Annotated in this window: 365 protein-coding genes, 7 tRNA genes and 9 pseudogenes (2 of these 381 running past the window's edge); 221 read left to right on the top strand and 160 right to left on the bottom strand. The window is 72.4% G+C overall.

The window, feature by feature from the left end; all coding sequences use genetic code 11:
• Positions 1-971, bottom strand: the 5' portion of a protein-coding gene (frc, locus tag OIE69_RS10195; protein WP_326571636.1) for a formyl-CoA transferase. The gene continues 259 nt to the left of window position 1, outside the view; 971 of the gene's 1230 nt are visible here — the first part of the coding sequence; it begins with the start codon at positions 969-971; the stop codon falls past the left edge of the window.
• Between the two features lie 187 nt (positions 972-1158).
• Here frc (OIE69_RS10195) and sucC point away from each other — a divergent pair, with 187 nt between their 5' ends.
• From sucC to fxsT (OIE69_RS10110), 17 genes are all read left to right on the top strand, one after another.
• Complete coding sequence (gene sucC / locus OIE69_RS10190) at positions 1159-2298, top strand: ADP-forming succinate--CoA ligase subunit beta (RefSeq protein ID WP_326571635.1); 1140 nt, start codon at positions 1159-1161, stop codon at positions 2296-2298.
• A 5-nt stretch (positions 2299-2303) separates the two neighbouring features.
• Positions 2304-3179, top strand: a complete 876-nt coding sequence (gene sucD / locus OIE69_RS10185; RefSeq protein ID WP_326571634.1) for a succinate--CoA ligase subunit alpha — start codon at positions 2304-2306, stop codon at positions 3177-3179.
• Complete coding sequence (locus OIE69_RS10180) at positions 3176-3628, top strand: carbonic anhydrase (protein ID WP_326571633.1); 453 nt, start codon at positions 3176-3178, stop codon at positions 3626-3628. The genes sucD and OIE69_RS10180 overlap by 4 nt, the downstream gene beginning before the upstream one ends.
• Complete coding sequence (locus tag OIE69_RS10175; protein ID WP_326571632.1) at positions 3625-5169, top strand: aldehyde dehydrogenase family protein; 1545 nt, start codon at positions 3625-3627, stop codon at positions 5167-5169. The genes OIE69_RS10180 and OIE69_RS10175 overlap by 4 nt, the downstream gene beginning before the upstream one ends.
• Positions 5170-5297: 128 nt before the next feature.
• Positions 5298-5382 (top strand) — tRNA-Leu (locus OIE69_RS10170).
• A 760-nt stretch (positions 5383-6142) separates the two neighbouring features.
• Positions 6143-6265 carry a hypothetical protein gene (locus OIE69_RS10165; protein WP_326571631.1) on the top strand — a complete coding sequence of 41 codons (123 nt, stop codon included), beginning with the start codon at positions 6143-6145 and terminating at the stop codon, positions 6263-6265.
• 355 nt (positions 6266-6620) lie between these two features.
• Positions 6621-7289, top strand: a complete 669-nt coding sequence (locus tag OIE69_RS10160; protein ID WP_326571630.1) for a hypothetical protein — start codon at positions 6621-6623, stop codon at positions 7287-7289.
• 10 nt (positions 7290-7299) lie between these two features.
• Positions 7300-8811 (top strand): hypothetical protein, encoded by a 1512-nt coding sequence (locus OIE69_RS10155; RefSeq protein ID WP_326571629.1) that lies wholly within the window; start codon positions 7300-7302, stop codon positions 8809-8811.
• On the top strand, positions 8808-8975 hold the full coding sequence (gene fxsA / locus OIE69_RS10150; protein WP_326571628.1) for an FxSxx-COOH cyclophane-containing RiPP peptide: 168 nt from the start codon (positions 8808-8810) through the stop codon (positions 8973-8975). Before OIE69_RS10155 ends, fxsA begins: the two co-directional genes overlap by 4 nt.
• Positions 8972-10162 (top strand): FxsB family cyclophane-forming radical SAM/SPASM peptide maturase, encoded by a 1191-nt coding sequence (locus OIE69_RS10145; protein ID WP_392567486.1) that lies wholly within the window; start codon positions 8972-8974, stop codon positions 10160-10162. The genes fxsA and OIE69_RS10145 overlap by 4 nt, the downstream gene beginning before the upstream one ends.
• A 26-nt stretch (positions 10163-10188) precedes the next feature.
• Positions 10189-11526 (top strand): HEXXH motif domain-containing protein, encoded by a 1338-nt coding sequence (locus OIE69_RS10140; protein WP_326571627.1) that lies wholly within the window; start codon positions 10189-10191, stop codon positions 11524-11526.
• 139 nt (positions 11527-11665) lie between these two features.
• Positions 11666-14662, top strand: coding sequence for an FxSxx-COOH system tetratricopeptide repeat protein (gene fxsT / locus OIE69_RS10135; protein WP_326571626.1), 2997 nt, complete (start codon positions 11666-11668; stop codon positions 14660-14662).
• A 29-nt stretch (positions 14663-14691) separates the two neighbouring features.
• On the top strand, positions 14692-15177 hold the full coding sequence (locus OIE69_RS10130) for a CU044_2847 family protein (RefSeq protein WP_326571625.1): 486 nt from the start codon (positions 14692-14694) through the stop codon (positions 15175-15177).
• Complete coding sequence (locus tag OIE69_RS10125) at positions 15174-16130, top strand: AAA family ATPase (protein ID WP_326571624.1); 957 nt, start codon at positions 15174-15176, stop codon at positions 16128-16130. The genes OIE69_RS10130 and OIE69_RS10125 overlap by 4 nt, the downstream gene beginning before the upstream one ends.
• Positions 16131-16133: 3 nt before the next feature.
• Entirely contained in the window at positions 16134-17909 is a 1776-nt protein-coding gene (locus OIE69_RS10120) for a hypothetical protein (RefSeq protein ID WP_326571623.1), read from the top strand.
• Positions 17906-19162: a CHAT domain-containing protein gene (locus OIE69_RS10115; RefSeq protein ID WP_326571622.1), complete on the top strand. Its 1257-nt coding sequence runs from the start codon at positions 17906-17908 to the stop codon at positions 19160-19162. Before OIE69_RS10120 ends, OIE69_RS10115 begins: the two co-directional genes overlap by 4 nt.
• Positions 19159-22290, top strand: a complete 3132-nt coding sequence (gene fxsT / locus OIE69_RS10110) for an FxSxx-COOH system tetratricopeptide repeat protein (RefSeq protein WP_326571621.1) — start codon at positions 19159-19161, stop codon at positions 22288-22290. The genes OIE69_RS10115 and fxsT (OIE69_RS10110) overlap by 4 nt, the downstream gene beginning before the upstream one ends.
• A gap of 90 nt (positions 22291-22380) precedes the next feature.
• Here the strand turns inward: fxsT (OIE69_RS10110) and OIE69_RS10105 are convergent, their stop codons facing one another.
• From OIE69_RS10105 to OIE69_RS10095, 3 genes are all read right to left on the bottom strand, one after another.
• Positions 22381-23787 (bottom strand): FAD-dependent oxidoreductase, encoded by a 1407-nt coding sequence (locus OIE69_RS10105; protein WP_326571620.1) that lies wholly within the window; start codon positions 23785-23787, stop codon positions 22381-22383.
• A 177-nt stretch (positions 23788-23964) separates the two neighbouring features.
• Positions 23965-24528, bottom strand: a complete 564-nt coding sequence (locus OIE69_RS10100) for an NADPH-dependent FMN reductase (RefSeq protein ID WP_326571619.1) — start codon at positions 24526-24528, stop codon at positions 23965-23967.
• Positions 24529-25095: 567 nt separating this feature from the next.
• Positions 25096-26076, bottom strand: a complete 981-nt coding sequence (locus OIE69_RS10095; RefSeq protein WP_326571618.1) for a helix-turn-helix domain-containing protein — start codon at positions 26074-26076, stop codon at positions 25096-25098.
• 740 nt (positions 26077-26816) lie between these two features.
• Between OIE69_RS10095 and OIE69_RS10090 the strand changes: the two genes are divergently transcribed.
• The 4 genes from OIE69_RS10090 (at position 26817) to OIE69_RS10075 (ending at position 33255) form a co-directional block, all read left to right on the top strand.
• On the top strand, positions 26817-28346 hold the full coding sequence (locus OIE69_RS10090; protein WP_326571617.1) for a 4-hydroxyphenylacetate 3-hydroxylase N-terminal domain-containing protein: 1530 nt from the start codon (positions 26817-26819) through the stop codon (positions 28344-28346).
• A gap of 203 nt (positions 28347-28549) precedes the next feature.
• A complete protein-coding gene (locus OIE69_RS10085) occupies positions 28550-31606 on the top strand; it encodes a BTAD domain-containing putative transcriptional regulator (RefSeq protein WP_326571616.1) in 3057 nt (1018 codons plus the stop codon).
• Positions 31607-31718: 112 nt separating this feature from the next.
• Positions 31719-32258: a flavin reductase family protein gene (locus OIE69_RS10080; RefSeq protein WP_326571615.1), complete on the top strand. Its 540-nt coding sequence runs from the start codon at positions 31719-31721 to the stop codon at positions 32256-32258.
• Positions 32259-32367: 109 nt separating this feature from the next.
• Positions 32368-33255 carry an NAD(P)-dependent oxidoreductase gene (locus tag OIE69_RS10075; RefSeq protein ID WP_326571614.1) on the top strand — a complete coding sequence of 296 codons (888 nt, stop codon included), beginning with the start codon at positions 32368-32370 and terminating at the stop codon, positions 33253-33255.
• 63 nt (positions 33256-33318) lie between these two features.
• On the opposite strand, the gene OIE69_RS10070 is transcribed toward OIE69_RS10075, so the two are convergent.
• Positions 33319-33903 (bottom strand): carboxymuconolactone decarboxylase family protein, encoded by a 585-nt coding sequence (locus OIE69_RS10070; protein ID WP_326571613.1) that lies wholly within the window; start codon positions 33901-33903, stop codon positions 33319-33321.
• Positions 33904-33907: 4 nt separating this feature from the next.
• A complete protein-coding gene (locus tag OIE69_RS10065; RefSeq protein ID WP_326571612.1) occupies positions 33908-34282 on the bottom strand; it encodes a hypothetical protein in 375 nt (124 codons plus the stop codon).
• Between the two features lie 346 nt (positions 34283-34628).
• On the opposite strand from OIE69_RS10065, the gene OIE69_RS10060 reads away from it, so the two are divergent.
• Positions 34629-34724 (top strand): BBE domain-containing protein, encoded by a 96-nt coding sequence (locus tag OIE69_RS10060; protein WP_326571611.1) that lies wholly within the window; start codon positions 34629-34631, stop codon positions 34722-34724.
• Between the two features lie 93 nt (positions 34725-34817).
• Here the strand turns inward: OIE69_RS10060 and OIE69_RS10055 are convergent, their stop codons facing one another.
• Positions 34818-36218 carry a M24 family metallopeptidase gene (locus tag OIE69_RS10055; protein WP_326571610.1) on the bottom strand — a complete coding sequence of 467 codons (1401 nt, stop codon included), beginning with the start codon at positions 36216-36218 and terminating at the stop codon, positions 34818-34820.
• 279 nt (positions 36219-36497) lie between these two features.
• Here OIE69_RS10055 and OIE69_RS10050 point away from each other — a divergent pair, with 279 nt between their 5' ends.
• The 4 genes and pseudogenes from OIE69_RS10050 to OIE69_RS10035 all read left to right on the top strand — a co-directional run bounded on the left by OIE69_RS10050 (position 36498) and on the right by OIE69_RS10035 (position 41551).
• Complete coding sequence (locus tag OIE69_RS10050; protein ID WP_326571609.1) at positions 36498-37307, top strand: SDR family NAD(P)-dependent oxidoreductase; 810 nt, start codon at positions 36498-36500, stop codon at positions 37305-37307.
• A 118-nt stretch (positions 37308-37425) separates the two neighbouring features.
• A complete protein-coding gene (locus OIE69_RS10045) occupies positions 37426-38985 on the top strand; it encodes a Re/Si-specific NAD(P)(+) transhydrogenase subunit alpha (protein WP_326571608.1) in 1560 nt (519 codons plus the stop codon).
• A 23-nt stretch (positions 38986-39008) separates the two neighbouring features.
• Positions 39009-40435: pseudogene (gene pntB, locus OIE69_RS10040) on the top strand (Re/Si-specific NAD(P)(+) transhydrogenase subunit beta).
• 51 nt (positions 40436-40486) lie between these two features.
• Positions 40487-41551 (top strand): hypothetical protein, encoded by a 1065-nt coding sequence (locus OIE69_RS10035; RefSeq protein ID WP_326571607.1) that lies wholly within the window; start codon positions 40487-40489, stop codon positions 41549-41551.
• 67 nt (positions 41552-41618) lie between these two features.
• On the opposite strand, the gene OIE69_RS10030 is transcribed toward OIE69_RS10035, so the two are convergent.
• From OIE69_RS10030 to OIE69_RS10020, 3 genes are all read right to left on the bottom strand, one after another.
• Entirely contained in the window at positions 41619-42995 is a 1377-nt protein-coding gene (locus OIE69_RS10030) for an NADP-dependent succinic semialdehyde dehydrogenase (protein WP_326571606.1), read from the bottom strand.
• Between the two features lie 300 nt (positions 42996-43295).
• Entirely contained in the window at positions 43296-43979 is a 684-nt protein-coding gene (locus OIE69_RS10025) for a GntR family transcriptional regulator (RefSeq protein WP_326571605.1), read from the bottom strand.
• A complete protein-coding gene (locus OIE69_RS10020) occupies positions 43976-44488 on the bottom strand; it encodes a VOC family protein (protein WP_326571604.1) in 513 nt (170 codons plus the stop codon). The genes OIE69_RS10025 and OIE69_RS10020 overlap by 4 nt, the downstream gene beginning before the upstream one ends.
• Before the next feature lie 132 nt (positions 44489-44620).
• Between OIE69_RS10020 and OIE69_RS10015 the strand changes: the two genes are divergently transcribed.
• The 5 genes from OIE69_RS10015 (at position 44621) to OIE69_RS09995 (ending at position 51528) form a co-directional block, all read left to right on the top strand.
• Positions 44621-46810, top strand: a complete 2190-nt coding sequence (locus OIE69_RS10015) for an alpha-ketoacid dehydrogenase subunit alpha/beta (RefSeq protein WP_326571603.1) — start codon at positions 44621-44623, stop codon at positions 46808-46810.
• Positions 46803-48074, top strand: a complete 1272-nt coding sequence (locus OIE69_RS10010; RefSeq protein ID WP_326571602.1) for a dihydrolipoamide acetyltransferase family protein — start codon at positions 46803-46805, stop codon at positions 48072-48074. Before OIE69_RS10015 ends, OIE69_RS10010 begins: the two co-directional genes overlap by 8 nt.
• A 34-nt stretch (positions 48075-48108) precedes the next feature.
• The gene (gene lpdA / locus OIE69_RS10005) at positions 48109-49488 is read left to right on the top strand and encodes a dihydrolipoyl dehydrogenase (protein ID WP_326571601.1); all 1380 of its coding nucleotides are present in this window, start codon (positions 48109-48111) and stop codon (positions 49486-49488) included.
• A gap of 146 nt (positions 49489-49634) precedes the next feature.
• Positions 49635-50186 (top strand): hypothetical protein, encoded by a 552-nt coding sequence (locus OIE69_RS10000; RefSeq protein ID WP_326571600.1) that lies wholly within the window; start codon positions 49635-49637, stop codon positions 50184-50186.
• 148 nt (positions 50187-50334) lie between these two features.
• Complete coding sequence (locus OIE69_RS09995) at positions 50335-51528, top strand: ABC transporter permease (protein ID WP_326571599.1); 1194 nt, start codon at positions 50335-50337, stop codon at positions 51526-51528.
• 28 nt (positions 51529-51556) lie between these two features.
• Here the strand turns inward: OIE69_RS09995 and OIE69_RS09990 are convergent, their stop codons facing one another.
• Positions 51557-52159 (bottom strand): TetR/AcrR family transcriptional regulator, encoded by a 603-nt coding sequence (locus tag OIE69_RS09990; RefSeq protein WP_326571598.1) that lies wholly within the window; start codon positions 52157-52159, stop codon positions 51557-51559.
• Positions 52160-52485: 326 nt separating this feature from the next.
• Between OIE69_RS09990 and frc (OIE69_RS09985) the strand changes: the two genes are divergently transcribed.
• The 4 genes from frc (OIE69_RS09985) to OIE69_RS09970 all read left to right on the top strand — a co-directional run bounded on the left by frc (OIE69_RS09985) (position 52486) and on the right by OIE69_RS09970 (position 55579).
• Positions 52486-53715: a formyl-CoA transferase gene (frc, locus tag OIE69_RS09985; protein WP_326571597.1), complete on the top strand. Its 1230-nt coding sequence runs from the start codon at positions 52486-52488 to the stop codon at positions 53713-53715.
• Positions 53716-53717: 2 nt separating this feature from the next.
• Positions 53718-53873, top strand: coding sequence for a hypothetical protein (locus tag OIE69_RS09980; protein ID WP_326571595.1), 156 nt, complete (start codon positions 53718-53720; stop codon positions 53871-53873).
• A gap of 133 nt (positions 53874-54006) precedes the next feature.
• Positions 54007-54558 (top strand): beta-class carbonic anhydrase, encoded by a 552-nt coding sequence (locus OIE69_RS09975; protein ID WP_326571594.1) that lies wholly within the window; start codon positions 54007-54009, stop codon positions 54556-54558.
• 220 nt (positions 54559-54778) lie between these two features.
• A complete protein-coding gene (locus tag OIE69_RS09970; protein ID WP_326571593.1) occupies positions 54779-55579 on the top strand; it encodes an acyl-CoA dehydrogenase family protein in 801 nt (266 codons plus the stop codon).
• Here the strand turns inward: OIE69_RS09970 and OIE69_RS09965 are convergent.
• Positions 55537-56226, bottom strand: coding sequence for a GntR family transcriptional regulator (locus OIE69_RS09965; RefSeq protein WP_326571592.1), 690 nt, complete (start codon positions 56224-56226; stop codon positions 55537-55539). The two genes, OIE69_RS09970 and OIE69_RS09965, sit on opposite strands and share 43 nt — an antisense overlap.
• A gap of 318 nt (positions 56227-56544) precedes the next feature.
• On the opposite strand from OIE69_RS09965, the gene OIE69_RS09960 reads away from it, so the two are divergent.
• The 10 genes from OIE69_RS09960 to OIE69_RS09915 all read left to right on the top strand — a co-directional run bounded on the left by OIE69_RS09960 (position 56545) and on the right by OIE69_RS09915 (position 68558).
• Complete coding sequence (locus OIE69_RS09960) at positions 56545-57000, top strand: formate dehydrogenase subunit gamma (protein WP_326571591.1); 456 nt, start codon at positions 56545-56547, stop codon at positions 56998-57000.
• Positions 56997-58613 carry a formate dehydrogenase beta subunit gene (locus tag OIE69_RS09955; RefSeq protein WP_326571590.1) on the top strand — a complete coding sequence of 539 codons (1617 nt, stop codon included), beginning with the start codon at positions 56997-56999 and terminating at the stop codon, positions 58611-58613. The genes OIE69_RS09960 and OIE69_RS09955 overlap by 4 nt, the downstream gene beginning before the upstream one ends.
• Positions 58610-61438, top strand: a complete 2829-nt coding sequence (gene fdhF / locus OIE69_RS09950; RefSeq protein ID WP_326571589.1) for a formate dehydrogenase subunit alpha — start codon at positions 58610-58612, stop codon at positions 61436-61438. The genes OIE69_RS09955 and fdhF overlap by 4 nt, the downstream gene beginning before the upstream one ends.
• A 1-nt stretch (position 61439) precedes the next feature.
• Positions 61440-61652 carry a formate dehydrogenase subunit delta gene (locus OIE69_RS09945; RefSeq protein ID WP_326571588.1) on the top strand — a complete coding sequence of 71 codons (213 nt, stop codon included), beginning with the start codon at positions 61440-61442 and terminating at the stop codon, positions 61650-61652.
• A gap of 375 nt (positions 61653-62027) precedes the next feature.
• Positions 62028-62231 (top strand): cold-shock protein, encoded by a 204-nt coding sequence (locus OIE69_RS09940; protein WP_030069301.1) that lies wholly within the window; start codon positions 62028-62030, stop codon positions 62229-62231.
• 87 nt (positions 62232-62318) lie between these two features.
• On the top strand, positions 62319-63983 hold the full coding sequence (locus tag OIE69_RS09935) for a DEAD/DEAH box helicase (RefSeq protein WP_326571587.1): 1665 nt from the start codon (positions 62319-62321) through the stop codon (positions 63981-63983).
• Between the two features lie 74 nt (positions 63984-64057).
• The gene (locus OIE69_RS09930) at positions 64058-64699 is read left to right on the top strand and encodes a PadR family transcriptional regulator (protein WP_326571586.1); all 642 of its coding nucleotides are present in this window, start codon (positions 64058-64060) and stop codon (positions 64697-64699) included.
• A gap of 82 nt (positions 64700-64781) precedes the next feature.
• Entirely contained in the window at positions 64782-65738 is a 957-nt protein-coding gene (locus tag OIE69_RS09925; protein ID WP_326571585.1) for an ATP-binding cassette domain-containing protein, read from the top strand.
• Between the two features lie 71 nt (positions 65739-65809).
• The gene (locus OIE69_RS09920) at positions 65810-66538 is read left to right on the top strand and encodes an ABC transporter permease (protein ID WP_326581074.1); all 729 of its coding nucleotides are present in this window, start codon (positions 65810-65812) and stop codon (positions 66536-66538) included.
• Positions 66539-67139: 601 nt separating this feature from the next.
• Positions 67140-68558, top strand: a complete 1419-nt coding sequence (locus OIE69_RS09915; RefSeq protein WP_326571584.1) for an OFA family MFS transporter — start codon at positions 67140-67142, stop codon at positions 68556-68558.
• Between the two features lie 266 nt (positions 68559-68824).
• On the opposite strand, the gene OIE69_RS09910 is transcribed toward OIE69_RS09915, so the two are convergent.
• The 3 genes from OIE69_RS09910 to OIE69_RS09900 form a co-directional block, all read right to left on the bottom strand.
• Complete coding sequence (locus OIE69_RS09910) at positions 68825-69520, bottom strand: GntR family transcriptional regulator (protein WP_326571583.1); 696 nt, start codon at positions 69518-69520, stop codon at positions 68825-68827.
• Positions 69521-69723: 203 nt separating this feature from the next.
• Complete coding sequence (gene pntB / locus OIE69_RS09905) at positions 69724-71196, bottom strand: Re/Si-specific NAD(P)(+) transhydrogenase subunit beta (RefSeq protein WP_326571582.1); 1473 nt, start codon at positions 71194-71196, stop codon at positions 69724-69726.
• Between the two features lie 6 nt (positions 71197-71202).
• Positions 71203-72747, bottom strand: a complete 1545-nt coding sequence (locus tag OIE69_RS09900) for a Re/Si-specific NAD(P)(+) transhydrogenase subunit alpha (protein ID WP_326571581.1) — start codon at positions 72745-72747, stop codon at positions 71203-71205.
• Between the two features lie 328 nt (positions 72748-73075).
• Between OIE69_RS09900 and OIE69_RS09895 the strand changes: the two genes are divergently transcribed.
• Positions 73076-74050, top strand: a complete 975-nt coding sequence (locus OIE69_RS09895) for a 2-dehydropantoate 2-reductase (RefSeq protein WP_326571580.1) — start codon at positions 73076-73078, stop codon at positions 74048-74050.
• Positions 74051-74435: 385 nt separating this feature from the next.
• Positions 74436-75368, top strand: coding sequence for a LysR family transcriptional regulator (locus OIE69_RS09890; RefSeq protein ID WP_018562004.1), 933 nt, complete (start codon positions 74436-74438; stop codon positions 75366-75368).
• Here the strand turns inward: OIE69_RS09890 and OIE69_RS09885 are convergent.
• A complete protein-coding gene (locus tag OIE69_RS09885; protein ID WP_326571579.1) occupies positions 75361-76995 on the bottom strand; it encodes a FadD7 family fatty acid--CoA ligase in 1635 nt (544 codons plus the stop codon). The genes OIE69_RS09890 and OIE69_RS09885 overlap by 8 nt on opposite strands.
• A gap of 258 nt (positions 76996-77253) precedes the next feature.
• Between OIE69_RS09885 and oxc the strand changes: the two genes are divergently transcribed.
• Together oxc and frc (OIE69_RS09875) are read left to right on the top strand one after the other, a co-directional pair.
• On the top strand, positions 77254-79005 hold the full coding sequence (oxc, locus tag OIE69_RS09880) for an oxalyl-CoA decarboxylase (RefSeq protein ID WP_326571578.1): 1752 nt from the start codon (positions 77254-77256) through the stop codon (positions 79003-79005).
• 89 nt (positions 79006-79094) lie between these two features.
• The gene (gene frc, locus OIE69_RS09875) at positions 79095-80351 is read left to right on the top strand and encodes a formyl-CoA transferase (RefSeq protein WP_326571577.1); all 1257 of its coding nucleotides are present in this window, start codon (positions 79095-79097) and stop codon (positions 80349-80351) included.
• Positions 80352-80522: 171 nt separating this feature from the next.
• On the opposite strand, the gene OIE69_RS09870 is transcribed toward frc (OIE69_RS09875), so the two are convergent.
• Entirely contained in the window at positions 80523-80969 is a 447-nt protein-coding gene (locus OIE69_RS09870; RefSeq protein ID WP_326571576.1) for a PAS domain S-box protein, read from the bottom strand.
• Between the two features lie 522 nt (positions 80970-81491).
• Here OIE69_RS09870 and OIE69_RS09865 point away from each other — a divergent pair.
• The 3 genes from OIE69_RS09865 to OIE69_RS09855 all read left to right on the top strand — a co-directional run bounded on the left by OIE69_RS09865 (position 81492) and on the right by OIE69_RS09855 (position 85893).
• Positions 81492-82850 carry an RNA-guided endonuclease InsQ/TnpB family protein gene (locus tag OIE69_RS09865; RefSeq protein WP_326571575.1) on the top strand — a complete coding sequence of 453 codons (1359 nt, stop codon included), beginning with the start codon at positions 81492-81494 and terminating at the stop codon, positions 82848-82850.
• Positions 82760-83320 (top strand): putative Ig domain-containing protein, encoded by a 561-nt coding sequence (locus tag OIE69_RS09860; protein ID WP_326581073.1) that lies wholly within the window; start codon positions 82760-82762, stop codon positions 83318-83320. The genes OIE69_RS09865 and OIE69_RS09860 overlap by 91 nt, the downstream gene beginning before the upstream one ends.
• Positions 83321-83457: 137 nt before the next feature.
• Positions 83458-85893 carry a helicase-associated domain-containing protein gene (locus OIE69_RS09855; protein WP_326571574.1) on the top strand — a complete coding sequence of 812 codons (2436 nt, stop codon included), beginning with the start codon at positions 83458-83460 and terminating at the stop codon, positions 85891-85893.
• 18 nt (positions 85894-85911) lie between these two features.
• Here OIE69_RS09855 and OIE69_RS09850 read toward each other — a convergent pair whose 3' ends face one another.
• The 4 genes from OIE69_RS09850 to OIE69_RS09835 all read right to left on the bottom strand — a co-directional run bounded on the left by OIE69_RS09850 (position 85912) and on the right by OIE69_RS09835 (position 89934).
• Positions 85912-86280, bottom strand: coding sequence for a ribosomal maturation YjgA family protein (locus tag OIE69_RS09850; RefSeq protein ID WP_326581072.1), 369 nt, complete (start codon positions 86278-86280; stop codon positions 85912-85914).
• 145 nt (positions 86281-86425) lie between these two features.
• A complete protein-coding gene (locus tag OIE69_RS09845) occupies positions 86426-86584 on the bottom strand; it encodes a hypothetical protein (RefSeq protein WP_326571573.1) in 159 nt (52 codons plus the stop codon).
• Positions 86585-87372: 788 nt separating this feature from the next.
• Complete coding sequence (locus OIE69_RS09840; protein ID WP_326571572.1) at positions 87373-88218, bottom strand: MBL fold metallo-hydrolase; 846 nt, start codon at positions 88216-88218, stop codon at positions 87373-87375.
• A gap of 330 nt (positions 88219-88548) precedes the next feature.
• Positions 88549-89934: an FAD-dependent oxidoreductase gene (locus OIE69_RS09835; RefSeq protein ID WP_326571571.1), complete on the bottom strand. Its 1386-nt coding sequence runs from the start codon at positions 89932-89934 to the stop codon at positions 88549-88551.
• A gap of 73 nt (positions 89935-90007) precedes the next feature.
• Between OIE69_RS09835 and OIE69_RS09830 the strand changes: the two genes are divergently transcribed.
• The 8 genes from OIE69_RS09830 (at position 90008) to OIE69_RS09795 (ending at position 100600) form a co-directional block, all read left to right on the top strand.
• Positions 90008-90931 carry an AraC family transcriptional regulator gene (locus OIE69_RS09830; RefSeq protein WP_326571570.1) on the top strand — a complete coding sequence of 308 codons (924 nt, stop codon included), beginning with the start codon at positions 90008-90010 and terminating at the stop codon, positions 90929-90931.
• Between the two features lie 172 nt (positions 90932-91103).
• The gene (pnuC, locus tag OIE69_RS09825) at positions 91104-91763 is read left to right on the top strand and encodes a nicotinamide riboside transporter PnuC (protein WP_326571569.1); all 660 of its coding nucleotides are present in this window, start codon (positions 91104-91106) and stop codon (positions 91761-91763) included.
• On the top strand, positions 91760-92863 hold the full coding sequence (locus OIE69_RS09820; protein WP_326571568.1) for an AAA family ATPase: 1104 nt from the start codon (positions 91760-91762) through the stop codon (positions 92861-92863). The genes pnuC and OIE69_RS09820 overlap by 4 nt, the downstream gene beginning before the upstream one ends.
• Before the next feature lie 403 nt (positions 92864-93266).
• Positions 93267-93770: a hypothetical protein gene (locus OIE69_RS09815; RefSeq protein ID WP_326581071.1), complete on the top strand. Its 504-nt coding sequence runs from the start codon at positions 93267-93269 to the stop codon at positions 93768-93770.
• The gene (locus OIE69_RS09810) at positions 93770-95158 is read left to right on the top strand and encodes a hypothetical protein (RefSeq protein ID WP_326571567.1); all 1389 of its coding nucleotides are present in this window, start codon (positions 93770-93772) and stop codon (positions 95156-95158) included. Before OIE69_RS09815 ends, OIE69_RS09810 begins: the two co-directional genes overlap by 1 nt.
• The gene (locus OIE69_RS09805) at positions 95155-96618 is read left to right on the top strand and encodes a VWA domain-containing protein (protein WP_326571566.1); all 1464 of its coding nucleotides are present in this window, start codon (positions 95155-95157) and stop codon (positions 96616-96618) included. Before OIE69_RS09810 ends, OIE69_RS09805 begins: the two co-directional genes overlap by 4 nt.
• Before the next feature lie 77 nt (positions 96619-96695).
• Positions 96696-97814 (top strand): ATP-binding protein, encoded by a 1119-nt coding sequence (locus OIE69_RS09800; RefSeq protein WP_326571565.1) that lies wholly within the window; start codon positions 96696-96698, stop codon positions 97812-97814.
• Entirely contained in the window at positions 97811-100600 is a 2790-nt protein-coding gene (locus OIE69_RS09795; RefSeq protein WP_326571564.1) for a DUF5682 family protein, read from the top strand. Before OIE69_RS09800 ends, OIE69_RS09795 begins: the two co-directional genes overlap by 4 nt.
• 204 nt (positions 100601-100804) lie before the next feature.
• Here OIE69_RS09795 and OIE69_RS09790 read toward each other — a convergent pair whose 3' ends face one another.
• Positions 100805-104872, bottom strand: coding sequence for a S8 family serine peptidase (locus OIE69_RS09790; RefSeq protein WP_326571563.1), 4068 nt, complete (start codon positions 104870-104872; stop codon positions 100805-100807).
• A 187-nt stretch (positions 104873-105059) separates the two neighbouring features.
• On the opposite strand from OIE69_RS09790, the gene OIE69_RS09785 reads away from it, so the two are divergent.
• The 7 genes and pseudogenes from OIE69_RS09785 (at position 105060) to OIE69_RS09755 (ending at position 125822) form a co-directional block, all read left to right on the top strand.
• Positions 105060-106046: a helix-turn-helix domain-containing protein gene (locus OIE69_RS09785; protein WP_326571562.1), complete on the top strand. Its 987-nt coding sequence runs from the start codon at positions 105060-105062 to the stop codon at positions 106044-106046.
• Between the two features lie 53 nt (positions 106047-106099).
• A pseudogene (locus tag OIE69_RS09780) lies at positions 106100-106509 on the top strand (hypothetical protein); the annotation flags it as partial.
• Positions 106510-106836: 327 nt separating this feature from the next.
• A complete protein-coding gene (locus OIE69_RS09775) occupies positions 106837-108033 on the top strand; it encodes a serine/threonine-protein kinase (protein ID WP_326571561.1) in 1197 nt (398 codons plus the stop codon).
• Positions 108034-108140: 107 nt separating this feature from the next.
• Positions 108141-111308: a DEAD/DEAH box helicase gene (locus tag OIE69_RS09770; RefSeq protein WP_326571560.1), complete on the top strand. Its 3168-nt coding sequence runs from the start codon at positions 108141-108143 to the stop codon at positions 111306-111308.
• Positions 111305-116782 carry a hypothetical protein gene (locus OIE69_RS09765; protein WP_326571559.1) on the top strand — a complete coding sequence of 1826 codons (5478 nt, stop codon included), beginning with the start codon at positions 111305-111307 and terminating at the stop codon, positions 116780-116782. Before OIE69_RS09770 ends, OIE69_RS09765 begins: the two co-directional genes overlap by 4 nt.
• Positions 116779-123492, top strand: a complete 6714-nt coding sequence (locus OIE69_RS09760; protein ID WP_326571558.1) for a DEAD/DEAH box helicase — start codon at positions 116779-116781, stop codon at positions 123490-123492. Before OIE69_RS09765 ends, OIE69_RS09760 begins: the two co-directional genes overlap by 4 nt.
• Positions 123489-125822, top strand: a complete 2334-nt coding sequence (locus OIE69_RS09755) for a UvrD-helicase domain-containing protein (RefSeq protein ID WP_326571557.1) — start codon at positions 123489-123491, stop codon at positions 125820-125822. Before OIE69_RS09760 ends, OIE69_RS09755 begins: the two co-directional genes overlap by 4 nt.
• Before the next feature lie 482 nt (positions 125823-126304).
• On the opposite strand, the gene OIE69_RS09750 is transcribed toward OIE69_RS09755, so the two are convergent.
• Positions 126305-126610: a hypothetical protein gene (locus OIE69_RS09750; RefSeq protein ID WP_326571556.1), complete on the bottom strand. Its 306-nt coding sequence runs from the start codon at positions 126608-126610 to the stop codon at positions 126305-126307.
• Between the two features lie 422 nt (positions 126611-127032).
• On the opposite strand from OIE69_RS09750, the gene OIE69_RS09745 reads away from it, so the two are divergent.
• The 5 genes from OIE69_RS09745 to OIE69_RS09725 all read left to right on the top strand — a co-directional run bounded on the left by OIE69_RS09745 (position 127033) and on the right by OIE69_RS09725 (position 134426).
• Entirely contained in the window at positions 127033-127275 is a 243-nt protein-coding gene (locus tag OIE69_RS09745) for a winged helix-turn-helix domain-containing protein (protein ID WP_326571555.1), read from the top strand.
• Between the two features lie 754 nt (positions 127276-128029).
• Complete coding sequence (locus OIE69_RS09740) at positions 128030-129373, top strand: replication-relaxation family protein (RefSeq protein WP_326571554.1); 1344 nt, start codon at positions 128030-128032, stop codon at positions 129371-129373.
• A gap of 412 nt (positions 129374-129785) precedes the next feature.
• Positions 129786-133091, top strand: coding sequence for a type ISP restriction/modification enzyme (locus OIE69_RS09735; RefSeq protein ID WP_326571553.1), 3306 nt, complete (start codon positions 129786-129788; stop codon positions 133089-133091).
• A gap of 162 nt (positions 133092-133253) precedes the next feature.
• Positions 133254-133421 carry a hypothetical protein gene (locus OIE69_RS09730; protein ID WP_326571552.1) on the top strand — a complete coding sequence of 56 codons (168 nt, stop codon included), beginning with the start codon at positions 133254-133256 and terminating at the stop codon, positions 133419-133421.
• Positions 133422-133526: 105 nt separating this feature from the next.
• Positions 133527-134426: a hypothetical protein gene (locus tag OIE69_RS09725; protein ID WP_326571551.1), complete on the top strand. Its 900-nt coding sequence runs from the start codon at positions 133527-133529 to the stop codon at positions 134424-134426.
• Positions 134427-135134: 708 nt separating this feature from the next.
• Here the strand turns inward: OIE69_RS09725 and OIE69_RS09720 are convergent.
• Positions 135135-135398, bottom strand: a pseudogene (locus OIE69_RS09720) (IS110 family transposase); the annotation flags it as partial.
• A gap of 817 nt (positions 135399-136215) precedes the next feature.
• Here OIE69_RS09720 and OIE69_RS09715 point away from each other — a divergent pair.
• A pseudogene (locus OIE69_RS09715) lies at positions 136216-136665 on the top strand (transposase family protein); the annotation flags it as partial.
• A gap of 134 nt (positions 136666-136799) precedes the next feature.
• Here the strand turns inward: OIE69_RS09715 and OIE69_RS09710 are convergent.
• Both OIE69_RS09710 and OIE69_RS09705 read right to left on the bottom strand, forming a co-directional pair.
• Entirely contained in the window at positions 136800-137093 is a 294-nt protein-coding gene (locus OIE69_RS09710) for a hypothetical protein (protein ID WP_326571550.1), read from the bottom strand.
• Positions 137094-137345: 252 nt separating this feature from the next.
• Positions 137346-137567 (bottom strand): hypothetical protein, encoded by a 222-nt coding sequence (locus OIE69_RS09705; protein WP_326571549.1) that lies wholly within the window; start codon positions 137565-137567, stop codon positions 137346-137348.
• Positions 137568-137779: 212 nt separating this feature from the next.
• Here OIE69_RS09705 and OIE69_RS09700 point away from each other — a divergent pair, with 212 nt between their 5' ends.
• Positions 137780-138106, top strand: coding sequence for a hypothetical protein (locus OIE69_RS09700; RefSeq protein ID WP_326571548.1), 327 nt, complete (start codon positions 137780-137782; stop codon positions 138104-138106).
• A gap of 306 nt (positions 138107-138412) precedes the next feature.
• On the opposite strand, the gene OIE69_RS09695 is transcribed toward OIE69_RS09700, so the two are convergent.
• Positions 138413-140629 carry a carbohydrate-binding protein gene (locus OIE69_RS09695; protein ID WP_326571547.1) on the bottom strand — a complete coding sequence of 739 codons (2217 nt, stop codon included), beginning with the start codon at positions 140627-140629 and terminating at the stop codon, positions 138413-138415.
• 336 nt (positions 140630-140965) lie between these two features.
• On the opposite strand from OIE69_RS09695, the gene OIE69_RS09690 reads away from it, so the two are divergent.
• Positions 140966-141367 (top strand): CU044_2847 family protein, encoded by a 402-nt coding sequence (locus OIE69_RS09690; protein ID WP_326571546.1) that lies wholly within the window; start codon positions 140966-140968, stop codon positions 141365-141367.
• A gap of 54 nt (positions 141368-141421) precedes the next feature.
• Positions 141422-145708, top strand: coding sequence for an nSTAND1 domain-containing NTPase (locus OIE69_RS09685; protein ID WP_326571545.1), 4287 nt, complete (start codon positions 141422-141424; stop codon positions 145706-145708).
• A gap of 177 nt (positions 145709-145885) precedes the next feature.
• On the opposite strand, the gene OIE69_RS09680 is transcribed toward OIE69_RS09685, so the two are convergent.
• Entirely contained in the window at positions 145886-146440 is a 555-nt protein-coding gene (locus OIE69_RS09680; protein WP_326571544.1) for a hypothetical protein, read from the bottom strand.
• 199 nt (positions 146441-146639) lie between these two features.
• On the opposite strand from OIE69_RS09680, the gene OIE69_RS09675 reads away from it, so the two are divergent.
• From OIE69_RS09675 to OIE69_RS09660, 4 genes are read left to right on the top strand one after another with little or no spacing between them, the layout of a single operon-like run.
• Positions 146640-148196 (top strand): TIGR02677 family protein, encoded by a 1557-nt coding sequence (locus tag OIE69_RS09675; protein WP_326571543.1) that lies wholly within the window; start codon positions 146640-146642, stop codon positions 148194-148196.
• Positions 148193-149449, top strand: a complete 1257-nt coding sequence (locus OIE69_RS09670) for a TIGR02678 family protein (RefSeq protein ID WP_326571542.1) — start codon at positions 148193-148195, stop codon at positions 149447-149449. Before OIE69_RS09675 ends, OIE69_RS09670 begins: the two co-directional genes overlap by 4 nt.
• A complete protein-coding gene (locus tag OIE69_RS09665; protein ID WP_326571541.1) occupies positions 149446-153591 on the top strand; it encodes a TIGR02680 family protein in 4146 nt (1381 codons plus the stop codon). The genes OIE69_RS09670 and OIE69_RS09665 overlap by 4 nt, the downstream gene beginning before the upstream one ends.
• On the top strand, positions 153588-154901 hold the full coding sequence (locus OIE69_RS09660; protein ID WP_326571540.1) for a TIGR02679 family protein: 1314 nt from the start codon (positions 153588-153590) through the stop codon (positions 154899-154901). Before OIE69_RS09665 ends, OIE69_RS09660 begins: the two co-directional genes overlap by 4 nt.
• Positions 154902-155039: 138 nt before the next feature.
• On the opposite strand, the gene OIE69_RS09655 is transcribed toward OIE69_RS09660, so the two are convergent.
• On the bottom strand, positions 155040-155813 hold the full coding sequence (locus OIE69_RS09655; protein ID WP_326571539.1) for a sulfite exporter TauE/SafE family protein: 774 nt from the start codon (positions 155811-155813) through the stop codon (positions 155040-155042).
• A gap of 241 nt (positions 155814-156054) precedes the next feature.
• On the opposite strand from OIE69_RS09655, the gene OIE69_RS09650 reads away from it, so the two are divergent.
• The 5 genes from OIE69_RS09650 to OIE69_RS09630 all read left to right on the top strand — a co-directional run bounded on the left by OIE69_RS09650 (position 156055) and on the right by OIE69_RS09630 (position 160697).
• Complete coding sequence (locus tag OIE69_RS09650) at positions 156055-156963, top strand: LysR family transcriptional regulator (protein ID WP_326571538.1); 909 nt, start codon at positions 156055-156057, stop codon at positions 156961-156963.
• 323 nt (positions 156964-157286) lie between these two features.
• Positions 157287-157778 carry a DUF2975 domain-containing protein gene (locus tag OIE69_RS09645; protein WP_326571537.1) on the top strand — a complete coding sequence of 164 codons (492 nt, stop codon included), beginning with the start codon at positions 157287-157289 and terminating at the stop codon, positions 157776-157778.
• Entirely contained in the window at positions 157778-157999 is a 222-nt protein-coding gene (locus OIE69_RS09640; protein ID WP_326571536.1) for a helix-turn-helix domain-containing protein, read from the top strand. The genes OIE69_RS09645 and OIE69_RS09640 overlap by 1 nt, the downstream gene beginning before the upstream one ends.
• A gap of 284 nt (positions 158000-158283) precedes the next feature.
• Positions 158284-159009, top strand: coding sequence for an ABC transporter ATP-binding protein (locus tag OIE69_RS09635; protein WP_326571535.1), 726 nt, complete (start codon positions 158284-158286; stop codon positions 159007-159009).
• Positions 159006-160697: a hypothetical protein gene (locus tag OIE69_RS09630; RefSeq protein ID WP_326571534.1), complete on the top strand. Its 1692-nt coding sequence runs from the start codon at positions 159006-159008 to the stop codon at positions 160695-160697. Before OIE69_RS09635 ends, OIE69_RS09630 begins: the two co-directional genes overlap by 4 nt.
• 98 nt (positions 160698-160795) lie before the next feature.
• Here OIE69_RS09630 and zwf read toward each other — a convergent pair whose 3' ends face one another.
• The 3 genes from zwf to OIE69_RS09615 all read right to left on the bottom strand — a co-directional run bounded on the left by zwf (position 160796) and on the right by OIE69_RS09615 (position 163941).
• Positions 160796-162253: a glucose-6-phosphate dehydrogenase gene (zwf, locus tag OIE69_RS09625; RefSeq protein ID WP_326571533.1), complete on the bottom strand. Its 1458-nt coding sequence runs from the start codon at positions 162251-162253 to the stop codon at positions 160796-160798.
• A gap of 7 nt (positions 162254-162260) precedes the next feature.
• On the bottom strand, positions 162261-163292 hold the full coding sequence (gnd, locus tag OIE69_RS09620; RefSeq protein WP_392567485.1) for a phosphogluconate dehydrogenase (NAD(+)-dependent, decarboxylating): 1032 nt from the start codon (positions 163290-163292) through the stop codon (positions 162261-162263).
• A gap of 247 nt (positions 163293-163539) precedes the next feature.
• Complete coding sequence (locus tag OIE69_RS09615; RefSeq protein ID WP_326571532.1) at positions 163540-163941, bottom strand: hypothetical protein; 402 nt, start codon at positions 163939-163941, stop codon at positions 163540-163542.
• On the opposite strand from OIE69_RS09615, the gene OIE69_RS09610 reads away from it, so the two are divergent.
• Complete coding sequence (locus OIE69_RS09610; protein WP_326571531.1) at positions 163934-164212, top strand: hypothetical protein; 279 nt, start codon at positions 163934-163936, stop codon at positions 164210-164212. The two genes, OIE69_RS09615 and OIE69_RS09610, sit on opposite strands and share 8 nt — an antisense overlap.
• A 410-nt stretch (positions 164213-164622) precedes the next feature.
• On the opposite strand, the gene OIE69_RS09605 is transcribed toward OIE69_RS09610, so the two are convergent.
• Both OIE69_RS09605 and OIE69_RS09600 read right to left on the bottom strand, forming a co-directional pair.
• A complete protein-coding gene (locus OIE69_RS09605; RefSeq protein WP_326571530.1) occupies positions 164623-166839 on the bottom strand; it encodes a S1 family peptidase in 2217 nt (738 codons plus the stop codon).
• A gap of 96 nt (positions 166840-166935) precedes the next feature.
• Positions 166936-167445, bottom strand: coding sequence for a hypothetical protein (locus OIE69_RS09600; protein ID WP_326571529.1), 510 nt, complete (start codon positions 167443-167445; stop codon positions 166936-166938).
• Between the two features lie 649 nt (positions 167446-168094).
• Between OIE69_RS09600 and OIE69_RS09595 the strand changes: the two genes are divergently transcribed.
• Together OIE69_RS09595 and OIE69_RS09590 are read left to right on the top strand one after the other, a co-directional pair.
• A complete protein-coding gene (locus OIE69_RS09595) occupies positions 168095-172072 on the top strand; it encodes a DddA-like double-stranded DNA deaminase toxin (RefSeq protein ID WP_326571528.1) in 3978 nt (1325 codons plus the stop codon).
• Entirely contained in the window at positions 172062-172571 is a 510-nt protein-coding gene (locus OIE69_RS09590) for an Imm1 family immunity protein (RefSeq protein WP_326571527.1), read from the top strand. The genes OIE69_RS09595 and OIE69_RS09590 overlap by 11 nt, the downstream gene beginning before the upstream one ends.
• 236 nt (positions 172572-172807) lie before the next feature.
• Here the strand turns inward: OIE69_RS09590 and OIE69_RS09585 are convergent, their stop codons facing one another.
• On the bottom strand, positions 172808-173896 hold the full coding sequence (locus tag OIE69_RS09585; RefSeq protein ID WP_326571526.1) for a DNA polymerase III subunit beta family protein: 1089 nt from the start codon (positions 173894-173896) through the stop codon (positions 172808-172810).
• 231 nt (positions 173897-174127) lie between these two features.
• Between OIE69_RS09585 and OIE69_RS09580 the strand changes: the two genes are divergently transcribed.
• Positions 174128-174979 carry an endonuclease/exonuclease/phosphatase family protein gene (locus tag OIE69_RS09580; RefSeq protein ID WP_326571525.1) on the top strand — a complete coding sequence of 284 codons (852 nt, stop codon included), beginning with the start codon at positions 174128-174130 and terminating at the stop codon, positions 174977-174979.
• Here the strand turns inward: OIE69_RS09580 and OIE69_RS09575 are convergent, their stop codons facing one another.
• Both OIE69_RS09575 and OIE69_RS09570 read right to left on the bottom strand, forming a co-directional pair.
• A complete protein-coding gene (locus OIE69_RS09575; RefSeq protein ID WP_326571524.1) occupies positions 174980-175864 on the bottom strand; it encodes a metallophosphoesterase family protein in 885 nt (294 codons plus the stop codon). It lies immediately after the preceding gene.
• A gap of 74 nt (positions 175865-175938) precedes the next feature.
• On the bottom strand, positions 175939-176385 hold the full coding sequence (locus OIE69_RS09570) for an LppU/SCO3897 family protein (protein WP_326571523.1): 447 nt from the start codon (positions 176383-176385) through the stop codon (positions 175939-175941).
• A gap of 322 nt (positions 176386-176707) precedes the next feature.
• Here OIE69_RS09570 and OIE69_RS09565 point away from each other — a divergent pair, with 322 nt between their 5' ends.
• Positions 176708-176983: a hypothetical protein gene (locus tag OIE69_RS09565; RefSeq protein ID WP_326571522.1), complete on the top strand. Its 276-nt coding sequence runs from the start codon at positions 176708-176710 to the stop codon at positions 176981-176983.
• Between the two features lie 142 nt (positions 176984-177125).
• On the opposite strand, the gene OIE69_RS09560 is transcribed toward OIE69_RS09565, so the two are convergent.
• The 9 genes from OIE69_RS09560 to OIE69_RS09520 all read right to left on the bottom strand — a co-directional run bounded on the left by OIE69_RS09560 (position 177126) and on the right by OIE69_RS09520 (position 188435).
• Positions 177126-177716, bottom strand: a complete 591-nt coding sequence (locus tag OIE69_RS09560; RefSeq protein WP_326571521.1) for a DUF308 domain-containing protein — start codon at positions 177714-177716, stop codon at positions 177126-177128.
• A gap of 44 nt (positions 177717-177760) precedes the next feature.
• Positions 177761-179386: a tannase/feruloyl esterase family alpha/beta hydrolase gene (locus OIE69_RS09555; protein WP_326571520.1), complete on the bottom strand. Its 1626-nt coding sequence runs from the start codon at positions 179384-179386 to the stop codon at positions 177761-177763.
• Between the two features lie 520 nt (positions 179387-179906).
• Positions 179907-180581, bottom strand: a complete 675-nt coding sequence (locus OIE69_RS09550; RefSeq protein ID WP_326571519.1) for a TetR/AcrR family transcriptional regulator — start codon at positions 180579-180581, stop codon at positions 179907-179909.
• 94 nt (positions 180582-180675) lie between these two features.
• Positions 180676-181494 (bottom strand): SDR family NAD(P)-dependent oxidoreductase, encoded by an 819-nt coding sequence (locus OIE69_RS09545; RefSeq protein ID WP_326571518.1) that lies wholly within the window; start codon positions 181492-181494, stop codon positions 180676-180678.
• A gap of 61 nt (positions 181495-181555) precedes the next feature.
• Positions 181556-182308, bottom strand: a complete 753-nt coding sequence (locus OIE69_RS09540) for an SDR family NAD(P)-dependent oxidoreductase (protein WP_326571517.1) — start codon at positions 182306-182308, stop codon at positions 181556-181558.
• 70 nt (positions 182309-182378) lie between these two features.
• Positions 182379-183425 (bottom strand): aldo/keto reductase, encoded by a 1047-nt coding sequence (locus tag OIE69_RS09535; RefSeq protein ID WP_326571516.1) that lies wholly within the window; start codon positions 183423-183425, stop codon positions 182379-182381.
• A gap of 489 nt (positions 183426-183914) precedes the next feature.
• Positions 183915-184589, bottom strand: coding sequence for a GAP family protein (locus OIE69_RS09530; protein WP_326571515.1), 675 nt, complete (start codon positions 184587-184589; stop codon positions 183915-183917).
• 258 nt (positions 184590-184847) lie between these two features.
• Positions 184848-185390 (bottom strand): glycine-rich domain-containing protein, encoded by a 543-nt coding sequence (locus OIE69_RS09525; RefSeq protein ID WP_326571514.1) that lies wholly within the window; start codon positions 185388-185390, stop codon positions 184848-184850.
• A gap of 1158 nt (positions 185391-186548) precedes the next feature.
• Positions 186549-188435: an ABC transporter ATP-binding protein gene (locus OIE69_RS09520; protein ID WP_326571513.1), complete on the bottom strand. Its 1887-nt coding sequence runs from the start codon at positions 188433-188435 to the stop codon at positions 186549-186551.
• A gap of 762 nt (positions 188436-189197) precedes the next feature.
• On the opposite strand from OIE69_RS09520, the gene OIE69_RS09515 reads away from it, so the two are divergent.
• Positions 189198-189740 (top strand): glycine-rich domain-containing protein, encoded by a 543-nt coding sequence (locus tag OIE69_RS09515; protein ID WP_326571512.1) that lies wholly within the window; start codon positions 189198-189200, stop codon positions 189738-189740.
• Between the two features lie 123 nt (positions 189741-189863).
• Positions 189864-190757, top strand: coding sequence for a class I SAM-dependent methyltransferase (locus tag OIE69_RS09510; protein WP_326571511.1), 894 nt, complete (start codon positions 189864-189866; stop codon positions 190755-190757).
• Here OIE69_RS09510 and OIE69_RS09505 read toward each other — a convergent pair.
• The 4 genes from OIE69_RS09505 to OIE69_RS09490 all read right to left on the bottom strand — a co-directional run bounded on the left by OIE69_RS09505 (position 190752) and on the right by OIE69_RS09490 (position 195782).
• Positions 190752-191612, bottom strand: a complete 861-nt coding sequence (locus tag OIE69_RS09505) for an alpha/beta fold hydrolase (RefSeq protein ID WP_326571510.1) — start codon at positions 191610-191612, stop codon at positions 190752-190754. The two genes, OIE69_RS09510 and OIE69_RS09505, sit on opposite strands and share 6 nt — an antisense overlap.
• Positions 191613-191664: 52 nt before the next feature.
• Complete coding sequence (locus tag OIE69_RS09500) at positions 191665-192429, bottom strand: alpha/beta hydrolase (protein ID WP_326571509.1); 765 nt, start codon at positions 192427-192429, stop codon at positions 191665-191667.
• Between the two features lie 240 nt (positions 192430-192669).
• Positions 192670-194586: an alkaline phosphatase family protein gene (locus OIE69_RS09495; RefSeq protein WP_326571508.1), complete on the bottom strand. Its 1917-nt coding sequence runs from the start codon at positions 194584-194586 to the stop codon at positions 192670-192672.
• Between the two features lie 293 nt (positions 194587-194879).
• Positions 194880-195782 (bottom strand): metallophosphoesterase family protein, encoded by a 903-nt coding sequence (locus tag OIE69_RS09490; RefSeq protein ID WP_326571507.1) that lies wholly within the window; start codon positions 195780-195782, stop codon positions 194880-194882.
• Between the two features lie 149 nt (positions 195783-195931).
• On the opposite strand from OIE69_RS09490, the gene OIE69_RS09485 reads away from it, so the two are divergent.
• Entirely contained in the window at positions 195932-197209 is a 1278-nt protein-coding gene (locus OIE69_RS09485; RefSeq protein WP_326571506.1) for a nucleotidyl transferase AbiEii/AbiGii toxin family protein, read from the top strand.
• Between the two features lie 507 nt (positions 197210-197716).
• On the opposite strand, the gene OIE69_RS09480 is transcribed toward OIE69_RS09485, so the two are convergent.
• On the bottom strand, positions 197717-199165 hold the full coding sequence (locus OIE69_RS09480) for an MFS transporter (protein ID WP_326571505.1): 1449 nt from the start codon (positions 199163-199165) through the stop codon (positions 197717-197719).
• A gap of 308 nt (positions 199166-199473) precedes the next feature.
• Between OIE69_RS09480 and OIE69_RS09475 the strand changes: the two genes are divergently transcribed.
• A complete protein-coding gene (locus OIE69_RS09475) occupies positions 199474-200052 on the top strand; it encodes a TetR/AcrR family transcriptional regulator (protein ID WP_326571504.1) in 579 nt (192 codons plus the stop codon).
• A 28-nt stretch (positions 200053-200080) separates the two neighbouring features.
• Here OIE69_RS09475 and OIE69_RS09470 read toward each other — a convergent pair whose 3' ends face one another.
• Both OIE69_RS09470 and OIE69_RS09465 read right to left on the bottom strand, forming a co-directional pair.
• Positions 200081-200620: a GNAT family N-acetyltransferase gene (locus OIE69_RS09470; RefSeq protein ID WP_326571503.1), complete on the bottom strand. Its 540-nt coding sequence runs from the start codon at positions 200618-200620 to the stop codon at positions 200081-200083.
• Between the two features lie 206 nt (positions 200621-200826).
• Positions 200827-201507: a TetR/AcrR family transcriptional regulator gene (locus OIE69_RS09465; protein WP_326571502.1), complete on the bottom strand. Its 681-nt coding sequence runs from the start codon at positions 201505-201507 to the stop codon at positions 200827-200829.
• Between the two features lie 72 nt (positions 201508-201579).
• Between OIE69_RS09465 and OIE69_RS09460 the strand changes: the two genes are divergently transcribed.
• The 7 genes from OIE69_RS09460 to OIE69_RS09430 all read left to right on the top strand — a co-directional run bounded on the left by OIE69_RS09460 (position 201580) and on the right by OIE69_RS09430 (position 213570).
• A complete protein-coding gene (locus OIE69_RS09460) occupies positions 201580-202689 on the top strand; it encodes an FAD-dependent oxidoreductase (protein WP_326571501.1) in 1110 nt (369 codons plus the stop codon).
• Positions 202690-202924: 235 nt separating this feature from the next.
• Positions 202925-204436 (top strand): NlpC/P60 family protein, encoded by a 1512-nt coding sequence (locus tag OIE69_RS09455; protein WP_326571500.1) that lies wholly within the window; start codon positions 202925-202927, stop codon positions 204434-204436.
• Between the two features lie 216 nt (positions 204437-204652).
• A complete protein-coding gene (locus tag OIE69_RS09450) occupies positions 204653-208435 on the top strand; it encodes an nSTAND1 domain-containing NTPase (RefSeq protein ID WP_326571499.1) in 3783 nt (1260 codons plus the stop codon).
• A 417-nt stretch (positions 208436-208852) separates the two neighbouring features.
• Positions 208853-210868, top strand: a complete 2016-nt coding sequence (gene fusA / locus OIE69_RS09445; protein WP_326571498.1) for an elongation factor G — start codon at positions 208853-208855, stop codon at positions 210866-210868.
• A 400-nt stretch (positions 210869-211268) separates the two neighbouring features.
• Entirely contained in the window at positions 211269-212363 is a 1095-nt protein-coding gene (locus OIE69_RS09440) for a mechanosensitive ion channel family protein (RefSeq protein ID WP_326571497.1), read from the top strand.
• Positions 212364-212855: 492 nt separating this feature from the next.
• Positions 212856-213185, top strand: coding sequence for a hypothetical protein (locus tag OIE69_RS09435; RefSeq protein ID WP_326571496.1), 330 nt, complete (start codon positions 212856-212858; stop codon positions 213183-213185).
• 49 nt (positions 213186-213234) lie between these two features.
• The gene (locus OIE69_RS09430) at positions 213235-213570 is read left to right on the top strand and encodes a hypothetical protein (protein WP_326571495.1); all 336 of its coding nucleotides are present in this window, start codon (positions 213235-213237) and stop codon (positions 213568-213570) included.
• A 13-nt stretch (positions 213571-213583) separates the two neighbouring features.
• Here OIE69_RS09430 and OIE69_RS09425 read toward each other — a convergent pair whose 3' ends face one another.
• Positions 213584-213985, bottom strand: coding sequence for a hypothetical protein (locus OIE69_RS09425; protein WP_326571494.1), 402 nt, complete (start codon positions 213983-213985; stop codon positions 213584-213586).
• A gap of 49 nt (positions 213986-214034) precedes the next feature.
• The gene (locus OIE69_RS09420) at positions 214035-215219 is read right to left on the bottom strand and encodes a low temperature requirement protein A (RefSeq protein ID WP_326571493.1); all 1185 of its coding nucleotides are present in this window, start codon (positions 215217-215219) and stop codon (positions 214035-214037) included.
• Positions 215220-215541: 322 nt separating this feature from the next.
• Here OIE69_RS09420 and OIE69_RS09415 point away from each other — a divergent pair, with 322 nt between their 5' ends.
• Entirely contained in the window at positions 215542-216063 is a 522-nt protein-coding gene (locus OIE69_RS09415; protein ID WP_326571492.1) for a universal stress protein, read from the top strand.
• A 448-nt stretch (positions 216064-216511) separates the two neighbouring features.
• Here the strand turns inward: OIE69_RS09415 and OIE69_RS09410 are convergent, their stop codons facing one another.
• The 14 genes from OIE69_RS09410 to OIE69_RS09345 form a co-directional block, all read right to left on the bottom strand.
• Positions 216512-219418 carry a S8 family serine peptidase gene (locus OIE69_RS09410; RefSeq protein ID WP_326571491.1) on the bottom strand — a complete coding sequence of 969 codons (2907 nt, stop codon included), beginning with the start codon at positions 219416-219418 and terminating at the stop codon, positions 216512-216514.
• Positions 219419-220145: 727 nt separating this feature from the next.
• Positions 220146-223013: an NHLP bacteriocin export ABC transporter permease/ATPase subunit gene (locus tag OIE69_RS09405; protein WP_326571490.1), complete on the bottom strand. Its 2868-nt coding sequence runs from the start codon at positions 223011-223013 to the stop codon at positions 220146-220148.
• Between the two features lies 1 nt (position 223014).
• Positions 223015-225273 (bottom strand): NHLP family bacteriocin export ABC transporter peptidase/permease/ATPase subunit, encoded by a 2259-nt coding sequence (locus OIE69_RS09400; RefSeq protein WP_326571489.1) that lies wholly within the window; start codon positions 225271-225273, stop codon positions 223015-223017.
• The gene (locus tag OIE69_RS09395; RefSeq protein WP_326571488.1) at positions 225270-226076 is read right to left on the bottom strand and encodes an HlyD family efflux transporter periplasmic adaptor subunit; all 807 of its coding nucleotides are present in this window, start codon (positions 226074-226076) and stop codon (positions 225270-225272) included. Before OIE69_RS09395 ends, OIE69_RS09400 begins: the two co-directional genes overlap by 4 nt.
• 104 nt (positions 226077-226180) lie before the next feature.
• Positions 226181-226408, bottom strand: coding sequence for a type A2 lantipeptide (locus OIE69_RS09390; protein WP_326571487.1), 228 nt, complete (start codon positions 226406-226408; stop codon positions 226181-226183).
• Positions 226409-226824: 416 nt separating this feature from the next.
• The gene (locus OIE69_RS09385; RefSeq protein WP_326571486.1) at positions 226825-227544 is read right to left on the bottom strand and encodes a TetR/AcrR family transcriptional regulator; all 720 of its coding nucleotides are present in this window, start codon (positions 227542-227544) and stop codon (positions 226825-226827) included.
• Positions 227545-227623: 79 nt separating this feature from the next.
• Positions 227624-228940: an ABC transporter substrate-binding protein gene (locus OIE69_RS09380; RefSeq protein WP_326571485.1), complete on the bottom strand. Its 1317-nt coding sequence runs from the start codon at positions 228938-228940 to the stop codon at positions 227624-227626.
• A 101-nt stretch (positions 228941-229041) separates the two neighbouring features.
• Positions 229042-230136 carry a branched-chain amino acid ABC transporter permease gene (locus OIE69_RS09375; protein ID WP_326571484.1) on the bottom strand — a complete coding sequence of 365 codons (1095 nt, stop codon included), beginning with the start codon at positions 230134-230136 and terminating at the stop codon, positions 229042-229044.
• A gap of 7 nt (positions 230137-230143) precedes the next feature.
• Positions 230144-231019: a branched-chain amino acid ABC transporter permease gene (locus OIE69_RS09370; RefSeq protein ID WP_326571483.1), complete on the bottom strand. Its 876-nt coding sequence runs from the start codon at positions 231017-231019 to the stop codon at positions 230144-230146.
• Positions 231020-231736: an ABC transporter ATP-binding protein gene (locus OIE69_RS09365; protein WP_326571482.1), complete on the bottom strand. Its 717-nt coding sequence runs from the start codon at positions 231734-231736 to the stop codon at positions 231020-231022.
• Positions 231729-232565 carry an ABC transporter ATP-binding protein gene (locus tag OIE69_RS09360; protein ID WP_326571481.1) on the bottom strand — a complete coding sequence of 279 codons (837 nt, stop codon included), beginning with the start codon at positions 232563-232565 and terminating at the stop codon, positions 231729-231731. Before OIE69_RS09360 ends, OIE69_RS09365 begins: the two co-directional genes overlap by 8 nt.
• Positions 232566-232842: 277 nt before the next feature.
• On the bottom strand, positions 232843-233469 hold the full coding sequence (locus OIE69_RS09355; protein WP_326571480.1) for a sodium:solute symporter family transporter: 627 nt from the start codon (positions 233467-233469) through the stop codon (positions 232843-232845).
• A gap of 578 nt (positions 233470-234047) precedes the next feature.
• Positions 234048-236540: a SpoIIE family protein phosphatase gene (locus OIE69_RS09350; RefSeq protein ID WP_326571479.1), complete on the bottom strand. Its 2493-nt coding sequence runs from the start codon at positions 236538-236540 to the stop codon at positions 234048-234050.
• Positions 236541-236744: 204 nt separating this feature from the next.
• On the bottom strand, positions 236745-237785 hold the full coding sequence (locus tag OIE69_RS09345) for a polysaccharide deacetylase family protein (protein WP_326571478.1): 1041 nt from the start codon (positions 237783-237785) through the stop codon (positions 236745-236747).
• Positions 237786-237983: 198 nt separating this feature from the next.
• On the opposite strand from OIE69_RS09345, the gene OIE69_RS09340 reads away from it, so the two are divergent.
• Positions 237984-238688, top strand: coding sequence for a glycoside hydrolase family 75 protein (locus OIE69_RS09340; RefSeq protein WP_326571477.1), 705 nt, complete (start codon positions 237984-237986; stop codon positions 238686-238688).
• Between the two features lie 154 nt (positions 238689-238842).
• Complete coding sequence (gene lpdA, locus OIE69_RS09335) at positions 238843-240243, top strand: dihydrolipoyl dehydrogenase (RefSeq protein ID WP_326571476.1); 1401 nt, start codon at positions 238843-238845, stop codon at positions 240241-240243.
• A 48-nt stretch (positions 240244-240291) separates the two neighbouring features.
• On the opposite strand, the gene OIE69_RS09330 is transcribed toward lpdA (OIE69_RS09335), so the two are convergent.
• Positions 240292-240936, bottom strand: coding sequence for an SRPBCC family protein (locus OIE69_RS09330; protein WP_326571475.1), 645 nt, complete (start codon positions 240934-240936; stop codon positions 240292-240294).
• Positions 240937-241119: 183 nt separating this feature from the next.
• Here OIE69_RS09330 and tnpA point away from each other — a divergent pair.
• Both tnpA and OIE69_RS09320 read left to right on the top strand, forming a co-directional pair.
• Positions 241120-241408, top strand: a pseudogene (tnpA, locus tag OIE69_RS09325) (IS200/IS605 family transposase); the annotation flags it as partial.
• 3 nt (positions 241409-241411) lie between these two features.
• Complete coding sequence (locus OIE69_RS09320; RefSeq protein ID WP_326571474.1) at positions 241412-242632, top strand: RNA-guided endonuclease InsQ/TnpB family protein; 1221 nt, start codon at positions 241412-241414, stop codon at positions 242630-242632.
• Positions 242633-242673: 41 nt separating this feature from the next.
• On the opposite strand, the gene OIE69_RS09315 is transcribed toward OIE69_RS09320, so the two are convergent.
• The 6 genes from OIE69_RS09315 to OIE69_RS09290 all read right to left on the bottom strand — a co-directional run bounded on the left by OIE69_RS09315 (position 242674) and on the right by OIE69_RS09290 (position 249830).
• Complete coding sequence (locus tag OIE69_RS09315; protein WP_326571473.1) at positions 242674-243819, bottom strand: XdhC family protein; 1146 nt, start codon at positions 243817-243819, stop codon at positions 242674-242676.
• The gene (locus tag OIE69_RS09310; RefSeq protein WP_326571472.1) at positions 243812-244951 is read right to left on the bottom strand and encodes a vWA domain-containing protein; all 1140 of its coding nucleotides are present in this window, start codon (positions 244949-244951) and stop codon (positions 243812-243814) included. Before OIE69_RS09310 ends, OIE69_RS09315 begins: the two co-directional genes overlap by 8 nt.
• Positions 244948-245814: an AAA family ATPase gene (locus OIE69_RS09305; RefSeq protein WP_326581068.1), complete on the bottom strand. Its 867-nt coding sequence runs from the start codon at positions 245812-245814 to the stop codon at positions 244948-244950. The genes OIE69_RS09310 and OIE69_RS09305 overlap by 4 nt, the downstream gene beginning before the upstream one ends.
• A gap of 226 nt (positions 245815-246040) precedes the next feature.
• The gene (locus OIE69_RS09300) at positions 246041-246898 is read right to left on the bottom strand and encodes an FAD binding domain-containing protein (RefSeq protein ID WP_326571471.1); all 858 of its coding nucleotides are present in this window, start codon (positions 246896-246898) and stop codon (positions 246041-246043) included.
• On the bottom strand, positions 246895-249291 hold the full coding sequence (locus OIE69_RS09295; protein WP_326571470.1) for a xanthine dehydrogenase family protein molybdopterin-binding subunit: 2397 nt from the start codon (positions 249289-249291) through the stop codon (positions 246895-246897). The genes OIE69_RS09300 and OIE69_RS09295 overlap by 4 nt, the downstream gene beginning before the upstream one ends.
• The gene (locus OIE69_RS09290) at positions 249288-249830 is read right to left on the bottom strand and encodes a (2Fe-2S)-binding protein (RefSeq protein WP_326571469.1); all 543 of its coding nucleotides are present in this window, start codon (positions 249828-249830) and stop codon (positions 249288-249290) included. The genes OIE69_RS09295 and OIE69_RS09290 overlap by 4 nt, the downstream gene beginning before the upstream one ends.
• Positions 249831-249977: 147 nt before the next feature.
• Between OIE69_RS09290 and OIE69_RS09285 the strand changes: the two genes are divergently transcribed.
• From OIE69_RS09285 to OIE69_RS09275, 3 genes are all read left to right on the top strand, one after another.
• Positions 249978-250526, top strand: coding sequence for a hypothetical protein (locus tag OIE69_RS09285; protein WP_326571468.1), 549 nt, complete (start codon positions 249978-249980; stop codon positions 250524-250526).
• Positions 250527-251524: 998 nt separating this feature from the next.
• Positions 251525-252250, top strand: coding sequence for a hypothetical protein (locus tag OIE69_RS09280; RefSeq protein ID WP_326571467.1), 726 nt, complete (start codon positions 251525-251527; stop codon positions 252248-252250).
• Positions 252247-252777, top strand: a complete 531-nt coding sequence (locus tag OIE69_RS09275; RefSeq protein ID WP_326571466.1) for a SixA phosphatase family protein — start codon at positions 252247-252249, stop codon at positions 252775-252777. Before OIE69_RS09280 ends, OIE69_RS09275 begins: the two co-directional genes overlap by 4 nt.
• Before the next feature lie 32 nt (positions 252778-252809).
• Here OIE69_RS09275 and OIE69_RS09270 read toward each other — a convergent pair whose 3' ends face one another.
• Positions 252810-253739 (bottom strand): helix-turn-helix transcriptional regulator, encoded by a 930-nt coding sequence (locus OIE69_RS09270; RefSeq protein ID WP_326571465.1) that lies wholly within the window; start codon positions 253737-253739, stop codon positions 252810-252812.
• 282 nt (positions 253740-254021) lie between these two features.
• Between OIE69_RS09270 and OIE69_RS09265 the strand changes: the two genes are divergently transcribed.
• Entirely contained in the window at positions 254022-255068 is a 1047-nt protein-coding gene (locus tag OIE69_RS09265) for an NAD(P)-dependent alcohol dehydrogenase (protein ID WP_326571464.1), read from the top strand.
• A 419-nt stretch (positions 255069-255487) separates the two neighbouring features.
• Here the strand turns inward: OIE69_RS09265 and OIE69_RS09260 are convergent, their stop codons facing one another.
• Positions 255488-256099 carry a TetR/AcrR family transcriptional regulator gene (locus OIE69_RS09260; protein ID WP_326571463.1) on the bottom strand — a complete coding sequence of 204 codons (612 nt, stop codon included), beginning with the start codon at positions 256097-256099 and terminating at the stop codon, positions 255488-255490.
• A 147-nt stretch (positions 256100-256246) separates the two neighbouring features.
• Between OIE69_RS09260 and OIE69_RS09255 the strand changes: the two genes are divergently transcribed.
• From OIE69_RS09255 to OIE69_RS09240, 4 genes are all read left to right on the top strand, one after another.
• Positions 256247-257164, top strand: coding sequence for an ABC transporter permease (locus tag OIE69_RS09255; RefSeq protein WP_391575782.1), 918 nt, complete (start codon positions 256247-256249; stop codon positions 257162-257164).
• Positions 257157-257927, top strand: a complete 771-nt coding sequence (locus OIE69_RS09250; protein ID WP_326571462.1) for an ABC transporter ATP-binding protein — start codon at positions 257157-257159, stop codon at positions 257925-257927. The genes OIE69_RS09255 and OIE69_RS09250 overlap by 8 nt, the downstream gene beginning before the upstream one ends.
• Before the next feature lie 95 nt (positions 257928-258022).
• A complete protein-coding gene (locus OIE69_RS09245; RefSeq protein ID WP_326571461.1) occupies positions 258023-258814 on the top strand; it encodes a VOC family protein in 792 nt (263 codons plus the stop codon).
• An 83-nt stretch (positions 258815-258897) separates the two neighbouring features.
• On the top strand, positions 258898-259692 hold the full coding sequence (locus tag OIE69_RS09240; protein ID WP_326571460.1) for a VOC family protein: 795 nt from the start codon (positions 258898-258900) through the stop codon (positions 259690-259692).
• Positions 259693-259707: 15 nt separating this feature from the next.
• On the opposite strand, the gene OIE69_RS09235 is transcribed toward OIE69_RS09240, so the two are convergent.
• Together OIE69_RS09235 and OIE69_RS09230 are read right to left on the bottom strand one after the other, a co-directional pair.
• The gene (locus OIE69_RS09235) at positions 259708-260619 is read right to left on the bottom strand and encodes a YceI family protein (RefSeq protein ID WP_326571459.1); all 912 of its coding nucleotides are present in this window, start codon (positions 260617-260619) and stop codon (positions 259708-259710) included.
• Between the two features lie 44 nt (positions 260620-260663).
• Complete coding sequence (locus OIE69_RS09230) at positions 260664-261293, bottom strand: TetR family transcriptional regulator (protein WP_326571458.1); 630 nt, start codon at positions 261291-261293, stop codon at positions 260664-260666.
• Between the two features lie 140 nt (positions 261294-261433).
• Here OIE69_RS09230 and OIE69_RS09225 point away from each other — a divergent pair, with 140 nt between their 5' ends.
• The gene (locus tag OIE69_RS09225; RefSeq protein WP_326571457.1) at positions 261434-261589 is read left to right on the top strand and encodes a hypothetical protein; all 156 of its coding nucleotides are present in this window, start codon (positions 261434-261436) and stop codon (positions 261587-261589) included.
• Positions 261590-261618: 29 nt separating this feature from the next.
• Entirely contained in the window at positions 261619-261915 is a 297-nt protein-coding gene (locus OIE69_RS09220) for a DUF4190 domain-containing protein (protein WP_326571456.1), read from the top strand.
• Between the two features lie 114 nt (positions 261916-262029).
• Here OIE69_RS09220 and OIE69_RS09215 read toward each other — a convergent pair whose 3' ends face one another.
• Entirely contained in the window at positions 262030-263466 is a 1437-nt protein-coding gene (locus OIE69_RS09215; RefSeq protein ID WP_326571455.1) for a helix-turn-helix domain-containing protein, read from the bottom strand.
• 208 nt (positions 263467-263674) lie between these two features.
• Here OIE69_RS09215 and OIE69_RS09210 point away from each other — a divergent pair, with 208 nt between their 5' ends.
• Together OIE69_RS09210 and OIE69_RS09205 are read left to right on the top strand one after the other, a co-directional pair.
• Positions 263675-264304, top strand: a complete 630-nt coding sequence (locus tag OIE69_RS09210) for a hypothetical protein (protein ID WP_326571454.1) — start codon at positions 263675-263677, stop codon at positions 264302-264304.
• Between the two features lie 224 nt (positions 264305-264528).
• Positions 264529-265839: an RNA-guided endonuclease InsQ/TnpB family protein gene (locus OIE69_RS09205; protein WP_326571453.1), complete on the top strand. Its 1311-nt coding sequence runs from the start codon at positions 264529-264531 to the stop codon at positions 265837-265839.
• On the opposite strand, the gene OIE69_RS09200 is transcribed toward OIE69_RS09205, so the two are convergent.
• A complete protein-coding gene (locus OIE69_RS09200) occupies positions 265784-267397 on the bottom strand; it encodes an ABC-F family ATP-binding cassette domain-containing protein (RefSeq protein WP_326571452.1) in 1614 nt (537 codons plus the stop codon). The genes OIE69_RS09205 and OIE69_RS09200 overlap by 56 nt on opposite strands.
• A gap of 567 nt (positions 267398-267964) precedes the next feature.
• On the opposite strand from OIE69_RS09200, the gene OIE69_RS09195 reads away from it, so the two are divergent.
• The 3 genes from OIE69_RS09195 to OIE69_RS09185 all read left to right on the top strand — a co-directional run bounded on the left by OIE69_RS09195 (position 267965) and on the right by OIE69_RS09185 (position 274414).
• The gene (locus tag OIE69_RS09195) at positions 267965-272494 is read left to right on the top strand and encodes a tetratricopeptide repeat protein (RefSeq protein ID WP_326571451.1); all 4530 of its coding nucleotides are present in this window, start codon (positions 267965-267967) and stop codon (positions 272492-272494) included.
• 46 nt (positions 272495-272540) lie between these two features.
• A complete protein-coding gene (locus tag OIE69_RS09190; RefSeq protein WP_326571450.1) occupies positions 272541-274043 on the top strand; it encodes an ATP-binding protein in 1503 nt (500 codons plus the stop codon).
• A 297-nt stretch (positions 274044-274340) separates the two neighbouring features.
• Positions 274341-274414 (top strand) — tRNA-Met (locus OIE69_RS09185).
• A gap of 112 nt (positions 274415-274526) precedes the next feature.
• Here the strand turns inward: OIE69_RS09185 and OIE69_RS09180 are convergent.
• Positions 274527-274796 (bottom strand): DUF6343 family protein, encoded by a 270-nt coding sequence (locus OIE69_RS09180; protein ID WP_326571449.1) that lies wholly within the window; start codon positions 274794-274796, stop codon positions 274527-274529.
• Positions 274797-274934: 138 nt separating this feature from the next.
• Between OIE69_RS09180 and OIE69_RS09175 the strand changes: the two genes are divergently transcribed.
• The 8 genes from OIE69_RS09175 to OIE69_RS09140 all read left to right on the top strand — a co-directional run bounded on the left by OIE69_RS09175 (position 274935) and on the right by OIE69_RS09140 (position 282279).
• Complete coding sequence (locus OIE69_RS09175; protein WP_326571448.1) at positions 274935-276026, top strand: MFS transporter; 1092 nt, start codon at positions 274935-274937, stop codon at positions 276024-276026.
• Positions 276027-276070: 44 nt separating this feature from the next.
• Positions 276071-276595, top strand: a complete 525-nt coding sequence (locus OIE69_RS09170; RefSeq protein ID WP_326571447.1) for a SigE family RNA polymerase sigma factor — start codon at positions 276071-276073, stop codon at positions 276593-276595.
• Positions 276596-276659: 64 nt separating this feature from the next.
• The gene (locus OIE69_RS09165) at positions 276660-277964 is read left to right on the top strand and encodes a hypothetical protein (RefSeq protein ID WP_326571446.1); all 1305 of its coding nucleotides are present in this window, start codon (positions 276660-276662) and stop codon (positions 277962-277964) included.
• A 157-nt stretch (positions 277965-278121) separates the two neighbouring features.
• Complete coding sequence (locus OIE69_RS09160; protein WP_326571445.1) at positions 278122-279594, top strand: FAD-binding protein; 1473 nt, start codon at positions 278122-278124, stop codon at positions 279592-279594.
• Between the two features lie 29 nt (positions 279595-279623).
• Positions 279624-280355 carry a tyrosine-protein phosphatase gene (locus OIE69_RS09155; protein WP_326571444.1) on the top strand — a complete coding sequence of 244 codons (732 nt, stop codon included), beginning with the start codon at positions 279624-279626 and terminating at the stop codon, positions 280353-280355.
• Between the two features lie 111 nt (positions 280356-280466).
• The gene (locus OIE69_RS09150) at positions 280467-280943 is read left to right on the top strand and encodes an SRPBCC family protein (protein WP_326571443.1); all 477 of its coding nucleotides are present in this window, start codon (positions 280467-280469) and stop codon (positions 280941-280943) included.
• On the top strand, positions 280940-281293 hold the full coding sequence (locus tag OIE69_RS09145; protein WP_326571442.1) for an ArsR/SmtB family transcription factor: 354 nt from the start codon (positions 280940-280942) through the stop codon (positions 281291-281293). Before OIE69_RS09150 ends, OIE69_RS09145 begins: the two co-directional genes overlap by 4 nt.
• Before the next feature lie 269 nt (positions 281294-281562).
• On the top strand, positions 281563-282279 hold the full coding sequence (locus OIE69_RS09140) for a PIG-L deacetylase family protein (protein WP_326581065.1): 717 nt from the start codon (positions 281563-281565) through the stop codon (positions 282277-282279).
• Positions 282280-282310: 31 nt separating this feature from the next.
• On the opposite strand, the gene OIE69_RS09135 is transcribed toward OIE69_RS09140, so the two are convergent.
• Both OIE69_RS09135 and OIE69_RS09130 read right to left on the bottom strand, forming a co-directional pair.
• Complete coding sequence (locus OIE69_RS09135) at positions 282311-282547, bottom strand: hypothetical protein (RefSeq protein WP_326571441.1); 237 nt, start codon at positions 282545-282547, stop codon at positions 282311-282313.
• Between the two features lie 19 nt (positions 282548-282566).
• Entirely contained in the window at positions 282567-283712 is a 1146-nt protein-coding gene (locus OIE69_RS09130; protein ID WP_326571440.1) for an inorganic phosphate transporter, read from the bottom strand.
• A gap of 175 nt (positions 283713-283887) precedes the next feature.
• Here OIE69_RS09130 and OIE69_RS09125 point away from each other — a divergent pair, with 175 nt between their 5' ends.
• The gene (locus OIE69_RS09125) at positions 283888-284520 is read left to right on the top strand and encodes a DUF4291 domain-containing protein (protein WP_326571439.1); all 633 of its coding nucleotides are present in this window, start codon (positions 283888-283890) and stop codon (positions 284518-284520) included.
• On the opposite strand, the gene OIE69_RS09120 is transcribed toward OIE69_RS09125, so the two are convergent.
• Positions 284498-284875 carry an MmcQ/YjbR family DNA-binding protein gene (locus OIE69_RS09120; protein WP_326571438.1) on the bottom strand — a complete coding sequence of 126 codons (378 nt, stop codon included), beginning with the start codon at positions 284873-284875 and terminating at the stop codon, positions 284498-284500. The genes OIE69_RS09125 and OIE69_RS09120 overlap by 23 nt on opposite strands.
• A 249-nt stretch (positions 284876-285124) precedes the next feature.
• On the opposite strand from OIE69_RS09120, the pseudogene OIE69_RS09115 reads away from it, so the two are divergent.
• Positions 285125-285598: pseudogene (locus OIE69_RS09115) on the top strand (transposase); the annotation flags it as partial.
• Positions 285599-285696: 98 nt separating this feature from the next.
• Positions 285697-286857, top strand: a complete 1161-nt coding sequence (locus tag OIE69_RS09110) for an RNA-guided endonuclease InsQ/TnpB family protein (RefSeq protein ID WP_326571437.1) — start codon at positions 285697-285699, stop codon at positions 286855-286857.
• Positions 286858-286932: 75 nt separating this feature from the next.
• Here OIE69_RS09110 and OIE69_RS09105 read toward each other — a convergent pair whose 3' ends face one another.
• On the bottom strand, positions 286933-288294 hold the full coding sequence (locus OIE69_RS09105; RefSeq protein ID WP_326571436.1) for a M14 family metallopeptidase: 1362 nt from the start codon (positions 288292-288294) through the stop codon (positions 286933-286935).
• 178 nt (positions 288295-288472) lie between these two features.
• Between OIE69_RS09105 and OIE69_RS09100 the strand changes: the two genes are divergently transcribed.
• From OIE69_RS09100 to OIE69_RS09075, 6 genes are all read left to right on the top strand, one after another.
• Positions 288473-288545: transfer RNA gene (locus tag OIE69_RS09100), tRNA-Ser, on the top strand.
• A gap of 14 nt (positions 288546-288559) precedes the next feature.
• Positions 288560-288631 (top strand) — tRNA-Glu (locus OIE69_RS09095).
• A gap of 20 nt (positions 288632-288651) precedes the next feature.
• Positions 288652-288724, top strand: a tRNA-OTHER gene (locus tag OIE69_RS09090).
• Between the two features lie 15 nt (positions 288725-288739).
• Positions 288740-288812: transfer RNA gene (locus OIE69_RS09085), tRNA-Ala, on the top strand.
• Between the two features lie 30 nt (positions 288813-288842).
• Positions 288843-290204: an SDR family NAD(P)-dependent oxidoreductase gene (locus OIE69_RS09080; RefSeq protein ID WP_326571435.1), complete on the top strand. Its 1362-nt coding sequence runs from the start codon at positions 288843-288845 to the stop codon at positions 290202-290204.
• Position 290205: 1 nt separating this feature from the next.
• Positions 290206-291384 carry a leucine-rich repeat domain-containing protein gene (locus OIE69_RS09075; protein WP_326571434.1) on the top strand — a complete coding sequence of 393 codons (1179 nt, stop codon included), beginning with the start codon at positions 290206-290208 and terminating at the stop codon, positions 291382-291384.
• On the opposite strand, the gene OIE69_RS09070 is transcribed toward OIE69_RS09075, so the two are convergent.
• Genes OIE69_RS09070 through OIE69_RS09025 form a run of 10 tightly spaced genes read right to left on the bottom strand, consistent with a single transcriptional unit; the run spans position 291385 to position 304089 of the window.
• Positions 291385-293265, bottom strand: a complete 1881-nt coding sequence (locus tag OIE69_RS09070) for an AAA family ATPase (protein ID WP_326571433.1) — start codon at positions 293263-293265, stop codon at positions 291385-291387.
• Positions 293262-294662, bottom strand: coding sequence for a DUF2201 family putative metallopeptidase (locus OIE69_RS09065; protein ID WP_326571432.1), 1401 nt, complete (start codon positions 294660-294662; stop codon positions 293262-293264). Before OIE69_RS09065 ends, OIE69_RS09070 begins: the two co-directional genes overlap by 4 nt.
• Complete coding sequence (locus OIE69_RS09060) at positions 294551-295606, bottom strand: hypothetical protein (RefSeq protein WP_326571431.1); 1056 nt, start codon at positions 295604-295606, stop codon at positions 294551-294553. Before OIE69_RS09060 ends, OIE69_RS09065 begins: the two co-directional genes overlap by 112 nt.
• A gap of 37 nt (positions 295607-295643) precedes the next feature.
• Entirely contained in the window at positions 295644-296264 is a 621-nt protein-coding gene (locus OIE69_RS09055) for a TetR/AcrR family transcriptional regulator (RefSeq protein WP_326571430.1), read from the bottom strand.
• Complete coding sequence (locus OIE69_RS09050) at positions 296252-297001, bottom strand: enoyl-CoA hydratase family protein (RefSeq protein ID WP_326571429.1); 750 nt, start codon at positions 296999-297001, stop codon at positions 296252-296254. The genes OIE69_RS09055 and OIE69_RS09050 overlap by 13 nt, the downstream gene beginning before the upstream one ends.
• Positions 297001-298590, bottom strand: a complete 1590-nt coding sequence (locus tag OIE69_RS09045) for a 4-coumarate--CoA ligase family protein (protein WP_326571428.1) — start codon at positions 298588-298590, stop codon at positions 297001-297003. The genes OIE69_RS09050 and OIE69_RS09045 overlap by 1 nt, the downstream gene beginning before the upstream one ends.
• 37 nt (positions 298591-298627) lie before the next feature.
• Positions 298628-299830 carry an acyl-CoA dehydrogenase family protein gene (locus OIE69_RS09040; protein ID WP_326571427.1) on the bottom strand — a complete coding sequence of 401 codons (1203 nt, stop codon included), beginning with the start codon at positions 299828-299830 and terminating at the stop codon, positions 298628-298630.
• Positions 299827-301719: an acetyl/propionyl/methylcrotonyl-CoA carboxylase subunit alpha gene (locus OIE69_RS09035; RefSeq protein ID WP_326571426.1), complete on the bottom strand. Its 1893-nt coding sequence runs from the start codon at positions 301717-301719 to the stop codon at positions 299827-299829. Before OIE69_RS09035 ends, OIE69_RS09040 begins: the two co-directional genes overlap by 4 nt.
• Before the next feature lie 13 nt (positions 301720-301732).
• On the bottom strand, positions 301733-303271 hold the full coding sequence (locus OIE69_RS09030) for an acyl-CoA carboxylase subunit beta (RefSeq protein ID WP_326581063.1): 1539 nt from the start codon (positions 303269-303271) through the stop codon (positions 301733-301735).
• Positions 303272-303291: 20 nt separating this feature from the next.
• On the bottom strand, positions 303292-304089 hold the full coding sequence (locus OIE69_RS09025) for a TIGR03084 family metal-binding protein (protein ID WP_326571425.1): 798 nt from the start codon (positions 304087-304089) through the stop codon (positions 303292-303294).
• A 204-nt stretch (positions 304090-304293) separates the two neighbouring features.
• On the opposite strand from OIE69_RS09025, the gene OIE69_RS09020 reads away from it, so the two are divergent.
• Complete coding sequence (locus OIE69_RS09020) at positions 304294-305256, top strand: AEC family transporter (RefSeq protein WP_326571424.1); 963 nt, start codon at positions 304294-304296, stop codon at positions 305254-305256.
• Positions 305257-305520: 264 nt separating this feature from the next.
• Here the strand turns inward: OIE69_RS09020 and OIE69_RS09015 are convergent, their stop codons facing one another.
• The 3 genes from OIE69_RS09015 to ddaH form a co-directional block, all read right to left on the bottom strand.
• Positions 305521-305742 (bottom strand): hypothetical protein, encoded by a 222-nt coding sequence (locus tag OIE69_RS09015; RefSeq protein WP_326571423.1) that lies wholly within the window; start codon positions 305740-305742, stop codon positions 305521-305523.
• Between the two features lie 22 nt (positions 305743-305764).
• Complete coding sequence (locus tag OIE69_RS09010; RefSeq protein WP_326571422.1) at positions 305765-306730, bottom strand: acyl-ACP desaturase; 966 nt, start codon at positions 306728-306730, stop codon at positions 305765-305767.
• 89 nt (positions 306731-306819) lie between these two features.
• The gene (gene ddaH / locus OIE69_RS09005; RefSeq protein ID WP_326571421.1) at positions 306820-307596 is read right to left on the bottom strand and encodes a dimethylargininase; all 777 of its coding nucleotides are present in this window, start codon (positions 307594-307596) and stop codon (positions 306820-306822) included.
• Between the two features lie 100 nt (positions 307597-307696).
• Between ddaH and OIE69_RS09000 the strand changes: the two genes are divergently transcribed.
• The 5 genes from OIE69_RS09000 to OIE69_RS08980 all read left to right on the top strand — a co-directional run bounded on the left by OIE69_RS09000 (position 307697) and on the right by OIE69_RS08980 (position 313845).
• Positions 307697-309337, top strand: coding sequence for an ABC-F family ATP-binding cassette domain-containing protein (locus OIE69_RS09000; RefSeq protein WP_326571420.1), 1641 nt, complete (start codon positions 307697-307699; stop codon positions 309335-309337).
• 113 nt (positions 309338-309450) lie between these two features.
• Complete coding sequence (locus OIE69_RS08995; protein WP_326571419.1) at positions 309451-309939, top strand: glutathione peroxidase; 489 nt, start codon at positions 309451-309453, stop codon at positions 309937-309939.
• A gap of 14 nt (positions 309940-309953) precedes the next feature.
• A complete protein-coding gene (locus OIE69_RS08990) occupies positions 309954-310661 on the top strand; it encodes a L,D-transpeptidase family protein (protein ID WP_392567656.1) in 708 nt (235 codons plus the stop codon).
• Between the two features lie 161 nt (positions 310662-310822).
• Positions 310823-312883 carry an FUSC family protein gene (locus OIE69_RS08985; RefSeq protein WP_326571418.1) on the top strand — a complete coding sequence of 687 codons (2061 nt, stop codon included), beginning with the start codon at positions 310823-310825 and terminating at the stop codon, positions 312881-312883.
• A 44-nt stretch (positions 312884-312927) separates the two neighbouring features.
• Positions 312928-313845, top strand: a complete 918-nt coding sequence (locus OIE69_RS08980; protein ID WP_326571417.1) for a DMT family transporter — start codon at positions 312928-312930, stop codon at positions 313843-313845.
• 82 nt (positions 313846-313927) lie between these two features.
• Here OIE69_RS08980 and OIE69_RS08975 read toward each other — a convergent pair whose 3' ends face one another.
• Positions 313928-314848, bottom strand: coding sequence for a LysR family transcriptional regulator (locus tag OIE69_RS08975; protein WP_326571416.1), 921 nt, complete (start codon positions 314846-314848; stop codon positions 313928-313930).
• A gap of 16 nt (positions 314849-314864) precedes the next feature.
• Here OIE69_RS08975 and OIE69_RS08970 point away from each other — a divergent pair, with 16 nt between their 5' ends.
• On the top strand, positions 314865-315860 hold the full coding sequence (locus OIE69_RS08970; RefSeq protein WP_392567484.1) for an EamA family transporter: 996 nt from the start codon (positions 314865-314867) through the stop codon (positions 315858-315860).
• Positions 315861-316332: 472 nt separating this feature from the next.
• Here OIE69_RS08970 and OIE69_RS08965 read toward each other — a convergent pair whose 3' ends face one another.
• On the bottom strand, positions 316333-316644 hold the full coding sequence (locus tag OIE69_RS08965; protein ID WP_326571414.1) for a hypothetical protein: 312 nt from the start codon (positions 316642-316644) through the stop codon (positions 316333-316335).
• A 231-nt stretch (positions 316645-316875) separates the two neighbouring features.
• A complete protein-coding gene (locus OIE69_RS08960; RefSeq protein ID WP_326571413.1) occupies positions 316876-317760 on the bottom strand; it encodes an SCO6745 family protein in 885 nt (294 codons plus the stop codon).
• 170 nt (positions 317761-317930) lie between these two features.
• Here OIE69_RS08960 and OIE69_RS08955 point away from each other — a divergent pair, with 170 nt between their 5' ends.
• A complete protein-coding gene (locus tag OIE69_RS08955) occupies positions 317931-318614 on the top strand; it encodes a pyridoxamine 5'-phosphate oxidase family protein (protein WP_326571412.1) in 684 nt (227 codons plus the stop codon).
• Here OIE69_RS08955 and OIE69_RS08950 read toward each other — a convergent pair.
• A complete protein-coding gene (locus tag OIE69_RS08950; RefSeq protein WP_326571411.1) occupies positions 318592-319368 on the bottom strand; it encodes an enoyl-CoA hydratase/isomerase family protein in 777 nt (258 codons plus the stop codon). The genes OIE69_RS08955 and OIE69_RS08950 overlap by 23 nt on opposite strands.
• Positions 319369-319518: 150 nt before the next feature.
• On the opposite strand from OIE69_RS08950, the gene OIE69_RS08945 reads away from it, so the two are divergent.
• The gene (locus tag OIE69_RS08945; protein WP_326571410.1) at positions 319519-320127 is read left to right on the top strand and encodes an HdeD family acid-resistance protein; all 609 of its coding nucleotides are present in this window, start codon (positions 319519-319521) and stop codon (positions 320125-320127) included.
• Between the two features lie 210 nt (positions 320128-320337).
• Complete coding sequence (locus OIE69_RS08940) at positions 320338-320829, top strand: ATP-binding protein (protein WP_326571409.1); 492 nt, start codon at positions 320338-320340, stop codon at positions 320827-320829.
• Between the two features lie 22 nt (positions 320830-320851).
• Here OIE69_RS08940 and idi read toward each other — a convergent pair whose 3' ends face one another.
• From idi to galE, 3 genes are all read right to left on the bottom strand, one after another.
• Positions 320852-321460: an isopentenyl-diphosphate Delta-isomerase gene (idi, locus tag OIE69_RS08935; RefSeq protein ID WP_326571408.1), complete on the bottom strand. Its 609-nt coding sequence runs from the start codon at positions 321458-321460 to the stop codon at positions 320852-320854.
• A 124-nt stretch (positions 321461-321584) separates the two neighbouring features.
• Complete coding sequence (locus OIE69_RS08930) at positions 321585-322535, bottom strand: cation diffusion facilitator family transporter (protein ID WP_326571407.1); 951 nt, start codon at positions 322533-322535, stop codon at positions 321585-321587.
• A 172-nt stretch (positions 322536-322707) separates the two neighbouring features.
• A complete protein-coding gene (gene galE, locus OIE69_RS08925; RefSeq protein ID WP_326571406.1) occupies positions 322708-323694 on the bottom strand; it encodes a UDP-glucose 4-epimerase GalE in 987 nt (328 codons plus the stop codon).
• A gap of 507 nt (positions 323695-324201) precedes the next feature.
• On the opposite strand from galE, the gene OIE69_RS08920 reads away from it, so the two are divergent.
• The 19 genes from OIE69_RS08920 to OIE69_RS08830 all read left to right on the top strand — a co-directional run bounded on the left by OIE69_RS08920 (position 324202) and on the right by OIE69_RS08830 (position 345543).
• Positions 324202-325971, top strand: a complete 1770-nt coding sequence (locus OIE69_RS08920; RefSeq protein ID WP_326581059.1) for a DUF5941 domain-containing protein — start codon at positions 324202-324204, stop codon at positions 325969-325971.
• Positions 325968-326717 carry a phosphocholine cytidylyltransferase family protein gene (locus OIE69_RS08915; RefSeq protein WP_326571405.1) on the top strand — a complete coding sequence of 250 codons (750 nt, stop codon included), beginning with the start codon at positions 325968-325970 and terminating at the stop codon, positions 326715-326717. Before OIE69_RS08920 ends, OIE69_RS08915 begins: the two co-directional genes overlap by 4 nt.
• Positions 326705-327766 (top strand): iron-containing alcohol dehydrogenase family protein, encoded by a 1062-nt coding sequence (locus tag OIE69_RS08910; RefSeq protein ID WP_326571404.1) that lies wholly within the window; start codon positions 326705-326707, stop codon positions 327764-327766. The genes OIE69_RS08915 and OIE69_RS08910 overlap by 13 nt, the downstream gene beginning before the upstream one ends.
• Positions 327744-328529 (top strand): CDP-alcohol phosphatidyltransferase family protein, encoded by a 786-nt coding sequence (locus OIE69_RS08905; RefSeq protein WP_326571403.1) that lies wholly within the window; start codon positions 327744-327746, stop codon positions 328527-328529. The genes OIE69_RS08910 and OIE69_RS08905 overlap by 23 nt, the downstream gene beginning before the upstream one ends.
• A gap of 53 nt (positions 328530-328582) precedes the next feature.
• Positions 328583-329428 carry a glycosyltransferase family 2 protein gene (locus OIE69_RS08900; RefSeq protein ID WP_326581057.1) on the top strand — a complete coding sequence of 282 codons (846 nt, stop codon included), beginning with the start codon at positions 328583-328585 and terminating at the stop codon, positions 329426-329428.
• A gap of 72 nt (positions 329429-329500) precedes the next feature.
• Positions 329501-330424 carry an ABC transporter permease gene (locus OIE69_RS08895; RefSeq protein ID WP_326571402.1) on the top strand — a complete coding sequence of 308 codons (924 nt, stop codon included), beginning with the start codon at positions 329501-329503 and terminating at the stop codon, positions 330422-330424.
• Positions 330417-331211 carry an ABC transporter ATP-binding protein gene (locus tag OIE69_RS08890; protein WP_326571401.1) on the top strand — a complete coding sequence of 265 codons (795 nt, stop codon included), beginning with the start codon at positions 330417-330419 and terminating at the stop codon, positions 331209-331211. Before OIE69_RS08895 ends, OIE69_RS08890 begins: the two co-directional genes overlap by 8 nt.
• A gap of 594 nt (positions 331212-331805) precedes the next feature.
• Positions 331806-332735 (top strand): squalene synthase HpnC, encoded by a 930-nt coding sequence (hpnC, locus tag OIE69_RS08885; protein WP_392567483.1) that lies wholly within the window; start codon positions 331806-331808, stop codon positions 332733-332735.
• Positions 332736-332761: 26 nt separating this feature from the next.
• Complete coding sequence (gene hpnD, locus OIE69_RS08880; protein WP_326571399.1) at positions 332762-333670, top strand: presqualene diphosphate synthase HpnD; 909 nt, start codon at positions 332762-332764, stop codon at positions 333668-333670.
• Between the two features lie 186 nt (positions 333671-333856).
• Positions 333857-335302 carry a hydroxysqualene dehydroxylase HpnE gene (hpnE, locus tag OIE69_RS08875; RefSeq protein WP_326571398.1) on the top strand — a complete coding sequence of 482 codons (1446 nt, stop codon included), beginning with the start codon at positions 333857-333859 and terminating at the stop codon, positions 335300-335302.
• Positions 335299-336420: a polyprenyl synthetase family protein gene (locus tag OIE69_RS08870; protein WP_326571397.1), complete on the top strand. Its 1122-nt coding sequence runs from the start codon at positions 335299-335301 to the stop codon at positions 336418-336420. The genes hpnE and OIE69_RS08870 overlap by 4 nt, the downstream gene beginning before the upstream one ends.
• 98 nt (positions 336421-336518) lie before the next feature.
• Positions 336519-338546, top strand: coding sequence for a squalene--hopene cyclase (shc, locus tag OIE69_RS08865; RefSeq protein WP_326571396.1), 2028 nt, complete (start codon positions 336519-336521; stop codon positions 338544-338546).
• Complete coding sequence (locus tag OIE69_RS08860) at positions 338546-339148, top strand: phosphorylase family protein (RefSeq protein WP_326571395.1); 603 nt, start codon at positions 338546-338548, stop codon at positions 339146-339148. Before shc ends, OIE69_RS08860 begins: the two co-directional genes overlap by 1 nt.
• A gap of 5 nt (positions 339149-339153) precedes the next feature.
• Positions 339154-340182 carry an adenosyl-hopene transferase HpnH gene (hpnH, locus tag OIE69_RS08855; RefSeq protein WP_326571394.1) on the top strand — a complete coding sequence of 343 codons (1029 nt, stop codon included), beginning with the start codon at positions 339154-339156 and terminating at the stop codon, positions 340180-340182.
• Between the two features lie 7 nt (positions 340183-340189).
• Positions 340190-341356, top strand: coding sequence for a flavodoxin-dependent (E)-4-hydroxy-3-methylbut-2-enyl-diphosphate synthase (gene ispG, locus OIE69_RS08850; RefSeq protein WP_326571393.1), 1167 nt, complete (start codon positions 340190-340192; stop codon positions 341354-341356).
• Positions 341357-341393: 37 nt separating this feature from the next.
• Positions 341394-343319 (top strand): 1-deoxy-D-xylulose-5-phosphate synthase, encoded by a 1926-nt coding sequence (dxs, locus tag OIE69_RS08845; protein ID WP_326571392.1) that lies wholly within the window; start codon positions 341394-341396, stop codon positions 343317-343319.
• Positions 343300-344703, top strand: coding sequence for an aspartate aminotransferase family protein (locus OIE69_RS08840; RefSeq protein ID WP_326571391.1), 1404 nt, complete (start codon positions 343300-343302; stop codon positions 344701-344703). The genes dxs and OIE69_RS08840 overlap by 20 nt, the downstream gene beginning before the upstream one ends.
• Positions 344704-344785: 82 nt before the next feature.
• Positions 344786-345403 (top strand): helix-turn-helix domain-containing protein, encoded by a 618-nt coding sequence (locus tag OIE69_RS08835; RefSeq protein ID WP_326571390.1) that lies wholly within the window; start codon positions 344786-344788, stop codon positions 345401-345403.
• A gap of 14 nt (positions 345404-345417) precedes the next feature.
• Positions 345418-345543, top strand: coding sequence for a DUF6126 family protein (locus OIE69_RS08830; RefSeq protein ID WP_326571389.1), 126 nt, complete (start codon positions 345418-345420; stop codon positions 345541-345543).
• A 20-nt stretch (positions 345544-345563) separates the two neighbouring features.
• Here OIE69_RS08830 and OIE69_RS08825 read toward each other — a convergent pair whose 3' ends face one another.
• Positions 345564-346388 (bottom strand): tyrosine-protein phosphatase, encoded by an 825-nt coding sequence (locus tag OIE69_RS08825; protein WP_326571388.1) that lies wholly within the window; start codon positions 346386-346388, stop codon positions 345564-345566.
• A 245-nt stretch (positions 346389-346633) separates the two neighbouring features.
• On the opposite strand from OIE69_RS08825, the gene OIE69_RS08820 reads away from it, so the two are divergent.
• The gene (locus OIE69_RS08820; RefSeq protein WP_326571387.1) at positions 346634-347425 is read left to right on the top strand and encodes an SGNH/GDSL hydrolase family protein; all 792 of its coding nucleotides are present in this window, start codon (positions 346634-346636) and stop codon (positions 347423-347425) included.
• A gap of 43 nt (positions 347426-347468) precedes the next feature.
• On the opposite strand, the gene OIE69_RS08815 is transcribed toward OIE69_RS08820, so the two are convergent.
• On the bottom strand, positions 347469-347927 hold the full coding sequence (locus tag OIE69_RS08815) for an ATP-binding protein (protein ID WP_326571386.1): 459 nt from the start codon (positions 347925-347927) through the stop codon (positions 347469-347471).
• A gap of 137 nt (positions 347928-348064) precedes the next feature.
• On the opposite strand from OIE69_RS08815, the gene OIE69_RS08810 reads away from it, so the two are divergent.
• The 3 genes from OIE69_RS08810 (at position 348065) to OIE69_RS08800 (ending at position 350057) form a co-directional block, all read left to right on the top strand.
• Positions 348065-348931 carry a helix-turn-helix domain-containing protein gene (locus OIE69_RS08810; RefSeq protein WP_326571385.1) on the top strand — a complete coding sequence of 289 codons (867 nt, stop codon included), beginning with the start codon at positions 348065-348067 and terminating at the stop codon, positions 348929-348931.
• Between the two features lie 2 nt (positions 348932-348933).
• Positions 348934-349170, top strand: coding sequence for a DUF397 domain-containing protein (locus OIE69_RS08805; RefSeq protein ID WP_089228312.1), 237 nt, complete (start codon positions 348934-348936; stop codon positions 349168-349170).
• Between the two features lie 80 nt (positions 349171-349250).
• Complete coding sequence (locus OIE69_RS08800) at positions 349251-350057, top strand: SAM-dependent methyltransferase (RefSeq protein WP_089228311.1); 807 nt, start codon at positions 349251-349253, stop codon at positions 350055-350057.
• A gap of 31 nt (positions 350058-350088) precedes the next feature.
• Here the strand turns inward: OIE69_RS08800 and OIE69_RS08795 are convergent, their stop codons facing one another.
• Genes OIE69_RS08795 through OIE69_RS08770 form a run of 6 tightly spaced genes read right to left on the bottom strand, consistent with a single transcriptional unit; the run spans position 350089 to position 356245 of the window.
• Positions 350089-350979: an STM4011 family radical SAM protein gene (locus OIE69_RS08795; RefSeq protein WP_326581055.1), complete on the bottom strand. Its 891-nt coding sequence runs from the start codon at positions 350977-350979 to the stop codon at positions 350089-350091.
• A gap of 11 nt (positions 350980-350990) precedes the next feature.
• Positions 350991-352370, bottom strand: coding sequence for an STM4012 family radical SAM protein (locus OIE69_RS08790; RefSeq protein WP_326571384.1), 1380 nt, complete (start codon positions 352368-352370; stop codon positions 350991-350993).
• Positions 352367-353176, bottom strand: a complete 810-nt coding sequence (locus OIE69_RS08785) for an STM4013/SEN3800 family hydrolase (protein ID WP_326581053.1) — start codon at positions 353174-353176, stop codon at positions 352367-352369. Before OIE69_RS08785 ends, OIE69_RS08790 begins: the two co-directional genes overlap by 4 nt.
• A gap of 1 nt (position 353177) precedes the next feature.
• Complete coding sequence (locus OIE69_RS08780; protein WP_326571383.1) at positions 353178-354335, bottom strand: STM4014 family protein; 1158 nt, start codon at positions 354333-354335, stop codon at positions 353178-353180.
• Entirely contained in the window at positions 354316-355281 is a 966-nt protein-coding gene (locus OIE69_RS08775; protein WP_326571382.1) for an STM4015 family protein, read from the bottom strand. Before OIE69_RS08775 ends, OIE69_RS08780 begins: the two co-directional genes overlap by 20 nt.
• Positions 355282-355288: 7 nt before the next feature.
• Positions 355289-356245 carry an STM4015 family protein gene (locus OIE69_RS08770; RefSeq protein WP_326571381.1) on the bottom strand — a complete coding sequence of 319 codons (957 nt, stop codon included), beginning with the start codon at positions 356243-356245 and terminating at the stop codon, positions 355289-355291.
• 237 nt (positions 356246-356482) lie between these two features.
• Here OIE69_RS08770 and OIE69_RS08765 point away from each other — a divergent pair, with 237 nt between their 5' ends.
• Both OIE69_RS08765 and OIE69_RS08760 read left to right on the top strand, forming a co-directional pair.
• The gene (locus tag OIE69_RS08765; protein ID WP_326571380.1) at positions 356483-356809 is read left to right on the top strand and encodes a hypothetical protein; all 327 of its coding nucleotides are present in this window, start codon (positions 356483-356485) and stop codon (positions 356807-356809) included.
• Between the two features lie 21 nt (positions 356810-356830).
• Positions 356831-357889 carry a DUF6745 domain-containing protein gene (locus OIE69_RS08760; RefSeq protein WP_326571379.1) on the top strand — a complete coding sequence of 353 codons (1059 nt, stop codon included), beginning with the start codon at positions 356831-356833 and terminating at the stop codon, positions 357887-357889.
• On the opposite strand, the gene OIE69_RS08755 is transcribed toward OIE69_RS08760, so the two are convergent.
• The 6 genes from OIE69_RS08755 to wecB form a co-directional block, all read right to left on the bottom strand.
• Complete coding sequence (locus OIE69_RS08755; RefSeq protein ID WP_326571378.1) at positions 357865-358788, bottom strand: carbohydrate kinase family protein; 924 nt, start codon at positions 358786-358788, stop codon at positions 357865-357867. The genes OIE69_RS08760 and OIE69_RS08755 overlap by 25 nt on opposite strands.
• 31 nt (positions 358789-358819) lie before the next feature.
• Positions 358820-359086, bottom strand: a complete 267-nt coding sequence (locus tag OIE69_RS08750; protein WP_326581051.1) for a hypothetical protein — start codon at positions 359084-359086, stop codon at positions 358820-358822.
• 255 nt (positions 359087-359341) lie between these two features.
• Positions 359342-361504: a glycosyltransferase family protein gene (locus tag OIE69_RS08745; RefSeq protein ID WP_326571377.1), complete on the bottom strand. Its 2163-nt coding sequence runs from the start codon at positions 361502-361504 to the stop codon at positions 359342-359344.
• Complete coding sequence (locus tag OIE69_RS08740) at positions 361501-363321, bottom strand: hypothetical protein (protein ID WP_326571376.1); 1821 nt, start codon at positions 363319-363321, stop codon at positions 361501-361503. Before OIE69_RS08740 ends, OIE69_RS08745 begins: the two co-directional genes overlap by 4 nt.
• A complete protein-coding gene (locus tag OIE69_RS08735) occupies positions 363321-363962 on the bottom strand; it encodes a class I SAM-dependent methyltransferase (RefSeq protein WP_326571375.1) in 642 nt (213 codons plus the stop codon). The genes OIE69_RS08740 and OIE69_RS08735 overlap by 1 nt, the downstream gene beginning before the upstream one ends.
• A complete protein-coding gene (gene wecB / locus OIE69_RS08730; RefSeq protein ID WP_326571374.1) occupies positions 363955-365040 on the bottom strand; it encodes a non-hydrolyzing UDP-N-acetylglucosamine 2-epimerase in 1086 nt (361 codons plus the stop codon). The genes OIE69_RS08735 and wecB overlap by 8 nt, the downstream gene beginning before the upstream one ends.
• Before the next feature lie 62 nt (positions 365041-365102).
• Here wecB and OIE69_RS08725 point away from each other — a divergent pair, with 62 nt between their 5' ends.
• From OIE69_RS08725 to OIE69_RS08715, 3 genes are read left to right on the top strand one after another with little or no spacing between them, the layout of a single operon-like run.
• On the top strand, positions 365103-366533 hold the full coding sequence (locus tag OIE69_RS08725) for a glycosyltransferase family 4 protein (RefSeq protein WP_326571373.1): 1431 nt from the start codon (positions 365103-365105) through the stop codon (positions 366531-366533).
• Positions 366534-366551: 18 nt separating this feature from the next.
• Positions 366552-367811: a nucleotide sugar dehydrogenase gene (locus OIE69_RS08720; RefSeq protein ID WP_326571372.1), complete on the top strand. Its 1260-nt coding sequence runs from the start codon at positions 366552-366554 to the stop codon at positions 367809-367811.
• Complete coding sequence (locus tag OIE69_RS08715) at positions 367811-368962, top strand: glycosyltransferase (protein WP_326571371.1); 1152 nt, start codon at positions 367811-367813, stop codon at positions 368960-368962. Before OIE69_RS08720 ends, OIE69_RS08715 begins: the two co-directional genes overlap by 1 nt.
• A gap of 227 nt (positions 368963-369189) precedes the next feature.
• On the opposite strand, the gene OIE69_RS08710 is transcribed toward OIE69_RS08715, so the two are convergent.
• Entirely contained in the window at positions 369190-370221 is a 1032-nt protein-coding gene (locus OIE69_RS08710; RefSeq protein ID WP_326571370.1) for a saccharopine dehydrogenase family protein, read from the bottom strand.
• 227 nt (positions 370222-370448) lie between these two features.
• On the opposite strand from OIE69_RS08710, the gene OIE69_RS08705 reads away from it, so the two are divergent.
• Complete coding sequence (locus tag OIE69_RS08705; protein WP_326571369.1) at positions 370449-371360, top strand: alpha/beta hydrolase; 912 nt, start codon at positions 370449-370451, stop codon at positions 371358-371360.
• A gap of 330 nt (positions 371361-371690) precedes the next feature.
• On the opposite strand, the gene OIE69_RS08700 is transcribed toward OIE69_RS08705, so the two are convergent.
• Positions 371691-372146: a hypothetical protein gene (locus OIE69_RS08700; protein WP_326571368.1), complete on the bottom strand. Its 456-nt coding sequence runs from the start codon at positions 372144-372146 to the stop codon at positions 371691-371693.
• 49 nt (positions 372147-372195) lie between these two features.
• Between OIE69_RS08700 and OIE69_RS08695 the strand changes: the two genes are divergently transcribed.
• Positions 372196-372387 carry a hypothetical protein gene (locus OIE69_RS08695; protein ID WP_326571367.1) on the top strand — a complete coding sequence of 64 codons (192 nt, stop codon included), beginning with the start codon at positions 372196-372198 and terminating at the stop codon, positions 372385-372387.
• A gap of 242 nt (positions 372388-372629) precedes the next feature.
• On the opposite strand, the gene OIE69_RS08690 is transcribed toward OIE69_RS08695, so the two are convergent.
• Genes OIE69_RS08690 through OIE69_RS08680 form a run of 3 tightly spaced genes read right to left on the bottom strand, consistent with a single transcriptional unit; the run spans position 372630 to position 376339 of the window.
• A complete protein-coding gene (locus OIE69_RS08690; RefSeq protein ID WP_326571366.1) occupies positions 372630-373697 on the bottom strand; it encodes a maleylacetate reductase in 1068 nt (355 codons plus the stop codon).
• Positions 373694-374560: a dioxygenase family protein gene (locus OIE69_RS08685; RefSeq protein WP_326571365.1), complete on the bottom strand. Its 867-nt coding sequence runs from the start codon at positions 374558-374560 to the stop codon at positions 373694-373696. Before OIE69_RS08685 ends, OIE69_RS08690 begins: the two co-directional genes overlap by 4 nt.
• Positions 374561-374572: 12 nt before the next feature.
• Complete coding sequence (locus tag OIE69_RS08680) at positions 374573-376339, bottom strand: FAD-dependent oxidoreductase (RefSeq protein ID WP_326571364.1); 1767 nt, start codon at positions 376337-376339, stop codon at positions 374573-374575.
• 74 nt (positions 376340-376413) lie between these two features.
• Here OIE69_RS08680 and OIE69_RS08675 point away from each other — a divergent pair, with 74 nt between their 5' ends.
• Positions 376414-377937: a recombinase family protein gene (locus OIE69_RS08675; protein WP_326571363.1), complete on the top strand. Its 1524-nt coding sequence runs from the start codon at positions 376414-376416 to the stop codon at positions 377935-377937.
• Positions 377938-378012: 75 nt separating this feature from the next.
• Here OIE69_RS08675 and OIE69_RS08670 read toward each other — a convergent pair whose 3' ends face one another.
• Positions 378013-378255: a GntR family transcriptional regulator gene (locus OIE69_RS08670; RefSeq protein ID WP_326571362.1), complete on the bottom strand. Its 243-nt coding sequence runs from the start codon at positions 378253-378255 to the stop codon at positions 378013-378015.
• Between the two features lie 144 nt (positions 378256-378399).
• Here OIE69_RS08670 and OIE69_RS08665 point away from each other — a divergent pair, with 144 nt between their 5' ends.
• A complete protein-coding gene (locus OIE69_RS08665) occupies positions 378400-378642 on the top strand; it encodes a hypothetical protein (RefSeq protein WP_326571361.1) in 243 nt (80 codons plus the stop codon).
• A 61-nt stretch (positions 378643-378703) separates the two neighbouring features.
• Here the strand turns inward: OIE69_RS08665 and OIE69_RS08660 are convergent, their stop codons facing one another.
• Positions 378704-378886: a hypothetical protein gene (locus OIE69_RS08660; RefSeq protein ID WP_326571360.1), complete on the bottom strand. Its 183-nt coding sequence runs from the start codon at positions 378884-378886 to the stop codon at positions 378704-378706.
• Between the two features lie 696 nt (positions 378887-379582).
• On the opposite strand from OIE69_RS08660, the gene OIE69_RS08655 reads away from it, so the two are divergent.
• The 9 genes from OIE69_RS08655 to aroQ all read left to right on the top strand — a co-directional run bounded on the left by OIE69_RS08655 (position 379583) and on the right by aroQ (position 386573).
• Positions 379583-379864: a hypothetical protein gene (locus tag OIE69_RS08655; protein ID WP_326571359.1), complete on the top strand. Its 282-nt coding sequence runs from the start codon at positions 379583-379585 to the stop codon at positions 379862-379864.
• Complete coding sequence (locus tag OIE69_RS08650) at positions 379861-380748, top strand: sigma factor-like helix-turn-helix DNA-binding protein (protein WP_326571358.1); 888 nt, start codon at positions 379861-379863, stop codon at positions 380746-380748. The genes OIE69_RS08655 and OIE69_RS08650 overlap by 4 nt, the downstream gene beginning before the upstream one ends.
• Before the next feature lie 91 nt (positions 380749-380839).
• Positions 380840-381361, top strand: a complete 522-nt coding sequence (locus OIE69_RS08645; RefSeq protein WP_326571357.1) for a hypothetical protein — start codon at positions 380840-380842, stop codon at positions 381359-381361.
• Positions 381362-381593: 232 nt separating this feature from the next.
• On the top strand, positions 381594-383033 hold the full coding sequence (locus tag OIE69_RS08640; protein ID WP_326571356.1) for an AAA family ATPase: 1440 nt from the start codon (positions 381594-381596) through the stop codon (positions 383031-383033).
• Between the two features lie 201 nt (positions 383034-383234).
• Positions 383235-383486 (top strand): hypothetical protein, encoded by a 252-nt coding sequence (locus OIE69_RS08635; protein ID WP_326571355.1) that lies wholly within the window; start codon positions 383235-383237, stop codon positions 383484-383486.
• Positions 383483-383785 carry a hypothetical protein gene (locus tag OIE69_RS08630; protein WP_326571354.1) on the top strand — a complete coding sequence of 101 codons (303 nt, stop codon included), beginning with the start codon at positions 383483-383485 and terminating at the stop codon, positions 383783-383785. Before OIE69_RS08635 ends, OIE69_RS08630 begins: the two co-directional genes overlap by 4 nt.
• Before the next feature lie 329 nt (positions 383786-384114).
• Positions 384115-385260, top strand: coding sequence for a helix-turn-helix domain-containing protein (locus OIE69_RS08625; RefSeq protein WP_326571353.1), 1146 nt, complete (start codon positions 384115-384117; stop codon positions 385258-385260).
• 61 nt (positions 385261-385321) lie between these two features.
• A complete protein-coding gene (locus OIE69_RS08620) occupies positions 385322-386083 on the top strand; it encodes a pirin family protein (RefSeq protein WP_326571352.1) in 762 nt (253 codons plus the stop codon).
• A 22-nt stretch (positions 386084-386105) separates the two neighbouring features.
• On the top strand, positions 386106-386573 hold the full coding sequence (aroQ, locus tag OIE69_RS08615; protein WP_326571351.1) for a type II 3-dehydroquinate dehydratase: 468 nt from the start codon (positions 386106-386108) through the stop codon (positions 386571-386573).
• 123 nt (positions 386574-386696) lie between these two features.
• On the opposite strand, the gene grpE is transcribed toward aroQ, so the two are convergent.
• Positions 386697-387392 (bottom strand): nucleotide exchange factor GrpE, encoded by a 696-nt coding sequence (grpE, locus tag OIE69_RS08610; protein ID WP_326571350.1) that lies wholly within the window; start codon positions 387390-387392, stop codon positions 386697-386699.
• On the bottom strand, positions 387389-389257 hold the full coding sequence (gene dnaK / locus OIE69_RS08605) for a molecular chaperone DnaK (RefSeq protein ID WP_326571349.1): 1869 nt from the start codon (positions 389255-389257) through the stop codon (positions 387389-387391). The genes grpE and dnaK overlap by 4 nt, the downstream gene beginning before the upstream one ends.
• A 143-nt stretch (positions 389258-389400) precedes the next feature.
• On the opposite strand from dnaK, the gene OIE69_RS08600 reads away from it, so the two are divergent.
• From OIE69_RS08600 to OIE69_RS08590, 3 genes are all read left to right on the top strand, one after another.
• The gene (locus OIE69_RS08600) at positions 389401-390243 is read left to right on the top strand and encodes an NUDIX domain-containing protein (protein ID WP_326571348.1); all 843 of its coding nucleotides are present in this window, start codon (positions 389401-389403) and stop codon (positions 390241-390243) included.
• Positions 390244-390295: 52 nt separating this feature from the next.
• Complete coding sequence (locus OIE69_RS08595; RefSeq protein ID WP_326571347.1) at positions 390296-390826, top strand: O-acetyl-ADP-ribose deacetylase; 531 nt, start codon at positions 390296-390298, stop codon at positions 390824-390826.
• 159 nt (positions 390827-390985) lie between these two features.
• Positions 390986-391396: a hypothetical protein gene (locus tag OIE69_RS08590; protein WP_326571346.1), complete on the top strand. Its 411-nt coding sequence runs from the start codon at positions 390986-390988 to the stop codon at positions 391394-391396.
• Between the two features lie 10 nt (positions 391397-391406).
• On the opposite strand, the gene OIE69_RS08585 is transcribed toward OIE69_RS08590, so the two are convergent.
• From OIE69_RS08585 to OIE69_RS08575, 3 genes are read right to left on the bottom strand one after another with little or no spacing between them, the layout of a single operon-like run.
• The gene (locus OIE69_RS08585; protein ID WP_326571345.1) at positions 391407-392942 is read right to left on the bottom strand and encodes an ATP-dependent DNA ligase; all 1536 of its coding nucleotides are present in this window, start codon (positions 392940-392942) and stop codon (positions 391407-391409) included.
• A gap of 47 nt (positions 392943-392989) precedes the next feature.
• The gene (locus OIE69_RS08580; RefSeq protein WP_326571344.1) at positions 392990-394126 is read right to left on the bottom strand and encodes a site-2 protease family protein; all 1137 of its coding nucleotides are present in this window, start codon (positions 394124-394126) and stop codon (positions 392990-392992) included.
• Positions 394127-394143: 17 nt separating this feature from the next.
• Entirely contained in the window at positions 394144-395088 is a 945-nt protein-coding gene (locus tag OIE69_RS08575) for an AraC family transcriptional regulator (RefSeq protein WP_326571343.1), read from the bottom strand.
• A 278-nt stretch (positions 395089-395366) separates the two neighbouring features.
• Here OIE69_RS08575 and OIE69_RS08570 point away from each other — a divergent pair, with 278 nt between their 5' ends.
• The gene (locus OIE69_RS08570; RefSeq protein ID WP_326571342.1) at positions 395367-396017 is read left to right on the top strand and encodes a DUF4360 domain-containing protein; all 651 of its coding nucleotides are present in this window, start codon (positions 395367-395369) and stop codon (positions 396015-396017) included.
• A 64-nt stretch (positions 396018-396081) separates the two neighbouring features.
• Here the strand turns inward: OIE69_RS08570 and OIE69_RS08565 are convergent, their stop codons facing one another.
• Entirely contained in the window at positions 396082-396936 is an 855-nt protein-coding gene (locus tag OIE69_RS08565; protein ID WP_326571341.1) for an alpha/beta fold hydrolase, read from the bottom strand.
• Positions 396937-397033: 97 nt separating this feature from the next.
• Here OIE69_RS08565 and OIE69_RS08560 point away from each other — a divergent pair, with 97 nt between their 5' ends.
• From OIE69_RS08560 to OIE69_RS08550, 3 genes are all read left to right on the top strand, one after another.
• The gene (locus OIE69_RS08560) at positions 397034-397663 is read left to right on the top strand and encodes a GNAT family N-acetyltransferase (RefSeq protein WP_326571340.1); all 630 of its coding nucleotides are present in this window, start codon (positions 397034-397036) and stop codon (positions 397661-397663) included.
• 135 nt (positions 397664-397798) lie between these two features.
• The gene (locus OIE69_RS08555) at positions 397799-398227 is read left to right on the top strand and encodes a PPOX class F420-dependent oxidoreductase (RefSeq protein ID WP_326571339.1); all 429 of its coding nucleotides are present in this window, start codon (positions 397799-397801) and stop codon (positions 398225-398227) included.
• Between the two features lie 288 nt (positions 398228-398515).
• Positions 398516-399682, top strand: coding sequence for an MBL fold metallo-hydrolase (locus OIE69_RS08550; protein ID WP_326571338.1), 1167 nt, complete (start codon positions 398516-398518; stop codon positions 399680-399682).
• Positions 399683-399736: 54 nt separating this feature from the next.
• Here the strand turns inward: OIE69_RS08550 and OIE69_RS08545 are convergent, their stop codons facing one another.
• The 4 genes and pseudogenes from OIE69_RS08545 to OIE69_RS08530 all read right to left on the bottom strand — a co-directional run bounded on the left by OIE69_RS08545 (position 399737) and on the right by OIE69_RS08530 (position 403774).
• On the bottom strand, positions 399737-400906 hold the full coding sequence (locus OIE69_RS08545; protein ID WP_326571337.1) for an MFS transporter: 1170 nt from the start codon (positions 400904-400906) through the stop codon (positions 399737-399739).
• A pseudogene (locus OIE69_RS08540) lies at positions 400903-401691 on the bottom strand (beta-galactosidase small subunit); the annotation flags it as partial. The gene OIE69_RS08545 and the pseudogene OIE69_RS08540, both read right to left, overlap by 4 nt.
• Positions 401692-401826: 135 nt before the next feature.
• Positions 401827-402381 carry an AAA family ATPase gene (locus OIE69_RS08535; RefSeq protein ID WP_326571336.1) on the bottom strand — a complete coding sequence of 185 codons (555 nt, stop codon included), beginning with the start codon at positions 402379-402381 and terminating at the stop codon, positions 401827-401829.
• A gap of 70 nt (positions 402382-402451) precedes the next feature.
• Positions 402452-403774, bottom strand: coding sequence for a hypothetical protein (locus OIE69_RS08530; protein ID WP_326571335.1), 1323 nt, complete (start codon positions 403772-403774; stop codon positions 402452-402454).
• Between the two features lie 340 nt (positions 403775-404114).
• Between OIE69_RS08530 and OIE69_RS08525 the strand changes: the two genes are divergently transcribed.
• From OIE69_RS08525 to OIE69_RS08505, 5 genes are read left to right on the top strand one after another with little or no spacing between them, the layout of a single operon-like run.
• Positions 404115-404969 carry a DUF4132 domain-containing protein gene (locus tag OIE69_RS08525; RefSeq protein ID WP_326571334.1) on the top strand — a complete coding sequence of 285 codons (855 nt, stop codon included), beginning with the start codon at positions 404115-404117 and terminating at the stop codon, positions 404967-404969.
• Positions 404966-409948: a hypothetical protein gene (locus tag OIE69_RS08520; RefSeq protein WP_326571333.1), complete on the top strand. Its 4983-nt coding sequence runs from the start codon at positions 404966-404968 to the stop codon at positions 409946-409948. Before OIE69_RS08525 ends, OIE69_RS08520 begins: the two co-directional genes overlap by 4 nt.
• A complete protein-coding gene (locus OIE69_RS08515) occupies positions 409945-411114 on the top strand; it encodes an ATP-binding protein (RefSeq protein WP_326571332.1) in 1170 nt (389 codons plus the stop codon). Before OIE69_RS08520 ends, OIE69_RS08515 begins: the two co-directional genes overlap by 4 nt.
• Before the next feature lie 4 nt (positions 411115-411118).
• Entirely contained in the window at positions 411119-414775 is a 3657-nt protein-coding gene (locus tag OIE69_RS08510; protein ID WP_326571331.1) for a vWA domain-containing protein, read from the top strand.
• Positions 414772-416556 carry a hypothetical protein gene (locus OIE69_RS08505; RefSeq protein ID WP_326571330.1) on the top strand — a complete coding sequence of 595 codons (1785 nt, stop codon included), beginning with the start codon at positions 414772-414774 and terminating at the stop codon, positions 416554-416556. Before OIE69_RS08510 ends, OIE69_RS08505 begins: the two co-directional genes overlap by 4 nt.
• Before the next feature lie 4 nt (positions 416557-416560).
• Here the strand turns inward: OIE69_RS08505 and OIE69_RS08500 are convergent, their stop codons facing one another.
• The 3 genes from OIE69_RS08500 to OIE69_RS08490 are packed head-to-tail and all read right to left on the bottom strand — an operon-like array spanning position 416561 to position 420461.
• Positions 416561-416902: a ribosomal protein L7/L12 gene (locus OIE69_RS08500; protein WP_326571329.1), complete on the bottom strand. Its 342-nt coding sequence runs from the start codon at positions 416900-416902 to the stop codon at positions 416561-416563.
• 32 nt (positions 416903-416934) lie between these two features.
• Entirely contained in the window at positions 416935-417789 is an 855-nt protein-coding gene (locus tag OIE69_RS08495) for an ABC transporter permease (RefSeq protein ID WP_326571328.1), read from the bottom strand.
• Complete coding sequence (locus OIE69_RS08490) at positions 417786-420461, bottom strand: alpha/beta fold hydrolase (protein ID WP_326571327.1); 2676 nt, start codon at positions 420459-420461, stop codon at positions 417786-417788. Before OIE69_RS08490 ends, OIE69_RS08495 begins: the two co-directional genes overlap by 4 nt.
• Before the next feature lie 119 nt (positions 420462-420580).
• On the opposite strand from OIE69_RS08490, the gene OIE69_RS08485 reads away from it, so the two are divergent.
• Positions 420581-421546 (top strand): aldo/keto reductase, encoded by a 966-nt coding sequence (locus OIE69_RS08485; RefSeq protein WP_326571326.1) that lies wholly within the window; start codon positions 420581-420583, stop codon positions 421544-421546.
• Here the strand turns inward: OIE69_RS08485 and OIE69_RS08480 are convergent.
• Together OIE69_RS08480 and OIE69_RS08475 are read right to left on the bottom strand one after the other, a co-directional pair.
• Complete coding sequence (locus OIE69_RS08480; protein WP_326571325.1) at positions 421543-422484, bottom strand: transketolase family protein; 942 nt, start codon at positions 422482-422484, stop codon at positions 421543-421545. The two genes, OIE69_RS08485 and OIE69_RS08480, sit on opposite strands and share 4 nt — an antisense overlap.
• 29 nt (positions 422485-422513) lie before the next feature.
• Positions 422514-423215, bottom strand: coding sequence for a transketolase (locus OIE69_RS08475; RefSeq protein WP_326571324.1), 702 nt, complete (start codon positions 423213-423215; stop codon positions 422514-422516).
• A gap of 53 nt (positions 423216-423268) precedes the next feature.
• Between OIE69_RS08475 and soxR the strand changes: the two are divergent.
• A pseudogene (soxR, locus tag OIE69_RS08470) lies at positions 423269-423747 on the top strand (redox-sensitive transcriptional activator SoxR).
• On the opposite strand, the gene OIE69_RS08465 reads toward soxR, so the two are convergent.
• On the bottom strand, positions 423728-424018 hold the full coding sequence (locus OIE69_RS08465; RefSeq protein ID WP_026251357.1) for a YiaA/YiaB family inner membrane protein: 291 nt from the start codon (positions 424016-424018) through the stop codon (positions 423728-423730). The pseudogene soxR and the gene OIE69_RS08465 sit on opposite strands and share 20 nt — an antisense overlap.
• Positions 424019-424198: 180 nt before the next feature.
• Between OIE69_RS08465 and OIE69_RS08460 the strand changes: the two genes are divergently transcribed.
• Positions 424199-424272, top strand: a tRNA-Pro gene (locus OIE69_RS08460).
• A gap of 370 nt (positions 424273-424642) precedes the next feature.
• Entirely contained in the window at positions 424643-426457 is a 1815-nt protein-coding gene (locus OIE69_RS08455; RefSeq protein ID WP_326571323.1) for an ABC transporter ATP-binding protein, read from the top strand.
• Positions 426458-426493: 36 nt separating this feature from the next.
• On the opposite strand, the gene OIE69_RS08450 is transcribed toward OIE69_RS08455, so the two are convergent.
• On the bottom strand, positions 426494-426973 hold the full coding sequence (locus OIE69_RS08450) for a winged helix-turn-helix transcriptional regulator (RefSeq protein ID WP_326571322.1): 480 nt from the start codon (positions 426971-426973) through the stop codon (positions 426494-426496).
• A 195-nt stretch (positions 426974-427168) separates the two neighbouring features.
• Here OIE69_RS08450 and OIE69_RS08445 point away from each other — a divergent pair, with 195 nt between their 5' ends.
• The 3 genes from OIE69_RS08445 to OIE69_RS08435 all read left to right on the top strand — a co-directional run bounded on the left by OIE69_RS08445 (position 427169) and on the right by OIE69_RS08435 (position 429356).
• On the top strand, positions 427169-427525 hold the full coding sequence (locus OIE69_RS08445; RefSeq protein ID WP_326571321.1) for an MmcQ/YjbR family DNA-binding protein: 357 nt from the start codon (positions 427169-427171) through the stop codon (positions 427523-427525).
• Entirely contained in the window at positions 427522-428550 is a 1029-nt protein-coding gene (locus OIE69_RS08440) for a TIGR03617 family F420-dependent LLM class oxidoreductase (protein ID WP_326571320.1), read from the top strand. Before OIE69_RS08445 ends, OIE69_RS08440 begins: the two co-directional genes overlap by 4 nt.
• A gap of 122 nt (positions 428551-428672) precedes the next feature.
• Positions 428673-429356 (top strand): RibD family protein, encoded by a 684-nt coding sequence (locus OIE69_RS08435; protein ID WP_089228253.1) that lies wholly within the window; start codon positions 428673-428675, stop codon positions 429354-429356.
• A 595-nt stretch (positions 429357-429951) separates the two neighbouring features.
• Here the strand turns inward: OIE69_RS08435 and OIE69_RS08430 are convergent.
• Positions 429952-430758, bottom strand: coding sequence for a CDP-alcohol phosphatidyltransferase family protein (locus OIE69_RS08430; RefSeq protein ID WP_392567482.1), 807 nt, complete (start codon positions 430756-430758; stop codon positions 429952-429954).
• A 115-nt stretch (positions 430759-430873) separates the two neighbouring features.
• On the opposite strand from OIE69_RS08430, the gene OIE69_RS08425 reads away from it, so the two are divergent.
• The 5 genes and pseudogenes from OIE69_RS08425 to OIE69_RS08405 form a co-directional block, all read left to right on the top strand.
• On the top strand, positions 430874-431854 hold the full coding sequence (locus OIE69_RS08425) for a zinc-dependent alcohol dehydrogenase (protein ID WP_326571318.1): 981 nt from the start codon (positions 430874-430876) through the stop codon (positions 431852-431854).
• 24 nt (positions 431855-431878) lie between these two features.
• Positions 431879-432277 (top strand): 6-pyruvoyl trahydropterin synthase family protein, encoded by a 399-nt coding sequence (locus OIE69_RS08420; RefSeq protein ID WP_018561096.1) that lies wholly within the window; start codon positions 431879-431881, stop codon positions 432275-432277.
• Positions 432274-433398: a glycosyltransferase family 4 protein gene (locus tag OIE69_RS08415; protein ID WP_326571317.1), complete on the top strand. Its 1125-nt coding sequence runs from the start codon at positions 432274-432276 to the stop codon at positions 433396-433398. The genes OIE69_RS08420 and OIE69_RS08415 overlap by 4 nt, the downstream gene beginning before the upstream one ends.
• Positions 433395-434246, top strand: a complete 852-nt coding sequence (locus tag OIE69_RS08410) for an SAM-dependent methyltransferase (protein WP_326571316.1) — start codon at positions 433395-433397, stop codon at positions 434244-434246. Before OIE69_RS08415 ends, OIE69_RS08410 begins: the two co-directional genes overlap by 4 nt.
• Positions 434243-435073 (top strand): annotated as a pseudogene (locus tag OIE69_RS08405) (lysylphosphatidylglycerol synthase transmembrane domain-containing protein); the annotation flags it as partial. The gene OIE69_RS08410 and the pseudogene OIE69_RS08405, both read left to right, overlap by 4 nt.
• A gap of 107 nt (positions 435074-435180) precedes the next feature.
• On the opposite strand, the gene OIE69_RS08400 reads toward OIE69_RS08405, so the two are convergent.
• From OIE69_RS08400 to OIE69_RS08390, 3 genes are all read right to left on the bottom strand, one after another.
• The gene (locus OIE69_RS08400) at positions 435181-435690 is read right to left on the bottom strand and encodes a GNAT family N-acetyltransferase (protein WP_326571315.1); all 510 of its coding nucleotides are present in this window, start codon (positions 435688-435690) and stop codon (positions 435181-435183) included.
• 197 nt (positions 435691-435887) lie between these two features.
• Positions 435888-437339, bottom strand: a complete 1452-nt coding sequence (locus tag OIE69_RS08395) for an MDR family MFS transporter (protein WP_326571314.1) — start codon at positions 437337-437339, stop codon at positions 435888-435890.
• A gap of 168 nt (positions 437340-437507) precedes the next feature.
• Positions 437508-438284, bottom strand: a complete 777-nt coding sequence (locus OIE69_RS08390) for an enoyl-CoA hydratase-related protein (protein ID WP_326571313.1) — start codon at positions 438282-438284, stop codon at positions 437508-437510.
• A 135-nt stretch (positions 438285-438419) separates the two neighbouring features.
• Here OIE69_RS08390 and OIE69_RS08385 point away from each other — a divergent pair, with 135 nt between their 5' ends.
• A complete protein-coding gene (locus tag OIE69_RS08385) occupies positions 438420-439205 on the top strand; it encodes a tyrosine-protein phosphatase (RefSeq protein ID WP_326571312.1) in 786 nt (261 codons plus the stop codon).
• Positions 439206-439328: 123 nt separating this feature from the next.
• Here the strand turns inward: OIE69_RS08385 and OIE69_RS08380 are convergent, their stop codons facing one another.
• Positions 439329-440315 (bottom strand): NAD-dependent epimerase/dehydratase family protein, encoded by a 987-nt coding sequence (locus OIE69_RS08380; RefSeq protein WP_326571311.1) that lies wholly within the window; start codon positions 440313-440315, stop codon positions 439329-439331.
• Positions 440316-440572: 257 nt separating this feature from the next.
• Between OIE69_RS08380 and OIE69_RS08375 the strand changes: the two genes are divergently transcribed.
• Positions 440573-440752: a hypothetical protein gene (locus tag OIE69_RS08375; protein ID WP_326581582.1), complete on the top strand. Its 180-nt coding sequence runs from the start codon at positions 440573-440575 to the stop codon at positions 440750-440752.
• A gap of 13 nt (positions 440753-440765) precedes the next feature.
• Here the strand turns inward: OIE69_RS08375 and OIE69_RS08370 are convergent, their stop codons facing one another.
• The 3 genes from OIE69_RS08370 to OIE69_RS08360 are packed head-to-tail and all read right to left on the bottom strand — an operon-like array spanning position 440766 to position 447854.
• Positions 440766-441746: an ABC transporter ATP-binding protein gene (locus OIE69_RS08370; protein ID WP_326571310.1), complete on the bottom strand. Its 981-nt coding sequence runs from the start codon at positions 441744-441746 to the stop codon at positions 440766-440768.
• A complete protein-coding gene (locus OIE69_RS08365) occupies positions 441743-444508 on the bottom strand; it encodes an FtsX-like permease family protein (protein ID WP_326571309.1) in 2766 nt (921 codons plus the stop codon). The genes OIE69_RS08370 and OIE69_RS08365 overlap by 4 nt, the downstream gene beginning before the upstream one ends.
• Before the next feature lies 1 nt (position 444509).
• On the bottom strand, positions 444510-447854 hold the full coding sequence (locus tag OIE69_RS08360; protein WP_326571308.1) for an FtsX-like permease family protein: 3345 nt from the start codon (positions 447852-447854) through the stop codon (positions 444510-444512).
• Between the two features lie 255 nt (positions 447855-448109).
• Here OIE69_RS08360 and OIE69_RS08355 point away from each other — a divergent pair, with 255 nt between their 5' ends.
• Positions 448110-448844, top strand: a complete 735-nt coding sequence (locus OIE69_RS08355) for an ABC transporter ATP-binding protein (RefSeq protein WP_392567481.1) — start codon at positions 448110-448112, stop codon at positions 448842-448844.
• Between the two features lie 27 nt (positions 448845-448871).
• Here OIE69_RS08355 and OIE69_RS08350 read toward each other — a convergent pair whose 3' ends face one another.
• Complete coding sequence (locus OIE69_RS08350) at positions 448872-449390, bottom strand: DUF3592 domain-containing protein (RefSeq protein WP_326571307.1); 519 nt, start codon at positions 449388-449390, stop codon at positions 448872-448874.
• A 301-nt stretch (positions 449391-449691) separates the two neighbouring features.
• On the opposite strand from OIE69_RS08350, the gene OIE69_RS08345 reads away from it, so the two are divergent.
• From OIE69_RS08345 to OIE69_RS08335, 3 genes are all read left to right on the top strand, one after another.
• Entirely contained in the window at positions 449692-450114 is a 423-nt protein-coding gene (locus tag OIE69_RS08345; protein WP_326571306.1) for a VOC family protein, read from the top strand.
• Positions 450111-451187: an adenosine deaminase gene (locus OIE69_RS08340; RefSeq protein WP_326571305.1), complete on the top strand. Its 1077-nt coding sequence runs from the start codon at positions 450111-450113 to the stop codon at positions 451185-451187. Before OIE69_RS08345 ends, OIE69_RS08340 begins: the two co-directional genes overlap by 4 nt.
• Before the next feature lie 167 nt (positions 451188-451354).
• Positions 451355-451966 carry a hypothetical protein gene (locus tag OIE69_RS08335; protein WP_326571304.1) on the top strand — a complete coding sequence of 204 codons (612 nt, stop codon included), beginning with the start codon at positions 451355-451357 and terminating at the stop codon, positions 451964-451966.
• A gap of 382 nt (positions 451967-452348) precedes the next feature.
• Here the strand turns inward: OIE69_RS08335 and OIE69_RS08330 are convergent, their stop codons facing one another.
• From OIE69_RS08330 to OIE69_RS08305, 6 genes are all read right to left on the bottom strand, one after another.
• Positions 452349-453620 (bottom strand): alpha-L-fucosidase, encoded by a 1272-nt coding sequence (locus tag OIE69_RS08330; RefSeq protein WP_326571303.1) that lies wholly within the window; start codon positions 453618-453620, stop codon positions 452349-452351.
• A 168-nt stretch (positions 453621-453788) separates the two neighbouring features.
• Positions 453789-454619: a carbohydrate ABC transporter permease gene (locus OIE69_RS08325; protein ID WP_326581047.1), complete on the bottom strand. Its 831-nt coding sequence runs from the start codon at positions 454617-454619 to the stop codon at positions 453789-453791.
• Between the two features lie 92 nt (positions 454620-454711).
• The gene (locus OIE69_RS08320) at positions 454712-456064 is read right to left on the bottom strand and encodes a carbohydrate ABC transporter permease (protein ID WP_326571302.1); all 1353 of its coding nucleotides are present in this window, start codon (positions 456062-456064) and stop codon (positions 454712-454714) included.
• Between the two features lie 9 nt (positions 456065-456073).
• Positions 456074-457405 carry an ABC transporter substrate-binding protein gene (locus OIE69_RS08315; RefSeq protein ID WP_326571301.1) on the bottom strand — a complete coding sequence of 444 codons (1332 nt, stop codon included), beginning with the start codon at positions 457403-457405 and terminating at the stop codon, positions 456074-456076.
• A gap of 52 nt (positions 457406-457457) precedes the next feature.
• Entirely contained in the window at positions 457458-459143 is a 1686-nt protein-coding gene (locus OIE69_RS08310; RefSeq protein WP_392567480.1) for a glycoside hydrolase family 13 protein, read from the bottom strand.
• Positions 459144-459399: 256 nt separating this feature from the next.
• Positions 459400-460677 (bottom strand): ABC transporter substrate-binding protein, encoded by a 1278-nt coding sequence (locus tag OIE69_RS08305; protein ID WP_089223534.1) that lies wholly within the window; start codon positions 460675-460677, stop codon positions 459400-459402.
• 169 nt (positions 460678-460846) lie between these two features.
• On the opposite strand from OIE69_RS08305, the gene OIE69_RS08300 reads away from it, so the two are divergent.
• Positions 460847-461353, top strand: a complete 507-nt coding sequence (locus OIE69_RS08300; RefSeq protein ID WP_026251263.1) for a PadR family transcriptional regulator — start codon at positions 460847-460849, stop codon at positions 461351-461353.
• Positions 461350-461373: the beginning of an ABC transporter ATP-binding protein gene (locus OIE69_RS08295; protein ID WP_326571300.1), read on the top strand. It continues 750 nt past the right edge of the window; the window shows 24 of its 774 coding nt (coding positions 1-24); the start codon lies at positions 461350-461352; the stop codon falls past the right edge of the window. The genes OIE69_RS08300 and OIE69_RS08295 overlap by 4 nt, the downstream gene beginning before the upstream one ends.

Genomic DNA, 461373 nt, shown 5'->3' with positions numbered 1-461373 from the left:
TTGTGTCGGTTGAGTTCTTCGAGGACCTGCCATTTGGGCAGGGTGGTGGTCCATTCCTCGATGAGCTGGAACATCTTGGCGAGTTTGGGCAGCCTGGCTTCGGGGGTGGCCCATTCGGGGTCGTCGGCGAGTTCGGGGTGGCCGATGAGTTGGGCGAGTGGTTGCCAGCCGATGGGCTGCACGATGACGTAGACGTAGTCGTTGGGGCCGCCGGGGGCGCATTTGACCGCCCAGCCGGGTTGTCCGCCGCCGGAGGCGTTGCCGGAGCGGGGGACTTCGTCGGTGAAGTCCTCGTTGGGGTACTCGGCCAGTGGTCCGTGGGCCAGGCGTTGCTGGTCGCGGAGTTTGACGCGGCACAGGTTGAGGACGGCGTGCTGCATGGCGACCTGGACGCGTTGTCCGCGTCCGGTGTGGGTGCGCTGGTAGAGGGCGGCCAGGATCCCGGCGACGGCGTGGACTCCGGTGCCGGAGTCGCCGATCTGCGCGCCGGTGGCCATCGGCGGGCCGCCCTCGAAGCCGGTGGTGGCCATCGAGCCGCCCATCGCCTGCGCGACGACCTCGTACGCCTTGAACGCGGTGTAGGGGCCGTCCCCGAAGCCCTTGATGGAGGCGTACACGATCCGCGGGTTGATCTCCTGGATCCGCTCCCAGGTGAAGCCCATCCGGTCGATCGCGCCGGGACCGAAGTTCTCCACCATCACGTCGCTGCGGGCGATCAGGTCGGTCAGGATCTCCCGTCCGCGCGGGGTCTTGGTGTTCAGCGTGATGCTCCGCTTGTTCGCGTTGAGCATCGTGAAGTACAGGCTGTCCACCCCCGGCACGTCCCGCAGCTGACGCCGGGTGATGTCACCCCCGGGCGCCTCCAGCTTGACCACGTCCGCACCCAGCCACGCCAGCAACTGCGTCGCCGACGGACCCGACTGGACATGCGTCATGTCCAGAACACGAACACCCTCCAAAGCCTTCGTCACAACCAAGGTTCCTTCCGGTCAGGGGGCCCGTGAGCAGGCAGATCGCAAGATTCCGTTCTGCAGTCTGTACATTGCATACAGCCGACGAATACTGTATGCAGACGTTTATCCCGCATCGACGACCCGGTGTCCAGAGGTCTGCACCGGATTATCGTTCGACCCCGAGTCAGGGCAGGTGCGTTTGACGATGGATCTGTTCGAGTACCAAGCACGGGAGCTCTTCGCGCGGCACGGCGTCCCCGTGCTCGACGCCCATGTGGTGGACGACCCCGCCGAGGTCCGCGCCGCGGCCGAACGCCTCGGCGGACAGGTCGTGGTGAAGGCCCAGGTGAAGACCGGCGGCCGTGGCAAGGCCGGCGGCGTGAAGCTCGCCTCCGACCCCGCGGACGCGGAGGACAGGGCCCGCGCCATCCTCGGCATGGACATCAAGGGCCACACGGTCGGCAAGGTCATGCTGACGCCGACCGCCGACATCCAGGACGAGTACTACGTCTCGTTCCTCCTCGACCGTGCCGAGCGCACCTTCCTCGCCATGGCGTCCGCCCAGGGCGGCATGGACATCGAGGAGGTCGCCGCCACCCGGCCGCAGGCCCTGGCCCGCGTCCCCGTCGACGCCGCCGAGGGCGTGACCGAGGAGAAGGCCCGGCAGATCGCCGAGGCCGCCGGGCTCCCCGAGGAGACCGTGCCCGTGCTGACCGCGCTGTGGGAGGTCTTCACCGCCGAGGACGCCCTCCTGGTCGAGGTCAACCCGCTGATCCGCACCACGGACGGCCGCGTCCTCGCGCTCGACGGCAAGGTGTCCCTCGACGCCAACGCCCGCTTCCGGCACCCCGACCACGAGGCCTACGAGACCCCCGGCGAGGGCGACCCCCTGGAGGCCGCCGCCCGCGCCAAGGGCCTCAACTACGTCAAGCTCGACGGCACCGTCGGCGTCATCGGCAACGGCGCGGGACTGGTGATGAGCACCCTCGACGTGGTCGCCCACCACGGCGGGGCCCCCGCCAACTTCCTCGACATCGGCGGCGGCGCCTCCGCCCAGGTCATGGCCGACGGGCTCGGTGTCATCCTCTCCGACCCCGACGTCACCTCCGTCCTCGTCAACGTCTTCGGCGGCATCACCGCCTGCGACGCGGTCGCCGACGGCATCGTCCAGGCACTCGGCCTGGTCGAGCTCACCAAGCCCCTCGTCGTCCGCCTCGACGGCAACAACGCCGAGCGCGGCCGGGCCGTGCTCGACGAGGCCGCGGCGTCGCTGGGCCCCCTCGTACAGCGGCTGGACACCATGGACGGCGCGGCCGCGCGGGCCGCCGAGCCCGCAAGGAGCTGATCGCGATGGCCATCTTCCTCGACCGCAACAGCAAGGTGATCGTCCAGGGCATGACCGGCTCGGAGGGCATGAAGCACACCCGCCGCATGCTCGCCTCGGGGACGGACGTCGTCGGCGGCGTCAACCCGCGCAAGGCCGGCACGAGGGTCGAGTTCGACGGGCGCACCGTCCCGGTCTTCGGCTCGGTCAAGGAGGCCGTGGGCATGACCGGCGCCGACGTCAGCGTCGTCTTCGTGCCGCCGCCCTTCGTGCGCGCCGCCGTCGACGAGGCCGTCGACGGCGGGCTCGGGCTCGTCGTCGTCATCACCGAGGGCGTCCCCGTCCACGACACGGTCGCCTTCCGGGCCCGCGCGGTCGCCTCCGGCACCCGCGTCATCGGGCCCAACTGCCCGGGCCTCATCAGTCCCGGACAGTCCAACGCGGGCATCATCCCCGCCGACATCACCACCTCCGGCCGGATCGGCCTGGTGTCCAAGTCCGGTACGTTGACCTACCAGTTGATGTACGAGCTGCGCGACCTCGGCTTCTCCACCGCGGTCGGGATCGGCGGCGACCCCGTCATCGGCACCACCCACATCGACTGCCTGCGCGCCTTCCAGGACGACCCCGAGACCGACCTCATCGTCATGATCGGCGAGATCGGCGGCGACGCCGAGGAACGCGCCGCCTCCTACGTCTCCCGCCTGGTCACCAAGCCGGTCGTCGGCTACGTCGCCGGCTTCACGGCGCCCGAGGGCAAGACCATGGGCCACGCCGGCGCCATCGTCTCCGGCTCCTCCGGCACCGCGCAGGCCAAGAAGGAGGCGCTGGAGGCCGCCGGCGTCAAGGTCGGCAGTACCCCGTCGGAGACCGCACGTCTCGTTCGCGGACTGCTGCGGTGACCGCCCCCGCAGGGGCCGCGGCCGTCGAGCAGCTGCTCATCCGCAGATACGACGTGGGCGCGGCACTCACCCCCCTCGACCTGGAGAGGAAGGAGGCCCGCACCGGAGTCGCCATCGTCGCGTGCATGGACTCCCGGCTCGGCGTCGAGGCCATGTTCGGGCTGCGGGCGGGCGACGCCGACGTCATCCGCAACGCGGGCGGCTGCGTCACCCCCGACACCCTCCGCTCGCTGCGACTGAGCCAGCTACGAGGCGGTACCCGCCAGATCGTGCTGGTGCACCACGAGGACTGCGCGGCACTGGGCGACCCCGCAGAGGACCTGCGCGTGTGCATCGCCCGCCTCCGCGACACCACGGAACTGCCCCACACCGAACTGGTACGGGGATTCCTCTACACCCGTGGCGGTGCGCTGCGTGAGATCCGCCCCGAGCGAGCGGAGAACCCGTGACCCTCGCCCTCAAACCCGGGACGGCCTGGACCGACGCCTGGCAGCGGTGTCTCCGGGCCGCCCCGGAGGCGTTCCACGACGACCGCGTCCTCAACCTCTGGGCCGGCGCGTGGCAGGCCGACGGCCGGATCCTGCCGGCCACCAGCCCCGTCGACGGCACCCCCGTCGCCGGGGCGCCCCGGCTCGACGCGGACACCGCCCGGCGGGCCGTCCGCGCCGCCCTCGACCAGCACCGCGCCTGGCGGGTCATCCCCGTCGCCGAGCGCAGGGCGCGGGTCTCGGCCGCCCTGGACGCCCTCAGCGAGCACCGCACGCTGCTCGCCCTCCTCCTGGTCTGGGAGATCGGCAAGCCCTGGCGGCTCGCCCAGGCCGACGTCGACCGGGCCATCGACGGCGTCCGCTGGTACGTCGGAGAGATCGACGACATGGTCGAGTGGCGCCGCCCGCTGCCCGGCCCGGTCGGCAACGTCGCCGGCTGGAACTACCCCATGAGCGTCCTGGTCCACGCCATGCTCGTACAGGCACTGGCCGGCAACGCCGTCGTCGCCAGGACCCCCGCCGACGGGGGTCTGGCCTGCCTCACCCTCGCCTGCGCGCTCATCGCACGCGAGGACGTACCGGTGACCCTGGTCAGCGGCGGCGACGAGTTCTCCGCGGAGCTGGTGCGGGCCCCCGAGCTCGGCTGCGTCTCCTCCCTCGGCGGCCGGGACACGGGCGTCCGGGCCGCCACCGCCGTGGCCGACCCGGGCAGACGCCATGTCATGGGGCAGGAGGGCCTGAACGCCTGGGGCGTGTGGGACTACAGCGACTGGGAGTCCCTCGGCGGCCACATCCGCGGGTCCTTCGCATACGCCAAGCAGCGCTGCACCGCCTACCCCCGCTTCGTCGTGCGGCGCGAGCTCTTCGCCGACTTCCTGTCCGCCTACCTGCCCGCCGTGCGGTCCGTACGCTTCGGCCACCCGCTCGCCGTGGACGACCCCGGGGACGACCTCCCCGAACTCGACTTCGGGCCGCTCATCAACGCGGCCAAGGCCAAGGAACTCGGCGACCTCGTCTCCGAGGCCGTCGACCGCGGCGCGATACCGCTGCACCGCGGCAGCCTCGCCGACGCCCGCCTCCTGCCCGGCCAGGACACCTCCGCCTACCTGGCGCCGGTCGCCCTCCTGAATCCGCCCCCCGCCTCCCCGCTGCACCGAGCGGAGCCCTTCGGCCCGGTCGACACGATCGTCCTGGCCGACACCGAGGCGGAACTGCTGGCCGCCATGAACGCCGGCAACGGCGCTCTCGTCGCCACCCTGTCCACCGACGACGAGGACACCTACGCCCGCCTCGCCCCGGAGATCCGCGCCTTCAAGGTCGGCCACAACAGACCCCGGTCCCGAGGCGACCGCGCCGAGCACTTCGGCGGCCTCGGCGCCTCCTGGCGCGGTGCCTTCGTCGGCGGCGACCTGCTGGTCCGCGCCGTCACCCAGGGCCCCGCGGACGAGCGCCCGCCGGGGAACTTCCCCGGCTACCACCTGATGCCGGCCGAGGTCGCCTGAGCACTCCGGTGCCGGGGCCCACACGGCCCCGGCACCCTGTGCACCCTGCGGATACGCAGGTGAAACCCACCCCGAATCCTTGGTATCGTTGTGCCTGTCGCCGCGGGGCCAGCCCCTGCGGATCACCTGTCCGGGTGGCGGAATGGCAGACGCGCTAGCTTGAGGTGCTAGTGCCCTTTATCGGGCGTGGGGGTTCAAGTCCCCCCTCGGACACTCGTTACAGCGATATGCGGATGAGGGCCTCGACCTGACGGTCGAGGCCCTCATCCGCAATGTTCGTACCTGATCGCGATGCCTAGGTGTACAGACCTGTGAGGTTGGGACGCGGCTGGCGGGTCGTTGGTCCTTGATCGCGGTGTTTCCGCGGTGGTGACTGCAGGTGTTCAGCCACTGGGGGTCGCGCCGCTCGTTCACTGAAACAGCTTCCGCAGTTCCGGCATGTGGCCGCATCACGTCCCGACTGCGCAACGCGGTCGAACGCCGGGTGCGCTACGTCGGTCGACCGGGGCGGATTGCTTCCGCACCGTGGCAGAAGAGGTGAGCAGTGCCGCGCTGCAGCCGGTCGAGGTCCTCGGCGTCGATGAGGTCCGCCGCGGACGCACCCAGCGGCGCCGGACCTGGACACCCGTCATTGGGAGCCGATCGCTGGCCAGTGGCACACCGGTTTCGTCCACGCCGCAAGTAACCAGGGCCTGCTCGGCCGGGTTGAAGGCCACGCCGCTGCGAAAGCACGGAGTGTCGGCATCAGCACCGGGTCGATTGCCCGTCCCCAGTCGGCGGCGCCACCGGACAGGACCATGTGTTCAGTGACGGGGGCGAAGTAGAGCGCCGCTGAACGAGCGATCACCGAGTACGTCGCCGTCCTACGCATCCGCGGGAGTGCCCACGGGTATGAGCGGAACGGGTCGCCGTCGGTGCGAACATGCCGTTCCACAGGAGCGGTGTGTTCCCAGTTGCGGGGCGGTCCTGACGTGTGCTCAAGTCACTGGTCGCCGCGACGGAGGAGGAGGTGATGCGGTGGCTGGTGATCCGGCGCCCTGGGCCGGTCGTTCTCGAGCCGACCGTCGTCGTGGCCGTGATCGGCCGGGGCAAGTAATGGGGGACGCTCCCGTTTGCCGGACCCTGGCCATACGGAGCATGCGACAGGGACTCGCTCTGCCTGTTGTCTGCCTGCCGGCTGTTCCCAAGCCGAGCCGCTCACACGCAGTCTTGGTCGGGCCCGCTTCGCGGCAGCGGTCCTCCGCGCGGACCGTGGCAACCGCGAGCGACGGCCTGTTCTCCGCTTGGGCTGCACGAGCGGCCCGGAGTACCCGGCGCGCGCAGCGGTGAGGGTGGGGCCGCCGGATCGAGGGGGAAGGTGCTTCGTGGCGCTCACCGGCAACCATGAGCGTGAGGTCCCCCTGTTGCGCCGCTGCTTGTGTCCTCAGGGCCCACCTGGGCGAGAACAGGAGGTGGCAGCCGCCATGTTGATCGAGCGGTTCGTGGAGCGTTCCAGCGGTGAGATGCTCGCTGGTGACCAGTTGGCGGGTGCGATCCACCTGTCCTCCACTGCGCCGGGTGCGGAGCGTGAGAATCTGGCCGAAGCGCTCGTCCAACGACTTGACCGGCCGATGCAGCCCGAGCCGGATCCGTTCGCCGTGCTGATTGCCGACCTGCGGTCCGGGGGACTCGACCCCGACGCCGTCAGGCTTGCCGACGCTCGGTGGGTGGCCGGAAACCTCAGCGGCTCTCGGGGGGCCGTCGGCATGTCCACCGCCCTGTCGGCCGGCCAGCGGACGTCGGCAGCGTTGGCTCTCCGGGCGGTTCCCGGAGGCGGGATTCTGTCCCGTTCGAGGAAAACGCTACTCGCCCGCCTCGGCCTCGACGAGGCACTCCTCCTGCTCAGACGTTGTTGCCGCTATGTGGAGTGCCACAACGGCGTGGGCGGGCTCGGCCTCCCCGCCCACGCCGTGGCCCGGACGGAGACTTTCGGCCACCGCCGCGAAGGCACGGCACATCATTCCGAGGGCTCGTTCGCCACGGTCAGCGAGCCGCGGGCCCGCCGTTCACCCGGGTCACTGCCGAACGGCTGCGGTCGCCCGCACCCCGAGTACTGCCCGCACGCCGGCCGCCGACGATGAGGACAACGGTGTGTTCCCCTCCCCTCTGCAAGCCGTCCGCCTGCTGCGCGTGGCCACCGCCCGGCAGGACGCCGATCCCGTCCTGGACGCCGAGTGCGCCGGCGCGCTGCTGCACCTGTGGCATGTCCACGGTGCCCCTGCTCTCCTTGCCGAGGCACTGGGCCATGCCCGCAGGTCCGCCCGCCGGGCCCCGACCGGACCGGGCCACGCGGCCACGGCCGCCGTGCTGGGCGCCCAGGCCGGCGAAGCCGTCCGCGATGCCGACCCCGCCACGGCCCTGCGGCTGCTGGCCCGCGCCGACACCGCCTACGCCGCGGCCTGCCGCGCCGCCGCCGATACGCCGACGCTGTGCCGGCTCATCCTGGATCGCGTCAAGGCCCTCGAGATGCGCTGGAGCCTGGACGGTGACGACACGGCCCTGCACAAGGGCATCGGCATGCTCGAGGCCGTCACCGACTTCGCCGGGGCACCGCACGACGTCGCGCTGGTCCACGGTCGCCTACTGCGCCGACTCGCCGCCACCAGCGACGACCCGGTCGAGGCCCGCGACCACGTGGCACGATCCGTGCACTGCCTCACCGCCGCCGTCGCCGGGCTGAGGCCCGGCCAGGTCCCCGAGCTCGACCTGGAGCTCGCCGACGCGCTACTCGACGCGGGCCCCGACCACCACGAGGAGCTCCACGCCTTCCTCACCCGCCGCCTGGCCGACGCCTCGGGCAGCCGGCAGGCCCACCTCCTTGTGCGCTCCGCACACCTTTCCCTCGCCCTCCATCGGGAGACCCGGGACAGGCACCATCTGGCCACCGCCGAGGAGCACCTCACTCGGTCCCTGGCAGACCTGCCTCCGGACGGCCCCCAGCACACCGCCGCCCTCGAGCTCCTCGCCTCGGTTCTCCTGCGCGCAGAGCCTCCCGCCGCCCAGGACACCGGCCGGGCCGTTTCTGCCCTGCGAGCCTGCATCCGTGCCACCCGTCACCACGACCCGGCCCTGGCCGAGCGTCGTGCCCTCCTCGGCCGCGCCCTGCTTGCCCGCTACCACCTCACCGGTGACCGGATCGACCTCCGCGAGGCGGAGCATTGTCTGCGTCTCGCCGCGGACACCGTCGACGAGCCGTTCACCAGGGCATCCCGGCTCCTCGAGTGCGGACAGGTGCGCATCACCGCCGCCGCGGGCCTGGACCGCCCGGCGCGCCTCGACGACGCCGTGGCAGCCTTCCGTGCCGCCGTCCGCGCTGCTCAGGAGGCGATCGACGTGCCCGGCGCAGCGGCCCGCCGCACGCCACGGCGCACCGCACAGGCCGTTGTCCTCACCGCACGTGCCCTGCACCTCACGGGCACGGCGCACGAAGCGGCGCAGCGGCCCGTTGCAGCTCACGCCGCCTACCATCGGGCGGTGCAGGAGTGGACAGGACTTCCGGCGGGCATGGAAGTGACAGCAGCACCGGCGCCAAGGGACAGCGCGCAACGTCTCGCAGCGCTCGACGGGACACCAGGACTGGCGACCACCACGGGGGACCCATGACCGAGAGCACGCCGCAGGAACTGCCCGACTTCTCCCGTCTCGACCTGGAAACCCTGCGAACTCTGGACCACCCCGTCCTGAGTGACCTCGTCGAACGGCTCACGGACAGACAGGACAGCGCTGCCGAAACCCTCTGGGGCTTCAACAACGCCCTGCCACAGTGACGCACTCGTCCGGCACCGCTTACACGCCCGACCCCGCACCCGGCACCACGCGGACCTCGGTGCCTTTCAACCAGTTCATCGTCAAGACGCATGCCCGCTGCAACCTCGCCTGCCGGTACTGCTATCTGTACGAAGGGCCTGACACCACATGGCGCGACCGGCCCCCGACCGTCCTGCCGGCCGTCCGGGAGCAGACCGCCCGCCGCATCGGCGAACACGCAGCTGCCCACGCGCTGTCCCGCATCTCCTTGGTTCTGCATGGCGGTGAGCCACTGCTGCACGGTCCCGGGCCGTTGACCGCCTACGCGGACGCGGTACGCCGTGCGGTTCCCTCCGACTGCGCCGTCGATGTCACCGTGCAGACCAACGGCACCCTGCTCACCGACGCCACCGCCGCCCGGCTCGCCGAGCATCGCATCAGCGTGGGTCTGAGCATCGACGGCGGTCTCCCCCACCACAATCACCGCCGCGTCGACCATGCCGGACGGCCCGCCCACGCCCGGACCGTTGTCGCGGCCCGTCTCCTGGCCCGGCGTCACCCCGGCATCTACGCCGGCATCCTCACGGTCGTCGACCCCGCATCTGACCCTGTCGAGGTCTACACGTCCCTCCTGGAACTCGAGCCCCCCGTTCTCGATCTCCTCCTGCCGCACGGCAACTGGAGCGCGCCGCCGCCTCTGCTGCCCAGTGACTGCGCCCCTTACGGCGACTGGCTGTGCGCCGTTTTCGACCAGTGGTGGCACGCCCCGAGCCCTCGAACGAGGATCCGGCTCTTCGAGGATTGCATCGCACTCCTCCTTGGCCTTCCCGCGGCCGGCGAATCCCTGGGGACAGCGCCGTTCACCGCGTTGGTGGTGGAGACAGACGGTGGCCTGGAGCAGGTCGACTCCCTGAAATCCGCCTATCATGGCGCGGCCGCCACCGGCCTCGACGTCTTCCGTCACACGCTCGACGACGCGCTTCGTCACCCGGGTGTGCGCGCCCGCCAGGCCGGTGCGCGTGCGCTCGCCCCCGCTTGCCGTGCCTGCCCCGTCGTCGCCGTCTGCGGAGGCGGTCACTACGCCCACCGCTACCGCGCCGGCGCCGGCTTCGCCCATCCGTCCGTGTACTGCGCCGACCTGCAGCGGCTCATACGGCACATCGCTGCAGCCCTGGCCGCCGTGGCGCCTAAGGGAGGAACGCGTTGACCGTGGTGCTTCCCGGGTTTTCCCCGGTGCCGCGACACGTGCTCGACCTGCTCGCCCGCACCGGCAGCGACGACGAGTCGCTGGACCTTCTCCTCCGCGGCCAGCAAGCCCGCCGACTGCTGTTGCTGCGGCTGCTCCTCGACGCCACCAGTGCCGCGGCCCCCGCCGAGAGGTCGCGCTTCCGCGGCCACTGGGACCTGCTGGAGGCGGCCGAGCGGTCCGGCCCCGATGCCCGGGAGGCCGTCCACCGTGGTCTCCAGCATCCACTCGTCGGCCCCTGGGCCCGGCAGGCCCTCGCCGGCCTGACCGCCGGGCGCTCAGCGGACCTCGGGTTCTTCGGGGCGGTCGTCGTCGCCGCCGCGGTCCGCAGCGGCCTGCCGTTCCGGACACGGCTGAGCACCGAGCGGGGCGAACTCCACCTGCCCGGGCTCGGGGTGCTCGTCTGCGGGCCGGACACAGACGTGGGTGCCCACTTCGACGGGGCCGTGCTGCGCTTGATCCCCGCGGCGGGCCGCGACGTTACCGTCTGCCCGCAGCCGGAGCACGGGGCCTGGTCCACGGACCCCGGATGGCGGGCGGCTCACGCCCTGCCCGCGCTCATCCCCGGCGGGCGACCCGTGCCGCTCGACGACCTGGGCCCCTACCGGCATGACGCGGCTCTCGGTATCCACGCCGTCACCCTTGATGACGCCGGACGCAAACGTTGGCACGAGGCGTGGAGCGGTCCGCTCACGGCTCTCCTGCGGCACGGCCACCCTCACCAGGCCGCCGAGACCGGCCGGCTGCTGGCCTCATTGGTCCCGGTGGCCGTGCCTGAGGAGGCCGGTCCGCTCGGCTACTGCAGCGGAACCCGGCGTGACGCCTTCGGCTGTGTCTACTCCAGCCTGCCGCCTGGCCCGCTGGGCGTGGCCGAGATGCTGGTCCACGAGACACAGCACGCGAAACTCTCCGCGCTGAGCGACCTCGTCACCCTGCACCACGCGCCGCCCGACGCCCGGTACTTCGCCCCCTGGCGGCCTGATCCCCGCCCCCTCGACGGGCTGTGGCAGGGGGTCTACAGCCATCTCGCCCTGGCGCTGTGGTGGCAGGGCTACGTCCTGAACACGCCGGACGGGTACGGGCGGGAGCGCGGTTGGGCCGAGTACGCCCGGTCCCGCGAACAGGTCACGGCTGCCCTTGGGCAGCTGGTGGGCTCGACCGACCTGACACCCGAGGGACGGCGCTTCGCCGACGGAATGCTCGCCGCCCACCGGCGCTTGGAGGAGCCGCCGCGCCCTCATCGGCACCGCGCACAGGCCTACGTCGCCACGGCACGTGAGGTGTGGGAGCACCGCATGCGACAAAAAGCGAACGAACCACTATAAGATCTCATAAACCCGCCGCAGGCGGGACGGAAATACGCGATGGGAAAGATACTGCCGGCACTTGACCGCTGATCTCAGTGGCGCAAACCTTGCCCGCCCAGGGGCTGCACACCCTAAAGTCGGATGAACGAGTAATAATATGACGGGGGCTCAGGTGACCGTGCGACCGCAGAACGACGTCGTCACGATCAGTTACGCGGGATTCAACCGGCCCTGGGCCACATGGATCGCCGACCGCATCGAGCGGCGCGGTGTCCACGCCGTCCTCCAGCGCTGGGACCCTGCCAATGAGGAGTCGCTCGTCGAACTCCTCACCGACCTCGCCCTGTCACCGGGCCGGGTCCTGATCCTGTGCAGTGACTGGTACTTCCAGATGGGCCCCCGCACCCAGGCGGAGTGGAACCAGGCCCTGCGCACCGTGCTGAGCGAGCGCCCCGGCCTGTTCCACGCGGTGACGATCGCCTCCAAGGCCCTGCCCTCCGCCACCGCGGGCCTCGCCCCGGCCGAACTCCTGGGCCTGCGCGAGCCCGACGCCGAGCACCGCCTCCTGGAGCGCCTCGGCCTCGCCGGCCTGCCCGCCGGCCCCGTCCCGTCCCGGGTGCCCCGCTTCCCCCGCGACACGCCGGACGTCCGCGGCAACGTGCCCCGCCGCAACGGACGTTTCACCGGCCGCGAGGACCTGCTCGGCGACATCTACCAGTTCTTCACCACCTCCGACGAGGGCTCCGGCGTCCTCACGCTGCACGGCATGCCCGGCGTCGGCAAGACCCAGCTCGCGGCCGAGTACATCCACCGCTTCGGCTCCGAGTACGACGTCGTCTGGTGGACCGGGGCCGACAATGCCTACACCTACCGCGAACAGCTCGCCGGACTCGCCCGCCCCCTGCGTCTGGCGACCGGACCCGGCTACGGCGAGCGCCTGCGCGCCGTCCTCGAGGCCCTCCGCAGAGGCGAGCCCTCCGACCGGTGGCTCGTCGTCCTCGACAACGCTGACGACCCCGCCGGCTTCGACGGCATCCTCCCGTCGGGTTCCGGCCACCTCTTGATCACCTCCCGCAACACCGCCTGGGGCCGGTACAACAGCCATCTGATGCCGGTGCCGGTCTACCAGCGCGTGGAATCCGTCTCCTTCGTCCAGCGCCGCGCGCCCCGCCTCACGGAGGACGAGGCCGATCGGCTCGCCGGAGCCCTGGAGGACCTGCCCATCGCCCTCGACCAGGCCGCGGCATGGCTCAGCGAGTCCGACATGACCATGGAGGACTACCTGCAGCTGCTGCGTGAACAAGGCCCCGACGAGGAGCTGCTGAGCACTTCCCAGGACTTCCCCACCTCCTTCCCCACCGCACTGGCCCTGCTGGTCAACGGCCTGAAGGAGACGCACCCCGAATCCGTCGACCTGCTGCGCCTGAGCACCTGCTTCGCTCCCGGGCGCATCCCGATCGGCCTGCTCCAGGGAATCCGCCGGCGTCAGCTGCCCGAGCGTGTCCACAGCCTCCTGTCCAGTCCCGTGGCGTGGAACCGTGCCCTGGCCACGCTCCGCCAGTACTCGGTCGTCAGCCTCGAGGAGACCGGCCGCGGCACCGCGCACGGGGACGAGGACGCCCCGGACTCCGTCTATCTGCATCGAATGGTCCATCAGATCGTGCACCACAACATGCCCCGGGCGGACCACGAGACTCTGGGTGCCGTGGCCCGCGCTGCCCTGGCCGCCGCCGATCCCCAATCACCCGGCGACCCGGCACTCTGGTCCCGCTACGCCGAGATCACCCCTCACCTGCGGCCCTCGGGAGCACTGCGCAGTACCGACCCCGCAGTCCAGGACCTGGTCCTCAACTGCCTGCGGTACCTGTACAGCGCCGGTGAGTACTCCGCGGGCATCTCACTGGCGGAGGAGACCCTCGGCATCTGGAACGGCCTGCTCGGCCCCGAGCACGAGCGCATCTGGGACATCACCCACCACTACGCCAACCTGCTGCGCAGCACGGGCGACTACACGCGCACCGAGGAGGCGAACCGCAGAGTCGTCGACCATCTGCGGGCCGAGCGGGGCCAGGACGACCTTGACCATGTGCGGGCGGCCAGCGGGCTTGCCGCAGACCTGCGGGGTCTTGGCCGCTACCAGGATGCCCTGGAACTGCAGCAGTGGGTGCTCGACACCTACCAGCGTCTGCTGGGCGAGGAGGCCCGGTCCGTCACACAGGCACAGAACAACCTGGGCATCAGTCTGCGTCTTCTCGGCCGCTACGAGGACGCGGTGCTGCAGTTCCAGGCCGCGACCGAGGCCGCCGCCCGCTACCGTGGCCCGCTCCACACGGACACCCTCAACGCTCAGCGGGGCCGGGCGGAGACGCTGCGTCTGCTGGGCCGCTACCGCGAGGCGAAGCACGAGCAGGACGACAACCTCGCGAAGTACGCGGCGCGGAGGATGGAGAAGGACCACCCCGATGTTCTCAGGGCCGAGCTGAACCTGGGGCTGGTCCATCTGCGCAACGGGCCCGTGGACCAGGCCGGACAGGAGATCACCTCGGTGGTCGAGCGGGCCCAGCGGACCCTGGGCGACCGCCATCCCGACACCAGCATGTACCTCAACACCCTGGCCTTCTACATCCGGGAACACGGCGACATCGACGACTCCCGGCCCCTGTCCGAGCGGGTGTCCGCCACAAACGAGAGCATGCTCGGCCCGGATCACCCCTTCAGTGCCGGCGCCCGCAGCAACCTTGCCCTTGTCCTGCGCAACGTGGGCGAGCGCCGCCAGGCCTCCGACCTCGCCGAGGAGGCACTGGCCACCATGACCGCCGCCGTCGGCGAGTCGCATCCGTGGACCCTGGGCTGCGCCGTCAATGCCTGCGCTTTGCGTCATATGACCGGCGAGTACGAGGCCGCAGTCGAACTGTCCGAGACCACGGTGACCCGGGCCACCGAAACCCTCGGACGCACCCACCCACTGACCCTCTCCGCCCGCATCGCCTACGCGGACGACCTCAGAGGCGTACGCAGGCTCGCCCAGGCGGCCAAGGAGGAGGACTCGGCCATCACTGATCTGGCCGACACCCTCGGCCGCGGCCACTTGCATACTCTCGCCGCCCGAAACCGAGTCCGCCCGCACTGGGACTTCGAATCTCTGATTTCCTGACCCGAGCCGTACACGGGGGAAACGACCACATGCCCATCGACATACCCGTCTTCGCCGATGGCCCCGGCGCACTGGACACCCCGCCCCAGGGCGACGCCCTCTACGACGACATCAGGACCCGGGGCCGTGCCGGACAGGCCCGAGATCCTCATCACTTGGTTCGCGGTGCCTACGGCCCGGCACTCGAACTCGCCGAGGAGGCCGTCCGCCAGGCCGCCCGGCGCTTCGCCGCGCTCGGGCGTGCGGTGCGCCCCGACGAGATCGAGATGCAGTTCGGCGTCACGGTGAAGGGGGAGGGCACCGTCGGCATCGCCAAGGCCGGGGCCGAGGCCCAAATACGCTTCACCTTCCGCTGGGACACCGCACCCACCGGAGCCCATGACCTGCCCCAGCAGCGTGCCGAGGACGAGGCCGCGCCACAGAGGGACGAGGCCGAGCGGCCGGAATCTCCCGGCAGCGAGGAAGCGGTCCGCGGCGCGGAGGACGAGCCGGGACGTGAGGTCACCCACCGGTGAACGCTCCCGACGACCTGGCTGCGGGAATACTGCCGTTCAGCAGAATAGTCGGCCAGGACTCCCTCAAACTCGCGCTGGAACTGGCTTTCGTGGCACCCGCGATCAATGGCGTCCTGGTCAGCGGGGAACGCGGTACCGCCAAGTCCACCCTGGTACGGGCCTTCTCTCTCATGGCTCACGGGCAACTGCCCGTCACCTTGCCGATCAACGCCACCGACGACCGGGTCCTGGGCGGCTGGGACATCGACGCGCTGATGGACAGCCGCGCGGTGAAACGCGCCGGCCTGATCGAGGAGGCCGGACGCGCCGGCATGCTCTACATCGACGAGGTCAACCTGCTCGACGACCACATCGTCAACATACTCCTCGACGTCGCCGCCGCCGGCATCCTGCTCGTCGAACGCGAGGGCCAGGAAACCCGGACCCCCGTCTCCTTCGTCCTCCTGGGCACCATGAATCCCGAGGAAGGCTGGCTACGGCCCCAACTCCTCGACCGGTTCGGTCTGATGGCAGCAGTCGACTCCTTGGAACCGGACCAACGGCACCGCATGGTCATGACGGTGCTGCGGTTCGATGAGGAACGCGCCAGTGAACGGGCGGGCGAACGCTCCGCCTGGCTGGAGGAAGCGCGCGCCCTGGATCGGGAGCGCGCCGAAGCCCTGCGCAAGGCCCGCTCCGCGTTCAGCTCCGTCCACCTTCCGGAGGACCTGACGCGGCGTACCGTCGAGGCGGTGACCGCTCTCGGGGCACTGGGGCATCGGGGTGAGGTCGCCGCGCTCAAGGCCGCCAAAGCTCATGCCGCCCTCGACGGGGCGCACGAGGTGACCGGCCGGCACATCCGCAAGGTCCTGCCCATGGCGCTGTCCCATCGGCGCGCCGACGACGACCAGACCGGCGTCCGCCTTTGGTCCGAGGAGGACGAAGTGGTCCTGGCCGACCTCTTCGAGGAGTAGCCGGTGCCTGCAGTGACCACCACCGTCGAACGGCTCACCGCCCTGCTCCAGGCCGTCGCCGTCGACCCGCGGCTGGGCGGCCTGCTGGTGCTTGACGCCGACCCGGCCCTGGTCACGCCGGTGGCCCGCGAGCTCGCCGCCATGGTGGGGGCGGCCGCCGGCACGGAGGGAAGCACGCTCCGGCTGACTCTCGACTCGGCCACCCGCGACGAGGACATCTGGGCAGCGCCCCGCCCCGCGCCGTCCCCGGCTACATGGTGGCGGATCGGCCCGGGTGACCTGGTCCGGGCCGAACTCGCCCCAGACCCCCCGCCCGTGGTCACCATCCCGGACCTGGCACGCCTCGGAACCACCGGCCTGCGCGCCGTGATCCAGTTCGTCGGCGCGGACGAGATCGTGGTCGAGCACGGCATCAGCCGCCGCTTCCGCCCCAGGTCCCGCTGGCTCGCCTTCTGCGGCACCGCCTTCCTGCATGCCGTGCCACGGCATGTGCTCGACCGCTTCACACTGTGTGCCACCGCCGAGGACCTCACCCCGGCCGACATCCGAGATCTCCCGCTGCCCCGCCCGCCCGGGCCTTCCCCCCTGCCGGCCGTCACCGACCGCGCGGTCCGCCACCTTGCGCAACGGCTCGGCACGGCGGCCGGCCCACGTCGCCTGCTGACTGCGGCACGCCTCACCCGTACCCTGGCACAGCTCGACGGGCTGCGCGAGGCAGGTCTCGGCCACGCCCGCCACGCCGCACAGGCCATGGGCCTGGCCGAACTGCCCGACCCCGGCCCGCAGCCAGGAGCCGATGCCTACACGCCCCCCGTGTTGCCGCCCCGAACCCCGCCCACGGCAGCGGAGCCGTCCTCCCTCGCGCCCGGATCCGGTACCGTTTCCGCCCATGTCCCCGTGGACAGCCGCAGCCTTCCGGCGGCATCGGTGCCCGCCCGCCACCCCGTCATGGAGGGCAGCACCGTCGATACCCCGGGTGGCGTCTCTCTCCGGCTGCCCCGCACATTCGCGGCACACCACCGCCACCGGTCGCGCCGCGGCCCGGTGACCGGCCTGACCCAGGCCCGCTCCCGGCACGACCTGTCGGTTGTCGGCACCGTGCTGCAGGCAGCGTGGTTCCGCCCGCTGCGCTCCCCTCACGGCGGACCGCTCGTCATCGACCCCACCGACCTGCGGGAGCACCGACGTGCCCCCGTCCCCGACCGGTTCCTCGTCGTCCTCCTCGACCACACCTCCCGCGACGGCGGCGACTGGAGCACAGCCCTCGAGCCGTTCCTGAGCTGGGCCTACACCCGTCGTGCCGGAGTCGTCGTGGTGGAAATCGGGTCCCGCGACGCCACGAACGAGGTACGCGCCGAAGTCCTCGCGGTCCGCAACGTCCTGCATCCCGCGCTCACGGCCGCCCTGCGCCGCCCGGCCGGCCGTGCCACGCCGCTCGCCCACGGCCTGACCTTGCTGGCGCGGCACGTGCACAGGGTGCTGGCCCGGCACAGCGGCGCGGCCGCCGAGGTGCAGGCGGTGATCGCCACCGACGCGCGGGGCAACATCCCCCTGGAGGCGAGCCTGTCCGGGCGTCTGCCCGACCCGCCGGTCGGTGTCGACGGCGCCGATGACGCACGGGACGCCGCCGCCCGCCTCGGCGAGGAGGACAGGACCCGGCTCCGCGTCTTCCTCCTGACACCGGAGGGCCACACGGACCGCGGTCTCGTCCGGGAACTCGCCGACCGGCTGGGCGCGGCCGTGCTGAGCACCCGCGGGGGGAGGACCGCCCGCCGATGAACGCCCTGCCGCCCCGCCTCCCCGGCTCCCGTGATCCGCGTGCCCTGGCCCGTCGCCTGCAGACCACCGCCCACCAGACCGTGGCCCGTGCGGTCCGGCACCCCACAATGATGATGGCGACGGCACGCATGTCCGCGACGAGCCGTCTTCCAGAAGGCATCGCCGTGCTGCACATCAGTGCCGAACGGACACAGGGCGAGGACTCGTACCGGGTCCGCGGTTGGTGCTGGTGCGGCAGACACCGGCCGCTGAACCTGCCGCCCTCCCACGACCGTCTCCTCGCCCCCGACATCACCCTCGCCGGCCTCAGGCCCGGGGGCGAGGACCCCTCCGAGATACTGCGCGGCATCAGACGTTGGTCGGCGCGTCACCCCGAACTGCTGGACTGGCTCGCACACCTGCGCGACGACAGCCACGAACCGCCTGCCGTTCTCGTGCGTGACGAGACCGGGGGCGACTTTCCCTGGGAAATGCTGTGGGTGCGGCAGGGGACGGAACCCGAACTGCTGGGCGCCGTCCTGTCCGTGAGCCGATGGATTGTCCGTGGCTCCGACGACCTTCCCCAGAACCGTCTCGCCCGCCCCGGCCGTGTGGTGGCCTACGTCGACCGCGAGATGGAAGGAGACCTGGCGGCCTTCGTGCCCTTCGAACACGACGTCAGCGATACCCTTCCCGACTTCCTTGACACCCTGGAGGAGGACGAGCACCACACCGACCTGGTGTATCTGGGCTGCCACGGACACCACGGCAGCCGGCTCAGCGAGTTGCGCCTGGACAATCTGACGTGGCAGGAGATCGAGGAGCGCTCCCTGAATCTCCTGGAGAGCCACCGTCCCGTCGTCTTCCTCAACGTCTGCCACTCCGGCCAGTTCCTCGACGCACGCCGCCAGGGCGAACGCCGCAGGCGAGGATTCGCCGAACTCTTCCTCGCCAAAGGCGCGGACGGATGCATCGTAGCCGCCGGCGAAGTGGGCGACCCCGAGGCGCGAACTCTCGTCCACATCCTCATGGCCGGCACCGCCGGACTCCCCGGCCATGCACTCGGCGAACTGATCCGTGCCTTTCGCCAGCGCCGGGCCCAGGCCCTCGGCGACCTCTCACGCCTGCCCCTGCGCTACCCCCGGGGCACCACGTACGACCTCGAGGGCCAACGCCGCGTCCGCGACGTGCTGTACGCCTTCATGTTCCACTACTACGGACATCCCGCCCGCGTTCTCGCCCTGGCCGAACCGCCGGGAAAGGCGACGGCATGACCGGTACCGGCGACATCCCGCTACTGACCGCGCCCCTGGTGGCCTGGCCCCGGCACGTTCTGCCCGGCAGCCGCCACCTCGTCACCGTCGACCTCGCCGGACCGCTCACCGAGGACGGCGGCAACGGCGACTGGGCCTGGCCCGAGGAAGAACTCGAGTTCGTCGTCGGCCTCGACGGCGGCGACCACTTCACCTGCCAGGCCCTGGAAGAACCCCTGCTGGTACTGCACCGCTTCGGCGGCACCTACGGCCTCGTCGAATTCATTGTCGAGACCGCCGACGGCACCTCTGGCCCCGCGGCCCTGTGGCTCAGCCTCACCAACGCCCATGGCGTCCCCGTCCACGTCGTCGAACTACCCGTCGACATCGCCCCCGCCGGTCCGGACACCCCGCCCGCTCCGCCGACCCGCCACCTGCCGGCTCACACCAGCACATCACCTTTCACCGGGACCGCCGAGGAGCCCGCGGCCCCGCCGCCCCTGACCATCCTCTACGCCGGCCCCGACAGCGCCTGGGCACTGTGGGCCGGCGACGTCTGCCGCCGCCACGGGCGCCCGGTCCGCTACCAGCGCGTCGCCGCGACCCGGATCGAAACGCCGCGCCAGATAGTGGCCCCCGCACTCGAAGCGGCCCTCGGCCCCGTTCTGTTCCTGCTCGGCCACAGCCTTCTGCGCCGGCCAGTCCGTCCGGCCGACGAATGGACAGCCCCCCTGGCCGAGGCGACCGAGACCTCCGCCGTCCGCCTGACGGTCATGGCCGTCGACGACACGGCCCTGCCCGCACTGCCGCCCCGGGACGTCATGCCCGCGGCGTTGGAGGGCATGGACGCCCCGCATGCCGAGGAACATCTGACGCGCCGCCTGGGCCTCGGGCCCGAGCTTCCCGGCACGGCACCAGCCGTGCGCCATCCCGGCCTGCGGCCGAGAGTCACCCACGGTGTCCCCTCACGCAACCGGCGCTTCACCGGACGCGAGGACCTCCTCGCCCGCATCTACCGGCGGCTGCATGACGCGGGGACCCCCGCCCGCCTGGCCCTGGCCGGCGTCCCCGGCGTCGGAAAGACCCAGCTGGCCACCGAGTACGCCCACCGGTTCGCCTCCCAGTACGACCTCGTGTGCTGGGTCAGCGGCGAGAACCGCGCCGTCTACCGGCGTGACCTCGCCGCCCTGGGCCGGGCCCTGAACCCTCCCGCGGCCGCCGACCACGACTACCGCCAAGGCGTCCGCGCCGCCCTGGACGCCCTGCGCGCGCCCGAACACCGCCCATGGCTCCTGATTGTCGACAACGCCGACGACCCCGGCGAGATCCACGACCTCGTCCCCGGCGACGACACCACCAGTCACGGCCACGTACTGATCACCTCACGCACCGCCCAGTGGGAGTCCCGCCAACTCCCCGTCCTCGACGTGCCCGTCTACCAGCGGGACGAGGCGATCGAGACCGTCCGCAGACGAGTACCGCAGCTCACCGACAGCGAGGCACAGACCCTCGCCGAAGCCCTTGGCGACATGCCCCTAGCCCTCTCCATGGCAGCCGCCTGGCTCGCCAACTCCGGCGGCACCGTCAGTCAGTACGTGGAACGGCTGGCCATCGCCCTCGACGCGCCCGCCGCTTGGGCCGTCACGTTCCAGGAACTCGAGTCGACCGACACCGACGCCCTCGCGCTGCTGAGGTTGTGCGCCCACTTCGCCCCCGGGCCCGTGCCGCTGGGCATGTTCCTCGGCACCCCCGCACCCGACCGGGCACCACCACCGCTGCAGCGGCTGCTCGGCCACCCCGACACTGTCCAGCGAGCCGTCGACGTCCTCCTGCGCTACGCCCTGGTCACCAGGGCACCCGACGCGACCGGCACCTTCGGGCCGTTCCTCGGCATACACAGCGTCGTGCACGCACAGGTGCGCGCCCACACCCCGCCGAGCGCCCGGGACGAGTACGCCCGGGCAGCCCGCGCCGTCCTGAGGGCGAACGATCCCGGCACACCGGACAACAGCGGGACCTGGCCCGACTACGGGGAGCTCGTCCGCCATCTGCCGCACTGCGACGCCCTCACCACGGCCGACAGCACCACCCTCGTCCTGCACTGCCTGCGCCAGATGTATCTCGTCGGCGATTACGACGCCGCCCTCCAGGCAGCGGAGACCGTCCGCGACGCCTGGCCGGGGCAGGCCCCGGCCGACGTGCTCCGCGCACTCGACCACGAGTACGGGAACCTGCTGCGAGCCGTCGGCGACCACGCGCGCAGCGCCACGGTCAGCGCCGCCCTGGTCGAGCATGAGACCAGCGGCGCCGGCCTGATACGCGCCCTGAGCGGCCACGCCGCCGACCTGCGCGCCACCGGGAGATACCAGGAAGCCCTCGAGTTCTCCCGGCAGGCCAGCGCCTTCAGCCGGACCCAACTCACCAGCCACCGCGACCCGCTGGTCGCAACCTCCCTCAACAACCTCGCCGTCTCCCTGCGCCTGCTCGGCAATTACCACGAAGCGCTCGCCCTCGACGACCAGGCGGCCAACCAGCGCGCCGAGAGTCTCGGCGCGGGCCACCACTGGACCCTGTGGAGCGAGTTCATGGTCGCCCTGGACCTGCGGTTGCTGGGCAGGATCAACGAGGCGCTCAGCATTCAGCAAGGCAACCTGCGGGCCAGCGAGGAACGCCTCGGCACGCACCGCGTCCAGACCCTGCTCGCGCGGCACAACTGGGTGCAGTGCCTGCGTGCCGCCGGACGCACCGAGGAGGCCGGACAGGAGATCCGGCACGCGATGCGCGACGCCGCGCGCCTTCTGGCTGACCACGACCTGCGCCGTCTCCAGGTGACCACCGCCCACGCCATGTACCTGCACGACCAGGGTGACCGCCGGCAGGCACTGGATGCCATGTCCGCGGTGCATCGTGGATACCTCGGCAGTCTCGGGGAGGAACACCCCTTCACTGCCGGGAGCAAGGTGAACCTGGCCATCGTCACGGCACCGTACGACCCCACCGCTGCGCAGGCCCTGGCAGCCGACGGGCTCACCGTGCTCGCCGGACTGCTCACCGACTCCCATCCATGGACCGCCGGAAGCCGCCGGACGTACCGGGCTCTGGCCCGCGGCGAGCAGCCGGGCTGGGAGTTCGAGCCGCTGACGACGTGAAGGGGACGGGAGGATTACGGGCGCCGGGATCGGGGTGGGGGCCGGACGGATGCGTCCGGCCCCCACCCCCCGGTCCCGGCGGTACCCCCGTCAGCCGGGCAGGATGTTGTGGTTCACGCGGAACATGTTGGTCGGGTCGTACGTCTTCTTGGCGGCGGTCAGACGCCGGTGGCGCTCGGCGCCGTAGACCTCGCTCAACCGCTCGGGGTCGGTGGCCTCTTGGGTGGAGAGGAAGTTGACCATCCTGCGCCTGTCCGCCCAGGGCTCCATCGCGTGCATCAGCGCGTCGAGTTCGCCGGTCAGGAACCCGGCCTGGTCCGGGGCGCCCACGCCGAAACCGAAGAGGACGAAGGGAAGCCCTCGGGTGGAGACGGCGTTGGGCACCGCGGGCTCACGGTCGAGCGCGCCGCCGAGCATGCGGATCTCGACGCTTACCAGCGGGGAGTCCGACCCGGGGCCCAGTAGTTCGATCAGCTTGTCGGCCGCCTCGGCGGGGAACGCCCTCAGCATCGTCGTGCGGTCGTAGTAGGGCATCGGCGTCGGCGGGTCCATGTGGATGGCGCCCATGGCGGTGTAGGGCATCTCACCCACGGTGTCGACGAGCACCGGGGCGGCCGCGCGCAGGGGCGCGATCAACCGCTCGCCCTCGGCCACCGGACCGAGGAAGGCGAACCGCACGTGCACCACGAACGCCCCCCGCAGCGGCTCCGGCAACTCCGGCAGCGGGGGCAGCCGTTGCACGGCGAGCGAGGAGGACATCTCCTCCGGCATGTCCGCCTGCCAGGTGCGCCAGGTGTGCAGGACATCGGCGAGGTGTTCGCCGGGGAAGTGGATGCCGCCGCCGTAGAAACGGGTCAACGGGAACAGGTCGAACTCCAGCGCGGTGACGACGCCGAAATTGCCCTTGCCTCCGAGCAGGGACCAGAAGAGTTCGGGATCACTGCCGGCCGTGACGTGCCGCAACTCGCCGTCGGCGGTCACCACGTCCAGCGAGCGGACATGATCCGCCGCGTAGCCCCGGCTCCGGCCGAGGACCGGACTGAGTCCGCCCCCGAGGGTGTAGCCGGCCACGCCCACCAGTGGAGCCGAGCCGCTCACCGGGGCGAGACCGACCTCGGCGGCCCGGTCGATGACCTCCTGCCAGATCACTCCGGCCTCGACCCGTGCGCGTCTGCGGCCGGCGTCGACGGCGATGCCCTTCATGCGCCGGGTGCTGATCAGAACCCCGCCCCGGGCGGGGTGGACCTGCTGGTGCCCCGTGGTCTTCACCGTCACGGGCCGGCCCTGGCGGGCCGCGAAACGGATCGCCGCCCGCACGTCGGCCGCGTCGGCGGCACCGACCGCGAGCGCCGGCTCAAGGGGGACGTTCAGGTTGTAGATCCGGCATTCGGCGTCGTAGCCCTCGTCGCCGGGCAGCAGAACCGGGCCGCTCACCAGCGATGCGAGTTCGGCCGCCTCGGCGGGCGACACGCGTGGGAACGGAGCGTCAGAAGTCATGAGTTCCTCGTGATGTGTGCCGCGGGGCCGGCGGGCGGTCGCCCGCCGGGTCATCCCGCGCGTGCGAGCCGGTGCCGCATGGGTGCCGGCAAGGCCATGTGCCCGACGGGCAGGCTCGTTTCGTGGCACCCGGCCGCCGGAGCACGGCCGGGTGCCGCCTCGCGGGGCAGCGGTTGATCAGGCGTTGGCGCGCAGCGGCTGCATGGCCTTCGACCAGCTGACGACCTGGTCGAGCATGGTCTCCGCGGCGGGCCGGTGGTGCGGGCCCGGCTTGAAGACGCTGTAGTTCTCGAAGTCGGCCAGGAGGGACAGTGCGACCTGCGCGCGCACCGTGACGATCTGCAGCTCACTGGCGATGAGACGGAGATGCTCCACGGCGCGCACGCCACCGTCGGCGCCGTATCCCACGAAGCCCGCGGCCTTGTTGTTCCACTCCGCGTACAGGTAGTCGATGGCGTTCTTCAGGGCGCCCGTGGTCGAGTGGTTGTACTCCGGGGTGACGAACACATAGCCGTCGAACTCGGCGATCCTCGACGCCCACGCCTTGGTGTGGTCGTTCTGGTACTGCCCGAGCGACGGGGGGAGCGCCTCGTCGAGGAACGGCAGCGGGTGGTCCGCCAGGTCCACGAGCTCGAACTCCGCGTCGGAACGCTGCTTGGCGATGTCGAGTATCCAGTCCGCCACGGCGGCGCCGTTGCGCCCCGGGCGGGTGCTGCCGAGGATGATCGCGATCTTGGTCATGTCGTGCCTTTCGTGGGTGCGGCGCACGTCGAGCGCGGAGGCGGTGCCTGGCGCGGGGGTCGAACGTGCTCGGCCACCGGGGAGGGTGCACACGAGGTGGCTTCTCTGGGGCGTTCGCCCTGGTCGAGTGCCGCAGGCTCGGTGCCGACGTCGTCGTCGGTGGCGACCGTAGAGCGAGGGAATCGGGAAGGCAACCAGGGCACGACGCCCGATATGTCCATCTGTGGGGGCGCGTTTGGGAGCGGCCCGCCGCGCCCGTCGGACACCTGCGGGCGACCGGTCGGTCGCCCGGGCGGGAGAGCCGCGGGAACGAGGCGGGGGCGGGAACACCGGCCGAGGAGCCTGTCGCCGGCTGCCGTTTCGCCGTTCGACGGGGCCGCGCGGCGCCGGCGGTACGTCCCGCCGCCGAGGGGTCCGGCACTCCGGTGGCCGACTCCTCGGCGCCGCGCATCGGACCCGAATCCCTGCACGGGAAGGCAAGTCGGCGGACGGATCCCTGCACGGGAAGGCAAGGCGCTGGCCGGCGTGCCGCTTACCTTGGGAGTGCCGGCGAGGTCGCGCTCGGCGTCAGGCGGGTGCCGCTTCGCCGGGGAACGCACGGCTTCGGTGACGCCACTCGCGGGGGCTCACGCCGTACGCGGCTTTGAAGACGCGGCTGAAATGAGGTGCGCTGGTGAACCCCCACCGATGGGCGATCGCCTCGATGGTCATGAATTGGTGCACGGGCGAAGCCAGTTCCCTCTTGCACTCTTCGAGGCGCTGAGTCCTTATCCAGTCGCCGAGTGCAATGCCCGCTCGGGACAGGGTCAGGTAGAGCTGGCGTACGGAAACGTGATGCGCGGCGGCGATACGCGCGGCAGTCAGGTCGGGTTCTGCCAGATGGAGGCCGACGTATTCCTTGACGCGCTGAAGAAGCGTGTTGTGCAAAGGCCCCCGGGCCAGGTCGTCACGGCCGAGGCCCGTGGTGACCACGGCTCTGATCAGGTCGACGCTGGGTTGCGTGAACAGGGTGGCCTCGGCCTCGCCGAGAGCGGCCCGGCTGCGGGCCAGCCGGGCGAAGTACGCCACCGCGGCACCCACGAGCGGGCGCTCCGAGCCGAGCCGCACGGCCGCCACCTGACCGAGCAGGGAGGACTGCAGCCCCAGGACGTGCGTGGGAACGCGAACGACGACCGTGTGGACGGGGCCCTGAAAGAAGATCTCATAGGGCTTGGCGTTCTCGATCACCGTGATGTCGCCCGCCCGGATCTCACCCCGGTTGCCCCCCTGGCTGAAGCGGGTGACCCCCGCTTCCTGCAGGGCGACGAGAACGTGCGGCACCATGTCCTCTTTCACCGGTGCGGTCGCCCGCCGGAGGCCGGCCACGTTCCAGTCGATTCCCGTGACTTCCACCGAACCCACCGCGTTGATGTTCGCGACGGCCCTCAGGTGAGTGGGGTTCGGAGGGAGATCCACCTCTATTCGGCCGTTCACCGACCGCGAGAGTTCACGGATGGCATCCGCGCGATCGCCGGGAGTCAGCGACCTCAGGTCGAACCGAATTGCCATGTGCGCTTTCTCCCTGACCGATCGCGAGACAGTCGTTGCCGTGACGGGCCTCCACGGTACAGCGGCCAATGGTCCACTTTGCGATCTTCGGTGTATTGTTCACGATTTTTTCGCTTGGTCTGATTGTTCGTCGCACGGGCGAGGGGTGACGGGATCCGTTGTGCGGCATGCGGCAGGAAATGGAAAGAAAACGAATATTCATCTTGACGCGTCGTCGGGCGGCACCGCAGGATGGGGCCGGAAAAACGGAATGTTCGTTCGCGAAGGTGGGGGCGTGGGGTGGGGGCATGGGTGGTGTGCGCACCCGGGGGCTTGCGATGCCGCGGTGCCGGGTTCCGGGAGACGCCTGGGCGCCCTCCGCTCACACGGCGTCGGCCCGTCCGCCGGCAGGCCGGAAGAACTTGCGATGTCGCGTTACAGGGCCCCCCGATGACATTGCCGGCGGAACCCCGTCGCGATTAACGCCCGGCTAACGACTCCTGGCTAGGCTCGGGTAATCAACGGCCGAGGCATTTACGACTTCACGGCAGGGCGGGATTTCCTCCATCCGAATCGGGCGGTTCGCATGGCCGGTCGATCACGATGCTGATTCTCCGTTTTCCCGCGGGCTGAGGATGGATTCACCAACGGATTCGCGGCGATTTCCCGGCGATGTCCTGTCGAGTGGAACTCGAATGACGGCCCGAGAGACAGCAGTCCATGCACGCCGGTGCTTGGGCGAGGGCAGAAGGTGGCATTTGATGCGAACTGGCGACCAGTACTTGGAGTCCCTCAGGGACGGGCGCGTCGTCTGGGTCGGAGGTGATCTGGTCGACGACGTCACGACGCACCCGAAGACCAGGGCGCAGGCCGGGCGGATAGCGCAGTTCTACGACCTGCACCACGAGCCCGAGATGCAGGACGTCATGACCTTCGTCGACGACGGCGGCGTGCGTCGCTCGATGATGTGGTTCACGCACACGGACGCCGAGGGGCTGCGGCGCAAGCGCGTGTACCTGGAGACCGTGGTCAGGGAACTCGACGGCGGATCGACGGGGCGGACCCCGTGCGCGAACAACTACGGCCTGGTCACCTACGAGGAGGACCCGCAGCCGTGGAGCGACCAGTCGGTGGGCACCGGCGGGCGTGATCTGACCGTGGGGATCAGGGACTTCCTGGAGCTCGTGAAGGAGGGCGACCTCAACTGCGCCTTCGCCTTCATCGACCCCCAGGTCGACCGGTCCAAGCAGGCCGCGGCCCAGACCGCGCTGCGCGTCGTGGAGACCCGGGACGACGGCATCGTGGTCAACGGCGTCAAGGCCGTGAGCACCGGTACGCCGTTCGCCGACTACATCCACATCGGTGTCTTCTTCCGTCCGGGAATCGAGAGCGAACAGGTCATCTACGCCGCCTGTCCGGCCAACGCGCCGGGCGTCGCGATGGTCTCCCGCGAGGCGACGGTACGGGACGATCCCGAGAACCACCCGCTGTCCTCGGCCGGCGACGAGCTGGAATGCACCGTCATCTTCGACAACGTGTTCATCCCGTGGGAGCGCGTTTTCCACATCGGCAGCCCCGAGCACGCCTCGCTCTACCCGCAGCGCATCTTCGACTGGGTGCACTACGAGGCGCTCATTCGGACGATGGTCCGCGCCGAGCTCATGGCGGGGCTCGCGATGCTGATGACCGAGCACCTCGGTACGTATCAGCTGCCGCCGGTCCAGGCGCGCCTGGCGCGACTCGTCGAGTTCTACCAGACGATCCGGGCCCACGTGATCGCCTCCGAGACGGAGGGGTTCATCTCCCCGGCGGGGCTCTACAAGCCGAACGTCCTTCTCTTCGACTTCGGCCGGTCGTACTACCTGGAGAAGTACGCGGAGATGCGGAACGAGGTGATCGACCTCGCCGGTCGTGCCTCGCTCCTGTTCCCGACCGAGGAGCAGTGGCAGAACCCCGAACTGCACGACTGGCTCGCGCCCCTGCAGGCAGGCGCGGTCGGCGAGCCCTACGACCGCATCCGCATCTCGCGTGTCATCCGTGACCTCTTCCTCACCGACTTCGGCGACCGGATCAGCACCTTCGAGCAGTTCAACGGGACGCCCATGCTCGGCACCCGGATGCTCACGATGAAGCGCTCGGAGCTGTCGCCCTCCGGGCCGCTCACCCACCTCGCCCGGAAGGTCTGCGGCCTTCCGGAGCCCGAGGCCCCCGAGGTGACGGCCTACACCGAGCAGGCCGCATACGCCCGGCGCCTCGACGGCGCACGGCTCGAGGGCTCACGGGTCCGCTGAACCGGCGACGGTGCGGGGAGGTTCGCGGCCGCCGCCGGTCGCGAACCGCCGCACCCGGCACCACCACCGGACAGCCGACCCGCATACGGGTGGGCACCGACGACACACATGGTTTGGGCAGCGAACGGGACGAGCCGGCCCGGTGGACCGACGGGCGGGCGCCGGCTCCACCGGCACCAAGGATCACGGAGGCGCGACATCCGATGGGTGACTCTGATTCCGACCGGCCGAGCGGCCCGAACACGTCCGGCCGGCACCATCGCGCCATCATCCGGCGGAAACTGGCGGCGCCGGAGCCGGCGAAGGGCGTCGTCGTCCGCGAGAGGCTCAATCGACGCCTGCGGGACATGCTGGACCGCCACACCGTGGTGAACGTCTTCGCGACGGCCGGGGCCGGCAAGACCACGGCGGTGGCCCTGGCCGTGAGCGGCCTCGACAGACCCGTCGCCTGGCTGTCGCTCGACGGTACCGAGCGGGCGGCGGGGCGCCTGCTCGTCTACCTCGAAGCGGCTCTCGAGGGCGTTGTGGCCGGCGCCGCCGACGTGGCTTCCGACGCCCTGAGCAGCAGCCTCCACATCGGTGAGGCGGCCGGGCTGCTGGCCGAGAGCCTCCAGGGAAGCGGCCTCATCCTCGTGTGCGACAACGTGGAACGGATCGCCGCCGACGAGAGCTGCGTCGCCGTTCTCTCGTCCTTCGCGCGCTACCTGCCGTCCGGTGTGAACCTCGTACTGATCTCGCGCGTCGACGTCCACCTCGACCCGGGCCCGACGAGCGAACGGGATCGGGTGGGCGAACTGATCGAGAGCGACCTCGCCTTCGACGCCCAGGAAGCCGACGTCGCCCTGCGAACCGTCGGCCACGTCGACGTGCATCCGGCGCGGGCCGTCGCGGCGACGGGGGGCTGGGTGACCGGGGTCCTGTTCGAGGGATGGCGTCACGCGCGCTCCAGCGAGCTGGATCCCGACTCGCTGCGCTCCTACGTCGCGGCGAACGTCTTCAACTCGCTGTCCCCGGTGGAGAGAACCTTCCTCCTGCACACCAGCCTCCTGGCGGAGACGTCGGTCGAGAGCGCTCGCGCCATGGGCCAGGAGAACGCGGCCCAGGTCATGGCGGACCTGCGCGTCCGGCATCTCCCGGTGACGTGGTCGCCGGACGGTTCCCGTATGACGCCGCACCCGGTGTTCCGCGACTTCCTGCGGGTCGTCCTGGGGCGGCAGGACGCCGGGACGCTCGCCACGGTCCGTCGCCGGCACGCCGAGCTCCTCATCGCCCGCGGTGAACGCGAAGAGGCCGTCGACGAGTTGCTGCGGCTCGGGGATCTCGACGCGGCCGGGCGGCTGGCCGCCGTGGCCCTTCCCAGCCTCGTGGCGCGGATGGACTTCGAGCCGGCGGCACGCTGGCTCGACGCGCTCGGAGGGTCGGCCCGTACTCCGACCCCGGAGATCGGCTCGGTCATCCTGCGTGTCGCCTTCGCACTCGAGCAGTGCGACCGCGGAGTGGACCTCGTCGACCGTCACGGATACACGTGGCTCCCGGAGCCGGGGGCTCCCGACTTCGAGGAGACCCACGTCCTGGCCTGCTGGTGTCTTTGGCACTCCGGCCGGATCGAGGAGGCGCGGTCCGTCGCCGACCAGCTGTCACCGGGCCGCAACTGGCTCATCGCGCACACGCTGATCGCGCTGGCCACCGGCGAGGAGCCACCGCCGTTCCCCGAGTACTCGCCCACGCCGTCCGGCCCGGTCGACGGCCTGCTGATGCGGCTGGCCTTCATGAGAGGCCGCCTCGAAGGGCTCGACGACGTGGGTTCGTTCGACCCGTGGCGGACGATCCTGGGCGGCCCCTGGGTCGTCGCCGCTCTGCGGGCCACCGGACGACTCGACGCCGCGATGTCGATGTTCGAGCCGCGCAGCGGATCGTCGCAGCCGGTCTGGCTGCACGCCGTCGACGCCGTGGACCTCATGCTGGACCTAGGCCGAGGAGAGGAGGCCTGCGCGTCCATCGAGCGCGGGAGGGGTCTCATCGCCTCGACCGGATCGAAGGTGTACAAGAACATGAGCCTGCTGGTCGAGGCCAAGCTGCGGCTGCGCCTCGAGGGCGACACGCGGCGCGCCGACCGCGTGCTGGCGCAAGCGGCGGCCAACGGCGCCTCGGAGTACGTCCTCACGCGGGAGACGTGGCAGATCTGGTCGGGCCTGTCGATGCTCCTGCAGGACAAGGACGCCGAGGCCTACGAACTCCTGGCGGAATGCGTCCTGAGCATGCAGAAGGGTGACCGCCACCTGGATCTCCCGACGGCCGCCGTCTACCTGGCCGAGGCGCAGTGGCGTCTCGGCCTCGAGGACCAGTCCGACGCCACCGCCGACCTCGCGATGGCCTCGGCCTCGACGCACGGATCACAGCACCTGCTGCTGACGGCCCTCACCGACATGCCGTCGGTCGCGGCCAGGGCGGCGGACACCAAGTCCAGCCGGATGTCCCCCTGGTACGAGGTCCTCGCGGCGCTTTCGGGCCCGCATCCCGTACGCGTGAACGTGAGCACGCCGCGTCTCGTGCTCGAGGAGTTCGGCGAGCCGGTCCTGACCGTCGACGGGAACACGGCTCAGCCCCGGCTGACCAAGAGCGTCGAGCTCCTCAGCTACCTCCTCGGGAGACCCGACCGCAGGGCCACGCGCGAGGAGCTTCTCGGGGCGCTCTTCGGCGGCCGCAACGACGCCGCCGGCCGCAACTACCTGAGGCAGGCCCTCTACCGTCTTCGCGAGGTCCTGCCCGACGACCTGGGTCCGAGGCAGGACGGCGACGTCTTCCGGATGCCCGGCCCCGCGGTGGCCATGGGCTCGGCGCAGCGCGCGGCCGACCTCATCGCCCAGGCCGGGAGGCAGGACGGGGAGATCCGCCTCCAGACGCTGGCCCACGCCCTCAGCAGTGTCGAGAGGGGGCCGTACCTCGCGACGGTCTCCGGTGCGTGGGTCGCCGAGCGCCGCGTGCTCCTCGCCGAGACCTTCCTGTCGGCGCGGGTCGACGCGGCCAAGCTGGCCTACCGGATGAACCGGTACCGCCAGGCGAAGGGACTGGTCGACTACGTGCTCCGCGAGGACCCGTACCGCGAGCAGGCCTGGCGGCTGGCCATCCAGCTGGCGCACGCCAGCGGCAGCGACGACGCCGTGCTGGCCCTCTACCAGCGGTACGCGGTGCGCATGCGGGAGCTCGGCGTACCGCCGTCCGACGAGGTCCGCCGCCTGGTCGCGCAGCTGCGCCGATAGGCCCGCGCGGCCGCGCCGACAGTCGCGCCGGTGAACACCTCGTCAGCCACACCCGGGCCGCCTGGGCACAGGCGGTGTTCAAGCCATCTCGTCACACGCAACGGAGGGCACCATGGGTACGTCGACCGCGCAGGACATGTCCGTCGTCTACCGCGGGGCAATGTCGCGGTTCTCGACCGGCGTCACGATCGTGACGACCAGGACGCCGAACGGCCCGGCGGGGATGACGGCCAGCGCCGTCGCGTCCGTCTCTCTGGATCCGCTCATGCTCCTGGTGTGCGTCGGGAACACCCTTGCGACGCGGGACGCGATCTCCGGTTCCGGGGTCTTCGCGGTCAGTGTCCTGGCACGGGGACAGGAGCACCACGCGTTGCGGTTCGCCAGCCGGTGCGACGACAAGTTCGCCGGCATGGGCCTGCGAGCGGACCACGAGCTCCCCGTCGTGGAGGGCGCGGTCGCCTACTTCGCCTGCGAGGTGCGGGAGGAGGTCGCTGGGGGAGACCACACGATCTTCATCGGAAAGGTGGTCAGCTGCGGCTACGAGGCCGAGTCCGACCCCCTGGTGTACTTCGCCGGGAGATTCGGCAGCCTCTGCGATCCCCGTTCCCACGCGCAGCTCGCCTTCGACTGGCAGCTCTCCGCATCGATATAGCGAGCCCTCACCCGGCGCCGGGCCCGAGCCGCGTACCACCGCGAGCGGCCCGGCCCGGGTGAGTTCGACAACCCCCTGCGCAAGTCGCGCACCGTCTCAGGAGATGAACGTGAACGTATCCGTGCTGGGCCTCGGTCAGATGGGATCCGCCATAGCCGAACGACTCATCGGCGCAGGCCACGAGGTGAGTGTGTGGAACCGGTCGAAGGGCAGGGCGGACGGCCTCGTGGCGCTGGGCGCGATCGAGCTCGACGCCCCCGCCGAGGCGTGGGACCGGTCGGAGGTGTGCATCACGATGGTCGCCGACTCCCGCGCCCTGGCCGACGTGGCGCTCGCGCCCGACGGTGGGCTCGTCCACGCCGCGTCCGGCAAGGGCCGGGTCCTCGTCGACATGAGCACCGTCTCCGTGGAGGTGTCCCGCGACGTGGCGGCCGCAGCGGAGGCCGCCGGTATCGGCTACCTGCGCGCTCCGGTGAGCGGGAACCCCGGTGTCGTGCGCGCCGGGAACCTCACGGTCATCGCGTCGGGTGAGGACGCCGTCTTCTCGTCCGTGGAGGGACTGCTGCGCGACATCGGCCCCCATGTGTTCCACAGCGGCGAGGGGGACGCCGCCCGCATCATCAAGCTGGCCCTCAACCTCATGGTCGCCGGGACGGCCGAACTCCTCGCCGAGTGCGTCGCGCTGGCCGAGGCCCACGGGGTGCAACGGGACAGGCTGCTGGAGGTCGTCGGGGCCTCGGCGGTCGCGTCGCCGCTGGTGAAGTACAAGATCGGACCGCTGCTGGCGGACGACTACACGTCGACGTTCAGCTCGCGGCTCATGCGCAAGGACCTGGACCTGGCCCTCGAAGCCGCGGCGGCCGGCGGGGTTCCGCTGCCGGTCACCGGCGTCGTGCAGCAACTGCTCCAGGCGTGCATCTCGACCGGCCTGGGCGAGCAGGACTTCATGTCCCTCCTCGTGCGGCTGCGGCGGGAGGCGGGCCAGGTTCCCGCCTGACCCTCCGGATACGCGTGAGGCCGGCCGGACTCCCGTCCGGCCGGCCTCCGATCGCGCGCGGTCTCAGAGCCGGGCCGCCACGGCCGCGGGCGGCTCGGGCATGTCGAGTTCGAAGGCCATGACACGGTGGAAGCGCGACAGGGCGTTCCACAGGCTGATGCACATCACGAGCTCCACGAGTTGCGCCGCGTCGAACACCCGCCGCGCCTCTTCGCGGACATCCGCCGAGACGCCGGTGAGGCCGCTGTCCACCGGGACGCCCGGAAGGGCGATCGTCATCTCCTCGGCCAGCCGGAGCGCCAGCCGCTCCTGTTCGGTGAAGCCCTCGAGCCCGCCGTCCGCGACGGCCGCCAGCTCGTCGGCCGACACGCCCTTGGCGAGCGCCGACGCGCAGCGGTGACTCGTCGTGTAGCGGCAGTGGTTGAGCACGGAGACGCGCACGGCGACCAGTTCCTTCACGCGCCCGTCCAGCGCGCCCGGACCGTTGACCTGCCTGAGGAAGGGAAGGTAGGCGGCGAGCAGGCCGGGGCTGTTCCCGATGCCCGCCCAGGTGTTCAGCACTTCGCCGTACGCACTCATCCCCTGGGCGAGAGCGGGTTGGTCGGCCGGGGAGAAGTCGGCGGAAGTGAGCAGCGGCACCAGTGACATGCGATCACCTTTCGAGGAATCCCGGCTGGAGGCAGCCGGCTTGGGGTGAGGACGAGGTGGGCTCCGGGGGAGCGGCCGCGACCTGGGGCGGGGCCGCGCGGCGGGGCGGAGTGCCAGGGCGTCGCAGGCCGATCGCGATCCCCATCGTCGCGTTGAGCCACGGCACGAGGAAGGTCAGTGCCGTGCGAGCGGCGAGCGCCCAGGTGAACGGGCCGTCCCTGACCTGCGAGTACAGGTTCACCATGAACAGGGTCGAGCCGACGATCAGGGCGGCGGTGGTCGTCTGCGCCATGGCCCTGCCCCGTACGGCACCCCGCAGCGCCGCGCTCCACGCGACAGGGGGAGTCTCGGCTTGAGGGTCCTGCTCGGGCTGGCTCATGGTGTCCTCAGGTGCTGTGGACGTCACGTCGCGGTCCGCGGCGGGTTCCCGGAAGGCCGCGGTTCTCACCGGCCGCCGGCGGGAGGAGGCGCCTCGACGCCCCGGTTGGAGAAGCGGCGCGGCACGGCCCGAGGCACCCCGCACGTCACCTCTGCGGCGTCCGGTCGCGGCGGCGCTCTCCTGGATCGCTCACTCTCCACCCTGACAGGAGATGGATCCATATTCAACCGCCTGATGGCAAATCTTGGCCCCGGAGGGCCAGAATGGATCCGAAAGGATTGGGAGTTGAGTCAGAGGCCGAAGCGCGTACGGAAGAACCGGTCCAGGTCGCGCCGGTCCGCACCCGGTGACGGCACGGCGGCTGCGTTCGGTCAAGGCCGCCTGGGACCCGCGGAACCTGCTGCGGTTCAACAAGAACATCGCCCCTGGGACGACCGGCTGACCACACGACCGGCCGGCGCCTTCCGCCCACGGGGCGGGCGGAAGGCGCCGGCCGGTCGTGCGAGGTCCTGACCGTCCTCCCCGTCCCTCCCGGTCAGAGGCCGGCTGCGTCGTCCCGGCGCACGGCGCGGGTCCCCGCGAACGTGTTCAGGTGCGACTGCGAGTCGCGCTCGGTCGGCAGCGGCCCCGAGACGGTGAAGTAGCGCTGCCCGGCGACGAGAAGCTCCTCCGCGGGGAACTTGGTGATGACCTCGCAGCCGTCCGCGGTCACCACGAGTTCCTCCTCGATCCGGGCCGCTCCCCAGCCGTCCTTCGACGGCCAGTAGGTCTCGAGCGCGAACACCATGCCCTCCTCGAGCACCTCGGGGTGCTCGAGGGACACCAGCCGGGAGAACACCGGCTTCTCCCAGATCGACAGCCCGACACCGTGGCCGTACTGGAGCGCGAAGGCCGCCTCCTCGTCGGCGAACCCGAACTCCTGCGCCGTCGGCCACACCGACACGATGTCCGCCGTGGTGGCTCCCGGCCGGACGAGGCTGATCGCCTCGTCCATGTACGCGCGGCACCGCGTGTAGGCGTCGCGCTGGGCGGAGGAGGCGCTGCCCACCGCGAACGTGCGGTAGTAGCAGGTGCGGTAGCCGTTGTAACTGTGCAGGATGTCGAAGAACGCGGGGTCCCCGGGCCGCACGATGCGGTCCGAGAAGACATGGGGGTGCGGCGCGCACCGCTCCCCGGAGATGGCGTTGACGCCTTCGACGAACTCCGAGCCGAGGTCGTAGAGGGTCTTGGCCACCACGCCCACGCACTCGTTCTCCCGCACACCCGGCCGGAGGAACTCGTAGAGGTTCTCGTAGGCGGCGTCGACCATCGAGCAGGCGTGGGTGAGCAGATGGATCTCGTCGCGGGTCTTGATGCGCCGGGCCTCCAGGAACACCTGCTGGCCGTCCACCACCGTGACGCCCGCGTCCTGCAGGGCCTTCAGGACCGGGAGTTCGATCACGTCGACGCCCAGCGGCTCGCCGAGGAGCCCGTAGAGCTCGAGCTCGTGCTTGATCTTCCGGGCGACGGAGTCGGCCATCCCGACCAGGGGGTTGATGGCGCCGCGCAACGTGGAGATGCCGGCGCGGGCGCCGCTCGGGTTGCGGGCGTCGGCTCCGTGGTGGGCTCCGTGCGGATCGCCGTCCGAGTGGGCTTTCGAGTAGTCCAGCCACGGGTTGTACAGCTGGTGGTGCCTGGCGGCCGAGCCGAAGTCCCAGACGATCGGCTCGCCTCCCCTGACCAGCAGGGAGAACCGGATCATCTTGTCGATGCCCCAGGTGCCGATGTGGGTCGAGGTCATGTAGCGGATGTTGGCGAAGTCGAAGGCCAGGACGGCGCCGAGGTCGGACTGCTCCAACGACGCGCGCAGACGTGCCAGCCGCTCGTCGCGGAGCCTGTTCATGTCGATGCGGGTTTCCCAGTCGACCGCGTTCGGTCCAAATGTCGGAATCGCCATCACAAGTCCTTTGCCATGCGGAAGTCGCGGGTAGGGGAGACACATGCGCACCACCGGAGACGGTGAGGTGCGCGCACCCGTGGGGGACCCGGCGGTCCCTCGCCTCGGAGCAGGCTGCGCACAGCTCAGGGTGCACCCCGCGCCGTTATCCGGCCGGAAAGCCGCAGGCCGGTCCGGCGGTCCGCCTGTGAACCCCGCGTTACCCGCGCTTGCCGCGGGCTCGGCGCTTCGGATCGACTCTCCGCGGAAGCAACGAAGCGCTGACTGGAGGGACCGAACATGGCTGCAGGTTGGAACTTGGAGGGCCGCACGGCTTTCGTGACCGGTGGTAGCCGAGGCCTGGGCTACGCCATCGCACAGGCGCTCCTCGAGCGCGGTGCCAAGGTGGCGATCGCAGCCAGGGACGAAGCGGCCGTCAAGGCGGCGGCAGGCCGTCTCACCGCCGGAGGCCGCGCGGAGGACGTGCTCCCCGTCGTCGCGGACGTCACCGACGCGGAGTCCGTCGACAGCGCGCTGGCAACGGTTCACGCGTGGCGGGGCAGCCTCGACATCGTCGTCAACAACGCGGGTCCGCAGCTCGCTCCCTCCCCCCTGGACAAGGCCGACGAGCAGATCGTCGCGGCCGCCTTCGACACGAAGCTGATCGGGTTCCTCCGTGTCGCGCAGGCCGCCCTCCCGTTCCTGAGCCGGACCGGCAGCGGCAGCATCGTCAACGTCGTCGGCGCGACCGCGCACGCGGTGATCCCGAACACCGGCCCCACGGCCATCGTGAACGCGGGCGTGGTCGCCCTCACGAGCTACCTGGCGACCGAGGCGGCTTCGAGCAACATCCGGGTCAACGCCATCTCCCCGGGGATGACGAAGACCGAGGGCTGGCTCACCAAGACCGAGGCCATGGGTGCTCAGCAGGGCAAGAGCGCCGAAGAGGTCCGGGCCGGCATGGTCCAGGGGCTCGGCATCCGGCTCAACCGTTGGGCCGAGCCCACCGAGATCGGCGCCGCGGCGGCGTTCCTGGCGTCCGACGACGCCTCCTACGTGACCGGCCAGGTGCTGCGCGTCGACGGCGGGTTGTCCAAGCCCGTCGCCTGATCGCAGGTCCCCGGGCAGACGCCATCCAAGGCCCCCCGTCGCCTTGGATGGCGTTCCTGTCGGGCGCACCCGGCCGCCCGCCGCGTGCTCTGCACCATCGACACCCTGGAGTTGGGGAATGCTGATCGGAATCGTGAGCGAAGCCCGCCGTGGCGAGACGCGCGTTGCCGCGACTCCCGCCACGGTGGTCCAGCTGGTCGAGCTGGGGTACGACGTCGTGGTGGAGCCGGGTGCGGGGGCGCGGTCGAGCTTCCCGGACGAGGCGTACACCGGAGCCGGTGCGAGGCTCGGTGACCCGTTGGCGGCGGACGTCGTGTTCGGTGTGAACGCCCTCTCGACGGAGCAGCTCGACGGGCTGAAGCCGGGAGCGACGGTCGTGGGCATCATGAGCCCGGCGTTCGATCCCGCGCTGGTCGAGGACCTGACGCGGCGGCCGATCACGGCGCTGGCGATGGACGCGGTGCCCCGTATCTCGCGAGCGCAGTCGCTGGACGTGCTGTCGTCGATGGCGAACATCGCCGGCTACCGGGCGGTGGTGGAGGCCGCGCATGTCTTCGGCCGCTTCTTCACCGGGCAGGTGACGGCGGCCGGCAAGGTGCCGCCGGCGAAGGTGCTGGTCTGCGGTGCGGGGGTGGCGGGCCTGGCCGCGATCGGCGCCGCGGGAAGCCTGGGGGCCGTCGTGTACGCCACCGACCCGCGGCCCGAGGTCGCCGACCAGGTCAGGTCGCTGGGCGGCGAGTACCTCTCGGTCGAGGTCGAGGAAGCCGGCGAGGTGGAGGTGTCGGCGACGGGTTACGCCAAGGAGATGTCGCGGGACTACAACACCCGCGCGGCGCGGCTGTACACGGACCGGATCACCGAGATGGACATCGTGATCACGACCGCGCTGATCCCGGGCCGTCCGGCGCCGACGCTGATCACCGCGGAGATGGTGGCGTCGATGAGGTCCGGCAGCGTCATCGTGGACCTGGCCGCCGCGAACGGCGGCAACGTCGAGGGCACGGTCAGGGACCGGGCGGTGGTCACGGACAACGGTGTGACGATCATCGGCTACACCGACCTGCCCGGCCGGCTGCCCGCGCAGGCGTCCCAGCTGTACGGCACCAACCTGGTCAACCTGATGAAGCTGATGACCCCGGCCAAGGACGGCCGGCTGGTGCTGGACTTCGACGACGTGGTGCAGCGGTCGATGACCGTGGTGCGCGACGGCGAGCCGACCTGGCCGCCGCCGCCGGTCCAGGTGTCCGCCGCTCCGGCGGCCGTCCCCGCCTCCGCACCCCCGGAAGCGAAGCCGGCCGGCTCCCAGGCCGGCCCGCCGGTGTCGACCCGGCGCCGGTTCGCCGTGGTCGGGGCCGGCGCGATCGTGCTGTTCCTGCTCGCGGCCCTGTCCCCGCCGGCGCTGCTGGGGCACCTGACGGTGTTCGCGCTGGCGATCGTGATCGGCTACTACGTGATCGGGCAGGTGCACCACGCCCTGCACACGCCGCTGATGAGCGTCACCAACGCGATCTCGGGAATCATCGTGGTCGGCGCCCTGATGCAGATCGGTCACGGTGAGGCCCCGAACGGCGGGGCGGTCACCACGCTCGCGACGATCGCGATCCTGCTGGCCTCCGTCAACATCTTCGGTGGCTTCGCGGTGACCCGCCGGATGCTCTCCATGTTCTCGAGAAGCTGAGGGGCTCTGCCATGTCTGATCTGATGACTGTCGAGACCGGAGCGGCGGCCGCCTACATCGTCGCGGCCCTGCTCTTCATCCTGGCGCTGGCCGGGTTGTCGCACCACGAGTCCGCCAAGGCCGGCAAGGCCTTCGGCATCGCCGGCATGGCGGTGGCCCTGACCGCGACGATCGTGCTGGCGATCGACCACGGCATCTCCGGAGCCGGTCTGGCGCTGATGATCGGCGCCGTGGCGGTCGGTGCCGCGATCGGGCTGTGGCGGGCGCGGGTCGTGGAGATGACCGGGATGCCCGAACTGATCGCCCTGCTGCACTCCTTCGTGGGTCTGGCGGCGGTGCTGGTGGGCTGGAACGGCTACCTGCACGTGGAGGCCACCCTGGACGGCCCGGGCAGCGCCGAGGCCGGGGCGCTGCGGGCCAGGACCTGCTCGGGATCCATTCCGCCGAGGTGTTCATCGGCGTCTTCATCGGCGCGGTCACCTTCACCGGCTCGGTCGTGGCGTTCCTCAAGCTCTCGGCGCGGATCAGGTCGGCGCCGCTGATGCTGCCCGGCAAGAACCAGCTCAACCTCGCGGCGCTCGGCGCGTTCACCGTCCTCACCGCATGGTTCGTGATCGACCCGGCGCTGTGGCTGCTGGTGTCGGTCACGGTCGTCGCGCTGGCCCTGGGGTGGCACCTGGTCGCCTCGATCGGCGGCGGGGACATGCCGGTCGTCGTGTCGATGCTGAACTCCTACTCCGGCTGGGCGGCTGCGGCGTCGGGATTCCTGCTGGAGAACGACCTGCTGATCATCACCGGCGCCCTGGTCGGCTCCTCGGGCGCCTACCTGTCCTCCGTCATGTGCAAGGCGATGAACCGGTCCTTCGTCTCGGTGATCGCCGGCGGGTTCGGCATCGAGGCCGGCCCGGCCGACGACAAGGACTACGGAGAGCACCGCGAGATCACGGCCGAGGGCGTCGCCGAGCTCCTCGGAACGGCCGACTCGGTGATCATCACCCCCGGCTACGGCATGGCCGTGGCCCAGGCCCAGTACGGCGTCGCCGAGTTGACCCGCAAGCTCAGGGACCGAGGCGTCAAGGTCTGCTTCGGCATCCACCCGGTCGCGGGTCGGCTGCCGGGCCACATGAACGTCCTGCTCGCCGAGGCCAAGGTCCCCTACGACATCGTGCTGGAGATGGACGAGGTCAACGACGACTTCGACCGGACCTCCGTCGTCCTCGTCATCGGCGCCAACGACACCGTCAACCCCGCGGCGGCCGAGGACCCGGGCTCGCCCATCGCCGGTATGCCCGTCCTCCAGGTCTGGAACGCCGAGAACGTCATCGTCTTCAAGCGCTCGATGGCCTCCGGCTACGCCGGCGTCCAGAACCCCCTGTTCTACCGCGACAACTCCGCCATGCTCTTCGGCGACGCCAAGGAGCGCGTCGACGACATACTCCGGGTCCTCTGACGGCTGCACCGCCCACGCCGCACTGTCAGTGGGGTCCGCTACCTTCGGGTCATGTCGATCACCGCACAACTGCGCGACTCGGTACGGCTGCCGGGTGGGGGCGCGCTCGTCCACGGCTTCGCGTTGGAGAGCCGCGGGGGCGGTTCGTGCCGCGCCCTCCTCGGCAACGGGCGCGCGCTGGAGGTCCACGACCTGGACGAGGTGTTCGCGGGTGACCGCGTGCCGACCGCCGTCTTCCCCCTTCCCTGGCCGGGGTGGAACCGCGGTGTCCACTCGGTGAGTCCCGACGGCACGTTCGCGGTGTTCTCGGGCCAGCGTGCGGTACGGGCGGTGGGCAGGGGCGGCGAGACTCTGTGGGAGTACCGGCACGCCTGCTGGGGGCCCGCGATGGGTCACCCGCACACGGGGGACGAGCAGGAGGTGTGCCGCGGCAACGAGCACGGATCCTGCCGGGTCTCGGACGACGGCCGGCTCGTCTGGGCGCATGTCCTGTCCGGGCCGGAGGAAGACGACTGGGAGGAGCGCTGGGTCGTCCTGGACGCCGGGGACGGACGGGAGCTGGCCCGGCTGCCGCTGGACAGCGCGGCATCCGGTTCGCACCAGCTGTCCCACCCGGACGGTGTCCACATGGGTCTCTGCATCGGCATGGGCCAGGACGGCGTTCTGCTGCACTGGGCGCGCCTGGACGGCGGCGAGCTGACCGGCTGGGACCTGAACGAGGGCATGGACCGCATCCTGATGGACGTCCATGAGGGGCACCCGGGATTCCTGACCGTCGAGCACAGCGGATGGGACCTTCACGTACACGCTCTGGACGGCACCGTGCTCGCAGAGGTGTCGCCCGAGTCGGCCGACGACGAGGACCCACCCTGCTGGGACTACGGCTGCGGCTTCGTGGACGCCGACACGGTCATCGCCTCGACGATCGACTCCGCCGAGGAACCCGAGGAGGCCCGCCACTGGCTGCTCGACGCCCGCACCCTGGAGATACGCGGGGCGGTCGCGTATCCCACGGGCCCTGTCGACAGCTATGTGCGTCCGCTCGGCGACGGGACCTGGCTCACCTGGGACGACAAGAGCGAGACGCTGAACCGCTGGGCGGCAGCGGCACTTTGAGCGCGCACGGCCAGGGCGCACGCCGTCCGGCGTGCGCCCTGGCCGTGGTGTGCGGGAGCGGCTTCCGTCAGCCCTTCCAGACCGTCTTGAGGTTGCAGAACTCCCGGATGCCCTCCGCGGCGAGCTCGCGCCCGATGCCCGAGTCCTTCACGCCGCCGAACGGCAGCTCGGGGTAGGAGACGCTCATGCCGTTGACGAAGACGGCGCCCGCCTCGAGCCGCGGGATCAGGAACCGCTCCTCCTCGGGGTCGGTGGTCCACACCGACGAGCTGAGGCCGAAGGCCGTGTCGTTGGCGAGTGCCGCGGCCTGTTCGATGTCGTCGACCCGGTGGACCACGGCCAGCGGACCGAAGGCCTCCTCCCCGTACACCCGCATCCCGGCGGTGACCTCCTCCAGTACCGTCGGCTCGAAGAACCATCCCTCGGTGCCGACCGGGGATCCGCCGCACCGCAGGACGGCGCCCTTCGAGACGGCGTCGTCGACCAGTTCGGCGAGCTCGCGCCGGCCCGACTCCGTGGCGATCGGTCCGATCTCGGTGTCCTCGTCGAGCGGGTCGCCGACGATCAGGGCCTTCGTGCCCGCGACGAAGGCCTCGACGAACTCCTCGTACACCTCGGTGTGGACGATGAACCGCTTGGCCGCGATGCACGACTGGCCGTTGTTCATCGTGCGCGCGGTCACGGCGGTCCGGGCCGCGGCGCGAACATCGGCGGAGGGCAGCACGATGAAGGGGTCGGACCCGCCCAGTTCCAGCACGGCCTTCTTCACCTCCGAGCCCGCGACCGCCGCGATCGACCGCCCGGCCGGTTCGGATCCGGTCAGCGTCACGGCGGCGACGCGCCGGTCGCGGACGACGGCTTCGACGTCCGCCGCTCCGATGAGGAGCGCCTGGAACGACCCCGCGGGGAAGCCCGCGCGTTCGAAGAGCGTGTCGAGGTACAGCGCGGACTGCGGGACGTTCGAGGCGTGCTTGAGCAGGCCCACGTTGCCGGCCATCAGCGCCGGCGCGGCGAAGCGGATCACCTGCCACATCGGGTAGTTCCACGGCATCACGGCGAGAACGACGCCGAGGGGCTCGTAGGAGGTGTAGGCGGCCGAGGCCTTGACGGTTCCCGGGTCGGCGAGCGGTTGGTCGGCCAGCAGGGCCTCGGCGTTGTCGGCGTAGAACCGCATCGCCCGGGCGCACTTGAGGACTTCCGCCCGGGCCTGCGTGATCGGCTTGCCCATCTCGATGGTGAGCATGGGCGCCGCCAGGTCCACCTCGGCCTCGACCAGGTCCGTGGCCGCCCGCATCCACCGGGCGCGCGTGTCGAAGTCGGTCGCCCGGAGCGTCGCGGCCGCGGCGTGTGCTCGCGCCAGCCGCTGGTCGACCTGTTGCCCGGTGAGGGGGGTGAACTCCTCGACGAGCTCACCGGTAGCGGGATTGACGGTGGCTATGGGCACGGTGCTCTCCTCGTGGTGTGGGCATCCAAGAGCTGGATTGGATCCACTGTAAGCCTCGCCGGGGCGGCATGCCAGGGGTGTTGAGGCGTGCGAGCGCTTCATCACGTCAAGTTGGATACATTTGCAAGTAGTGCCGCCCGTCGCGACAACGGCTCGTCATGCGGGGGGAGCGGGCGGCGACCTGCGGAAGGCGGAGCGCATCCGCGTCCGGGACGCGGCGTCGGGAACGCGCGGCCGAGCCTGCCCCGCGCAGGGCGGGACGCCGTTGCGCTCCCCGGGAGCTCCGGCGTCCCGCCGGCGTCAGTGCTTCTCGGTGAACAGTTCGGGGTGCGCCGTGAGTTCGACCCTCGTGCGGCGGATGTGCCCGGTCAGGTACCGCTCACCGTCTTCGGGATCGCGGCGCCGCACGGCGTCGAGGATCAGCCGGTGCTCGGCGTTGACGATGGCGCCCCGGTCGGTGTCGGTGAGCACCATGAACGCACGGCGGTAGTGCTGGGTGGAGTTCCAGAGCCGCTCGGTGATGGCCAGCAGGTGGTCGCTGGGGCACCCCGCGTAGGTGGTCATGTGGAACTCGCGGTCCAGGAGCAGGAACCGATTGACGTCGCTCTGGTTCTCGATCTCGTCCTGGAGCTGCTCCAGGCGATCGATGTGCTGATCGGCGAGATGGGGGAGGCTCTCGATCAGGGTCAGCGGCTCGAGGCGCTCGCGCATCCGGTAGTAGGTGTTCACTTCCTGGAGGCTGAGCATCGGGACCCGCGAGCCCCGGTTGGGGAACGATTCCGCGAGGCCGTCGGACTCCAGGATCCGCAGCGCTTCACGGACCGGGATCCGGCTCGTGCCCAGGCGCGCCGCGATGTCGTCCTGCCGCAGCCAGGTGCCGGGCGTCAGTTCGCCGGCCAGGATCTCCTCACGGAGGATGCCCGCGATGTGCCGGCTCCTGACGCTGTCCGACCCGCGCGGATCGCGAGCGTGCGCGGGGGTCAAGAGCGGTCACCTCTGAACTGTGACGGGTCGCGGTCGAAGGCCTTGCCCTCAGGATACGACACCAGCTCGAACTGCATTCCCCATGGTGAGAGGAAGTAGACCCACCGCTGCCCTTCCGACGGGCCGGCGCTTGCGGTGGGGTCGCCGAGCACGGGAACGCCCCGCGCCCTGAGGAACCCCACCGCCTCGTCGAGGTCCTCGACGTACAGCGCGACGTGGTGTCCGCCGACGTCGCTGTTGCGCGGGACGGCCTGCCGCTGCGCGTCCGCCTGGTACGCGAAGACCTCGAACACCGCCTGCTGGCCGCACCGGTAGAAGTTCAGCCGGCGCATGACCGTGCGCGCGTCCACGTTCAGGTGTTCCGACATCCAGTCGTCCGTCGCCCCGAACGGGCCGATCGAGTACAGGTACTCGCACCCCAGGACGTCCACGAGCCATGCGTGCGCCTGGTCCAGGTCCGGCACCGTGAATCCGATGTGATCCAGGCGCATGAGGCCGGGCAGAGCCATGATCTTCCTCCTTTGGATCCGAATGCTGCTCCATGGTCACGCCGATGCCGCAATCTGTCGAGTGAAACCTTGTAATTGGATCCAACTGTGTGGCAGGGTCGATGCACTCCGGTCGATCGAAGGGGGCACCCGATGCCTGCGGAACACACACTCGAAGCGAAGGCCGCATGGTCGGAGTTCGTCGTCACGCAGGACGACTGGGACGCCGCGGCCCCGGACCTCCTGACGGGCATGTTCAGCCAACTGGTGCTGATCAGGGCCTTCGAGGAGTACGTCCTGGAGCTCGCCGCGGACGGACTCATCCACGGCCCGGCGCACTCCAGCATCGGTCAGGAGGGGGGCGCCGTCGGTGCGTGCTTCGCCCTGACGTCGCAGGACACCGTGAACGGCTCGCATCGTGGCCATCACCAGTTCCTCGCCAAGGTGCTCGCCCATCTGCATCCCGAGGGCATCGAGCCGACGAAGCCGTTCCCCGAGGACGTGCAGGACGTGCTCCTGCGTTGTCTGCGCGAGATATGCGGACTCGACCGGGGGTTCAGCCACGGCCGGGGCGGGAGCATGCACCTCCAGTGGCACGAGGCCGGCGCGATCGGGACGAACGCGATCGTCGGCGGCGGGGTACCGCTCGCCGCCGGATCCGCCTACGCCCACAAGGAGTCCGGAACCGAGGCGGTGACCTTCACGTTCTTCGGCGACGGCGCGATCAACATCGGATCCACACTGGAGACCCTCAATCTCGCGGCGGCGTGGTCGCTGCCCCTGTGCTTCTTCGTCGAGAACAACCTGTACGCCGTCTCCACCCACGTCTCCGAAGTCACCGCCGAGCCACGGCTGTCCGGCCGCGGCCCGGGCTTCGGCATCCGGAGCTGGAAGGTCGACGGCATGGATCCGCTGGCCGTGTACCTCGTGACGCAGCAGGCCCTCACGCACATGCGGGGCGGCGACGGCCCGACGATGATCGAGGCGGACGTCTACCGCTACTTCCACCAGAACGGTCCCTTCGCCGGTTCGGCGTTCCGGTACCGGACCAGGGAGGAGGAGGCGCAGTGGCGTTCCCGCGACCCCATCGACACCGTGGTGCGGCACCTGGTGCGACGCAGAATCCTCAGCAAGAAGGCGGTCACGGAGACGATCCAGCGCGCCAAGGGGCTGATGTCCGAACTCGGCGACGTCATCCTGGAACCGCGGCCGGGCGGCAAGCCCGGTGAGCGCCGCATCGTGCCCTCGGAGTGGCCGGACCCGGCATTCGTCGACCAAGGCGTCAGGGGGGACCTGTCGGAGCTGGCCGAGGTCGAGTTCACCGACACCGGGGACTTCGCCGACGACCTGACCGACGTCAAGTTCATCGGCGCCGTGGCCGCGGTGATGGGGCGCCGGCTGGAGATCGACCCTCGCGTCGTGGTGATGGGGGAGGACGTGCACCGGCTCAACGGCGGTACCAACGGCGCCACCCGCGGGCTGAGCGAGGAGTTCCCCGACCGTGTGATCGGGACGCCGATATCGGAGAACGCGTTCGCCGGTCTCGGCGGCGGACTGGCTCTGGACGGCCGGTACCGCCCGATCGTCGAGTTCATGTACGCCGACTTCATGTGGGTCGCGGCGGACCAGTTGTTCAACCAGATCGGGAAGGCGCGCCACATGTTCGGCGGTGAGGGCAAGGTGCCGTTCGTCCTGCGCAGCAAGGTCGCCACCGGCACCGGCTACGGATCGCAGCACTCGATGGACCCGGCCGGCGTCTTCGCGACGGCACCGGGCTGGCGCATCGTCGCGCCGTCGACCCCGTTCGACTACGTCGGCCTGATGAACACGGCCCTGGCCTGCGACGACCCGGTCGTGGTCCTCGAGCACGTCGATCTGTACAACTCGACCGGTCCGGGACTGCCGGACAACTTCGACCACCATCTGCCGGTCGGCAAGGCCGCCGTACGCCGTGAGGGCGCGGCCCTGACCATCCTCACCTATCTCGCGATGACGCCGGCCGTCCTGGACGCCGTCGAACAGACGGGAGTGGACGCCGAGGTCGTCGACCTGCGCTGGCTGGACCGGGCCAGCCTGGACTGGGACACGATCACGCGATCCGTGCAGAAGACGAACAACGTGCTCATCGCCGAGCAGGGCGCCCTCGGCACCTCCTACGGCGGCTGGCTCGCGGACGAGATCCAGCGAAGGCTGTTCGACTGGCTCGACGCCCCGATCGAGCGCGTGACGGGCGGCGAGGCGTCGCCCAGCATCAGCAAGGTGCTGGAGCGTGCCGCCTTCGCCTCCACGGAGGAAGTCGTCGCCAAGCTCCGCGAGATCGCGCGGGAGCAGAACCATGGCTGAGCTGCTGCGCATGCCGGAGGTCGCCGCCAACACCGAGGAGGCGATCCTGGAGTCCTGGAACGTCGGTGTGAACGTCCCCTACAAGGCGGGCGATCCGATCGTCACGGTGGAGACCGAGAAGGCCGTGGTCGAGGTGGCGGCCGAGCGCGACGGAGTGCTCCTGCGCCTCCTGGTGGAGGCCGGCACGACAGTCGAGGTGGGCGCGCCGATCGCGGTATGGGGGGTGCCGGACGAGCCGGCGGCCGCGGTGGACGACCTGGTGGCCTCGCTGGGTACCGGTGCGCCGCCGGTGACGGTTTCCTCGGGGCCGGCGACGGAAGAGCCCGTGGCGGGCGCGGTCGCTCCGGTCCCCGGCGAGTCCGCACGCGCCGGGGGTGGGCGCCTCTTCGCCAGTCCGCTGGCGCGACGTCGCGCACGCGAACTCGACGTCGATCTGGACTCCGTGACGGGGAGCGGTCCGCGGGGACGGATCCGGCGCTCCGACGTCGAGGCGGCCGCCGCCCGGCCGGCCCGGCAGGAGGAGGTGGCGGCCCCGGTGGGCAACGGGGCGCTGGACGGGACGCGTCCGGCTCCGGCAGCGGGCGCACGCTATGTCGACGTGCCCAACACCCGGATGCGGACGGCCATCGCCCGCCGGCTGACGGAGAGCAAGCGGGACACGCCGCACTTCTATGTGCGCGGCAGCGCACGCGTCGACGCGCTGCTCACCCTGCGGCAGCAGATCAACGCCGGTCAGGGAGTCCGGGTGTCGATCAACGACCTGCTCGTCAAGGCGATAGCCGCCGCGCACTCGGGCGTTCCCGCGATGAACGTGCAGTGGAACGACACTTCGGTCCGGCACTTCTCGGACGTCGACATCGCCGTGGCCGTCGCCACCGACGGCGGTCTGGTCACCCCGGTGATCCGCGGCGTGCAGTCCCTGTCGATGAGCGGCGTCGCCACGGCGACGAAGGACCTCATCGCCCGTGCGAAGGAGCGCAGCCTCCGGCAGGACGAACTGGAGGGCGGCTCGATCACGATCACGAACCTCGGCATGTACGGCACCGAGGACTTCGCGGCGATCATCAACCCTCCCCAGGCGGCGATCCTGGCCATCGGCGCGGTGCGGCAGGATGCGGTCGTCGAGGACGGCGCGGTCGACGTCGCGTCCGTACTGCGGCTGACCCTGGCCGTCGACCACAGGGCGGTGGACGGCGCCGCCGCGGCCGAGTGGCTGAGGGAGTTCGTGGACGTGCTCGAACACCCGCTCCGGATCCTGCTCTGAACACCGGCGAACGCGAGGCGAAGGAGAACGCACCATGACCGAGAGCACTTTCGACCTCGTGGTCCTCGGCGGTGGGTCGGGCGGTTACGCCGCCGCGCTCCGCGGCGCGGAGCTGGGGTTCAGCGTCGCCCTCGTCGAGGAGGACAAGCTCGGCGGAACGTGCCTGCACAGCGGCTGCATCCCGACCAAGGCCCTGCTGCACGCCGCCGAAGTCGCCGAACTGTCGCGGCACGCCGCGTCGATCGGCGTCCGTGCCTCCTTCGAGGGCATCGACCTGCCCGGAGTGCACGCCTATCGCGACGGCGTCGTGAACCACTTGTACAAGGGGCTGCAGGGACTGGTCGCCGCCCATGACGTGACCTTGGTCCGGGGGCGCGGGCACCTGGTGTCGCCGACGGCCGTGCGGGTCGGTGAGGTCGTCCACTCCGCGGCGCGGGCCGTGGTCCTGGCCACCGGGTCCGTCGCCCGCAGCCTGCCCGGACTCGACTTCGGCGGACAGGTCCTCTCGTCGGCGGAGGCGCTCTCCCTGCCGGAGCTTCCGCGCAGCGCGATCATCCTGGGCGGCGGCGTCATCGGTGTCGAGTTCGCGAGCCTGTGGCGCTCGTTCGGCGTCGACGTCACCATCGTCGAGGCGCTCCCGAGCCTGGTCCCGAACGAGGACCGGTCCTGCGGCAGGGCCCTGGAACGCGCCTTCCGCCGACGCGGGATCACGGTGCGCACCGGCGTCCGGGTCGCCGCCGTCGAGCAGGGCCCGACGGGGGTCTCGGTCGCTCTGGCGGAGGGCGACCCTCTGGAGGCCGACGTCCTGCTGGTCGCCGTCGGGCGGGGGCCCCGCACGGCCGGCATGGGTTTCGAGGAGGCCGGTGTGACGCTCGACCGCGGATTCGTCGAGGTCGACGCCGGCCTGCGCACACGAGTGCCCGGCGTCTACGCCGTCGGGGACGTCGTCGAGGGTCTCCAACTCGCCCATCGCGGCTTCCAGCAGGGAATCTTCGTCGCGGAGGAGATCGCCGGCCTGGCCCCGGCACCGGTTCCCGAAGCGCACATCCCCCGCGTCACCTACTCCGACCCGGAAGTCGCGTCGGTCGGCCTGACGCAGGCGCAGGCCGAGGAGCGGCTCGGTGCCGGCCGGGTGGAGTGCGTCGAGTACAACCTGGCCGGCAACGGCAGGAGCCGGATCATCGGTACGTCCGGCTTCGTGAAGCTGGTTCGTGAGAAGGACGGCCCGGTGGTGGGCGTCCACATGGTCGGCGCGAGGGTGGGCGAACTCATCGCGGAGGCACAGCTCGCGGTCGCCTGGGAAGCCCATCCGGACGATGTCGCCCCACTCGTGCACGCGCACCCGACCCAGAACGAGGCTCTGGGGGAGGCGTTCCTCGCCCTCGCCGGCAAGCCGTTGCACACGCACCGCTGAAGCCCGGGGCCGTCCGCGACCGGGCGGACGCGCCGTCGGGCGGGGCGCCCGGCCCGGCCCGGCGGCGAGCGGCGCCCGGAACACCACGCCCTTCCCGGGCAGACCACCCGAGTCCCGGGACGACGCCTTCCCCCAGGTGGTCCACCATGATCCCTCACGCCTCACCGCCGCCTCCGGACGGCGCGAACGCCGCCCGCGGGGCCGGGAACTGGCTGCGCAGCGGGCGCGGCAGCCGGCTCTCCTCACGTCTGCCGCTGCACCTGGTGGAAGGGTTCCTCGTCGGCGGTGGCGCCGGAGGGCCCGCAGGGGGAGTGGTGCGCTTTCGGATGTCCGACGGCGAGGAGACCGGCCGCTCGCGGCGCTCCGCGTGGCGCCGGACCGAGCCGGCACGCCAACTCGGAGGATCCGGAGGGGAGCTCCGGCTGGTCCGGCCCCGCGACGACACCGGCGTCCGGCGGGCCCTCATCGCGATGCTCACGCTCAACGGCGTCACCGACGTCGCCGCCCTGGTCCGGCTGGATGTCGTCGGAATGTCCCCGCCGGGCGCGGCGCAGGCCCCGGGCCGTACGGCGACCGTCGGCGTCGACGTGCGGTTCTGGGCGAGTCTGTGGAATCTGGCCGTGCCGGAGAGCACGCGCTGCCAGGTGCGCCTGGAGGGCCGGGTCCGCGTGCTGCCCGGCTGGCCGGTGCCGCTCTGAGCGGAGCACCGCGGGCCGCCGTAGTGGAGTCGGTGGCCTTCGGCATAGGGTCGGTAAAGAAAACGAATGTTCGTGTTGACTTGGTCCTGCGGGCAGGAACAGACTGAGGCCTCAGCAGAATGATCATTCGTTGTGGAGGGGTGTGCCCGTGAAGAACCCGATGGTGGGACTCCTGTCATGGCGTCGGGCCGTCGCCATGACGGTGGCGTTGCCACTGGTGATCTCGCTGGCCGTCATGGCGTACGCGTGGCCCGCATCACGGGTCGCGCCGCGTGATCTGCCGGTGGGGATCGTGGGCACGGGCGTGGCCGGCCAGCACGCGGTCGAGGGGCTGGAGCGCAGCAGGCCGGGCGGGTTCGACTTCCACCTCTACCCCGACGAGGTGTCGGCGCGGTCCGCGATCAAGGGCCGGGAGATCTACGGTGCCTTCGTCGTCACCCCCGGCAGCTTCACCGTGCTGCAAGCCACCGCCGCGAGCACGTCGGTCGCGCAGCTGCTCCATACGTCCGGCCGGCAACTCGCCGCCGATGCCGGCACGTCGGCCGCACGCGGCGCCACGACGTCGGCCCGCGGCACGTTCGTCAGCTCCGAGAGCGGCGAGCAGGTCACCAAGGCGCCGGCCGAGATCCGGGTGAGGACGGTCGACGTCGTCCCGATCTCGGCGGACGACCCCCGTGGAGTGGTGTTCAGCTCGGCGCTCCTGCCGCTCACCATGTGCGGCATCCTGATCGCGTCGCTCCTGGCGATGTCGAACTTCCACATGCCGGGGTGGCGCCGGGTCATGGAACTGGTCGCCGCGTGCGCCGCGACCGGCTTCGGCGCCTACCTGGTCGCCCAGGGCGTTCTCGGCGCGCTGCCGCACGAGCATGTGGCCACCTGGTCGGCCCTGTCCCTCACCATGCTCGCCATCAGCGCGACCTGCGCGGGCCTGATCACGCTCATAGGCCCCGCCGGGCTCGGGCTCAGCGCCGTGCTCATGGTCTTCGTGGGAAACCCGTTCTCCGGCAGTACCTCCGCGCCGGAACTCCTGCCCAAGGCGGTGGACGACATCGGACAGTGGCTGCCGCCGGGCGCCGGCGCCAATCTGCTGCGCGGAACGGCCTACTTCGGCGGCAATGGCACAGGAGGCCAGATCGCCGTTCTCGTCCTGTGGAGCGTGCTCGGGCTGGCAGCCGTCGTCCTCGGCCGCCGGACTCCCGCCGTCGCGTACGGCTCGTCCGGGACGGGCGGGACCGCGACCGCCGTCCGGGGGCCGGACCCCGACGGACACCCCGCGTCGCCTTCACCGGCGCCGGCGGGTGGCCGCCCGTACCCGCACGCCCGGCACGCGGCCGACCGCTGAGATCGGTCGCGTCGGACGCCCGCCGGTGTCAGGATGCGGCCGTTTCGGGCCAGAGGGCTCGCAGGGCTCCGGGAACCCCCTCCAGGGCCTTGGATTCGCCCATGGCCAACTGGAGGATGTAGCCGGGCAGGGTGCAGATGAGCGCGGCACCGATGGCCTCGGGGGACGCCTCGCGTGTGAGGGTGCCGCTCTGCTGGTGCTCGCGGATGACCTCGGTGAGAGCCGAGCGCATCTGGGCCAGCAGGTCGTTGAACTGCGCGGCCAGCGAAGGATTCCTCAGGGACTCGGACCAGGCCAGCACGGAGAGGCCGGCGATGTTCTGCTCGGCGGTCTTGGCCTTCACGATGTCGAAGACATCGGCCATCAGGTCCCCGACGGAGCTGCTGGGCCGGTCCTTCGCCACACTGTCGACCATCGCGAGGACGTCGCGCATGCTCTCCTCGACGATCGCCGTGATCATCTCGTTCTTGCTGGCGAAGTGCCGGTAGACCGCGCCCGCCGAGAGGCCCGCCTCAGCGAAGAGGTCCTGCATGGACGTCGAATGGAATCCGTCCCGCAGGAAGCAGCGGCGGGCCGCGTCCAGGATCTGCCTGCGGCGGGCCTCCATGTACTCCGGCGTGACCTTTGGCATGGATCCATCCTCTGCTTAAAAAACGAATCTTCGTGTTAACTTAACATGACGCCGATGGGCGCCGCCGGGCGCACGGGAAGTGCCGTGCCGAGGCCCGTGTGCCGGCGCTTCGGCCCTCCCGCGGGACTCCGCGTGCACCCGGTCGGCCGGTAGCCGGCGCCGCAGCCCGCCCCTTGCGCGCGGCCTCCCTGGCGAATTCTTTTCCCGGCCGCTCTGGACATCCACCGCGTCTGCCGCAACCATGGTTACTCCATACGGTATGCAATCTGCAGTATGGAATCTCGACGTACCACTCCTGACCCGGCGTTGGATGTGAGGTGGCCGTTGTGACGAAGGCTTTGGAGGGTGTTCGTGTTCTGGACATGACGCATGTCCAGTCGGGTCCGTCGGCGACGCAGTTGCTGGCGTGGCTGGGTGCGGACGTGGTGAAGCTGGAGGCGCCCGGGGGTGACATCACCCGGCGTCAGCTGCGGGACGTGCCCGGGGTGGACAGCCTGTACTTCACGATGCTCAACGCGAACAAGCGGAGCATCACGCTGAACACCAAGACCCCGCGCGGACGGGAGATCCTGACCGACCTGATCGCCCGCAGCGACGTGATGGTGGAGAACTTCGGTCCCGGCGCGATCGACCGGATGGGCTTCACCTGGGAGCGGATCCAGGAGATCAACCCGCGGATCGTGTACGCCTCCATCAAGGGCTTCGGGGACGGCCCCTACACCGCGTTCAAGGCGTACGAGGTCGTCGCGCAGGCGATGGGCGGCTCGATGGCCACCACCGGCTTCGAGGGCGGCCCGCCGATGGCCACCGGCGCGCAGATCGGCGACTCCGGCACCGGAGTCCACGCGGTGGCCGGGATCCTGGCCGCTCTCTACCAGCGCACCCACACCGGACGCGGACAACGCGTCCAGGTCGCCATGCAGCACGCCGTCCTCAACCTGTGCCGCGTCAAACTCCGCGACCAGCAACGCCTGGCCCACGGACCGCTCGCCGAGTACCCCAACGAGGACTTCACCGACGAAGTCCCCCGCTCCGGCAACGCCTCCGGCGGCGGACAACCCGGCTGGGCGGTCAAATGCGCCCCCGGCGGCCCCAACGACTACGTCTACGTCATCGTGCAGCCCATCGGCTGGCAACCACTGGCCCAACTCATCGGCCACCCCGAACTCGCCGACGACCCCGAATGGGCCACCCCCGAAGCCAGGCTGCCCAAACTCGCCAAGATGTTCCAGCTCATCGAGGAATGGACCACCACCCTGCCCAAATGGCAGGTCCTCGAAGAACTCAACCGGCACAACATCCCATGCGGGCCGATCCTGTCCACCAAGGAAATCATCGACGACGAAAGCCTCAAGGCCAACGAGATCGTCGTCGACGTCGACCACCCCGAACGCGGCACCTACACCACCGTCGGAAACCCCCTCAAACTCTCCGACTCACCCACCACCATCCACCGCTCACCCCTCCTCGGCGAACACAACCACGACATCTACACCACCGAACTCGGCATCCACGAGGACGAGTTGCCGGGGCTCGAGGCACAAGGAGTGATCTGACCATGACCGCGGACCACACACGCCGTCCCACCGCCGGCGACACCACCCGGCGGTGCGAGCCTCCGCCGTACCGACGGCGCCCGGAGCACGGCATGTCGGCGCGGCGGACCCCGCCGCCGTACCGGGGGCGCTGCGCCCTGCGGTCCGGCCTGCGCTGATTCACGGCGTCTATCGACCGCCGGGAGGAAGCCGGAGCGGCGGCAGCCGCCGTGGTCCACCCCAGAACCGGCCCCTCACGTGCATGATCGGAACACGTGGGGGGCCGCACCAGAAAAGGAGCGCACGGGAGTCATGTCGACGTCAACGTACGGTTCCGCACAGCCCGCCGGCAGCGTCCCGGGCCGGGAGACGGTTATCGACCGCCTCGTGGAGTCCAACCGCAAGTACGCCGCGGGGTTCGACGACCCCGGCATGGGCGCCCGGCCCGTGCTCCAGGTGGCCGTGGTGGCCTGCATGGACGCCCGGATCGACCTGCACGCCGCCCTCGGCCTGGAGCTGGGCGACTGCCACACCATCCGCAACGCCGGCGGCGTGGTCACCGACGACACCATCCGGTCGCTGACCATCAGCCAGCGGGCACTGAAGACCCGCAGCGTGATACTGATCCACCACACCGGCTGCGGCCTGCAGACCCTCACCGAGGACTTCCGGCACGAGCTGGAGATGGAGGTCGGCCAGCGCCCCGCGTGGGCGGTGGAGGCGTTCCAGGACGTCGACCAGGACGTCCGACAGTCGATGCAGCGGGTGCGCACCTCCCCGTTCCTGCCCCACACCGACGACGTCCGGGGATTTGTCTTCGACGTCACCACGGGGCTGCTGCGGGAGATCGACCCGCAGCCCTGAGCCCCCCGGGGCGCGACGCCCCGTCCAGTACCTGCGCGCGGACCGGCGGACGGCAACCTGCCGGGAGACGCGGGACGGCTGCTCCCGGCGGCTGGTCCGCGCGCACGCCGGCGGGGCGGCCGGCCCGCACGCACCCGCGTGCCCGGCCGCCCTGTCCGTCGGCGTGCCCACATCCGCTGCCTGACGGCAGATCAGCAACCGTTCCCGAGGGGGTCACCTCGTGTCGTACCGCAACGCCTTCTCCCGTGTCCTGAGCGACGTCATCGCGCCCCGTGCCGAGCGGACCGGCAGGGAGGGGAGCTTCCCGCGCGGCGCGGTGACCGCCCTGGGCGAGGCGGGTCTGCTCGGGCTGACCGTCTCCGCCGACCTGGGCGGCGGTGGCCGGGGTCCGGCCGAGGCCGCCGAGGTCGTCGCGCGGATCGCGGCGAGCTGCCCGGTGACCGCGGCCGTGCTCCAGTCCCACTACGCGGCGGTCGCCGTGATCGAGGCGTGCGGAAGTGCCTGGGTGCGCGGCGAGACAGCCGCCGGACGCCACCTGAGCAGTCTCGCCCTGGCGGACGGTGCGTACGGCGCCGGGGGTGCGACCGCCACCCGCTCGGGTGAGGTGGTCGCCCTGAGCGCCCGCAAGCGCGAGGTGGTCTCGGCGGGGGAGGCCGACAGCTACGTCTGGTCGTCCTCGCCGCTCGCCGCCGCGGACGGGCTGACCCTGTGGCTGGTGCCCGCGCACGCGCCCGACCTGTTCGTCCCGGCCCGGCCGGACGGTGCGGGGCCGCACGGCAGCGCCACCTCGACGGTGCTCGCCGACCCGGTCCTCGTCCCCGCCGACGCGATGCTCGGCGAGGACGGCGCGGGGCACGACGTCGTGCTGTGCACGGTGCTGCCGTGGCTGCTCGAACTGCGGGACGCCCTGGGCGACGCGGCCGTCCACCCGTCGGTGGCGGCCGCGGAATCGGCCCCCTCGGCGCTCGGCGGGGCGGCTCAGCTCAGTGCCGTCGCCCCGGCCGCGACCGCCTTGCGGTAGTCGCCGGTGCGTTCGGTGTGCTTGCGCATGATCTCGCCGGCGCGTTCGGCGTCGCCCTTGGCGATGGCCTTGATGAGCTGGGCGTGCTCGTTCCAGGCGTCCTTGCCGCGGGGCTTGGCGATGGGGGTGTAGTACCACCGCACCTTCCGGCTCACCTGCGAGATCAGTTCGGCCAGCACGGCGTTGGCGGCGATGGACGTGATGAAGGAGTGCAGCGCCGTGTTGGCCGTGACCAGGCGCTCCACGTCGCCCGCGGCGAGCGCCCCGACCCCTTCCTGCTGCAGCTTCCAGAGGTGTTCGACGTCCTCGGGCTTGGCGTTCCCGGCGGCGAGCCGGGCCGAGTAGGTCTCCAGCACCGAGCGGACGCCGAGCAGTTGGGCGGCCTCCTCCTCGGTGGGGGAGTGCACGAAGGCGCCCTGGGCGGGGCGCAGGTCGACCCAGCCGTCGGTCTGCAGGCGCTGCAGGGCCTCGCGCACCGGCTGGCGGGAGACCCCGAGATGCTCGGCGAGTTCGGCCTCGACCAGGTGCTGGCCGGGTGTCAGGGACCCGCTGATGATCAGTTCGATGAGGGCGTCGTACACGGCCTGGCGCAGTGGTGCGGGGCGGGCGACCCGGTGGGTCGCCGCGGCCGTCAGGGCCTCGCGCATGGTTCCCCCGTTCTGCCACCGAGCCTGTGGGCCGACGGCTCTGGACTGGTTTCCGCCGTGAGGGTCGCCGGCGGCGGGAAGAGTCAGTATACAGGTTTTGGTATGCAACATGCCTTCTGTCGCGGCAAGGCGCGCCCCGGTGCCGGGACTTGGGAAAAGTCCTGGCGGCAGGATTCTGTATGCAGAAGTTTGTATGCGGTATCGTCGCGGTGTACTGCCGGCCCCGTCGGGAAGGCGAAGCGGCTCTGTGACGATCCCGCGCCGGAACTCCCTGACCTGGCGAAGGCGGAGTGGTCAATGACGATCGGCGGGAGTGACATGACGGTCGAAGACGCGGTCCGGACGGTTGTGGCCGGCCATCGGGATCAGCGCGGTGCGCTGCTGCCGGTACTGCACGCCCTGCAGGCCGAGCTGGGGTGCGTACCGAAAGAGGCGATACCGGTGCTCGCCGACGAGTTCAACCTCTCCAGGGCCGACGTCCACGGAGTGGTGACCTTCTACCACGACTTCCGCCGCGAGCCGGCGGGACGGACCACGGTGCGCATCTGCCGCGCCGAGGCGTGCCAGGCCCTCGGGTCCGACGCGCTGGTGGGCTACGCGCGGGAGGCGGGACTGGCGGTGGGGGAGACGACCCCCGACGGCTCGGTCACCGTCGAGCAGGTCTTCTGCCTCGGCAACTGCGCCCTGGGGCCCGCGGTCGAGGTCGACGGCCGGTTGTACGGACGAGTGGACACGGCCCGGTTGGGCTCCATCCTCAAGGGGACGGTGGCATGACGAAGGACTCTTCCGACTCCGCGGTGACGGTCTACGTCCCGCGTGACTCGGCGGCCAGATCGGTCGGCGCGGACGAGGTGGCGGACGCGCTGCGGCACGCCGCGGCGGAGCGGGAGGCGCCCGTCGAGGTGGTGCGCAACGGCTCCCGCGGCATGCTGTGGCTGGAGCCGCTGGTCGAGGTGGTCACCCCGGCCGGCCGCGTCGGGTACGGGCCGGTGGCCCCCTCGGACGTCGAGGGGCTGCTGGCCGCGGGCATGCTCGAGGGCGCCGACCACCCGCTGCGCCTCGGCGTCGTCGACGAACTGCCGTGGCTGGCCCGCCAGACCCGGGTCACCTTCTCCCGGATCGGGGTCACCGATCCCCTCTCGCCGGAGGACTACGTGCGCCACGGCGGTCTGGCCGGACTGCGCACGGCCCTCGGCATGGCCCCCGCCGACGTCGTCACCGAGGTCACCGACTCCGGTCTGCGGGGCCGCGGCGGCGCCGGCTTCCCGGCGGGCATCAAGTGGAAGACCGTCCTGGACTGCGCCGACGAACTCAAGTTCGTGTGCTGCAACGCCGACGAGGGCGACAGCGGTACCTTCGCCGACCGCATGGTCATGGAGGGTGACCCCTTCATGCTCATCGAGGGCATGACGATCGCCGCGCACTCCGTCGGCGCGCGCGAGGGCTACATCTACATCCGCTCCGAGTACCCCGACGCGGTGGCCACGATGCGCGCCGCGATCGGCATCGCGCGCGAGCAGGGGTGGCTCGGCAAGGGCATCCTCGGCTCCCCGCTCGACTTCGAACTGCACGTACGCGTCGGCGCCGGAGCGTACATCTGCGGCGAGGAGACCTCCATGCTGGAGAGCCTGGAGGGCAAGCGCGGCACCGTCCGCGCCAAGCCGCCGATCCCCGCGATCGAGGGCCTGTTCGGCAAGCCGACGGTCGTCAACAACGTCCTCACGCTCGCCACGGTGCCGGTGATCCTCGCCGAGGGGGCGAAGGCGTACCAGGAACTCGGCGTGGAGCGCTCGCGCGGCACCCAGGTGTTCCAGCTCGGCGGCAACATCGCGCGCGGCGGGATCGTGGAGACCGCCTTCGGCGTCACGCTGCGCGAACTGGTCGAGGAGTACGGCGGCGGCACCTTCTCCGGGCGGCCGGTCCGCACGGTGCAGGTCGGCGGACCGCTGGGCGCCTACCTGCCGACGTCGATGTTCGACCTGCCGATGGACTACGAGGCGTTCGCCGAGGCGGGCGCCATGCTCGGCCACGGCGGGGTCGTCGTGTTCGACGAGTCCGTCGACATGGCCGCCCAGGCCCGGTTCGCGATGGAGTTCTGCGCCGAGGAGTCCTGCGGCAAGTGCACGCCCTGCCGGGTGGGCTCGGTCCGCGGCGTCGAGGTGATCGACAAGATCGTGGCGGGTCAGCAGCGGGACGAGAACCTGGCCCTGCTCGAGGACCTGTGCGAGTTGATGACCGACGGCTCCTTGTGCGCGATGGGCGGGCTCACGCCGATGCCCGTGCGCAGCGCCATCGCGCACTTCCCCGACGACTTCCTCGCCCGCGACCCCGGCCGGGCGATCCCACGCACGCACGCCCATGGAGGCAGGACGGAGGGCACGGCATGACACTCCTCAAGGAACCCGACTTCGGTACACCGGAGCGGCCCGGAGCGGCGACGGTCTCGGTGGAAGTGGACGGGATGCCGGTGACGGTGCCCGAGGGCACATCGGTGATGCGCGCCGCCGCGCTCGCCGGCATCGACATCCCCAAGCTCTGCGCCACCGACAGCCTGGAGCCGTTCGGCTCCTGCCGGCTGTGCGTGGTGGAGATCGACGGCCGCCGGGGCACCCCGGCGTCCTGCACCACGCCGGTGGCGGCCGGGATGAGCGTGCGGACCCAGACCCCGAAGGTGGAGAAGCTCCGCCAGGGCGTCATGGAGCTGTACATATCCGACCACCCGCTGGACTGCCTCACCTGCCCCGCCAACGGCGACTGCGAGCTGCAGGACATGGCCGGCGTGGTCGGGCTGCGGCAGGTCCGCTACGGCTACGAGGGTGAGAACCACCTCGACGCCGAGAAGGACACCTCCAACCCGTACTTCGACTTCGACGCCTCCAAGTGCATCGCCTGCTCCCGCTGCGTACGGGCCTGCGGCGAGGTGCAGGGCACCTTCGCCCTGACCATCGAGGGCCGCGGCTTTGACTCCAAGGTGTCGGCCGGCGCCGGCGAGACCTTCATGGAGTCCGAGTGCGTCTCCTGCGGCGCCTGCGTGCAGGCCTGCCCGACGTCCACGCTCCAGGAGAAGTCGGTGGTCGAGCTCGGCATGCCGACCCGCTCGGTGATCACGACCTGCGCGTACTGCGGGGTCGGCTGCTCGTTCAAGGCGGAGCTGCGCGGCGACGAGCTGGTGCGGATGGTTCCCCACAAGGACGGCGGCGCCAACGAGGGGCACTCCTGCGTCAAGGGACGCTTCGCCTTCGGCTACGCCAGCCACCCCGACCGGATGCTCAAGCCCATGGTCCGGGAGAAGATCACCGACCCGTGGCGCGAGGTCGAGTGGGACGAGGCGATCGGCACGGTCGCCCGCCGGATGCTCGAACTCCAGGCGCAGTACGGATCGGGCGCGATCGGCGCCATCACCTCCTCGCGGTGCACGAACGAAGAGGTGTACGTCGTCCAGAAGATGGTGCGCGCCGCCTTCGGCAACAACAACGTCGACACCTGCGCCCGGGTCTGCCACTCCCCGACGGGGTACGGGCTCAAGCAGACGTTCGGCGAGTCGGCCGGCACCCAGGACTTCCGGTCCGTGGCCGAGGCCGACGTCATCATGGTGATCGGCGCCAACCCCACGGACGGGCACCCGGTGTTCGCCTCGCGGATGAAGCGCCGGCTGCGCGAGGGCGCCAAGCTCATCGTCGTCGACCCGCGCCGCATCGACCTGGTGCGCTCCCCGCACGTCCAGGCCGAGCACCACCTCCAGCTCCGGCCCAGCACCAACGTGGCCGTCGTGAACGCCATGGCGCACGTGGTGGTCACCGAGGGGCTGGTCGACCGGGCCTTCGTGGACGAGCGGTGCGAGGACTTCGACGGGTGGGAGGAGTTCATCGCCCGTCCGGAGAACAGCCCGGAGGCCACGGAGGAGCTCACCGGCGTGCCGGCCGAGGAGCTGCGCGCGGCGGCACGGCTGTACGCGCAGGCCCCCAACGGCGCGATCTACTACGGGCTGGGCGTCACCGAGCACAGCCAGGGCTCCACCATGGTGATGGGCATGGCCAACCTCGCGATGGCCTGCGGCAACATCGGCCGCGACGGCGTCGGCGTCAACCCTCTGCGCGGCCAGAACAACGTGCAGGGCTCGTGCGACATGGGCTCGTTCCCGCACGAGCTGCCCGGCTACCGGCACGTCTCGGACGACGCGGTGCGCACCGTCTTCGAGAACCTCTGGGGCGGCACGATCCTCGCCGAGCCCGGGCTGCGCATCCCGAACATGTTCGACGCGGCCATCGACGGGACCTTCCGCGGCCTGTTCGTGCACGGTGAGGACATCGCCCAGTCCGACCCGAACCTCAAGCACGTCACCGCCGCGCTGGAGGCCATGGAACTGGTCGTCGTGCAGGACCTGTTCCTGAACGAGACGGCGAAGTTCGCGCACGTCTTCCTGCCGGGCGCGTCCTTCCTGGAGAAGGACGGCACCTTCACCAACGCCGAGCGCCGCATCAACCGGGTGCGCGCGGTGATGAAGCCGAAGACGGGCAAGCACGAGTGGCAGATCGTCTCCGAGATCGCCACCGCCATGGGCCACCCCATGGCGTACGGGCACCCGAGCGAGATCATGGACGAGATCGCCCAGGTCACGCCGACCTTCACCGGTGTCTCCTTCCAGCTGCTGGACAAGCTGGGCAGCGTCCAGTGGCCGTGCAACGAGGAGGCCCCCGAGGGCACGCCGATCATGCACGTGGACGAGTTCGTGCGGGGCAAGGGCAGGTTCGTGGTCACCACCTTCGTGCCGACCGCCGAGCGCAGCACCAGGCGCTTCCCGCTGATCCTGACCACCGGCCGGATCCTCAGCCAGTACAACGTCGGGGCGCAGACCCGCCGCACCGGCAACGTCGCCTGGCACCCGGAGGACGTGCTGGAGCTGCATCCCCACGACGCCGAGGTCCGCGGCATCGTGGACGGCGACATGGTGACCCTGGCGAGCCGGGTGGGGGAGACGAGGCTGAAGGCCGAGATCTCCGACCGCATGCCGCCCGGGGTCGTCTACACCACCTTCCACCACCCGGTGACCGGGGCCAACGTGGTGACCACCGAGAACTCCGACTGGGCGACCAACTGCCCGGAGTACAAGGTGACCGCCGTCCAGGTGGGGCTCGCCCGCCCGCGCCGGGACGACGGCGCGGAACAGGACCGGGGCCGGGAGCGGGACGAGCTGCTGACGGTGGTGGACTGAGATGGCCGGCGCCGTGCCGGCGGAGCGCCGGATGGCCAACGACATCGCGGCCAACCTCGTCCACCTGCCGGGCGACAGCGCGGCCGAGGCCGTCGCGGGGCACATCGGCAGGTTCTGGGACCCGCGGATGCGCACCCGGCTGTTCGATTTCGTCGACGCCGGAGCGGACGGCCTGGACCCCCTGGTGGTCGAGGCGGTGAAGTTGCTGCGCTGACGACGCGGAGATCCCGGCCGGCCCCGGCCGGCCGGGGTCCGGAACGCCGCGGGGGCACGGGAAGGCGTCCGCGGCGGGGACGGGGGCGTGCCGGGCCCTCGGCAGCTACACGGACGGGTGAGCGCTGCCCCGTGGACGCGGGGTGACCGGGGGGCCCGCCCCTGCCCCGCTCGCGTCCCCGGTCGGTCCCTCCCCGCCTCGTCACCGTCCCGTCGGCCCCGTCCGTCGTGCCGGGTCGATATGTGTTAGGGTGAAGTAGTTGCAGTTGTGGTACCCATAGGAATTATGTGCGCCTGACGGATTCTTCTCCCGCAGGCGCATTATTTGTTCTCCGGCATCTCCGGGTGGGCCCTCTGCCTAAAGAAGGAGAACGTCATGGCACAGGGAACCGTCAAGTGGTTCAACGCCGAAAAGGGTTTCGGCTTCATCGAGCAGGACGGCGGCGGCCCCGACGTCTTCGCCCACTACTCGAACATCGCCACCCAGGGCTTTCGTGAGCTCCAGGAGGGCCAGCGGGTGAGCTTCGACGTCACGCAGGGCCAGAAGGGCCCGCAGGCGGAGAACATCGTTCCCGCCTGATAGCCGGACGCGTACCCGCTCACCGGGGTCCGCACCGTCATGGTGCGGACCCCGGTTTGCGCTGTTCTCAGGAAGGCAAATCACCGCATGTCCCGCAGGCCCCAGAAATCGAATCGGCGCGCGTCGTCGTCCGCACCGTCCGCACCGTCGCCGAGAGAATTCCGGCTGCCGGAGAGCACGACGCCCGCACTCCCCGCCGTCGAGGACTTCGCGGCTCTCGACATGCCCGCGGGACTGCTGAAGACCCTCACCGCGCAGGGCGTGACCACCCCCTTCCCCATCCAGGGCGCCACACTGCCCAACTCGATCGCCGGCCGTGACCTGCTGGGGCGGGGCCGCACCGGCTCCGGCAAGACCCTCGCCTTCGGCCTGGCACTGCTGGCCCGCACGGCCGGACTGCGCGCGGAGCCCAAGGCCCCCCTCGCCCTCGTGCTCGTGCCCACCCGTGAACTTGCCCAGCAGGTGACGGACGCGCTGACCCCGTACGCGACGGCGGTGAACCTGCGGATGGCCACCGTGGTCGGCGGGCTGTCCATGACCAAGCAGGCCGCCACGCTGCGGCGTGGCGTCGAGGTGCTGGTGGCCACCCCCGGCAGGCTCAACGACCTGGTCGAACACGGCGACTGCGTGCTCGGCAGCGTCGGCATCACGGTGCTGGACGAGGCCGACCAGATGACCGACATGGGCTTCCTGCCGCAGATCACCAGGCTGATCGAGCGCGTGCGGCCCGACGGGCAGCGGATGCTCTTCTCGGCCACCCTGGACGGCAACATCGACCGCTTGGTGCAGCGGTTCCTGACCGACCCCGTGGTGCACTCCGTGGACCCCTCCGCGGGAGCGGTGACCACCATGGAGCACCACGTGTTCCACGTCTTGGACGAGACCGACAAGAAGGCCGTCACCACGCGCATCGCGGCACGTGACGGCCGGGTCATCCTCTTCCTCGACACCAAGCGGTCCGCCGACCGGCTCGCCAAGCGGCTGCTGGCCGTCGGCGTCCCCGCGGCGGCACTGCACGGCGGCCGTTCCCAGCCGCAGCGCAACCGCACGCTGGAGCAGTTCAAGAACGGGCAGGTGACGGCGCTGGTCGCCACGAACGTCGCGGCCCGCGGCATACACATCGACGACCTCGACCTCGTCGTGAACGTCGACCCGCCCACCGACCACAAGGACTACCTCCACCGCGGCGGCCGCACGGCCCGCGCCGGCGGCTCCGGCAGGGTGGTCACGCTGGTCCTGCCCGACCAGAAGCGGGACATGACCCGGCTGATGTCGGACGCGGGGATCCGTCCCCGGACGGCCCGCATCACGTCGAGCGCCGTGGAGCTGACCACCGTCACGGGCGCCCGTGAGCCGTCCGGCGTCGCCATCACCATCGAGGTGCCCCAGCCGGCGCCCGCGCCGAGGGCGTCCCGCGAGAGGAACGGCGCCGAGAACGGCGGGCGGCCCGCTCGCCGGCGCCGCGGCGGCGGCGCGGCAGGTGCGGCGTCGGGTGCGGCCGCCGGGACCGGCGGCCGGGGCTCGGACCGCCGGGCCGCGGCCGGAACGGCGGCGGCCGGTGGCGGCCGCCGCGCGGGTTCGCGCGGGACGGCGAGTGCCGCAGGGGCTTCGGGCGGCCGGGGATCCGACCGCCGCGCCGCGCCGGGCGCGGCCGCCGGCACCGGTTCCGGTGCGGGTACCCGCGGCGCCGGACGGCGGGCACCGGCCGGCGGCGAGGGTCGCCGGGGCGCCCGGCGCAACCCCGCGGGCTGACCGGACGAGGGACGACGAGGGACGGGTGCGGGGCGCTTACGGCGCCCGGCACCCGTCCGCCTAACCTGGACGGCATGTCAGCGATCCGTCTCCTCGTCCTGGGCGCGGTCCGCCAGCACGGGCGGGCCCACGGCTACCAGGTGCGCAACGACCTGGAGTACTGGGGCGCGCACGAGTGGTCCAACGCCAAGCCCGGATCCATCTACCACGCCCTGAAGCAGATGGCGAAGCAGGGACTGCTGCACGCCCACGAGATCGCCCCCTCGACGGCCGGCGGCCCGCCCCGCACCGAGTACGAGATCACGGACACGGGGACCGAGGAGTTCCTGCGCCTGCTGCACGAGTCGCTGGTCGCGTACGACCAGAAGGTGGACCTCCAGTCCGCGGCCATCGGCTTCATCGTCGACCTGCGCCGGGACGAGGCGCTGGATCTGCTGCGGGAGCGGATCCGCGGGATCGAGAAGTGGCGGGCCGCCGTCACCGAGCACTACATCCCCGAGGACGGCCCAGGTCAGCTGGGCCACATCGGCGAGATCATGAACCTCTGGGTGCACACGGCCGACTCCGACGCGGCGTGGACCCGTGGGCTCATCGAGCGGATCGAGGGCGGCGCGTACACCTTCGCCGGGGAGGGCGAGCCCTTCGTGGGCGTGCTCGCGCAGGGCGAGGAGAACCCGTACGCGACGGGGGAGCCGCATCCCGGGGACGAGCATTAATCAAATTTGACGAATGGATTGCGCGACCACTACTTTGCGCCAGTAATCAAGTTTGACTACTTGATCAGCGGAGGAGTGGCCAGTGACCGGCACAGCGATCACCGTCGAAGGGGCACACAAGAAGTACCGCGGCAAACCGGCGCTGGACGGGCTCGACCTGGAGGTCGCGCGCGGCACCGTGCACGGGGTGCTCGGCCCGAACGGCGCGGGCAAGACGACCCTGGTCCGGATTCTGTCCACCCTGCTCCGGCCGGACCGCGGCCGTGTCGAGGTGGCCGGGCACGACGTGGTGACCGAGGCCGCGGCGGTACGGTTCCGCATCGGCCTGCTCGGGCAGCACGCGGCCCTCGACGAGCAGCTCGGCGGCCGCCAGAACCTGGAGATGTTCGCCCGCCTCCACCACCTCGGCGCCCGCCGGGCGCGCGAGCGCGCCGACGAGCTCCTGCTGCGCTTCGGCCTCGCGGACACCGGGCGCAAGGCGGTCGGGCAGTACAGCGGCGGCATGCGGCGCCGCCTCGACCTCGCCGCGTCCCTCGTCACGGATCCCGAGGTGCTGTTCCTCGACGAGCCGACGACCGGCCTCGACCCCCGCGGCCGCGCCGAGGTGTGGGCCTCCGTCCGCTCCCTGGCCGACGGGGGTACGACGGTCCTGCTCACCACCCAGTACCTGGAGGAGGCCGACCAGCTCGCCGACCGCATCTCGGTCGTCGACCAGGGCCGGCTGATCGCCGACGGCACGGCGGACGAACTCAAGGCCCGCACGGGCGGCGACCGCATCGACGTGGTGCTGCGCGACGCCGGCCGACTGGCCGCGGCCAGGGCCCTGCTGCCCGTGTCCGGGGGCGAGGTGTCGGTGGACGCCGACCGGCGGCTGGTCAGCGTCCCGGTCACCGACCGCATGGCGGCGCTCACCGGGGTCGTCCGCGCCCTGGAGTCGGCCGGCATCGAGGCGGAGGACATCGCCCTGCGCCGCCCGACCCTCGACGAGGTGTTCCTGCACCTCACCGCGGACGACCACCGTATGAAGGAGACCGCGTGAGCGCCACGTACACCGCCCGGGGCCCGGCCCGGCCCGCGCGGGGATCGTACGTCCTCGCCGACTGCTGGACCATGACCCGGCGCGAACTCGCCCACTGGGCCCGGCAGCCGGTCCAGGTGCTGGTCGGCCTCGTCTTCCCGGTGATGCTGCTGCTGATGTTCGGCTACCTCGTCGGCGGCGGTCGTGAGGTGACGGGCGACTACCTCGGCTACCTCGTGCCCGGCATGCTCGCCCTCACCATGGCCTTCGGCCTGGAGGGCACGATGCTCGCCGTCACCCAGGACCTCAACAAGGGCGTGATCGACCGCTTCCGCTCGATGCCGATGACCAACGGGGCCGTTCTCGTGGGCCGTTCGGCCGCCGACATGCTCCAGTCGGCCGCCGGCCTGGCCGTCCTGATCGGCGTGGGCCACGCGCTCGGCTGGCGCACCCACGGCGGGCCCGCCGCCTTCCTCGGCGCCGTCGGCCTCCTGCTGCTGTTCCGCTTCGCGATGCTGTGGATCGGCATCCACCTGGCGCTGGTGGCGGGGAAGCCGGAACTGGTGCAGGCCGTGCAGATCCTGGTCTGGCCGGTCGGCTTCCTCTCCAACGCCTTCGCCGCCCCCGAGGCCATGCCCGGCTGGCTGGGCACGGCGGTCCAGTGGAACCCGATGTCCCAGACGGCGACGGCGGTACGCGACCTGTTCGGCGGCCCCGGTGGCGAACCCGGCCACGTCTGGGCGGCCGTGGCCTGGCCGTTGGCCCTGCTGGCGGTCTTCCTGCCGCTGGCGGTACGGAGGTTCGGGCGTCTGAGCGCGTAGCGGTGGCGGTCCCGGGGCGGCAGGCCCGCCCCGGGACCGCCCAGCACCGGTTTTTACGCGCTCGTGGCCTTCCTTGCCGGCCCTTTACCCGCGCCTCGCGCGTCCGGCGGTGCGGAGGCATCAGGTGCCGCAGGCAACCATTCGGCGGGCAGCCGGACTTACCTCTGCGACCAGGGGCAACGCGCCCCGGAGCGGCCGGAGTCGGCCGTCCGGGCGGGTGCGGAGCGGGCTCCACCGGTTGGTAATGCACTGGTCAATCTTCCCGTCATCCCCTGGACACCCCGATTCGACGGTCCATACCGTATGCAATCTCCAGTATGGAGAATCGCGCTGACCAGCTGAATGTTCGTTCCGACACCCCCTGAGCACGGCCGTTTTGGCGTGCCCGGGGTCGTACCACGTCGTACCACCGTGTCACCCGACTGCGCGCTGTCACGATCCGGGTCTGCCGCCCCGGACCGACCTCAGCTGCCCGGACGGCGTACCACCGGGCCCGGCCATGCCGGGCCGAGCCGCAGGGATGGTCCGCTCCACCCCTCCGCATGAAGAGAAGGGCCCAGGGGGCGCACGCCAGGTTCTTTTCACGCAAGGGAAGGCACCGATGTCAGTAACACCGCACGTGGTTCCCGGGCAGTACCGGGAGGTCAGCGACGCGAACGGCCGCGTCTACCGGGTCGGGGAGACCGACCGCTCCCTCCTGGGGAGGCCCCGGGCCTGGATGGTCTGGCTCCCCTGGATCGCGATGATGGGCGTCAGCGTCTACGAGTACGGCTACAGCTCCGCGGAGGCGGTGCTCGAGCACGCCCACGGATGGACCCTGACCGAGACGTTCTGGATCGCCAGCATCTGGGCGGTCTTCCAGGCGGGCGTAGCGTTCCCCGCGGGACGGCTGCGGGAGACCGGGGTCCTGCCGGCCAGGACGGCGATGCTCGCGGGAGCGGTCTTCTCCGGACTGGGCTTCCTGGCGCTCTCGCACCTGAGCAACCCCTACGTGGTGATCGCCGGTTACTCGGTGCTGGGCGGCACGGGCGCCGGCCTGGTGTACGCGACCTGCATCAACATGGTCGGCAAGTGGTACCCCGACAACAAGGGCGCCCGCACCGGGTTCGTGAACGGCGGCTTCGCGTACGGAACCCTGCCGCTCATCTTCGTCTTCAACTACTGGTTCCACCCGTCCAACTACAAGATGGTCCTCGACCTGATCGCGCTGGGCATGGTGCTGGTCGTCGCCTTCTGCGGCATGTTCTTCCGCGACCCGCCGAAGAGCTGGTGGCCGCACGACGTCGACCCGCTGAACCGGGGCGTGAGCGAGGACGCGCGGCGGGTGGCCAAGCGACTGGCCAAGAACCCTCCGGCCAAGGGCCAGTTCACCCCGATGGAGGCGATCAGGACCGGGCAGCTCCCGCTGATGTGGTTCGCCCTGGTCTGCATCGGCGGCGTGTCGCTCTTCGGCATCAACTTCCAGGTCCCGTTCGCCAAGAGCCTGGGCTTCGGCCCGCTGGTCGCGGCCTCCTCGGCGGGTGTGCTCGCCGTGGTCAACGGCGTCGGCCGGGCCATCGTGGGCTGGCTGTCGGACTACCTGGGCCGGCGTCAGACGCTGGGGCTGGTCCTGGTGGTGGCGGGGCTGGCGCAGTTCGGAGTGCTGTGGTCGGGCCAGGCGCACAACGAACCCCTGTTCCTGTTCTTCGCGTTCCTCAACGGTTTCGGCGGCGGGGCGTTCTACCCGCTGTTCGCTTCGCTCACGCCGGACTACTTCGGTGAGAACAACAACGCGCAGAACTACGGGCTGGTCTACAGCGCCAAGCTGGTCGGCGGTGTCGGCGGCGGCGGTGTGGCGGCCGGGGTGGTCGCCGCCTGGGGCTACGCAGGGGCGTACTACCTGGCCGGCGGCATCGCCTTCCTCTCCGCGCTGATCACGGTGTTCCTGCGGCAGCCCGGCGCCCCGCGCCGGAGCGGCGACGGGAGCCCGGTGGTCGAGGTAGGCAGCCGTACCCCCTCTCCTGCCGAGGCGACCACCTGACGGTCGCGGTACCGGGGCTCCGTGAGGAGCCCCCCACAGATCGTGCGCGGGCGATGTCGCCCGGCCCGGGGCGGCGGCAGTCCCGGACCGGGTGCCCGCGTCACGGAGGCGGGGCCGGCCGGTGGGGCGCGCCCCCTGGTCCGTCCGGCCCCGCCCGTCCCCCCTCTGCTGTTTCCTCCTGTTGATCCCGTTCCTCCCCTCCCCCGAAGACGGTCCGGGTGCCCGCCCCAGGCACCCGGACCGTCGCCCGTTCCCGGCGGCGGGCCTCAGGCCCGCCCGGCGTCGACGGCGGCGGCGATCTGCCGGCAGTAGAAGTCGGTGGTGTTGCGGGTGTGGCGGCGCATCAGTTCCTCGGAACGCTCCGCGTCGCCCCGTGCGATGGCCTCGATGATCGTGGCGTGCTCGTTCCACGCGTCCCGGCCGCGGGGCCGGGCGATGGGCATGTAGTACCAGCGCACCCGCCGGTCGACCTGGAGGATCAGCTCGGCGAGGACCTGGTTGCCGGACAGTTCGGTGATGAAGCCGTGCAGCGCGGCGTTGGCCTCGACGATGCCGCGGGCGTCGTCCGCCGCGAGGGCGGTGATGCCCGCGTCCTGCAGTTCCCAGAGCCGGGCCACGTCCACGTCCGTGGCGTGCAGCGCGGCGCCGTGTGCGGAGTGGGTCTCCAGCACGGCCCGTACGCTGAGCAGTTGGGTGGCCTCCTCCTGTGTGGGGGAGTGGACGAAGGCACCTTGCGCGGGGCGCAGGTCGACCCAGCCGTCGGTCTGCAGACGCTGCAGGGCCTCGCGCACCGGCTGGCGGCTGACGCCCAGGTGGTCGGCGAGTTCGGCCTCGACCAGGTGCTGTCCCGGTCTGAGGGTGCCGTTGATGATCAGTTCGATCAGGGCCTCGTAGACGGCCTGGCGCAATGGTGCCGGCCGGGTGACCCGGACGGCGGCGGCCGCGGTACGTGTCTCGCGCATGAGCCCCCCTGTCGGCTGAGTTCTTTGCACAGTGCCAAGAATACAGATTTCGGTATGCAATGCAGTCGCAGGGTTGGACAAGGCTTTGCAGGAAATTGGCCGTCCGCGTGCGGATGCGCGCGGGGCGCGGGCGGCGATGACACAGCGGACGGGGCGGGGGAAGCGGCGCTTCCCCCGCCCCACCGCCGTGGGTGGAACTCCCGTCAGGCAGGGGCGGGCTGCTGGTCGGTGCGCAGGCCCCGCGAGGCCGCGGAACCGGGTTCCGGCGTGCTCAGCGAGCGCAGGATGGCGTCCACGCTCTCCTTGGCGTCGCCGAAGAGCATGCGGCTGTTCTCGCGGAAGAACAGCGGGTTCTGCACCCCCGCGTACCCCGAGGACATGGACCGCTTGAAGACGACGACGTTCTCCGCCTCCCACACCCGCAGCACCGGCATGCCGGCGATCGGGCTGGTCGGGTCCTCCTCCGCCGCGGGGTTGACGGTGTCGTTGGCGCCGATGACCAGCACCACCGTGGTGTCGCCGAAGTCGTCGTTGATCTCGTCCATCTCGAGCACGACGTCGTACGGCACCCTGGCCTCGGCCAGCAGCACGTTCATGTGCCCGGGCAGCCGGCCGGCCACCGGGTGGACGCCGAAGCGCACCTGCACCCCGCGCCGTCGCAGTGCCTGGGTCAGCTCCGCCACCGGGTGCTGCGCCTGCGCCACCGCCATGCCGTAGCCGGGGGTGATGATCACCGACGTGGCGTTCTCCAGCAGTTCGGCCGTCTCGTCCGCGGAGGTCTCGCGGTGCTCGCCCTGCTCGACGTCGCCGCTCGACGGGGCCTCGACGCCGAAGCCGCCCGCGATCACCGACAGGAAGGAACGGTTCATCGCCCGGCACATGACGTACGACAGGTAGGCGCCGGAGGAGCCGACCAGCGCGCCGGTGACGATGAGCAGGTTGTTGTTGAGCAGGAAGCCCGCCGCCGCCGCGGCCCAGCCCGAGTAGCTGTTGAGCATCGAGACGACGACCGGCATGTCGCCGCCGCCGATCGACACGACCAGGTGCCAGCCGAGCGCGAGCGCCAGGACGGTGACGGCGATCATCAGACCGAGGTCCGGGCTCACCGTGAACCACACCGTCAGGGCGACGAAGGCGACCAGCGCCCCCAGGTTGAGGGCGTTCTTCCCCGGCAGCGTCAGCGGACGGGACTTGATCCGCGCCGACAGCTTCAGGAAGGCGACGATGGAGCCGGTGAAGGTGACCGCGCCGATGAAGATGCCGATGAACACCTCCGCGTGGTGGATGCCGAGAAGGTCGGCGGCGACCCGGGTCTGCGCGGCGCCGTGCGCCTCCACCTCGTAGTAGCTGTTCCAGCCGACCAGCACCGCCGCCAGGCCCACGAGGCTGTGCAGGACGGCGATGAGTTCGGGCATCTGGGTCATCTCCACCCGGCGCGCCCGCCACAGGCCGACGGCGCCGCCGACGGCCGTGGCGCCGGCGATCAGGACGACGGTGCTGCCCGGGATGTCCTGCGCCGCGGCGACGACGGTGGCGACCAGCGCGAGCGCCATGCCGCCTATGCCGTACGCCACTCCGGCGCGGGAGGTGCGGTGTTGCGAGAGTCCGGCCAGGCTGAAGATGAACAGCAGCGCGGCGACGATGTCGGCGGCCTGTGCGGCCGTGGTTGCGTTCATGGATCCTCAGCCCTTCGAGAACATGCCGAGCATGCGGCGGGTGACGGCGAATCCTCCGAAGATGTTCACGGTGGTCAACATGATCGCCACGACCGACATCACGGTGACGGCCGGTCCGGCGTGTCCTATCTGCAGCAGTGCTCCGACCACCACGATTCCCGAGATGGCGTTGGTGACCGACATCAGCGGGGTGTGCAAGGCGTGGTGGACCTTTCCGATCACGTAGTAACCGATGACGACGGCCAGCGCGAACACCGTGAAGTTGCCGATGAGCTGGGCGGGGGAGAAGGCGACGACGAGGAACATCGTGATCATGCAGAGGCCGACGAGTACGTAGCGGACGGCCGGCGTCAGGCGGGGCTCCTTCGGCGCGCGCGCGGTCGCCGCCGGCGCGGAGGTCTGCCCGGCGGGTGCCGCCGTCACCTGGACGGGCGGTGGCGGCCAGGTCTTCTCGCCCTCCCGCACCACCGTGACGGCCCGCTGCACGACGTCGTCGAAGTCGAGCGTCAGCCGCCCGTCCTTGCCGGGCGTCAGCAGCTTGAGCAGGTTGACGAGGTTCGTCCCGTACAACTGGGAGGCCTGCGCGGGCAGCCGCCCCGCCAGGTCGGTGTAGCCGATGATCGTCACGTCGTTGTCGGTGACGATGGCCTTCCCGCTGACCGTGCCCTCGACGTTGCCGCCCTGCGCTGCGGCCATGTCGACGATGACGCTGCCGGGCTTCATCGACGCCACGTCGGCCGCCGTGATCAGCCGGGGGGCCGGGCGGCCGGGGATCAGCGCGGTGGTGATGATGATGTCGACGTCCGCGGCCTGCTCGCTGTAGATCTCGGCGGCACGCCGGTCGTACTCCTCGGAGGTCGCCTTGGCGTAGCCGTCGCCGCTCGCCTCCTGGACCACCTCGACGGCGAGGAACTCCCCGCCCAGGGAGCGGACCTGGTCGGCGACCTCGGCCCGCGGATCGGTGGCGCGTACCACCGCGCCGAGGCTGCCGGCCGCGCCGATCGCGGCGAGACCCGCCACGCCCGCGCCGGCCACCAGGACCTTCGCCGGCGGCACCTTGCCCGCCGCGGTGACCTGTCCGGTGAAGAAGCGCCCGAAGACATGGGCCGCCTCGATCACCGCCCGGTACCCGGCGATGTTCGCCATCGAGCTGAGCACGTCCATCGACTGGGCCCGGGAGATGCGCGGGACGGCGTCCAGCGCCAGCACGGTGATGGGCCGTGCCGTCAGTTCCTCGACGAGTTCGGGGCTGTGGGCCGGAGCGATCAGCCCGATGAGGGTCGCTCCTTCGCGCAGCTTCCCGATCTCCTCGTGCGAAGGGGAGTTGACCTTGAGGACCACGTCCGCCTGCCAGGCGTCGCCGATCCGCGCGCCCGCTTCGGCGTAGGCCTCGTCGGGGAAGCCGGAGGCGGCTCCGGCCTCCGACTCCACGACGACCTCGTAACCGAGGCCGAGGAGCCGGCGGACGCTGTCCGGTGTGGCCGCCACCCGCGTCTCCCCGGCGGTGGACTCGGTGACGACACCGATCTGCTGAGGGGGTGAATCCGACATCGCTCTCCTTTTCCGTCGCTTCCGACCGATGTCACGGCTCGTCGGCCGAGCCGTTGTCGGCACTGCGTGTTCCCCGGCCTCGTGGTGCGGCCGTGCGGGCCCGGGACCGCGTGTGCGGCGAAGCGTTCCCCTGCTTCGTGCTCGGTCAACCTGTCGGGAGCGGGTGTGACCCGGTTCATGACCCAGCGGGGCGCCGGAGACCTCTGACGCGGCGCCGGCCGGGATCATGTCCCGTTCCGGGCGCGCGACTTTCCGTGATGGGGACTGTACATCCCCAGAGGGTACTGCATACAGTATTCATTCCCCCTTCGAATGGAGAGGAGTCGCCGTGAAAATCGCAGTCCTCGGAGCCGGCGCGATCGGCGCTTACGTGGGCGCGGCACTGCACCGTGGTGGCGCCGACGTGCACCTGATCGCCCGGGGTGAGCATCTTCAGGCGATACGGGCCGACGGAGTCCGGGTGAACAGCCCGCGCGGTGACTTCGTGGCCAAGCCCCATGCCACGGACGACCCGGAGGAGATCGGCCCCGTCGACTACGTCTTCCTGGGCCTGAAGGCACACTCCTACGCGAGCTCCGGTCCGCTGATCTCCCCGCTGCTCGGGGAGAGGACCGCGGTGGTGGCCGGCCAGAACGGCATCCCCTGGTGGTACTTCCACAAGCTGACCGGCCCCTACGAGGGGCGGCGGATCGAGGCCGTCGACCCCGGCGGTGCCACCAGCGAGGTGCTGGCGCCCGAACGCGCCATCGGCTGCGTCGTCTACCCCGCGACGGTCATCGAGGCCCCCGGTGTCATCCGGCACCTGGAGGGCACCCGGTTCTCCATCGGAGAGCCGGGCGGCGGCGTGTCCGACCGGTGCACGGAGCTGAGCGAGGCCATGATCGCCGGCGGTCTCAAGTGCCCGGTGGAGCCGAACCTGCGCGACGACATCTGGATCAAGCTGATGGGCAACGTCGCGTTCAACCCGATCAGCGCCCTCACCAGGGCGACCATGGTCGACATCTGCAAGCACCCGCACACCAGGCGGCTGGTCACCCTGCTCATGGAGGAGACCCTCGACATCGCGGCCAGGGTCGGCAGCACCCCCGACATCTCGATCGAGAAGCGGCTTCGGGGCGCCGAGGGGGTGGGACACCACAAGACCTCGATGCTCCAGGACCTCGAGGCCGGCAAACAGCTGGAACTCGACGCCATCGTGACGGCCGTCGTGGAGATGGCCGACATCTCCGGCGCCGAAGCCCCCAACCTGCGGGCCGTCCACGCCGCCACCGACCTGCTGGCACGCGGCGTCACCGCCGCCTAGACCAGCGCCGACGCCCGGACCAGCGCCACCGCGCGACGACCGGTCACCGCCCGACCCCGTCCCGCGCCCACCCGATCCCTACGGACCCGCGGACCGCCGGCCCACCGCCGGACGACCGCAGCACCACCTCCGGACTCCGGTCCCGTCGCGGCGGCGACGGGATCGGGCTCCGGGCAGGGGCCCGCGAGCCGGCTTCGCGGGCACGAACGAGGGCCGCGATCCGGCTCGGTAGGCTTTGCCCGGTCACACCGCAACCAGCTCGTCCGCCGTCGGCCCTCCGGGGACGTTCGCCACCCCGGGAGCGTCGAACCGCCGGTACCGACGGCGTTGCGACTCCAGCAGGAAGTGCCGGCGCGGCCGCGGCCCAGGCAGAGAGGAGTCGTTCATGCTGTTCCGTCAGCTGGAGTACTTCGTGGCGGTGGCCAGGGAGCGGCACTTCGCCCGGGCGGCGGAGTCCTGCTACGTCTCGCAGCCCGCGCTCTCGGCGGCGATAGCCAAGCTCGAGCGGGAGCTGAACGTCACGCTGATCAACCGCGGCCACAACTACCAGGGCCTCACCCCCGAGGGCGAACGGCTGGTGGTCTGGGCCAAGCGGATCCTCGCCGAGCAGGAGGCCTTCAAGGCCGAGGTGGCCGCCGTCCAGTCGGGCATCACCGGCACCCTGCGGCTGGGCACCGAACCCACCGCGTCCACCACCCTGGTCCTGCCCGTCGCCGCGTTCTGCGCGGCGCACCCGCTGGCCAAGGTCCAGGTCCGCTCCCGGCTGTCGACCACCGAACTCCACCGCCAGCTGCTCGCGTTCGAACTGGACGCCGCGATCGCGCACTTCGCCCCGCACGACCGCGAGAGCCTGCAGATGATGCCGCTGTACGAGGAGCGGTACATGCTCCTCGCCTCCAGCGACCAGCTGCTGCCGCAGACCGACACCATGAAGTGGGCGGACGCGGCCACGATGCCGCTCGCGCTGCTGACCCCCGACATGAGGATCCGGCAGGTCATCGACGACGCGTTCGCCGAGAGCGGGGTCGTGGTGACCCCGCAGGTCGAGACGGACTCGGTGGCCGCCCTGTACGCCAGCGTGGGCGCCGGGGCGTGCGCGAGCATCGTCCCGCACACCTGGCTGCGGGCGATGCCGCCGCTCGGCAGGATGCGGGCCGTCCGCCTGGTCGAGCCGGACGCCAGGGCGCGGGTGTCGGTCGCGATCCACGCCGCGACCCCGGGTTCGGTCGCCGCGCGGGCCTTCATGAACGCCGCCGCCGGGCTGTCGCTGGACGAGTTCTTCGACCAGCCGCTGCCGGCGGAGCACCGCGTCAGGTGAGTCCCGGCCATACGGTGTCCTGTGCGTACTGCAGGTCCACCGCGGCCCGGTCCAGCCCGCCCTTCGCCGTGTGCGGGAGCGAGGTGACGATCCGGATCCGGTCGGGGACCTCGAAGGGGGCCAGGCGGCCGCGGCAGTACCGCCGCACCTCCTCGGCCCCGGGCGCCTCCGATCCGGGCCCCTCGGCCGCGGAGAGGACCACGGCGGCGCCGACCCGCTGCCCGTACGTCGCGTCGGGCACGGCGAACACCGCCGCCTCGGCCACCCCGGGACACCCGGCGAGGACGTCCTCGACGTGCTCGGGTGAGACCTTCTCGCCGCCGCGGATGATGATGTTCTTCAGGCGCCCGGTGAGGAACAGATGTCCGTCCTCGTCGAGCGCGCCCAGGTCGCCGGTGCGGAACCAGCCGTCGACGAAGCCGTACGCGGTCTCGCCCGGGTTGCCGAGGTAGCCGCGGGCCACCGTCGGCCCGTGCACCCACACCTCGCCCTCGCCACCGGGCGGGCACGGCTTCCCGTCCGGGTCCAGGACCCGCAGCTCGACACCGGCCGGCCGGCCGACCGAACCCTGCTTGAGCGGCCCGTGCTGCGGCAGCGGCTCGCTCGTCGCCTGGTGCGCTGACTCCGTCATGCCGTACGCCGACAGCAGCGGCGCGCCGAGGGTGCGCTCCAGCGCCCGCTGGGTGGCCGTGTTGAGGGGCGCGCTGGAGCTGCGAAGGAACCTCAGCGCCGGCACCTGCGGGCCCGTGAGGTCCGTCGCCGCCCGCTCCAGGAGGATCTCGTGGATGGTCGGCACCGCGGTGAACCACGTGGCGCCCGCCGCGCGCATGTCGTCCCAGAAGGTGTGCGCCGAGAACCGCCCGCGCGCGGGCAGCAGTACGCAGCCCCCGCTCGCCAGCGTGGACAGCAGCGCGGCGAACAGCCCGTGCCCGTGGAAGAACGGCATCGCCGCGACCGTCGCGTCGTCCGGACCCAGCTCGTACACGGCGCACACGCCGCGGACGGAGGCGGCCACGGCGCCGTGCGTCAGCGGGACCATCTTCGCCCGGTCGGTGGTCCCCGCCGTGAACAGCACCAGGGCGTCCCGCGCGGTGAGTTCGCCGGCCGCGCCCCTCGCGGCGGCCGGAGCGCCCGTGCCCGTCCCCAGCGCGGCTGTCGCCGTCCCGGCGGGGGAGAGGTCCACCCGCAGCGTCCAGGCCGGGACACCGGGCCCCACGGCCGCCGGCGGGGCGCCTCCCGCGGTCGGGCCCAGCAGGACGGCCCGTACCCCCAGCGCCTCCAGCCCGGACGTCATCCGCGGCTCGGGCAGCGCGGGGTCGACGGGTGCCACCACCAGCCCGGCGCGCGCCCCGCCCAGCAACGCCGCCACGAACTCCACGGTGTTGGCGCTGACGAGGCCCACCGCGTCCCCGGGGCGCAGCCCCGCGGCGGTCAGGCGCGCGGCCACCGCGTCGGCCAGCTCGTCCAGGGCGCGGTAGGAGACCCGCGCGCGGTCGGCGCCCGTGATCAGCGCCGGTGCCTGGGGGCGTGCCCGGGCAGGCCGGTCCAGGAGATCGGTGAGGCCGGTCAGCGCGGGCGGCCGGTAGCGGCCGGGGTCGCGCACGGATGCTGCGGCCGGAACGGCCATGGCCGCACCTCCTCACGCCGGGAATGTCTGATGAACCGTCCCCAGCGAGACTGCGCGGGGCGCCGAGCGCCCGTCCAATACGCACTGGCGAACGGTCGATAGCGGAGGTCTATCAACCCACCTCAACGCCCCTGTGGCGTGCGTCGATAAACGCCGTCTATCGGCTGTTCGCCGATAGGTCTTGGACGCGGGCGAGCGCGCTGCGGATGGTGAGAGCAGCAGCCGCACGCATGACTTGCCCAAGGAGGACCTCGGACCATGACCGCCCCCTCACCACTGGAGACCGCGGCGAACGCCGACGCACCGGCCGAGCTCACCGACGGGTACCACCTGGTCGTCGACGCGCTCAAGATGAACGACGTCGACACCATCTACGGGGTGGTCGGCATCCCGATCACGGATCTGGCACGGCTCGCCCAGGCGCAGGGCATCCGCTACGTCGGCTTCCGCCACGAGAGCAACGCCGGACACGCGGCGGCCGCGGCCGGCTACCTCACCAAGAAGCCGGGCATCTGCCTGACCGTATCGGCCCCCGGCTTCCTCAACGGACTGGTGGCGCTCGCGAACGCCACCACCAACTGCTTCCCGATGGTGCAGATCTCCGGCTCCAGCGAGCGCCACCTCGTCGACCTCAAGCAGGGCGACTACGAGGAGATGGACCAGCTCGCCGCCGCGCAGCCGTTCTGCAAGGCCGCGTACCGCATCAGCCGGGTCGAGGACATCGGCCGCGGCATCGCCCGCGCCCTGCGCACCGCAGTCTCCGGGCGCCCCGGCGGTGTCTATCTCGACATCCCCGCCGCGGTGCTCGGTTCCATCATGGACGCGCAGGACGGCGCGAAGACGCTCAGCCGTCTCGTCGACCCCGCTCCGCGCCAGCTGCCCGCCCCCGAGTCCGTGGACCGGGCGATCGAGCTGCTGGCCGGAGCGCAGCGGCCGCTGATCGTCCTCGGCAAGGGCGCGGCGTACGCGCAGGCGGACTCGCAGATCCGCGAGTTCGTCGAGTCCACCGGCATCCCGTACGTGCCGATGTCGATGGCGAAGGGCCTGCTGCCCGACGACCACCCGCAGTCGGCGGCCACCGCCCGCTCGCTGGCGCTGAAGAAGGCAGACGTCGTGATGCTGGTCGGCGCCCGCCTGAACTGGCTGCTGAACCACGGCGAGGCACCGCAGTGGAACCCCGACGCGAAGTTCGTCCAGGTCGACATCGAGGCGAAGGAGATGGACAGCAACCAGCCCATCGCCGCCCCGCTCGTCGGTGACATCGAGTCGGTCGTCGAGGCCCTCATCGAGCGGACCAAGCCGGGCCAGATCGCGGCCCCCGCCGCCTGGCGCGAGGAGCTCGGGGCGCGCTCGGCGCAGAACGTCGCCAAGATGGCCGAGCGCCTGAAGGCCGACCCGCACCCGATGCAGTTCATGGGCGCGCTGAAGGCCGTGCGCGACGTCATCCGCGAGCGCCCCGAGGTCTACCTCGTCAACGAGGGCGCCAACGCCCTGGACATCGCGCGCAACGTCATCGACATGCACGTGCCGCGGCACCGCCTCGACAGCGGCACCTGGGGCGTCATGGGCATCGGCATGGGCTACGCGATCGCCGCCGCCGTCGAGAGCGGTCAGCCGGTCGTGGCCGTCGAGGGCGACAGCGCCTTCGGCTTCAGCGGGATGGAGATCGAGACGATCTGCCGCTACAACCTGCCCGTCGTCACGGTCATCATGAACAACGGCGGCGTCTACCGCGGCGACGACGTCAACCCCTACGACGACGCCCCGTCGCCGACGACGCTGATGTCCGCGGCCCGCCACGACGTGATGTTCGAGGCGTTCGGCGGCAAGGGCTACCGCGCGACCACCCCCGCGGAGGTCACCGCCGCCCTCACCGAGGCGCTCGCCTCGGGCGGCCCCGCCCTCATCGACTGCGTGATCGACCCCTCGGCGGGCACCGAGAGCGGCCACATCGCCCACCTCAACCCCAAGGGCATCACCGTCGGCAACATCACTCCGGCCAAGAAGTGACCGCCCCGTAGGCGACGCACCGCACCCCGAAGCACCGTTCCCCAGCACTGCCCACCCGCGCACCGCGAACAGACAAGAAGGAAGCCACCATGAGTGAAAAGCCGCTCGCCGGGATCAAGGTGATCGACTTCACCGGGGTCCAGGCCGGCCCCGCGTGTACGCAGATGCTCGCCTGGTTCGGCGCCGACGTCATCAAGGTCGAGCGTCCGCAGGGCGGCGACGTGACCCGCAACCAGCTCCGCGACGACCCCGACCTCGACGCGCTGTACTTCACGATGCTCAACAGCAACAAGCGCTCGCTGGCGATCAACACCAAGACCCCCGAGGGCAAGGAGGTCATGGAGAAGCTGATCCGCGAGGCGGACATCCTGGTCGAGAACTTCGCCCCGGGCGCCATGGACCGCATGGGCCTGGGCTGGGACCACATCCACGAGCTCAACCCGCGGCTGATCTTCGGCTCGGTCAAGGGCTTCAACGACGACTCGTCCTGGAACGACCTCAAGGTCTACGAGAACGTGGCCCAGGCCGCCGGCGGCGCCGCGTCCACCACCGGCTTCTGGGACGGCCCGCCGACCATCAGCGGCTCCGCCCTCGGCGACAGCAACACCGGCATGCACCTGATGATCGGACTGCTCACGGCGATCATCCACCGCAACGCGACCGGTGTGGGCCAGAAGGTATCGGTCTCCATGCAGGACGCCGTCCTCAACCTGACCCGCGTCAAGCTCCGCGACCAGCAGCGCCTGGAGAAGATCGGCTACCTGGAGGAGTACCCGCAGTACCCGAACGGCGAGTTCGGCGACGCGGTGCCCCGTGGCGGCAACGCCGGCGGCGGCGGCCAGCCGGGCTGGATCCTGAAGTGCAAGGGCTGGGAGACCGACCCCAACGCCTACATCTACTTCACGGTCCAGGAGCAGAACTGGAAGCGCACCGCCGAGGCCATCGGCCGGCCCGAGTGGGTCGAGGACCCGGAGTACACGACCGCCAGGGCGCGGCAGCCGCACATCTTCGAGATCTTCGCGGAGATCGAGAAGTGGCTGGCCGACAAGACCAAGTACGAGGCCGTCGACATCCTGCGCAAGTGGGAGGTGCCCTGCGCGCCCGTGCTCAGCATGAAGGAGCTCGCGGAGGACCCCGACATGCGCAAGAGCGGCACCATCGTCGAGGTCGAGCAGAAGGGCCGCGGCACCTACCTGACGGTCGGCAGCCCGATCAAGTTCTCCAACTTCAAGCCGGAGATCAAGGGCGCCCCGCTGCTCGGCGAGCACGGCAGCGAGGTCCTCGCGGACCTGGGGTACGACGCGAACGAGATCGCGGCCCTGCGCGACAAGCAGATCATCGTCTGACCAGGCCGTCGGCCCGGACAGTCTGACGGGTGCTCCGCGCGGTCCGTGCGCGCGGGGCACCCGTGCCGCCGTACGAGCGGGCCCCGCGCCCAGTACGGCGAAGCCCCCCGTGTCGTCCCGGCACGGGGGGCTTCTGCGTCGTCGCTCTTCGGCGTTCCTTGCGGTGGGGGGTCAGGCCGTCGTCGACTGCTCCGCCTTGGCGGCCGCCACCTTCTGGTACAGCTCCTTCTCGCGGGCCCGCCGCGCGGTGACGTCCCGGATCACCGCCCCGACGTAACCCGGCTGCCCTTCGGCGTCGTTCAGCAGCACCACGCTGAACTCGATCGACAGCTTCCGGCCGCCGGCGCCCACGGCGGGGACGTTGAGCAGGTCGTCGTCCCCGTACTTGGTGGTGCCGCTGGCCATGGACTTCTCGAAGCCGTCCCAGTGACGCTGCTGGTGCCGCTCGGGGATGATCACATCCAGGCTGCGGCCCATGACCTCGGCGGCCGGGAACCCGAAGATCCGCTCCGAACCGTGGTTCCAGTAGCGGATGAGTCCCTCGCGGTCGATGACGACCACGCCGTCGGGTGCCTGCGCCGTCACGGCCAGCACTACCTCGGGGTCCAGGTCTTCCATGTCTCCTCCGGCCGCCGGCGGTTGTATACAGATGGACAGCATACAGTCGTCATACCGGAGACGGCAGGGCCCCAGATGACGTGCCGTCCCTGCTGAAGCCGCCCGGAAGTTCCGGTTCCGGCGGGGAGATCGGCCGGAACTCGTCGGGTCGGCTCGTGGTGCGACTGGTCAAGCCGGTGGGGAGGGCCCTTGAGTGGTGCCTTCTCCCTCGGCTGTTCGGTGCGGCCCTGCTTGCCACCCGGTCCGGGGCGGCGGGGACGGCCGCCGGGGCGGGGTTGTCACCGCTCCGGCAGCCACGCGGCTGACCAGCGAGGGTGCGCGACCCGCACACGGCAACGCCTGGACTGCGGTCAAGGGCGGCCACCGCTTCATCGACCGCATCCTTCTCCCAGGATGTCTCGGCCTTCAGGCCAGGGCGGAATGCCTCCTTTAGCCGGAGCCGCGAAGCGGCGGAGTCCCCTGTGTATGTGTTCTGACCTGTGCTCTCTTTCGTTGTCAGTGGGGGCTGTTAGGTTCCGCAGCATGACGGCGACAGTGGCGACGGAGCGGGGGTCCGGGCGTGCCCGGTACACCTATCGGCTGCGGGTGTCGTCGTCGGCGGGTGCCGGTTTGGAGGCGGAGTGGGCGCGGTGCCGGTGGGTGTGGAACGAGTGTGTGGCGGTGTCCCGCAGGGTCCACGGTCTGAACAGGTCCGCTGAGGAGAAGATCACGTGCGGCCCCGCGCAGCTCGATAAAATGCTGACCGAGGCGCGGCGGTCGATGGCGTGGCTGCGGGAGGGCAGTTCGGTACCGCAGCAGCAGGTCATCCGTGACTTCGCCAAGGCCCGCGTCAAAGCCTTGAAGGACATCACGGCGCGGCTGCCGATGCGGCAGCGGGCGGGGATGCCCCGTATCAAACGCAAGCACGAGGCCACTCCGTCGCTGAACTACACCGCCCGGGGTTTCCGGCTCAAGGACGGACGCCTGCACCTGGCGGGCGGCATCGTTGTGACGGTGGTGTGGTCCCGCGACCTGCCGTCCGCACCCACCTCGGTGCGCGTGTACCGGGACAGCCTCGGCCACTGGTACGCCTCGTTCGTCGTGGCCGTCGAGGTACAGCCGCTGCCCGCCACCGGCGCAGTGATCGGCGTGGACTGGGGCGTGCGTGAGACCGCGACCACGACCAGCGACGCCCACGACCTGCCGCACGCCCAGCACGGCAAGACCGCCGCGCAGCGCCTCGCGCGTTACCAGAAGATGATGGCTCGCCGTAAGCCTGCTCGTGGGCAGGCCGAATCCAGGGGGTACCGCGAGGCCAGGCACCAGACGGCGAAGCTACACAAGAAGGTGGCGCGCCGGCGGCAGGACACGGCCCGCAAGTGGGCCAAGTGCGTTGTGCGCGACCATGACGTGATCGCGGTGGAGGACTTCCGGCCGAAGTTCCTTGCGAAGACGACCATGGCGCGGAAGGCGGCGGACGCGGCGATCGGTGCCACGAAGGCGGCGCTGATCGAGATGGGCCGCAAGCACGGGCGGGACGTGCGCCTGGTGCATCCCGCGTACACCTCCATGGACTGCGCGTCGTGCGGAGCGAGAACCAAGCACGCACTTCCTCTTTCGGAACGTACCTTTACCTGCACCGCGTGCGGAGCCGTGTCCCCCAGCGACAAGAACTCCGCACGTGTGATGCTGGTCCGGGCTGGTCTCGACCCGGCTGGTGCCGATCGTGTAAGCGCTGGCGGACCGCTGGTCCCCAGCCAACGTGAGCCAGGAATCCCGTCCCTTAGGACGGGGAGGATGTCAACTGGCAGATCAAGGCGCAGAGCTCCCGCCCGGGCGCCCTCACCTACTCCGCCAAGGGCCTCCCGCGCGGCATGTCGATCAACGCAAGGACCGGCCTGATCTCCGGGACCCCAGTCAAGGGCGGCGAGTACCGGCCCGCGATCACGGTCAAGGACGCGGCGGGCAACTGCCGTACGGTCCACTACCAGTGGACCGTGCTGGCCTCCGGCGGCGACGTCTTCGTCAACCCGAACCGGTACGACATCCCCAACTGGGCGGTGATCGAGAGCCCGCTCACGGTCAGCGGCCGCAAGGGCGACGCCCCCGCCGACCTCAAGGTGACGGTCGACCTCTACGCCGTCCACGTCGGCTTCTATGTCATCGACCTGGTCAGCGAGGACGGCCGGGTGATCCCGGTGAAGGGCTGGTCGCAGGGCCCCGTCGCGATCCCGGAACTGCACCAGACGTTCACCGTCGACGCCTCCGCGATCCCGGCGAACGGCACCTGGAAGCTGCGGGTCAGGGACAACACCCCCGGCAACTTCATCGTGCTCCCCGGGTACCTCGACACCTGGCGCCTGGGCTTCTGAGCCCGTCCCCGCGGGGCGCGGCCCCACGGCACGGCGGCAGGCTGTGCCGTGGGGCGGCGCCCGTTCGTTCACCCGCCCGGGCCTGAGATTGTCCCGGGCCTCATCGGGGTTGACTCGCCTTGTTCTACGCTCGCAGGGTGAATGCGCGCACCGCCCTGGAGAAATGGCTCGCCGGACTCACCGCCGAGCGCCTGACCGTCCTGCTGGAAGAGCGCGAACTGCCGCGTGCCGCCGGCTACACGCCGCTCACCACGTTCCGGCAACTCTCGGAGCACCTCCTCACCGACGACTCCGTGGACCGGGCCGTCGCCGCGGGGACGGGAGGCGACGCGCAGCTGCTGGCGTGCGTGGCGGCCCGGGCGCTGGAGACGTACGGGCCGGTGCCCGCGGCCGAGCAGCAGGCGTACGCCTGGCGCCCCGCGCCGCCGCCGGTGGACCCGTACACCCGGCTGGTGCCCGAGGCGGAGGTGCTGGACTGGCTTGAACAGGGCGGCACGCCGCGCGAGTCGATCGTTCGGGCACTGGAACGGCTGCGGGACCGGGCGCTGCTGCTCCCCGCTCCGCGCGGCCAGTTGGCGCTGCCGTCGATCCTGCACGCGTCGGCGGCCCGCATGGACGGCTACGGCAGGCCGGCCGACCTGCTGCTCACGCAGGCCTACAACGCGCCGGAGATCAAACGGATCGCCGCCGCCCTCGGCATCGAGCAGCGCACCCGCGCGGACGCGCAGACGGCGATCGGCGCCGTGCTCCAGGACCCCGGCCGGGTCCGGGAACTGGTGGCGACCGCCCCGGCGGCGTCCCACGAGCTGCTCGAGCACATGCTGCAGGGACCGCCGCTGCTGCGCACCCACTGCTTCGTCTCCCGGTCCGGCGGCTACGGCGGGCCGGACCGCAAGTACACGTTCCGGGAGGGGGGCAGCGGGGACGAGGGCACCGACTGGCTCGCGGAACACGGCATGGTGGTGCCGGTGGGCACCGATCTGGTGGAGCTGCCCTACGAGGTGGGTCACGCGCTGCGCGGGGAGCAGCCCGCGCCCGCGCCGAGCCTGGACCCGGAACCGCTGACGTGCGTCGCGCCGCTGCCCCGCGACTGGGCGGGCCGGGGCGCGGTGGCGGCAGGGGCCGCCGCATGGCGCGCGGAACTGGTGCTGCGCGAACTGGCCGCTCACCCCGTGGCCGTGCGGAAGGCGGGCGGCATTGCGGTGCGCGACACCAGGAGGCTCGCCAAGGCGGCGGGGACGAGCGAGGAACACACCCGGTTGTGGCTCGACCTGGCGGTGAACGCGGGCCTCGCCGCCCCCCTGGCCGACGAGGCGGAACCCGCCGCTCGCGGCAGGGGGCGCCGGCGACCCGCCGCGCCGGCGCGGCCGGCGCGGCTGCTGCCCAGCGAGCGCTACGACGCGTGGGCCGCGGCCACCCCCGCCGGGAAGCTGCTGCCGCTGGTGGCCGCCTGGGCCGTCGTCCCCGAGGTGTTCACGTACTGGCCGGAGGAGGGCGAGACCCCGGTCGCGCTGATCAGCCCCCAGGACCCGTACGCGGTGCCGCTGCGGCACGGCGTGCTGCAGGCGCTGGCCACGGTGCCGGACGGGTACGGGCTGACCGCCGGGGACGACGGACACGGCGAACTCCTCGAAGGGGCCGTCTGGTTCCGGCCGGTGCTGATGGCGCCCTACGACGACGAGGACCTGGAAGGGCGGCTCGAGTCCACGTTGGCCGAGGCGGAGGTGCTCGGCCTGGTGGCCCACGGCGCGCTCACCGAAGCCGGCCGGGCGGTCGCCGGCCTGCTGGACGCCGGGGCCGCACGCCACTATCCGGCCGTGCCCGGCGCGGACGCCGACCCGGCGGCAGGCGGCGCTGACCGGCTGGGGGAGGGCCTGGCCGAACGCCCGGCCCTGGCGAAGGCGGTGGCCGCGCTGCGTGAAGCCCTGCGCTCGACGCTGCCCGCGCCCAGTACCGAGGCCCGGTTCCAGGCCGACTCGACGGCGACGGTCACCGGGACCCCCGCCCCGGAGTTGGCGGCGCTGCTGTCCGCGGTGGGCGACATCGAGTCCGAGGGGCACGCCGTGGTCTGGCGCATCACGCCCGCCTCGCTGCGCCGGGCCTTCGACGCGGGGTGGGACGCCGACGAGATCCTCGATCGCCTGACCGCCGTGGCGCACCAGGGCACGGAACTGCCGCAGCCGCTGACGTACACGGTCAAGGACGTCGCCCGCAGCCACGGGCGGCTGCGGGTGGTGCGTTCGGCGTGCTGCGTCCGCTCCGAGGACACGGCCCTGATCGAGGAGGTCGCCCGGGCGCGCGGTCTGGCCAAACTGGGCCTGCGGAAGATCGCGCCGACGGTGCTGATCTCCACGGCGGCGCCGGACGAGACGCTGGCGGCTCTGCGCGCGGCCGGCTACGCCCCCGCCCTGGAGGCGGAGACCGGCACCACCGTGCTGGAACGTGTACCGGAGGAACGCTCGCGGCCGATGGTGGTCACGCTCGACCAGGCACATCCGCAGTACGGCGAGCCGGTGCGCGGAGTCCCCTCCTCGGCGCGGGAGATGGCGGCTCGGCTTGTGGAGGGGCGCTGAGCGGTCGGCCGGAGGGTGTCAGCCGCGCACGGAAGGCCGTCGTGCGGGGAAGGAGCGCATCGCGGCGTGAAGGAGCCCGCCCACGGCGGCGCCGACGGCGTACCAGAGCAGGTCCGGCGCGTTGAAGGTGGAACCGAGCACGAGGCGGGCGATGCCGCTGCGCCGGGAGAGCTCCGCCGGGATGTCGCTGAGCTGCAGGAACTCGACGGCGCAACTGAACACCAGGGCGCTCACGGCGGCCGTCAGGGGCGTGACCCGCGGGGCCAGCAGGACGACGAGCGCGAGGACCAGCACGGTGTACAGCGCGTCGCCGCCGTACTTGGCGACGTCCCCCTCCGCCACCGCCCTGAGCGCCAGCCCCGCGCCGACGGTCAGAACCGAGGCCATGGCCGCGACCGGACGGGTGGCCGGTACCGGGTCGGCGGTGCGTTCACGGGTTCGGAAGGGGAGGGGCACGTGGGCATTGTGCCGGATGTGCGCTGTGCGCCGTGCGCAGCGGACGTGCCGCTGCGCAGGCTCGTGCTCCGGGTGCTCACCGGTCCTTCGGCGAGAGGAAGGAACGGACGAGCCGGCGGATCAGTTCCGCCGCGATCAGGGCCGGCAGCGTCGGTACCGCGATGTGGACGTCGATCCGGATACGCGGGGCGAGCACGCATCCCAGGACCAGCGCGACCAGGACGGCGACGATCACTGTGGGCAGACGGACACCGTGACTTCTCGGACGGGATTCTTCGGTGGGTGAGTGTCGTGTGTGCGTGTCATGCGGCACGCCGGGGGACCTCCCATTGCTCGTTGCCACTCGCTCGGCCCCGGGAGACTCACCGTGGGTTGCAGCCCGACGGCGAGGGGCCTCCATGTGCAGAGTGGAGGCCCCGTCGGGCGCGGTCCACCCGGAATACGGAATCGGTCCGGAGTGCGAGGGGAGCGTGCGCGAAATCCGGGCAACCGTGGCACGCGGATTTCCGTGAGGCCGCCCCGTACCGCCTGGTCACAGACCCGGACAGCTGAAGGATGAATGTGTTGCGGCCATTCTTGGGGCGGCATCGCATCGCAAAGGTATTGCCTTTACGGTGCCGAACTGCTGCCATAGTCCTCGAGACCACGACGAAATCCGGTTCGCCGGATCTTATCCCGTGCAGCGCCCGGGTCGGGTGCCCCTGGGGTATGGGTGGTCTCTTTGGCTGACCCCGGCCGTTGCCACTCGCACCAGGGGACAGGGCCGGGTTCTGTTGCAGCGGAGTCGGCCCGATCGTGCCGACGCCGCGCACGCGTCGCGTCGCGTGCGCGCGCCGGTGGCCTCACGTACCCCGCCCGGCCGCCGCAGTTCACCCTGCCGGACGGGACGGGACGCGCCCTCGGGTCCGCTGCTCGAATCCCGGTGCCTGGCGGTCAGTCGGTGGTCGAGCGGGTCGTGGTGTTGCCGCGGTGGGTCGCGTCCGGACGGGGCCCGTCAGCTGAGAGGTATCCCGCGCACGCCGCTCATCCGGCGTTCAGCACGGCAGGGACGTTGACCTGCCGGTGGATGGCTTCGTACATGCTGTAGCCGCTGTATTCCTTCATCTCGAGGGCTTCGCGGGCCTGGTCGTCCGGCAGTCCCTTGTCCTGGGCGTCGCGTGCCAGTCCGGTCAGCTCCTCGAGGTAGGCGATCGAGTGCAGGATGTCCGCACGGCGCATGGTGCGGCCGTGGCCCGGCACGATCAGGGTGTCATCGTCGAGGATCTCGTAGAGGCGCCAGTAGGTGGCGAGCGCCTCGTCCGCCCGTCCCTCCAGCAGCCACGGGAATGCCGGTGGCGGCGCCTGCAGCATGTTCCCGACGAAGACGACGTTGTCCTCGCGCATGCGGACGACCAGGTCGCCGTCGGTCTGGGCGAAGCCGATGTGGTCGATGTCCGCGTGCTTGCCCCCCAGGTCCACGGAGCACGGCCCGGACACCGCCAGGTCCGCGGACCGGGCCACCACCTCCTCGATGCCGGCGTTCGGGCCGAGCAATTCGATCATGAAGGCGCGGTCCTGCTCGAAGCGCTCGTCGATCACGCGCTTGGTCGCCTCTTGGTGGATGATCACCGTCTGTGACGGGAAGGCGAAGTTTCCGAAGCAGTGGTCACCATGGAAGCTGGTGTTGACCAGGAACCGAATGGGCAGCGGGGTCACCGTGCGCACCGCGCCGATGACCTGGGACGCCAGACGGCCGTTGCTCAGCGATTCGACCACGAGCACTCCCGAATCACCGACGACGAAACCGGCGTTGGTCGCGGTGTGGTCGGTGTCGTCGACGTCCGCTGCCATGACCGCGTACACGCCGCCGGCGAGTTCGCGCGTGTGCATCCGGACGTCGCCGAGTTCGAAAGGGCCTGTTCTTCTGCTGCATGGTTCTTTTCTCTTCCGGAAGGCGGGCCGGCCGGTCGTTCTCGCTCGGCGTCCGCGGAGCGAGGCACCCGGACCTCTTCCCGACGTGTGCGCGGGGTCCCGTCGTGCTGCGGGCCTGTGCTATGTGTCTCACGGCCCGACGGCAGTTGCATCCTGCCCCGGCGCGCGTCCCCTCGCTGATGGCACGTGAAGCGCGTCGCGGCGTGCCAGGCGTGCCTGACGGCACACCGTGCCCGGGCGGGGGCCTGCCGCGGGCGGGCCGAGGTGAGCCGGGGTGGGCCGGGACGGTCAGGGGAGGACCTTGTCGAAGACCTCGTTGAGGGCTTCGGTCGAGCTCGGATGGGTGTAGATCGCGTCGCGGAGCTGCGTGGCCGTGATGTGGTGCCGCATCGCCAGCGCGACGGTGTTGATGATCTCCTGCGCGTCGATGCTGAGCAGGGCGGCCCCGAGGATCAGATCGGTGTCATGGTCCACGATGAACTTCATGACGCCGCGGGTCTCCTCGACCGTGTAGGCGCGGGGCATGGCCACGATGTCCGCGACCTTCTCCCGCGAGACCTTGACGTCCAGCCCCTGCGCGCGTGCCTGGCTCTCGGTGAGTCCCACCGTGGCGAGCGGGGGAGTGATGAACAAGGTGTGGGGCACTGCCCTGCGGTCGCCCGTGGTGCGCTTGCCCTCACCCAGGAGCTGGTCCAGGACGATGCGTGCGTCGTCCAGGGAGATGTAGGTGAACTGCTCGCCGCCGTTGACGTCGCCGAGTGCGTAGATGTGCGGTTGGCTGCTGCGCAGGTACTCGTCGACCACGATCGCGCCGCTCGGCGCGGTGCGGACGCCGGCGGCGTCGAGCCGGAGGCCGTCCGTGACGGGCCGGCGTCCGGTGGCGGGCAGCAGCGCGGAGGCCTCGACGGTGTGGGTCCGCCCGTCCTTCTCGTAGACGACGGTCGAGACGGCGCCGCCGTCACGCACCTCGGTGACGTTCGCGCCGGTGACGACGCGGATGCCGTCGCCGGTGAGGATCTCCTCGACGGCCCCGGCGATGTCCTCGTCCTCCCGCGGCAGGAGCCGGTCGGCTGCTTCGAGGACCGTCACCTCGCTGCCGAAGCGCCGGTAGATCCCCGCGAACTCCAGGCCGAGGTATCCGCCTCCCAGGACCACGAGACGTTCGGGCAGGTTCTGCGTGCGGGTGAGCTCCGTGCTGGACACCAGGTGGGAACTGCCCGCGAGGCCGGGGACCGGCGGGATCACCGGCTCCGACCCGGTGTTGACCAGGATCGTGGGGGCGGTGACGGTGATGACGTCCGGTCCCTGGCCGACGGCGACGGTGTGCGGATCGACGAAGCGGGCCGTGCCGGTGATGACCGTCGCGGTGTCCCTGCCGTTGAGGGCCTCGAAGTTGCCGGCGCGGAAGGCGCTGGTCAGTGCCCGGACGCCGGCGATCGAGTGGGCGAAGAACTCCTGGGCGTCGTCCGCCAGGCGTTTGGTGCCAGCGTAGTGGACGAGCATCTTCGTCGGAACGCAGCCGACGTTCGGGCAGGTGCCGCCGTACATGTTCTCGGACCGCTCGACCAGGACCACGCGTCGGCCGGCCTCGGCGAGCGCGTGAGCGGCGGTCTTGCCTCCCTTGCCGAAGCCGATGACCAGGACGTCCGCGGTGAGTGCTGTGGTGATCTCCATGCGTCGAGTCTGCGACCCGGCCACCGGTGCACATAGACTCGAGCGTCTCACCGTCCTGCCCGAAAGTCTCACCGTGGACTCAGTCAGCCGACTGCTGCGTCTGGCCCGGCTCAGGGCCGACCTCGACAAGCGCTGCCTGCTCGGAGCCGGCACCAGGATGGACGTGCCGGCTCACGGCGAGCTGGAGGCGCCCTTCCACGTGCTGCTGGAAGGCACCTGCCGGCTGCAGGTGGGCACGGGCCTGCTCGACCTGCGTCCCGGAGACGTGGTGATGATCCCGAGCGGCACCCCGCACCGGGTGATCACCGACGGCGAGGGACGCCAGGTGGGGACGGCGGAGACGGCCGGCGAGGTGTTCGCGACCACGCGCAGCGAGCACGGCGCGGAGCCCGTCATCGACCTGTTCTGCGGGCACTACACCTTCGACGCCGGTACGGGCGCACTGCTGTTCGCGAGCCTGCCCGACCCTGTGCACGTCTCCTTCGGGCAGTCGGCGGAGAGCGACGAGGTGCTGCGCATGCTCAGCGCCCTGATGCGCGGTGAGGCGCGACGTGAGGGCGAGGGCACCGCGGCGATCCTCTCCGCCCTGTGCACCGTGCTGCTGGCGATGGTGCTGCGCACCGCGCGGGGCGACGCCACACGGACCACGCTGTGGACCGCGGCGGCCGACGGCCGCATCGCGGCGGCCGTCGAAGGCATGCTCGACGACCCCGGAGCCGAGTGGACGATCGAACGCCTCAGCCGCACGGCCGCCATGTCCCGCGCCACCTTCCTGCGCCACTTCACCCGGGAGACGGGGACGACCGTGGGCGTCTTCCTCACCCGGGCGCGGCTGATGGCGGCAGCGGAACTGCTCACGACCACCGATGCCACCGTCGCGTCCGTCGCCGGCCAGGTCGGCTACTACTCCGAGTCCGCGTTCTCACGGGCCTTCCGGGCCCACCTCGGCACGACGCCGGCCCGCTTCCGGCGCGACAGCTCGCCGCGCGGGGTGTGACGGGTCGTACGTGATCGTGCGGGCGGCCCGGGGTTCGGGGCCCGGGGCTTGAGGCCCGAGGCCTGAGGCCTGAGGCCCGGGGGCCGTCCCGTGCCCCCGCACCGCGGTAATTCCCTTGCCTCGCCGCATCCTCCCCGTTATCGTCAAGGTGACATTTACAGGAGGTCACCGCGTGGCTCTCGCGGACTTGCTCGCCCCTCTCCAGCAACCGCTGTTCACCCTGTTGGACACCCCCGTCAGCTGGGTGGAGGTCCTCGGATTCGGCAGCGGAGCGCTCTGCGTATGGCTCGTGGCCCGCCGGCACATCGCCAACTGGCCCGTCGGCATCGCCAACAACCTCTTCTTCATCCTGCTGTTCGGCGGCGCCGGGCTCTACGCCGACGCCGCCCTGCAGGTCGTCTACGTGGTGCTCGCGGTGTACGGCTGGTGGTCATGGGCCGCCGGGGGACCAGCCGCCGGACGGCTCGCCGTCAGCCGCACGGACCGGCGCACCTGGGCGGTGCTGGCCCCGGCGACCGCAGTCGCCACGGTGCTCCTGGCCGTCCTGCTGGACCGGGTCACCGACTCCACCGTGCCCTTCTGGGACGCGCTCACCACCGCGCTGTCGCTGGCCGCCACCTACGGCCAGTGCCGGAAGAAGATCGAGTCCTGGTACCTCTGGATCGCCGCCGACCTCGTCTACATCCCGCTCTACGCCTACAAGGGCCTCTACCTCACCTCGCTCCTCTACGCCGGCTTCCTGCTGCTGTGCCTGGCAGGCCTGCGCGGCTGGCGGGCCGAGGCGGCATCCCGTACGGACGGCCCGGCCGCCCGGATGGAGGTCGTGGCGTGAGCGAGTTCGACCACGGGCTGGTTCTCGGCAAGTTCTACCCGCCGCACGCCGGCCACCACCACCTCGTCCGCAGCGCCGCCGCGCGGTGCCGCAGACTCACCGTGCTGGTCTGTGCCTCCGCCGTGGAGTCCGTCCCGCTCGCCGAACGCGTCGCCTGGATGCGCGAGGTGCATCCGGAGGCGGGCGTCGACGTCGTCGGCGCCGTGGACGACATACCCGTCGACTACACCGACCCCGCCGTCTGGGACGCCCACATGGCGATCTTCCAGGCCGCCGTCCCGGATCCCGTCGACGCCGTCTTCACCTCGGAGCCGTACGGGCAGGAACTCGCCCGCCGTTTCGGCGCGGCGGCGGTGACGGTGGACCTGCGCCGTACGGCACACCCCGTGTCCGGCACCGCCGTCCGCGAGGACCCCGTCGCCTGCTGGCACCATCTGGCCGCACCGGTACGGGCGGCCCTGGCCCGCCGCGTCGTGGTCGTCGGCGCGGAGTCGAGCGGCACCACCACCATGGCCCGCGCCCTCGCGGAGCACTACCGGGCACGCGGCGGGGTGTGGGAGGCGACGCGCTGGGTGCCCGAGTACGGGCGCACCTTCAGCGAGGAGAAGTACGCCCGGCTGCTGGCGACCCGGCCGGAGGCCACGTTCGACGAAGTCACCTGGGACTCGGACGAGTTCGAGGTCATCGCGGAGCGCCAGCTCGCCGAGGAGGACGCCGCCGCGCGGGCCGGGTCCCCGGTCCTGTTCTGCGACACCGACGCCATGGCCACGACCATCTGGCACGAGCGATACATGGGCGGCCGCAACCCCCGCGTGGAGGCCGTCGCGGCCCGGGGCAGGCAGCATCTGTGGCTGCTCACCGACGACGCCGGGGTGCCGTTCGAGGACGACGGGCTGCGCGACGGCGAGCACCTGCGCTCCTGGATGACCGCCCGCTTCCGCACCGAACTCACCCGCCGCGGCCTGCCGTACGTGGTGCTCACCGGCCCGCACGAGCAGAGGCTGCGGACGGCCGTGGCGGCCGTGGAGGCGCTGCTGGCCCGCGGCTGGGGGTTCACCGCCCCGCTGCCGGAACGCGGCGGGTTGACCTTGCCGCGGTGACGCGGGCGGCGGTCCGCGCACGCTTGGCGCCGAACGCGGCGCGTGCCGGGCCAACGCCGCGCTGTCGCCGCCGTGGGCGGCCCACGCCACCAACCCGCGCGGCCAGGAGTCCCGCGCCCATCGGTTGGCCCGCAGCCGCGCCGAGACCGCCGCGCTCGCCCTCGTCGCGGAGCGCCGACGCTGGCGCCGGCGCTGAGAGCACATTGATGCCCACGGCATCGGCGCCGAGACCGGCGCCCGGGCCGGGCGGCAGGGTCCGTCGTGCCGGCCCCGGCACGCTCGCCGCGTGCCCCTGACCTGCGGTTGTGGATCCCCGGACGGCATTGTCAGTGATCGCGGATATGTTCACTGACGTCCCGCCGATGTGGCGCGGAATACCCCCTGCTGCACAGGAGATGGCGTGTTGTCAGATTGGGAGAAATCGAGCACGGCCCGGGTCACGGCACCCGCGCGGCCGCGCAAGCTCGCCAAGGTTCCGTTCGTCGAGCTGGCCGACGGACGCCTGCAGGGCGTGGTGTCCAGCGGCTCGGACATCGAGCGGGTCTACGTCTCGTCGGTCGCCGCCGGCACCTACGCCTACACCTGCAGCACCAACAACAACCGGCCCTGCGGCGGCGCCCGGGGCGGCTTCTGCAACCACATACGGGCCCTGATCGTCGAGGCCGTGCTCCAGTACGGCGCCGAGCGCGTCTCCCGCTACGTCAAGGCGGAGAGCGCGAGCGGCGAGCCGGACGCGCAGAGCATCACGGCCGCCATGACGAGCGCGCGCCCGTCGCCGGGGGACAAGCAGGCCGCGGCGCCGGTCTTCAGCCGGTTCCTGCGCCACCTCGCCTACCTGGAACTCGCCCCCACCACGGCCCCGCTGCCGGAGATGCAGTGGTTCCCGCCGACCAGGGCGGTGGCGTGATGCGCATCGACCTGCTCACGGAAGCCCTCCCTGGGCTCGACGAGGCCCTGGCGGCCGTCGACGCCTTCGACGCCACGCTCGTCGGCGGACTGCTGCGCCCGCAGCCTGCCCAGACCGCCGGGCTGACGGAACTCGTCCACGCCGTCGCGGGGACCCCGCTGGCCGCGCGGGTCGCCGAGGCGGCCGAGAAGGCGGCGGCCGGCGCCGCGAGCGAGGACCACCTGGTCGTCCTCGCCGCCGCCCGCACCGCCCTGCTCGGCGCCGCCCACGACGCGTTGACGGCCCGGGTCCAGGAGGCAACCGGCCGCCCCCGCGGGGACGAGAGCGTCCCGGAGCCCGAGGGCGCTCAGGCTCCGAACCTGCAGGCCGCCGCCCGCTCCTGGCTGTCCGACCTGGCCCGTTCCGGCTGGCAGGGCATCGACCACGACCTGGTGTCGGGCGCGGCGCAGATCGTCTCCGCGATGCTGCCCGACCCGGCGCTGCGCCGCCTGGCCACGCTCCTCGACGGCTTCGCCGCGGAGCTAGCCGCCTCGTGCCCCGGCGCCACGATGGAGCGGTTCCCCGTACGCCGCTGGGCCGACCTGTGGTCGCGCGGGATGCTGCTGACGCTGCCCGGCGCGGGCGGCCCGCCCGCCGCCGGGACGGCGACCGGCCGCCTCCTGCCCCTGGGGGTCGACCTGCAGGAGCACGCCACCGCCGTACAGGCCCAGGTCCACGCCGTGTTCGAACCCGCGGACGGCACGACGGCCCGCCTGGTGCGTGCCAGTGTGTCGGTGCCCAAGCCGGACACCGTCGTCGGCGCCGGACTGTGGCAGCTGCTCCGCCCGCACATGTCGCTGCTGGCGGCCGTCAGCGAGGGCCGCTCCATGGACCTCACCGGCATGCCGGTCACCGCGGAGGGCGACCTGCTGTGGAACGACGCGCAGGCGCACGCCGGCGAGCCCGCCGACGCCTTCGCCACCGCCCGCGTGGCACTGCCCACCGCCGCGGACCCGGTCGTCGCACCCCTGGACCGCCACCCGGCGCGCGTCGCCGTACCGGTCTTCCTGGAGGGCTACGCCGCCGCGACCGACGACGGCGAGGTGACGTTCACCGCCGCCGGGCAGACCCTCGCCGTCGACACCGACCGCGTCCCGGCCGCCGGGCCGCTCACCCCCGAGGCGGTCGCGGCGTCGGGCGCCTGCATCGCGCTGCTGCGCTGGGACGACGGCACGTACCAGGTCCAGCCGCTGGCCGTCGAGACGACGGTGCGGAAGAAGGCCGTCACCGTCCACGCCGGGGAATGGGCGGGCGGGACGACCGACAAGAACGGGGTCAAGGCCGAGAAGGCCGCCACCGACGCGGTGGCCGTGCTGCGGGAGCGCGCGGGAAGGCTGCTGCGCAAATGACCGACCAGACCACCGACGAGACCACCGGGCAGATCACCGGGCCCACCGACGGCAGGGACGGGCTCCCCGCCGCCGACCCCCACGATAACCGCCGCCAGGTCCTGTACTGGCGCCTGCTCGCCCGGCTCTTCGACCCGGAGGAGCAGGCCACCCTTGAGTCGGCGAGCCTCGCCGTCGTCGAGGACATCGGGTTGCCGCCCGCGCTGCTGGACCCGCAGGCCTCTGTCGACTCCATCGTGCAGCGCCACCCGGATCTGGCCGCAGAGTTCGACGGCCTGATGGCGCCCGAACCCGAACCCGAGGACGGCGCACGCGACCGCGCCGCCGAAGTCCGCCGCGCCGCGGTGGTGTCGAAGGTCCTGCTCAACGTCTTCGCCTCCGGCTCCGGCACCGTCACCGCCGGGCAGCTGGCACGCTGGCAGTCCGACGCGGGCTGGCTGGAACGCGCGCTGGGCTGCCGCCCCGGCGAGCTGCGCGGAGGCCGCGCCAGCGGACGTATGGCAGGCCCCGGCGTCAGCCCCACCGGCACCGGCGGCGGGGGCACCACCCCCGACCTCAGCCAGCTGATCCCGGCGATCGGCCCGGAACTCGGCGCGATCGAGGCCGACCTCGTCAAGCGCATGCACCTGCGCGAGGTGCTGGCCGACCCCAAGCTCGCCGCGCAGCTGACCCCGAGCATGTCCCTGATCGAGCAGCTCCTGCGCGACAAGAACAACCTCTCCGGCGTCGCCCTGGCCAACGCCAAGTCCCTGATCCGCCGCTTCGTCGACGAGGTCGCCCAAGTGCTCCGCACGCAGGTCGAGAAGGCCTCGGTCGGCGCGATCGACCGCTCGATCCCGCCCAAGCGGGTGTTCCGCAACCTCGACCTCGACCGCACCATCTGGAAGAACCTCACCAACTGGAGCCCGGAGGAGCAGCGGCTGTACGTCGACCGCCTCTACTACCGGCACACCGCGCGCAAGACGACGCCCCAGCGTCTGATCGTCGTCGTGGACCAGTCCGGCTCGATGGTCGACTCGATGGTGAACTGCACCATCCTCGCCTCAATTTTCGCGGGGCTGCCGAAGGTGGACGTCCACCTCATCGCGTACGACACGCAGGCGCTCGACCTCACGCCCTGGGTCCACGACCCCTTCGAGACCCTGCTGCGCACGAAGCTCGGCGGCGGCACCGACGGCACGGTGGCCATGGCGCTCGCGCAGCCGAAGGTCGCCGAGCCCCGCAACACCGTCGTCGTGTGGATCTCCGACTTCTACGAGTGGCGGACCGAGCCGCTGTTCGAGAGCATGGCCGCGCTCCACCGCTCGGGGGTCAAGTTCATCCCCGTCGGCTCGGTGACCAGCTCCGGCCGCGGCAGCGTCAACCCGTGGTTCCGGGAGCGCTTCAAGGACCTCGGCACGCCGGTGATCTCCGGCCACATACGCAAGCTCGTCAACGAGCTGAAGACGTTCCTCGCCTGAGCGCCCCCGGGCAGTCCAAGGCAACACAAGGCAACCCAGGTAACCCGAACAACCCCATCACGCCCGAAAGGCCCCTCATGTCCGACCTGTTGCGCGCCCCCGCCGAGACCAAGTACGCCGAGGAACTGGACTGGCTGGAGTCGGTCGACGACAACCCCAAGCCCTTCTCCTGGCGCCTGTCGCCCAAGATGGTCCGGCTGTTCATCCTGGGCTCCGAGCCCTCCGACGGCCTGGACCGCGAGATCTCGCAGAAGTGGTTCGGCGACCGCAGCTTCGTCGAACGCTCCATCGTCACCCTCGCCTCCGACCGCGGCCTGCTGCTCATCGGCGACCCCGGCACCGGCAAGAGCTGGCTCGCCGAACTCCTCTCCGCCGCCATATCGCGCAACTCCACGCTCGTGGTGCAGGGCACCGCCGGCACCACCGAGGACCACATCAAGTACTCGTGGAACGTGTCCATGGTCATCGCCAAGGGCCAGTCGCGGGAGTCGATGATCCCCTCGCCGATCATGACGGCCATGGAGACCGGCGCGATCGGCCGCTTCGAGGAGCTCACCCGCTCCACCAGCGACGTCCAGGACGCGCTGATCTCCATCCTCTCCGAGAAGTACATCTCCGTCCCCGAGCTGGACGGCGACAGCGACAACATCGTCTTCGCCAAGCCCGGCTTCTCCATCATCGCCACCGCCAACAGCCGCGACCGCGGGGTCAACGACCTGTCCTCCGCGCTCAAGCGCCGGTTCAACTTCGTCCGCATCCCGGTCGTGACGAACAAGAAGAGCGAGGCGGAGATCGTCCGCTTCCGCACCGAGGAGCTGCTGCGCCGCCACCAGATCGAGCTGGACGTGCCGCCGAGCCTGCTCGACGTGCTGCTGCAGAGCTTCGCCGACCTGCGCGCCTCGGCCGCCGCGGCGGGCAGCGACGACGAGAAGCTGGAGTCGGCCCTGTCCACCGCCGAGCAGATCGGCGTGCTGGAGGACTCCATCCTGCACAGCAACTTCTTCGGCGAGCGCGCCCTGACCGCCCGCACCCTGGCCTCCTCGCTCGTCGGCTCGCTGGCCCGGCGCGAGCCCGAGGACCTGGCGATTCTCAACAAGTACCTGCACGGCGTCGTCGAGCCGCGCAGCAAGGACGAGGGCGGCGCCTGGCCGGAGTTCCTGGAGGGCGGCCGCGACGCGATCGCCACACTGTCATGAGCGGCACCCACGAGGGCACCTTCGAGGCGCTGCGCGGCCAGCTCCGCGAAGCGGCCACGACGTTCACCGACGGACCCGACGCCCTGGAGGGCATCCTGCTCGGCATGGTCGACGACGTCGACCGCGCCGTGCGCGAGCCGCTGGAGGTCTTCCCGGTCTGCCACCACTCGCCCGCCTCGGCGGTGGCCATGGCACGCCGCCTGCGCGAGAAGCAGCCCAAGGTCGTGTACCTGGAGCTGTGCGAGGACATGACGCCGCTGCTCACCGAGCTGCGCAACTGCCGGCTGCCGGTGGCGGTCCAGGCGTACGCGAGCGAGGCCGACGGCTTCCCCGCCGACTGGGCCCCGCTGTCGGTGGTCGCCCCGATCACCGAGGCCTCGGCGGAGTACCAGGCCATCGCCTACGCGCTGGACACCCCGGGCGTGGAACTCGTCCTCGTCGACCGCTCCTCCGACCACGTCTTCCAGTGGGACGCCCGCGCCGAGCGGCCCGAGTCGCCGGACGACCCGGACGCGCCGCCCGCCGAGGAGGAGGCCGCACTCCACGGCGACGCGGTCGGCGTGGAGATCGGCGACCTGCGGCCGCGCTTCGCCGAACTGGAGGAGCACTTGCTGCGCCACGGCCGGGTGCGGCACTGGTCGGAGTGGTGGCACCAGTACGTCGAGCTACCTCTCGGCGACGCCGACCACGACACGTACCGCCAGGTCATGTTCCTCATCGGCAGCCTCTTCCGGCGCCTTGCCCCCGGCGACCCGGGCCGGGTGCGCGTGGACGAGGACCGCGAGCGCCACATGTGGACCCGGATGCGCGAGCACCTGGCGGCCACCGGCACCGACCCGGCGGACTGCGTCTACGTCTGCGGCGCCTTCCACGCCGCAAGCCGCGTGGCGGAGTTCGGCGTGGAGGGCACCGACACGTTCGAGATCAGCCCGCGCAGCGGCACCAAGTGGCTGCACGGCCTGATCCCGTCCAGCCACGCGGCGATCGAGGCGCAGTTCGGCCTGGCCGCGGGTTCGGTGTCGATCGCGGCGACGCAGTGGACGAAGAACCTCAAGCGGACACGGGTCAAGCCGTACCGCCTGACGGGCCAGGCGGGCACGAAGAAGACGACGCCCGCCAAGACCTTGCCACCCGCCCCTCAGGCTGCGGCGGCCGACCAGCTGACCGGCTTCCTGCAGCGCCCGCCGGTCCTGGACCAGTTGGACGAGGCCGAACTGCTCGGCTGGTCGGTGGACATCGTGCGCGCCGCCCGGCGCAACGGCTACCTCGCCTCGACCGCCGACGCGATCGCCGTGTTCGAGACGTCGATCCTGCTGGCGGGGATGCGGGACCGGGCCAAGCCCACGCCGTACGACTTCCAGGACGCGGCCGTCACGTGCATCGAGAAGGACGCGGTGCCCGGCCGGCGCGACGTACGCCGGATCGTCGAGATCATGATGGGCGGCGACCGGATCGGCCAGGTCGGCTACGACGCCCTGCCGCCGCTCGCCCGCGACGTCCACGACCGCCTCGCACCCCTGAACCTCAAGCTCCAGCAGCGAGGGGTGCAGCGCGCCCTGCTCGACATCGCCGGCCGGCCGGAACTCGGCCCGTGCTCCGACGTCCTGTGGATGCTGCGCCGGCTGATGCCCGAGGGCACCGCCCGGCCGATCATGGGCGAGCGGAAGCTCGGCGAGCGCCCGATCCAGGAGTCCTGGGACCTGGCGCTCGGCACGCACCAGCGCGCGCTGATCGAGCTCGGCTACGAGGGCGTCAGCATCGAGCAGGTCCTGGAGCAGCGCCTGCGCCGCCGGGCGTACGACCCGAAGGCCACCGCGGCGACCGTCCTGGAAGCCGTTGAGGACGCCACCCTGTACCTGAACAGCCGCCGCCTCGCCGACGAGCTGGGCACCCGCGCCCTGGAGGTGCTGTCAGCCGAGCGTACGGTGGACGGCGCACCGGAGGTACTGCGCCGGGTACGACGGCTCCTCGCCTACTACCGCACGAGCGAACCGACGCTGCCGTCGTGGATCGAGTCCTTCGTCAAGACCGGGTACGCGCACTACTGCACCCTGCTGCCGACGGCGTTCACCGACGAGGACGCAACGGTCCGCCAGGTGGCGGCGATGCTGGGCTTCCTGTTCAGCATGGAGACGTTGGCGCTGTCGCTGGGCTGCGACCGGACCCAGCTGGAACTGGCGGTGGCGCAGTCCCACCCGCAGGACCCGTCGAAGACGGCGCTGCTGTGGGCGGCCCAGGTCCACCTGGGCACCATGACCCGCACGGATTTGCGCGCCAGGTGCGACGAGTTGCTGGCCAACCCGATGGTGGTCCCGGCGTACCCGCGCTACCTCAGCGGCCTCCTCCACGCCCTGGAACCGGTCCCGGGCCTGGCGGACGTGGTGGTGGAAGCCGTATCGAAGGCGTTCGGCCGCCTGCCGGACCAGGTCCTGCTGCCGTGGCTCCCCACCCTGATCACGAGCCTGCGCGCAGGCGGGGCGGAGCTGGCCCCCCTCCTGATCCGCGAGGCGGGCCGCATGTTCCCAGGCCGCCTGAAGGCCCTGGACGAATGGATCCCCCCGTGGCGCACGACCCAGCCGGCGCCGCAGGCCTTGATCTCGGCCCGACAGACTTCCCGCGGCGTGAGTCTCCTCGCCGCCCACCCGGCAACGACCGACGCACTAGCCCACCTCCCGGGTTGCGACGCCCCTTGGGTGACGGCAGAACCGGAGCTGGCGGGCGCGGCACTGCTCGACCGCTACCCGGCGACGGCTGAGGCACTGGAGGCGTTGTTGGCCAGGGCATGAGATCGGGACACGGACAGGCCCGGCGCGCGGGGATGGTTTCCGTACTCGCCGGAACCGGTTCGGTCTGCCCGCTGCTCCAGGTACTCCGGGCGTGGCGGTCCCGGCTGCTGTGTCCTTGGTCGCGACCCGGTATGGGCACGCGCCACGGGGGGCGAGAAGCGGTGACCGCTTCTCGCCCCCCCCGTGGCACAGATCGCCCCGAGCTCAGTAGGAGAACTGGCGGATCTGACCGTCGTACGCCCCGTACGTCCAGCCCGTGCGGGTCGCCGGGTCCAGCTGGACGGAGTTCATCACACCGCCGTGGACCAGGGGACCGCCGTGGCCCGTGATCTGGAACCCGGTCAGCGTCCGCACCACCTCGCCCGTCGTGACGTCGATGACGAGCAGCCGGCCGGTGGCGTTGTTGTCCGCGACGACGGCGGTGCCGGAGCCGGCGTAGCTCGTGCCCTCCGGCGCCGTGAACGCCGCCACCGCGAGCCCGTTGGAGCCGTCCACCGCCATCCCCGTGGCGGGGCCGCGCCGTACGGCCACCGGGTCGTCCGTCTCGCCGGTCGCCACGTCGAGCGAGCCGAGGACGCTGGTCGGGACGATCTTGGTGCTGATCGCGGTGGCCGACAGGTTGTAGAGCGTGCCTGCGCCGTCGGAGCCGAAGCCGTTGCTGCAACCGGACATGGTCCCCACGAGGCTCACGCTGCGGGTCTGCGTGTCGACGCGCGGGATCTGGACGCCGCCCAGGCAGAGGGCGATGGGGGCGCCCTTCGCCAGGTAGACGTCGCCGGTGGAGGAGTCGATGTCCAGGAGGCTGTGCGAGCCCTTGGCGACGCCCGGCAGATCGGCGGGGACGGGGTCCTGCGTGGTGCCGTCCCTCAGGTCGACGGGCAGCACCAGGTCGGTGTTGTCGGCGCCGCCTCGCAGCAGCAGCGCGCCGCGGGAACGGACGGCGTCGACGCGTCCGACGACGAAGCGGTAGTCGGCCGCCGCGAGCGTGGTCCGCCCGACGAGGGTGCCGGTGGCGGTGTTCCAGGTCTCCACCTGCACATCGCCGCCGGGCTCCGCCTGGTGCACCGCAAGGGCGCGGTGCGTGGCGGGGGCCACGCCGAGGACCTCGTACTCCGATCCGTCGCCGCTGTCCGAGGCGATGACCGGGCCGTAGACGCCGGTCCTAGTGGAGTAGTGGCGGATCTCGGTAGCACCGGAGACGGTCCGCAGTGCGGCGACCGAGTCGTCGCCCGCGGCGGCGAAGGACAGCACCGTGCTTCCGGCCGGGGCGACGCCGTCGTCGACCTCGAGGGTCGAGACGGGAGACGCCTGGCCGATGACCCGGTGCTTGCTGTCGAGGGCCATGACGCGCACGCCGTAGACAGTGGAGGAGGACAGGCCCAGCCGCAGGGCGTCGAGGTCGACGCTGCCCTTGGTGGCGGGCAGGACACGGTGGGCTGTGGAGGGCGCGTCGACGCCGTTGTCGTCGAGGGCCGTGCCGTTGGCGTTGGTGAAGGTGTTCAGCGAGTTGTGGAGCGTCGGGGCGGGCGCGGCGAACTCCACCTGCGCGTACTTCGCGCCCGGGATGTCGCGTACGTCGTACCTCAGGGTGAAGCCGGCCTTGGCGCGGGTGACCACGGCACTGTGCGCGGGGACGCCCTCCAGTCCGGTGACCAGCGGCGCCTGCGGGCGCTGCTCGGCGGTGCCGCCGTCGACGCGGACGGGGGCGAACTCCCCGTAGGTGGTGAGGACGGGATTGCCGCCGAATCCGGCCTGGGCGATGCCGATGCCGTACAGGCCGCCGCCGGCGCCGAACGCGTCAGCGGGGATGGTGACCGTGCCGGAGCCGGCGGTCAGGGCCTGGTGCCACGCGGCGCTGAAGAGCGGCGCGAGGGCGGGGTTCCAGTGACCGACGGTGGACACGACGAGCTGCGGGTCGTTGAGCCCGGCGACGCCGGTCAGGTCGTAGCTGACGGTGACCGCGTGGCCGGCCTTCACCACCGCGGGGGCCTTGGGCGCGGTGCTCTCCACGTAACGGCCGTCGCTCGGGCCGACGGTGAGGGTGCGGCGCACGGTGGCCTGGGTCCGGCCGCCGATCTGTACGCGGTAGGTGGCGGTGATCGTGCGGTCGGAGTCGGAGACCACGGCGAGTCCCGCGGCGTCCAGCAGCTCCGTCGGCGTCACGCGGATCGCCGGGGTGGCGGAGTTCCAGGTCCGCGTGCCCACGGTGAGCGTGTACGTGGGGCTGGCGCCCTTGGGGAGGCCGGTGACGTCGCCGGCGAAGGTGACCGGGCCCACCAGGCCCATGCCGTTGCCGCCGGAGGCCATGTCCCCGAGGTCGATGCGGTTGGGGTCGGTCGTCTCGAGGAACTGCCCGCCCAGGCCGGCGTTGGTGATCCGGTGGGCGACCGACAGCCGTACGGCCGCGGTGGCGCCGCCGCGGTGCCCGAGGACGTCCTCGACGGCGGCGGTGACGTCGATCTGCCGGCCGACGTTGAGGTCGCGGTCGATCTGCGCCGGGGTGGCGACCTCACGGCCGGTCCGCTTCAGCACGTCCCGTACCTGCGCGGGCGTCAGGTGGTGTCCGGCAAGACCGGCGGCCTGGAGCACGACGGCGGCGGCCGCCGCGATCTCGGGCGCGGACGCGGACGTGCCGCCGTTGAGGACGGGGGTGACGGACTGCGCGTCGCCCCGGTCGGTGTGGGTGAAGGCGACGATGTTGTCGCTGGGCGCCGCGAGGTCGATGCGGGTGCCGAAGCCGGAGGAGAAGGTGCCGAAGCCGCTGATGCGGGTCTCGGCGGTGGTGGCGGGTCCGGTCCGGGAGGCGAGGGTGTCGTCCAGGGTGGTGCCGCCGGCGGCTATCGCGCCGCTGTCGGGGACGTGCGACGGGGTGGTGGAGTAGGCCACGTCGTTGATATCGGTGGCCGACTTGTCGTTCTTCGCGGTGTCGGTGGGCGTGCTGCCGCCGTCGGGGCCGACGGCGGCCGGGGTGTAGAGGCGTGTTCCGTCGTTGGAGGAGATGACCACCACGACGTGGTCCTTCTGGACGATCGAGGCGACGACGGACCGTATGTACGGGTCGCCCTCCAGGTAGCGGCCCGGGAAGCCCTGGGCGTCGGTGCCGAAGCCGAGGCTGGCGGTGATGACGTCCGGCTTGGGGGACTGGTGGGTGGCGGCCAGCAGCGCGGTCGCGATCTGGTCCATCGTCGGCTGCTGCGGGACGACGAGGCGGTAGCCGGCGCCGGGGGCGACGCCGAGCAGATCGGTGTAGTCGCTGCCGGTCCGGCCGGGACGCTGCCGGTCGTGCGCCAGGGGTGCCATGACGCTGAAGTCCAGCAGGACCTCGCCGAGGCCGGGGTCCTGGTCCTTGGTGGCCGCCGTACCGCTGAGGCTCCCGTCGGGGGCCGCGACGTAGGCGGGGATCAGCGGCATGGAGGGGAGGTCGAGGTAGCGCTGGCCGTCCTGGAGCACGGTGGTGGGGCCGTGGCCCTGCACGTAGGGGTCACCGGAGTCGGCCATGGCCTGGTCGGTGAGGTCGCCGATGGAGACGTTGGTGATGGTCCGGCCGGTGCCGGGCTGCTGCCCGTAGCGGCCCTGGAGGATGTCGAAGGCGCCCACCGCGTTGACGCCGCCGGCGTTGAGGAACGCCTGGGCGGAGTTGGTGAGGGCGAAGTTGGTGGGGAGGGGGGAGGCGCCCGGCGCGGTCGCTGGTGTGTGCTTCGCGGACGCCTTCGCGGTGGCGGGCAGTTGCTGCCCCCCGGTGTTCATGGTGTTGACGTAACGGTTGGGCTCGGCGTTCGCGATTCCTGGCGTGCCCTGGAGGGCGCGGGCGACGGCGGCGGAGTCGCGGTTCCCGGTCCGTACGACGTAGGTGCGCCACAGGTCGGCGGCGTCATCGCCCAGGCGCGTGCGGGCGGTTGTGGTCATCGACTCGGTGGCCGCGGCCGACAGGGAGGGGAAGAGCGGCTGGAGCGAGGTGGCGCCGACCGCGTTCAGCTTCTTGTTGACGGCGGCGCTGCTGGTCCCGGGGGCGTGGGCCTGAGACCTGTTACTCGGCAGCTTGCGGCCGGTCACGGCGGTCTGCGGGGAGAGGGTCACCAGCACCTGGCCCGGGACGACACCGGAGCGCTGGGCGGGCAGCGCCTTCTGCGGTGACGCGTCACCGAGGGACGTACGGCCGGCGGGAACGGGAGCGGCGGAGGCCGGGAGCGCGGCGGTGAGGGCCAGGAACACGACGGACGTGACGGATACGGCTCCGAGCCGTCGTCTTCCGTGCGGATGGGCACGCGACATGGGACACCTTTTCAGCGGGGCGAGGGTGTGCGGGGGGACACACCGTGGCGCGCTGACGCCCACCTCAACGCAGGGCAGCGCGCTCGTTGCTGGAAGATGTCAAGTGCGGCGGACGAGCCGCAAGGTGGGAAAGGTGGCCTACCTCCGCCAGGTGGCCGGTTGGTGCCACGGAGGTGTGGGAGCGGGCATGGATTTTAACGTTCTGGGGTTCACGGCGGACGCGGAGCGCGTATATACGGCGCTGGTGGGGATGCCGCGGTGCACGGCGGCGGAGGTCGCGGACGCGTGCGGCCTGGCCGCGCCCGCGGCGGGGAAGCTGCTGTCCGGCCTGGTCAGGGACGGCCTGGCGGTGCGCAGCGCGGGGCGGCCGCCGAGGTTCTCCGCCACGGCTCCCGATGTCGCGGTCGGCGCGCTGATCCACGAACGGGAGCAGCAGCTCGGCGAGGCGCGGGCGCTGGTGCAGCGGCTCGTCGAGACCCACCGGGAGGCGGGCAGGATCAGCCACCCGGACATGGCCGCTGAGCTGCTGACGGACCGCGAGGACATCAGCAAGGCGGTGCACCGGCTGACGACCGGGGCGCGGCGCGAGGTGTGCGCCTTCGACCGCCCTCCGTACGTCGACCGGCCCGGCAGCAACCTTGATGGCCAGCTGGAGCGGCAGCGGACCGGGGTGACCCACCGGGTGATCTACGACCGTGAGGCGGTGGCGTGGCCCGGCAGGCTGCAGGACGACATCATGCCGAGCATGCGGGCCGGGGAACAGGCCCGGATGCGGCCGGAGTTGCCGCTGAAGCTGGTGATCAGCGACAGCCGGGCGGCGATCATCCCGTTCAGCCTGGCGCCGGGCGGTCAGTCCGCGGCGTACCTGATCCATCCGTCGCCGATGCTGGTCGCTCTGCAGTCGCTTTTCGAGGCGCAGTGGGAGCGGGCGATCCCGCTGGGGGAGGCGGCTGGGCCGATTGCCGGGGACCCGGGTCAGCCGGGGCAGCCGGATGCCGAGACCCTGGCCCTGGTGAGCCTGTTGGCCTCGGGGCTCACGGACGCGGCGATCGCCCGCACGCAGGGCTGGAGCGCCCGAACCACGCAGCGGCGCATCCATCGCCTGATGACGGAACTCGGGGCGTCCACCCGTTTCCAGACGGGGCTGGCGGCGGCCCGGCGGGGGTGGCTCTGAGCCTTCGACCGCGGGCGTAATTCCTTTGCCGGGGGTTGCGGTTGACAGCCCGCGCACTGAGGCCCGTCCCGCGTCTGGCGGACGTCGTGGTGGAGGCGGTGTCGAACGCGTTCGGCCAGCTGCGGGCCCCGGTGCTCCTACCCTGGCTCCCGACCCTGATCGTGAGCCTGCGCTCGGACGGCGTCGAACTGGCTACTCGGCTCATCCGCGCGCGGGCCGAATCTTCCCCGTCCGCCTTGCCGCCCTGGACGATTGGGTCCCCCTGCGGCGCTAACTCCTCAGGGCCTACCCGGCAACCACCGACGCACTGGCCCGCCTCCTGGGCTGCGACGCCTCCTGGAGCACGCGGGACCCTCCCCGGACCCCGGCAGACGCGGCACTGCTCGACCGCTACCCGGCCACGATGGTTTCGCTGGAGGCTCTGTTCACCCAGGTGCGAGGCAGGGAGGCGGTGAGCCCGTGAGCTGGGCCACCGCCAGGAGTCGGCTGCCGCCACGGGGGCCATCAAGTGATGACCCCACCTCGGCGGACGAACTTCTGATCGACGAGACTCCAGGGCGAGCGGCTACGAAGGTTACTGATCTGCATCCATAGGGCCACGATTGGGAACATAGCGCCCAGAGGTGCGGTCTGGTTCGGTGTGATCACTTCCTCCTGCAGGAATCCGATCAGTACGCTGTAGCGGTGATTGGTCAGTGTCCCTGCGCCTCGTAGCTGGTTTGTGCCATGGCGGAGTGGATGCATGCGCCGTGCGTGTTCGTGCGGTTGTTTGTGCAGTGGGGGGTGTGCGGTGAGCGATGTGGCTCTGCCGTTGCGTATCGGTCCGTACCTCGTCGAGCGGCGGCTCGGTGCGGGCGGGATGGGGGAGGTGTACCTCGCCTACTCGGTGGCGGGTGAACCGGTCGCAGTGAAGGTGATCCGACCCGATCGAACTGATCCGCACACGCGCGCCCGGTTCGAGCGCGAGGCGACGATCGCGCGTACGATCTCGGGCACGGGCCGTGTGGCACGTTTCATCGACGCGGACCCGTTCGCCGAGCAGCCCTGGCTGGCCATGGACTACGTCCCTGGTCGACCGCTCTCTGACGTCGTACAGGACCAAGGTCCGCTGCCCACGCCACTCGTGGCGAGCCTTGGCGCGCTGCTGGCCGAGGGGCTTGCCGCCGTGCACGCCGCGGGCCTGGTACACCGCGACTTGAAGGCACAGAACATCATCCTCGGCGACTTTGGCCCCGTGATCATCGACTTCGGTCTCGGAGCCTTCGTCGGAGCTTCCAAAGGGTCGCTCACGCAGGCCGGCATGCTCATCGGGACGGTCCGCTGCATGCCGCCCGAGCAGGCTCTGGGCGAAATAGACGTGACACAGGCTGCTGACGTGTACGGCCTGGGCACCGTACTCCTGTACGCAGCGACCGGGCACTACCCCTATGACGGAGCCCGGTGGGAGGCGGTCGCCGCGCAGGTCGTCAACGCCGAGACCGGCCCCGATCTGTCCGGGTTGCCCGATGAGCTGTCTCCCGTCGTGAAGGCCATGCTGGCGCACAAGGCGGAGGGCCGTCCCTCGCTGGAGGAGGTGACCCGGCGGTGTGCCGATCTGATGCGCTCGCTGGGTACGAGTCCTGCTCGGGCCCGGCGTGCTCTGATCCAGGAGACGACGCCGAAGGACCACCCCACGTGGGTGCTGCCCCAGCCTGACACACCGATGCTGGACCGGCTCGACTCGCTCGAAAGGCTCCTGCGCGAAGAGTCGGCGTCCTCGTCTGGGAACATCCCCCCAGTTGAGAGCGATGTGGAAAGCGACGTCGAGAGCGACGCGGAAGGCTTGCTCCCGTCCGTATTCGTGTCTGTGCGAGAGCCCGCCCCAGGGAGCGGAAGCCCAGCTGAGCCCGTACCCCAGAAGGGCCGTCCTCCCGCTTCTCAGAGGGTTGCCGACGAGCTACGCAAGCGCTACACGATGGGACCGGCGCTCGCCTGGTCGAAGCGCTGATGCCGTCTCCACTCCTGCCGTAGGCGAGGCTGGTCCGGAGCGGTACAAAGGGTAAGTACCAGCACGCAACACCCATCATGAGCACACACTCCACAGAGGAGCACCACGTGACCACGGCGATGCAGCCCGAGGTTCCTGAGGCGCGCGACGCTGATGCGGCGCGGTCGGCGTACCTGGCCGGTGCGAAGCCGACCTTCGCGCCCGGTGCCCAGGTACGCATCCGCGAGGAGCAGTGGCTCGTGAAGTCCGTCGCGGAGTCCCGTGACGGGCTCATGGTCGAGGTCAGCGGGGTTTCGTCGTTCGTCCGTGGCACGGACGCGGTGTTCTACTCCGGCCTTGACCAGATCGACGTGCTCGATCCGCGCAAGACCCGGCTCGTGCCCGACGACACCTCCAAGCACGCCAAGGCCCGCCTGTACCTGGAAGCGGTCATCCGCAAGACCGCGCTGCCGCAGACCGAGCACGGCATCGCGCTCGCCGACTCCTTTCTTATGGACCGGCAGGAGCATCAGCTGCGCCCTGCCGAGCTGGCGCTGTCCATGCGCAACCCGCAGCCCCGGCTGCTGATCGCCGACGTGGTCGGGCTGGGCAAGACACTGGAGATCGGTGTCACGCTCTCGGAGCTCATCCGGCGCGGGCGCGGCGAGCGCATTCTCGTAGTCACGCCCGCCCATGTGCTGGAGCAGTTCCAGCGCGAGCTGTGGACTCGCTTTGCCCTGCCGCTGGTGCGCCTGGACTCGACCGGCATCCAGCGCATCCAGCAGGAGATCCCGGCGGGCCGGAACCCGTTCGCCCACTTCAAGCGCGTCATTGTCTCCGTCGACACGCTCAAGTCGGCGACGTACGCCCACCACCTGGAGAAGATCACCTGGGACGCTGTGGTCATCGACGAGTCGCACAACCTCGTCAACAAGGGCACCCGCAACAACCGCCTCGCCCGCCGCCTTGCCGAGCAGACCGACGCGCTGATCCTGGCCTCCGCCACTCCGCACAACGGCGACGCGGAGTCCTTCGCCGAGTTGATCGGGATGCTCGATCCGGCGGCGATCGCCGACCCCAAGGACTACAAGGTGGCCGCCCTCGATCACCTCTACATCCGGCGAACCAAGTCCGACCGCGAGGTGCGCAACGGCCTCAAGGACAAGCCCTGGGCCGAGCGCGGCGAGTCCCTGCCGGTGCCGGCTCTCGCGACGCGGAAGGAGGTCGCCGTCCTGGAGAAGCTCGCGAGCGATTGGACCCCCGGGGACCCGAACCGTTCGTCGATCTGCGCCGATCCGCTGGTCGGCTACAACTTCCTGAAGGCGTTCCTCTCCTCCCACGTCGCCCTGCGTAAGTCCCTCTCCGCCCGCCGCGCCTACCTGGACAACCCCAGGAGCGCCATGGTGAAAGGCAAGGACGGCAAGAAGGCAGACTCTCCCGAGCGCCGTGCCGCCCTGGCGGCCGAGGGCACAGCCCTCGCCGAGCTGGAGGCACTCGTCTCCGACTTCACCGATCAGGACTCCGCCAAGCTCGACGCCCTTGTCCGTACGCTGAAGGACGACCTCAAGGTCGGCCCGGGCTGCGAGCGCCGCGTCGTGATCTTCTCCGAGCGGGTCCACACCTTGGACTGGCTGGCCGAGGAGGTCCCGGCCCGGCTCGGCTTCAAGAAGAACCCGGCGGCCAAGGCCGACAAGACGCGCCCCTGGCAGGCGTACGGCGGCGTCGTCGAGGTCATGCACGGCGACACCACCAACGACCAACAGCAGCGGGAGATCATCGACCGCTTCGGCCGGGCCGAGGAGCCGGTGCGACTGCTTTTCACCGGCGACATCGCCTCAGAGGGCGTCAACCTGCACCACCAGTGCCACGACATGGTCCACTACGACCTGCCCTGGTCCCTCATCCGCATTGAGCAGCGCAACGGACGCATCGACCGCTACGGGCAAGCGGTGAGCCCCGAGTTCCGCGCGCTCACCCTCACCGCGGACGTTCCCTGGCGGCGCGACGAGGAGAGCGGCGAAACACTCACGCTCGACGACCGGCTCGTCGGCGCCCGCCTGCTGTGCCGCGAGGCCCAAGCGCACGAGATCGAGACCGGCGAGGGCAGCGCCGAGGCCGTCACCGGCCTCTACGACGACAAGAAGGAAGAAGACCGCCTCACCCGCGACCTCATCAAGGGCAGCACCGTCGAACGCTCCATCAAGCACTCTCAGCAGGAGTCTGGCGGGATCCTCGCCGACCTCCTCGCAGGCGTGAACGCCCGGCTCACCGATCCGACGGCCTCTCCGGCCACCCTCGGCACGGCCCCGGTGCCCGAGGCCGACGTGCCCCACGTGTTCGCCGACACCAAGGCGTACTTCCACGCCGCGATGGACCTCATCTACCCGCAGGCCGAGCGCGAGGCTCTCGACTGGAAACCCGAGACGGCGGGCGGCCGCATCGAGTTCACTCCGCCCGACGACCTGCAGTACCGCTTCCGGGAGCTGCCGAAGTCGTACCTGGAGCAGGAGAAGATCCTCACCACCCCCAAGTACGACGGCACACTGCGCATCACCTTCGACAAGAAGTACGCCGCCGACCGCCTGGAAGCCGCCCGCAACGCCAAGCAGGGCAAGACCGACCAGCCCACCTCCCAGTGGCCCAACGTCTCTTACGTCTCCGACATCCACCCCGTGCTCGACTGGCTGACGGACAAGGTCCTCGCCAAGCTCCGGTACGACGAGGCATTCGTCCTGGCCTACCGCCCCGACGCCGACAAGGCCAAACGGATCGACGCCGCCCTGCCCGAGGCCCTCACCGGCCCGGTCTACCTCCTCCAGGGCGTCCACTCCAACGCGGCGGGGAAGCCGACGGTCGTGGAGTGGATGGCCGTCACCGGTCTCGCCGAGGCCGAGCCTCGCGTATGGCGCATGGACTCGGCGTTCCTCGTCGCCTGCGGTGTGGGCCCCGGCATGCCCGGCCGCGGCCGGCCCGTCGACCTCGACCTCCTCCAGGCACTCGTCCCGGCGACCGTCGACGCGGCCGAGACCCACCTACGCGAGCGCCGCGCCGACTACGACAAGCAGGTCGACTCCTATCTGGCCCCGTACGAGGACCGCGTGCAGGTCTGGGAGCAGGGCGCCCTGATCGCCGTGGGCAACCAGCAGCGCCGCCGCGAGCAGGTGTATGACACCGCGGCCCGCCGCCGCGACCTCGTACGCCGCCTGCGGACCGACGGCGACCCGATGCTGCGGGTCCTCTGCGTCCTCGAACCCCTCCACGCCACCACCGCGTCCGCCGAGGAGTCCGCACGATGAGCTACACCTATGACTCCTTCGCCAACCGCGGCGAGTACCTCTCCGCCCACTACTTCAGCGAGGAGCTGGAGAACACCCTCAAGAGGAGCAAGGCGGGCGACGAGGGCCTCTTCACCCTGTGGACCAGCCGCGAGACCGACCCCCACGACCCGCAGCCCACCCCGCGCGAGCTCCTGCCCCGACTCCGCGGTGAGTACCTGGCCACCGTCCGCCCCTTCCTGGCCTCCCGCGCTCAGCAGGAAGAGCTAGGCAGCACCTACGACGACCTGACGGGCGAGTGGGCCGAGCACATCACCACCTGGCACACCAGCGTCCTCAAGGCCCTCGGTTACGGCGGTGCCCGGCCCGATCCGATCGCTGTGCACAGCGCGGGCAGGGAGTACGAGCTCCAGGTCGCCTGGCACGGAGACGGCATCGTCGCTGTCGATTGCGGCTGGACCGCCGAGCTGGACGACGCCCTCGACCCCGAGAAGGCCGGGCGGCTCCTCCACCCCCCCAAGACCGCCGACGGCCTCCTCGAAGTCGGCGAGAAGCTGGCAGGCTGGCTCTTCCAGAGCGAACTGCACGAGCCCGGCGGCGACGCACCCCGCTTCGTCCTGCTGCTCTGCGGCGGCGTGCTCGTCCTCGCCGACCGGGACGCCTGGCACGAGGGCCGCTATCTCGCCGCCAGCCTGGACGCGGCCCTCACCCGCAACGACACGGCGAAGGCCGGCGAGCTCGCCGTCCTCTCCGCTCTCTTCTCCCACGACATGCTCGCGCCTCGCCCCGACGGCAAGGGCCGCCGCATCGACGACCTCCTGAAGGCGTCCCGTGACAACGCCGTCGGTGTCAACTCAGAGCTGCGCAAGGGGCTCCAGCACTCCGTCGAGATCATCGCGAACGAGGTGCTCGCTCGGCTGCGCGATGTGGAAGTAGAGCCCCGGGAGATCGAGGACCTCAAGAAGGGCCCGTTCGCCAAGCAGCTCACCCGCGAATCCCTGCGCTACCTCTACCGCATCCTCTTCCTTCTGTACGCCGAGGCTCGACCCGAGCTGGGCATCCTGCCCGCCGACGACTCCACGTACGAGGCCGGGTACTCGATCGCCCGTCTCCGCGAACTCGTGGCGCGCGAGCGGAAGCTGGTCGACGAGGACAGCCGAGGCGGCTTCCACCTGTACGCCTCCCTCGACGTTCTCTTCAACAAGGTCAACTACGGCCACCGCCCGCATGGCACCGAGGTGGACGACGACAAACCCGCCAAGGAACGCAGCGAACTGCGGGGCCTGCGCTTCGAGCCCCTGCGCAGCGAGCTGTTCGATCCGAAGGCGATCACCCTCATCGGCTGCCGCGTCCTCGACCCTCGGTGGGACGAAGACGGGGACGAGCCACCGCGGTGGCTGGACCTTCGGCTGCGCAACGAGGCGTTGCACCAGGTGCTGCGCCTGCTGACCATGAAGGAGGCCGGTCAGAAGGGCAGACAGGGTGGCTTCATCTCCTACCGCAACCTGGGCATCATCCAGCTAGGTGCCGTGTACGAGGGGCTTATTTCTTACACCGGCATCATCGCCGATGAAGAACTCGCCGAGGTCGCCAAACCCGGCGTGAAGCAGGGCGACAAGCAGTACGGCGACCCCGAGAAGGGCTCCTGGCTCATCCCCGCCGACCGGCTGAGTCAGTACAGGGAGAACACGCACGTCGTGTACTCGGCTCAGGACGCCGAACAGTACGGCCTGCGCGGTCCGAAGAAGTACCCCGAGGGTACGTTCGTGTACCGCTTGGCGGGGCGGGACCGGGAGACGTCGGCGTCGTACTACACGCCGGAGTCGCTCACCAAGGTGACGGTCGAGCTGGCGCTCAAGCACCGCATCACCGGCAAGACGCGCGCGAGCGAGCTGCTGCGCTACACGATCTGCGAACCGGCCCTGGGGTCGGGTGCATTCCTCAACGAAGCGATCAACCAGGTCGCGGAGGAGTACCTCAAACGCCGCCAGGCAGAACTCGGCGTCACACTGGATACGTCAAAGGCGCTCGATGTCAAGCAGAAGGTGAAGGCGTACGTAGCGCTCCACAACGCGTACGGGATCGACCTCAACGCGACGGGCGTGGAGCTGGCGGAGGTGTCACTGTGGCTCAACACCATGCACCCCGGCATGCGGGCACCGTGGTTCGGGCTGCATCTGCGTCGCGGCAACTCCCTGAGCGGGGCGCGCCGTTGGGTGTACGAGGCCGAGCGCATCAAGAAGGAGCGGACCATCGGCGCACAGACGCCGACGAAGCTGCCGTTCCGGGAGAAGGTGAATGGCGCGGAGCAGCCGCTGCCGGAGGGGGCCGTGCACCAGTTCCTCCTGCCGACGCCCGGCTGGGGTGCGGTCGCGGGGGCGAGCGGTGACGCCAAGAAGCTTGCCGAGCAGCTTGCCGGGCCGCAGGTCGAACGGCTGAAGGCATGGAAGAACGGCATCAAGACCAAACCCAAGACGGCGGGCGGTAAGAGCAGCCAGCTGGCCCGGCTTCAAGCCGTGGCCAGGAGAGTTGAGTTCCTGTGGCAGCTTGTCGCCAAGCGCATGGAATTGAGCGAGCGCGAGATCGCCCGAACCATCGACGTGTGGGGAACGGGCCGGGAGCAGGACGCGGAGGAGTACGCGTTCCTGCGCCGTGACAAGGTGAGCTTTGGTGACAGCGACCTGCCGCTGACCAAGGAACAGGTCTTCAAGGACCTGTTCGAAGCGGAAGGTTCGCCATACTGGCGTCTCAAGCAGGTCATGGACGCGTGGTGCGCGCTGTGGTTCTGGCCGCTGGACGAGGTCGGGCTGCTGGATGGCACCGACGCGGAGTACGCGACCGCGCCAGTCGTGTCGATGGACGCTCTGCTGTCGGCAGGAGTCGTCGGCGAGGTCTGGACGACGTCTCAGGATGAACCCCGAGCCGAACCGCGTTTCGTCGAGAACGGGCTGCTGTTCGCCCTCGAAGGTGACCAGATGTCCTTCGGTGACGATTCAGGCGACGGCGACCTCGTCGAGAAGCAAGAGATCACGAAGAAGCGAGTTACAGAGGCCGGTGCGAAGAAGCGCGGGGGGCCGACCCCACGCCGTGACATCGTGCCGCTGGCCGACCTCGATGACTGGCTCGACTTTCTCGAGTCCATGCTCGGCACCAAGGACGTGAAGCAGGGCACCATCGTGTCCTCTGTCGAGTCCCTTGAGGAGCTGAAGGACCTCGAAGACCTGATCCAGACTCAGCCCGAGATGGACATGGACGACGCCCGCAAGGCGGTCGAGAGCCGCTATCCGTGGATGCGCGTCGTGCGCGACATCGCGAAGGATCAGGGGTTCCTGCACTGGGAGTTGGACTTCGCGGGCGTGTTCGCCGGGGAGTCGGGGGGCTTCGACCTTCAGGTGGGGAATCCACCATGGGTGCGGCCACGCTGGAACGAGTCCTTGGTGCTGGCGGAGCGCGAGCCGTGGTTCGAGCTGGAAGAGCAGATCTCCACGTCGGTGAAGGAGGAACGCCGGGATGACCTGCTGAAGACGCCGGCTGCGGCCAGCTACGTGCTGGGCGAGATCACGGACAACGCCGGACAGGTCGCGTTCTACGGGTCGCCGCAGGTTTATCCGTTGTTGGGAGGAACCCAGCCCGATCTTTACCGGGCCTTCATGTGCCAGGTGTGGGACCACGCGTCTGTGCGAGGCACGACCGGATTCCTGCATTCGGACACACACTTCACCGGAGACAAGGAAGGTGCCCTGCGGGGGGCTGCGTATCGGCGGCTGCGGATTCACGGAGACTTCGTGAACGCCGGTCAGCGGTTCTTTCCTCTCCCAGTGGGCCACTCCACGCACTTCGGCGTGCATGTCTACGGTCCCCCTCAGGAGATCGACTTCGACCACCTCTCCTGGCTGGTCTCGGCCGATGCCCTGCGTTTTTCGGCGCACCATGACGGTTCGGGAGAGGCCCCGGGAATCCGTTACCAGAACGGGGAGTTCGACGAGCGTCCGCACCGGACGCGCGTCGTGCACGTCAACAGGGAGCTACTCACCGTCTGGAAGGGGCTGATCGGCGATCCGGGTCCGGCGGAGGAGGCACGCTTGCTGTTTCCCGTGAGCACGGCCGAGGCGTCCGCTATTGAGGCCCTGGCGAATTATCCCCTGCGTCTCGCGGATTTCCAGCCACAGATCACGCCCGGCTACCACGAGAGCGGGGCCAAGAAGGATCGCCTGATCGACTACAACCGGCCGGACCCGAAGACGGGCGAGCCGTACGAACCCGACCGATGGCGCCAGGTGATCCTCAAGGGCACGCAGATCAGTGTCGCCACGCCTGTGTTCAAACGGCATGACGCCAACTCCAACGCGCCCTACGGTGCCGACCTGGTGTCGTTGCCTTCGGATTTCGTACCGGACACGGAGTATGTGAGGGTGCCAGGTCGTGTGCAGGACTATCTCAAGGCACAGGATCGGTGGATCGACCACCAGGCACTCGAACGCCTTCGCGTGAACGACAAGGCGGTGGCCCGTGCGCGGGCTCAGGTCGCGGAGATGACGGGGGTGGCGCCGGCGGATGCAGATCCGGAGAAGGTTGATGCGCTGCTCTTGGCGCGGGCGAGGAGGCCGTACACGGCGTTCCGGCGCATTGCCTGGCGGAGAATGATCGCTCCAAACACTGAGCGAGCCCTCTTCGCTGTTCTGCTTCCGCCAGGCGCTGCGCATGTGCATGTTGTGAACTCGATGGCAATGAGCACTGATCGGCATACGGCACTTGTGGCTGGCTTCTGGTCGTCGCTCCCGTCTGACTACTTCCTTCGCATCACAGGACGTAGCGACTTGCTCGTTCGGAGTGCTCGAGCAATGCCATCTCCGGACACCAACGGTGGCCATCCCCTCGCCCCCGCTCTCCTCCTCCGCACACTCCGTCTGAACTGCCTCACCGCCGCCTACGCCGATCTCTGGCAGGACCTCTACGACCCCACCTGGTCGGCGTACGAACCCTGGGCCCTCGACTGGCCAGGCATGAACACGGAACTCCACTCCGTGACCTCGGCCTGGCAACGCGACACCCCCCTCCGCACCGAGTACGCCCGTCGCGCCGCGCTTGTCGAGATCGACGCTTTGGTCGCCGTCTGGCTCGACATGGACGCGGATGCCCTGATCGCGGCATACAAGGGGCGATTCCCCGTGCTCCAGAAGTATGAGGCGGCAAGTTGGTTCGACGCCGAGGGGTGGAAGCTGGCGAGCAATGCCCGAACCATCGGTCAGCGCCAGACCAAGGAGACCTGGACTCAGTTCGAGGACTATCGCGAAGTGGTCGGTGAGCCGTCTCCCGAAGGTGTGCTCCCCGCCGACCCCAACGCCACGCCTCCCGACGGCTACACCGCCCCCTTCTACAAGGCCGACCGAGAACGCGAAATGCGTGAAGCCCACGCCTACTTCAAGAAGCGCCTCGACGAAGCCGTAGCCAAGGGTCTCTGGGACCCCGAGAAGATGGAGGTCCCGACTCCGTGAGGCCGACCCTCGAAGCACAGGGACTCAAGGAGAGCCTGCTCCAGTACCTGTCCACGACGTACGGTCTCGCGGACGAGGGCGCCCGAAAGGCGCTGCACTCCTTCCTGGGAGACGAGACGACGGGCATGTTCCGCGGACCGTACCTGCGGCTGCGCACCCCCTTCACCCCGGCAGACGACGGCTGGCAGCAACACCTAGATTGGGTCCGCACCGACGGCTGGACACCGTACGCCCACCAGGCACGCGCCTTCGCTCGCCTCACCTCCAAGGACGGCCACACACCCCAGCCCACCCTCGTCACCACAGGCACCGGCTCCGGCAAGACCGAGTCGTTCCTCTACCCCGTACTCGACCACTGCGCCCGCGAGCGCACGGCCGGCAACAATGGGGTCAAGGCGGTCTTCCTCTACCCGATGAACGCCCTGGCCACCGACCAGGCGGCCCGCATCAACCAACTGCTCACCGACTACGACGAGCTGAGCGGCGTACGCGCTGGCCTGTACATCGGGGAGAAGGCGGCCACGCACTACGACCGGGTCTACACCCGCCGTCAGGACATGCAGCTGTCCCCGCCGGACATCCTGATTACCAACTACAAGATGCTCGACCTGCTCCTTCAGAGGGCGGCCGACGCACCGCTGTGGGACGGCAGCGACATCCGGTACGTCGTCGTCGATGAGTTTCACACGTACGACGGCGCGCAGGGCACCGACGTGGCCATGTTGCTGCGCCGCCTCGCCATCGCCGTCGACGCCAGCCAGCCCGGCATGCCGCTCGGCTCGATCACCCCCGTCGCCACCTCCGCGACCCTCGCTTCCGGCACCGACGAGGACGGGGTTCGCCAACTCCTCTCCGTGGCCACCAACGTCTTCGGCGCCGAGTTCACCGAGGACGCGATCGTCGGCGAAGACCGGCTGACGGTCGATGAGTTCATCCTCGGCAATGACGAGGCGATCCCGGATGCGAGATTCCTCCCTGGCCAGGCTTCTCCTCCCGAGACGCTGACCGCCCTGCCGGACCCGGCATCGAGCCCCGAGGCATTGGCGGACCTCGCGGAGGCCGTCACCGGGAGCCGCAGCACCGACCCGGTCGGCCTCGGTGCCGCGCTCAAGCGCAACCGGCTCACGTACGCGGTCCTGAACGCCTTCGACGGCACGGTGCGCACGTACGACGAAGTGCTCGACGTGATGCGCCGTAGTGGGGCGAAGAGCTGGGACGAGGCGATCACGAAGCGGCCGCATATCGCCGCGGCGGCACTCGCCCGCTTCGTCGTCCTGCTGGCCGTGGCGCGTGCCCCGGAGGCGCCGGCCGGCATGAGCCGTCCGTTCGTCCAGATCGAGGTGCACCAGTGGGCGCGGTCCGTGACCCGCATGCTGCGTGGCGTACTGCCCTGGCCTGGCGCCGAGTTCGCGTGGGATACGACCGGTGCGCAGAGCCAGTCGCGTACGACACCGAACACCACCACCGCCCGCGACACCAAGATCTTTCTGCCCGCGGTGTACTGCCGTGAGTGTGGGCGCTCCGGCTGGTCGGTCCTCGCCCCTGAGTCGGACCTGGAGGAGCTGAACTTCGAGCCCCACAGGATCCGTCGGGCCACCGTGACCGCCGACAGGGCGAAGGTGCGCACTCTGGTGGCGGCCACCGACAACGAGGCCCGTGAGGGCAGCGGCCGTACCGCCATGGACCGGGCCGCGCAGAAGTCGCTGACCACCGGCGGTGCGGGCGTGCTCATGGTGCTCGACTGCCCGTCCCAGCGCCTGCGACTGCCCGACCCCCAGGGCGACTACGACGACGAGGGCAACCCGGCGCCCGCCGGTCCCGACTCCGCGTTCGTCCTCGTCCAGCTCGGCGACACCGCGGAGCGAGCCGCCAAGGACGACTGGTGCCCGGCCTGCGGTACGCACAACGCGATCCGCTTCGTCGGTACCGGCGCTGCCGCGCTTGCAGCCGCGTCCGTCACCCAGCTGTTCACCGGCGGGGAGATGGACAAGGAGCAGCGCGAGACGAAGACGCTGATGTTCAACGACTCGGTGCAGGACGCCGCGCACCGGGCCGGGTTCGTCGCCTCGCGCTCGTACACCTTCTCCCTTCGGGCGTTGTTCACCAAGCATCTGAGTGAGCAGCGGCCGAGTGCGCTGAACGACCTCGTCGCCGATGTCGTCGCGGCCACCACCGACCGTGAGACCCTGGCCGCCGTCGTCCCGCCGGATCTGCACGACGATACGGGAGTAGCGCGTCTGCTGTCGGGGGCGGGGCGGGGTGGGGACAGGAAGACGTGGGACCTGATCGGTGAACGGTTCGCGTTCGAGGCGGTGATGGAGTTCGGTCACCGCTCCCGCAACGGCCGTACCCTCGAACTGACCCGTACCGCGGCCGCCTGGGTGGACATCCCCGATGTACCGGGGGCCGTGGCGATCGCGCGCGCCGCACACGAGGAGTCCACTCACCACGGGTTGGCTCTTACCGAACACGACGATGCCCGCTATCTGGCCTTCCTGCGTGGCCTGTTGGAGCGGCTGCGTACGCGGGGCGCGGTCGGGCACCGGTGGCTGGAGAAGTTTCTCGACGAGGCGGGCACCAGCCGCTACTTCATCTGGGGCGGCCGCCCGCGCGGCATGAAGGCCTTTCCCAAGGGCGTCTCCGCGCCGTCGTTCCTGCTCGCGCGGCCCAAGCAGGGCAGCGAGTTCGACTTCGCCGCCGGTCGGCTGTCCTGGTACCAGACGTGGGCCCAGCGGTGCCTCGACATGACCCGCGAGCAGGCCGACGAGTTTTGGGTGCGGCTGCTGCCCCGGCTCACGGACGCCGGGCTGCTCTCGGCCCGCACCCCGGGCGACACGGCTGCCCGGCTCTACGGTCTCCAACCGGGCGCCGTTAGACTGCAGTTGCTGACCGGCGCCCAGGTCAACGAGTCGTATGTGCGCTGCCCGAAGTGCTTCTGGGAGCAGACCGTCCACCCCTCGCTGCTGGCTCAGTACCACGGGCAGCCCTGCCAGGCGTACCGCTGCACGACCGGACGGCTGGTCGCCGGTGACCGGTGGCTGGAGACCGTGGACCGGCACGACCGGGACCGCGATTACCGTGACGACTACTACCGCAGCTTGTACCGGCGAGCCGGCACCTACCAGGTCATCACCGCCGAGCACACTGGTCTGCTCTCGCGCGGCAAGCGCGAACGTGTGGAGGACGCCTTCCGTAATGGCACGGGGTTTAACGATCCCAATGTGCTGTCCTGCACGCCGACGCTGGAGATGGGCATCGACATCGGTGACCTGTCCGCCGTAGTGCTCGGTGCCCTGCCGCGTCGGCCGGCCAACTACGCCCAGCAGGCGGGGCGGGCGGGACGCCGCACCGGCAATGCCTTCTTGCTGACCATCCCCGACCGCTCCCGTCGCGACCTGTACTTCCTCGACCGGCCGCGGGACATGATCGACGGGCGGATCGTGCCGCCGGGCTCGTATCTGTCGGCCATCGAGATCCTGCGCCGCCAGTACACCGCGCACCTCCTTGACCTTGCGGCGCGCGGACGGTTGCTACGCGAGGACGGCAAGCCGATGGCCGCCCTGTCGCGCCGGGTCGACGAGCTCTTCGGCCCCTCCGGCTACCTCGCCGACTTCACCGATGCCGCCCTCGCCCACGGGGAGGAACTCGTCGCGGGCTTCCTCGCGCTCTTCCCGACCGGCGTGAGCGACACCGCCCGGGAGGAGCTGACGCAGTACGCGGTCCGCGGTATCCGCAGCGCCGTCGAGAGGGCCGAGCGGGAGTGGGAGCGGGAGAACCAGAAGCTGCGCACCCGTATCCGTACGATCCGCTCGGCGATCGACGAGCTCAAGGAAGGTGACGACGAACAGGCCCGTACAAGGGCTGAGTTGGAGGCCGAGCTGGGCGCCATCTCCAGGCAGGGCGCCACGCGCCAGCGCCAGCCTGCCCAGACCGTGCTGTGCGACCTCGGTCTGCTGCCCAACTACGCCCTTATCGACGCCACCACCACCCTCGACGCCACTGTGTTCTGGCCCGAGGGCGCCACGCCCGAGGGCCGACCCCGCTACAAGTCGAAGTCGTTCTCCTACGGGCGGCCGCGCGGCTTCGCCCTGTCCGAACTCGCCCCCGGCAACACCTTCTACGCCGAGGGCTACAAGCACCGGATCACCGGTATCGACATCGTCACCGGCCGGGACCAGGACTGGCGCCACTGGCGCTTCTGCCCCTCGTGCGGCTACGTCCGCACCGAGAACGCCGAGCAGGACATCACGCCCTGTCCGCGGTGCGGGGATGCGGGGATCGCCGACTCCGGCAGCCTGTGGCAGATCGTCCAGCCCAGTGTTGTCACGGCCCGCGACAAGCGCGAGGACGCCAGGATCGGCGACGAGAGCGACGACCGCGACCGCCGCTTCTACACGGTCGTCGACATGGTCGACATCGACCCCAAGGACTTCGCGGTGGGCAAGTCCTGGCGGCACACCAAGGAGATCTTCGGCGTCGACTACACCCGCCGCGCCGTGATCCGCCGGGTCAACGCCGGACCGCTCAGCGTCGGCGCCCAGGAGAACGACCAGCTCGCCGGGAAGCCTGTGCGCATCGCCCCCTTCCACGTGTGCACGGCGTGCGGAGCCGCGAGCGCCGACGGTCGGCCCGTCTTCGACGACGACCAGGACGCCGTCGACAACTCCGCCAACCGCCAGCGCGAACTCAAGCACCACACCCCCTGGTGCCCGCTGCGGCGTGGCAAGAAGGGTGTGGGGCAGGAACCCGTTCTGCTCGCCCACGAGTTGGAGACCGAAGCACTGCGCGTCCTGCTGCCCGCCGCGACTGTCCTCGTCGAGGAGAAGGTCCACTCCTTCCAGGCAGCCTTGCGTCTCGGGGTGGACGGCGCCTTCGGCGGCGACCCACAGCACCTCGCCACTACCCTCGCCACTATGCCGGACCGCGACACGGCGGAGAAACGGCACTTCATGGTCCTGTACGACCGCCTCCCGCACGGCACCGGCTACCTCGACCGGCTCACCGACCCCGCGAATTTCCGGCAGGTGCTGGAGGGTGCGCGCCGGTTGCTCCTGGAGTGCCCCTGCAACGGGGAAGGCGTGCAGGCCTGCCATCGCTGTCTGTACCTCTACACCGACGAACAGCACATCGAGCGCGTCTCCCGTCAGGCCGCCCTGGAGATCCTCGACGAGCTCCTGGGCACCGACACCGACGCCTGGGACACCAAGGGGGTCGGCAACACCGACCAGATCGGTCTGGACGGACAGGTCGAGTCCGACTTGGAGGCGCGCTTCCTCAAGGCTCTGCGCGGGTGGGCCGGACAGCGCGGCGACGCCGTGCTGGAAGAGAGCGGCGACAACAGTGCCTATCTGCGGCTCGACGAGGTCGGCTCCGTACATGGCTGGCGTCTGACCGCCCAGCGCAACGAGGGTTTCACCCGTACCGACTTCACCTTCGAGCGCGTCGACGGCCCCAAGCGGAAGATCACCGTCTACCTCGACGGGCACCGCTTCCACGCCACCCGCCGTCACAACCGGCTCGCCGGCGACGCCGACAAGCGCAACCGGCTCCGGGCCGAGGGCCGCGTCGTCTTCCAGCTCACCTGGGACGACCTCGACGCTTTCGAGCGGCAGACGAACACGGCGGAGTCCTCAGCCGGGCGGGAGCCGGCCGAGCCGGTGTGGCCGCCGTACCCACGTAGTGCCCAGGACCTCGCCAAGCGGCTCTACGGCGAACACGGCAGCGATGACCTTGCCGACACCGCCTTCACCGACCCTATGACCATGCTCCTTGCCTACCTGCGCAGTCCGGATGACGCGGCCTGGGGAAGGCGGGCATCGGCCGTGGTCGGCGGACTCCTCGGGACCGGCAAGGAGCTCCTCGTCGGCAACGGCGCCCCCGAGCAGACCCGCCAGGCGCTCGACCGTCTCCTTGACGCGTGGGGCCGCACCGACGGCATGGACACGGCCCCTGTCCAGGGCGGCGGCACGCTCAACCTGTTCCAGACGTGCGACGAGTCCCATCTGCCCGTCGCCTTCCTCGTCGACGGTGCCACCAGCCGCTGGTCCGCCCTCGCCTGCCTCGACGACACGGCACCCGACCAGCTCGGCACACCCGAACACAAGGCGCGCTGGCGTTCCTGGCTCCAGTGGTCCAACATGCTTCAGTTCCTCGTCCACGACGGTGGCGACGGCGTCCAACTGACAACCACCACCGCAGGCCGCTTTGACACCACGATCCTCAAGGCCTTCGGCGGCCTCGGCGAACTTGAGTCCCTCGTCGTGCGGTACGGCACCGGCGTGCCAGCCACGCAATTCGTGCCTGCAGAGGCGTCCAAGGAGACTCCTCTCGAAGCAGCGGTCCGGGATCTGCTGTGGGACCGGGAGATCCTCGAATACCTCGATGAGGACGAACCCGACGCTCCCCTTACCCGCCTCGCACACCTACTGGCCGACGGCGGTAAGAAGGCCCCTGCCTACGGCTACGAACTCGGCGAACGCGGCTGGCTCGCCGACTTCGCCTGGAACCACGGCGATCAGCGCATCGCCGTCATGGCCGAGCCGTACGACCAGCAGGACGAGGAGAGCGAGAAGACCTGGAGCGCCTACCGTGACGCCGGGTTCAGCATCCGCTCGGCCGGCGACTGGCTCGCCGATCTCGACGCGCTGCTGACCGCGCTTCCCGACGCCACCGCCCGTCCCGACTCCGAAGAGCGGAGTGCCGCACGATGACCGCACGCCTGAGCCTCTACCAGAAGGCCGAGAACGAGCTCTACAAGATGGACTCGTCGGTCAAGACGAAGTTCTACGACTTCTGCCATCAGTTCCGCATCGACCCGGATCACCCAAGTCTCGATCTCAAGCCTCTCAAGGGCGACGGCCGGATCTTCCGCGCCAAGGTCGACCGTTCGTACCGGGCGCTCCTCGCCCGGGCGGGTGTCGGTGCCGATGGCGTCCAGCAGTGGCTGATCGTCGCGGTTCGCCACCGCAAGGACGTCTACGACCAGCTCAGCGTCGCCATCAACCGGGTGACAGGCGAGATCGAGTTCGTCGACCTCGGCGTCGTCGGCCAGAGTATTCTCCAGCGCGCGGGACTCCAGCTCACCCCGGCCACGGACGATGCCGACGCACCGGCTCCGGAAGAGCGGGCCGTACCGGTCGAGCCTACGACCGCATCCTTCGTGACGGAACAGCCAGCCGCCCCCGCCGAACCGCTCCTCACCGGCTGCACCCCTGAGCGCCTACGCCGTCTCGGTGTTGCCGATGCCCTTATTGATATCGCCCTCACGGTCACGTCCGAAGAGGAACTCGATCAGCTCATCGCTGGCGCCCCTCGCCTGACCGCCGAGGTCCTTACCGGCCTCGGCTCCGGCATGTCCGTCGACGAGGTCGAGCGTGAGATCACCGAGCCCGCCTCCGCCGAACTCGAACCGGGCTTCGAGAATGACATGGCGGCGGCCCTCACCCGTACCGCGGTCACCACCGTCGACGACGACATCCGCAACGTGCTGGCCGAGGGCGACTTCCGCGCCTGGAAGGTCTACCTCCACCCCACCCAGCGCAAGACTGTCGAGCGGAACTACAGCGGCCCCGCCCGGGTCAGCGGCGGCCCCGGCACCGGCAAGACCATCGTCGCTCTGCACCGCGTCGCCCGCCTCGCCGCGGCTTTGCCGCCCGGCCACGGCAAGCCGATCCTGCTGACCACGTACACCAAGAACCTCACCGCCGACCTGCGCTCCCGGCTGACCTCGCTCATCGATCCGGCGCTGCTCGGCCGTATCGACATCAAGCACATCGACCAGATCGCCCAGAGCGTCCTGAACGAGAACACCGCACCCGGATCGCAGCGCAGCCTGATCACCGACGACCGGGCACTGGACGTGCTGCGTGAGGTCCTCTTCGAGCACGACGAGCATCGCTGGGACGCCGAGTTCCTCTTCGACGAATGGGAACAGATCGTCCTCGGACAGTCCCTCGCCACTCGCCAGGACTACTTCAAGGCCCGCCGTGCCGGTATGGGCCGCGCCCTCAGCCGCCCAGAGCGTGCAGTGGTTTGGAAGTTGCTCGACCAATTCGCCTTGCGCCTCAACGGCCTCGGTCGGGAGACCTGGGCGCAGGCCGCCGAACGCGCCGCCCGTTACGAGATGGAACGGGCCCGCAAGATCCAGATCCGTGCCGAGCGCAAGGCGGACATCGGGGGCGGCGACCTGACCCACCTCGACGACAACAGCTCTGCGATGCGCTACCTGCGTCATCGCTACCAGCACATCGTCGTCGACGAGGCCCAGGACCTCAGCCCCGCGCACTGGAAGATGCTGCGCGCCATGGCCGCCTCCAGCCCGAACGACCTGTTCATCGCCAGCGACACCCATCAGCGGATCTACGACCGACAGGTCACCCTCTCCACCGTCGGCGTGAACATCCGCGGCCGTTCCTCGAAGCTGACGCTCAGCTACCGCACCACCCAGGAGATCCTCGACCAGGCCGCCAAGGTCGTCCACGGGTCCACCTATGACGACCTCGACGACGGTCCCGACACCCTCGAGGGTTACCACTCCCTGCTGCACGGTCCGGTCCCCGACTACGTCGCCTGTGCCGACTGGACCGACGAGATCACCCAGCTCGCCGAAGCACTCAAGCAGTGGCGCGCGGAGATCACCCAGCCCACTGGGGACGGCACCGTGCGTGACCCGAGCGGCACCATGGCCGTCTGCGTCGCCGACGGCGAGATGGCCGGCCGCGTCGCTGCCGACCTGGAAATGAAGCACGGCATCACCACAGCGACCCTCACCAAGGACGGCCCGCAGGGCGGCGGCGAGGTCCACATCGGCACGATGCACCGATTCAAGGGGCTTGAGTACCAGAAGCTCGCGGTCATCGGCGCGAGCGACGGCATCCTCCCGCGCACCACTCTCATCGAGAAGTACGCGACGACCGACCCCAACCGCTACGAACGCGAACTCAAGAAGAGCCGCAATCAGCTTTTCGTCGCTACTACGCGGGCTCGAGATGCCTTGCGCATCTCATGGCACGGCAAACCCAGCCCATTTCTCCCTCTGTAGGCCGGGCGGCTCTGCACCGTTGCAAACCTCTGCCACGGGTCAGTGCCACCGGCAGTCGGAGTGCTGCCCATCGATACGAGTACCGGAGCGCGCCACCTCGCGAAGAGCCCGTTCGGCCTCACCAGCCGGCGCCCAAGGGCGCGGGCCGTGTCCGTCTGGGAAGTATTCACTGCGCTGCGCTCGTCCCGCATGCCCGCGAGTTCCTCGTTGGCTGCGCCTTGCGTGGGCTGGAGCGGGGCAGCGGCGCCGAGGACTCGCGGCATGGCCCGTAGTGACCTGGGAATTCGCAGGTCACTACGGGCCCCGCGTTCGTGCCAGGCTAGGCGCGGTGCAGTCCCGGCATACATCGATGGCACTGGCACGGTGGCCACACGGAAGACCGGAGGGGCTGCAGGTTGTCGCTGCGGTGAATACGTAGGGGGCGCTCCCACGTCCGCCCGCCGTCGCGCGATACACGGATCGTCATGAGTGGAGCGTCGCGCCTACTCACCGGCGCCTCCGGTTGCCAGGCGCATGCCGCGCGACTCGGCGACTCTCAGCGTGTTCGACAACACGTCGCAGAGCCGTGCGACGACGAAGCGCGATTGCTCTGGAGCCAGCGGCTCACCAACGGCGAACATTTGACGCGCGAGCTCAAGCAGGTCCGACGCTGCGGCGAGCTGTTCGCGTTCCATGCGATCGGCCAGTCCGGCGATCATTCCCTCAGGATTGTCGTTGGGGGTGTACGCGGGCTTCCCATCGGGACCGTCCCACGGCAGCAGGCGCAGCCGAGCCCCGGCGTCGGTCATGCCGCACGCTCCGGCACGTAGTCCTGCCCCATCGAGGCCAGTGCCAATGCCCGGCGCCGCTCGCGCTGTTGATGTGCTTCCCGGACGCGCTCGTGGTGGACGAGATACCGGGGTACGAGTGGAAGGCTGTCGGCGTCGATGCATTCAGCCGGACGGAAGGGCCGGGATGGAGGTAGCTGGACGATACGGACTGCTGGCGTCGGCTCGAGTTTCGTACACAGCCGTCCACGAACGGGTCGGAACCAGGCGACCAGCACGGCGATAAGGTTTCGCATAGCCGAAGCTCCATTCTTCGGTCAGCCTCTGAGTGATCCCTAGCCCGGATCTCTCAGGGGCGTTTTTCGGTTTGGGTATCAGTGTACCTCGGTATACCTCAGTACGCTTCAGATGCTGAGAACACTTCGGCGCGCTTCAGTAGACGCATGATCGATCGCACCCGGGCCATGTGGCCGCAGATCGCTGACGTGATCATCAAGCGGATCGCGGATGGCGTCTATCCGCCCGGCAGTAAGGTCCCCAGTGTGGTGCAGATTGCGACCGAGTTCGGTGTGGTCAACTCGACGGCGCAGCGTGCCATGGAGCGGGTACGCGCTGAGGGGCTGACGCGCTCCGAGAAAGGTATGGGGACATACGTGCTGAGGCCGGAGGAGCGGGACGGTGCGTAGGCGGGATCTATCGCCCGCTCAAACAGGCCAGACCCAGAGGGCTTGCGCCGTGGGGCACCGTTGCCAGACGTTCCCCACCTTCTGAACCTTGCCAAGGACCATGGTGCTCTTGGTGGGAAGGCCCACAGGTGCGCCGCTCAGGCCCTACGACGTCCGACGATTGGCTCAGCAAAGTTCGTCCGCCTGCGCGTCGCCGAGAGAACCGCCAGGTTTTTCTAGATTACCTCGCACCACTCACCGCTCACTACGTCTCGCCCGGGTGCTGAGTGCCGTCGCAGCAGTCGGTCAGTTCCTCTCGCAGCCGCTGCATGCTAGCCCAAAGTGAATGTATGCGACGGGGTGCGCACCGACGCATGGCCTGCCGAGGAGCCGGGCGGCGACAGACAGAAGCGCAGCCCATGAGCCCGTGTGCCGCAGCCACCGAATCGCGGTTGCCGCCCGTGTGCACACACATCCCTACTGGGTTCCCTACAGTCCCCCCTACACCCTGCCCTACGGTGACCTCCCGCCACATGCGCAGGGTCTTTGCAGGTCAGCCGTCGAATTGGCCGGCGGTGGGCGCCTCGACAACCCCTTTACTCCTGCTGTTCCTTGTTTTGTATGTCAGTGGGGCGTGGTGGAGTGGTCGCGCAGGGCTCGTGGGTGGGGCCCCGGGTGCCCGCCCGGCCCTGTGTTTCCGGCGGCCGCCGTGGTGGTGCGGACGGTGGGTCCGCCGCTGGTGTGGTGCCGGGCACGGCGGGGGAGGGCGAGCGTGATGACGGGCACGAAGCGGCGGTTCGGGTCGACGGCGCGGACGCGGAGTCTGGTGCTGCTCGCGCTGGGAGTCGTGAAGGTCGCCACGGCCGCGCAACTGCGGCAGTTGGTCCTGCCGGGCACCGTCGACTTGCAGACCGTGCGCAATGCGTGTAAGGACCTGCGCGACGCCGGACTGGTGGAATCGGTCGGCAAGGTGACCGGTATGAGCGCGTCCGGACGGCCAGTCGGTGAGCAGTTATGGAATCTGACCACGGCCGGGTTGGCGGCAGCCGCGACCGAGCTGGACCGGCCGCCCAGCGAGATGGGCGGCACCGCGCGGGAGGCGGCCAAGGCCGGCGCGACGCACGCGGTGAAGGTGACCGACACCATCGACGCGTTCTTCCAAGCACCGCTGGTGCCGACCAGGCCGGTCGCCCGCCGGGGCGCACCGCCCACGCGTAGGCTGATGAACCCGCTGCCTGCCAGGCCCCCGGGTCTGGGCACACTGCACTCCTGGCACACCGAGGTCGCTCTCCCCGTCACCGGCACGTTCACCACACCGGGCAGGGGCAGCCTGCGCGCCGACGCAGTCCTGACGGCGTCGGAAGAGGATTTGCCGGTGCTGTTCGTGGAGGTCGACAACGGCACCGAGCCACCGGCCAGGGTGGCAGACAAGATCGCCCGCTACCGCCGGTTCTTCCAGCGCACCGTGAAGGACCAGGGTGGGCAGCAAGTCCCCCTGTGGTCGACTCTCTGGCAGGCTCCTGGCCGCGGTGGATTTCCACCCGTGGCGTTCGTATTCACCAAGCAAGTCGGGCTCAAGGCCCTTCAAGCGCGCATACAGGAGGTCGCCCGCCTCTCAGGCGAGCACTGGCAGGGCATGTGGTGTCACGGGCGCTACATCGAGAACACTGGAGAGAGCGACGGCTACCGGGACTACGAAGGTGTGGTACCCGTGGTGGCGACTACGCTGGACCGGCTCCGAGAGCACGGCCCGTACGGGGCGATCTGGTGGCGCTTCGGACACAGCTCATCGCAAGTGCTCACCGATGCGCTCGACAATGCCGACGACCGCCGTGCTTACAACCGCCGAGAGGAGCAGCGTCTCGCCGCTCAGCGAGCCGTCTGGGTGGAGGACGAGCGTCGGGAGGAGGAGCGGTACCAGAGATGGCAGGCCTCACTTTGGCCCTGCCCGACCTGTGGCGACGACGTCGACCCTGATGATGGCCCCGGTCTGGCGCGAGGTGACGAGTGCCCCAGATGTGGCGTACAGCGCGAGCGCAGCGAAGGAGAACAAGCCGAATCGGAGGCCCAGGGGGAACGCGGGCGCCGCAGCGGGCTGTTCGGCTGGCTCCGCGGCTGAAACCGACCCGCAGCGGGCCCCGGCGGAGATCCTGAGTGTCGGCGCGGACCGGCTGGCGGACTCCGCCGAACAGTCGACGCCGCGCCGTGGACGTCCGGGACGGCACGGCCCTGGCGGAGGCTGGCCTCACGGGACGAGCCGAAGGAACGCCAGCGCGTGGAGACCGGACTGAAGACGTCTGGTCGTCCAGCTAACTTCGCAGCTGTGCATTCCGTTGTGCACTGCTGAGAGCGCCCCACATGCGCCTCTGCCACGCCCATGCACCCTTTTGGCGCCCCTGTCACGAACTTATGGTGACCGGGGGACGAGGCGCCGGAACAAGTTCCGGGCCTCGCTGGGAGCACAGCGCGGTCGGGGGGAGGGCGCGCGCTGCCAATTCCGTTTCGGCCGCCGGACATGCGGGAGGGGCGGCGTGGTATCCCGAGGCGGGGGTCACACCAGTTATGAAGAAGCCATCCGGGCGGCGGTATCCGCGTTCGGCTCCGAGGTCACGCCGAAACTCAAGGGCGGTGGCTGGCAGGAGGATCAGCTGCGCGGTCCGCTGGAGAACCTGATCCGTGCGGCTGGCCGTGGCCTCGGGCTCGAGGTCACGTTGATTGGCGAGGTGCCGCTCGTCGACCTCAATGCGCGCCCCGACTACGCCGTCGCCGCGGGAGGCGCTCTGGTGGGCTACATCGAGCTCAAGAAACCGGGAACCGGGGCTGACCCTTCCACATTTGCCGGGCACAATGCAGACCAGTGGGGAAAGCTCCGGCTGCTCCCCAACGTCCTCCTGTGCGACGGTGACGAATTCTCCGTCCACCAGAACGGACAGAGGGTCGGCGAAGTGGCAGGGACGAAAGGCTCTGTTCGCGCAGCTGGCGCCCGCCTCGGCCCGGCCGATGGGAAGCTCGCCCGGGTTCTGCGGGACTTCCTCCTTTGGGAGCCTCTGACCCCGCGCACGACGAGCCAACTTGTGCGGGCCGTTGCTGGGTTGTGCCAACTGCTGTCCTCGGAGGTCGGAGAGGCGATCGCCCTGGAGAAGGCACGCAGTCGCCCACCTGCCTTCACCACACTCGCAGGGGACTGGCGGCATCTGCTCTTTCCGGAGACCACGGACTCCGAGTTCATCGAGCAGTTCGGGCAAGCGGTGGTGTTCGCACTCCTACTGGCCCGGGTGGAGGGCATCGTCTTCGAAGGCGACACCGTACACGGCATAGCCACGAAGCTCGGTAAGAAACACTCCCTGATGGGGAAGGCACTTGAGGTTCTAGCCGGGGAGTCTGTGAGCGAACTGGCAACTACTTTGAACACGCTTCTCCGCGTGGTGGGCGCAGTGGACTGGGAGGCGCTCGACGACGGAACCGGAGACGCCTACTTCCTCCTGTACGAGCACTTCCTGCACATCTACGATCCCGAGCTCCGTATCCGTACCGGCTCCTACTACACCCCCCACGGCGTGGTCGCCGCGATGACCCGGATCACTGAGGACATCCTCAAGCACAAGGGATTCGGCATCACCTCGGGCTTCGCCTCACCTGACGTGGTACTGGTTGACCCCGCGATGGGCACCGGTACATTCCTCCTGACCGCAGTGGAACGCGCGGCCGGCACCATCGCCGCTGAAGAGGGGCCCGGCGCTGTGGGACCGCGCCTCAGAGAGATGGTCGGACGTCGACTGATCGGCTTCGAAATGCAGACCGGTCCCTTCGCCGTGGCGGAACTGCGCATGCACGCCATGCTCAAGCGCTACGGCTCGGCTGCCCCGGCCAAAGGGCTCAGGCTGCTCGTCGCCGATGCACTCGACAGCCCCACGGCTGACTTGAACTGGATTCCCCACACCTATCGGGCACTGGCCGAGTCGCGTCGCCAGGCCAATCGAATCAAACGCGACGAACGTGTCATGGTCGTCATAGGTAACCCACCCCACGACACCGTGGGCAAGGGCGCCGGCAAATGGGTCGAACGCGGCGAACCCGAACTCGGGGAGAGGCCCCCGCTGGATGCTTTCCGACTCAAGGGCAACGGCCGGTACGAATCGAAGTTCGCGAACCTCCACGTCTACTTCTGGCGCTGGGCGACGTGGAAGGTCTTTGACGCACACGAAGACACCCCCTTCGGTGTCGTCGCACTCCTCACACCAAAGGCATGGCTCAAGGGCCGCGCCTTCGCGGGCATGCGCCAGTACCTGCGGAAAACAGCCGACGCGGGATGGATCATCGATGTCTCGCCAGAGGGCCAGCGAGCTGACGTGGCCACTCGGCTCTTCCCAGAAGTCGCCCAGGAGCTCTGTATCGCAGTCTTCGTGCGATGGAAGAACAAAGAACATCCTCCGGCTGCCTTCCGGCACCTTCAGGTCTACGGGCGCCGTCACCAGAAGATCGAGCGCCTCACCGCCCTGTCCCTCGACGACCCGGAGTGGCGCGAGTGCGCTCCGGGTGAGACAGACCCGTTCCTGCCACCGGGAAGTGACCTATGGGAGTCATCTCCGCGTCTCGAAGACCTCATGCCTTGGTCATCGCGTGGCGTCACCCCAGGACGGATGTGGGTGTACGCGCCCGACGAGGAAACACTCCGCGAACGGTGGCGACGGTTCGTGGCCGCCGATCCCGAACGACGCCGGGTGATGTTCGGCGAGGCACGTGACCGCCACCTCGACAGCAAAGTCGCCCCTCTCCCAGGCATCGCAGGCTACGACACAACGCCCTTGCGTACCGAGCACGGCAGTCAGGCGAAGTCCGTCCGAATCGGCTACCGGGCCTTCGACCGTCAGTGGGTCATGCCGGATCACCGGCTTATGGTCGTGGCCCGCCCCGACCTGTGGCGGGTACGGGGCGAGCGTCAGATCTACACCGTCGAGCAGAACTCCCACCCGGTGGTCAACGGACCCGCGCTCCTCTTCAGCGCTCTCATACCGGACATGCATTACTACAACAACCGCAGCGGCTGCACGCGCCCCCTCTACCGCGACGCTGCGGGCACTCTCCCCAACCTGACGCCGGGACTCCTCCGTTTGCTGAACCGCCGATTGGGCCTATCGCTCACATCCGAGGACGTCCTGGCATACATCGCAGCGCTCACCTCCCACCCCGGTTACACCGAGCGCTTTCTGGACGACCTGCAGGTGCCAGGAACCCGCATCCCTCTGACGACCGACCGGCACCTGTGGGCGAGAGCAGTCGCCTTGGGCGGACGGATCCTGTGGTTGCACACTTACGGCGAGCGGTACGCAGACCCTGCCGCTGGGAGACCGCAGGGGCAGCCACTGTTGCCAGCCAACCGTCCCCGGTGCCTGCAAGAAATTCCGGACGCGCCCGAGGACATGCCCGACCGACTGGCCTACGACCCGGTGACCCAAGACCTGTGGGTCGGGACGGGACGCATCAATCCCGTCCCGCCAGAGGTCCGGGCGTACCAGGTCTCGGGGATGAACGTGCTCGACAAGTGGTTCGGCTATCGCCGACGTAACCCCGCAGGCAAGCGACGCCTGGAATTGGATCACATCGTGGCCGATCGATGGTCCCCCGAATGGACGACAGAACTATTGGAACTTCTCAACGTCCTGGGACTGCTGGTTCGCGAGGAGCCCGGGCAGGCCGAGCTACTCAACGAGATTTGCACGGAGCCGCTGATCACGGTGGCCGAATTGACGGCCGCAGGAATTCTTCCTGTGCCCTCCGGCGCTACCAAGCCACTCAGGGGTGACTCGGATGTCTCGGACGGTCTGTTTGACCTCTGACGTGATGCGCTCGGAGACACGGTGCCCTCTGGATGCTGTGGCGAATGCCGAGCAGTGGGCCGAAGCAGAGGCCGAGGCGGGAACGCGATTGCCGCAGCCGGTTGTTCGGCCGGCTCCCTGGCTGACCCACCTCTGTGCGTACGGCCGGTAGGCTCCGGAAGCGTGAGCGAGTACCAGTACTACGAGTTTCTCGCGCTTGACCGGCCGTTGGACGAGGAACAGGTCAGACAGGTGCGGGCGCTGTCCACTCGCGCCGACATCACTGCGACGCGCTTCGTCAACGAGTACCACTGGGGCGACTTCAAGGGCGATCCGACGAAGCTGGTCTAGGAGCTCTACGACGCTCATCTGTACTACGCGAACTGGGGAAGCCGCCGCCTCCTCCTGCGTCTGCCCGCAGGGTCGCTGACGGCCAAGGAAGCCACCGCGTACGCGATGGACGATGCGTTCGCCGTCTGGACCCGGTCCGGACACACGCTGCTGGACTTCTCCGTGTCCTCGGAGCACGGCGGCGAGTGGGAATTCGAGACGTCCTACACGCTCTCCGCATTCGTGGGGCTGCGCGCCGAACTCGCGGCGGGAGACCTGCGGCCGCTGTACGTGGCATGGCTTGCCGGGCTCACCGCCTGGGAGCTCGCGGAGGACGACGAGGAGAACTACGCCCGCGAGGTCGAGCCGCCCGTCCCCGCGGGACTGGCCTCGCTCACCGGCCCGCAGCGGGTCCTGGCGGAGTTCCTGGGCGTCGACGCGGACCTGATGGCGGTCGCCGCCGAGGGCAGCCGGCCCGCCACCGCGGAGGGCCTGGACCCAACGGCCCTGACGGCCTTCGTCGCCGGTCTTCCCGCCGCCGACAAGGACGCCCTGCTCGTCGAGGCCGCGCTGACCACCGCGTCCCCGGGGCCCCGACTCCTCGCCCGCTATCGGGCGGCGACCACAATCCCGGGCCCTCGTGACGTAACCGGCCGGCGCACCGCGGCCGAACTCCTCGACATGTCCTACCGCCGTCGTACCGACCGCAGGCAGCGAGAGAAAGTCGCCCAGGCCGCGGCCGAGCAGACCCGGGCACGAGCCGCCGCTGAGGCGCAGGAGGCGCGCTTGGACCAGCTCGCCGAGAACACCGAACAGGCGTGGCGTAAGGTCGACGACCTGATCGGCCGGAAGACCGCCAGCGCCTACGCCGCCGCCGTCGCCCTCCTGGGAGATCTGCGCGCCCTGGAGGCCCGCACCGGGGGCACCGCGGACTTCGACCGCCGGGCCGGTGAACTGCGGCTCGCACACCGGGGCAAGCCCTCCCTCATGCAGCGCTTCGACGGCATGGGCATCCCCAGTTCCTGACCGGCCCATCTGGTGCAAGGGTGATCGCCCGGCACGACGCCCGCCTTAACGTGCCGAGTTGCAGGTCGCTCGGTGTCGGGCCGTGGACGCGGGTGTCCGGCGCCGGGCCGTGGGGGAGGGTTCATCCGTCAGAGGGTGCGTTTCTGATTGAGCACGCCGGGGCGACGTCCTTCAGGCGCGCCGCGTCGAGCCTCTCGAGGCGAGGGCGAGGGTCAGCTCGACGCTGTCGGCCAGGCCACCGCCGCGCCAACACCTTGACGCATGCAGGACGTCGAGCGGCGTTGCCCTCGGGCAGGCCCAGAGGCGTGTTCATGCCCGTCATCAGGGCCGGCGCCGGCAGACCATGGTCGACGCCCAACCCCACCATCTTGCATGCGAGTGCATGGGTCGAACTGATGACTTTCAGGAGAGCCCCGGTACCGGCCTTCACGTCGAGCACCGGCGAGCGGCCCGCCGATTCCCGCTTCAGGGGCCGCGCCTGCCTCCGGCCGTCGCGGAGGGCGCCTTCGCGACGCGACCACAAGTACGCAAACTGTCCGGTTTGATGGCGAGGCCGCACCCGGCCGCCATACGAGGGCAGTTGCAGGGCCCGGGCTACTCGGATCCGCTCCTCCGGCGTCACAGGTGACGCCGCGCAAGGGAACCAGCGACCGCTGACGCGGCAGCCCGTGCCGACCGGGACGGCATGTCGATTGCCTTCGTAAGGTGGTCGGACTTCTTGCGGGTCAGGGCGTATCGGCCGCGGTAGCGGGCGGCGGTGAGCGGGTTGATGGCGTAGACGGGTTGGCCGGTTGTGCGCAGGCAGGAGACCAGCAGTCCGTGGGAGGTCTCGATGGCCACCGGGATCGGGAACTCGGGGGTGTCGCCGTGCTCTGCCAGCAGATCTAGTAGCTGGGTCAGGCCGGCGGCGTTGTCGTTGATGCGGAGTTTGGCTAGCGGGGTTCCGCCTTGCAGGATGCACAACTCCCTCATGGAAGGGCTCGTGCGGCCCGTCATCCGATCAGCCGTTCGCGATCCCCGGCGACCGGCGGGGCCCTCGGTCTGCGGGGGAACTCTGTGGTTCCCGATGCGGTGAGAGGTGATCCCTGCCAGCGGCCTGGTCCACGACGCCAACGACTTCGACGCTCCTGGTGGCGTAGCCCGGAGGGGCCGGGCGAGCGGGACGAAGGCTAGAGCGTGGCCCGGGCCCCGCCGGGCCACGCGTCCCCGGCGAATGCAGGGGACGACCGGCGCACGGGCTCGGCTCTGTCTTAAGAGGTCAGTGCCTCAGGAGCGGATACGGCACCGTGCGTCGGCCATCCCCAACGCTTACGTCCCCATCAGGAGCGTCGGCCCGAGGCGTCGCGCCGCGCGCCGCCACGCTGTGCGTGGCGGGAGCGCCTTGATCGAGTAGGCAGACTTCCAACGAACAGGTCTCGCCTGCAGGAACCGGCTACGTCTGCTGCTCTTCGATTCCGCTGGGAGAGCCGACGTGCCAGAGCCTTCGCACCGGCGCTCGGCTCGTGCGAAGGCTCGGAGGGCAAAACAGTCCCCGGTAGATCTGCGCGTGTCCTGAAGCTTCAGTCGTCACTGTCGCCTCGGTATCGCGCCGGCTTGCCGGGGGCCTGAACCACATCCTGTCCAAGTCACTCCGCCGACCAGACGTCCTCATCGACTTTGCAACTCTTTCGGTGTTATGGCCTATAAACCACGATGCACAACATATGTGGGGTGTCAATAGGTTTTCGGCAAATTCTGCAGGAAGCTCCACGCGATCACCTTCGACTGCGACACCCGGCTCGCCCTGCGGCGCCGCTGCAAGCTCCGGCCCTCACGGCGGGCCCTGGTCGTGCTGGTGTACCTGCGCAAGCACGAAACCCTCGCGCAGATCGCTGCCGGCTTCCGGATCAGCGTCGGCACCGCCCACGCCTACGTCCGATCCGTCACCAGTCTCCTTGCCCGCCGCGCTCCCGGCCTGGCCCATGCCCTGCGCGCAGCCGATGCGGAGTATGTGCTGGTGGACGGCACCCTCGCCGAGTGCGACCGGGCCGGTGACGGCCGCGCTGACTACTCCGGCACCCGCCGCCACGCCGTGAATCTCGAGGTCATCACCGACCCGTAAGGGGAGATCGTGTTGATCTCTCGCGCTCTGCCCGGACGCACCCACGATCTGATCGCGGCCCGCACCCATCGCATCGTGACCACCTGCGTCCGCCCCGGCATCCCCGCCTCGACAGATCTGGCCTACCTATGCGCCGGCGATGCCTTCCCCCTCCGACCTCGCGATGTCCCTCAACAACCAGTCGGTCGACCTGGCCGCGCTGACGCGGCCTCGGCGGCAGGTTAGCCCTGGACCTTGATCGGTCCAGACGCGGTGAATCGGGCACCCGCCGGTTACTCGGCGTGGATGTCCGGCCGGACCTCCATGATGATGTCCGCGTCCGCCTGGTCGCCCTCCTCCTCACGCCAGAGGAGGACGCGCACGTGCCTCGCCCTGGAAAGGCCGCGCACCTTCCACTCGGTCATCAGGTCGGCGACGACGAGGGCGACGGCGTATCGGGGGCCCTCGCTCGAGTCATCGGCGGTGATCGTGCCCCGCCACCGCTCGGAATCCCTGTCATAAGGGCGCCATCCCTCCGAGCCGTGCGGCTCGAAGACCCGGTACACCCAATCGGTCTCGGTGCCCATAGCGCCGATCCTGTCACTGCAACGAGTCCCCTGTGCCCTATCGGATCGACGCCCGCCGAGCACGGGTCGACCGCATCCAACAACTGCCCCGACGTCCTGGAGCTGGTCGACGGCGAATGCCTCGTCATCGGGGAGCGGCTCGGCGCTGGACGTGACCCTCGGGCGACTGACAGTAGGACTCGCCCGCCACGGGATCTCGCCCCCCACTTCCCAGCCGCATTCCGGGCAGCGCACCCCTGCGTACACGTCGTCTCACGCGTGGTCCAGCGCCCGCCAGTGCTCCTCCTTCGAACTGGGCGAACCGCAGCGAACACAGCCGACGGCCACCCTGGCGACCTTGGGTACTTCGCCCCAGAGGCCGGTGCTGTACGCCGCGGCGCCTCGGCTCCATCCCTCTGAGTGGATGCTGTACGGCACGAGGGGTGCCAGGAGGCCGAGCCGCGGGTTCTCATGGACGGCCACTTCGATCCCCATCCCGGGGTCGTTGCCGAAGCCGCGGGCTTCGCGGCCTGCGCCGATGTGCAGGGCCTTCGGCGGTCGCCCACTCCACCACGATCAATAAACAACGGTACGCATTCCGTCACTCCAATGGGGGTATCGAATGGCGGTTCCCTTACGCCCCGCCCAGTCTGGGCTGGTGCATTCGATTCGTCCGAATGCGCGAGCCACTCAAGGGAGGTCGAACCATGACCCGCAGCAAGCTCCTCGCCCTGGCCGCCGCCCCCGCGCTGGCTCTTAGCCTGGCGTCCCCTGCGCTGGCTGTGGAAGTGACCGCATCGTCCCCCGACACCGTGAACAGTCCGGTCGGGTCGATCGAGGCCAACCAAAGCAAGATCGTCACTGTCACCTGCCCTGCGGGCACCAATGCCATCAGCGGTGGCTGGAAGGTGTCCTCCGCCAGCATCGACGTGACGGACAACCGTCCGATGAGCGCCACGCAGTGGCAGATCTCATTCCAGAACGAGGCGAAGACCTCAGGCACTGTGCAGGCGTTCGCCCGCTGCATGGCCTGATGGCGAGTACCAGCCAGGGCAGGTGGGCCCGTTCACCGCACCGCCAGACGCGGTGAACGGGAAGGCCGAGCAGCCCCCAGCGCCGTAACCGGCTGACCGCGAAGGACGACGAGGACGCTGCGGACGGGTACGGACGGCTGTACTGCTCTGGACGGCACAAGGCCCAGGTCGGGAATCCATCCCCGACCTGGGCCTTTCCTCGAATGTCAGGTGTAGCCACGCTCCCACCGGCGCTGCGTGGTCCGGCGGTGGCCTGTCGTCACTACCCGCCCGTTGCCGGGGAGTGACAGCGGGCCGCCCGGGGCGCTACGACAACCGCAGGTAGTCGATGTTGAATCCGCCGGTCTCGCAGAGCAGCCTGACCACCTGGTCGCCCGCCGCGAGGGTGACCGGGACGTGGACGGACTGGTAGGTGGCCCAGCCGCCCGTGTTCGGGACGGACGCCGTGGCCAGTGTCGTGCCGCTCGCGTCGCGGAAGGTGAGTGCGTCCGGGATGGCCGCACCGCCACCGGTGGCGACGCGCAGTTCCAAGTCGTACGTTCCGGCCTTCGGGACGTCGACGGCGTAGTCCAGCCAGTTGCCCGGCGCCGTCCAGCCGACGTTCGCGCCGCCGCTCGCCGCGGGGTTGGCCTCGATGAAGTTGGCTCCGCCCGCCGTCCAGCCGTGCTGCGCGGCGTAGGACTCCGCCTCGACCCTCACCCCGACCGGCGCGCTGTGCGGGTGCACCGTCACGTGCAGGGTCACCTCCGCGTGCGCGGTGCCGTCGGTGACGGTCACCGTCACGTCCTGCTCGCCGGCCACCGTCGGCTTGAGCGTCACCACCCCCGTGACGGGGTCGAGGGTCACGCCGTCCGGGAGGTCGGTCGCGTAGAACGCGAGGGGGTCGCCGTCGCGGTCGGTCGCCCTGAGCGGGACCTGCACCGTGGCGTACTGGTCCGCCACCACGTCGGGCACCGCAGCCACCACGGGCGCCCTGTTGTGCGGGGGCCGGGGGATGCGCTGCTGCCAGCGGTACGTGGCATACGAGTTCGCCGGGACCTTCACCACGAACGACCTGCCGGCGAGCACGACCCGCACCGTGGTGTCGGTGTTGTTGGCGTTGCCGAGGACCGCGACGAACCTGTCGGCGCCGTGCCGGTAGACGACGTTGCTCACGCCGCCCGCCGCGGCGCTCGACTCCAGGCGTACGTCGCCCGGCGTGAGGTACTTCGCGAATTGCCCCATGGCGTAGAGCTCGTCGCGGACGGTGAAGTCCCTGGTAGTGGTGTTCACCTTGACCAGGCGGTCGGGCCACTTGGTGGTCGCGGCGACCTCGTCCCAGTCGACGTTGTTGTCCCGTGCGGGCGTCCAGTGCAGCGTGCCGCCGTCCTGGTCGGTGGCCTGCGCCCACAGGACGTAGGAGCTCGCGTCGAGGCGGAAGTAGTTCAGGATCGTTGCCGCGGACAGGTCGCTGGTCTCGGTCATGTGGACCGGCTTGCCGGTCTGCTCGAACGCGTCGCGCATGACCTTCGGGTCGCCCCAGTAGGGGTGGAAGGCGATGGCGTCGGTGGCGTTCAGGACCTGCCGACCGGTTACGGACCCGTCCGGGGCGTCGTTGAAGATGCGGTAGTAGTTCTTCGTCGCGGTGCTGTTCGGGTCGCGCCAGTCCCAGAAGTTGAAGTCGTGGACGTACAGGCCCGTGTTCAGTCCGGCCTTGTGCAGGGCCTTCTTGATCGCGAGGGCGAGCTTCTGCTGCTGGGCGACATCGATGTCCATGGCCGGGTAGACCACGTCCATGCCGGGTTCGTTCAGCAGGGTCAGGGCGTCGACCCGGATGCCGTGCCGGGCGTACGCCTGGACGAACTTGACGTAGTAGCGGGCGAAGACGTCGATGCAGTCGTCCCTGAGCTTGCCGACCTGGTAGTAGTCCGTCGTGCTGCCCGGCCTGAGCGCGACCTCACCCGTGAACCGGTTGTTGGTCTTCATCCACGCCGGGGCGCTCCACGCGGACGCGAAGAACGTGGCCTTCGGGTTGTATCGCTGGATCAGCTTGATGGTGTCGACGATGTGCAGGTCGATGTCGCGCTGGATGGAGAAGTACTTCAGCCGGAAGTCGTCGGTGACCCCGGCGGGAAGGTCGTCCTCCGACCAGAAGGGCAGGTGCTCGATGAGGTCGGGGCTGCCGATCGTGAGGCGGAACCGGTTCATGCCCGCCCCGGTCTTCGGGTCGACGAGCAGCCGGACGGCCTCCTCGCGCTTGGCGGGGGTGAGCTTCCACAGATTGGACACGCTCGTCTCGTCCAGAGAGAACCCGATGCCCGAGTACTTCTGACGTGGGCTGCTCGGGTCGACGACGACGGTCGCGTCGGTGGGGGCGCCCTGGCTCACGGCCGGCAACGGCTGCCACGCGTGGCCGGCCCCCGTGGAGTAGGTGCCCGTCACGGAGGGGCCGTGGTGCGGTACGGCGGCCGGGGCCGCCGACTCCGTGCCGACGAGAACGACCATGGTGAGAGCTGCGGCTGCCCCGATGAGGGAACGTCTCACGATGTCCTTCCTTTCTGATGGGATGCGCGGGTCGTACGTGGTCCCGATCCCTCGGACGGATCCGCCCCCTCTCCCTCCTCAGGACGCGAGCAGATCGAAACAGCGTTGTCGGTGTTCTGTCAAGACATGAAAAAAGGCGTGAAGAAAGTTCCTCCGCGCCTCCTCGGCGGGATCCAGCGGCGCGCCCGCCGACCCGCGGGTGCCGTGGCTTCGACTCGCGCTGGGGCAGCCGGAATCTCCGCAGCGCTCCATCCAGTGCTCAACCCCAGCCGTCCTGCAGCGCGTTGAGGACCGTTAAGATCGCGGCACTCTGCCCCGGAGTGAAGGAGGACCGCCATGGCCGACCGGTCTGTGCACACCGTGGAAGTGCCGTTGGGCGACGGCAGCGATGACGTCGTGCGGGTCCAGATCCGCGAGGTGGACGAGAGTCTCGTCCGGGTCGGACGCGGCGGCCGGGCGGTGGCGAGGGCCGAACGCTCCCTCGGGCAGATGCTGGACACCGTCCGGCCCGTCGCGGACAGCTTCGTGGACCGCTTCCGCGGCATGGTCAACGCCCCGGACGAGGTGACCCTCGAATTCGGCGTCTCCCTGTCCGCCGAGGCGGACGTCGTGATCGCCAGCACCGCCACGGCCGCCAACTTCGCGGTCACCCTGACCTGGCACCGGGGTGAGAACCGGAGTGAGAACCGTGACGAGAACCCGGGTGACCGGGCCCCCCTCAACGGGGATACTCCGTAACGGAGTTGGCCCAACGGGGGTCACGGGGGCCCGGAGGTTGCGGTGACGGCTGCGATGGCGGGGACACAGGCGGGCGCCGGTGCCGCGTCCCGCAGCCCCGAAGAGGCACTGGCCGCTGCCGTCGTCCGGGTCAAGGGCCCCGGCGGCGAACTCGCCGGCGCCGGCTTCCTCGTCGCCCCCGACCTCGTGCTGACCTGCGCGCATGTCGTCAGCGACGCCCTCGGACGGCCCCGCGAGGACGAGGTCGAGGCCGGCACCGAGGTCTACGTCGACCTTCCCTTCGCCTCGGGCGGTGGCGCGGCCGACGTCGAGCGCTGGGTTCCCGTACGGGAGGACCAGACCGGCGACATCGCGGTCCTCCGCCTGCGCGCGGCCATCCCCGGCGCCCACCCCGTGCACATGGCCGACACCGAACGGGTGTGGGGACACGACGTACGCGTACCGGGTTTCCCGCGGCGATCCCCGGGCGGGGTGTGGCACTACGGACGGCTGCGCGGCGTCACCGCCGAGGGCTGGGTGCAGCTCTCGCAGGCGGATCCGCACGGCGTGCCCGTCGAGGAGGGCTTCAGCGGCAGCCCGGTCTGGGACGAGCAACTGCGGGCCGTCGCCGGGATGGTCGTCGTGATCCAGCCCGGTGGAGTCCAGCAGAGCTTCCTGGTGCCCACCCGCACACTCGTATCCGAACTGCCCGACCTCGCGCCCGTGGTGCGCCCCGCCTCTCCGTACCGCGGCCTGTCGACCTTCCAGGAGGCCGACTCCGAGGTCCTCTTCGGCCGCCGCGACGACATCGCCGACGTCACCGCGCTCCTCGCCGGGCCGGAGCCGTGCGTCACCCTCGTCGGCCCCTCCGGCTGCGGCAAGTCCTCGCTCGCCCGCGCCGGTGTGGTGCCGCGGATGCGCGAGCGGGGCCATGCCGTCCTCGTGGTGCGCGCCGGCGAGGACTCCTCCCTGCGGGCGGCGCTCGCCTCGGAGCTCGTGACGGCCGTCCGCCCCGCATTGCGCGGAGCCGCGAGGGCGCAGGAGGCGCGGCAGGTCGAGGACCTCCTCGCGGAGCGCGGCCTCATGGACGTCCTGCGCACCACCAGCGGGGAAGCGGAGCAGCGGCTGCTCGTCGTGCTCGACCAGGGCGAGGAACTCCTCGCGGAACCGGACGGCACGGTCGAGGAGGCCGTCCGGCTGCTGTTCCCCGAGCGCCGGTCCGAAGGGCTGCGGGTGCTGGTCACGCTCAGGTCCGACTTCACGGACGCAGCCCTCAACCACCCCCTGCTCGGCCCCGCACTCGGCCGCGGCAGCGTGCGGCTGCTCGCCCCCATGTCCCGCGCCCAGCTGGCGCAGGTGATCCGCAGCCCCCTCGAACTGACTCCCGCCGTCACCTACGACGACGGGCTCGTGGAGCGCATGCTGGACGACGCGGGGGACGGCCCCGGCGCGCTGCCGCTGCTGGGGTTCGTCATGGCACAGCTGTGGGACGGGCAGGCCGGCGGCCGGCTCAGGTTCGACACCTACCGCGAAGTGGGAGGTGTGCGAGGCGCCCTGGGGAAGTACGCCGAGACCGCCTGGCGCAGCTGCGTCCGCGAGGCGGACGAGGCCGAGGCCATGCGGCTGCTCACCGATCTCGTCCGCTTCCTGCCGGGCGGCGACGTCCCGATGCGCAACGCCCTGCGACAGGAGGAGGCGGGCGAGGAACGCTGGAGGATCGCGACCGCGCTCGCCCAGCGACGGCTGCTCGTCCTGCGCGGCGGCAACGGGGAACCGGTCAGCGCCGAACTCGCCCATGAAGCACTGATCGGCGCCTGGAAGCGGCTCGAGGAGCGCGTACGGCAGGACCGCAAGTTCCTCTCTTGGCGTGCGGAGTTGCGGCACGACGTGGATCGCGGGCAGTTGCTGGAGGGCGAGCCGCTGGCGACGGCAGAGCAGTGGCTGGCGCAACGGGGTCCCGCACTGACCGACACCGAGCGGCAATTCATCGACCGCTCCGTCGGCAGACGCGCGGCCCAGGAGGAGCTCGCGAAGCGCCGGGTACGGCAGAAGCGGTGGTTCATCGGAGGGCTCGCCGTCCTGACGGTGCTCGCGCTGGTCGCCTCCGGGCTCTTTCTGTGGCGCAACGCGGAACTCGGCGGCCAGCTGCGGCGGGCCGCGTCGCAGCAGCTGGCGAGGCAGGCCGAGCAGCTCGACGACGTCTCGGTGGTGACGTCGGCCCTGTTCTCGGGCGCGGCGTACCGCACCGCCCAGGAGCCCGAGGCGCGCACCGCCCTGATCAGGCAGTACCTGCGGCTCCGGCACGTGGAGCGCGTGGTGTGGGACGACCACGCCCCGGTCCGTGATGTCGCCATGAGCGAGGACGGTCGGCGCGTCAATGTGGGCATGACCTCCGGCGACGCCGTCGGCCTCACGCTCGGCACGGACAAGGTGGACCGCAGGGGCCTGCCGGCGGGCTCGAGGATCGTCGCGCTCTCGCCCGACGGGCGGATCTCCGCCTGGGCCTCCGTCAGCGGGAAGGTGTCCCTGGGGATCGGGCCGGACGCGGACGGCCGCTGGCGCACGGTCGTCCTGCGGGACGGCGACGCCGTCCGGGCCAACGCCCGCGCCGCCACCGACCTCCGCTTCGACGGCACCGGACGCAGGGTGCTCGCCGCGCAGCCCGGCGAAGGAGTCCTGGTCTGGGAGTCGGAGACCGGCAGGCGCGTGGGCAGGGAGCTGCGCCCGCCGCAGGGCTGGCAGACGGCCCAGGCGTGGTTCGGCCCCGAGGGGACGGTGATCGGCCGGATCACCCCGGAAGGCGCGGCCGAAGGAGCCCCGGGCCGCCTGGTGCGCTGGAACCTCGCCGACGGCCGGCGGGATCCGTCGCCGTGGGGAACGGACCTGACCGGCACCGTCACGGTCAGCGGCGACGGCCGGACGCTCGTGCGGTGCGCCCCGGACGGGATCCTGCAGTCCTGGGACCTGACCGGCACGCCGAAGGTGCGCCGGCAGTACAGCACCCGGCAACTTGGCCTGGTCTGCCCGCTGTACGTGCCGCGCCTGGACCGGACCGGTCGCTTCCTCCTCAACCCTGTGCAGCGCTTCGGTACCGCGCTCGGCAGGTTCCGGTTCCTGGTGCTCGACCTGGCCGAGGGGCGCCCCGCCACCCTCGACCTGCCCGCGCCCGCCCAGCAGGACGAGTCGTTCACCGGTGACTCGCAGCTGCCCGCCGTGGCGCTCACCGGACCACCGGGCAAGCTCCGCGCCGCGGTCGGTGTCGGGGCGACGGTGATGGTGGCGGATGTTCCGGCACCGTCCGCGTTCGACAGCGCCATGCTCACCGCCCGGATCAGGACCGTGGACGCCGACCACGACCGCGTCGTCAGCGTCGACGCCGACGGCAACGCGCTGCGCCTGTGGGACCTGCGGACGCACCGCCAGCTGGCCGCGGTGCGGCCGTCCCGTCCGCTGGCCGCCCGGTACGCCACGTTCAGCCCCGACGGCGCACGGGTCCTCACACCGGCCGCCGACAGCGGCTCGGTCCTGGTCTGGGAGGTGCGCGGGAACACCCTTCAGGAACGGGACCCGATCGATCTGCCACGCCCGCCCGGCATCGACCCCACGCGCCCCGACCCGCGCTCCGGCCGTACACCGGCGTGGGTCACCACGACCTTCGACGACCGGGACCATGTGGTGATCTCCGCGTTGTCGTACGTCGTGCGCTGGGACCTGGCGCGCGGCCGGGCGGTGGGCACGCCCTACCAGCCCAGGGCCCAAGAGCCGGTCGAGGTGTCCCTCGCGGCCGCCGGCACCTGGGCGGTGGCACGCCCGGGGCACGCGCAGGCGGCCGTCCGCACACCCTCGGGGAAGTACGACATCGTGATCTGGGACTTCGAGGACGGCCGCGAGGCGGCGTCCATCGATGCCCAGAAGGTCGGTGTCGTCAAGCAGCTGGCCTTCGACCCGACGGGGCGGTTCCTCGCGGTGCTGACCTACGACGGAGGCGTACGGGTGTGGGACACGGACAAGCCGGGCGAGGACAAGTGGCTGGAGCCGCTGACGTACCGCGGCGTCCAATGGCTCAGCGCCTTCGCATCGGAATCCACGCTGAACACCCAGAGCACGCTGAACGAGTACACCACCTGGGACGTCCGCAGCGGCACGCAGCGCTACGCCTTCACGCCGGGGTACGGCGCGACCGCCGATCTGACCGAGAACGGCGCGTCCATGGGCGTGGTCGACGGCTCGGACGGGTACGTCCTCGAACTCGACGCGGAGCGCTGGCTGGAGAAGCTCTGCACCGTGGCCGGGCGCGGCCTCTCGCCGGCGGAGAAGGCTCTGGCCCCGCCCGGCAGCAGAACCGATGACGTCTGCGACTGAGCCGGAACGAGCGAGGTGGACGGGGGGCCTGCGGCCGGGCCCCCTCGCACGCCGCCGTGCTCGGCAGGGGCCGGCGTCCGGGACCGGCCCCTGGCCAAGACCCATCCGCGTGCGCAGGAAGGATCCACCGGCGACGACCCCATCGCCATCGAACCCGCTGGAATAACGATCCCTGCCTCAATGGCCGTCGACGATCCGCAGGCCCGGCGCGAAGCGCGCGACAGCGTCGGCGAGGCGCTGCCTGTCAAGCCGCCAGCCGCTGACCGCACGGGACGACTGCAGGACCTCGAACGGCACAGGCACCAGAGCTCCGCCCACGGCCCGGGTGATGGCGCCCTGACCGGGTCCGGGCAGCGACGGCGCGCCGTCACGGCGGCGGACGCCGACCCAGGGGATCGAGGCGTTCGGCACGCGCTGCCGCCACAGCACCACCTCCGTGATGTCCTCCCACGGGATGTGGACGGTGGTGGCCCGGTAGCGGAGGGGGGATCCACCGAGAAGTACGCCCGTTCCGTCGACGCGGAACGCCACCTTGCGCGTCAGAGCGCCCGCGGCCATCACCAGACCTCCTCCCGCGAACAGGACCGTGCCGGCGATGCGCAGGACCAGGGGAGTGCCGGTCCCGGGCATCAGCAGCACCGCGCTGAACAGCACCGCCACGGCCAGGACCCCCGAGGTACGGCGGTCGAATCCGTGGCGTGCTTCGTAGACGGCGTCCTCACTGTCGCTCATGACCGGATCATGGCAAGCGACTGGCCCTTCGGCCAGGGTTCGGACCCCATCCCGAGGACCGGACTGCCGCCGCCCTTCGAGCGGCAACGGCGGCAGGGCCCGCGCTTACCGACGCTCCGCAGGGGCGGGCTGGTCCCGAGCTGATCAATCCCGGTCAACGTGTGCACTCCCCGACGTAAGTCGGCCACAATGACCTGCGATGACCCATTCGCCGCCGCCCCAGCCACACCCAACCCCCGCCTACGGCCCCTTCGCGCACCTCAGCACCCCCACCGCCGCCCTCTACCGGGAGATCATGCGGGTGTTCCTGCAGGCCAAGGAGCGGTACGCGGTCCACCTCCGCCCTGAGGACGTGCACGCGGCGCTGCCCGTCGCCGCGCGGCCCGCCGAGGCGGACGCTGTGGCGAAGGCGCTGGACAGCCTGAGCCAGCAGGCGTGGGGCAATCTGCGCGCCGACCCGGACACCGCCCGCGTCACCGCGGTCGAGGACTTCTACCGCAAGCGGTACGTGTACCAGCTCACCCAGGCCGGCGAAGCCGCGGAGGAGGCCCTGGCCGCGTACGACCAGGCGCTCGGGCGGCGCGGCTCATTGCAGGCCGTGGCCCTGCACGACATCGTCACCCAGCTGCGGGCTCTGCTCGTGCTCACCGCCGAGGACACGCCCGACCCCGCCAAGACACACCTCGCCCTTGACGGGCTCGCCAGCCGCTTCGCCGCCCTCGCCGACAACGCCCGCGCCTTCATGGGCTCGCTGCAGCGCACCATCGACCTCCACGACGTCTCGCAAGAGGCGTTCCTCGCCTACAAGGACCAGCTCATCCAGTACCTGGAGCGGTTCATCCAGGACCTGATCACGCTCGGCGGCCGCATCGCCCAGCTCATCCTCGAACTAGAGGACCGCATCGACGCCCTCCTGGCCACCGCCGCCGCCCGCGAGGCCGCCGACGCCTCCCCGGACGCCGCCGAGAGCGCCCAGCACGAGGCGTACGAGCGCTGGCAGGCACGGTGGAGCGGACTCGGCGCGTGGTTCATCAGCCGCGACGGACGCGACTCGCAGGCCCGGCTGCTGCGCGGGCGGGCCCTCGGAGCGATTCCCCAGCTGCTGGCCGTCGTCCGCGCACTGAACGAACGGCGCGCCGGACGCTCCGACCGCTCCGCGGACTTCCGCACCCTCGCCCGCTGGTTCGCGCAGGCCCCCGACGACGGCGCCCGGCACCGGCTGTGGCGCTCCGCCTTCGGCCTCTATCCCGCCCGCCATCTCACCGTCGACGCGGACACCCTCGCCGCCCGCACCGCCCGGCCGCTGCCCGCCGCCACGCCCTGGGCCGAGGCCGAGCCCCTGCGGATCAGCCCCCAACTGCGCCGCACCGGCAGCTACGAGCGGCGCGGCAAGCCCCGCAAGGTCGAGGACCGTTCCCAGGCCCGGCGCCGCCTGGCGGAGATCGCGGCCAAGCAGACCGCCGAGACCGCCGCGGCCCGCGCCCGGCTCACCACCGACGGCACCACCCGGCTCTCCGCGCTCGGCGAACTCGACCCGCTCGCCTTCGGCCTCTTCCTCCACCTGCTCGGCGACGCCCTCGCCACCTGGCGGCCCGGCATGACCCGCACCACCGCGACCAGCAACGACGGCTCGATGGAGATCCGCCTCAGCGCCCTCGGCGACGGCACGACCGCCGAGATCCGCACCCCCGGCGGGGTCTTCCGCGGCCCCGACCACCTGATCCACATCGTCGACCTCACCCAGGAGGCGCCGTGAGCACCCCTCTCGCCGAGGTCCTGGACGGGCAGCGCGCCGCCGAACTCCGCAAGGCCGCCCGCGCCCTGCTCGCCCACCCGCTGCTCCTCGCCCACGGACCGCACGCCGACGCCTTCCGGCTGGTCCGGCAGCACGCGTCCGAACTGCGGGACTGGTTCGAGCGCAACACGGGCTGGGCCCTCGTCGTCGACGCGGAGGCCGCCCGGCTGCGTAAAGCCCCCGGTGCCCTCACCGACCCCACCCACCCCGCACGCGAGGCCAGCCGTGCCGGCGCCCCCTTCACCCGCCGCCGCTACGTCCTGCTGTGCCTGGCGCTCGCGGCGCTGGAGCGCGGCGAGAAGCAGATCGCGCTCGGCCGCCTCGCCGAACAGGTCGTCCTGGACGCCGCCGACCCCCAACTAAGCGCCGCAGGCATTGAGTTCACCCTCGACCGGCGCGACGAACGCCTCGACCTCGCCGCCGTCGTCCGGCTGCTGCTCGCCCTCGGCGTGCTGCGCCGGGTCGCGGGCGACGAGGACGCGTACGTCAGCGGAGCGGGTGACGCGCTCTACGACGTCGAGCGGCGCGTGCTGGCCGGGCTCCTCGCCGCCCGGCACGGCCCGTCCCTGATCCAGGAGCACGGCTTCGAGCAGCGGCTCGCCGCGCTGACCGCCGAGACCGCGCTCGACAGCGACGAACTGCGCTTCCGCGCCCTGCGCCGCTCCCTCACCCGCCGCCTGCTGGACGACCCCGTCCTCTACTACGACACCCTCACCGACACCGAACTCGCCTACCTCACCCGCCAGCGCGGCTTCCTCACCGCCCGCATCACCGAACTCACCGGTCTCGTCCCCGAAGTCCGGGCCGAAGGCATCGCCATGATCGACCCCGACGACGACCTCACCGACGTCCGCATGCCCGAACAGGGCACACACGGCCACGTCACCCTCCTCCTCGCCGAACACCTCGCCGCCCGACAGGGGCCGGTCACCACCGAGGAGCTGAAGCGAAAAGTCCGCGAACTCGCCCACGAGCACGGCGGGTTCTGGGCCAAAACCGCCCGCGAGCCGGGCGCAGAAGGCGAACTCGTCGAGCAGGCCCTCACCAAACTCACCGCCCTCTCCCTCGCCGTCCGCACCCCGGACGGGGTCGCGCCCCGCCCCGCCCTCGCGCGCTACGCCGTCGGCGAGACCGTCGTGCTCGAACCCGGAAAGACCCCCCGGCCAAGGACCGCCCAGCCCAGAACCACCCAGCCAAGGACCACGCAGCGATGACCGCCGCTCTCCCCGCCCCCCGCCATCCGTCGCCGGCCACCGTCGGAGCCGTGCCCGATCTGCCCCGCCCCGGCCGGTCCCGCTGGCAGCCGCTGCGCACCGGACTGGTGGACCTCTTCCTCTACGACACCGAGGAGTTCCACTTCAAGGACGGCCGCCTGCTGCTGCGCGGCAACAACGGCACCGGCAAGTCCAAGGTCCTCGCCCTCACCCTGCCCTTCCTCCTCGACGGCGACCTGTCCGCGCGCCGCGTCGAACCCGACGCCGACCCCGGCAAGCGCATGGAGTGGAACCTCCTGCTCGGCGGCGAGCACCCGCATCCCGAGCGCCTCGGCTACACCTGGATCGAGTTCGGACGGCGCGACGAGACCACCGGCGAGGAGCACTTCCGCACCCTCGCCTGCGGCCTCAAGGCCGTCTCCGGGCGCGGCATCGTCCGCCACTGGTTCGTCGTCACCGACCAGCGCGCCGGACAGGGGCTCGCCTTCCTCGACGCCACCGGAACCCCCCTGTCCCGCGACCGGATCGCCGAGGCCGTCACCGGCCACGGCATGGTCTACGACCAGGCGGGCGCCTACCGCCGAGCCGTGGACGAGGCCCTGTTCGGCCTCGGCGAACAGCGCTACGCCGCCCTGGTCGACCTCCTCATCCAACTCCGCCAGCCCCAGCTGTCCAAGCGCCCCAACGAAGCCGCCCTGTCCAAGGCGCTGACCGAGGCCCTGCCACCCATGGACCAGGCCGTCATCGCCGACGTCGCGGAGGCCTTCCGCTCCCTGGACGAGGAGAAGGAGGAACTGCGCTCCGCCGCCGAGGCCGAGAAGGCCGCCTCCGCCTTCCTCGACCACTACCGCCGCTACGCCCGCATCGCCTCCCGCCGCCGGGCCCGGCTGCCGCGCACCGAACACGCACGGTACGAATCCCTGCAACGCGAACTCTCCGAAGCGCGGACCGACAGGACCAGGGCGGAAGAGGAGCGCGCCGAGGCCGAGGAGCGCCTTGCCGCCCTGGAGGAGGCCGAGGCCCGGCTCAAGGCCCAGGACGCGGCCCTGCGCGAGGGCCCGGAGATGCGCAGCGCCCGCGAACTGGAGCAGGCCGCCCGGCACGCCCGGAACACCGCCGACGCCCGCGACCGCGCAGAGGACGACCGGCGGCAGGCCGAGCAGGTGCTCGCGCGGGCGCGGGCCCGCCTGACCGCCGCCGAGAACCGGCTCGACGCGGCCGGCCACCAGGCCGCGCAGGCGCTCGCCGCAGTACGCGACGCCGCGACGGACGCCCGGGTGGAACTGCCCGAGGACCGGGAACCGGACCGCGACGCCGTCGCGGCGGCGGCGGACCGCAGGCGCCGAACCCTCGACCACGTGCACGAACTCGCCGAGGCGGCGGACCGCGCCACGGCCGACCGCCTGGCCGCCTCCCGCCGTCTCGACGAGGCCGAGTCCGACCTCGTCCACACCCAGGAGGACCACGCCCTCGCCCACGGCGCCGTCCAGACCGCGAGCCGGGACCTGCTCGACGCCGTGCGCGAGCGAGCCGCCGGATGGACGGAACTGGCGTACCCCGATCCGGTCGGCCTGCTGGACGAGCTCCAGGAGTGGACGGAGCATCTCAACGGGCCGTACCCGGCCCGCGAAGCAGCGGTCCTAGCCCACCGCACGCGCTCCGGAGAACTGGCCGCCCGGTCCGCCGAAGTGACGCAACGACAGGCCGAGTTGGACGGCAGACGCCGAACCGCCGAAGCGGAACTCGGCGTCCTGGAATCCGGCGGCCGCCGCGGTCCCCGGCCCCCGTACACCCGCACCCCTGGCGTACGCGACGGGGCGCCCGGAGCACCCCTGTGGCGGCTGGTGGACTTCCGCGAAACGGTCCCCGAGCAGGACCGCGCCGGCATCGAGGCGGCACTGGAAGCGTCCGGGCTGCTGGACGCCTGGGTGCGCCCGGATGGCACCGCCCTGGGAGCGGAAGGTCACGACATCCTGCTCGACCCGCCGCGCGGCCCCGTCCCCACCGGCGCCCTTGCCGAAGTGCTCCGGCCGGCCGTGGACGGAGGCGACGCGGCAGCCGCCGCCGTGGGGGAGGAGACGGTGGCCCGGCTGCTCGCCGCAATCGGCTACGGGCCCCACGACACCGCCCCGCACACCGACACCTGGGTCCACGCCGACGGCCGCTTCCGGACCGGCGCCCTCACCGGCCGCTGGGCCAAGCCTGCCGCCGAATACATCGGCGAGGGAGCCCGCGAGGAAGCCCGGCGCGCCCGGATCGCCGTACTACGAGCGGAACTCGCCGGTCTCGCCACCGAGGAGGCGGCGGTCACCGCCGAGGCGCAGACCGTGGCTGCCCGCCGCCGCACGCTCGACTCCGAGCTCGCCGCCGTACCCGACGACGCGCCGCTGCGACAGGCCCACGCCCGGCTGGAATCCGCCGCCCAGCAGACCGGCAGGGCCACACGGCGCAGGAACGAGCGGGCCGCCGACCTCACCGAGGCGACGGAGCGGGCCGAGCAGGCCACCGCCGAACTCGCCCGGACCACGGCCGATCTCGGCCTGCCCACCGACCGCCCGGGACTCGCCGCCGTACGCCAGGCCCTGTCCGCACTCGATGTCGCCCTGGCAGCCCTCTGGCCCGCGCTGCGCGAACGCACCGAGGCCGCCCGCACCGTCGAGCAGGAACGAGGCGACGCCGCCCAGGCGGGCGAGCGCGCCGCGGAGATCGCCCTGCGCGCCGAGGAGGCCGGACACGACGCCGCAGCGGCCGACGAACGCCACACCACCCTGCGCTCCACCGTCGGGGCGGCCGTCGCCGAGCTGGAACGCCGCCTCGCCGAGACCGCCGCCGCCCTCGCCGCGAACGCCGCGGGCCGCAAGAGCACGCAGCAGGCCCACACCGAGGCGGTCGAACGCGGGGGCAAGGCAGGAGGACGCATCGAGCAACTGGACCGGGACATCGCCGAGTCCGTCGCCGCCCGCGCCACCGCGATCGCCGCCCTCCAGCGGTTCACCGGCACCGGACTGCTCACCGTCGCGCTGCCCGGCACCGACGCGCCCCCGAACGACGCCGGGCCCTGGAGCGCCACCGCCGCCATCGCACTCGCCCGCGCCGTCGAGGCGGACCTCGCGGCCACCGACGACTCCGAGGCCGCCTGGGAGCGGGTACAGAAGCGACTCGGAGAAGAGCTGAAGACCCTCCAGGACGCCCTGTCCCGGCACGGGCACTCCGCCGCCGCCCGCATGGTCGAGGACGGCATGGTCGTGGACATCGTCTACCAGGGCCGTGCCCGCGCCGTCCCCGAACTTGCCGACGCCCTCGCCGTCGAGGTCGGCGAACTGACCCGCATCCTGTCCTCCCACGAACGCGAGATCCTGGAGACCCACCTCATCACCGAGGTCGCCGGCACCCTCCAGGAACTGATCGGCGCGGCCGAGCGCCAGGTCGCCGCCATGAACGACGAACTGGAGCAGCGGCCCACCTCCACCGGCATGAAACTGCGCCTGGTCTGGCGCCCCTCGCGCAAAGCCCCCGCCGGACTCGCCCAGGCCCGCGCCCGGCTGCGCCAGTCGGCCGACGCCTGGACACCCGAGGACCGGGCCGCCGTCGGCGAGTTCCTCGAAGCGCAGATCACCGCACGGCAGAGCGAGGACGCCTCCGGCAGCTGGCTGGAACACCTGACCGCCGCCCTCGACTACCGCACCTGGCACGAGTTCGGCATCGAACGCCACCAGCAGGGCCGATGGGTCCCCGCCACCGGCCCCGCCTCCGGCGGCGAGCGCGTCCTCGCCGTCTGCGTCCCCCTGTTCGCCGCGGCCTCCTCCCACTACGCCACCGCCGGCAACCCGCACGCGCCGCGCCTGGTCACCCTCGACGAGGCGTTCGCCGGCGTCGACGACGACTCCCGCGCCAAGTGCCTCGGCCTGCTCCACGCCTTCGACCTGGACGTCGTGATGACCAGCGAACGCGAATGGGCGTGCTACCCGCAGGTGCCCGGCATCGCCATCGCCCAGCTCTCGCGCATCGACGAGGTCGCCGCGGTGCTCGTCACCCGCTGGGAGTGGGACGGCATGACGAGGGCACGGGCGGTGGATCCGGCGCGGCCGGGCACGGGGCACGCCCCTGGGGAGCAGGAGTTCGAAGCGCTGAAGGGCCTGTGAACGTGCAGCCGGAGGCGGGCCGCACGACACCGCCTCCCCAGCGGCGCCCCAGCGACGCCCTGCGGGCGGAACCGGCGCGCGTGGACACCGTCCGCCTCACGCGCCTGCTCGGCGGCCCCGACCTCACCTGGCTCGTCGAGCGGGCCCGCCGCAGGATGGAACGCGGGGAACCGCTCACCGGCAGCGTGTCCCTCGGCGCACCCACCGAGGGCCAGCGCCGGGCGGCCGAGAGCCTGCTGGGCCGGGCGCCCGGCGGCGGCCGCTCACTGACGATCCGGCTGGACACGGTGGACGCCGTACTGCGCCGCTCCGGCATCAGCCCGGACGGCCTCGCCGCCGCGGTCACGGCCCTCACCGGACCCGTGGTCCCCCTGCGCGAGACGCGCGCCGACGAGGACCGCGCGTGGCAGGCGGCGTACGCGCGGCTGGATCAGCTGCCCGGGCTCGCCGCCTGGGCTGCGCGGCTGCGCGCCGACGGTCTCGTACGGCGCCTCGCCCGCACACCCGAGTCGGCCGACGACCTGCTGGCAGCCACCGTCCGGGTCCTGCGCGAACTCCCCGCGGACCCCGCGGTCTCGCTGCCCGCCTTCGCCGCCCGCGTCCTCGGCTCCGCGCACGCCCTCGACGACGGAACACCGCTGACCACCCTCACCCTGTCCGGAATCCGCGCGCTGACCGGCTTCCCCGACGGCTCCGGGACCGAGTGGCGACGTGAGGCATGGGCCTCGGCCGGACTGCTGCGCGACGAGTTGTCCTCCACGGTCCTCACCCTCGGCCTGCGCGGCACCCCCGCCCTGGACTGGCTCACCGCGAACGGCGAACCGGCCGTACTCACCCTCCGTCAACTCACCGCGGGTACAGCGCCGATGACGGCGGGGGCGGTGATGTACGTCTGCGAGAACCCCGCGGTCGTGGCAGCCGCCGCCGACGCGTACGGGGCGCACTGCCCGCCCCTGGTGTGCCTCCAGGGCCAGCCGTCCGCCGCCGCCCTCACGCTTCTGCGGCGGACGGCGGAGCAGGGTGCGAGCCTGCGCTACCACGGTGACTTCGACTGGGGCGGACTGCGCATCGCCGCCGCCCTGCTCGGCCGCGTGCCCTGGACTCCCTGGCGCTACACGGCCGCCGACTACCGTGCCGCGGCCCGCGACAGCGCGGTGCCCCTGGCCGGCGTTCCCGCGGCCTCCCCGTGGGATCCGTCACTCGCCGAAGCCCTGGTCGAGCACGGCGTCCGCGTGGAGGAGGAGGCAGTGCTGGACACCCTGCTCGCCGACCTCGCGCCCGAGCCGTCCGGGCAGCCCCGCGCGCGCTGATTCCGGTGGAGGAGCGCGGCGGCCGCTGGGCAAAGGCGCCCGGAACGAAGGGAACGTTCGCCCCGCATCCGCCATGTCCCCGGGCCGGCGTGTGCGGCGTATCGAAACGGCATGTCCTGAACGCGGCGGAGGGCTTACCTACTTCGTCACCAGATGGACCATCGCGCCGACACCGACCGCGACAATCACGCCGCGGAGCACGGCGGGCTTCAGTTTGAGTCCGATCTTGGCGCCGAGCTGCCCACCGAGGGTCGAGCCGACCGCGAGGAGGGCGACAACGGACCAGTTGATCGGCGCCCCGAAGGCGTAAATCGTGCCGGCGACGACGTTCACCAAGGCGGAGAGGACGTTTCTCACGCCGTTGAGCCGCTGCAGAGGTTCGGACAGCATCATGCCCATCACCCCCATCATCAACACGCCCTGTGCGGCGGTGAAATACCCGCCGTAGACACCGATCAGAAAGGTGAAGAACAGCAGCAGCGGGGTGATGCCGGGATGGTCCGCTTCCATGACACCATCGGCTGCGCGGCGTTTCGCGATCCACCCGGAGACCTTGGGCTGGACGGCCACCAGTACTACGGCGAGGCCGACCAGCAGCGGCAGGAACGACTCGAACGCGTTCGGCGGCAGTGACAGCAGCAGGACCGTGCCGCATATCGCGCCGAAGAACGAGGCGACCGAGAGCCGGGCCAGCCGCGGCCCGAACCCCTTCAGTTCGTGGCGATATCCAATCGCGCCGCTGACGGAACCCGGCGCCACCCCGATCGCGTTCGAGGTGGTCGCGGTCAGCGGCGGGTAGCCGAGCGCCACCAGTACCGGGAATGTCACGAGGGTGCCCGAACCGACCACCGAATTGATGGCGCCGGCCCAGATTCCGGCGATCAAGATGATCACCGCATGCCACCATGTCATGGCCGCGAAGCCGGCATGGGGGCCACCGCATCGGCGCCGACCGGACCAGAGGTGAACCGCACATGTGCGGCAGCGGGATGCCGTCCGCCGGGCAAGGTTCGCGAGTCGCGTTCGTCCGTCCGCACCGGATACTCGGGATCGCATTGCGCATGGGTGACCACGACTGCGAGCTTGACAGCGTCGCATTGATGCGTCCAATGCGGTTTTGCGGGCCAACGATGCGCCCGCGCATAATGGCTTCGTGACCGACCCCCGTCCCGCGAAGCCCGACGTGGCGGACGTCTTCGCCTCACCGCTGGTTCAATTCCTCGCGATCGCCCGTCACGAAAACCTCACACATGCCGCAGCGGAGCTGGGGGTTGCCCAGTCCAGCCTCAGCCGTGCGCTGGTCCGATGGGAACGCGGGCTCGGGCTGCCCCTGATCACCCGCGTCGGGCGACAGGTCCGATTGACCCGCCACGGCCGAGCCCTCCAGCAAGCGCTGCTGCGATGCTCGGAGGGTCTCGATCGGGCCAGTGCGGATCTTTCCGAGAACCTGGACGGCAACGGAGGTGTGGTAGCTCTCGGATTCCTCAACAGTCTGGGATCTCGTCTGGTACCTGAGATCCTGCGCGCTTACCGCGGCAGCCACCCTGAAGTGAAGATCACCCTGCATCAAGGAGGATCCGAGTTTCTGCACGACGCACTGCGCGAAGGCGATATCGATCTGTGCCTGACCTCGCCGGCACCGGATTCCTCGGAGTTCGCCGCCGCGAAGCTGCTCACTGAGCAGCTCGTGCTCGTCGTTCCCCCGGCGCACCCGCTGGCCACGCGCAGCCGGGTGGCGCTTGCCGACGTCGCTTCGGAAAACTTCCTTGCCCTGCCCCGCGGATACGGTTTGCGGGCCACTACGGAACAGCTCTGCGCTCTTGCCGGGTTCACTCCGCACATCGTGTTCGAGAGCACCGACACCGCCACCCTACGCGGCCTGACCGCGGCCGGATTCGGCGTCTGCATCCTGGCCACCGCTCCGGACGCGAGCGGCTCGATCGAAATTCCGATCAGTAGTCCGCCGGCGTCCCGTCCCATTCTTCTGGCGTGGTCGATCACGCGCACGGAGAGCAGGGCAACCGCTTCCCTGCGGCAATACATTCTGGATCGCCTGCGTTGAGGAATCGCACATCATCACTGACTGCGGTTCGCCAGGGGTGGGCGACGGCGACCTACTTCTTGGCGTGTGCGGTATACGGCCGGGCCGGGGTACGGACGTGACGGCTGCGCAGTGCTTCGGTGTAGTCGGGTGGCGTCCGATTTGTGCCCAGTTGAGGCTGACTTCGACAATGTGGAGACGGTTCGCGCAATCGTCAGTTCGCCAGAGGGGGGGCGAGGGCGTCCCGCCAGGGTGCGAGGCCGCTTACCTGTCCATCGCCGCAACTCTTGATTAATCTATCGAAACTCGATAGATTTCCATCGTAGCTCGATGGAAGGTGAGTCGTGGGAAAGCTGACAGTTCGTGCCCTGCACGCCGTGCTCGTGGTGGTGCTCGCCGGCACCGTGTTCGTACAGGCAGGGATGGTGTGGGTGCTGGTGTCGGGCAACGACCCGGAGGACGGGTCGATGCCGCTGACCTCGCTTCGCGTGATCACGATCCTGGGAATGGTGACGGTCCAGGTCGCCCTGGTCTGCGTATGGCGGCTCGTGACGATGGTGCGACGCGGCACCGTGTTCTCCCATGCCGCCTTCCGGTACGTGGACGCCGTGATCGGCGCGATCGTGGCCGCTGCCCTGGTCTGGTTCGCCGTCACGATCGTCAATGCGCCAGGCCAGCGGGAGGACCCGGGCGTCACCCTCATCATGGGCGGGATCGGCGTGGCCATCCTGGGGGTCGCGCTCATCGTGCACGTGCTGCGGATGCTGCTCGCCCAGGCCGTCGCGCGCGACGTCGAAGCGGCGCAGATGCAGGCCGAGCTGGACGAGGTGATCTGATGCCGATCGCCGTCGACATCGACGTGATGCTGGCCAGGCGGAAGATGTCCGTGGGCGAACTCGCGGACCGCGTCGGGATCACGCCCGCCAACCTTGCCGTACTCAAGAACGGCCGCGCCAAGGCGGTGCGCTTCGCGACGCTCGCCGCGCTCTGCGAGGTGCTCGAGTGCCAGCCGGGCGACCTGCTGCGCTGGGAGACCGAGGACGCCGTGGTCGGATGACGTGCCCCGGGGCGGACGTGAGAACGCCCGGCACCACCGGCCCGATACACGGCACGTGGACCGCATGGACGTGCATCGCCAATCACCTGCGGCGCCACCACCCGCTGCCGGCGGCAACATGCGCAGGGCCGGACCCGCCTGCGCCCCGCACGCGGAGGAGACCGAGGACACCCAGGGCCGATGGCCCTCGGTCGGACAAAGCATGGAGAATGGCCGGGCCGCTCCGGGCCGTCACCCCGAGGTCGAAGCGGGGACAGCGTTCCTGGTACGAGAGGCCCGGCGACATGGGTGCACCACCATTGCTCGAGCTCAGCGGCGTCAGCCGGGTCTACGGCAAGCGCACAGCGCTGGCCACCATGAACCTGCGACTGCGGTCCGGGAAGTGCGTGGCGCTGCTCGGCCACAACGGCTCGGGCAAATCGACACTGCTGCGCATAGCGGCCGGTCGCGACAGGCCCAGCACCGGCACGGTGACGTTCGACGGCAAGCCGATGAACGAGAACGACCCGGCGGTCCGGGCCCGGGTGGCGGTGGTCGGCGACACTGCGGCCTGTTACCCCGACCTCACCGTGCGCGAGCACCTGCAGCTGGTGGCGGTCGCCCACGGGGTGGAGGACGCCGGCGACTGGATCGGCCACGTACTGGCCGAGCGGAAGCTGACCGACCACGCCGACGCGCTCCCCGGGGCACTGTCCTCCGGGCAGCTCCAGTCCCTGCTGCTGGCCTCCGCGATGGTCCGGCCGCGCGACCTGCTGCTCCTGGACGAGCCGGAACAGCGACTGGACCCCGGCGCGCGGCGGCAGCTGGCGGACCTGATCAAAAAGGAGACCGCGGAGGGCGTCGGAGTGCTGCTGGTGACCCACCACGCAGAACTGGCCCGTGCGGTCGCCGACCAGGTGCTGGTCCTCAGCGACGGCAAGGTGGTGGCCGACGGCCACCCGGACAAGGTGCTCGCCACCGGGACCGACGGACTGACCTGGCTGGCCGAGAACCCGGACGGTGCCCGGTGACCACCCTTGCCGAAGGGGCCGAGGAGACGGGCGAGCACGCCGCGGCCTGGTCCGACGAGGACGACTGGACGCGGGAGACGCTGCGGCTGGTCCGCGACCTGCGCACCCCGCACCGCCGCAAGAGGACCAACCAGATCGCGTACACCGTGTACTGCGTGGCGCTGCTCCTCGCGGTGTGGGGAGGGCTGCCGAGTCTCGGGCTGTTCCTCGAGAAGTCGATGGGCGCCGACTACTCCGGTCACGGACCGGCGATCCTGGCCGCGCTGCCGGCCGGGTCCTGCGCGCTGGGGCTGGGATGGCTGCTGATCGCCGCCTGGGACGCCCAGTGGCGAGGACCGGTGGTGCCGCCGCGCGAGACCGTGGACTGGATGCTGGCCCAGCCGGTGGACGTCGCCAAGGTGCTGCGGCCGTGGTTCTTGGGGTCGGCCGCGGTTGCCGGCGGCGCCGGGCTGCTGGTCTCGGCGATCGGCATGATCGCGCTGGGCCTGACGGTCGGTGTGGGGCTGCCGGCCGCGTTCGGCTGGTGCCTGCTGGGCGGCAGCGGTCTGCCGCTGCTGGCCACCGCGCTGGCCACCGCCGTGGAAGGCAGCGAGCGGGTGGCCCGCTGGGCCCGGCTGGCCACTCCGTACGTCGCTATGGCGGTGCTGGCGCTGATGGCGCAGACCGTGCTGGCGGTCAGCGGCGACCGGCTGCCGGGACTGGAACGGGTGGAGCTGTGGTCCGGGCCCTGGGGCTGGGCCGGGCTGGCCGCGCTGGCCCCCACGCCGGCCGCGCTGCCGGGCGGCTGGGCCGCGGGCGTCCTGCTGGCGGTGGTGGTGGCCGGCGCGTTGGCCGCGGCACACCGCTTCACCGGATCGCTGGCGTTGTCCGCGGTACGGCGGCGTTCGCGGACCGCGACCGGGGTGATGGCCGCGCTGCGCACGGTGGAGTTCCGTACCGCGCGGCAGGCGGTGGCGGGCGTCATCGGCGGGGGCCGGTCGGCGCAATGGAGGTTGCCGGCGCCCCGCCGGGCGGAACTGGCGGTGCCGTGGCGGGACACCCTCGCGCTGCTGCGGACCCCGGGCCGGCTGGGCCGGGCAGTGGTGCTGGGGGCGCTGGCGGTCCTGGGCGCGGTGCTGGCGGCCTCGGCGCACGGCGGGACGGGCGTGGCGGCGGCGCTGGCCGCACTGGCCTTCGGCTACTGGTCGCTGACCCAGCTGATGGAGCCCGCCCGGGTGGAGACCGACGACACCCGGCGCGCGTCGTGGGCGCCTTATCCCTACCGGGACCTGATGCTGCGGCACACGGCGGTGCCCGTCGTGCTGGGTCTGGTGGGCGCGCTGGCGACGGCGGGGGTGCTGGCCGGGGAAGGCGCGGGGGCCCGCGCGTTGCTGGCACCGGCCCTGGTGCCGCCGCTGGTGGGCGCTTCGCTGGTCAACGCCTGCCGGGGGGCGACCAAGCACCATCTGCTGATGTCGTCGGCCCAGTCTCCCACCGGCAGCATGGGCCCGGTGCTGTTCCTGGGCTGGTACGGCGCCGGGGCGCTGGCGGCGGTGGTCACGCTGGTCGTCCCGTTCCTGACGGCGCTGCATTCCGGTTCGGCCGCCTCGATCGTCACCGCCGCCGTGGCAAGCGCCATGGTGACGGTGATCATGGTGCGCTGGGCGGTCACGCGGATCGGGAACCTGACGGCTCCCTTGGCGGACTGACAGGGGCGCCGGTGGCCTATGCCGCCGGCATCCCTCACGTCAGGGGGTGAGCCGGTGATGCTCGCCGCAGCCGGCTCCCGGGCTCGGCCGCCTGCCGCTCACTTCCGGTGCGGCAGGCTCCAGTGGTGCGGCGCGATCAGCCGGCGGACGCTGTCCGGGCCCCACGAGCCCTTGGCGTACGGCTCGACCGGGGGCGGGTTCTCCAGCAGCGGGGTCGACGCCTCCCACAGGCGCTCGATGCCGTCGGAGCGGGTGAACAGCGACTGGTCGCCCAGCATCGCGTCCAGGAGCAGGCGTTCGTAGCCCTCCAGCGCGTGCATGGAGTTGAAGGACTCCGCGTAGCTGAAGACCATCTCCGCCCTGCTCAGGCGCATGGCGGGGCCCGGGTCCTTCACCAGGAACGAGGCCGTGATCCGGCCCGGGTCGTCGAAGTCGATCACCAGCGCGTTGCTCCGGTCCCCGGCGTGGCCGCGCGCGGCCAGTGGGAACATGCGCAGCGCCGGTTCCCGGAAGCCCAGGGTCACGACATGCCGCGCCTCGGCCAGGGACTTGCCCGAGCGCAGGTAGAACGGCACCCCCGCCCACCGCCAGTTGTCGATCCCCACCCGCAGCGCGATGAACGTCTCGGTGTCCGACTTCGGGTCCACGCCCGGCTCGGACCGGTACCCCTCGTACTGCCCGCGCACGACATGCGCAGGGTCCACGGGCTGCAGTGACTCGAAGACCTTCTCCTTCTCGTCCCGCAGGGACTGCGCCTGGAGCGCCGTGGGCGGCTCCATGGCGATGAATCCCAGCAGCTGGAAGAGATGGGTGACGATCATGTCCCGGAACGTGCCGGTGCCCTCGAAGAACTGCGCGCGGCCCTCGATGCCGATGCTCTCCGGCACGTCGATCTGCACATGGCTGATGTGGTCGCGGTTCCAGACCGGCTCGAAGAGGCCGTTGGCGAAACGCAGGGCGAGGATGTTGTCGACGGACTCCTTGCCCAAGAAGTGGTCGATGCGGAAGACCCGGGACTCGTCGAAGACGGCGTGGATCGACGCGTTGAGTGCCTGGGCCGAGGCGAGGTCCGTGCCGAAGGGCTTCTCCACGATCACCCGGGCGTTCTCGGAGAGTCCGCTCGCCCCGAGCGTCTCGATCACGGAGGTGAAAGCGCTCGGCGGCACCGCGAGGTGGAACAGGCGCCGCGGGCTGCCCCCGATGGCCCGCTCGGCCTCCTGTACGGCCGCGACCAGCGGCCCGGCGGCGCCGACGTCGCACGCGCCGAACGACAGGGCGGCCTCGAACTCCTCCCACGCCCGGCCCTGGGGCTTCGACCGGCCGAACTCGGCGACCGCGTCCCGCGCGTGCTTGCGGAACTCCTCGTCGCTCAGCGCGCTCTGGGCCGGCGCCGAGCCGACGATCCGGTAGCGGGCGGGCAGCAGCCCCGCCTTGGCGAGGTGGAAAAGACCGGGCAGCAGCTTGCGGCGGGCGAGGTCTCCGGTCGCGCCGAACAGGACCACCACGTGGTCCTCGGGGATCTGGCCGTGACTTTGGGAGGGGGAAGCGTGGGACATGGCGGCCTCACCCGGTCTTCTCGGCGTGGCCGCCGAACTCGCCGCGCATCGCGGACAGCACCTTGTCGCCGAACTCGCCCAGTCCGCGCGACGCGTACCGTTCGGCCAGCGAGGCGCTGATGACGGGGGCGGGCACGCTCTCGTCGATCGCCGCCTGAACGGTCCAGCGGCCCTCGCCGGAGTCCGAGACCCGGCCGGTGAACTGGTCGAGCTGCGGTGAACGGGCCAGCGCGTCGGCGACGAGGTCGACCAGCCAGGAGCCGATCACGGAGCCGCGCCGCCACACCTCGGCGACCTCGGCCACGTCGATCTCGTACTGGTACGCCTCCGGCTCGCGCAGCGGCGCGGTCTCGGCGTCGACGGCCCTGCGGCCCAGACCCGCGTCCGCGTGCCGGATGATGCTGAGGCCCTCGGCGATGGCCGCCATCATCCCGTACTCCACCCCGTTGTGGACCATCTTCACGAAGTGCCCGGCGCCGCTCGGCCCGCAGTGGAGATAGCCCTCCGGCGCCGTCCCGTCCGTCCGGGTCCTGCCGGGCGTGGGCTCGGCGTCCCCGCGTCCGGGCGCGATGGTGCGGAAGATCGGGTCCAGCCGCGCCACGGGCTCGGCCTCGCCGCCGATCATCAGGCAGTAGCCGCGGTCGAGCCCCCAGACGCCGCCGGACGTGCCGCAGTCGACGTAGTGGATGCCCCGCGGGGCGAGCTGCCGGGCGCGGGCCATGTCGTCGCGGTAGTAGGAGTTGCCGCCGTCGATGACGGTGTCGTCGGGTTCCAGCAGGGCGGTGAGCTCGTCGAGCTGCGACTGCACCACCCCCGCCGGGACCATCAGCCACACGTTCCGGGGCGGTGCCAGCTTCGCCACGAAGTCCTGGAGGGAGGCGGCGGCCGTCGCCCCCTCCTTCTCCAGCTCCAGCACGGCGTCGCGGTTGAGGTCGTGGACGACGCACGGATGGCCGTCGCGCATCAGCCGGCGCACCAGATTGGCGCCCATGCGGCCGAGGCCGATCATGCCGAGCTGCACGGGTGAGTCAGTGGCCATCGTCGGTTTCCCCGTTCCTCGGCGGCCTCCGGCGGGCCGGAGGTCCTGTTGTCCCACGCCTCAGGGCGGCTCCTTGAAAACCTACCCATCCGCGACATTTGGTGCGACGAGAGGAACGTCGTACGTCGGCGGCCCCGACCTGCGATCCCCCTTCGCCGGCGGGGGCGGCGCCGCGGCCGGAGCCCCCCTGCCGCACTGCGCCGTCCCGGTGACGCGCCTGTTGTGCCGCCTCGCCCGGCGGCCCACCTCAGCGCGCGACGCGGCAGTTCCGCCAGGCCGTGGCCAGGGCCCGCGGGATCTGCGGGATGGCGCGGCAACCGCCCTCGCTCGCGGGGAAGCCGTCGGTGGCGACGTAGCTCCAGTCGCTCCCGGAGGAGGCGCGGAAGTACTTCATGGCGCTGCCCTCGTCCTGCAGGCCCACCAGCTCGCCCTCGGTGGCGCCCTGGGTGGGCTGGAACTGGGCGGCTGCGTAGCGGACGGTGCCGCACTGACCGTAGAAGAACCGCCCCGGCGCCGGTGCGATGTGCGCGAAGCGCGGGAAACCGCGCTGGTACGCCCGCGTCACCGCGGCCTTGAGCTCGCCGCCGGCGGCCAGGTTGCGGCAGCCGGGGACGGAAGCGGGCGCCTGCCGGGTGGCGGTGGTGGCCATGGGAGTGGTGGAGCGGGACGAGGGCCGCGGCGCGGCGGAGCTGGATGGGGCCGAGGGAGAGGCGCTCGCCGACGCGTCCGCCGAGGCCGACACGTCTGCCGACACCTCCGCCGAGGACGACGCCTCCGGCGAAGGCGAAGTGGCCGCAGCGGCGGCGGAGTCGGACCCGGAGGAACCGGTGCACCCCGTTAGCAACAGGACCCCGCCCAGCAGCGCGGCGGCTATGGGGACACCTCTGAATCCGGACAACGTGACGCTCCTCGCTGGTTGATGAACCTCGTGCGTACGGCCTCGGCCGCCGGAGGCGGTGATCCGCTCGCCACTCATTACTACGCCGCAGCCCGGACGGGTTGCACAGGAAGCCGAATCGACGATTGCGATTCCGCATACGCGCAGACCACGCGGCCACGTGTCGGGATCGGGTGACGGACCCTGCGGGGCCGAGGGAACCCGTTTCGTTGGTGCCGAGCAAAACCGCGAAGCCCCCTGTCCGACGCCGGGGGCGGCTGGGCAGAGGGCTTCGCGGGTTCATGCCGTCGATCAGGCCGCGGTCGCAGAGGACGCCGACGTCGTCGGGCGGCGCCCGGATTCACGGGGTCGTGGCCGCATTCGGGCAGGTTTCCCGCCCGTCCCTCGACGCGATCGGCGTCGAGGGACAGGCGAGGGTTGTGCCTGCTGGGATCAGCGGACGTTGTACCCGAAGCGGGCGCCCGCCGCGGGGAGGCCGCCGCTGCCCGGCTGGAAGGTGGTGATGCTGCCGTTGGTGCCGCCCGCTGTCACGTTGCTCATGGGCAGTGAGTGGACGGCGCCGTAGGTGCTGGGGCCGTAGGGCATGCCGACGTAGAGGTTGGTTGCGGTGAAGTGGAGGCTCGCGCCCAGTTGCGCGTTGGCGGTCGGGGCTCCCGGGATGCCGGACGCGTCACCGGACTCGATCCAGTGGTCGTTGGCCCCGGGGGAGCCGAGCAGGGAGAAGGTGGTGATCGCGCCGGCCTTCGTGGTGGTGCCGATGGCTTCGCCGGTGATACCGACGGCAAGCTTCAGCGTGGCGGCCGAGCCGACCGCGCGGGGCGCGGTGTTCACCGCCGCCACTGTCTGACCGAAGCGGTCGCCTGCTTCGGAGGTGCCGGTCACGTCGTCGGTGGCGGTACCGGAGTCGATCTCGGTGATCTGGCTGAAGGTACCGGCCGCGGTCACACGGAAGGTGATGACGTTGCCCGCGTCGGCCTTGGCGGCACCGTCGATGTCCAGGTCCTCTCCCGGCGAGCCCACGGCCAGGATGGAGTCGGTGGTCGTCGAGGTACTGGAAGGCCGGTAGGAGATCATGGCCAGGGAAGCGCCGAACTGGTCGCCGGCCTCGGCGGCGCCTGCGACGGTGTCGAGGTCCTGGTCGAGGCCGAACAGCGGCGTGGGCTTGCCCTCGGCGTTCAGCTTGTGGTCGAAGACGATGGCGGTGCCGGCGCCGGTCTTGGTGCCGATGGCGTCGTTGGGTGCGGCGATGGCGATGTGGGTGGCGTCGGCTTCGACAACACTGCCGAACCCGTCGTTCGCCTCCGCGGTACCGGGCACGCCCGTGCTGTCCTGGCTGATGCCGACGACGGCCGCGCTGCTGCCGTGTATGTAGAGCGCGTTGCCCGCCTTGGCGATGGAACCGAGGGACTCGCCGGGTATGCCGACGACGAGGAAGGGTTCGCCCGCGGTGGTGGTGCCGGCAGCGAGGGCATGGCCGAGTCGGTCGCCGGTCTCAGGGGTCGAGGAACCGAGTACGCCGGTGCCCTGGCCCTGCTCGAAGTGGGTGCCCTTGAGGGTGCCCGTTCCCACTCCGTTGGCGGCGCCGTAGAGGATGTCGGCCATGCCCGCGTCGGTGGCGGTGGCGAGGTCCTCGGCAGGGGTGCCGACGGCGATGTCGGTGCAGCCGTCCTGGTTGTAGTCGACAGCGTCCATGGACTCGCCGAACGAGTCGTCCGGTTCGGCTCCGCCCGGCACCCAGTCGAGATCCTGGTTGATCTCGGCCGTGCCCTTTCCGCCTCCGTAGACGACGCGTATCAGGCCGGCGCCGGAGTCACCGCCCACGGTCGCCTTGGGGTCGGCGATGGCGATGTCCTCGATGCCGTCGCAGTTGAAGTCCGAGACCCTCGCCTTGCTGACGACGCTCTGCACCCAGTCGCCGAGATCGTCCACGCGGGCGTTCTCCGCGTCTGTGCGGGTCTCGGCGGTGTCCTGGCCGAAGCAGCCCCCCTGCCAGGAGCGGCTGTTGACGGAGACCAGCTCGTACGCGCTGCCGGAGGGGCGCAGCGCGGGACCGCCGGTGTCTCCGGCGCAGACCGCGGCGCCGTTCTGGCCGGTCATCTGCGTGGTGGTGGTCTGGGTGGTTCCCGCGCTGAAGGCTTCACTGTGCAGCTTGAGGGGCGCCCACTCCGTCTTTGTGCGGCCGTAGCCGGTGACCGTGAGCTGCTCGCCGGCGGCCGGCACGGTCGAGGAGACCTTGACCGGTGCGACGGTGGTGACGGGACGGCTGAGCCGGGCCAGCACGAGGTCGCGGTCGCTTCTGGGTACCAGTTCGACGATGTCCCGGACCTCACCGGAGGTGGTGGTCAGGTCCGTGCGGCCGATGGTGGCGGTGACGGGCTTGGCCGGCTTGCCGGCCGGCGGCGTGGTCCCGCTCGCGGGGTCGTTCACGAAGCACGAGCCGGCGGTGACGATCCAGTCGGTGTCGACCAGCGCGCCGGAGCAGGCCCGTGCGCCGTTGTCGATGTCGATGCGAGCGGTGAAGGCGTAGCTGCCGCTGGCCGCGGGGCTTCCGGTGACAGCGTGGGCCGGCGCGGCGGCGACGGCGCCTGCGACCGCGGTGGCCGAGAGCAGAGCGCTCGTCAAGGCCACATGAGGACGGGTTATGGGCATGGGGGAACTCCGAAGAGGTGAACGCCGTGTCTGGCGCTGTCAAGTGAGGGACGCCGGGCGGCTGAGGGCGAACGGTGCGGTGGGAGGCCGGACCCGTCAGGCGGTCACACGCAGTTCGATGAGCGTCGTCGGCTCGCCGGAGGCGCCGGATTCGCCGTATCCGGTGAAGTCGTTGGCGGGTGCGTTGATGACGGTGGTGGTGCCGTCGTCCTCGCGGATGGTGGTCTTCACGGGATCGGCCGAAGTCCAGATGCCGTAGGCCTGCGGGATCTCGAGAGCGAGGAAGGCGGGCTTGGTCGTGACGTCGAAGCAGAAGTCCTTCTGCCCGGCCCGGCTCAGGATCGCGATGTCCTCGCCGCCGTCGCAGGACGTCATCACCATATGGCCGTCGCCACGCTTGAGGAGGGCGCCCGTCTCCTCCTGGATCTTGGCCGCGCCCGGATAGTTGAAGTCCTCGACGGCATAGGACAGTCCACCGTCGACCGCAGTGGCGGGCGCTGCCGTGTCGCCGTTGTCGGCGTAAGCCACACCGAGGGTCGTCACTGATGTCAGGAGTACCGAGCCCACGGCGCCCAGCAGTATCTTGCGCGCACGGGTTATCAGCATGGAGGGCCCTTCGGTAAACAAACTGGACAGGAATGTGCGGAACTTTTCCCAAAATGAATCGCAGTTAAGGGCGTGGCGAGAGTAGTTGCAGCGTAATTCATCGGGCGCAGCTTATCCAGATCTTACTCACGCTTTGTTCACTTGGGGTGCGGGTGCTGCTCACCCTAGTGCTGGTTCGTATCTGCGCAAAATTCCGTGTTCTCCTTCGAACGGGGCATAGCGCCCTATGGATGGATCAGCGGGAACGGAGGTGATGATCCACTCGCGAAGCCATTAATCTACCTGACGTGTACGCAACAGGACACTCGCCAACTCTCCTCCTGTGCAACCGAGTTCGGTGTACGATCAAGCGGCTCCAGCGGTGCGTGAATGTACAAGTCGTCATTTCTGGTAACTCTGGAAATGGGTGGATGAGTCGATCTGTGGATCCGTATACGTATCGCGCACAATCCTGCTGGACATTTCTTCAAGTGAAAAGGGGAGTTGTCGAGTGGGGCGGCGTATGTCATTCCGAACCGTCGGTTCAGGGGCGCTGAGATTCTCGGGCCCTAGGCAGGCTTTACGAATACTGCTCTCCGCGGGTCTTCTGTCGGGCCTTCTCGGAACCCCCGCTGCCGCGGCGGCGGAGCCGGGAACGCTGCCCGCGAATGTGCGGGCCGAGATCGTCGGCTACTGGGAGACCGGAGGAGCCGGCCTGAAGGAGGCCGCCGAGCAGGCGCTGCTCGGTGGTGACGAGGGGATCCGCACGTTCCTCGACGAAGCGGAGTCCATCCAGTACGACGACAACCGTGTCGAGACCGCGCGACTGGTCATGACCGGCGGTCCGGGCATGCGACTTGCCGCCAAGGAGGCGATGCTGGAGTCGCCCGCCGCTCTGGAGACCTTCCTCCTCTACGGCTATGAGGAACCGCTGGACGAGGACCGCAAGGTCGAGATCGCGCGCCTGATCACTCTGGGCGGGGCAGGTTTGCAGGCGGCGGGCAAGGATGCCCTGCAGGGCACCTTCGAGGACCGTGAACTGTTCCTGACGACTGGCCAGTATGTCGCGCGTCAGGACGACAACCGCGTTGAGGTCGCCCGCCTGGCCACGCTCGGCGGCCCCAACGTGAAGACCGCGGCCCGGGTCGCACTGCGTGGCTCGCCGGAGGAGATGGTCGAGTTCCTGGAACTCGGGCAGTTCATCGCTCGTGACCGCGACCAGGAACACGCCACGATCGCTCAGCTGATCGAGCAGGCCAAGTTGGCCGGCAAGCAGGCCGAGGACTCCCGCAAGGCGGCGGAAGAGTCGTCGAAGAAGGCGGTCGAGGCGTCCAAGCTGGCCAAGGAGGCCGCACAGAAGGCAGCCGCGGAGACCGCGGCCGCCAAGGACGATTCCCATAAGGCGGCCATCAAGGCCAAGCAGGCCGCGGACGCCGCCCGCGGAGCGGCCGACGCTGCACAGGAAGCCATCGGGGCGGCCAACGCCGCCAACCGTGCCGCACGACGGGCCGCACTGGCCGCCGCACAGACCGCATCGGCGGCCGCCGCAGCCTCTGAAGCAGCCAACAAGGCCTACAAGGCAGCCATCGCCGCCGCCCACGACGAGGCCGATGCCGACGCCGCGAACCAGGCCGCCGACCAGGCACGCGCGGCGGCGGACGCCGCTGAGACCTCGGCGGTCGCAGCCGAGAACGCGGGCCTTGCCTCCGCCGCCGCGGCGGTCGCTTCCGATGCGGCCAAGGGCGCCTCCAGCAACGCGCGAGCGGCAGCCGATGCAGCCGACGAGGCCAACGCTTCTGCGGACGCCGCCGGCGTGCACTCCAACGAAGCCCGCGTGGCAGCCGCCGAAGCACGACGGCATGCCAATGCCGCGGACGCCGCCGCCGATCGCTCCGCCGACCTGGCCCGCCGTGCGGCCACCGCCGCCTACGGGGCTCGCGACGCGGCCAGATCAGCCGCAGGACACGCCAACAAGGCCGCCGACTACGCCGATGAGGCCGCCGAACAGGCCGGCAATGCGGCGACCTATGCCGCCGTGGCCAAGAAGAACGCCGATGCCGCCAAGGCAGCAGCCAGTAGCGCGACCGCTGCCGTGAACAAGGCCAAGGACATCTTCGACCTGGCCCGCGAGACCGAAGCGGCCGACCTGAAGACCCGCACGGACGCGGCCATCGAGCGTGCCCGCTCGATGAAGACCACCTCCGAAGCAGCGATCTCGGCCTCCGCGACCACGCAGGTCGAGGCCCTGTCCCTCAACGACACCGCGACCGCGCTGGCAGAAGAAGCCGGACGCCCCGACGTCGACATCCAGGCCACCGCCGCCAAGGGCCGTCAACTCGCCATGCAAGCGATGAAGCTGCTCGGCCCCTGGCACCAGGAGGCCGCCGCCCGCGCGCTGTCGGGCACCGACCAGGACGTCCTGGACTACCTGCGCACCCGCTGGAAAGAAGCCAACGACAACGACGTACGCGAGCGTGTCGTCGACCTGAGCGACCAGAGTCCCTACGCCTCCGTTCGTACCGCGGCTGCCGAAGCCTTGAGCGCAGGCACCCCGGAACAGATCGGCGCCTTCTACTCCTCCGGTCAGTACCAGGCCGGACGCGACGACATGAGGGTCGAGGTCGCCCGCCTCTCGGAAACCGGCGGCCCCGGCGTCAGTGACGCCGCCAAGGCGGCACTGGCCGACGGGAACGGTACGGCCCTCGCGAAGTTCCTGCGCATCGGTCAGTACGGCGAGCGGCTGTCCGACGAACGAGTCATCACCGCCCACCTCTCGGAGACCGGCGGCGCCGAACTTCAGGCCGCCGCGAAAATCGCCCTCGCCGGGCCGCCAGAGCTGATCCACGAGTTCGTCAGCACCGGCCAGTACACGGCCCAGCGCAAGGACGACCTCACCACCACTCACATCCACCAGGTCCAACGGCTTCTCGCCGAAGGCTCCCTGATCGCCGCCCGAGCGCAGGAGAACGCCTGGTACGCCGCCGAAGCCTCCCTAAGGGCCCAGAACGCCGCCGAGGAAGCAGCGGCCGCTGCCGTCGAGGCGAAGAAGTCGGCAGATCAGGCCAAGCAGTACGCAGATGATGCCAAGGCATCAGCGGACGCCGCCACCCAGAGTGCCGCTGATGCGGCAGCATCGGCGGCCACGGCACGCAGCGCAGCCAACGCGGCCGCACAAGATGCCACCGCAGCCGAGAACTCCGCCGCCGATGCCGAATTCTCGGCTTCCTACGCCCGCTCCTCAGCGCAGAGGGCCGACAAAGCCGCCGCCCAGGCCCGCGCGTCGGCCATCGCCGCCGGCAAGAGCGCCACCGAGGCTGAAGCGGACGCCAAGCAGGCCTGGAAGGCGACGCGCGACCTCGTCGAGCAGGAGAAGGAGGAGTTGCTCCGGCAGATACAGGAAGAACGCGAGGCGCAGGAAGAGGCGCAGCCCGATGTCTTCTGCTTCGACCTCCTGCCGTTCGACCACTCAGCCTTCCCGATCAACACCGTTATTTGCGACGACGGGGCCATCGACAGAGGCGTGGAGCTGGCGAAGGACCCCCGCACCTACGAAAAGATCGTCTGGGAGCTGTCGGGTCTCGCCGACATCGAGCGGTGCATCGACAACCCCACCGCGCTGGATTGCACGATGGCCGTCGCCGGCGTCCTTCCCTGGGGCAAGCTGAAATACGCCGCAAAACTCGGCAAGGGCTTCGAATTCCTGAAAGCCGGGCGGGCCGTCCGTGTGACTGCCTCGTGCCTGACCAAAGCGGCGGACAGCTTCCCGGCGGGCACCAAGGTCCTTATGGCCGATGGCGCCGGCAGTCCGATCGAGCAAGTCAAAACGGGCGACCTCGTCATGGCCGCCGACCCGATCACCGGCGTAACCGGTCCCCGGCGCGTCACCAACACCATCCATACCCCCGACGACCGCAACTTCACCGACGTCACCCTCGCTGACGGTTCCACCCTCACCTCGACCAGCCACCACCCCTACTGGTCCGAGGGTGACCGGACCTGGAAGTACGCCGGTGACCTCGAGGCCGGCGACACCCTGCGTACCCCGCAGAACACCACGGCCGTCATCGCGCACACCCGCGACTGGCAGGGCCTCCAGGACGCCTACAACCTCACGGTCGACGACCTCCACACCTACTTCGTTTCCACCGGCACCACCGACGTCCTCGTCCACAACACGGATTCCTGCCCCGTGTGGCTAGGTCCTATTTTCAACAGCCTGCCAAAGTGGGTTGACGGACTGAAGGGGCAAAAAACGGTGGGCGAACTGCTGGATCCCAGCGGAAATCCGCTACCGAATTTGCCGGCAGATCTCAAGCGGATGCGCAGCGGCGAAACCCTCTACGACGAAAACGGGGTAAGGTATGACGATCCCTTGTGGATAAAGGCGCAGCAGCGACTCTTCGGAAAGCCCGGATTTCCCGCACACACCAAAGCCAAGTACCGGGCAAGTTCCCACGTGGAGACCAAGTATGCAGTGTGGATGGACGACAATGGTGTGAAGGATGCTACCGTCGTCATCAACAACAATGAGGGCGTCTGCAGCGCAGCCCAGAACTGCGAGCAGGCGGTCAAGTACATCCTGCCCGTCGGGTCGAAGCTCACGGTCTACTATCCTGGCGGCAAGAAGGTGCTCTGGGGTGGAAGGTGAAGCAGTGACCCAAGTGGTGACCCTCAAAGTTCTCGGAAGTGATCCCGTGTACCTGGGGACTTCCCAGGAGTTGCGGGCCTATCTTGCGGAAATCTTCGACGAAGACAAAAAGGCGGGTTGCGCGAATCGCGATTTCCAGGTTGTCGTAGACGGAAGCGAAGAAACCGACAACGTGCTTTCGGTGGGCGTTGACTATGACTCGGGATACGGTGCGCTCCTCTGGTACTGCACCGACAGGATTGCTGAACAGGTGACCGCCGCCACGCGTACCGACATGGCGGAATATGCCTGGGTCTCATGGAGTGCGAACCCTCCGCAGGTCGACCCGCAAATTGTGAGCGACCCGGGATGTCCGAGCTTTTTTGACCACGTCAGCGCCATCCCCCTGAGGGAAGTTCGCTCTGCCGTGGAGGAGTACTATCGGGAAGGTTCGGGATTCCGGCCCACCGTAGTTCAATGGGTTAAGGGAAACTTCAACGGCGAGCTTTTCGAGGAATAGTCTGGCAACCTAGGTTGCGGCGATCGAAGGGGTGCGGGGCCCGCCTTGGCTGGGCGGGTCCCGCTTGTCGCCGTCTACACGCCCGTCGAAGACGCTGCCTGGTGCTGCCCCGTCTCACGCAACTGCTGGATTCGCTGGAGCGCTGACCGCGGTCGCCGTCGTGACATTCGTGAGCGGGTCGCCGTGCCGGCATCACGGCGCGCGGCCGAGCCGGTTCCCCGGAAGAGGCCAGGCGGTCAGGCGTCCAGGCGGACGGGCATCAGGATGGAGAACGTGTCGTCGGCGTCCGGGCGGCGGACCGCCAGGGGGGCCGTGGGGGCGCCGAACTCCAGCACCAGCCGGTCCCGGGCGCCGGCGGCGAGGGCCTGGAGCAGGTACTCGCGGTTGACGGCGACGTCGGCCGGGCCCTCGTCGCCGTCCTCGCGCACGCCCACCGTGCCGTCGGCCGCCACCGTGAGCACGCTGATGTCGGGGGACTTCCCGTCCTGCTCCCGCGCTTCGCCGGCGCGGACGGGGCCCGTCTCCAGCGCCGTACGCAAGGCCGGGACCTCGACGAGGACGCGGCGTCCCTCCGGCAGGCGCACGAGGCGCCGGTAGTCGGGGTAGTCGTGGTCGGGACACCGACCGGCCGCCTGACGGTCCCCCGCCGCCAGGGCGACACGGTCACCGTCCACCGTGAGCTCGACGGACGCCGGGTCGTCGGCCAGCAGCGCCCGCATCGCGTCGGCGAGCGGGGACGGCACGACGACCTGCCTGCGCGGCCCGTCGTGCCCGGTGACACCGGTCCGCGCGACCGCCATCCGGTACCGGTCGGTGGCGACGGCATGGAGCGTCCCGCCCTCGATGTCGAACAGGACGCCGCCGAGCACCGGAAGCTCGGGATCGGTCCCGGCGGCGAACCGGACCGCGTCCAGCGCGGCGGCCATGGCCGAGGCGGGGACGGACAGGCGGACGGTACCGTCGGTGACGGGTGAGGACATGGAATTCTCCTTGCGGTCGAGTAGTGCCCGGATCGCGGAGAACTCGACGCGGGCCTCGGACAGCCCCCGCTCCAGGCGGCGCAGTTGCGCGTCGAGCAGCTTGCGGACAAGGCCCCTGTCCTCACCGGACCAGGCGGCCAGCACCAGGCGGACGTCCGCCAGGGGCATACCGGTGCGGCGCAGCCGCGCCAGCAACCGGGCCTCCTCGAGCTGCTCGGGGCCGTACCAGCGGTAGCCGCTCGACGGGTCCACCCGGGCCGGGACGAGCACCCCGGCGGTGTCGTAGAACCGCAGTGCGCTCACGCCCAGTCCACTGTCGCGGGCCAGCTCACCGATACTGCGCATGTCGTTCTCCACACCCGGGACTCTGCCCCCTCCACCAGGTCGAGGGTCAACCCGCCTGCCCGGGCGGGCCGCCGCGGGCCCCAACCAGACCCGCAGGTCCGCGGGTTGAACGGGGCGTGACGTCCGGCACCGGGGGAGGGGTCCCGGTCTTCATCTGCCCGTCACGCGTCCGCCAGGAGGCCCGACCACGATCGTGATCGTTCCTGTCGCCGTCCCTGGAGGACCTTCGTCATGCTGCGCCGGACCGTGTCCGCACTCGCCGTCGTCTTCGCGCTCGCCGCCACCACCACCGGCACCGCCGCCGCCACGACGGGCAAGGCACCCGCCGCCGACGGCCGCGGCGCCCGCGTGCTGGACGTGATGACGTTCAACATCCACCACGCCCAGGGCACCGACGACGTGCTCGACGTCCCGCGGATCGCGGACGTCGTCCGCCGCAGCGGCGCCGACGTGGTCGGGCTGCAGGAGGTCGACAACCACTACTCCGCGCGCAGCGACTGGGCCGACCAGGCCGCCGACCTCGCGAAGCTGCTCGGCTACCACGTCGTCTTCGGCGCCAACATCGACAACGCGCCCCCGGCCGGCAGCGACCACCGCATCCAGTACGGCACCGCGATCCTGTCCCGCTACCCGATCACCGCGTCGGACAACACCTGGCTCTACAAGTCGCCCGGCCAGGAGCAGCGCGGGCTGCTGCACGCCACCCTGAACGTGCGCGGCAAGGCCGTCCAGTTCTACTGCACGCACCTGGCCGCCAGCTCGCAGACCGACCGCCTGCAGCAGACCCCGCAGATCGTCGACCTGATCGGCGACAGGGAGCCGGCCGTCCTCGTCGGCGACTTCAACGCCCTGCCGACCGCCCCCGAGTCGCAGCCGCTGCAGTCCCGCTACACCGACGCGTGGGCCCGTTCGCTGCACGGCCGCGGCGACGGCGCGACCTATCCCGCCGAGGCCCCGACCGAGCGCATCGACGCCATCTACACCACCGGCGACGTCAAGCCGCTCGTCACCCGCGTGGTGCAGGCCGACCCGACGGCCTCCGACCACCTGCCGCTGATCAGCAAGGTCCTGGTCACCCCCTGATCACGCGCCGGGGCCCAGCCGCTCGACGATCGAGCGGAGCTGGTCGCGGTCGAGTTCGTAGACGGTCTCGCCCGCCCGCGGGTCGCGTGCGTGGAGCACGTGGAACAGCGGGGTGTACGGACCGCCGAGGTCGACGAGGGTCGCCGAGGCCCCGCGTACCGCCCGCTCGGTGCCCTGCGGGCCGGTGAGGTCGACGCGGCTGAGGACCCCCGGGGTCACCCACACCGGGACCGAGGCGAGGTGGCCGAAGAGCTGCAGGTGGAAGTGGCCGCACAGGACGAGCCGTACGTCCGAGCCGCGCAGGGCGTCGGCCAGTGCGGCCCCGTCCTGCAGCCCGAGCGCCTGCTGGACCTCGACCTCGAGGGTGACGGGCGGGTGGTGCAGGACCACCACGGTTCCGTGCGGCGCGGGTTCGGCCAGCACCTCGCGGAGCCAGTCGAGCTGGCGCGGTCCGATCCGGCCGTAGACCTTGCCGGGGACGAGCGAGTCGAGCGTGACGAAGCGGTGGCCGCCGATCACGCTCACGGCCGCCCGTTCGCCCTCCGGGGAGTCGACGACCGCGGTCGCCAGGTCGCCGCCGTCGGCTCCCAGGTGGCCGCTGCCCAGCACCTTGGCGAAGGCGCCGCGCTCGTCGTGGTTGCCGGTGCAGAACACCACGGGCGCCCGCCTGGGCGCGGCGAACTCCCGCACCATGTCGCGGGCGGCGGTGTACGCCTCCGTGGAGCCGTCGTCGGCGACGTCGCCGCTGACGACGACGGCGCCGACGTCCGGTACCGAGTCGAGGCCGGCGAGCATCCGGCGCAGGGACTCCCTCGCGTCGATCCCGCGGGAGTTGGGCCCCTCGACGGGGCCGATGTGGATGTCGGACAGGTGAAGGATCCGCATCCCGACCACGTTACGCATCGCCTGAGGCGACGTCACCGGGGCCGGGAGCCGGCCTCACCGGTGTCGGCGCGCGGTCACTTCAGCCGTTCGAGACAGAGCGTGAAGTCCCGGCCGGAGCCGCCCTGGGTGTACCGGCTGTACGGCTCGTCGCAGTTGCCGTCCGTACCGGACTGCCTGCTGGCGACCTTGAACTGGGCCCCGGGGTCACCGCAGTCCACGATCTCGAACTTCGGGTCCCCGACGGAGATCACACCCGTTGCCGCCGCGTTCCCCGCGTGCAGGCAGTCGCCGGCGTCGGCGGTCGCGGCGCCTCCGAACCAGGTGGTGTAGCCGCCGTAGGCCACGACCCCGATCACGACCACGCTGAGGACTCCCTTGAGGATGCCCTTGACGCTCCGGGGGCGCTGGGGCGCGGGCGCCGGAGGGCCGGGCTGGCTGTACGGGTTTCCGCCCTGAGGGCCGTACGGGGCGGGCGGCTGCTGGGAGTACGGGTTGCTGCCGGGCGGCGGCGGAGTGGTCATCGCGGGTCCCCCTGGGGTGCGTAAAGGCAAGGTCAAGTGGCCGGTGGAAGTTATCACCGGGAGCGGGTCATGTGGCCAGGAGAAGGAAATCTGTGGCCTTGGCGTGACAGTCGGCAGCGCCGGCAGGTGCCGGGAGTGCCGCCGTGGTTGTCAAGCCCCGAATACCAGGGGCGTGACGTGACGCGCCGGGCCGGGGTCAATGGAGACACGGGGTCGAGCACCGCAGACGGCCCCCACCGGGATCATCCGGGCGGTGCGGGACACGTGTCCCGCCGCCTGCCGGACATTCCTTTCCCTTCACCGCTTCCCAAGGAGAATTCCCATGCCCCGCACACCTCGCACCCGGCGTCTCGCGATCCTCACGGCCGCCGCCGCCCTGGCGGCAGGGGGCGCGCTGATCCCCACCACCGCGTTCGCCGCCCCCGCGGCCGCACAGACGAGCGCCGTGTCCACCCAGGCGCCCCACCAGGAGACCAGGACCGCCGGTCACGGCGGCGACGGCGACTGCTGGGAGTACGACTACGGATACTGGGAGTACACGGACTACTACTACACGGATTCCTACGACTACTACGACGGGTACTGGGTGTACTACTGAGCCGGGGCCGCCCGGAGACACACGGGTTCCGGCCCGGCGGTGGGAACCGCCGGGCCGGAACCCGCCCTCGGCTCGGGGGATTCCACGGGCTTGTTGTCCCTTGCGGGACCGACGCGGGCCGGTGACGGACGCCGTGCGACCGTCAGGCGGTCCGGGTGCGCAGCCGGCGGCTCTTCCAGCCCAGCAGCAGGGCCTGGAGGATGAACCACACCCCGCCGCCCGTGGCGTATGTCGACAGCACGTCGAGCGAGGGGTTCTCGCCCACGGCCTGGATGTTGTAGAAGACGCCGACCAGGAAGGACAGTCCGCCCGAGATCAGGGTCGGCCACTGGTTGCCCAGCTCGGAGCCGCGCCGCCGCAGGCCGACGACCACTTGGGCCGCTCCGGAGACGACCGCCCAGGCGCCGAACACCTGGAGCACCGGCTCCACGCCGCCCGCTCCGGCGATGCCGACGGCGAGGGCGGCGAACGTGCTCAACACGCCGTTGAACGCCGTGACTCGGCGCTCGGAGCCGTCGGGGGTGGCGCGGTGGTCGAGCAGCGAGGACACGGCGTCGATCAGCGGGTAGAGGACCAGCAGTGTGATCGCCGGGGCGTCGACGGAGTCATGGGCACCGGCGAACACCAGGGCCCACACCACCGCCAGGACGCCGCGGCCCAGATACAGCCTCAGCAGGGAGGAACGTTCTCCCGTCGCGCCCCGGGGCGGGGGAGTCACCGTCTGCGTACTCATGGTGTTCGGCCTTTCTCGGATGGGTCGGACGGGCGGCGGCGGTGTCAGTGCCGGGGCGGGAGGACGCACCGGAAACTGGAGGCGAGGTCCGGGTCTCCGTGACCCTTGTAGCGGGACACCTCGGGGTAGCCGCACAGGTCACGGGTGACGCTCTGGCCTGAGGCGCCGACCAGGGTGGCGGGCAGGGTCTTGGGGGCCTTGCCGTGCTCGACCCAGGCGGTCAGCGCGGCGAGGCCGTCGGTCGAGCCGTCGGTGCCGTTCAGACCGCAGTGGTCGGTGCCCGGGGCGAGGAAGAGGCGGTAGAAGTCGTCGACCCGCTGGGAGCCGCCCATCGTCCGCTCGACCTGCTCGCGGTACGCGACGGTGCCCTGGGCGGGGATGAACTGGTCCGCCTGACCGTGCCAGGTCAGCAGTTTGCCGCCGGACGTGCGGAAGCCGGACAGGTCGGGGTCGTCCGTGCCGATCACCTTGTCGTACTCGGCCCGGGACTGCTCGAACAGCCGGGTGAACCGACGGTAGGTGATCTTCGAGAGGTCGAAGGAGGGGTCCTTCTTCAGCCAGAGCCGGACCCACGCGGCGGGCACCGGGAAGGGGTTGCCCTTGACGGTGCCGTCGGGGTCGGTCGTGGTGGCGGCGAGGCCCTTGAGGTCGGCCCCGATCGGGACGCCGGACCACAGCTTCTTGCCGGAGGCGGTGCGCGGGCCGTCCCATATCTTGCGCACCACGGCCGCGTCGGCCGCCGTGATGGTCAACTCCTCGCCGTTGCACACGACCTTGGTGCCGATCAGCTTGCGAGGGTCGAAGTCGCACCGCTCCGGGTCGTTGACCAGGCCGTCCCGGACACGGTCGAGCGAGTCGCAGGCCTTGACGGCGGCGTCGGTGAACGCGTCCAGTTCACAGCCGGCCGGGTACGTCCTCTCGTTGTTCATGACGACCTGCGGCCACAGGGTGGCGACCTCGAACTCGTCCCAGTTGACGGCGGGCGCGTCGGCGAGGATGCCGTCGTAGTCGTCGGGGTGGCGCTGGGCCTCCATGTAGCCCTGGCGTCCGCCGGTGGAGCAGCCGGTGAAGTAGGAGTAGGCGGCGCGCTTGCCGTAGACCGCGTCGACGACCTTCTTGCCGACGACCGCCGCCTCGTGCTGGGAACGGGAGGCGAAGTTCTTCAGCGGAGCGGTGTTGATCTCGCCCCCGCTGTTCAGCGCCCAGCTGACGTCGAGCGCGTCACCGACGCCGGCGTCCGTGGTGGTCGCCGCGTAGCCGTTCTTGACGGCGGTGCCCATCCCGACCCCGTTGTCCCCGGCGAGGTAGGCGCTGCCGCCGAGCCCCTGGAAGCGGCCGTTCCAGCCCTTCTCGGGCAGCCAGGTGCTCACCGTGGCGTGGTCGTCCTCGCCCGGGTGGGTGAGGGTGACGGTCACCTTGCAGAAGGCCGGGACGCCGGTGACCTCGCCCTGCAGGACGCCGGTCCCCTTGATGGTGCCGCCCGCGTCGCGGACCGCCGTCACGGCCTCCACCTCGGTGCCGGCAGGGGCCCGCACCGGCATGGAGGCGCAGCCGAACGGCGCGGCCGAAGCGGGAGTCGGGGTCTGTGCCGAAGCGGTCGGCAGGTACACCGCCGCGACCAGCGGCACTCCGGCCGCGATCACGGCCAGAAGTTTCTTCTTCGTCTTCATTGCTTTCACATCCTGAGTAGGTGTCCGCCCGACCGCGGCGACGCATGTGCACATCGCACGACGGGAAGGGCGAGGGCCGGTCTACGGGCGGGCAGTCCCGTGACCTCGGCAGACGCCCCGAGACGGCCTCGGGGCGTCAAGACTGATCCGAACGTATCACCGGTTAAGGCGGTGACGAAAGTGAATGATGAAAGTGGATGACGAAAGTGAGTGGGATGCATCCAAAGGTGTGACCCACGGCCTCGATGCGATCCGCCCGGCGGTGCGCCGCACATCCGAGACCGGGTCAGGTGGTGGACCTGCCTGTGAGCCGCAGGTCAACTCGCCGGGCGCGGCCCGCGGGTGGGGCATCGCGGACGCCGGTGCGGCCGCCACTCCGGCCGGGCCCGGGCAGGTCGCCGTCGAGGCGCATCCCGTGCCCCGGATGCGCCCGCCCCGATGGTTCGGCGAACGTCGGTCCGGAGCGGCCGGCGCGGTTGCCCCGGCTTGCCGTCCGATCCGCGCGGACCGGCCGCGGGTGTCAGCCCAGGGTCAGCAGCCCGGTGACGGCGATGTGCAGGGTACGACCGAGCCGTGCGGCGAAGTCGACCCGGGTGTGGGTGAGTTCGGGGTCCCGCTGTGCCTCGGCGACCGCCTCCGAGGGGTGGGCGAACGGCCAGAGTCCGGCCGTGCACACGACGGTCAGGGAGACCAGCTCCCGGGCGGCCGTCGGCGTCAGTGCGGTGATGTTGCGCTGCACCAGATCCGCCAGCGTGCCCAGCAACCTGCCGTGGGCCAGCTTGAACTCGCGAGCGGACTCGGTGGAGAGGTTCCGTTCCAGTTCGGACCCCAGCGCGCTCAGCAGGTCGCACAGCAGGGACCTGCGGGCCAGGGACCGGGCCAGGGCGTCCGTCACGGCCTCCGGTGAGGCGGCACCGTGAGCGCCCGCGGACGGGAGTTCGGCGGGCAGCTCCTCGATCCACTGAGCGAGGGACCGGTTGAGCAGTTCGAAGAAGACGGCTTCCCGGGTCTCGAAGTACCGCACGACGTTGGTCTTCGAAAGCCCGACCCGCCGGCTCAGCTCGCGCAGACTGATCTCGCCGACCGGCATCTCCGCCAGGAGCTGTGTCGCGGCGTCGATGATGGCCTGCTTGCGGATCTCACGCTGCTCGGCGCTTCGCGCCCGCTGAAATTCCGTCGACCGGTCGTCTGCCACTGTCACTTCCCCGGGAAAACTTCTCGGCCCGCACTCGGCGCCGCCTGCCGTAAGCCTAAGCCCCGACCTGGCAGGCAGGCCCCGATGCCCCGGGTCATACGGACTCGCTCACCTCACGCCACTTGGCGTCGGAGGCAGCGAGGGTCTCGGCCACGGTCCGGCCTACCCGGACCGCGTCCTTGCCGAGCAGCAGACGCAGCGGCGGTTCCTCGGACTCCGTGATGTCCAGCAGGATGCGTGCGACGCGTGCGGGGTCGCCGGTCTGGTTGCCGTCCGACGCCCGCTGGCGGGCGATCGCGGGTTCGACAACCGGCTTGTAGGGCTCACTGACCGGTGGGGTGGCCATCGAGGAGCCCGCCCAGTCGGTGCGCATGGCGCCCGGCTCGGCGACGGTCACCTTGATGCCGAGGTGGGCCACCTCCTTGGCCAGGACCTCGGAGAAGCCGCCGACCGCCCACTTGGCCGCCTGGTAGGCGCCCAGACCGGGGCCGCCCACGCGGCCGCCGACGGAGGAGATCTGGACGATGTGCCCCGAGCCCTGCTCGCGCATGACGGGCAGGGCTGCCCGGGTGACGTTGACGACGCCGTGGAGGTTGGCGTCGATCTGGTCCCGGAAGGCCTGCTCGGACATGTCCTCGACGGCGGCCATGTCGGCGTAGCCGGCGTTGTTCACGACGACGTCCAGGCGTCCGAAGGCCGAAACGGCAGTCTCCACGGCCCGCCGCGCGGCGGCGGCGTCGGTCACGTCGAGGGTGACCAGGCGGACCTTGTCGCCGTAGGTGTCGACGAGGTCGTTCAGGGACTCGACGCGCCGGGCGGTCGCGACCAGATTGTGGCCCGCGGCCAGGACCGCCTCGGCGATTGCGCGGCCCAGGCCGCGGGAGCTTCCGGTGACAAGCCAGGTCTTGTTCATCGTGGTACCTCTGTCTCTGTTGCTCGGTTGGGGGGAAAGGGCGGGCGGGGATCTTCGTGGTTCAGACGAGGAACCCGCCGTCGACGGCGAGGTGGGCGCCGGTGATGTACGAGGCCTCGTCGGAGAGCAGGAAGGCGACGGCCTTGGCCACTTCCGCGCCGGTGCCGAGCCGACGGGCCGGGATGCGCTCGGCGATCCTCGCGACCTCGTCGGGGTTGCCCTGCTGGCGAGGCACTGGGATGACGCCGGGCTGGAGCTCGTTGATGCGGACGCCGTGCCGTGCCCACTCGGAGGCCGCCGTGCGGGTCAGTCCGCGCATGCCGTGCTTGCTCGCGCTGTAGGCGGCGCGGGCGGACAGGCCGCGGTCGGCGAAGACGCTGGAAATGTTGACGACGGCGCCGCCACCGGCCTCCCGGATCGCCGGGATCTGGTACTTCATCCCGTGGAAGACGCCGGAGAGGTTGATTCCGATGGTCCTGCTCCATTCCTCCTCGGGGAGGTCGGGAACCTCGTGGAGGGCGCCGGAGGTGCCCGCGTTGTTCACGGCCAGGTGCAGGGCGCCGAAGTGGGCGACGGTCTCGGCGACAGCGTGCTCGACGGCGAGCGGGTCGCTGACGTCGGCCGGCAGGACGAGGGCCCTGCCGCCCGCCGCGGCGATCTCGCCGGCGAGTTCTTTCAGGGGTTCCTCCTGGCGGCTCACCAGAGCGACGGCGGCCCCGCGGGCGGCGAGCAGCCGGGCGATGTCGTATCCGATGCCGCTGCCCGCGCCCGTCACGAAGGCGGTCCGGCCGGCGAATTGGTCGTCGAAGTTCATGGGTTGTGCTCCTTGCCCAGGGGGCGGCCGGTCGCGGCCGCGCCCTTGCGTGCGGTGTCCGGTGGGGACGTCACCTTTCGTTGCCGTCCTGGGAGGTGTTGAGGGCTCCGTAGCGGCCGCCCTTGACCCGTGCGGGGTCGAACAGGGCGCCGAGGCGGGCCACGTCGTCGGGGCTGAGCCGGACCGAGGTCGCCGCGAGGTTCGCCCGGACGTGGTTCGGACGCCTGGAGCCGGGGATCGGGACGATGTCGTGGTGCCGGCCCAGCAGCCAGGCGAGGGCGATCTGCCCGGGGGCGGCACCGGCGTCCGAGGCGAACCGCTCCAGCTCACGGACGAGCCGCAGGTTGTTCTCGAAGTTCTCGCCCTGGAACTTGGGCAGCGTCGAGCGGAAGTCGTCGCGGCCGAAGTCGGCTCCCCGGCGGAAGGCTCCGGTGAGCATGCCGCGGCCCAGCGGGCTGTAGGACACCAGGGTGATGCCCAGACGGCGGCACTCCGGCAGCACCTCGGCCTCGACGCCGCGTTCCCAGAGGGAGTACTCGCTCTGCAGGGCGGAGACCGGGTGGACGGCGTGGGCCCGCCGCAGAATCTCCGTGCTCACCTCGCTCAGACCGATTCCCCGGACCTTGCCCTCGATGACGAGGTCTGCCATGGCGCCCACGGTGTCCTCGACGGGGACGGCCGGGTCCAGCCGGTGGTAGTAGTACAGGTCGATCCGGTCCGTTCCGAGCCGCTTCAGGCTGGCCTCGCAGGCGGCCCTCACGTACTCGGGGCGGCCGTCGAAGAAGCTGCGGCCCTCGGGGGTGGGTCGCGCGGAGAACTTGGTCGCCACGACCGCCCGGTCCCGGCGGCCTTTGAGGGCCCGTCCCAGTAGTTCCTCGTTGTGCCCGAAGCCCGGCACCGGCCGGCCCGGGGTGGCGCTGCTCGCCCCGTAGTAGTCCGAGGTGTCGAACAGCTCCACGCCCAGCTCGATCGCGTCCTGGATGGTGGCGACCGAGGCGTCCGGGTCCGCCGCTCCGTAGAACTGCGACATCCCCATGAGCCCGAGGCCGACGGGCCGCACAGATATGCCGGAGCTGCCGAGCGGCGTACGCGCTGCTGCTGTGGTGTCTTCGTTCACGCCCTGCCGCCTTTTGTGGAGTCTGTCCCGCGGCCCCTTTAAGAGGCCACTGGAACTTTATGTCTCCACGCTAAAGGTCCACTGGCCTCTTGTCGAGTCCCGACGGCCCGGAGTGAGGTACGCGACCCCCCGGCCCGGGATGCGCCGCTCGGCTCCGACGGGCCGCGGCGAAGGGTTTCCCGCCCAGCGCGTGGCGTCTCGCCGGGGCTGCACATGGGCCGGGTCGCTCGGTTCGGACAACCGGCCACTCCGGTCGTCGCGGGCCGGACGCGGCGGGGACGGCGTGCCGGCTGCCGCGGGCGCAAGGTTCCCAGCGGACACGCGGGGCCCTGCCGGGCGAACTCGTACGGTGCGCGAGGGTCGTCGTCCGCACCATCGGCGGCAATGCGGTGCGGCAGCGGCCGCACGGAGGCGGAACGATCCGCGCCGGTTCGGTGGCAGGTCCTGCTGTCTCGCCGGACCGCCGCCCGATTGGCGCCCGCAGGGGCCTCAGGCCAGCGCGCTGACGCCGTCTCCCAGGAGCTTCAGGCCGAGGACGAAGAACAGGACGGCCATGATGACGGCGTTGTGCCGGGCGGCCCGGTCCCGCCAGTCGGCGAGGATGCCCTCGGCTCGCTCTCCCATGCACAGGTACACGGCGAGCGGGGCGAGGACTCCGAGCGACGCGATGACCACGAACACGGCGAGCGCCCCGATCTGCTGCGGCACGGGGATCCCCGCCGAGCTGATGGAGGCGCCGGCGGCGATGGTCAGAGGGGCGTTCTTGGCGTTCGCGGCCGAGAGCAGCAGTCCGAGGCCGAGCACCTTCGGCGGGGTGAAGTGATCGATCGCCGCCATCCACTTCGGCAGCCGCGCCTGTGAGGGGTCGCGTGGACGCCCCCGCCACTGCCGGGCGGCGAAAAGGAGGAGCAGGACGCCCAGCGCCAGCTTGAGGGCTCCCACCCACGTGGCCGGTCGATCGTGCGCGGACGCCCCGCCGGGGCCGCCCACCGCCAGCGTGATCGCGCCGAGGACGGCCAGGCCCAGGAACCAGCCGACGGCGAACAGCGTGCCGTTCGTCCGCCCCTGCGGGGTGGCCAGGATGAGGATGATCGCCACGATGGGGAGCGGACTGATCGCGACAGCGGCGGCCAGGCCGAGCACATCGCCGACGGCGTGTCCCAAGGCGGCCTCCTCGAAGGCGGAGAGTTCACGTGCGCGTGCATGCCATGACGACACAACAGCTGTGCGCGCCGGCCGGGCTCCGTAATCGATCGTGGGACGACCGCGACGCCGGGGCTCGGTATTCGTGCCGTACGGGTGACCGACGGGCGTGATGGCCGCGTGGTTGGTCTGCTCGACGCCGTCTCACCAGGGGCGGGAGGGGCGCTCCGTCCGCAGCCGGGCCCGGCGCACCAGTTGGCGCGCCGGGCCTTTCGCGGTCTACCACCAGATGACGACGTATCCGGGGCCGCCGGGCAGGCCGTCGCGCTCGTTGGGGGGAGCGTGAGGGGCGCCGTTGCCGCCGATGCCCGCAGCCGGTGGTGCCGGCTGGATGACGCCGTCCACTGCCGGACGACCCCCCAGGCCCGGAATGCTGCCTCCGCCCGCCCCACCGACGGCGCCTTGCCGGACCGTGCCCTGGCCAGGGCAGGAGCCGGTGCCGCCCGTGCCGCCGCTATTGCCCATGGCAGCCAGGCCGCCCTGTGCCGTCACGACGCCGCCGAGACCGTTGTCCACCGTGCTGGGCGTGCCTGGCTGGCCGTTCGTGTTCTCGGGTCCGCCTGCTCCTCCTGCGCCGATGTCCACCGTGACCGGCGTGCCCACCTGGACGGGGAGGACGCACCAGACGAAGCCCCCGCCGCCGCCGCCCGGTCCAGCGTTGATGTCACTTCCCGAACCTCCTCCGCCGGCACCCCATGCCTGGACGAAGACCGAGGTCACCCCGGCGGGCGGCGCGAACTGGCCGTCATTCTGGAAGTCCACCAGGCCGTGAGCCGGGCCCACACCAGGCGGCCCCTGCGGTCCCTCGGGCCCGGCGGGCCCCTGAGGACCGGCAGGACCGGCGGGCCCCTGCAGGCCGGTCTCACCCTGCGGGCCCGGAGGACCGGCAGGGCCCTGCGCTCCAGGGGCTCCCTGCGGTCCGGGAGGCCCAGGAGGCCCGGGCGGGCCGGGAATCCCGGGGCGCCCCGGGTGCCCGTGATAGCCCGGACGGCTGGGGCAGTACCCGGGGAAATAGGGAAAGAGGAAGCACGGGCCGGCGAGACCGGTTCCCGCGCCGGGTTTCACGGCCTCGGCCGCGCGACCGTCGGCGCTCCCCGCATGTGCAGCACCTGTGAGAGAACTGGACGCCAGGGCCACGCCCGCGGCCACCGTCCACAACGCCCGGGGTAGGGCTGTTCGAGACAACACGTCACCTCCAGGAAGGGGCCCGCGACGGGCGGCAGCCGCCGCACCGGCAGAGAGAAGCTCTCATCGAAGGCGGCGAGCCCACAGCAAGAATCACCCTGTGTGCCGTGACCTGCACATTCGCCAGCCGACCGGGTGACCGGCGTACGGCCAAGGCCCGCATTCGGGGTCCGGCCCCTTTGTGTCTCCGCCGGGAGGAGCCGGCCGCGACGACCCTCATGCGGGCGGCATCGTGCGCCGCGTGGTCCGGAAGCGATGGAGGGCCCGGCCGGTGCCGAGTGTCCGGGCCCATGCGGCTGTTGAGGCCCCGGCCGGCCGTCGTGCTGCCCTATGGGGTGCTGACTGCCACGGTCGTCTTCAGGCGCACGGTGCCGAGCGTCGGCCGAATCGTCCGGTAGCGCGAAGCGCCCGCCTCCACCGCTGGGACGTGCGCTTCGGGTGAGCCGGGCCCCTGCCGAACCGGGCCCATGGCCACCGCGCGGCACGGCTGATCACCGTGCCGGCGCAGACCGCCCTGTCAGGCAGCCTGCGGATACGTAGACCGGGCAGCCCGACGAGGTGTGACAACGGGCCGTCCACGCGGGCGTTCTGACGACCCACGCCGTGCACATGGCGAGCTCTCGATGGAGCTCGGCGGCTGAACCGGTCCCCGGTGTCTCCCCGCCGGAGGCGGAACCCGGACGGGGAGGTCGGCTGCGGCGGCGGCTCGGACGAAGCGGGTTCGTCCGCCCCGGCTCAGCCCACGGCGCCGGGCAGGACGCCCTCCTCGTGGAACTGCGTGCGGTACAGCTCCGCGTACCGGCCCTCCGCCGCCAGGAGTTCCGCGTGGGTGCCGCGCTCGACGACGCGGCCGTCCTCGACGACGAGGATGAGGTCGGCGGCGCGCACCGTGGAGAGGCGGTGGGCGATCACGACGGCGGTGCGGTCGGTGAGGGCCTCGGCGAGGGCTTCCTGGACGGCGGCCTCGGAGGTGCTGTCGAGGTGGGCCGTGGCCTCGTCCAGGATGACGACGCGCTGCCCGGCCAGGAGCAGCCGGGCGATGGTCATGCGCTGGCGCTCCCCGCCGGAGAGGCGGTAGCCGCGTTCGCCGACGACGGTGTCGAGGCCGTCGGGGAGTTCGGCGACCAGACGGTCCAGACGCGCGCGGCGCAGCACGTCGCGCAGTTCCTCGTCGGTGGCCTCCGGCCGGGCGAGCAGCAGGTTGGCGCGGATCGTGTCGTGGAAGAGGTGGCCGTCCTGGGTGACCATGCCGACCGTGGCCCGCAGCGAGGCGGACGTCAGGTCGCGGACGTCCGTGCCGCCGACGCGGACGGCGCCCTCGTCGGCGTCGTACAGGCGCGGCAGCAGCTGCGCGATGGTCGACTTCCCGGCGCCGGAGGAGCCCACGAGCGCGACGGTGTGGCCGGGTTCCGCGCGGAAGGAGATCCCGTGGAGGACCTCGCCGCCGGCGCGGGTGTCCAGCGTCGCGACCTCCTCCAGTGAGGCCAGCGACACCTTGTCGGCGGACGGGTAGCCGAAGCGGACGTCCTCGAACTCGACGGCGACGGGCCCGTCCGGCACCGGGCGGGCGCCGGGCCGGTCCGCGATGAGGGGCCGCAGGTCGAGGACCTCGAAGACCCGCTCGAAGCTGACCAGGGCGCTCATGATGTCGACGCGGGCGCCCGCGAGCGCGGTCAGCGGCGCGTAGAGCCGGGTCAGGAGGAGGGCGAGGGTGACGACGGAGCCCGCGTCGAGGGCGCCGGTGAGCGCGAAGTGGCCGCCCAGGCCGTAGACGAGCGCCAGCGCGAGGGCCGAGACGAGGGTGAGCGCGGTGATGAAGGCCGACTGCGCCATGGCGGTCCGCACGCCGATGTCCCGGACCCGGCGGGCGCGTTCCTCGAACCGGGCCGACTCGTCCGCGGGCCGGCCGAAGAGCTTCACCAAGGTGGCGCCGGGCGCCGAGAAACGCTCGGTCATCTGGGTGCCCATGGCGGCGTTGTGCTCCGCGGCCTCCCGCTGGAGGCGGGCCATGCGGGTGCCCATGCGGCGTGCCGGGACGACGAAGACCGGGAGGAGGGCGAGGGCGAGCAGGGTGATCTGCCAGGACAGGGTGAGCATGACGCCGAGGGTCAGCAGGAGGGTGACGAGGTTGCCGACGACCCCGGAGAGCGTGTTGCTGAACGCGCGCTGCGCGCCGATCACGTCGTTGTTGAGGCGGCTGACCAGGGCCCCGGTGCGGGTCCGGGTGAAGAAGGCGACCGGCATGCGCTGGACGTGGTCGAACACGGCGGTGCGCAGGTCGAGGATGAGGCCCTCGCCGAGGTTCGCGGACAGCCAGCGGCCCAGCAGCCCGAGGCCCGCCTCGGCCAGGGCGATCACGGCGATCAGCACGGCCAGCGTGGTGACCCTACCGGGGTCCCCGCCGGAGACGATGGCGTCGACGACCCATCCGGCGAGGACGGGGGTCGCCACGGCGAGCAGCGCAGTCACGGTGCTCAGCAGGACGAACTGGGTGATGCGGCGCCGGTGCGGCCGGGCGAAGGCGCCGACGCGGCGCAGGGTGTCGCGGGCCAGGGGTCGACGGTCGTGCGTGGCGTTCATGACGCTGTGCAGCTGCGTCCAGGCCGTGGTCTCCATGCTCATGCACCGACCGTAGAACCTCGACCGGCCTTGAGGTCAAGGAACCCCCGGCAGGGAGCGGGTCAGGCATGCACGCACACGGGCGCTGGGCACTGGGTCCGGGCTCCTGGGCCGGACGAACCGGCCGAGCCCCAGGACGATCGCCCGCCGCCACCGAAGGGGTCTCCGGGCCGCCGTCGTGTGGCCGAAGACGTTCCGGACCTGGGCGATCACCCGGTCCGGCTACTGAATGTGCACGACGAGGTGCACGAGGCGATTCTTGCTGTGGGCGCGCTGCTGTCCACGACCGCTCACTCTCCCGGACGTGACGCCGGGCGCCCGTCGTGGGCCTTACCCGGAGGTGACGTGGTGTCTCGAACAGTCGTGTCTCATGCGTTGTGGACGGTGGTCACGAGCCTGGCCCTGGCGGCCGGTTCCATGGCGGGTGCGGCGTACGCGGTCGGCGCGGACGGTGCCCCCGCGCCCGAGGACGGCGTTCCCCGTGCCGGGAAGCGTTCGGTCCAGCCGTGCTCTTCCTTCCCGTACCTGCCCTGGCACTGCCCGGGCCGGCCGGGCCGCCCCGGTCCACCGGGGCCCCCCGGTCCGCAGGGACCTCCCGGGCCCGCCGGTCCTCCCGGTTCGCAGGGACCTGCCGGCCCCGCCGGGCCTCAGGGGCCGCAGGGCGGAACCGGTCCGCAAGGACCCGCCGGGCCCGCCGGACCGGAAGGTCCCCAGGGGCCCGCGGGGCCTCAGGGGCCGCCCGGAACCGCAGCCGCCCACGGCCTGGTGGACTTCGACGACGACGGTGTGTTCGTGCCGCCCGCCGGGGTGACCACGGTCTTCGTCCAGGCATGGGGCGCCGGCGGGGGCGGAGCCGTAGGCGGCGGCGCGATCACCGGCGCCGGAGGCGGCGCCGGCGGCTTCGCCTGGTGCGTCCTCCCCGTCCAGCCGGGCACACCGGTCGCGGTGGACGTCGGCGCCGGCGGCGCCGGTGGCGCCGGCGCGGCCAACGGTTCTCCGGGGACGCCGACCGGAGTGGACAACAACCTGGGCGGCGTCGTGTCGGCCGGTGGCGGCGGGGGCGCGTCGCTGCTCATCGGGGGCAGTGGCGGTACGGGCGTCTGTCCCGGGCAGGGCACCGTCCGCACGGGCGCGGACGGCCAGGAGGGCAACCCGCCACCGGGCGCCCCGGGCCAGGGCGGTCGTCCCGCGGTGGACGGCGTGGTCCAGCCGGCGCCACCCGGTGCGGGCGAGGGCGGCGACGGCGGCGGCGACACCGACCTTCCGGGTTCGGCGGGCGGCGACGGATACGTCGTCATCTGGTGGTGACGGACCGCCCTCCAGTCCGAGCGCGCCCGCCCTCGCCTCACGGCCTCCCCGGAATTCCGGCCGGTAATCGATATCCTCACGTTCAGTCCGGCGGACCACCCCTCCAGGGAGCGGGAGCACTTCATGCCACATTCGGGAGAAACCGCGGACGGAATTCCCCGGCCGCAGCGCTTCACGGATGTCGAAGGCTGGTTCTGGCCGGTCGACCAATTGCTCTTCGACTGGTTCCTGCGACGGCAGAGCGACCGGGAACACCGGGGTGACCTGCTGGAACTCGGTGCCTACATGGGGAAGAGCGCCATCTTCATGGGCGGCTACCTCCGTCAGGGGGAGCGGTTCACGGTGTGCGACCTGTGGGATTCCCCGGCCGTGGACGACCCCAACAGCGCCGAGATGAACAAGGCGTACGCGACGCTCACCCGGCGCGCGTTCGAGGCCAATTACCTGTCGTTCCACGACCGGCTCCCCACGATGGTGCAGGCCCCGACCTCGGCGATCACCTCGCACGTCGGCGCCGGCAGCTGCCGCTTCGTGCACGTCGACGCGTCGCATCTGTACGAGCACGTCGCCGGCGACATCACGGCGGCGCGCGAACTGCTGGTCCCGGAGGGCATCGCGGCCTTCGACGACTTCCGCAGCGAGCACTGCCCGGGCGTCGCCGCCGCCGTGTGGGCGGCGGTGGCAACGGTGGGACTCAAGCCCATCGCGGTCACCGGCACCAAGCTCTACGGCACCTGGGGCGACCCGGCCCCGGCGGGCGAGGAGCTGCAGCGGTGGCTGAGGACGCGCCAGGACCTGTGGCACGCCGTGGACCAGGTGGCGGGCGTGCCCCTGATCCGCATCAGGGGCACGAAGGCGAAGTCCCCGGCTCCGCCGGTCTCCCGCCACGCGTCACTCCACGGCCGCACGTCCCTGGTCAGGGAACGGGCCCGCGCCGTCCGCCGCCTGGCGAAGGACCTCGTCCCGCCGGCCCTGGCCCGTGCCGTGCGGGCGTCCCGCCACCGCCGTACGTCATGAGGCCCTGACCCCGGCCCCACCTCCCAGGAACCCCGCCACGGCCGTCACGAAGCGGGCCGGGTCGTCGAGCCAGGGGAAGTGCCCGGCGCCGGGCTGGACGACGAGCTCGGCGTCCGGGAACAGCCCGGCGAACTCCGCGACCGTGGCCGGGGGAGCCCCGAGGTCGACCTGCCCGGCCAGCAGCAGGACCGGTGCCGTCAGCCGGGCGAGCGCGGCGCGCGTGCCGTCCGGGTCGAAGGCGCCCTCGGCGCCGAACGCGGCCACCACCTCGTCCTTCATCTGCTCCCGTTCGGCGGCCTGGTGGGCCCGCGCCGCATCGTCCCAGCGGCCGTAGGAGAACGGCGCGATGGCCTGCCACCGCTCGGCGGTGGCCTCGCCCGCCACGATCGCCTCCAGGGCCGCGAAGGCCTCCGGGAACCACGGTTCGTCGCGGCGCAGCAGGGCCGTCTCGCGCCGGAGGCCGCCCGAGACGGGAAGCCCGACGGCCCGGACGCTCGGCGTGACGAGGACGAGGCCGCCGACACGGTCCGGATGGCGGCCCGCGTACTGCGCGGCGATGTTCGCCCCGGCGCTGTGCGCGAGCACGTCCATCCGGTCGAGGCCGAGGTGCTGGCGCAGCGCCTCGACGTCGTCGACGAGCCGGTCGCAGCGGCAGGAGGCGAGGTCCTCCGGCAGCCCGGACAGGCCGGTGCCGCGGAGGTCCGGCCTGATCAGCCGCCGGTGCGCGGACAGGCCGCCGAGGTCACCGAGGTACACGGAGTCCTGCGGCCCGCCGGGCAGGCAGAGCAGCGGGCGGCCCGAGCCGAGGTCGTGGTAGGCGAGTTCGGTGCCGTCGTACGAGGGGAAGAAGGGCATGGCGAAGGTCCTTTCGGCGGTGCTGGGGGAAGCGCGGTACCGGGGCGCGGTGTCAGTGGTGTGCCTGCCGCGCACCGGAGGCCCGGGCGAGACGGCCGGCGAAGAAGCGGTGCTCGCTCTCCACCTCGGACCTGGGCAGCTCCATGTGCCGGCCCGGGTTGGCGTGGAGCGTCCTGTCGCGGGAGGCGAAGGCGTCGAAGAGGGCCAGCGACGACGACCGCGGCACCAGCTCGTCGTCCCACTGCAGGAGGAAGCGGACCGGGACGGTGATCCGGGCCGCCGCGTCCGCCAGGGACTCGTGGCCGAGCAGCCCGAACACCGCGGCGGTGATGCGGGGTTCGGCGGCGACGAGCGGCACGCCGACGGCGGTGCCCAGCGACAGGCCCCAGAACCCGATGGGGACGTCCGGGCCGACGCGGCCGTCCTCCAGCAGGGCGTCCAGTGTGGCGCGCCACTCCGGGACGGCGCGGGCGGCCAGCGCCGCGTTGTGGGCCGCGACGAGCGGGGCGACGGGCCCGCCCGAGGCCACCGCCTCCCTGATGCGTACCGCAGCGGCCTCGTCGTCGGCGGTCCGCGGGCGGTCGCCGTGCCCGGGCGCGTCGATGGCGGCGACCGCGAAGCCCCCGGTCGTCACATGGTGGTGGGCGCGGGCCAGGAGACCCGGGGCCTTCTTGTGCCGTCCGCCGCCGTGGGCCAGCAGGATCAGCGGGCGGTCGCCGTCCGCGCCGGCGGGGGACCAGAGCACGCCGGTGATGTCGCCCAGGACGAAGTGGTGTTCCGAGACGCCGTCGGCGGTCGTCTCCGAGAGGAAGCGCATGGTTCGGTGCCTTTCGGGATGCCTTCGGGCACTCCCGGGGACACCTGCGTCAGAAGATCCGCGCAGCCGTGCGGGAGGGGAGCACCCGTGCTGATACAGCGTTGATGGGTCTCACCTCCTCGGTCGTTACTGCGCGGTGACGTTATCAGACCGGTGATCGTGGGGCAGCCTGTTTTCCCGGCGCCTTCCCGCGGCTCCCGTCGCCCCCCCCGGCTCGCGTGGAGGGCGACGGGAAGGGCCTCACGGCTGGGGGGAGGTGAAGGCGCTCAGGAAGCGGTCGCGGAAGGAGTCCATCCGCCAGACGGGAGCGTCGTGTCCGGGCTGCAGGCCGTCGCTCCAGCCCCAGTCGGAGACCTGGTCCAGCACCTTGGGGTCGTGGGCGACGATCGCGACCGGCACGTCCCGGCTGGCGTTGACGCCGACGACCGTCGACACCGGCTGGTGGTCGCCGAGGAAGACCAGCACGGTGTCCTCGTCGCCGTATTTCGTCACGAAGTCGATGAGGTTGGTCAGCGAGTACTGGATGGCCTTGCCGTACTCCTGGCGCACCAGCGCGGCGTCCTTCCAGACGTCCTCGCGGTCCTTGCCCTCCTTCTGGATGGCGTCGTAGACCGAGCCGTCGCCGACCTCGTCCCAGCCGATCGTGCGGGGGATCGGTGCCCAGGGGTTGTGGCTGGAGGTCAGGATGATCTCCGACATCATCGGCTGGTTCGACGCCTTCCCGTGCTCCAGGCGCTCGAAAGCCGACAGGGTGTACTGGTCGGGCACCGGCGACCAGCCGAACTTGGGCCCCTGGTAGCCCATGGTGCGTGAGTCGTGGACGTGGTCCAGGCCGAAGAACTTGCTCTCCGGCCAGGCCCGCGTGACGCCGGGCATCATGCCGACCGTCCGGAAGTCGCCGGTGCGCTTGAAGGCACTGGTCAGGGTCATCCGGTCGCTGGAGCTGACGTAGCGGTAGCGCTGCTGGTCCGGGACCCACAGCCCGGACAGGAAGGTGGTGTGGGCGAGCCAGCTGCCCCCGCCGGTGACGGGCGAGGTCAGCCAGCCGCTCCGGGCGGAGAACCCGGCGTCGGCGAGCTGCCGGGTGCCGTCGCGGAGCACCGCGTCGACGCCCGGCGCCATCGCCGGGTCCTCGACCGCGCCGCGGCCGTAACTCTCGATGAACGTGAAGATGACGTCCTTGCCCCGCAGCCCGGACAGCAACTGCTCCGACGGCACCTTCGCGAAGCGGTCGTTGGCCACCTCCTCGGCGAACACCTTCCGGTCGGCCAGTCCCTGCTGCACCATGGCCACCTGGCCCCGGACCCGCTGGCCGGCGACCTTGGCGGCCACGCTCAGCCCGGAGACCTGGATGCCGAGCGTCGCGCACGTCATCCAGACCACGCCGGCCACCAGGGTGCTGCGGCGCGCCACCGAGGGGTGCCGCGCCATCAGCTTGGAGAGCCGCACGATCGCCAGCGGCATCAGAACGACCAGCGCGAGGACGGCGAGCAGGGCTCCGGCCAGGGCACCGTACGCGGTCGTCCCCCCGGCGGAGTCCTTCAGGAACGACAGCCCGTCGGCGAACAGGGACCAGTCGAACAGCAGGTAGAACGGCCGTTGCAACGTCTGGTAGAAGCCCATGTCCACGCAGTTGAGGACGACCAGCAGGGCGAGGACGACCCCGCTGAGCACCGCCACCACGCGCCGCGGCCTCGGTGGCAGCACGAGCAGCAGGGCGGCCAGCAGGATCGGCTCCGCCGGGACGCGGACGAAGCGGGACGCGGTCAGCTGGGGGAGCCGATCGGGCATCAGGAAGGCGAAGAGCACCAGGACGCCGGCGAGGACCGTGAGGCTCCACGACAGGGCGCGGGTGATGTCGGGGTGTCGCTCCCGCCATCGGGTGAGCGCGTTCTTCGCGGCGGGGGCCGGTTCGGTGGGGCCGGGTTCGGTGGGGCCGGGGTCGGCGGGGGCCGGGTCGACGGGGTCGTCCGCTTGGGCCTGTTCCGCGTCCGGCTCGTCGTCGGGCGCGGGGGCCGGCTCGGGTCCGGCGGCCTCCGTGGCGCCTTCCGGGGCCGGCTCCGCGACCGCCTCCTCCGGGGCGTCACCTGGGGGCGTTTGCTCCGTCGAGTCCGCCTGGTCCTTTGCCGACCGCTGATGAGCGCTGGAGAGCGACACCCCGAAGTTCCTTCCGAACGAGCCACAGTGATGGACGGTGACCCCGGATGGAGAGGGTCGGGTCACTGACAAGCCTGTACGGCTCGCCGACCGCCTCGGTTCACCCTCCTCCCGTTCGTCGGGAAAAGCGGACCATCGCATGGGCATGTCTTTACGGAAGAGGGAGGGTTTCACCCGGCTGTCGCCTCCGGCGTCACCCGGCTGCCGGTACGAGCGCGGCACGCACGTCATCGGCATCGCGGCGGGTGGTCACGCGGCGACGTGCGCTGAGGTCGGCCCGGTGTCCCCGGGAGTCAACTGCCGGGCGTGGCCCAGGCGCTGGGGCCGAGCTGGTCGATGATCGTACGGAGCTGCTCCCGGTCGAGCTCGTAGATCGTCTCGCCCGCCCTCGGGTCGCGCGCGTGCAGGGTGTGCAACAACGGCCCGCCGTGGGGCCCGATCTGCACCAGGGTGGCCGAGGCTCCCCGGACGGCGCGCTCGGTGCCGGGCGGCGCGGTCAGGTCGACCCGGCCGACGACCCCCGAGGTCACGCACACCGGCACCGACTCCAGGTGCCCGGACAGCTGGAGGTGGAAATGGCCGCAGAGGATCAGCCGCACGTCCGTGCCGCGGATCGCGTCGGCCAGGTCGCCGGGGTTGCGCAGTCCCAGCGCGTGCTGCACTTCGACGTCGAGCGCGATCGGCGGATGGTGCAGCACCAGCACACTGCCCATGGGGGCCGGAGTGGCCAGGACCTCCCGCAGCCAGGCGAGCTGCGCTCCGCCGAGCAGGCCGTACCCCATGCCGGGCACCAGCGAGTCGAGGGTGATGAAGCGGTACCCGTCGACCATGCTCACGGCCGCCCGCTCCCCGGCGGGCGAGGTGAGCATCGCCCGTGCGTGGTTGCGGCCGTCCGGGCGCAGGTGCCCGCTGCCCAGCGCCCGCGCGAAGGCCCGCCGCTCGTCGTGGTTGCCGGTGCTGTAGAACACCGGCGCCCGTCGGCGCAGGGCGAAGTCCCGGACGATGTCGCGCACGGAGAGGTACGCGTCCAGCGATCCGTCGTCGGCGATGTCGCCGCTGATGACGATGACGTCGATGTCCGCCACAGGTTCCAGGTCGTTGAGGAGCCCGCGCAGCGACTCCCTCGCGTTGACACCACCCGCCTTCGGTGATCCGAAGCGGTCGAGATGGGTGTCGGAGAGATGCAGGATCCGCATTGCGCGTACGGTACTCGGCTCGCGCCGTGCCGTCACCGATCATTGCGCCGCGCACGGACGGGCGGGGTGCCGCCGAACGGAGTTGCGCGCCGGTGCGGCGGTCGTGAGGCTGGGCCCGGCAAGGGATGCCCAGGGAGAGGGGGAGCGTCATGCAGCGGTCGTGGAAGGACTTCGACTGGAGGGCCACCGAGGTGCCGCAGGTGCCGCTGGACGACGGGCAACGCCTGCAACGAGGGGTGCCGTTGACGCTGCGGGCCGTACAGGACCGGCGGGCCGTGCAGCGGCCGGTGTTCGACCCGGCGCTCAAGCAGCATTTCAACGCCTACCGGGCGGCCGACCCGCGGTTCCCGGACCCCGAGGTGGAGGCCGCGTGGGTGGAGGCGCGTCGCCTGGCGACGGACCTCGTGCTGGCGGCCGTCGCGGACTCGCCGTGGGCGGAGCACCTGGTGCTGCGCGGCAGCAGGCTGCTGCGCGCGTGGTTCGGGGACGCCGCCCGGGAGCCCGGCGACCTGGACTTCGTCGTCGTGCCCCGGGAATGGCGGATCGAGGAGCCGCGAACGAAGGCGATGTTCGACGGCATCGCCCGCGCGGCCGGGCACGTCTCCGCGTCCGGGCCGGTGCGGATCTCGGCGGAGGACGCGATCGCCGAGGACATCTGGACGTACGAGCGGGTGCCCGGACGCCGCCTCGTCCTGCCGTGGACGGCGGACGGGCTGCCCGGCGGGATCGTCCAGATCGACGTCGTCTTCAACGAACGGCTGCCCACGCCGCCGGAGCCGGTCCGGCTCCCCGCCCTGGCGGCCGGCGGCCCCGAGGCGGTGGTGCTCGGGGTCTCCCCGGAGCTGTCGCTGGCGTGGAAGCTGATGTGGCTGGTCAGCGACCGGTACCCGCAGGGCAAGGACCTGTACGACGCGGTGCTGCTCGCCGAGTCCTGCCGGCTGCGATACGAGGTGCTGCGCGACGTCTTCCTCGACGCGGAGGGCTCGTACGCGCTGCGGCCCGTCACCGCGGACAGGCTCGGCGAACCGGTGCCGGCGAGGGAGTGGCGGCACTTCGCGGCCGAGTACCCCCGACTCGGCGGCGACGCGGCGCCGTACGGCCGCCGCCTGACCGACGCACTGGCCCCGACGTTCGAGGGCGCCCCGCAGGGCGCCGCGTTGCGGGCCTGGTGGATGGCGCCCTGGCTCGCCGAGTACCGCGAGGTCCACGAGCGCGAGGGCATGACGGGTCTGCAGAAGCGGCTGGCAGCGGAGGCGGGCCCGCCGGTCGCCGTCGTCATGACCCGGCACGTGCTCGGGCCCGGCCGGTGCGGCCCCGAGGACGCCCTCGAGATCATGCTGGCCGACCCGGCCTGGTCCCCGTGGGTGAAGATCTACGAGCGGCATCCGCAGTGGCGCCGGGAGCACTTGGAGGAGCCGGGGGAGTGACGGCGGCCTCCGGCCGGGGCCGGCGCCGCGGCCGGAGGGTTCCGGCGGCTGGTGTCCGACGCCGGGGCAGGGCACTTGCGGGCGCAGGAGCACCTTTGTCGGCCGCGGAATGACGGCGCCGTGTGGGCAGGTGCGGTGACCTTCGCGAGGTCGGCCGCGCCCGCACGCGGTGCGTCCAGGCGCCGTCGGGGCGTCCGCCGCGGTCGGCTCGACGCCGACGGCGATCGAAAGCACGGGTGCGGCCGGAGGGTTGGGGGCGCCGTCCGCGGTGATGGCGGACGCGGCGGGTGCGGCGGCCCTCGCGAGGTCGGCCGCGGTGTGGCGGGCGCGGCAAGTTGCGCAGGGTGCGTCCTGGCGGGGGTCAGCCGCGTGCGCCCGACCTCACCGCTCCTGCCGCCGCCGGGCACGGCGCTGCCGTGGTCGGCGGGCGGCCACGGCAGCGTGGGAAAGGCGGGCGGGTGCGGCGGCCCTTGAGGGGGCGCCGCACCCGTGCCGGAGTGCCGGAGGTCAGCCGCGGGCGGCCGACGCGACCGCTTCGGCTTCCGCCGGGGCCGCTGCGGGGCCGCCCGCGGAGTGGCGGGCGGTGGCCGCCCGGTGGACCGGGACGAGGAGGGCGGCCAGGGCCGCCGCCAGGCACAGCACGGCCAGCAGCCCGAACGCGTGGGTGTAGCCGGAGGCGTAGGGGAGGCCGGAGGGCTGGAGCCGGCTGGTGACCAGGACGCTGGTGACCGCCGCGCCGATGGATCCGCCGATGGTGCGGATGTTGGCGTTCATACCGCTCGCGGCGCCGGTCTGCTCCGGCGGGACGCTGCGCACGATCAGGTTGGCCATGGAGGCGAAGGCGAGGCCGATGCCGAGGCCGAAGATGCCCGCGGCGAACGCCACCTGCCACTGCTGAGCGTGCCAGGCCGCGAGGAAGCCGCAGGCCACCGCCCCCAGCGCGGCACCGGTCGTGAGCAGGCGCTTCGCGCCCACCACGGGCTCGAGGCGGCCGCTGAGGACACCGGAGAGGAACATCGCGATCAGCATCGGCAGCATCAGCAGGCCGGCCCCCGTCACACTGGCGCCGAAGCCGTAGCCCGCGGCCTTCGGGGTCTGGGCGAAGCCGGGGAGGAAGGACCAGATCGCGTACATGCCCGCGCCGAAGAGCAGGCCGGCGGTGTTGGTCGTCCACACGGCGCGCAGCCGCATGATGCGCAGGTCGATCAGGGGGTGGCGGGAACGGGCCTCGGCCGTCAGCCAGAGGGCGAAGAGGACGACCGCGGCGGCGAACAGGCCGAGGGCGCGGCCGGAGGTCCAGCCCCACCGGGTGGCCTGGCTGAGCGGCAGCAGCAGCGCCACGAGCCAGCCCGACAGGAGGATCGCGCCGAGCCAGTTGACGCGTCCCTCGGCCCGGCTCGGGGACTCGGGCACGTAGCGGAAGGCGATCAGCGCGGTGATCGCGACGACGGCGACGGGCAGCCAGAACAACCAGCGGTAGTCGAGCGCCGAGACGATCGGGCCGGCGGCCACGATGCCGACGCCGCCGCCCGCGGCGATCACGGCGGAGAGGTTGCTGATGCTCGGGCTCACCCGGCTCGCGGTGAACTCGTCCCGGATGATCCCGAAGGACAGCGGGAAGAGCGCGCCGCCGATGCCCTGGATGACGCGGGCGATGATCAGGACGCCGATGGACGGCGCGAGCGCGGCGAGCAGGCAGCCCAGCGTCAGGGTCACCAGGACGGCGACGAGGGTGCGCTTCTTGCCGATCAGGTCGCCGACCCGGCCGAGGATGGGGGTGAAGACCGAGGCGGACAGCAGGTAGGCCGTCATCACCCAGGTCACGGTGGACTGCGAGGTGTGCATGGCGTGCTGGACGGTCGGCAGGGCCGGCGCGATCAGCGACTGGAGCATGGAGAACACGCCCGCACCGGTCGCGAGGACCGCGAAGGTGAGGCGGGTGGACTTCCTTGGCATGAAAAGCCTCTCCGATTCCGAACGGGACGTGGCCGGGTCGTCCGGCCGTGGTCGTACGGGCCGCGTGGGCAGCCTGGGGAACGGTGACCGCGCGCGGCGGCCGCCGGGGAAAGCCGGGGGGACGGGCGATGCGTCGGCGCAGGGCCCGTGGAAGGGGTCACACTGGGTCACACCGGGATGCGTACGCCGTACCGTCGCGTGCTCGGCACGCGGCGAAGGGAACCACACCCCGACTGGTAAAGTGGAGGTATGCCTCCACTGTAGCGGAGGCCACCCTCCACTTCAAATGTTCCGGTCAGGAGGCAGCAGTGACGGCCGACACGTTCCCCGTCAGCGCGATCGTCGCGTCCCAGCGCCCGCACCGAAAGGACGCGGCGCGCAACTACGACGCCCTGCTGGCGGCCGCCCGCGAGGCCTTCGCGGAGAACGGCGCCGAGGCCTCACTGGAGGACGTCGCCCGCCGCGCGGGCGTGGGCATCGCCACGCTCTACCGGAACTTCCCCACCCGCCGGCACCTCTTCGAGTCCGTCTATGCGGACGAGGTCAACGACCTGTGCCGGGTCGCCCAGGAGGTCGCCGACCGCGAGCCGTGGGACGCGCTCACCTCCTGGCTGGGCCGCTTCGTCGCCTACACCGTGACCAAGCGGGCCATCCGCGAGGCCCTCAACAACGAGTCCGACGTCTTCCTGGCCTGCCGCGACTCCATGTTCCAGGCCGGCGACCCGCTCTTCGACCGCGCCCAGCAGGCCGGCGAGGTCCGCGGCGACATCTCCTTCGACGACCTGCTCCGCATGGTCTCCGGTATCTCCGGAACCTACTTCCCGGACGACGCCCAGCGCGACCGCATCCTCGGCGTCGCCCTCGACGGGGTCCGCGCGAACCGCTGAACCGCGCCGCACGCGCCGCACGCGCCGGTCAGCCGCCCGGCCGCGGCGCGGCGTAGGCGCGGACGGCCACCCGCCGGTCCGGGCCCCACCGCTGCTCGACGGTGGCCAGCAGCGTCCATCCCAGCCGCTCGTACAGGGCGGCCGCGGCCGTGTCCGACGCGACGACGTCGAGCACCGGGTGCAGGCCGCGCAGCCGCGCCTCCTCGACGGCCGCGGCCATCAGCAGGGCGCCGATGCCGTGGCCGCGGGCCCCCGGCGCGACGAACAGCCGGCCCACGACCGCGGTCGGTCCGGCGGCCGCGCCCTCGCGCGCGCTCCACAGCCCCGGCGCGGCGTCGCTCCCGCTGCCCGCCCCGAGGGCGACGTGACCCACGACGACACCGTCCGACTCGGCGACCCACGCGGCGAGGGATGCCGCCCCGGAGATCCACGCGGCTGGTGCGGCGGGCCAGTCGACCGGGTAGCCGTCCCGGTCGTGGACCGCGGCGAGCACCCGCGCGCACGCGTCGAGGTCGCCCTCCTCCCGCCGCCGGACCCGTATCGCCGTACCTGCCGTCGCCTCGTCCACCCGGGAATGCAACCACAGGCCGCCCGTCGCGCGGCGGCGGCCCGGTCGCCCGGGAGCGGCACCCGTACGGCGAGATCAGGACAAGTACCCGCCGCGACGCGGGCAGCGGCTCCCCCGTGCGGGCAATCCACCGCATTCCCGGAGGACTTCGTGCACACGACCCACACGTGAACCCACGCCCTGCACGGACCCGCTCCGGCCGCGCGTCACCTCGAGATGCGGGCCTCGATGCCGTCGAGCAGGAAGTCGAGGCCGATCCGGAAGGTGTGGTCGGCGTCCAGGTGGGCGGCATCGCGCACCACCGTGGCCAGCGCGGGGAATCGGCCGGTGGCGAACGTCCGCTCCAGATAGGGCCCCAGTGAGGCCTGCCAACGCGCCTCGTCCATCCCGGTGGCCCGCTCCGCGCGCCGCTCGGCGACCTCACGGCGCACCGCGCCGATCGCGTACGCGTTGACCGCGGCGACCACCGGCATGACGGCGTCCACGTCGACCCCGCCCAGTGCGGCCACCACGGTCTCCCCACTGGCCAGCGCGTGCGGCCCGAGCTGGGGTCGGCCACCCAGGAGGTCGGCGAGCCATTCGTGCTCGTGGGCGGCGTGCCGGGTGGCTTCGGCAAGGGACCGGAGCACCTCCCGCCAGCCGTCCCCGGCCGGCCGGATCTCGGCGTGGACGGCGTCGACCATGAGGTCGAGCAACTCCTCCTTGCTCGCGATGTAGCCGTACAGCCGCATCGGACGGACGTCCAGCGCGGTGGCGACCTTGCGCAGCGACACCGCGTCCAGGCCCTCCGCGTCAGCCAGTTGGACCGCCGCCCGCACGATCCGCTCCCGGCTCAACGGGGCCGGCACAGGTCGATTTGGTGGCTCCGGCCTCTCCCACACCAACATGCCGCTCACCATACATCGCCTCGGACCGATACAGTGTATCGGTCAGTACGGTGTATCGAAGGAGAAGCGGCCATGACCATCGCCATCGTCGGAGCCGGCCTCGGCGGCCTGGCTCTCGCCCGTGTGCTGCACGTGAACGGCATGGATTGCGTCGTGTACGAACGAGAGTCGTCACGCGGTGCGCGCGGTCAGGGCGGCATGCTCGACATCCACTCCGGCCAGCGGGCGCTGCGCGAGGCCGGTCTGATCGACCGGTTCCACGCGATCGCCCGTGGTGAAGGCCAGGACATGCGTCTTCTCGAGCCGGACGGCACCCTGCTGCTCCAGGAGGACACGCCCGACGACGCCCCGCTCGCGCGACCCGAGGTCGACCGCGCCGACCTGCGCGACCTGCTGCTGGATTCCCTCCCCGACGACGTGGTGCGCTGGGGGCACGCGTTCACGTCCGCCGACAACGGCCTGCTGCACTTCGCCGACGGCAGCAGCGCGACGTATGACCTGCTGGTCGGCGCGGACGGCGCGCAGTCCCGCGTCCGCCCGCTGCTCACCGACGCCCGCCCGGCGCACATAGGCCAGAACGTCGTCGAGGTCGGCATCCCCGACATCGACCGCACGCACCCCGACCTCGCGGCGATGGTCGGGCGCGGCAACTACTGGGTGCTCGGCAACGGACTGTCCCTGGCGGCGCAGCGCAACGGCAACGGTCGCGTCCGCATCGGCCTCAGTTTCTACAACACCCCCGAGGACTGGTTCGCCACCATCGGGATCCCGTTCGACGACCCGGCCGCCGCGCGGGCGCGGCTGATCGACCTGCTCCCCGGCTGGGACCCGCGGTTCACCGCGCTGATCGCGGCCTGCGACGACACGGTCGTCCCGAGGTCGATCAGCACCCTCCCGGTCGGCCTGACCTGGCCGTCGACGCCGGACGTCACGCTGGTCGGCGATGCCGCGCACCTGATGCCGCCGGTGGGGGAGGGCGCCAACATGGCGCTGCTCGACGGCGCCTTGCTCGGTCTCGCGCTGGCCGCGCACCCGGACGACTTCCCCGCCGCCGTCAGGGAGTACGAGCGCGAGATGTTCGAACGCACCGGTGCTGCCGCCCGGATGTCCGCGGACATCCAGGAACTGCTGATGTCGCCGGACGCCGGCAAGAAGATGCTCGCGTTCTTCCAACGCGGCTGAACGCGACCGCATGCGCGGTTGTACGGCCCGGCCGCCCTCCGGGCGTTCGGACAGCGCCTCCCCGAGATCCGGTCGGTCCGGCGCGGCCGACCCCGCCCACCAGGGGTTTTCCGGCCGGTAGGCGAAGAGGAAACGGGAAACCCCTGGTGCCGGCGGTCCGTCAGGGGTCACCGTGAGGGCCGACACGCGACCGAGGGCGGCGCCGGGCGCCGCCCCGTCCTGGGGGGAAGACCGCATGAGAGCACGACGCTGGGGAGGCGGGCTGGTCGCCGCCGTGGTGACCGCCCTGCTCCTCGCGCTCGTCCCGGCCGCCGCCGCCCGCGCGGCCGGGACCGGGGAGCAGAACTGGTGCAGCCTGCAGGGCATCGCCTCCGACGAGGCGCACCGGGCCGTGGACGCGGCCTGCCAGGAGTGGCGCAACCGCACGCTGTACACGTGGGGCGGCGGGCACGGCCCCGCGCCCGGCATCAGTTACGGCACCATCGACATCCACGACCTGGAAGAGACCTGGAACGACCCGTACACCCGCGGCTTCGACTGCTCGGGGTTCGTCCGCTGGGCCTGGTACAAGGCCGTCGGGTGGGACATCCTCGGCGGCGGCACCGCCGAGGCGATGTACCGGAGCGCCGGGCGCACCTACCAGGCGGTCCACGGCAGCGGCGGCGGCAAGCCGGCCGTCTCCGACCTGCAGCCCGGGGACATCGTCTTCACCGGGATCGGCGGCACGGTCGACAGCATCAGCCACGTGATGCTCTACCTCGGCGACGGGTACGTCGTGGAGGCGTACCAGTCGCAGCGCCCCATGCGGGTGATCGACATCAACGCGCGCATCGACAACAACCGCCTGGTCGGGGTGGCGCGCATGCCGCAGGGCGGCCCCTTCACCGAGCCGCCCGGCTACGACGGCACCCTCCAGGTGACCTGGGGCACCGACGTGGCGGTGCGGCAGCACCCCAACGCGACGGCGGCGCTGGTGACCCGGCTCTCCGGGCCGGACCTGGTGTACGCCACCTGCCAGCAGCACGGGGAGTCCGTCACCGCCGAGGGCTACACCAACGACGCCTGGACGTACCTGTCCAACCGCGGCGGCTGGATCAGCAACATCTACCTGAGAGGGCCCGCCTGGCTGCCCGAGGTGCCCACCTGCACCGGCTCCGCCTACGACCCGCAGACCGGTTCCGGGGGCGGCGGCGGTGTCACACAGGGCGGCGCCTACAGCACCTGGGGCACCGGCGTGGCGGTCCGCTCCGAGCCGTCCACGACCACCGGCACCACGGTGGCCCGGCTGGCCGGCCCGACGAACGTCGCCGTCAGCTGCCAGACGCACGCGCAGACCGTGACGTCCGAGGGGTACACCAACGACGCCTGGTCCTACCTGCCGCAGTACGGCGGCTGGATCACCAACATCTACATGCGTGGCGACGCCTGGCTGGCCGGGATCCCCGCCTGCGACGGCAAGGGCACCTCCACGCCGGCCGGCGCGAGCCCGTACAGCACCTGGGGCACCGGCGTGGCGGTCCACGCCTATCCGGCCACCGGGTCCGCCGTGGTGGTCCGGCTCGCCGGTCCGACCAACGTCGCGGTGTCCTGCCAGAAGCACGCGGAGTCGGTGACGGCCGAGGGCTACACCAACGACGCCTGGTCGTACCTGCCGGAGTACCAGGGCTGGATCAGCAACATCTACATGCGCGGCGACGCCTGGTTGTCGGGCGTGCCGAGCTGCGGCGCCCCGGGCGGCGCGATCTGAGCGACCCCGGTCCGCCACGGCCGGCGTGGTCCCACCGCTCACGGGGGCGGTGGGGCCCGCCGGCCCGTGGCCATTTCTCGACCGTGCGCACCCCCTCTCCCGCGACCCTGGGAACCACGCTCCGCCCGGCGCACTCCTCACCTTCCGACGGGCACGCCGGCGAGGCGGGCGGAGACAGGGAACGGCGCCCTCCGCGCCGTACGCGGCGGGGACGGGATGGACCGGACACCAGACAGGCCGACCGGGCCCTTCGGCCCGGCACTGCGCGAACTGCGCCTGGAGCGGGGCCTGTCGCTGTCGGCGCTGGCCAGGCGCACCCACTACAGCAAGGGATACCTGAGCAAGATCGAGACGGGCGGCAAACCGGTCAACGCCGACGTCGCCCGGCGCTGCGACGAGGCGCTGGACGCGGGCGGCGCGCTGCTCGCCCTGCTGCCGCCGCAGCCCGGGGTGCGAAGTGCCCGCCCGCCGGGGGACGGTGACGAGGCGGCGCACTGCCCCTATCCGGGGCTGTCCGCGTACGGCACCGAGGACGCGGGGCGCTTCTTCGGCCGCGGACGCGCCGTCGCGGACCTGGTGGAACGCCTCGGGCGGCGGGCCGGCAAGGGGCCGCTGGCCGTGGTCGCCCCCTCCGGGGCGGGGAAGTCCTCGCTGCTGCGGGCCGGGCTGCTCCCCGCCCTGGCCGGGGGCCCGTACGGCCACTGGCCGGTCGCCGTCTGCACCCCCACCGCGCGGCCCCTGGACTCCCTCGCGCACGCGCTGGAGCACGCCACGGGCGGAGCCCCGGGGGCCCCGGGTGAACAGGTGCCGCCCTCCGCGCGTGCCGCCGCCCTCGTCGCCGCCCTCCGGGTTTCCGAGGGAGACGACGAGGACGGCACGCCGCACACCGGATGCGTCCTCGTGGTCGACCAGTTCGAGGAGACGTTCACCCTCTGCGACGACGAGGCCGAGCGGCGCTCCTTCATCGCCGCCCTCACCGGGCTCGCCGCGACCGGTGGCGCCCTCGTCGTCATCGGGATCCGGGCCGACGTGACCGGACGCTGCCTGGAGTACCCCGCGCTGGTCCCCGTCATCAGCGACGGGCTGTTCGCACTGGGCGCGATGAGCCGGGACGAATTGCGTGAGTGCATCGTGCGGCCGGCCCTGGAGGAGGGCACCGAACTCGAACCGGGCCTGGTCGAGGTCCTGCTGCGGGACCTCGGCACGGCGGACGCGGCGGGCCACCCGGCCGGTGCCGCACCGCCCGGCGGCGACCCCGGGGCGCTGCCGCTGCTCGCGCACGCCCTGATGGCCACCTGGCGGCAGCGCACCGGGCACACCATGACGGTCGCCGGCTACCTCGCGGCCGGCGGCATCCACGGCTCCGTCGCGACCGCAGCCGAGGCGCTGTTCACCGCCCTCTCCCCGGCCGAGCAACTCGCGGCCCGCAGGCTGCTGCTGCGGCTGGTCCGGGTCGGCGAGGACAACGAGCAGTCGCGCCGTCCGCGCGGCACCGCCGACCTGCTGGACGGGCTGCCGGACACCGCCGCCGCCCGCACCGCGCTCGACGCCTTCGTCGCCGCGCGGCTGCTGACCGTCGGCACCGACCACGTCGAGATCGTCCACGAGGCGCTGCTGCGGGCCTGGCCCCGACTGCGCACCTGGATCCACGCGGCCCGCGCCGACCTGCTGCTGCACCAGCAACTCGCCGCTTCCGCCCGTGAATGGGAACGCGAGGACCGCGACCCGGCCCTGCTCCACCGCGGCACACGGCTGGCCGCCGCCCGCGAGTGGGCCGCGGGACCCGGCCGCCGCGACGGTGAACTCGGCCTGGCGGAGGCGGACTTCCTCGCCGCCTCCGCCCACGAGGAGGACCTGCGGCGCACCCTCGTACGGCGCCGCGCGCGGCAGCAGCGGACCGGGCTGGTCGTGCTCGCCGTCCTGCTGGTGCTGGCGGTGCTGGCGGGCGGCGTCGCCGTCGAGCAGCGGCTCGGCGCCGACCGGCAGCGCGCCACGGCACTCTCCCAGGCCATGGCCGCCCGCTCCGCCGAACTGGCCACCGGACGCCCCGAGGCCGCGATGCTGCTGGCCGAGGCCGCGTACCGCACCGCGCCCACCACCGAGGCGCGCAGCGCCCTGCTCAGCACCCAGGCCAACGCCTTCGCCGGGCGGCTGACCGGCCACACCGCGGCCGTCAACGCGGTCGTGTTCTCGCCCGACGGCCGGCTGCTGGCCTCGGCGGGCTCCGACCGCACGGTGCGGCTGTGGGACGTCGCCGCACGCGCCGCCGCGGGCGTCCTCGCCGGGCACCGCGGCCCGGTGCGGTCGGTGGCGTTCTCCCCGGACGGCCGGCTGCTGGCCTCCGCGAGCACCGACGGCAGCGTGCGGCTGTGGTCCGTGCCGGGGCGCCGCACAATCGCAGTGCTGACGGATCATCAAGGCCCGGTGCGCGCGGTGGCGTTCGCCCCCGACGGCCGCACCCTGGCCTCCGCCGGGGCCGACGGCACCGTACGGCTGTGGGACGCGGCGACCGGACGCCGCAAGGCCGTCCTCACCGGTCACACCGACGAGGTCCTCGCTCTGGCCTACCGCCCCGGCGGCCGGCTGCTCGCCTCCGCGGGCGCCGACCGCACGGTGCGCCTGTGGGACCCCCGGACCCGGCGGAGCCGCGCCGTCCTGCGCGACCACAGCGGCGACGTGCTGGCCCTCGCCTTCAGCCCGGACGGCCGCACCCTCGCGAGCGGCGGCGCCGACCGCACCGTGCGCCTGCGCGACGTCGCCACGCTGCGCCGCACCGCCACCCTCGCCGGGCACGACGACGACGTGAACGGGCTCGCCTTCGGCCCCGGCGGCCACACGGTCGACTCCGCGGGCGGCGACGGCACCGTCATCCGCTGGGACGTCCACACCCACCTGCCCGTCGAGACCCTCACCGGCCACACCGACTACGTGCTCTCCGTCGCCGTGGCCGCCCACGGAGACCTCCTCGCGACCGCGGGCTTCGACCGCACCGTCGTCCTGTGGGACCTCAGCCGCAGCACACTGGACACCGCACCCGTCACCGAGGTCTGGAAGGCCGCCTACGACCCCGCCGGCCGCACCCTGGCCTCGGCCGGCGGCGACGGCACCGTACGGGTCTGGGACATGGCCCGCCACACCCCCGCGTACACCCTCACCGGACACAGCGGCCCCGTCTACGACGTCGCCTTCAGCCCCGACGGCCGGCTGCTCGCCTCCGCGGGCGCCGACCGCACCGTCCGGCTGTGGGACCCTCGGACCCGGCGGAGCCGCGACGTGCTGCGCGGCCACGACGGCGCCGTCTTCGCGCTCGCCTTCAGCCCCGACGGGCGGACCCTCGCCACCGGCGGCGCGGACCGCACGGTGCGCCTGTGGGACACCGCGACCGGGCGCCGCACGGCCACCCTCACCGGCCACACCGACTTCGTGAACTGCCTGGCCTTCAGCCGGGACGGCCGCCTGCTGGCCAGTGGCAGCGACGACCTGACGCTCCGGCTGTGGCAGCCGGCGACGGGGAGCCGCGCGGCCGTCCTGACCGGCCACACCGGTTCCGTCCGGGGCGTCGCCTTCGCCCCGGACGGCCGGACCCTCGCGAGCAGCGGCAACGACGGCACCGTCCGCCTGTGGGACGCCCCAGGGGGCCGCCCCGCCGGGGTCCTCACCAGCCACACCGGTTCCGTCCGGGGCGTCGCCTGGTCACCCGACGGCCGGACCCTCGCCAGCAGCGGCAACGACCGCACCGTACGGCTGTGGGACCCGGCGGCGCGGAGCCTGACCGCCACCCTCACCGGGCACGCCCGCGCCGCGTGGAGCGTCACCTTCAGCCCCGACGGCGGCACCGTGGCCAGCGCCGGCAACGACGGCACGATCCGCCTCTGGGACCCCGACGTCCGCCACCGCACCGCCGTCCTGTGCCGCCTGGCCGGCCCCTCGGACCCCCTCCGCTGGCGGCGCCTCCTGCCCGGCTACGACTGGCCGGGCGCGTGCGGTTCCGGCCGGTAGGACGCCCGGTCGGCACGTCACGCGACGGCCCCCGGGAAAAACCCGGTGCCCCGTGCCCGCCCCGCCCCCTACACTCACGTCCATCGCGCGCCGCCCGACAGCGCGGCGCGTCCGTGACGAACGAAGGGAGCCCGGCCGTGTGTTGGCGTACCGCAGCCGTTGTGCCCCCGTCACGGCATGAGGTGATCCTGGTGTCTTCGCCGGCCCGGTGCCCGCTGCGCGGCCGGCACCGGAAGTCCGCGACGACCGACTGACCCCTCCCGCACCGGCGGAGCCGGGGACGACGGCCGGGTACGCCCTGCCACGTCCCGGGCCCGTACCGCCGTGCGCGGGGGCATCGCCACGGCCCGCCCTCGGGCCGACTCGTCCGGGAATCGCGCCGCCCACTCTTCGGATCACCCGAAAGGCCACCGGGCCATGCGCACCGTCAATCCGCTGACCGCCGTCCGCAACCTGGGCATCCTCGCCCACGTCGACGCGGGCAAGACCACCGTCACCGAACGGATCCTCTACCTGACCGGCGCCACCCACAAGCGCGGCGAGGTCCACGACGGCACCACCGTCACCGACTTCGACCCGCAGGAACGCGACCGCGGCATCACCATCTTCGCCGCTGCCGTGAGCTGCGACTGGGACGGCCACCGGCTCAACCTGATCGACACGCCGGGCCACGTCGACTTCTCCGACGAGGTCGAACGCTCCCTGCGCGTCCTCGACGGCGCCGTCGCCGTCTTCGACGCGGTCGCCGGCGTCGAGCCGCAGAGCGAGTCGGTGTGGCGGCGGGCCGACCGGCACGGCGTGCCGCGGATCGCGTTCGTCAACAAGCTGGACCGCGCCGGTGCCGACCTCGACGCCGCAGTCCGCTCCCTCCGCGAGCGCCTGCACACCGTGCCGCTCGTCGTGCAGGCGCCGATCGGCCGGGAGGACGGCTTCACGGGCGTCGTGGACCTGCTGCGCATGCGCGCCCTGGTGTGGCCGGACGGCCAGGGCACGTACGCCGAGGGCCCCGTACCCGACGGTCTGCGCGAGGAGGCGCTGCGGCGCCGCCGCGCGCTGGAGGAGGCGGTGGCGGAGCTGCACCCGGCCGCGCTCGAGGAGTTCTGCGAACGGTCCGCGCTGGCCGAGGCGACGCTGCGCTCCGCGCTGCGCGAACTGACGCTGTCGGGCGAGGGCGTCGTGGTGCTGTGCGGCTCGGCGTACCGCAACCGCGGGATCGAGCCGCTGCTGGAGGCGGTGGTGGACTACCTGCCGTCACCGCTGGACGTCCCGGCGGTGCGGGAGGCGGCCGACCCGGCCGCGCCGTTCGCCGCGCTGGTGTTCAAGGTGAATGTGACCGCTTCCGGGCGGCTGACCCATCTGCGGGTGTACGAGGGCACGATCAGGAAGGGGGACGCGGTGCTGGACACGCGCGCCGGACGCACCGAGCGGATCGGCCGGATCCTGCGGGTCCAGGCGGACCGGCACGTCGACGTCGACGCCGCGGTCGCCGGGGACATCGTCGCGGTGGCCGGGGTGAAGTCGGCTGCCGCGGGCGCGACCCTGTGCGCCCCGGGGGCACCCCTGGTCCTCGAACCGCCCTCCGCGGCCGCGCCGGTCGTCTTCGTCGCGGTCGAGGCCGCCCGCAACACCGACAGCGAACGCCTGGCGGTGGCGCTGGCCCGGCTGGCCGAGGAGGATCCGTCGCTGGCCGTGCGGACGGACCCCGAGACCGGCCAGACGGTCCTGTCCGGCATGGGCGAACTGCACCTGGAGGTCGCGGTGGAGAAGATGCGCCGCGAGCGGGGGCTGGACGTCCGCGTCGGGCGGCCGCAGGTCGCCTACCGGGAGACGCTCGTCCGCGGCGTGCCGGGGCTGGTCTACCGGCACGTCAAACAGGACGGCGGCGCGGGCCAGTTCGCGCACGTCGTCCTGGACGTCGAGCCGTACGGGGAGTCCGCGTTCGCGTTCGCCTCGACGGTCGTCGGCGGGCGGGTGCCGAAGGAGTTCGTCCGTGCGGTCGAGGCCGGCTGCCGGGACGCCCTCGCCGAGGGCCCCCTCGGCGGCCACCCCGTCACGGGCGTACGGGTCACCCTGACCGACGGCGCCACGCACTCCCGCGACTCCTCCGAGACGGCCTTCCGCACCGCGGGCCGCCTCGGGCTCCGGGAGGCCCTGCGCGGCGGCGTCATGGCCCTGCTCGAACCGGTCGTCGAGCTCACGGTCACCGTCCCCGACGACGCCGTGGGCACCGTCCTCGGCGACCTCGCCGCCCGCCGCGGCCGCGTCACCGGCTCCACGACGCGCTCCGGCACGGCGGTCGTCACGGCGACGGTGCCGCTGGCCGGGCTGTTCGGCTACGCGACCCGGCTGCGCAGCCGCACCCAGGGCCGCGGCACCTTCACCACCCGCCCCGCCGGGTACGCCCCGGCACCGGCGGGCACGGTGACCCGCTAGACGGCGCGCCCGGCCCCGCCCCCCCGGCCGTGGGGGCGGGGCCGGTGACCGCATTGCGGCGGGCGGCGACGAGAGGCGATGCCGAGGGTGAGTACCCGCGGGGGAACGCCGCGCCCGCCGGGCAGGGTCGGGCGCGGTGACCAGGGAGGATACCGGCACATGCGCAGGCTTCGCCTCCGGCCGCCGCGATCTTCGCGGGATCGGGTCGCAGGGGTGGGGGCCGTATGCGGGCCGCCTCACCACTGCGGCAGGATGTGTCAGATCGCGCCAGGACAACGCCTGTTCGGCGCGGTTCCCTCGAACGTCCCCCGAACGTCCCCCGAACGATGAGGCGACCAGTGACGACACAGCATCCCCCGCGCCCCGTGGGTGAATCCGTACGCACGTGGGGAGGCGACCGGTGAACCGCGCCCTCACGCTGCACGACCTGATCGTCGCCGGTGCGGCGATCACCGCCGGCGCCCTGGCGGGGCTGCTGCTGCGGCTGGCCCTCAAGTGGCTGAGCGAGCGGGCCAGGAGCACCAGGTGGGGCGGCGACGACATCGTCGTCGCCGCCCTGCGCACCGTGGTGCCGTGGGCCGCGCTGGCGGCGGGTGCCTGGGTGGGGGCCGCGGCGCTGCCGCTGACCCGCGTCGTGGACCGGACGGTCAACCAGGTGCTCGTCGCGGTGCTGATCCTGGCGGCCACGATAGCCGCGGGCCGTATGGTCGCCGAGATGGTGCGGTCGCTGGCGCTGGCGCGGTCCGGGGTGGCCGCCTCCGCGACGATCTTCGTCAACATCACCCGTGTCGCCGTGATGGCGATGGGCTTCCTGGTCCTGCTGCAGACCCTGGGCATCTCCGTCACGCCCCTGATCACCGCCCTCGGCGTCGGCGGTCTCGCCGTCGCCCTGGCCCTGCAGGACACACTCGCCAACCTCTTCGCGGGCGTCCACATCCTCGCGTCCAAGACCGTGCAGCCCGGCGACTACATACGCCTCAGCAGCGGCGAGGAGGGCTACGTCGTCGACATCAACTGGCGCAACACCGTGGTGCGCCAGCTGTCGGACAACCTGGTGATCATCCCCAACGCCAAGCTGGCGAGCGCGATCGCCACCAACTTCCACCAGCCCGAGCAGCAGATGTCGCTCATCGTCCAGGCGGGCGTGGGCTACGGCAACGACCTCGAGCACGTGGAGCGGGTGACCCTCGAGGTCGCCGGCGAGGTCATGGCGGACGTCGAGGGCGGCATCCCCGAGCACGATTCGGTCGTCCGCTTCCACACCTTCGGCGAGTCACGGATCGACTTCTCGGTGATCCTGCGGACCTCGGAGTACGGGGAGCAGTACCGGATCAAGCACGAGTTCATCAAGCGCCTGCACCGCCGCTACCAGGAGGAGGGCATCGAGATCTCCTTCCCGACGCGGAACGTGGTGCTGCGTCAGGAGCAGCCCGACGGGATAACGCTGCCGCACCAGCGCACGCTCCCGGCGCCGGACCGCACCCCCGGCGCCTGACGGCCCCGCCGGGCACGCACTCCGGTGCGTGCCCGGCGGGCTTCTTCTCTCTGCGACGGGACGCGCCGATGTGCATCCTCCACCTCGTCGACCGGCCGTCCGCCGAAGCCGTGGCCGCCGCCCTGGCACAGGCCTTCGGCGTGCCGCCGAGCGAGGTCGACGTAGCTGGCTGGTGGTGGTACCGCCGCCCCGATCCGCTGCCCTGGGACGAGGACCTCCGGCCCTGTCACCAGCCCGGACAGCGGTCCGGCCCTGTCGGGACCGCCGATGGTGACGGAGGGGGCACGGACGGTGCGCGCCCGCAAGAAAATACGGGGCAGATTACTCCATAAGTGGACATGTTGAATCCGGCTCGATACGGTCGGGGGTGGGCGCGATCCGCCCTTTCGAGCCGGTGCCCCGCCGCTCCCCAAAGGCGCACCTGACACCCGGATTTGGGCCTGACCAGGGACGAGGCACTTACCCCGTACGCATCCGAGAGGACGAACAGCCATGCGCGCACAGCGATTCCTCGCACTGCTCGCAGGCCCGGTAGCCGTAGGAGCCCTGGCGGTCCTGCCGGCGGCGCCCGCGCAGGCCGCTACCGCCGGCCACGTCACGGCGGGCACCGTACAGGCGCAGGCCGCCGGCACCCTCGCCCCGCAGGCGGGCACCCGGTACTGGCGCGGTTACCGCGACGGCCGCGAGGACGGACGCCACGACGCCCGCTCCCGGCCCCGCTGCCGGAACCAGTGGGACTCCTACCGCCCGCAGAGCTGGAACTCCGAATACCGCCGCGGCTACCGCGACGGCTACCGCTCCGGCTGGAACTCCTACTGCTGAGCCCGTTCCACAATGGTTCCCTCAGGACGCGGGCGCAGAGGGGCGAGAGTTGACCACTGGGGACGACGCCCGGGTCTTCGCCGGTCACTGGGTCTTCGAGACGAACCTGCGGCCCCTGTGCGAGGCGGTGGCGCACTTCACGGGATACGCGTTCGACGACTGGGACCGGCAGGCGATCGACGGCGCCGTCGCGGCGACCGACGCCGAACGCCGCGACGGCTGGTACGCGTACCCGTTGGCGGGGCGCGTTCCGCTGACGCTGTTCGTCGCGGGCGACCCCGGTTCGGCCGTGGTCTTCGTCCGGTTCGCCGGAGAAGCCGGCGAGGCGGAGAAGGCCCGGATCGAGGCGGCGCTCCACATCTTCTCGACCTGGGCCGTGCCATGACGGCTCACGGCCGTCACTCGCAGATGTGCTTGAAGTCGTCCGCCCCCTTCCGCGCCCGGAAACGCACCTCGTGGCCCTTGGGGTCGGTGAAGACCGCCTCCGTCGGTGACAGCAGCGTCATCGTGCCGTGCTGCGTGGGGTTGTCCCAGCCCGGCGGGGGGTTGAAGGAGCCGTCGGAGAGCGGGGTCTCGGCCTCGAAGTAGGTGGAGCCGATCCGGGCCTCGTCGATGCCGCAGTGGGTGTACAGCTCGTAGGGGATGACGGTCGCGGCCGCGGTGGCGGGGTGCCCGGCGGTGGTGGGGCGCCCGGCGGGGACGGGGTCCCGGCCGGTGCAGCCCGTCAGAGCGGCAGCGGCGGCAACGGTTGCCGCGAGGGCCGCGAGGGCGGTGGCGCGCGTGAAGTGCCTGGTGGTCATGGCGGTTGGACGCCGCCGCCGCGGGACGGGTTCCGTCGGCGGCGCCCGTTCAGGCCGCCGCCGCCCGTATGCCGTCGCGTTCGCGCGGGACACAGGTCGCGGCGACCAGGAGCGCGGCGACGACGCCGGTCACGAGCACCGGCGCGGGGGCGAACGTGGCGGCGAGGATCGCCGCCACGGCGAGCGCGTGCACCACGTCCGGCGCGGTGGAGTGCCCGGCGGCCGTGCGGTGCAGCAGCCATACGGACAGCACGAATCCCGCGACGGGCACCGTGTAGGCGGCTGCCGCGCCGTACGCGGTCAGATGGCCGTGCCCGGTCGCCTGGGCGACGTTGACGGCCAGTCCGGCACCCACCGCCGCGGCGCAGGCGAAGACCGCGTAGTGGCCGTAGCCCCACAGCGTGGCCGTGGTGAAGTTGCCCAGGCGGCGCGACGCGTTCTGGGCGAAGTAAAGCCACCACAGGGCGCAGACCGTGAGGGTGCCGCCCAGCACCAGCGTGGCGATGTCGCCGAACGTGGCGTCGGTGTCGAGGGCCGCGCGTACGGCGCCGGCGGCGGCCGTGATGGACTCGCCCAGCACGATCAGGGTGAACAGGCCGAAGCGCTCGGCGATGTGGCGCGGATGCCAGGTGGTGTTGGCCGCCCGCTCGGCCCAGACGGGGACGGCGAGCTCCGCCAGGGCGAGGACGGCGTGCGCCGGGAGGCGGAGGTCGCCGGGCACGACGAGGTGCGCCAGCCAGCCGGTCTGCACCACCAGGATCCCGGCGGCGTACCGCAGGCAGCTCCGGCGCCGCTCGGGGTCGGAGCGGGCGGCCCGCAGCCACTGGCTCACCATGGCGAGCCGCATGACGACGTAGCCCCAGGTGATGACCGTGTAGTCGCCGTGCTGCAGGGCGGCCGCCGTGCCCGCGGACATGACGAGCGCGCCGCCGATCTGCACGACGGTGAGCAGGCGGTACGGGATGTCGTCGGTGTCGTAGGCGGAGGCGAACCACGTGAAGTTCATCCACGCCCACCAGATCGCGAAGAACACCAGCCCGTAGCCGAGGACGCCGCTGCCGACGTGTCCCGCGGCCAGTTCCTCCTCGAACGCGGCGGACGTCTGGGCGACGGCCACGACGAAGCAGAGGTCGAAGAACAGCTCCAGCGCGGTGGCGGTGCGGTGCTTCTCGTCGGCGACGCGGGCGACCATCCGCCGCCGCCATGCCGTGCCGGCGGCCTGCGGCGCGCTCACGCCGCTCCCGTCCCCGCGGCGAACGGCGCGCCGCGCCTCCCGCGAACCGCTTCCTCGCTCACGGTGCGTTTCCTCACATTCCCGGGGACAGGGCTCTGCTTCCTCCACTGAGACCGGGCGTCCCGCGCGTGTGTGACACACCCCGGCGAACACGGCGCCGCCGGGCGCGCCGTCCCGTCCCGCGGTGCCGGGGTTGTCACACTTCGCGGGCGGCGCCGGTCGGTAGCGGTGGATGCCCGGTCGTCCTCGTGTGACCGCCTCCGGTTCCCGAGGCCGTCTCCCGTTCAGCACAGCCGTTCAGCTCAGCCCCGAAAGGTTTCTCATGGCAGGCCATGGCGTTCCCGGACCCCTCGGCGACGATCCCCTGCCGCGGTCGTCCACCGCGGGGCAGCCGGCCCCCGTGACCGGCGGCCCCCACGCGGCCGTCGACAGGTACGGCGTGCTCGTCGGATACAGCGGCTCCGCCACCAGCAGGCGGGCGCTGTCGTACGCGGCCGGGATGGCGCGGCGCACCGGCGCGGCACTCCTCATCGTCCACGTCGCGAAGGAGAACCCCGTCGCGTCGCTGCTCGGCTACGAGGACGCGGGCGGCGGGAGGGGGCCGCACGGCGGCACGCACACGCTCCTGCGGCACCTCGCCCGCGAGGACCATCTGTCGGGGCTGCCCTGGACGCTCATCCACCGCAAGGGTGCCGTCGCGGACGAGCTGGAGAAGGCCGGGCGCAAGTACCGGGCGAACGCCATCATCGTGGGGAGCGGGCGCGCGGCCGGCATCAGGCTCTTCCGCTCGATCTCCGACCGCCTGGCGCGCAGCGCCCAGCGCCCGGTGATCGTCGTCCCCTGACGAACCGAACGCCTCAGTGTGACGAACGACCGAGCCGCATGACGGGCTCGGGCCGATCTACCCGGTCATCGAGCAGTCGTCGGCCCTCACCGCCGAAAGCACGATCGCTGCCGCCCAGGGCTGAACCACCCGGCCTTCCACGTCGAGGACGCCACCCGGGTCGGGGAACCGGCCGCCGATACCGCCGGCACAGCCGGCACCCGGAGTTCCCCGAGCGGCATCCCTACGCCGGCTGCGGACAGCACCACGCCGCACCCACCTGGAGAACGACGGCGGCTTTGTCGTCGAACCCGTCGCGAGCGACTCGCCCGCACGTGAGGGTGATCGACCGGCCCACGGGTCCTGACGACCACTTCCCACGTCCCCGTGACGTCCGCCGGGGGCCGGCCTTCCTTCGGGAAGGCCGGCCCCCGGCTCGGCATGAAACGGTCAGCACGTCGGGCTGCGGTCAGCGTGAACTGATCAGCAGGCCGGGTACGACCGTTCGGCCGGTGCGGAACTCGGTGTACGCCCACTGCTCGACGTCGGGCTGCGGACCCACGGGGTTCAGTGTCACCTGTGAGGACCCGCCCCGCTCCACCTTGGCCGGTGTGGTCAAGGTGGCGTTGCGCCGGTCGCCGTTCTCAGGGATGACGGTCACCCCGAGCCGGTAGGGAACGTCGGCCGAGGTTGCCGTCTGGGCGTGCACATAAGCGGTGTAGACGCCGGGTTCGGGGAAGAACCGGGCGCTGCGCTCGCTGCTGTGCCACGATGCCCAGCTTCGATCGACCAGCTTGCCGTCCTTGTAGAGGTAGAGGTCGAGATTCGTGCCGGGGTCGTCCGAGGCCGTCTGCACGACCAGTCCGGCCGAGCCGCGCGGCACGACGATCCTCGTACCTTGAGTGCCCACCCCGCCGGGGGAGAAGACGCCGCCGCTGACGGTGGTCGTGAGCTTCTTGTCAGTCCAGGTCACGGGGGTGTACCCGGTGGTGCGGCCGGCCAGCGGTCCGGTGAAGCCCGGTTCCAGGAATCCTTGGCCCTGGCCGCCGGTACGGCCGAACTCGATTCCCGTGTCGTCGTACGGCCGCGGCGTGAAGCCCCACGGTCGGCCGGCGACGGTCAGGCGCACGCGGTGCTTGGCGCTGCTGAAGACGAGTGAGCCGGTGGTGTAGCGGTCCCAGGTCGCGGTGCCGCGCTCCAGGGTGATGGTCACCGTGGCGGTGGCTCCGGGCTTCACCGAGATCGTCCGAGGGCTGACCGTCACCTTCATCCCGGCGAGCCCGTCGACGTGCGCCGTGTACGTCTCGGTCCGCGTGCCGACGTTGGTCAGACGTCGCGTGAGCTGTACCGGCTTCGTCCCGTCGTACTCGCGCAGCGCGATCGACGGCAGGTTGATCTCCTTGCCGTCTGGAGTCGCCGCGGCTGCGAAGGCGGTCAGTTCGGCCGCCGAAGGTTCGATCACCAGCCCGGGGTCGTCGGCGGACGAGGTCCGCGGCAGGCCCGAGCCCTGGCGGAGGGGGCTGCTCGTGCCCTGGGTGTCAGTGGCGGTGGTACGCAGTGCCGAGGCGGTCGCGCCGGGCGACCACTTCGGGTGCCGGGTGCGCAGCAGTGCGGCCATGCCGGCCACGTGCGGGGCTGCCATCGAGGTGCCGGAGTAGGCGTCGAAGAGACGCCCGCCGGCCATCGGCGACACCGCCGCGACCACGTCGATGCCGTCCGCGACGAGGTCGGGCTTCTGGAGTCCGGTGTGCGTCTGGTCGGGGCCGTAGGACGAGAGGCCGGCCACGCTCGGCAGTCCCACGACGCTGCTGCCGTCCCCGCCCTCGGCCAGCGAGGCGGTCCCGTCGGTACGGTGCGCCCACAGGTAGTTGAAGAGCTTCCCCGCCTGTTCGGCGCTCCACAGGTAGACGGTCGGGAAGTCGTAGATCACGTTGAGGCGTGTGTTGCCGGTCGACTGGAACAGCACCACGCCGGCACCGCCGGCGGCCTTGACCGTCGCCACCGCGTCGACCGAGTCGATGAAGTCGCAGGCCACGATCTTGCCCTTGACCTTGGCGGGGTCGAGACTTCCGGACCAGCAGTACTGCGCGCCGTCGTCGAGTGATCCGGCCTGGTCGGCGAAGACGATCGGTGTGCTGCGGCGGGACGGCAGCTGGTCCATGGACGTGCCGACGATGCGCGTGCCGTCGCCGAGTCGTACGGTCGCCTCGTGGGACCGTTCCACCGTCGCACCGACCGTGGTGACCCAGGGTTCGGCGTTGCTGACCATTCCGGACATGCCGTCGTTGCCGGCGGATGCCGCGACGAAGACCCCGGCGAGGTACGCGTTGAGGAAGGCGTTCCCGATCGGGCTGTTCGGCTGGTAGTCCCCCATCGACGTGCCGACCGAGTAGTTGATCACCTGGACGCCGTCGGCCACGGCCGCGTCGATCGCCGCGATGATGTCGGCGTCCGTGCCCGAGCCGCCCCACAGTGCCTTGTACACGGCGATCCGCGCGTCGGGCGCCACTCCGGAGATCGCGCCGTAGTCATGCCCGAGGACCATCGCGTGCTTGACGGGAAGACCCGCCGCGGTGGAGGCGGTGTGGGTGCCGTGTCCGTTCATGTCCCGGGGCGAGAGGCTCTCGCCCTCGGGCAGCGAGCCGTAGGCGCCGAGCCACCCGTCGGCGAAGTAGCGTGCGCCGACGATCTTGCCGTTGCAGGCGGTGGCGGGGAAGTCCCCACTGGTCTGGCAGGTGCCGTGCCAGCCCGCGGGCGCCGCCATGGTGGCGGCGAAGGAGGCGCTCTCCGGCCAGATTCCGGTGTCGATCACGCCGATGACCGCATTGGAGCCGTGGACCGGTTTGGTCTGCGCCGCCGTTCGCGCCGCCGTTCGCGCCGGCGCCTGTGCGGTGTGCTGCGCCGCTTGCGTGGTCCCGGTCGTCGCCGCGTCGGCCTTCACGAGACGGGCCGGGGTGACCGCCGCGACGCGCGGGTCCTTGGACAGCTTGCCGGCCTGAGCGCCGGTCAGCTTGGCGGCGAAGCCGTTGAAGGCGGTCGTGTAGGTCCGCTGAGCCCGCACACCGAAGTCGCCGAGTACGTCACGCTGCGCTTCGCCCAGGTGCTGCCGGTACTTCTCGGCCGCGGCCGAATGAGGCCGGAGCTCCTGCCCGGCCGCCGGCCTCGTCGCCGCGAGTCCCTCGACGCCGCCCGTGTACGAGGTGACGGGCGCTTCCCGCAGCCGCACGACGTACTGCCCCGTGATGGTGTCGGGCTGCGCGGCGGTGTGCAGGGCGCCGCCGCCCGTGAGGGCGGCTCGGGAGTGGTCGTACTGGCCCAGCTTCAGATCCGGCAGCGGAGTGCCGGTCTGTGCCGCGGCCGGCCCGATGTTCCCCAAGCCGCCGAATATGGTGGCGAAAACGGTGACTGCCGACGCCACGGCGATTCGGCGTCGTCGTCGAAGGCTCGCGCTCGAGACCACGAGTCTCCTCCCATGAAGTGAACGGTGTGAATGTCCGTCACACCCAACCTCCGACCGATTACAGGAAGATCACGTTCGAATGACGATCCGTCCCGCCCGGCGTTGCCGTGGCCGCCTGTTGGGGGAGTTTCGCCGTCGCGGGCGCGGTGGGTTCCGCGCGACGGGAACGGCGTCCGGTCGATCGCCGAGGTGCGGTTACTCGAGCCTCTCGAGGCTGTGAGCAGCGCGAACTCGGATACGGGCGGCGGTGGTTCGGCCCGTGCTCCTGGCCGCTGATCGAGGGGTTCTCGGGAGGCGGCGCGTTGCCGAGGCCCTCAGCGGCTTGCGCACCCGGCCATCTGTCGTTTTACAGACAGGTGTCGGGATGCCGACACCGTGAGGACGTTCACGGTCGACCGAGTGCACCGGAACGAACCTCCCCTGCCCATGGGGCGACTGCTCTCGCTCGCCGGGGATCCGGCACCGCACTCGTAGGCCGTACGGTCGCCACCCCATACGGCGAGCGCGGATACGCCCACCCCGGCTCCGCCACCGCGGGAGCCCTCGCGATCCCGATTCGGAACCGACGAGAGCGGAAGCCCTCCGAAACGCCGCGTCAGTCGCACGCCGGCGTCCCCACGGTGCGGGGCGCCGTCCCCCTGCTCTAGCTCATCTGACGCCGGACCAGCTCGCGCAGCCGGCCGCCGGGGTTCGCCAGGAGGTCCGCGGGGCGGCCCTCCTCGACGACGCGGCCGTCCTCCATCACCACGACGCGGTCGGCGTCCATGACGGTCGAGAGCCGGTGCGCGATCACCACACGGCTGGCCCGCAGCCGCCGGGTGCTGTCGATGACGACGCGCTGGGTCTCGTTGTCGAGGGCGCTGGTGGCCTCGTCCAGGAAGAGGACGCGGGGCCGGCGGATCAGCGCCTGGGCGATCATCAGGCGCTGGCGCTGGCCACCGGAGATGGTGCTGCCGCCCGCGATCATGGTGTGCAGGCCCATCGGCATGCGCTTGATGTCCTCGGCGAGACCGGCCATGGCGGCGGCCTCCATCGCCTCCTCCTGCGAGTACGCCTCGGCGCCGCAGATGCAGTCGAGGATCGAGCCGGTGAACGGCTGGGCGTTCTGCAGCACGACGCCGCACTGGCGGCGGACCGCGCCCTGGTCGAGGGCGGCCAGGTCCTGGCCGTCGTACAGGACGCTGCCGGAAGCGGGCCGGTCGAAGCCGATGAGCAGGCGCAGCAGCGTGGACTTGCCGCAGCCGCTGGGGCCGACGATCGCCACGAACTCCTCGGGCCCGACCCGCAGGGAGACGTCGTCCAGGACGAGCGGGCCGTCGTCGGAGTAGCGGAAGGAGAGGTTGCGGGCCTCGATCGCGCCCGAGAGGACGCCGGGCTGGGTGCTGCCGCCCCGCACCTCGGGGGCCTCGTCGAGGATCGGCTTGACCTGCTCGTACATCGGCAGCACCGCCGCGGCCGACAGCAGTGCCCCGGTGAGCTGGGTGACCGAGGTCAGCAGCATGGTCATGGCGGTGCTGAAGGTGAGGAAGCCGGACGCGGACAGCGAGCCCCGGGCCGGACCGGCCAGCAGCATGAACATGATGAGTGAGCAGAGCGGCAGGTAGACGGCGTTGAGGACGGTGGTGATGTTCTTGACGCGGCCCGCCCGCCGCTGGAGTTCGCGGCTGCGGGCGAAGCGGCGGGCCCACGCGGCGTACGCGAAGCTCTCGGCGGCGGCGACGCGGAGCTTGGGCAGGCCGCGCAGGGTCTGGAAGGCCTCGTTGTTGAGCTTGTTGCCGAGTTCCACCAGCCGTCGCTGCCAGCGCAGTTCCCACAGGCCGAGACCGAGGAGCAGGGCGCCGATGACGACGAGCATGCCGAGGGCGGCGAGCGCCAGCGGGACGCTGTACAGGAGCAGCAGGACGAGGTTCATCGCGCCGACCGTCGTCGCCTGGACGGCGACCGGGCCGACCCCGGCGAGCACGCGGCGGATGGCGCTGATGCCCATCGCGGCACTGGCGAGCTCGCCCGTGGAGCGCCCGGCGAAGAACCCGGTCGGCAGGCGCAGCAGGCGGTCCCACACCGCGGGCTGCAGGGTGGCCTCGATGCGGCCCTCGATGCGGAGCACGGTGAGGTTCTGCGTCAGCATGAACGCGGCGCACACCAGGCCGGTGACGGCGACGGCCAGCGCGGCCTGGACGATGAGCCCGGTCTCGGCGTCGGGTACGTACGTGCCCAGCACCTGCCCGGTCGCGATGGGCACGAGGGCGCCGAGGCCGACGGTGACCAGGCTGCTGAGGACGAGGTTGCGCAGGTCGCCGACGGAGCCCCTGAGGCTGAAGCGCAGCAGCCGCGCCAGACCGGTGCCCCGTTCGGGGAGCGGCCGGTAGAGCATGTCAGCGCGCTGCTCGAAGTCCTCCGCGTTGTACTCGGCGACCCGTACGCGGCTGCCGCCGCCGGGCCCGACCGCCTCGTAGCCGCCGCGCCGCCACAGCAGGGCCACCGGCGCCCCGGACGCGGCGCGCCGGCCGACGAGGGGGCCGGTGTTCTCCCGCCACCACTCGCCGTCGAGGCGTACCGGGCGGGTGCGGATGCCGGAGGTGACGGCGACCCGCTCGACGGGGTCCATGCGGTCGCTGACGGCGCCGCTGCGCGACGGCGGGACGAGGGTGATCCCGGCGGCCTCGGCGACCTGGCGGCAGACGGCGTACGTCGCGTCGTCGGAGGAGGCCGCGGCGGTGCGCGAGGGGGACTTGCGGGAGGAGGCGATGGAGGCCAGCAGATCGCGGTCGGCCTGTTCCCGGACGGCCTCCCCGGCCTTGATGCCCGCGGCCGTACGGTCCTCGTGGGCGCGTTCCATGCCCTCGATCCAGCCGTCGAGCGTGGACAGCAGCCGGTACTGCTGGTTGACCATGCTCTGCCACATGGCGCCGTCGATCAGCAGGTCGCCCGCCGCCTCCGCGGAGTACGCGGCCCCGTACTGCACGCTGCCCGGCAGGACCGGCAGCCACAGGATGTCGTCGTCGGCGACGTGCTCGGCGTCCGTGGCGCGGCCGGTCAGCGGGGCCTCGTACAGCACGCGCTGGCTGCGACCGACGCCGAGCGCGAAGGCGTGCTCGAGGAGGCTGAGGGCGAGCTCCCGGGTGTCGTGGCCGGCGCCGTACGGGCCCTGCCGGTCCCAGCCGTCGCCGTACGCCGCCTGCTGCGGGTGGGGCGGCCGGTACAGCTCGCGCAGCGGGACGCGGCGCAGGTGGCAGCCCTGCAGCGGGCGGCCGACGAGGGTGTGCCGGGGTCCCTCGACCGGGCCGAGCAGGAGGGTTCCGGGTTCCAGGCGGCCCAGGTAGTGCCAGTGGCCCTGCTGGGCCGCGTCGACCGCGAACAGGTCGAGGGCGCCCGCCACCACGAGCCACAGCACGTGCGGCCCCTCCAGCGGGAGGCTGCGCAGGCCGGCGCAGTCGACGGCGGTGCCCAGCCCGCCGAGGGCGGCCAGGACCAGGTCGTCGGCGGCGGTGCCGGGCTCCACGGGGGTCACCTCAGTGCTCCTTGACCAGTGCGGCGTACGCGCCGCCCGCCGCGATGAGTTCCTCGTGGCGCCCGCGCTCGACGACCGTGCCGTGGTCGAGGACCAGGATCTCGTCGCTGTCGCGGACCGTGCTGAGCCGGTGCGCGATCACCACGCAGGCGCAGCCGCGGCGCCGCAGGTTGTCGATGATGGCCTGCTCGGTCTCCGCGTCGAGGGCGCTGGTCACCTCGTCGAGCACCAGCACGCTGGGCCGCCGGACCAGGGCCCGGGCGATCTCCAGCCGCTGCCGCTGCCCGCCGGAGAAGTTGCGGCCGTCCTGTTCGACGCGGCTGTGGAGGCCGCCGGGGCGCCGCGCGACCACCTCGTACAGGCAGGCGTCGCGCAGCGCGGCCTCCACGTCGGCGTCGGGAATGGAGGGGTCCCACAGCGCCACGTTGTCGCGCACCGTGCCCTCGAAGAGGAAGACGTCCTGGTCGACGAAGGAGACGGACGCGGCCAGGGCGCCGCGCGGGATGTCCTCCAGGCGTGTCCCGTCGATGCGGATCGCGCCCTCCCAGGGGCTGTAGAGCCCCGCGATGAGCCGGGAGACGGTGGACTTGCCGCTGCCCGAGCCGCCGACGAGCGCGACCTGGCGGCCGGGGGCGACGGAGAGCGAGAAGCCGGACAGCAGCGGCTTGTCGAGGGGGCTGTAGCCGAAGGTGACGTCCTCCAGCGTGACGTGGCCCTTCAGACGGCGGTTGCTCGCCCCGGACTCGGGTCGCGCGTACAGCGAGTCGACGGGGAAGTTCTCGACGTCCTTGAGCCGCACCACGTCGGCGGCGAAGTCCTGGATGCGGCCGGCGACGCCGTTGAGCCGGGTGATGGGCGCGGTGAACCGGGTGACCAGGGCCTGGAAGGCGACGAGCAGACCGATCGAGATGTGCCCCTCCACCGCCCGCAGCCCGCCGATCCACAGGATGAGCGCGCTGTTGAGCGTGGCGAGCGTCGGGGCGACGACGGACAGCCACGCGCTGGGCACGCCGAGCCGCTGCTGCTCCTCCAGGGTGGAGGCGTGCTGCCCGGCCCAGCGGCGGAAGTAGCCGTTCTCGCCTCCGGTGGCCTTCATCGTCTCGATCAACTGCAGGCCGGTGTACGAGGTGTTGGTGAGCCGGGCGCTGTCGGCGCGCAGTTTCTGGGTCCGGGTGGCGCGCAGCCGGGTCACCACGCGCATGGCGACGGCGTTGAGCAGGGCGATCCCCACCCCGAGGACGGTGAGCTGGGGGTCGTACGTCCACATCAGCAGTGCGTAGAGCACGACGACGACGCCGTCGACGGCCGCCGCGGCCAGGTCGCGGGCGAGGGTCTCGGCGACCGCGTCGTTGGACTGCAGGCGCTGTACGAGGTCGGCCGGGCTGCGCTGGGTGAAGAAGGTGACCGGGAGCCGCAGCAGGTGGCGCAGGAAGCGGGCGCTGCCGAGGGTGGAGGAGATGATGCGGCCGCGCAGCAGGTTGGACTGCTGGACCGCGGTGAGCGCGGCGGTGAGCGCCACCAGGACGGCCATCGACGTGAACAGCACGCCCAGCAGGGAGGTCTGGTCGCCGATCAGGAACAGGTCGATGTAGGTGCGGCTGAGCGCGGGCAGCGCGGCCCCGACCGCGACCAGCAGGAGGCTGGCCACCAGCGCGGCGAGCATGGTGCCGCTGGTGCCGCGCAGCCGGGCCGGAAGGGCGCCGAGGACGCCGGGCCTGCGGCCGCCGCGGTGGAAGTCCGGGCCCGGCTCGAAGGTGAGCACGACACCGGTGAAGCTGGTGTCGAAGTCCTCCACCGGTACGAAACGCCGCCCCTTGTCGGGGTCGTTGACGTGGACGCCGCGCCGGCCGAGGCGGCGGCCCGTGCCGTCGTAGACGACGTAGTGGTTGAACTCCCAGAAGAGGATGGCCGGTGCCGGTACCTCGGCGAGGGCCGCGGTCTCCATCTGCATGCCCTTGGCCTGCAGGCCGTAGCCGCGGGCGGCCTTGAGCAGGTTGCTGGCGCGTGAGCCGTCGCGGGAGACGCCGCAGGCGATGCGCAGTTCCTCCAGCGGCACGTGCCGGCCGTAGTGGCCGAGCACCATCGCGAGGGAGGCCGCCCCGCACTCCACGGCCTCCATCTGCAGCACGGTCGGCGTGCGGACGGTGCGCGGCCTGCGGCGCGGACGCTGCCGGCGGGTGCGTGCGGGCTCGGGGCGGTGCCTGCGGCGGCCGGCGGGCGGCAGCGGCCGCTGCTGGGGCCGGGCGGTCGGCGCGGTCAAGGGAGCAGCCAATCGATCGGGCGTTGTGCGGCCAGGTGGACGGCGCCGGTGGCCAGGGTCATGGAGTCCAGCTCGTACGAGGGACCGTCGCCCTTGGACCAGCGGTATCCGCTCGGGGTGCGGGAGGAGGCGTCGAGCCTCACGACGACGGCCACCGGGCGCCCCGCGCGGGTGAGTTGCGCCGCGAGCTGCGGGTCGCCGAGGTCGGCGGCGATCTGCCGGGCGGTGCGCGAGGTGCGGCCGACGGTCTGCACATGGCCGCGCAGCACCCCGTACCGGGCCTGGGGCGCGGACTCGACGGCGAGGTCCACCGCGGCGCCCACCGGCACGGAGGAGGCGCCGGTCGCCGGGACGTAGAGGGTCGCGACGAGCGGGTCGCCGGTGCGGGCGACGCGTTCGACGGCCGCCACGTCCGCGCCGACGGTGACGACGGTGCCGATCGAGGCCACCAGGGCGCTGACCCGGCCCGCCGCCACGGTGCGGACGACGGTGTCGCCGCGCGCCGTACGGACGTTGAGCAGAGGGGCGTCGGCGGGCAGGCGCTGCCCTTCCTCGGCGAGGACCCGGGTGACCTGTCCGGCGACCGGACTCTGCAGGACGTAACTGCCCTGCCCGTGGCCGATAATTCCCGGCACGCTCAATTTCGAGGACACGGAACCGTTTACCGCCCAGGAACTCGCGGCGGCGATCACGAGAATGGCGACGGCCAGCACGATACGGCCCTGCGGACGCGCGAAACGCACCGGGAGATCGAGCGCCTCCGGTGATTGGAGCTTGGCAAGGGCCTTTTGGCGAAACTGCACGGAACTCTTCCCTCAGCCGCATCCCTCGCCATTGGGACACAAGGCCGCAATGGCGTCCGCGGGTCCCGGAAGGGAGGCATCCGGGACCCGCGGATCCATCAGTGTCAGAGACCCGCGATCAGGCCGGTGGCCAGGCCGGTCACGGCGCCGGTGTTGACACCGGAGATGCCCTCGACCGTGCCGACGACACCGGACACGGTGCCGGCGACCGGGGCGATCGACTCGACGGTGCCGGTGGCGCCGGCCACGAGGCCGCCCACGAGGCCGCCGGAGACGTTGTCCAGGTCCGCGTCGGAGATCTCGCGGGTCTCAACCTGGGAGGTGAAGTCCATGGGGGGTTTCCCTTCGTGTGAACACATTTCATGTGGCGAATCATCAGGGGGGCAACCTCTTCGCCACGGCACGGGATACAAGCATGGGAGCAGGTGGCACGGCCAATTGACGGTCAGGGCGTTCGAATTGGGTTCGGATCCGCGGCTTCACCGGTGTGCCGTGTTTCCCACCTCGCGGTGGCAATTCCTTCACACCCGGGGATGGCGCCAGGGTCGCGGAACCGGGCACTCCGGATCAAACCGTGCGCGCCGGCGCGGGATGTCCCGTGCGGACGTGCGGTCGTATGTCGCCCACGTGTGCGGTGTGCAGATTTACCGGAGGTAATGTTCAGCCCTGCGCTTGGGTCGGGCCTACCGCCCTGTGAGCAGGGGTGATCCGCGGCGCGCGGGAACCGGGGGCCGGTGGCCGGACGGGCTCAGGCGGTGGCCGGACGGGCCTGGCCGGCGGTGTCGCCCTCGGCGCCCGACAGACCGAAGTCGCAGAGCCTGCCGATGAGTTCCAGGGCGGTGTCGGTCAGGTCCGCGGCCTCGCAGGCGTCGTCGCAGACGACGAGCTCCCGCCCGATCTCGGCGATCGTCGTCGTGAGCGCGATCAGCAGGGCGCGGTCGCCCGGCCGTTCGTGGGTGATGCCGAGCAGGGTCGCGTTGTGGCTGATCCAGGTCCTGAGGTTCTGCCGGCCCAGCAGGTCGAAGCCCGGCGGGGTGTCCCCGGTGTAGAAGAGCCTGGCCATCTCCCGCCGGGCCCGGGTGTGCTCCAGGTACGCGCGGGTGCCGGTGAGGAAGAGGGCGCGCGGGCGGCTCTCGCCGGTCTCCCGGAGCCGGGCCACCGCCCGGGCCGTGGTCTGCGCCTGCGCGGTGCGGAACTCCTCCCACAGGGCCAGGAAGAGGTCCACCTTGCCGTCGAAGTGGTGGTAGAGCCCGCCGACGCTGGCGTCCGCACGGCGGACCACCTCGGCGATGCCGGCCGCCGCGTACCCCGACTCCCCGAAGACCTCGCGGGCCGCCTTGAGGAGCGACTGCCGGGTGGTCGCCGCCCGGCCGGGCGTCCGGGCCGGGGCCGGCCCGGACGCCCCACCGGTCGTGGGAAGGTCCGCGGGATCGCCGATGAGCAGCTCGTCACCGCGTGTGTCGCCCATCCCGGGACCTTCCGTCCGTCACGGTCGCGTCGCGCCGTGAACCCACTGCCTGGAGGGGCAGCACACTACCCGTCGGCCTTCAGGACGCCGGGATGCCGTTGGCCGGGGCCTCCGGCGGCGCCGTGGTGTACGGCGTGATGGCGCCCTGCTCGTCGTCCGTCACCAGCGGCGTGCCCTGCAGGGCGACCTCGGTGCTGCCCTTCAGGATGCCGATCTGGACGCCGGTGTAGCCCGCGTGGGAGTCCCCGCTGAACCGGAACGGCACCAGTCCGGGCCCGGTGAAGCCGCCCTTCTCCACGGCCTTCACCAGCGACTCGCGCGTGGGGTTCTTCCCCGCGCCCTGGAGCGCCTGGACGAAGGTGTAGGCCATGGACATCCCGAACTCGACGTTGCCGTCGAAGGGCAGCTTCGGGATGTACTTGTCGTGGATCCCGCGGAAGAGCTTGATCCAGCTGTTGGACGCGTCGTTGGTGGGCGGCATGTAGGTGTCGGTGATGATGCCGTCCATGAGCGCCGCCGGGTCGGCCGTGCCGCCCGCCTGCTTGGCGAAGGACTGCAGCAGGCCCGCCAGGGTGGTCGGGTCGGAGCCGACGTTGGTCACCACCATCTGCGGGTTGTACTGGAGCTTGAGCGAGGTGAGCTTGAACAGCGCGGTGTACGTCGGGATGGTGAAGAGCACCACCACGTCCGCCTTGGACTGGGCGATGGCCGTGACCTGCGGCGCGATGTCGGTGCCGCCGGGCTGGTAGCTCTGCCGGCTGACCACCGACTCCTTGGGGATGTACTGGTCCAGGCCCTCGACGCCGTCCTTGCCGAAGTCGTCGCCCTGGTAGAAGTAGGCGACCTTCTTGCCCGCGAAGTTCTCCTTGATGTACTGGCCGAGGATCTTGCCCTCGACGAGGTAGTCCGGCTGCCAGCCGAAGGTCTGCGGGTGCTTGTCGGGCTGGTCCCAGCAGCGGCAGCCGGAGGACACGAACAGGTCCGGCACGCGGCGGCTGTTGAGGAAGTCGACCACCTTGGTGTGGGTCGGCGTGCCGAGGCCGCCCACCATCGCGAAGATCTTGTCCTCCAGGACGAGTTCCTTGGTGACCTTCACCGTCTGCGTCGGGTTGTACGCGTCGTCCTTGTACCGGAATTCGATCTTCCGGCCGTTGACCCCGCCGTTGGCGTTGACGTGGTCGAAGTACGCCTTGGCGCCCGCCGAGACGTTGCTGTACCCGGGTGCCGCGGGCCCGGTGAGCGGCTGGTGGCTGCCGATGACGATCTTGTCCTCGGTGACGCCCGGTGCGGCGGAACCGCTGCCGGAGCCGCCCGAACAGGCGGTGAGCACCAGGGCCAGCACGGCCAGCGCGGCGCCGCCGCGCAGACGCAGACCGTGTCGGTGACTTCTTCTCATGACCCCTCCTGGAACCGAATCTGATTCGGTGGGTTCTGAACGGATTTCACGTGGGGTGACGCTGGTCGAGGGAACGGGTTGAGGGAACGGGATGTGGACGGTCAGGTACCGGAGCCCCGGGTGCGGAGCCGCCGGACCAGACGGATGAGGGCCCCTTGGATCCCTTGCGGGAACAGGAGCATCGACAGGACGAGGGCGAGGCCGTACAGGGCCAGCGGCAGGTTCGCGTAGAAGCCCCGGGACAGGTGCAGGGCGTCCGCCACGTCCCCCGTCCAGTTGGGCAGCAGGACGAGGAGCACCGAGCCGTACACGGCGCCCGCCAGGCTGCCGAGGCCGCCGAGCACGGCCGCCGTCAGCAGGGACAGCGAGAGCGCCAGCGGGAACGCGCCGGGCGCGGCCAGCGAGCTGACCACCGCGAGGAGTCCGCCGCCCAGGCCCGCGCAGGCCGCGCTGACCACGAAGGCGAGCACCCGCAGCCGGGCCACGTGGATGCCGGCCAGCGCCGCGGAGACCTCGTCGTCCCGGATCGCCCGCCACGACCGGCCGACGCGGCTGCGCCCGAGGTCGGCGAGGAACACGAGCACGACCACCGCGCACAGCACGCAGACCCAGGCCTGCCAGCGCTCCAGCGGGAAGTACGGGCCCAGCGCCTCGGGCGGCGGGGGCGAGGCCACCACGAGCCCGTTCTCGCCGCCGAGCAGATCGGTCAGGTGCCGGTAGTTGGCGAGCGCCGGCAGCCCGACGGCCAGGGTGAGGGTCGCGCCCGCGAGGTACGGGCCCTGCAGCCGCGCCGCGGCGGCGCCCACGAGCGCGCCGAGGGCGGCCGTGACCACCGTGCCCGCCAGCAGCGAGACGACCAGCGACCAGCCCAGTTCGGTGAGGAACAGGCCGGTCCCGTAGGCGCCCGCCGCCATCAGCGCGCCGTGACCCAGCGAGATCTGGCCGTTGGTCCCGGTCAGGACGGTCAGCCCGGCGACCGCGCACACGTACGTGGCGACGGTGGCGACCTCCAGGTTCTGGAACGGCGACAGCAGCGCGCTGACGCCGCAGACCACCAGCAGCCCGAGCAGCGCGGGCACCAGGTGCCGTACCGCGGTGCGGTCCATCGGACCCCGCAGCCGGGCCGCCGGGCCGGCGGCCGCCGGGCCCCCGAGCGGGGACCCCAGGTCCTTCGTGGTGTCGGTCGTGTCGGTCATGTGCCCCTCACACCCGTCGCACGGAGGTGCGCGAGAACAGGCCGTTGGGCCTGATCATCAGCACCGTCATCAGCACCGCCAGCGCGCCCAGCAGCGCGACCTCGGACCCCAGGTACCCCGAGACGTAGGAGAGGGTGAGCCCGACCACGAGCCCGCCGACCACCGCACCGGGCGGGCTGTCCAGCCCCCCGACGACGGCGGCGGCGAAGCCGAACACCAGCACCGCGTCGAACTGGTTGGGCCCGACGAAGGTCGCCGGCGCCACGAGGACCCCGGCGAGCGCCCCGACCGCCCCCGCCAGCGCCCAGCCCAGCGTGAGCACCCGCCCGACCCGCACCCCGAACATCCGGGCCACCTCGGGGGAGAACGCCGCCGCCCGCATCCGCAGCCCCACCGGGGTGACCCGGAAGAGCAGCACGAGCAGCGCCATCACCACCAGCACGGCCCCGATGACGAACAGGTCCGAGGGCGACAGCAGCAACCGGGCGTCGCCCACCGTGAAGCCCTTGATGCCGAGCAGCGGCGGGAAGGAACGCGGCGAACCGCCCCACACCATCCCGGCGACCGCCTGCAGGAACAGCAGCAGACCGAGGGTGACGATCACCGCGTTCATCGGCGGCCCGTTCTCGATCGGGCGGACCAGCACCCGCTCCACGACCGCCCCCAGGACGAACCCCGAGACGAGGGCGGCCAGCAGCCCGAGCCAGTACGAACCCGTCGCGTTGATCACGCCGAGGGCGACGAAGGTCGTGATCATCAGCATGCCGCCCTGGGCGAAGTTGACGATCCGGGTCGCCCGCCAGATGAGCACCAGGGCCAGCGCGACCGCGGCGTAGACGATGCCGCTGCTCACCCCGCCCAGTGTCAGATTGATGAAGTACATTCAGAACCCCAGATAGGCGTGGCGGAGGTCGTCCGCGGTGGCGAGGCTCGCGGCCGCGTCGGACGCGACCACCCGCCCCAGGTTCAGCACGACGCCGTGGTCCGCGACGGACAGGGCGCTGCGCGCGTTCTGCTCCACCAGGAGCACGGTGAGCCCCTGCCGCTCCCGCAACTCCCGCAGGACCGCGAGGATCTGCGCGGTGACCCGGGGAGCGAGCCCCAGCGACGGCTCGTCGAGCAGCAGCAGCCGCGGCCGGGTCATCAGCGCCCTGCCGATGGCCAGCATCTGCCGTTCGCCGCCGGAGAGCGTCTCCGCGAGCCGTGCGCGCCGCTCGGCCAGCGCGGGGAAGAGGGCGTAGACCTCCTCCAGACCGGTGGACTGCAGCGCCCTGCGCTCGCGCCGGTTCCGCCACAGGACGCCCAGCCGGAGGTTGTCCTGGACGGTCAGCTCGGTGATGACCCCGCGGCCCTCCGGCACATGGGCCAGGCCCAGCCGTACGACCTCCTCCACGGGCAGCCGGGTGATGTCGGCGCCGTCGAGCAGGACGCTGCCGGAGCGGGGCCGGACGAGCCCGTTGACGGTGCGCAGGAGCGTGGTCTTGCCGGCGCCGTTGGCGCCCAGCACGGCGGTGATGCTCCCCTGGTCCACGGTGAGGGACACCCCGTCCAGGGCCCGGACCATGCCGTAGGAGACGGCGAGTTCACGGACCTCAAGCACGGGAGGACTCCTCTCGCGCCCCGGGCGCCGCCGGTGCCGCGGTGTCGGCCGGCGCCGGTGTCCCCTCGGTGACCTCGTCGCCGAGGTACGCCTCGGTCACCAGCGGGTCGTCGCGCACCTCGTCCGGGGTGCCGTAGGCGATGACCTTGCCGAAGTCGAGGACGAGGACCCGGTCGCAGACCCGCATGACCAGGTCCATGTGGTGCTCGACGAGGATCACCGCCATCCGTTCGCGCAGCCCGGAGATGACCTCGCCCAGTTCGCGCATGCCGTCCTCGGACAGCCCCGAGGCCGGCTCGTCGAGCAGCAGCAGCCGCGGCTCGCCGACCAGCGCCCGGGCCAGCGCGACCTGCTTCTGCACCCCGTAGGGGAGCTCGCCGGGGAGCCGGCCGGCGGCGTCCTCCGCGCCGAGCTCGCGCAGGACGGCCAGCGAACGGTGGCGCAGCAGCCGCTCGTCGCGGTCCGAACGGGGCAGGCCCAGCAGCGCGGAGGCGAAGCCCGCCCGCGCGTGCCGGGTCGCCCCGACCATGACGTTCTCCAGCACGGTGAGCCGGGGGAACAGCCCCAGGCCCTGCAGGGTCCTGGCGATGCCGAGCCGGGCCAGCTGGTGCGGGCGGGGCCAGGACAGTGCCCGGTCCTGCCAGTGCAGCGTCCCGGCGGCCGGGCGCACGAAGCCGCACACGGCGTTGAACAGGGTCGTCTTTCCGGCCCCGTTGGGGCCGATGACACCGAGCACTTCGCCCGGCCGGACCGACAGGGACACCGCATCGAGTGCGGACAGGCCTCCGAAGGAGACCTCGAGTCCGTCGATGCGCAGGAGGCTTTCCACCAGTCACCCTTCCTTGGGAGTTCGGCGGGGGCGGTACGGGACGAGAGGGGCGAGGGGTCGGGGATCGGGGGTCGGATTGCGCGGACGGTCCGGTCGCCCGGTCGCCCGCCGGCTCGGCGCGGGGTCGTGCGGGACGGTGCGCCGGGCCTCTCGCGCGCGGTGGCCTGCCGTTCGGGAGGACTCCTCCCAGCCCGACCGAATCAGAATCGGATTCGGTTCCGACTGAGGGTGACCCCTGCCCGAAGCGCTGACAAGCCCCCGGTGGCGAGGAGTTCGGCTAGCCGGCGCCCGCGAGCAGGCGTGCCTCGCCCGCCTCGTAGCGCCGCCCGCTCTCGGCGGCCGTCCCGTCCCGGCGCCGCCGGTCGTAGCGGCTGCCGAGCCGGCCGGCGAGGAAACCGAAGGGGACGGACAGCAACCCGGCGGTCTGCGGCGGGAACCAGTGGAAGTCGCGGTCCGGGAAGAGCGCCGTGGGGCCGCCGGGCACCGGCGTCGAGAACACCGTCAGCAGCAGGACGCACCCCGTGCCGCCGTACAGCGCGGCGAGCAGGCCGGTGCGGCCGAGGCCCCGCCAGAACAACGAGTAGGTGAGGGCCGGCGCCACCGCCGATGCCCCGATCGCCGGCGCGGTCGTCGTGATGACGGCGACGTTCTGGTCCTGGACCAGCGCGGCCAGGGCCACCGCCGTCGCACCGACGCCCACGGCCGCCCACCGGGCCACCGCCGGCTCGGTGCGCGCCGCGGCCAGCCCGTCGCGCATCGCGTGCCCGAACAGGTCGTGCGCCAGTGACGACGCGGCGGCGAGGGTCAGCCCCGACACCGACGACAGCAGCGTCTCGCCGGTCGACGGCGCCGCCGCCGGTGGCGGTGGTTGCCAGTGGTGCCAGGTGTCGCCGTAGTACGTCATCGCGCGGTCTCCAAGCGGCTTGCGGGGCCAGGGTGTTCGGGCGCGGTGGAGGGACGGGCAAGGTTCGGCCGGTACGCCCCGGGCGTCGGTGCCCCGGGGTGGCCGCACGATACCGACTGGTCGGCATGTCGGGAAGAGGTGCTGCAGGTCACGGTTGAGGCACCGCCCCGCGGGGGCCCTCCCCGGCCCCGGTCCGGCACCCGGCCGGCCGGCGATTGCCCCTTGTCCGAGGTGGTTTCGTGGGGGCGCGTGACGGGCCCGGGGCCGGGCGGAACGGCCCGGGAACACCTCGCGGCGTGGCCGGCCTTGTACGCGGGTGGGCGATGGCCGACTGCCGGATGCCGCAGCCGGATCGGGGTCGCACGGTCACCTCTGCTCGGGGCCGCCTCCGCGCGCCCGGGCAACCGGCTTGCCGGGACCCGGGGCGGTCCGGCCAAGCGCACGCCGGGCCCGGTGCCGGGCCCTACGGCATGCAACGGCGGCCGCTCGCACAGGTGCTGAACGCCGTCCCACCCGGGGCCGGGCCGAACCGCCGCTCGCGCGCCGAAGCCCCGGTGGCGTCCGGGCCGGCGACGGCCTCAGCCGGCGGGGTCGGTGTGCGGGGGGTGCACGGGGACCTCGCACCACACCTGCTTGCCGCCGCTGAGCGGCATCGTGCCCCAGGCGGCGGACATGGCCTCGACGAGGAGGATGCCGCGGCCGCCGGTGTCGTGCCAGTTGATGATCGCCGGTTTGACCGGCGTCCGCGGCGAGGCGTCGCCGACGGCGATCCGCAGCCGGTCGCCGGTGAGGGTGAGGTCCAGCCGTACCTGGCCCTCGGTGTGCACCAGGGCGTTGGTGACCAGCTCCGAGACGACCAGCAGCACCGTGTCGGCCGCCTCGCCGAGCCCCCACGCGCGCAGGGTGCGGGCGGTGAAGCGGCGGGCGTGCGAGGCGGCGTCGGGGAGCCGCCACACAGTCCAGCTCTCGCGCACAGGCTTGACGGCCATGCCGTCGTAGCGCATGAGCAGCAGCGCCACGTCGTCGCTGCGGGTGGCGGCGCTGAGCAGGGCGTCGGCCATGCGGCCCAGGTGGGAGGGGTCGGCCTCGGACAGCTCGCGCGACATCCGCTGCATGCCCTCGTCCAGGGGGAGTTCGGCGGACTCCACGAGGCCGTCCGTGGTGAGCGCGAGGACGGTGCCGATCTGCAGCCGCAGCGGGATCAGCGGGAAGTCCGCGTCGTCGACGACGCCCAGCGGGGGCCCGCCGTCTCCCTCCACGGTCCGCGTGCCGCCGTCGGGCAGCCGCAGCACCGGGGGCAGGTGACCGGCGCGCACGCACCAGGCGCTGCCCTCCTCCATGTCGATGCTGACGTAGCAGCAGGTCGCGAAGAGGTCGGTCTCCATGCCCACGAGCAGGCGGTTGGCGTGCGAGACGACGACGTCGGGGGAGTGGCCCTCCACGGCGTACGCGCGGATCGCGGTGCGCATCTGGCCCATGAGCGTGGCCGCCCCGGCGTTGTGGCCCTGGACGTCGCCGATGACCAGGGCGACGTGGTGGTCGTGCAGGGGTATGACGTCGTACCAGTCGCCGCCCACCTCGAGCCCGCCGGTCGTCGGCAGGTACCGGGCGACCGCGACGCCGCCCGGCAGCACCGGGAGCCGGCGCGGCAGCAGGGTGCGCTGGAGGGTGCCCACCAGTTCGTGCTCGGCGTCGAAGGCCCGTACGCGCACCAGCGCCTGGCCGACCAGGCCGGCCGCGGCGGTCAGCACGGCCCGTTCGTCCGCGCCGAACTCGTGGGGCTCGTCCCAGCCGATGATGCAGCATCCGACGACCCGGCCGGCCGCGGGCAGCGGCAGCACCGCGAGGCCGCCGGGGCCGACCCCGGCCAGCGTGGACTCCAGCGGTGCCCCGGCCGGCCAGAAGCCGACCCGGCCCTCGCGGAGCGCGGTCGCCAGCGTGGGCATGGACCGGGTCGGCGCGTCAGGCCATTCCGAACGCCATTCGGTGCGCCACACCTCCGGCCACGCCGAGGGGTCCGCCGGGTCGAGGACGGTGACCACCAGCCGGTCGTTCTCCAGTTCGGCGAGCGCGATCCGATCGGCGTTCAGCGGGCGGCGCAGCGAGGCCACCACCACCGTGCTGACGTCGCGCACGGTCGAGGCGTTGGCCAGGTCGGCGGCGAGCTGCTGCACCCGGCCCACGTCGTTGACCCCGGCCCGCATCCGCGAGGCGTCGCCCACCGTGCCCAGCAGCCGTACGGGACGGCCGTCCGGGGCGAACAGCACCCGCCCGCGCAGCCGCAGCCAGCGCAGTTCCCCGGAGGGCCGGCGGATGCGGAACTCCAGCTCGCGGTCGCCGGTGGCCATGTGCCCGGCCTCCACCACCGACATCAGCGCGGGCAGGTCCTCGGGGACGGTCAGCGCGAGCAGGGTCTCCACCCGGCCGTCGAAGGCGGCGGGTTCCAGGCCGAACAGGGTGAGCACGTCGTCGCCGACGTTGATCCAGCCGGTGTCCATGTCGAGGGTGAACCCGGTGGCCCGGGACTCCGCCCCGGCCACCGGATCGGTGTCGGCGCACGCGTCGCCGGGCGTGGGGCCGGGATGGCCGATCGCGGTGGCGAACAGTTCGAGGCTCTGCCGGTCGTCGGCGTCGAAGCCGCCGGGCTGGTCGGTGACCGCCACGAGACAGCCGACGCACACGTGGTCCGCCCGCAGCGGCAGGGCGGTGAGCGAGGCCTCCGGCGTCTCCGCCGCCCCGTTCCCCACCAGCCGGGCGACCTCCGCGGGCCCCGCGGTCACCACGCGGTCCTGGCGCACGGCGACGGCCATGGGGGAACCGCCGTCCGTCGCGTAGCTCTGGCGCAGCCCGTGCAGGACGCGCGGCACCCCGGCCGAGGCGACCAGGCACAACTGCCCGCCGGTCTCCGAGGGCGCGTACACCGCGACGTGGGTCGCACCGGTGAAGACCAGAGCCTGTTCGATGACGGACCGCAGGCGGGTGGACTGGCCAAGGTCGGATCGGAGCGTTTTCAGCGCGAGCTCGGCGGACAGCGCCCGAACTCTGCGTCCTTTCGCGCCGTCGCTGACCACGTCGTCATTACACCGCCTCCGGAGCCCCGGCGCAGCCCGTGTGCAGGGAAACGTCACGGATCGTGACAAGAACGCCGGCCGGGGGCCTTCGTCCCCACGGCCCCGACCAGCCCTTCGGCAGGTCGACCACGGTCCCGGCGTCGACGGCGGTGCCGGTCGCCAGGTGCTCACGGTGCGACGGGCGCGCGGGCGCCGCGACACGGCCTAGCGCTGGGGGAAGGTGTACGTGTAACCGGCCGCGTCGAGCCGGTCGAGCAGGGTCTCCAGCGCCTGCACGGTCTGGCTCCGGTCGCCGCCGCCGTCGTGCATCAGCACGATGGCGCCGGGCTTCAGCTCGCGGTTCACGGTCGCGAGGATGGCGTCCGCGCCGGGGCGGCGCCAGTCGTCGGAGTCGACCGTCCAGCCGAGCGGGCGCAGCCCGTGGTCGGCGGCGATGGCGCGGATCGCGGGGGAGAAGTCGCCGCCCGGGGCGCGGTAGTACCACAGCGGCGCGTCGCCGGAGCCGGCGGCGCGGGATATCTCGTTCCGGGCGTCGAGTATCTCGTGGCGGTTGTACTCCTCCGACTTGCCGCTCTGCGCCTCGTCGTGGTGGACGGAGTGGTCGCACAGCCGGTGGCCCGCGGCGGCGATCCGCCGGACCAGGTCGGGGTGGGCCCGGGCGTTGGGGCCTATCTCGCAGAAGGTGGCTTTGGCGTGGTGCCGGGCGAGCACCGCGAGGACCTTGGGGGTCCACTCCGGGTCCGGGCCGTCGTCGAAGGTGAGCGCCACCGACCTGCCCGGCGCCTCCACGCCGTGCTGGATCGAGCGCGCGGTCACGGCCGTGCCGCGGTCGGGCGCCTGGACGGCGGTGCCGTGGGCCGCGGTGCCGCGGGGCGCGTCCGTGCTGTGCCCGGGAGCCTGCGGCCGGCCGGTTCCCGGGGCGGTGGGGCCGTGGTGCGCGCTGCCGTGGTGCCCGGTGCCCGCCGCCGGGGTGCGGGACGGGGTGCCGTGTCCCGTGGAGGGCGTCGCGGCGGGAGCCGACGAGGGCGCGGACGGCGCGGACGGCGCGGACGGCGCGGACGGCGCGGACGGCGCGGACGGCGTGGACGGCGTGGCGGGCGCGGTCGCACGGGCGGAGGGCGCCGAGGCGGCGGCACCGGCGCTGCGCATCATGTGCTCGGTGCCACAGGCGGCGAGCGTGGCCCCGGCGAGCGTCACCGCCGCGACCGCTCCGAGGGCTCGGGTCGCTCGGGTCGTCAGTGCCACGGTGGTACCTCCTGGGGCCGGCTGCCGCACGCCGGGCGTGCGGATCAGCCCCCCACCGTAGGGGGCGCGCGGCGCCGTGCCCTCGGTCTTTCGGTCATCTTCGGGTCCTTCGCCGACGGGACTTTCGTCCTCTTGGCATGTTCCCGACAGCCTGTCACGCTAGGGATTAGGAAAGTTTCCTAACGGAAGGACGCCATCGTGCGCAAGCGCCTCGCACTCGCCACCGCCGGTGCCGCAGCCACCCTGCTGACCGCCCTCCTCACCCCGGCCGCCGGCGCCGCCGGCACCACCGGAACGTCCCCCCGCAGCCCGCAGGAGGGCTCCGTCACCGCCGCCCAGTTACTCGCCAAGGTGGGCGGCTGCAGCCAGATCTCCAACGGCAGGTACCGCACCGACGAGGAGACCACCGCCACCGTCCCGGTCTGCGGTGCCAACGGCGCCGTGTTCTGGAAGGCCGACATGGACATCGACTGCGACGGCCAGGTCACCGCCCACTGCAACTGGGACACCGACCCCTGGTTCCAGGACGACACGGCCTTCCACCAGTCGGACGGCCGCCCGCTCAACTCCGAGACGCTCCCCTACGTCGTCGTCCCCAGCCCCAGCGGCACCTGGGACTACCGCGGCGCCGGCATCAAGGGCGGCGGCGTCGTCGCCGTCGTGTACGGCGGCCGGGTCGAGTACGCCGTCGTCGGCGACACCGGACCCACCGCGATCATCGGCGAGGCCTCCTACGCCACCGCGCAGGCCCTCGGCATCGACCCCGACCCCGAGACCGGCGGGGCGGAGTCCGGCGTGACGTACATCCTCTTCAAGAACTCCTCCGTCTCGCCGATCGAGAGCCACGCAAACGCGGTCTCCGTCGGTGACGCCCTCGCCCGCCAGTTCCTGGCGAACAACTGACCCGCCGTCGACCCGGACGTACGCCGGGCGGCCGATGCGACGCGGCGCACGCCCCCTCCGTGTTGCGCGGCCGCCCCCGGCACGTGATCGTGGGCCACGGGACACTCCGGCCCGCTCGAGCTTCCGCACCGTGGTCCACCCAGGGGGTCGCCGCATGAGCACACACTTTGACGTCGTCGTCCTGGGCGCGGGTCCCGGCGGGTACGTCGCCGCGATCAGGGCCGCCCAGCTGGGCCTGCGCACGGCGATCGTCGAGGAGCGCTACTGGGGCGGGGTCTGCCTCAACGTCGGGTGCATCCCCTCCAAGGCCCTGCTGCGCAACGCGGAACTGGCCCACATCTTCACCAAGGAGGCCAAGACCTTCGGCATCCGGGTGAACGGCGAGGTCAGCTTCGACTACCGCGAGGCCTTCGCGCGCAGCCGCAAGGTCGCCGACGGCCGCGTCAGGGGTGTCCACTTCCTGATGAAGAAGAACGACATCACGAAGTTCGAGGGCCACGGCACCTTCACCGGCGACCACACCCTCCACGTCGCGCTGGGCACCGGCGGCAGCGAGACCGTCACCTTCGACCACTGCATCATCGCCACCGGCGCCACCACCAGGCTGCTCCCCGGCACCTCGCTCAGCGAGCGGGTCGTGACGTACGAGGAGCAGATCATGACGGACACGCTCCCGGGGAGCATGCTCATCGCGGGCGCCGGCGCGATCGGCGTGGAGTTCGCGTACGTCCTGCACAACTACGGGGTGAAGGTGACCCTCGTGGAGTTCCTCGACCGGATCGTGCCGCTGGAGGACGAGGAGGTCTCGGCCGAACTCTCCCGCCAGTACCGCAAGCTGGGCATCGACGTGCTCACCTCGACCCGGGTGGAGGCGATCAACGACTCCGGCGACTCGGTGAAGGTCATGGTGACCACCGGCGGCCAGCGGCAGACGCTCCAGGCGGACAAGGTGCTCCAGGCGATCGGCTTCCAGCCGCGGATCTCCGGCTACGGCCTGGAGCAGACCGGGGTCCGGCTCACCGAGCGCGGCGCCGTCGACATCGACGAGTTCTGCCGGACCAGCGTCCCGCACATCTACGCCATCGGCGACGTCACCGCGAAACTGATGCTCGCGCACGCCGCCGAGGCCATGGGCGTGGTCGCCGCCGAGACCATCGCCGAGGCCGAGACCATGTCGCTCGACTACGTGATGATCCCGCGCGTCACCTTCTGCCAGCCGCAGATCGCCAGCTTCGGGTGGACGGAGGCGCAGGCCCGCGAGCGCGGCTTCGACGTGCGCGTGGCCAAGTTCCCCTTCACCGCCAACGGCAAGGCGCACGGCCTCGGCGACGCGAGCGGCTTCGTCAAGCTCATCAGCGACGCGAAGTACGGCGAGATCCTGGGCGGCCACCTGATCGGCCCCGAGGTCACCGAACTGCTGCCGGAGCTGACACTCGCCCAGAAGTGGGACCTCACGGCGGCCGAACTGGCCCGCAACGTCCACGGCCACCCGACGCTCAGCGAGGCCGTCCAGGAGGCGGTGCACGGCCTCGCCGGCCACATGATCAACTTCTGAGCCCGCCCGGTGGTTCGGCGGGACAGCCGAACCACCCACCCGCACCCGTCAGCGGCGCCGCCGCCGCAGGAGGACGACGACCGCCGCACCGGCCGCCGCGGCCACCAGCCCCGCGGCCGCGGCGCGTTTGGCGAGCGGGGCGCCGGCGACCCTGAGCAGGTCGAGCGGCTCGTCCTCGTGGCCCGCCGGTACGAGGGGCGCGTCCTCGGCGGCGTCCTTCACGGCGTCCTCCTCCCCGGCGGGAGCCTGCGGCGCGGCGAGCCGTCCGGCGAGGCAGTCGGCGAACCGGCCGATGATGCGGTCGCCGACCTCCGCCATCACGCCGCGGCCGAACTGCGCGGGCCGGCCGGTCACGGCGAGGTCGGTCGTCACCGAGACGACCGTCGCGCCGTCCTTCTCCGTCAGCGTGCCGGTCACCGTCGCGCGCGCCGTGCCCTGGCCGCGGACCTCCTTGCCGCGGGCGGCCAGCACGACGCGGTGCGCGGTACCGTCCCGCTCCTCGAAGACCGCCGTGCCGCGATACGTCACCGTCACCGGGCCGACCTTGACCTTCACCGTGCCCCTGACGGTCTCGCCGTCGTACTCCTCCACCGTCGCGCCCGGCATGCACGGCGCGACGCGCTCGATGTCCAGCAGCGCCCGCCAGGCGTCCGCCACCGGGACGGGGACCCCGAACTCGTGGTGCAGTTCCATCAATCCTCCTAGAAAGCGACCTCCGGCTCTAGCCGGTAGGGGAATTGCGTCTCAAGCCCCATTGACCTCAGCCATGTGCATGGATCTCCACCGTTCGCCTTGGGCACGGCATCTTGGGTCTATTAGACTTGTGCCACGTGGATAATCCGTGCATGGCCGTGAGCAGGACGGTCCTCCGGTGGGGTTCTCGACGGGCTGGTCGCGGCACGCTTGGACGAACTGACGCAGCAGAAGGAACGGGGGTGGGAAAAGCGTGTCACTCGAAGTCATGCCTGACCACGTCCACCTGTTCGTCAGGCACGACCCAAAGTCTTCGGCGTCATACGTCGCAAGCCAGTTCAAGGGCTTCACCTCCCGCGTCCTAAGTGCGGAGTTCCCGCACCTGAAGTCGCAGCTGCCGACGCTGTGGTTGTTGTCGCACTTCGCGGCGTCGGGCGGTGCTGTCTCGGCGGACATTATGCGAGGGGGATAGTTCATGATCTGCTCGTACAAATTCCTCCTGCGGCCCACGGCACGCCAGGAGGTCGCGCTGCGGGAGATGCTGGCCGACCACTGCTCGCTGTACAACGGCGCTCTCCAAGAACGTCGGGACGCGTACCGGCACGGCTCCAAGACGAGTATCCGTTACGGCGGCCAGTCCGCTCAGCTCAAGGAGATCCGGGCGTACGACCCGGAGCGTCAGGGTCGCTGGTCGTTCTCCTCCCAGCAGGCCACCCTGCGCCGGCTGGACAAGGCGTTCCAAGCGTTCTTCCGTCGGGTCAAGGCCGGACAGACGCCCGGGTACCCGCGCTTCAAGGGTGTCGGGCATTTCGACATTGTCACCTTCCCGAAGGACGGCGACGGCTGCCGCTGGAATTCCACCCCGCACGACCAGCACGTCCGCGTCCGTCTCCAGGGCGTCGGTCATGTACGGGTGCACCAGCACCGGTTTGTGCGGGGCCGTATCAAAACGATCTCGGTCAAGCGCGAGGGGAACCGCTGGTACGTCATCCTCGTGTGCGACAACGTGCCCGCTGAGGAACTCGCACCCACGGGCACGGTCGTCGGAATTGACATGGGCATCATGCACTTCCTCACCACATCCGACGGCGGGCACGAGCCGAACCCGCGTTTCCTCGGTGTGGTGGCCGAGGAACTGGCGGAGGCGCAGCGGCACCTGGCGACGTTCCCGAAGCACTCCCGGCAGCGCACCAAGAGACACCGGGCCGCCGCCCGCAGGGTCGCCAAGGTGTACGCAAAGGTGCGGCGAAAGCGGCTCGATTTCCACCACAAGACCGCCCGCGCGCTGATCAGCGACAACGACGTGATCGCGCACGAGCTGCTGAAGACGACGGGCATGACCAAGAGCCCGGCGCCCAAGCCGGACCCCGAGAACGATGGCGCGTTCCTGGCGAACGGAGCGGCCGCCAAGTCCGGGCTGAACAAGAGCATTCTCGACGCGGGTTGGGGGCAGTTCCTCGTAATCCTGGCGAACAAGGCTGAGAGTGCCGGTCGCCTCGTGATTCCGGTGGATCCCCGCAACACCTCCCGCAGGTGCCCGCCCAGCCTCGGCGGCTGCGGACACATCGCGAAGGAGAACCGCGTCACTCAAGCGAAATTCCAGTGTACGGCGTGCGGCCTCACCGCCCATGCGGACCACGTCGGCGCCTCGAACATCCTCGACAGGGCCGGGCTGGCCCTCTGCGACGTGGCTTAGCCACCGACACAGGAAGCCCGCGCGTTCACGCGTGGGCGGAGTCACGCTCTCCTCCTCGTCACCGCGCCGCCGCCGGACACCGGCCTGAGCACCGGAGGGTGGATCGCGCCGGCCGTGCCCGAGAGCGGGGTGCCGCTGCCGCCCCAGCGCAGCGCGATGATCTCGGCGGCGATCGACACCGCGACCTCCTCGGGGGTGCGCGCGCCCAGGTCCAGCCCGATCGGCGAGCGCAGCCGGGCCAGTTCGGCCGGATCCATCTCCGTGTCGCGCAGCCTCTTGAGCCGGTCGTCGTGCGTCCGCCGGCTGCCCATGACGCCGATGTACGCGGCGGGGCGGCGCAGCGCGACCTCCAGCAGCGGCACGTCGAACTTGGGGTCGTGGGTGAGGACGCACACCACCGTGCGGTCGTCGGTCTCCGTGCCGCCCAGGTAGCGGTGCGGCCAGTCGACGACGACCTCCACACCCTCGGGGAAGCGCTTCGGGGTCGCGAAGACCGGACGCGCGTCGCAGACGGTCACCCGGTAGCCCAGGAACAGCCCGATGCGCGCCACCGCCGCCGCGAAGTCGATCGCGCCGAACACCAGCATCCGCGGCGGCGGGGCGAAGGACTGCAGGAAGACCGTCACGTCGTCCTCGCGCCGCTCGCCGTGCGGGCCGTAGTGGCGCTGCCCGGTCGCGCCCTGGGCCAGTTCGCCGCGGGCGTCGTCGGTGACCGCCGCGTCCAGGCCCGTCGAGCCGAGGGTGCCGGCGACCCGGTCCGGCCACACCGTGAGCGTGGCGCCGCGCGGCGCGGGACCGTCGAGCACCGTCGCGGTGACCACCGGGCGGTGCGCGGCGACGGAGGCCGCCACCTCGCCGAAGCCCGCGTCCGTGGCCGGGGAGACCGGACGGACCAGCAGGGTGATCTCACCGCCGCAGGTCAGCCCCACCTCGAAGGCGTCGGCGTCGCTGTAGCCGAACGTGTGCAGCCGGGCCTCGCCCGACGCGACGACCTCCTTGGCCAGTTCGAAGACCGCGCCCTCCACGCAGCCCCCGGAGACGCTGCCGACGACCTCGTCACCGGGCCCCACCGCCATGGCCGCGCCCGGCCCGCGCGGCGCGCTGCGGCTCACCGCCACCACCGTGGCCAGCCCGAAGGGGGTTCCCGAGGCGTACCAGTCGTCCAGCGCAGGGAGGATCTCACGCACCGTCGGCTCCTCTCACCACGGCGGCCAGACGTTCCAGCGCGCCCAGACTGTGCCCCTCCACGAAGGCGTCGACGCTCGGCAGCGCCGCCGCCATCCCCGCCGCCAGCGGGGCGTACCCCGGTCTGGCCTTGCGCGGGTTGGCCCACACCACGCGGTGCGCCAGCCGTGCCAGCCGCCGCATCTGCGCGGCCAGCAGGGCGGGGTCGCCGCGCTCCCAGCCGTCCGACAGCAGCACGACCACCGCGCCGCGCGCCGTCCCCCGCGCGCCCCAGCGGTCGAGGAACGCCCGCAGCGTCTCCCCGAGCCGGGTGCCGCCGCTCCAGTCGGGCACCGCCGCCCCGACCGCGGCCAGCGCCGCGTCGGGGTCGCGGCGCGCCATCTCGCGGGTGACGCGGGTCAGCCGGGTGCCGAGGGTGAAGACCTCGATGGGCGTGCGGCCGCGTGAACCGTGCGCGGCGGCGTGCGCGAACCGCAGCAGCGCGTCCGCGTACGGGGCCATCGACCCGCTGACGTCCAGCAGCAGCACCACCCGGCGCGGCTTGCGGGCCGGGGCCCGCCGCAGCAGGACGGCCGGCTCCCCGCCCCGGCGCAGCAACTCCCGTACGGTACGGCGCGGATCCACGCCACCGCGGCGTGCCGGTCGGCGCCGGGAGCTGCGGCGCGGCTCACCGTCGAGAGCGAAGACCGCGAGAAGCCGGTTCAGTTGGGCCCGTTCGGCCGCGGTCAGTACGGCGACGTCACGGTGCCGCAGCACCTCCGTCGCACTGGCGAGCGCGGTCGCGGTGGGTCCTTCACCGCCTTCCTCGGTGGTCCGCTCCCCGGGCTCGGCCCGCGGCACCGCGGGCGGGCGCACCGGGCGGACCGCCGGCCGCACCCGGCGCGGCGGCCGTTCGCCGTCGAAGAAGGCCGCGAAGACCCGGTCGTAGCGCTCCAGGTCGTCCGGTCCGCCGCAGAGGGTGAGCCGCCCCGCCCAGTAGACGTCGCGGCGCCGCCCCGGGTCGAGCCGGCCGAGCGCGGCCAGGAACGCGGCCACCCGGTCGGGGCCCGCCGGCACCCCGGCGGCCCGCAGGGCGCGGGCGAAGCCCACCACTCCCGCCGTGCCGTCCGCCGTGACCGTGCGCACCGTGCTCACCGCGACCCGCCCGTCCGCGCGGCGAGGATCTCCGACAGGTCGAGCGAGCGCGCCCGCTCCGCGTCCTCGCGGTACTTCAGCACCGAGCCGAGGGTGGTCATCGCCAGGTCCGCGTCGAGTTCCGTCGCGCCCAGCGCGGCCAGCGCCTCGGCCCAGTCGATGGTCTCCGCCACCCCGGGCGGCCGCACCAGGTCCTGCTCCCGCAGGCGCTGCACCACGGCCGTGACCTGGGCCGCGAGCCGCGCCGCCACGTGCGGCTGCCGGCGCCGTACGATCGCCAGCTCCCGCTCGAAGCCGGGGTGCTCGAACCAGTGGTAGAGGCAGCGCCGCTTGAGGGCGTCGTGCACCTCGCGGGTCCGGTTGGACGTCAGCACCACCACGGGCGGCGACTGCGCCCGCAGGGTGCCCAGTTCGGGGACGGTGACGGAGTACTCCGACAGCAGTTCCAGCAGGAAGGCCTCGAACTCGTCGTCCGCCCGGTCGATCTCGTCGACCAGCAGCACCGAGGGGCTGGTCTCCAGGGCCCGCAGCAGCGGCCGGGCCAGCAGGAACCGCCGGCTGTAGAGCTCGCCCTCCAGCGTCCCGGGATCGCTCACGCCGGCCGCCTCGGCGGCCCGCAGGTGCAGCAACTGCCGCGGGAAGTCCCAGTCGTACAGCGCCTGCGACGCGTCGATGCCCTCGTAGCACTGCAGCCGGATCAGCGGCGCGCCGAGCGCCTCGGCGAGCGCGTGCGCCAGCGCGGTCTTGCCGACGCCCGCGTCGCCCTCGCAGAAGATCGGGCGGTGCAGCGTGAGCGCCAGGTAGCAGGCGACGGCGAGGCCGTCGTCGACCAGGTAGCCGGTCTCCTCCAGCCGGGCCCGCATCTGTTCGGGACCGGCGATCCCCGGCGCCGCCCCGGCCGCGGGCGCGGCAGCGGGAAGCCCGGAGGGGGTGGGGAGGGGGGCGGAACGCGGGGCGCCGGGGCCGTGGGGTCCCACCGCCCCGGCGCGTGCCGTCGTCACGGGAAGCGGCCCGCAGGAGGGGCCCGCCGGGGTGGTCCACCCCGGCGGATTCCCGTGCGCCGGCCAGGTCATGCGCTGCGTCCGCTCCTCATGTCAGGTCCGCCGCGGCGAGGACGGCCCTGCGGGTCAGCACCCTCGCCAGGTGCCCCCGGTACTCGGCGGACGCCGACAGGTCGGATGCCGGCCGGGTGCCCTCCGCCGCGCTGTCGGCGGCCGAGGCCACCGCCTGCGGTGCGGCGTCGGCGCCCGCGAGGGCCGCCTCGCAGGCGGTGGCGCGCACCGGGGTGGGCCCCATGTTGGACAGACCGACACGGGACTCGACGATGCGGCCGTCGTCCCGCCGCACCAGCGCGGCCACCCCCACCACGGCCCATGCCTGGGCGCTGAGCTGGAACTTCTCGTAGTGGAAGCCCCAGGCGTCCGTCTTGGGCACCCGCACCTCCACCAGCAGTTCGTCGGGCCGCAGCGCCGTCTGCAGGTAGTCGGTGAAGAACTCCCGCGCCGGGACGCTCCGCCGCCCGTCCGGGCCCTGGACGACCAGTTCGGCGTCCAGCGCGAGGACGGCCGCGGGCACGTCCCCGGCCGGGTCGGCATGGGCGAGGGCGCCGCCGATCGTGCCGCGGTGACGCACCGCCGGATCGGCCACCGTGGCCGTGGCGGCGGCCAGCAGCCCGGCGTGCCGCCGCACCAGCGGGTCGTGCACGACGTCGTGGTGCGAGGTCAGGGCGCCGATGACGAGGGTGTCCCCGTCGGTCCGCACCCCACGCAGGCCGGGGATCCGGCCGACGTCCACGAGGAGTTCGGGGAAGGCGAGCCGCATCCGCAGGATCGGCAGCAGGCTCTGGCCGCCGGCCAGCACCTTGGCGTCGTCCCCGGCGAGGGCGAGCTGCCCCACCGCCTCCTCCACGGTGCGGGGCCTGACGTACTCGAACGACGCGGGAATCATGAGCTGCCCTCCTCCGGACGGGCGGACCGCGGCGCGTCCCGCAGGGCCCGCCAGATCCGCTCCGGCGTGCACGGCATCGGCACGTCCGTGACGCCCAGCGGCCGCAGGGCGTCGACCACCGCGTTGACCACCGCTGGGGTCGAGGCGATCGTCCCGGCCTCGCCGACGCCCTTCACGCCCAGCGGGTTGGTGGTCGCCGGGGTCTCGGTGCGGTCGGTGAGGAAGTCGGGCAGGTCGGCGGCGCAGGGCACCAGGTAGTCGGCCATGGTGCCGGAGACCAGGTTGCCCTCCTCGTCGTACACCGCCTCCTCGAACAGCGCCTGGGCGATGCCCTGGGCGAGCCCGCCGTGCACCTGGCCCTCCACGATCATCGGGTTGACGACCTTGCCCACGTCGTCCACGCACACATAGGAGCGGATCCGCACCCGGCCGGTCTCGGTGTCCACCTCCACCGCGCACAGATGCGTGCCGTGCGGGTAGGAGAAGGCCTCGGGGTCCTCCACGTGCTCGGCGTTGATCGTCGGCTCCAGCCCGTCGGGCAGGTCGTGCGAGGTGAACGTCGCGAACGCCACCTCCTGGATGGTCCTGCGCGCGTCCGGCGAGCCCTTCACCGAGAAGACGCCGTCGGCGAAGTCCAGGTCGTCCTCGCTCGCCTCCAGCAGGTGCGCGGCGACCTTGCGGGCCTTGTCCACCACCTTCCGCGCCGCGCGGTGCACGGCCACGCCGCCGACCACCAGCGAGCGCGAGCCGTAGGTGTCCATGCCCTGCGGCACCGTGCGCGTGTCGCCGTGCAGCACCTCGACGTCCTCGAAGGGCACGCCCAGCACGTCCGCCGCGATCTGGCTCCAGCTCGTCACATGGCCCTGGCCGTGCGGGCTGGTGCCGGTCAGCACCTCCACCTTGCCGGTGGGCAGCATGCGGATGGACGCCGCCTCCCAGCCGCCCGCGCCGTAGCGCAGGTCGCGCAGGATCCGGCTGGGCGCGAGCCCGCACATCTCCGTGTACGTCGACACGCCGATGCCGAGCCGCACCGGGTCGCCGCGCTCCTCGCGCTTGCGCTGCTCGGACCGCAGGTCGTCGTAGCCGAAGAGGGCGAGCGCCTTGTCCGTCGCCGACTCGTAGTTCCCGCTGTCGTAGGTGAGGCCGCCGATGGTGGTGTACGGGAACTCGTCGTGGCCGATCCAGTTGCGGCGGCGCACCTCCACCGGGTCCATGCCGAGTTCGGCGGCGAGTTCGTCCATCATGCGCTCGATCGCGAACGTCGCCTCGGGGCGGCCCGCGCCACGGTACGCGTCGGTGGGGGTCTTGGTGGTGAAGACGCCCGTGCAGGTGAAGTCGTAGGCGTCCATCTTGTAGATGCCGGGGAACATGAACGCCCCGAGCAGCGGGACGCCCGGCGTCACGATCATCAGGTACGCGCCCATGTCGGCGAGCAGGTCCACCTTCAGGCCGAGCAGCCTGCCGTCGCGCGTCGCGGCGAGTTCGAGGTCCTGGATCTGGTCCCGGCCGTGGTGGGTGGCCAGGTAGCCCTCCGACCGGGACTCCGTCCACTTCACGGGGCGGCCGAGCTTGCGGGCGACGGCCAGGCCGATCGCCTCCTCGCCGTAGACCTGGAGCTTGGAGCCGAAGCCGCCGCCGACGTCCGGCGCGACGACCCGGAGCCGGTGCTCGGGGATGCCGGTGACGACGGCCATCATCACCCGCACGATGTGCGGGATCTGCGTCGCGGAGTACAGGGTGTACTGGTCCGAGGTGTCCGGCGGGATCGCCACGACGGCCCGCGGTTCCATGGCGTTGGGGATGAGCCGCTGCTGCACGAAGCGTCGGCGCAGCACCACATCGGCCCGCTCGCGCACCGTCGCGTAGTCCTCGCCGGTGGCCAACGGCCAGGTGTAGCAGCGGTTGGTGCCCTTGTCGGCGTGGACCAGCGGGGAGCCCTCGGCGAGCGCCGCCTCCATGTCGAGGACCGGGGGCAGCGGCTCGTAGTCGACGTCGATCGCCTCCAGCGCGTCGGCGGCCGCGTAGCGGTCCCGGGCGACGACGACCGCGACCGGGTCGCCGGTGTGGCGGACCTCGTCGACGGCGACCGGCGGGTGCTCGGGCAGCACGATGTCCTCGGTGACGGGCCAGGCGCACGGCAGCGACCCCAGCCCCTCGGCCAGGTCGCGGCCGCTGTAGGCGGCGACGACCCCCGGCCGCTCCAGGGCCGGCGTGACGTCGATCCGCTCGATGCGGGCGTGCGCCATGGGGCTGCGCAGGATCGCGATGTGCAGCAGGCCCGGGACGGTGATGTTGTCGGTCCAATTGGTCCGGCCGGTCACCAGCCGGGCGTCCTCCTTGCGGACCCGGGCCCGGCCGACCTCGGGTTCGCGTCCGGTGAGCTGGTCGGTCATACCGGCGCCCCGCTCCCCGCCGTGCTCGGCTCGGCGTGCTCGGCCACGGCGCCGGGCTCGGGCGCCTGGTGCCGGCGTTCCTCGGCGGCGGCCGCCAGCACCGCGCGCACGATGTTCATGTAGCCCGTACAGCGGCAGAGGTTGCCCTCCAGTCCCTCGCGGACCTCCTCGGGCGTGGGGTCGGGGTTCTCCCGCAGCAGGTCGCGGGCCGCCATGATCATGCCGGGGGTGCAGAAGCCGCACTGCAGCGCGTGCTGTTCGTGGAAGGCCCTCTGCAGCGGGTGCCACTCGCCGTCGGCGGAGGCCAGCCCCTGGATCGTCGTCACCTCGCCGCCGTCGGCCTGGACGGCGAGCACCGAGCAGCTCTTCACGCTCTTCCCGTCGAGGTCGACCGTGCAGGCACCGCAGTTCGTGGTGTCGCACCCGACGGGGGTACCGGTCAGGCCGAGCCGGTCCCGCAGGTAATGGACGAGCAGGAGGCGGGGCTCCACCTCGTCCTCGTAGGCCGTGCCGTCCACCTTCACCGAGATGCGGGTCATATGCCCTCCCAGAGGCGCCGCGTGGCGAATCCCCCGTTCTGCTCTGATACGCGCAACTGTAAGTCGCGCCCGGGGACAACGCGACGCCTCGGACGCGAGTTTCGCAGGCCTCTTGCGCTCCGAAATCCGAGGCGTAATGTTGATTACATGATTACCAGCGAGCAGAAGGAAGCGCTGCGCGGCTGGCTCGCCGGGCGGCTCCCCGAAGGGCTGTTCGAAGCTCTCGTGGACGTGACCGTCGACCGCGAGGAGATCACCGTCGTCGGCCGCATCCCCGCACCCGCGATCGGCGCCGAGGCGTCGGCGGTGGAACGCGAGGCCGCGCTCGACGGGCGCGTCGCCGAGTTCCGGGAGCGCACCCGCGAGGACCGCGTCGCCGTCGCCCGCGAGGCGGAACACCGCTTCGGGCGCAAGGTCTCCTGGGGTGTGGAGTGCGGCGGGCGCCGGGCCATGTACACCACCGTCTCCGTCCCCGTCATGACCCGGCTGCGCCAGCCCGAGCGGCAGGTCCTCGACACCCTTGTCGCGGGCGGTGTTGCCCGCAGCCGCAGCGAGGCCCTCGCCTGGTGCGTCCGCCTCGTCCGGGGCAACACCGACACCTGGCTCGGCGACCTGCGCGATTCCCTTGAGCACGTCCAGCGCGTCCGCGCGCAGGGGCCCGACCGCGACACCTCTGCGCCCACCGACGACGACTGACCGGCGGCTGCGCCGGGCTGCCCGTGTCGCCGCGTGCGGTTCGTTGTCGTGTGCGGGGTGTTTGCGCCTGCGGCGGGCGTCCACCCGCCCTCCCGCCCGATTGCCCGGCGCGGTCAGTGCGGGTCCCGCACCGTGTGCCTGGGGCGGTGGCGCGCCGGCGCACGTCCTCAACGCTCGCGGTTTACGCCCACATCATTCGGCGCCGGGTCCGCCGCTCGTCTCCCCCAGCCTTCGGCCGGGGGGACCCCCATGGGCGCACCCCGCCACACCCCCTCCCGTGGGTTCGGGCGCATGACGGCCGGTGGGGGTGTGATGGGGGGCGCCCCTCCCCGCACCGCTGGGAACTGCCCCCAGCAGGGGGTCCCCCGGCCGGAGGCCGAGACAGGTGCGCGCCGCGGTGGGGGTGCCATCCGCCCGAGCGCCCCGATCCCCTCTGGCCCACCGAGCGCCTGACGGCGGTGGGCGTTCGGTAAGGCGTGTGCGGCAACCCCGGACTGCCCTCTACCCCCCACCGGCCGTTGTCGCCCGACGATACGGAGGGGGCGGGGGAGGTGGGGGCACCCCCGGCCGAAGGTTGGGGGAGGGTGGGCGTTCTGGACGCTGACGTGTATTTGTTGTGCGGCACAGACGGTACCTACCTGGACCGCCCGCCATGCACATAGATATGCGGTACAGAATGCCCAGCCCCGGAGGCCCCGCCCCCGGCCCACCACGCACGCGCGCAGGCCCGCACCAACCATCCGGGGCAATCGGGCGGGAGAGTGGGGGACAGCCCGCCGCAGGCGCAACGAACCCGCACAGGCTGGTTCCGGGACGGCACGGCCTCCGACGCCGGTCGGGCCTGCCCGGCGGCCCATCCTCCGCCGCGACGGGGGTACTTGGGCGCGCGGGGGTGCCACCCGTCGGCCGTCCGGCGGTCCTGCCGAGCCCCCGTGCGAGACCCCGTCACCCGCGAAGGGCACCTGCGCCGGTGGGCCGCACGGGTTAGATTCGAAGGCGTGCTGCGCATCGTGGACGGCAGGAACGGCGAACCCGTGGAACTCGACCCGGGACGGCGCACGCCGCTGCGGGTGCTGGCCCACACCGGTGCCGCGGGCGGGACGGCCGCACTGCGGGTGCTGCTGCTCGCGGACGTGCTGGCGCGCACCGCGGAGACCTACGGCGGGCAGGTGCTGGTCGCCTCGGTGGGCCCGGCCGACCCCGCACTCGACGCCGCCGCCGCGGCGCTGGGCATCAAGCCCCGCGAGGCCCGCGGCGACACCGGGCGCGAGGCCGAGGAGGCGCTCGCCGGACCGGCGAGGGTGCACGTCGCACCGGCGGACACGGACACCGGCGGCCCCCGCCTGGACGTCGGACCCGTTCACCCTTTCGACGTAGCCGCCCCCGGCCCCGCGGTACGGCTCGCGCTGCTCCGGCTGGACCGCCGGGCCCCCGCGGAACTGACCCCGCGAGCCCTCGAGGCGGCGGAGGACGGCCTGCGGCACTGGCGCGGCGCGGTGGCCCGCTGGGCGGAGTCGCCGTCCAAGCCCATGTGCGCCGAGTACGTCGAACGCATCCAGGCGGCCCTGCGCGCGGACCTCGACACCGTCGCCTGCCTGGCCGCCCTCGACCGCCTGGAGGAGGAGACCGCCCTGCCGGACGGCTCCCGCTTCGAGACGTTCGCCCGGGCGGACCGCGTGCTCGCCCTGGAGCTGACCGGCGAGGTCGGCGGGGTGAGGTCGTGAGGCGCCGCGCGGAAGGAGCGCGACGGCTCGTCGTGCTGCGGCACGCCAAGTCCGCCTGGCCCCCGGACGTTCCCGACCACGACCGTCCGCTCGGCCCCCGCGGCCGCCGCGACGCCCCGGCCGTCGGCCGCTGGCTGCGTGAGGCCGGGCAGACCCCCGACCTGGTGATCTGCTCGACCTCCCGGCGCACTCAGGAGACCTGGGAGCTCGCCGCGGCGGCCCTGGGCGCCAGGCCGCCCGCGCCGGTGCGCCTGGATGAGCGGGTCTACGCGGCCACCGCCCGCGCCCTCCTCGACGTCCTGCGCGAGGCCCCCGAAGAGGCAGGGACCCTTCTGCTGGTCGGCCACAACCCGGGCGTCCAGGACCTCGTCCTGCGCCTGACGGGCGAGGCCCGCGCGGACGCCCTGCTCCGCGCCGCCGACAAGTTCCCGACCTCCGCCCTCGCCGTCCTGACCTGGTCCGCCCCCTGGTCCTCCCTCACCCCGGAACACGCCCGCCTCGACGACTTCGCCGTCCCCCGCGGCTGAAGCGCGTCCCGCCCGCGTCGTCGTAGGCGCCGTCAGGCGGAACGCCGGTCGAACCCCCGGGCGTTGTCGGCGCGCGCGGGGGCGCCGCCGTGGCCGCCGACGTCCCGTCGTGCCTCCGGCTCCCGGGCGCTCCAGCTGGCGAGCAGCTTCCAGGCGTCCTGCGAGGCCTGCTCCTGCGCCGGCAGGTACATGAACAGGGTCTGGTCGGGCTCGCCCGACATCGTGAACGCCTGGTAGTCGACGGTCAGGTCACCGACGACGGGGTGGTGGTGACGCTTGGTCCCGTGGGTGCGGTCGAAGACCTTGTGGTCGGCCCACCAGCGGCGGAAGTGCTCGCTCTTCATGGCCAGTTCGCCCACCAGTTCGGCGGTGCGGGTGTCCTCGGGGTGACGGCCGGCGTCGAGCCGCAAGGTGGCGGTCATCTCGGCGGCGACCTGCTCCCAGTCCGGGTACAGGGCGTGGGCGGCCTCGTCCAGCAGGATCCAGCGGGTGAGGTTGCGCTCGCGTACCGGCATGGCGTCGAAATCGGCGATCAGCGCGCGGGCCAGGTGGTTGGTGGCCAGCACGTCGGTGCGGCGCCCCAGAACGAAGGCGGCCTGGTCGACGAAGGAGTCCATGAACCGCCGCACCTCGGGCCTGACGCGCTGGACGCTCGGCGCCGAGCGGCGGCGTGCGGTGCCCGGCTTGGGCCCGGCGAGGTCGAACAGGTGGGCACGTTCCGCGGCGTCGAGCCGCAGAGCGGCGGCCACCGCCTCCAGCACACCGGCCGAGGGGCTGATCTGCCGCCCCTGCTCCAGCCGCGTGTAGTAGTCGGTGCTCACTCCGGCCAGTTGGGCGACCTCCTCCCGGCGCAGCCCCGGTACCCGCCGGTAGGCGCCCCGTTCGGGCAGCCCGACCGATGCGGGGCAGATGCGGGCGCGTGATCGACGCAGGAACTCGCTGAGTTCGACGTTGCGGGCCATGCCCCCATTCTCGCTCGCGGGGTGGTGCGGGCGACCCGGGAAAGGGGGTCGCCGAGTCCTACGCAGCCGATTCCCCGGCAGGTCAGGGCCGGAAAGCGGCCCCTGCGGCCCGGTTTCCGCGTGGTGTCCTGGATTGCGGAGGCCCACCGGGCAGGCACGGATCCAGCCGAGCCCCCGATCCCGGTCCCCCTCCTTCCCGCGGACGGCATCCCCGACCCCATCCGGGCTGCCGCCGCGCGATCACCGAACGTCATGGAACCCATCCTTGAGGAGAGCACGGACATGACCAGCACCACCCACGCGTACGCCGCACACGCTCCCAAGGCCCCGCTGGAGCGCACGACCATCGAGCGTCGCGAGGTCGGCGAGTTCGACGTCCTGATCGACGTCAAGTACGCCGGCATCTGTCATTCCGACATCCACCAGGTCGACGAGGGCTGGGGTGAGGCGATCTTCCCGATGGTCCCCGGCCACGAGATCGCCGGTGTCGTCTCCGAAGTCGGCCCCGGTGTCACGAAGTTCCAGGTCGGTGACCGGGTGGGCGTCGGCTGCATGGTCGACTCCTGCCGCACCTGCGACAACTGCAAGGCGGGCCTGGAGCAGTACTGCACGGGCGGCGGCATGATCTTCACGTACAACGCGGTCGGCACGGACGGCGAGCCCACCTACGGCGGCTACTCCCGGGCCATCGTCGTCGACGAGAACTACGTGCTGCGCATCCCCGACGGCCTCTCCCTGGACGTGGCCGCGCCCCTGCTCTGCGCCGGCATCACCACCTACTCCCCGCTCCGGCACTTCGGCGCCGGACCCGGCAGGAAGGTGGCGGTCCTGGGCCTGGGCGGCCTCGGTCACCTGGCCGTCAAGATCGCCCACGCGCTCGGCGCCGAGGTGACGGTGCTCTCGCAGTCCCTGCGCAAGCAGGACGACGGGCTGCGGCTGGGCGCCGACCACTACCGCGCCACCAGCGACCCGAGCACGTTCGAGGAGCTCGAGGGCACCTTCGACATCATCCTGTCCACCGTCTCGGCCCCCCTCGACTTCGGCGCCTACCTCAAGCTGCTGAAGACCGACGGCGCCCTGGTGAACGTCGGCCTGCCCGAGGAGCCCATCTCCCTGGACCTCTTCTCCGTGATCACCGGCCGCAGGACCATCGCCGGTTCCCTGATCGGCGGCATCGCGGAGACGCAGGAAATGCTGGACTTCTGCGCGGCACACGGCTTCGGCGCGGAGATCGAGCTGATCCCCGCCGACCGGATCAACGAGGCCTTCCGGCGCATCCTCGCCAGCGACGTGCGCTACCGCTTCGTGATCGACGCGTCCACGATCTGACCGGGCCGCGGCCCGCACGGGACGCGACCGCCGTGGGGCCGCCCGCCGACCGCACCGAGCCGGCGGGCGGCCCCACCCGGCCACCGGCCCGGGTGGCCGGGTGGCCGGGTGATCAAGGGGAGCAGAAGGCGTGCGCACCACCACCGACCGGCAGCACTCGGCCGCCCCCGCGAGCCGCGCGGACCAGTGGCTCGTGGGACTGCGCCGCCACGCGGCCCGCAGCGGGGAGTGCCGGCACTCTACGTCGTCGACGACACCAAGGAAGGAGCCGACGCCGCCGTGGCCGCCGCGATGGGGCGAGCCGGGGCCCGCGACCAGGCCACCGAGGAGCAGGCCGCGCCGATCACGGACCTCGAAGTGCGGCGACCGTGCCCCAGCCCCTTGGGCCAGATCCACCTCGAGCCCGGCCCGCGCGGGCGTCAGGCCGACGCGCCCAGGGCGGCGACCGTGGCGACGGCGAGGCGGTCGAGGTAGCGGGGGGTGAGGGGGGAGCGGAGGACCGCGAGGCGCCAGTAGAGGGGGCCGGCGATGAGGTCGAGGGCGAGGTCGCAGTCCGTGCCGGCGGGGAGCTCGCCGCGTTCGACGGCGGCCTCGACGATGGCCGTGGCGATGCCGCGCTGGGTGTCTCGCAGCGCGGTCTGCAGGGTCTCGGCGATCTCCGGGTGGCGGGAGGCCTCCGCCAGCAGGTCGGGGATGATCTGCGAGGCGACGGGGTGCCGCAGCGCCCGCGCCGTCACCTCCAGCAGCATCCGGATGTCGCCCAGCAGGCTCCCCGTGGCGGGCGCCGGCATGCCGACCGCCGCGACGGCGGAGACCACGTCGAGGACGAGGGGAAGCTTGGAGCGCCAGCGCCGGTACACCGCGGCCTTGCCGACGCCCGCGCGCCGTGCGATCCCCTCGATGGACATCCGTCCGTACCCGACCGCGGCGAGTTCCGCGAAGACGGCCGCGCGGATCGCCTCCGTGACATCGTCTCGGAGCACTGCCGCCCCGGCGGGGGCGCGTCGTGGGGGTGCGGTGTCCGGTGCCATGTCCGGCAGCCTACGCGACGACGGGACGGAACGGTTGCGTTCCAACGCGCATGTGGTCTAACGTCCTGGTAACGACGATACGGTCTCGTTCCGTCGGCGCACAACAGCCCCCTCGCGCCTCACCCCCCGAACGGAAGCGCCACCCTCGTGAGCCTTGACATCGAGTCCTCCTCAGCGGCGACCGCGCCGCCCGGCGCTCCGGCGCCGTCCCCCGCAGAGCTGGCGGCCAGGCACGGCCTGACGGTCAGCGGGGCCCGTCCCGGCCTGGGCGCCTACGTGCGGCAGCTGTGGGGACGTCGGCACTTCATCACCTCGTACGCCACCGCCCGCGTGTCGGCGCAGTACACGCGGGCCCGCCTGGGCCAACTGTGGCAGGTGCTGACCCCGCTGCTCAACGCGGCCGTGTACTACCTGATCTTCGGCCTGCTGCTGGGCACCGACCGCGGCGTCGACAACTACATCGCGTTCCTGGTCACCGGCATCTTCGTCTACACCTTCACCCAGTCCTCGGTGATGGCGGGCGTCCGTGCCATCTCCGGCAACCTCGGCCTGGTGCGGGCCCTGCACTTCCCCCGCGCCAGCCTGCCGATCGCGCAGACGATCATGCAGCTGCAGCAGCTGCTGATGTCGATGCTCGTGCTCTTCGCCATCGTGCTGATGACCGGCGAGGTGCCCGGCCCGTCCTGGCTGCTCGTGATCCCGGCGCTGCTGCTGCAGTCGGTCTTCAACGCGGGCCTGGCGCTGGTGATGGCGCGGCTCGGCAGCAAGATGACCGACCTCGCGCAGCTGATGCCGTTCATCCTGCGGACGTGGATGTACACCTCCGGTGTGATGTACAGCATCAGCCACGTCGCGGCGCACGCGCCGCAGGCCGTGAAGATCCTGCTCGGCCTGAACCCGGCGGCGGTCTACATCGACCTGATGCGCTTCGCGCTGATCGACAGCTTCACCTCCGAGCAGCTGCCGCCCCACGTGTGGGCGGTCGCCCTGGGCTGGGCACTGGTCATGGGCGTCGGGGGCTTCGTGTGGTTCTGGAAGGCTGAGGAGAGGTACGGCCGTGGCTGAGCACATCCCCACCGTGATCGTGGACGACCTGCACATCGTGTACCGGGTGCACGGCGCGGGCAGCGGCCGCGGTACCGCGGTCAACGCCCTGACGCGGCTGGTCCGCCGCAAGGGCGCCAACCCGAACGTCCGCACCGTGCACGCCGTGCGCGGTGTGAGCTTCACCGCCTACCGGGGCGAGTCCATCGGCCTGATCGGCTCCAACGGCTCGGGCAAGTCCACCCTGCTCAAGGCGGTCGCGGGGCTGCTGCCCGCGGAGAGCGGCAAGGTGTACACCCAGGGGCAGCCCTCGCTGCTCGGTGTGAACGCGGCCCTGATGAACGACCTGACCGGCGAGCGGAACGTCATGCTCGGCGGCCTGGCGATGGGCATGTCGCAGGACGAGGTGCGGGAGCGCTACGACCAGATCGTCGAGTTCTCGGGGATCAACGAGAAGGGCGACTTCATCTCGCTCCCGATGCGGACCTACTCCTCCGGCATGGCGGCGCGCCTGCGCTTCTCGATCGCCGCGGCCAGGAGCCACGACGTCCTGATGATCGACGAGGCGCTCGCGACCGGTGACAACCGGTTCCGCAAGCGCTCGGAGGCGCGGATCCGCGAGCTGCGCAAGGAGGCCGGCACCGTCTTCCTCGTCAGCCACAACAACAAGTCGATCCGCGACACCTGCGACCGCGCCATCTGGCTGGAGCACGGCACGCTGCGGATGGACGGCCCGACGGACGAGGTGCTCAAGGCCTACGACGCGTTCACCCAGGGGAAGTGACGCCGCCCGGCGCGAGCCGGGCACCGGTGCCAGACTGAGGACGGACATCGGGACCACGGCAGCACCGGGCACGCACGCAGGCCAAGGAGACCGCCATGCTCACCACCCAGTACGTCAACGGCGCGCCGAACTGGATCGACCTCGGCAGCGCGGACACCGGGGCGGCGGTCTCCTTCTACACCGGGCTCTTCGCCTGGGACGCGCAGTCGCTCGGTCCCGAGGCCGGCGGCTACGGCTTCTTCCGCCTCGGCGGGAAGACCGTGGCCGCCTTCGGGCCGCTCAGCGAGGAGGGTGTGCGGTCCTCCTGGACGCTGTACTTCCAGACGGCCGACGCCGACGCCACCGCCAAGGCGGTCGAGCAGGCGGGCGGCACCGTGCGCCTCGCGCCCTTCGACGTCTTCACCAACGGCCGGATGGCCGGCTTCACCGACCCCGGGGGAGCGGAGTTCGCCGTGTGGCAGCCCCGCGACACCGAGGGCCTCGACGTGGTCACCGAGCCGGGCAGCCTCGGCTGGGCCGAGCTGTACGCGCCGGACGCCGCAGCGGCCGGCGCCTTCTACGGCGCGGTCCTGGAATGGCAGGCGCAGGACGTGCCGCTCGGTACGACCAGGTACACCGTGCTGTCGACCTCGGGAGGCGGCCGGGAGGCGTCCCTCGGCGGGATCGTGGAGATCACGGGCGAGATGAGGGACGCCGGCGTCACCCCGCACTGGCTGCCGTACTTCGAGGTCGAGGACGCCGACGCGGTGGTGGCCAAGGCCGGGCAGCTCGGCGGCCGGGTCGTCATGGCGCCCCGGCACGCCGAGGGCGTCGGCCGCTTCGCGCACCTCGCGGACCCCTTCGGCGCGCTGTTCGCGGTCATCGCCAGCCAGCCGCAGCAGAGCTGACGGGGCGGCACGGGGGCACTGTCAGTGCCCGCTGCAAGACTGGGAGTCACCAGGGCACAGCACCCCCGTCGAAGGAGCACCCCATGCTCAGCACCGACTACGTACCCGGCGCGCCCAACTGGCTCGACCTGGGCACTCCCGACGTCGACGCCTCCGTGGCCTACTACCGCGAGGTCTTCGGCTGGGACTTCCTCTCGGCCGGACCGGAGGCGGGCGGCTACGGCATGTTCCGGATCGCCGACCGGACCGTCGCCGGCATCGGGCCGAACAACGAACCCGGTGTGACGACCGCGGCCTGGGAGCCGTTCTTCCAGACGGCCGACGCCGACGCCACCACCAAGTCCGTCGAGCAGGCCGGCGGCAGCGTGCGGTTCTCCCCCATGGACGTCTTCGACCTCGGGCGGATGGCGGCCTACGCCGACCCGACCGGGGCCCGCTTCTGTGTGTGGCAGCCGGGCGCCAACAAGGGCCTGGACGTCGTCAACGAGCCCGGGACGCTGTACTGGACGGAGCTCTTCACCGCGGACGCGCCCGCTGCGCTGGCCTTCTACCGCGAGGTCTTCGACTGGAGGACCGAGGACTCCCGGATGCCCGGCGACGTCTACACCCTGGTCTCCCCGGCCGGCGGCGGCGAGAGCGACGCCCATGGCGGCGTCATGCAGCTCGACGAGCAGATGCTCGCGGCGGGCGCAGGCACACACTGGCTGCCGTACTTCGCGGTCGCCGACTGCGACGCCACGCTGGCCAGGGCCGTGTCGGCCGGCGGCACGATCCGCGTCCCGGCGATGGACGTGCCGGAGGTCGGGCGCTTCGCCCAGATCGTCGACACGCAGGGCGCGGCCTTCGGTGTCATCACGCCCCCGCCCTCCGCGGGCTGAGAAGGCGCGCGGCGGCTACTCCGGCGGCGTCGGGGTGTCGTGGCGGGAGAACATGGCCTGGACGTCGAGTTCCAGCTTGATGGTCGGGCCCACCACCGCGATGCCCCGCGCCAGCATGCTCTGCCAGTTGAGGGTGTAGTCGTCGCGGTGCAGTTCGGCGGTGGCGAGGGCCGCACAGCGCAACTCCTCGCCGTAGCCGCCGGTCGCCAACCCCAGGTAGTCGGTGTCCAGCGTCACCGAGCGGCTGATGCCGTGCATGCCGAGGTGGCCGTGGACGGCCCAGCGCGAGCCGCCCTCGTGCACGAAGCGGTCGCTCGCGAAGCGGATCCAGGGGTAGGCGGCGACGTCCAGGAAGTCGCCCGAGCGGAGGTGGTTGTCCCGGGTCCGGTTGCCGGTGTTGATGCTCGCGGCGTCGATGGTGATCTCGACGTGGGAGTCCTCCATACGCTCCGCGACGCGTATACCGCCCGTGAAGCGGTCGAAGCGGCCGTGCACATGGGCCATGCCCACGTGCTTGGCGATGAACCGGACGGCCGTGTGCGGAGGGTCGAAGAACCAGGTTCCCGGCGGCGGCAGTTCGAGTCCCGGCGACGGCGCCAACCGCACCGCGCCGATGGGGGACTGGAGCCCGTCCGCGATCTCCACGGTGCCCCGGTAGGGCTGCATGCCGTCCGCGCTGATCATCACGGAGTAGCGCCCGGGCGGCAGCGTGGCGAGGAACGTCCCGTACGGGTCGCTGGTCGCCGTCACCCGCGGGCGGTGGGTGCGGGAGTCGGACACGGTGACCTCGGCGCCGCCCAGCGGCCGGCCCGAGGGGTCGAGCACCTGACAGCTGATCAGTCCCGCGCCCTCGGCGATCGGCGGCAACAGCCCGGGGTCCGCGGAGCCGTTGACCGTCCGATTGCGCCTAAAGAGTGCGAAAGCCATGCGATCACCTTAGATGGCGAATCCACGCAAGTGCCAATTCGTCCTCAGGTGTCCAGCCAGTGCCGTCGTCCCAGGTGGATCAGGTAGAGCTCCTTGCGGGCCCGTTGCGTGATGCCCTCCTCGGCCGCGGTGTCGTCGGCCGGCGCCTCCATGAAGGCGATCGCCGTCATCAGCATGCGGTCGACGTACAGTTCGGCGAGCATATGCACGTCCTCGGGCGACCAGCCGTGCGAGACGGGCTGCGTGCCGAGCGCCTCGGCCACCTCGTCGGCGAAGAGCGAGAGTTCGGCGGCGATGGCCTCCCGGACGGCCTGCACCCCGCCGTGCCGCTCGCGGGCGATGAAGCGGATGTGCGGCCGGTGGTCGCGCACATGCCGGGCGATGAGGCGGACGGAGTGCGCGATGACCTCCTCCGCGTCGTCCTGCTCGGCGAGGATCGCCCGGATCATGGCGTGCAGACTGCCCAGCGACTCGGCGACCAGGGCCACCCCGAGGTCGCCCATGTCGCGGAAGTGCCGGTAGAACCCGGCGGGCGCGACGCCCACTTCGCGGGTGACCTCGCGCAGTCCCAGGCTGCTCAGGCTCTGGTTCTCCAGCAGGCGCAGGCCCGCGTCGAGGAGGGCCCGCCGGGTCTGCTGCTTCTGGGCCTCGCGGGCCCCGAGGGTGTGACTCATGTCATCCAGTAAACAGCTGTTCGCCGAGTTGTGCGAGGGTAGGCTACCAACTCAGTGAACAACTGTTATTCCAGTTGTTCACTGAGTTCTGACGTCCGCATCCCGCAGTGCCGTCCGGCAACCGAGAAAGGCACCCGTCCGTGACCCTCCTCGTCGTCCTGGTCGCCATGGGAATCCTCCTGGGCACCGTCTCCTACACCCCGCTTCCCGTCTTCCTCGTCGCCGCGGGCGTGGTCGGTGCCTGGCTGCTCACGTTCTACGTCCGCGAGCGCGTCGGGCGCCACCGCCACCGCTGACCCACGTCTCCCAGGGGGGGAACCCACCCATGGACTCCTACGTACCCGCTCGTGACCGCCAACTGCGCGCCAGGGAAGCCCGGTCGGGCTCGGACGGCTCCGACGGCATGGCCGTGGCCTCGTTCGCGCTGGGCCTGGTCGGCCTGCTGGCCTTCAACATCGTGCTCGGCCCCTTCGCCCTGATCCTCGGCGGCATGGCGCTCGTCCGGGGCACCGAGCGTCCCGTCCGGGCGATCGCAGGCCTGGTCCTCGGCGCGGCCGATCTGATGGTGCTGGTCGTGCTCATCACCATGAACAAGGGCTTCATCTGGCCGTTCGGCCTCTGACCGCCGGCGAGGCGGCCGACGGGAACGGGGGAGGGCGTCCCCACTCCGCACGGGGGGAGTGGGGACCCTTCCGTACCACCGGGACGGGGGCAGGCGAGACCTTGCCGACCGGGACTAGTTCCGGGTCCAGCCCGCGGGGGACCAGTACTCGTACTCGGGGCGGCCCTTGACGCCGCTGGTGCGGAAGGGACGCCCGCCGTCGTCGACGCGGACCGTGCCCGACCGGCCGCCGGCACTCCACTCCAGTTCCAGGAACCAGTCGCAGTCGCAGCGCACCGTGCGGGCGTGCACCCTGAGCACCAGCGGGTCCTGCGCGGAGACCTGGTAGGGCAGACGCACCACGGGGAGGGTGTGCTCGCTGTCGCTGCCGTCACGCGGTTGCGGCTGCGGACGGGCCGCGTCGAGGTCCACCGCGTACTCGGCGGGCGTCAGCGCTCCTCCGCAGCCGTTGTCCATCGAGTACGAGGACCAGCGCGGCGGGTCGCGGCGCTCGACGACACGGATGTGCAGGGCCTGCACCACCACCGGGGCCGACCCGCGCCCGCGGAACGTGGTCTCGACGATGGTCGTGGCGCCGTGCACGGCGCCCAGGGCGGTGGCCCAGGCGCGCGCGTCCTGGGAGAGCGGCGGGGGAGGGACGTCCGCGGGCGGCCGGTCGATGAGGTAGCGGTGCCCGCAACCGTTCTCCCAGACGTGCGAGCGCACGCTCCAGACCAGCGGCTGCGCCGGCACCGGGGCGCGGGAGGCCGTACCACCGCCGGGCGAGCGGGGGACGGCCTTCGTGTCCTTCACCGACGGCCCGGTGGACGGGGCCCGTCCGGAGGGGGACGCGCCGGATGACACCGTGGCGGTGCCCGTACCGCCGGGCGAGGGGGGTGTGCCGTCCGCACCGCCGGGGCGCGGGGAGGGGGAGGAGGACGAGGCACGGGCCGGCGCGCCCTCGCCGCCGGTGCCGTCGGTCATCGCCAGCGCGGCGCCGGTGAGCACCAGCGCGGCCACCGAACCGGCGACGGCCGGCCGGGACAGCCGGCGGCGCCAGGAACGCGGCCGCCGCGGCGGCGGGACGGTACCGATCGGCTCCAGTTCGACGGGCGTGACCGGGGCCGCCGCCTCGGCGGCCGCCTCGGGCACCGGCAAAGGCGCCGGCCCGGCGGGGACGTTACCTACGGGCGCGGCGTCGTCGCCGCCGTCGTCCGCGCCATCTTCGCCTTCGCCCCCGAGCTCCCCGTCGTCGTCGCCACCGTCGCCCAGTTCGCCGCGCTCCGCCCCCGCCCCGCCGCCCCCGCGGTTGCCCACGCGCCGGACCGCGTCCGCGAGCACCCACCGGCGGTGCAGCTCGACCAGTTCCTCCGGCCCCGCGCCGCACAACCGCGCCAGACGCTCCACGACCGCGTAGTCCGCCGGCACGGCGTCGCCGTTGCAATAGCGGTGCAGGGTCGAGGTGCTGACGTGCAGCCGGCTCGCCAGCTGCCCGTAGCTCAGCCCCGAACGGTCCTTCAGCTCACGTAAATTCCGGGCGAAGTGCTCGCTGCCCGCTGCCGTACCACCCATGTCCCGCGCCCCCGACGCCTTCCCGTGTCCCGGCCGCCCGTTCCAGGGCGCTCACGTCTCCCCAGGCCAGGGTACGCGCAACCGTTCCAGCGTCCCGGAAGCCGCCGCGGATGTTGCCGGGCCGTGACGGCGCCGCGCAGGCTGGGACTCAGCACCGCCGCCGGTCGGAGGCGGTCCTCGTCCACGACCTGACCACGGGGGAACCACCTTGAACCGCACACTCGTCCGCCGCGCCGCCGTGACCGTGATGTCCACGGTCGCGGCCACCTCACTCCTGGCCGCCGGTTCCGCGGAGGCCGGCGCCGCCGCCGCGCCCACCTCGGCACCGAGGTTCCTCGCGCCGAAGGAACTGCCGCCGTACCCCGACTCGCCCTGGTACGCCGACCGGGTCAAGAGCGGCCTGCCCGAGGGCGGCACCGCCTGCACCCTGCGCGGCCTGCCCCGCAAGGGCGTCTCGCACCGCTCCTTCTGGACCGAACTGGACACCAACGCCCAGCAGGTCACCTTCACGACCAAGAACAACAAGGCGGCGCGCGACCTCGCCGCCAAGCTCCGCAAGTCCGTGCGGGGCTGCGTCGCGCGCTTCCTGGAGCAGAACCCCGGCTCACAGGCCGACTGGAAGGACTTCGGCGGCCTCGCCGTGGAGGAGGGCGCGCACGTCTACGGCGTGCACGTCGCGCCCCCCGAGTCCGAGCACAACGTCCGGCTGTACGGCATCGGCCGCGACGGCCGCACCGTCACCGTCGTCGAGTGGGGTCAGATGGGAACCCTCGACCAGATCCCGCTGAAGGCCTTCAAGAAGACCACCCGGACCGCCGTGAACAAGCTGTACCGCTGACGGCGCCGCCGGGCGGCCCACGGACACCGGCGGCGGGGCACCGGGGGGCGCCCCGCCGCCGGGAACGGCACCGCTCCCGTCACCTGATTTCTCCCAGGATGCCCCGGCTATCAGGCCGGGGGAGGAATGGGTCCTTGAGTCGGAGCCGCGAAGCGGTGGAGTTCTCTGCAGAGCTGTTCCTGCACTCTCCTTCGTTGTCGGTGGGGGCTGTTAGGTTCCGCAGCATGACGACAGCGACGGCCCAGCAGGGGTCCGGGCCCGCCCGGTACACCTACCGGCTGCGGGTGTCGTCGTCGGCGGGTGCCGGTCTGGAGGCGGAGTGGGCGCGGTGCCGGTGGGTGTGGAACGAGTGTGTGGCGGTGTCGCGCAAGGTCTACGGCCTGAACAGCACCGCCGGGCAGAAGGTCACGTGCGGTCCCGCGCAGCTCGACAGGATGCTGACCGAGGCGCGGCGGTCGATGGCGTGGCTGCGGGAGGGCAGTTCGGTGCCGCAGCAGCAGGTCATCCGGGACTTTGCGAAATCTCGGACTAAAGCTCTCAAGGACATCGCTGCGCGGCTGCCGATGCGGCAGCGGGCCGGGATGCCCCGGATCAAGCGCAAGCGCGAGGCCGCTCCGTCGCTGAACTACACCACCCGCGGTTTCAGGCTCAAGAACGGACGCCTGCACCTGGCGGGCGGCATCGTTGTGACGGTGGTGTGGTCGCGCGACCTGCCGTCCGCACCATCCTCGGTACGCGTCTACCGGGACAGCCTCGGCCACTGGTACGCCTCGTTCGTCGTCGCCACTGCCCCGGAGCCGCTGCCCGCCACCGGCGCCGTGATCGGGGTGGACTGGGGCGTGCGTGAGACCGCGACCACGACCAGCGACGCCTACGACCTGCCGCACGCCCAGCACGGGAAGACCGCCGCGCAGCGCCTCGCGCGATACCAAAAGATGATGGCCCGCCGTAAGCCTGCTCGTGGGCAGGCCGCGTCCAGGGGCTACCGCAAGGCCAGGTGCCAGGCGGCGAAGCTGCACAAGAAGGTGGCGCGGCAACGGCAGGACACCGCACGCAAGTGGGCCAAACGCGTTGTGCGCGACCACGACGCGATCGCGGTGGAGGACTTCCGGCCGAAGTTCCTCGCGAAGACCACCATGGCGCGCAAGGCGTCGGATGCCGCGATCGGCGCCACGAAGACGGCCCTGATCGAGATGGGCCGCAAGCACGGGCGGGACGTCCGCCTGGTGCATCCCGCGCACACCACCATGGACTGCGCGTCGTGCGGAGCGAGAACCAAGCACGCACTCCCACTCTCGGAACGTACCTATACCTGCACCGCGTGCGGAGCCGTGTCCCCCAGGGACAAGAACTCCGCACGCCTGATGCTGGTCCGGGCTGGTCTCAACCCGGCTGGTGCCGATCGTGTAAGCGCTGACGGACCGCCGGTCCCCAGCCAGCGTGAGCCAGGAATCGCCGTCTTTTACGACGGGGAGGATGTCAAAGCGGATCGACGCGGGTCAGCCCTTCGGTGTCGAGCCGCAGCCAGCGCGTGATGCCGATGCCCCGCAGGAACGCCAGGTCGTGGCTCGCCACGATCAGCGCCCCCTCGTAGGAGGCCAGCGCCGTCGTCAACTGCCGGACGCTCGCCATGTCCAGGCTGTTCGTCGGCTCGTCCAGCAGGAGCAGCTGCGGCGCCGGCTGGGCGAGCATCAGCGCCGCGAGCGAGGCCCGGAACCGCTCCCCGCCCGACAGCGAACCGGCCGCCTGGTCGGCCCGCCCGCCGCGGAACAGGAAGCGGGCCAGCGACGCGCGGATGCGGTTGCCCGTGGCCTCCGGGGCGAACCGCGCCACGTTGGCCACGACCGACAACTCGTCGTCCAGGACGTCCAGCCGCTGCGGCAGGAAGCGCAGCGGCACGTGTGCCAGCGCCTCACCCGCGGCCGGGGGCAGTTCGCCGGTGATCGTCCGCAGCAGCGTCGTCTTCCCGGCGCCGTTCCGGCCGACCAGCGCGATCCGTTCCGGGCCGCGCAGCTCCAGGTCCCCGGCCGGTGCCCCGTACGCCGTACGCAGCGAACGCAGCGTCAGCACGGTCCGGCCGGCGGGGACCGCGGTGTGCGGCAGGTCGACGCGGATCTCGTCGTCGTCCCGCACCGCCTCGACGGCCTCGTCCAGCCGGTCCTTCGCCTCGGCCAGCCGCTCGGTGTGCAGGACGCGGTGCTTGCCCGCCGAGACCTGGGCGCTGCGCTTGCGCAGTTTCATCACGGCGCGCGGCTCCCGCTTGGTGTCGTACATCTTCTGCCCGTACCGCACCCGGCGGGCGAGTTTGACGTGGGCGTCCGCCAGTTCCCGTTTCTGCCGCCGCACATCGGACTCGGCGACGCGCAGCATGCGCTCGGCGGCGTCCTGCTCGACGGCCAGGGCCTCCTCGTAGGTCTCGATGCCGCCCCCGTACCAGCGGACCCCGCCGTCGCGCAGTTCGGCGATCCGGTCGACGTGCCGGAGCAGTTCGCGGTCGTGGGAGACGACCACCAGCACGCCGTTCCAGCCCGCGACCGCCTCGTGGAGCCGCCGCCTGGCCGCCAGGTCCAGGTTGTTGGTCGGCTCGTCGAGCAGCAGGACGTCGGGTCGGCGCAGCAGCAGGGCCGCCAGCCGCAGCAGGACGCACTCGCCGCCGGACAGTTCGCCGACGACCCGGTCGAGGCCGACGTGGCCCAGACCGAGGCCGTCCAGCCCGGCCCGGGCCCGCTCCTCCACGTCCCAGTCGTCGCCGACCGCCGCGAAGTTCTCCTCGCGTACGTCACCGGCCTCGATGGCGTGCAGGGCGGCCCGCGCCTGCGCGATGCCCAGGGCCTCGTCCACCCGCAGCGCGGTGTCGAGGACGACGTCCTGCGGCAGGTACCCGACCTCGCCGGCGACACGCACCGTGCCGTCGGTGGGCGTCAGTTCGCCCGCGATGAGCTTGAGCAGGGTCGACTTCCCCGAGCCGTTGAGCCCGATCAGGCCGGTGCGGCCGGGGCCGACGGCGAGCTGGAAGCCGTCCAGGACGGGAGTGCCGTCCGGCCAGGCGAAGGCCAGGTCGACGCAGGTGACGGACAGGGTGGGATGTCCCATGTGGTCCTCCGGGGTGCTCGTGAATGACGACGGGTCGGCACTACGGGGACACCGGAAGGCGGGCGCTGCACAGGGGCGGCTGCTCACGGCCGAGGTCGCACACGGCCCGCGCGGTCGCCGGTTCGGCGCCGCGGGCACGGTGTCCCAGACCTCAGAAGAGCAACGGCCTTCTCCAATCGGACGGTGGCAGGCCGGGGACGAAGCTACGCCGGGACGGGGCCCCCGGCAACGGATTTACCGTCGACCTCGCGACGGCCACGATCGTGGCCGAGGTCCCTCGCCGGCGGAGCCCTTGGAGGTCCGGGCCGCGCCTGCCGGACCATGTGAACCTCCGGTCGGCCGGGCCGTCCGCCACCCGGCAGCACCGCAGGAGACGGCATGCGCCGCCGCCGGGCCGAGATCCGGGCTCGCGGTCCTCCTCCGGGGAGCGCGCACGGAGAGCCGGCTTCGAACTCCCGTGCGGCGCGGGTCACGGAGAGCGGGTGGACCGCACAAATCTGCCCGCCCGCAGGGCGGTTGATGTACATAAGGCCCCTCATACGACGTCGTATGGTTTACCGTTCTAATGTGGACGCGGGGATGATCCAGCAGTACTACACGGTGGGCATGGACGTGATCGTCCACCTCGGCGGTGGCCGTTCCACGCGGGGACGGCTCGCCGAGATCGGCAACGGCAGCGTGGTGCTGGCCACCGAGCGGGGGCCGGCGCTGGTGAGCGCGGAGGCCATCGAACTGATCGAGGTTCTCGACATGCCACCGGCCACGGCCGATCCGGCGGGCGCGGTAGCCGTCGGGAGGGCTCCGGATCCGCCGGAGGCCGGCCCGAGTACGGCCGACACCCCGCACGGTGGGCGACCGGAATCCGCATCGGCCCCGCCGGGCAGCGTCTCCGCGGTGCTGGACAGCTCTCTCTGGGAGGCGCTGGAAGCGGAGTTCGGCCCCGGCGAGTTCAAGCTCACGCTCAGCAAACCGTCTTTCAAGCGCGATCCGGTGGTCGACCTCGGCTACACCATGCACAAGTCGGTCGAGCAACATCTCGCCCGTGCGAAGAACCGGCTGGAATCAGCTCGTGCGGCACAGGACGTGGGCAAGGCCAGTGCCGCGATACGCGACCTGGCAGCCGCCTCGGAGGCCAGCGGCTACCCGCCCGGGCTGCACCTCGCCGCGCTGAGTCTGCTGGACTGGCGCGAGGTCGATGCGACCCGGAGCCAGGCCGAGGCGTGGATGGAGCAGGCCGCGCATCTCGGTGGGCGCTACGCGTGGGATCTCGCGGTGCTCCGGGCCCGTGCCGGGCGTGTCGGCGACGCGATGGCCGCTCTGGGCGCGGCCCTGCGCGCGACTCCGGCGGAGGTCACCGACGACAGGCTCCTGCGAGCCCTCCTGGACCAGGCCTCGTACGCGGGGGACACGGTCCAGGCCGCCTACGCCCTCGCCGGCGCCGTGGACGCAGGGCCCGAGCCCAGGCGTGTGGCGACGAGAGCGGCGCTTTACCTGGTGAGCCGGCTGTTCCCCGAGCGGGCCGCCCCGTTGGAGTCCCTCCTGGTGCGTCAGGCCCCGGCCCCGGGCGACCTGTGCCGCGTCCTGGACGTGCTGAGCCCCGGGACGTCGCAGCAGTTCGGTCTCTCGGACAGCGGCATGTCCGCCGCTCCGGTGCCCCAGCCCGTGACGCACCCTCCTGCCGCACACCATGCCCAGCCCACCGCGCCTTTCCCGGCAGCGGCCAACGGCCGCCCCAAGCCCGGACTCGCCCCGGCCCACGCGACGGCGAAGGACCTCCAGCGGCAGACGGAGACGGCCCGACGGCAATTCCAGCAGGGCAACTTCGACGCGGCGATCGCCATCGCCCGCAGCGCCCTCGTGGACTTCCCCGGCGATCCGGACCTCTCCGGGATCGCCGTGCATGCCGAGGCGGAGCTGACGGCCCTGACCGCCGAGCGAAACCGCGCCGTGGGGTCGCTGCGGCCCGCCCAGCCGGCGAAGCCGTTGAAAGCGCAGGCACCGCGCCCCCGCAACACCACCTTGTACGCCAGGGCGCAGCACGCGGACACCCAGGAGAAGGACTGGAAGAAGGCGGAGGCTCTCTACCGCCAGGCGATCGCCGAGGACCCGGGGCACGAGCGCGCGCGGCGCGCCCTCGCGTGGGGCCTGCACCGCTACCACCGCAGCGACGAGGCCCTGGAGGTGCTGCGTGAGCCCGGGGCGGTGGTGCAGGAGACCCTGCAACACCAGAACATGATCATCACGATCCTCACCGACCGCAAACGCCTTCCGGAGGCGGCCCTCCTCCTGGAGGGACTGCTGCGCGGCGAGCACCCGAACCAGACCCGCACCGGGTTGCTCAAACGCCTGGTCGCCGTCTACCAGCGGCAGCGCGACAAGCAGCGGGCCACCGATGCCGCGGAGCGGCTTCTCGCGCACGGTCCGCGCAATCCCGAGTTCCGTTCCATCCACGACGCGGTCACGAAAGCCGTCCGCACGGGGCTGTGGGACAAGCTGGACGAACTCCTCGCCAAGAGCGAGTGGCAACCGGAGCAGTCCGAGTCGCTGAGCGCGGTCATCCGTATGCACCTCAACCGCTGTGAGTACGCGGGAGTTGCCGCAGTCCGTATTCAGGAGGGCTCCCTCGGTGAGCAGGACGTCCAGGAGCTGACCAAACTCATCGAGCGCCTCGGAACCTCACGTCCCGCAGACCGCGCCGAGTTCAATCTGTCCGCCGCTCGCATCCTGCGTGACATCAGCCAGACCACCGATCCGCGCTTCCTGCGCTCCCTGCGGGCCTTCGGCGCGGCGATGGGCGATCTGTGCGCCGCGGAACGCCGCCCGCCCGAGGTGACCCGGGCCTACTACACGGAGGCCGTGGCGCTCGGCGGCGGCTGGGACAACATGGGCGAGCTGAAGGTCAAGCAGTTCGTCGCCTCCTATCTGGACCCCGGCTGGGAGGAGCCCAAGAGCCGCTACACGTTCGTGGAGTGTGCGCACTGGGTCATGGAGGACAAGAGCCGCCACAAGCCCCTGGCGATGGGCCTCGTCGGTCTGCTCTCGGTGTCCCCCCTGCGGGTGCGGCGGGAGATCATGTCGATCACCTACCGCGACAACCAGATCCGTGACGTCCTCTTCCGGGAGCTGCGTGACTTCCTGGGCGAAGCATCCGCGTCCACGAGCCAGGACGCCTACCTGACCTTGTGGGACCAGGCGCTGCGCACCCACGTCCGTCTCCTGGACCTGCAGCGCACCATGCTGCAGGCGCTCCTGCAGCGCCCGGAACCGCTGGGCACGCTGACCGAGGACCGGGGCGTCCTGGAGAGTGCCGCGGACACCGCGTACACCCCGCCGTTGGACCGGGACCGGCTGAACAAGGCGGCCGGGGTCCTGGCGGAGCTGCGGGGATATCTGGAACAGCCGTCGTATCTCGAACAGGAGCGGCTCTCCTCACGCATCGGCACCTCGATCCGCGAGCTGGTGGCGACGATCGAGCGGCTGCCGACCCGGCTCAGCGTCGAATACCTCGTGCCGCTGCTGAACAACGTGGACCGGGCGCTGACCGAGCACTTCGCGCAGGTGCAGAGGGCCGCCGAGCCGACCGACCTCGCGGTCAAGGAGGTGTTGTCCGCCTACACCCCGGACGCGGCGAACGTCATCCAGGTGCAACTGTCGGTGACCAATCCCGCGCACCGCTCCCCGGCCGGCGGGGTGCAGCTGCGGGTTCTGCGCAACGACGAGGACTACGAGCCGGTCGAGACCGCCGTCCCGGTCGCGCACACGCTGAGGGACGAGCAGACCGAGACGTGCACGGTATCGCTGACGGTGACGCCGAAGGCCATTCGCGAGCAGTTCGCGACGCTGCGGTTCCGACTGGAGTACTCCTCGCGCTCGGAGCGTGTCCTGGCCAGCGAGGTCAGCACCCTGTCGCTGCAGCTCAGCGACGCTCAGCGGTGGGAGGCCATCCACAATCCGTACGCCGAGGGCGCTCCCGTCCAGGACCGCCGGATGTTCTTCGGGCGCGACGCGCTGCTCGCGATCCTCGTGGACACCTTCCACCGTGCCGACGCGACGTGTGTGGTGATCTACGGACAGAAGCGGGTCGGCAAGTCGTCCGTCCTGCACCATCTGCAGGAAGAACTCGAGCCGCCGGTACTCGCCGCGAAGCTGAGCCTTCTCGAGATCGCCAGCAAGATCGACCACGGGACCCTGTACTTTCTCATCGCCACCGCGTTCCACCGCCGGCTGGAGGAGCTGGAGGACGCCGGATACCCGGCGCTGGGTCTGGACCGCCCCAGCCTCACCGCGTTCATCGACAGCGGCACCCCCAACCTGCACTTCGACGAGTACATGTACGACATGCGGCAGCGGATGCGCCGCAGCGAGGCCTACCGGAACTGGCGCCTCGTACTGCTTCTGGACGAGTTCACGGTGCTGTACTCGGCGATCGAACGCGGTGTGCTGCCACGGGAGTTCATGAAGTCCTGGAAGGCCATGCTCGAAGGCAAGATGTTCTCGAGCGTGGTGGTGGGCAACGACCTGATGCCTCGCTTCCTCAAGGCGTTCCCGAACGAGTTCCAGGTGGCGCGCCAGGAACCCGTCTCCTACCTCGACCAGGACTCCGCGGAGGCACTCATCACCGAGCCCATCGCGCTGCCCGGAGGCGAGAGCCGCTACCGAGGCGACTCCGTGCAGCGTGTGGTCGAACTGACCGCACGTAGCCCGTACTACATCCAGCTCTTCTGCAACCGTCTCGTCCAGCACATGAACGGGCTGCGCCAGCCCCTCATCGGTCCGGCACATGTGGACGCCGTCGCGGCCTCGCTGGTGCGGGGGGAACGGGCGCTGCCGCAGGAGCAATTCGACAACCTTCTGACTCCCGGCGACGCGGACGTGAGCGAGTTGCGGGACGACGTGGTGCTCGCCGTGCTCAAGGGCGCCCTCGAGGGCGTGGGCAAGGACGTGTACCTCGACGGCCGCAGGGCCCGCGAGCTCACCGACGGGCAACGCGTGATAGAGGACCTCCTGCGTCGTGACGTGATCGAGCAGGCGTCGGAGGGAAGGTTCCGGATCAAGGTCGGGCTGTTCGCCGAGTGGCTGTCCCACAGGAGGGCGTGAGCGCATGTCGGACACATCGCAGTCCGCCCTCCGGGGGAGGTGGTCCGTGAACCCGTTCGCGACGGTCGGCCACCCCGTGTACGGCGACGCGCACGTGGGTCGCGCCGAGGAACTCCGCATCGTGCGGGAGCGGGTCCTCGAACAGCCGGTCGCCGGGGCGACCGCCATCATCGGACCGCCTCGCATCGGAAAGTCCTCCCTCGCCTATCACCTGTTCATGCGCCCCGAAGCCCGGCAGGCGTACCCGAGGCTGCTGCCGGTGTGGATGAACGTCCGCACCCAGGGCGGCATCACGAAGGTGTTGCGCCGCCTCGTCGACGAAGTCTGGGAGCTGCTGGACGAGGCGGCTCCCGAGTGCGCCGGGGACCGGCGTCTCGTCCGTGCCCGTGACCGCGTTCTCGCCGAGGGCGCTCCGTGGCTGGAAGTGCAGTTGGAGACCCAGGAGTTCCTGCGCCTGGTGCGTCGCCGCGACTGGCGTGTGGTGCTGGTGCTCGATGAATTCGACGCGGCCCGCGAGGTCTTCCGGGCCGAGCCCGGAACCTTCCAGGCGCTGCGCGAGATGGCCTACAACCTGGACTGGAACATCGGCCTCGTCACCACATCGCGCCGTGAACTGCGGGACATCGTGGACATGGCCGATCCCGACGAGTCCACCTTCGCCGGTATCTTCCGCTCGGTCTTCCTGACCTGTTTCGAGGACGACGAGCTCGTCCAGCTGGCCGCACGTGCCGCTGAGGCCCCCGGACCGGTGGACCGGCTGGCCGAGCTGACGGGCGGGCACCCGTACCTGGCGAGTGTCCTGCTCGACCGCGTGTGCTCCGCCGGCGTCCCGGGCGGTTCCCTCAAGGTGGCGATAGACCGCCACGCCACGCCGCTCCCTGCGGAGTTCCAGTACTACTACCGGGACCTCGAGGACCTGCTGCGTACGGACGGACGTCTGCGGGCGATCCTCGAGGTCGTGCTCGGCCCGCAACTGGAGGTGACGCCGGAGGACGCCCAGATCCTCCTGCAGCAAGGGCTGCTGGTCGTGCGGGGAGACACCTACCGCGCGTTCTCCGAGGATTTTCAGCACTATCTGACCGTCATCGGACGCAGCCTCGGGCACTGGGACAACTGGATGGCCGTCGAGCAGCGCGTTCGGGACCTCGTCGAGAGCGGATTCATCGCACGCTACGGCGAGGATTGGGAGGGCGGTCTGCGCAAGGCCCGCGGCCCCAAGGTCGCACCACTCCTGGACCGCTGCGCCGAGCTTCGCGACCGCGAGCTGCGTACTTACGGTGACCGCGCATCTGTCCGCCTTCTCGACTTCACCTATCCGCGCGACCTGTACGACCTGATGGCCTCCCACTGGGATGTCTTCGGCAAGCTCCTCGGCCGCGACAAGGCCTACTGGGAGGTGCGGTTCGCACTGCTCGCCAAGGTCCGCAACCCCATGGTGCACAACCGCATGGGCGTCGTGACACCGCTGGAGCAGTCCATGTTCCGCACCTACTGCGACGAGCTCATGGCGGTTCTGGACCGGATCGACGGAGGCGTGCAACCCGGCTGAGGGCAGGCGGTGCGCGCACTCGCCGGGAGCGGAGTCGCGGCCCACCAGGGGAGAGCCTCATGCCGACCGACCGTGCTTCTCGCGCCGGGGGCGAGGGCCCGACCGGGGGGGGAACCGCCGTCGTACTCCCGATACGCGGCGAAGTGCACATCCCGGAGGTGCTCGCGAGGCGTGTCGACCCGCTGCCCGGACCCCGGGAGGTGAGCGCTGCGGAGGGGGCGGGGCCGCGATCCCGCAGGCCCGACCGGCAATGGATTTGGTCCTGGCGCCGACACCCCGTAGGGTTGTGTTCAACGACGCGGGGTGGAGCAGCTCGGTAGCTCGCTGGGCTCATAACCCAGAGGTCGCAGGTTCAAATCCTGTCCCCGCTACTGAAGCCGAGGGCCCGGTGCAACAGCACCGGGCCCTCGGCCTTTGCATGCCCGTACCCACCCGTGTGTGGCCGGCCGTGCACTCGGTGTTTTCGGCGCTGCGGGTCGTGGCTCAGCGTTTGCGGAGCGGTTCGTAGGGCGGGACGTCGCGACCCGGCTGCCAGTGCGGGCCCTGGCGGATGTGCCGGACGATCACGACGAGGTCGGTGGCCGCGGCGAGCGCCAGCAGGCCGAAGAACACGGCCCACCCGGTGCGCCCGAGGTCCGCGAAGAGCACCGTCCCCGCGATCGCCCAGGCCAGCCCGAAGGCCGCCAGGGCGAGCCGCGTCCGCAATGCGCTGCGAGCCCGCAGGGGCTCATTCCCGGTTCGTCCCATGCGCATGGAAAACGCCTCCTCATTCGGTTCGTACCCGGCTACGCTCGTCCCATGACATGGCGACATTGATCCTCACCCGAGTCCCCGCTGGCGCGCAGGCTCTACGCCTACGCCTTCCTCGAGGACCTGATCCCGCTCTACCCGGTGTACGCGGTGCTCTTCGCCGGCGCCGGGCTGTCCGAGGCCGGGATCTCCTCTCTGTTCGCCGTGTGGTCGCTCACGGCGTTCCTGCTCGAGGTGCCCTCGGGCGTGTGGGCCGACCGCTTCTCCCGGCGCGCCCTGCTCACCGTCGCGCCCCTGCTGGCCGGGGCGGGCTTCACGCTGTGGACGCTGTGGCCGTGCTACGCCTCCTTCGCGGCCGGGTTCGTCCTGTGGGGCGCCGGGTCCGCCCTGCGCTCGGGGGCCCTGCAGGCGCTGGTGCACGAGGAGCTGACCCGTGTCGGCGCCCGCCACGCCTACGCCCGCCTGACCGGCCGCGCGCAGGCACTCGGCACCACGGCGGCCCTGGTCGCGACCGCGCTGGCCGGGCCGCTCCTCGCGGCCGGCGGCGACCGCGCGGTCGGACTGGCCAGCGTCGCGGTGACCGTGCTGACCGCCCTGTCCGCCCTCGCGCTGCCGGAGCGCCGCGGCCGCGGGGCCGTCGCGGCCGAGGCCGGGGCGGCCGCCTCGTACGCCGGGCTGCTGCGCGAGGCCCTGGGCCAGGCCCGGCACACCCCCGGCGCCGGGCGCCTGGTGGCGGTCGTCTCCCTGCTGGTCGGCGCGACCGCGCTGGACGAGTACGTCCCCCTGCTCGCGCAGGCCACCGGCGTGCGGCCGTCCTTCGTCCCCCTGCTCGTCCTCCTGGTGACCGCGGGAGCCACGGCCGGCGGCTGGCTCGCCGGCCGCGGCACGCGCTGGGCACCGCTCGCACCGGTGGTGGCCGCGGTCTGCCTGGCCGCGGGCGCTGCAGGCGCGCATCCGGCGGGCCTGGCCCTGGTGGCCCTGGCCTTCGGCCTCCTCGACTGGGCGACGACCGCCGCCGACGCCGCCCTCCAGGAGCGCATCACCGACCGCACCCGCGCGACGGTCACCTCCCTGGCGGGCCTGGGCTCCGAGGCCGGGTCGCTGCTGCTCTTCGGCCTCTGGGCCGTGGGCTCGCACTGGTCGGGGCCGGGACCGCTGTTCGCCCTGGCGGCGCTTCCGCTCCTGCTCCCTGTGCTCCTGCTGTGGCGGTGCAACATTTTCCCACCCCCATGACGTCAGTGAGGTGAGGGCGGTGCCGGACGACAACGGGGTGGGGCATGCACGAGGACCGTACAAGGGAGTACCTGGACTTCGCGGCGACCCGCGCGGCACACCTCTTCCGGTCGGCATGCCTGCTCACCGGTGGTGACACCCACCTCGCCGAGGACCTGGTGCAGGAGACCCTCGGCAAGATGTACGTCACCTGGCGGCGGATGTCGCGGGTCGGCAACCCCGCCGGCTACGCCCAGACCGTGCTCGTCCGCACCTTCCTGACCCACCGGCGGCGGCGCAGCAGCGGCGAGGCCCCGGTGGGCGAGCTCCCCGACGTCCCCATGGGCTCCGGCGACTCCGACAGCGACACGGCACTGCTGCGGCTGACGCTCCTCGACGCGCTCGCCCGGCTGGCGCCCAAGGACCGTGCGGTCGTGGTGCTGCGCTACTGGGAGGACCGGAGCATCGAGGAGACCGCCGACGCCATGCGGGTCAGTTCCAGCGCCGTACGCACCCGGTCGGTCCGTGCCCTCGCCAAGCTCCGCGAACTGCTCGGCGACAGCCTCGCGGAACTGGTCTCCTCCCACTGACCCCATCCCCCGACCATCACTTTTCCCTCCCGCTTCCCGCTTCTCCTCCGGACGGTGGCTCACCATGCCCTTCGAAGACGACCTCGGCGCCGCGCTGAGGCAGACAGGCGACACCTTCAGCACCGACAACCGCGCCCTTGCCGCGGCCGGCCTGGCCCAGGGCCGCAGCGTCCACCGACGCCGTACCGTCGCCGTCGTGGGCACGGTGGCCGCCGTGGCGGCGGCGGTGGTGACCGCCGGTCTGGTCGTACCGGGCGGCACGGCACGGGAGGTGAGGCCGGCGAACCCGAGCACGCCCGACGCGACGAGCCGCATCGACGACGACAAGCGCAACGGGAACGACGGCAGCAAGGACAGCAGCAAGGGCGACAGCGACGGCAACGACAGCGGCGCCACCCTGGACGATTCCCCGCATTCGGAGTTGTTCACCGTCCTGCGGCAACTGCTTCCCGAGGGCACGATTTTCAGCGGGCTGGCCTCGGACACGGAGAGCGTCCCGAACACGGGGGCGTCCGTCGTCCAGGCCGTCTGGGACGACGGCCACGGCGCCTCGACGATCTCCGTCAACCTCAGCCGAGTCCAAGCCGGGCAGAGGCAGGACGAGTGCCCCGACCTCGCGCTCATGAAGCCCGGCACGACGTGCAAGCGCACCGAACTCCCCGGCGAGGCCGTGCTCGTCGTGATCAAGGGCTGGGAATACCAGGACAACCGCAAGGGCCCCAAGGACTGGCGGGCGATCCTGACCACTCCCGACGGCCGTCAGATCCAGGCCGACGAATGGAACGCACCGGCACAGAAGGGCCGGCCCACCACCCGGGAGAACCCTCCGCTGAGCGCCGCCCAGCTCGGTGACCTCGTGCTCTCCGCGCGGTGGGACAGGTTCTTCTCCGACATCCCCGAGGCCCCGGACCAGCCCACGCAGCCCGGTGCCGGCCCCGGGCTGCCGAGCTCCGCGAAGATCATGGCCCTGCTCAAGGACGTGCTGCCCAAGGGGCTGGAGGTCACCGTGCCGCCCGGCCAGCGCGGCCGGTACGTCCACCTGACCGTGGACGACGGCAACGGGGCCACCTTCGTCGAGGTCGACTTCCAGCAGTGGGCACCCGACGAGGTGGACGACCCGATCTTCGCGCAGGCGACCGTACTCCCCGACGGGACGAAGCTGGTCAAGCGCAGCGGCGCGGGGGACAAGGGCGGCGCCGGCATCGTGCGGTGGACCGCCGACACCATCCGTCCCGACGGGCTGCGGGTCGCCGTCACGGCGTTCAACTCGGACGGCTACCACCGCCCCGTGACCCGGGAGGTGCCCGGCGTCAGCATGGACGAACTCGTGAAGGCCGCCACCGATCCCCGGTGGGCGGAGCTCAAGTGATCACCTGGGCGGCCCACGCCGGGGGGCCGCCCGCCCCGGGGTCGGTTAGCGTCGCGGTGGCCCCACGGGATTGACCGACTTCCTGCTGACGGGGCGGCACCAGGCCTAGAATCCCCAACTGTTGCACCGTGAACCGACCCGTTCAGGGGGAGCGCGTATGTCCCAACTCCCGTCCAGGCGTGCCATGTTGCGGACGGCGGCGACGGCCGCCGGCGCCGTGGTCGTCGGCTTCGACCCGATCGGCAGGAGCTGGGCCGCGGCGGCGACCGCCGCGGACCGTGCGGACGACGCGTTGGTGGGGCTGCCCCACCTGGACGGGACGCTGCTCACCGACGACGCCTCGCTCGGCGCCGCCGCGGACGACTTCGGGCACATCGTGCACCGCAGGCCGGTCGCGGTGCTGCGGCCGGGGTCGGTGGACGACGTCGTCGCCATGGTGCGCTTCTGCAACCGGCACGGGCTGAAGGCGGCGCCGCGCGGCCAGGGCCACGGGACGTCCGGCCAGGCGCAGGTGGACGGCGGGCTGGTCGTCGAGACCACGCCGCTGGCGCGGATCGGCCCGGTCGGGCCGCGCAGCCGTACCGTCACGGTCGGCGCCGGGGCCAAGTGGAGCGACGTCACCAGGGCCACCCTCGCGCACGGCCTCACGCCGCCCGTGTTCACCGACTACCTCGAACTCTCCGTCGGCGGCACGCTGTCGGTGGGCGGACTCGGCGGCCAGAGCCACCACCACGGCGCGCAGGTCGACAACGTCACCGAACTGCAGGTCGTCACCGGCGCGGGCGAGCTGGTGCGCTGCTCCCCGTCGCGCCACCGGGACCTGTTCGAGGCGGTGCTGGCGGGCCTGGGCCAGTGCGCCGTCATCGTCTCCGCCACGCTGCGCCTGGTGAAGGCCCCGACGACGGTCCGGCACTATCTGCTGCCGTACCACGACCTCGGCACCTTCCTGGCCGACCAGCGACTGCTGGTCACCGACGGCCGGTTCGGCTACGTCGAGGGCCAGGTCGTCCCGGACGCGAACGGCGCCTTCCGCGGCTACGTCCTGGAGGCCGTCTCCTACGACGCCGCGCCCGACGACGCCGCGCTGCTGGCGGGGCTGCACCACGACGCCGCGGGTGTGCAGACCGAGGACCTCGGCTACTTCGACTTCCTCGACCGGCTCGCCCCTTCGGTGGCGGCGCTCAAGGCCGCCGGCCTGTGGGACTTCGCCCACCCCTGGCTCAACCTGCTCATCCCGGGCGAGAAGGCGGCCACCGTGGCCGGCGGCATCCTCGACGCGCTCACGCCCGCCGACCTCGGCCCCGGCGTCGTGCTCCTCTACCCGCTGCTGCGCGAGCGCCTGCACCGGCCCCTGCTGCGGGCCGGCCGGGACCCGGTCCCGTACCTGCTCGCCGTGCTGCGCACCACCCCGCCGCAGGACACCGCGACGGTCGACCGCCTCCTGGCCGCCAACCGGACCGCGTTCGAGGCCACCCGGGCGGCCGGCGGCACGCAGTACCCGGTCGGCTCCGTCCCGTTCGGCCGTGCCGACTGGCGCGTCCACTTCGGCTCCGCGTGGCCCGCCCTGGCGGCGGCCAGGCGGCGCTACGACCCCCGGGGGATCCTCGTTCCCGGTCAGGGCATCTTCTGAAGCGGACCGCCGGCCCGTAAGGTCCCCCCATGGGGAGACACATCGCGTTCGAGCGACTGCACAACTTCCGTGACATGGGCGGCTACCGCACGGCCGAGGGCCGCGCGGTGCGCTGGGGGCGGCTCTACCGTTCCGACGCGCTCTCGAAGCTCGGGGGCGCGGATCTGGAGCGGTTCACCGGCCTCGGGGTGCGCACGGTCATCGACCTGCGCTACCCCTTCGAGATCGAGGCCAAGGGCCGTGTCCCGGAGGCCACCGGGGTCGGCTACCACAACCTCAGCATCGAGCACCGGCCCTATGACCAGACGACGTTCGGGCCGGAGGTCGAGACGACCGCCTTCTACGCGCGGCTGCACGCGGAGGTCGCCGCGGACGGCGTCAAGGAACTGGCGCGGGCGCTGGAGCTGATCGCCGCGGAGGGCAGCGGACCCCTGGTCTTCCACTGCGCGGCGGGCAAGGACCGTACGGGGCTGCTGGCGGCGCTGGTGCTCGGGCTGCTGGGGGTGCCGGAGGAGGACATCGTCGCCGACTACGCGCTGAGCGAGCTGGCGACCGCCCGTCTGCTCGCAGACTGGACGGCGGCCAACCCGGAGCGGAGCCTGCGCTGGCCCGGCTGGGGAAGGGCGCCCGCCGACGCGATGAGGATCTTCCTCGCCGGCCTGGCGGCCGAGCACGGTTCCGTCGAGGGGTACGCCCGCACGCGACTCGGCACGGACGACGCCCTGATCGCCGCCCTGCGGGAGGCACTGCTCACCGACTGACCGACGGCGGATCCCGGGACGTGCAACCTTTTGGTTGCGCGATGCGGTCTTACGTGCAACCCTGGGGTTGCACGCAAGGCTGTCCGGCTGTCCAGCGACGGAGGAACCATCATGAGCACCCAGACCCCGGACCGGATCGAGCGGGAGATCGGCATCGCCGCTCCGGTCGAGCGCGTGTGGGACGTCCTGACCCGGCCCGAGCACATCGGCCGCTGGTTCGGCGAGGACCTGGGGGGCGGCGGCGCGCCCGCGGAGGTGGACCTGCGGCCGGGCGGCGCCTTCGTGATCGACCACGGCTTCGGCGCCTACCCCAGCCGCATCGTGAGCGTGGAGCCGCCGCGCTACTTCTCCTACCGCTGGGCCACCGCCTTCCCCGGCGAGGAGGCCGCGGAGGGCAACTCCACCCTCGTCGAGTTCACCCTCACCGCCGACGGGGACGGCACCCGCCTGCGGGTCGTCGAGAGCGGCTTCGCGGCCCTCGACATCCCCGAGGAGCGCATCCCGTACGCCGGGTACGAGAGTCACACGCAGGGCTGGGCGGACGTCACGGCCGGACTCGCGACGTACGTGGAGAAACTGCCCGCATGACGCAGACCCGCACCGGCGGCGAGGAGGACGTCTTCGCCGCGCTGGCCGACCCGATGCGGCGGCGCATCCTGGACGCCGTCGCCGAGCACGGCGACGCCACCGCCACGGTGCTCGCGGCCGAACTCCCCGTGTCCCGCCAGGCGATCGTCAAGCACCTCACCGTGCTCGACCACGCCGGGCTCGTCGCGGGGCGGCGCGCGGGCCGCGAGATGCGGTACGCCGTACGGCCCGAACGGCTGGTCGCGGCGGCGCGGTGGATGGACCGCGTCGCCGCCCGCTGGGACGCACGGCTGTCGGCCATCAAGCGCCTTGCGGAGGAACCCGCAGCGCGGGACCCCGGTGCAGGCTGACCGCCGCGAGCGGGGAGAGACCGCCGGACGAGTTCTCCGGCTCGCGGAAGGCGACACCGTCTCAACCGGGCGATACGCCGTGGGACACGGCCGCCGGCGGGAGCCGTGCCCGGCGCGCGCCCTGAGGTCCGCACGGGCCCGCCGGCGGAACCCGCGTGGTGAAGGGGCCCGCCGGAGAGGGCGGGGGAGGGGAGTGCCATGATCGGGGCGTCGACGCCCGTTCCGGCCTCAGGGAGGCGGCCCCCGTGCCCGAGCAGCACTTCGATCCCATGCCCGAGGACTGGCAGCGGGCGCTCGCCGTCGTCGCCCACCCCGACGACCTGGAGTACGGCGCCGCCGCGGCCGTCGCCCGCTGGACGGACGCCGGCCGCGAGATCGGCTACCTCCTGGCGACCCGCGGCGAGGCCGGCATCGACGGCATACCCCCCGAGGGCGCGGCGCGAATACGGGAGGCCGAGCAGCGCGCGAGCGCGAAGGCGGTCGGCGTGGGCACCGTCGAGTTCCTCGAGCACCGCGACGGCGTGATCGAGGAGGGTCCGGCCCTGCGCCGCGACATCGCCGCCGCGATCCGCCGGCACCGCCCCGAGCTGCTGATCACGTTCAACCACCACGACACCTGGGGCGGCACGGTCTGGAACACCCCGGACCACCGGGCCGTCGGCCGGGCCGCCCTCGACGCCGCGGGTGATGCCGGCAACCGTTGGATCTTCCCCGAACTCGCCCGGGACGAGGGCCTGGAACCCTGGGGCGGCATTCGCTGGATGGCCGTCGCGGGATCGCCGTACCCCACGCACGCGGTCGAGGTCGGCGACACCGACGTCGAGCGGGCCGTCGCGTCCCTCGCCGAGCACCAGGCGTACATCCGGGCGCTCAGCGACCGGGAACCGGCCGAGTACGCGCGCGAATTCCTCGGCAGCACCATGGAGATCGCGGCGCGGCGCTTCGGGGGCCGTCCGGCGGTGGCGTTCCAGCTCTACCCCCGGTAGCGGCCGGGCGGGGCGGCCGGGGCCGCCCGCCTCAGCCCGGGACGAGCAGGTCGATCCCGTAGGCCGCAACCGCCAGGCACGCCGCGAAGCACAGGGCCGCCACGGCCAGGGCCGCCTTCTCCTGCCCGTCGCGCGGCTGCCCGTCGCGCGGGCCGCTGCCGGCGCGGCCCCAGGCGGCGATGCCCAGCGAGAACATCACCACGACGGCGATGGTGATACCGAGGCTGGCCCCGAACACGCTGCCGAGGTTGCCCCACTTGACGTCCATGCGGATCCCCTCCTCACCGCTACCGGGCCGACTGGCCGGCGGGGCTCGGCTCCGGCGCACCGGGCCGCGTGTCGTTGACGTTGTCCGCGTTCACCGGGCGGCGCCGCGACAGCAGGTACAAGCCCGCCGCGGCGACGACCGCCACACCCGCCACCAGCGCGACGCCCAGGTCGCCGTGGTCCGCGACCCAGGCCGCCACCCCGCCCACGGCCGCCGCCGCGGGGAGCGTCAGCACCCAGGACACCGCGATCCGCCCGGCGACTCCCCAGCGCACCTGGGCGAGCTTGCGACCCAGGCCGGCGCCCAGGATGCTCCCGGTGCAGACCTGGGTGGTGGAGAGCGCGAAGCCCATGTGCGAGGAGGCGAGGATCACGGAGGTCGCGCTGGTCTCCGCGGCGAAGCCCTGCGGGGTCTGGATGTCGGTCAGCCCCTTGCCCATGGTGCGGATGATCCGCCAGCCGCCCATGTACGTGCCCAGCGCGATCGCCAGCCCGGCGCTCAGCACCACCCACCACGGCGGGCCGGCACCGGGTGCGAGCAGGCCCCCCGAGATGAGCGTCAGCGTGATGACCCCCATCGTCTTCTGCGCGTCGTTGGTGCCGTGGGCGAGCGCCACGAGCGAGGCGGAGCCGACCTGGCCGGCCCGGAAGCCCCGCTTCACCTTGTCGCCCCGGGTCCGTCTGGTGATCACATAGGCCAGGTAGGTGGCCAGCATCGCGACCACACAGGCCACGACCGGTGAGGCGACCGCCGGGATGACGATCTTCTCCAGGACCTCGCCCGCGTTGACGGCGGACGCGCCCGCGCCCACCCAGACCGCGCCGATGAGCCCGCCGAACAGCGCGTGCGAGGAACTGGAGGGCAGGCCGAGCAGCCAGGTGGCGAGGTTCCACAGGATGGCCCCCACCAGCCCGGCGAAGATCATCGCGGCGGACACCCTGGCGTCGTCGACGATGCCGTTGGAGATGGTCTTGGCGACCTCGGTGGACAGGAAGGCACCCAGCAGATTCAGCACACCGGCCACGGCCACGGCGACCCGGGGCGAGAGCGCGCCCGTGGCGATCGACGTCGCCATGGAGTTCGCCGTGTCGTGGAAGCCGTTGGTGAAGTCGAAGGCGAGCGCCGTGACGATGACGATGACGATGAGAAAGGAGACAGTGCCCACCGCGTACCTCCCACCGGGGTGCGGTGCGGTTCACGGGCCCCCCGTACCGACGGCGGCTCGGGATTCCAGGCTAGGCGAGGTGCCGGTGGTCCGCATCGCGCGGCCCGCCTTCGGGGGCGGGCCCGGGTAAAACCCTTGGCGCGACGGCGGACGCGGTGGGCAGGATGCCCGCATCATGGAGAACACCGAGATGCCGCGCCGGATGATCAGGGCCGCGTACACCGACGACACCGTGACGGTCTATCAGGCGTACCGCCCCGGGATCGGTGATCACGCCGCGCTCCACGGCCGCTTCCCGGAGAGCTGGAGCCGCTCCCGGATGACGTGGATCAAGCCGTCCTTCCTGTGGATGATGTACCGCAGCGGCTGGGGCCGCAAGGAGGGGCAGGAGCGGGTGCTCGCCCTCGACATCAGCCGCGACGGCTTCGGCTCGGCGCTCCGTCAGGCCTGCCTGTCCCACTTCGACCGCTCGGTGTACCCCGACCGCGAGACCTGGGCCGAGCGTGTGCGCGGCACGCAGGTCCGCGTCCAGTGGGACCCGGAGCGCGACCTCTCCCTGCGTCCGCTGCCGTACCGCTCGCTGCAGCTCGGGCTCACCGGCCGGGCGACGCGCGACTACGCCGACCAGTGGATCGTCGGGATCCGGGACGTCACCGGGCTCGCCCACCGCGTCCACGAGCTCGTGCGCTCCGGCGACCGCGAGGCCGCCGCCGCGCTGCTGCCGCGGGAGCGGCCCTATCCGCTCGACGAGGAGACCGCCGCCGTGATCGGCGCGACGACGGAGCCTAGCGGCCGTCCAGCTCCGTGATGAGCCGCTTCGGGGCGACCACGCGGTAGCTCTCCTCCACCCAGTCGCACAGCACCTCCACGGCGGGTGCCTCCCCGGTGAGGGGGACGCAGACCCAGCCTGCCCTGCCGAGGCCGTAGCCGGAGGGCTGGGCGCCGGGGACCGACAGGGCGTGCTCGTGGAGCTGGGGGTCCTTGAGCTTGACGTTGATGCCGGGCGGGTGGCTCCCGTCGCCGACGCCGAGGAAGACGAAGACCTTCTTGTTGACCTTGACGACGCTCTCTCCCCAGGGGAACTCCTCGGCCGAGCCGGGCAGCGTGAGCGCGAAGGCGCGCACCTTCGCGCGCACGGCGAGCGGGTCGTGGTCGGTGGTCACGGGGCCTCCCCGGGCGGAAGCGGACGGCGGTCGACGGGCACGCGTACGCCCGATGGTAGGCCGGTGCCGGCCCCCTACCGGGGCAGGTGGGCCCCGCGACGCGCGGGGCCGGTCGTACCGTGCGGTTCAGCGGATTCTGGCGAGGAACCCAGGCTGTCAGGATCGCGTTGGGGAATCTGCAAAACGGTGCCGCCGGCTTGCTGGGGTTGGCATGGTCGTTCTGTTCGTCGGAGCGAAGGGTGGGGCTGGGTGTCTCTGGAGTCTCGAGACGACCGTGGGGTGCCGGAGCTGACTGCTCGGGTCGTGCGGGCGTCGTTCCCCAAGGGGACACTGGCCGTCCGTGTACGTGAGGCGCTCGGTCCGCTGTTTGCGGACCAATCTTTTGCTGAGGCGTTTTCGTCACGGGGGCGGCCGGCTGTTTCACCTGGGGCGCTGGCGTGGGTGTCGGTGCTGCAATACGCCGAAGGGCTCACCGTTCGGCAGGCCGCTGACCAGGTGCGGGCCCGTATCGACTGGAAGTTTCTGCTCGGCCTGGAGCTGGACGACCCGGGGCTTGATTTCTCCGTCCTGAGCGACTTCCGCGCCCGGCTGATCGGACATGGACTCGAGGAGCACGTTCTAGACCTGGTCCTGGCCAGGTGCTCCGAGCTCGGGTTGCTGCGTGCTGGCGGTCGGCAGCGCACCGACTCCACCCACGTCTTGGCCTCGCTGCGCCCGCTATCACCGGCTGGCGCTGATTGCGACCGGCTGGTGCCGGGGCACCGTGGCAACTGCAGCCTGGGTCGGGCTGGTTGTCAGTGTCGAGGGGTACGGTTCAACGCGTGAAGATCGTCGTGCAGGTGAAGGCGCTGCCGACCGCTGAACAGGCGGTTGCGATGCGCTCAACCCTGCGCGCGTGCAATGACGCGGCGAACTGGGTGTCGCAGGTCGCGTTCGATCGGGGTTTGCCGCGCGAGTACGAGCTTCGGAAGCACACGTACACCGAGCTCAAGGCCCGCGGTCTGGGTGCCCAGTCGGCGCAGCACGTCATCAAAAAGGTCCGCGACGCTTACACAACGCTCCACGCGAACATCAAGGCCGGAAATCTGGGGAAGTCTGGTTCGAAGCGCAGGGTGAAGGCAGAGGCGAAGCCGATCACATTCCGGTCGGAGGCCGCTCAGCCGTACGACGAGCGGTGCCTGACCTGGCAATACGATGCCGAGACTGTGTCCATCTGGACCACGGCTGGCCGGCTCAAAGGCGTCAGGTTCGTGGGCAGCGCAGACCATCTGAAGACCCTGCGGGAGTACCGCAAGGGCGAGTCTGACCTCGTGGAACGCGACGGCGAGTTCTACCTCCTCGCAACCTGCGAGATTCCCGAGGCCGACCTCAACGACGACCCGGCTGGGTTCCTCGGCGTGGATCTCGGCATCGTGAACATCGCAACCACCTCAGACGGCAACGTTCTCGCTGGCCGACGGCTGAACCGGTATCGGGCGCGGCAGGCAGATCTACGAGCCAAGCTGCAGAAGAAGGGCACCAAGTCGGCGAAGCGCCTGCTGAAGAGGCGCGCCCGCCGTGAACGGCGGTTCGCCGCTGACACCAATCACGTCATCTCTAAACGCATCGTGGCAGAGGCTGAACGCACCTCCCGTGGAATTGCCCTGGAAGACCTGGGCGGGATCCGCATGAGGGCTCGGTTGAGAAAGCCCCAACGAGTCGCGGTGCACAGCTGGGCGTTCGCCCAGCTCGGACAGTTCCTGGCATACAAAGCACGCCGCGCCGGCGTGCCTGTGGTCTTCGTCGACCCGGCATACACCAGCCAGACGTGCTCCGAATGCCAGTACACAGACAAAAAGAACCGGGCCTCACAGGCCCGGTTCCAGTGCAGGTCGTGCGGCGTCGTTGCGCACGCAGACCTGAACGCTTCCCGCAACATCGCCCGCAAGGGTGAGACTGCGTGGACTGCGGGGCGTCAGTCACGCGTCCCAGCCCCCGCCTAGCAGGGGCATAGATGCGGGAGGTCCCACGGCCGCCAGTCGTGTACCTACCTGCAAGCCAGGTCCTTCAGGGCCGGGTCAAGTTGACGAGCAGTACTGCGCCTGCTTGCCGATGGCGCGGTACATGCAGTCCGCGTTCTCCAGGAGCAGCAGCACCGCCTCGCGGTTGCGGCCGGTCTGGGCGGGGATCACCTCGTCGGGCGGGTAGAAGCCCGAGGAGCCGTTCGGGCCGGGGTACATCTCGAAGGTGTACGCCCAGACCCCTTGGTTCGCCCAGAGCCAGTCGATGATCGACCCGTCGGTGATGTAGAGGTCGCTGGACTGCTCGGGGGTGTAGCCGTTGGTGGCCGCCATGGTGCGGCCGAAGGTGGCGAAGGTGTTGTACTGGTCGGCCGTCATGCCGGTGGTGGTGTTCGCGGTGGTGTAGCCGAAGGGCCACAGCACGAGCTGACTGTAGGTGTGGAAGTCGATGCCCGCGGTGATCTGCTGCCTGCCGCCGACGACCCGGCCGCGTACGAAGTCCGCGACGAGCCTGACCTCGGGTGCGGACTCGGCGGACGCGCCCCGGTAGGTCTCGCTCGACTTGGTGCCCGAGGAGCCGCCGCAGCAGCCCCAGCGGTAGTTCCAGTTGCGGTTGAGGTCGGTGCCCACGGCCGAGGAGCCGGAGTTGGGCTGGCGGTTCTTGCGCCAGCTGCGGTAGGAGCCGCTCGCTATGTCGTACTCGCCGCCGTCCGGGTTGAGGTCCGGGATGATCCAGATCTCGCGGGAGTCGACGATCCCGGCGATGCGGCTGTCGGTCGCGTAGCCGTCGCCGAACTGGTGCAGCAGGTAGAGCGCCATCTCGACGGTGAGGTGCTCACGGGCGTGCTGGTGGTGGGTGAAGAGGACCTCGGGCTCGGCCTCGTCGGTGCCCACGTTGTCGCTGATCTTGACGGCGACGATGTTCCGTCCGCTGTAGGAGGTCCCGATGACCTGCTGCCGCATGATGGCGGGGTGCGCGGCGACCAGGGCGTTGATGTCCGCGGTCATCTCCGCGTAGTTGTGGTAGCCGGAGTCGGAGCCGGGGAAGTCCAGCAGCGAGGCGTCGCCTTCGGCGCCGCGGCCGACGGCGCTCGCCGCGGGCGGGGCGGGGAGTGCGGTGAGGCGGTAGCCCGCGGAGCGCAGCGCGGCGGCCTGGACGGCGTTCGCGGTGACGACGGTGGAATGGCTGCGCGCCGCGTCGATCGACACACCGTGGGCGGCGAGCGCCGTACGGGCGGCGACGGTGCCGGTGCCGGCCACCTCGTACTGCCGGACGACTTCGTCGGCGGCGGCAGCGACGGGACGGCCGCCCGCGGTGGACGGCGAGGCGTCGGCCTGTACGGCGAGCGAGGTGGCGAGGGCGCAGGCGAGCAGCGCGGCGGTGACCGTCGCCCGTCTGCCGGTCCGGGGGATGCGCATGGTCGTCCTCCTGGGTGTGGGGGTGGCGCAGGAGTTCGAACCGATCGTGCGAGCATGGCATGATCGCGTCAATATGGAATGCCTGCTTCGATGGTGAACGCCCGGAATCCACCGCTGCATTGGCCGATGGGCCCTGCCTGCGGCGGGTTCTGCGGTGCCGGTACGATCGGGCCGATGCCCGGGCGTAGCGCAGAGGCAGGCGCACCGCCTTGCTCAGGCGAATCACGCCGGTTCGAATCCGGCCGTCCGGGCAGCGCAGGCACACGGGCCCGTAGGGCAGAGGCAGACCCGCCGCCCTCTCAAGGCGGATACGCCGGTTCGAATCCGGCCGGGCCCCCGATAGGATCATCGCAATGCCCGGATGTAGCGCAGAGGCAGGCGCCCCTCCCCTCAAGGAGGGATCACGCCGGTTCGAATCCGGCCGTCCGGGCAGCCGGGGGCACATGGGTCCGTAGCGCAGAGGCAGGCGCCGCCGCCTCGGCAAGGCGGATACGCCGGTTCGAATCCGGCCGGACCCACCGGACGGGGCCGGAGGACGGGCAGGGGCAGTGGGGGACACGGGCGGCATCACGGAGGCGGAACTCGCGGCCTTCGACGCGGTGGTCGGCAGGCTGCGCGAACTGCCCGTGGACGACCCGGTACGGCTGCGCGCCGAGCAGGTGGCCGCCTCCTTCGCGCGTGACGGACGGCTGCGGCGCAGGAAGACCCGGCGTGAGGACCGCGCCACCGCGGACGCGGAGGTCGTGGCGGCCACCGCGACCGGTGCGCGGGAACGCCGCGAGGATGCACCCCTCGACGAGACCCCGGCGGGCGGCGCCGCGGGGGAGTTCGCCAGGCCCCGCCGCTGCTACGTCTGCAAGTCCCCCTACCGGCGGGCGGACGCCTTCTACCACCTGCTCTGCCCCGACTGCGCCGTGGACAACACCACGCGCAGGCGGGCCCGTACCGACCTCACCGGCCGGCGTGCGCTGCTGACCGGCGGTCGCGTCAAGATCGGCTTCCAGTTGGCCCTGATGATGCTGCGGGACGGCGCCGAACTCCTGGTCACCAGCCGCTTCCCACAGGACACGCTGCGCCGCTTCACCGAGGCGCCCGGCAGCGAGCGGTGGCTCGACCGGCTCACCGTCGTCGCCGTCGACCTGCGCGACCCCCGCCAGGTCGTCGGCCTGTGCGAACGGCTCCGCGAGACCGGTGAGCCGCTCGACATCCTGGTCAACAACGCGGCCCAGACCGTCCGGCGGCCCCCCGAGTCGTACGCGGCCCTCACCGCGGGCGAACGCGCGCCGCTGCCCGCCGGGCCGCGGGCCGGGGCGATACTCACCGCCCCCGGCTTCGGAACCGTCCACGCGCTGCCGGCCGCGGCCGGGCCCACCGCCGAACTCTCGCTGGCCGAGACCGACGAGGCCGGGCTGCTGCCCGACACCGCCCCCGAGAACTCCTGGTCGGCGGAGCTCGGCGGCCTCGACCCGGCCGAGGTGCTGGAGACCCAGCTCGTCAACTCCCTCGCCCCCGCGCTGCTCTGCGACCGCCTGCTGCCCCTGCTGCTCGCCTCGCCGCGGCCGCGCCGCTACATCGTCAACGTCACCGCCGTCGAGGGCCGCTTCGCGGTGCGCAACAAGACCGCCGGCCATCCGCACACCAACATGGCCAAGGCCGCCCTCAACATGCTGACCCGCACCAGCGGGCCCGCGCTCGCGGCGCAGGGCGTCCACATGTGCAGCGTCGACACCGGCTGGATCACCGACGAGAACCCGCTGCCGAAGAAGAACCGGCTGGCCGGCCAGGGCTTCCGCACCCCTCTGGACATCGTGGACGGCGCGGCCCGGGTCTACGACCCGATCGTGCGCGGAGAGGCCGGGCACCCGGTCTCCGGCGTCTTCCTCAAGGACTACCGGGAAGCCGAGTGGTGACATGACGGACGACCGGCCGCCCCACGCGGGTGTCCCCGCGGTCGTGCCGCGCCCGCGCGCCGACCTCGAACCGCTGCTGGACTGGCTGCGAGGCGGAGAGGGCGCGGCCGAACGCCGGGACTTCCCGGCCGGGACCGCGCTGCCCGACGGGCGCCTCGACCTGTGCAAACAGGCACTGGGCCCGGAGGGGGCGGCAGCCGTCGCCGAGGCCCTGCGCCAGGCACCCGCCACCGGTGCCGTACGCCACCTGCTGCTCGGCACCGACGGGCTGGGCGACTCGGGTGCCGCCGCCGTCGCCGAACGCACCCAGGGCACCGGTGTCGAGACGCTCTACCTGGGCTGCAACGGCATCACGGCGGGCGGCGCCTGCCGCATCGCCGACAATCTGCGGGCCTCGCCCCAGGCCGTCACCGGGGTCTGGCTGAAGCGCAACCCGCTCGGCGGCGGCGCGGGTGAGGCCGGCGCCGGACTCGTTGAGGCGGCACGGTCGCTGCGCACCCTGGACCTGGTGCAGACCGGACTCGACCCTGCGGGCCTCGCCGTGCTGGCCGACGCGCTCGTCGTCGCCGCCCGCTCGGGACGGGCCGTGGAGCGGCTGTTCGTCGGCGGCAACGCCCTCGGCACGGCCGGCGCGGCCTGCCTGACGACCCTCCTCACAACGGGAGCGGTCGCCGAACTGTACGTATCGGCAGCCCGACTCGGCGACGCGGGCGCCCTCCTGCTCGCCGAGGCCCTCGCCCGGGCGCCGTACGGCCGGCTCACCCGGCTCTCGGTGGCCAGCAACGGCATCGGGCCGGCGGCCTGCGCCCGCCTGGTCGCCGCCGCGACGGCCGCCGGAGTGGAACTCCTCGACCTCGGGCGGGTCAAGGCCGCCCGGGTCCTGGACGCCGCGGACAACCGGGTCGACACCGAGGCGGCCACCGAGATGGCCGCGGCCCTGGGCTCGGCGCCGCACCGGCTGACCCATCTCGTACTGGCCCACACCGGAATGCGCAGCCGGGAGGCGCACCGTCTGCTCGACGCCGCACCGGCGGCGGCGACCGCGACCCGCTACGTCCTCGGCAAGGGCGTCGCGACCAGCGTCCGTCGGCGGCTCGACGCGCTCAGCGCGCACCTGCCGCCGCCGGCCCTGCCGCCGGACGTGGCCGCCGTGCGCAGCGTCCACCGCACCCCACGCTGATCAGCGGGGCATACGGGCGAAGGTCTCGATCCAGAAGCGCTGTGCCTGCTCCGAGGCGCCCACCAGGTAGGTGGAGCGCAACTTGGGCGGCAGCAGCGCCACCAGCCGGGCGACCGCCTTGCGGTGCCGCTTGAGCTGGGACAGCTCCGCGTTGGCGAGCACCTGGTGGACGATGTCGCTCTCGTCGTTGCCCTCCCCGGACTCCTCCCGGGCACGTCGCAGCCGTGCCTCCCACGCGTCCACGTCCCGGGCCAGCTCGCGCAGCCCGGTCACCGAGCGGTTCGTGAGCCGGTCGACGAGCGCGGTCAGCGGCACCGGGGCGTACTCGCCGTCGCCGAGGTAGACCGTGGCCATCTGCAGCGGCAGACCGCGCTGGTGGAGCTTGATCAGCCGCTCGATGGTGCGCTTGGTGATCCAGGCGCGGCCGTCCTCGTCGATGTCGTGCTTCCACCACTCCAGCACCGTCTCGGCGAGAGCGCCGTACCGCGCGATCAGCCACTCGTTGGCCGGGATGTCGCCCGGCTCGACCGTGAGCGAGGCCGTGAAGCGGGTCGCCTGCGCGATGTTGTTGCGTGACACCATCAGCCGGCGGCCCAGATGGTACGGCGGGTTCTGCACCGCTATCTGGGCGCGCAGGTTCTCGATCCGGCGCCCCGCCAGCGACCACTCCTGAGTGATCTCCATCAGCTTGGCGAACGCGGCCTTGTCCTTGGGCCGGTTGTACTCGTCCCAGACGATCGCCTTCGGCTCGCTCCCGGTGAACTTCTGTGCCAGCAGGGTGTCCAGAGAGCCGTCCCGGTCCGGGACGGGCGCGCACAGGTCCTCGACGTTGGTGACCGGCAGGGAGAAGTACAGCGGGTCACGGCCGAGGTCCTCGCGCAGCGTCTCGCGCACCACCTCGGTCTTGCCGCAGCCGGGAGGTCCCTGGAGCAGCACCGTCCACCGGTTGCGCAGCGCCGCCCGCACCACCGAGCGCACCGGGTCCGGCACCGTCGCCGGGTTGGGCACACCGAGCTCCGCCGCGATCCGGTCCAGGATCTCCGGCGTCCGGTCCTGCCCGGGGCCGCCGTCCGGCCGGGGCTCCGCCAGCCGCAGCCGCTCGCCGTTGACCAGCGGCAGCCCCCAGCGCAGCGGGAACCCCTCCCGAGCGTTGGCGAGGACATGGTCGAGGGTGCGCGGGGAGAGCAGCTCGCGTACCGCCGGGCCGAGCGAGGCCCACAGGGCGAAGACCCCGTTCAGGTCCCAGTCCCGGTACTTCTCGGCGAGCTTCCGCCGCCAGGCCGTGTCGTTGGCGGTGACCCGCACCGTGACCATGCGGTCGAGGACGGCCAGGTCGCCGCGCCGGGCGGCCGTCTCCGACAGCGACTCGTTGTCGCTGAGGAACACCCCGATGCAGCCCAGCTCCCGCAGGTCGTACTCGCCGAGCGTCCAGTTGCAGGCGACCTGCATCAGCTGCGACTGGATCGTCTCGCCGGCCTGCAGCGAGTCGTCGATGAGCAGCACGAACGGGCGCCCCGGCCGCAGCCCGCTCATCACCAGCTGACGCAGCACCAGTTCGTCCGTGTGCGGATCGCGGACCGGCGCGTTCACCAGGAGGTCGTCCGGGGTGAGGTTGGCGGCCGGCACGTAGACCAGTTCGGCATCCGGGTGGGCCTCGGCGACGTGCGAGAAGAACGTCGAGGTCTTGCCGATGCCGTGCTCACCGAAGACCTGTCCCGTCTGCCCCATGTCGATCATCGCGTCGATGAACGACTCCAGCCGGGAGGCCTCCGGGCGGCCCTCGGGCGGCCGTGGATAGGTGGCGTTGGCCCGCCAGGGCCGGGGGCCGGCCGTGGTGGTCGCCGCGGTGGTCGCCGCGGTCGTCGTCGCGGTGCTGGTCATCTTGCTCCCGTCGTCACGCGGTGGCAGGCCATGGGCGGGGTGTGGGCGTCGGGCCAGTCGTCGCCGCCCTCGGTGATCAGCCATATCCACGTGTCGGGCTCCTGCGGCGTGATGTGCGGGGCGTAGCCGTCGGTGAGCACGATCACCGCGTCGGGGCGCTCCTCGAAGCGCCGTCCCTTGACCTCCGTACGCCCCTCGACGTAGTCGGCCACGGCCTGGAAGCTCGTGCCCCCGCCGCCGTACACCCGCTCGCCGGGGACGAAGGGCATCACGACGCCGTCGAAGGAGAGCCAGTGGGCCTCCACGCCGTCGATCCGCCCGACGAGCTCGGTCAGCCAGGTGATGACGGAACCCGGCATGGACCCCGAGGTGTCGTAGGCGATGACCAGCACCTTGTCGCGGACCGGACCGCGCCGCGACAGCATCGGGTCGTGGCCGAGCGCCGCCAGCAGCGCACCCCGCTTCTTCGGGTAGACCAGCCGCTCGCCTTCCCGCAGCTTCGAGGCGACCACGTCGACCAGCCACCGCTGCCACCAGTCCACCCGCCGGGTCCTGACGGTCTCGCCGCGCAGCGCCCCGGCGCCCAGCTGTCCCCACAGCCGGGCCGTGCGCTCCGAGGCGCCCTCGGTGCGGCCCATGAGGTCCAGCAGTTCCCGCTCGGCACCGGTGTGCCCGCGGCGCGCGGCCAGCAGCGAGTTCAGCAGGGACGAGGAGACCAGGGCGTCGACCGTCCCCTGGTCGCCCGGCACGCCGCCCCCCTCGAGGTGGACGCACAGGGACGTCGGGGGCACCGGCGGGTGCTTCATCCGCTTGAGCTCGGTGTAGACGCCCATGTCGGTCTCGACGAACTCCTCGTAGGGCAGCGGTGAGAGCCCCTGCTCCGTCAGATCCCGCTCGTAGGCGGCGTGGACCTCGCGCGGATCGACTCCCGTCGGCCGTCCGTCCCGCTGGGGCAGCGCGTCCCGCCGCAGCCGGACCAGCGCCACATGGTTGATCGCCACCTCCGCCGCGGTGGAGAAGACCGGGTCCTCGCGCAGCACGGGCTCCGCCAGCAGATGCCGGTGCACCACGTGCCGGGCCTCGTGGAAGAGGACGAACTTGACCCCGTCAAGCCCCAGGTCGACGAAGAACCCGGGGTTGTACAGCAGGAGCACCGAGCCGTCCCCCGAGGCCACCACCGCCGCGGTGTCCACGGCCGTGGTCGGGATCTGGTGCGGGCACTTCGCGTACAGCCACGACGCGACCGCCGACTCGGTCAGCCCGAAGTCGAGCAGCGCGGCCTCCTTCAGCCGCTCCGCCTCCGCCACGACGTCCGGATCCGCCGGACGCCAGCGCTCCAGCGCCCGTCGGTCGGCGAGGTCGACCACGGGTCGTCGTGTCCGCTCGTCGAATCCCATGTCCGCCCCCCGATTTCGTGCCCCGACTCCTCCGGCCTCCCCGGTGACTCAGTGTTACCAGAGGCCACTGACAACGGGCCTTCGGCCGTCTCCCCGGCGCTTCCCGCGATCGCCCCCGCCGTCGTGGCGAGTTCCGGCAGCGTGCCCGTGAACGTCGGCAGGAGCTGCGTCAGCACCGCCCACGCCTCGGTGTTCCCGCCCAGTTCCGCGCGCACCAGCGGCCGCAGCGCCTCGGCCGCCTCCGCCAGCCGCAGCGGGAACGCCCAGCGGCCCATGGCCAGGACGCGCAGCACGTCGCGCGCCGGACGTGTGCCGGTCGCGTACACCGCCGGGCCGTCCACGACGCCCGCGTCACGGAGCCGGTTGGTGAACTTGCGGTGCGTGCCGAACTGCGTGCGCAGCGCCGGCGGGCAGTCGGGGCGGATCGCCAGCGCCCAGCGGGCGTATCCGGGCAGCGGTTGCTCGCGGTCGGCCCCGGCCACCGCCGCCCAGTCCTCCCGGCCCACCAACAGCGCGGCGGCGCGGCCCTGGGACATGCCGGTGACGGCACGCAGCACGGCGGTCAGCGCCTCCGGGCCGGACGGCTGCGCGAGCTCCGGCGCCGGATAGTGCGAGAGGTCCGCGGGAACCTTCAGGCGGCGGGAGCGATCCGGTCCGTACGGGACACCGTTGATGATGTCGTAGCGCATACGGTCGTCGGCACGCCAGTGGTGGTACACCAGCGTGTTGACCCGGGGATCGTCCTCCTGCAGCATCCACCAGAGCACCGACACCGGCAGGCCGTGCCACCACGGGCCCCACGGTACGTGCTCCGGCGGCTTCGCGGCCGCCGCCGGATCCACCTCCGGGACCCCCGTACGGCTCCGCGCACGCGCGGCGGACTCCGGGTCGACGAGACCCAGCAGGAAGCCCAGTTCGCCGGCGGACACCGCCTCGTTCAGCATGCCGGGATCTTCTCACCCGCCACGGACAGGGGGCGACTCAGATTCCGCGGCGCAGGACCCCGTCCAGGACCGCCGACCACTCGCGCACGATGCCCGCGCGGCGCGCGCCGTCGTCGCTCAGCAGGTTCGCCAGACCCAGCCCCCGCGCCATGTCGAGGGTGGCCTGCACCGTCTCCCGGACCCCGGTCACCGACTCGTCCGCGCCGAGCATCTCCACGGCGAGCCGGTGCGCCTCCCGGCCGATGCGCGACTCCAGCGCCGTGACCCGGGGCCGCAGTTGCTCCTCGTTCGCCGCCGCCACCCACAGGTGCAGGGCCGCGCGGAAGATCGGCCCCGTGTAGAGGTCGACGACCATGCCGACCACGGCGTGCGTGCGCGGCACGCCCTCGCGGGGGAGGGCGTGCGCGTGCTCCCGCAGGGCGACCAGCCACTGCTCGGCGACGAACTCGATCGCCCCGGTGAACAGGTCCTCGCGGGTGGGGAAGTGGTGCTGCGCCGCGCCCCGCGACACCCCCGCCCGCTCCGCGACCACCGACACCGTGCTGCCCGCCCAGCCGCGTTCGGCCAGGCAGGCGACGGCCGCCTCCAGCAGCCGCTGCCGGGTGGCGCGGCTGCGGTCCTGCTTGGGCGTACGGACGGTGGCGCTCACAGCGCCCATGGCGCGGCCCGCCGTTCGAGGAAGGCCCGCATGCCTTCCGCCGCCTCGGGCGAGCCGAACAGCCGGGCCGACCGCTCGACCAGCGCCTGCGCGTCGCGGTCGAAGACGCGCAGCACGGCGGCCGTCGTCAGCGCCTTGGATTCGGCGAGCCCCTGCGGAGACCCCGCCCGCAGCCCCGCGAGGATGCCGTCCAGCGCCTCCTCCGGGGCCGCCACCAGGCCGGTACGGACGGCCTCCGCGGTGTCGAAGACCTGCCCCGTCAGGTAGTGGCGGGCGGCGGCCCGGGCGTCCATGCGCGGCAGCACCGTCAGCGAGATGACGGCGGGGGCGAGGCCGAGCCGCGCCTCGGTGAAGGCGAAGCTCGCCTCCGGCCCCGCCACCGGGACGTCACAGGCCGCCAGCAGCCCGAGTCCGCCCGCGCGTACATGGCCCGTCACATGCGCCACGACCGGCTTGGGCAGTTCCACGATCGCCCGCAGCAGCGCCACGAGCCGCCGCGGCCCCTGCGGCGACGCCGCCTCCTTCAGGTCCGCGCCCGCGCAGAAGGTGCCGCCGGTGTGCGTGAGCAGCACCGCCCGCGTGGCCGGGTCCTTGCCGGCGTGGGCCAGCGCGTCGGACAGCTCGTCGACCATGCGTGCGGACAGCGCGTTGCGGTTGTGCGGGGAGTCCAGCGTGAGCGTGGTGATCCCCCGGTCGTACGCGCTCCGCACGCAAGGTGCCGCGGCGTCGTCGGTCATCAGGCGGTTCCCCTTTCCCGGGCGCGCAGCTCACGCCGGAGGATCTTGCCGCTGGCGGCCCTCGGTATCGCGTCGGTGAACTCCACCCGGCGCACCTTCTTGTACGGGGCCACCTGCGCGGCCACGTGCGCCATGACGTCGTCGGCGGTGAGGGAGGCCCCCTGCTGCGGCACCACGTACGCCTTGGGGATCTCGTTGCCGTCCCCGTCCAGCACGCCGATGACCGCGGCGTCGGCCACCCGCGGGTCGGTGAGCAGCACGGCCTCCAGCTCGGCGGGCGGCACCTGGTAGCCCTTGTACTTGATCAGCTCCTTGACCCGGTCGACGACGTGGAGCCACCCGTCGGCGTCCACCCGGCCGACGTCGCCGGTGTGCAGCCAGCCCTCCTCGTCGATCATGGCGGCGGTCTCCTCGGGCCGTCCCAGGTAGCCCTTCATGACCTGCGGGCCGCGGATGAGGATCTCCCCGGCGCCCTCGGCGCCCTCGGCGGCCGCGTCCTCGCCGAGCGGGACGATGCGCATCTCGGTGCCGGGCAGCAGCTTGCCGACCGCACCGGGCGGCGCGTCGCGCGCGTCCAGCGGCACCACGTGCGTGCCGGGGGAGAGTTCCGTCATCCCGTACGCCTGCAGGATCGGCGGCAGCCCCAGCCGCTTGGAGCAGGCCTGGGCCAGCTCCGCGTCGAGCGGCGCCGCCGAGCACAGCACGTACTCCAGCGAGCTCAGGTCGTGCGCGGCGACCGCCGGGTGCTTGGCGAGCGCCAGCACGATCGGCGGGGCCACGAACAGCCCCTGCACCCGGTGGGTCGCCACCGCCTTCAGGAACTGCTCCAGGTCGAAGCGCGGCAGCACCACGACCGTGGCGCCCTTGCGCAGCGGGGCGTTCATGAGCGCGGTGAGCCCGTAGATGTGGAAGAACGGGAGCACAGCCAGGATGCGGTGCCCGGGTCCCATCGACAGCGTCGGGTCCAGCTGGGCGAGGTTGGTGGCGATGTTGCGGTGGGTCAGCATCACGCCCTTGGGCACACCGGTGGTGCCCGAGGAGTACGGCAGCGCGGCCACGTCCTCGCCCGGGTCGAAGGCGATCTCCGGCTCGGGGGCCGTGGAGCCCAGCAGGTCCAGGACAGAACGGTGGCCCTCGGCGCTGTCGCAGACCAGGATCTCCCGTACGCCGCCCGCCTGTTCGGCGGCCTTGCGGGCGGTCTCCAGCAGCGGTGAGACGGTGACGATCCACGAGGCGCCGCTGTCCCGCAGCTGCCGCGCGAACTCCTCGGCGGTGGCGAGGGGATGCACCGTGGTGACGGCCGCGCCGGCGCGGGTGGCGCCGTAGAAGACCGGCGGGTAGGCGATGGTGTTGGGGCTGTGCAGGGCGAGGACGTCGCCCTTGCGCAGGCCGGACTCCGCCAGCGCCGCCGCGATGCGGCGGGTGAAGGAGTCGAGCTGCGCGTAGGTGAGCGTCGTGCCCTCCACCCCGTCGACGAGCGCGGGCCGGTCGCCGAACTCGGCGGCGTGGCCCAGTACGGCCTCGTGGATCGGCAGGTCGATGGCGGGAACCGCGGGGTACTCGCTGTGGAACACGGCCGGCTGTGCCATGGCCGTTCCCCCCTCCTCGGTAGGACGTGCTCAGTGCTCAGTAGGACTTGGGCAGACCCAGCGTGTGGTGCGAGACGTAGTTGAGAATCATCTCCCGGCTGACCGGCGCGATGCGACCCACGCGCGAGGCCGTCAGGAGGGAGGCCAGCCCGTACTCGGCCGTCAGGCCGTTGCCGCCGAGGGTGTGCACAGCCTGGTCGACGGCCTTCGCGCCCGCCTCGGCCGCCGCGTACTTCGCCATGTTGGCGGCCTCGCCGGCCGCCGTGTCGTCCCCGGCGTCGTACAGGAACGCGGCCTTCTGCATCATCAGCCGGGCCAGTTCCAGCTCGATGTGGGCCTGTGCCAGCGGGTGGGCGATGGCCTGGTGCGAGCCGATGGGGGCCTTCCACACCTGCCGGGTGCGGGCGTAGCCCACGGCGGCGTCGAGCGCGAAGCGGCCCATGCCGATCGAGAAGGCGGCCGTCATGACGCGTTCGGGGTTGAGTCCCGCGAACAACTGCAGCAGCCCCGCGTCCTCGTCGCCCACGAGGGCGTCGGCGGGCAGCCGTACGTCGTCCATGTAGATGTGGAACTGCTTCTCCGGCGCGGACAGTTCCATGTCGATCGGCCGGAACTCGAAGCCGGGCGTCTCGCGCTCCACGACGAACAGGCACGGCTTCAGCCTGCCCGTGCGCGCGTCCTCGGTGCGGCCCACGATGAGCGTCGCGTCGGCGATGTCGACGCCGGAGACGAAGACCTTGCGGCCCGTGAGCAGCCAGTCCGAGCCGTCCCGGCGGGCCGTGGTGGTCAGCCGGTGCGAGTTGGAGCCCGCGTCGGGCTCGGTGATGCCGAACGCCATGCGGAGGGAGCCGTCCGCGAGCCCGGGCAGCCACCGGCGCTTCTGCTCCTCGGTCCCGAAGCGCGCGATGACCGTGCCGCAGATCGCCGGGGAGACGATGAGCAGCAGCAACGGGCAGCCTGCGGCGCCCAGTTCCTCCAGCACGATGGAGAGCTCGGCGAGGCCGCCGCCCCCGCCGCCGTGCTCCTCCGGCAGGTTGACGCCGAGGTAGCCGAGCGCGCCGGCCTCCTGCCACAGCTTGTCGGTGTGCCGCCCCTCGCGCACGGCGTCGAGGAAGTAGGAACGCCCGTAGCGGCGCCCCAGGTCGGAGACGGCCTTGCGCAGCGCACGCCGCTCCTCGCTCTCCAGCAGGATGTTGTCGAAGGTGCCTGTCGGTCCGTTCACAGCGGGCGTACCGCTCATGGGGAATCCTCCTCCTGAACGACGGCGAGTACGGCGCCGACGTCGACCTGGCGGCCGGCCTCGGCGTGCAGCGCGGTGAGCACACCGTCCGCCGGGGCGGCGACGCGGTGCTCCATCTTCATGGCCTCCAGCCACAGCAGCGGCTGCCCTGCCGCCACCTTGTCGCCGACGGCGACGTCCGCGACGCGCACCACCGTCCCCGGCATCGGCGCCAGCAGCGAGCCCGGCGCGAGCTGTGCGACGCGGTCGGGGAAGCGCGGCAGCGCGGTGAAGCGGTGGGAGCCGAGGGGACCGTCGACGCACACCTGGTCCGCGTAGACCGCGATCTCGAAGGCGCGGCGCACCCCGGCGACCTCCAGCACGACCCGCTCCGGCGCCCGCTCCAGCAGACGGACGTCCGGATGCCCCTCGGCGGTCAGGCCGTCGCGGCCGAGCCGGTAGCGCACCTCGTACTCCGCGCCGCCGGGCTCGGCGCGGTAGGTCTTGGACTGCGGCGCCGACGGCACGTTGCGCCACCCGCCGAGCGGGTGGCGTCCCGAGGCGTCGGCGAGCGCGGCGGCCAGGGCCGCCAGCCGCGCCGCGCCGCCGTCCTCGGCGGGCGCCGGGCCGAGGCGGTCCAGGAAGGCCGTGGACAGCCGCCCCGCGGCGAAGTCCGGGTCGCGCAGCACCCGTACGAGCAGCTCGCGGTTGGTCACCAGGCCGTGCACCCGGGCCCGCTCCAGGGCGCCCGCGAGCAGCCGGAGAGCCTGAGCGCGGGTGGCGGCGTGGGCGACGACCTTGGCGAGCATCGCGTCGTAGTGCACGCCGATCCGGTCGCCGTCGCCGAAGCCCGCGTCCACCCGCAGTCCCGGCACCTGCGGCAGCCGGAAGCGGTGCAGGACGCCGGTCTGCGGCTGCCAGTCGCGGGCCGGGTCCTCCGCGTACAGCCGGGCCTCGACCGCGTGCCCGGAGGGGGCCGGGGGAGCGGCCGGGAGCCTCCCGCCCTCGGCGACCTCCAGTTGCAGCGCGACGAGGTCCACGCCGAAGACGCACTCGGTGACCGGGTGCTCCACCTGGAGGCGGGTGTTCATCTCCAGGAAGTACGGCCGGCCGTCGGGCGAGACCAGGAACTCCACCGTCCCCGCGCCGACGTAGCCGATGGCCCGCGCCGCCGCCTCGGCCGCCGTGCGCAGCGTCCGGCGCAGCTCGTCGGCGACGCCGGGCGCCGGGGTCTCCTCGATCACCTTCTGGTGGCGGCGCTGCACCGAGCAGTCGCGCTCGCCCAGGGTCCACACGGTGCCGTGGGTGTCCGCCAGGATCTGCACCTCGATGTGCCGGCCGTCCTCGACGTACGGTTCCAGGAACACCTCGCCGTCCCCGAAGGCGGACAGCGCCTCCGCGCGGGCGGCGGCCAGCTCCTGCTCCAGCGCGGCCGCCTCCCGGACGACGCGCATGCCGCGCCCGCCGCCGCCCGCCGCCGCCTTGACCAGCACGGGCAGATCGTCCGGGCCGGCCTCCAGCACCGGGACGCCGGCCTCGGCCATCAGCCGCTTGGCCCGGGTCTTGGAGCCCATCGCCTCGATGGCCTCCGGCGCGGGCCCGATCCAGGTCAGGCCCGCGGCGATCACGGCCCGCGCGAAGTCGGCGTTCTCCGAAAGGAATCCGTAGCCGGGGTGCACGGCGTCCGCTCCGGCCGCGAGGGCGGCCTTCACGATCAGGTCGCCGCGCAGATAGGTGTCGGCGGGCGCGTCCCCCGGCAGCCGCACCGCGGCGTCCGCCTCCCGTACGTGCGGGGCGGCGGCGTCCGCGTCCGAGTGGACGGCGACCGTGGCGATGCCCAGGTCGCGGCAGGTGCGGAAGACACGGCGGGCGATCTCGCCGCGGTTGGCCACCAGCACTGATGCGATCACGGTCAGGTGCTCCTCACATCCGGAAGACGCCGAAGCCGCCGCGGGCGCCCTCGACCGGTGCGCTGTGGACCGCCGACAGGCACATGCCGAGCACCGTGCGGGTGTCGCGCGGGTCGATCACCCCGTCGTCGTACAGCCGCCCCGACAGGAACATCGGCAGGGACTCGGACTCGATCTGCTGCTCCACCATCGCCCGCAGCCCGGCGGCGGCCTCCTCGTCGAAGGGCAGGCCCCGGGCGGCCGCCGACTGCCGCGCCACGATCGTCAGCACGCCCGCGAGCTGCGCCGGGCCCATGACGGCCGACTTGGCGCCGGGCCAGGCGAACAGGAAGCGCGGGTCGTACGCCCGGCCGCACATGCCGTAGTGCCCCGCGCCGTAACTCGCGCCCATGAGGACCGAGATGTGCGGAACCCGCGAGTTGGACACCGCGTTGATCATCATGGCGCCGTGCTTGATGATGCCGCCCTGCTCGTACTCCCGGCCCACCATGTAGCCGGTGGTGTTGTGCAGGAACAGCAGCGGGATGTCGCGCTGGTTGGCGAGCTGGATGAACTGCGCGGCCTTCTGCGACTCGGCGCTGAACAGCACGCCCTGCGCGTTGGCCAGGATCCCGACGGGATAGCCGTGCACCCGCGCCCAGCCGGTCGCCAGGCTCGGCCCGTACAGCGGCTTGAACTCGTCGAACTCGGAGCCGTCCACGACCCGCGCGATGACGTCCCGCGGGTCGAAGGGGGTCTTCAGATCGGCGGGGACGATGTCCAGCAGCTCGTCCTCGTCGTACCGCGGCGGGTCGTAGCGGGCGGCCGGGGCGGGTCCCTGCTTGCGCCAGTTGAGCCGGGCCACCACGCGCCGGGCGGTGCGCAGCGCGTCGGGCTCGTCCAGCGCGAAGTAGTCCGCGAGCCCGGAGACGCGGGCGTGCATGTCGGCCCCGCCCAGCGACTCGTCGTCGCTCTCCTCGCCGGTGGCCATCTTCACCAGCGGCGGGCCGCCCAGGAACACCTTGGAGCGCTCCTTGACCATGATCACGTGGTCGGACATCCCGGGGACGTACGCGCCGCCGGCCGTCGAGTTGCCGAACACGACGGCGACGGTGGGGATGCCGGCCGCCGACAGCCGGGTCAGGTCGCGGAAGAGCGCGCCGCCCGGGATGAAGATCTCCTTCTGGCTGGGCAGGTCCGCGCCGCCCGACTCCACGAGGTTGACCAGCGGGAGGCGGTTGGTGAGCGCGATCTCGTTGGCCCGCAGGGCCTTCTTCAGCGTCCACGGGTTGCTCGCCCCGCCGCGCACCGTGGGGTCGTTGGCGGTGATCACGCACTCGGTGCCCTCGATCACGCCGATGCCGGTCACCAGCGACGCGCCGACCGGGTAGTCGCTGCCCCAGGCCGCGAGCGGCGACAGCTCCAGGAACGGGCTGTCCGGGTCCAGCAGCAGCTCCACCCGCTCCCGCGCGGTCAGCTTCCCGCGTGCCCGGTGCCGGTCCACGTACTTGGGGCCGCCGCCCGCGAGCGCCTTGCCGTGCTCGGCCTCCAGCTCGGCCAGGCGTTCCAGCATGGTCGTACGGTTCTCGGTGTTCACGCCGTTCCTCCCTCACCCGGCTCGCGGCCCGCGCCCGGCGGTCCCGCGAACGCCTGGGCGATGTCCAGCCAGCGGTCGGCGTCCGCGCCCTCGGCGCGCACGGCCAGGTCGGCACGGTGCCGGCGGCGGGTCGCCAGCAGGCACAGGTCGAGCGCCGGGCCCGTGACGCGCTGCGCGGCGTCCTGCGGGCCGTACGCCCACAGCGTGCCGTCGGGGGCGGTCAGCTCGACCCGGAACTCCTCGGCGGGCGGGGTCCGGCCGTTGACGAAGTACGCGTAGTCGCGGGCCCGTACGGCGATCCGCGCCACGTGCCGCAGCCGCGCGGTCGGCGCGCGCCGTACGCCCAGGGCGTCCGCCACGTCCTCGCCGTGCGCCCAGCTCTCCATGAGCCGGGCCGAGGCCATGGACGCGACGCTCATCGGCGGGCCGAACCAGGGGAAGCGCGTCCCGGGCGGCTGCGCCCGCAGCGCGGCCTGAAGTTCCGCCCGCCCCGAGCGCCAGCGCGCGAGCAGTTCGGCGGGCGGGAGAGCCGCGCCCTCCTCGGCGCCCTCGTCGACGAAGGTGTCGATCGCGGCGGCGGCCTTCTCCACCACGGAGCCGAAGCGCTCCGGGTCGGTGACCGCCAGCACGGACTGCCGGTCGGTCCAGGCCAGATGGGCGATCTGGTGGGCGATCGTCCAGCCCGGGGCGGGCGTCGGCGCCGTCCAGGCGTCCCCGGAGAGCGGGGCGACCAGGGCGTCCAGGCCCTCGCTCTCGTCCCGGAGGTCGTCCAGTACGGGTGTGGGGTCGGACAAAGGTCCCCCTGAATGACGCAGCGTCAGCGAAGCCGTGCGCGTCACAGGCTGGCACCACGGCCGGAAACAATCAAGCGTGCTTGCATGATTTTCCGCACGGCCCCTCGCGCGGCGGCCCGGTCGCCGCCTGGTTGACTGCTCCGGCCGCCCCGGAGATCCCGGGACCGGCTCCGCCCGACGGCACACCGGACAACCCGAGGCCCCATGCACGACCTGTCACCGCTGCTCTCCGGATTCGTCCCCATATGGGCCATCAGTGCGGCGGGTTACGCGGTCGGCCGAACCGGACTGCTGGGACCTCATGCGGAGTCCGTGCTGGGGCGATTCGTTTTCAACGTCGCCATGCCGGCCGCCCTGTTCACCATGATCGCCGGAACGCCCCTGGACGCCTTCGTGAACACGTCCATGATCGCCTTCGCGGCCGGCACGGCTCTGGCGTGCCTGCTCGGGTTCGCCGTCAGCCGGTGGTTCTTCGGGCGGCGTCTGCCCGACCAGGCGATCGGCGGTATGGCGGCCGGGTACGTCAACTCCGCCAACCTCGGCATCCCGGTCGCGGTGCAGATCCTCGGCGACGCGTCGTTCGTCGCCCCGGTGCTGCTCTTCCAGGTGCTGCTGGTCACCCCGGTCATCCTCACCGTCCTCGACGCGGGCACCGGCGGCGGCGCCGGGCGGAGGCGCGAAGGCGGCGGTGCCGCCCGCCTGCTCCTGGTGCCGCTGCGGACCCCGGTCATCCTGGGCGCGGTTCTCGGCTGCGCGGTCTCCGCGGCCGGCTGGCGGCTCCCCGCCGCGCTCGGTCACTCGGTCGGGCTGCTCGGCGGCGCCGGCGTGCCGACCGCGTTGCTCACCCTGGGCATGTCGCTGCACGGCCGCCCGCCCGCCACCGGCGCGGCGTTCCGTGCGGAGGTCGGTGCCACCGTCCTCATCAAGACCCTGGTCCAGCCCCTGGCCGCGTTCGCGGTCGGCAGCCTCGTCCTGCACCTGCCGGCGCATCAGCTCTTCGCGGTGGTCGTCCTCTCCGCGCTGCCGAGCGCCCAGAACGTCTTCATCTACGCCCGCCAGTACGACCTGAGCACGGCCCTCGCCCGCGACGCGGTCATGCTCTCCACGTTGCTGTCGATGGCGACCCTCTCCGTCGCGGCCTGGGTCCTCGGCCCCGCGCCGGCGTAGGCTCCGTCGCCGGCCCGCGGTCGTCCCGTCCCGTCGCCCGTGCGCCCAGCACGGAAAACCGGTGACGCCGCGGCCCGTGCGACGTCGCACTGGGTGGGCGGTCGCGTGGCGGACGCCCCGATGTCACGCCGAAGCCGACGGCGGCGGACATCGTCTGCCGGCACGTCACCGTCGCGGAGCGGGGCGGGGTGCCCGTCGGCTTCCATGCGCTCAACGAGCGCGCGGACCATCTCGGGATCGGGCTGCTGTTCGTCGACCGCCCGTTCATCGGCACTGGAGGCAGTCGGTGGGGCGGCGGTCGCGCCGGACGCGCGTCTGCTCGGGGTCGGCGCCGCCCCGCGCGCCGAGGGCTTCCACCCGCGGATGGACAAGGTCAGGCGGCACGAGTTCGAGCACGACGGCGAGCGCCTGGTCCGGAGGGGCGGCGAGGTCGCCGCGGTGGCGGGCCGGCCGGCCCGCGGCGGTGGGGCGCCTCCGGGGAGGCACCCCACCGCAGAGGACGGGTCCGTCAGGCGCGCGCGGCCCGACGGGCCAGCAGGGCGTCCCTGCGCTCCTCGAACTTACGGGCCTGGCTGTCCAGCTCACCCATGAAGAAGCCCAGTTCCTCCTGCGCCTTCAGCCCCTCGGGGCTGAGCCCCGAGGTCTCCAGCACCTTCAGGTGCCGCAGCACGGGCTGGAGTACGTCGTCGTGGTGGATGCGGAGGTTGTAGATGCCGCCGATGGCGATCCGCGCCGCGGAGCGCTCGAAACCGGGCATCCCGTGCCCCGGCATGCGGAAACCCACGACCACGTCGCGGATCGCCTGCATCGTCTGGTCCGGCGCCAGTTGCAGCGCCGCCGCCAGCAGGTTGCGGTAGAAGACCATGTGCAGGTTCTCGTCGGTCGCGATGCGCGCCAGCATGCGCTCGCACATCGCGTCGCCCGACTCGCGGCCGGTGTTGCGGTGCGAGATGCGGGTGGCCAGCTCCTGGAAGGCCACGTAGGCCACCGAGTGCAGCATGCTGTGCGCGTTGTCGGACTCGAAGCCCTCCGACATGTGGTGCATGCGCAGCCGCTCCAGCTCCACCGGGTCGACGGCCCGCGTGGTGAGCAGGTAGTCGCGCATCACTATGGCGTGCCGGCCCTCCTCCGCGGTCCAGCGGTGCACCCAGGTGCCCCAGGCGCCGTCCCGGCCGAAGAGGGTGGCGATCTCGTGGTGGTAGCTGGGCAGGTTGTCCTCGGTGAGCAGATTGACCACCAGCGATATCCGGCCGATCTCCGTCACCTTGGACTGCTCCGGCGCCCAGGCCTCGCCGCCCATCAGGCCGTCGAAGTCACGGCCCTGACTCCACGGGACGTACTCGTGGGGCATCCACTCCTTGGCCGCCTTTATGTGGCGGTTGATCTCGGTCTCGACGACCTCTTCCAAGGCGTACAGCAGCCTGGTGTCACTCCATGCTTCCGAACCGGCACTCTGGGACGGGGCAATGGTCACGCTGGGCTCCTGGCTGTTCGCGGAGAGTGCTTACGGAATCGTAAGTTACGAAACCGTAGGTTAGGTGCCACTGAAAAGGCAACCCGCCGTCAGGCGTACGGGTTCCGCAGGCGAACGGACAGGCAGGTCACACAGCCCTCAAGCTTCTCGAACTCGCTGATGTCCACCGAAACGGGCTCATATCCCATGTCGGCCAGGAGATCCGCGGTGCGCGGCGCGCTCGCCGCCATCAGCAGCCGGCCACCGCCGAGCAGCACCACGTGCGCGCCCGGCTCCTCCGGCACCGGCAGGAAGCGGGGGAAGGCCGACGGATCGTCAACCAGCGGCGGATATCCGATGACCGTGCCGTCGGGCAGCGCCGTCACCGCCGACTTCAGGTGCAGCACCTTGGTGACGGGTACGGCGACCACCCGCGCCCCCAGCGGCTCGAACGCGGACCGCAACTGCCGGACGCCCTCGGCGTCGGTCCGCCCGCCACGGCCCACGTACACGGTGTCCCCGACCTTCAGCACGTCCCCGCCGTCCAGCGTGCCCGGTTCTCGGACCCGTTCGAACGGGAGACCCAGCGCCGTGACCGCCTCCTCGGCCCCGGCCGTCTCCGGGCGCCGGGACACGGCACCCGACCGGGCGAGCAGCGCCACACCGCGGAAGACGACCACCGCGTCCTCGACGAAGACCGCGTCCGGGCAGTCGTCGGCCGCCGGGACCTCCACCGTCTCCCAGCCGTGGGCGTGCAGCGCAGCCACGTACCCCTCCCACTGACGCGCGGCGAGCCCGATGTCGACGGGGGTACGCCCGACATGGGTCACCAGCCCCTCCGCGAGGCGCGGACCCGGACGGCGGACGAGGGCCCTCTTGCTCGGCATGCGACGTTCCCTCCCTTGGCCGGGGGCCGCGTACGGCCGTCCCGGGGGCCGTGCCCGGGCCGTGGGGCGCGAGCCGGCGGGGCGATACCATCGCAGCCTGATGAGTGCCACTCTTGTCGTCAAGGATCTTGCCGCCGGCCACGGGGACCGCGTGCTGTTCTCCGGCCTCGACCTCGTCGTCGCCCCCGGCGACGTCATCGGTCTGGTCGGGGCCAACGGTGCCGGGAAGTCGACGCTGCTGCGCATGCTCGCGGGCCTGAGCGCGCCCGAGCAGGGGCAGCTGCGGCTCAGCCCGCCCACCGCGACCGTCGGCCACCTCCCGCAGGAGCCCGAACGCCGGCCGGGCGAGACCGTACGGGCCTTCCTCGCCCGGCGCACCGGGGTGGCCGCCGCCCAGTCCGCGCTCGACACCGCCACCCAGGCGCTGGTCGACGGGGCGCCCGGCGCGGACGACGCCTACAACGACGGCCTGGAGCGCTGGCTCGCCCTCGGCGGCGCGGACCTCGACGAGCGGGCCGAGGAAGTCGGCGAGGCGCTCGGCCTCGGCGTCGGTCTCGACATGCCGATGACGTCCCTCTCCGGTGGGCAGGCCGCCCGCGCGGGCCTGGCGTCCCTGCTGCTGAGCCGTTACGACGTCTTCCTCCTGGACGAGCCCACCAACGACCTCGACCTGGACGGCCTGGAGCGCCTGGAGACCTTCGTCAAGGGCCTCAAGGCGGGCACCGTCCTGGTCAGCCACGACCGCGAGTTCCTGGCCCGCACCGTCAACCGCGTCGTCGAACTCGACCTCGCCCAGCAGGAGGTCAACACCTACGGCGGCGGCTACGCCGCCTACCTGGAGGAACGCGAGACCGCCCGCCGGCACGCCCGCGAGGCGTACGACGACTACGCCGACACCAAGACCGCCCTCGAGTCCCGCGCCCGCATGCAGCGCAACTGGATGGAGCACGGCGTCCGCAACGCCCGCCGCAAGGCGACCGACAACGACAAGATCGGCCGCAAGCTGCGCACCGAGTCCACCGAGAAGCAGGCCGCCAAGGCCCGGCAGACCCAGCGCATGATCGAACGCCTCGACGTCGTCGAGGAGCCCCGCAAGGAGTGGGAGCTGCGCATGGAGATCGCCGCCGCGCCCCGTGCGGGCGCGGTCGTCGCCACATTGCGCGGCGCGGAGGTCCGCCGCGGCCCGGAGTTCACCCTCGGACCGGTCGACCTGCAGATCGACTGGGCCGACCGGGTGGCCATCACCGGCGCCAACGGCTCCGGCAAGTCGACCCTCCTGGCCGCCCTCCTGGGCCGGGTGCCCCTCGACGCGGGCGCGTCCCACCTCGGCCCCGGAGTCGTCGTCGGCGAGGTCGACCAGGCCCGCAAGCTGTTCCTCGGCGGCGAGTCGCTGCTGGACGCCTTCGGCGCCGAGGTCCCCGACACCGCGCCCGCCGACGTCCGCACCCTGCTGGCCAAGTTCGGCCTCAAGGCGGCCCACGTGCTGCGCCCCGCCGCGAGCCTCTCCCCGGGCGAGCGCACCCGGGCCGCCCTCGCCCTCCTGCAGGGCCGCGGGGTCAACCTCCTCGTCCTGGACGAGCCCACCAACCACCTCGACCTGCCCGCCATCGAGCAGCTCGAGTCCGCCCTCGCCTCCTACGACGGCACCCTGCTGCTGGTCACCCACGACCGCCGCATGCTGGAGTCCGTCCACACCACCCGCCGCATCCGCGTCGACTCCGGCCGCGTCACCGAGCACTGACACCACACCTCGGTCGTGCCCGGAACCCCCTCCCATGGGAAGATCGGCACCGTGACCGGGGTTGAACGGACGACCTGTGGTCAGTCCGCGCCCCGAAACGAGGAGATTCCGACGTGAGCATCTACGACATCCCGCTGCGCACCCTCACCGGTGAGCCCGCCTCCCTCGACGACCACCGGGGCAAGGCCCTGCTGATCGTCAACGTGGCCTCCAAGTGCGGACTGACCCCGCAGTACGAGGGCCTGGAGCGGCTGCAGAAGCGGTATGCCGACCGGGGTTTCACCGTCCTGGGCTTCCCCAGCAACCAGTTCGCGGGACAGGAGCCGGGCACGGCCGAGGAGATCGCGACCTTCTGCTCCGCGACCTACGGCGTGAGCTTCCCGCTGTACGAGAAGTCCGACGTCAACGGTGACCAGCGGCACCCGCTGTACGCGGCGCTGACCGAGACCGCCGACGCCGAGGGCCAGGCAGGCGACGTCCAGTGGAACTTCGAGAAGTTCCTCGTCGGTGCCGACGGCCAGGTCGTCGGCCGCTTCCGCCCCCGCACCGAGCCCGAGGCCGACGAGATCGTCGCCGCCATCGAGGCGCAGCTCCCCGCTTGAGCCTGCGCGCGGTACTGACCCGCCTCGCCGTGCCGGCCGTCGTGGCCGGCACGGCGGCCGCGGTTCCCTGGCCGCCGCCCGCGCTGCCGGACCGCATGGCCGACACCGGCGGCGGCACCCAGCTGATCACCGCGGTCGCCGCCTCCCCGCACGCCACCACCGGGACGCTGACCTGGTGGGACCGGCGCGACGGCCGCTGGGTCGCCGCGGGCTCCGCGGCCGCCCGCTTCGGCGGGGGCGGCCTCGTCGAGGGGCGCGACCGGGTGCAGAACACCTCGACCACCCCGGCCGGCCTGTACGACCTCCCGTTCGCGTTCGGCACCGAGCCGCCGCCCCCCGGTACGAGGACGCGGTACCTGCCGGTCACGGAGGACTCCTGGTGGTGCCAGGACAACGCCTCGGACGCATACAACCGCTGGGTCGAACCCCTGCCCGAGGACTGCGCCCCCGAGGAGTCCGAGCACCTCGCCGGCTTCGGCAAGCAGTACGCGCACGCCCTCGTCATCGGCTTCAACTACCGCCACCCGGTCCGTGAACGCGGCGCCGGGATCTTCCTCCATGTGAACGGCCGTGCCGCCACGGCGGGTTGCGTCTCGGTCCCGGCCGGCGTCATGCGCCGCGTCCTGGCCTGGGCCGACCCCGGCCGCCACCCCCACATCGCGATCGGCACGGAGTCGGGCGCGACCGCGATCACGCGGCACCGGGACCCGTCCTCGACCTAGCTCCTCCGGCCGACGACCGGAGGGAATGCGACGACAGGGCCCACGGCGGTACCGGGACACCCGTGGCCGATAGGCTGAGTAGGGGGAGGCGACGGCCCGACACCCCGCTGGCCTGCGTCTTTTCCCGACGCCGAGATCGCTCTCGTCCCGTGAGGATGCCCGTGCTGCTCCGTGGCCCCGGCCGCCGACCCGTCGCCCTGCCGTCCTGGCTGGCCCATCCGCTGCGCTGGCAGCGGGGGCCGGTGCCGTGGCCGGCCGTGCTGCGCGGGGCCCTGGCGGCCGGGCCGCTGCTCGCGCTGGGGATCGGGCTGGGACGCGCCGAGATCGGGGTGCTGGCCGGGCTCGGGGCGCTGTTCGCGGGCTTCAACGACCTCCCCGGCACCCGCAGGACGGGCGTCGTCCACATCGGGCTGCCCGCGCTCGTCGCCGCGCTGGGCGTACTGGTGGGTGCCGTGACCCAGAACGCCCTGACCGGCTGGTGGGTGCTGCCGGTGCTGTTCGCGTCGGGAGCGGCGTCGGGCGCGGTCAGCGTGGTCGGCCCGGTCTGCTCGCGGGCCGCCATGCAGGGGCTGGCCGCCACCGTGGTCGGGATGGGACTGCCGCTGCCCGGCGGGGCCGGCTACAAGGCGCTGTACTTCCTCGCCGGGGCGGGCTGGCTGCTCCTGCTGCGGCTCGTCCTGCGCCCGCCGCGTCCGGCCGGCGGCGCGCTGGACGGCGAGCGCGCCTCGCTGGCCCGGATCTTCGACGCCCTCGCCGACGCCCTCGACGCCGTCGGCGGGCCCGGCGCGGAGGCCGCGCGGCGGCGGCTGAGCGCCGCCCTGGACCGCGGCGACGAGGCCGTCCGGCTGCGCCGGCTCAGCCGGCGGGTGCTGCGCAGGCCCGCGCGCCCCGACGAACTGCTGCTCGCGGAGCGCTTCGGCGTGGCCACCGAGCTGACCGACGCCGCCGCCGCCCTGCTCTGGGAGGCCCGGCCCCTGCCGCCCCGGAGCGGGGACGGTCCGCGGCGGCTCGCCAGGGCCGTACGGACGGGAGCACCGCCCGGCCCGCTGCCGGCGCCGGAGTCGACCACCCCGGCCCGCGCCGCCTTCGACGCCATGATGCTGCACGCCTCCGTCGTCTTCGCCCGCACGGCGCCGGACACGGACCGCGCCGAGGACGCCGCCCCGCTCCCCGCCCGCGGGTCGGCGCCGATGCTGCGCCGTCGCGTCCTCGGCCCCGTGGGCCGCGAGTACGGCCTGAAGGTCGCCGTGTGCGTCACCGCCAGTGCGGCCGTGGCCGTGGCCCTGCGGGCGGACCACTGGTACTGGCTGCCGCTCACGGCCGCGTTCCTGGTGAAGCCCGACATCGGCCCGCTGTTCTCCCGGGTCGTCAACCGCTTCTTCGGTACGGCGCTCGGCGTACTGGTCTTCGCGGCGTTCGCGGTGCCCCTGGGCGGCGGGATCTGGTGGACCGCCGTCTGCGCCTCCGTGGCGGGCGCGCTCCTCCCGTTCGCGGCCCGCCACTTCGCGCTGCAGACCGCCGCCGTCACGATCATGGTGCTGGCTTTCGTCTGGGCCGGAGGCGACACCCAGGCGGCCCTGTCCAGGCTGCTGGACACCGCGATCGCGTGCGCGATCGTCGTCGTCGTGGGCCACCTCCCACGGCTCACCGACCCCAGCGCACGCGTCGGCCACCTGCTGGCCGTCGCCCAGCGGCGCACCCGCGACTACCTCGACCACGTCCTGACCATGCCCGCCGGTGAGCGGCCCGAGGAGCGCAGAGTGCTGCGCAGGGCGGCCTACAGCGCCCTGGGCGAGGCCCGCGTCGCCGCCGAGACCCTCGCCGCCGAGCTGCCCTCCCGGCACGGCGGCAACGGCGACTGGTTCCGCGTGGTCGCCGCCTCGGAGCGGATCGTGGACGCGACCACCGCCTGCGTCCTCCGGATGGAGCAAGGCGCCCCACGCCCATCGGCCCACGAGGGAGCCCAGGTGGTCGCCGCGCTCACGGCGGTCGCCGACACCCTGGACGGCCGGCCCCACGCCGCGGGCCTCCCGGAACTCCCCGCGACGCCCGAGTGCGAGACCATCGCCGACGTCGTCGCCGAGCTGCACCTCATCCGCGACATCGTGACGAGCCTGCGCCTGCCCGCGCGGGGCGGGAGCGCCGCACCGCACCCCGTCGCGTCCGCCCCGGCCGCGGGCCGGGAGCCGAGTGCGGACAATCGTCGCGATCAAGACGGGTGAGGGGCTAAGGTCGGGCCAGTCGGCGACACCGGGAGGTTGACGAGGTGGCCGTATTCCTGCTCGGGGTGGGGGCCGCTTGCTGTCTGGGGCTCGGCTTCGTCCTCCAGCAGCTGGCCGCCCAGCGCGCTCCGCTGTCCGACTTCCTCTCCTTCAGACTGCTGCTGGACCTCATGCGGATGCCGCAGTGGCTGCTCGGCGTCTTCCTGATGATCTGCGGCATGCTGCTCAGCGCCCTCGCGCTCACCAAGGGCGAGGTCTCCCTCGTCGAGCCGCTGACCGCGACCAACCTGCTCTTCGCGATGGCGCTCTCGCGCCGCCTCACCGGCCAGAGACTCGGGTGGCACGGGTGGTCGGGCGTGGCGTTGCTGGCGCTCGGCGTGACGGCGTTCATCGTGGCAGGGCGCCCCTCGGGCGGCGGACCGCCCGCGGGGGCGCTGCGCCACTGGCTGGTGGTCGGCGTCGTCGTCGGCCTGGCACTGCTCCTGGTCGCCTGTGCACGGCGGCTGCGCCCCTCACCCGAGGCGACGGTGCTGGCGCTCGCCGCGGGCCTGCTCTACGGCCTCCAGGACGCCCTGACCCGGATCTCCGGTCAGGTGGCCGAGGTCGAGGGCGTCGGCGCGCTCTTCACGCAGTGGCAGCCGTACGCCGTCGTCGTGATGGGCCTGACCGGGCTGATGCTCGTGCAGAGCGCGTTCGAGACGGCCCCGCTGCGCATGTCGCTGCCCGCGCTGACCGCCGCCCAGCCGCTGGCCGGGATCGCCTGCGGCGTCGGCTTCCTCGGCGACCGCGTGCGGGTCACGCCCGGCGCGCTGGCCTGGGAGGCGGCGGGACTCGCCGCGATCGCCGTGGGTGTCGTGCTGCTGGGTCGGCATCCGGCGATGCCGTGCGCGCACGGCACGTCCCGGAAGGACGCGGCCGGCGTCGGCGGCTCGGGCGAGGAGCCCGTCAGGATCGTCCGCTGACCCGTCTGACCGGCTGACCCGTCTGGGCGGCTGACCCACCTGACCCACCTGAGCCGCTGCCCTCCGCCGTCGCCCGGTCCGCTCACCCCGTGAGCAGCCGGGCGACCGTCGCGATCGGCGGCCACGACCACTGACCGGCGCGTGCCACCAGGAAGTGCCGCCGCGTGCCCACCAGCGGGTCCAGCGGACGGGTCACCACGTCGTCGCGCTGCCGCTCCACCCCCGACTCGGCGAGCAGCGCCACACCGAGCCCCGCCCCGGTGAGCAGGTTGACCAGGTGCAGGCTGTCGACCCGGTGGACGATCCGCGGGGCGAAGCCCGCCATCGCGCACACCCGCTGCACCAGCTCGTCGTCGTCGCTGCCGCGCGAGTTGGTGATCCACCCCGCCCCGGACAGCCTGCTCAGCCCGGACAGCGGCACCGGCCCGCCCGGCCCCGGGTCGCCGGCATGCCCGTCCGGCAGCAGGAGCACCATCGGCTGCGTGGCGAACTGCCGGGCGCTGAGACCGTCCGGCACCGGGCGCGGCACCAGGCTGTAGTCGTAGACGATGCCGAGGTCGACGTCCCCGGACAGCAGCAGCGCGAGGGTCTGCTCCGGCTCGTGCTCGTACAGCTGCACCTCGACGCGCGGGTGCTCCGCGCGGAGCCGCCCGAGCGCGGGCACGACCGTGGGCTCGACGGCGCTGACGAAGCTCGCCAGCCGCACCCGGCCGGCCGGGCCGGACTCCCCGCGCAGCTCCGCCCGGGCCTCCTCGACGGCCGACAGGATCCCCACGGCGTGCGCGACCAGGCGCTCACCCGCCGGGGTGAGCCGCACCCGGCGGCCGACCGGGGTGAGCAGCCGCGTGCCGACCTCCTGCTCCAGAACCGCGAGGTGCTTGGAGACCGCCGAGGTGCCGTACCCGGTGCGCTCGGCGACGGCGGCCATGGTGCCCACGCGGCTGAGCTCGACCAGCAGGCGCAGCCGGCCGAGATCGGGGAGCTGGTCGGACGCGTCCATCATCCACCGATCGTAAACAATGCGTCCGCCAATGACTCGTGGACAGAAACAACGGGCGGCGTGTCCAATGGGTCCCGTGTCCGAGCCGCATACTCTTACGTCCCGCCGCATACCTGGTGCCGTACTGATCCTGGCCGCGATGACCGTGCTGCACACCGGCAGCGCCCTGACGACGGAACTCTTCGACGACATCGGCCCGGCCGGCACCACGTGGCTGCGCGTCGGCTTCGCCGCGCTGCTGCTGCTCGCCTTCACGGGCCGTTCGCTGTGGCCCGCGCTGCGCGCCGCCCCGCGCCGTGACCTGGCCGCCGTCGTCCTGCTCGGCGCGGTCAGCGGCGCCATGATGCTGCTCTTCTCGGAGGCCGCCGCCCGCATCCCGCTGGGCACCGCGACCGCGCTGGAGTTCCTCGGGCCGCTCGCCGTCGCCGTCGCCTCCCTGCGGCAACGACGCGAACTCGCCTGGCTGCTGCTCGCGGCGGCCGGCGTCCTGTGCCTCACCTCGCCGTGGCAGGGCGGCGCCGACCTCGCGGGTGTCCTGTTCGGGGTCGCGTCCGGCGCGTGCTGGGCGCTCTACGTGATCGGCACCCAGCACGTCGGCAGCCGCTTCTCGGCGCAGCACGGCCTCGCCGTCTCCCTCGGCGTCGCCACGGTGTTCACCGCGCCCTTCGGCGCCCCGGGCGTGGTGTCGGGCGCCACGTGGCAGGTCGTCGCGGCGGTCGCGGGCATCGCCGTCCTGATGCCGCTGGTGCCTTTCCTGCTGGAGATGAAGGCCCTCCAGCGGATCGGCAGGACCGCCTACGGCACCCTCGCGGGCATGGAGCCCGCGGTCAGCCTGCTCGCCGCGCTGGTGCTGGTCTCCCAGGTCCCGACCGCCCTCCAGGCGGCGGGGACGGCCCTGGTCGTGGTCGCCGGCATCGGCGCCGCCCGCGGCGAGAAACGCGCGGCGGGCCGCCCCGGGCGCGAGGTCGTCCGCGGCGAACTCCCCGCCCCCGCGCCGGCCGCCCCCGCGCCCTGACCCGGCGACGGCCCGGCCGCCTGTGAGCCCGGCACGGTGGCGGGTGGGGCCCCGCGCAGCGCGGCCTACCAGGGACGCGGTCCCCGAGGCGGCCGGCGCTCGTCCGTACGGCGGCGCAGGGCAGGTTGGCCCGCGCGGTCGGAGTCCAGGCTCGCCCGGCTCCCAGCCTCCCGGTGTCCGACGTCCGGCAGGACGATCCGCAGGGATTCTGTCGCCGCTTCCTCACCGCGTCTCACATGCCTCAACTCCCCTTGCCGGGGCATGGGGTCGACGCTTGACGGGGCCCGTGTCGCGGGCCTGGCGTCCCGGGTGCGGCAGTCGAGGGGGCTCGACGGTCAGCCATGGATCCCCGCGCCGTGGCCGCTTCCGATCGACGACTTTCTGTTCGAGGACGAGGCCCGCGCGCCATCTGGATGGTGAAATGCCGCGAGTTCACCGCGCTCCGAGGCTTGGCCCGGGTCCCGGGACAAGGTCAGTGGGACGACGCCTCCGGCGTCCCACCGCACCGCATCTGGTCGAAGAAGCCCTCGTCCGCGATCGCCGATATGGCAGATTCGATGTTCTCGCGCGTCACACTCGGGACCACCAGCAGGCTTCCAGCCGTGAAGCGCCCGAGCCGGCCCACTTCACTGGTCACTGACTGCGCGAGTCGAACCGGGTCGTACACCTCGACGACTCGCCTGCCACCGTTCCTCGCGACGAGCACATCCAGCCAGCCCTTGTCCTCCTGGATCGCCCAGTCGTACTCGTCCATGGGCGCGGGCCACTCGATCCGAAAATCCATGACCGAATCCTGCCGCAGATGTCGCACCGGGTGATCTGCAAGGCGGCGATCCACAGGCAGAAGACGTGCCGAGCCTGGTCGGCCGAGTATCGGCCCTGCGGATCCCTTCACGAACTCCACGACGCTCGCCTCGGAGGTCTTGCCCGGGTGCACATGTCGATGTGTCGACTGACGCTGTCAGGCGCGGGGCACACCACCGCGCCCGGCCCGGCCCGGCCCGGCGCCGCCGCCTCAGCTCTTGCCGAAGTGCTGCAGCGGGAAGCCGCCGTTGCCCAGGACGCGGCGGGTGAGGGTCCCGGCGAGCGTGGTGAGGCGGTCGACGGCGGTGGCCCCGAGGTGCTCGTAGGGCGCGCGGTCGAGTCGGTCGGTCACGCCCTCGATCTCGCGGCGCAGTTCGACACCGGGGTCGGTGAGGTCGCCGGCCGCGTCGAGGAGGCCGCGTTCCCGGAGCCCGTCCTGGGCGGCGGCCCAGTCCTGGGCGGACCAGCCGCGGCTGCGCTGCACGAAGCCCGGGGTGAAGCCCTTGCCGGTGGCGGTGTGGGTCACCAGGGCCTCCAGCCCGTTCAGGCCCGCCGCGGCGAGGGCCGCGAGGTGCCCGTCGCCCCGGTGCTCGCGCAGCAGGGTGGCGGCGTGCCAGAGCGCGAGGTGGGGCTGCTCCGGCACCGGCAGGTCCGCGTTGGCGGCGTAGAGGGGCCTGGCCTCGCGGGTGCAGGCCTCGGCGGCGCGGAGTGCGAGGCGCGCGGCGTCGGCGAGGTCGGCGGAGGCGATGACCTCCGGCCCCAGCAGCCGCGTCAGCACGGCGTCGGCGACGCGCAGCCGGGTCTCGACGACCGCTTCCGGGGGCGCGATGCCCCAGGCGCGCGGGATGACCGGGGCGATGATCGCGTGGTTGAAGTTGTAGAAGGTGGCGGTGACCGTCCCCGCCGCGACGGCGCCCAGCGGGGCGGCCCGCCCGGCGAAGTAGGCCATGGCGCCGCGCTCCAGGCCGAGGGCCGTGAGTTCGCGGTCGTACTCGGACGAGAAGTACACGACCGAGTGCAGGGGGTTGAGGGCGTTGTGGCAGCGCCGGCCCGCGCGCGGCTCCGGCGCGGGCGTGGTGGGGGTGGGGGCGGTCATGGCAGCAGGTTACCGACCAGTCGGCATGTCGCCGAGAGCCAGACCGCCGAAACACCGATTCCGTCGCCCGGACCGAAGCCGCCACTGATTCCGTCGAGGGTGAGACGCCGAACAATCGATATGGCTAGTCTCGGCGCCCAGTAGCCGCCAACCCCTCGGAGGTCCCGCCCATGCCGGCAGCCGACCGCACCCTCCCCGTGAACGACCGCACCCGCCACCGCCGCCTCCGCGAGCAGGGCAGCGTCTCCCGCGACGACCTGGACGCCGTACTGGGCGCGGGATTCGTCTGCCACCTCGCCGTCGTCGTCGACGGCACCCCCCTGGCCGTGCCCACCGCGTACGGGTACGACGCCCCCGCGGCCACCCTGTACCTGCACGGCTCCGTGGCGAGCCGCAGCCTGCGCCCGGCCCCGGGTACCCCGGTGTGCGTCACGGTGACCCATGTGGACGGCCTGGTCCTGGCCCGTTCCGTCTTCGAGCACGGCGTCAACTACCGCAGCGCGATGGTCCTCGGCACTCCCCGTCCCGTCACCGACCCCGGGGAGAAGCTGCACGGACTGCGCGTGCTCACCGAGCAGTGCGCCCCGGGGCAGTGGGACCACGCCCGCCGGCCGAACCGCCGCGAACTCGCCGCGACGACGCTGCTCGCGCTGGCCACCGCCGAGGCCTCGGTCAAGCTCCGCTCCGGCCCGCCCGACGACGGCGAAGGGCCCGACGCCGCGCTGCCCGTGTGGGCGGGTGTCCTGCCGCTCACCACCGGGTGGGGCACCCCCGTCCCCGACCCGGCACTGCGCGACGGCGTGCCGCTGCCGCCGCACCTGGCGGCCCTGACTACCGTCCCACCGTCCACGTGAAGCGGGGCTCACGGCCCTCCAGGAACGCGGCCACGCCCTCCGCCGTGTCGTCGCTGCCCTCCGCCTGGCGGGCCCAGTGCCCGACTCGTGCCGGGTCGGCTCCGGGCGCGGTGAACTCCTTGGCCGCCGCCTGCGTCAGCAGCGACCGCGAGGCCAGCACCCCGGCGAACTCCTCCACCCGCTTGTCGAGCTCGTCCTCCGCCAGCACCTCGTCCACCAGCCCCGTCCGCAGCGCACGCTCGTGGCCGATCAGCTCCGCGGAGAACAGCAGGTGCTTCGCCGTCGCCGGTCCGACCAGGCCCATGAGCCGTCGCGTGGAGGACGCCGGGTAGACGATGCCCAGCCGGGCCGGGGTGACCCCGAAGCGCGCGCCCTCCGCGGCGAACCGCAGGTCGCAGGCGGCCGCGAGCTGGCAGCCGCCGCCCACGCAGGAACCCCGGATCACGGCCAGCGTCGGCTTCGGGAACGCCGCGAGCGCCTCCTCCGCCTCCACGGCGGCGCTCTGCGTCGCGCCGGGGCCGCCGGCCGGATCGCGCAGGCCGGAGATGTCCGCGCCGGCACAGAAGGTGCCGCCGGCCCCGGTGAGCACCAGGACGCGCACGGCCGGGTCCGCCGCGAGGCCGTCGAGCAGGCCGGGCAGCTCCCGCCACATCGCCACGGTCATCGCGTTGCGCTTGGCCGGATTGCTGATCGTCACGGTGGCGGTCGCGCCCGCCGTGTCCACCACCAGGCCAGGCCCGGACGGCTCGGACATGCCCGCATCCCTCGTCTCGTCGTCGTCCCGGCCGGCGAAGATCGCCGAAGCCGCCGGACGGGGATCCTATCCCGGTCCGTGCCACGGCAAATCGGGTATATGAGCTGTAGTTCCCGACTGGCTTCCGACGAGCGCGAGGAGGCGGCGGCCATGGCCCCGTTCAAGGGACGCAAGAAGCATCCGGAGCCCCCGGAGGCCGGGATCAAGCGCAGCTTCGGCTGGGTCGCCGCGCTGGGCGCGATCCTGGTCGTGGGCGGCCTGGTCGGGCTGTTCTACGTGGGCTTCGCGACCATCACCTCGATGCTGCTCTTCGGCTGGCTGCTGCTGGTCGGCGGCGTCGTCGGCCTGGTCCAGGCGGTGCAGAACCGCAACACCAACTTCTTCTGGCTCGCCCTGGTCGTCGCGGCCCTCTACATCGCCGCCGGGGTCGTCGTGATCCGCAACCCCGAGCAGACGGCGGCCGCCCTGACGATGTTCGCGGCGCTGCTCTTCCTGACCGGTGGGATCTTCCGCCTCTTCGGCGGCATGGTGGTGCGCGGGCCGCACATGGTGTGGACGCTCATCCAGGGCGCCATCGGCATCCTGCTGGCGATCCTGGTCCTGGCCGACTGGCCGGAGAGCAGTGTCTACGTCATCGGCGCCTTCTTCTCGCTGGCGCTGCTGTTCGACGGCCTGGGCCTGCTCGGCGCGGGTCTGGGCGGCCGGCGGATCGTCGGAATGGTCGCCGATGCCCGGGACGCCCCGCTGACCCGTCAGTGAAGCGGAACGGCCGGGTCAGTAGAGCTCACTGGCCTGGCACGTCCGATCGCCATGGGTCGGACGTGATCGAAAGATGTGGATTTACGGTCAGCGGCTCGGGGTGGGCCCATTGCCTGCCGACACTCGATCCGTGAGGCGAACCCCGTCGCCGCCATGGGCGGCCCTCGGGAGCCGCGGGGTGTATCGCGTGAATCGAGGGTGAAGACCGCCATGGACGTACGCGGGAGCGTCCCGCCCCCCGATCCGGTGCCCCCGGTGGCGCCGGATGTCCCGCGCCCCTACGAGGGCGTGTGGCGCTTCACGGCTCCCGCGCTGGACTCCTCGGTGCCGCAGGCCCGGCACGCGGTACGGGAGCTCGTCGTCCGCCAGGGCGTGCCGGTCGGCGAGGAGCTGCTGCACGGCCTGCTGCTGATCGTCTCCGAACTCGTCACCAACGCGGTGCGGCACGCCGCGCTGCTCTCCCCGGAGATCGCGGTGGAGTTCGCCGTGGGCGTCGACTGGGTACGGGTGGCCGTCGAGGACAACCACCCGTACCGGCCGAAGGCCCTCCAGGTCGACGACGCCGACACCGGGGGGCGAGGCCTGCTGCTGGTCAAGACGGTGACCGCCGAGGCGGGCGGGATGTGCGACGTCCAGCAGACGACGACCGGCGGCAAGGTCATCTGGGCCGCGCTCCCGCTGCCGCCCGGCCCGGTGCACTGACGCGGGGACCGCGCGGCCCGGGCTACCAGCCCGCGTCGCCCGTCAGCTCGCGCACCGCGGGCAGCGCGGCATCGAGCACGGTCGGGAACCAGGCCGAGAACGGCCCGGCGGCGCGGAGCGCGGCGAGCTCGGCGGGCGACACGAAGGCGGTCTCGCCGATCTCCTCCGGATCCGGGTCCAGGGGTGCGGTCACCACGCCGACGAAGAGGTGGTTGTACTCCTGCTCGACCAGCCCAGATGCCGGGTCCGGGTGGTTGTAGCGGACCGTGCCGGCCTCCCGCATCAGCGCGGGCGCCACGCCGAGTTCCTCGGCGGTGCGGCGCGCGGCGGCGACGAAGGGCGGTTCGCCGGGATAGGGGTGGCCGCAGCAGGTGTTCGACCACACGCCGGGCGAGTGGTACTTCCCCGCGGCCCGGCGCTGCAGCAGCAGCCGGCCTTCCCCGTCGAAGAGGAAGACCGAGAACGCCCGATGGAGCCGCCCCGGCGGCAAGTGGGCCGACAGCTTCTCCGCGGTGCCGATCGTCGCGCCGGTCTCGTCGACCAGCTCGAGGAGGATCGGCGCCGGGGCACCGTTGGAGGTGGGGTCCGCGGCGGGTGTGCGGGGCCGGTCGGCGGCGGGGCTTGTGGGCATGGCCATCCTTTGCTTCGACGACAAGACCTCAGTCTGCCTCACGCGGGGACGCCCGGTGCGGTTGCAGCGTGTTTGCATATCGTCACACTGCGTGCGCGGTGCGGCACTCCTTCGGGGTGCTCCCTCAGTGGCACAACCGAGCCTCGTGCTCCGCGTGCCCCACCGGCTCCAGCTGGAAGGTGCAGTGCTCCACGTCGAAGTGGGTGCCGAGACAGCCCTGCAGGTCGTGCAGCATCTTCTCGTGGCCGACCGCGTCCAGGACGTCCCGGCTCACCACGACGTGCGCCGAGAGCACCGGCATCCCCGAGGTGATCGTCCACACATGCAGGTCGTGCAGCCCCGCCACTCCGGGCAGCGCCAGGATGTGCGCACGCACGTCGGCCATGTCCACGTCCTTGGGCGCGGCCTCCAGCAGGACGTCGATCGCCTCGCGCAGCAGTTTCCACGTCCGCGGGACGATCATCAGGCCGATCAGGATCGAGGCGACCGGGTCCGCCCGCTGCCAGCCCGTGGCCAGGATCACCAGCGCCGCCACGACCACGGCCAGCGAGCCCAGCGCGTCCGCCATGACCTCGAGGAAGGCACCCCGGACGTTGAGGCTCTCGCGCTGCCCGCGCATCAGCAGCAGAAGGGACACCGAGTTCGCCACCAGGCCGATCGCGCCGAAGACGACGGTAAGACCGCCCTCGACCTCGGTGGGTGTGATCAGCCGGCGGACCGCCTCGTAGAAGATGAAGGCGCCCACGCCGAACAGCAGCACCGCGTTGGCCACCGCCGACAGGATCTCGGCCCGCGCCAGCCCGAAGGTGCGGCGCTCGCTCGGCGGGCGGTTGGCGAAGTGGATGGCCACCAGCGCCATCGCCAGGCCCGCCGCGTCGGTGGCCATGTGCCCGGCGTCGGCGAGCAGGGCGAGCGATCCGGTGAGCGCGCTGCCCGCGACCTCCGCCACGAGGATCAGCAGCGTGATGCCGAGCGCCATGCGCAGCCGCCCGCGGTACGCGGCGGCCGCCGTGCCCGTCGGTGCGGACCCCGGCCCGTGCGGGTGGCCGTGGTCGTGCGCGTGTCCTGCGCCCATCGCCCGACTCCCGTCCGTCGCCCCCCGCGCGACGGCGTGCCCGCGCGCGGAGACCGGCGAGCCCAGTGAACAACGGTCACCGTCCGTGGGCAACTCGCCGACGGTGACCGCTGTCAGCGGTGGTGACCTGCGGTGATGGGCCGCGGCTCCACCGCGGGCGGAACGCCCGTGGTCAGGCGCCCCGCGCCTCCGGGTGGTTCAGGCACCAGCCCTCCCACGCGGACTCGACCATCTCGCGGACGCCGCGGGTGGCCGCCCAGCCCAGTTCCCGGCGGATCAGCTCGGACGAGGCGACCACGCTCGCCGGGTCGCCCGCCCGACGCGGCATGATCACCGGCTCGACGTCCTTGCGGCCGGTGACCTCGAGGACGATGTCGATCAGCTCCCGGACGGAGACGCCCTCGCCGCGTCCGATGTTCACCGTCAGGTCGGCGCCGCCGTCCCGCTCGCCGACCCAGCGGGCCGCCGCGAGATGGGCGTCGGCCAGGTCCTCGACGTGGATGTAGTCGCGCACGCACGTGCCGTCGGGGGTCGGGTAGTCGTCCCCGAAGATCTGCGGGGCCTCGCCCCGGGTCAGCTTGTCGAAGACCATCGGGACGATGTTGAACACCCCGGTGTCGGCGAGCCGGGGTTCGGCCGCCCCCGCGACGTTGAAGTAGCGCAGGCAGGCGGTGGAGATCCCGTGCGCCCGCCCGGTCGCGCGGACCAGCCACTCGCCGGCCAGCTTGGTCTCGCCGTACGGGCTGAGCGGCAGGCACGGCGTGGACTCGGTCACCAGCGGCACGTCGGGCAGGCCGTACACGGCGGCGGAGGAGGAGAAGACGAAGCGGCCGATGCCGGCGTCCGCCACCGCCTCCAGCAGCGTCCCGAGGCCGCCCAGGTTCTCCCGGTAGTACCGCAGCGGCTGCTCCACCGACTCGCCGACCTGCTTCCTGGCGGCCAGGTGCACCACCCCCGTCACGCCGTGCTCGGTGATCGCGCGGTCCAGCACGGCGCGGTCCAGGACGGAGCCGGTCACCACCGGGACGTCCGCGGGCACCCTGGCAGGGACACCGGACGAACCGTCGTCGAGCACGACCACGCGCTCTCCCGCGCGACTCATCGCCCGCACCACGTGAGATCCGATGAAGCCGGCCCCGCCGGTGATCAACCAAGTCATGGCGCCACCCTAGTGGCTCGGTGCGCGGGCGGGTGAGCGCAGATCCGCCCCCTCGGAGGCCGCCGCGGCGGGGGCTCGGCCGACAGGGCGCGGACGATCTCCGGGGACGGGCCCCGCACGCCGGCGGCGTCCGGTTGTTCGTCTGCGCCGGCTCGCGGAGTGCCGGGCCTCTACCGCGCCGCGGCAGTACGTGGGGTCGCGGCAGGCGGCCGGACGCGGCACTTCGGCGCGCTCCACGCGCCCCGGTCGTCCTCCGGCGGCCGTTGGCCGTCCCGGCACTCACCGTGACCCCCGGTCTACGCGGTGTACCGGGCGTTGTCGATGTGCGCGTGATCGACCATGATGATCACGCCCAGTGGCCCATCGCATGGGAAACGGCCGGTGAACGGAGCCTTCCGGGAATCCGATAGCCTCTGCCGACACAACCCCGCGCGGCGCGTCGCACCCCGTGCGGCGGCGTCCCCGATGGCGCCGAGCACACTCGTAAGTCCAGGGAGATGAGTCCTTCTGTCGACCGCCATCCTCGCCGGTCCGCCGGTCGCGATGTCGCCGATCGAGGGCGACCTGCGGAACCTCGGCTTCGAGGTCGTCACCGCGGAGGACGCCGCCTCGCTCGCCACATACCTGCAGGCCGTCCCTGCGACCGAGCGCGTCGCCGTGGTCGACCCCGGCTTCGTCGGGCACGTGCACGCATTGCGCCTCGGGCTGACCGACCCCCGCTTCGACGCCTCCGCCCTGCCCGGCGCCGTCTCGGTGCGCCCCGCCGCCCGCGCCGCCCTGGTGCGGGCCGTCGCGGAGACCGGGGAGGAGGGCGAGGGCGAGACCTTCGCCGACCGGCTCGCGGGGCGGATGGAGAAGGACGGCGTGCCCGTCCATCGTCCCGAGCTCGGTGTCCTGGTCGCGACCGTCCCGGCCGACGCCACGGGCCGCGCCGGCGCGGCGGCGGCCGTCGCCGCCGTCGACGACGAGGCGGTGCGGCTGCGCGGCGCCGTGAAGTCCCGCGACGGCTTCTTCACCACGTTCTTCATCAGCCCGTACTCCCGCCACATCGCGCGCTGGTGCGCCCGCCGCGGGCTCACCCCGAACCAGGTGACCACCGCCTCGCTGCTGGTGGCCCTGATCGCGGCCGGCTGTGCGGCCACCGGGACCCGGCCGGGCTTCGTCGCCGCGGGCGCGCTGCTGCTGGCGTCCTTCGTCCTGGACTGCACCGACGGCCAGCTGGCCCGCTACTCGCTGCAGTACTCCACACTCGGCGCATGGCTGGACGCCACCTTCGACCGCGCCAAGGAGTACGCCTACTACGCGGGCCTCGCCCTCGGCGCGGCCCGCGGCGGCGACGACGTCTGGGCGCTGGCGCTCGGCGCCATGGTGCTGCAGACCTGCCGCCATGTCGTGGACTTCGCCTTCGCCGAGACCGACCACGACGCCCGGGCCGGTGCCGCGGTGCTCTCCCGCAAGCTCGACCGCGTCGGCTGGACGGTGTGGCTGCGCCGCATGATCGTGCTGCCCATCGGCGAACGCTGGGCGCTGATCGCGGTGCTCACGGCGGCGACCACGCCGCGCATCACCCTCACCGTGCTCATCGTCGCCTCCGGGCTCGCCGCCTGCTACACCACGGCGGGCCGCGTGCTGCGCTCCGTGCGCCGCAGGACGCCCTCGGGCGGTGCCGCCGCCCGGGCGCTGGCCGACCTCGCCGACACCGGGCCGATCGCCGAGGGCCTGGCCCGTCTCTTCCGCGGCCGCGGAGTCCCCGCGGCCGCGTTGCTGGGCGCGGCAGTGATGATCGCCACGTCCCTGCTGGCCCCGGCCGGCAGCTGGTGGCCGGTGGCCGCAGCCGGCTGCTACGCCGTGACGTCGGCGCTCGCCGTCTCCCGGCCGCTCAAGGGAGCCCTCGACTGGATCGTGCCGCCGGTCTTCCGCGCGGCCGAATACACCACCATCCTGGTGCTCGCGGCGGTCTCCGACGTGAACGGAGCATTGCCCGCGGCTTTCGGGCTGGTGGCCGCGGTCGCCTACCATCACTACGACACGGTGTACCGCATCCGCGGCGGGACCGGGGCGCCCCCGAGGCGCCTGGTCCGCGCGACCGGCGGTCACGAAGGCCGGGCACTGCTGGTCACCGCGGCGGCCGCGGCCCTGGCGCACAACACGGGTTTCACGGTCGCGCTGACGGTTCTCGCCGTCGCGCTGGCGGTGGTGGTGCTCACCGAGAGCATCGGCTTCTGGGTGTCCTCGAAAGCACCCGCTGTACACGACGAAACTGGAGGACCTGAATGATCGGCCTCGTGCTGGCGGCCGGCGCCGGACGGCGACTGCGCCCCTACACCGACACCCTGCCGAAGGCCCTGGTGCCGGTGGACCCGGAGGGGGAGGGGACCACCACCGTCCTGGACCTCACTCTGGGCAACTTCGCCGAGGTCGGCCTGACCGAGGCCGCCATCGTCGTGGGCTACCGCAAGGAGGCCGTCTACGAGCGGCAGGCCGAGCTGGAGGCCAAGTACGGCCTGAAGCTCCACCTCGTCGAGAACGACAAGGCCGAGGAGTGGAACAACGCCTACTCCCTGTGGTGCGCCCGTGACGTCATCAAGGAAGGCGTCATCCTCGCCAACGGCGACACCGTGCACCCGGTCTCCGTGGAGAAGACCCTGCTCGCCGCCCGCGGCGACGGGCAGCGCATCATCCTCGCCCTCGACACGGTCAAGCAGCTCGCCGACGAGGAGATGAAGGTCATCACCGCGGACGGCAAGGGCGTCCAGCGGATCACCAAGCTGATGGACCCGGCGTCCGCGACCGGTGAGTACATCGGCGTCACCCTCATCGAGGCCGAAGCCGGCGCCGACCTGGCCGACGCGCTGAAGGCCACTTTCGAGCGCGACCCGCAGCTGTACTACGAGGACGGCTACCAGGAGCTGGTCAACCGCGGCTTCCAGGTCGACGTCGCCCCCATCGGCGAGGTCTCCTGGGTCGAGATCGACAACCACGACGACCTGAACCGTGCCCGGGAGATCGCGTGCCGGTACTGACGAGGCTCATCCCCTCGCCGGTCGTCGTCGACATCCGTGCCGGAGCCCTGGACGACCTGGCGAGCGTGCTCGCCGACCAGCGCATCTCCAGCTCCGGCAGGCTCGCCATCGCGATAAGCGGGGGCTCCGGGACGGTGCTGCGCGAGCGGCTCGCCCCGGCGCTGCCGGGCGCGGACTGGTACGAGGTGGCCGGCGGCACCATCGACGGTGCCGTGAAGCTCGCCGACGCCATGCGCGGCAGCCGCTACGACGCGGTGGTCGGGCTCGGCGGCGGCAAGATCATCGACGCCGCCAAGTACGCCGCCGCGCGCGTCGGCCTGCCGCTGGTGGCGGTGGCGACGAACCTGTCGCACGACGGCATCTGCTCGCCGGTGTCCACCCTGGACAACGACAACGGCCGCGGCTCCTACGGCGTGCCGACCCCGATCGGGCTCGTCATCGACCTCGACGTGATCCGCGAGGCCCCGGTCCGCTACGTGCGCTCCGGCATCGGCGACGCCCTGTCCAACATCTCGGCGATCGCCGACTGGGAGCTGTCCCACCGCGAGACCGGGGAGCCGATCGACGGACTGGCGGCCGCCATGGCGCGCACCGCCGGCGAGTCGGTGCTCCGCCACCCCGGCGGCACGGGGGAGGACGAGTTCCTGACCGTGCTGTCCGAGGCGCTGGTGCTCACCGGCATCGCGATGTCGATCAGCGGCGACAGCCGCCCCGCGTCCGGGGCGTGCCACGAGATCAGCCACGCGATCGACCTGCTGTACCCCAAGCGGGCCGCCGCCCACGGCGAGCAGGTCGGCATCGCCGCCGCCTTCGCGATGTTCCTGCGCGGCGCCGAGGACGAGGCCGGCCTCTTCGCGGAGGTCCTGCACCGCCACGGGCTGCCCACCACACCGGGTGAAATCGGCTTCACCGAGGCCGAGTTCGTCACGGCCGTCGAATACGCTCCGCAGACCCGCCCCGGGCGTTACACGATCCTGGAGCACCTGCAGCTCTCCACCGACCAGATCAGGGACGCATACGCCGACTATGCCAAAACCATCGGTAGCTGAGCTGCGGCCGGTCGTTCACCCCTCCGGGCTGAAGGACCGTCGCAGCGGTGAGCACTGGGCCGGGCGCATCTACATGCGGGAGATCTCGCTGCGCTGGACCCGGCACCTCGTCAACAGCCGGGTGACCCCCAACCAGCTCACGTACCTCATGATCGTCGCGGGCATCGCGGCCGGCGCGGCGCTGCTGGTGCCCGGCCTGGCCGGAGCCGTGGCGGGCGCGCTGCTGATCCAGCTGTACCTGCTGCTGGACTGCGTCGACGGCGAAGTCGCCCGCTGGCGCAAGCAGACCTCGATCACCGGCGTCTACCTCGACCGGGTGGGGCACTACCTGTCCGAGGCCGCGCTGCTGGTCGGCTTCGGGCTGCGCGCGACGGACCTCTTCCACCGCGACGGCGCCACCACCCAGTGGGGCTGGGCGTTCCTCGGGACGCTGGCCGCGCTCGGCGCGATCCTGATCAAGGCCGAGACGGACCTGGTGGATGTGGCCCGCTCCCGCAGCGGCCTGCCCGCCGTCCAGGACGAGGCCTCCGTGCCCCGGTCCTCCGGTCTGGCGCTGGCCCGCAAGGCCGCCGCCGCGCTGAAGTTCCACCGGCTGGTGGGCGGTGTCGAGGCCTCGCTGCTGATCCTCGCCGCGGGCGTCGCGGACGTCGTCCACGGCGACCTGCTCTTCACCCGCATCGTCGTCTGCCTCCTGGCCGCCATCGCCGTGCTGCAGACGCTGCTGCACCTGGTGTCGATCCTCGCGTCGAGCAGGCTGAGGTGAGCGCCGTGGGGACGTCGGCCGGAACGATCCGCCTCGGCGCGGTGGTCATCACCATGGGCAACCGCCCCGAGGAGCTGCGCGACCTGCTGGACTCGGTCGCCAAGCAGCGCGGCCCGGCGATCGAGATCGCCGTGGTCGGCAACGGGTCGCCGCTGCCCGAGCTGCCCGCCGGCGTGCGGATCGTCGAGCTGCCCGAGAACCTGGGCATCCCCGGCGGCCGCAACGTCGGCATCGAGGCCTTCGGGCCCGGTGGCGGCGAGGTCGACGTGCTGCTGTTCCTGGACGACGACGGGCTGCTGCCGAACGAGGACACCGCGGAGCTGGTCCGTGAGGCCTTCGCCGCGGACCCCGCGCTCGGCATCGTCAGCTTCCGGATCGCCGACCCGGAGTCCGGGAGCACCCAGCGCCGCCACGTCCCCCGGCTGCGGGCCTCCGACCCCCTGCGCTCCTCGCGCGTCACCACCTTCCTCGGCGGCGCCAACGCGGTGCGCACGGAGGTCTTCCGGGAGGTCGGCGGCCTGCCGGGCGAGTTCTTCTACGCCCACGAGGAGACCGACCTCGCCTGGCGGGCCCTCGACGCGGGCTGGATGATCGACTACCGCGCCGACATGGTGCTGTTCCACCCGCTGACCGCCCCGAGCCGGCACGCGGTCTACCACCGCATGGTGGCCCGCAACCGCGTGTGGCTGGCCCGCCGCAACCTGCCGTGGACCCTGGTCCCCGTCTACCTCGGCGTGTGGATGCTGCTGACCCTGCTGCGCAGACCCTCGGGCCCCGCGCTGAGGGCGTGGTTCGGCGGTTTCAAGGAGGGCTGGACGGCCCCGAGCGGCCCGCGCCGGCCCATGCGGTGGCGGACCGTGTGGCGCCTGACCCGACTGGGGCGACCCCCGATCATCTGACAAGCTCGGACGAGAGTGACCCCGCGTGATGGGCAGGGCCCGTGGCGCGCCAAGAGGACGAAAGTGTCAACTGTGAGCGAGACAACGCACGACGGTGCGGTCGCCGTGGGCCCGGTGCCCCCGGCGGGCGGCGGCCTCACGCCGTCCCAGCTGGCGGCCAAGTACGGCCTGTCCGTCAGCGGCGCCCGGCCGGGCCTCGCCGAGTACGTACGGCAGCTGTGGAGCCGCCGCCACTTCATCGCGGCGTTCGCCCGGGCCCGCGTGTCGGCGCAGTACACCCAGGCCCGGCTGGGCCAGCTGTGGCAGGTGCTGACGCCGCTGCTCAACGCGGCCGTCTATTACTTCATCTTCGGCCTGCTGCTGGGCACCGACCGTGGCGTGGACAACTTCATCGCCTTCCTGGTCACCGGCGTCTTCATCTTCACCTTCACCCAGTCCTCGGTGCTCGCGGGGGTGCGCGCGGTCTCGGGCAACCTCGGGCTGATCCGCGCGCTGCACTTCCCGCGGGCGAGCCTGCCGATCGCCTTCACCCTGGTGCAGCTCCAGCAGCTGCTGATGTCGATGTTCGTGCTGCTGGCGATCGTGCTGATGACCGGCGAGGTGCCGGGCCCGTCCTGGCTGCTCGTGGCGCCCGCGCTCGTCCTGCAGTGCGTCTTCAACGCCGGCCTTGCACTGGTCATGGCCAGGCTCGGCAGCAAGATGACCGACCTCGCACAGCTGATGCCGTTCATCCTGCGCACCTGGATGTACGCCTCCGGTGTCATGTACAGCATCAGCCACTTCGCGGCGAGCGCGCCGGCCGTGGTCAAGATCGCCCTGGACGTCAACCCGGCGGCCGTCTACATCGACCTGATGCGCTTCGCGCTGATCGAGAGCTTCACCTCGGAGCAGCTGCCCCCGCACGTGTGGGCGCTGGCGCTGGGCTGGGCCGTGGTCATGGGCATCGGTGGCTTCGTCTACTTCTGGAAGGCCGAGGAGAGGTACGGCCGTGGCTGAGCACAACGACACCGCCCCGGGCGGCGAGCGCGTCCCCACCGTGATCGTGGACGACCTGCACATCGTGTACCGGGTGCACGGCGCCGGCTCGGGCAGGGGCAGCGCCGTCGGCGCCCTGTCCCGGCTGGTCACCCGCAAGGGCGGCAACCCGAACGTCCGCAAGGTGCACGCCGTGCGCGGCGTCAGCTTCACCGCCTACCGCGGCGAGGCGATCGGCCTGATCGGCTCCAACGGCTCGGGCAAGTCCACCATGCTGCGGGCCATCGCCGGCCTGCTGCCCGCGGAGAGCGGAAGGGTCTTCACCGAGGGCCAGCCCTCGCTGCTCGGCGTGAACGCCGCCCTGATGAACGACCTGACCGGCGAGCGCAACGTCATCCTCGGCGGCCTCGCCATGGGCATGTCGCAGGACGAGGTACGGGAGCGCTACGAGCAGATCGTCGAGTTCTCCGGGATCAACGAGAAGGGCGACTTCATCTCGCTCCCGATGCGGACCTACTCCTCCGGCATGGCGGCCCGTCTGCGCTTCTCGATCGCCGCGGCCAAGAGCCATGACGTCCTCATGATCGACGAGGCGCTCGCGACCGGTGACCGCTCCTTCCAGAAGCGCTCGGAGGCGCGGATCCGCGAGCTGCGCAAGGAGGCCGGCACCGTCTTCCTGGTCAGCCACAACAACAAGTCGATCCGCGACACCTGCGACCGCGTGCTCTGGCTGGAGAAGGGCGAGCTGCGCATGGACGGCCCGACAGGTGTCGTCCTGAAGGCGTACGAGGAGTTCACCGCCAAGTGACCCGGCAGACCGGCCCGCGCTCCCGACCGGGTGCGCGGGCCGACGCACGCCTGCGCCCGGGAGCGAGCCCGCAGGGCGCACCGGCGTGCGCCCCGACCCGGCGGCCCGTCGAACTCACCCGCCTCCGCGCGCCGTTCGGCCGAGCTCCCGCCCCGGCCGCGAACCCCGTCCCGTGGAACGCCGTCCGGGCCCGGTACGGATACGCCAAGTGAGTGGGCGCGCGCCCGGCGCATCCGCGGCGCGCGGTGGGCGGGGCGAATGGGGCCGATGATTTTCCCGGGATTTTGCGCGACATCGGGGACGCGAACCCGAGGTTTGTGCGTTCCTGCTTTCGGATCGACATAGGTCCGCCCCCCGGCGCACGCCGGAGCGGGTCCGCGCCGTAAGCTGTAGCGGTACTCAATCGCCGGATCTCGGGCGATACGTCCGGAGAGTCGGTCGAGTGCGGGGACAGCCGGGAGCAGGAATTATAGGAGCGGCGTGTCCGAAATTGGGTGTAATGGGCTATCGGTGTAGAACGGGGGATGTGACGGAAATGGCTCTGTGGACCCCTGGGGAGAAAACGCCCACCGCCCGCACGCCGGGATGTCCACGGTGACCGGATTCAAGCCCGAGACTCGGGCGATCACGGTGCCGGACCCCCATTCACGTGCCGTCCTCGACAAGGCGGCCCGCGAGAACTTCCCCGTCGCGCCCTTCTTCGTACCCCGTTCCTGGCGCGCCGACCTGATGGCGGTCTACGGCTTCGCCCGGCTCGTCGACGACATCGGCGACGGGGACCTGGCCGACGGCGGTCGTACGGACGCCGTGCGGCTGGGGCTGCCCGCCGAGGCGGCCGAGGACCGGCTCGCCATGCTCGACGCCTTCGAGGCGGACCTGCGCCGGGTCTTCGGCGACGGCCCCGACGACGTCCGCCACCCGCTGCTCCGCGCGCTGCGGCCCACCGTCCGGCGGCACGGCCTGACGCCGGCCCCCTTCCTCGGCCTGGTCGAGGCCAACCGCCAGGACCAGGTCGTCCGCCGCTATGCCACCTACGAGGACCTCCTCGCCTACTGCGAGCTGTCGGCGAACCCGGTCGGCCGGCTCGTGCTCGGCATCACCGGCACGGCCACGCCCGAGCGCATCCGCCGCTCGGACGCGATCTGCACCGCGCTGCAGATCATCGAACACCTCCAGGACGTGGCCGAGGACCTCGGCCGCGACCGCATCTACCTGCCCGCCGAGGACATGAAGCGCTTCGGCGTCACCGAAACCGATCTCACCGCCGCGACCGCGGGCGCACAGGTGCGCGCACTGGTTGCGTACGAAGCGGAACGCGCCCGAGACCTCCTGAATGAAGGCACCCCGTTGGTGGGTAGCGTCCACGGCAGGCTCAGGCTGTTGCTCGCCGGGTTCACCGGAGGAGGCCGCGCCGCCCTGAGGGCGATCGCGGACGCGGGGTACGACGTGCTGCCCGGGCCGCCGAAGGCGGGCAGGTTGAGCCTGCTGCGCGAGGTGGGGTCGACATTGCGAAGAGAGGGGTGAGCCGGACTGTGAACGGCTCCGATCGCATGTCCGGACCTGTGCTCGCGGCCTACCGCTACTGCGAGGTCGTCACGGGCCACGAGGCCCGGAACTTCGCCTACGGCATCCGGCTGCTGCCCACCCCCAAGCGCCAGGCGATGTCCGCCCTCTACGCCTTCTCCCGGCGGGTGGACGACATCGGCGACGGCGACCTCGACCTCCCGGAGAAGCAGCGGCGGCTCGACGGCACCCGGGACCTGCTCGCCCGGGTCCTGCAGGGCGCCGTCACCGAGGACGACACCGACCCGGTGGCCGTCGCGCTCACTGACGCCGCCCGCCGCTTCCCGATCCCGCTCGCCGGGCTGGAGGAGCTGATCGACGGCGTCCAGATGGACCTTCGCGGTGACACCTACGAGACGTGGGAGGACCTCGCGTCCTACTGCCGCTGCGTCGCCGGCGCCATCGGCAGGCTCTCGCTCGGCGTCTTCGGCACCGTGCCCGGCGCACCCGGCCGGGAGCACGCGGCGGAGTACGCGGACACCCTGGGCCTCGCCCTGCAACTCACCAACATCCTGCGGGACCTGCGCGAGGACGCCGCCAACGGGCGCACCTACCTGCCCGCGGACGACCTCGCGAAGTTCGGCTGTTCCGCCGGGTTCCTCACCGACACCCCGCCGCCCGGGTCCGACTTCGCAGGCCTGATCGAGTACGAGGTGAAGCGGGCCCGCGCCCTGTTCGCCGAGGGGTACCGGCTGCTGCCCGTGCTGGACCGCCGCAGCGGCGCCTGCGTCTCGGCCATGGCCGGCATCTACCGCCGCCTCCTGGAGCGCATCGCCGCCGATCCCGAGGCCGTCCTGCGCGGCCGGGTCTCGCTGCCCGGCCACCAGAAGGCGTACGTCGCGGCGCGCGGCCTCGCCGGTCTCGACGCCCGACGTGCCGCCAGGGGGCGCGTGTGACACCCGCCCCACCGGCCGCGGGCCTCTGCACCCGCACCGGCAAAAGCACCGCAACCGGCACGGGAGCGGCAGCATCGCGGAAAACCACTGTTTTCCGCCGCCGTGAGGCAACCGCCGCCGTGCCGGCGGCGTCACTGTCGGCAATGGTGCGCCGCGCCACGCGCGGCGGCACCCGGGGGAGGGCGCATGGCTGAGCGCACGGCCGTCGTGATCGGCGGCGGGCTCGCGGGGATGACGGCGGCACTGGCACTGGCCGACGCCGGACTGCGCGTCACCCTGCTCGAGGCCCGGCCGCGGCTGGGTGGGCTCGCCTTCTCCTTCCAGCGCGGCGACCTGACCGTCGACAACGGACAGCACGTCTTCCTGCGCTGCTGCGTGGCCTACCTGCGGTTCCTGGAGCGCATCGACGCGGCCGACCTCGTCACCCTCCAGGACCGGCTCGACGTACCGGTGCTCGACGTGGCGACCCCGCGGCCCCGGCTCGGCCGGCTGCGCCGCGCGGGGCTGCCCGTACCGCTGCACCTGGCCGCGAGCCTGGCCACGTACCCGCATCTCTCCCTGGCCGAGCGGGCGTCCGTCGGGCGCGCCGCGCTCGCGCTGCGCTCGCTCGACCCCGCCGACCCGGCGCTGGACGCCGTGGACTTCGGCACCTGGCTGCGCGAGCACGGCCAGTCGGCCCGCACCATCGAGGCGCTGTGGGACCTGGTCGGCGTGGCGACGCTCAACGCCACGGCCGACGAGGCGTCACTGGGCCTGGCCGCCAAGGTCTTCAAGACCGGTCTGCTCTCCGCCCCGGGCGCCGCGGACATCGGCTGGGCGGCCCGGCCGCTCGGCGAGCTGCACGACGACCGCGCCCGCACCGCCCTGGACAAGGCGGGCGTGCGCACCCTGCTGCGCACCCGCGCCACCTCCCTCACCCGCACGGACGCGTCCGAGCCGGTACGGTCCCGCGACGGCGGCCCCGGCCAGAGCGGACCGGTCTGGGAGGTCGAGGCCGAGACCGGACCCGGACGCGCCGAGCGCTTCACGGCGGACGCCGTCGTCCTGGCCGTGCCGCAGCAGGAGGCCCACGGGCTGCTTCCCGCGGGTGCCCTGGCCGACCAGGACGCGCTGCTGCGCATCGGCACCGCGCCGATCCTCAACGTGCACGTCGTGTACGACCGTCAGGTCATGCGGCAGCCGTTCTTCGCCGCGCTCGGCAGCCCCGTGCAGTGGGTCTTCGACCGCACGGAGCACTCCGGGCTGACCGGCGGCGGCCAGTACGTCGCCCTGTCCCAGTCGGCGGCCCAGGAAGAGATCGACCTCCCCGTGGCCGAGCTGCGAAAGCGCTACCTGCCGGAGCTGGAGCGGCTGCTCCCGGCCGCGCGCGAAGCCGCCGTACTGGACTTCTTCGTCACCAGGGAACGGACCGCGACCTTCGCGCCCCTCCCCGGTGTCGGCGCCCTCCGCCCGGGTTCCCGCACCCGGGCGGACGGCGTCTGGCTCGCCGGCGCTTGGACCGCCACCGGCTGGCCCGCGACGATGGAAAGCGCGGTCCGCAGCGGTTTGCAAGCCTCCCGAGCAGCTTTGACCGCACTCCGCCATCCCTTCGACCCACGTACCTTCGCAATCGAAGGCCTGGAGCCGGTATGAGCATGACCAGTGCAATCCGAGGAGAGAATGTGACCGCTGGCAACGAGCAGATGACCGCGGGCGTCGACAGAGCGACCGTGACCGCGCTCCTGGAGCGCGGCCGCGAGCTGTCCACGCCGGTGCTGCGCGCCGCCGTGGACCGCCTCGCACCCCCGATGGACACCGTCGCCGCCTACCACTTCGGATGGATCGACGCCGCGGGCAACCCGTCCCACGGCGACAGCGGCAAGGCCGTACGTCCCGCACTCGCCCTGCTGTCCGCCGAGGCGGCGGGCGCCGCCCCCGAGGTGGGCGTCCCCGGGGCGGTCGCCGTGGAGCTGGTGCACAACTTCTCCCTGCTGCACGACGACCTGATGGACGGTGACGAGCAGCGCCGCCACCGCGACACCGTGTGGAAGGTGCACGGCCCCGCCCAGGCCATCCTGGTCGGCGACGCGCTCTTCGCCCTCGCCAACGAGATCCTGCTGGAGCAGGGCACCGTCGAGGCCGGCCGGGCCACTCGCCGGATCACCACCGCCACCCGCAAGCTGATCGACGGTCAGGCCCAGGACATCTCCTTCGAGCACCGCGAGCGGGTCACCGTCGAGGAGTGCCTGGAGATGGAGGGCAACAAGACCGGCGCCCTCCTGGCCTGCGCCTGCTCCATCGGCGCGGTGCTCGGCGGCGCCACCGAGGCCGACGCCGACGCCCTGGAGGAGTACGGCTACCACCTCGGTCTGTCGTTCCAGGCCATCGACGACCTGCTGGGCATCTGGGGCGACCCGGCCGCCACCGGCAAGCAGACCTGGAGCGACCTGCGGCAGCGCAAGAAGTCCCTGCCGGTGGTCGCCGCACTGGCCGCGGGCGGCTCCGCCTCGCGGCGCCTCGCCGAACTCCTGGCCGCGGACGCGAAGGCCGCGGATTCTTCGGAGCGCAGCGACATCGAGTCCTTCGACGAGGAAGAGTTCGCCACGCGCGCGGCGTTGATCGAAGAAGCCGGCGGCCGGGAGTGGACTTCCCGGGAAGCCCGCCGGCAGTACGCCACCGCGATCGCCGCACTCGACAAAATGGACATGCCGGGAGAAGTTCGCCGTAAGCTCGTGGGTCTGGCGGATTTCGTGGTGGTTCGCGAGAAGTAAAGACACAACTGGAGCGCAGTACGTCGCCGGCCGGGCGCGCGTGACGGCCGACGGCAGCCCCAACACCGCAGACGGAACGACTGTGCAAAGGGGAAGCCATGACAGCGACGACCGACGGCGGTCCCGGGGGCGAGGCGGCCCGCGGGACACCCTCGGCCAGAACGAAGACCTCGGGCGCGATCCCGGAACCGGCGTCAGGTCCCGGGACCGGCGGCCTCACCGGCCGGACCGAGGAGCTCGCGGCCGAGGCCGCGCGCCGGGCCACCGGCCATCTGCTGGCCCGTCAGCATCCCGACGGCTGGTGGAAGGGCGACCTCGAGACCAACGTCACGATGGACGCCGAGGACCTGCTGCTCCGTCAGTTCCTCGGCATCCAGGACGAGACGGTCACCGGGGCCGCCGGCCGCTGGATCAGGTCCCAGCAGCGCGAGGACGGTGCCTGGCCCACGTTCCACGGCGGCCCCGGCGACCTGTCGGCCACCGTCGAGGCCTACGTCGCGCTGCGGCTCGCGGGAGACGCCCCGGAGGAGCCGTGGATGGCCGCCGCGTCGGCCTTCGTCCGCGAGCGGGGCGGCATCGCGCGGGCGCGGGTCTTCACCCGGATCTGGCTCGCGCTGTTCGGCTGGTGGCGCTGGGACGACCTCCCGGAGCTGCCGCCCGAGCTCATCTACCTGCCCAAGTGGGTCCCGCTCAACATCTACTCCTTCGCCAGCTGGGCCCGGCAGACCATCGTGCCGCTGACCATCGTCGCGGCCCACCGGCCGGTACGGCCCGCCCCGTTCGTCCTCGACGAGCTGCACACCGACCCCGCGCGGCCCAACCCGCCGGTCCCACGGGCGCCGCTGTCCAGCTGGGACGGGTTCTTCCAGCGGGTCGACCGGGCCCTGCACGCCTACCGCAAGGTCAGCGTCCGTCCGCTGCGCAGGGCCGCGATGCGCTCGGCGGCGCGCTGGATCATCGAACGCCAGGAGAACGACGGCTGCTTCGGCGGCATCCAGCCGCCCGCCGTGTACTCCGTCATCGCGCTCCACCTGCTCGGCTACGACCTCGACCACCCCGTGCTGCGCGCCGGACTCAAGGCGCTCGACGAGTTCGCGGTCTGGCCGGACAAGGACACGCGGATGATCGAGGCGTGCCAGTCCCCGGTCTGGGACACCTGCCTCGCCGTCATCGCGCTGGCCGACGCCGGTGTGCCCGCCGACGACCCGGCGCTGGTCAAGGCGGTGGACTGGATGCTGGGGGAGCAGATCACCAAGTCCGGGGACTGGGCCGTGCAACGGCCCGGGCTGCCCTCGGGCGGCTGGGCGTTCGAGTTCCAGAACGACACCTACCCCGACATCGACGACACCGCGGAGGTCGTCCTCGCCCTGATCAGGGTCGACCACCCGGAGCCGGAGCGGGTGAAGGCCTCGGTCGACCGGGGGGTGCGCTGGAACGTCGGGATGCAGTCGAAGAACGGCGCCTGGGGCGCCTTCGACGCCGACAACACCAGTGCCTTCCCCAACCGGCTGCCCTTCTGCGACTTCGGCGAGGTCATCGACCCGCCGTCGGCCGACGTCACGGCCCACGTGGTCGAGATGCTGGCCGCCCTCGGCCTGGAGCACGCCCCGCACACCCGGCGCGGGATCGACTGGCTGCTCGCCGAACAGGAGCGCAGCGGCGCCTGGTTCGGCCGCTGGGGCGTCAACTACATCTACGGCACCGGGTCGGTGGTCCCGGCCCTCGTGGCGGCCGGCCTCCCGGCGTCCCACCCCGCGATCCGGCGGGCGGTGGACTGGCTGGAGTCCGTGCAGAACGAGGACGGGGGCTGGGGCGAGGACCTGCGCTCGTACTCCTCCGCCGAGTGGGTCGGCCGCGGCGAGTCCACCGCCTCCCAGACGGCCTGGGCGCTGCTTGCCCTGCTGGCGGCCGGTGAACGCGAGGGGGAGTCGGTACGGCGCGGGGTGCGCTGGCTGGCCAGGACCCAGAACGAGGACGGGTCCTGGGACGAGCCGTACTTCACCGGCACCGGCTTCCCCAGGGACTTCTCCATCAACTACCACCTCTACCGGATGGTCTTCCCGCTCACCGCGCTCGGGCGCTACGTGCGCGGCGAGCCGTTCGGCGGGCTACGGAAGGGGGCCTGATGGGGCCGTCCGGCCCACCTCTGGTCATCGTCTGCGCGCTGCGGGTGGAACGGTTCGCCCTTCGCGGCGGCGACCGCAGCCACGCGGCCGGCCCGGTCGCCTTCGTGCGCACGGGCATGGGGCCGCAGGCCGCGGAACGCGCCGTCACCGCCGCGCTGCGCGACCCCGCCCTGGACGGTGCGGCCGTCCTCACCACCGGCTTCTGCGCCGGTCTGGCCCCCGGGATGCGGCCGGGCGACGTGGTCGTCGCCGACGAGCCGCCCGACGGGGAATCACTCGCCGCCGCCCTCAAGGCGGCGGGACACACCGTGCACGTCGGCCGGCTCGCCGAGTCGGACCACGTCGTACGGGGCCCGGAGCGTGCCGCGCTCCGGGCCACTGGTGCCGTCGCCGTCGACATGGAGTCGGCGGCGATGATGCGGGCCGCGCTCGCCCGGGGTCCACGCCCGGTCGCCGCGGCCCGCGTGGTCGTCGACACGCCCGAGTTCGAGCTCGTGCGGGTCGGCACGCTCCGCACGGGGATCACCGCTTTCCGCGTGCTGAGGGACCTTCTTCCTGCCTTTCTCGACTGGCACCGCTCTACTGCGCTCCCCTGGAGGTGAGCTAGATGGCCATGCCGCTTCGACAGTCCATCAGGGTCGGCACCTATCTCTTCGAACAGAAAATGCTCCGCAGGCGTGAGAAGTTCCCGCTCATCGTCGAACTCGAGCCGCTTTTCGCCTGCAACCTGAAATGCGAGGGGTGCGGGAAGATCCAGCACCCGGCGGGCGTGCTGAAGCAGCGTATGCCGGTGGCACAGGCCGTGGGCGCCGTCCTGGAATCGGGCGCGCCGATGGTGTCGATCGCCGGCGGCGAACCGCTGATGCACCCGCAGATCGACGAGATCGTGCGGCAGCTGGTGGCGAAGAGGAAGTACGTCTTCCTCTGCACCAACGCCATGCTGCTGCGCAAGAAGTTGGAGAACTTCACGCCCTCGCCCTACTTCGCGTTCGCCGTGCACATCGACGGACTGCGCGAACGGCACGACGAGTCGGTCGCGAAAGAAGGCGTCTTCGACGAGGCGGTGGAGGCGATCAAGGAGGCCAAGCGGCGCGGTTTCCGGGTCACCACCAATTCGACCTTCTTCAACACCGACACCCCGCAGACCATCATCGAGGTCCTCAACTTCCTCAATGACGATCTGCAGGTCGACGAGATGATGATCTCGCCGGCCTATGCCTACGAGAAGGCTCCCGACCAGGAGCACTTCCTGGGCGTGGAACAGACCCGCGAACTGTTCAAGAAGGCCTTCGCGGGCGGGAACCGGAAGAAGTGGCGGCTCAACCACAGCCCTCTCTTCCTGGACTTCCTCGAGGGCAAGGTCGACTTCCCGTGCACCGCCTGGGCGATTCCCAACTACTCCCTGTTCGGCTGGCAGCGCCCCTGCTACCTGATGAGCGACGGTTACGTGACCACGTACAAGGAGCTCGTCGAGGACACCGACTGGAGCAAGTACGGCCGCGGCAAGGACCCGCGCTGCGCCAACTGCATGGCGCACTGCGGCTACGAGCCGACCGCCGTCCTGGCCACGATGACCTCCCTCAAGGAGTCCATCAGGGCGACCCGGGAGACCGTCACCGGCAACCGCGGGAAGTGACGTCGCGATGACAGCTGTCGAGCCCGTCGCGCTCGGCCTGCCCTCCGTACCGGCCCGGCCACTCGCGGAGCGCCGCCGTTCGCGGCGCATCCAGGTCGGGCCGGTGGCGGTGGGCGGCGACGCCCCCGTCTCGGTCCAGTCGATGACGACCACGCTCACCGCCGACGTCAACGCGACCCTGCAGCAGATCGCCGAACTGACCGCGTCCGGCTGCCAGATCGTCCGCGTGGCCTGCCCGTCGCAGGACGACGCGGACGCGCTGCCGCAGATCGCCAGGAAGTCGCAGATCCCGGTGATCGCGGACATCCACTTCCAGCCGAAGTATGTGTTCGCGGCGATCGACGCGGGGTGTGCGGCGGTGCGGGTGAACCCGGGGAACATCCGGCAGTTCGACGACAAGGTGAAGGAGATCGCCAGGGCGGCCTCCGACGCCGGCACCCCGATCCGGATCGGGGTGAACGCCGGGTCGCTGGACAGGCGGCTGCTGGAGAAGTACGGCAAGGCCACCCCGGAGGCGCTGGTGGAGTCGGCGTTGTGGGAGTGCTCGCTGTTCGAGGAGCACGGGTTCCGGGACATCAAGATCTCGGTGAAGCACAACGACCCGGTGGTGATGGTCAACGCGTACCGGTTGCTGGCGGCGCAGTGCGACTATCCGCTGCACCTGGGTGTGACGGAGGCGGGTCCGGCGTTCCAGGGGACGATCAAGTCGGCGGTGGCGTTCGGTGCGCTGCTGAGCGAGGGGATCGGTGACACGATCCGGGTGTCGTTGTCGGCGCCTCCGGCGGAGGAGGTCAAGGTCGGTATCCAGATCCTGGAGTCGCTGAATCTGCGGCAGCGGCGGCTGGAGATCGTCTCGTGTCCGTCGTGCGGGCGTGCGCAGGTGGATGTGTACAAGCTGGCGGACCAGGTGACGGCGGGCCTTGAGGGCATGGAGGTTCCGCTGCGGGTCGCGGTGATGGGCTGTGTCGTCAACGGTCCCGGTGAGGCGCGTGAGGCGGACCTGGGGGTGGCCTCGGGCAACGGCAAGGGGCAGATCTTCGTCAAGGGCGAAGTCATCAAGACCGTGCCGGAGTCGAAGATCGTGGAGACCCTCATCGAGGAGGCCATGAAGCTCGCCGAGCGCATGCAGGCCGACGGAGTGCCGTCAGGAGACCCCCAGATCAGTGTGAGCTAAAGCGAAACAATCCCCAGTAGGGGAGCGAGGTGGGAAAGTGTCGCTGCTCGAGAACATCCGTGGTCCGCGCGACCTGAAGGCCCTTCCGCCGGAGCGGCTGGGCGAACTCGCAGTGGAGATCCGTGAATTCCTGGTCCAGGCGGTGGCCAGGACCGGGGGGCACCTGGGACCCAATCTGGGCGTGGTCGAACTGACGGTCGCCCTGCACCGGGTCTTCGACTCGCCGGCCGACCGCATCCTGTGGGACACGGGTCACCAGTCCTACGTCCACAAGATCCTGACCGGCCGTCAGGACTTCTCCAAACTGCGCCGCAAGGGGGGTCTGTCCGGCTACCCCTCGCGCGCCGAGTCCGAGCACGACGTCATCGAGAACAGCCACGCCTCCACGGTGCTCGGCTGGGCCGACGGCCTCACCAAGGCCAACCAGGTGCTCGGCCGGCAGGACCACGTCGTGGCCGTCATCGGCGACGGCGCGCTCACCGGTGGCATGGCCTGGGAGGCGCTGAACAACATCGCCGCCGCCAAGGACCGCCCGCTGATCATCGTCGTCAACGACAACGAGCGCTCCTACGCGCCCACCATCGGCGGCCTCGCCAACCACCTGGCGACCCTGCGCACCACGGACGGCTACGAGCGCTTCCTGGCCTGGGGCAAGCAGGTGCTCCAGCAGACACCCGTCGTCGGCAAGCCGCTGTACGAGTCCCTGCACGGCGCCAAGAAGGGCTTCAAGGACGCCTTCGCCCCGCAGGGAATGTTCGAGGACCTGGGCCTGAAGTACCTCGGCCCGATCGACGGACACGACGTCGCCGCGGTCGAGTCCGCGCTGCGCCGGGCCCGGCGCTTCCACGGTCCCGTCCTCGTCCACTGCCTCACCGAGAAGGGCCGCGGCTACGCCTTCGCCGAGCGCGACGAGGCGGACCGCTTCCACGCCGTGGGCGCGATGGACCCGCTCACCTGTGAACCGCTCACCCCGTCGAGCGGCCCGAAGTGGACGTCGGTCTTCGGCAACGAGATGGTCCGGATCGGCGCCGAGCGCCCCGAGGTCGTGGCGATCACGGCGGCCATGCTGCAGCCGGTCGGCCTGGAGAAGTTCGCCAAGGCCTTCCCGCGCCGCGTGTACGACGTCGGGATCGCCGAGCAGCACGCGGCGGTCTCGGCCGCGGGCCTGGCGACCGGCGGCCTGCACCCGGTGGTCGCCGTGTACGCGACCTTCCTCAACCGCGCCTTCGACCAGGTGCTGATGGACGTCGCGCTGCACAAGTGCGGCGTCACCTTCGTGCTGGACCGGGCCGGCGTCACCGGCGACGACGGCGCCTCGCACAACGGCATGTGGGACATGTCGATCCTCCAGGTCGTCCCGGGCCTGCGGATCGCCGCGCCGCGCGACGCCGACCAACTGCGCGCGCAGCTCCGCGAGGCGATCGACGTCGACGACGCGCCCACCGTCGTCCGCTTCCCCAAGGAGACCGTCGGCGAGGCGCTGCCGGCCATCGACCGGGTCGGCGGCATGGACGTGCTGCACCGCGGCGACCGGCCGGACGTGCTGATGATCTCCGTCGGCGCCCTCGGCTCGGTCTCCCTGGCCGCGGCCGCCCTGCTGCGCGAACGCGGCGTCGGCGTCACGGTCGTCGACCCCCGCTGGGTCAAGCCGCTCGACGCGGAGCTGCCCGCGCTCGCCGCCCGGCACCGCATGGTCGCCGTCGTCGAGGACAACGGCCGTGCCGGGGGCGTGGGTTCCGCGGTGGCACAGGCCCTGCGCGACGCGGAGACCGATGTGCCGGTCCGCGACTTCGGCATCCCGCAGCAGTTCCTGGCGCACGCCAAGCGGGGCGAGGTGCTCGCCGACATCGGGCTCACCCCCGCCGAGATCGCCGGCCGGATCGGGGCCACCCTGGCCCGTCTCACGGCGGACGAGCAGCACCCGGACGAGAGGCACCTGAGCGATGACACCGCCCGATCCTGAGCCCAAGGGGTTCGACCTGGCGACCCTGCTGGCCGAGCGCGGAGCCGAGCGCTACGACCTGCACGCCAGGTACCTCAACCACCAGTTGCCGCGCATGCTGCACACCATCGGCTTCGACAAGGTCTACGAGCGGGCCGAGGGCGCGTACTTCTGGGACGAGGAGGGCCGGGACCACCTCGACATGCTCGCCGGCTTCGGGGTGATGGGCCTGGGCCGCCACCACCCCGTCGTCCGCAAGGCGCTGCACGACGTCCTGGACGCCGGGCTGGCGGACCTCACCCGCTTCGACTGCCAGCCGCTGCCGGGCCTGCTCGCGGAGAAGCTGCTGTCGTATGCGCCGGGCCTGGACCGGGTGTTCTTCGGGAACAGCGGCACCGAGGCCGTCGAGACGGCCCTGAAGTTCGCCCGCTACGCCACCGGCCGGCCCCGCGTGCTCTACTGCGACCACGCCTTCCACGGGCTGACCACCGGCTCGCTGTCCGTCAACGGCGAGGGCGGCTTCCGGGAGGGCTTCGACCCGTTGCTCCCCGACACCGCCGTGCCCCTGGGCGACCTTGCGGCCCTGGAGCGTGAGCTGGCCAAGGGCGACGTGGCCGCGCTGATCGTCGAGCCGATCCAGGGCAAGGGCGTGCACGCCGCGCCGCCCGGCTACCTGCGGGCGGCGCAGGAACTGCTGCACCGGCACAAGGCGCTGCTCGTCGCCGACGAGGTGCAGACGGGCCTCGGCCGCACTGGCGACTTCTTCGCCTACCAGCACGAAGAGGGCGTCGAGCCGGACCTGGTGTGCGTGGCCAAGGCACTGTCGGGCGGCTATGTCCCCGTGGGCGCCACCCTCGGCAAGGACTGGATCTTCAAGAAGGTCTACTCGTCCATGGACCGGGTGCTGGTGCACTCGGCGAGCTTCGGCTCCAACGCCCAGGCCATGGCGGCGGGGCTGGCCACCCTCGCGGTGATGGAGGACGAGAAGGTCGTCGCCAACGCGCGGGTCACCGGGGACCTGCTCCGCGACCGCCTCGCGGCCCTCGTCGACCGCTACGAGCTGCTGTACGAGGTCCGCGGCAGGGGCCTGATGATCGGCATCGAGTTCGGCCGGCCGAAGTCGCTGGGGCTGCGCAGCCGCTGGACGATGCTGCAGGCGGCCCGCAAGGGGCTCTTCGCGCAGATGGTGGTCGTGCCGCTGCTGCAGCGGCACCGTATCCTCACCCAGGTCTCCGGGGACCACCTGGAGGTGATCAAGCTGATCCCTCCGCTGGTCATCGGCGAGCGGGAGGTGGACCGCTTCGTGGACGCCTTCACCGCCGTGATGGACGACGCACACGGCGGCGGTGGCCTGATGTGGGAGTTCGGCCGGACACTGGTGAAGCAGGCGGTCGCGGGCCGCTGACCCGGGCCGTCGCCCGGCCCACGGTCCTTGCCTCTGAGGCAAAATTTTTGCCTCAGAGGCGAATCGTGTCTATACCTGAGGTATGACCTCACCATCCGCGGACGAGGCGCCCCTGCCGGACGTCGCCCCCCAGCTGCGCGCGCTGCGCCGCCGGGGCGGGCTGACGCTGGAGGCGGCTGCCGCCCGCGCGGGGCTCTCGCCCGCGCACCTGTCCCGGCTGGAGACCGGCCAGCGGCAGCCCTCGCTTCCCATGCTGCTGGCGCTCGCCCGCACCTATGGCACCACGGTGTCCGACCTGCTCGGCGAGACCTCACCGGAGCGCGAGCCGGTCGTCCGCGGCGGTTCCGTGCCGCCCGCGGAGGCCGGCGGCTGGACGTACTGGCCGGCCGGGAACCCCGGGCGGGCCATGCAGGCGCTGCGGCTGCACGTGCCCCCCGGTCCCCAGGAGGGGCTGGTCCGCGTCCACGCCGGCGAGGAGTGGCTGTACGTCCTCGAGGGCGAGCTGCGGCTCACCCTCGGGGAGGCCGTGCACCGGCTGGCGCCCGGCGACAGCGCCCACTTCGACTCGCTCACCCCGCACCGCATCGCGGCGGCCTCGCCGAACGGTGTCGATCTGCTGTTCGTCCACACGCTGCTGCGGAGTTCCGTCGCCGAGCTGTGCCTGGGCGACGGCCGTTCCCCGCGCCCCCACGGCGCATGACGAGAGGACTGACCGTGTCCGCCGACTCCCGCGACAAGGCCCCCATGGGCTTCAAGGTGCGCGCCTTCATCTACCTGGTGGGGGTCCACATCATCGCCGCGTTCTTCTTCCTGATCTTCCATCTGGCCGGGGCCAAGTAGGGCGGCCCCGGCAGACCCGGTCAGGCCGGCTGCGCGCCGTCCAGGAAGAGCGCGCGCAGCCGCTCGCGCCGTGCGGGCGTGAGGCCGAGCCCCTCCTCGAGGTAGCGGTCCGCCGAGCCCCAGTGCTCCTCGATGGTGTCGAAGGCGGTCTCCAGGTACTCCTTGCGCGCGTCGAAGAGCGGGCCGAGCAGCTCCATGACCTCGGGTGTGCTCGCCGGCTCCGCGTCGTCGCCGCGCCTGATGCGGTAACGGCGGTGGGCCTCGTTGCTCTTGAGGTAGTCCTCCACGATCGCGTCGCGCTCGACCCCGAGGGCGAGAAGGATGACGGCGATCGAGGTGCCGGCCCGGTCCTTGCCCGCGGCGCAGTGCAGCAGCGCCGGCACCGACTCGTCCTCGGCGAGCAGTTCCAGCATGCGGGCTTGCTCGGCGGTGCGGTCCAGCACGATGCGGCGGTACGCCTCCACCATGCGCGCGGCGGCGCGGCCCCCGCCGAGGATCTCGCGCAGCGCGGCGATGTCGCCGTCGCGGACCGTGGTCCAGAACTCGGCGCCCTGGGCGGGGTCGCTCAGGGGCATGTTCACGTTGCGCACGCCGGGCAGCTCGACGTCCGGGCCCTCCAGTCTGATGTCGGAGGCGTTGCGGAAGTCGAAGACCGTGTGCAGTCCGAGGGAGGAGAGGAATCCGGCGTCCTCGGCGGTGGCGTGCGCCAGGTGGCCGCTGCGGAAGAGCCGTCCGTACCGCACGCGGCGGCCGTCGGTCGTCGGGAGGCCGCCCACGTCGCGGAAGTTGCGCACCCCGGACAGCTCGGGTTCCGACGGGGCGGTCTGCGGCGTCTGCTCGGTCACCGGCGCTCCTTCGCTCAGGGGCCGGGCGGTGCGGGTCACCGGCGGCCGGACCACTCCCGACCTTACGGTACCCCGGCCGGGCCCGTACCGCCCGGTATGTGATCGCGGAAGGGGGCCGTCGCGACGTCGGCGGAACGCCGTCTTATTCCGTTTCCGGTGGATCCGGCCGGGTGGGATAGATCACCCCCCGTCAACCCCTGGTTACGCTGGCGTAAGTCGCTTGAGGAGGTGAAGTATGTGCTGACGTGCCAGACGATTCGACAACAGACAAGAGCGACGCCATCGGGTCGTACGCAGCCGTGGGGGACAGCTTCACGGAAGGTGTGGGCGATCCGGGTCCCGACGGGACGTTCATCGGCTGGGCCGACCGGCTGGCGGTCCTCCTCTCCGACCGCCGCCCCGAGCACGACTTCCGGTACGCGAACCTCGCGGTGCGCGGCCGCCTCCTCGACCAGATCGTCGAGGAGCAGGTGCCGCGGGCCGTGGAACTCGCGCCCGACCTCGTGACCTTCTGCGCGGGCGGCAACGACATCCTCCGTCCCGGCAGCGACCCGGACGACGTCGCCGAGCGCTACGAGGCGGCGGTCGCCCGCCTCACCGGGACCGTCGGCACCGTCGTGCTGTGCACGGGCTTCGACACCCGGGGCATTCCCGTGCTGCGGCATCTGCGCGGCAAGATCGCCACCTACACGGCCCATGTGCGCGCTATCGCCGACCGGTACGAATCGCCGGTGCTGGACCTGTGGTCGCTCCGCTCGGTCCAGGACCGCAGGGCCTGGGACGCCGACCGCCTCCACCTGTCGCCCGAGGGGCACACCAGGGTCGCCCTGCGCGCCGCGCAGGTGCTGGGCCTGGAGGTGCCGGCCGACCCCGACCAGGCGTGGCCGCCGGAGAGGTTCCGCGCGCCCGCCGAGATTCGGCGGGACAACATCCAGTGGGCCCGCGAGTACCTCGTGCCCTGGATCGGCCGGCGGCTGCGCGGGGAGTCCTCCGGCGACAACGTGGAACCCAAGCGCCCGGACCTGCTGCCGCTGTAGGCGGCGGCGGTCGGGTCCCGGGGCGTGCCCCGCAGGGCTGACGTCAGAAGGGCGGCGCCCCTGAGCCGAGTTCCGCCCACACGACCCGGCCGCCGCCGTCGTCGGTGGGCCGGACGCCCCAGGCCTGCGAGAGCGCGCCCACCAGCAGCAGGCCGCGCCCGCCCTCCTCGTCCACGCCCGCCGCCCGCGGCCGGGGCGCAGTCGGCGCGCGCCCCTGGTCGCTGACTTCGAGCCGCAGCCGGGTGCCGTCGTACCGCATACCGCAGGTGATGAACTCACTGCCGGTGTGCATGACGGCGTTGGTGAAGAGCTCGGAAACGATCATCTCGGCGTCGTCGCGCAGTCCCTCGTCCGTCTCCCACTCCCGCAGTCGTGCCCGCACGCGATGGCGTGCGTCGGCGACCGAGGACCCGTGGGCGGGTAAACGGAACAGGTCCTGGCAGCGACGGGCGTCGAGGGTGCCACGGCGCTCCAACCGCAGAGCGTCTGGTGAGGAGGCCACGTCGCTAACTATGCGGTCCCGTTCGAACCGTTGGCAAGATGCGATCTGTAATTTACAGAACGGCCGGTGCGCACTGTCGGTTTTCGATGACGGCATGACACACTGCTTGCAGCAGAGGGGAGTTGGGGAAGTTGGTCGTGACGGACGCACGGTCGGCCGGTGCTCCCACCGTCCTCCGGGTGGTGCTCGGCAAACGGCTCCAGGACCTGCGCGAGAAGGCAGGGCTCTCCTTCGAGGAGGCCGGCCGGGCCCTCGACGTCACCCACGCCACGATCCGCCGCATGGAGAAGGCCGAGGTCGGCCTGAAGATCCCCTACGTCGAGAAGCTCCTGCGCACCTACGGGGTCACCGGCCCGGCGGAGCTGGAGGAGTTCCTCGCGCTGGCCCGGGAGGCCAACCAGCCCGGCTGGTGGCACCGCTACCGCGACGTCCTGCCCGACTGGTTCAGCGCCTTCGTGAGCCTGGAGGGCGAGGCCGGCGTCATCCGCGCCTACGAGCCGCACTACGTCCCCGGACTGCTGCAGACCGAGGACTACGCGCGCGAGGTGCTGCGGGCGGGGAACCCGGGCGCCGGCGACGCGGAGGTGGAACGCGGGGTCGCGCTGCGCATGGAGCGCCAGGCGCTGCTCACCCGGGAGGACGCGCCGCTGGTCTGGATCGTCATGGACGAGACGGTCCTGCGAAGACCCATCGGCCGTCCGGCGGTCATGCGGGCCCAGATCGCCAGGCTGATCGACGGCTGCGCCCTGCCCAACGTACGACTGCAGATCATGCCGTTCACGGCCGGACCGCACCCCGCCATGTACGGCCCGTTCCACATCTTCCGGTTCCAGACGCACGACCTCCCGGACGTCGTCTACTCCGAAAGCCTGGTCGGGGCCGTCTACTTCGACGACCGCGACGACGTCTCGACCTTCCTGGAGGCCCTGGACCGGATGTGCGCACAAGCCGCGCCGACCCAGAGCACCGAGCGGATCCTCGGTGGCATCCACAAGGAGACATGACCATGGAGCGGATCTACAACGGCATGCCCGCCGGGGAACTCGCCGACGAGGGCTGGCGCAAGCCGTGGAGCGGGGGCAACGGCGGCTCGTGCGTCGAAGCCCTCAGGATGGACGACGGCCGGGTGGCGTTACGGCAGTCCGCGGACCCGGACGGGCCCTGCCTGATCTACACCGGCAGCGAGATGATGTCGTTCATCCAGGGCGCCAAGGCCGGCCAGGCCGACTTCCTGCTGCCGTGAGCGGCGGGACGGAACGGAAGACCACCGACCGCACCGACCTGGACCCGCAAGGGCCACCGGAATCCGAACGGAGCAGGGCGTTGACCGACAAGGGCTTCCCCGCGGAGGAGATCGACACCAGCCGGCCGCACCCGGCCCGGATGTACGACTACTACCTCGGCGGCAAGGACAACTACGAGGCCGACCGCGAGGCGGCCGAGATGGTGATCCACATGACTCCCGACGCGCGCCCCAGCGCACGCGCCAACCGGGACTTCATGCAGCGCGCGGTGCGTTACGCGGCGGGACAGGGCATCCGGCAGTTCGTCGACATCGGCACCGGCATCCCCACCTCGCCCAACACCCACGAGGTCGCCCGCTCCGTCGTCCCCGAGGCCCGGGTCGCCTACGTCGACAACGACCCCATCGTCGCCGCCCACGCCGGCGCGCGGCTCACCAACACCGGCAACGCCGGCTTCTTCCTCGGCGACGTCCGCGAGCCCGAGACCATCCTGGAACACGCCACGATCCGGGAGCTGATCGACTTCGACGAGCCCGTCGCCCTGATGCTCGTCGCGCTCCTGCACTTCGTCCGCGACGACGAGGACCCGGCCGGGATCGTGCGGACCCTCACCAAGAACCTGCCGGCCGGCAGCCTGCTGATCCTCAGCCACGGCACCACCGACTTCCACCGGGACGTCGACGCCGACGCCGGTGAGGCGTACAAGAACGCCACCTCCACCCTCACCCTGCGCGGCAAGCCGGAGATCGAGCCCTTCTTCGAAGGGTTCTCCCTCGTCGAGCCGGGCCTGGTGCAGGTACCGCTGTGGCGCCCGGACGGCCCGCTCGTGCAGGAGGGCGAGAACGTCCGCATCGCCTTCTGGGGTGGAGTCGGCCGCAAGGGCTGACGCCGCCGGGCCGGGCGCGCCGGGCCGCCCGCTACGAGGAGCCCGGCGCCAGCAGCCGCAGCGGTGTCCGCCCGGGCGGCGGCGCGGCGGGGATCCGTTCCAGGACCCCGCCCGCGAACACGTCGTACAACGGCAGCGTCTCCAGGTGGACGTAGCCGATGTGGCAGTCGCAGACGGCCAGCGGGCACGCGCGCGGACGCAGCGCCGCGCGGTAGGAGCCGTCGTAGAGGTTGCCCAGCTCCTCGCGCACGAAGTGGCAGCGGCGCACCGTGCCCTCGCCGTCCACCGAGACGACCGACTCGCCCGTGCGGCACGGCAGGCCCGCGCTGCGGTGCGGATGCCGGCTGTACGGGAAGAGCGGGTCCAGCGCGGTCCACCGCGCCGCCTCGTCGTCGGTGTACGTGTGGCCCTCGGCGGCGTTGACCCACAGGTAGACGTGGTCCGGGAGGTCCTGCCGCAGCCGGCGGGCCTGCTCCAGGTGCTCCGGCAGGCCGACGACGCCCACGCTGTGGCGGAGGCCGCGCTCCGCCAGGTCGCGGCTCTTGGCCAGGAAGCGGTCGTAGGGCGTCTGGCCGGGGTGGAAGGTGCACCACAGGGCGATCGTGTCCGGGTCGGCCTCGTTCAGCCACTGCGTGCGGCCGCTCAAGTTGGTCTGGATGGCCACCCGGCGGACGTGCGGCAGCCGGCTCAGCTCCGCCAGGGCGCGCCGGTACCAGGAGCGGACCAGGCCCTCGCCCCACGGGGTGAACAGCAGGGAGAGCCGGTCCCCGGTCTGTTCGCCCGCCCAGCCGGCGAAGCGCTCCAGGGCGGAGCGGTCGGCGGTCAGCTGGGCGCGGCTGTCACGGCGCTTGGCGAAGGGGCAGTACGGGCAGTCGTAGTCGCACGAGGCGAGCGGTCCGCGATAGAGGATCGTCAGGTCCATGGCGTGGGCGTTCACTTGGGCTCGTAGGCGGCCATACGGCGGCCCACGGCGGCGGAGAACAGCTCGGGACCGGCCGCGTCGGAGTGGGCCAGGCCCTCGGGCGACAGCCGCAGCACGTCCGGGCCCGCCGACGCGTCCAGCCAGCCCCGGTCCGAAAAGCGCTCCAGCTCCTCGGCGAAGTCCTCCCCGGGCGCCGAGCCGAACCGGGCCCGGTACTCCGCGACGGACAGGCCCTCGGCCTGCAGCAGGGACTGGAGCAGATGACGGCGGCGGGCTTCTTCCTCGTCCATCGCCCAGCCGTAGTCGGCGTGGCCGAACTCCCGTGTGGTGCGCGCCGTGTAGGCGTCGATGATGCCGCGGATGCGGTGCATGTCGACGGCGTAGTCGAAGGAGTAGTGCAGCCTGGAGGTGTACGAGCGGGCTCCGCAGCCGAGGCCCACCATGCCGTCGGTCTGGCAGGCGTAGTCCCCGCCGCCGGTGGTCGGCGCGTCCGCACGGCGGAACATGCGCATCGACACCTGCTCGTAGCCGTGTGCCAGCAGATGGTCGCGGCCGTGGCGGTACAGCCGCAGCCGCTGCTCGTCCCACGCCTCCTCGCCCCGTTCGGTGCCTGCGGTGTGCCGGCCGAGGCCGGTGAGCGGGCGGACGTACAGGGGGTACAGGTACAGCTCCTCGGGGCGCCAGGCGAGCGCGGCGTCGAGCGACTCCGTCCAGGACCGCTCGGTCTGGCCGTCGATGCCGTAGATCAGGTCGATGTTGAGGACGGGGATGCCCGCCTCCCGGATCCTGCCCAGCGCCGCCTCGACGTCGCCCCGCCGCTGGGGGCGGACGGCGGCGCGCGCCTCGGCCTCGACGAAGCTCTGCACCCCCAGGCTCAGCCGGGTGGTGCCGCGCTCCGCCAGCACCGACAGCCGGTCGGCGGTCGCGGTGGCCGGGGAGGCCTCCACGGACAGCGGTATCGCCCGCAGGTCGGCCCCCAGGCCGTGTTCGGCGAGGTCGCAGAGCCGCTCCAGCTCGGCGGCCTCCAGGTACGTCGGAGTGCCGCCGCCGAAGGCCGCGTTGGCGAACCGCGCGCCCTCGCCCAGCGCCTCCCGCACCGCCGCGGCCTGGCGCTCCAGAGCGTCCAGATAGGCGGTGGCCAGGCCGCCGGGCGCCCCGATCCTGGTGAAGAGGTTGCAGAAGCCGCAGCGGACCTCGCAGAACGGGATGTGGAAGTAGAGGGACAGCGCGTCCTTCGGCTCGTCCGCCCACAGATCGCGCAGCCGGGCCCGCTCGCGGGGCAGTGCGCGGTAGGCCGTCTTGTGCGGGTACGCGTACACGTAGTGCCGGTACGGGCGCACGGCGGCCGTGGCCGGGGGCGTCGGGGAGAGCGTCACGTCGGTGAGGGTCATCGGGCGGCCCCGTCGAGGAGGAAGTGGGCGTAGGGAACGGTCCACACGACCTCGTGGCCGATGCGGTGGCCGGTGTGGCCGTCCTCGCCGTACGCCGTGCCGTGGTCGGAGCAGACGACGGCCAGGCACGGGCGGCGGCTCGAGGCGGCGGCGAAGAGCCTGCCGATGTGGCGGTCGACGTACTCCAGGGCGGCGGCGTGGGTGGCGCGCGAGTCGCCCGCCTCCCGGGTGGCGCCCGGCAGGTGGAACCAGTTGGGCTGGTGCAGTGCGGAGACGTTCACGAAGAGGAACAGGCGTTGCCCCGGCGGCAGGGCGGCGACGACCTCCTCGGCGCGGGCCACCTGGGCCTCGAAGGAGGTGGGGGAGGGCACGCCGAACTCGGGCTCCCAGTGGCTCTCCTGGAAGAGCCCGGGCAGCACCGAGCCCAGCGGCGCCTGCTTGTTGAAGAAGCCGACGCCGCCGATGCACACCGTGCGGTAGCCGGCCGCGGCCAGGCCCGACACCAGATCGGGGGTGTCGTACACGAAGGTGCCCTCCGCGGTGCTCTCGCTGCCGGCGAAGCGCGCCGCGAACAGCCGTGGGTGGGGGCCGGGCGCGGTGGGCGTGGGCAGGAAGCCCGCGAAGATCGCCTGGTGGGAGGCGTAGGTGAAGCTGCCGGGCGCGTGCCGGCGCTCCCAGCGGCCGCCGGGCAGATGGCGGGCCAGATGGGGGATGCGGCCGGCCGCGGCCAGCTCCTCGGCCACGTCGTGGCGGAGGGTGTCCAGCGTGACCAGCAGGATGTCGTGGCTGCCCACGATCTGGTTCATGTCAAGCGGTGGCGTCATGGTGGTGCTCCTCGCGTCGCGCGCGGTCCATCGCGGCCGGTACGGCGGCGACCTGGGCGGCATAGGTGTCCAGGCCCTCGGCGCCGCTTCCCGGGAGGCCGGTGAGCCGGGGCAGCAGATCGCCGAAGGCGTTGACCTCGCCGACGGCGAAGCGGCGCCAGCCGGTCGCGGGCAGGACGTCAACGCCGACGCAGAGCGTGCCGGGGAAGCACGCGGCCGCCCGTTCCGCGAGCGCCGGCACATCGCCGAAGTCGCCGCCCGCGGCGCGGATCGCCGCGCGGGCCGTGTCCAGGTCACCGCGCGTGCCGCCGAGGTGCAGGTTCGTCATCGGGTGCGGGCTGGTGCGGACGACGGCGTGCGTGGCGCGGCCGGCGACCACCACCACCCGCAGGTCGGCCGCCCGGCCGTGCAGCGACGCCTTGGGCAGCCAGCGCTCGACGTGGAGCCCGTCCGGGGCCAGCGCGTCGACGAGGGCGGCGACCTCCGGCTCCGTGCGGTACTCGCGGACCCGCAGCGAGTTGAACAGGCGCCCGTCGGCGGCGGTCTCCACCGAGGTCGTGGCCTTGACCCGTCCCGGGCCCGCCGTCGCCAGCGCCACCACCCCGGAGGCCGAGGAGCCGTGTGCGGGCTTGAGGAAGGCCCGGGGGATCCGGGCGGCGCGCAGGCGCTCCTTGAGCTCGTCCCAGCCGCGCACCGGCGGCCCGTCGGGTGCGGGCGGCACCGGGACGCCCGCGGCGGCGAGCCGGGCGTGGCAGCGCCGCTTGTCGAACAGGATGGCGATCTCCCCGGCGTCCGCCGACGGCACCGCACCGGCCCGGCGGGCCGCATCGGTCACCTCGCGCACCGCGGTGGTGAAACGGCGGTACCACAGCGCGGTGCCCTCGACCCGGGCCGGGTCGTCGGCGCCTCGCAGCAGACGGTCGACCTCGGCGTCCTCGCCGGGCGAGTCGACGCGCACGAACTCGCCGGGCGCGAAGGCGTACCGGCCGCGCAGCACGTCGCGCCACGCCAGCACGCGGGGCGCGGGATGCCCCGCGGCACGTACCGCGTCGGCGAAGAGCGTCGTCCTGCGGTTGCCGGGGTTGCCGACGACGGCGATGCGGAGCGCACCGCCGGTGCCGCTATTCGGAGACGGCGACATAGCGCCACTCCTCGTCCCGCCAGCGGTGCGGCTCGCAGTGCTCCGACAGGTCCACCTCGGTGCCCGCCGAGCCCACGGCCGCGCGCAGCCGCTCGGTCACGGCGCCGCTCATGAAGTGGTGGTGCAGATCGAGCCGCTTGAGGTGGGTGAGCGGCTGGCCCCCCAGCAGGGCCTCGGCACCGGTGTCGGTGAGCGTGCCCATGGACAGGCTCAGCGTCTCCAGTTGCGCGACGACGGGCGCCGAGGCCACGGCGGCCGCGATCTCGTCCTGCAGCTCGCTGTCCTGCAGGCCGAGGTGGCGCAGGGCGGGGAGGCGGCCGCCGGCGAGGATCGGCGCGAGGTCGGCGACCGTGGCGTCCCCGCCGTACTGCTGCACGCCGAGCCACAGCTCCAGCCGCTCCAGCGCGGGCAGTTCACAGGCGCCGACCGCCCGCACGACCGCCCCGGGCAGCCCGCCGGACTCGAAACGCAGCTCGCGCAGCGCCTCGTGGCGGACGGGGCGCAGCGACAGCGGCTCCTCGCCCAGCCCCTGCGAGTCGCCGCCGCGGACACCGAACTCCTCCAGCAGCGGGAAGCGTTCGAGGACCGGCGTGACGTCGGTCAGCTGCAGCCAGGAGACCTCGCACTCCTCGCCGGTCACGTCGGCGAGGAACAGGGCGCGCAGCGCGGGGAAGCGCTCGGCGTCCGCGAGCACCAGGTCCAGCACGGGACGCAGCTCGCAGTACTCGTCGTCCCACCAGGGCCCGAGGACCAGGGCGCACACCCGCGTGGTGTCGACCGCGGCGGTGAAGCGGCCCCACACCTCGGGGAAGGGGATGTCGCCGGCCTCGAAGCAGTCCAGCCGCCAGGCCACGGCGTCGGGCTCGGGCAGCTCGGCCGTCCCGGCCTCGGGCAGCGTGTGCACGCGCAGCCCGTGGAAGGTCTGCAGGTGGTGTGTGACGGTCATGACGGCATCACTCCGCGACGGCGGTGTAGCGGTGGATCTCGCCGTCCCACTCGTCCTCGTCGCCCGGGTCCGAGAGGTCGACCTCGACGCCCGAGGGCTCGAGGGCGGCCCGCACGCGTTCGGCGACCGGCTCGGTGACGAAGTTGTGGTGGAGGTCGAGCCAGTTCAGGTGGGTCAGCGGCTGGCCGGCGAGCAGGGCGGTCACGCCCTCGTCGGTGAGCACGCCCAGGGACAGGTCGAGCGAGGAGAGCTGGGCGACGACGGGGGCCGCGGCGACGGCTGCGGCGATCTCGTCCTGGATCTCGCTGTTGCGCAGGCCGAGGTGGCGCAGGGCGGGGAAGCGGCCGCCGGCCAGGACCGGCGCGAGGTCGGCGACCGTCGCGTCCCCGCCGTACTCCTCCACGCCGAGCCACAGCTCCAGGTGCTCCAGCGCGGGGAGTTCGCTCGCGGCGACACCGCGGACGGCCTCGCCGGGAAGACCGCCCGCCTCGAAGCGGAGCGTGCGCAGCCGCTGGTGGCGGGTCGCGGGGAAGCGCAGTCCCGAGCCGCCGCGCACTCCCAGCACCTCCAGCCGCGGGTAGGCCTCGAGCACCGGCGTCACGTCGGACTGCTCGATCCAGGAGATCTCGGCCTCCTCCATCTCCAGGTCGCCGATGAACACGGCCTCCAGGGCGGTCAGCCGCTCCCGGGCGTCCACGAGCCGCCCCACGACGGCACCGGAGTCGTTGTCGTACGGCTCGCCCCACTGCCCCACGACCAGGGCCCGCACCCCGGCGGGCTCCACCGTCTCCAGGAAGCGGTCCCACAGCTGCGCGAAGGTCTCCTTCGCCTTGTCCTCCCAGGGGTTGACGGCCAGCCGCCACGCGACCGCGCCGGCCGCCGGGAGCTCCTGCCGCGCTTCGGGCGCGGGGAAGTCGAAGGCCGGCAGGCCGTTCAGTTCCTGCAGATGTTCGACGTAGGACATCGGTGGTCTCCCGAGATGGACGGACGCGGTGCTGTGGGTGGTGCCTTGGTTGCGGTGCCGCTGTGGAGCCGGTGGTGCGTCGAGCGGGTGGTGCCTTGCCCGCGAAGAGTTCTACCAAGCCGCTCCGACAGCGGCTGCCGCGGGCTGTGCACAGGCAGTCCGGGGGGCGTTGTCACACCCCCCGCGTAGCGTCGTGGACATCGGGTCGGCGGGTGCCGACGGCGAAGGGAGACACGCATGTACCGGCAGGGGGACGTCCTGATCGTGCCCGTCGCGGAGGCGGCCGTGCCGCCGGGCACGGACCGGCTGCCGCGGCAGCCGAGGGACGCGCGGGGCAGGCTCGTGCTGGCCCTCGGCGAGGTGACGGGACACGCCCACGCGGTGGTCGGTCCGGGGACGCTGGTGCGCGAGGCCGGGCCGTTCGGCTCGGCGTACCTCCATCTCCCCGACGGCGGGCGGGTGGTGCACGAGGAGCACGCCGCGATACCGCTGCCCAAGGGCTGGTACCGGGTGGTGCGGCAGCGCGAGTACGCGCCCGGCGCGGTGCGCGTCGTGGCGGACTGACGAGGACGGGGGAGCGGAGCGATGACGACGGTGGCGAGCACGGAGCCGGCAACGGAGCCGGCTGCGGACCGGGCGGCGCTGTGGCGCGAGGTCGTGGCGGCGACGGGACCGGCGGACCGGGCGGCGGCGGAGGACGGGGTACGCCTGGCCTACCGGCTGGCCGGACTTCCTGAGCCGGAACGGATCGTGTGGGCGGCCTCGCCGCTGGAGGCGGTGGCCCTGGCCATGCGCCTCACGGCGGACGGCACCGCGGGCGTCAGCGTGCGCGACGCGGTGCGCACGCGTCCGTGGGCCGATGTGCGGGAGCGGGTCGCCGACCGGCTCGGGCCGGCCGGCTGGGCGGATCACTGGGCCGTCACGGGCGCGCAGTTGTGGGACACGACGGTATCGCTGACCGAGCGGATACGGACCGCCGTGGCCGACGCGGCGTCCGGGGTGCCCGGGGGCGGGCAGGCAGTGCGGCTCGCGCTGCTCGACGCCGTGCTCGGGCAGCACGACGCGGCGTGGCTGGCCGCCTTCGACGGCGAGGAGGGCACGGGGGAGCTGGCCGGGATCACCGCGGTCGCCCGGAACGCCGGCTGGTGGTGGCCGTACGAGCGGACGGCGGTCGTCGCCGAACGCCCCCTGGAACTGCACCGGGACGAGGCCGGCCGGCTGGACCGCGGCGACGGCCCCGCGCTGGCCTTCGCGGACGGGTTCGCGCTGCACGCCTGGCGCGGCATGCCGGTCCCCGCCGAGTTCCTCGACGGGCTCGCCGGGCTGACCCCCGGCCGGATACGCGAGGAGGAGAACGCCGAGCTGCGCCGGGTGATGCTGGAGCACTACGGCTACGAGCGCTACCTGGAGGAGTCCGGCGCCGAGCCCGTGCAGCGGGACGCGGCCGGGGTGCTGTGGCGGATCGAACTGGAGGGGGACGAGCCGCTGGTGATGGTCGAGGTCGTCAACTCCACGCCGGAGCCGGACGGCACCCGCCGGACCTACTGGCTGCGGGTGCCGCCGCGGACCCGGACGGCCCGCGAGGGCGTCGCCTGGACCTTCGGACTGGAGGAGGCCGACTACGAGCCGGAGCGGGAGACCTGAGCGGAATCCAGCGTCGCGGCGTCGATGAGGGCCAGGTTGCCGCCCGCCGTGCAGGTGTACGCACCCGCGCTCGCGCCGAGGCGGGCGCAGGACCCGAAGTCCAGTCCGCGCATGCGCCCGTAGAGGAAGCCGCAGAGGAAGGCGTCGCCCGCGCCGTTGGAGTCCACCACCGGGCCGGGCGGGGTGGCGGCCGGGATGTGCCGGGGCGTGCTTCCCCCGTCGCGCGCGAGCAGATAGGCGCCGCCCGCGCCGGCGGTGGCGATCACGGCCTGGGCGCGGCCGTCGCGCAGGATTCCGCGCATCACGTCCGCGATGCGCTCGCCGGCTCCCGCGGCGCTGAGGAAGACCAAGTCGGAGCGACGGGCGAACTCCCGCTGGTGCTCGGCCAGTCCGTCCCAGTCGTGCAGGTCGGTCGAGACGGGCAGGCCGAGTTCCTCGATGTCGTCGTAGAGGAAGCGGGTGAAGTGCGAGATCGACAGGTGCACGTGCCGGGCCCGGCGCAGGTGCGGCAGGTAGAACTCGCGCGGCATCCGCAGGTCCGAGGGGTCACGTCCGTCGTAGAAGGACATCCGGTGACCCGTCGCGTCCACGAGGTTCACGGCCCGCCGGGTCCCGGCGGGGGAGATCAGCGGCTCGAAGTCGACATCGCCCTTGGCCAGGCGCTCCCGGAGCATGGTGCCGACCCAGTCCTCGCCGACGAAGTCGAGGAACTTCACGCTCATGCCGAGCGCGCGGCAGCCCAGCGCCACGTTGCCGCCCGTCTGGCCGGGCCACTCCCGGACCGGCTCCACCCCCAGGGAGTCCACGAGCGGTACGGGCAGGCTGTCCACCCGCACCACGGTGTCCACCCCGGAACCGCCGACGACGAGCACGTCGTACGGTGACTCGTCCGTGGTCATGTGCACCTCCAGTCACCACCCTGGCGCCATGTTACGGGCGGGCGGTGTCCCGCGGTGCGCGATCACCGATGTGCTCCGCCGCCCAGGCGGCCCACTCCTGCTGCATCCTGGTGAAGCGCAGACCCCACTCCAGGGTCAGCCGGCCGTAGAACGCGAGGTCGCCGCCTTCGTCCCAGTCGACGGAGCGCTCGACCTCCAGCAGGGCCTCGTGGTGCTCCGCGGCCTGCACCCCCTCCCGCTCCACGTAATCGCGGGCCTGCCCGGGGTCGACGTGGTTGAGGAAGAAGACCCGCAGCAGCGCGTCGCTGCGGCGGTTGCGCTGCGGCTCGACCTCGACGAGCCAGTGGAGCAGCTCCGCGCGGCCCGCCTGGGCTGCTGGCCGTCCTGCTCGCCGCCGCCCCGCACGCGCTCGCCGCGATCATTGCCGTCAAGATCTGCGGCTTCGCCCTCCCCGTGGTCTTCACGACGCGCTACAGCCGCGCCGTGACCGCCCGCGCGAAGGCCGCCGCCTCCGCCGCGGTCCCCGCCCCGCTGCCCGCCGCCGTCGCGGGCGTCACGGCGCCGAGCCGGTGACCAGCTCCGTCCACGCCGCGCGGACCGCGTCCAGCCCGAAGGTCGCGCGCAGCCGGTCGCGGGCCTGCTCGCCCGCCTCCTCCCAGCCGTCCGCCGCGAGCGCCGCGATGGCGTCCGCCATGGCCGCGGGCGAGTCGTGGATCCAGCGGCGCTCGTAGATCGCGTCGGCGCCCGGCCAGGGCAGCAGGGCGGGCACCGCGCCGGAGGCCATGCCCTCGGCGGGGGCGAGGTGGAAGCTCTCGTCGTCGCTGGTGGAGAGCACGAAGCCGATGCGCCGCAGCCAGCCGGCCACGTCGGGTCCGAAGCCGTCGAAGACCACGGCGCCCTCCAGCGGGCCGGACTGCACCCGGCGCAGCACGGCGTCGTAGTGCGCCCGCTCCTCCGGCTTGTTCCAGATCCACCAGTAGTCCCAGGGCATCTTGGACTTCACCGACAGCCGCCACCGCGGGTCCCTGGACCGCAGGGCCTCGAGCACGTCCAGTCCCAGGTCGAGCCGCTTGCGCGAGGGCGCGATGCCGATCATGCCGAGGCGGTAGCGGGCGTCGGGGACCTTGGGGCGGTCCAACTGCCGGTCGTCGACCCAGTTGGGGATGGTGACGAGCTTCTCCTGCGGCCAGCCGGTGCGTTCCCGGGTGAGCCGGTTGTAGTGCGGGCTGACGCACACGACGCGGTCGACGGCGTCGATGTCGACCTGCGAGGGGTAGCCGGCGTACAGCTCGAAGCGGTGCAGGCGCACCAGCAGGCGCGAGCCGCGCCGCTTGTGTCGGCTGTACCAGACGGCCGCGGGCCCGCACCACTCCACGACCACGACGTCGGCCCAGGCGGCGAGGTCGCGGCTGGTGGCCGCGTCGTGCCGGGCCAGTGCCTCCCAGGCGTCGACCCGTACTTCGACCCCGGGCAGGGCCTGGAGGTGGTCCAGCAGCCGGCTGAAGAACTTCAGGTCGTGCCCCGCGACGACGACCCGCAGCGGCCGGCCGCGTCCGGCGAGCCCGGCCGGTGCGGGGGGCAGCGCCCGTTCGATCAGTCCCCGCAGCCGCTCGGCGGCCCGGTCCAGTGAGAAGCGCCCGGCGGCCTCGCGGCAGCGCCCGGCGGCCTCGCGGTAGGCCTCGGGGGAGCCGGCGGCGGTGGCGACCGCCTCCGCCGCGTCGTCGAGGGTGCCCCCGCCGGGGACGAACAGCGGGTAGTCGGCGCCGAGCAGCGCCTCGTGCGCGGGGGTGCGGTTGAGTACGACGGGAAGTCCGAGCGTCCCGAACTCCAGTACCTTCGTGGACAGTTCCAGGCTCGCGTCCAGTTCCGGACGGCGCCAGCCCAGCCCCAGGTCGCAGCCCGCGGCGATCCGCATGGCCTCCTGGCGCGGCGTGCCGCCGTGGTGCACCACACCGGTCGCGGTGCGCAGCGCGCTTTCCATGGCCGCGTGGAAGCCGGGGTGCCGGGGGTCGTCGTGGATCTTGTCGCCGACGGTGTGCAGCTCGGCCCTGATCCCCCGGGCGGCCAGCGCGCCCGGCAGCTCCGTCATCTCCAGGGTGTTCCAGCGCGGCGCGAACTTCCCCGTGTACACCATGCGCACCGGGTCGCCCGTCGCGTCGTGCCCCGGCACCGCGAAGTCCGGAACGGGCACGCTCGGCGGACACAGCACGCACCTGCCGCACGCGGCCGGCACCCAGGCCTCGATGAAGCAGCGCAACTCCTCGGTCTGGCACAGCAGATAGCGGGACGCCTCGGCGATCCGGGTCAGCTCGTCCACGGCCTCCTCCGTCATGAGCGCCGCGGACTGCGGGATGTCGGTGAGGTACGCCCAGATCCGCCCGTCGAAGGCGCCGTCGGCGACGACCTGCGCCACCAGCCGTCGTCCGCGCAGCACCAGCAGGTCGCACGGCTCCTGCTCGTCCCGTTCGCGCAGCACCCGTGAGGCCTGGACGGGGGAGAGGACGTGCCCGGACGGTACGACGGACACCCCCGGCAGCTCCGCCAGCGGATCGACCAGCCGCCCGGTGCGCACCGGTGCCTTGAGGACCAGCCGCGTCGCGCAGCCGGCGCGGGCCAGCGCCTGCACCGTCGACTGGGCCCACACCGCGGAACCGTCGATGAGGTTGAGGTCGACGTCCCCGTAGACCATCGCCCTGACCGTGCGCCTGCCCGTCATCGGACCTCCTCCGGGCGGATCGTGAACAGCCGCCCCGCCCCGGGGGACGGCCAGAGCGTCCTGCGTACCAGCGCCGGGCGGAAGCCGTTGACGTGCGGCACGAAGCCCGCGGTGTGCGCGCTGAAAGCCACCGCGTCGGCCCCGGAGCACTCCTGGGCGCACATCAGGTCCAGCAGGTGGACCGCCGACCGTTCCTCCGCGAGGTCCGACCAGTCCGCGATCCAGGGCGCGCCCGGCCCGTCCGCCGCGGCCCGTACGGTGACCCCGCCCGCGGTGAGCTCCGCGTAGGCCGGCCCCGGTGCGGGCACCAGCACCTCGGCGGGACGGTGCCGCTGCGCCATGACCTGCGCGACCAGGCGCGACATCTCGGCGTCGTCCCGCGGGGCGGACAGCACGGCCACCCGCCGGGCGTCCAGCGGGTCCGGCGCCCCGGCGATCCTGGCGAGCTCCGACAGCCGGACCCGGGTGGCCCGGGAGGTGAAGATCTCCCGCAGGCCGGCGCGGTCCACCGCCGCCGGGTCCAGCCGGGCAGGCTGCACCCCGGTGTCCCCGTCGAGCACGGCGTCCCAGGGGAAGGGGGCCAGACCCGGGGCGGCGGAGGCCGGGGCGTCCCGCCACAGCACGGCGGTGCGGCCGAGCGCGTGCGCGGCGGCGAGGAGTTCGGCCAGTCGCCGGTCCAGGTCGGGGGCGGCGCCGGTGCCGGTGTGCGCCCATGGGCCGGAGAGACAGGCGCTGAGCTGCACGACGAGCACGTCCGGGTCGGTGCGTTCGGCGACCTGCCGGGCGTCGTGCGGCAGCGCGCGGTTGACGACGGCGTCGTGGCCGAAGTCGGCGGCGGTCGCGGCGTCCAGCACGCCGGCGACGACCAGCCGGTCGCGGGGGCCGGCCGTGAACGCCCGGTGGGCCAGGTGCAGGTGCCCGTCGGCCGCCGGGTCGGCCCCACCGGCCGGTGCCGCCGCGCCGGTGGCCGGCCCGCCCGGCCGGGCCGCCGACGGACGGCCGCCCTTGCCGCGGCCGCGCCACATCCCGTACAGCTCGCCGGGCAGCCGCTTCGAGCCGCGCAACGGGGACCGGGCGGCCGAGACCAGCGCCTGGCCCACCCTCAGCGAGGTCGAGCCCTGCAGCATGGTGATCCGGGCCTCCAGCACCCCGATGCGCTCCCGGGCGCGCCGCAGCTCCGCCGCGAGCCGGTCGCGCTCGCGTGTGACGGCCCCCGTCCGCTCACCGTCCGTGCCGTCCCGCAGCGCCTCCAGCGCGCGGCCGTCCTCCTCGTGCCGCCGCTCCAGCTCCAGCAGCCGGGCCCGTTCGGCGCGCGAGACGAACTCCGCCAGCACGTACTCGCCGGCCAGCCGAAGCGCCGTGGCGTCCCCGCCGGGCACGGGCCGCCCGGCCGGGTCCAGGAGCGGCAGCAGCGCCTCGGTGCAGGTGAACACCGCGCCGCCGTACAGGTGCAGGTAGTCGAGACCGGCCGCCCGCAGCACCTGGCAGCGCTGCGTCACCAGGGAGTCGAGCAGCCGGTGGTACGGCAGTTCGGCGCCGGGGTGGCCGAACACGATCAGGCCCTTGCCGCCGGGCCGCATGCGCCGCAGCGCCGCCAGGCACGCGTCCTCGTCGCCGTGCCGGGCGGGGTCGGGGCCGTAGCTGAGCAGGGCCAGCCGTCCCCCGCCGACCGGTTCACCGTCACCGGGCGGGGAGGGGCGCAGCCGCACGCCCTCGGGAAGGTGCAGGTACGGGCCGAGCGGGATGCCGCCGCCGGTCGCGTCGACGACCTCGGTCACCCCGTCCAGGTGCGGGTGGAGCAGATCGAGAAGGCGCATCAGGAGGTCCTCGTGAAGACGTGGAAACCGACCCTGCTCTCCCGGAAACCGTACGGCGTGAAGCCGCCGTAGCGCAGACCGAGCGGTTCTACGGCGGCGCGGTACTCGGCCGCCGGGCGGTGCAGGACGCGGTCGCCGCGCGCCACGCGCCCGGGCGCGTCCTCGTCGGTGACGACCAGCCGGCCGGTCAGCCGGACGAGGGAGGCGAGGTTGACCAGCGCGGCCCGCCAGGCGGCGTCGTCGGGTACGCGGAACAGCACGTCCACGGCGAGCACCACGTCGTACAGCCACGAGCTGCGCCACCGCGACATCTCCGCCACCGCGTAGCGTGGGCCGCCGCCGAGTGCGCGGCAGTGGTCCACCGCCGAGGGGGCGGCGTCGATCGCGTCGACGAGGTGGCCGCAGCGGGCCAGGGCCCGCGCGAAGCGGCCCTCGCCGCAGCTCGCGTCGAGCACGAGCGGCCGGTCGTTGGCGCTCTCGCCGTCGCCGGCGATGCGCAGCACCTGCGCGACCCGCAGGGCGTCGAGAATCTCGTTCCCCGGCCGGTCGAGGCCGATGGGGCCGCCGCGGGCGAGGTCCCCGTGCCCGCGGGGGCGGCCGTCGCCGTACGCGAGCGGGGCGAGCGGGCGCGGCTCAGACATGGTGGTCCAGCCACTCGGTGATGACGCGGGCGATGCGGGGGCCCGAGCGGCCGTCCCACAGCGGGGGGCCCTCGGGCGCGGGGGCGTCGCCGTCCAGGGCCTTGCGCAGGGCCGGGGCCAGCCCGTCGGGGGTCACGAGGCGGTTCGTGCCGTGGGTGACCGTCACCGGCCGCTCGGTGTTCGGACGCAGCGTCAGGCAGGGCACACCCAGGACGGTGGTCTCCTCCTGCACCCCGCCCGAGTCGGTGACCACCGCGGCGGCGCCCCGCAGCAACCCCATGAACTCCAGGTAGCCGAGCGGCTCCAGGATCCGGATGCCGGGCGCGTCGCCGAGCCCCGCCGCCTCCAGCGCGGCCCGGCCGCGCGGGTGCAGCGGGACCGCCAGCTCCAGGTGCCGCGCCGCCTCGCGCAGCGCCGCCACGGCGGCGGCCGCGGCGGCCGGGTCGTCGACGTTGGCGGGCCGGTGCAGCGTCACGACGCCGTAGCGCCCGGGCAGACCGTGGGCGGCGCGCGCGGCCTCCGGGTCGAAGCGCGGCAGATGGGCCAGGAGAGTGTCGATCATCGGGTTGCCGACGAAGTGCACCCGGGCGGTGTCCACGCCCTCGTCCGCCAGATGGCCCACCGCCTCCGGGCTGGTGGCGAAGAGCAGGTCGGACAGCTGGTCGGTCAGCCGGCGGTTGACCTCCTCCGGCATCGTCGTGTCGAAGCTGCGCAGGCCCGCCTCCACGTGCGCCACGGGCAGTCCCAGCTTGGCGGCGACCAAGGCGGCGGCGAGCGTGGAGTTGACGTCCCCGTAGACCGTGACCAGGGCGGGCGCGCGGGCCGACAGCTCGTCCTCCAGCGCGGTCAGCAGGGCGGCGGTCTGCCGGGCGTGGCTGCCGGAGCCGACGCCGAGGTCCACGTCCGGCTCGGGCAGGCCGAGCTCCCTGAAGAAGACGTGCGACATGCGCTCGTCGTAGTGCTGTCCGGTGTGCACCACCGACTGCGGCTGCCCGGCCGCGCGCAGCGCGGCGACGACCGGGGCGGCCTTGACGAAGTTGGGCCGGGCACCGACCACGTGGACTACCGAGCCGAGCACGGTGCCTCCCGTTGGCTGGACGTGCTTAGGGTGGGAATGTGCGTCGTCGTACTCTTCGTGCCTTGATTCTCGCCGCCTCGGTGGCGGTACGTCATCTGCGGGACGACCCGGTGCGCGCGGCGTCCCTGGCCCTGCGGGTCGCCCCGGGGCCGGCGCGGCGGCCCGCCCGGCGGGCGCTGGCCCGGCTGCCCGAGCGCGATCCGCACCGCGGGCGCGGCGGCGCCTGCGGGTACGGGCCGCGCGGCGTGCCCGCCCCGGCCGGCGTCCCGGGTACGGCGGTGGCGGGGCGGGTGCTGCACCTGGTCACCAACTCCCTGCCGTACCGCAACGCCGGTTACACCGTCAGGACGCACGCCATCGCACGCGCCCAGCGGCAGGCGGGCCTGGACCCGCAGGTCGTCACCCGGCTGGGCTTCCCCGTGGCCCAGGGGGTCTGGGACGGACGCCCCGCGCAGGTCGTTGACGGGGTGCCCTACCACCGCCTGCTGCCCCTGCGGATGCCGGGGACTGCGGATGCCGCCCTCGCCCGCAACGCCGAACTCGCCGCCCGGCTCGTCGAACGGCTCCGCCCCGCGGTCCTGCACGCGGCCACCGATCACCCGAATGGCCGAGTGGCCCTCGCGCTGCGCGAATCGTTCGGCCTGCCGGTCGTCTACGAGGTGCGCGGCTTCCTGGAGGAGACCTGGCTGACCCAGGCGCCGGGCCGCGGCCGTGACAGCGCGTCCTACCGGGAGCGGCGCGCCCTGGAGACGCACTGCATGAAGGCCGCCGACCTGGTGCTCACCCTCGGCGAGGCCATGAAGGAGGAGATCGTCTCCCGGGGGGTCCCCGAGGACCGGGTGCGGGTCGTGCCCAACGCCGTGGACGACGTGTTCCTCCAGCCCCTGCCCGACCCCCGTGACCTGCGCACCCGTCTCGGCATCGGCCCCGGCGAGGTGGTCGTGGGCACGGTCTCGACGCTCACGCCCCACGAGGGCGTCGGCACCCTGCTGCGCGCCGGGGCCGAACTGCGCCGCCGGGGGGTGCCGCTGCGCCTGCTGATCGTGGGGGACGGCCCGCTGCGGCCCGCGCTGGAGCGGCAGGCGGCCGGGCTCGGCCTGGGGGACGCCGCCCTGTTCACGGGGCGTGTGCCGTACGCCGAGGTGCGGGCGCACCACGCCGTGCTGGACGTCTTCGCGGTGCCCCGGACGGGGGATCGGGTGTGCCGGCTCGTGACCCCGCTCAAGCCGGTGGAGGCCATGGCCAGTGGTCTTCCCGTCGCGGCAAGCGATGTCAGGGCGATGGGTGAGCTGGTCGAAGACCAGGTGAACGGGAGGTTGATTCCGCCAGGAGACGTACAAGCCTGGGCGGATGCGCTCGAAATATTGCTCTATAGTCCGAATCGACGGCGGATGATGGGTGACGCCGCCCGCGCACGAGTGGCCCGCGACCGTACGTGGGCGCACATCGCGGGGCGGACGCGCGACGCCTACCGCGGTCTGGGGGCCGTATAGCGCTCTGGATGGTGCGGCATGACGGTGCAACTCGCAGTCGTAGGTCTCGGGTACGTCGGTCTGCCCCTCGCCAGGGAAGCCGCGGCGGTGGGGCTGAGCGTCGTCGGACACGATCTGGACCATGAGGTGGTGGACGCCCTCAACTCCGGCCGCTCGCACGTGGACGACGTCTCCGACGCCGATCTGCGGCACATGCTGGCCGCCGGGTTCACCGCCACCACCGGCCAGGAGTGCCTGGGGGAGGCGCAGACCATCGTCATCTGCGTCCCCACCCCGCTGTCCGTGGACGGCGGACCCGACCTCACCGCGGTCACCGGGGCCGTCGAGGCGGTCGCCGCGCGGCTGCGTCCCGGCGTCCTGGTCGTCCTGGAGTCGACGACCTACCCCGGCACCACCGACGAGGTCGTCCGGCCCATCCTCGAGGAGGGCTCGGGACTGCGCGCCGGACCGGACTTCGCCCTCGCCTTCTCACCCGAGCGCATCGACCCGGGCAACCTCACCCACAGCCTCCGCGACACCCCGAAGATCGTCGGCGGGCACACCCCCGGGTGCGCGGCGCGCGCCGTCGCGTTCTACGGCAAACTCGTCGACACCGTCGTCCGGGCCAAGGGCACCCGCGAGGCCGAGATGGCCAAGCTGCTGGAGAACACCTACCGCCACGTCAACATCGCGCTCGTCAACGAGCTGGCCGTGCTCTGCCGCGAACTGGGCGTGGACATCTGGAACGCCATCGACTGCGCCGCCACCAAGCCCTTCGGCTTCCAGGCCTTCCGGCCCGGCGCGGGCGTGGGCGGCCACTGCATCCCGATCGACCCCAACTACCTGTCCTACAAGGTCCGCACCCTCGGCTACGAGTTCCGCTTCGTCGAACTCGCCCGGGAGATCAACCACCGAATGCCGGAGTACGTGGTGCGCCGGGCGCAGGACCTGCTCAACACGGCGGGGAAGGCGCTGCACGGCTCGCGGGTGCTGCTGCTCGGCGTCACCTACAAGCCCGACGTCGCCGACCGGCGCGAGAGCCCCGCCGTGCCCGTGGCGCGGCTGCTGCGCAGGCTCGGCACCGGGATCTCCTTCCACGACCCCTTCGTGGACGTCTGGGAGGTCGACGGCGAGCCCGTCACCAGGGCGGGCGACCTGGCCGCGGCCCTGCGCGAGTACGACCTGACGATCCTCCTGCAGGACCACAGCGCCTACGACCTGCAGGTGGTGGCGGACCGGGCCCGCCTGCTGTTCGACACGCGCGGGCGGATCTTCCGGCCGGACGTCGAGGTGCTGTGATGCACGTACTGGTCGTCACCGTCGTGCACCACCCCGAGGACGCGCGCATCCTGCACCGGCAGATAGCCGCCCTCATCGCCCACGGGCACACCGTCACCTACGCCGCGCCCTTCACCGCCCGGGCGAGTCCGCCCCGCCCCGGGGTCGAGGGCGTCGACCTGCCCCGGGCCACCGGACGCGACCGTCGCGCGGCCGTCCGCGAGGCCCGGCGCCTGCTGGTGCGGCGCGGGCCCACCGTCGACGCCGTCGTGCTCCACGACCCCGAACTCCTGCTCACCCTGCCGCGCACCCTGCGGCACTGGCACCGCACGGGTGCCCGGCGGCCCGCCGTGGTGTGGGACGTCCACGAGGACACCGCCGCCGCCCTCGCCATGAAGGGCTGGGTGCCGCGGCCGCTGCGCCCGCCCCTGCGCCTCGTCGTGCGCGCGGCGGAACTCGCCGCCGAGCGGCATCTGCACCTGCTGCTCGCCGAGTACGCCTACCAGCGCCGGTTCCGCCGTCCGCACCCCGTGGTGCCCAACCTGGTCACCGTCCCCGAGGAGCCCCCGCCGGCGCCGGGCGACGAGCGGGTGGTCTACCTCGGGCAGATGTCCCGGGCCCGCGGCGCGGAGGAACTGGTCGCCATGGCACGGCTGCTGGCTCCGGACGTCCGCGTGGAGCTCATCGGCGCCGCCGACGGCGACGTCCGCGGAATGCTGGCGGCGGCCGACCGTGACGGCGTGCTGCGCTGGCACGGCTTCCTGCCCAACGACGCGGCCCTGGACCGGCTGCGTGGCGCCCTCGCCGGGGTGTCGCTGCTGCGCGACGAGGCGAACTACCGTCACTCGCGGCCCACCAAGGTCGTCGAGTACATGGCCTACGGCATCCCCGTCGTGAGCACCCCCAACCCCCTGGCCGCGGAACTGGTCCGCGGGCACGAGTGCGGCCTCCTCGTCCCGTTCCAGGCCCCCGCGGCGGCCGCCGACGCCGTTCGCCGCCTGCGCGACGACCCGGAACTGCGCCGCGCGATGGGCGCCCGCGGCCATGCCGCCGCCCGGGGCGCGCTGCACTGGCCGGACTGCGCGGCGCTCTTCGTCACGAGCCTGGAAGGCTGGGCGGTGGCGGCCGCCACCGCCGCGGACGAGCGCCCCCCGGTGGTGCCCCCGTCGTAGCCGGTCATCGGCAGCCGGGCCGCGGCGCGCTGCCCCGAATCCGCGGTCGCACACACGCCGTCGCGGCCGGGAGTGCCGCCTTGGCCACGGCGTCCGAGCGCCTCGGCTGGCGGGATCACCGGGTGCGGCTCCGAACCGGGGTCCACCACATGGTCGTTGGGTGCCGGCCCCGCCGCTCGGACCAGCTGTGACCGCGCGCCTCGGCGGCGTGCCCGTCGCGGCCGGGGTCAGCTGACGTGGGGTCCGTTGCGGCGCACTCCGTCCAGTTCGAGGACGAAGTCCGCGCCGAGGGCCGAGGAGGGCGTCTGGGTGCCGTGCGGCAGTCGCGGCAGCCGGGTCACGATGCGCAGCACCGAATCGACGGTCAGCGCATAGCCGTTGGGGGCCGACAGCGCCGCCTGGGCCTCGCCGCCGTGAGGGTCGCGGGCGCGGGCCCAGACCTGTGAACGGCCGCGCTGCAGCGCCCGTTCGCCGGGGCCGGTCAGGAAGCGGTCGACGCCCGCGCGGGCCAGCCGCCGTACCGGGCCGGCACCCAGCACGCGTGCCACCAGCGGGGCGCCCGGCAGCCAGGTGTACGTCGAGACGTTCGGGATGCCGGTCGAGTGGTAGGCCGTGCTGACGTCGCCCCAGGCGATGCCGGCGACGCGGCGCGGGCCGGAGCGGAAGGACGCCGTCACCCGGGGGTGCCCGAGCGGGACGTCGCGGATCACCCCGTCGACGCGGGCGCGGCCCCCGGCGCCCTTGTCGAGTGCCTCGAGCGCGGAGCGCGCCGTGCCGGGACTCGCGCCCCCGCCGGCCACGAAGGCGATGTCGAGGTGGGTGGCGGTGGGCAGAGCGGCGGCGACGGTGGCGGCCAGGCAGTCGGTCGGGACGACGTCGAACCCCGCCCCGGGCAGCAGGACCACGCCCGCCGCGCGGGCCCGGCCGCTCATCGCGTGCAGCGCCTCGAGCACGTCGATCTCGCCGGTGATGTCGAGGTAGTGCGTGCCGGTGTCCAGGCACGCCTCGGCCATCGGCAGCGCCGTCGCCGAGAAGGGCCCGGCGCAGTGCGCCACGGCGTCCACGTCCGCGAGCGCCGCGCGCAGCGCCGCCGGGTCGCCGAGGCCGACCACCCGGTGCTCCAGGCCGAGTCCGGCCGCGAGCGGGGCCAGCGCGGCGGCCGACCGGCCCGCGAGCACCGGGCGTTCCCCGCGGGCCACGGCCTCCTGTGCGACCAGGCGGCCGGTGTAGCCCGTCGCTCCGTACAGCAACCAGGTCATGCGGGTGTGCTCCCTCGTCCGTCGGGGGCCCGTGCCGGGACCCGGCACCGAAGCTACCGGTCGGCCGGCGGACCTCTCCCCCTCGCGGCGCGGGGCCCTGGTGCGTCGCGAGGAACCGCGGCCGCCGTTGAACCGCTTGCGGTCCGCGTCCGTTACCCCGGGTAAAGGGGGTGCGGCCGGTCCGTGCGCGCCCCCTGTCCCGATCCTGTCCCGTGAGGAGCCACCCCATGACCCCCAGTACCGCGCGTCCGGGCGACCGGACCGCAGCCGAGGTGGCCGCCGCGACCCGCGTCGACGCACGCACCTGGGACCTGACGGTGGCCTCGGCCGCGCTCGGCCGCCCGGCGGCGGTCCGGATCGTGCTGCCCGCGGACTTCGCGCGCGCGGCCGGGCGCACCTGGCCGGTGCTGTACCTGCTGCACGGGCCGCACGAGGACCACACCGCCTGGAGCCGGCAGGCGGCCGTCGAGGAGCTCACCGAGGGCGCCGGACTCATCCTCGCCATGCCGGACTGCGGTCCCGCGGGCCTGTCCAGCCGCTGGCTCGACGGTTCCGACTACGAGACCTTCCGACTGCGCGAACTCGACGGGCTGCTGCGCCGCGACCACCGGGCATCCGGCGTACGGGCGGTGGCGGGCGTCTCGACCGGCGGCCACGGCGCGATGGCCCACGCCGCCCGCCACCCGGGCGCCTTCCGTGCCGCCGCCTCCTTCAGCGGCATCCTGGACACCGCCTTCGCCGGGGTGCCCGCCGCCCTCGACGCCCTCCTGCTCCGCGAGAGCCTGTGGCCCGGGTCGCTGTGGGGCGACCCCGTCGACCACTGGGACACCTGGCGGGCCTTCAACCCCACGGCGCGCGCCGGAGGGTTGCGCGGCACGGCACTGTACGTGTCCTGCGGAAGCGGTGCCGCCCCGCTCGCGGGCGGCACCGAACTGCTGCCGGAGGTGCTGGAGAGCACCCTGTGGCCCACGCATGTCTTCGCCACCGCGCTGGAGCTCCGGGGCATCCCGGTGACGACGCACTACTACGAGGGTGGCCGGCACGAATGGACGTACTGGCGACGGGAGTTCGCCGCGGCGTGGCCGCTGCTCGCCCGTGCGCTCGGGCTGCCGGGGCCCTATGCCACCGCGCGCCGATGAGACGACGAGACGACGAGACGACGAGAGGGTGAGATGTTGAGCGGAAGGCCCCTAACGAGGGGGGCGGGCTCACTCGTTCCAGTGGCACTGCCTGCCCCGGACGTACCACCGGCGCGCGAGCCGCGTTGCAAGGGGACATGGACAGCAGCACACCCACGACCCGTGGATGCCTTCTCCAGGACCACCCGGAGCACCACCGGACCTTCGCCGAACTCACCGGCGCCTACTGGATGGACCCACCGATCTACACGGAACTCCTGGCCGACTGGCGGGCCCGCGGGCGCGCCGTCCCCGGGTCCGCGGCGCCGGACGTACCGCGCGCCGCGGGGTTCAGCGGCGGCACTCCGCCGCAACTGCCGCCTGGAACAGGGCCAGTTCCACCGAGGTAGGCGTGTGGAGGGTGCCCGTCCCGTCGGGGGGCACCAGCCACCGCAGGGCCCCCGCGGCCCGGTACGGGGGCGGTACGGCGATCCAGGCGCCCCGGCCGGCATAGCGGATCCCGGTGCCCACCCATCTGCTGACGGGGTCCGGTGGGAGGAAGAAGCCGACCCGGCGGGAGGCCGTGTCGGCGAGGGTGGGCCCGGGCTCCGTGCGGGGGAGGCGCAGCAGGGCGTCGAGGGCCAGCAGGCCGAGGTCCTCGGGCACGACGAGCACGTCCCAGAAACGCCCGGCGGGCAGCAGGACGGTCCCGCTCTCGCCGTGTTCCCATTCCCGCTTGCACGCCCGCGGATCCGCCGCGGCGGCGGCCAGCCACTCCATTGCCTGTTTCGGTGCCGCATTTCTCATACGCTCAACCTTGGTAGATATTTCTAACCGGCGGAAGGGGTGGCGGGGGATGGCGTTTTGGAACGCGAAACGCCTGTTTTCCGTACGCCTGTACGGCGTTGCGGCGCGGGCCCGCCGTGCCCTGTACGGCGGGCCGCGGGACGGTGCCGCACTGGACCGGCTGGTGAGGACGGCGGAGCGGCTGGACTACGGCGGCGGCCCGCCCGCGGCGGCGGACGGGGAGACGCGGAGCCAGGGCTGAGGGATTCCCGCCCGTCGGGAATTGCGGGGGATCGCCAGGGAATGCGCTCGGCCGGATGAGCGAAAAGCGCAAAGGCGTTTGAGTGCGTACGGAAAATGCGGGCCGGATGACCGACGGCCCGTTCCCGGGCGTTCCCGACGCGCACCGACGGGGCGCGGACGCGGACCGGGGTCGGCAGCCCGTCCCGGAACCGCGTCCCGAAAGCGCCCGGGCGGCCGCGGCCGCACCCGCGGGCCGGGCGCTCAGCCCGCCGGCGGGGCGCCCTCGTACGCCTTCGTCAGCAGCGCGCGCAGCTCGTCCGCGTCCGCCGGGCGCGGGTTGGCGTACGAGGCCGCGCCGACCAGCTCCACGACGCGGCCGACGCCGTCGGCCGGCAGACCGACCTCGGCCAGGGAGCGCGGCGCGCCGAGCCGCCCGCCCAGCTCCCACAGTCCGCGCGCCGGGTCCTCGGTGGCCAGCGCCCGGCGCAGCGCGGCCGTCGCGTCCGGCGCGGCCGGGGCGTTGAAGGCGAGCACGTACGGCAGCAGCACCGTGTGGATCGCGGAGTGCGGCAGGTCGAAGGCGCCGCCGAGCACATGGGCCAGCTTGTGGTGCAGGCCCATCGTGGTGGCCCCGAGGCACGCCCCGCACAGCCAGGCCCCGTACAGGGCCCGGCCGCGCGCGTCGAGGCCGCCGGGATCGGCGACGACACGGGGCAGCGCCTCCGCCAGGGCGCGGACCCCCTCCTCGGCCATCAGCGACACGACGGGGGTCGCGTCGGGGGCGTACAGCGCCTCGACCGCGTGGGCCAGGGCGTTGACGCCGCTGGTACCGGACAGCGCCGGCGGCATCGACAGGGTGAGCTCCGGGTCGTAGACGACGCTGCGCGGCAGGACGCGGCGGTCGCGGCCGGTGCGCTTGACGCCGTCCTCCGTCAGGCCCCACATCGGCGTCATCTCGGAGCCCGAGTAGGTCGTCGGCACGGCCAGCAGCGGCAGCCCGGTGCGCAGCGCGACCGCCTTGCCCAGGCCGACCGCGGAACCGCCGCCGACCGCGACCAGCCCGTCGGCGTCCAGGTCCCGCGCCACCGCGACGGCCTCGTCGGCCACCTTCACCGGCACGTGCATCACCGCGCCCGGGTGGACGCCCGCGCAGACGGTACCGAGGGACGCGGCGACGGAGCGCGCGGTGTCCTCGCCGTGCCGGCCCGAGAGGACCAGCACGCGGCGCAGACCGAGGCGTCCGGTCTCCTCGGCCACGGCCGTGGTGGCGGCCCCGGCGCGGAAGACGACCCGCATCGGCAGCGCCTCGTGGACGAACTCCGGGCTCATGACCGCTGCAGCACGATGTCGAAGTTCGCCAGCCGGAAGGGGTTGGCCACGCCGTACCCGGCCGCCCGCTCCGGGTCGTCCACCTCGGTGAACTCCTGGACCAGGCTCTTCTTCACCGCGAAGACCGCGTCCGACTCCAGGTAGGGGCTGTCCTGCACGAAGACGTGCGTGGTGACCGGCTGGTGGCCCTCGGCGGCCGCGATGAAGTGGATGTGCGCGGGCCGGTACGGGTGGCGCTCCGTGGCGTTCAGCAGTCCGCCGACGGGGCCGTCGGTCGGAATCGGGTAGTGCGCGGGGACGACGGTGCGGAACCGGAAGCGGCCCTCCCCGTCGGCCTCGAACAGCCCGCGCCCGTTGCCCTGGGGCTGCTCGCCCGGCTGCTGGACGTCGTAGAAGCCCTGGTCGTCGGCCTGCCACACGTCGACCTTCGCGCCGGGCAGCGGAGTGCCGTCCACGGAGACCACGCGCCCGGTGACCACGCAGGGCTCGCCGGAGCCGATCAGGTCGATCGCGTCGCCGAACTCCCGCTCCGGGGAGTCGACCATGTGGAACGGGCCCAGCACGGTCGAGTCGGTGGCGCCCTCCCCGGCCGACTTCCGCTGGTTGATCGTCTCGACCAGCATCGAGACGCCGAGCACGTCGGACAGCAGGATGAACTCCTGCCGCGTGTCGGTGGAGGCATGCCCGGTGCGCGTGAGGAAGCCGATCGCCGCCTCCCACTCCTCCATCGTGGGTTCGATGTCCCGGACGAAGTCGTGGAGGTGCCGGGTCAGACTGCCGAGGATCTCCCGCAGCCGCGGGTCGGGCGTCCGGGCGAAGCTCTCCACCACGGCGGGGGTGGCGCTCAGTTCGTTGAAGTCCATGGTCTCTCCTCGTCAGTCCCGTCCCAGGATGCGCCGCAGCGCAGCGCCGAGCACGGCCCGCGCCTCGGCGTCGTCGGCGGCCCCGTCGGCGCGCCGGAAAGCGATGTAGAGGTCCGGCCGCACGAGCAGCGCGCCCGTGTCGCCGATGCCGCGCAGTCGCGCCCAGTCGCCGTACGGGTCCTCGTACGCGCGCCCGGGGCCGACCACCGCGGTCGCGATGTCCAGTCCCAGCTCGGCGCCCGCCGCACGGGCCGCCGCCACCCACGCCTCGCCGCCGATGCCGGTCAGCAGCGTGAACCGGCCCCCACCACCGAGGTCGAGGGTCGACAGCGTGCGGGTGCCCGCCGTCAGCCAGGCGTGCGGCAGCTTGGCGCCGGGGCGGCTGCTCGGCTGGTGGTACAGCTCGGGGTCGCGGTCGAAGCCCGGGTCGGCGGTGCCGTCCGGGACGACCGCCGCCGAGGCGTAGCGCTGGTTGAGCTCCACGCCGTGCGCGTTGAACTCGTACCGCTTGAAGTCGATCGCCTCGCGCAGCCGGGCGCGCCGCTTCTCGCCGGCCGGGGTCGCCTCCTTGCGGGACTCCATGTTGGCCAGGAGCTGCTCGGGGCTCTGGGGGGTGAGCAGGTCCAGGGCGTCGAAGACCGGGGCGGTCTCGCCGATCGACTTGTTGGCGCGGGTGACGATCTGCCTGCCGACCGGCGCCCGCTCGTCGGTGTAGGTGTCCAGCAGCGAGGGCGCGGCCGCGCCGTCCAGGACCAGCTTCAGCTTCCAGGCCAGGTTGTAGGCGTCCTGGATGGAGGTGTTGGAGCCGAGCCCGTTGGACGGCGGGTGCCGGTGGGTGGCGTCGCCGGCGCAGAAGACCCGGCCGTTCGAGTAGCTCTCGGCATACATCTCGTTGACCGTCCACGCCGAGGAGGAGCGGATGGTCACCGGGATGTCGTCGTCGCCGATGAGCTGCCGGACCACCGACAGGGCGTACTCCTCGGTGAGGTCCGGGGGCGCGCCCTCGACGTCGTAGCCCCACACGATGAGCCACTCGTTCCACGGCCGCACGCAGCGCACCAGGCCCGCGCCGATGCCGCCCACGGTCGCGCCGGGGGTGAGCACCCAGTACAGGGTGCTGGGGCGGTGGGCGACGTACCGGGACAGGTCGGCCTCGAAGACGATGTTGACGCTGCCCGCCACGCCCATCTTGCCGCCCATGGGCAGCCCGGCGTCCTCGGCGACCTTGCTGCGTCCGCCGTCGGCGCCGATCAGGTACTTGGCGCGGATCGCGTAAGCGTCGCCGCGCAGCCGGTCCTCCACCACGACGGTCACGCCGTCGGCGTCCTGCTCGAAGGACTTGTAGACGGTGCTGTAGCGAAGCCGGGTGCCGCGCGCCACGGCCGCCTCGACCAGGACCGGCTCCATCCAGTTCTGCGGCATGTCGCACATGCGGCTCGGGCTCGCGAGGTCGTGCGCGGCCTGCACCAGCGGGTCGTTGCCCCAGGAGCGAAGGCGCCCCAGCTCCTCGCCCGCGAGGCTGGTGCAGAAGACGGTGTTCCCCATCAGGTGCTGGGGAGTGGCCCGGGCGACGACCTCCTGTTCGACACCGAGGTCGCGCAGCACCTCCATGGTGCGCTGGTTGGTGATGTGGGCCCGTGGGGTGTCGGCCAGCCTGGCGTGGCGCGTGACCACGATGTTCGGCACCCCGTAGGTGCTCAGCGCGAGTGCGGCGCTCGCCCCGGCCGGCCCACTGCCCACGATGAGCACATCGGTCTCTACTCGCCTTTGGGTAGACACTTAACGCAGGCTCCATTCACTCAGGGAGGGCGGCTCTTATGACCAGGACGGTAAGGCGCACAGCAGGCTCCGGCGTGTCTCACGTTGAGACGGCGCCGACGGCGACGGCGCAGCTCACGGGCCGCGAGTACCTGCGGGTGAGCTTCGACACCTCGGGCGAGGAGCGTTCGCCGCGGGAGCAGCACGAGGAGAACGAGGTCGTGGCCGACGGCTTCGGCATTGCCCTCGGTGTGCCGTACAAGGACGTCGGCAGCGCCAGCCGCTTCGCTAAGAAGGTCCGCGACGGCTTCGTGCAGCTCATGGCCGACCTGGAGGCCGACACCTTCGGCGCCGACGTGCTCCAGATGTGGGAGGGCAGCCGGGGCAGCCGCAAGCCCCGCGAGTGGCTTGACCTGATCGACGTCTGCCAGCAGCGTGGGATCAAGATCCTCATCACCACGGAAAACCGGCTGTACGACCTCGCCAACTGGAGGGACCGGCAGCGCCTCAAGGAGGACGCCATCAAGGCCGAGTCCGAGTCCGAGCAGACCCGGGAGCGCGTCATGCGCGGGCTCAACGCCAACGTCCGCAACGGCCGCCCCCACGGGCCGGTCCCGTACGGCTACCGGCGCACGTACCGCAACGTCCGCAACCCCAACGGCCGCTCCGTCCGCAAGCCCGACCAGCAGCTCCCCGAGCCCGCAGAGGCCCTGAATGTGATCGACCTGCTCCAGCAGATCGACGCCGGTCGCACCATGGCCGCGATCGAACGGGACTGGGCAGCCCGGGGGATCGTCTCCCGCAACGGCGTGCCCTTCTCCGCGCAGACGCTGCGCCAGACCGCCCTCAAGCTCTGCCACATCGGCAAGCGCGAACACCACGGCCAGGTCGTGAATGCGGCGTGGCCGGTCGTCGCCGACTTCGAGGGGTCGCCGATGTCGGCGGAGGAGTTCGTGGACCTGTTCCACCGGGTGCGGTCGGTCCTCAAAGACCCGAAGCGCGTCACCACCACGGGCGGCCCGGCGCGCCACGCCTACTCCATGACCCTCCGCTGCGATGCCTGCGGCGGCCCGATGACTGTCAGCTTCTCGCCGCCCATGGCCACGCCCGACGACCCGTACTACGCCTGCCGTGACCGAGGCTGCACCCGCATCAACAAGGCCGACGTGGACGGCATCCTCACCGCCGAGATCTGCGCCAAGCTGGCCCGGCCCGACGTCTACGCGGCGATCTCCTCCACGCCCGGCGACGGCCGAGAGCTGGCAGTCGTCCGCTCCGATCTCTCCACCCGGCGCGCCCGGCTGGCCGCCTTCGAGGCCGAGGACCCCGAGACCCCGGCCGAGGCCCGGCTGATCGGCCGGACGATCGAGCGTCTGGAGGCGGAGATCCGGGAGCTGGTCGCCCATGAGGCCGAGCTGACCCGGCCCAACCCGCTGGCGGAGCTGTTCGAGCCCGGACAGGACGTGGAGCGTCGCTGGGAGGCCACCCAGGTCCCGGCCCAGCGGGCTATCGCCGCGCTGCTTCTGTCCCCGGCGATGCTGGGTCAGGTGCGGGTCGTTCCGGCCGCGAAGCGAGGGCTCCCGGCGGCTGAGCGCCTGGTCTGGTACACGACGGAGTAGCCCGCCCCGCTGCCGTCTGAGCCCCCGGCACCGCGAGGCGTCGGGGGCTTCGTACGTCCGGGTGCTCTCCGGCCGTCAGGCGGGCTTCTCCGGCTTCGACACGAAGCTGCCCATCCCCGGCTCGGTGTAGATCGCGCCCTCGTCGCGCAGGGCCCGGTGAACCTTCTGGCCGGTGGCGGCGGCGATGCCGAATTCGGCCTGCAACTGGATCACCGACGGCACGCGCGTACCGGGGGCGTAGGTGCCGTCGGCAATGCGCTTTCTCACGATGTCGGCGACCTGCTTCCAGCGTGGCCGGTCGGGGGCCCATTCGATCATGCCTCCCACCTTGGCGGACCACACCGCTCCAGGCGAGATATGCCGCACTAGGTATGCCATAGCACGCCTCGGGTACGGTGAGTAACGACAGACCCCGGCGGCCGGTGAGGGCCCCGGGGCGTGGCCGACTTTTGGGGAGTCGACATGGCCGATCGTACTGAGTGGCAGTGGCGTGACACAGGCAGCGGACCCGGCGCCTTGCAGCGGGTCCGGGTGAACCCGGAGACCGACCCCGTCGGCCGCCACGTGCTGATGGCCCTCGGGTCGTCGCTGGCGGCCCACCGTGAGCTGCTGGACCACCTGGGCACCTGCGCCGACTGCGAGGACGTCACCGGCTGCCTGGAAGCTCAGCGCCTTCGCCGGGTCTACCGCGAGCTGCGCCCGTAACTGGGCATCGCCATTTGCGAGTTCGGCCCCCGTCGGCACGCCCGGCGGGGGCCGTTCCATGTCAGCCGCGATGTTGGACCCACACGGCGATGAGGCTGATCGCCGTGGTGCCGGTGGCGAACGACGCGCCACGGATCAACTGCGCGACGGCGAGGCGCCGGTGTCGGGTGATCCACCGGCGGGCCCGGCTCGGGCCTCCGAGAGGCCGCTTGCGCTCGGGTATGCCCGGGGTCTTATCCTGCATGTCAGGTGTTCCTTTCGTGGTCTTTAGCGGACGTGGGGAATGCCGTGCGAAGAGTCCTCGCCCCTGCGCCTGAGAAACCGGGGGTCTGGGCTCTTTTGCACGTACGAGCACTGTACGAGGTGCGCCGTTCCAGTTGAAATCGAGTCGCGCGCTGGGTTGTTGCCCATTTTGAGCACGTTGTCCGCACGCTAGGGGCACGCTTGGAACACAGTGCAACGCAGCGAAACGCGTCGACACGCATGCACCCTCCCGAAAAGATCTTGTGTGACGTGCGCCACATTCGGGCTCGGGGTGTGTCTCATGTGGCCTGTGTTGGGGCCGGGGTTGCCGACGCTGTGGGGCGCGGCGAGGTGTCCACCCCTCCGGGTCTCGGTGGGTGCATTAGCACTCTACGAGAATTCCCCATTGCGTCTATCGGCGAATTCGGAGCCTGGCTACTCAACTAGCTCCAGGAATCTCCAGTTAGGAACCGATCGGCTCTAGGTAGCTCTCGATCGGTACCCGATAGGCACCACATAGGAACTCAAAAATTCGCTCTGTGGCGTCCGTCACTCACGCTTGATCGACTGGCCGGGCCGAGAGGCGGGCGACTCCGGAAAGATCATGGGATTTCAGGGGTCAGACTGATCTTCGAGGGCTCCACCGGCCTGGTTTCCTCCTTGCGCCGGGCCGGTGCAGTCCGCGAGGAGGCCCACCATGAGCACCTATCCCCGACCCCACGCCATCCGCTCCGCCCCGGCCAGCCTGACCGAGCGCGTGATGACCTACCTGCGCAAGACCAAGGCCGCCGGGCTCGACAACGGCCGTGGCTGCGAGACCATCGCCTACGCCATCCAGGCCCGCGACCGCGACGAGCTGCGGGCCGTGCTCCGGCGGCTGGTGGAGTCCGGCCGGGCCGAGGTGACTCCCGGCTCCAGCACCGCGCCCTACGCCGCGAACCACGACGGCCAGCCCACCCGCTGGAGGGTTGCCTCGTGAGCACTGCGAAGAACGGTCAGTCCCGGCCCAACTCCGCCCTCGTCGCGCAGCAGCAGCGCCTCGCGTTCCAGCTCAAGATGGGGGGCAAGTCCAACGACTACATCGCCGAAGCCCTCGGGGTCAGCAAGGGCACCGTGGCCAACCGGCTCAAGGCTGCCCGTCAGGAGTACGTCGGCCCGGTCGCCGAGGAGTACGTAGCCGAGCGCGAAGCCGAGCTGGTCGAGTCGTCCCGCGTGGCCTGGAACACGGCCATCAGCACCCGGGACGAGGACGTCCGGCTGCGTGCCCTGGAGACCTACCGCCGTCTCAACGAGTCCCGCCGCAAGCTGCGCGGCGCCGACGCCCTTGACGAGGCGATGCGGGTCGCGATCGAGGCCCGAACCGAGCTTGAGTCGACGGTTGTGGCCGGGGCGATTATCGACGTGATCGAGCGGCTTCAACTGCTCCCCGCGCAGAAGGACTTCGCGTTCGCTGTCGCTCAGTTCGCGCTGTCCCCCGACAACCACCCCGACCCCGGCCGGGTACCGGACGCCCAGCCTCAGTTCGTGGAGCCGCGCCCGTACCGCATGGGGCGCAAGCTCTGTGTCGACGTCGGCGGGCGCCGCTTCGTGCTGGACGACAGCCCACAGGTGATTCAGGGCGAGGTCGTCCGCCCCGAGCTGGAAGCCCCTCAGTTCCCGTCTGAGGAGCCCGCAGACGACCCCTGGCCCAACGCCAGCGAAGCCACCTCCGAGCCCGTGAGCGAGGAGCCTCCGGCCGCTCCGGTCGACGCCTCGCCCTCGCTGGACGACGTCCGCCGCCAGGAGCAGGCGCAGTGGAGCGCGGTGCCCGGCTACGTCGGCGCCCGCGTCAGCGGCACCCACCTGAGCAGCAACCTCACCTGACCGAGCCGCTTGCCGGCTCGATGTCACAACGTCCGACAACGTCAGATGAAATGCATGCCTGGCGAGGCCGTCCGCGCATACCCTCCCGACCATGTACATAGCTGCTGATGCCTGGTGGGCGGACTGGCCGAAGTTCGCCCCCGGCTGGCTCGCGTTCCTCGTCACCTCGGGAACGCTTATCCGCAAGGGGTGGCACCGCCGCCACAAGCTGGCCCTTGGCCCCGCCGACAACGAGGTGCGCGACGCCCTCAAGTCCGTGCGCAGCCTGTTCGAGGACATCACCGGGGGAGGCAAGTCCGTCGACTGGTTCACCGATGACGAACGCCGGGAGACCGACCGGGCCCTGCGGGACCTCGCCGAGCGCCGGACGGACAAGCCCCTGAAGGCCGCCATGAACAAGGTTGCCGACTCCTGGAATGAGGCGTTCTCCTACGCGCCGCCTCCACGGGTGCTTTTTACCGTCGGTGTCGAGACCGCCGGGGAGCGTCAGGAACGGTTGGACCGCCTGGAACGTACGGCCAAGCAGGTCGAGTTCGCCCACCTGGGCCTGCTGCACGTGAAGGCCGCGCTCGCCCGGCTGAACGAGCTGGAGCAGAAGACCACCGGCCGCTGAGCACACGAGAGCCCCGGGAGGTCCAGCCTCCCGGGGCCTGCCGCAGCTCTCGGCCATCTCAGCCGACGTCGCGTCCAACTACGTCGCCACCCAGAACGGCAGCCTGATCTTCAAGTACCGGCGGCCCGATGGCAGCAGCTTCAACGTCAGCCGTCCGGATGCCCCGCCGCTCGACCCCGAGACCGGCAAGCCCCGCAAGTACCTCCACCCCAAGGGCGGGCGCGGCCTCGCCGTGCACGAGCTGGTGGCCGAGCGGGCGTCGGACGTCAAGGCACCGCTGATCGTCGTGGGCACCAAGCAGTACCTCGCGGTGGTGTCCGCCGTGCTAGGGCAGCGCCTGTTCCCGGTCGGGATGAGCGGCATCCGCAACTGGCAGTGGAAGCCCGACAAGGAGCGCCTGGGGGAGAAGGCGCCTTCGGTGCCCCTGCCGGACTGGGGGTGGGTACCGCTGCGGGGCCGCCGGGCGTACGTGATCCCTGACGGCGACTACGCCGACAACGCCGACGTGCGCGCCGGTGCGGATGCCTTGATCGAGTGGCTGGCGTCGCAGGGCGCCGAGGCCCACCGCGTGACCGTCCCGCTGGTCGACGAGGACCCGAAGACCGGCATGGACGACTACCTCGCCAGCCTGCCGGAGACGGGCCGTCAGAAGGCCGTCCTGAGCCTGCTCCAGGAGGCCGAGGACGACTCGGACGACTTCTTTCTCGGGTGGGACGACCTGATGGACCTGCCGCCGGTCGAGCCGCTGATCCACGGCATGCTCAACCAGGCGTCGATCGTGTGGCTGTCCGGCAAGTTCGGCACCTACAAGACCTTCCTCGCGCTGGCGTGGGCGTGCTGCGTGGCGACTGGCAGGGCGTGGGAGGGCCACGGGGTCGAGAAGCCGGGGCCGGTCGTCTACGTCGCCGCCGAGGGCCACCGGGGCTTCAAGGGCCGGGCCCTGGCGTGGGCTTCAGGGTTCAACGGCGGGCAGCCGGTCAGGAACCTGATCGTCACCCCGAGGGGGCTGGACCCCCGCGAGCCGGGGGACATGGCCAAGCTGACCCGGCAGGTCAAGAAGGTCGGCGCGGTGATGGTCGTGTTCGACACCCTGCACCGCTGCGCGCCGGGGATGGACGAGAACAGCAACAAGGACATGGGCCTCGCCTTCTCCGGCATCCAGAAGCTCAAGGACGACACCGGGGTGACCGCGCTCGTGCTGCACCACACGGGCTACGCGGGCGACCGCGCACGTGGCGCCTCCTCGCAGGAGGACGACGCCGACGACGCGTACTCGATCCGGCTCGGGGTGGACGGCAAGGCCGAGGACCGCGCACCCGGCACCCCGCGCATCCTCAAGCGGCGCAAGTCCAAGGAGGGCGAGGCCGGGGACGAGTTCCGGCTGAAGCTCGTCAAGGTCCCTCACGACCCGTTCGACCCGGCGTCGGGCGAGGCGTACGTGGCGCTGATGGACCCGGCCGAGTCGTTCGTAGGGGAGCCGGAAACCCCCGTGGACCGGCTGGTGCGGGAGATGGACGAGGCGGGTCTGCCGGTGGGGCTGAGCTACGTGAAGTCCGAGGCGTGGCTCAAGGACAAGGGGATCCAGATCCCAGGGCGCAAGGACAGCAAGCTCCAAGCCCTCAAGCTCAGGAGTTCCCGCGCCGAGGCCGCCGGTACCGCCGGTACCCCCTAAGAGGGGGGGTACCGGGGTACCGGCCCCGGTACCCGAGCGGTACCCGTGGATGGGAACCGGTATCACCCCAGGTGAGAGCTGGCGAGTGGTGGTACCGGTTCCCGGCAAAACCGGTACCCGGTACCGGTCGGGTACCGCCCCTCAGACCAAGATCGCGGTACCGCTTTTTCCCAAGATCATCTTGGCCGCAGGAGGTTGAACGTGCCCGAACAGACCACCCCCCAGGCGTACCCGCTCTGGATCGCCCTCGCCGACGGCTGCGGCGGTTCGACGGCCTGCCTCGTGATCGCCTGGCGTCACGTGGCGAAGACGAGCCTGCCGATCCTCGCCCACGAGGACGGCACCGCCAGCGAGTTCGACACCACCTACGCCGATGGCGCGTGCGCCTACGGGCTCACCGAGGAGTCCGCCCGCCTCGCCGTCGCCGCCCGGATCACTGGAGACGAATCATGACCACTCGCCCCGATCACAAGAGGCCGATCGGCCACGCCGTCCTGCGCGAATACCGCGCAGCGAAGGCGCGACACCTGGCAGCCGTCCGGCCGCCGGTGCTGGAGGACTTCACCTGCTCCCGGTGTGGCGCAGCCGTCGGCGAGCGCTGCCGGTCGCCCTACCCGGCCAAGCGCGAGCGTGGGCACCAGGCCCGTCAGGACAAGGTCGGCCGGGCGTCCCACCGGCGGCAGTTCCAGGCAGCCACCGCCGGGGACTGCGCCGTCAACGTGCTGCACGAGCTGGCCGCCGTCGTCGGCTGACCCGGCTGAGCCTGGAACTCACGCACGCCCACGGAGTTGAAGCGACCCCCGAGCCCTCGCGGCCGGGTGTCGCCCTCGGTTACGGCTCCGTAACGATCCGTGGCTACGCGCGGTAGTCGTCGGGCGTGATCGGCCACCTTCTCCCGGCACGCCCTCGCCATGGAATCGAAGGCGGCAAAAGCCCAGGTCAGAGACGTGCGTCTCGGTTACGCTCCGTATACCCATAGTCGAGTTGAACCATCGGTCTCGACGGTCTCCATCAACGCGGCTCCTTGACGGATAATTGAAATGGCAACGAACCGATCGTGGATCAGAGGGAGACCGCCGGCGTGTCTCAATCCGATACAACCCCCGAAGAGCTGCTGCTCGGCGCCTACCTGCGCGAGCGGCCGAACGGCCGGGCGGTCGTCGCTGCCGACGGCAGGACCCGGATCGTGAGCGCCGAGGCCGCGCGGCGGCTGTCCGACGAGGCGCTGGCGCTGCTGGAGCGCCGGGCCGGCGGCATGGTGCGCGACGGGCGGACCGAGGCGTACGAGCTGCCCCTGCCGGACGGCGGCTGGCGCGCCCGGCTCACCCCGGTGCTGGACTCCGGCGAGGTCATCGGCGCCGTCGCCGTGCTGTCCGCCTCGGCGGTTGCGGCCGGCGCGCCGCCGGCGGTGCCCGAGCCGGCGCTGCCGGGGCTCGTGGGCGTGTCGCTGTCCTGGCGCGCCGCGGTGGCCCGGGCGGTACGGCTGGGGGGTGAGCAGGGCCCCCTGCTGGTGTCCGGGGAGCCCGGCACCGGCAAGGCGACGCTGGCCCGCGCCGTCCGGGCCGGCGACCTGGAGCTGGACGCGGCGCAGGTGACCGGTGCGGCGGCTCGTGACTGGGTGCGGCGGATGGCGGTGCGCCCGGCGCCGGGGCGGGTGCTCGTCCGCCACGTCGAGGCGCTGGACGCCGGTGCCGCGGCCGCGCTGGTGGCGCTCCTCGAGCAGCGTCCCGCCCTGCGGCTGACCGCCACCCACACTCCCGGCGACCGTACGGACCCCTGCCTGGACCGCCTGATGGGCCGGCTGGCGGTGCGCTCGCTGTCCCTGCCGCCGCTGCGCGAGCGCCCCGAGGACCTCCCGGTGCTGCTCGCCGCCCTCAGTCCGCGGCCTGCCCCAGGTCATCCGCCGGTGACTTGGACCGTCGAGGCCCGGCGCACACTGGAGCGGCACACCTGGCCGGGCAATGTCGCCGAGCTGGCGACGGTCGTCAGGACGCTCGCGGAGGAGCGCCGGCTGAGCGGCCCGGTGCGCCCGGAGGAACTGCCGGACGCCGTGCGCGGCGGGGCAGGCGGTCGCCGGCTGGGCAGCCTGGAGCGGGCCGAGCGGGACGCGATCCTGGAGGCGCTGCGCACCCACGGGGGCAACAAGGCGCGGGCGGCGAAGGCGCTGGGCATCGCGCGGGCCACGGTCTACCGGAAGCTGCGGAGCTACGGCATCCAAGGAATATAGTTCGAGATTCAACATGTTAGCTTGGCTGACAGGCAGCACACCCCGCAGAAGGAGATCCCCGATGGCCACCCAGCTGGATGTCCGCCGCGCCGGCCAGCGGTTCCACACCCGCGCCGGCTGGCTCGACTCGCACCACTGCTTCTCCTTCAGCCACCACTACGACCCGAGCAACACCCACTTCGGGCTGCTGCTGGTCTCCAACGACGACGTCGTCGCCCCCGGCACCGGCTTCGACACCCACCCGCACCGGGACATGGAGATCGTCACCTGGGTGCTCGACGGCGGCCTGGTCCACCAGGACTCCGAGGGCCACAACGGCGTCATCTACCCGGGCCTCGCCCAGCGGATGAGCGCCGGCACCGGCATCCTGCACAGCGAGAAGAACGACAGCTGGAAGCTGACCGGCGCGCCCGAGCACAAGGAGCCCGTGCACTTCGTCCAGATGTGGGTCTTCCCCGACGAGCAGGGCATCAGGCCGGGCTACGAGCAGCTCGACATCAACGACGAACTCGCCCGCGGCGGCTGGGTCACCGTCGCATCCGGGATGGACCGCGACCGCGACGAGCGCGCCATCTCCATCGCGCAGAAGCACGCCGCGCTGCAGGCCGCCCGCATGGGTCCGCAGCAGACCCTCGCCCTGCCCACCGCCCCCTTCGCGCACCTGTACGTCGCCAAGGGCGAGGTCGCCCTCGAAGGCGCCGGGCTGCTCGCCAAGGGCGACGCCGTACGCGTCACCGGGGCCGAGGGCCAGCGGGTCACCGCCGGCGCCGAGGGCGCCGAGGTGCTGGTCTGGGAGATGGACGCCGCCGTCACCTTCGGGTGATCGCGTGGTAGACCTTGGGGCCATGACCCGTACCCTCGCGAGCGCGCCGATCATGGTCCTCAACGGTCCCAACCTGAACCTTCTCGGTCAGCGGCAGCCCGAGATCTACGGCTCCGAGACCCTCGCCGACGTCGCGGCACTGTGCGCCGCGACGGCGGCGCGGCACGGCGGGACCGCCGACTGCCGGCAGAGCAACCACGAGGGACAGCTGATCGACTGGATCCACGAGGCCCGCGAGCACCACGCGGGCATCGTGATCAATCCCGGCGCCTACTCCCACACCTCGGTGGCGATCCTGGACGCGCTCAACGCCTGCGACGGCCTGCCCGTCGTCGAGGTCCACATCTCCAACATCCACCGGCGCGAGGCCTTCCGGCACCACAGCCACGTCTCGGCGCGGGCCGACGCCGTGATCGCGGGCTGCGGCGTCCAGGGCTACGCCTTCGCCGTCGAGCGGATCGCCGCGCTGCTGGACGCCGGCGCCCGCTGACGCCCGAACGGGAGCCGCGCGCAGCATCCACGGCGCTGCGCCGTACCCGGACCGCGCCGTACCCGGGACGCTGCCCGGACCCTGCCGTACCCGGACCCGCGGACGCCTGCCGGACCGCTGCGCTCAGGCCTCGCCCGGTTGCCACCTCGGCCACTCGCCGGGGTGGTCGGCCCAGTGCACCTGATCCGGGTCCGACACGTCGATGTCCGGGAAGGCGCGCCGCACCCGCGGCTCGAACTCCTCGCGCTCCAGCTCCTCCCACCCCATGCCCTGGATGTGCACCCGGCGGTAGCGGTGGTCGGACCCGAGCGGCGCCACATCGACCTTGTGGGTTGTCTCCATGCCTCCAGGGTGCACCTCGGCCGGTGCCCCCGCAGGTCCGCCGACCACCACCTCCGCGGGGCGCAGCAGGTGCGCGCCGACCCGGTAGCCGGACCGCACGACCACGCCGCAGACGAGGCGGTCCGCGCCGGAGGCGCACGACGTGCCGACCGCCTCGTGACGGGCCGGGTCGAAGGGCTCGCCCGGCTCGCCGAAGGACCGCAGGCCCAGCTCCGCCAGCCGCGTCTCCAGCACCTCGACCACGGCCCGGAAGCCACCGGTCACCTCGCCCTGCGCCCGCGCACTGTCGACGGCGTCCAGCACCGGCAGCAGTCCGTGCAGCACGTTCGCGACGGCCGCCTCCCGCACCGCCAGCCGGTCCCGGTGCACGCGCTTGCGGTAGTTGTCGTACTCGGCCTTCAGCCGCTGCAGGTCCGCCGTGCGTTCGACGAGCCGCGCCCGCAGCTGGCCGCCCGGAGGCGGACCGGCGCGGTTCACGCCGTGCCCCCCTCCCGCTTGTCGTCGTCGACGATCTCGGCGTCCACCACGTCCTCGTCGGCCTCCGGCGGTGCCGTGTGCGGCGCCCCGCCCTCGCCCGCCGCGGACCGTTCCGCCTGCGCCTGGGCGTACATCGCCGTACCGATCCTCTGGGCCGAGGCGGTCAGCCGCTCCGTCGCCTGGCGGATGCCGGCGGCGTCCTCGCCCTTCAGCTGCTCCTTCAGCTCCGCCACCGCGGACTCGACCTCCGACTTCAGGTCGCCGGGGACCTTGTCGGGGTTGTCCCTCAGCAGCTTCTCGGTGGAGTAGACCAGGCTCTCCGCGTTGTTGCGGGTCTCGGCCTCCTCGCGGCGCCGGTGGTCCTCCTCCGCGTACTGCTCGGCCTCGCGCATCATGCGGTCGATGTCGCCCTTCGCCAGCCCGGAGCCGCCGGTCACGGTCATCTTCTGCTCCTTGCCGGTGCCGAGGTCCTTCGCCGCGACGTGCATGATGCCGTTGGCGTCGATGTCGAAGGAGACCTCGATCTGCGGGATGCCGCGCGGCGCCGGGGGCAGCCCGGTCAGCTCGAACACCCCGAGCCTCTTGTTGTACGCCGCGATCTCGCGCTCGCCCTGGAAGACCTGGATCTGCACCGACGGCTGGTTGTCCTCCGCCGTCGTGAAGATCTCCGAACGCCTCGTGGGGATGGTCGTGTTGCGCTCGATCAGCTTGGTCATGATGCCGCCCTTGGTCTCGATCCCCAGGGACAGCGGGGTGACGTCCAGCAGCAGGACGTCCTTGACCTCGCCCTTGAGCACACCCGCCTGGAGGCTGGCGCCGATCGCCACGACCTCGTCCGGGTTGACGCCCTTGTGCGGCTCCTTGCCGGTCAGCGACTTCACCAGCTCCGTCACCGCCGGCATCCGGGTCGAACCGCCCACCAGGATGACGTGGTCGACGTCGGCGACATTGATCCGCGCGTCCTTCACCGCCTGGTGGAAGGGGCCCTTGCAGCGCTCCAGCAGGTCCGCGGTCAGCTGCTCGAACTGCGCCCGGGTGAGCTTCTCGTCCAGGTGCAGCGGGCCTTCGGCGGACGCCGTGATGTAGGGCAGGTTGATCGTCGTCTCGGTGGACGAGGACAGCTCGATCTTCGCCCGCTCCGCGGCCTCGCGCAGCCGCTGCAGCGCCATCTTGTCCTTGGCCAGGTCCAGCCCGTACGCGTTCTTGAAGCGCTCCACCAGGTGGTCGACGACCCGCTGGTCCCAGTCGTCGCCGCCCAGCTCCGTGTCGCCGTTGGTGGCCTTGACCTCCACCACGCCCTCGCCGATGTCCAGCAGGGACACGTCGAAGGTGCCGCCGCCCAGGTCGAATACGAGGATCGTCTGGTCGTTCTCCTTGTCGAGGCCGTACGCCAGTGCGGCGGCCGTGGGCTCGTTGATGATCCGCAGCACCCGCAGGCCGGCGATCTCCCCGGCCTCCTTGGTCGCGGTGCGCTGCACGTCGTCGAAGTACGCGGGCACCGTGATCACCGCGTCCGTGACGTCCTCGCCCAGGTACGCCTCCGCGTCCCGCTTCAGTTTCTGCAGCACCCGGGCCGAGATCTCCTGGGCCGTGTAGCGCTTGCCGTCGATGGTGCCCGACTCGGGGAACCGCCAGTCGGGGTCGCCCATGTGCCGCTTGACCGAGCGGGCGGTCCGCTCCACGTTGGTCACGGCCTGGCGCTTGGCGATCTCGCCGACGAGGACCTCTCCGCCCTTGCTGAAGGCCACCACCGATGGCGTGGTCCGCGCACCCTCCGTGTTGGCGATGACGGTGGGCTCACCGCCCTCCAGCGCGCAGACCACCGAATTGGTGGTACCGAGGTCAATACCGACCGGACGTGTCATGTCAGCTCGCCTCCTCCCCTCCAGGGTGCGACGCGAGGGGGCCGACCACCAGACGGCCGCGGCGGCGCTTCCCTGCGGACCGGCGTGCGACGTCCCGGAATAATCGCGGGGCCCGCACGGCGGGCGCTGCTAGCGTCGGCGGGATGTCCTCACTGCATGCGGGAGTGATCCTCTTCCACGACCGACGCCTCGCCGTGAACAGCGACTCGAGCCTGCCGCAGGCCCCCGTCCCGCCGCGCGGCGACCCCGCCGGGACCGCCCGTGCGGCCGCCCGCGACATCCTCGGGGCCGACGTCCGCACCGACCCCCGGCCCTGCCTGGAGGTGCGCGCGACCGGCGGCACCCATCTGTACTACCGGGCCGCCGTACCGCCGCCCGGCCCCGCGCCCGTCCGGCTGCTCAGCCGCTCCGAGGCCCTGCACCTGCCGCTCGCGCCCTGGACGGCGTGGGAGGCCATCCTGCGCTCCTGGGACGGACCGCCCTGGTGGCGGGGCCGCCTCATACTGGAGGACCCGTTCGGCCGGCCGCCCAAGCGGACCCGGGCCGGCGCGGTGATCATCCGCGACGGGCACATGCTGCTGATCCGCTACCGCCATCGGCGCGGGGACTTCTACGAGATCCCCGGCGGCGGCGTCGAGCCGGGGGAGACCCCCGAGACGGCCGTCCTGCGCGAACTCGCGGAGGAGACCGGGCTCGGCGGCACCGTCGGGCAGGAGATCGCCCGTGTGAACCGGGTGCACCGCGGCTCGCACCCCGGGCACTACTTCCTCGTCGAGGCGCACGGCGAGATCGGCCCCCGCTCCTCCCTCGACCTGGAGAAGGACGCCGCCCCCGTCTGGGTCCCCGTCGAGGACCTTCGGCACCTGCCGCTGTGGCCCAAACGGCTGGGCTGGCGCATCGCGCACTGGCACCGCGAGGGCTGGCCGCAGCCCCCCGCCGAGTTCTGCGACTCGCTGCTCGACCTGCGGGTGCCCTGCGACTGGTGACCCGGCGGGAACGGCCGGGCGACCGGGCACCGGCGGTGGCAGGATCACCGGTATGCCACGCATCACCCTCGTCCGGGGCGACATCACGCAGCAGTCCGTCGACGCCGTCGTCAACGCGGCCAACTCCTCGCTGCTCGGGGGCGGCGGCGTCGACGGCGCCATCCACCGCCGCGGCGGCCCGGAGATCCTCGAGGAGTGCCGTGCGCTGCGCGCCTCGCGGTACGGGCGCGGCCTGCCGACCGGGCAGGCCGTCGCCACCACGGCCGGCCGCCTCCCCGCGCACTGGGTGATCCACACCGTTGGCCCGGTGCACAGTGCCGGCGAGGACCGCTCGGAACTGCTCGCCTCCTGCCACCGGGAGGCACTGCGCGTCGCCGACGAGGTCGGGGCCAGGACGGTCGCCTTCCCCGCGATCTCCACCGGCGTCTACCGCTGGCCCGTCGAGGACGCCGCGCGCATCGCCGTCGGCACCGTCCAGGACGCGGAGACGGGGGTCGAGGAGGTCCGCTTCGTCCTCTTCGACGAGGCGGCCTACGCCGCGTTCGCGGCGCAACTGCCCGAGCAGGGGCCGGGTGAGCAGTGATGGCGGCGTCTGGAAGCAGGACTCCCCGATGCTCCCGCGCCCGGGAGCGGCGCCGCGGCCGCTTCCCGGCCCTCCGGCCCGCGGCGCGGGTTAACCGGGGCGGAACTCTTGGTCATCGATTCCTCTGGGAAAGGTCCGGGCCCGGAAGCCCTGCCTAGCATGGGGTGGTCACGCACCGTACGACGCGCGGGGGAGATCCCGGTCGCCGCGGTGACGCGACTGCGCGACGACTGGTCGCAGGCCCGCACGGACCCCGCCCGGCCGGGGCCGCGGGCACACGAGATCCTGGAGAACACCGTGCAGTTCGAGCTGACCGGACGGACCGGCTTCGGCGGCGGCCACCTCGGCGCCGCCCGCGCGCATCCCGACGGCACGCCGGAGGGCGACCGGGAGCCGGACCACGCGGAGCGCACCCTCGACACGTTCGGCGCGTTCGGCTCGGACGGCGAGCGGATCCCGCCGCCCCGGCTGAGCCGCGTCCAGCGGCAGAAGGTGGACGCGGCCCTCGACGAACTGGTCGAGCGGCTCGCCCCGGTGACCACCCTGTGCGAACCGAGGAGGACGGTGTGAGCCCCGCCCCTCAGCGCCGCAGCGCCAGCACCGCGTCGACGGTGTCCGCCTCGGCGGCCGTCTTGTCCTCGCGGTACCGCAGGACGCGGGCGAAGCGGAGCGTGACACCCGCCGGGTAGCGGGTGGAGCGCTGAAGGCCGTCGAAGGCGATCTCCACGACGAGTTCCGGGCGGACCCGGACCACCCATCCGTCGTCACTGACCGCCAGTTCCCGCAGCCGCTCGGTCTGCCAGGCGAGCATGGCGTCGGTCAGGCCCTTGAAGGTCTTGCCCAGCATCGCGAAGGTGCCGTCGGGGCGGCGGGCGCCGAGGTGGAGGTTGGACAGCTTGCCGGTGCGGCGGCCGTGGCCCCACTCCGCGGCGAGGACGACCAGGTCCAGGGTGTGCACCGGCTTCACCTTGAGCCAGGCCGCCCCGCGCCGCCCCGCGCTGTACGGGGCGTCGAGCGCCTTGGCCACGATCCCCTCGTGCCCCCGTTCCAGCACCTCCTCGGCGAAGTCGCGGGCCGCCCGGCGGACCACCGGGTCGCCCGGATCGGAGGCCACCAGCCGGCGCACCCGGCGCGGCGCGGGGGCGACCCGGGCCAGTTCCTCGTGGCGCTCGGCGGTGGACAGGTCCAGCAGGTCGCGGCCGTCGACCGACAGCAGGTCGAAGAAGACCGGGGCCACGGGCAGCGACTCCCGGGCGGCCGCGACGTCCAGACGCGACCCCACCCGGGAGGAGGTCTCCTGGAAAGCGCGGGGACGGCCGTCCTCGCCGAAGGAGATGACCTCCCCGTCTAGCACGGCCTCGTCAACGGCCAACTCCCGTGCCGCGGCGACGACTTCCGGCAGCCTGCCGGTGATCTCGTCCAGCGTGCGGGTGTAGACGCGTACGTCCTCGCCCTTGCGGTGCACCTGGACGCGGATGCCGTCCAGTTTCTCCTCCAGCGCGCACGGGCCCAGCCGGTCCAGGGCCTCGTCCACGTCCTTCGCGGTCTGCGCGAGCATCGGCTGCACCGGCCGGCCCACCTCCAGACGGAACGCCGCGAGCGCCTGCGGGCCCCCGGCCAGCAGCGCCCGGGCGACGGACCCGAGCGAACCGCCCAGCATCACGGCGCGGCGCACCTCCTCCGGGGGCGCCCCCGCCGCCACGGCCAGCCCCTCGACGGCGAGCGCGTCGAGAGCCCCCTGCCGCAACTCCCCGCCGATCAGCCCCAGCAGGAACGCCTGCTCGTCCCGCGTGGCAGCCCCCATCAGCTCCGCCACCAGCCGCTTGCGTTCGGCCGCCGCCCCCTTGCCGGTGACCGCCGCGATCCGGTCCAGCGCCCCGTGGACCTCGCGCACGGTCAGCCGGGGCGCCGGCGCGGGCTCCACCCGCTCCCTCAGGGTGCTCCAGCCGACCCCGGTGCGCCGCTGGGGCAGCCGGCCCGCCAGGTACGTGATCACCACGGACGCCTCGTCGGGCTCCGCGGTGCGCAGCAACCGGGCCAGCGCCGCCACCTTCTCCGACCGGGCGGACGTGGCCGCCACCTCCCGGGACGTCCGTGCGAGCTCCGCGAGCAACATGGCTCCATCGTGGACCGCCCGGGCCGCGCGCGCAGCCGTCGGGCGGGTCAGACCGGGGGCCGTCCGCCCGTCAGGCGGCGGTGCTGGACGAGCCGGGAGATGTCGCCGCCGGTCACGATGCCGACCGGCCGGCCGCCGTCGACGACGATCACGCGGACACCGCCGGCGCCGGGACGGAGGCGGTCGAGGGCGTCGTTGACGAACTCCTCCGGGGTGCCGGTGGTGGTCTGCGACAGCGGCACGGCGACGTCGCGGACCCGCACCTCGGCCCGGCGCTCGGCCGGGACGGACGTGAGCCGGCGCAACTGCACCACCCCGCTGAGGCGGCCGTCGAAGTCGACCAGGGGCAGGGTGGAATGGCGGGCGGCGACCGCGACCTCGTCGATGAAGCGGTCCACCGGCAGCCAGTCGGGGCCCGTCACGACGGGGGCGGACATGGCCTCCCCGAGCCGCACGCCGCGCAGGGCCGCGCCGATGACCGCGCTGCGGCGCTCGGCGCCCGCCGTGAGGGCCATGAAGAGCCCGACCAGGGCGAGCCACAGCCCACTGGGCACGCCGCGCGCGAAGACGAGCCAGCCCACCACGACGAACAGGAAGCCGAGGACCTGCCCACCGCGCCCGGCGACCCGGTCGGCGCGGTCGCGGTCCCCGGTCCGCCACCACAGCAGCGCCTGCAGCACGCGCCCGCCGTCCAGGGGCGCGGCGGGCAGCAGGTTGAAGACGCCGAGCAGCAGATTCGCCCAGCCCAGCCACGTCAGCAGCGCCCCCGGTACCGAGTGGTGGGCCGCCGCGTCCACGCCGGCACCGGCGCCCAGCGCGGCGCCGCCGATGACCAGGCTGGCCAGCGGGCCGCTGACCGCCACCAGGAAGGCCGCGCCCGCGGAGCCCGGCCGTCCCATGCGGGTCATACCGCCCATGGCCCACAAGGTGACGTCCTCGACCGCCAGGTGCTCGCGCCGTGCCGTCGCCGCGTGCGCGACCTCGTGGGCGAGCAGGCTCGCCATCAGCAGGACGGCGCCCGCGGCCGCCGCGACCGTGTAGACGGTCGCCGACAGGCCCGGGACCCGGGCGGGCAGGGTCTCGCGGCCGAGCCCGTAGGCGAGCAGCACGACGAGGACGGGGACGCTCCAGTGCATCCGGAGCGGGACCCCGAACACGTGCCCGACCTGGACCGAACCGTTCATGACTCCTCACTCCAGTGTCACTCCGCCCGGCCCGCGCCGACACGGTGCTCCTGGGGGCTCACCCCCCGCACCCGCTTGAACGCGGCGCTCAGCGCGAACGGACTGCCGTAGCCGACCCGGCGGGCGACCGCGCCGAGCGTCGCTTCCGGCTCCAGCAGCAGATCGGCGGCGAGCGCCAGCCGCCAGCCGGTCAGGTACGCCATCGGCGGCTCGCCCACCAGCTCGCCGAAGCGCCGGGCCAGCGCCGCCCGCGACACGCCCGCCTCGGCGGCGAGCCCCGCCACCGTCCACGGGTGGGCCGGGTTGTTCTGCAGCAGCCGCATCGCCCGGCCCACCACCGGGTCGGCGAAGGCCCGGTACCAGGCGGGGGCCGCCTCGCCGCGCCGGGCGAACCACGTCCGCAGCACGGAGATCAGCAGCAGGTCCAGCAGCCGGTCCAGCACAGCCTCCTGCCCCGGCTCGTCCCTGACGATCTCCTCGGCCAGCAGCGGCAGCAGCGGGCTCTCCCACTCGCGCGCCGGGAGTACCAGCAGCGGGGGCAGCGCGTCCAGCAGCCGCCGGCCGACCGCGCCGTCCAGGAGGTAGGTGCCGACCAGCACGACGTCGCGGCCGTCCGGCCGGTTGCCCCAGGTCCGTACCCCCAGCGCCATCGCGTCGGCCGGGTCGTGGCCGTCCGCGGTGCGGCACACCTCGCCGGGGAGGATCCACGCGTGCGGCGGGGTCGAGGGGAGGTCGGCGACCGCGTACGGCGCGGGGCCGCGCGCCACCGCCACGTCCCCGGGGCGCAGCCGCACCGGATCGCCGTCCTCGGGCACGACCCACGCCCCGCCGCGGGCGACGGTCATCACGCACAGCGGCGCCCGGTCCTCGATCCGCACCGACCACGGCGGTTCCATGGCCATGCGCAGCAGGAAGGCACCCCTCGCACGGGGTCCGTCGAGCAGGCCCGAGAGTGCGTCCATGCCCCCCAGCGTAGACGTCCGCGTATGGCGGAGAGCCCTTCGTGCAGGATGAGTCTCGGCCGGCACGTAACGAACGGCCGCACCCACCTGACGTTGAGTCACTGTCCGGATCTCATACGTCACTTCCGCGCCAGGGGCGACGGGGGTCGGCCATTCATGTGGGAGACCCGTGGGGATTCTGTACGCGAACGGTGACGCATGGTGTCGTGTACGCGACGCCGAACGGGGTGCACGACCCGGCGTCGCAGATCCCTCGACGACCTGAAGGGAATCCCCCCATGACGTTACGTGCGATAGCGATGAGCGGTGAGGCGGCCGCCTCGCTGCTCGGCCCGCAGGCCTGGGAGCCGGGCGGTGCCACCCCGCCCCCGCCGGACCGGATCGTCATCGACGTCGCGACGGTCAACGGTTCGGGCTGCCCGGCCGGTACCGCCGCGGTCGCCGTCTCCCCGGACAACGAGGCCTTCACCGTCACCTATAGTGCCTACGTCGCCCAGGTGGGCGTGGGCTCCAAGCCGACCGACTTCCGCAAGAACTGCCAGCTCAACCTGAACGTGCACGTGCCGCAGGGCTTCACCTACGCGATCGCCGCCGCCGACTACCGCGGCTTCGCGCACCTGGAGCGCGGCGCCTCCGGCGTGCAGAAGGCCAGTTACTACTTCCAGGGTTCGCCCGAGACCAACGCCATCAGCCACACCTTCCGGGGCGCGCTCGACGACAACTGGCAGTCCACCGACAGCGTCGACGTTGCCGCGCTGGTCTGGGCGCCCTGCGGCGAACTGCGCAACTTCAACATCAACACCGAACTGCGGGTGAGCGCCGGCAGTTCGGACCCGTCGCGGACCACGAGCTTCATGACGATGGACTCCACGGACGGAAGCATCAGGACCACCTACCACATCGCGTGGAAGGAGTGCCCCGGCGCGTGAGCGCCCAGGCGGGTCCCGGACCGGGCGTCGCGCGCCGCCCGGTCCGGGACCCGGCCCCGTCGCACTACGGGGCGGTGATGGCGTCGGCGACCCGCTCGGGCTCGTCGACCTGGACGTAGTGCCCGGCGCGTATCAGCAGGCGCAGTTCGCTGTGCGGGAAGATCACGGAGAACTGCCGGGCGACACGGGTGTTGAGCCAGCGGTCCAGGGTGCCGAACACCACCCGGACCGGCGGCTGGAACTCGCGCATCTCCGGGATCCGCCGGCGGCGGCTCAGCACCGCGTGCAGCAGCTCGTCGTTGAGCGCCCAGAACGCCGGGCGCGCCGCGGGGAATTGTGCGTAGAGCCGCTCCACGTACGCCTCGCGCACCTGAGGGTCGCGGATGAATCCGCCCACCTGCCAGGCGTAGAGCCTGCGGTCCAGGTCGGGCAGGCGCCTGGCGACCGCGCGGGCCGCCGAGCGCAGAAGCGGGGTGGAGTAGAGGGCGATCGCCGGAGGGCGGCGCAGCGCGGGGGTCCAGTGGTAGTAGGTGTTGAGCAGTACCAGCCGGGCCACGCGCTCGGGGTGGTCCAGGGCCCAGTCGATCGCGGGCGGTCCCGAGGCGTCGTGTGCCACCAGGACCAGGCGCCGGTCCGTGCGGCCCACCGTGAGGGCGTCGGCGACGGCGGCGAGGTCGTCCACCTGCTGGGCGACGGTGTAGGCGTGGCCGGACGGCTTGTCGGAGCGACCCCACCCGAGGAAGTCGAAGCGCACGACCGGGAGTCTGCCCGCGAGGTGGGGGAGGAGCCGGTCGTACAGACGGCTGCTGTCGGGGAAGCCGTGCATCAGGACGGCGGGCGCCCCGGGGCCCGGCGTGATCTCGGCGTGCAGCCGGTACGGGCCGTGCGACACGGCCAGTGCCTCGGTGGCCGGGGCCATGGCGACCTCCCTCGGCCTGTGGGCCCCCGTGTGATTCAGCCTAACGCGGTGTGCCGCAGGGGTTGTGGGAGCGCTCCCATGCGCGCATCATGCCCGCATGACCCCACGCGCCGTGATCCGCCCGTACCGCCCGGAGGACCGGGCCGCCGTCTACGACATCTGCGTGCGCACCGGCCACGAGGGCGGGGACGCGCGGCACCTCTACACCGACCAGGAGCTGCTGCCGGACAACTTCGCGGGTCCCTACGCCCACCTGGAGCCCGGCCTCGCCTTCGTCGTCGACGACGGCATGCGCGCCGTCGGCTACATCGTCGGCACCGCGGACACCGCCGCCTTCGTGCGGCGCTTCCGCGCCGAGTGGCTGCCCCGGCTCGAGCACCGGCATCCGAAGCCGTCCGGACCCCCCGTCACCCCCGACGAGGAGATGGCCGAACTCCTGCACCGCCCGGAGCGCATGATCGTGCCCGAACTCGCCGGGTACCCCGCGCACCTTCACATCGACCTGCTGCCGGAGTTCCAGCGGCGCGGCTACGGACGGGAACTGATGGGGCGTTTCCTCGCCGTCCTGGCCGGCCGGGGTGTCGCTGCCGTCCACCTCGGCATGGTCACCGCCAACACCGCGGCCCGTGCCTTCTACGACCGGATGGGCTTCCGTGAGCTCCCCGTCCCGGAACCGGGCCCCTTGACGTACCTGGGACGCGGGACGTCGGCGTCGGCCGGGGGCTGAGAGGGGCGCGCAACGCGCCCTTCAGGTCGGGCTTCTGAAGGCCTGGCCGCCGGCACCCGTGCGGTCCGGTGAGGCGGCCGGCCCCGGCGGACGCGGTCGTGGAATCCTCGCCCCCGGACGGTCGTTGAGGCTGCCATGAGCGACAACGACCTTCTCCGCCTGCTCGCCGACACCAACGGGGGCGTGCTCGTCACCCTCAAGCGCGACGGCCGCCCCCAGATGTCCAACGTCAACCACCACTACGACCCGGACACCCGAGTCCTGCGGGTCTCCCTCACCGACGACCGGGCCAAGACCCGTAACCTGCGGCGCGACCCCCGGGCCAGCTACCACGTCACCACGGCCGACCGCTGGGCCTGGACCGTCGCGGAGGGCACGGCGGAACTCACCCCCGTCGCGGCGGAGCGGGACGATGCGACGGTCGAGGAGCTCATCGACCTCTTCCGCGCCGTGCAGGGCGAGCACCCTGACTGGGACGACTACCGCCGGGCCATGGTCGAGGACAGGCGCCTGGTGCTGAAGCTCCACGTCGAGCGCGCCTACGGCCAGCCCCGCCCCGCGTAAGGGCCCCTGCGGCGCGGTCCGCCGCCCGCGCCCGGTGGGGCGGGCGGCACCCGGTCCGTGACGGTGGCACCATCGAGAGTGCGGGCGACGATCTCCCGCTCCGGCGAACAGACTGGTCACAGCCGTGCCGCCGGTCGTGGACAGGTGGGGGCGGGCTGCCGCCGGCCGATCCCGCAAAGGGGCGCGGAACCGGAATGACCGGTGTAGGAGTTGTCGCTGTACATACTGGTTCTGCCGGGGCCGGACGGCTCACGGCACGTTCGTGACCGCCGACCAACGGGAGGTGCCGTGTCCGGCCCCAGTCCGAAGCGTTCCCTGCTCTCCAGCCTCATCCCCGCCTTCGGAGACAACCCTTACGGGGAGAGGATGGAGCGCATCCGGCGGTCGCCGAACTTCGCCGACGGGGTGTTCACCAACCCCGTCGGCGCACGTACGGCGCCCTCCGGATCGATGCTGCGGTTCGCCCGGACGTACTTCCGCAAGGGGGAGCGGATCCGCAGGGCCCCGGCCGGCGCCATCCCGCTGCACGCCACGACCCTTGCCGATCTGGCCGCCCCGCCCGCTTCGGGCCTGCGGCTCACCTGGATGGGCCACTCCACCGTCCTGGCCGAGATCGACGGGCGCCGCGTCCTGTTCGACCCGGTCTGGGGCGAGCGGTGCTCCCCGTTCTCCTTCGTCGGCCCCAAGCGCCTCCACCGGCCGCCGGCGGCGCTGAAGGAACTGGGCGAGGCCGACGTGATCGTCATCTCGCACGACCACTACGACCACCTCGACATGCCCACGATCAAGGCGCTGGCCGGTACCGGTACCCGCTTCGTGGTGCCGCTGGGCGTCGGTGCGCACCTGGAACGCTGGGGCGTCCCCGCGGACCGGACGACCGAGCTGGACTGGCACGAGTCGACGCAGGTGGCCGGCCTCACCCTCACCGCGACCCCGGCGCGGCACTTCTGCGGCCGCGCCATCCGCAACACCCAGCACACCCTGTGGGCGTCCTGGGTCGTCGCGGGGCCCGAACACCGCGTCTACCACAGCGGCGACACCGGCTACTTCCCCGGTTTCGCGGAGATCGGCGAGGCGTACGGGCCGTTCGACGCCACCATGGTGCAGATCGGCGCCTACAGCGACTTCTGGCCGGACATCCACATGACCCCCGAGGAGGGCGTCCGCGCCCACCAGGACCTGCGCGGCGCGATCATGCTCCCCATCCACTGGGGCACGTTCAACCTGGCCCCGCACCCGTGGGAGGAGCCCGCGGAGGGCACCGTCACCGCGGCGCTGGCCGTGGGGGCCCGGGTCGCCGTACCGCGCCCCGGCGAGCCCTTCGAGCCCGCGGCCGGACTCCCGCTCGACCCCTGGTGGCGGGCGATCGCGCAGGGCGCCGCCGCCCGGACCTGGCCCGCCCTCACCGACGACGCGCGGCCGGCCGCCCCGCAGCCGGACAGCGCCCCGGCGTGAGCGACGAGGGGCGGGCGTCCACCGCGCCCGCCCCTCCACCGCGGGCCGTCACCGTCAGCCGTCGCCCGCCGCGCGTGTGAGCCAGGCCGTCGCCGCGAGGCTCGCCGCCGACAGCAGGAGCAGCAGCAGCGGGACGGCGCCGACGCCGGAGGCCTCGATGCCCTTGCCGAGTGCCGGCGGGGCCGCCACACCACCGACCATGGACGCGGCGATGACCCATGCCCCCGCGCGGCGCGCCCCCGGTACCGCGCGGGCCAGCCACGGCAGCCCGGTCGGGAAGAGCGGGGCGATGAACAGCCCGACACCCGCGTAGGCGTACGGCGCGAGCGCGGGCACCGCCGCCAGGGCCAGACAGCCCGTCATCCCGGCGCAGCACACCAGCAGGATCCGCGGCGCCGGGTACCTCAGGGCGATCGGGACGACGAGGAACCGTCCCGCGGTCATCATCAGCCAGTACACCGCCGTCGCGGACGCCGCGTACGCCGCCGGGTGCCCCAGGGACTCCAGATGGGTCGGCTCCCAGCCGCCGACCCCCGCCTCCACCCCCACATGCAGGACGTACATCGCCACGAAGCCCAGCAGCACCGGCGTGACCAGCCGCCCCCTCGCGCCCGGCCGGGGGGTGGCGGGCGCGGCGGGCGGCGCCTGCGCCCGGACCCCGCGCGTGCTCAGCGCGAGGACACCCGCGAGGACGGCGCATCCGGCGAACACGACCGCGTAACGGTCGGGGCCGAGCGCGGCGAGCAGGGCGGGACCGGCGACCGCGCCGATCCCGAAGTGGGCGTTGAGCACGTTGAGCATCGCCGCGCCGCGGTCCCCGAAGCCCACCGCGAACAACTGGTTGAGCCCGTAGTCGATACCGCCGAAGCCGAGCCCCGTCAGCAGCGCCGCGCCCAGCGCGAAGGGCCAGTCCGGCGCGAGTGCGAAGGCGCCACCGCCCACCGCCATCAACGCGTACGACACCGTCAGCAGCCGCCGGCTGCCGATCCGGCCGTGGACCGCGTCGAAGAGCAGCACCCCCGCGACACCGCCGACGAAGTGCGCGCTCAGCCCCAGCCCGGCCATCGACGGCGACAGTCCGTGCTCCTGCCGCAGGGCCGGCAGCGCGGGGCCGTACAGCGCCTGGAGGGCGCCGATGAGGACGAACCCGGCGCAGGACGCCACCACTGCGGGCCGGCTGAAGAGGCGGGGCGCGGGCTTGGTGTCGCGCAGGGCGGTGGTCACCGGGACTCCCCGAGGGTGGTGAAGGTGAAGCCGAACGAGGCCGGGGCGGCCTCCAGCCGGTGGCGGGGCAGCACACCGGGCCCGCAGGACTGGCTGCCGATGCCGTGCAGGGCGTGGTCGAGGTTGACCCACAGGGTCTCCCCGGGCACCAGGTCGCAGGTGTGCGCGGCGGCGTCCAGCTCTTCGGCCGTCCAGCGCCGGGCGGCGAACCAGAAGGGCGGGCCGCCCTCGATCGCCACCCCCGTCCCGTCCTCCCGGCGCAGCCGCACCCGGCGGACGTCGGCGCGGGCGCCGTTCTCCTGCGGGCGGACGTACGGGGTCTGCAGGGCGTCGACGGAGGCGGTGTGGAGGCCGATGCGGGAGGCGGCCCGCGTGTCGGGGTAGGCCTCGCCGGGGCCGCCGCCGAACCACTCGGCACGGGTGAGCGTGCCGCACAGGCCGAGGCGGACGCCGAGCCGGGGGAGCGGCAGCGTCCACCGGCCCTCGGGGGTGACCGCCACCGCCAGGTGCAGCCGCTCGCCGTCCGCGGTCCAGCGGTAGACGGTGCGCAGCCCGAGGGAACCGGCTGCGGGGGCGACCCGCGTGGTGACGGTGAGCGCGTCGTCCTCGGCGGCGACGCCGTCCACCCGGTGCCGCATCCGGTGCAGGCCGGCCTCCCGCCACAGCAGGCCGTGGCGCGGGTCGGACTGCCAGGGGGCGCCGAGGTCGTTGTCCGTCGGGGCACGCCACACGTCCAGCCGGGGGCCGGCGAGGGCGAAGCCGTCGAGCAGCGGCCCGGCGCGGGCGGTCGCGCGGATGCCGGCAGACGTCCGCTCCATCCCCGGGGTCTCCCTCCCGTGCCGCCGCCGGCGCCGACGGGTCCTCACGCTAGGGCGCCGGGCGGGAGTCGAACAAGCGCTTCGCGCACACCCCGCCGTGCCTCACAGGGCCGGGAACGGGCCGCCCGCGATCCGCAGCGCGAGCTGCACGACGTCCACCGGGCGGGTGGTGTCCACCCGGTGCACACTGCCCAGGCCCAGCGGTTCGGCCCTCTCCGTCCAGAACCGCCACTCCTCCTCGGGAAACCGCGCGCCCTCCGTGTGCACCGGGTGCCGCGCCGCCGCCCGCTCCCGGAACCTGCGGCGCGCGGTGTCCGGCGGCACGGCGCACCACACCTCGTGCACCTCGGACGCGCCCGCCCGGGCCAGGCCCGCGGCCACCACGGGGCGCATGTGGGCCGGCCACGGGCTCTCCAGCACGGCCCCGACGGGTGCGTCCGCCAGCAGCGTCCACAACGTCTCGCCCGCCGCGGCTCCCAGACTGCGGCTCCACTCCCGGGTGCCGCTCCCGGCCGGGCGCAGCGCGGCCAGCGCGTCGGCCAGGGTCTCCTTCACGGAGTCCTTGCCGAACAGGGGGAGTTCCAGTTCACGGGCGAGCATCCGGGCGAGGGTCGTCTTCCCGGCGCCGGGCAGTCCGTTGACCAATACGGCTAACATGCCGCGACCCTAACCACGCCGCGGGCGGCCGTGGAGGAGCCGCCCCGCCGTCCGCGCGGCACCCGGTGCCTCACGGCGGGGCGGCGGCCGCCTCCTCCGTGACGTCGATGCCCGTGAACCGGGCCCAGTTGCGCCCGATCTCGCCCCACGCCGTCACCGGCCCGCCGTCCAGACGGCCGGTGAACAGCGGGCGCAGGTCGGTGTCGCGTTCCGCCCAGGCCGCGGAGAACTGGCTGCGGGTCACCCGCAGGCTGGTGTTGAGCTGGACGACGGCCGCCCGCGCGCAGTCCTCGCGCCACTCGTCGTCCGTCCAGGCGGCGGACCCCGCCGGAGGCCGCGTGGCGAGCGCCAGGCTGAGGAAGCACGCCGCGTTGTAGTTGACGAGGTATCCGGCGGCGGCCCGGTTCGAACCGCGGTGCCGGGGCGCCGAACCGGCGATGCCCGCCCGGCTGTGGGTGTCCCCGCCCACGTGGTCGGCGCCGGTGCGGTGGTCGGCGTAGAGCAGCCTGCGCAGCCCCCAGTCGGGGCCGCCCCACAGCCGGCCCCAGCGTGCCCAGCCCCCGGTGACCTCCCGCGCCACGTTCCGGAACGCCGCCCGCAGTTCATCCGGACCGGGCGAGCCGTTCTCGCGCAGCACCTCGGCGGCGCTGGCGATCCGCACCGCCCCGCGGAAGGAGCGGCGGCGGGTGCGCAGGGAGGGACGGGGCCGCTCCATGGCCCACCACTGCCGCCAGTAGCGGCGTTCCCCGAGGTTGCGGCGGCCGGGGAGCAGGGTGCGGGCGTACCGCCGCAGGATGGCGCGCCGCGACAGGCGGCCGAGCAGCAGCCGCAGGTGCTCCCGCGATGCGGGTTCGCGGCGCCTCGCCCGCTCCTCCCGGTGCGCCGGGTGGCGGCTCTCCTCGGCGCGGGCGATGGAGAGCCGGTAGGCGGTCTCGATGTGCTCGGGCCACAGCTGGACGCAGTACGTGTAGATCTCGACGGCCCGCCGGATGTGGTCACCGGGGTCGGTGACGCCGGGGAACTGGCCCATCAGTTCCCGTACACCCGCCTGGTGCAGCCGGACCGTGAGGTTCCCCGGCACCAGCGCCGCCGCCTCCTCGAAGTGCTTCAGGGCCCGCTCGTGCCCGGCCCGTTCGCCGTCGACGTCCCGGCGCTTGTTCGCTGCCAGTGCGTCCTCCTGCGCCTTGGTGCCCAGGCGGTAGAGGAGATACGCGTCGGGGTCGTCGCCCCAGCTCTCCCAGCGGGGGATGCGGTCCTGCGAGCGCGGGTCGGCGAGGATCTTGACGGTGCAGTAGCAGGCGACGCGTTCGTACAGCTCCCGGTCGGCGTCGCGCCTGTCCCGGTCGCTGGCGCCGGTCTCGACCTCGCGGCCCTCCATGAGGGTCGCCGCCACCACCGTGTTCTTCGGGGGCGTTCCACGACGTACGGGACGGACCGCCGGGGGAGCGCGCGGTGCCGTACGCCGGCACCGGGTTGCCCAGGTCGACCGATGCCCGCAGAACGCCTGTCGGCGCCAGGTCCCTCGCGGCGGCAGCAGTCACGGTCCTCACGGTGCGGGGTGCAGGCCCGCCCTCGCCGGCGGCCCGTCAGGGCCCCCTGCCCGCGGCTGCCGGCGCCCGTCGCGAGCCCTTCCGGTTGCGGCCGAGCGCCTTGTCAACAAGGTGGCGGGGGCGTTGTCAGTGGCCTCGCCTAGTGTTCCGGTCACTTGATCACGGCGTTGCAGGGAGGCACGCATGGGGTGGGTATCGGTGGGCGACTACGAAGTGGCCCTCGACGAGGGGAAGGTCGTGTGCCGCAACGCGGCGGGCCGCCGGCTGAAGTCGGTGCCGGCGAAGCTCGCGGACGACCCGGTGATCACGGGGCTGCGGCAGCTCACGGAGTGGCTGGAACGTCACGAACGCCGGTGCCTGGCCGACGTCGAGCGCTGGATGGTGCGTTCGCTGCCCGTGCCGCTCGCCGTGATCGGCCGCGTGTGGCCCGACCCCGCGTGGCGGGCGGCCCTGCGCGACCTCGTCGTCACCGGGGAGGACGGACAGGTCGCCGGCTTCCTGCGGGACGCCGGCACCGACCGCGGCCTCGGCCTGGTCGACCTCGACGGCGACACCGTGCGCATCGCCCCGGACATGGTGCGCATCCCGCACCCCGTCCTCCTCGACGACCTGGCGGAGCTCCGGGAGTTCGCCGTCGAGCTGGGCGTGGAGCAGAAGGCGCAGCAGCTCTTCCGCGAGGTGTGGCAGCGGCCCGCCGGACTCGACCCGGAGGGCACGCTCGTCGAGGAGTACGCGGGCGGCACCTTCAAGGAGCTGCGCTTCCTGCACGGCCGCGCCACCTCCCTCGGCTACCGCGTGCGCGGCGGGCACTCCGTCTGCCCCGTGCTGGAGGACGGCCGCGCCGTCGAGGCCCGCATCTGGATCGGCGACTACGACGGCTGGAGCGAGACCGAGACCGGCTCCCTGTCCTGGACCGACACCGCCGGGAAGACCCTGACGTTCGATCAGATCGGGCCTGTCGCCTGGTCCGAGGGCATGCGCATGGCGGCCGCGCTCTACGCGGGACGCGACATCGAGGACGAGGAGCAGGCGGCATGACCACGTACGACCCCACCACCACGGCCGCGCTGCTCGACGCCGGCGCGGTGGTGCCGCCCGGCACCACCACCCGTGAGGACGCCGACACGCTCACCGTCCGCACCTACACCCACCCCGTACTGGACGACCGGCGCGTCGTCCGGCTCGTGCCCGGCACCCTCGGGGAGGCCGAGGACCTCGCCCTGGACTTCCTCGGCCTGACCCGCGAGGACGAGGCTCCCGAGGTCGGCCAGGTCCGCCGGGAGACCCTCGGGTTCCCCGCCTGGGCCCTGGTCAACGACCCGGCCAACGGGCACCACGCGCTCGCCCTCGTCAAGGACGTCGAGCGGCTCGCCCGGATGGCCAAGTCCCGTGCCGGCGCCGCCAAGGACGGCTTCGACGCGCTCGCCGAGCGCCTGGGCCGCGCCGTACCGCACTTCCTGCCCACCTTCCACGAGCAGGCGGCCCGCGTCTTCCTCCAGCACGAGAACACCACGTACGCCGCCGCCTTCTTCGGCAAGGCCCGCGCCGCCGAGCGCGTCCACGGCCTCGCCGTCGACGAGGACCGGCAGCGCGCCGTCTTCCTGGAGTTCGCCTTCGCCGGCGCCCTCACCGTCAAGGCCCTCAAGGAACACGTCAAGGACCTGGCGCGGCGGCTGGACCCGGCCGAGGCATGGCGGCAGTTCCGGCAGCTGACCGTGGAGCGCTGCGCCGCGGGAATGCCCCCGTACGCGTCCCTGCCGCAGGACGCCAGGAGCCTGATCAAGGCCGCCGGCCTCGACCGGGTCACCGAGGAGTGCGCCCTCGTCGCCGATCTCGTCGCCTCGCCCGCCGTCGTCCGCGCCCCCGGGTCCTTCTGGACCGCCTACCGCGCCACCCTCACCGTCCTCGCCGAGCGCGAACCGGCCGTTCGCGCGCGGCTGCTGGAGATCATGCCGACCGGGCTCGGGCACGACGCCGAGGGCGACGAGTTCTGGCTCGCCCTGCTCGTCGAGACGGGCGCCGACACCCTGCTCACCGGCGAGGCGGGCGAGGCCTCGCGGGCCGTCGACGCGGCGGACTGGCTGAGCCGCTGGGCGAGCCACCGCAAGCACGGCTCCGGCGCCTCCGAACGCTCCGCGGCCACCCTCGGCCTCGTCACCCGCATGGCGCCCCGGCTGCGGGCCGACGGCAGGCCCGTCGACCTCTTCACGGGCCGCTGGCACCACGGCGCCGAACTCGACCTGCTCGACCTGTGCGCCGCCGAGAGCGTGCCGCTGACCGTCCCCGCCGAGGACGTCTCCGTACACCTGCCGCTGCGCCAGTGGCTGGAGACCGCCGACCCCGGCCGCCGCGACCTCGTCGCCACCGGCGCCGACCCGCGCCTGCGCCGCCTGCTGTACAAGGCCGTCGGCAGCCTCGGCGAGGACCACGGGCTGCCCGGTGTGGTGGAGGCCCTCGCCGGCCACCCGGTGCTCGGTGACGTCCTGCACGCGTGGCTGGACGAGGCCGCCGGGCAGTTCACCCGCGCCGCCGGCCTGCCCGCCGCGCGCACCGCCGTCCGCCGGCTGCGCCCCTTCCGCTCCGTCGCGGCCCGGGTCAACCCGCAGGCCGTGGCCCGGGTCGCCGCGCACGAGATCGCGCCGCTGCTCGGCCGCACCCTTCGCGAGGGCATCCTCGACGAACTGGGCTGGCCCGCCCTCGAAGAGGGCCTGCGCCTGCTCGACACGGCGGTCGCCAGGAACAAGGACCACACCCTGACCGTCGCCGAGGCCTGGCCCGCACTGATCCTCAACCGCGGGGACAAGGCCGTCGTCGTCGGGCCCGACAAGGTGCTGCTCGAGCACGACCTGCGCATCCCCGTCGAACTCGACCGCTGGAGCCGCCCCCACTTCCGCTGGGCCGACGGCGAACTCCTCGTCATGTGGTGGCAGGACGGCAAGCAGCTCGGCTACTGGTCCGCCCGGGCCGCCGAGGTGTTCACCGTCGGAGGCGAGGAGCTCCCGCACTGGTGGCACGGCCACGTCGCCGCCACGTCGATCCCGCTGCCCGGCGGCGGCCGCGCCACCGGCGGCCGCACCCTGCACGCCGGCGACACCGTGCTGCCGCCCAGCCGGCCCGTCCTCGGCGACGGCACCACGCTCTGGCGCCAGGGCAAGCAGGGCGGCCACGAGGTGTGGATGGAGTACGACCCGGCCACCGGCACCCACGGCCGTGCCTCCCTGCCCGCCTTCCTCCGCTCCGGCATCCGTGACGGAGCGAGGCTGAGCCAGGAGAACTGCGAGGTCCTGCCGCTGCAACCCGGCCTCGAACAGAGCCCTTTCGGCACCGACGGCACCGTCCTGGGCCGCTGGGTCCGTGACGAGGAGGAGGGCGGGGAGACCCGGACCGTCACCGGTACGCCCGACGGCCGCACCGTCACCTTCCCCACCCGGGAGCGGAGGTGGAGTCACTGCGTTCCCCTGGGCGCGCTGCGACTGCCCGGGGCCGAGCCCGTCGTCACGCTCGTGAACCAGACGGTGTCGCTGTACGCGGCGGGCGACGTCACCTGCGACGACGAGCTGGGCAGTGTGGCGCTCACCGAGCCGGGCGGCGACTTCGCGGCCGGCACCCGCTACGTACCGCCGCTCGCCTACTGGCACGCCCTGCGCCCGCGTGACGAGGGGGCCTCGGCGGTGCTGCGCGCCTTCGACGACGAGCAGGCGGCCGAGGTGCTGCGGGTCACAGCGCACGCCCTGGCGGAGCGTCAGGCCGAGGCGAACAGGACCAAGAAGTACACCGGCCCCACGGCGGAGGACGTCGCTCGGACCGCCGTCGCCGCCGCCCTTCCCGCGCTCACGGACGAACGGTTGCTCATCGGCGTCACCGCCCTCGTCCGGGGCACGTTGCGCCACGCCGAGTCCGTCGCGTCCTTCGTCGCCCCGCCCGCCGAAAAGCCCCGGCAGCCGCTCCGGCGCACCGAGGGCATGTTCTGCGACTACAAGCCGCTGCACGGCGACGACACGACCCTTCGCTCCGCCGCCTCCGGCATCGCCGACCAGCAGGGCTACTCCTGGTGGAGCGGCGGCATGCAGTGGAGCGTGCTCCAGCAGATCCGGGCGGTCAACCACGTCCTGTCCGGCAAGGAGGCCGACGGCAAGCCGCTGCCGGACCGGGCCGCGCTGGGCGCCGTCGGCGACGGTTGGCACAGCGAGGAGCACACCGTCCCCGGCATCGGCATGGTGTGGCCGTCCACGCTGGCCGTGCTGCGCCCCCTGGCCTACCGTGCCGCGTCGCCCGTCACGAGTCAGGCGATGCGCGAGGGGCTGCTCCTCCTCTTCGACGCGATCACCGAGGGCCCGCTGGCGGTCCCCGGGAGCGGCCTGCGCGAGATCGTCCTCGGCGAGAAGCACGAGAAGCAGCGACGCGCGGGCCAGGTCCTGCGCAAGGGCGGCCGCACCGTGGTGATCCTCGGTTGCAAGAACATCGACGGCGACCGCGACCGCGTCCACTGGCTCGCCCTCGACCACGACCCCACCGGGGCGTTCGGCGCCGTCGCCCACTTCACCCTGGAGGACGAGACGGACCGCGCGCCCGTCTTCCCCGCCGAGCGGCTCGCCGCCGTCGCCCGCCTCGTCCGCGACAAGGGCCCCGCGCCCTGGCGTGCCGACGCCCCCGCCGCGCTCGCGGCGGCGACCCGTACAGGACTGGGCCCCGTCCAGGCGGCCCTGCTCGTCGCCGGGCGACCGGAGGAGCCGGGCGCCGACGCGCTGGCCCTCATGGAGCTGAAGCCACGCCAGAAGGGCTTCGGTGACGATCTGCTGAACTCGGTCACCCGGCGCGACTGCGCCGCCCTCATCGGATCCCTGCTCCCCGACGACCCCGCCGACCTGTGGACCCACGGCCCCGACACGGCCGCCGCGGGCCGCCTCTGGGAGGAACGCCTCGGCTCCGTCGTCCGCCTGCCCGAAGACGTCGCCGCCGGCCTCGCCGGGGTCACCGCGGCGTCCGCCGAGGCCGTGCTCAACCCCGCGCTGACGCCGTGGCTGAGCCGCACCACGGTGCAGCGCCCCGACAAGGACGGGGACCTCGTCCCGGCCGACCCCTCCGCGCTGCCCGGCCGGCAGGACATCACCCGCTCCGTCGCCGCGCTCGCCGGGCTCGCCTACGGTCTGCCGTACGGCCATCCGCTGCGCACCGCCCTCCCCGAGGGTCTGGCGGCGCTGCGCCGGCGGATGGCCGACCCCGGTCTCCTGCTCGACCTCGACATCGCCTGGACGGAGAAGGGCGGCCCCACCGCCGTCCAGATCCGCAAGGCGTACGGGCTGCCCGCCGCCGGCGGCGCCGGCTCCCACGGACTGACGGACGTGGGCGAGGCGTTGGCGCTCCGCCCCTGGTACAGCGACACCGAGACGGTGCTCGTCCGGCCGGCCGGGCTGACCGGGGCCGACGACCCCGTACTCGGCCTCGTCGAGGGGCTCGTCGGCGTCCAGGGCGGAGGGGGCGTCCAGGCGCTGCGCGCCGTGCTCGGCGACGGACTCGCCCGTGCCCTCGCGGCGGGCGGTGAGGCCGGCGCAACCGCCGGCCACGCCCAGGACCCCACGGTCTCCGTGCCCGACCTCGTCACCGAGGTCGCCGCGGCCCACGGCCTGAGCGAGGACGCCGCCGCGCTCTACCTCCAGCTGCTCGCCCTGCCCGACCCCACGGACCGCGACTGCGCCCGCTGGACGGGCTGGAAGCCCACCCGCATGAAGAAGGCCCGCGCCGAACTGACCGCGACCGGCCTCGTCGTGGAGGCCAAGCGCCCACGGGCCGGCCGCACCCTCTTCCTGCCCTGCGGCTGGCGCGACCTCAAGGCGCCCGCCCTTCCCGTGGAGACCTGGAAGGAAGGCCTCTACCCGGTCCGCGACCACGCCCGCGTCGTGCCGCTGCTGCCCGTGCCCGAGCTGTTCGCCCGCGCCTGGGAACGCGTCCGCGCCGGCGACGCGCCCGCCTTCGAAGAACTCACCACCCGTGCCACCCGGAAGGGCCGCCGCCGATGACCACCACAGCACCCGCCCCCGCCGCGCGGCAGATCACCCCGCCCGAGGACCGGTACGCCACCGAACTCGCCTTCCTCGCCGCCCACGACGGCGGACCGCGCCCGCCCGCCTGGCTGCTCACCCCGCGCGCCGCCGTCACCTTCGTGATGGGCAGCGACGGCCGGGCCCTGCGCCTGCCCGACGACGCCGAGGTCCCCGAGGGCGTGCCGCGCCGCCTCGTCGTCGAGGGCAAGTTCGTCGGCGACCGCGCCCTGGTGGAGCGATGCGTCGTCACCCTCGCGGGGGAGCGCGGCCTGCTCCTCGTCGGCGAGCCCGGCACCGCCAAGTCGATGCTCTCCGAACTGCTGTCGGCCGCGATCTGCGGCACCAGCGGGCTCGTCGTCCAGGGCACCGCGGGCACCACCGAGGACCAGCTCAAGTACGGCTGGAACTACGCCCTGCTGCTCGCCCAGGGCCCCAGCCGGCAGGCGCTCGTCCCCTCACCCGTGCTCACCGCCATGACCCGCGGCGCCATCGCCCGCGTCGAGGAGGTGACCCGCTGCCTGCCCGAGGTGCAGGACTCCCTGGTCTCCCTGCTCTCCGAACGGCGCATCGCCGTCCCCGAACTCGCCGGCGGCGACGACGCCCTGGCGCACGCGGCACCCGGCTTCAACCTGATCGCCACCGCCAACCTCCGCGACAAGGGCGTCTCCGAGATGTCCGCGGCCCTCAAGCGGCGCTTCAACTTCGAGACCGTCGGCCCCATCGGCGACCTCGACGCCGAGACGGCGCTCGTGCGCAGCCAGTCCCGCGCCGCGGTCGAACGGGCCGGCGCCCCGTACCAGGTCGACGACGCCGTCCTGGAGGCCCTCGTCACCGCCTTCCGCGACCTGCGCGAGGGCCGCTCCGCCGAGGGCTGGGAAGTCGAGCGGCCCTCCACGGTGATGAGCACCGCGGAGGGCGTCGCGGTCGCCGGAGCGCTCGCCCTGGCCGCCGCGTACTTCCCCGGCGACCGGGACGTGCTCGGGCTGCTGCCCGGCCACCTCCTCGGCGTCGTCCGCAAGGACGACCCGGCCGACGCAGCCCGGCTGCTCGGCTACTGGGACGGCCCGGTACGGCGCCGCGCCGAGCAGGGCTCCCCGACCTGGCGCACCCTGTGGGAGCTGCGCGCCGTCCTGGAAGGCTGAGCCCGTGTCCCTGCCCCTCACCCCGGACGAGGCCGCCGCGGTCCTCACCGACCCGTCGGCGCCCTACCTCGTCGGCGTACGGCACCACGCCCCGTCTCTGGCGGCCGCGCTGCCCGCCCTGCTCGACGGGGCCGAGCCCGACGTGCTGCTCGTCGAACTCCCCGGCGAGATGCAGGAGTGGCTGCCCTGGCTCGCCCACGAGGACACCCGGGCCCCCGTCGCCCTCGCCGCCGCCCCCGGCGACGGGGGCGACGGCCCGGCCTTCTACCCCTTCGCCGACTTCTCGCCCGAACTCGCCGCCGTCCGCTGGGCGGCGCGGTGCGGCGTCCCCGTCGTCGCCTGCGACCTGCCGCTCGCCGACCGCGCCTGGGACGCCGGACGTACGACGGCTCCGACGGGCGACCCCCGGCCCGGACTCCACGCCGCCCTGCGCGCCCGGCTCACCGGCCGTCCCGGCGACGACCTGTGGGACCGCCTCGTCGAGGCCACCGCCCCGGGCTCGCCGCCCGAGGCGCTGCGCCGCGCCGCGCTCCTGACGGGATGGGCGCTGCGCCGGGACGCCGCCGAGGGCGCCGGCGTGCCCGCCCTCGACCTGCGCCGCGAGCAGTGGATGCGGGCCCGCGTCGCCGAGGCCGCCGCGGACGGCCGCCGCGCCGCCGTCGTCGTCGGCGCCTTCCACGCGCCGGCCCTGGTCCCGGCCGGCCTGTGGCCGCAGGGCACCGCCCCCGAGGACGACCCGGAAGCCCCGGACGCCCCGCACGCACCCGGGGGCGGCGCGGCGTGGACGACCTCCCTGATCCCCTACGCGTACCCCCTGCTGGACGAACGCTCCGGCTATCCGGCGGGCATCCGCGACCCCGAGTGGCAGCACATGGTGCTGGAGGCGGCCGGCGACCCCGGAGCCCTCGACGAGGTGCTCACCCGGGCCGCCGTCCGCATCTGCGCCGAACTGCGCTCCCAGGGACACCCGTCGGGCCCCGCCGACGCGCGCGAGATCAGCCGGCTCGCCGGTGACCTCGCCCGGCTCCGCGGGCTGCCCGCGGCCGGCCGGGGAGAGCTCGTCGAGGCGGTGCAGACCGTGCTGGCCCAGGGGGAGCCGTACGGCCGCGGACGGGCCGTGGCGCGCGCCATGGAACGGGTGCTGGTCGGCACCCGCGGCGGCCGCCCGGCGCCCGGCGCGCCGCGCAGCGGCCTCGCCCCCGCCGTCGAGGCGGAACTGGCCGTGCTGGGCCTGCCCGCCCCCGGCCCGGACGCCGCGGCCCCGGCCGACGCCCGGGACCTGCGCCTGGACCCGCTCCGCTCCGATCTCGACCGCCGCCGCGAACTCCTGCTGCGCAGGCTCACCGTGTGCGGCGTGCCCTACGCGGAACCGAAGGACGTCAGGGGAGCGGCCGGTACCGAGGGCCTCACCACCCGATGGGAGGTCCGCTGGACACCCGCCACCGCGGCCATGCTCACCGCCGCCGGGGTCCGCGGCGTCACCGCCCTCCAGGCCGCAGAAGGCGTGCTGCGCGAACGCCGCCGCCAGGAGACGGACGAGGGCGGCCCGACCGCGGCGCAGACCCTCGCCGGACTGGCCCAGGCCGCGGAGTGCGGGCTGCCCGCGCTCGCCGGGGAACGCCTCGCCGAGACCGGCGAGGCGCTCCCCGCGACCGGCACCCTCCCCGAACTCCTCGCGGGACTCGCCCTGCTGGACCGCGTCCGGGCCGGGCACATCGCCGGGCTCGGCGCCGACGAGGCCCGCGCCGCCCGCGTCGCCGCCGTCGCCGAGCTGCTGACCGCGGCGGCGGTCCGCCAGGTGGACGGCCTCACCGGCTCCGAGGACCCCGCCGACGCGCACGCGCTGCTCGAACTCGCCCACCGCGCCGACCTCCTGGGCGGCGTCCGGCTCACCGACGCGCTCGCACGGCTCGCCGCGGACGGCTCCCCGCTCATGCGCGGCGCGGCGGGCGCCGTCCGGGTGCTCCTCGGGCACGAGGCGGCCGAGACCCTCGGCGCCCGTGCCGCCTCCTGGGTCGACGCGGCGGGCGACCCCGACTCCCGGGCCGCCCTCACCGCCCGGCTGACCGGGCTGCTGACGGCGGCCGGCCCGCTGCTCGAGGCGGCCGCCCCCGCACTGGAACCACTGCTCGACCGCGTCCGCGACCTGCCCGACCGGGCGTTCCTCTCCCGGCTCCCGGCCCTGCGCGGCGGCTTCGACACCCTCAGCCCGGCCGCCCGCGACCGCCTCCTGGCCGCCGTCGAGGAACGCCTGGACGCCGAGGGCATCGCCGACACCGCGGGCGTCGACCCCGTCGCCCTCGCCACCTGGACCCGTGCCGACCTCGCCGCCCGCGCGGCCCTGGACCGGCTCGCACTGCTCCCGCCCCACGCGACGCCGCCCTCGCACGGGCGGGCCGCCGAGGACGGCCCCACCAGTCCCACCAGCCCCACCGGCCCGGCGGTGACGGCGTTCCCGGCCGGGCCCGACGCCGCGGCGTCGCCGGGCACGCAGCGGTCCGCCACCACCCCCGGCGCACCGGGCGAGGCCCCCGCCGCGGCCCGCACCCTCGCGCCCGCCGACCGGTGGCGCCTCGTGCTGGGCCGCCGGGGCGACCGCCTGCCGCCCTCCGCCGCCGCCCTGGCCACCGCGCTGGACGAGCTGTACGGCAACGGCCGGGGCGAGGGCAGCCGCGGCGACCTCGGCGGCCACGGCGCGGCCGGCGACCGCGGTGGCCGCGAGGCGCCCTACCCCGGGGTGCGCGAGTGGTCCGAGGAGCTGGCGGCGCTGTTCGGGCCCGGCATCCGCGAGGAGGTGCTGGCGACCGCCGCCGCGTCAGGCCGCAAGGACGTGGTCGCCGAACTCGACCCCGACAGCGTGCGCCCCTCCGTCGACCTGCTGCGCACCGTCCTGCGCCACGCGGGCGGGCTGCCGGAGTCCCGGCTGGCCGCGCTTCGCCCGCTCGTACGGCGCCTGGTCGAGGCACTCACCCGCCAACTCGCCACCCGGCTGCGCCCGGCGCTGCACGGCACCGTCCTGCCGCGGCCGAGCCGGCGCCCCGGTGGCGGCCTCGACCTGGCCCGTACGCTGCGCGCCAACCTGGCCACCGCGCGCCGCGCTCCCGACGGCACCGTCCAGGTGATCCCGGAGCGGCCGGTGTTCCGCGCCCGGGCGCAGCGGGCCGCGGACTGGCGGCTGATCCTGGTGACCGACGTGTCGGGGTCCATGGAGGCCTCCACCATCTGGGCCGCGCTCACCGCCTCCGTCCTGGCCGGGGTGCCCACCCTGTCCACGCACTTCCTGGCGTTCTCCACCGAGGTCATCGACCTCACCGACCACGTGGCGGACCCGCTCTCCCTCCTCCTGGAGGTGAGCGTCGGCGGCGGCACCCACATCGCCGCCGGGCTGCGGCACGCCCGCGAACTGGTGACCGTGCCCTCCCGCACCCTCGTCGTGGTCGTCAGCGACTTCGAGGAGGGGTATCCGCTCGGCGGCCTCCTCGCCGAGGTCCGCTCCCTGGTCGGAGCCGGCTGCCACGTCCTGGGCTGCGCCAGCCTCGACGACGCCGGGCGCCCCCGCTACTCCACCGGCGTCGCCGGGCAGCTCGTCGCCGCGGGCATGCCGGTCGCCGCCCTCAGCCCCCTCGAACTCGCCCGCTGGGTAGGGGAGAAGATCACATGAACCAGCAACTCCCCCCGGTCGCACCCGCCGTGACCGCGGAACTCGTCGAGGCCCTCTCGCCGCGGCTGCGCAAGCGCCTCGATGCCGCAGTGGCCAAGCTCGCGGCCCGCCCGGCCGTCGTCGACGGCGACACCGTGCGGATCGCCGTCGACGACGACACCGACCTCGAACTCCTCGCCCCCGGCGGCACGGTGACCCGCGCCGAGGACGTCCGCTGCGGCTGCCTGCTCGCCCCGGACTGCCTGCACCGCGCCGCAGCCGCCTCGGCCGCACCCGTCGCCGAGGCCTCCGGGCCGGCAGCCGAGTCAGCCCTGCCGGAGCCCGAGGGGAAGGCGGCGTCCGCAGCCGAGCCCGAGACCGCCACCCCGGAGCAGCGGGCCGCCGCCGGCGCCCTGCGCGCCGCGGGCGCGGCCGCCCTCGACGCGGGCATCGACGGCTCCGGCGCCGTCGTCCAGGCCGAACTGCTGAGGGCGGCGCACTCCGCCCGGCTGGCCGGACTGCCCCGCGCCGCGGCCGCGGCGGTCTCCGTCGTCACCCGGCTGCGCGCCGCCCGCGCCGCCGATCCCGGGCACCGCCTCGCCGACCTGGTCGCCGCGCTCCGCGAACTCCTCGGCACCGCGCACCGCGTGCCCCACGCCACCGGCACCGAGCTGGCCGCCGTGCGCGGCACCGCCCGGCAGCCGTACACCCCCGACGGCTCGCTGCGGCTGTACGGGCTGTTCTCCGAGCCCGTCCTCACCGCGAGCGGCTACGCGGGCGCCGTCACCTGGACGACGGACGCCGACGGCCGCCTCTGCACCGTCTCCGACGTCGCCCCCGGCGGCCCCGGCCGCGCGACGGGCGCCGCCGACCGGGCTGTGCGCATCGGGGACACCGCCCTCACCCACCGCGAACTCTCCCGCGCGGGCCTGGCCGTGTCCGGCGCGACGGTCTCGCCCACCGGCCGCCTCGGCGCGGGCGCCGCCGTCCGCGCCGTACGGGCATCCGGCGCCGCCTGGACGGCCGAGCCCCTGGACCGCCTGTGGCGGGTGCCCGTCGCCGAGCAGGCCGTGCGCGCCCTCGGCGCCGACGACGGACTGCTCTTCCTCGACGTCACCCTCGCCGGAACCGTCCGCGAGGCCGGCGGCGACTGCCTGCTCGCCCGGTGCGACGACCTGACGATCCGGCTCGCCGCCGCGCACGACCACCCCGCGTTGCCCCACCGCGACAACCTGCGGCTGCTCGCGGACGCGCCGGGCACCCGGCTGCGTGTCATCGCCCGGCTCGACCCCGCCCCCCACCCCCGCGCGCTGCTGCTGGCCACCAGCCACCCGGCCGATCCCGAGGCCCGCGTCGACACCGGGCTCGACCGCCTGCAGCGCGCCGACCTCCCCGCCGCCGCACCGGCGGTCCCCCTGCCGGCGCCCGACGCGCCGGACGAGGCCCCCGTCCACCTTCTGCTCCGCCGCGTCCACCAGGCCGCCTCCGGTGGCCGCCGGGTCCTCGCCCTGCCCACGAGTTCGGCCCCCGACGCCCGGCGCCTGCGCCGCGCCGCCCTGCCGACCGCCGCGGACCTGGTCGACGACATCCACCGCGCCGCGGCCGACCGCGGCCGCGACGCCTTCGGCCGCCTCCTGCCCGCCGACACCGACCGCTTCGCCCTCGCCTGGCTCGCCGCCGCCGTCTACGCCGACGAACTCTCCCGCGCACTGTGCGCCGCGGCCTGGGGCGCCGACCCGTCAGCCGACCCGTCAGCCGACGCCCGGGTGCCGCCCGTCGGGGCGGTGGGCAGCCCGGCGTAACGGCTCAGCGGCGGAGGGAGCGGCGTGCCGGCGGGCAGCCCTCCGCCGACCAGTCGGGAGGAATGCACGGCTGCTCGCCACCAGGGCCGGATCCGGGGGCGAAGACGCACCCGCTCCATGTGCAGCGCACCCGGGCCCCGGCCCCGGCCGCCTCGAGCAGCCGCGCGGCGTTCTCGGCCACCCCCAGCGAGACATCCTCCAGAACCACGAGTGGTACGGACTCGAGGAGTTGCCTGCTCCGCCAGGCACTCAGCCCCGTCACGGACCGAAGCGCCCGTACGACGTCCAGCTTCCGGTCCGCGTCCCCGGCCCCGGTCAGCAGCACGCTGTACGCCGGTTCCTCCACCCTCTGCCCCCCTCAGATCTCAGCCCCGCCCCTCAGGACACGATGTCCTTCCCCCGGAAGCCGCGGAAGGCCAGCGCGACGAACACCACTGCGAAGGACAGCGACACCGAGGTGCCCTTGAGCATGCCCGACCACTCGAGCCTCGGCTGGAGCGCGTCGATCCAGGCGTACTGCCAGTGCGTCGGCAGGACGTCCCGCAGCGAGCCCAGCGCCGTGATGGCGTCCAGGATGTTGGAGAGGATCGCGACGCCCACGGCCCCGCCGACCGCCCCCAGCGGCGCGTCGGTGAGCGTGGAGAGCCAGAGGGCGAAGCCCGCGACGGCCAGTTGGCCCACGAAGACGTACAGGGCGGCGATCGCGAGCCGGCCCGTCGCGGTGCCCGGGGGCAGCGCGCCGGCCGTGGTGAGCTCGAGGTCGCCCCAGCCGTAGGCGAGCGTGCCGACGCCGAGCGCCACCGTGGGCAGCGCCAGCACGGCGGCGGCGCTGAAGACCAGGGACACCAGTGCCTTGGAGGCGAGCAGCCGGGCGCGGGGCACCGGGGCGGCCAGCAGGTAGCGCAGGGAGGACCAGTTGGCCTCCGAGGCGATCGTGTCGCCGAAGAACAGGGCGACCGGGATCGTCAGCAGGAAGCCGGAGGAGACGAAGAGCACCGCCAGCGAGAAGTTGACGCCGGAGGCGGTGGCCACGTCCATCATCGTCGGGCCGGAGTTCCGACCCCGCGGGGTGCCGCCGATGGCGAAGGCCGCCCACACGATCACGGGCAGGCCGAGCACGACGCCGAACGCGACGAGCGTGCGCCGCCGCAGCAACTGCCGTACCGCCTCGACCCGCAGCGGGAGCGTGCGGCCCGGACGGTATCCCTCGGCCAGTTCCAGGGTCTCGGTCACGCGGGACCTCCGATCAGGGTCAGGAACGCGTCCTCCAGGCGGCGGTGCGGGCCGACCCGCTCCACCGGCACGTCGAGCCGCAGGAGTTCGGACAGCAGCTCCGGCACGGTCATCCCGCCCGGCCGGACGAGCAGCCCGCCGTCCGCGGGCTCGGCCGCCTCGACGCCGGGCAGCGCCGACAGCTTCGCGGCGACCGCCTCCCGCTGCTCGCCGGCCATGCCCGGGGCGCCGACGAAGAGCGCCTGCCCGCTCCCGGCGATCTCGCCGACCGGACCGGCCGCGACGAGCCGCCCCTTGTCCATCACGACCAGGTGCGTGCAGCTCTGCTCGACCTCCGACAGCAGGTGGCTGGAGACGAGGACGGTACGGCCGGCGGCCGCGTAGCGCCGCACCACGTCGCGCATCTCGCGGATCTGCGGCGGGTCGAGCCCGTTGGTCGGCTCGTCGAGGATGAGCAGGTCGGGCAGGCCGAGCATGGCCTGCGCGATGGCGAGCCGCTGCCGCATGCCCTGCGAGTACGTGCGCACCGCGCGCTCCAGGGCCTCGCCGAGGCCCGCGATCTCCAGGGCCTCCTCGACGTGGGCGTCGGCAGCCGGCCGGCCCGTCGCCCGCCAGTACAGCTCCAGGTTGGCCCGCCCCGTCAGGTGCGGCAGGAAGCCCGCGCCCTCCACGAAGGCGCCCACCCGGGACAGCACGGGCGCACCCGGCCGGATCGCGTGGCCGAACACACGGATGGTGCCCGCGTCGGGCCGGATGAGGCCCATCATCATGCGCATCGTGGTCGTCTTGCCCGCGCCGTTGGGGCCGAGGAGCCCCAGCACCTGGCCCCGCTCGACCCGGAACGACAGCTCCCGCACGGCGTAGCGGTCCGCCGCGCCGCGGTACCGCTTGGACAGTCCGGTGATCTCCAGGGGCACGTCCGCGAGGGCCGGGTCCGGCGCCTGCCGCACCGCGCCCGCCCGGCGGCGGCCGGTCAGCAGCAGGGCCGCCGCCAGCGCGAGCGCGCCGACCGGAAGCAGCCACACCCAGGCGGGCAGTGCGCCCTGACCGGTGGTCAGCCCCGGGTCGGTCGGCACGGTCAGCGCGCCGCCCTCGGGCAGGGACACCCGGTACGTGGCGGCCTCGACGGGGGAGGCGTAGCCCAGGTCGGTGGTGGACAGGACCAGCCGCAGCCGGTGGCCGGCGGCGAACTCGTGGTCCACGACGGGCAGCCGCACCGACACCGTGCCGTCCCCCGCGACCCGCAGCGGCGCGACCAGTTGGTGCGGCAGCGTCTCGTTGCCGCCGGGGGCCACGTCGTAGAGCTTCGCGAAGAGCACCGCGCCCGCGGGCGCGTCCGTTTCGACGGTGACCCGCGTCGTCGCGGCGCCCGTCAGCCGCAGCGCCGAGGTCAGCGGCGCCGAGTCGAAGGCGGCGCGCTGACCGGGGAAGTCCAGGGACAGCGACAGCCCCTGGCCGAGGTCGGAGAGCTGCGAGAGGGCGCCCACACCGGGCACCGCCGAGATCGCGGGCGGGCTGCCGCCGGCCGGGTTGGCGACCGTCTGCGCGCGCCCGCCGAGCGGGACCGTCCGGGTCCGCGTGCCCTCGAGCCCCGGGTACGCGTCCGCGTCCGCGCCGCGGCGCACCGCCCTGCCGTCGGTGGTGTCGACGCCTCCGGTCCGGGTGACGCGGAACGCGGGCCCGGTGTCGGCTGCCTTGTCCCGCTTCAGCCAGCGGTCGAACCAGGCCGTGGTGCGCGCCTCGATCCGGGACGTCTCCTGGTCGCCGCCGTCGTGCCCGCCGGAGAACCAGTCGACGGCCACGGGCGCGCCGTTCGCGGCGACGGCGCGGGCGATGGCGTCGCCCTGGTCCAGCGGGAAGAGGGAGTCGTTCTGGCCCTGCACCACCAGGGTCGGCACCTTGACGCGCCCGGCCACCGAGGAAGGGCTGGAGCGCGTCAGCAGCCGCAGCGTCGCGGCGTCCGGGCGGCCGGCGACGGCCGACCGGTCGTACATCGCGCACAGTTCGGCGGTGAAGCCGCACGTGGCGCCGCGCGAGCCCGTGGAGAAGAAGATCCCCGCCCACAGCTTCTTGAACACGCCCTGCGGGAACAGCGATTCGCCCAGGTCCCACCAGGTGATCGCGGGCACGATGGCGTCCACCCGCCGGTCGTACCCGGCGGCCAGCAGCGAGATGGCCCCGCCGTACGAGGCCCCCGTGACGCCGACCCGTGGGTCGTCCCGGCCGTCGCGCAGCACCTCGGGCCGCCGGCCGAGCCAGTCGACGAGCCGCGAGACGTCGGCGACCTCCGCGTCGGGGGAGTTGAGCCCGATCCGCCCACCGGAGGCGCCGAAGCCCCGCGCGGACCAGGTCAGCACGGCGTAGCCGCTGCGGGCGAGGGACTCGGCCTGGGCCCTCATGTCGTCCTTGCTGCCGCCGAATCCGTGCGCGAGCAGCACCGCCGGGCGCGGCGCCGACCCGCCGGAGGTGAAGTAGGAGGTGTCGATCCGCACCTTCGTGGCGCTGCCCGGTGCCTCGGGCATGGAGAAGACCCGGTCCTGGCGGCGCACGGGTGCGGGGGAGTCGGCCGTCGCGAGGGTGACGGCGCCGCCACCGGCGAGCAGGGCGAGGGCGGCGGCGCCGGCCGCCAGCCGGCGCCGTGTGCGCCAGGTCCTGGGCAGGGCGAATCGCATGCGTGATCCTCGGACGGGGACGACGAGTGTGACGCTCCCACTATGCATTCCGGTGATCACCCGCGACGTCCGCCTCAGGCACCGGATCGGCGTACTCCACCGGGAGTACGGTGGCGATCGTGCCCTTCGAACGACTCGTCACCGCCCCGCTGCCCCGGCTGGGTCTCGGCCTCGCCGCCGTCGGCCGTCCCGCCTACATCGACCTCGGCCGCGTCGCCGACCTGCCCGCCGACCGCACCGTCGAGGCGATGCGGGACCGCGCCCACGCCGTCCTCGACACCGCCTACGCGCTCGGCATCCGCTACTTCGACGCGGCCCGCTCCTACGGCCTGGCCGAGGAGTTCCTCGCGAGCTGGCTGGACGCCCACCCCGAGGCCACCGACGTGCTGATCGGCAGCAAGTGGGGTTACACCTACACGGCCGGCTGGCGGGCCGACGCCGAGGTGCACGAGGTCAAGGACCACGGCACCGCCACCTACGACCGGCAGATCGCCGAGACCCGAGCCCTGCTCGGCGACCGCCTCGACCTCTACCAGATCCACTCCGTCACCCCGGACAGCCCGGCCCTCACCGACCGCGACCTCCACGCACGCCTCGCCCGGCTGGCGGCCGACGGGGTGGCCGTCGGACTGTCCACCAGCGGCCCGCTGCAGGCCGAGGCGATCCGCGCGGCGCTGAAGGTGACGGTGGACGGGCGGCGCCTGTTCACCGTCGTGCAGGCCACCTACAACCTGATGGAGCCCTCCGCGGGGCCCGCCCTGGCCGAGGCCCACGACGCCGGACTGATGGTGATCGTCAAGGAGGCCATGGCCAACGGCCGCCTGGCGACGGCCGATCCCGACTCCCCCCTCGCCGAGGTGGCCGCCCGGACCGGGGCGACGCCGGACGCGGTGGCCCTCGCCGCGGTCCTGCGCCGCCCCTGGGCCGGCGTCGTGCTCTCCGGCGCCGCCACCACCGGCCAGGTCACCGCCAACGCCCGGGCCGCCTCCGTCGGGCTCGACGCGGAGCAACTGGCCCGGCTGACCGCCCTGGCCGAACCGGCCCCGGCGTACTGGCGGCACCGCGCGGAGCTTCCCTGGAGCTAGCCGACGCCCGAGCCCGCGAGGCCCGCCGGGCGGCGGGAGCCCGCCAGGAAGCCCCCGATCCGCGCCCGCAGCCCGGCGGCGTCCAGGCCGTGCGCCGCCACGTGCTCCTGCCAGGTGCCGTACCGGCGCAGCTCCTCCCGGGCGGTGCCCAGCGCGAGGACGCGGTGCGGCAGGTCGAGCAGCGCCTCGGCGGCGAACGACGCCGACGTGCCCGCCAGGTACGGCTCGACCAGCACCACGTCCGCCGCCTCCGTGCCCGCCACGGCCGCCCGCAGCCCGGCCGCGTCGAAGGGGCGCACCGTGGAGGCGTACAGCACCGTGACGTCCAGGTCCGCGACGGCCTCCAGCGTGGCGTCCAGGAGCGGGCCCACGGCGACCACCACGCCCGCCCGGCCCTCGCGCAGCACCCGGAACCGGCCCGGCGAGACGGGCCGCGCGCTGCGGTTGGACTGCTCGCTGAGCCGCACGTAGACCCGGTTGTCGTCGGCGGCCGCCGCGTGCCGGACCAGGGCCTCGGCCTCGTCCGGGTGGCCGGGCACGTGCACGGTCCAGCCGTCCAGGGTGTCCAGCAGGGCGACGTCACCGGGGGCCTGGTGGGTGCGGCCCCCCGCGGCGATGTCGTACGAGGCGCCCGAGCTGACCAGCACCGCGCCCGCGGCCTGGTGCCCCAGGTCCAGCTTGACCTGCTCGAAGGGGCGTTCCACCAGGAAGCTGCAGAAGGTGTGGACGATCGGCCGCAGCCCGGTCAGCGCCAGCCCGCCCGCGACGCTGACCAGCAGCTGCTCGCGGATGCCCACGTCGATCACCCGGTCGGGGTGGCGCCGGGCGGCGTCCGTGAAGCGGTCCCCGGAGATGACCGCCAGCACGACGGCCAGCCGGGGGTCCTCGTCCAGCAGGCGGGAGGCGACGGCGGTGAAGCGGTCACGCATGGTGTCCATCGGAAGGTCTCCTCGGCTCGGGGCGGTGGTCACCGCTTGGGCTCGACTCGGGCGACGACGGCGTGCGGCCGTCCGGGGTGCGGTGCGGTGAACGCGTCGTACAGGGCCTCGTGGTCACGGCCGTCGACGCTCGTCACGGACCAGCCCTCGCCCGCGAAGAGCGAGGCGGGACCTCCCGGGCGCCGGTAGGTGGCGGAGGTGTTGTCGACGGCGACGACGTGCAGGCCCTCCAGCCCCATGGCGCCGGCGAAGGCGACGGCCTCGTGGTTGCTGCCCTCGTCCAGTTCGGCGTCGCCGACCAGCACCCACACCGCGGCGCCGGTCAGGCCCTGCGCCCGCAGCCCCAGGGCGCTGCCCACGGCGATCGGCAGTCCGTGGCCGAGCGAGCCGGAGCCGATCTCGGCGCCCGGCACGAGCACCCGGTCCGGGTGGTGGCCGAGCGGCGAGCCGAAGGAGCCGAAGCCCGGCAGCCACTCCTCCGGGACGAAGCCCTTGGCGGCGAGCACCGCGTAGTACGCCATCGGGCCGTGGCCCTTGGAGAGCAGGAAGCGGTCCCGGCCGGGGTCCTCCACCGTCCCCGGGGTCACCCGCAGCACGCGGTGGTAGAGCACCCACAGCACGTCGAGGGTGGAGGTGGCGGCGGGCCCGTGCTTCTCGTCGCCGGTCATGAGCGACATCAGCCGCCGGAGGTCGTCGTATCCGTACGCGGTGTCCGCACTGGTCGGAGTCATGAGTCGAGGGTGCAACTTCAAGTCGGCTTGAGGTCAAGCGCTACGCTCGGCCCGTGAGCGACCCAGCACCGCGCCGCGACCGCCTGGCCATCGGCGAGCTCGCCGCGCGCAGCGGTCTCGCCACCTCGGCCCTGCGCTACTACGAGGAGCTCGGGCTCATCCGCTCCGAGCGCACCGCCGGCGGGCAGCGCCGCTACCCCCGCGTGACGCTGCGCCGCGTCGCCTTCATCCGGGCCGCCCAGCGGGTCGGCCTGTCGCTGGAGGAGGCCGCCGCCGCCCTCGCCCGGCTCCCCGAGGGCCGCGCCCCCAGCGCCGCCGAGTGGAACGCCGTCGCCCGCACCTGGACCCCCGCATCGACGAGCAGATCGCGGAGCTGGAACGGCTCAAGGGCAACTTCACCGGCTGCATCGGCTGCGGCTGCCTCTCCCTGCGCAAGTGCGCCCTGTACAACCCGGACGACACCGCCGCCACCAGGGGGCCCGGCGCGCGGTACCTGCTGGGCGACGAGTCGGCTACACCCCGTCGACCTTGAACGGGTCGTGCTCGGACAGCAGCTTGTCCAGCCGCGCCTGGTCCACCCGGCTCGTCACCTGGCCGGCCTCCTGCCGGTCGCGGACGACCTTGGCGAGCGTGAACGCCGAGGTCACGACGTAGAGCAGCCCCACCGCCAGGAAGGCCCGCACCCACGGGCCGACCGGCAGGTAGGCGATGCCCACGACCATCGCCCCGAGGGCGACGGCGAAAGAGATCGCGGCCTGCGCCGAGTAGGCCGCCGTGTTCTGCTGCTGGATCGGATTCGCCATGCCTGAAGCATCGGCCGCCGCCGCCCGCGCCACATGAGTACGGCTACTCATCCGGGTCCCGGTACCCCGCACCGGCGGCGCCGCGCGTGGTGCGGGAATGGTGCGAGCGAGCACCCGACGACGTGCGGTATTGTTCTCGTGCGCGGTCGGCCGGGTGGGAAACTCGGTACGAGCCGGCACCGGGACGTGGCGCAGCTTGGTAGCGCACTTGACTGGGGGTCAAGGGGTCGCAGGTTCAAATCCTGTCGTCCCGACGGTGCTGACCAGCGGGTTTGTCATTCATGACAAACCCGCTGGTTGCGTTTGCGGCACATGGGGCGCGGAGGGCGCGAAGCGGCGCCGGCCGGCCGCCCCCGTGCGGAGCCGCGCCGCCCCGCGGCCGCCGAGGGCTCCGCACGTGCGCCGGGAAGCCTCCGTGCGCCGTGCCGCCGGGCCGGAAAACACTTGGACTCTGCACGCGTCGTCGCGGGACACTGCCACGTCCGGACCGCCCACTCATCGCACGCCGGCAGCGGCGCGAGCCGCGAGGGTCGCCGGCCCGAACGCAGCGCCGCACCGCCACGGCGGCAGCGGCACCTCCCGTAGAAGCACGCGGCAGTCGCCGCACGACACCGCAGGGTGAAGATGGGATCGCCTGAGACAGACAGGTTCCGGCCGGCCAGGGGCCCGGTGTTCCTGGCGCTGCGTCACTACGGAAGGGAGCTGGCCCGGCATCGGTGGCTGACGCTTCCGGCGATGCTGGCGCCGGCCCTCGGCAACATCGGCATCAACTACGTGGCTCCACTGGTCGTCGCGAAGCTCGTCGGCGGCTTCGTCGACGGCACCGCCCCCGGCCTCGGGGCGACCCTGCCCTACGTCCTGGTCTTCGCCGGGGTGCTGCTGCTCGCGGAGACGCTGTGGCGGATCGGCCTGCACTGCCTCAACCGCCTCGACGCCCTCGGCATCGAGCACCTCTACGTGGTCGGCATGGACGAGCTGTTCGCCAAGGACGCGTCGTTCTTCCACGACAACTTCGCCGGGTCGCTCACCAAGCGGGTGCTGAGTTTCGCCTCGCGCTTCGAGGAGTTCGTCGACACGCTGACCTTCAACGTCCTGGGCAGCTTCGTACCGCTGCTGTTCGGGTCGGTGGTGCTGTGGGCCTACGAACCGCTGCTGGTGGTCGGCCTCTTGGCGATGATCGCGGTGACCGCGCTGTGCGTGGCGCCCCTCATCCGCCGGCGCCAGGCACTCGTCCGCCGGCGCGAGGAGGCGATCGCCCGGGTGTCCGGGCACGTCGCCGACAGCCTGATGAACATGGACACCGTCAGGGCGTTCGCCGCCGAGGAGCGCGAGGCCGCCGAGCACCGCTCCCGCGTCGCCGAGTCGCGCAGGCTCACGCTCAAGTCGTGGGACTACGGAAACCTGCGCATCGACACCCTGGTCGCACCGCTGTCCGTGCTCACCAACGCGCTCGGCCTGCTGCTCGCGGTCACGCTCGGCGCGGGCACGCACGGCGTGGAGGCGGTCGTGGTGGCCTTCACCTACTACTCCAACGCGACGCGGATCATGTTCGAGTTCAACCAGATCTACCGCCGTCTGGAGAGCTCGATGACGGAGGCCGCTCAGTTCACCGAACTGCTGCTGAAGCCGCCCACCGTGCTCGACCCGCCCGCGCCGGAGCCGCTGCGGTCCACGGGCGCCGGTGTCCGCTTCGAGCACGTGACCTTCGCCCACGGGGGCGCGCAGCCGCTCTTCGAGGGGCTCGACCTGTCCGTGTCCAGCGGTGCCAGGGTCGGGCTGGTCGGCCGCTCCGGGGGCGGCAAGACCACCCTCACCCGGCTGCTGCTGCGGATGAACGACATCGACGGCGGCCGGATCCTCATCGGCGGTCAGGACATCAGCCGGCTGCGCCAGGCCGACCTGCGCGGCCTGATCTCCTATGTGCCGCAGGACCCGGCGATGTTCCACCGCTCACTGCGGGACAACATCGCCTTCGCCCGGCCCGACGCCACCGAGGGCGAGATCCGCCGCGCGGCCAAGGCGGCCCACGTCACGGAGTTCGCGGACGCGCTGCCCGCCGGCTTCGACACCATGGTCGGCGAACGCGGGCTCAAGCTCTCCGGCGGACAGCGGCAGCGGGTCGCGCTCGCCAGGGCGATCCTGCGCGACGCACCGATCCTGCTGCTCGACGAGGCGACGAGCGCGCTGGACTCGGAGAGCGAGATCCTCGTCCAGGAGGCCCTGTGGCGGCTGATGGAAGGGCGGACGGCGCTCGTGGTGGCGCACAGGCTCAGTACGGTCGCCGGCATGGACCGGCTGGTCGTCCTGGACCGCGGACGCATCATCGAGCAGGGCACCCACCAGGAACTGCTCGCGGAGGACGGCGCCTACGCCAAGCTGTGGCAGCACCAGTCGGGCGGCTTCCTGGACGACACCGCCGAACGGGCCGACCAGCACTGAACCCGGCCGCCTACGGCCGCCGGGGCGCCCTGCCGGTCAGGCCGCCCCGGTGGGCCGGGTCACGGCGATGGACACGTCGGTGCCCGGCACCTCGCCGCCGTCGTCGGTGAGGAAGCCGACGTGGACGTCCCGGCCGGTCGAGCGCGTCCGGCGGCGCGCGGAGGGGCCGGAGGGACGCGGCCGGTGGCGGTCGCCCCACTGCTGGAGCGAGGCCATGACGAGGTCGAGCTCCCGCCCGGCGTCGGTCAGGTGGTAGCTCTGCCGCTGCCGGCTGCCCGGCTCCTGGTACGTGCGCGTGCACAGCACCCCGGCGTCGACGAGCAGCTTGAGGCGGGTGCTGAGGAGGTTGGGGGCGATCCCGAGCGAGGTCTGGATCTCCGCGAAGCGGTGCCGCCCGGCGAAGATCTCGCGCAGCACCAGCAGGGACCACCGTTCACCGAGGATCTGCAGGCTCCGCTCGATGGAGCAGGCCGGCTGGTCCTCCTCCGGGCCCGACACATGCCGTCCGGTCGCCACTGCCGCTCACCTCCTGGACGATGCGATTCCCGCCCGCCGCGTCGTCGCGACCGCGCCGGGGGGAAGGTCAGTGTACACCTAGGTTTCCTCTTGCTACTCAGGCCCGCGCCGAAGAGGCCGCGGGACCCGGAGGGGGGCGTCACGCGCGGGGAACGCGTCACGGCCGTTGTCGGAGGCGATGGCTACCGTGGTCGCATGCCCGATTCCGAAGACGTCCGCCGCATCGCCCTCTCGCTGCCCGAGTCGGTGGAGAAGGAGGCCTGGAGCATGCCCACGTTCCGGGTCGCCGGGAAGATGTACCTCACGCTGCCCGACGACGAGACGTCCTTCGCGGTGCGCTGCCCCATGCACGAGCGGGCCGAGCTGATCGCGGCCGAGCCGGGGAAGTTCTGGGTGCCGCCGCACGAGGCCGGGTCGAACTGGGTGCGGGTCCGGCTCGCCGCCCTGGACGACATGGACGAGCTCCGGGACATCGTCGCCGACTCCTGGCGGCAGGCCGCGCCGCCGCGGCTCACCGAGGCGGCCGGCCCGGCCGCGGGAGCCGGCGCGTGACCACCCCGCCCGCGCCCCTCAAGGCCGACTTCACCTTCACCGGCCGGATCGAGCGGACCGCCGCGTCCGCCGCCCAGGCCGAGGCGCACGGCGCGGACGGCGTGCTGGTCAACGAGATGCGGCACGACGCCTTCCTCCAGTTGGCCCTCGCCGCGGGCGCCACCCGCCGGGCCGACCTGGTCAGCGGTGTGGCGATCGCCTTCGCGCGCAACCCGATGACGGTGGCCACGGCCGCGTACGACGTCCAGCGGCTGTCCGGCGGGCGGCTGACCGTCGGCCTCGGCTCGCAGGTCAAGCCGCACATCACCCACCGTTACGGCATGCCGTGGTCGCGGCCCGCCGCCCGCATGAAGGAGTTCGCGGGAGCCCTGCGAGCCATCTGGCACAGCTGGCAGACCGGCGAACGGCTGCGCTTCCGCGGCGAGTTCTACACCCACACCCTGATGACGCCGATGTTCGACCCGGGCCCCCTGCCGTCCGGGCCGCCCCGTATCTGGCTCGCCGGCGTCGGCCCGATGATGACCGCCGTCGCGGGCGAGGTCGCCGACGGGCTGATCTGCCACGCCCTCACCTCCGCGGACTACCTCCGGCAGGTCACCCTCCCCACCGTGCACAAGGCCAGGGAGGCCTCCGAGCACGCCGGCTTGCCCTTCGAGGTGGCGGGCAACGCCCTGGTCGCCACCGGCCGTACCGAGGAGGAGTACACGGCGGCCCTGACCGCCACCCGCGAGCGGATCGCGTTCTACGCCTCCACGCCCGCCTACCGCGCCGTGCTCGACCTCCACGGCTGGGGCGAGCTCCACGACGAGTTGCACCGGCTGTCCGTGCGCGGCCGGTGGGCCGAGATGGGCCGGCTGGTGGACGACGACGTCCTGGACGCCTTCGCCGTCCACGGTGAACCGCGGGCGGCCGGCCGCGCCGTGCGCGACCGCTTCGCGGGCCTGTGCACCCGCGTCACCGTCTCCCTCTCCCACGACGCCGACGACTCGCTCGCCCTCGACGTCCTCGCCGGGATACGGGACTGACGGCCGCGGCGGCTGACCAGGCCCCGCACGATGATCGGCGGACCCTACATCGATCCGGAGGCCTGCGCGCGACTTACGGAACCTTCACATCCGCGAACGCCCTTGTACGGCAATGTGTCCCCATGAGATCGCGCCCGTACGTACTGATGTCCGTGGCCTCCTCGCTGGACGGATGCCTGGACGACACGAGCACGACCCGGCTGCTGCTCTCCAACGAGGAGGACTTCGACCGGATCGACGACGTCCGCTCCGGGGTGGACGCCATCCTCGTGGGGGCCAACACCATACGGTCCGACGACCCGCGGCTGCTGGTGTGCTCCGCCGAGCGGCGCGAACGGCGGCTCCGCGCGGGGCTGTCGCCGACGCCGATCAAGGTCACGGTCACCGAGAGCGGGAAACTGGACCCCGGCGCCCGGTTCTTCACCACCGGGGAGTGCGAGAAGGTCGTCTACACGACGTCCGGCGCGAGCGACTGCCTCCGCGAACGCATCGGCGACGTCTGCTCCGTCGTCGACGCCGGCGACCCGCTGGACGTGCGGATCCTGCTCGCCGACCTCGCCGAGCGCGGTGTCGGACGGCTCATGGTCGAGGGCGGCGGAATCGTCCACACCATGTTCCTCAGCGCCGGGCTCGTCGACGAACTCCAGCTCGTGTACGCGCCGTTCTTCGTCGGCCAGGCCGACGCCCCGCGCATGGTGCACCCCGCGGTCTTCCCGCAGGGCCCCCAGCAGCGGATGACGCTCGCGGAGACCCGGCAGATCGGCGACGTGGTGCTGCTGCGCTACCTGCCGCGCCAGGACGCCTGACCGCCCGGGACGGTCGGGACGGGCTGGGCGGGCGCGCGCCGCGTCGCTCAACGCGGTCCTCGAGCAGGGTCCGGGCAGCGGGTGGCGGCGGCTCAGCCGCCGACCGGGCCGCGAGCGGGACCGGCCTGCCCCTGGCGCCGTGTCGAGCCGCGACAGCCGGGCCGGAACGTGCGGCCGCCCGCCGGACGGTGGCACGTTGAGCCGGGCGGCGCTTGGGGCCCGGCGACAAGGCGGTCAATCGGCGGCGGCGCTCTGCGCCGATCGGGCCGGAGCCTCGGACATCCCGGATGAGAGCCGGGGCTGCCTCGTGGGCGGTGGCCTTCGGCGTGCCCGGGTCTCGTCCCCGAGGGTGACGTCGGCGGCGGCCCCGGACCGGTTGTGCGGGGACGCCTGACGGTCGGCAGCCACGTGTTCCGGCCGGGCCATGAGCGGGGCCGGCGGCCGGCCGGTGACCCGCGTCGGCCGAGGTCTCACTCCAGGGCCCGGAGGGGCGGTCGCACGGTGGTCTTCGGCGTGCCCCGGGCGGTTCGTGGTGTCCTGGGCCGGACGGCAGCCCCGGCGGGGAGGACGCCGCCGGGGCCATGGATGTGCCGGGTCAGGAGGTGCGGCCGCCCACGGCGGAGGAGACCAGCACGCGCCTCTCCTCCGCCGCCCCGCCCGCCCCCGCGAGGCCCGCGGCGGAACCGGAGCGCGGGGCGGGGCGGTGGCGCCACAGCCAGAGCACGTCGCGGCCGAACGACCACACCAGCGAGGCCAGCGCGAGCACCGTCAGGGCGGCCGAGACCCCCGCGGGCAGGAGCCCCGAGCAGGCGGCGAGCAGGACGACGCCCTGCAGTGCCGCCACGGTCTTGCGGGCGAAGCTCGGCGGGAGCGGCGCGTTGAGCCACGGCAGCACCCACGCCGCCGCCACGAACGCGTACCGCATGGCGCCGATCACCAGCACCCACGGGCCCAGCGTCAGGGCGAGCCGCGCGCTGAGCACCAGGATCAGGAAGGCGTCGACCTCCATGTCGAAACGCGCGCCCAGGGCGGACGACGTGCCCGTGCGCCGTGCGACCTTGCCGTCGACCGCGTCGAGGGCCAGCGCCACCGCGGTGAGCCCGGTGAGCAGCGGCGTGCCGTGCGCGACGCCTCCCGCCACCATGGCCGTCACGCCGCCGACGAGCACCGCGCGGGCCAGGGTGACGTGGTCGGCCGGGCCCAGCGAGCGGCGTCCCGCCCGCCGCAGGCCCGCCGCCAGCAGCGCCCAGGTGCCCGCCGCGTAGACGGTCCCGGCCAGCCAGCCCACGGTGTCCAGGCCCACGGTGGCCCACAGCGCGGCGAACAGCGCCAACTGGGCGGCTGCCGCCCCGGCCTGCTCACGGCCCGCGGTGCCCCCACGGAACTCGGATCCAACGGTCATCACGGTCATGAGACGTCCCCGCTTGTCGCCTGTGCGGCACAGCCGCGTACGGTCGGGCCCGGCACCACCTGGATGGACGGTGCCTGTTGCCCGCCATGGAGTACGGAGGAAAACGGTGGAGCGTTCGGCGCGCGCGTTCTGGCTTCGCGAACCGGGCGAGGGCGAGGTCAGACAGACGCCCCTCGCGGAGCCCGGCCCGGGGGAGGTGCTGGTGCGCTCCCTGTACTCCGGGGTGAGCCGCGGCACCGAGACCCTGGTCTTCCGGGGCGGGGTGCCGGTGAGCCAGCACCAGGCGATGCGGGCGCCGTTCCAGGACGGCGAGTTCCCGGGGCCGGTGAAGTACGGCTACCTCAACGTGGGCCTCGTCGAGCAGGGGCCGCCCGAGCTGCTCGGCCGCACCGTCTTCTGCCTCTACCCGCACCAGACCCGGTACGTCGTCCCGGCCACCGCGGTGACGCCCGTGCCCGACGACGTCCCCGCGGGCCGCGCGGTGCTGGCGGGCACCGTCGAGACCGCGGTCAACGCGGTCTGGGACGCGGGCCCGCAGATCGGCGACCGGATCGCCGTGGTCGGCGCCGGCATGGTCGGCTGCAGTGTGGCCGCCGTCCTCGCGGGCGTCCCGGGGGCACGGGTGCAGCTCGTCGACGTCGACCCCTCCCGCGCCGCCGTCGCCGAGGCGCTCGGCGTCGGCTTCGCCCACCCCGACGCGGCCGAGGGCGGCTGCGACCTGGTCGTCCACGCCAGCGCCACCGAGGCGGGGCTCGCCCGCTCCCTGGAACTGCTGGAGCCGGAGGGCACCGTCGTCGAGCTGAGCTGGTACGGCGACCGCCGGGTCAGCCTGCCATTGGGCGAGGCCTTCCACTCCCGCCGCCTGGTCGTGCGAAGCAGCCAGGTCGGCACGGTCTCACCCTCGCGCCGCACCCGGCGCACCTATGCGGACCGGATGGCACTGGCCCTGCGCCTGCTCGCCGACCCGGTCTACGACGCCCTCGTCACCGGCGAGAGCGACTTCGAGGAACTGCCCCTGCTGATGAAGGAGATCGCAGGCGGTGAACGTTCCGTGCTCTGTCACCGTATTGCCTACCGTCCCGGTTAGGCCTTTGGGGAAGGTTGTCCTCGCGTGTTCAGTATCACCGTCCGCGACCACGTCATGGTCGCCCACAGCTTCCGCGGCGAGGTCTTCGGACCCGCGCAGCGGTTGCACGGCGCGACGTTCCTGGTGGATGCCACGTTCCGCCGCCCGGAGCTCGACGCCGACAACATCGTCGTCGACATCGGCCTGGCCACCCAGGAGCTGGGCGCGGTCCTCGCCGCGCTCAACTACCGCAACCTCGACGACGATCCGGACTTCTCCGGGATCAACACCTCCACCGAGTTCCTGGCGAAGACCATCGCCGACCGGCTCGCCGACCGCGTGGCCGCGGGCAAGCTCGGCGAGGGTGCGCACGGCCTGACCGGCATCTCGGTCACCCTGCACGAGTCGCACGTCGCCTGGGCGAGCTACGAGCGTTCTCTGTGACGACGCCCGCGCGCCCGACCGCCCCCGCTCCGGCGGGGGCGGCCCCCGCGTACGTCGTCCTCCCGGGCGACGTCGACGACGCCACCGCGCCCAGCGGCGGCAACGTCTACGACCGGCGGCTGAGCCAGACCCTGGCGGCCGCGGGCCGGCCGCTGCGGGAACTCCCCGTGCGGGGTGCGTGGCCGCGCCCGGACGGCGCCGCCCGGCAGAATCTGGCCAGGGCGCTCGCGGCGGTGCCGGACGGCGCCGTCGTCCTGCTCGACGGACTCGTGGCCTGCGGAGTCCCCGAGATCGTCGTTCCGCACACGCGCCGGCTGCGCACCGCGGTCCTGGTGCACCTGCCGCTGGCGGACGAGACCGGCCTGGACCCCGCGGCCGCCCGCGAACTCGACGCCCTGGAGCGCGAGACCCTGCGGGCCGCCGCCGCGGTCGTCGCCACCAGCCCCTGGGCGGCCCGGCGCATCGCCGAGCGGCACGCGTTGCCCGAGGGCCGGGTCCACGTCGTCGTCCCCGGCACCGACCCCGCGCCGCTCGCACCCGGCGGGCAGGACGGCACACGGCTGCTGTGCGTGGCCTCGCTGACCCCGCGCAAGGGCCACGACCTGCTCGCCGGGGCGCTGGCCGCCGTCGCCGACCTGCCCTGGACCTGCCGCTGTGTGGGCCCGCTCGGCCGCGACCCCGAACACCTCGCACGCGTACGCGAACTGATCGGCCGACACGGCCTCGGCGACCGCGTGGACCTCACCGGACCGCTCACCGGCGAACCACTCGCGGCGGAGTACGCCGCCGCCGACCTGCTCGTCCTGCCGTCCCGCGCCGAGACCTTCGGTATGGTCGTCACCGAGGCCCTGATGCGCGGCACCCCCGTACTGGCCACCGCCGCCGGGGGAGTGCCCGACGCCCTCGGCCTGGCACCGGACGGCACACAGCCCGGCCTGCTCGTCCCCCCGGACGACCCGGACGAACTCGCCGCGGCGCTCCGCCGCTGGCTCGACGACGCCGACTTGCGCGACCGGCTGCGGGCGGCGGCCCGCCTGCGGCGCGAGACGCTGCACGGCTGGGAGCACGCCGCGCGGGACATGGACGCGGTGCTCGAACTGCTGCGGGAGGGAACCCGATGACCACGTCCGACACCGCCCCCTTCACACCTCACTGGCTCGCGCTGCGCGAGGACGCCGACGCCGCGGCCCGAGCCGCGGACCTGCTCGACCCGCTCCGCGAGCACCTCGCGGGCGCTTCGCGCGGCAGCGGCCCGCTGGTCGTCCGCGACCTCGGCTGCGGCACCGGCTCCATGGGCCGCTGGCTCAGCGGAAGCCTCCCCGGGCCGCAGCACTGGATCCTCCACGACCACGACCCCGCCCTCCTCGCCCTCGCTGCGGCGAGCCTGACCGGCCTCACCGCGGGCGGCGACCCCGTCACCGCCGAGACCCGCGAGGGCGACCTCACCCGGCTCACCGCCGCCGACCTCGCCGGGACCTCGCTCGTCACCGCCTCCGCACTGCTGGACCTGCTCACCGCCGACGAGACCGACGCCCTCGCCGCCACCTGCACCGCCGCCGGGGTCCCCGTGCTCTTCGGCCTCTCCGTGGTCGGCGAGGTCGAACTCGGGCCCGCCGACCCGCTCGACGCGGACATCACCGCGGCCTTCAACGCGCACCAGCGCCGGACGGCCGGCGGCCGCGCACTGCTCGGCCCGGACGCCCTCGACGTCGCCGCCCGGGCGTTCACCCGGCACGGTGCCACCGTCACGACCCGGCCCAGCCCCTGGCGGCTCGGCGCGGACAGCTCCGCGCTCACCGCCGAGTGGCTGCGCGGCTGGGTCGGTGCCGCCGTCGAACAGGACCCCGGCCTGGCCGCCCCCGCGCAGGCCTATCTGCGCCGCCGGCTCGAGGACTGCGCCGCCGGGCGGCTCACCGCCGTCGTCGGCCACGGCGACCTGCTCGCCCTGCCCGGAGGTGGGGCCCGGTGAGGCAACGACTGTGGGCCTGGCTGCGGCTGCTGGTCGGCGCGGCCATCCTGGCCGCCCTCGTGTGGCGGCTCGGCACCGGCGCGTTCGTCGACGGCCTGCGGGTCGTGGACGGCCCCGCCGTCCTCGCCGCCCTCGCGATCGGCCTGTTCACCACCGTGACGAGCGCCTGGCGCTGGTGCCTGGTCGCCCGCCGGCTCGGCCTGCGGCTCCCGCTGTCCCGGGCCGTGTCCGACTACTACCGGGCGCTGCTGCTCAACGCGGTGCTCCCGGCCGGGGTCCTCGGCGACGTCGACCGGGCCGTCCGCCACGGCAGGCACTCCGGCGACGTCGGCCGCGGTGTGCGCGCCGTCGTCCTGGAACGGGTCGGCGGCCAGGTCGTCGTCCTCGTGCTCGGCGCGGCCGTCCTGCTGACCCGGCCCTCCCTGGTCACGGCCATCGCCGGCGACCTGGTGCCGGGCCGGGCCGCCGCGGAGGTCACGGCCGGCGTGCTCCTGGCCGTCGTGGCGCTGGGCGGATGGCTGCTGTGGCGGCGCGGCGCCAAGGGGCGGAAGGCCCTGGCCACCGGGCTGGCCGACCTCCGCGGCGGACTGCTCGCCCGGGGCACCTGGCCGGGCGTGGTCGCGCTGTCCGCGGCGGGACTCGCCGGCCACATCGCCCTGTTCGTGGTCGCGGCCCGCGCCGCGGGTTCGCCGGCGCCGGTCGCCACGCTCGTGCCGCCGCTCGTCCTGGCCCTGCTCGTGATGGGACTGCCCGTCAACATCGGCGGCTGGGGCCCGCGTGAGGCCGCCGCGACGCTCGCCTTCGGCGCCGCCGGGCTGGGCGCCGCCCAGGGCCTCGCGACCGCCGTCGTGTACGGGGTGCTCACCCTCGTCTCGAGCCTCCCGGGGATCGCCGTGCTCGCCCTCCCCGGCCTGCGCGCGCTCGCCGCCCGCTTTCAGCCCGCGGAGGACGGCGCCGTCCCGTCCCCCAGGTCGCGGACGAACCGGAGCCCCGGACGGCCGCTCAGCTCGACCGTGCCGGCCGGCACGAACCCCGTACGGGACAGCACGGTGCGCGAGCCCGCGTTGTCCAGCGTGGTGACCGCCCGCAGCGTCGCCAGCCCGTACTCACCGGCCGCCCGGGCGCACACTTCGTGAACCGCGGCCGTGGCGAGCCCTCGCCCGGCCGCGCTCTCGGCGATCCGGTACCCCAGCTCCGCCGACCCGCCGGTCACGTCCACCAGGTTGACCCGGCCCAGCACCTCGTCGTTCGCGCCGACCAGCACATGGAAGTGGCAGAACCCGGTGTCCTGCTCGGCGAGCAGCGCCTGGTGCCGAGCATCGAAGTGGGCGAAGTAGTCGTCGCCCCGGTCCGGTATCGACGCGGCGAAGTACGACCGGTTCGCCCGCTCGAACTTCAGGAGCGCGGCGGCGTGGTCGGTACGGAGGCGTTCCAGGCGGGGCATGCCCCGATGGTAGTGGCGCCTGCCTGCCTGCCTGCCCGCCCGGCTCGGCTGAGGCGTCGGGCCGGAGGAGCCGTTCGTCAGCCGGAACGTGACCGGTGCCCCGGACGGCAGCCGCGGGACATCGCCCCGGACCCCGCCTGGCGGAAGGCCGGAGGCCGACACGCGGTGCTCCGCGACCGGCCCCCGCCTCCCGCGGGTCAGGAGGCCGGCGAGGCGGCCGCGCCGGAGCGGGCGTGACGGCCGGGGCGGGACGTCTCGACGCCCAGGGCGTCCTTGTCGGAGACGAAGAGCGCGGCGACCGCGGAGATCAGGGCCAGGCCCGTGCAGAGCACGAAGCCGGCGTGGTACGCGCCCAGGTTGGCCGTGGTGGTGCCGCCCGCCGTCACGGTCGTCGTACCGACCGCGGTGAGGAGCGTGGCGATGAGCGCGGTACCGAAGGCACCGCCGAGTTGCCGCTGCATGTTGAACACGGTCGCGGCCCGCCCCGTCGAAGGCGCGGGGATCGTGGCGAAGGCCGCGTTCTGCGCCGACATCATCACGTGCCCGATGCAGTAGCCGAGGACGAAGAGCACCCCGCGCAGCACCCACGGCGAGGTGGCCGTCGTGAACCCGGTCATCACCGCCACGCAGACGCCCATGCCGGCCGAACCGCCCACCATGAGCCACCGCGGCCCGATCCGCCGGTACAGGCGCGGGGCGATCTGCGCTGCGGCCATCACGCCCACGGCCTCCGGCCAGGTGGCCAGGCCGCTCTCGAAGGCGTTGAAGCCCAGCGCCTCCTGCAGGAACATCGGGTAGAGCCACACCGTGCCGAGGAAGACCGCGCTGAGCGGGAACATCACGACGGTGTTGGCGCGGAACAGCCGGTCCCGGAAGAGCTCCAGGTCCAGCATCGGCATCGAGATCCGCCGCTCCACCAGCACCATCGCGCCGAGCGCCGCGATCCCCACGAGCAGCGGCACGAGGATGCCCGCGGTGCCCCAGCCGTCCTTGGCGCCGTTGGTCAGCGCGTACAGCGCCAGGGACAGCCCGCCGCCGGCCAGGAGGAAGCCGACGAGGTCGAAGCGCCCGGGGCGCTCCAGGCGGAAGTCCGGGAGGAACAGCAGGCCGAAGACGACGGCGGCGGCACCGACCGGCAGGTTGACCAGGAAGACCCAGTGCCAGGACACGGCGTCGCACAGCCAGCCGCCCAGCACCGGGCCCACGGCCGGCGCGATGGCGGTCGGCACCATCAGCGCACGCTGCGCCTTGATCCGTTCCGCCGGCGGGTACGCCCGGAAGAGCATCGTCTGGCCGACCGGGACGAGCAGACCGCCGCCCGCGCCCTGCAGGATCCGGTAGAGGGTGAGCTGTTCGAGACTGGTGGACATCGCGCACAGCGCCGACGCCAGGGTGAAGGCGACCAGCGCGGCGAGGAACACCCGGCGGGTGCCGAACCGGTCGGCGAGCCAGCCGGCGACGGGGATGAAGACCGCCAGGCTGACGAGGTATCCGATGTTGACGCCCCCCAGCCCGGAGGCCGGCACGCCGAAGTCCTCGCCGATGGCCGGTACGGCGACGTTGACGATGGTGGTGTCCATGATCGCCATGAACAGCGCGGCGACGAACACCACGGCGACCGCGGTGGTCGGCGGAATCCTGCGTGCCAAAAGGAAGCTCCTCGCTCGGGGCGCCTCCTGCGCGGCGGACCGCGGTCCGGACGACACCGGTCACGGGTTCCAGATAAGCCCGGACTCCGGCGTGGCGCACGCCGGAGTCACCCGGGTGCGTGTACCCGCCGGTCACCGGCCATGTCACCGGCCATGTCACCGGCCTCGTCAGCGGCCGGTCCAGCGGGGCGGGCGCCTGTCCAGGAACGCGGCGACACCCTCGTGCCGGTCCGCGGAGGCCATCACCGTACGGGTCGCCTCGTCGGTGGCCCGCCAGCCGAGCGCGTCGGCGCCGGAGAGCCACGCGTCCATGGCCACCAGGCTCGCCTGGACCGCGACCGGGGCGTTCTCGCAGATGCGCGCGGCGAGTTCGAGCGCGCCCGCCAGCGCCTCACCCTCCTCGGTGACCCGGTTGACCAGCCCCGCGGCGTGCGCCCGCGCGGCGTCGACGGGATCACCGGTCAGCACCATCTCCCTGGCCAGGTTGACGGGCAGGGCGCGCGGGCCGCGGAACAACCCCGCACAGGTGGGCACCAGGCCCAGCCGGACCTCCGGCAGCCCGAAGAGGGCGTTCGAGGCGGCCACCACCAGGTCGCAGGCGAGCACCAGCTCCATCCCGCCCCCCAGCGCGGCGCCCTCGACGGCGGCCACCAGCGGCTTGCGCCGGTGACGGCGGATCAGGCCGTACTCGCCGCCGCGCTCGGTGACGTAGTCGCCGATGGCGTTCAGGTCGCTGCCCGCGCTGAACACCCCGCCGGAGCCGGTGAGCACGCCGGACCACAGCTCCGGGTCGTCCTCCAGGGTGTTGAACGCCGCGTCGAGCGCCTCGGCCAGCCGCCGGTCCACGGCGTTGCGCTTGTACGCACGGCACATCCGGACCACCAGCACGCGGCCGTGCCGCTCCGTGCGCACCAGCGGCTCCCCGGGCGGCTCGGGCTGGGCCATGGCGGGCACCTCCGGTCGGTGGTCGTCCGGGACGTGTCCCGGGGTCAGCCGACGATATCCCCACGGCCGCGGTCGCCGGTGGACCGGGGCGGCCGCGCACGGCACGATGGCCAGGGGCTGTACGAGGAGGGCGCCTTGGAGACGACGCAGGACGGATCCACCGGTGAGACGCCGCGCTGGGTCGAACTGGCGGAGGTCGACAACATCCGCGACCTGGGCGGACTGCCCGTGCGCGGCGGCGGCACGACCCGGCGCGGTGTCGTGTTCCGGGCCAGTACCCTCCAGGAGGCCACGGCGGACGACGTCGGACTCCTGCTCGGCCGCTACGGGCTGCGTACCGTCCTCGACCTGCGCGGCCCCGACGAGGCCGCCCGCGAGGGGCACGGCCTGCTGGCGGACGCGGCCGTACGCAGGGTGAACCTGCCGGTCAGCCGGGTGCGGGCGCTGGTCGCCGACGCCGTACCGGTGACGACCGCGAACGACGGGAACGCGATCGGCTTCTACCTCGGACTGCTCGACGGCAGCGGCGAGTCGCTGGTCGCCGCCGCCCGCGTCGTCGCCGACACCGACCAGCACGCCGTGGTCTTCCACTGCGCCGTCGGCAAGGACCGCACCGGCGTCCTCGCGGCGCTCCTGCTCGACGCGGTGGGCGTGCCCGCGCCCGCCATCGCCGCCGACTACGCGCTCACCGCCCAGCGCGTCGTCCGCATCCGCGCCCGGCTGACCCGCTTCCCCTCCTACCGCGACCTTCCCGCCGTGGAGCACGCCTTCATGGCCTCCGAACCGCGGGTCATGCGCCGTTTCCTGGCCACCCTCCACACCGCGCACGGCGGTGCGGCTCCCTGGCTGCGCGACCGCGGCCTGACGGCGGCGGAACTCACCCGCCTGAGAGAAGTCCTGGTCGATCCCGCCCCGCACTGACCGTCGGCACGCACATGCGCGTCGAGGCCGGGCTGCGTCGAGGCCGGCGACAAGTAATGCGAGGGTCGAGATGTGCCGGCCCGTGGCCGGCCCCGGTACGGGGCGGCCGGGGCGCGGACGGTCTCAGGCGCCGAGCGCCGCGGCCTCCTTCGCCGGGTCGAGGCCGACCGCGGGGCGGTCGGGGCGCTGCGGTGCCGTGCCGCCCAGGGAGCGCAGCCACTCCCAGGTGTCGGCGACGGTCTCGGTGACGGGGCGGCAGTGCAGGCCGGTGGCCAGGGCGCGGGAGACGTCGCCGGTGTGGAGCGTGTCGTAGAGCTCGCCCGGGGGGAGCCAGACCGGCAGTTCGCTCCAGGGTTCGATGCCCGCGGCCAGCACCGTCTCGGGGTCCGTCCAGCGCAGTTCGGCGTCGGAGCCGGTCACCGCGGCGCAGGCGCCGAGGAGTTCGCCGGTGGTGGTGTGTCCCGGCGGGCTGACGAGGTTGTAGGCGCCGCCGAGGCCGGAGTGCGCGGCGTCCAGCATCCATGCGGCGAGGTCGCGGACGTCGATGTACTGCAGGGGCAGGTCGCGGGGGCCGGGGGCGAGGACGGGGCCGCCGCGGGCGATGCGGTCGAGCCACCAGGGCAGGCGGCCGATGTTCTCGTAGGGGCCGAGGATCAGGCCCGCGCGCACCAGCAGGGCGTGGTCGCCGAAGGACTCGGCCGCGGCCAGTTCGCCGCCGCGCTTGGCGCGGGCGTAGTCGACGTCGGGTCCGTCGCCCGGGGCGGCGTCCACCACGGGTCCGTCCTCGTCGAGGCCGGCGGTGGCGGGGTGGGTGTACACGGAGCGGCTGGACACGTAGGCGTAGGTCCGGGCGCGGCCGGACAGGAGACGGGCCGTCTCCCTGACGGCGGCGGGTGCGCCGGACCAGGTGTCGACGACGGCGTCCCACTCGCCGTGCTCCAGGGCGGCGAGGCCGCCCTCGGTGCCGCGTTCCCCGAGCAGTTCCTTGGCGCCGGGAGGCGCCTGGTGCCGGCCGCGGTGGAACACCGTGACCTCCCAGCCCCGCTCGAGCGCGTCCTCGACGACGGCGCGTCCCACGAACTCCGTACCACCCAGTGTCAGCAGCTTCATACCGGCCACTGTGCCTCGCGGCGCGGCCGGACGGCAGTGGTCACGCTGTGGGCGCAATCGCTGGGGACGGTCAGGTGCGCGGTGTCGGGGAACGGGCGGGTGGAGGCGGACGGCGCCGTTCGGTTCGCGGCCCGCCCGCAGGTCCGCGAGGCGCCGCCGGGTGCCGGCCGTCATCCCGGCCGCTGGTGCGCCACGTTGTGCTGCCCTGCGACGCTCTCCCTGATGCACCTCCGCCCGCGGCGCGGACTCGGGGCGCCTTGACCGCGGCTTTCGACCGTACGACCGTCGACGACACGGGCACGGTGACCCCGGGCAAGCTCGCCGACCTCGTCGTCGACCGCGATCCCTTCGCCGGGCCGCCCGCGCGGATCGCGGCCACCCGGGTGCTGCAGACCTTCGTGGGGGGTGAGCGGGTCCACGCGGCCCCGGACGCGTAGCGTCCGTGGACCGTCAGTCCTGTTCGGGGCGGTCGGGGCGGACGGCGATGTGGTCGGGTTCGAGTTGGAGCATGACGCGGTTGCGGATGTCGAGGGCGTGGGTGTAGTCGCGGGGGAGTTGGAGGCGGCCGGAGCGGTCGACGGTGGCGTATTCGCTGGCGTGGACGGTGGTGCGGCCTTCGTCGTCGACGCTGGTGCGGCGCAGGACTTCGGAGGCGGTGCGGCCGTCGCGGATGGCGACGGTGCGGTCGACGGCGGTGGCGACGGCCTGGTCGTGGGTGACGACGACGATGGTGGTGCCGAGTTGTTCGTTGGCGGTGCGGAATGCGGCGAAGACCTGTTCGCCGGTGGCGGAGTCGAGTTGGCCGGTGGGTTCGTCGGCGAGTACGAGGGAGGGGTGGTTGGCCAGGGCGACGGCGATGGCGGTGCGTTGTTGTTCGCCGCCGGACATCTGCTGTGGGCGTCGGTGGGCGCAGTGGCCGACGCTGAGCATGTCGAGTAGTTCGGTGGCGCGGTCGGCGCGTGCTGTGCGGCCTTTGACGCGGCCGGAGAGGCGCATGGGCAGGACGACGTTCTGCAGGGCGGTGAGGTAGGGCAGCAGGTTGCGTGAGGTCTGTTGCCAGACGAAGCCGACGACTTCGCGCTGGTAGCGCAGGCGGTCGGCGGCGTTCAGGGTGAGGAGGTCGAAGCCGGCGACGGAGGCGGCGCCGGCGGTGGGGGTGTCGAGGCCGGCGAGGATGTTGAGCAGGGTGGATTTGCCGCTGCCGGACGCGCCGACCAGGGCCATCAGTTCGCCCTGCTGCACCAGGAGGTCCAGTCCCTGCAGGGCCTGGACCTCCACGCCCTGGGCGGTGAAGATCCGCACCAGGCGGTCGCAGACGATCAGGGCGTCGTGCCCGTAGGCGGGCTGCTCGCGGTTCTCGGTGACGCGTCGTTCCAGGTCCGCGAGCGTCGTGCCGCCGCGTTCCACCGTCCCCGGTGTGTCCTGACTCATGATCGTTCCCCCATCCGGAGTTCGGTTCCTTCTCCCCGCCGTCCTGTCAGCCAGGCCTGCACGGCCAGCACCACGCCCGCGAGTACGACCAGCCCGGCCGCGGGCAGCAGCAGCGAGGCGGGATCGGTGCGCAGCACCGTCCCGGAGATGTCCGCGCCGGAGGCGCGCGAGCTGAAGGCGAGAGCGGTCAGGTCGACGGCGGGCCGCAGGAGGGACACCGTCGCCAGGCTCACCAGGATGCCGCCGAGGGCGCCCAGCAGGACCTGCGGCAGTGTCTCCAGGACGGCGAGCCACTGCCGCTGACGGCTCGTCATGCCCATGGTCCGCAACCGGGCCAGCAGTGCCTTCCGCTGCGGCGCGTTGTGCAGCAGGGACAGGAGCAGGGCGAGCACGCTGTAGCCGATGGCGCCCGCCACGGCCGCCAGATACACCCGACGGGCGCCGGTCTGCAGGGCCGAGCCGGTGAATCCGGTGCGCTCCTGTGCCCGCAGGGTCAGGGTCAGGCCCTTCCCGCTCTGCCGCGCAAGGGCGTTCAGGCCCCGCCCGTCCACCGTGGGCCCGGTTGCGAACAGCGTCGTCGGGGCCAGCAGATAGGCGGGCTTGTCCGCGTGGGCCCGGGTCATCGCGGCCGCTGAGACGATGACGAAGTCGCGGCCGGTGACCGCGGGCGTCACGTCCTGGACCGCGACCGCGCGGACCGGGGTCGGGCCGGAGTATGCCTGGACGATCGCGTCGGACTTGCGGAACTGCTGTGCCAGGCGGGGCGAGACGATCGCGGGCAGGACGCCGTCACCGCCGCCGACGAGCGCCCGCGCGGGGAACGGCTCGCCGATTCCGGTGGCGGAGACGAGCGCGGCGTACTTCTCGGGATCGACCACGACCAGGTCGTACGACGTGCCGGCCGGGATCGTCGACAGGCCCGTCTCGATCCGCACGGAGGTGGTGGCACGCACGCCGGCCACCTTTCGCACGTGCTCGGCGAGGCCCGCCGGCAGCGTGGTGAGCGAGTCGATCCGCGCGTCGGCGCCGACCTGCCGCACGGCGGCACGGTCGCGTCCGGTCTCCACACCGGCCAGGACCGACCCGCCGAAGGACGTGACCGCGAGCGCCACCAGCAGCGCCACCAGGGGCAGCATCGCCGCCGAGGACGTGCGTCCCGCCCGTGCCAGCCCGAGGTGCAGCACCGAGCCCCGCAGCCGGGCCGTCGGCCGGGCCAGCAGTCGCAGCGGCAGCGGGTACAACCGCAGCAGCACCAGCGCGGCGACCACGGCCACCAGGACCGGTGCCGAGGCGGTGAGCGCGTCCACCCCTCCGTCGGCCGTGCCACGGCGCCGCAGCGCCGCCACAGCGGCGGTCACGACCACCGCGACGGTCAGTTCGGCGACCGTGCGGCGGCGCGAGGGGCGCGCCTCGGCGAGGTCCTCGCGCTCCTGCAGGCCGAACCGGCCGGAGAGCACCACCGCCCGGACGGGCAGGGCGAGGGCGGCGACCACCGCCACCACCGCGCCCGCCGCGATGGACGTGCCGTAACGGCCGGCGGGCACCACCAGCAGGGCGAGCGCGGTCCCGGCGGCCGCGGACGGCAGCACGATCGGCGTCGTCTCCCCGAGCAGCCGCATGACCAGCGCTGCCCGGCTGCTGCCCCGAACCCGTAGCCATTGCACCTCGGACCGGCGCCGTGCCGCCGCCAGGCCACCGGCCATGAGCAGGACCACGCCCGCCACCGCGCCGACTCCCAGCGTGGCCACCAGCACCATCGGGGAGGCCGCCTCCCGTTCCCGCTCGAAGGGCCCCAGCAACGAGGCCAGGCCGTTCTGCGTCACGCTGATCCCCGGGATCCCGGTGAGGCTGCGCAGGCGCGTCGAGTCGGGCCCGCTGGACAGCGAGGCCAGGCGGTCGCGCAGGGCCGGCACGTCGTGGGCGGTGACCGTGCCGACGTCGACCGGGTGGTGCCAGTACAGCCTGGCACCGCCGGCCAGACCGAGCACCACCCCGGAGGCCTCCTGTGAGATGAGCGCGCTGAAGTGCCAGTAGTACGCGGGGTCGGCTCCGGACGGTCCGGGGACGGTGAGGAGGGTCGGCGAGCGCAGGTCCGGCTCGGCACTCCAGAAGGCGGAGCCGGGAGAGCGCGGGGTGACGATCCCGGTCACCCGCACGGTGAGCGGGCTGCCGCTGGTGGTCGGCAGATGGACGGCGGACCCCGTCCGCAGGCCGAGCACCTGTGCGGTGCGTGCCGAGAGGACCGCCTCCACTTCTCCGGCCCGCGTGGTGCCGCCGGGCAGGCGTCCGGAGACGACCCGGGCGTAAGTGCCGAGGCCGGGCTGCGCCACGAGCGTGGCCCGGGGATCGAGGCTGGAGGTGGGGCGCGGCAGGCCCGGGTCGGAGGCGGGCACGGGCTCGGCGTTTCGGACCCCGAGTACCGCCTGGGCGGGGTCCAGCGTCAACGGCGGCCGCACGACCTTGAGGAACGCCGTTTCCGCCGCGGCCAGGTCACGTGCCGGGAACGGGTCGGTCACGTCCCCCGCCGCCACCGCGGTGTACGGCACCTCGGCGGTGGCGCTGACGCTGCGGTCGGGCAGGGAGGCCCGCCGGAGGGTGTCCCGCAGCGCGGCGTCCTCATAGCCCTCGACGGTGCGGGGCAGCGCCGCCGCCAGGAACGCGGTCACCAGCACCAGTGCGGCCAGCGCCAGCGCCCCACCGGGCGCGGCCCGCAAGCGGGCCCAGGTCCACGATCCTTGTCCGTGTACGCGGGATGACGCCATGTCACTCACCTCCCTGCCGACGCAGGGCGCGCGCCGGATCGACCGCCCGTAGCGCAGTCAGCACCACCGCGAGCAGCGGCAGCACCACTACCGCGGCGAGCAGCGGCAGGAGCGGTCCGGCCGGCATCTCCACCCGTACGGCCGGCACCGGGCTGCGCGCCCCGGACGTCAGCACGATCAGCGGAACGATCAGACGGGTCAGGACCTCGCCGAGCGCCGCACCCACCGCCACCGCCACGACCACCAGTACTCCCTGCTCGGCCGCGATCATCCGGGCCAGCGACCGCCGCTTGGTGCCGAGCGCCCGGAGCACCGCGAATTCCGCCGACCGCTCCCTGACCGCGCCGACCGAGGCCACCGCGAATCCGACCGTCGCCAGGACCATGGCGGCCACCACCGCCGCGGGCAGCGCCGAGAGCGGGCCGGCTCCCAGCGGGTCACGGCCCAACTCCGCCCGGGCTTCCTCGCGTACCAGCACGGAGGTGATGTCCCCACGGCCGCGGAGGGTCTCCACCACCTGCCCGGCGGCGCCCGGCTTCGTCGCCAGCCACCACTCGTCCGGCTCCAGTGGCGGTGCGTCCTGGAAGGACAGCGCCCTGTCGAGGGTCGCCAGGTCCATCACGAGGGCGCCTCCGCCGTTGCCCGCGGATCCGTCGCCGGTGGTCGGGAGCACCCGGACCGCGCCGGTGATGCGCACCGTCAGTTCGGCGCCCGCCACTTCCACCGGTACCGAGGCACCGACGCCGGCGTCGACGGCCCGCAGGAACGCGTCCGTGGCGACCGCGGGCAGTACCTGTGACGGCGGCGGGCCGGCGCGCAGTGTGAGGGAGGCCTCGTCCGCGCCGTTGGGGACGAAGCGCTGGTAGGGCTCGGCGCCGGTCTCGTAACCGACCGTCAGCGGGGCGCGCTTGTCGGAGCGCGGAGACTGCGTGGAGGAGGGGAGGTAGCCGTTGTCCGGGTCGTACGGGAAGTCGGGGTTCGCGATCGCCGCCTGTGCCGTCCAGATCGCGCTGGTGGGAGTGGGCGCGGACCGCGCCGTCCCGTCGGCGGTCACCGCGGCGACGGAGGTGATGGTGAGTCGGTGCCGCTCGTTCCGCAGGGGCAGCAGGTACCGGGCTTTGAACGAGGTCACGCGCAGCGGCCCGGCCGGTGCGGCGCCGGCGGCTTTTCCAGCCTCGGCGGCGAAGTCGGCTTCCAGCGTGTGGACGCGCCCGTCGGAGGGGACCCGGCCCAGGGCGAAGGTGTAGGGGACGCCGTGGCGGTCGACGACGGTCGCGTAGAGGTCGTCGGCCACCTTGCCCCGGCCCTCGTGGCTGCCGGGTCCGGAAGCCTGGACGCGGACCGTGACGCGCAACCGGGCGGCGTCGGCGGACAGGGCGAAGCCCTCCTTCGCGGCCTCGGCCTCGTCGTCCGTCCGCAGCGGCCGCGTCAGGCCCTTCACGGACGTGGTGGACAAGTCGTCCCGCAGTCGCATCACGTGGGCCGCCGCCGGTGCGTCCATGGCCAGTAGGGTCGCGTTGCGGTCCTGCGGCAGGGAGACGGTGGAGCGGCCGGCCGGGGTGACGGCCGCGACTCCCGGTATGCGGTCGTAGACTCCGCCCTGTCCGAAGGGCGGGGTGGCCGAGCCGTCCACGCGGACGTCCGAGCCCACCGCGAAGTCGGCCTGGTCCCGCTGGGATCGCGACCAGCTGGTGTCCTCGGCGATCGCGAACATGCTGATCGACACGGCGAACACCAGCAGCAGTGCCGGTCCGGCGCCGCGTCCGGGCCGCCGGGACAGCTGCCAGCCCACCAGGGACGCGTAGAGCCCGCGGCTCCGGCTCGCACGCCGTTCGCCCAGGCGCGCGGCCAGGGGCAGCAGGCGCAGCGCCACGACGGCGCCCGCCAGCAGGCAGAGCGCGGGCGCCGCCACCAGCACGGGATCGAGTCCCAGCTTCCCGGTCGTGTCGGAGCTCAGCACCCCGGTCCCGGCTTCACGGCGGGAGAGCTGCCAGTACGCCAGCGACGCCAGGACCACCAGCGAGAGGTCCCCACCGGCCTGCAGGGCGGCCGGCAGCGCGCGCTGCCGCGCCGACGCCGCGTGCTCCCGGGTATACGTCCCCGAGCGCCGCAGCGCCGGTGCCACCACGATGAGTGCGCAGGCCAACGCGGTCAGGGCGGCCGTCCACCACGCCGTCGCGGACGACGGTTCGAGACGTACCCCGGCCCGGGCGAGCGCTCCGTTCCCGGCCAGCAGCCGCACCAGCCACCCCGCCAGGAGCGGGGCCACCACCGCGGCGGGTGCGACCAGGAGCAGCGCCTCGACGGCGGAGAGGGCGGCGACGCCGGTGCGCGAGCCGCCGCGGGCCCGCAACTGCGCGGTCTCGCCGGATCGTTCCCCGGCCAGCAGCCCCGAGACGAGGAGCAGGGACAGCGCCGCGAGCAGCACCAGTTGGAGTGCGCTGATCAGCAGGGTCGACCGGCTGACGAGGAGCGCTCCCTTCACGTCGGCGAGCAGGTCGGGCAATTCGCTGCTCGCGGAGACGGAGGTGCCGGACTCCGAGGCGCCCAGCCGCGTCACCGTCCGGCGGACGTCCTGACCGAGGCGGTCGATGCGGGCGGTCGTCATGGCGGAGAAGTCCGCGCCGGCGGTCCACTCTATTTCGGCGGGCGCAACCACACCTGCGGCGAAGGCCCGCGGGTCCACCAGCAGAGGACCGTAGGTGGTGAAGGACAGCGTCCGCACGCCACGCCCGGCCAGGGGGTCGAGCCTCCAGTACAGGGCGTTCGGGTCGATGGGCCGGTACAGGCCGGTCAGCCGGACGCGCAGCGGCGGTCCGCCGAGTCGGTCGGCGAGTGTGACCTCGGCTCCCGGCCGCAGGCCCAGGGTGCGGGCGGCCGTCTCGGGCAGGGCCACCGGCACGGGGGTCCCGGTCCGTGGCACCCCGGGGAAGGTGCCTTCGACCAGCGTCACTCGCGAACGGTCGAAGGTGGCGAGGAGCGTGAGGTCAGGCTCGCCCGATCGCGGGGCTCCGGACGGGCGCAGGCTCGCCGGCAGTCCGTAGGCGGCCGAGCGGGTGCTCGACAGGACGTGCACGGGCAGTCCGTCGTAGGCCTTCGTGACGGCCTCGCGCACGTGGGCGTCCACCTGCCGGGTGTCGTCGCCCGACACGTCGGCCTTCACGTCGATCAGGGCCTTGGCGGCCGACGGCCCCTGCAGCGCGCGCCGGAGTCCGGCGTCCCCGACGGCGTCGCCGAACGCGGCCAGGGCGGCCACGGCGCACGTGGTCAGCATGACGGACAGCAGTGCGGCAGCGAGCAGCAACCGGTGCCCGCGCAGGCGCAGCAGGACGAAGCCAGGCACCATGCCCCCCGTTCTCGACGTCCGTAACAGTGTGTTGCGAGTGGTCAACCTGGTCACCGCGGAGCGGTGCGGAGTGACACACTACGCCCAGGTCACGGCATGATCGCACAGGTGTTCCACGGTCGCCCGGAGTGGGGCGGGTGCACGCCTTGTGATCGTCGAACTTTAAACCTGCGTTCGTTTCCCCTACGTGAACAGGAGCACAACAGTTTCCTCCGCGTGGACAGGTGCAGGACCGGGGCCCCTACGCTGGCCGGCATGAGTGAGGGACTGCTGGAACGGCGTGAAGGCCCGGCGGGCGGCGGGGCGGCCTCCGAGGCGATGGTCGTGGTCGAGGACCTGGTGCGGACCTTCGGCACCGGGGACACCGCGGTGCACGCCCTGGGCGGGGTGTCCTTCAGCGTGGCCCGCGGGGAGCTCGTGGCCCTCAAGGGCCGCTCGGGCTCGGGCAAGACGTCCCTGCTGAACATCATCGGCGGCCTGGACCGCGCCGACTCCGGCCGTGTCACCGTCGACGGCACCGCGCTGGACGGCCTGGCCGAACGCGAACTGCTCGCCCTGCGCCGCGACCGCATGGGCTTCGTCTTCCAGTCCTTCGGCCTGCTGCCCATCCTCACCGCCGCCGAGAACGTCGGCGTCCCCCTGCGCCTGCGCAACACCCCCCGCCGCGAACGCGAGGAACGCGTCAGCCTCCTGCTTTCCCTGGTCGGCCTCCAAGACCACGCCGGCCAGCGCCCCGGCGAGATGTCCGGCGGCCAGCAGCAACGCGTGGCCATCGCCCGCGCCCTGGCCAACCGCCCCGCCCTGATCATCGCCGACGAACCCACCGGCCAACTCGACGCCGACACCGGCCGCGCCGTCATGGAACTCCTGCGCGCCGTCGTCCACAGCGAAGGCGTCACCGCCCTCGTCGCCACCCACGACCCCCAGCTCCTCGCCCTCGCCGACCGCGTCCTCGAACTCCGCGACGGCCACATCCTCACCACCGACTGACACCTCCCCGCCGAGCGGCGGGGCGGTTCAGCCGGCCGCTGGGCCGGGGTGTGCCCGCCGCCGGCCGGCGCGGTGCAGCGCCAGGCCGGACCAGCCGACCAGGACGAGTCCCACCGCGGTGAACCCCGACCAGAACAGCAGCGGCCCGTGCCCGACGTCACGGCGGGCCACGACCCGCTCGGGACGGTCGGCCCGGTAGACGATGGGGAGCCGGTCTCCGTGGTTCGCCTGGCGGCGGTTGGTGCCCGGCGGCAGCGGGTGGGTGACCTCGGCGCCCGCCACGGTGAACGTCACCCACAGCCGGCCGTCGCCGGAGTCGCCGTGGGCCTCGCGGACGGTTCCCACCGTGTGCACGCCGTAGCGCACGGCCAGGGTGTCCCTGGCCGCCGCGGTCAGCAGCCACACACCCGCGACGAGGAACAGCGCACCGGCCAGGAGGAGTACCAGGGGGTGGGCGGAACCCGGGACGGGGCCCTCGCCGGAGCCGTGCCCCTGCCTCCGCCGGCCGCCTCGCACCGGTCCGTCCCCTGCGCCCGCTGCCCCCATGACAGCAATTTACGGGAACCACAAGGCCGTAGGGGAGAGGGAGTTCGGGACACCGCCCTCGACGCGGTCCTCGCCGCGGCCCGGGCCGCGGGCACCTGGACGGCAGGGTGAAACCGGCCCCGGAACCGGCCCCGGAACCGGTCCCGCCGCCGACGCCGTCCGCCGGGTCGCCCGGCCCTGCGCCACGAGGCGGCGGACCGGGAGGCCGCGGTGACCGCGGTCGCTCGCCCGTGGCCCGCGCCCTCTCCGGGCCGGAGGAGGCGTCTTGCCCGGATCGTGGTGTTACGTATAACGTTCGCGCATGTCCCGTATCGCCCTGGTCACCCTCGTCGTCCGCGACTACGACGAGGCCATCGCCTTCTACACCGGCGCCCTCGGTTTTGAGCTCGTCGAGGACGAGCCGCGCCCCGGTGGGAGCCGGTGGGTCGTCGTGCGCCCGGCCGGCGACGCCGCCGGCAGCGGGCTGCTGCTCGCCCGCGCCAAGAACGACGCGGAGCTCTCGCGGGTCGGCGACCAGACCGGGGGACGGGTCGGCTTCTTCCTGCACACCGAGGACTTCGCGGGCGACCACGCGCGGATGCGCGCCGCTGGGGTGACCTTCCTGGAGGAGCCCCGCCACGAGGCGTACGGCTCGGTCGTCGTCTTCCAGGATCCCTACGGGAACCGCTGGGACCTCCTCCAGCCCGCCGCCACCGCCCCCACCGACCAGGAGCACACCGCGTGACCGCCCTCGACACCGACCTGATACGCCGGCTCCCCAAGGCCGTCCTCCACGACCACCTGGACGGCGGCCTGCGCCCGGCCACGCTGGTCGAACTGGCCGCCGGGATCGGCCACGCGCTGCCCGCCACCGACCCCGGAGAGCTGGCCGCCTGGTACTACGACGCGGCCAACTCCGGCGACCTGGTCCGCTACATCGCCACCTTCGAGCACACGATCGCCGTGATGGGCACCCGCGAGGGCCTGCTGCGCGTCGCGGAGGAGTACGTGCTGGACCTCGCCGCCGACGGCGTCGTCTACGGCGAGGTGCGCTACGCCCCCGAGCTTCTGGTGCACCGCGGCCTCACCCTCGCCGAGGTCGTCGGGACCGTGCAGGAGGGCCTGGCCGCCGGCATGGCGAAGGCCGCCGCCGCGGGCACCCCGGTCCGCGTGGGGACCCTGCTGTGCGCGATGCGCATGACCGACCGCAGCCGCGCGGTGGCCGGCCTCGCCGTCGCCCACCGCGACGCGGGCGTCGTCGGCTTCGACATCGCGGGGGCCGAGGACGGCTTCCCGCCCGCCGACCACCTCGCCGCCTTCGAGTACCTGCGCCGCGAGAACATGCCCTTCACCATCCACGCGGGCGAGGCCCACGGCCTGCCCAGCATCCACCAGGCGGTGCAGGTCTGCGGCGCGCTGCGGATCGGCCACGGCGTCCGCCTCACCGAGGACATCGTGGACGGCAAGCTCGGCCGCCTCGCGGGCTGGATACGCGACCGCCGCATCGCGCTGGAGGTCTGCCCGACCTCCAACCTCCAGACGGGCGCCGCGGCCTCCATCGCCGGGCACCCCATCACGCTCCTGCGCGACCTCGGCTTCCGCGTCACCCTCAACACCGACAACCGCCTGGTCTCGGCGACGACCATGACCCGGGAGATGGAACTGCTCGTCACCGAGGCGGGCTGGACGGCGGAGGACCTGCGCGAGGTCACCGTCAACGCGCTCAAGAGCGCCTTCCTCCCCTTCGACGAGCGGAACGCGATCATCCGCGACGTCGCCCTGCCGGGCTACGAGACGGTGCTCAGCGCGGGCCGCTGACCGACGATGGAGGTACCGGGCCGGCTCGGCTCCCGGCCCGGTACCCACATGCGCCGACGGCGCCCGCGCCGTCCGGAGCGGGCGCCGGGTGCCGATGCGGGCCCGGGACCCGAGGCGCAGCATGGGGGAACCCGGACCGGACCCACCGCTCCATGCCGGAGGCGCCGATGGAGACGACCCCGTCCGGAGGACGGCCGCGCGGACGCGGCAACGTGTTCTTCGCATTCGTCCCGTGGATCGCCTTCGACGTCGTCGCCGGGCCCAGCACCTGGGAACTCGCCGCCCTCGTGGCGCTCGTCGCCGCGGTCGTGCTCACCGTCCCCGACGTCGCCCACGGCTCGGTGAAACTGCTGGACGTCACCGGCATCGTCTTCTTCACCGTCATCGCCCTGCTGGGCCTGGTCCTCGACCGGCGCGACCTGATCTGGCTGGAGACCTACGCACAGGTCCTGGCCAACGCCGTGATCGCCGGCGTCGCCCTGGGATCGCTCGCCTTCGTGCCCTTCACCGAGCAGTACGCCCGCGAGTCCACGCCCCGCGAGATCTGGGGAACCCCCGCGTTCCGGCGCACCAACCGGGTGCTGACGCTCGTGTGGGGTCTGGTCTTCGCGCTCACCGCGGTCCTGGGACTGGTCGCCCTGCGGGTCGCCGCCGGGACCGACTGGCTGAACTGGGTGATCCCGGTGGCCCTTCTCGTGCTCGCGGTCCGCTTCACCGAGTGGTACCCGGCGCGTGTGCACGAGCGCGTCCACCGTGACGGGGCGGCGGGCGGCGTCTGAGATGGCGCGGGCGATCCGCACGCGATCCGCCTGCGCCGTGGCCGTCGACTCCACCGGCATCAGCGTCTACGACGCGGGGCGGGCCGCCCTGGACCGGGTGCGCCACCTGCCGCCCGAGTGCGACGTCCCGCTGCGCGCCGGCTGGTTCCGGCAGCCCGACGACCTGCGCACCCTCAAGAGCCGCGAGCATCTGCTCGCCATCTGGTACCGCTCGGTCGGCCTGGGCGCCGGGCCTCCTGCTCAACGCCGGCCGCGTCCGCCGCGTCCGTGCCTTCCCCGAGCGGTAGGTGACCGGTCTGCGCATTCGCCTCACCGGCGACGGTACGGCCCTGCGCCGCGTCACGGGGCACCGCACGGGCTGCGCGACGGTGCCGGAGCTCCCTCAGGCGCGGCCCGTGCCGCGGTAGAGGTCGAGTTCGCCGTCGAGTTCGAGGGCGAGCACGGTGGCGCAGGGGTCCAGGTCGTCGGGGGAGGGGGCGTCGATCCAGGTGACCCCGGGGACCTCGTGGAGCCCGCCGGTCACCTGGTGGGCCAGTTCGGCGCCGCTGCCGACCACCGAGACGCGGCGGACGCGGTTGCGCAGTCCGCGTACCGCGATCGTCTCGCGCGGGGCGTCGAAGCACACCAGGTAGAGGGTGCGGCGGTCGGCGGACAGCGTGCTGGGGCCGTAGTGGTGCCCGGCCGGCAGGCCCGCCACAGTGCCGTACACGGCGTCGGAGTGGGCGCGGATCCAGTCGCCGAGACCCTCCAGGCGCGCGGTCTGCTCCGGGGTGATGGTGCCGTCCTCGCGGGGGCCGACGTCCAGCAGCAGGTTGCCGCCCGCGCCGATCGTCTCGGTGAAGTAGCGGACGAGCCGGCGCACCGACTTGTGGCGGCGGTCGTCGTGCTGGAAGCCCCAGGAGTCGTTGACGGTCAGGCACAACTCCCACGGCCCGGCCGGCGGTTCGACGGGGATGCCCTGCTCGGGTGTGGCGTAGTCGCCGTGGCTGAGCATGCGCGCGTTGAGGACCGTCTCCGGGTTCCCGGCGAGGATCCGCGCGGCCAGGGCGTCCAGGCCCCACTGCTCCTCGCTGCGCTCCCACTCGCCGTCGAACCACAGCAGGTCGGGGCGGAAGCGGTCGACCAGCTCCCCGACCTGCGCGTCGCGGTAGGCGAGGTACCGCTTCCAGGCGGCCGGGTCCTCCTTGCCGTCCGCCGGGGTGACGAAGCGGCTCGTCAGCACGTCCTCCAGCGGCGGGGCGGGGTGGACGACGCTGGGGTAGTCCGGGTGGTTCCAGTCCGAGTGGGAGTAGTACAGCCCGACCTTGAGGCCCTGTTCGCGCAGTGCCCGCGCGTACGGGGCGATCAGGTCGCGCCCGGCCGGGGTGCGCCGGACGACCGACAGGTCGCCCTGCGCGGTGTCCCACAGGGCGACGCCGTCGTGGTGCCGGGCGGTCAGCACCGCGTAACGGGCGCCCGCACGCGCGAAGAGCCGCGCCCACGCCTGCGGGTCGTAGCGGGCGGCGGTGAACCCGTCGAGCTGGCGCATGTACCGCTCGTGGGGTACGTCGCCGTTGTAGAAGGCCCAGGACTCGGGCACGCCGTCGACCGCGTAGATCCCGTAGTGGACGAAGATGCCGAGCTTGGCGTCGGCGAACCACGGCTGCAGGGGCATGGCTGACGGGTCCTCGGGGATCGGGAGGGACGACCACGGGTGCGGTGATACGTCGGAGGAGTCCTGTCCTCCGCCCCGACCCTAAGCGGGATCGGGGTGACTGACAAGGAAGACCTCCGATGTATCGCCGCACCCGCCCTCGAGGTGCCTCGGCCGCTACATCACCGGCTACTTCACCGACCCGGCCATGACCCCCTCCACGAAGTGGCGCTGGAAGGCGAAGAAGACCACCAGCGGCACGATCAGCGACAGGAAGGCGCCCGGCGCCAGCACGTCGATGTTGGCACCGAACTGCCGCATCTGGGACTGCAGGGCGACCGTGAGCGGCTGCGCGTCGCTGCCCGCGAAGATCAGCGAGACCAGCATGTCGTTCCAGACCCACAGGAACTGGAAGATGGCCAGGCTCGCGATCGCCGGACGGCCCACCGGCAGCACCAGCTTCCGGAAGATCGTCCACTCCGACCCGCCGTCCATGCGGGCGGCTTCCAGCATCTCGCGCGGGATCTCGGCGAAGTAGTTGCGCAGCAGGAAGATCGCGAACGGCAGCCCGTACGCCACGTGGAAGAGGACGACGCCCGCGGTCGTGCCGAACAGTCCGACCGCGCCGAACAGCCGGGCCACCGGCAGCAGTCCGATCTGCACGGGCACCACGAGCATGCCGACGACCACCAGGAAGACCCAGTCCCGCCCGGGGAACTCCAGCCAGGCGAAGGCGTATCCGGCCAGCGCGGCGAGGACCACGACGGCGGCCGTGGCGGGCACCGAGATCAGCACGGTGTTCCAGAACGCCTGGGTGATCCCGCTGTCGCCGAGGATCGCCGAGTAGTTGCCGAAGGTCAGCGAGCCGGGGTGGAGCAGCGCGGACCACCAGCCGGATCCGGCGTTGTCGTCGGCGTTGCGCAGCGAGGAGACGAACAGCCCGGCCGTCGGGGTGAGCCAGACCAGCGCGACGACCGTCAGCAGGACCTGGACGAGCCCGCCGCGCAGTACCGCGACCAGCCGTGCCGCCAGGGAGGGTCGCCCGGGTGCCCGGCCGGCCGGCCCGCCCGGCGGGGCGGGCGGAGCGGGACGCGGAGCGGCGGTCTGCACGGTCATCGGTTGCTCCTGCGGAAGCGTCGGATGTTGAGGGCCATGACGGGGAGCACCAGCAGCAGCAGGACGACGCCGATCGCGCTGCCCAGGCCCTGGTTGTTGCCGCCGCCGAAGGAGACCAGCCACATCTGCAGCGCCAGGACGTTGGCCTCCTCCTGCACCGAGCCCGGCGCGATGATGTAGACGAGGTCGAAGACCTTCATCACGTTGATCACCAGCGTCACGAAGACGACTCCCAGCACGGGCGCGAGCAGCGGCACGGTGATCCTGCGGAAGATCTGCCACTCGCTCGCGCCGTCCATCCGGGCGGCCTCCAGCGTCTCGCGCGGCAGCGAGGACAATCCGGCGCCGATCAGGACCATCGAGAAGCCGGTCCAGATCCACAGGTAGGCGCCGATGATCGCCGGGGTGGCCAGCGTCGGGCCGAGCCAGTCGATGCCCGCGTACGGCTCCGCGAAGTTCTTCGGGGGCAGCCGGACGCCGTACGGGCCGTCCCCGGCGTCCGGGAAGCGGAAGGAACCGTCGTCCCCCGTGGTCGCGGTGGCGACGACCTCGCCGCCCTTGGTCAGCTCGACCGCCATCTGCGGCAGGCCGCGCTCCTGGGGGTCCACGGCGCCGGGCGTGCCCCCGCCGCCCGGGACGAAGTCCAGGTAGACCACACCCGTCACCGCGTCGTCGGAGACCTGCGCGGGCGTCGCCGGACGGGCCTGCTCCGGAAGGGACGCGGGCGGCAGGCCGACCAGGCCCAGCGTGACGTCCTTGCCCGGCTCCACCTGCGCGACCGCCTGGAAGCCGCCGTTGCCCGACTCCTTCATCACCTCCGTGCCGCGCGGGCGGGCGCCGGGGTAGGCGGAGGAGTCGTTGAAGGTGTCGTGGACGGCGACGGCGACCGCGTTCAGGACGCCGCGTTGCGGGTCCTGGTCGTACACCAGGCGGAAGGTGATGCCGGCGGCGAGGAAGGAGACGGCCATCGGCATGAAGATCAGCAGCTTGAAGGCGGTGGCCCAGCGGATCTTCTCGGTGAGGACGGCGAGGACCAGGCCGACGCCGGTGAGCACCGCCGGCGCGGCCACGACCCAGATCGCCGTGTTGCGGACGGCCTTGAGACTCGCGGGGTCGGTGAACATCTCCTGGTAGTTGTCCAGGCCCACGAAGCGGTCGCCGCTCGCGTCGAACAGGCTGCGGCCGACCGAGAAGAGGATGGGGTAGCCGACGAGGGCGCCGAGCAGGGCGAGCGCCGGGAGCGCGAAGGCGATCGCGGTGATGCGGGCCCGGCGCGAACGCCGCCGGACGGCGGCCGGGGCGGTGCCGCCCGCCGGAGCGGACGGCACCTTGCGGGTGAGGGCGGACATGACCCGGCCTCAGCCCTTGTACGCCTTGGCGGCCGCGGCCTCGAGCTTCGCCGCGGTGGCCTTCGGGTCCGACGGGTCGCGCAGGAAGTCCTGCAGGATCTTCCACTCGCCCTTGCCGGGCGTGCCGCCGAAGGCGGGCGGGGTCTGGTCGGACATGTCGAAGCGCACCGTGTCACCGGCGTCGACCAGGGACTTGGCGGCCGTGCGCAGCGTGTCGTCCGCGTAGGAGGCCGGGTCCAGCTTCGTGTTGGGGGAGAGGAAGCCGCCCGCCTTCGCCCAGATCCCCGCCGCCTCCGGGGTGGCCAGGTAGGCGATCAGCTCCATGGCCGCCTTGGCGTTCTTGCCGGACTTCAGCGCCACGGCGGCCTCGCCGCCGCCGACCACCGGTGCCGGGCCGCCGTCGACCGAGGGGAAGGGGAAGAACTTGGCGTCCTCGCCGACCTTGCCGCCGAGGTCGCCCGAGATGACACCGCCGACGAAGTCGCCCTCGTAGACCAGGCCGGCCTTGGGGCTCTTGCCGAAGACGTGCGCGACGGAGTCCGGGAAGCTGGTGGCCAGGGCGCCCTTGCGGCCGCCCGCGAGCAGGTCGTCCTCGCCGAAGAGCTGGGACAAGGTGGTGAGGGCCTTGACGACGGTGGGGTCGCTCCAGGGGATCTCGTGCCGGGTCAGCTTGTCGTAGTTCTCCGGGCCGGCCTGGGAGAGGTAGACGTTCTCGAACCAGTCGGTGAGCGTCCAGCCGTCGGCGCCGCCGACGGCGAAGGCGGGCAGGCCCGAGTCGGAGACGGCGCGGGCGGCGTCCAGCATCTCCGCGAACGTCTTGGGCGGCTGCACGCCGGCCGTCTCCAGCGCCTGCGGGCTGTACCAGACCGTCGACTTGTCGGAGGTCTTGAAGTACAGGCCGTAGTAGGTGCCGTCGACGGTGCCGAAGGTCTGCCAGATCTTGGCGTAGTTCTTCTCCGCGGCGCCCTTGACGTCCGGCGAGAGCGGCTGGAGCCAGCCCTTGCCCGCGAACTCCTTGAGCACGCCGGGCTGCGGCACCATCGCGACGTCGGGCGAGTCGCCGCCCTCGATCTTGCTGCCCAGGACGGTGGCGAAGTTGTCGCCGGTGGAGACGTACGCCACCTTCGCCCCGGTCTTCGCGGTGAAGCCGTCCAGGACCTTCTGGAAGTTCTGCTGCTCGACGCCGGTCCAGACGGCCGCGACGGTCACGGTCTGGCCCTTGAGCTTCTGGCCGCCGGCCGCCGGGCCGGAGTCGGAGGCGGCCTTGGTGTCACCGCCGCAGGCGGTGGTCGCGAGGGCCAGACCGCACAGGGCGGTGGCCGCGACGAGGGTGCGCTTCATCGGGTGGGGTCCCTTCTTCGATGGGGTGGTGCGATGCAGTGGTGCGGAACGGTCAGCTGAGTGCCGGGTCGTGGACCCACCAGGCGGCGGCGTTGCCGGGGAGGACCCCGGGCGGGCAGGGGGTGCTGGACAGCAGCGGCTGTCCCGGTACGGGGGAGGGGACCGGCTCGTCGCCGAAGTTCACGGCGCAGACCAGGCCCTCGCCGCGGACGAAGGCGAGCACCCCGGGCCGTGTCTCCAGCCAGCGCAGGGTCCCCTCGCCGAGCTGCGGCAGCCGGGCGCGCAGACCGAGCGCCTCCCGGTACAGGTGCCAGAAGGAGCCGGTGTCCAGCAGCGCGCGGTCGGCGCTGTGCTCGGCGAACCAGTCCGGCTGCGGCAGCCAGGGCCGGGCCGTGCTGCCCTCGGCGGTGAAGCCGAACGGCGAGGCGTGGCCCGACCAGGGCAGCGGCACCCGGCAGCCGTCCCGGACGAACCGGCGGCTGCCGGTGCGGCGGAAGATCGGGTCGGTCAGCACCTCGTCCGGCAGGTCGACGACCTCGGGCAGCCCCAGTTCCTCGCCCTGGTAGACGTACGCGGCCCCGGGCAGCGCCAGCATCAGCAGCGCGGCGGCGCGTGCCCGGGCGGCACCGAAGTGCCCGGTGGGGCCGCCCGCGTACCTTGTGACGGTCCTGACCTGGTCGTGGTTGTTGAGCACCCACGTGACGGTGGACCCGGTCCCGGCGATGTCGCGCAGCGCCTCGGCGACGGCCGTACGGAACGCCGCCGCGTTCCAGGGCGCGCTCAGCAGGTGGAAGAAGAAGGCCTGGTGGAGCTCGTCGGGGCGGACGTAGCGGGCCTGTTCGGCCGGGGTGGGGACGGACACCTCGCCGACCAGGAGGCGTTCGCGTCCGTCGCGGGCGGTGTACTCCTCGCAGATCGCGCGCCACCGCCGCCACACCCCGTGCACCTCGGGACGGTTCCATGCCAGCGGGTTCACGGAGTCGCGGGTGCGCTCGTCCGCCGCGGGGTCGGGGGAGTCGGGGAGGGCGGGGTGCTTGAACAGGCCGGCCGCCACGTCGATGCGGAAGCCGTCGACGCCCCGGTCCAGCCAGAAGCGCAGCACGTGCTCGAAGTGCTCGCCCACCCGCGGGTCGCGCCAGTTGAGGTCGGGCTGCTCCGGGGTGAACAGGTGCAGGTACCACTGGCCGGGCCTGCCGTCCGGTTCGGTGACCCGGGACCACGCGGGGCCGCCGAACATCGCCCGCCAGTTGTTGGGCGGCAGTTCGCCGTGCTCGCCGCGTCCGTCGGCGAAGTGGAACAGCGACCGGGCGGGGCCGTCCGGGCCCTCCGCGAGCGCCTCGCGGAACCAAGGGTGGGCGGCGGAGCAGTGGTTGGGCACGATGTCGACGACGGTGCGCAGGCCCAGCCGGTGCGCGTCGGCCACGAGGCGGTCGAACTCGGCGAGGTCGCCGTAGAGCGGGTCGACGGCCGTGTAGTCGGAGACGTCGTAGCCGTGGTCGTGCTGCGGCGAGGGGTAGAAGGGGCTCAGCCAGAGCCCGTCGACGCCCAGTTTGCGCAGGTAGGGCAGGCCCGCCCGGACGCCGGCCAGATCCCCGACACCGTCGCCGGTGCTGTCCAGGAAGCTGCGCACGTAGACCTGGTAGACCACCGCGTCGCGCCACCAGGGGCGGACGGCGGTGAGGGCGGGGGAGGGGGCGGCGGCGGTGGAGGAACCGTCCTCCAGAGGGGCAGTGAACACCCGTCACCATCCTGACTGCGGGCGCGCGGACGTACACGACAGCACGCCGCGCGGGGTGGCTCGTTATGCATGCATGTTAAGTAGCCATGTGAGGAAGGTGTCAATGGAGCTGCCAACAGTAGGCGCTTGCTGGGGTGGTTTATGTGGGTAAAGGCAGCGGCAGGAGCGTTCCGGGGTTCCGTGAATGGGTGCCCGCGGATGCCTAACATGTAAGTAGAGGTGTGGGGGCGTGACGCCCACCGGAAGGCACCGCGGGTCAGCGGTCCCGCACGATCTCCCGCAACTCGCGGTCCAGCCGCGCCACGGCCTCGTCCGGCGTGGTGTGCAGCGCCAGCGCGTCCCGGCTCACCGCCGCCACCGCCAGGCTCACCTGCTCGTAACGGGCGCTCTTGGGGCGCGGCCTGGCCGCCTTGAGGCTCTGTTCCAGCACCGGCAGGTACGGGTAGCGGCGCACCAGCCCCGGGTCCCGGTACAGGTCGGCCCACACCGGCGGCAGCGAGCCCTCGGTGAGCACCTGCCGCTGCACGGACTCACCCGTCATGTAGGCCATGAGGTCCGCGGCCGTCCGGGGATGTCGCGAGTGCGCGTTGACCGCGAGGTTGGACCCGCCCAGCACCCCCGCCCCCGGCCCGCCCGGACCGGGCAGCGGCACCGCTCCGAAGCGTCCCGCGACCCGCGAATCCGGCGCCGACGCGAGGTCGTACACGTACGGCCAGTTGCGCAGGAAGAGCAGCCGGCCGTCCTGGAAGGCCCGCCGGGACTCCTCCTCCTTGAAGCGCAGCGCCTCGCGCGGGATCCAGCCCTCGCGCACCCCGCGCACCAGGAAGCCCAGTCCCTCGCGGGCGGCGGCGGAGTCCACGGTGACCCGGCTGCCCTCGCCGCCGAGGATGCCGCCCCCGGCCGACTGCACGGCCTCGGTCACGTTGACCGTCAGGCCCTCGTACGGCAGGAACTGCCCGGCGTAGCCGCCGATCCGGTACTTCGGGGCGAGGGTCTTCGCCTGGTGCTCCAGTTCCGCCCAGGTGCGCGGCGGGTCCAGGTGCTCGCGGTCGAGGATGTCCTTGCGGTAGTAGAGCAGCCCGGCGTTGGTGACGTACGGGACCGCGTACAGCCGCCCGCGGAACGTGGCGGTCCCCTTCACCGAGTCCAGCAGCCGGTCCATCGGCAGGCCGCGCGGGTCGACCGGCGCGATCCAGCCCGCGCCGGCGAACTCCGAGGTCCAGGCCACGTCGATGTTGAGCACGTCGAAGCGGTCGCTGCCGGAGCGCAGGCTGTCGGCCATCTGCGCACGCACCTCGTCGGCCGCCTCGGGCAGTTCGACGAGCGTGGCCTTCTCCAGAGGGTGGGCACGGTTCCAGCCGTCCAGCACGTGCTGGAGGTAGCCGGTCAGGTCGCGGCCGGTCGCGAGGGTCACCGGGCCCCGGCCCGTCGTGCCGGGCGGGCCGTCGGCGGCCCGGGCTCCCGCGGAGGCGTAGCCGGTCAGCAGCAGGGCAGAGACGAGCAGGGTCCTGCCCGCGACCCGCGCCCAGCGCATACGATCCTCCAGGTCCCGCTTCCGGCGACGGCGTCGTCGTCCGAAGGGACATGTATACCTGTTGGACATGCGCGATACTAGCCATTGCGGCAAGATGGCCTGCTCACCGATGATCGGGCTGGTGAGCGGCCCCTAACAAGCAGGTAGCCGGGGAGGAGGCAGGACGAGCGTGCGCCTTCCTCTCATGGCACTCCTCGCCAAGGGGCCCGCCCACGGTTACGAACTCAAAACGGCACTTGAGAAGCTTTTCGGTGCTGCCTATCCTCAGCCGAACATCGGCCAGATCTATGTGACGCTGGCGCGCCTGGAGAAGTCGGGACTGATCCGGGGCGAGGACGTCACCCAGTCCGGCCGGCCCAACAAGCGGATCTACGAACTCACCGACGCCGGGCGGGAGGCGGTCGCCGCCTGGTTCGACGAGCCGTCCAGCGAGCCGCGGGTGCGCGACGAGTTCTTCATGAAACTCGCCCTCGCCCCGGCCACCGGCATGGCCGACCAGGTCTCCCTGATCAACAAGCAGCGCCGCCACTACCTCAACCTCATGCGGGCCATGTCCCGGCTCGCCGCGGGGGAGGACCGGGACGACACCATCGCGCAGCTGCTGATCGAGGGCGCGACGCTGCACCTGCAGGCGGACCTCGACTGGCTGGAACGCTGCCAGGAGGAGCTGGAATGAGAAGGGCCGAACCGCCCCCC

This window comes from Actinacidiphila glaucinigra (assembly GCF_035918135.1).
Taxonomy (GTDB): Bacteria; Actinomycetota; Actinomycetes; order Streptomycetales; family Streptomycetaceae; genus Actinacidiphila; species Actinacidiphila glaucinigra.
This window is presented reverse-complemented; position numbering and strand designations above follow the sequence as displayed.

Bases quoted from the DNA above. Each gene is read 5' to 3' on its own strand.
- OIE69_RS10055 (WP_326571610.1), bottom strand. From the start codon at position 36,218: ATGGCGATTCCGACATTTGGACCGAACGCGGTCGACTGGGAAACCCGC.
- hpnE (WP_326571398.1), top strand. From the start codon at position 333,857: ATGGCTGAGCGCACGGCCGTCGTGATCGGCGGCGGGCTCGCGGGGATG.
- OIE69_RS09955 (WP_326571590.1), top strand. From the start codon at position 56,997: ATGACGAAGGACTCTTCCGACTCCGCGGTGACGGTCTACGTCCCGCGT.
- OIE69_RS10070 (WP_326571613.1), bottom strand. From the start codon at position 33,903: ATGTCACTGGTGCCGCTGCTCACTTCCGCCGACTTCTCCCCGGCCGAC.
- OIE69_RS10035 (WP_326571607.1), top strand. From the start codon at position 40,487: ATGTCGATCACCGCACAACTGCGCGACTCGGTACGGCTGCCGGGTGGG.
- ddaH (WP_326571421.1), bottom strand. From the start codon at position 307,596: ATGCCGAGCAAGAGGGCCCTCGTCCGCCGTCCGGGTCCGCGCCTCGCG.
- OIE69_RS08435 (WP_089228253.1), top strand. From the start codon at position 428,673: ATGAGATCGCGCCCGTACGTACTGATGTCCGTGGCCTCCTCGCTGGAC.
- OIE69_RS08960 (WP_326571413.1), bottom strand. From the start codon at position 317,760: ATGACCGCCCCCACCCCCACCACGCCCGCGCCGGAGCCGCGCGCGGGC.
- OIE69_RS08835 (WP_326571390.1), top strand. From the start codon at position 344,786: ATGACCTCACCATCCGCGGACGAGGCGCCCCTGCCGGACGTCGCCCCC.
- OIE69_RS08720 (WP_326571372.1), top strand. From the start codon at position 366,552: ATGACGGTGCAACTCGCAGTCGTAGGTCTCGGGTACGTCGGTCTGCCC.
- OIE69_RS08915 (WP_326571405.1), top strand. From the start codon at position 325,968: ATGATCGGCCTCGTGCTGGCGGCCGGCGCCGGACGGCGACTGCGCCCC.
- OIE69_RS09320 (WP_326571474.1), top strand. From the start codon at position 241,412: ATGATCTGCTCGTACAAATTCCTCCTGCGGCCCACGGCACGCCAGGAG.
- shc (WP_326571396.1), top strand. From the start codon at position 336,519: ATGACAGCGACGACCGACGGCGGTCCCGGGGGCGAGGCGGCCCGCGGG.
- OIE69_RS08775 (WP_326571382.1), bottom strand. From the start codon at position 355,281: ATGACCGTCACACACCACCTGCAGACCTTCCACGGGCTGCGCGTGCAC.
- OIE69_RS09260 (WP_326571463.1), bottom strand. From the start codon at position 256,099: ATGGCACCGGACACCGCACCCCCACGACGCGCCCCCGCCGGGGCGGCA.
- OIE69_RS08600 (WP_326571348.1), top strand. From the start codon at position 389,401: ATGTCCTCACTGCATGCGGGAGTGATCCTCTTCCACGACCGACGCCTC.
- OIE69_RS08705 (WP_326571369.1), top strand. From the start codon at position 370,449: ATGACCCCCAGTACCGCGCGTCCGGGCGACCGGACCGCAGCCGAGGTG.
- OIE69_RS09450 (WP_326571499.1), top strand. From the start codon at position 204,653: ATGGACCGGACACCAGACAGGCCGACCGGGCCCTTCGGCCCGGCACTG.
- fxsA (WP_326571628.1), top strand. From the start codon at position 8,808: ATGACCGAGAGCACGCCGCAGGAACTGCCCGACTTCTCCCGTCTCGAC.
- OIE69_RS09125 (WP_326571439.1), top strand. From the start codon at position 283,888: ATGGAGAACACCGAGATGCCGCGCCGGATGATCAGGGCCGCGTACACC.
- OIE69_RS09385 (WP_326571486.1), bottom strand. From the start codon at position 227,544: ATGGGCGACACACGCGGTGACGAGCTGCTCATCGGCGATCCCGCGGAC.
- OIE69_RS09165 (WP_326571446.1), top strand. From the start codon at position 276,660: ATGCCCTTCGAAGACGACCTCGGCGCCGCGCTGAGGCAGACAGGCGAC.
- OIE69_RS08465 (WP_026251357.1), bottom strand. From the start codon at position 424,018: ATGGCGAATCCGATCCAGCAGCAGAACACGGCGGCCTACTCGGCGCAG.
- sucC (WP_326571635.1), top strand. From the start codon at position 1,159: ATGGATCTGTTCGAGTACCAAGCACGGGAGCTCTTCGCGCGGCACGGC.
- OIE69_RS09685 (WP_326571545.1), top strand. From the start codon at position 141,422: ATGGCGGGGACACAGGCGGGCGCCGGTGCCGCGTCCCGCAGCCCCGAA.
- OIE69_RS09740 (WP_326571554.1), top strand. From the start codon at position 128,030: ATGACGGGCACGAAGCGGCGGTTCGGGTCGACGGCGCGGACGCGGAGT.
- OIE69_RS09605 (WP_326571530.1), bottom strand. From the start codon at position 166,839: ATGCCCATAACCCGTCCTCATGTGGCCTTGACGAGCGCTCTGCTCTCG.
- gnd (WP_392567485.1), bottom strand. From the start codon at position 163,292: ATGGCCACTGACTCACCCGTGCAGCTCGGCATGATCGGCCTCGGCCGC.
- OIE69_RS08765 (WP_326571380.1), top strand. From the start codon at position 356,483: ATGTACCGGCAGGGGGACGTCCTGATCGTGCCCGTCGCGGAGGCGGCC.
- OIE69_RS10010 (WP_326571602.1), top strand. From the start codon at position 46,803: ATGGCTGAGCTGCTGCGCATGCCGGAGGTCGCCGCCAACACCGAGGAG.
- OIE69_RS09910 (WP_326571583.1), bottom strand. From the start codon at position 69,520: ATGCGCGAGACACGTACCGCGGCCGCCGCCGTCCGGGTCACCCGGCCG.
- OIE69_RS09920 (WP_326581074.1), top strand. From the start codon at position 65,810: ATGACCCGGCGCGAACTCGCCCACTGGGCCCGGCAGCCGGTCCAGGTG.
- sucD (WP_326571634.1), top strand. From the start codon at position 2,304: ATGGCCATCTTCCTCGACCGCAACAGCAAGGTGATCGTCCAGGGCATG.
- OIE69_RS09980 (WP_326571595.1), top strand. From the start codon at position 53,718: ATGACCGCGGACCACACACGCCGTCCCACCGCCGGCGACACCACCCGG.
- OIE69_RS09135 (WP_326571441.1), bottom strand. From the start codon at position 282,547: ATGGACGTCAAGTGGGGCAACCTCGGCAGCGTGTTCGGGGCCAGCCTC.
- OIE69_RS08770 (WP_326571381.1), bottom strand. From the start codon at position 356,245: ATGTCCTACGTCGAACATCTGCAGGAACTGAACGGCCTGCCGGCCTTC.
- OIE69_RS08690 (WP_326571366.1), bottom strand. From the start codon at position 373,697: ATGAGCCCGGAGTTCGTCCACGAGGCGCTGCCGATGCGGGTCGTCTTC.
- OIE69_RS09600 (WP_326571529.1), bottom strand. From the start codon at position 167,445: ATGCTGATAACCCGTGCGCGCAAGATACTGCTGGGCGCCGTGGGCTCG.
- OIE69_RS09415 (WP_326571492.1), top strand. From the start codon at position 215,542: ATGGCAGGCCATGGCGTTCCCGGACCCCTCGGCGACGATCCCCTGCCG.
- OIE69_RS08410 (WP_326571316.1), top strand. From the start codon at position 433,395: ATGACCACGTCCGACACCGCCCCCTTCACACCTCACTGGCTCGCGCTG.
- OIE69_RS09915 (WP_326571584.1), top strand. From the start codon at position 67,140: ATGTCAGTAACACCGCACGTGGTTCCCGGGCAGTACCGGGAGGTCAGC.
- OIE69_RS09655 (WP_326571539.1), bottom strand. From the start codon at position 155,813: ATGACATGGTGGCATGCGGTGATCATCTTGATCGCCGGAATCTGGGCC.
- OIE69_RS09490 (WP_326571507.1), bottom strand. From the start codon at position 195,782: ATGCGGATCCTGCATCTCTCCGACACCCATCTCGACCGCTTCGGATCA.
- OIE69_RS09520 (WP_326571513.1), bottom strand. From the start codon at position 188,435: ATGAGCATGGAGACCACGGCCTGGACGCAGCTGCACAGCGTCATGAAC.
- OIE69_RS09580 (WP_326571525.1), top strand. From the start codon at position 174,128: ATGCTGCGCCGGACCGTGTCCGCACTCGCCGTCGTCTTCGCGCTCGCC.
- OIE69_RS08710 (WP_326571370.1), bottom strand. From the start codon at position 370,221: ATGACCTGGTTGCTGTACGGAGCGACGGGCTACACCGGCCGCCTGGTC.
- OIE69_RS09460 (WP_326571501.1), top strand. From the start codon at position 201,580: ATGACCATCGCCATCGTCGGAGCCGGCCTCGGCGGCCTGGCTCTCGCC.
- OIE69_RS08390 (WP_326571313.1), bottom strand. From the start codon at position 438,284: ATGGCCCAGCCCGAGCCGCCCGGGGAGCCGCTGGTGCGCACGGAGCGG.
- OIE69_RS08740 (WP_326571376.1), bottom strand. From the start codon at position 363,321: ATGCGCCTTCTCGATCTGCTCCACCCGCACCTGGACGGGGTGACCGAG.
- OIE69_RS08430 (WP_392567482.1), bottom strand. From the start codon at position 430,758: ATGACCGTTGGATCCGAGTTCCGTGGGGGCACCGCGGGCCGTGAGCAG.
- OIE69_RS09990 (WP_326571598.1), bottom strand. From the start codon at position 52,159: ATGCCAAAGGTCACGCCGGAGTACATGGAGGCCCGCCGCAGGCAGATC.
- OIE69_RS08570 (WP_326571342.1), top strand. From the start codon at position 395,367: ATGACGTTACGTGCGATAGCGATGAGCGGTGAGGCGGCCGCCTCGCTG.
- OIE69_RS09865 (WP_326571575.1), top strand. From the start codon at position 81,492: ATGACGGCGACAGTGGCGACGGAGCGGGGGTCCGGGCGTGCCCGGTAC.
- OIE69_RS09435 (WP_326571496.1), top strand. From the start codon at position 212,856: ATGCGCGCACAGCGATTCCTCGCACTGCTCGCAGGCCCGGTAGCCGTA.
- OIE69_RS08940 (WP_326571409.1), top strand. From the start codon at position 320,338: ATGGACGTACGCGGGAGCGTCCCGCCCCCCGATCCGGTGCCCCCGGTG.
- OIE69_RS08330 (WP_326571303.1), bottom strand. From the start codon at position 453,620: ATGCCCCTGCAGCCGTGGTTCGCCGACGCCAAGCTCGGCATCTTCGTC.
- OIE69_RS08660 (WP_326571360.1), bottom strand. From the start codon at position 378,886: ATGCAGGATAAGACCCCGGGCATACCCGAGCGCAAGCGGCCTCTCGGA.
- OIE69_RS09020 (WP_326571424.1), top strand. From the start codon at position 304,294: ATGCACGACCTGTCACCGCTGCTCTCCGGATTCGTCCCCATATGGGCC.
- OIE69_RS09330 (WP_326571475.1), bottom strand. From the start codon at position 240,936: ATGGAACTGCACCACGAGTTCGGGGTCCCCGTCCCGGTGGCGGACGCC.
- OIE69_RS09295 (WP_326571470.1), bottom strand. From the start codon at position 249,291: ATGACCGACCAGCTCACCGGACGCGAACCCGAGGTCGGCCGGGCCCGG.
- OIE69_RS08595 (WP_326571347.1), top strand. From the start codon at position 390,296: ATGCCACGCATCACCCTCGTCCGGGGCGACATCACGCAGCAGTCCGTC.
- OIE69_RS09240 (WP_326571460.1), top strand. From the start codon at position 258,898: ATGCTCAGCACCGACTACGTACCCGGCGCGCCCAACTGGCTCGACCTG.
- OIE69_RS09065 (WP_326571432.1), bottom strand. From the start codon at position 294,662: ATGGGATTCGACGAGCGGACACGACGACCCGTGGTCGACCTCGCCGAC.
- OIE69_RS09560 (WP_326571521.1), bottom strand. From the start codon at position 177,716: ATGAGTACGCAGACGGTGACTCCCCCGCCCCGGGGCGCGACGGGAGAA.
- OIE69_RS09765 (WP_326571559.1), top strand. From the start codon at position 111,305: ATGAGCTACACCTATGACTCCTTCGCCAACCGCGGCGAGTACCTCTCC.
- OIE69_RS09545 (WP_326571518.1), bottom strand. From the start codon at position 181,494: ATGAACAAGACCTGGCTTGTCACCGGAAGCTCCCGCGGCCTGGGCCGC.
- OIE69_RS08945 (WP_326571410.1), top strand. From the start codon at position 319,519: ATGGCCCCGTTCAAGGGACGCAAGAAGCATCCGGAGCCCCCGGAGGCC.
- OIE69_RS09270 (WP_326571465.1), bottom strand. From the start codon at position 253,739: ATGGCCCGCAACGTCGAACTCAGCGAGTTCCTGCGTCGATCACGCGCC.
- OIE69_RS09665 (WP_326571541.1), top strand. From the start codon at position 149,446: ATGACCGCCGCTCTCCCCGCCCCCCGCCATCCGTCGCCGGCCACCGTC.
- idi (WP_326571408.1), bottom strand. From the start codon at position 321,460: ATGCCCACAAGCCCCGCCGCCGACCGGCCCCGCACACCCGCCGCGGAC.
- OIE69_RS08975 (WP_326571416.1), bottom strand. From the start codon at position 314,848: ATGATGGACGCGTCCGACCAGCTCCCCGATCTCGGCCGGCTGCGCCTG.
- zwf (WP_326571533.1), bottom strand. From the start codon at position 162,253: ATGTCCCACGCTTCCCCCTCCCAAAGTCACGGCCAGATCCCCGAGGAC.
- OIE69_RS08735 (WP_326571375.1), bottom strand. From the start codon at position 363,962: ATGTCTGAGCCGCGCCCGCTCGCCCCGCTCGCGTACGGCGACGGCCGC.
- fxsT (WP_326571621.1), top strand. From the start codon at position 19,159: ATGACCGGTACCGGCGACATCCCGCTACTGACCGCGCCCCTGGTGGCC.
- OIE69_RS08645 (WP_326571357.1), top strand. From the start codon at position 380,840: ATGTACATAGCTGCTGATGCCTGGTGGGCGGACTGGCCGAAGTTCGCC.
- OIE69_RS08785 (WP_326581053.1), bottom strand. From the start codon at position 353,176: ATGAACCAGATCGTGGGCAGCCACGACATCCTGCTGGTCACGCTGGAC.
- OIE69_RS08900 (WP_326581057.1), top strand. From the start codon at position 328,583: ATGGGCAACCGCCCCGAGGAGCTGCGCGACCTGCTGGACTCGGTCGCC.
- OIE69_RS09790 (WP_326571563.1), bottom strand. From the start codon at position 104,872: ATGTCGCGTGCCCATCCGCACGGAAGACGACGGCTCGGAGCCGTATCC.
- OIE69_RS09940 (WP_030069301.1), top strand. From the start codon at position 62,028: ATGGCACAGGGAACCGTCAAGTGGTTCAACGCCGAAAAGGGTTTCGGC.
- OIE69_RS09105 (WP_326571436.1), bottom strand. From the start codon at position 288,294: ATGCGCATCCCCCGGACCGGCAGACGGGCGACGGTCACCGCCGCGCTG.
- OIE69_RS09160 (WP_326571445.1), top strand. From the start codon at position 278,122: ATGTCCCAACTCCCGTCCAGGCGTGCCATGTTGCGGACGGCGGCGACG.
- OIE69_RS09265 (WP_326571464.1), top strand. From the start codon at position 254,022: ATGACCAGCACCACCCACGCGTACGCCGCACACGCTCCCAAGGCCCCG.
- OIE69_RS09245 (WP_326571461.1), top strand. From the start codon at position 258,023: ATGCTCACCACCCAGTACGTCAACGGCGCGCCGAACTGGATCGACCTC.
- OIE69_RS09170 (WP_326571447.1), top strand. From the start codon at position 276,071: ATGCACGAGGACCGTACAAGGGAGTACCTGGACTTCGCGGCGACCCGC.
- OIE69_RS09890 (WP_018562004.1), top strand. From the start codon at position 74,436: ATGCTGTTCCGTCAGCTGGAGTACTTCGTGGCGGTGGCCAGGGAGCGG.
- OIE69_RS08950 (WP_326571411.1), bottom strand. From the start codon at position 319,368: ATGTCCGAGCCGTCCGGGCCTGGCCTGGTGGTGGACACGGCGGGCGCG.
- OIE69_RS09465 (WP_326571502.1), bottom strand. From the start codon at position 201,507: ATGTTGGTGTGGGAGAGGCCGGAGCCACCAAATCGACCTGTGCCGGCC.
- fxsT (WP_326571626.1), top strand. From the start codon at position 11,666: ATGACGGGGGCTCAGGTGACCGTGCGACCGCAGAACGACGTCGTCACG.
- OIE69_RS08695 (WP_326571367.1), top strand. From the start codon at position 372,196: ATGGCGTTTTGGAACGCGAAACGCCTGTTTTCCGTACGCCTGTACGGC.
- fdhF (WP_326571589.1), top strand. From the start codon at position 58,610: ATGACACTCCTCAAGGAACCCGACTTCGGTACACCGGAGCGGCCCGGA.
- OIE69_RS08535 (WP_326571336.1), bottom strand. From the start codon at position 402,381: ATGTTAGCCGTATTGGTCAACGGACTGCCCGGCGCCGGGAAGACGACC.
- OIE69_RS09800 (WP_326571565.1), top strand. From the start codon at position 96,696: ATGTCCGACCTGTTGCGCGCCCCCGCCGAGACCAAGTACGCCGAGGAA.
- OIE69_RS08320 (WP_326571302.1), bottom strand. From the start codon at position 456,064: ATGTCCGCCCTCACCCGCAAGGTGCCGTCCGCTCCGGCGGGCGGCACC.
- OIE69_RS08480 (WP_326571325.1), bottom strand. From the start codon at position 422,484: ATGGACACCATGCGTGACCGCTTCACCGCCGTCGCCTCCCGCCTGCTG.
- OIE69_RS10100 (WP_326571619.1), bottom strand. From the start codon at position 24,528: ATGACCAAGATCGCGATCATCCTCGGCAGCACCCGCCCGGGGCGCAAC.
- OIE69_RS09375 (WP_326571484.1), bottom strand. From the start codon at position 230,136: ATGACCGACACGACCGACACCACGAAGGACCTGGGGTCCCCGCTCGGG.
- OIE69_RS08590 (WP_326571346.1), top strand. From the start codon at position 390,986: ATGGGGTGGTCACGCACCGTACGACGCGCGGGGGAGATCCCGGTCGCC.
- OIE69_RS09075 (WP_326571434.1), top strand. From the start codon at position 290,206: ATGACGGACGACCGGCCGCCCCACGCGGGTGTCCCCGCGGTCGTGCCG.
- OIE69_RS08670 (WP_326571362.1), bottom strand. From the start codon at position 378,255: ATGATCGAATGGGCCCCCGACCGGCCACGCTGGAAGCAGGTCGCCGAC.
- OIE69_RS09380 (WP_326571485.1), bottom strand. From the start codon at position 228,940: ATGAGAAGAAGTCACCGACACGGTCTGCGTCTGCGCGGCGGCGCCGCG.
- OIE69_RS09290 (WP_326571469.1), bottom strand. From the start codon at position 249,830: ATGACCCGCATCTCGGTGAAGGTGGACGGCACGGCCTACGAGGACGAG.
- OIE69_RS08565 (WP_326571341.1), bottom strand. From the start codon at position 396,936: ATGGCCCCGGCCACCGAGGCACTGGCCGTGTCGCACGGCCCGTACCGG.
- OIE69_RS09050 (WP_326571429.1), bottom strand. From the start codon at position 297,001: ATGACCGACGACGCCGCGGCACCTTGCGTGCGGAGCGCGTACGACCGG.
- OIE69_RS08585 (WP_326571345.1), bottom strand. From the start codon at position 392,942: ATGTTGCTCGCGGAGCTCGCACGGACGTCCCGGGAGGTGGCGGCCACG.
- OIE69_RS10105 (WP_326571620.1), bottom strand. From the start codon at position 23,787: ATGACTTCTGACGCTCCGTTCCCACGCGTGTCGCCCGCCGAGGCGGCC.
- OIE69_RS08355 (WP_392567481.1), top strand. From the start codon at position 448,110: ATGAGTGAGGGACTGCTGGAACGGCGTGAAGGCCCGGCGGGCGGCGGG.
- OIE69_RS09230 (WP_326571458.1), bottom strand. From the start codon at position 261,293: ATGAGTCACACCCTCGGGGCCCGCGAGGCCCAGAAGCAGCAGACCCGG.
- OIE69_RS09145 (WP_326571442.1), top strand. From the start codon at position 280,940: ATGACGCAGACCCGCACCGGCGGCGAGGAGGACGTCTTCGCCGCGCTG.
- OIE69_RS09000 (WP_326571420.1), top strand. From the start codon at position 307,697: ATGAGTGCCACTCTTGTCGTCAAGGATCTTGCCGCCGGCCACGGGGAC.
- OIE69_RS09575 (WP_326571524.1), bottom strand. From the start codon at position 175,864: ATGCGGATCCTTCACCTGTCCGACATCCACATCGGCCCCGTCGAGGGG.
- galE (WP_326571406.1), bottom strand. From the start codon at position 323,694: ATGACTTGGTTGATCACCGGCGGGGCCGGCTTCATCGGATCTCACGTG.
- OIE69_RS09485 (WP_326571506.1), top strand. From the start codon at position 195,932: ATGCAGCGGTCGTGGAAGGACTTCGACTGGAGGGCCACCGAGGTGCCG.
- OIE69_RS09965 (WP_326571592.1), bottom strand. From the start codon at position 56,226: ATGCGCGAGGCCCTGACGGCCGCGGCGACCCACCGGGTCGCCCGCCCC.
- OIE69_RS09220 (WP_326571456.1), top strand. From the start codon at position 261,619: ATGGACTCCTACGTACCCGCTCGTGACCGCCAACTGCGCGCCAGGGAA.
- OIE69_RS09635 (WP_326571535.1), top strand. From the start codon at position 158,284: ATGGGTGCACCACCATTGCTCGAGCTCAGCGGCGTCAGCCGGGTCTAC.
- OIE69_RS09305 (WP_326581068.1), bottom strand. From the start codon at position 245,814: ATGCGGGCCCGGCTGGAGGAGACCGGCTACCTGGTCGACGACGGCCTC.
- dnaK (WP_326571349.1), bottom strand. From the start codon at position 389,257: ATGACACGTCCGGTCGGTATTGACCTCGGTACCACCAATTCGGTGGTC.
- OIE69_RS08805 (WP_089228312.1), top strand. From the start codon at position 348,934: ATGGAGCGGATCTACAACGGCATGCCCGCCGGGGAACTCGCCGACGAG.
- OIE69_RS09585 (WP_326571526.1), bottom strand. From the start codon at position 173,896: ATGCGCAGTATCGGTGAGCTGGCCCGCGACAGTGGACTGGGCGTGAGC.
- OIE69_RS08575 (WP_326571343.1), bottom strand. From the start codon at position 395,088: ATGGACGCACTCTCGGGCCTGCTCGACGGACCCCGTGCGAGGGGTGCC.
- OIE69_RS08305 (WP_089223534.1), bottom strand. From the start codon at position 460,677: ATGCGCTGGGCGCGGGTCGCGGGCAGGACCCTGCTCGTCTCTGCCCTG.
- OIE69_RS08560 (WP_326571340.1), top strand. From the start codon at position 397,034: ATGACCCCACGCGCCGTGATCCGCCCGTACCGCCCGGAGGACCGGGCC.
- OIE69_RS08345 (WP_326571306.1), top strand. From the start codon at position 449,692: ATGTCCCGTATCGCCCTGGTCACCCTCGTCGTCCGCGACTACGACGAG.
- fusA (WP_326571498.1), top strand. From the start codon at position 208,853: ATGCGCACCGTCAATCCGCTGACCGCCGTCCGCAACCTGGGCATCCTC.
- OIE69_RS08970 (WP_392567484.1), top strand. From the start codon at position 314,865: ATGCGTCCGCCAATGACTCGTGGACAGAAACAACGGGCGGCGTGTCCA.
- OIE69_RS10080 (WP_326571615.1), top strand. From the start codon at position 31,719: ATGGGTACGTCGACCGCGCAGGACATGTCCGTCGTCTACCGCGGGGCA.
- OIE69_RS09500 (WP_326571509.1), bottom strand. From the start codon at position 192,429: ATGCGCTTCCTCTCGGAGACGACCGCCGACGGCGTCTCGGAACACCAC.
- OIE69_RS09935 (WP_326571587.1), top strand. From the start codon at position 62,319: ATGTCCCGCAGGCCCCAGAAATCGAATCGGCGCGCGTCGTCGTCCGCA.
- OIE69_RS08315 (WP_326571301.1), bottom strand. From the start codon at position 457,405: ATGAAGCGCACCCTCGTCGCGGCCACCGCCCTGTGCGGTCTGGCCCTC.
- OIE69_RS08930 (WP_326571407.1), bottom strand. From the start codon at position 322,535: ATGGGCGCAGGACACGCGCACGACCACGGCCACCCGCACGGGCCGGGG.
- OIE69_RS08475 (WP_326571324.1), bottom strand. From the start codon at position 423,215: ATGACTCCGACCAGTGCGGACACCGCGTACGGATACGACGACCTCCGG.
- OIE69_RS09060 (WP_326571431.1), bottom strand. From the start codon at position 295,606: ATGCTGAACGAGGCGGTGTCCGCCGGCGAACTGGGCTTCCTGCTGGGT.
- OIE69_RS08655 (WP_326571359.1), top strand. From the start codon at position 379,583: ATGAGCACCTATCCCCGACCCCACGCCATCCGCTCCGCCCCGGCCAGC.
- OIE69_RS09785 (WP_326571562.1), top strand. From the start codon at position 105,060: ATGGATTTTAACGTTCTGGGGTTCACGGCGGACGCGGAGCGCGTATAT.
- OIE69_RS08365 (WP_326571309.1), bottom strand. From the start codon at position 444,508: ATGGCGTCATCCCGCGTACACGGACAAGGATCGTGGACCTGGGCCCGC.
- OIE69_RS09555 (WP_326571520.1), bottom strand. From the start codon at position 179,386: ATGAAGACGAAGAAGAAACTTCTGGCCGTGATCGCGGCCGGAGTGCCG.
- OIE69_RS09510 (WP_326571511.1), top strand. From the start codon at position 189,864: ATGCCACATTCGGGAGAAACCGCGGACGGAATTCCCCGGCCGCAGCGC.
- OIE69_RS08525 (WP_326571334.1), top strand. From the start codon at position 404,115: ATGGGGTGGGTATCGGTGGGCGACTACGAAGTGGCCCTCGACGAGGGG.
- OIE69_RS08445 (WP_326571321.1), top strand. From the start codon at position 427,169: ATGCCCGATTCCGAAGACGTCCGCCGCATCGCCCTCTCGCTGCCCGAG.
- OIE69_RS09155 (WP_326571444.1), top strand. From the start codon at position 279,624: ATGGGGAGACACATCGCGTTCGAGCGACTGCACAACTTCCGTGACATG.
- OIE69_RS08350 (WP_326571307.1), bottom strand. From the start codon at position 449,390: ATGGGGGCAGCGGGCGCAGGGGACGGACCGGTGCGAGGCGGCCGGCGG.
- OIE69_RS09505 (WP_326571510.1), bottom strand. From the start codon at position 191,612: ATGCCCTTCTTCCCCTCGTACGACGGCACCGAACTCGCCTACCACGAC.
- OIE69_RS09480 (WP_326571505.1), bottom strand. From the start codon at position 199,165: ATGCCAAGGAAGTCCACCCGCCTCACCTTCGCGGTCCTCGCGACCGGT.
- OIE69_RS09215 (WP_326571455.1), bottom strand. From the start codon at position 263,466: ATGGGTGGTACGGCAGCGGGCAGCGAGCACTTCGCCCGGAATTTACGT.
- ispG (WP_326571393.1), top strand. From the start codon at position 340,190: ATGACAGCTGTCGAGCCCGTCGCGCTCGGCCTGCCCTCCGTACCGGCC.
- OIE69_RS08860 (WP_326571395.1), top strand. From the start codon at position 338,546: ATGGGGCCGTCCGGCCCACCTCTGGTCATCGTCTGCGCGCTGCGGGTG.
- OIE69_RS08400 (WP_326571315.1), bottom strand. From the start codon at position 435,690: ATGCCCCGCCTGGAACGCCTCCGTACCGACCACGCCGCCGCGCTCCTG.
- OIE69_RS08755 (WP_326571378.1), bottom strand. From the start codon at position 358,788: ATGACCACGGACGAGTCACCGTACGACGTGCTCGTCGTCGGCGGTTCC.
- OIE69_RS09675 (WP_326571543.1), top strand. From the start codon at position 146,640: ATGACCCATTCGCCGCCGCCCCAGCCACACCCAACCCCCGCCTACGGC.
- aroQ (WP_326571351.1), top strand. From the start codon at position 386,106: ATGACCCGTACCCTCGCGAGCGCGCCGATCATGGTCCTCAACGGTCCC.
- OIE69_RS09615 (WP_326571532.1), bottom strand. From the start codon at position 163,941: ATGGCCACCACCGCCACCCGGCAGGCGCCCGCTTCCGTCCCCGGCTGC.
- OIE69_RS08665 (WP_326571361.1), top strand. From the start codon at position 378,400: ATGGCCGATCGTACTGAGTGGCAGTGGCGTGACACAGGCAGCGGACCC.
- OIE69_RS09750 (WP_326571556.1), bottom strand. From the start codon at position 126,610: ATGACCGACGCCGGGGCTCGGCTGCGCCTGCTGCCGTGGGACGGTCCC.
- OIE69_RS09540 (WP_326571517.1), bottom strand. From the start codon at position 182,308: ATGAACTTCGACGACCAATTCGCCGGCCGGACCGCCTTCGTGACGGGC.
- OIE69_RS10095 (WP_326571618.1), bottom strand. From the start codon at position 26,076: ATGGCAATTCGGTTCGACCTGAGGTCGCTGACTCCCGGCGATCGCGCG.
- OIE69_RS08380 (WP_326571311.1), bottom strand. From the start codon at position 440,315: ATGAAGCTGCTGACACTGGGTGGTACGGAGTTCGTGGGACGCGCCGTC.
- OIE69_RS08620 (WP_326571352.1), top strand. From the start codon at position 385,322: ATGGCCACCCAGCTGGATGTCCGCCGCGCCGGCCAGCGGTTCCACACC.
- OIE69_RS09710 (WP_326571550.1), bottom strand. From the start codon at position 137,093: ATGGGCACCGAGACCGATTGGGTGTACCGGGTCTTCGAGCCGCACGGC.
- OIE69_RS08580 (WP_326571344.1), bottom strand. From the start codon at position 394,126: ATGAACGGTTCGGTCCAGGTCGGGCACGTGTTCGGGGTCCCGCTCCGG.
- OIE69_RS09745 (WP_326571555.1), top strand. From the start codon at position 127,033: ATGATCGATCGCACCCGGGCCATGTGGCCGCAGATCGCTGACGTGATC.
- OIE69_RS08490 (WP_326571327.1), bottom strand. From the start codon at position 420,461: ATGCGATTCGCCCTGCCCAGGACCTGGCGCACACGGCGCCGGCTGGCG.
- OIE69_RS08700 (WP_326571368.1), bottom strand. From the start codon at position 372,146: ATGAGAAATGCGGCACCGAAACAGGCAATGGAGTGGCTGGCCGCCGCC.
- lpdA (WP_326571476.1), top strand. From the start codon at position 238,843: ATGAGCACACACTTTGACGTCGTCGTCCTGGGCGCGGGTCCCGGCGGG.
- OIE69_RS10050 (WP_326571609.1), top strand. From the start codon at position 36,498: ATGGCTGCAGGTTGGAACTTGGAGGGCCGCACGGCTTTCGTGACCGGT.
- OIE69_RS09205 (WP_326571453.1), top strand. From the start codon at position 264,529: ATGACGACAGCGACGGCCCAGCAGGGGTCCGGGCCCGCCCGGTACACC.
- OIE69_RS09850 (WP_326581072.1), bottom strand. From the start codon at position 86,280: ATGGCCTCGGTTCTGACCGTCGGCGCGGGGCTGGCGCTCAGGGCGGTG.
- OIE69_RS08790 (WP_326571384.1), bottom strand. From the start codon at position 352,370: ATGACCCTCACCGACGTGACGCTCTCCCCGACGCCCCCGGCCACGGCC.
- OIE69_RS09805 (WP_326571566.1), top strand. From the start codon at position 95,155: ATGACCGACCAGACCACCGACGAGACCACCGGGCAGATCACCGGGCCC.
- OIE69_RS10015 (WP_326571603.1), top strand. From the start codon at position 44,621: ATGCCTGCGGAACACACACTCGAAGCGAAGGCCGCATGGTCGGAGTTC.
- OIE69_RS09960 (WP_326571591.1), top strand. From the start codon at position 56,545: ATGACGGTCGAAGACGCGGTCCGGACGGTTGTGGCCGGCCATCGGGAT.
- OIE69_RS09425 (WP_326571494.1), bottom strand. From the start codon at position 213,985: ATGACCACCAGGCACTTCACGCGCGCCACCGCCCTCGCGGCCCTCGCG.
- OIE69_RS08520 (WP_326571333.1), top strand. From the start codon at position 404,966: ATGACCACGTACGACCCCACCACCACGGCCGCGCTGCTCGACGCCGGC.
- OIE69_RS09355 (WP_326571480.1), bottom strand. From the start codon at position 233,469: ATGACGTACTACGGCGACACCTGGCACCACTGGCAACCACCGCCACCG.
- OIE69_RS08455 (WP_326571323.1), top strand. From the start codon at position 424,643: ATGGGATCGCCTGAGACAGACAGGTTCCGGCCGGCCAGGGGCCCGGTG.
- lpdA (WP_326571601.1), top strand. From the start codon at position 48,109: ATGACCGAGAGCACTTTCGACCTCGTGGTCCTCGGCGGTGGGTCGGGC.
- OIE69_RS10090 (WP_326571617.1), top strand. From the start codon at position 26,817: ATGCGAACTGGCGACCAGTACTTGGAGTCCCTCAGGGACGGGCGCGTC.
- OIE69_RS09725 (WP_326571551.1), top strand. From the start codon at position 133,527: ATGGACGATGCGTTCGCCGTCTGGACCCGGTCCGGACACACGCTGCTG.
- OIE69_RS09235 (WP_326571459.1), bottom strand. From the start codon at position 260,619: ATGGCTTTCGCACTCTTTAGGCGCAATCGGACGGTCAACGGCTCCGCG.
- OIE69_RS10045 (WP_326571608.1), top strand. From the start codon at position 37,426: ATGCTGATCGGAATCGTGAGCGAAGCCCGCCGTGGCGAGACGCGCGTT.
- OIE69_RS08965 (WP_326571414.1), bottom strand. From the start codon at position 316,644: ATGGATTTTCGGATCGAGTGGCCCGCGCCCATGGACGAGTACGACTGG.
- OIE69_RS09870 (WP_326571576.1), bottom strand. From the start codon at position 80,969: ATGGAAGACCTGGACCCCGAGGTAGTGCTGGCCGTGACGGCGCAGGCA.
- OIE69_RS08795 (WP_326581055.1), bottom strand. From the start codon at position 350,979: ATGGACCTGACGATCCTCTATCGCGGACCGCTCGCCTCGTGCGACTAC.
- OIE69_RS10065 (WP_326571612.1), bottom strand. From the start codon at position 34,282: ATGAGCCAGCCCGAGCAGGACCCTCAAGCCGAGACTCCCCCTGTCGCG.
- OIE69_RS09565 (WP_326571522.1), top strand. From the start codon at position 176,708: ATGCCCCGCACACCTCGCACCCGGCGTCTCGCGATCCTCACGGCCGCC.
- OIE69_RS08555 (WP_326571339.1), top strand. From the start codon at position 397,799: ATGAGCGACAACGACCTTCTCCGCCTGCTCGCCGACACCAACGGGGGC.
- OIE69_RS09390 (WP_326571487.1), bottom strand. From the start codon at position 226,408: ATGGACTTCACCTCCCAGGTTGAGACCCGCGAGATCTCCGACGCGGAC.
- OIE69_RS09455 (WP_326571500.1), top strand. From the start codon at position 202,925: ATGAGAGCACGACGCTGGGGAGGCGGGCTGGTCGCCGCCGTGGTGACC.
- frc (WP_326571577.1), top strand. From the start codon at position 79,095: ATGAGTGAAAAGCCGCTCGCCGGGATCAAGGTGATCGACTTCACCGGG.
- OIE69_RS09300 (WP_326571471.1), bottom strand. From the start codon at position 246,898: ATGATTCCCGCGTCGTTCGAGTACGTCAGGCCCCGCACCGTGGAGGAG.
- OIE69_RS09975 (WP_326571594.1), top strand. From the start codon at position 54,007: ATGTCGACGTCAACGTACGGTTCCGCACAGCCCGCCGGCAGCGTCCCG.
- OIE69_RS09700 (WP_326571548.1), top strand. From the start codon at position 137,780: ATGACCCGCAGCAAGCTCCTCGCCCTGGCCGCCGCCCCCGCGCTGGCT.
- OIE69_RS09690 (WP_326571546.1), top strand. From the start codon at position 140,966: ATGGCCGACCGGTCTGTGCACACCGTGGAAGTGCCGTTGGGCGACGGC.
- OIE69_RS09680 (WP_326571544.1), bottom strand. From the start codon at position 146,440: ATGAGCGACAGTGAGGACGCCGTCTACGAAGCACGCCACGGATTCGAC.
- OIE69_RS08780 (WP_326571383.1), bottom strand. From the start codon at position 354,335: ATGTCGCCGTCTCCGAATAGCGGCACCGGCGGTGCGCTCCGCATCGCC.
- OIE69_RS09285 (WP_326571468.1), top strand. From the start codon at position 249,978: ATGATTACCAGCGAGCAGAAGGAAGCGCTGCGCGGCTGGCTCGCCGGG.
- OIE69_RS08760 (WP_326571379.1), top strand. From the start codon at position 356,831: ATGACGACGGTGGCGAGCACGGAGCCGGCAACGGAGCCGGCTGCGGAC.
- OIE69_RS10130 (WP_326571625.1), top strand. From the start codon at position 14,692: ATGCCCATCGACATACCCGTCTTCGCCGATGGCCCCGGCGCACTGGAC.
- OIE69_RS08715 (WP_326571371.1), top strand. From the start codon at position 367,811: ATGCACGTACTGGTCGTCACCGTCGTGCACCACCCCGAGGACGCGCGC.
- OIE69_RS10085 (WP_326571616.1), top strand. From the start codon at position 28,550: ATGGGTGACTCTGATTCCGACCGGCCGAGCGGCCCGAACACGTCCGGC.
- OIE69_RS09755 (WP_326571557.1), top strand. From the start codon at position 123,489: ATGACCGCACGCCTGAGCCTCTACCAGAAGGCCGAGAACGAGCTCTAC.
- oxc (WP_326571578.1), top strand. From the start codon at position 77,254: ATGACCGCCCCCTCACCACTGGAGACCGCGGCGAACGCCGACGCACCG.
- OIE69_RS09150 (WP_326571443.1), top strand. From the start codon at position 280,467: ATGAGCACCCAGACCCCGGACCGGATCGAGCGGGAGATCGGCATCGCC.
- OIE69_RS09810 (WP_326571567.1), top strand. From the start codon at position 93,770: ATGCGCATCGACCTGCTCACGGAAGCCCTCCCTGGGCTCGACGAGGCC.
- OIE69_RS09070 (WP_326571433.1), bottom strand. From the start codon at position 293,265: ATGACCAGCACCGCGACGACGACCGCGGCGACCACCGCGGCGACCACC.
- OIE69_RS08360 (WP_326571308.1), bottom strand. From the start codon at position 447,854: ATGGTGCCTGGCTTCGTCCTGCTGCGCCTGCGCGGGCACCGGTTGCTG.
- OIE69_RS09370 (WP_326571483.1), bottom strand. From the start codon at position 231,019: ATGTACTTCATCAATCTGACACTGGGCGGGGTGAGCAGCGGCATCGTC.
- OIE69_RS09200 (WP_326571452.1), bottom strand. From the start codon at position 267,397: ATGGGACATCCCACCCTGTCCGTCACCTGCGTCGACCTGGCCTTCGCC.
- OIE69_RS09570 (WP_326571523.1), bottom strand. From the start codon at position 176,385: ATGACCACTCCGCCGCCGCCCGGCAGCAACCCGTACTCCCAGCAGCCG.
- OIE69_RS08840 (WP_326571391.1), top strand. From the start codon at position 343,300: ATGACACCGCCCGATCCTGAGCCCAAGGGGTTCGACCTGGCGACCCTG.
- OIE69_RS09840 (WP_326571572.1), bottom strand. From the start codon at position 88,218: ATGCACACGCGCGAACTCGCCGGCGGCGTGTACGCGGTCATGGCAGCG.
- OIE69_RS09835 (WP_326571571.1), bottom strand. From the start codon at position 89,934: ATGGAGATCACCACAGCACTCACCGCGGACGTCCTGGTCATCGGCTTC.
- OIE69_RS08515 (WP_326571332.1), top strand. From the start codon at position 409,945: ATGACCACCACAGCACCCGCCCCCGCCGCGCGGCAGATCACCCCGCCC.
- OIE69_RS09055 (WP_326571430.1), bottom strand. From the start codon at position 296,264: ATGGGCGCTGTGAGCGCCACCGTCCGTACGCCCAAGCAGGACCGCAGC.
- OIE69_RS09640 (WP_326571536.1), top strand. From the start codon at position 157,778: ATGCCGATCGCCGTCGACATCGACGTGATGCTGGCCAGGCGGAAGATG.
- OIE69_RS09705 (WP_326571549.1), bottom strand. From the start codon at position 137,567: ATGGGGATCGAAGTGGCCGTCCATGAGAACCCGCGGCTCGGCCTCCTG.
- OIE69_RS10020 (WP_326571604.1), bottom strand. From the start codon at position 44,488: ATGGCTCTGCCCGGCCTCATGCGCCTGGATCACATCGGATTCACGGTG.
- OIE69_RS08335 (WP_326571304.1), top strand. From the start codon at position 451,355: ATGGAGACGACCCCGTCCGGAGGACGGCCGCGCGGACGCGGCAACGTG.
- OIE69_RS09900 (WP_326571581.1), bottom strand. From the start codon at position 72,747: ATGTCGGATTCACCCCCTCAGCAGATCGGTGTCGTCACCGAGTCCACC.
- OIE69_RS08905 (WP_326571403.1), top strand. From the start codon at position 327,744: ATGCCAAAACCATCGGTAGCTGAGCTGCGGCCGGTCGTTCACCCCTCC.
- OIE69_RS08955 (WP_326571412.1), top strand. From the start codon at position 317,931: ATGCCGGCAGCCGACCGCACCCTCCCCGTGAACGACCGCACCCGCCAC.
- pntB (WP_326571582.1), bottom strand. From the start codon at position 71,196: ATGAACGCAACCACGGCCGCACAGGCCGCCGACATCGTCGCCGCGCTG.
- OIE69_RS10115 (WP_326571622.1), top strand. From the start codon at position 17,906: ATGAACGCCCTGCCGCCCCGCCTCCCCGGCTCCCGTGATCCGCGTGCC.
- OIE69_RS09030 (WP_326581063.1), bottom strand. From the start codon at position 303,271: ATGCTGGAACGCCTGGCCGAGCTGGAGGCCGAGCACGGCAAGGCGCTC.
- OIE69_RS08630 (WP_326571354.1), top strand. From the start codon at position 383,483: ATGACCACTCGCCCCGATCACAAGAGGCCGATCGGCCACGCCGTCCTG.
- OIE69_RS08745 (WP_326571377.1), bottom strand. From the start codon at position 361,504: ATGACGGGCAGGCGCACGGTCAGGGCGATGGTCTACGGGGACGTCGAC.
- OIE69_RS09180 (WP_326571449.1), bottom strand. From the start codon at position 274,796: ATGCGCATGGGACGAACCGGGAATGAGCCCCTGCGGGCTCGCAGCGCA.
- OIE69_RS09945 (WP_326571588.1), top strand. From the start codon at position 61,440: ATGGCCGGCGCCGTGCCGGCGGAGCGCCGGATGGCCAACGACATCGCG.
- OIE69_RS08870 (WP_326571397.1), top strand. From the start codon at position 335,299: ATGAGCATGACCAGTGCAATCCGAGGAGAGAATGTGACCGCTGGCAAC.
- OIE69_RS10000 (WP_326571600.1), top strand. From the start codon at position 49,635: ATGATCCCTCACGCCTCACCGCCGCCTCCGGACGGCGCGAACGCCGCC.
- OIE69_RS09045 (WP_326571428.1), bottom strand. From the start codon at position 298,590: ATGGCACAGCCGGCCGTGTTCCACAGCGAGTACCCCGCGGTTCCCGCC.
- OIE69_RS09885 (WP_326571579.1), bottom strand. From the start codon at position 76,995: ATGGCCGTTCCGGCCGCAGCATCCGTGCGCGACCCCGGCCGCTACCGG.
- OIE69_RS08370 (WP_326571310.1), bottom strand. From the start codon at position 441,746: ATGAGTCAGGACACACCGGGGACGGTGGAACGCGGCGGCACGACGCTC.
- OIE69_RS08505 (WP_326571330.1), top strand. From the start codon at position 414,772: ATGAACCAGCAACTCCCCCCGGTCGCACCCGCCGTGACCGCGGAACTC.
- OIE69_RS09930 (WP_326571586.1), top strand. From the start codon at position 64,058: ATGTCAGCGATCCGTCTCCTCGTCCTGGGCGCGGTCCGCCAGCACGGG.
- hpnH (WP_326571394.1), top strand. From the start codon at position 339,154: ATGGCCATGCCGCTTCGACAGTCCATCAGGGTCGGCACCTATCTCTTC.
- OIE69_RS09140 (WP_326581065.1), top strand. From the start codon at position 281,563: ATGCCCGAGGACTGGCAGCGGGCGCTCGCCGTCGTCGCCCACCCCGAC.
- hpnD (WP_326571399.1), top strand. From the start codon at position 332,762: ATGTCCGGACCTGTGCTCGCGGCCTACCGCTACTGCGAGGTCGTCACG.
- OIE69_RS09795 (WP_326571564.1), top strand. From the start codon at position 97,811: ATGAGCGGCACCCACGAGGGCACCTTCGAGGCGCTGCGCGGCCAGCTC.
- OIE69_RS08685 (WP_326571365.1), bottom strand. From the start codon at position 374,560: ATGGACTTCAACGAACTGAGCGCCACCCCCGCCGTGGTGGAGAGCTTC.
- OIE69_RS09040 (WP_326571427.1), bottom strand. From the start codon at position 299,830: ATGAGCGGTACGCCCGCTGTGAACGGACCGACAGGCACCTTCGACAAC.